Source organism: Nonomuraea polychroma, assembly GCF_004011505.1.
Classification (GTDB): Bacteria; Actinomycetota; Actinomycetes; order Streptosporangiales; family Streptosporangiaceae; genus Nonomuraea; species Nonomuraea polychroma.
Genome location: NZ_SAUN01000001.1, coordinates 1,490,097 through 1,944,976, shown reverse-complemented (window position 1 = coordinate 1,944,976; position 454,880 = coordinate 1,490,097). Strand labels below are relative to the sequence as shown.

Below are 454,880 nucleotides of genomic sequence, written 5' to 3'. Positions count from 1 at the left end.
CGGATGATCTCGCACGAGCCCTTCTCGCACCGCAGCATGAACGGCTCGGCCGCCCGCGCCGGGTCGTAGCCGGCCATCCAGTAGCGGCCCTTGCCGTCGCCGGTCACGCCGTAGAGACGCGCATCGGACTCCGGCAGCTCCTGCTGCTTCCAGCGCTTGCCGTTCCAGGTGAGCACGAGCGGCGAGATGTCGCTGGGACCGCGGTAGACGCCGCCGACGGCCACCGCCCGCTTGGCGCTGTCGGCCCGGATGTCGCGTAGGTAGCCGCCGGGGATCGAGGGCAGCGGCATCGACTTCCACGAGCCGCCCGAATAGTGCACGACCAGCGGCTCGGTGCCGGTGTCGCCGACGGCGAACCCGCCCGCCACCGCGTACAGCGCGCCCTCCTCCTTGGTCTCCTGGGCACTCCACGTGTTGCCCTGACCGGTGAGGATGAGCCCCCGCGTGTCGCGGCTGCCGACCACCACCACCTTGCCCTGCTTGGCATCGACGCCGCCGAGCCAGTCGCCGGCGCGCAGCAGGGGCTGCGGGTCGCCGAGCCCGTTGTCGGCCCGCGGCCCCTGGGGCCTGACCCGGTCGAACCCGTTCACGTCGCCGTGGGCGAGGTAGGGCAACCCGTCGTGCCCGTCGCCCACCGCCCACACGTCGGACGAACCGGCGGCGGCCACGCTGCGCAGGTTGCCCGCGGCCGTGGCGTCGCGGATGGCCACCTCGGTCCATCGGGTGCCGTTCCAGTGGCGGATGGTGCCGCGGTTCTTCCACACGTCCCAGATCTCCTGCTGCCCGACCGCCCAGACATCGCTGGAGGAGATCGCCAGCACGTCGGAGAGCGAGCCGTCGGCCTGCAGGCGCACGCTGGTCGACTGCTGCCATGCCTCGATCGAGGCGGGGCGGCGAGGATCGGCATGCGCGGCGGGCGTGGCCTGCGGCAAGGCCACGGACGTCGCCAAGATCAAGGAGAGCGCACGCCGCCGAAAGCGACGGGTCATGGTCAAATGCTACGGGGTGACCGGCCCTTGTTGCCCGTTAGTGCCCAAGTCGCAACTCCGCGATTACGGGGAGATGGTCGCTGGCCCCGGCCAGGTCGGTGATCCCGGCGTCCACCGCGCCGCACGATACGACTCGCGTCTCGCGCGCGGCGAACACCCCGTCGATGCGTACGGCGGGCCGCGCCGCGGGAAACGTCAGCCCATCGCCCTTGGGCGCGACCGCGTAGCAGTCGGCCAGCCGCCCGCCCAGGTACCGCCAGGCCGGCTGGTGCGGTTGCTCATTGACGTCGCCGCCGAGCACGATCGCCGCGCCGAACGGAGCGGCCGCCCGCTCCATCAGCGCCACCGCCTCGGCCGCGTGGTGCACCCTGGCCGGGTCGTTGAGGTCGAGGTGGAGCGAGCCGACGGCCAGCCGCGCCCCACCGGCCTCGACCACGGCCACGGCCAGCCCGCGTAGCTCCAGCCCGAGGAAGGCCCGCAACGCATGGCTCTCGGCCCGCAGCACCCGGACGCGCCGGCTGACGAGCACGGCCACTCCGCCGAGCCTGCCCGGGGTGGCGACGCGCAGCCCCGCCGCGGCGGCCAGCGCCCGGCGCCTGGCGCGCCAGCGGTAGAACCTCGGCGCCTCCTGCACGCACAGCACGTCGGCGCGCATGGCGGCGATGACCCTGATGAGTGCGGGCACGCTGTCGCGCAACCCGTGAAGGTTGTAGGTGCCGACCCTGATCGTCACGCGGCTCTAGCGCCGCCTGGCCAGGTCGGCCGCGCCCACCACGCCGGCCGATGCGCCCAGCTCGGCCAGCCGGATCTCGGCGAGCGGCCGGTGCCCGCGCCCGGTGAGGTGCTCGGCGAAACTCTCGCGCGCCCGGTCGATGAACAGGTCGGCGGCCCTGGACACACCGCCGCCCACGATGAAGCAGCCGGGGTCGAGCACCGCCGCCAGGTCGGCCATGCCCTGGCCGAGCCAGTCGGCGAACGAGGCGAACGCCGCCAGGGACACCTCGTCACCCAGCTTCGCGGCCTCGGTGACCTCCTCGCCCTCGATCTTGCCGCCGGCCAGCCCGAGCAGGATCTCCGCCCGCTTCGGATCGGCCTCGGCCAGCTCCCTGGCCTCCTTGACGAGGGCCTGGCCGCTGGCGTATTGCTCCCAGCAGCCGATGTTGCCGCAGCCGCACGGCCGCCCGCCCGGGACGACCTGCATGTGCCCCATCTCGGCGCCCATGCCCCAGCGGCCGCGGTAGAGGGCGCCGTCGATGACGATGCCGCCGCCGATGCCGGTGCCGAGCGTCACGCAGACCACGTGGGACTGGCCGCGGCCGGCGCCGAACCTGGTCTCGCCCCAGGCCATCGCGTTGGCGTCGTTCTCGATCACGACCGGCAGGCCGACCAGGCCGCTGATCTTCTTCTGCAGGGGTTCCTCGCGCCAGGCCAGGTTGGGCGCGAAGCGCACCATCGACCGGGTCTCGTCGACGAACCCGGCCGCGCCCACCCCGACGGCCTCGACCTCGCGTCTGGCGGACAGCTCGCGAACGACGTCGGCCACCGTCTCGGCCACCAGGTCGGGGCGGTCGGCGGCGGTCGGCCGCAACGTATGGGCGACGATCTTTCCCTGGTCGTCGACCACACCCGCGGCGACCTTGGTCCCGCCGATGTCGACACCGATCGTGAGCATTTCCCCTGCTTCTCCCTATCCGAGATCTATGTGTTCCACGTCGTCGTGGCGGTCACGGTCGTCACGCGGCGGCTGCTGCCTGCGGGGAGCGGGCTTGCTCAGCGCGTCCAGCGCCTCGCGGAAGGCCGCGAACAACTCACCGCCCGCGGCCATCAGGTGCCCGGTCACGTCGGAGCCGGATTCGCGCCGCGCGGCGATCGCCCGGCAGAACGGGCACGCGCGGCAGACGTATTCGTCGTGTGGGTCGGACACGGCCTCCTCCCACACGTCTCGTTCCCTGCGCCCGCCGCCGGTGAACGAGTTGAGCATCGTCTTGCCGACCTGGCGCGTGGCGCGCCCCTGAATCGACTCGAACAGCTTGCGCGCCTCGTCCGCGACGGTCCCGATCGGGTCTCTGTCGTTGCTCTCCGTCATGTGGCCCTCCCTGCGTGCCGGGTCCCCGCGTTATGAGGTCCCCGAGATGAACCGTACTCGGAGCACGCCGTCGCGGAGCGCGGCTGCGCTGATCTTCCTGCGGGCCAGCGCCGCGGGCAGCGCCAGGATCCTCCGGTACGGCCCCGCGGTGATGATCAGCTCGTCGCCCTTGCGCGCCAGGTCCACGTCACCGCGGTCCGCGCCGGGCAGGGCCAGCGTCAGCTCGTCGGCGCTCATCCGCAGCGGCGGCTCGACGGCCGGGGCGGCGAACGGGTCGTGCTCGCCGTAGAGCTCGGCGCCGACCGCGGCCAGCGCGTCCTTGCCGACGGGCTCGGCAGGCAGGTAAGGGACGATGTGGATGGGCAGCGGCGCGAACGACTGCTCCGCCTCGGCCAGCAGCCGCGACTGCGCCGCCACCCACTGGGCGCGCCACTCGTCGGCGCCGTCCGCCGGGAAGACCCGGTTGGCGATCACGGCGTCGACGCGGTAGCCGTACAGGTTGAGCGAGGTGAGGGTGCGCCTGGCCTCGGCCAGCACCACCGACTCGGGGGTGAGCACGAGCCGCACGGAGGCGTGGCCGCCGGTGAGCAGCTCGCGCACCTCCATGAGGCCGCGGTGGAACCGCTCCGCGGCGTTCATGACGTCCTCACCGGGCGCGCTGACGTGCGCGACGCTGCGCACGAACGGGGAGACGAGCCGCACGAGCTTGCGGCCGACCGGCATGAGTCTGCTGACGTGCCAGTCGAGCGCATCGGGCAGGGCCAGCAGGCGCAGCGTCTCCGCGGTGGGCGCGCAGTCGACGACGATCACGTCCCAGCGCCCTTCGCGGGCGTACTCGCGCAGCTCCAGCAGGGCGATGACCTCCTCGGCGCCCGGCAGCACCGTGATCTCCTCGGAGGTGACCTCGTCCAGGCCCAGCTCGGTCAGCAGCCCGCGGGCGTAATCCTGCAGCTCGCCCCAGTGGCGCTCCAGCGTCTTCTGCGTGTCGACCTGGTGCAGGTGCAGGCCGGGCGCGACCTCGCCGGGCTCGACGGCGAGCGCGTCGGCCAGCGAGTGGGCGGTGTCGGTGGAGACGATGAGCGTCTTGAGGCCGCGCCGCGCGGCGAGCGTGGCGGTGGCGGCGGCCGCCGTGGTCTTGCCGACGCCGCCCTTGCCGGTGAAGAGCAGGACCCTCGGGCTCAACTCAGCGGCCTTCTACGCGCTTCTTGAGTCCCTTGAGCGCGGTGTCCACGATCACCTTCTCCGCCTTGCGCTTGATCATGCCGATCATGGGCACGCTCAGATCGACCGTCAGCTCATACGTCACGTCGGTGCCACTGCCCTTGTCGGCGAGCAGGTAACTCCCTCGGAGGTCGGAGATCATCTTCCCCGGCTCGACGACCTGCCAGCTGACGCTCTCGTCGTCCTGCCAGGTGTAGCCGAGGGTGTAGGTGTCGCTGATCATCCCGGCGTCGAGGACGAACCGCACCGTCAGGGGCCTGCCGTCGTCGCCGGTGCTGAGGACTTCGGCCTTCTTGATCGACCCGGCCCATTCCGGATAGGAGGGGAAGTCCGCGATGACCGCCATCACATCGGCGCGCCCGGCGTCGATGGTGGTGCTGGAAGTGGTGCGATCAGCCATGCGACCACGGTAGTGCACAATCCGCTCCTTGCGGTGGAGCGGCGTAAGCGGAGCGAATGAGGAGCGGTGAGCGACCAATGAGCACGCCTGCTGGTCACCATTCGAGGACGAAGGGGACGCCCTTTCCGCGGAAGTGCCCGACGTTCAGGCACTCGGTACGTCCGACGCGGATCCGAGTGCGGAGCGGGTTGTGCACGTGGCCGAACAGGGCGTAGCGCGGCTGGGTGCGCCTGATCGCCTCCAGGGTGGCCTCGCTGCCGCGTTCGAACCGCCTGGCGACCACGTCGTAGAGCAGTTCGGGCACGGCGGGCGGGATGTGGCAGCACAGCACGTCCACCTCGCCGACGGCCTCGACCTTGGCGGCGTACTCCTCGTCGCTGATCTCGTACGGGGTGCGGTAGGGGGTCTCGAGGCCGCCGCCCACGAAACCGAACCGCAGGCCGCCGATCTCCGCCACCTGCCCGTCGAGCACGTGGTGGCCGGGGCGTACGTAGTCCTGCCACAGGCGCGGGATGTCCACGTTGCCGTAGGTGAGGTAGGCGGGCGCCGGCATGGCCGCGAACAGGGCCGCGTACTGCGCGCGGACGTTGCGCTCGATGTGCTCGCGCGGGTCGCCGTCGAGCGTGGCCCAGAGCGCCGCCGACATGGCCCTGGCCTCGTCGAACCGTTTGGCCGTGCGCAGCGCGATGAGCTCGGCGGCCTTGTCCGCGCCGAACAGGGAGGGGAAGATGCCCTGCGCGTGGTCGTCGTAGTCGATGAAGAGGATCAGGTCGCCCAGGCAGATCAGCGCGTCCGCGCCGTCGCCCGCCCTGGCCAACGCGTCGGCCCTACCGTGCACGTCGCTCACCACGTGGACCCTCATGGAGGGAAATCCTATGAGTGACGGCTGCTAGCGTGATGATTGCCCTTCATAACGCCTCAATCGAGTAGGGGACGGGGTTGACCCGTCCCCTCTCACACCACCGGACATGCGGGCCCGCATCCGGCGGTTCGTCAGGCCGTGGTTTTGAGCCTGTGCCAGGTCGGATAGAGACCCTTCAGGCCAAGGTCGGTCCAGTGGATGTTGGGCAGTGCCCGCGCCAGGATGGGTGAGCCCGCGATGCGCCAGTAGCCCTTGCCGCTCGATGCCCATTCCCTGGCCTTGTGGTCAGGGATGCCGAGCTTGCGCAGGTTGCGGCGTCGGGTCTTGGGCTTCTTCCATTCTTTCCAGCGGATCTGCCGCATCCGACGGCGAAACCACTCATCCAGATCCTTGAACACCCTGGGGGTGTCGGCCAGATGGAAGTAGGCCATCCACCCGGTGACATAGGCGTTGAGCTTGCCGATCCTGCAGGGCATCGACACGCTCCACCTGCGACTGGTCAACTCCCGGATGCGGTCCTTCAGGCGGCTGACCGCCTTTGGATCGACCCGGATCTTGACCCCGGACCGAGTGAAGAAGAACCCGAACCCCAGCAACGTCGCCTCGCGAGCGTGCCGGACCGAGGACTTCTCGGTGTTGACCTTGAGTTTCAACCGCTGCTCGATCATCGTGGTCACCGAGTCGAGCACCCGGTGCGCGGCCCGTCTGCTGCGCACGAAGACACGGATGTCATCAGCGAAGCGGACGAACCGGTGACCGCGTTTCCACAACTCCCGGTCCAGATCATCCAGCATGATGTTCGACAAGATCGGCGACAGCGGGGAACCCTGAGGAGTCCCCTCCACCGTGGCCTGGACGATCCCATCGACCATCACTCCGGCCTCCAGATACGCCCGGATGAGTTTGAGGATCTTGCGGTCGTCGACCTTGCGCGCCACCCGTGCCATCAGCACGTCGAACTGGACCCGGTCAAAGAACCGTTCAAGATCGACATCTACCACCCATCGCAGCCCATCCTCCACACATCGCCGCGCGACCCGCACCGCCTGATGGGCGGACTTGCCAGGGCGAAACCCGAAGCTGGAACCGGAAAAGAACGGGTCGAAGATCGGCACGAGCACTTGCGCAATCGCCTGCTGGATCAACCTGTCCAGCACAGTGGGCACTCCCAGCATCCGCTGACCGCCCCCGGGTTTGGGGATCACCACCCGGCGGACCGGCAACGGCCGATACGTGCCCGCATCCAACGCCTCCCGCACGCTCGCCCAGTGCTCGCGGATCCACGGACGAAGTTCTTCCGTGCTCATTCCGTCCACGCCAGGCGCGCCCCGGTTGGCCTCCACACGCCTCAACGCCCGGCCCAGATTCCCCGGCGAAAGCATCTGCTCCCACAACGAGACCCCCAGGCCCGGGATCACGGACTCCGGTAAGGGCGCCGACCTGCCGCTACGCTCCGTCGTGGTACTCACCGGATGCACCGGCCCCTCCCACCACGGGCCCGCACACGCGAGATGGCTGCGATCACCGCGACCGGCACGAGCACCTCACCCTCACCCGCTCTACCTGACGTTCGGTCCTTCCCGGCTGATTGTCCGTTCCCCTCACCGGTACTACGACCTCTGCTGACTTCTGCCCGGTCAGTGCCCACCTCACGATGACCACCGTCGGCGCGGCGACAACGACAGCACAACCGACACCCGGACAGACCTCCCCGGATAAGAACGATCACTTTCCCCCTGCAACCGCCGCGTTTACACACCAGCCGTCTTGGCAGTGACGGGCTTCGCCGTAGCATGCAGGCTCACCCCAGCTGGCATGCCTCATACGCGGTTCGCGTTCCTCGGTGCAGGGTTTCGCCTCGGGCTTCCTCCCCACCTCGCCTCACGACGACGCAGTTGCCTCCGGCTCGGAGTTAGCACTACCTCTTCCTCCAGGGGACTTTCACCCCCAAGCAATCGCCCATGCCGGGCGTACATGACAGGGCTACCGACGCGTAACTTAACGCGGTAGCGTCGCGGCGTCACCCGAAGAGGAGTTGAGTTCGTGCGCGAGTACAGCGTCCCGGTCCTGGTCGACGTGCCCGCCTCGGCGAGCCTGGCCGACACCGTCTTCCGACGGGCCGAGCAGGAGCCCGGCGCCGTCATCATGCGCCGCAAGACCGACGCGGGGTGGCCGGTGGTCACCGCGTCGGAGTTCCGCGACCAGGTGGTCGCGGTGGCCAAAGGGCTGATCACGGTGGGCATCGAGCATGGCGACAGGGTCGCGCTGATGTCGCGCACCCGCTACGAGTGGACCCTCGTCGACTACGCGATCTGGTCCATCGGCGCGGTCACCGTGCCGATCTACGAGACGTCCTCGGCCGAGCAGGTCGCCTGGATCCTGTCCGACAGCGAGGCCAAGGCGGTGTTCGTCGAGCTGGACGGGCACGAGGAGACGGTGCGCGCGGCGGCGCCCGGACTGAAGTCCGTGTGGCGCGTCGACGGCACACTGGAGACCGGCGACATCGCCGACGCCGAGGTGGACGAGCGGCGCGCCCGGGTGACCGGAGCCGACCTGGCCACGATCGTCTACACCTCCGGCACCACAGGCCGGCCCAAGGGGTGCCGCATCACCCACGACAACCTGCTGTTCACGGCGCTCAACGTGCTGCGGGGGCCGCTGGAGCCGCTGTTCGCCCGCAAGGACCCATCGGCGCTGCTGTTCCTCCCGCTGGCGCACATCTTCGCGCGGATGATCCAGGTGGTGCTCATGGAGGCGGGCGCGATCATCGCGCACACGCCGAACATGAAGAACGTCGCCCCGGACCTGCAGGACTTCCAGCCCACGTTCCTGCTGGGCGTGCCGCGGGTGTTCGAGAAGGTCTACAACGGCGCCGAGCAGAAAGCCATCGCGGGCGGCAAGGGCAAGATCTTCGCCCGCGCCGTGGACGTGGCGGTGGCCTGGAGCCGCGCGGAGAGCTCGGGCGGCGCGCCGCTGGGGCTGCGGCTGCAGCGGGCGGTGTTCGACAAGCTGGTCTACTCCAAGCTGCGGGCCGCCACCGGCGGGCGGCTGTCGGCCGCCGTGTCCGGCGGTGGCGCCCTGGGCGAGCGGCTCGGCCACTTCTTCAAGGGCGTCGGCATCGAGGTCTTCGAGGGATACGGCCTGACCGAGACCTCCGCGCCGTGCTCGGTCAACATGCCGGGCGCCAACAAGATCGGCACGGTGGGCAAGCCGCTGCCCGGCGTCACCCTGCGCATCGCCGACGACGGCGAGATCCTGGCCAAGGGCAGGCACGTCTTCCCCGGCTACTGGAAGAACGACGAGGCCACGGCCGAGGTGATCGACGCCGACGGCTGGTTCCACACCGGCGACGTGGGCGAGCTGGACGCCGACGGCTACCTGCGGATCACCGGGCGCAAGAAGGAGATCCTGGTGACCGCGGCCGGCAAGAACGTCGCGCCGGGGCCGCTGGAGGACGCGCTGCGCGCCCATCCGCTGATCTCCCAGGCAATGATCATCGGCGACGGCCGCCCGTTCGTGGCCGCCCTCGTCACCCTGGATCCCGAGGCCGTGCCCGCCGGATCGTCCGTGTCCGAGCTGCGGGCGGACCCGAAGGTGCAGGCGGACATCCAGACGGCGGTGGACCGGGCGAACCTGTCGGTGTCGAAGGCCGAGCAGATCAAGAAGTTCCTGATCCTGGACCGGGACATCACTGAGGACAGCGGGCACCTGACGCCGACGCTGAAGGTCAAGCGCGGCCTCGTCATGCGCGACTTCGCCAAGGAGATCGACGAGCTCTACAGCAGCCGTTAGGGCAGGTCGGGAGGCCTCGGGAGGGGCAGCGCCCCGGGGAAGCCGTCCGGGAGGGCGCCGGGACCTGGCACGGCCTCGTCCTGGTAGCCGCTGGCCTGGATCCGGAACAACCGCGCATAGAGCCCGTCCGCGGCCATCAGCTCGTCGTGGCGGCCCTGCTCGGCGATCTCCCCGTCCGCCAGCACCGCGATCAGGTCCGCCTCACGCACCGCGTTGAGCCTGTGGGAGATCAGCAGGCTCGTCCGGTCGGCCCGGTAGCGGCGCATGCGCAGGTGCACGTCGTGCTCCGCCTCCGGATCCAGCCCCGAGCTGGGCTCGTCCAGGATCATGAAGTCGGCGTGGTCCCGCAGGAAGGCCCTGGCCAGCGCCACCCGCTGCCACTGGCCGCCGGACAGCGTGACGCCGGTGGACGGCTGCTTGCCGCGCTTGAGGGTGAAGACGAACATTCTGGTCAGCGCCGTGTCGTAGCCGTCCGGCAGCGCGCTGATCGCGTCGTCCACGCCGGCCCGGATGGCCGCCGCCTTGATCCGGTCCAGGTCGTCGAGCGCCCTCAGGTCGCCGACGGCGATGTTGTCGCGGGCGCTGAAGTCGTACGTCATGTGGTCCTGGAACACCGCGCCGAGCCGGGCGCGCAGCCCGGCGGGGTCCAGGTCGCGCAGGTCCACGCCGTCCCAGTGGATGGAGCCGCGGGTCGGGTCGTACAGGCGGCACAGCAGCTTGGCGAGGGTGCTCTTGCCGGCGCCGTTGAGCCCGACGACGGCGACGGCCTTGCCGTACGGGAGGGTGAGTGTGACGCCGCGCAGGATCCAGGGCAGGTCGTCGGCGTAGCGGAACCACACGTCACGCAGCTCGATGCCCTGCCTCAGCGGCGGGGTGGGCTCCGGGTCGGCGGCGACGGGCAGGTCGGGCTCGATGTGCACGATGTCGGCGTAGTGGCCGAACAGGAGCAGCTGGTGATGCGTGGAGGCGATGCCGCTCACCAGCGCCGACAGCCCGCCCTGCAGCCCGGCCACAGCGGCGATGAACATCGACACGTCGCCGACGGTCAGCGTCCCGGTCCTGGCGGCGAGCACCGCCCAGATCAGGCCGCCCCCGGCGATCAGGGCGCCCAGCAGCTCCAGGCCACCCTCGACGAGCAGGTCCCTGCGCTCCAGGGCACGGTGGGCCCGGTCGGCGGTGCGGCGCTCGGCCAGCATGCGGGCGCGCATAAAGGCGCCGAGCCCGAACAGCCGCACCTCCTTGGCCGCCTCGACGCTGCCGAGCAGGTGGGAGTAGAAGAACTCGCGGCGCTGCACGGGTGCGAGCTCCAGCATCAGCTTGGCCCGCCTCCTGGCCAGCGCGATCTGCGCGATCAGCGCCGGGACGCCGGCGACCAGCACGACGACGGCCATCACCGGGGACAGGATCACGACCGAGCCGATGAACCCGCCGATCGTCAGGACGGTGCTGGCCAGCCCGAAGGCGCTGCCGACGAAGACGGGCGCCATCGTGCCGCCCTGCGAGGCCAGGCGGAGCCGGTCCAGGAACGCGGGCGTCTCGAACGGGCCGAGGCCGACGATGCGCTCCATGGCGACGTAGAGCCGGTCGAGGGCGTACGTCGACACGCGCCTGCCCAGCTCCGCCCCGATGTACGCGCTGAGCTGCGGCAACGCGGCGATGGCCACCCCGACGACCACCAGCGGCACGAGGAGCGCGGCCAGTTCCGCGACCGTGGCGCCGCGGACCAGCTCGTCCAGCACCAGCTTGGTCAGCCAGGCGACCGCGACCGGCAGTGCGGCCTGGACGAACGTGACGAGCGCGTGGCACACCGCCCGCATGGGGCCGGCGTGCCAGACTAAACCGGCGGCCTCCGCGATGCTGCGGCGCGTGGAGCTCATGACCGTCAGGCTAAGTCGTAGGCGTCGCCCCCGCGCCGGGATCGGCGATGACGAGTTCGCCGACCTGCTCGGCCAGCGCCTCCCTCGCCGGCCGCGGCAATCCGGCGTCGGAGACGAGCACGTCGGCCTCACCGAGCCGGGCGATGGTGCTGATGCCGACCGTGCCCCACTTGGTGTGGTCGGCGAGCACGACCAGCCGGCCGGCGGCCTCCACGAGGGCGCGGTCGGTCTCCGCCTCCATCATGTTCGGGGTGGTGAAGCCGGCCCTGAGGGTCATGCCGTGCACGCCGAGGAACAGCAGGTCCACGTTGAGCTGGCGGATCGCCGTCACCGCGACGGGACCGACGAGGGCGTCGGAGGGAGTGCGCACGCCGCCGGTGAGCACGACCGTCTGGTCGGTCCGTCCCGAGTGCTGGAAGACGTCGGCCACGCGCACCGAGTTCGTCACGACGGTCAGGGCCGGGACGGCGGCCAGGCGGTGCGCGAGCGCCCACGTGGTGGTGCCCGCCGACAGCGCCACCGCGGTCCCCGCGTCCACCAGGGCGGCGGCGTGGCGGGCGATGGCCTGTTTCTCCTCTTCCTGGCGAACGGACTTGAGGGCGAAACCGGGCTCGTCGGTGGAGCCGATCGTCGTGGCACCGCCGTGCACCTTGGCCAGCAGGCCACGCTCGGCCAGCATCTCCAGGTCGCGGCGGATGGTGATGTCGGAGACGCCGAACGCGCGCACCAGCTCGATCACCCGGACGCCGCCGTGCTGCCTGACGAGCTCGAGAATCGCCTGCTGACGCTGCGGGGCGAGCATCGCACCACCAGATCCCAACAGATTCCGACATCATTCTCGATCGCATGATGACACGGCCGTGACGTCGGGACTGTGGCTGATTCGTCATGAAACCGTGCGTTGACAGTCCGAAATGTTGGCTTTTCCATGAATGAAGGTGAGCGAACTCGGGGGAATCTGAAGGGTCCGGCTAGGAGGAACCCCCATGGCCCAACGACTGCCGATATCCCGCCGCAATCTTCTGCTCGGAGCCGCCGCGCTCGGCGTCCCCGCCGCCCTCGTCGGATGCGGGTCCGACACTCCCTCCCCCGCCCCTGGCGGCGGCTCGGCCTCCGGCGGCAACCTCGGCACGGTCACCCTCGGCTCGAACGCCTCCGACGAGATCCCGAAGAAGTCCCTCGACACCCAGGTGAAGGCCTTCACCCAGGCGACCGTCAAGATCAACACTGTCGACCACAACACGTTCCAGGAGAACATCAACCGGTACCTCAGGGGCACGCCGGACGACGTGTTCACCTGGTTCGCGGGCTACCGCATGCAGTTCTTCGCCGAGCAGGGACTGGCCATCGACATCTCGGACGTGTGGCAGGAGATCGGCGGTGACTACACGCAGGCGTTCAAGGACCAGTCGACGGGCGTCGACGGCAAGCAGTATTTCGTGCCGTCCACGTACTATCCGTGGGCGGTCTTCTACCGCAAGAGCGTCTGGCAGGAGAAGGGGTACGAGCCGCCCGCGACGCTGGACGAGTTCACCGCGCTGGCCAAGAAGATGAAGGCCGACGGGATCATCCCCATCGCGTTCGCCGACAAGGACGGCTGGCCGGCGATGGGCACGTTCGACATCCTCAACATGCGCACGAACGGCTACGACTTCCACATCTCGCTCATGGGCGGCAAGGAGTCGTGGACGGATCCGCGGGTCAGGCAGGTGTTCGACACCTGGCGGGGGCTGATGGAGTACCACCAGCCCGCGGCGCTGGGGCGTACCTGGCAGGAGGCCGGGCAGTCGCTGGCGCAGAAGAAGACGGGGATGTACCTGCTCGGCATGTTCGTCGCCCAGCAGTTCCCCGAGGCCGACCGCGACGACCTCGACTTCTTCACCTTCCCCGAGATCAACCCGCAGTTCGGCACCGACTCGATCGACGCCCCCATCGACGGCTACATGATCTCCGCCAAGGCCAAGAACGTGGACGGGGCCAAGGCGCTGCTCAAGCACCTGGCCCAGGCCTCCTCGCAGAACATCGCCACCAAGCTGGACCCGGGCACGCTCGCGGCCAGCTCCAAGGCCGACACCTCCGGCTACAGCGCCCTGCAGAAGCGCGGCGCCGAGCTGGTGTCGAAGGCCACGCACATCGCGCAGTTCCTCGACCGCGACACGCGGCCGGACTTCGCCTCCACCGTGATGATCCCGTCGCTGCAGTCGTTCGTGAGCAAGCCCAACGAGATCGACTCCTTGCTGGCGAGCATCGAGAAGCAGAAGGCCAACATCTTCCGCTGATGGCTGTCAAGACCCGTCGCTACTCCGGCCGCGACGTGACCGTGCTGGTCATCGGGCTGGGGGTGGCCGTCATCGTCAACGTGGGCCTCATCTGGGGGCCCACGCTGGCCTCCATCGGGCTGTCCGCCACCGACTGGGGCGGCATCGGCCCCATCGAGTGGGTGGGCGGGCAGAACTACCACGACCTGGCCGCCGAATATCCGCCGTTCTGGTCGGCCATCCGCAACAACGTGTTGTGGCTGGGCTTCCTCGGGCTGATCGCGACGCCGTTCGGGCTGTTCTGCGCGGTGCTGCTGGACCGGCGGCTGCGGCTGTCACGGTTCTACCAGAGCGCGCTCTACATGCCGGTCGTGTTGTCGCTGGCCGTCGTCGGCTTCATCGCGCAGCTGGTCTACTCCTCCGACTACGGCGTGCTGAACGCGGTGACCGGGCTGACCGTGGACTGGCTCGGCGACAGCTCGATCAACATCTGGGTCGTCATGGTGGCGGCCGCCTGGCGGCACGTCGGCTACGTCATGATCATCTATCTGGCGGGGCTGAAGGCCGTGGATCCGGCGCTGAAGGAGGCGGCGGCCATCGACGGGGCCAACGAGCGGCAGGCGTTCTTCCGCGTGGTGTTCCCCACGCTGCGGCCGATCAACGTGATCGTGCTGGTGATCACGGTGATCGAGGCGCTGCGGGCCTTCGACATCGTCTACGCCATCAACAAGGGCCGGAACGGGCTCGAACTGCTGTCCGTGCTCGTGACCGAGAACATCGTGGGCGAGGCCAGCAGGATCGGGTTCGGCTCCGCGATCGCGGTGGTGCTGCTGGTGATCTCGCTGGGGTTCATCGTCACGTACCTGTCGCAGCTGTTCAGGGAGGAGGGGCGATGACGCTCACCGCACCGCCCGCCGCTCCCCCGGCCGAGTCGCAGCGCTCGCCCTCACGGCGGCCGGTCCGGCCGCTCCGGATCCTGCTGCACGTGTTCCTGGTGCTGGTGGCACTGGGGTGGCTGGTGCCGCTCGCGCTGGCGGTGTACGCCTCGCTGCGGCCTTACGAGGAGACCGCCCGGCTGGGTTACTTCTCGCTGCCCGAGCACCTCACGCTCGACTACTACGGGGAGGCGTGGAGCCAGGCCGAGCTGCCTCGCTACTACCTCAACACCCTGATCATCGTGATCCCCGGCGTGCTGATCACGTTGTTCATGGCGTCGTTCACGGCGTTCGCGATCGCGCGGCTGCGCATCCCGGGCCGCAAGACGCTGCTGATCGTGTTCACCGCCGGGAACCTGCTGCCGCCGCAGGTCCTCATCACCCCGCTCTACACCCTCTACACGCTCATCCCGCTGCCGGCGTGGTTGTCGGACTCGCAGTCGCTCTACGACTCCTACCTCGGGCTGATCCTCATCCACGTGGCCTTCCAGTTCGGCTTCTGCGTCTTCGTCATGGCCAACTTCATGCGCACGATCCCGGAGGAGATCAGCGAGGCGGCGCTGGTGGACGGGGCCGGGGTGTGGAAACGCTACTGGCGGCTGACGTTGCCGCTGTGCCGGCCGGTGCTGGCGGCGCTGTCCACGCTGCAGTTCACCTGGATGTACAACGACTTCCTGTGGGCGCTGGTGCTGATGTCGTCGGGCGACAAGCTGCCCGTCACCTCGGCGCTGAACAACCTGCGCGGCCAGTTCTTCACCGACTACAACCTGCTGGCCGCCGGGTCGGTGCTGGTGGCGCTGCCGACGCTGATCGTGTTCCAGCTCTTGCACAAGCAGTTCGTGGCCGGGCTCACGCTCGGCTCCACCAAAGGCTAGAGGAGGCTCTGGAAGCGGGCCGCGACGTGCTCCCACGACCACTCGGCGGCGATCCACTCGCGGCCGCCCGCTCCCATCTTGCGGGCCTTGTCCGGGTCGTTCAGCAGCTCCACGACGGCCTGCGCGATCTCCTCCGGGTCCGTGCCGTCCACCACGAGCCCGGTCTCGCCGTGCCTGACCGCGTCGGGCGCGCCGCCCGACGCGCCGGCCACCACCGGCAGGCCCGTTGCCGACGCCTCCAGGAACACGATCCCGAGCCCCTCCACGTCCACCCCGCCCCACCGGGTACGGCACGGCATCGCGAACACGTCGGCGGCCGCGTAGTAACCGGGCAGGCTCGCGGCCGGCACCGTGCCGGTGAACCTGATCGACTCGTGCCCGGCCGCCAGCCGCTCCAGCGTGCGCCGGTAGGGCCCGCCGCCGACCAGCAGGAGGACGGCGTCGGGCACCGCTCGCAGCACCTGAGGCCAGGCCCTGAGGAGCTGGTCCTGGCCCTTGCGCGGCACCAGCCGCGACACGCACGCCACCACCGGCCTCCCTTGCAGGCCCAGCTCGGCCTTGGGCGCGTCGGGGCGGAACAGGCCGGCGTCCACGCCGGGCGCGAGCCGTACGAGCTTGGCCGGCGGGACGGCCGCGACGAGCCGCTGCCGCGTGTAATCCCCCAGATACGTGACCACGTCGGCGTGCTCGCCGATCCTGCGCAACACGGTGCGGAAGCCCGGCGCGCTCGCCCACGACGCCTCGTGGCCGTGGGTGAGCATCACCACGCGCCGCGCGCCCGCCCTGCGCAGGTGCGGCGCGAGCAGGCCGAGCGGCGCCGCGGCCCCGAACACGACGGTGCCCGCCTCGTGCTCGGCCACCAGCCGGGCCGCGCGGCGCGCCACGGCCGGGGTCGGCAGCATGAGCCGGGTCGGATGCCGCACCACCCGGTACGGCTGGCGCCGGTCGAAGTCGGCGCAGCCCGGCCAGGTGGGGGCGTAGACGGTCACGCCCGGTGTGCGCAGCGCGAGCCCGTGCACGAACGACTGGATGCCGCCCGGCCTGGGCGGGAAGTCGTTGGTGACGATGACCACATTGGTCACGGCACCGGGATGCCGTTCAGCTTCGCCCATGCGCGGGCCATGGCGATGCGCTGAGGGCTCGTGGGATGCGAGGCATAGAGCACATATTCCACCGCATCCGGCGACAAGTCGGAAATATTGGTCACTGCCAGGCGTTTCTGCATCTTTATGAACGTGGCCGGGTCCCTGGTGAGGTCCAGGGCGTGGACGTCGGCCCGGGCCTCGACGTGGCGGCTGACCACGTTCTCCGCGGGTCCGATGAGCAGTGAGCCCAGGCTCAACAGGCCCATCACCGCGCCCACCGCACGGGGGTCGGCGATCGAGGTGACGCCGACACGGCGGCGTAGCCGGTCGAAGACCAGGAACAGCAGCACCGCGCCCAAGGCGGCGTTCAGGCCGCTGAGGAGCGTGCCGGAGAGCACGTCGTTGTCCTTGGCGTGGCCCAGCTCGTGCGCCACCACCAGCTCCACCTCCGGCTGCGGGGCCTTGAGCAGCGTGTCGTAGACGACGATGCGGCGGGTGGCGCCGAAACCGGAGACGTACGCGTTGAGCGCCGTCGTCCGGCGCGAGGCGTCGGCCACCAGCACATCCTCCACGGGCACGCCGTCCCGCGCGGCCATGGCCAGCAGGTTCTGGCGCAGCGAGCCCTGCTGCATGGGGGTGAACTCGTTGAACAGCGGCTCGAACACCACGGGATACACGAACGACGCCACCACCGCCAGCGCGAAGGCCCCCACGGCGGCCGGGATCCACCAGCGCCGCAGCTTCCGGGCCAGCGCGACGAGCACGAGCAGCATCAGGCAGGCGATGACCGTCTCCACGCCCGTGCTCTTGAGCTGGTCGACGGTCCAGGACCCCCAGTCCTGGGTGGACAGGCCGAATTCGCGCAGCAGCGTCTCGAACCACATCGCGAGCGGCCACCGGATCAGCTCGGTGATCGCCGTGATGACGACGACGCCCAGGATCACCCGCAACCACCACGGACCCCTCAGCCGGCCCACCGCCTTCGCCCCGATCGGGGTGGCCACCAGGACGCCGATGATGATGATCGTCAGGCCGAGGGACAGGTAGCTCGGGAGGGTGGTGACCGCGTCGAACGCCTGCGCTCTGGCGATCTGGGCGGCGGTGAAGTCGCGGGCCGGGTCGGGCGGCCCGGCGGCCAGCACCTGCCAGGGGGTGGTGAAGGCGGCCACGGCCAGGATGAAGGCTCCCAGCAGCGTCGCCGCGACCGCCGCCTCCCACCGCAACCGCCTTCCTCCGCCACCGGCATCCTGCCCACCGCCCCGGCCCGCGCCAGGCCCCCGATCGTCCCCCGCACCCCGCCACCCCCGGGCGCTTCCGCCCGCGCTCCGGTCGTGGCCCGCACTCCGATCGTCACCCGCGCTCCGGTCACCGCCCGCGCTGCGATCCCCGCCCGTACTGCGGTCATGGCCCGCGCTGGGATCGCCCGTCGACACCGGGCCTGCAAGCCTCGCCGTCTCTGGTCCTGCGTCGTCCGTGTCGTGCCGTTCGCTCATCTGCCTCCCCCTCTTACGCGAGCTGGTCCCGCACGTACGCGCGCCACCGTGCCGTCAGCGTGGCCGCGGAGAGCCCGAGCGAGGCGAGCGCCCGATCGACGCCGGCCGCCTGGGCTTCACGGTAGAACCTCACCAGCGTCTCCTCACCGAACCGATCGGCGAGGAAGCGACACGCCAGCCAGGCCTCCTGGTACGCCCGTGCGAGCCGCACAGGGTCCCCGCCATCCGCCGCGAAGGCCGCAGGCCCGGGCAATTCGCTCGGCACCCGCCCGGCCCGCACCTCGTCGCCCAGTTCGGCGGCGGCTGTCCGCACGGGCAGCCCCGCGTCCCGGTAGCCCACGTAATCGGCGAACCCCTCGTAGAGCCAGACGGGCAGGTCCCCGGTGCCCGCCACGACATGGGTGAGCTCGTGCGCGAGCACGACATCCTTCCCCGTCGCGTTGAGCCGCGCGAAGACCTCGGGAACGACGATCACCCGGCCGCCGTCGGCCACCGCGGCCAGCCCGTCGACCCGTTCCACTCCGGCCAGCCCGGCCGCCTCGCGGGCGGACTCGGGCACGACGACCAGCGGCCGCACAGACCGCCCGAGGACGTCCGAGACCCGCCGCCCGGCCGTGTCGGCCCGCCGCGCCAGCTCGTCGAGCGTGCCGGGCGGGGCGTGGTGGCCGACGACGAGGGAACGCGTTCCGCGGGCCAGGACGACGCCCTCGCGCCACAGGTCGCGTGCTTCCGGGGGAAGGAAGGGGGATTCGGGGACCGGGGCGCTGGCGGGGGCGAGGGTGAGGAGCAGGAGTCCGGCCACCACGGCTCGTCGGCTCACCTGCTCGGACACGATGCCCGATCGTAGCCGGGGCCGCTGTGCCACTGAGACGGCCCACTGGGCGTCGTCACGGCGGCCCGCCGGTGAAGGGCTCAGAAAGCGTCTCCCTGGAAGGCCCTCAGCCCTGTGCGGCGGTTGGGGGAAGGTGGCTTGCCGTAAAGAGAGAGAAAGAAAGAAGAGGGCCCCGATGAGATCGGGACCCTCTTTCTTTTCACAAGCCGGGACGAACCGCGCCGACGAAGGACGCCTTGCGCCAGCTGCTCAGCTTGTCGACACGCACCCGCTCACCTGTCCGCGGGGAGTGGAGCATCTTGCCGTTGCCGACATACATGCCGACGTGACCGAGACCCCTGAAGAACATCAGGTCGCCTGGCTGGAGATTCTTCCAGGAGACCTTCCGCTTGATGCCGGCGAACTGGCTGGCCGCCACGCGGGGGATCTTCACCCCGGCCTTCTTCCAGGCGTACTGGGTCAGGCCGGAGCAGTCGAACGCACCAGGGCCCGTGGCCCCATACCGGTACGGGTCACCGATCTGGTTCCTGGCCGCGGCGACGGCCTTTTCGGCCTTCGCCTTCTGCCGGGCAATCCTGAGTGCTGCGGCCGACTTCGCGGACTTGGCGACGGAAACCGCCTTAGCCGTGGAGGTGCCGGCCGCATCGCTGGTCGTCGCCGCCTGCGCCGCCGGGGCATGGAGGATCAAACCTCCGGCCGTCACGGTCATGGTTAGCGCTACGCCACTCAGGGCAATACGGGACAGACGAGGGTTTTGCAGGGAGGTAGACAGGATTTCTCCTTGGGTCTTCCACGAACGCCTACCGGGTTAGCTGACGGATTCGGGCCTGGAAGTCGCCCTACGGCGCGATACGCGCCGATTCACCCCTGATCCCGTGAAGGGATCGATGGTTCCCCGGCTCCGTGCCTCCTGGCTGCACGGACTCGGCAGGTCGCCGTCCGATGTTCTGTTCGACAAGGGGACGTACGGCGGCGACCGGCGGATCTTTGTCTGGCTCACATCGGAGGGACCGATGTGAGTTCGCGGCGGCATGGCGTGTCACCGCGACGCCAGAAGCTACGCCGAAACGTCAAGGATCGGCAAAGCGCGAGTCAGGTTGTAAAGATCCGACAAAGGGTCCAGTCAGGGCTAAAACCCCTGCTGGAACGCCAGATTCAGTTATGCGATTGTGACCCTTCTCACAATTGACGGCACATGGTCGTGTAAGGTCACAATTGTCACTTTGGTCACATCGTCCGCGCGGTCATCCTGAAGCCCGTGGGCGGGAGCGCTCCCGCAGCGAGGCGGTCCCGTTCGATGCGCCACAGCTCCTCGACGATGTCGGCGCTGCCGCCCTCTGCCAGCTTTCCGCCGAGATATCGCGACAGGTACGGCTCCCGCCGCACGCTCGTGACCTCGAACCGCTCCTCGAGGGCGGCGAGCATCTCGGCCGCGGGCGTGTGGTCCGCGTGCGCCTCGCGCCACCGTTCGACCGGATCATGACCTATGCGGCCGGGCTCGCGGGTGAAATCCGCCACACCGGCGGCGGCGAGCAACGATCCGGCGTCGTAGAACCATGTGGCGGCGGCCCGGTCGGCCCAATCCCAGGCGAACTCGTCCACCAGCAGGAGTCCACCGTCCACGAGCAGCGTGCGCACGCGGTCCAGCGCCGCCTCGAGCGGGTGCAGGTGATGCAGCGAGAGCGACATGACGACCACATCGAACAACGATCCGTCGTCGTAGCCGCGGACAGCCGACCCGGGGTGGGCGCCGCCCGGCCCGGGGGCGGCGGCATCCGGGCCGGGGGCGGCGGCATCCGGCCCGGGGGCGGCGGCATCCGGCCCGGGGGCGGCGGCATCCGGCCCGGGGGCGGCGACGTCCGGATATTTCACGATGTCGGCCTGGATGGCCGGCACCCCTGCGGCCCGTGCCGCGTCGACGGCCTCCTGCGAGATGTCGATCGCGGTGACCTCGTGGCCGCGCCTCATCAACTCGGCCGCCAGCTCGCCACGCCCGCACCCGACGTCCAGCACCCGCTGCGGCTCCCTCGGGAGCACCTCACTCAGCCATGCGTACTGGTGGTTGTCCACCGTCTCTGTCTCCATAGAGCCGAGCATGACCGGCCCCAGCCATGCACACCACTGCGGGTTGGGCATGGAACCCATAAGCTGAGTGCATGCTTGACCTCTGGTCGCTGAAGGTGCTGGTGGAGGTCGGGAGGCTGGGGTCGTTCTCGGCGGCGGCCGAGGAGCTGTCGATGACGCAGCCCGCCGTCTCCCGGCAGATCGCCACGCTGGAGCGGCACACGGGCGTTCGGCTGTTCGAACGGCTGCCGCGTGGCGTCCGGCCGACGGATGCCGGGCGGGCGGCGCTGGAGCAGGCGGACGAGGTGCTCCGCGGGATGAGGCTCTTCGAGACGCGGATGCGGGCCTTCGCGACGGCCGAGGCGGGGCGGGTCCGGGTGTCGGCGTTCCCGAGCGCGGCGACCAGCTACCTTCCCGACCGATTCCGCTCGTTCGCGGCCCGGCATCCCGACGTCGAGCTCTCCCTCACAGTCCGCTCCGGCGAGCATGACCCGTGCGCCGCTGTACTGGACGGTGAGGCCGACATCGCTCTCCTGACCTCCTGGGACACGCCCGGCCCTCCGGGGACGGCCGGGGTGGTCCTCACGCCGCTGCACGAGGACGAGCTGCTGGTCGCGCTGGCGGTCTCCCATCCGCTGGCGAAGGGGCGCCGGGTGCGGTTGCTGGACCTGGCGGAAGATCCGTGGATCGACGGCACGCATCCCGACTGCCTCGGCCCCATTGCCCGGCTCGAGGCGGCGCTGGGCCGGGCGCCGCGGATCAGCCACGTGTGCGACGACTGGAACGGCAGGCAGGGGCTGGTGGCGGCGGGGGTGGGCGTGATGTTGTATCCGTCGATCGCGGGCTACTCGGCCATCCGCCCCGACATCCGGCTCCTGACACCCTCGCCGTCCCTGCCCTCCCGCACCATCCTCGCCGCCACCCTCCCCCCATCGGACCGCCCTCCGGCCGTCTCCGCCTTCCTGACCATGTTGACTTCGCCGCCACCCGCGCCATGAGCGGGTCCCGCGGCCGGCACATCAGCAGGCGCCAACGCCAGCGGCCAGGTGCACGACCACGAAGCCCTGCGGTCCACCCGCGCGCACAGCGCCAGGACTGTAGGTCTGGCGGGGCGAGTCAGGCAGAGACGCGACGAGTAGGGCACCTGCCCGCGCACAACCACCCAACGCTGCGCTGCCCACGCGCAGACAGCTGAGCCCTCAGGCTGGGGCGGGTCGCAGGCCGGGCGGCGGGGCGGATCAGGCCGGGCCAGCCGACGCAGGACCGACCAGACCGAGGCATGCCACGCCAGGCCGGCCCCCTGAGGCAGGGACGGGCCGGTGAGGTCGCGGGGCTGACGACCAGGCCAGGCAGGCCGAACGGGCCGGGCCGACCGCGTCAGGGCGGAGGGAGAGGCCAGGCGAAGCCGAACAGGCCAGGTGACGCGGGCCAGGCCGGGGCAGAGGGCGGGGTGATCAGGCCGGGGCGGAGCGAAGCGACCACGGTGGGGGTGGGTTATGGGCGGACGGCGCCTTGGAGGTTGCGGCCGTAGGAGGAGAGTTTGACGATCTTGACGACGTCCCCGGTTTGCGGCGCGTGCACGATCTCCCCGTTACCGGCATAGATGCTGACGTGCCCCAGCCCTTCACTGAAGATGAGGTCACCAGGCTGCAGATCGTTCAAATCCACCTTCCGGCCGGCCCCCCACGCCCATTGCTGCCACGTCGTGCGAGGAAGCGAAACACCCGCGGCCCGCCACGCCGCCTGGGTCAACCCGGAGCAGTCCCACCCGCCAGGCCCCGTACCCCCATACACGTACGGCTTCCCGACCTGCGCGTACGCGAACTTCAGCACCGCCGCCGCGTTCCCCGACGCCGGCCCCGTGTACTTGATGCCGACGCTGTTGGGGTTCCCGGGGTTGTAGGCGCCCAGCTTCCTCAGGATCTTCTTCTGCTCGGCGATCAGCTTGAGGATCTCCGCGCGCTCCTTCTCGACCGCGTCGCGTTCCTTCTCCGCCGCCTCGAGCGCCTCCTGCGCCTTGTCGCGCTCGGCCTTGAGCCCGCGGTTCTCCCGGTCGAAGGCGGCGAGCTTCTCCGCCCGTTCCTTCGACATCTGCCCGGCCGACGCCATCCGCGCCAGGAAGTCGTCAGGGTTGTCCGCGCCCACGAGCCCGGGCCAGGAAGTGACGTCGCCTCCGAGCCGGTAGGTGTCGACGGCGATGTTGATCACCTGGGCGCGCAGGTCCGCGACCGTCTCCAGCTTGCGCTTGTAGTTGTCGTTCAGCTTGCCGTAGGTGCTCTTGGCCTTCTTGTAGCGTTCCGTCGCCGTGTTGTACTGGTCGACGACCTTGTCGGCCTTGTCGTTGAGCTTTTCGAGCTTGGCCTTCGCCTGGCTGAGGGTGGGTTTGGGATCAGCGACGGCCGCTCCCATGGGGGACAGCACCAGCCCGATCGCGATACCCGCGGCCACCGGCACCCGGCCAAACCTCACTGCGTCGCCTCCCAGGGATAACATCTGGGGCGAAATAGTACAGAAGTGGCGAGTGGGGTTACCCCCAAACGAACCAATTCGTAATCTAGGCGCGGCCCAGGCGGCGCAGCAGCAAGGCAGACGGAACGGGTCTGGCTCCCATCCGCATGACGGATTCGGCCACCTCGCGGTCCGACGACACCACGGCGATGGCCCGGCCGGACGGCTCGGCGCGTACGAGCTGGCGGATCAGGTCGTCGGCGGTCTCCCCCGGTGCGCTGAACAGCACCCGCACCCCGCGGGGCGCGACCACCTGAACGGGAGAGTTGAGCTCGGCGCCGTCGAACACCACGGTCACCTCGACCCGGGTCTGCGCGACCAGCCCGCCGAGCCCGGTCATCAGCCGGTTGCGCTGGTCGGCGAGCGTGAGCGTGCCGTAGCCGGTCTTGGTGACGTTGTAGCCGTCGATGACCAGGTGCACCTGCGGCACCGCCAGCAGCTGGTCGAGCAGCTGCGGGTCGTCGTCTGCGAGCGCCCGCGCGGGCACCGCGCGCACGCCGGGCCGCTCGCCGGTGACGGCGGCGACCGAGTCGGCGGGCTTGCTGATCGTCGTAGGCAGGGCGAGCTCCCTGCGCAGCCCGGCCGAAGCGTCCTGCAGCGCGTCGAGCAGCACCCTGATGCGGGCGTCCTCGATGCTCCTGCCCTCGCGGGCGGCCCGGCGCGAGGCCTCCAGCTGCTTTTCCACGTCGGCCAGCCGCTCGCGCAACCGCCGCAGCTCGGACTCACCCGCGCTGCCCGCGGCCACGGCGGCCGACCTGGCCTCCTCGGCCGCGCGCTCCATCTCCTCGGCCCGCGCGACCGCCGCCTTGGCCCGCTCGCGGGCGTCGTGGAGCTTACGCCGCAGGTCGGAGTTCTCCGCACGGGCGAGCTTGATCTGCTCGCGGAGCCGGTCGGCCTCCTCCTTGGCGGCGGTTTTCTGGGCGGCGAGCTGCTCGCGCAGCCGCGAGACCGCCTCCTCGCGCTCCGTACCCTCGGCCGCGACGGCGGACTGCTCCAGGTCGGTGCGGGCGAGCTCGATCATCTCCTCCCAGCCGGGCGGCCGGGTGAGGTAGGCCGCCGCAGCCACGAGCACGGGATCGGCGGCAGGCGGCACGTTGCCGTCGGCGAGCGAGGACACTAGCTCGGGCCATCCGGCGGCCACCGACTCGGCGACCAGCTCGCGGAACTTCTTGTCGTTCTCCAGCTGCGCGGCGATGGGCGCGCTGCCGAGCTTGGCCCGTTTTCGCGGGTCGAATTTTGCGATGCCCCGCAAAGGGGGCGGTATGGAGACAGCGGGCAACGTCCCGAGAACCTGAGCCGCCAGGTCGACGACGTTGAGTCGTACCTGCTCGGGAAGCGGGCGAGACAGGCCTTCACCGGCTGAACTCATCCCACTTGTCCCTTCGTGACATGCCCTTTCAGACAAGGGTACGGCTGCCGCGTACCTGACCGTAACGGCCACCTGCGTATGGACGAGCGCTTGGTTGGGGGTGTACGACTGTGCCGGGGCGCCTGTCGACCCGGGAGGCCGGCCATGACCGAACAGATGCGTACATCCACCCGTGACCTGGACGAACTGCGCGAACGCGTGACTATCTGGCTTCGAGGCAGGGTCGGCCACGACGCCTCGGTGTCCGAACTGTCCAGACCGACGAGCAACGGCATGTCAAGCGAGACCGTGTTCTTCACCGCCACCTGGGGTGAGGAGCGAACGCGCTGCGTAGCAAGGCTGGCGCCAACGGGAGAAGCCGTTCCGGTCTTTCCTTCGTATGATTTGCGGGCGCAGTTCGACGTCATGCGCCTGGCCAGGCAAAAAGCTGGAATTCCAGCGCCCAGGGCCCTCTGGTTCGAGCCGGATCCCGGCCCGCTCGGCACCCCGTTCTTCGTGATGGAGCAGGCCGAGGGCGAGGTGCCGCCGGATGTGATGCCGTACACGTTCGGCGGGTGGTTGTGCGATGCCCCGCCCGAGGACCAGCGCAGGCTGCAGGACGCCAGCGTCGGGATCCTGGCCGCGCTGCACCGGGCGCCGCTCTCCCCGCACGAGTTGTCCGCGATCGGGACGGGCGGGCTGCGGGCGCACGTGGAGGCGCAGTACGCGTACTACCGGTGGGCCCACGGCGAGCGGCGCATCCCCGTGCTGGAGCGGGCCTTCGACTGGCTGGAGTGGCACTGGCCGGAGGACCCCGGGCCCGACGTGCTGTGCTGGGGCGACGCCAGGATCGGGAACATCCTGTTCCAGGACTTCACCCCCGTCGCGGTGCTCGACTGGGAGATGGCCGCCGTGGGGCCGCCCGAGCTGGACCTGTCCTGGATGATCTTCTTGCACCGGTTCTTCCAGGACCTCACGGCCGGGGCGGGCTTCCCGGGGATGCCGGGGTTCATGCGGCAGGACGACGTCTGCCGGACATATCAGGAGCTGACCGGCTATCAGCCCCGCGACATGGGCTTCTACGAGATGTACGCCGCCCTCCGGCACGGGATCATCATGGCCCGGGTGTGGCAGCGCAGGATCCACTTCGGCGAGCAGCCGGTCCCGGACGACCCCGACGACCTGGTGCTGCACCGGGCCACGATCGAGGAGCTGCTCACCCGTTAGCGTCGTAGACCAGCAGCGCCACCTGGACCCGGTTGTTGAGGTCCAGCTTGGTCAGGATGCGCGAGACGTGCGCCTTGACCGTGGGCACGCTCATGTAGAGCTCCCGCGCGATCTCGGCGTTCGACCTGCCCTGCCCCACGGCCAGCGCCACCTCGCGCTCGCGTTCGCTGAGCCGGCCGAGCAGCTTCCTGGCCCGGTCCGTACGCTCCCCGGCCCCATCGTCCGACACGTGCGTGATCAGCTGCCGCGTCACCGCCGGCGACAGGATCGGCTCCCCCGCGGCCACCTTCCTGATCGCCTGCACCAGATCACCGGGCGCGATGTCCTTCAGCAGGAATCCGGCCGCCCCCGCCCGCAGCGCCCGCAGCACCTGCGCGTCGGCGTGGAACGTGGTCAGCACCACCACCTCGGGCGGCGACGTCGTCGCCCGCAGCGCCTCGGTCGCGGTGAGCCCGTCGACGCCGGGCATGCGGATGTCCATCAGCACCACGTCGGGCCGGTGCTCGGCCACCAGCGGCGGCACCTCGGAACCGTCGCCGGCCTCGGCCACGATCTCGATGTCGCCCGTGCCGCCGAGGATCATCGATAACCCGGCCCGCACCATGGCATCGTCGTCGACGATCAGCAGCCTGATCGGCCCGCCGGCGGGTGTCGTCATGCGTCCTCCAATGTCGTCTCCACCGGCCACGGCAGCCAGGCGCGTACCACGAACTCCCCGTCCGGCGTGGGGCCGTGCTCGAGTGTGCCGCCGGCCAGCTCCGCCCGCTCCGTCAGCCCGATGAGCCCCGCCTTCGCCCCTGGAAGCCGCAGGGGGCGGCGGGAGCCCAGCGGGTTGCGCACCTCCGCAGACAGGCCCTTGCCACGCGCGCCCGCCACGGTGACGGTCACCGGGACGCCGCCCGCGTGTTTGCGCGCGTTGGTGAGCGTCTCCTGGACGATGCGGTAGAGGTTACGGCCCAGCCCTTCGGGCGCGTCCTCCGCCCGCAGGTCGAGCCGCACGTCCATGCCCGCCTGCCGGCACTCCTCGACCAGCGCCGGCAGGTCGGCGAGCGTGGGCTGCGGCCGGTCGGGCACGGTGTCGTCCTCGCCCGGCCGCGAGTGCCGTAACACGCCGATCACCCCGCGCAGGTCCTGCAGCGCCAGGTGGGCGTTGGCCCTGATGGCCCCGGCTGCCTTGGCGATCTCGCCGGCGGGCGCGTCGGGGCGGAACTCCAGCGCGCCGGCGTGCAGGCTCAGCATCGAGATGCGGTGCGCGAGCACGTCGTGCATCTCCCTGGCGATCCGCTCGCGTTCGAGCCGCTTGGCCTCCGCGGCGGCGATGTCGGCGCGCTGCCTGAGCGACCAGATGAGCTGCCGCCTGGCCCTGATCACGATGCCCCACGCGTAAATGGTCAGGATGAGGGCCATCAGGAGCAAGCCCCATTCCAGCGGCCCGATGTCGCTCTGCGGCCGGAGGAAGAGGTAGGGCACCAGGGTGATGAGGGCCAGCAGTGTGACCGGTCCGGAGACCTTGAACGGCCGGTGCACCGCCACCGTGAACAACGCCACGATGGACGCGCCGCCGACGAGCTCCAGATACGCCGAGAGCGTGAGCGTCACCAGCGCGAGCCCGACCGGCCAGCGGCGCCGCAGCCAGACGGCCACACAGGACAGCGCGCCCATGACCTGCTCGACCGCGATGAGCGGCTCCGGATCGTGCTGGATCTCCTCCAGTCCGAGCAGCGTGATGCCGCAGGCGATCAGGAACATGGCGATGTCGACGATCCAGTCGCGCAACGAGCGCCGCACCCGGCGGCCCTCCCGGCCGTCGCCGAGCAACACCGACGGAAGCGCCCACCGGTATTCGGGGACGAGGTCGTCCCGGCCTCGCGCTCGCGTCACATGCACCGAGGTTAGGCCCTCCCCTGGGCACGGCGACACCGACCAAAGTCGATGCCGGGCGAGACCTCTGGCCGACGCGGGCGCCGCCGGCCGTTCGGAAGGCTCTTCACCATGGAAGAGGTATTGAAGGTGCTCGGCTGGCTGCTGCTTCTGCAGGGCGTGGGCGGTCTGGTGAACGCCCTGCTCGGGTGGTGGCGGTGGGCCGAGGGCCTGATCGTGGTCAACCACCTGGCGTTCCTCGACGGGTACGAGGTGTTCGCGGGCATCGTGATCGGCGTGCTCGGCTTCGTGTTGCTGGCGGTCGCCGACTCGGCGAAGAAGGCGGAGGCGGGCGAATGAGCACGACGTCGCTGCGGCCGCCGCGCCACCAGGCCGATCCGCGGGCGATCCCGTGGTGGACCGTGCAGTGGCTGATCCTCATGGTGCCGGTCGCCGCCGGCGCGGTGGTGTCGTACTGGGTGTTCACCGACCGGCCGGTCTGGCTGGGGATGGTGGTCGCGGCGTTCGCCGTGGGCTGCCTGGTGCTCGCGGTGGTGGCGCCGCGGGCCTCCTACCGGGTGGAGCGCTGGGAGGTCACCGAGGAGGCGGTCTACACACGCAAGGGCTGGCTGACGCACACCTGGAAGGTGGCGCCGATGTCACGGATCCAGCGGATCGACACCGCGCGGGGGCCGGTGCAGCGATGGTTCGGGCTGGCGGACGTCACGGTCACCACGGCGTCGTCGGCGGGCGCCGTCAAGATCGAGGCTCTGGACCACGCGCTGGCCGCCGACCTGGCCGAACGCCTGACCGCCAGCACTCAGGCCACCCCCGGTGACGCCACATGAGCGAGATCTCCGTACGGCGCGAGCAGGATGCGGGCTGGGGCCAGGACTGGCAGCGGCCGGCGCGCCGCAGCCTGGGGGCGTCGGCGGTCAAGTCATCGGCGTTCGCGGTGCCCGCCGTGCTCGGGCTCGTCCGGTTCCTCACCACCCGGGATTGGCCGGTCGCCGGCGTCGTGGCGGTGTGTGCGGGGGCCGCGGTGCTGATCGTCGCCGGGGTGCTGGCGTACGACGTGATCAGGTTGCGCACGACCCGCTGGCGCCTGACCGACGACCGGCTCGAACTGCGCTCGGGCATCGCCGTGCGGCAGCGCCGCTCGATCCCGCGCGATCGCGTGCGGAGCGTGGACCTGCGGGCCGATCCGGTGCTGCGAGCGTTCGGGCTGACCGTGGTCAAGGTGGGCACGGGCGAGCGCTCGGCCGAGGACGACGAGCTTCGCCTGGATCCGCTGACCAGGCACGACGCCGAGACGTTGCGCCGTACGCTGCTGCGCGGCGCCGTCGCGGGGCCGCAGGTGGACGCGCCTCTGGCGGAGCTCAAGTGGTCGTGGATCAGGTATGCGCCGCTGTCGGTGTGGACGTTCACGGGCGCGGCGGTCGTGCTGGGCCTCGCCTACAAAGGGCTCAACACGATCGGCGTCAAGGTGCTCACCACAGAGGTCGCCGAGGGACTGTGGAGCTGGGTGACCGCGCGGCCGGTGGTGACCGTCCCGCTGCTGCTCGTGGCGAACGCCGCTGTGGGGGCGCTGGGGGCCGGGCTGCTGTTCGCGGAGTCGTGGGGGCGTTACCGGCTGGAACGTGAGCCGGGGCGGCTCCGGCTACGCCGCGGCCTGCTGACCGCCCGGTCGCTCACGATGGAGGAGCGTCGTCTGCGGGGTGTGGAGATCAGCGAGCCGCTGCTGCTCCGGCTGGGCGGCGGGGCGCGCGTCAAGGCCATCGCCACCGGGCTCGGCAAGGCGGGCGAGAACGAGACCGAGGACGTCGCCGCCCTGACCCCGCCACTCCCCCGCGCCGTCGCCGGCCGCCTCGCCGCCGAGATCGCGCGCACGAACCTCCCCGCCCCGGCGTCCCCCCGGCCCAGCACCACCCCCGGGCCGGGCACAGCCTCCGAGCTGGGGACGGGTGCCGGGGTGGGGAGTGGGCTCGCGGCGCATCCCCCGGCGGCCAGGCGCAGGCGGATCGGGCGGGCTCTGGTGACCGTGCTCGTTCTGGCGGCAGGCGCGGCCGCCGTGTCGTCGCTGGTGCCGTGGGCGTGGGTGCGGGCCTGGGTCTGGGCGGCGCCCGCCGTGGCGCTGCCGCTCGGGTTATGGCTGGCCGCGGAGAGCGCCAGGAGCCTCGGGCATGCGCTCGGCGGACGGCACCTGATCACGCGGACCGGCTCCGTGGTCCGGCGTACGGTGGCGCTCGACCGCGCCGGCATCTCCGGCTGGACCATCACCGAGTCGCTCTTCCAGCGGCGCCACGGCCTGTTGACGGTGTCGGCCACCACCGCCGCCGGCGACGGGCGCTACGACGTCGTGGATGTCGGCCGCGGCGACGGTCTGGACCTGGCCTCGCGCGCAGTGCCGGGCCTGCTGGAGCCCTTCCTGGACCGCTCAGCACGCAACACGTGACGGAAACGAAGCGAGCCGCGTGATCCCCTTGGTTTGCCCATGCCCCTGTACTGGACAAACTCGGATCGCGCGGCTCAAGTGCTTGCAGAAATAACAGTATTTGTCTCACTTGCAACCCGGTTGCAGCCTTATTAACCGTTGACGTGGATCACTGGTCAGGAGGATGATCCGCGAGTGGCGCCTGGACCGGTGCTCGCCTGCCGCGCGCTCAGCTGCCGGGCAGGCGGGCGCACGATCATCGAAGACCTCACCCTCGAGCTCGACCGCGCCGAGCGCGTGGCGCTCATGGGCCCGTCGGGCTCCGGCAAGACGACGTTGCCGACCACGCTCGCCGGGCTGCTCCCGCCCGCCTCGGGGCGGGTCCTGGTCGGCGGCGTGCCCCTGGACGAGCAGCCGGAGCTGCGGGCCGGGCTGGCGCTCGTCTTCCAGTCGTACGGGATGCTGAGCCTGCTCACGGCGGCCGAGAACGTCGAGGTCGCGCTGCGTGCGGCCGGGCGGGCGCCGCGCGAGGCCATGCGGCTTGCGGCGGTGACGCTGGAGCGGCTGCGGGTGGCGAGGTTCGCCGATCACCCGGTGGAGGAGCTGTCGGGCGGGCAGCAGCAGCGGGTCGCGGTGGCCAGGGCGCTGGCGTTGCGGCCCCGGGTGTTGCTGGCCGACGAGCCGACGGCCGAGCAGGACGCCACGCACCGCGCCGTCGTGCTGGACGAGCTGCTGGCGGTGGCGGACGAGGGCACCACGCTGGTGATCGCCACCCACGACCCCGAGGTCGCCGAGCGCTGCGATCGGGTGATCGAGCGCTGGAGCGGCAGGGGCTGTCGGTGGTGTCACGGCGGACGACGGCCGACCTGGCCGCGTCCTACGCCGGCCAGGGGCCGGGGCCGGCGCTCTTGCTGCTGTTGGTGTCCGCGCTGGCGGCAGCCGCGCTGGCGCTCGGGCGCACCGTCCTGGCGCTCTAAACGGCGGCCAGGAGACGCGGGTACGAGCTGGCCGCGCTGGAGGCATCAGGAGCGCGGGTGGCGGCGCTGACGGGTGGCGCTGCTGCTGGAGCAGGTGATCACGGTGGCCGCGGGCACGCTGGCCGGGCTGCTCGCGGGCCTCGTGGCGGCCGGGGCGGCGCTCGGCAGGATCCCGCAGTTCGCCGAGCCGCCCGTCACGCCGCCGCTGCCGCACGAGGTGGCGGCGGCGCCCGTCGCACTCGTCGTGGGCGCCGCCCTGCTCGTCAGCCTGCTGGCCGCGGTGGTGGTGTCGGAGCTGCTGCTGCGCGGCATCCGCGTGGAGCGGCTGCGCGACGCCCCCGCCTAACCGCCCGCCGGTTGCTTGTCCAGCTCGGCCATGTACGCCCTGGCCAGCGTGAGCGCGCCGCCCAGCGCGTCCTTCTCGGTCATGAGCTTGACCTTGGGTGAGTTCGTCGGCTCACCCTCGGGCCGCTGGTGCCCCGAGTAGTCCACCCGCACCACGACGGCGCCCTTGCGCATCAGCACCGACCCGGAGGACGCCGATACCTCGCCCCGCCCCCTGGTCTGGACGAACTGCCGGTACGCCTGCTCGCCCAGCCCCTCGACGTCGGCGACCTTGCCCCAGGTGATGCCGCCCATCGATGACTGCGCCATATGCTGGTCGGAGCCGCGCCGGCTCGCGTAGTAGCCCTTGGCCGAGGCCTCGTCGACGCCGCCCGCCCGGTTGGTGAACCGGTGCACGGTGATCAGCGCGCTGCGGATCTTGATGATCCCCTCGCCTCCGGGCAGGTTCTTGTTGAGCCAGCGGCACTCCGTCTGGCTGTCGGCCCCGATCGTGGTGCCGCGGGCCCGCGTTTCCGGATCCGGCACCAACCGGGTGGCCACCTCCGTCAAGGCGGTGCAGTCGGCGGGGAAGGAGGGCAGGACGGACGGGGAGGGCTCCGGCGGTGCGCTGGTCGCGCTCGCGCTCTGCGACGGCTCCGGCTGGGCCAGCACGTTGGGGTTCTTCGCCTGCCAGGCGGCCGCGCCCTTGGCGAAGTAGGCGATCAGGCCGCTCACCTCGCGGATCGCGTTCTCCTCGGTGATCGCCTGCACGGTGTCGTTGGACAGGATCTGCGCGTCCTTGCGCTGCTGGTCCGCCTGGTACTTCAGCTCGATCGTCATGTCGCCGACCCGGGCGTGGGCCTTGCCGTAGGCGAACCACATCAGCTTCTTGTCCCGGCTCCAGGTGTATTGGGCGAACGCGCCGTCGCCCACGCCCGGGATGTCCTTGACCGGGGAGACGTACATCTTCTCGCCTGGGTCCAGCGTCGGTTTGGCGGTCTCGCCGTATTTGCCGCCGCCGTAGTCGATCTCGTAGGAGCCCTGGGCGAGTGACCTGCCGGTCTTGGCGCCCTCGGGCTTCCACTGCTCGATCCTGACGTCGATCTCCCGCTCGCGCCGGAACTCGCCGAACGAGATGTTGCGGTTCACCCAGTTGCAGCTGAACGTGACCGTGGCGTCGGATTCCCTGGAGGACTTGGTCACGGTCGCCTCCGGCACGAGCCGGTCGACCTCCTCCTTGGGCAACATGGCGCACACGTCGGGCCCCTTCGCGGCGCCCGCTGGGGGCTGCGACGACGACGGCTGCCCGGTCGTGGCCGGGAACAACGAGCCGGAGACCTTGCCGTACACCAGATAGGCGCCCACGCCGCCGGCCGCCACCAACACCACCAGCGCGGCGGCCAGCGTGGGCAGCAGCCAGGAGGGCCGCCGTGGCGGTGGCGGCGGCCCCTGCGGTGGCGGCATGTACGGCACCGTCGGCATCGTCGGAGGCGGTCCCTGCGGCTCGAACGGCCTGCCCGGCCCCTGGTAAGGGGTGGTCGGCGGCTGATATTCGCTACCGGGATTCACGGAGACTCCTGGGGTTGCCCTGACTTGCGGGAGAACATGCTAGTCACGCCCCTTGCAAGATGCTTGCGGCTCATGCTCGGCATCACTTCTGGAGGGCCGCGGCCACCAGGCGGGCGGCGGCGATGGCCGTCTCCTTGTCCGCCGGCTTCGAGACCGGCACGTCCTCGCGATGCCAGATCACTTCGCCCAGCAGGTTACTCGTGCGGAAGAGCACGATGCTGTCGGATCGGCCGCTTTCGGTGGAGTTGAGGTAGAAGGTGAAGGAGTTCTGGATGATCGCCGACTCCCCCACTCCCTTGACGTCGGAGACCGCCCCCCAGGTGGTCCGACCTTGGGTGCCCTTCCCGGCAGCGCGGGTGGCCTTCATGCTGGCGAAGCGCCGCTGGGCCACCTGCGGGCCACCAAGGTCGCCGTCGGGCCGCTCGATCCAGGCACGCACGATGAGGCGGCGTTGGGGCTGCTCGTCGACGGCCCACTGGCACTCGCCCGCCCTGGTCGCGCCGCGGTCCGGCGTGCCCTTCACGATTCCGGCGGCCTGGGCGTCGGTCAGGAGCTTGCACGGATCGGGCGCCTGGGCGTATTTGCCGGTCTCCGGCTCGACCCGGAGCGCGGCGGCGGCGTACCAGCCGCTCCCGGCCAGCGTCACGACGGCGGCGAGCACGGCCGGAACCAGCCACCAGCGGCGCCGTCGCGGCGTCGTGGCGGTGGCCGGCTGGGCGCTCAGCGCCTGGCGGATCTGCGGCGCGGTGGGCCGGGCGGCGGGGTCCTTGGCGAGCATGGCCATCAGCAGGCCGCCCAAGTGGCGGCCGGCCCGCGCCGGGAACGGCGGCTCGTGCAGCAGCACCGCCGCCGCCATCGCGGCCGGCAGCTCCCGCTCGAACGGCGCCCGGCCCTCCACCGCGGTGTACAGGCTCGCTCCGAGCGACCACAGGTCGGACGCCGGGCCCGAAGGCTGCTCGTTGAGCCGTTCCGGAGCCATGTAGCCGGGCGAGCCGCCGCTGCCGAACTGGCCCCGCCCGCCCATCGGGGCCGCGATGCCGAAGTCGGTGAGCATGGCCGAGCCGTCGGAGTCGAGCAGGATGTTCGCCGGCTTGACGTCCTGGTGGAGCATGCCGTGCGCGTGCGCGACCTCCAGAGCCGACAACACCTGCAGCCCCACCCGGGCCACGAATTCGGGCGGCAGCGGCCCCCGCTCCTTGATCAGCTTGTCGAGCGAACGGCCGGTGACCAGATCCATGATGATCCACGGCTGGTCGCCTTCGAGCACCACGTCGTGGATCAGCACGATGGCCGGGTCGCGCAGCCGCCCCGCCGACCTCGCCTCGTGGATGGCCCGGTCGGTGAACTGGGCGCGCGCGTACGGGTCGAGTCCTTCCGGCACGCGTACCTGCTTGACGGCGACCTGCCGGTCCAGGACCTCGTCGATGGCCCGCCACACGGTGCCGGCGCCGCCCTGCCCGAGCCGCTCGATCAGCCGGTAGCGGCCGGCCAGCAGGTAGAGGTCATGCGGCATCGCGCAACGCCTGTTCGCTCGCCTGGGCCGCCTTCAGCGCCGACTGCTTGACGTCCTCGTCGGTGGGCCGGTCGGCGACGGTGGAGTATTCGACGCTCACCACGAGGTTGGCCAGCCGGTAGTAGACGTGCGCCGAGTGCACCCGCCCGTCAGGGCCCGCCAGCTCGAAGGCGAACGCCTCCTCCCCGACGCCGGTGATCTGGCGCACCGGGGTGCGCTTGGACTTCATCTTGTCCTTCACCCCGATCTCCGGCCAGTTCCAGTCGAACTGGTCGTATTTCTTCCAGTAGCGCTGCTGGCCCTGGAACAGCCTGCGGGCGCCGGCCGGGGTCATCGACCAGGGGTCCACCGTGTCGGAGTCCTTCTGCACCTGCAGGCCCACGCCGGATTGGGAGATCGGCCAGCCGCACTTGGGGCCCACGTCGTCGGAGCCCGGCTGGCCCTTGGGCGGTTTCTGCGTACGCAGCAGCAGGCCCACCTCCTCCTGGCTGATCAGCGTGCACACGTCCATCGGCACCGTGAACGACGCGGGCACCCCGCTGTCCATGCTCCTCAGCACGAAGAAGCCGCCGGTGGCCACCGCGACCACCAGGGCCGCCGCCGCGGCGATCCACACCACGACCCGCCCCCGCTTCTTGACAGGGCGCGGCGCGGTCGGCTCGAGGCCGGCCGGCAGCTGCGGCAGCGGGCCACCGGCGGCCACCTGCCTGAGCGCGGGCACGGCCACACGCGGGTCCGGGCGGGCCTCCGGGTGCTGCGCCATCATGGCGGTGATCAGCGGCCCCAGCGGTCCGGGCGCCGCCGGCGGCGGCTGCGTCAGCGTGGCGCGGATCCGCTGGGCCGCCGACCCCTCGTAGGCGGCGGCGCCGGTCACCGCGGTGTAGAGCGTGGCCCCGAGCGACCACAGGTCGCTGGCCGGGCCGCCGGGGTGGCCCTCCAGCCGCTCGGGCGCGATGAACCCGGGCGAGCCGATCATCAGCCCCTGCTCGGTGAGCGTGGCCTGGCCCTCCTGGCGGGCGATGCCGAAGTCGGTGAGCACCACCCTGCCGCTCTCGGTCAGGAACACGTTGCCCGGCTTGACGTCGCGGTGCTGCATGCCCTGCGCGTGGGCGACCGACAGCGCCTCCAGCACGTCCGCGCCGATCCGCGCGGCGTAGTCGGGCGGCATGGGCCCGAACTCGCGCACCGTGTCGGCGAGCGTGCGGCCCCGCAGCAGCTCCATGACCAGCCAGGGCCGTTCGTACTCGACGACCACGTCGTGCAGGGCCACGATGCCCGGGTGGCGCAGCCTGGCGGTGGCCTGCGCCTCGCGCACGGCCCTCTTCACCGAGTCGGCCCGCTCCTTCGGCGACATGCCCTCGGGCAGCGTGAGCTCCTTGACCGCGACGTCGCGGTCAAGCATCTCGTCCCTGGCCAGCCACACCTTCCCCATGCCACCGGCGCCCAGGGGACGCTGGAGGGAGTAGCGGCCGGCAAGTCTTCCCGTGGACACAAAGGGAAGGGTAACTAATGATCAAGGGGGTTGGTTATTCGATCCTGTCGGTCGCTCTCTCTATGGTCTTGGGTCGTGGACGCGGTACAAGGCACACTCGACGAGCTCGGCACTCCGCTCAACCAGGTCACGTTCGTCGTGTTCGACCTGGAGACGACCGGCGGCGCCCCCGCTGAGGACTCCATCACCGAGATCGGGGCGGTCAAGGTGCGGGCGGGCGAGGTGCTGGGCGAGTTCTCCACACTGGTCGATCCCGGCGGGCCGATACCGCCGTTCATCTCCGTGCTGACCGGGATCACCGACGCCATGGTCATGGCCGCGCCGCGGATCGAGGCGGTGCTGCCGAGCTTCCTGGAGTTCATCCGCGGAGCCGTGCTGGTGGCGCACAACGCCGGGTTCGACACCCGTTTCGTCAAGGCGGCCTGCGCCGCGCACGGCTATCCCCCGCCGGCCAACCCGGTCGTCGACACCGTGGACCTGGCGCGGCGCGTGCTGACCCGCGACGAGACGCCCAACGCCAAGCTGGCCACCCTGGCCAGGTTCTTCCGCAGCCCGGTCGAGCCGTGCCACCGTGCCCTGCAGGACGCCAGGGCCACCGTGGACGTGCTGCACGGGCTGATCGAGCGGGCCGGCTCGTTCCAGGTGCACACGCTGGAGGAGCTGAAGTCGTTCGTCCGCGCCCCCACGCCCGAGCAGCAGCGCAAGCGCCACCTGGCCGAGTCCGTGCCGCACGCGCCCGGCGTCTACCTCTTCGAGGACGAGCGGGGCGAGGTCCTCTACATCGGCAAGAGCACCAACCTGCGCAACCGCGTGCGCTCCTACTTCACCGCCGGCGAGACCCGGCCGCGCATCCGCGAGATGATCGGCATCGCCGAGCGGGTGCGCCACATCGTCTGCTCCACCGCCCTGGAGGCCGAGGTCAGGGAGCTGCGCCTGATCGGCGGCGCCAAGCCCCGCTACAACCGCCGTTCCCGCTTCCCCGAGAAGATGCTCTGGCTCAAGCTCACCGCCGAGCCCTTTCCCCGCCTGTCCATCGTGCGCGATCTGAAAGACGACGAGGCCACCTATCTCGGCCCGTTCACCAGCGCCCGCCTGGCCGACGAGGCCCGCATCGCGCTGCACGAGGCCGTGCCGCTGCGCCAGTGCACCCAGCCGATCAGCCTGCGCACCCGCCGCGCCGCCTGCGTGCTGCACGAGATGGGCCGCTGCGGCGCCCCGTGCGAGGGCAAGGAGAGCCCGGAGGAATACGCCGTCCACGTCGAGAGCGCCCGCCGCGCCATGACCCTCGACGCCACGCCCGTCTTCACCGCCGTGCAGGCCCGCATGGAGCGCCTGTCGGTGGAGCAGCGTTACGAGGAGGCGTCCGTCGACCGCGACCGGCTGGCCGCGTTCGTCCGCACGGCCGCCCGCATGCAGCGGCTGAGCTCCATCACCCGCATCCCCCAGTTGGTCGCCGCCAGCCCCGCCTTCGGCGGCGGCTGGGACATCCACGTCATCAGGTACGGCAGGCTCGCCGCGGCCGGCGTCATGCAGAAGGGCGTGCACCCGACCGCTTTCGTCGCCTCGCTGACGGCCACGGCGGAGGTCGTCATCCCCGGTCCCGGCCCCGTCCACGCCGCCAGCGCCGAGGAGACCGAGTGCATCCTGCGCTGGCTGGAGTCGCCGGGCGTGCGGCTGGTGGAGGTGGACGGCGTGTGGAGCCTGCCCGCCCGCGGCGCCGCCCGCCACAAGGCCCGCATCGACCTCGCTTACCGCCATCTCGACCAGGGACGCTCCCGCGAGGGGCGGCCTTTGCGGTAACCCGCTAGAGTTGCTCCATGGTCACGGCTATCGTCCACATCAACGCCGAGGTAGACCGGATCACGGAGGTCGCCGAGACGATCGCCGAGATCGACGGCGTCAGCGAGGTCTACTCCATCACCGGCGAATACGACCTCCTCGCCATGGTCCGCGTCCCGGCATATGAACAAATCGCCGAGGTGGTCCCGGGCCGGATCAACAAGGTCGAGGGCGTCCTGCACACGGAAACGCACATCGCGTTCCGCGCCTACAGCAAGCACGACCTGGACGCGGCCTTCTCCATCGGCTTCCCCGAAGCCGACTGACTCCCGGTCTCGCGGCACCCGCTCCGGCCACGGAGCGGGCCAGAATGCGGTGCGTGGTGCCCGCTTCAACCACGGAGCCGGCCCAGAACGCGCTCCGTCACGGCGAGCAACCCGTGAGCCTTCACGACCGGCCATGACAGATGGAAACCAGCGACGGCGCGTGCGGTGACGCCGGGCGGCCGTAAAAGAAGATCATAAAAGCGCCCCGGGCGGAAAGATCCGCCCGGGGCTGATGCTTACTCAGTGGGTGATGCTACGGTCCTCGCCGCTGCCGATGGCGGCGTGCTCTTCCTCGTGCTCGTGTCCCTCGTCCAGCGGGATCTTCTCCCCGCCGTACGCCTTCGACATGCGGGCGCGCAGCTTGCCGAGCGGACCACGCATGCCCCTGGGCGGGATGCCGGCCGTGTCCTCGGCGACCGGCAGCATCGCCACCGGCTCCTTGCCGCGCACGTGCGCCTCGATGTCGTCCGCCGGAGGCGTGTGGACCTCGATGAACTCACCGTGCGGCAGCCGCTTGATCACACCGGACTCCACGCCGTGCGAGACGACGGCGGCGTCCTGGCGCTGGAGGCCGAGGCAGACCCGGTAGGTGATCAGGTACGCCAGCGCCGGCGCCACGAAGATCAGGAACCGTCCTGCGTACGTCGTCCAGTTGAGGCTGATGTGGAAGTTCGCCGAGATCTCGTCGTTGGCGCCCAGCAGCCAGAGGACGCCGTAGAACGTCATGGCCGAGATGCCGATCGAGGTCCGGTGCGGGTTGTTGCGCGGCCGGTCCGCGACGTGGTGCTCGCGGTTGTCGCCCGTCACCCAGCGTTCCAGGAACGGATAGAGCGCCAGACCCGTCATGATGATGCCCATCGGCACCAGCGCCGGGATGATGACGCTCAAGGGCAACGTGCCGGCGTGGGTGGTGCCGAAGAGGTTGATCTCCCACGGCGGCATGATGCGGAGCGCGCCTTCCAGGAAGCCCATGTACCAGTCAGGCTGCGAACCCGCCGAGATGTCGGCCGGCGTGTACGGGCCGAACAGCCAGATCGGGTTGATCTGGGCGAACGTCGCCAGGCCCGCGATCACACCGAGCGTGAACAGGAAGTAGGCACCCGCCTTGGCCATGAAGGCCGGGTAGAACGGTGCGCCCACCACGTTCTGGTTGGTCCGCCCCTTGCCGGGCATCTGGGTGTGCTTCTGCACCCACATGAGCACCATGTGGGCCGAGATGAGCGCCAGGAGAATGCCCGGGATCAGCAGGATGTGCAGCGAGTAGAACCGGGCGATGACGTCCTCACCCGGGTATTCCCCGCCGAACAGGAAGAACGTGACGAACGTGCCGACCAACGGCAGCGAGATCGCCACACCCTCGGTGATCCGCAGACCGGCGCCGGACAGCAGGTCGTCGGGCAGCGAGTAGCCGGTCAGACCCTCGGCCAGCGCCAGTGTCAGCAGCAGCACGCCGATGATCCAGTTGAGCTCGCGCGGCTTGCGGTAAGCGCCGGTGAAGAACACCCGCAGCATGTGGACCGTCATGCCGGCCACGAAGAGCAGGGCCGCCCAGTGGTGCATCTGCCGCATGAGCAGACCACCCCGGACTTCGAAGCTGATCTCCATCGTCGAGGCGTACGCCGCGGACATCCCCACGCCCTTGAGCGGCTCGTAGACGCCGTCATAGATGACGTGCTCCATGCTGGGCTTGAACCAGAACGTCAGGAACGTACCGGTCAGCAGCAGGATGATGAACGAGTAGAGCGCGATCTCACCCAGCAGGAACGACCAGTGGTCCGGGAAGATCTTGCGCAGGTTGCGCTTGAGGAAGTTGGCCCCGCCGAGCCGGTCGTCGAGGAAGGTCGACGGGCCGGAGATCGCCTTGGGAACCGTCTTCAGTTCGGTGGTCATGCCTGGCCTCCCTGCTCCCTGGCCGCCTTCTCGGCGTCACCGCGCTCCCAGTAGCTGGGCCCGACGGGCACCTCGAAGTCACCCTGGGCGATGAGGTAGCCCTGCTCGTCGACGGTGATCGGCAGCTGCGGCAGCGGCCGCGCGGCCGGGCCGAAGATGACCTTTGCACCGTCGGCGGCGTCGAACGTCGACTGGTGGCACGGGCAGAGGATGTGGTGGGTGTTCTGCTCGTAGAGTGCCGCCGGGCAGCCCACGTGGGTGCAGATCTTGGAGTACGCGACGATGCCGTCGTGCGTCCAGTTTTGCCGCACCCCGGACTTGAGCTCCTCCGGGCGGAACTTGATGAGAATGAGCGTGGCCTTGGCGAGGGCGTTGAGGTCGTGCTCGTAGCCCTCGGGGACCACCGACAGGATGCCGCCGGGCGAGTTGAAGTCGGCGGCCCTGATCGGCTGTCCGGTGCCCTCGACGAGGAGCTTGAGCGGCTTGCCTTCCTTGTTCTTCTCGCCCCAGACCGTGTGGCGCAGCACTTCGTTGAACTTCGAGCCCGGCATCTTGTTGTTGTCCAGGTCGCGCAGCAGCACCAGCGGCACCAGGCCGAGCGGCGCCGCCGCCAGCAGCAGGGTGCGGCGCAGCAGCTTGCGCTTGACGAAGCCGCTCTCGTTGGCGCCCTGGACGAAGGTGTCGGCCACGACCTCGCGGTCGGGCTCGTCGGAGGCCATCTCGTGGCGCTCCTGGATCAGGGAGTACTTCGGCATGATCTGGCGGACCCAGACCACGATGCCGACCGCCAGTCCCAGGATCGCGAGCGTCAGCGTGCTGCCCAGCACCAGGTTGGACGTGCCCGTCGCCTCGGGGCTGCCCACCGGGAACACCACGTAGGAGATGATGAACGCGACGGACGCGAGGAAGGTGATCGTGAAGCAGAGCGCCACGACCTTCTCGGCCTTGCGGGCCTTGGCCTCGTCCTGCAGCGTCACGCCGGGGGCTTCCTCGGCGGTCTCCGCCTTTTCCACGGTGCCGAGCATCGAGGTGCCCGGCGCGGGGGTGCCGATGACGCGCTTGGGCACGCGCTCATCCGGCTGCTCGATCTCGTGCTCGTTGTCTGTCATGGCTTCTGTCGCTTCTTCGCGGTGATCCAGATGGCGGCGAGTGCGAGGGCGCTGAGCCCCACGATCCACGCTACGAGACCTTCGGTGACCGGGCCAATGCGCCCCAGGCCGAAACCTCCCGGGTCCTTCTGCGAACGCACCTGGGTGATGTAGGCGATCATGTCGCGCTTCTCTTCCGGCGTGATCGTCGTGTCGTTGAAGACCGGCATGGCCTGCGGGCCCGTGACCATCGCCTCGTAGATCTGCGTGGGGGTCGCCTCGTTGAGGTTGGGGGCGTACTTGCCCTGGGTCAGGGCGCCGCCGGCGCCGACCCAGTTGTGGCACTGGATGCAGTTGGCGCGGAACAGCTCGCCGCCCCGGCCGGCGTCGCCGAGCTTGGCGTCGACCTCCTCGGCGCCCGGGACCTGCGGTCCGCCGCCGAGCGACTGCACGTACGCCGCGATCTGGCGGGTCGTCGTCTCGTTGACCCAGGGGGCCGGAGGCTTGCGCGGGACCTGGGGCCCGGGCGCGCCCGCGGGCATGCGGCCGGTGCTCATCTGGAAGTCGACGGCCGCGGCGCCGACGCCGATGAGGGTGGGCGCCTTGTTGGTGATGCCCTCGGCGTTCATGCCGTGGCAGCTGGAGCAGTGCTGGACGAACAGGCTCCTGCCCTCGGCCACGTCATCGACCTTGCCTGCCGCGAGCGCCGCGTCGGCAGGCTTACCCGCCTGGACAAAGGCGGCGTATACCATCCCGACCAGCGACAACGCCAAAATCAGGACGGCGTATCTCGCGAGGGGATGCCGCCGCCAAGCGGTGATCCTAGTCACAGAGATCCCGTTCCTTAACGAATGATGTAGATGGTCGCGAAAAGACCGATCCAGACGACGTCTACGAAGTGCCAGTAGTAGGACACGACGATCGCGCTGGTGGCCTGCTCATGCGTGAAGCGCTTCGCGGCGTACGTGCGTCCCAGCATGAACAGGAACGCGATCAGGCCACCGGTCACGTGCAGGCCGTGGAAGCCCGTCGTCAGGTAGAACACCGAGGTGTAGGGGTTAGCGGACAGGGTCGCGCCCTCTGACGCCAGCTCGTTGTACTCGTACAGCTGGCCCGCGATGAAGACCGCGCCCATGAGGAAGCTGACGATGTACCAGAAGCGGAGCTTGGCGACCTGCCCCTTCTCCGCGGCCCACACGCCCAGCTGGCACGTCACACTCGACAGCACCAGGATGATCGTGTTGACCGTCGCGAACGGGATGTTCAGGTGAGCGACTCCCTCGGCGACTTGCGCGCCTGTGGGAAGAAAGGCGGGACCCCACTCGATCCCCCTGCCCTCGCTCACCGACCGGATGGTGAAGTACATCGCGAACAGCGCCGCGAAGAACATGAGCTCAGAGGACAGCCAGACGATCGTCCCGACACTGACCAGGTTGGGTCTGCGGTACGACTGTGCTGTCGTCGTCGAAGTTATTGCGGATGCTGTCGCCACGGGCAGCATTATTGCGGCTCTGGTAGTCGGTCCCGCGCACGACCCCCCGTTAGCGGGTACAAACCGGCCATCAACCAGGGATAATTACCCCAAAACGCCCCCTGAGGGCGGCAGCCTGGGTTTGCACACCGGCACACCGGTACGATCCAGGGTGACCCTACCGCTACGACCGATAGTGAGCGCGACAGTGACGTCATCTGGGAGCACCGACGACACGATGAAGGTCCTCGTCTACAGCGACGACGCCGCGACGAGGGCTGAGGTGATCCAGGCCATCGGCAGGCGGCCCGCGGCGGACGTCCCCTTCGTCGAGATCGTGGAGTGCGCCACCGAGCCCAAGGTCCACCAGTGGCTGGGCTCGGGCGAGATCGACGTGGCCGTCCTCGACGGCGAGACGCAGCCCGCGGGCGGCATGGGCGTCTCACGCCAGGCCAAGGACGAGGTCTACGACTGCCCGCCCATCTGCCTGATCATCGCCCGGCGTGACGACCGCTGGCTGGCCGAATGGTCGAAGGCCGATGCCGTGGTGTCGCAGCCCCTGGAGCCCATGGTCGTGGCCGACACGGTGGCCGATCTGATGCGCCGCCGTTCCTCCACCCGACTCAACGCTAAGTAGGTGCCCATGGACTCCCGTACGACCTGGCCTGCCCTGCTTTCCGCTCTCCTGGCCGGAGAGCATTTGACATCAGACGAGACGGCCTGGGCGATGCGGGAGATCATGTCGGGCTCCGCGACGCCGTCCCAGATCGCCGGCTTCGTGATCGCCCTGCGCGCCAAGGGCGAGACGGTGTCCGAGGTGGTGGGCCTGGCCCGGACCATGCTGGACCTGGCCACGCCGCTCAGCGTGGAGGGCCGCGTGGTCGACATCGTCGGCACGGGAGGCGACCGCGCGCACACCGTCAACGTCTCGACGATGGCCGCCATCGTGGTCGCGGCGACCGGCGCGCGGGTGGTCAAGCACGGCAACCGCGCCGCCTCCTCCTCGTGCGGCGCGGCCGACGTCCTGGAGCACCTGGGCATCCGCCTCGACCTCACGCCCGAGCAGACCGCGCAGGTGGCGCTCAACGCCGGCATCGCGTTCTGCTTCGCCCCGGTCTACCACCCCGCGCTGCGCTTCGCCGGACCGACGCGCAAGGAGATCGGCGTGCCCACGGTCTTCAACTTCCTCGGCCCGCTCACCAACCCGGCCCGCCCGGCCGCTCAGGCCATCGGCGTCTTCGACCCCAGGATGCTGCCCGTGCTCGCGGGCGTCTTCGCCGAGCGCGGCGTGTCCGCCCTGGTGTTCCGCGGCGACGACGGCCTGGACGAGCTGACCATCGCCGGCACCTCGACGGTGTGGGTGGTCAAGGACGGCGCCGCCACGCAGACGACGTTCGACCCGGAGGTCCTCGGCATCCCGCGCGCCGACGTGGGCGCGCTGCGGGGCGGGGACGTGGCGTTCAACGCACAGGCCGTGCACGACCTGCTGGGCGGCAAGACCGGGCCGGTGCGCGACGCGGTGCTGCTCAACGCGGCCGCCGCCCTGGTGGCCTACGACGGGCCCGGCGACGACCTCAATGCGGCCATGGCCGAGGGCTATGCCCGCGCGGCGCAGGCGGTGGACTCCGGCGCCGCCTCGGCCGTCCTGGACCGCTGGGTGGAGGCCAGCGGCTCCTTCCGCCCGGCCTGACGGGCGGCCTCGCACGCATCCAGCCCGACCTGGCCGGCGAGCCGCACACATCAAGCCCGCCTGGCTCACAGGCATGAAGCGGCCGGCCCGGGAAGTCCCGGACCGGCCGTCTTCGTGTGCTGGACTCGCGGCCGGCTACGACAGGGCGATCGTGGGCCCGGCCTTGAGCGAGCTCCACTTCAGCCACTGCTTCCAGTTCTCCTGCCAGTGCCCCCACCCGTTCGTGGGCTCCAGCTTCCGCGGCGAACCGGTGATGATGATCGGGTCGCCGATCAGGGTGTTCTTGATGAACCAGCGGGCATTGTCGGGGCTGATGTTCACGCATCCGTGGCTGACGTTCGCGCTGCCCTGCGAGCCGACCGACCAGGGGGCGCTGTGCACGTACTCGCCGCTGTTGGAGATGCGCACGGTGTTGTAGACCGTCAGCTGGTAGTAGCCGGGCTGGCCTGGACCGATCCCGGGGGAGGTCATGACGGTGACGGGCTCGCGCGACATCGCCAGATGGATGCCTGAGGTCGTGTAGTACTTCCACACCCCGCCCTTGCCGGCGCTCATCGGCATCGTACGGATCTTCTTGCCGTCTCGCCGCACGATGAGCACGTGCTCATCGGTGCTGCCCTTGGTGATCTGAGAGCGGCCGATCTTGAAGTTGAGCGTGACGTCGCGTTTGCCGTACATGCCGGGTCCTCCGCGTACGCCGGCCAGCCGTGCCTCCACCCGCACCCGCGTGTGGGCGGGCCAGTACTTCTGCGGCCGGAAGTCGACGTGCTGGTCGTCGAACCAGTGCCAGGCCCCCTCCACCGGCTTGGAGCTGCGGACGATGAGGTTACGCTCGACGGACACCCGGTCCTTGATCGGCTTGTCGAAAGCGATCATGATGGGCATGCCGACGCCGACCGTCAGCCCCGTGTACTCCTTGTTCGGGGTGATGGTCTCGATGTCGAACGTCTCCTTGCCCTTCACGGTCGCGAACGTGCTCGTGGTCGTGGTCTGCTTGCCCGCGGCGTCCACGGAGACGGCGGTGACGGTGTACTCGGTGCCGGGGCGGGCGGTGCCGAGGCTGCGCCAGCGGGTGCCGTCGGCGCTCAGCTCGCCCTCGAGGGGGGCGGACTTGCTCCCCGCCACCCGTACGCTCCTGAGCTTGCCGCTGGTGGCCGACACGACCACGGGCTGGTCGGTGGGCACGTCCTTGGTCTTGTCCTGAGGAGAGAACGACACAGCCGGGCCCCGCGCGCCGCCGGCCATCGCGATCCCCTCCGGCGCCGGTTCCTTCGCCGAGCACGCGGTCAGCAGCGCCAAGGCCAGCAGACCGGCGGATACATACGTTACGCGCTGCACGGTGACTCCCTCGCCCAAGAACGAACCGCTTCGCTGTCTTCCCTCGCAAGAAGCCTGCTCGTTGGCCTGCCGCCCTACCCTTCCTGGCTGGCAAAGGACGTGGCGGCAGTCCACATAGCAGACCTCTCATTACTACCCTGAGTGATCGAATCACCACATCCGGCCACTGGTAAAGAACATGAAAAAGCGGGCGTCCTCCCCCAAGGAAGGACACCCGCTCCGGTTTCGCTCAGCTCTCGCTGAGGGTCAGCTCAGTGCGAGAAGTTGCCCCGGTAGTACTGGAACACGAACCCGATCATGGCCATGAGGATGAGGAAGACCCCGATCAGGAACATCCAGAAGCCGAACACGAACCCGGCGAAGGCGAAGGCCGCCGCCAGGCACACGAACAGCGGCCACCAACTGCTCGGGCTGAAGAACCCGATCTCCCCGGCGCCCTCGCTGATCTCCGCCTGCTTGTTGTCCTCCGGCTGCGGGCCGATGCGCCGCGCGGTGAACATCAGGTAGTAGCCCACCATGAACGCGAACCCCACCGAGATGGCCATGGCCGTCGTGCCGACCGGCTCACCCTGACCCGTGGCGGCCTTGGTCCAGAACCAGTAGGCCACGTCCACGGCGGCGAAGAACAGGCCGCAGGCGAGGAACAGCCACCCTTGTACCCTCATCAGGCCTCGACCTCCTGGACTGGCTTGGCGGACACGTGCGGATAGTGCAGGTCGAACGCGGGACGCTCAGACCGGATGCGCGGCAGCGAGGTGAAGTTGTGCCGCGGCGGCGGGCAGGAGGTCGCCCACTCGAGCGAGCCGCCGTACCCCCACGGGTCGTCGACCGTGACCTTGGGCGCGCTGCGCCACGTCTTCCACACGTTGTAGAAGAACGGCAGCGTGGACAGGCCCAGGATGAACGCGCCCACCGACGACAGCATGTTGAGGTCGGTGAAGCCGTCGGCCGCGCTGTAGTCGGCGTACCGGCGCGGGAAGCCCACCATGCCGAGCCAGTGCTGCACCAGGAACGTGGTGTGGAAGCCGATGAAGAGCAGCCAGAAGTGCAGCTTGCCCAGCTTGTCGTCGAGCATCTTGCCGGTGAACTTCGGCCACCAGAAGTAGAAGCCGGCGAACATGGCGAACACGACGGTCCCGAAGACCACGTAGTGGAAGTGGGCGACGACGAAGTAGGTGTCGCTGATGTGGAAGTCGAGCGGCGGCGAGGCCAGGATGACACCCGTCAGACCACCCAGGAGGAAGGTGATCAAGAAACCGATCGAGAACAACATCGGCGACTCGAACGTCAGATGCCCTCGCCACATGGTGCCGACCCAGTTGAAGAACTTCACGCCCGTCGGCACCGCGATGAGGAACGTCATGAACGAGAAGAACGGTAGCAACACCTGCCCGGTCGGGAACATGTGGTGCGCCCAGACCGTGATGGACAGACCGGCGATCGAGATCGTCGCGGCCACGAGGCTGATGTAGCCGAAGATCGGCTTGCGGCTGAAGACCGGCAGCACCTCGGTCACGATGCCGAAGAACGGCAGCGCGATGATGTACACCTCGGGATGGCCGAAGAACCAGAACAGGTGCTGCCAGAGCAGCGCTCCACCGTTCTCCGGGTCGAAGATGTGCGTGCCGAGCTTGCGGTCGGCCTCCAGGGCCAGCAGCGCGGCGGCCAGCACCGGGAACGCCATCAGCACGAGCATGCTGGTGAGCAGGACGTTCCAGGTGAAGATCGGCATGCGGAACATGGTCATGCCGGGTGCGCGCATGCAGATGATCGTGGTGATGAAGTTCACCGAGCCGAGGATCGTGCCCAGACCGGACAGGGCCAGGCCCATGATCCACAGATCCCCGCCGATGCCGGGCGAGTTGATCGCGTTGGACAGCGGCGTGTAGGCGAACCAGCCGAACGACGCGGCGCCGCCCGGGGTGAAGAAGCCGGACACGGCGATGATGCTGCCGAACAGGTAGAGCCAGTAGCTCACCATGTTGAGGCGGGGGAACGCCACGTCAGGGGCGCCGATCTGCAGCGGCATCAGCTCGTTGGCGAAGCCGGCGAACAGCGGCGTCGCGAACATCAGCAGCATGATCGTGCCATGCATGGTGAACAGCTGGTTGAACTGCTCGTTGCTGGTGAACTGCAGCCCCGGCTGCGCGAGCTCCGCCCGCATGATCAGCGCCATGATGCCGCCGATCAGGAAGAAGATGAACGACGAGATCAGGTACAGGTGCCCGATGATCTTATGGTCGGTGGAGGACAGCCACTTGGCGATCACCTGGCCCTTGGTGGTGGGCCGCCCGACCGGCGCGCGAAGTGGTTCTTGAATGGCGGTCACTGGGCACTCCCAGCCTGTGTAGCGAGGTACTGGTTCCACTCGGTGTCATTGACGAGCTTCACCGAGAAGAGCATCTTGCTGTGATCGACACCGCACAGCTCGGCACAACGGCCCGCGTAGACGCCGGGCTTGTCCAGCGTCTTGATCGCAAACTTGCGGCCGGGGTTGTCCTCGGGGATGCCGGGGATCACGTCACGTTTGAACAGGAACGCCGGCACCCAGAAGGAGTGGATGACGTCGTCCGTCGACAGGTCGAACTCGACCGTCTTGTTCACGGGCAGGACGAGCTGAGGCCCCTGCTTGTAGTCGTCGACCGGCAGGCCGGCGACCGGCTGCAACGTCTTGCCACCCACCGTCGTGGTGAAGCGCCAGCTCCACTGGAAGGCCTCGACCTTCACCACCACATCCGGGTTCTTCGGCATGCGGGTGAGGTATTCGCTGTCCCGCGCGGTGTAGAAGAAGAACACCGACACCATGACGAGCGGGATCACCGTGTAGAGGATCTCGATCGGCAAGTTGTAGCGCACCTGCGGCGGGAGGTCCGCCTGCGACTTGCGCTTGCGGTGGAAAATGGCCGCCCACACGATCAGGACGATGACGACGGCGCCCGTGGCGAGTGCGGCAATCCAGGCCCCGTTCCACAGAGTCTGGATCGGGCCACCCTGCTCGGTGACGTGTTCGGGAAGAAGGCCGCGAGACCAATCGGCCTCGGGGACGTCATTAGCACACGCCGTCGCGGTGGCCAGCAGCAACGCCAAAGCGGCGGCTCGTGGCACCCTGCGCCGGGCCAACGAACGCCGCGTCGTACGGCGAGTCGGACTCACGGATCGCCTACCCCACAGATGAAGCCCAAGAGTCTCTCCCTTGGGCGCTCGTATTTCCTATGCACAGCTGATTGCAGACACATTAGCGTGCAGGTGCCTCGCCCTACTTCGCGACCCCTCGATGGCGCCGCAAGTGGGACGATAGGTCTCGTGGCGTACTTCGACGCGGCTTCGAGCGAGCCGCTCCACCCGCAGGCGCGTGAGGCGCTGCTGGCGGCGATCGACGTCGGCTGGGCCGATCCCGCGAGACTTTACAGCCAGGCCCGCCGTGCGCATCTGCTGCTGGAGCAGGCCCGCACGGAGGTGGCCGAGGCGCTCGGCGCGCGCCCGGACGAGGTGTCGTTCACCTCTTCCGGCACGCAGGCCGTGCATCTCGGCGTGCTCGGCACCCTACACGGCAGGCGCAGGGCCGGGCGCCACCTGGTGACGAGCGCGGTCGAGCACTCCAGCGTGCTGCACGCCGGCGGCGTGCACGAACGCGACGGCGGCACGGTGGAGACGGTGCGAGTCGGCCTGAGCGGACAGGTGGACCTCGACGCCTTCGCCGAGGCGGTGGCGCGGCCCGGCACCGCGCTGGCCTGCCTCCAGACGGCCAATCACGAGGTCGGCACCCTTCAGCCGGTGGCGGAGGCGGCCGCGGCGTGCCGGGCGCACGGCGTTCCGCTGCTGGTGGACGCGGCCCAGACGGCCGGCCGGATGCCGATACCGCCGGGCTGGTCGGTGCTCACCGCGAGCGCGCACAAATGGGGCGGCCCGGCCGGGGTAGGGGTGCTGGTGGTGCGCAAGGGCACCCGGTTCCGCTCCTTCCTGCCGGAGGACGAGCGGGAGCGGCGGCGGGTGCCGGGCTTCGAGAACGTCCCCGGCATCGTGGCCGCGGCGGCCGCCCTGCGCGCGATGGCCGCGGAGGCGGCGCAGGAGCAGGCGAGGATCTCCGAGCTCGTGGGGAAGATCAGGGAGACGGTGCCGAAGATCGTCCCGGACGTGGAGGTGATCGGCGACCCGGTGGACCGGGCGCCGCACATCGTGACCTTTTCGTGCCTGTACGTCGACGGGGAGGCGCTGCTCACCGAGTTGGACAAAGCGGGATTCGCCGTATCGTCCGGAAGTTCGTGCACCGCTAGTACGCTTCGTCCATCGCACGTTCTGGAAGCGATGGGCGTGCTGACGCATGGGAATGTCCGGGTGTCGCTGCCCAGGGGCGTCTCCGCGGCGGAGGTCGACAGGTTCCTCGCCGTGCTGCCCGATATGGTGCGCCGCATCCGCCAGGACGCAGGAGTCGCATGACCGAGGTTACTCAGCCGGCTTTGACGATCGACGCGCTCGGGAAGAAGTGCCCGATCCCGATCATCATGCTCGCGGAGCAGATCAACTACGTGCCGCTGAACGCCGTGGTGGCCGTCCTGGCCGACGATCCCGCGGCCTATACGGACGTACCGGCGTGGTGCAGGCTGAAGTCGCACCGCCATGTCGGCTCGTACGAGCTGCCCGAGGGCGGCTGGTCCATCCACGTAAGACGCAACTACTGATCTTCCGGCACTGATTTTCCGGGCATGCGCGCCGGCCCGGATGGACGGCGAACGCCCCGCCCCGGCGCATCGGCCGTGGACGGGGCGATCTGAAGCCGCTCGGAGCCGGCTCAGGGGTGGTAGCAGCGCACGTACTCGGCGATCTCCCCGGCCGCCTCAGCGCCGTACGCCGCGGCGAACCGCTCGAGGAAGCCCTGCTGCCCCAGCTCGTACTCCTGCCCGCCGACCCGCTCCAGCACGTGCGTGGCGGTGAGATTGCCGATCTGCCCGCACCGCTCCAGCGGCAGCCCCCAGGCCAGCCCGGACAGGAACCCGGCGCGGAAGGCGTCGCCGACGCCGGTGGGGTCGGCCTTGCCCCGCTCCGGAGCGGGCGCGACCTGGATGGACGGCTCGCCCTTGCGGTCGATGACGGCGCCCTTGGGCCCGAGCGTGGTGATCCGCACGCCGACGCGGTGCAGGATCTCCTCATCCGACCAGCCGGTCTTCTGCTCGATGAGCCCCTTCTCGTAGTCGTTGGAGAAGAGATAGGCGGCCCCGTCGACGAGCTGGCGGATCTGCTCGTCCTCCATGCGCGCCAGCTGCTGGGAGATGTCGGCGGCGAACGCGATGCCGCGCTGGCGGCACTCGTCGGTGTGCCGCAACATCGCGTCGGGGTCATTGGGGCTGATGAGCACCAGGTCGAGGCCGCCCACCCGGTCGGCGACGGGCTGCAGCTCGATGAGCCGGGCCTCGGCCATGGCGCCGGTGTAGAACGAGGCGATCTGGTTGTGGTGCTCGTCAGTGGTGCACAGGAAACGCGCGGTGTGCTGCGTCTCGGAGATGTGCACGGAGCCGCAGTCGACGCCGTGGCGCTCCAGCCATGACCGGTAGTCGGCGAAGTCGTTGCCGACGGCTCCCACGAGAATCGGCTGCAGGCCAAGGCAGCCCATGCCGAACGCGATGTTCGCGGCGCACCCGCCGCGCCGGATCTGAAGGTCGTCGACCAGGAACGAGAGTGACACCCGGTCGAGCTGCTCGGCGATGAGCTGATCGCCGAAGCTTCCTGGGAAGGTCATCAAGTGGTCTGTCGCGATGGAGCCGGTGACGGCGATGCGCACGGGATTCTTCTTCCTCGTTGTCAGCAGGCCAATGAGCCCCACGAGAATACGCGAAGGTCCCGCCCGCACAAAGGCGAACGGGACCTGGCGACCGACCTACGACCAGTTGCCTACGACTAGTTGAACGTAGTTGCCTACGGCTAGTTGAAGGAGTCGCCACAGGCGCAGGAGCCGGTGGCGTTGGGGTTGTCGATCGTGAAGCCCTGCTTCTCGATGGTGTCGACGAAGTCGATGGTGGCGCCCATCAGGTAGGGAGCGCTCATCCGGTCCGTGACCACGCTGACGCCGCCGAAGTCCGACACCACGTCGCCGTCCATCGAACGGTCGTCGAAGAAGAGCTGGTAGCGCAGGCCTGAGCAACCGCCCGGCTGCACCGCGACCCGCAGCTGCAGACCCTCTTCACCCTGCTGCTCCAGCAGGTTCTTGACCTTGGCGGCGGCCGCGTCAGTCAGGATCAGGCCCTGCGTCGTGGTCTCGCTGCTCTCAACCGTCATCTGCTGACTCCCTAACCCGGCTGTCTGTTTTCGACGTCCTACTAATGACGCTACCAACACCTGGCCGATGCCACACATTCCCGGAGCCCCCACCCCGGAATAAACCAGGGTGGCCCGTGTGTCATCATGAGTATCGTCAATCCGACGATAAGGGGGTATGGCCATGACCACCCAGACCGGGCTGCCGCTCTTCGTTCTCGGCCAGAGCGCCGATCCGCACAGCGAAAAGGGGGTCGACTGCCCGGGTGAGCTGCCACCCGCGTCCGATCCCGGCCTGGTGGAGCGTGCCCGCAAGGCCAAGGAGGCGCTCGGCGACCGCCTGTTCGTGCTCGGCCACCACTACCAGCGCGACGAGGTCATCCAGTTCGCCGACGTGACGGGCGACTCCTTCAAGCTCGCCCAGCAGGCGGCGGCGCGGCCGGAGGCGGAGTTCATCGTCTTCTGCGGCGTGCACTTCATGGCCGAGTCCGCCGACATCCTCACCCATGATGACCAGAAGGTGATACTTCCGGACATGGCGGCCGGGTGCTCGATGGCCGACATGGCCACGTTCGACCAGGTCGAGGAGTGCTGGGAGGCCCTGGAGGACGCCGGGCTGGCCGATCAGGTGATCCCGGTCACGTACATGAACTCCAGCGCCGACATCAAGGCCTTCTGCGGCCGCAACGGCGGCGCGGTCTGCACCTCCTCCAACGCCCGCCGCGCCCTGGACTGGGCGTTCGAGCAGGGCGAGAAGGTGCTGTTCCTGCCCGACCAGCACCTGGGCCGCAACACCGCGGTGCTGGAGATGGGCATGTCCCTGGACGACTGCGTGGTCTGGAACCCGCACCGCCCGAACGGCGGGCTCACCCAGGAGCAGCTGGAGCGTGCCAAGATGATCCTTTGGCGCGGCCACTGCTCGGTGCACGGCCGCTTCACGGCCGACTCGGTGGACGACGTACGCGCCCGCATCCCCGGCGTGAACGTCCTCGTGCACCCGGAGTGCCGCCACGACGTCGTGCTCAAGGCCGACTACGTGGGCTCGACCGAATACATCATCAAGAAGCTGGAGGCGGCCCCGGCCGGTTCGAGCTGGGCGGTCGGCACGGAGCTCAACCTGGTCAAGCGCCTGGCGCAGAGATTCCCCGACAAGAACGTCTCGTTCCTGGACCGGACGGTCTGCTACTGCTCGACGATGAACAGGATTGACCTCCCGCACCTGGTGTGGGCCCTGGAATCACTGGTCCTGGGTGAGGTCGTGAACCAGATCACGGTGGACGAGGACACGACACAGTGGGCCAAGGTCGCCCTCGACCGCATGCTCGCCCTCCCATAGGTTCCTGTGTTGGACCCGGCCGAGACGTCGACTCCAGAACCGACCGATACGGCACGGTAACGGACGGCCCCTGTGCCCGAGGCTCGGGCCAGGCGGCTGGCCGGCGCAACAGCCTGGACACGCCGTTAACCGCCTGTGGGCAGGAGGTCAGCGTGCGGGTGAGGGCGGCGCCTCCTCCGCCATCCGTCCCCGGCCCGCAACGGCGTCCCCGGACCCGAACCCTCGGTCCGCGCTGCTGAAGGAATTGGACGATCTCGGGCTTTGAGGCCGCGCGGGACACCGGCCGCCCACCGATCAATCATGGCTTCACCAGCCCGGACCCGTCCCCCGAGCCTCCGCCGCCCCGATGAAGGCGCCTCTGCCACTTGGGGCTGGATCGGCCGAGGTCAGGTGCCGGCGGCCAGGAACGGCAGCACCTGGGGAAGCACGTCCTCGGACCTGTCCCAGCCGCCCTTGTGATCGGCATCGGGCAAGGAGAAGAAGGCCGCAACACCGGTGCGGCCGGCGAAGGCGTGCATCGGCTCGTGCCACGGATCCACAGTGCCCGCGTACAGCAGCATGGGCACGCCGGAGGCGGCGAGTTCGGCGTGCAGACCGGGCTCGCGGGAGAACGCCTCGTAGTTGGCGCGGAAGGCTCCTGGGTCGCCGGAGTCGATCAGGGCGGCCTGGTAGGGCTCGGCGGCGGCGCCCTGCTTGATCAAGGCGTAGGGGTCGGTGTCGGCGGGCAGGCCCCATTGCCGCAGCGTGGGCTCGATCGCCGAGTGGAAGCCGTCGATGGGGTCCCAGGCGCCGGCCACCAGGCACGTCAGGCGGTCCGGCGCCAGCGCGGCGACCGCGTAACCGGTCATGGCGCCCAGCGAGTAGCCCCAGAACGCGGCACGGCCGGCGCCCACGTCATCGAGCACGGCCGTCACGGACGCGACGCGCCGTTCCAGCGCGTACGCCTCGGCCTCACGAGGCGCGTCGCTGGCGCCCAGCCCCAGAGGGTCGATGGCGATCACCGTGTACGCAGGCGTCAGGGACGAGGTGTAACCGCTGTGGGTCCAATGTGCTCCGTCCTGGAACATCCCAGGGTGGAGCACCAGCGGCGGGCCGTCGCCCGCGACCTCGTAGGAGATCTTGAAACCGTTGCTGCGGGCAGTGGGCACACGTCCTCCAAAGGGCTTGTACGCAGGAACGTTACGACTTGTAACGGGTCCCATCGTGGAGCATGATCGGACTGGCCGGAAGGAGGCACTTTCTTGTCGCAACGGAACACCGCGGTAACGGACCAGCTCCCGGCCGAGGGCGAGGCGGGCGGCACCGACGAATGCCCCTTGCCCGAGGTGCTGGCCTTGATCGGCGGCAAGTGGAGCGCCCAGGTGCTGGTCGAACTGGGCGACGGCCCGCGCAGGTTCACCCAGCTGGAGCGGGCGATCGCGGGCATCAGCCGCCGCATGCTGACCGTGACCCTGCGCGACCTCGAACGCAACGGGCTCGTCACGCGCACCGTCTATCCGGACTCCCCGCCGCGCGTCGAGTACGCCACCACGCCGTTGATCGAGGACATCCGCGAGCCGTTGGAGGCGCTCACGGCCTGGGCCCGTCGTGCCGCGCCGGTCATCACGGCGGCCCGCCGGGAGTACGACAGAGGTCAGTGAGCGAGCCGCACGCCCATCACAGCTGGTCGGCCAGGAAAATGCTCACCGCCGACCGGAAGCCGTCCGGGTCATCGACCCAGGGCACGTGCTGGCCTGCGGAAGGACCACACGGCACACGCGGGGAAGCGCCCTCTCCAGGGCGTCCACCGACCGGCGCGGCCGGATGTCCTGCACTCCGTCGACAATCAGTGTGGGGACCTGGAGGGACTCGCACCGTGCCCGCAGTTCGGGAGTGCCCCAGTGGCGCTTGTCCTCAGCCTTGATGGTGGCGTTGCACGTGAAGTTGACGCCGAGCCACGGCGTCGCCATGCGCTCGGCGTGCTCCAGCGCCCGCGCCCGATCGGCGAAGTCGGCCGACCATTGCAGCACCGAGAACTCCCGGTCCTCCGCGGGCACGCGATCACGCTGTTGCAACTCCTCCCAGCGGTCCACGTGCTCTCCGAGCATGCTGCGGAGATTGCGGGTGTACTCCTCCTGCCAGGTGGCCTTCGGGTCGATGCCCGTGCCGGAGACGTAGACGAGCGCGCGGACGCGATCGGGATGGTCCAGCGTGTACCGCAGGGCCAGCTGAGCGCCCCAGGAGTGGCCGAGCACCACCATCGACTCCAGGCCGAAGTGCCGCCGGACGGCATCGAGATCGGCCGCCGCTCGCGCCATCGAACAGGGGCCGCGCCGCTCGGAGCGGCCGCAGCCGCGCTGGTCCCAGCGGTACGTTGATCTCCGCCCGTTTCTGCGCAACTCTCAGCGAGGAGTTCCCCTGAGCTGGGCCTCCAGCGATCCTCGCCTCCCTGTGCATCATGTGCTGGCCTTGCTCGCCGACCCAAGAGCGCACCGGTCGCGGCTCGGAATCCCGTTCTCCCCGAAACCAAGATGCTGGAGATCCTCAACGCGGCGCCATCGCGGCACGAATCCTGACGATCAGCCGGTCATCTCGGAGCCGAACCGCCGGAACAAAACGCCCGACGGGCGCCACCGCGGGGAGCGCCTCGACCGGAGTATGCCGGCTAGAGCCTTCGCCAAATGTCGGATCGTCGGCTCAAGCATGTCGGTTTCAACGGCCGTGAAATGTCGGTGCACCTTCCGCGGAATGTCGGTCCTGCAGAACAGGGATACCCGTGGATCTTGTGGCAAGGCGCATTGTCGACGCTCAGGCGAAGTCGTAGCCGACCTGGACGGTGACCGTGAGGGTCTGGCGGCCCGGGCTGATCGAGGCGCCGGAGTCGGCGGCCGCGGCGGCCATGGTCCTGAGCGGCTGAGGGCCGCCCTTGACGTCCTCGCTCACCGACACCACCCGGCCCAGGGGGCGGCCGGCCAGCTCGGCGTATTGGGCGGCCTTGGCGGCGGCGTCGCGGAACGCGCTGGTCCTGGCCTCCTTCAGCGGGCCGGCGGGGTCCGACAGCTCGAACGCCACGCCGTTGAGCCTGGCCTCCTCCCCCACCCCGGCCACCGTGTCGATCACGCGATCGGCCTGGCCGAGGTCACGCACCACGACCTCCACGCCCTGGGCCGCACGGTACGCGCTCACCTTCGGGTACGTCTCGTACTCGGGGCCCAGCGACAGCTCGACCGTCCGCACGTCCTCCGCGGCGATTCCCACCTGGCGCAGCGCGTCCGCGAGGCGGGCGGCGGCGGCACGGACGGCGGTGAAGGACTCCGCGGCGGACGCCCTGCGTACCTCGACGCCCGCGTGCAGGCGCAGGATGTCGGGCGCGGCCAGGACGGTGCCCTCGCCGATGACAGTGATGTCCACGCCAACTCCCTCGGATGGGTTCGCCCTTGATCCTAGAACGCTTGCCCGTCGAGCCGAAGCTCATGACGGGGTACGCGTGAAGCGAAAGCCCATCCCGTCGAACTCGGCCTTGGCGGGCGCGGTCGCCAGCACGCGGCTGACCTGCCCCGACATGTCGATCACCACGGCCTCGTAGCCTGCGCCCTTGACGCGCCACACCGCCAGGTGGTCGTCGTCCCACCAGCCGATGAGGCGACTGCTGGCGAAGGGAACGGTGATCGGCTGGGGGTCGTCACCGGAGGTGGAGCGGGCGCAGAGCGCGGTGCCCGCCGGCGTGCAGTGGGCCAGGAAACGGGTGCCGGACGGAGAGATGTCATCGCCCTCCACCCACACCGGCGATCCCACGTTCGGCAGGGTACGCACCGGCTTGCCGTTCAGGTCGTAGAACTTCATCTGACCGCCCACCCACGTGCCGACCGCCTGGCCGCCCGCGTCCCAGAAGAAGCGCCACTCCCCCGCCCCCGCCTCCTTGATCTCGAACGCGCGTCCTTGCTCGGCGGTGACGTCGATGATGCCGTACCCGTGTTCGACGGGGCTGCCGCCGGCGTCTTTGTAGAGGGTGACCAGGCCGTACCTGCCGTCGGGGGACCAGCGGGGCGTGGTGGGGAAGACGGGTTTCCTGCTCACCTTGACGATCCGCTTGGTGCCGGTGACGTGGTTGACGATCGACACGGTGGCGAAGGAGTCGGTGCTGTAGTCCACGTCGGTGGCGAGGGCCAGGTTGGTCCTGGCGTCCAGGGCGTACTCGAAATAGCGGGAGTCGGAGGTGAAGGCGTTGGTCGCGTGCTTGCGCACGTAGAGGCGCTTGCTGCCGGCGACGGTGTAGGAGGCCAGCTTGATGGGGTCGCCGTCGGTCTCCTGAACGCGGATGGATGTGCCGGGGAGTGCGATGGAGCGGCTGGTCTGCGTGGGTGTGGAGGAAGGCGCCGTCGAGGTCGTCACGGCGCCGGTCGAGGTCGGTGGTGGCGCGGCGGTCGTCAACGCGCCGGTGGAGGTGGATGGTGTGGTGGTCGTACGGCCGCCGCCGGACAGGTCGCTGAGGCGGAGGGCGACGAAGGCGGTGGCCGCGATGAGCACCAGCGCGCCGGCGGCGCTGCCGGCGACGATCCAGCCGGTGGCGCGGCGCGGGGCGGGCCGGTTGGGCGGGCCTTGGTGGAGAGGCCTGTGGTGGGCCGGTGGCGGAGGCGGGGCGGGCCCGGACACCGCAGGCACCGGGCCTGAGGCGGCCGCCGCGCTGCCCTGCTGGAGGAGGCCGGGGGGCTGGGTCGTGGGGGCGCTGGGGGGCTGGGTGGCGGGGGCGTGGCCGAGCAGGCGCATCAGCGCCTCGCTTGCTGCGGGCCGCCGCGCCGGGTCCTTGGCCAGGCAGTCCCGTACCAGCGCCCGCAGCCCAGGGTCCTCGATCACCCCGACGTCCGGCTCGGTGTGCAGGATCCGGTTGACGACCGCGGGCAGGCTGTCGTGCCCGAACGGCGCCTGCCCCGAGGCCGCGTACAGCAGTGTGCACGCCCAGGCGAACATGTCCGACTTCGGACCGGGACTCGACTCGGTGAGCTGCTCGGGCGCCATGTACGAGGGTGTCCCGATGGCCGTCCCGGTGAGCGTCGAGGACAGGTCGAGGGCCCTGGCGATGCCGAAGTCGATCACCCGGGGGCCGTCGGAGGCCAGCACCACGTTCGACGGCTTGAAGTCGCGGTGCACGATGCCGGCCTGGTGGATGGCGACCAGCGCGGTGATGGTGCCGATCGCCAGCCGGTGCAGGGAGGCGCCCGAACGTGGCCCTTGGGTGCGGACGACGTCGGCGAGAGTGGGACCGTCGATGTACTCGCTGACGATGTACGGCCGCCCGCCGAACAGCCCCGTCTCGATGACCTGCGCGGTGCAGAACGGCGCCACCCGCCTGGCCATCGCCACCTCGCGGACGAACCGCTCCGACGCCTCGGCGTTGCCGGCCAGGTCGGCGCGCAGCAGCTTGAGAGCGACCTCCGCGCCGTCCGGGGCCGTGGCGAGGTAGACGATGCCCTGCCCGCCCTCGCCCAGGCGCCCGACCAGGGTGTACTCCCCCACCGACGCGGGATCCCCTGGCCTTGGGTCCGCGAGGTCCGGCATTGACGACTCCCACATATGGCGTCTTTCTCGCCATTCTGGTGCGTCGCGCGGTTTCCCGTCACCCGTTGTCGCACGCTTCGGGTACGGCTAAGACCGCGTCCACGATCGCCCGTGGGTCCTCGATGTGGACCTGGCGTGCGACGTGCGGCAGGCGGATGAGCTTGCCGCCGAGGTCGCCCGCCAGCCGCTCCGCGCAGCCGGCCCGGTCGCCGGCGCAGAGCACGGTCACCGGCACGTCGGGGAAGGGCTTGTCCTCCCTGATGCGGCGCAGGTCGGCGGCCATGTCGCGGCGGGCCAGCCACTCCCCCGCCACGGCCGTGGGCACCTTGCCCATGCGGTAGATCCCCAGCGGGTCGGGCACGCCGGCGAGCCTGCGATGTGCGGCCGGTCCGGCCAGTCGGGCCAGCGCGGTGGCGGCCCACGTGCCGCCGAAGGCGGGCAGCCACCTGCCCGCGGCCCTGGCGGCGGCGTGCGGCCGGCGGCCGTCCGGGCAGGCGGGGTCGATGAGGACGAGTTTGGCCACGCAGAGCGGGTGCAGCCGGGCGAACGCCTCCGCGTGCCAGCAGGACACGCCGTGGGCCACGACGGTGACCTGCTCCGGGTGGGCGGGGGCCAGCGCGGCCAGGCGGGCGACCTCGGCGTACAGGGTGGGCGGGGCCGGCGAGCGCGGGCTGAGGCCGAGCCCCGGGCGGTCGAACCGGATGACGCGGCGGCTGCCGGCCAGCTCGCCGGCCACCGCGTCCCAGTGGAACCAGGCGCCCGCCGGTCCCGCCGTGATGAGCACCGCCGGGCCGTCGCCCTCCTCGACGACGTGCGGCGTGCCGTACCCGGAGTATTGGCGGTCGGTGACGAGCAGGCGCAGCGCCACGTAGACCAGCCAGACGGCGATGAGGGTGAGCTGCGCGCGGTGCGCGAGCCCGGCGCCGCGCCCGGCGGCGATCGCGGCTCCCGTGAGCGCCGTCGCCAGCATGGTCAGCCAGGTGAGCAGCCACGCCGTTCGCGTCCGCCACCGCGCGGCGAGCAGCACCATCGCGACCACCACGGCGCCGATCGCCAGCGCCCCGGCCAGGAGGTGCGCGTGATGGCCGGGTGACAGGCCCTGGCGCCCGCAGGCGGGATCGCTCAGCGCGGCGCAGTCCAGGGGGAACACCGCGGCGGCGAGGGTGAGGAGCGCGTACGAGGACAGCGCCAGCCAGCCCGGCCACTCGCGCTCCACCCGGGGCATGAGCGCCACACCGAGCAGGCAGGCCACGCCCGACAGCGCGTCGGTGACCCGGAACAGGCGTCTCCACGGCTGGTCGCGGGCGGCCAGCTCGGTGACGTACCCGTGGGTCTTGTCGACTCCCGGCGTGGTGAACTGGCCGGTGATCCAGGCGCTGCCCAGCACTGCCGCCACGATGAACGCGGAGGCCGCGAGGACGTACAACCTTCGCTCCACGTGATCATTAGATCACTTTGGGCGATCGCCGCCCAGGAGCGCGGGGCATGCCGGTGGCGAACGCGTCGGGGACGTCGAATCCGCGATCGCCACCCGCGGCTTGTGCACAGGTCGGCGTGCTCACCAGCAGGGCTCTTCGAGCACCGGCATGGTCGGCGCTCGTGCCCTCAGGTCGGTCGGGCCGCCGGCCGGACGCCAACGGCGGCCGGCCGGGGCTCAGCCCGGGATGAGGCCCTGGTCGCCCAGCATCTCCCGGACCTCCTCGATCGAGGCGTCCGCCGGGGGGAGGATCAGCTCTGACGGCTCGAGGCTGTCGTCGGGAAGCGCCTTGCCCACGTGACGCACCTTGTCGAGCAGCGCGTGCAGCTTGACGCGGAAGGCCTTCTCGTCGCCGGCCTCGATGGCCGCCTCGAGCTCGCTGTCGAGCTCGTTGAGCACCGCGATGTCGTCGGCGGAGATCTCCACCTGGCCCTCGCCCATGATCCTGACGATCATGCGCCCTCCCCAGGCTGGCGCAGCTGCTGCGTGTTGCCCTGGCCCTGCTGCTGAGGCTGCGCCTGCGGCTGCTGCTGGCCCTGCTGCTGCGGCTGCCCCTGCTCGATGGCGGACTGCGGCGCCGGGCCCTGGCCCAGCTCGGCCTTCATCCTGGCCAGCTCCAGCTCGACGTCCATGCCGCCGCCCATGCGGTCGAGCTCGGCCTGGATGTCGTCGCCACGGGTGCCGGTGACGTCGTCGAGCGCGCCGCTGGCCAGCAGCTCGTCGATGGCGCCCGCGCGGGCCTGCATCTGCGCGGTCTTGTCCTCGGCGCGCTGGATCGCGAGGCCGACGTCGCCCATCTCCTCAGAGATGCCGGAGAACGCCTCGTTGATGCGCGTCTGGGCCTCGGCGGCGGTGTAGGTCGCCTTGATCGTCTCCTTCTTCGTGCGGAAGGAATCGACCTTGGCCTGCAGGCGCTGGGAAGCCGTGGTCAGCTTCTCCTCTTCAGCCTGCAGGTTGTCATGCTGGATCTTGAGGTCGGCCATCTGCGTCTGCAGGCTGGACCGACGCTGCAGAGCCTCGCGGGCGAGGTCCTCACGTCCGACGGACAGCGCCTTGCGGCCCTGCTCCTCCAGACGCCTGGCGGACTGCTCGAGACCGTTGATCTGCAGCTCCACCCTCTTGCGCGACGTGGCCACGTCGGCCACCCCCCGGCGGACCTTCTGCAGCAGCTCCAGCTGCCGCTGATAGGAGTAGTCCAGGGTCTCGCGCGGATCCTCCATCTTGTCCAAGGCCTTGTTGGCCTTGGACTTGAAGATCATCGAAAGTCTCTTCATCACGCTCATGCGCGTCGGCCGTCCCCTTCTAGGTCGTGCTGGTGGTCACCCAATGCAGCGCAGCCGCCTTGGGATTACCCTACGCATAACGCACGGGGGCGTCACTAAGTTGCAGTCCAGGTAGGGTTGACGTCGTGTTGCGACGCCGTTCCCAAACCTCCGTGGACGACACCCCCGTCCCCGCTGACGATCCTAAGCCCCAAGGTAAAGGACGTCCCACACCCAAGCGCCGAGATGCCGAAGGCAGAAGGCGCCAGCCGGTCAATGCACCGAAAGACCGCAAAGAGGCCTATCGGAGCATGCGGGCCAAGCAGGCCGCCGAGCGCGAGAAAGCCCGTCAGGGCATGCTCGCAGGTGACGAGCGGTATTTTCCCGCTCGTGACAAGGGGCCCGCGCGTAAGTTCGCGCGTGACTGGGTCGATTCGCGGCGGCTGCCCAGCCAGTATTTCCTGCCGTTCTCGCTGCTGATCCTGCTGGCCACATGGGTTCCGTGGCCGCTGGAGATACGGGCGACGGTGCTCAACCTGGTGGTCGCGGTCGGGTGGCCGATCATGATGCTGGGCGTGGTCTTCACCTCCGTCTACGTGGCGTGGAGGGTGAAGCGGCTGGTGGCGGAGAAGCTGCCGAACGAGCCGCTCAAGGGCGTGGGGTTCTACGCGGCGATGCGAGCGCTGCAGATCCGCAAGCTGCGCTTCCCGCCGCCCGCCGTGCTGCCCGGCGGCAAGCCGGTCCAGAAGAAGAAGTAGCGGCCGTTCCCCGGACGGCTCCTACTCGACGTTGTCCCAGCGCAGCACGCCTCGCCTGACCGCGGGCCGCCAGCCGTCGACCTCCTTGCCCTGCTCCAGGGCGTCGGCGACGGCCCGCAACAGCGCGTGGGTGGACGGCAGGCGAGGGGCCATGCCGGAGATCGTGTCGTCCCATCCGACGGCGCCGCCGTCGGAGTCGACGACGGCGTACTCCATGTCCTCCGAGTCGCGATCCGCGAAGTGGAGGAACGGGATCATCCGGCCGTTCCAGTATTCGGTCGCGGGATCGGTCCCGAGGTCGGTGCGCTCCCACGAGCACAACCAGCGCCAGGTGTCCCTGATCTCCCGGATGCTGAAAGCGTAGGTGCCGTCGAACCAGAAGCCGAACACCGAGTGCCCCCGCGAGCCGTTGTGGCGCAGGAGCGAGGCCCGCAGGTCGTCGGGGAAGTCCACGCCCATCTGCGACTCGGCGACGGCGATCGTGCGCGCCCTGCCGGGCGGGCCGAGCGTCTTGTACGTCCTGGGCGCGTTCGCCTCCAGCCACCGCTCGATCCGCCGCCACTGGCGGTCCACGGCCCGCCTGACCTTCGGATCGATCGGCCGGACGGTGACCGGGCGCTGGGCGGGCGAGCAGTTGGGGTCGGGGATCTCGGTGGGTTGCCAGGTGGGCACGGCGGTGGGGACCGGCAGCGTGTGCGTGACGGGCGGGCCGGTGGGAGCCGCAGCGTCCGCGCGCTCGGCCTCCGGGGGCATCAGCGCGGCCGCCAGCGTCACCGCCACGATCGCCGCGATGGCGGCCCACACCAGGCCCATCCGCGGGCTCCTGTCCGGCCTTGCCGCCGCGGGCTCGGGCCGCCGGGCGGGCGTATGCGCGCGCCGCCGCAGACGTATCGCTATCGCGGTCAGGATCGCCGCCGCCAGCGCCACCCGTACGAGCTTCAGCACGTCGCGCACCCTATCCCGAAACAGATCACCGCAGCGCCAGGGCTAAGGTCGGACCCATGGAATTCCGACACCTCGGTCGCAGTGGTCTCAAGGTAAGCGAAATCAGCTACGGGAACTGGCTCACCCATGGCTCCCAGGTCGAGGAGGACGCCGCGAAGCTGTGCGTTCAGGCGGCGCTCGACGAAGGCATCACCACGTTCGACACAGCGGACGTCTACGCGGGAACGAAGGCCGAGGAGGTCCTCGGCCGGGCGCTGAAGGGCGTGCGCCGTGAGTCGCTGGAGATCTTCACCAAGGTCTACTGGCCGACCGGTCCCGGCCAGAACGACCGCGGCCTGTCACGCAAGCACATCACCGAGTCGATCAACGGCTCGCTGCGCCGCCTGCAGACCGACTATGTCGACCTGTACCAGGCGCACCGTTTCGACTACGAAACGCCGCTTGAGGAGACGCTCAAGACGTTCGACGACCTCGTACGCCAGGGCAAGGTCCTCTACATCGGCGTCAGCGAGTGGACGGCCGACCAGATCGCCCAGGCGTTGAAGATCGCCGACGAGATGGGTTTCGAGCGGATCGTCTCCAGCCAGCCTCAGTACTCGATGTTGTGGCGGGTCATCGAGGCCGAGGTCGTGCCGTTGAGCGAGAAGGAGGGCATCGGCCAGATCGTCTGGTCCCCGATCGCCCAGGGCGTGCTCACCGGCAAGTACATGCCTGGCCAGCAGCCGCCGGAGGGCTCCCGGGCCACCGACGCCAGCGGCAGCGCCATGATCGCCCGGTTCATGAACGACGACGTGCTGACCCGCGTACAGTATCTCAAGCCGATCGCCGCCGACCTGGGGTTGAGCATGGCCCAGCTGGCGATCGCCTGGGTGCTGCAGAACCCCAACGTCTCCAGCGCCATCGTCGGGGCCAGCCGTCCCGAGCAGGTGCGCGACAACGTCAAGGCGTCGGGCGTCAAGCTGGAGGCGGACGTGCTGCGGCGGATCGACGACGTGCTCGGCCCGGTCGTCGAGCGCGACCCGGCCAAGACCGTCAGCCCCCGCACGCGCCCATAATCCCCCGCCACAGCAAAAACCCCTTGAGCCACAAAAGCGCTCAAGGGGTTTTTCGTTTATCCCGAGCTCACTCCTGACGCAATGACAATCCCGTGTATTCGACGCGGTCCTCATCCAGGAGCGCGACCTGCTCGACACCCAATTCGAGCAGGTCGCGCCAGTTCTCACCGAGCCAGGACTCGGCGTCCGCCTGGCTCGGAAATACCTCTCGCGGCAAAGGGCGATCCGTTACCTCACCACCATTTGCATTTTCATAACGCCACCGCCATGTCATGCCATACGCTCCTTTTCCGCGGGTTCGCCGGCGCACCTTCCGACGGCACTGGAACCCTACTCCCGAGCTTGGAGGTCAATCGATGCTGCGCGCGTGCCGTGTTGCGGCAGGAGTCGCCTTAGGGGCGGCCGCCTTCCTCTTCCTCCCCTTCTCCGCCCTCGCCTCACCCTCGATCGATCCCCAGGCCCCCCTGCCCGGCGCGGCAGACCCCAATGCCACGCGGCTGTGGAGCGTCTGGCAGAGCGACGGCACGGCCTGGCTGGCGGCCTCTGCCGGGGACGCGCCGCCGGACGGCTCGGTCATCGGCTGGCGCTTCTCCGCGGCCCCCGACGGGGCGGCGAGCGAGTCTCCCGGCGGGGACCTGCCGGCGTTCGAGACCGCGTGCGGCAAGGACGCCGCGGCGTCCGGGCACAAGCGGGTGGCGGTGGCGGTGGACTTCGGGGACGGCGACACCGACGCCTACCCCGGCGACCAGCCTCCCGCCCAGGGAGTGCTCACGTGCGTGGCCGGGGCCGAGGACGCCACCGCCGCACAGCTGCTCGCCGCGGCGGCCAAGGTGCGGGTGAACGGCCAGGGCGAGGTCGTGGCCGTCAACGACTACCCGGCCCAGGAGAAGGGCGGCGCCCCGCTGACCGCCCCCGTGCCGGCCGCCGATGGCGCGGGCGGGCTGCCGATCGCACTGATCGCGGGCGGGGCGGGCGCTCTCGCGCTGCTCGGCGGCGGCGCGGTCATCGCCATCCGCCGCCGCGCCAAGCCCTCGGTCCCGGCCGTCCGGTAGGCGACCCGCGCCTGGCGGCCTGCGCGGGCGGCGGTCCGGATTCCGGCGCCCCATCGGTACGCTCGGCGCGGTGAAGGTCCTTCTCTCCGGCACGGCGGGCGGCGCGGGCTGGCCAGAGCCCGGCTGCCGGTGCGCCTCCTGCGCCGGGCTGCCGCCCGATCACCGTCGCCCGTTCGAGCTGCTCGTGGACGGTGTCGTCCGGTTTCCCTTCGTCGCCGCGCCGCGCGGTCACCGGGTCTGCGCGGGCGGCCTCGGGCTGGTCGGCCCCGACGGCGCGGCGCTGCTGTGCGTGCCCCCGGGCCTGGAACCGCCACCTGGCCCGGACGGGCCCGCGCGGTACGACGTGGTGCTGATGGACCTGCTGGACCGGCCCGAGCGGCTCGGCGAGCTGCGGCGGGCGGGACTGGCGGACGAGGCGACCCGGGTGGTGGCGATCGGGCTGGACCACCGGGTGCGGTCGGAGGACGAGCTGGCCAGGCGGCTACGGCTGTGGGGCGCGGTGGCCGTGCCGGACGGGACGGCCCTGGAGATCGAGCCCCCGCGCGCGGGCTTCCTGCGGCCTGCCGGCAGGGCGCAGGTGCGGCGGGCGCTGGTGCTGGGTGGGGCGCGGTCGGGGAAGTCGGCGGAGGCGGAGCTGCGGCTGGCCGCGGAGCCGTACGTGACCTACGTGGCGACCGGGCCCGGCGGCGCCGGTGACGGCGAATGGGCGGCCCGGGTGCGGGCGCACCGCGAACGGCGGCCCGCGCACTGGGGCACCGTGGAGACCACCGACCTGGCCGCCACCATCGCGAACGCCACCACGCCGCTGTTGATCGACGGGCTCGGGACCTGGGTGGCCACCGTGTTCGACGAGCACGGGGCCTGGGAGGGCGACCGGGCGCCGGTCCACGCGCGGTGTGACGAGCTCGTCGCGGCGTGGCGGCAGGCGCCGGAGCCGATCGTGGCGGTCTCCGACGAGGTGGGGTCGGGGGTGGTGCCCGCGACGGCCAGCGGGCGAGCGTTCAGGGACGCGCTCGGCCGGCTCAACGAACGCCTCGCCGCGGAGTCCGAGTACGTGGCGCTGGTGGTCGCGGGCCGCCTCCTGGAGCTGTGACCACCCGCAACGGGCCGTACGCACGGCAAGGGCGCAGGCACGGGCCGATCGGGCCCGACCGTCACGGGCGGACGGCGCGGGCGTACCAGCGGCCGTCGAGCCGGTCCACGTGCAGGGGGCGGCCGAAGCAGTCGGAGAGGTTCGCGGGGGTCAGCACGTCCGCGATCGGCCCGGCGGCCAGCACCCGGGCGTCGCGCATGAGCATGGCGTGAGTGGTCGTCGCCGGCACCTCCTCCAGGTGGTGCGTCACCGTCACGGTGGTGAGCACGGGCCTGGTCGCCGCCAGGTCCTCGACCGCGGTGATGAGGTCCTCCCGCGCCGGCAGGTCGAGCCCCGCGAAAGGCTCGTCGAGCAGCAGCACCGCCGGGTCGGCCATGAGCGCCCTGGCCACCCTGATCCTGGCCTGCTCGCCCTGCGAGCACACGCCGAACGGCCGGTCGGCCAGGTCCTTGCAGCCCAGGTCGGCCAGGAGGCGGTGAGCACGGTCCCGCTCGCTCTCGCCGTACTTGTCCCACAGCGGGACGCTCGTCCCTGTGTGCCCGGTGAGCACCACGGTGTGCGCGGTCGCCCCTTCCTCCTCCATGAGCGCCTCGTCGATGAGCCGCTGGCTGGAGGCGACCAGGCCGATGTGGCGGCGCAACTCCCGCACGTCGACCCGGCCGAGCCGGTGGCCGAGCACCTTGACCGCGCCCTCGCTGGGATGCCGTACGGCGCCGACCAGCGACAGCAACGTCGTCTTGCCCGCGCCGTTGGGACCGAGGACCACCCAGTGATCGCCGTAGTCCACCTGCCAATCGACCGCGTCCAGCAGCGACTTGCCGACGACTCGGACACCTACGCCTTCGAGTTCAAGCACGTGCATCCCGCCACACTAGTGGCCCTGCGATCGTCGGATACTAATGAGAAATCTGCGTGCCCATCGCCGCTACGGTCTGGACCAGGCACAAGAGTGGGGCGGCGTTCTTATGAGCAGGTTTCTTGTTAGTTGGGGCCTCTGGCACGGGCTGCGGTTCGCGATCGGGACGCTCAGCGTCTTCCCCGTACGCGTCGAGCACGTGGACCGGCGGGTCGCGGGGCAGGCGATGACACTGGCGCCGGCCGTCGGGCTGGTGCTCGGCTTGGTCGCCGCGTTGCCTCTGGGTCTGCCCGCGCCCGCGTTGCTGGGCGCGGCGCTCGCGGTCGGGCTGCTGGCCGTGCTGACCCGGGGCCTGCACCTGGACGGGCTGGCCGATCTGGCGGACGGGCTGGGCAGCGGCAAGCCTGCCGATCAGGCGCTCGACATCATGAAAAAGTCGGACATCGGGCCGTTCGGTGTGATGGCTCTGGTGTTCACGCTGCTCGTCCAGGTGGCGGCACTGGCGGAGGCCGGGTTCGCGGCCCTGGTGACGGCGTGCGTGGCCGGTCGGCTGGCGCTGACGTGGGCCTGCCGGGCGAGCGTCCCCGCCGCCCGCCCGGAGGGGCTGGGGGCGACGGTCGCCGGCACGGTACGCCCTTCCGCGCCGTGGCTCGCCACCCTGGCCGCCCTGCTCGCCTCCGCCGCCTTCGGCCTGTCCATCGACCGCCACGTCTGGGACGGCGGGCCCGCGTCCTGGGCCCGGGAGGCGACCGCGTGGCTGCCCGCCTTCCTGGCGCTGCCGCTCGGCCTGCTCACCGGGCTGGCGGCCGCCCTGCTGCTGCTCCGGCGCGCCAGGCGGCGACTCGGCGGCATCACCGGCGACGTCCTCGGCGCGCTGGTGGAGACGGCCACGGCCGCCACGCTGGTGGCCTGCGCGCTGCTCGGCTGAGCGGCAGGCTCGGGGCCGGCTATGCGGCGGGTTCGGGCTCGGGCTCGGCAGCCGGTTGCGGCGGGCGTACCGGGAAGAAGCGGAGCAGAGCCACGCAGACCACCGCGAGCAGCACCCACCCTACGAGCCCCGTCAGTCCGACCAGGACCTCGTTCGGCGGGGCGGCGGCGTCGCCGAGGACCAGGACGGCCGGAGCCACCGCGTTCAGCGAGCCGTGCCCCACGACGGCGGGCCACACGCTCCCCGTCCGCAGCCGCAACCACCCGAACAGCACCCCCGCGAGCACGCAGAACCCGATGAAGAACAGCGCGGCCCACGACCCGAGCCGCGGGTAGTTGTAGCCGAGCAGCGTGAGGGGCGCGTGCCAGACGCCCCACACGGCGCCGGAGAACAGCAGCCCGGCGAGGACGCCGTTCCCGGAGACGAGGCGAGGCAGCAGCCAGCCGCGCCAGCCCCACTCCTCCCCCAGCGCCGGGATGGCGTTCAGCGCGGGACCGGCGAGCACGCCCAGCGCGATCTGGATCGCGACGACCGAGCCGAGGTCGGCGGGCACCGGCGCGCCCCGCGCCTCCAGCGCGGCCCGGAGCCCGCTGAGCCCGCCGAGGTCCAGCGACATCAGACCGACCGCGGCGCTGAGCCCGATCGCGAGGAAGATCAGCAGCGGGACGCCGAACCACGTGGCGAGAACGAGCGCGACCGTGCGTCCCTTCCGCTCGCCGAGCGTCAGGCCGGTCTGCCTGGCCCACTCCTTGAACGGCGTGCGCGTGACCGCCCACACCCCGAGCACTCCCGCGGTGGGGGTGAACATCATCAGCGTGGCCAGCCCGAGCAGCAGCGGCGAGCCGAGCCCGCGGCCGTCGAGCCAGACGGGCAGCACCGCCGCCCAGGACAGCCCGAAGGCCAGGACGATGAAGATGAGCAGGGGTCTTTTCATGAGTCCACCCGTTCCGCGATGAGGGCGTTGATGAGGGAGGCGCCGCGCGCGGCGTCGTCGATGCTGATCGCCAGTCGCCCTCCCGTCCGGTAGCCGAGCACCAGGCATTCGCCGCCGCGCAGCATGATGGTGGCACTTCCGGGCAGGCCGCGGATGCCCCATCCGCCGACTTGGCCCGGTTGGCGCTCCTCCGCCCAGGCCGATGCGATCTTGGAGAGCGGGATTCTGAGCACCGGCCGGCCCAGCAGCCCGAACTGCACGACGACCCGGTCGTCCCCGGCCCGTACGGAGACCGACGAGGTCAGAACCCCGGTCACCAGCACGATGGCGAGCCCGACCACGATCGGCATTGCCGACCCGCCCGGCACGACACCCATGAGCCAGAGCGCGGCCAGCACGGCGAGGGCAGCCGCCCCCACGGCAGTGATCAGGGTCAGCCACGGGTTGCCGACGCGGCTGACCCAGACGGTCCGCTGGCCGGCCCTGAGCCGCAGGAGCGGCGGACGCACGGCGACGGGCACCGGCTCGTCGGGCGCTCCCCTGCGCAGGTAACCCGCCGCGACGGCGGCGGCTCCCGAAGCGCTGATGACCGCGAGGACGGCCCAGCCGGGCAGCCGCGCCGCTCCCCAGTCGGGCGCGTCCAGGTTGGCCAGCAAAGTGGTGGCGTTCATGCCGAGCGCGAGCACCCCCATGCCGAACAGCACGCCCCACCAGAGCATCCGGCCCGGCCGGTGAGCCAGGGCCCGCTGCGCCGCGAGCACGCCGAGCCACGGCACCGCCCAGACCAGCACCACCATCGCCACGTACGCGGTGAACGACATCGAGCCGTCGGGTCCCGGCCCCCAGTGCGTGGCCAGCGGATCGGGCAACCGGTCCCGCACGGTCAGGGGCAGCAGCGCCTGGGCGACGAGGACGAGCAGGCCCCACGCGAGGGCGGCTACTCGGGCGTTCATGGAAGCTCCTCCAAGATGGCGATGAGGTCGTCGCGGCCGTATCCGTGTCTCCTGGCCTCTTCCAGCAGCTCGCGCGCCTGCTGCACGAGCAGGGCGCGGCCGTCGGCGTGGCCGGCGACGCTGACGCCGCGCCCGCGCCGGAACTCCAGGAGCCCTTCGTCCCGCAGGTCGCGCAGCGCCCGCAGCACGGTGTTGGGGTTGATGCCGAGCGCCTGGGCCAGGTCGCGGGCGGGCGGCAGGCGGTCACCCGGCGCATAGGAGCCATCCCCTATCGCGCGCCGGATCGCGCCGGCCACCTGCTCGTGCAGGGGGCGCACGTCGTTGAGATCGAGCGTCAGCAGCATGGTGCTAATGACACTAGCACCATGTCTCAGAAATCGCGACCGAGTATTTGTAGGATGAACCCCTGTTTGTGAGTACGCAGAAACCCTGGATAGCATCGGTTTACGTGACCACTGTGCGGCTGAACTCAGCAGATCCCGTCTCCCTGGACACCGACGCCTTGATCGTCGGATTCACGAAGAGCGAGGAAGGTCTCAGACCTGCCCCGGGCGCCGAGTCCTTGGACGCGGCCTTCGGCGGCAAGCTGGCCGCGTCGCTCGGCGCGGTGGCCTTCTCCGGGAAGGCCGGGGAGCTGGCCAAGCTGCCCACGTTCGGCGCCATCGCCGCCCCGCTGCTGGTCGCGGTCGGCCTCGGCGACTCCTACGACGCCGAGGGGCTGCGCCGCGCGGCCGGCGCCGCCGTACGGTCGCTCGCCGGCACGTCGCGCGCCGCGCTCGCCCTGCCCGCCGGCTCCCCCGAGGAGGCCGAGGCGGTCGCGCTCGGCGGCCTGCTCGGCGCCTACTCCTTCTCGCGTTACCGCACGAACGGCGAGCAGAAGCCGCCGGTGGCCGAGCTGACCGTGCTCTCCGGGCAGCCCGAGGCCCTCGCCGAGCGCGCGGGCGTGCTGGCCGAGTCCGTCGCGCTGGTCCGCGACCTGGTCAACACGCCGCCTTCGGACCTGTGGCCGGCCAAGTTCGCCGAGATCGCCGAGGAGGCGGGCGACAAGGTCGGGCTGAGCGTCGAGGTGCTCGACGAGAAGGAGCTCAAGGACGGGGGCTACGGCGGACTCATCGGCGTCGGCCAGGGCTCGGCCAACCCGCCGCGCCTGGTCCGCCTCTCCTACAGCCACCCGGAGGCCGGCAAGACCCTCGCCTTCGTCGGCAAGGGCATCACGTTCGACTCGGGCGGCCTGTCGCTCAAGCCGTCCAACGCGATGGACTGGATGAAGTCGGACATGGGCGGCGCGGGCGCGGTGCTCGGCGCCCTGATCGGCATCGCCAGGCTGGGCCTGCCGGTCAACGCCGTCGGCTACCTGTGCCTGGCGGAAAACCTGCCGAGCGGCACCGCGCAGCGCCCCTCCGACGTCATCCACAGCTACAGCGGCAAGACGGTCGAGGTGCTCGACACCGACGCCGAGGGCCGGCTGGTGCTCATGGACGGCATCGCCCGGGCCGCCGAGGACAACCCCGACGTGATCGTCGACGTGGCCACGCTGACCGGCGCGCAGATCGTCTCGCTGGGCTGGCGCATCTCCGGCGTCATGGCCAACGACGACGCGCTCAGGGAGCTGGTCGTCGAGGCCGCGGGCGCGGCCGGCGAGGGCGCCTGGGGCATGCCGCTGCCGGAGGAGCTGCGCAAGGGTTTGGACTCGCCGATCGCCGACATCGCCAACCTCCATCCCGAGCGGTGGGGCGGCATGCTGGCCGCGGGCATCTTCCTGAAGGAGTTCGTGCCCGAGGGGGTGCGCTGGGCCCACATCGACATGGCCGGGCCCGCCTTCAACAAGGGCGAGCCGTACGGCTACACCCCGAAGGGCGGGACCGGAGCCGTCACCCGTACCCTCATCGGACTGGCCGAGCGGCACGCGAGCATCTGAAACAAATGAAAAGATGGCGGCATCACGAACACCCCGACAAGGAGCCTTCCTGTGGCCTATGACATCGTCGTCCTAGGGGGCGGCAGCGGCGGTTACGCCTGCGCGCTTCGGGCGGCTGAGCTGGGCAAGTCGGTCGCTCTGATCGAAAAGGACAAGATCGGCGGCACCTGCCTCCACAGGGGATGCATCCCCACGAAGGCTCTGCTGCACTCGGCCGAGGTCGCGGACGAGACCCGCGAGAGCGAGGCGTACGGCGTCAAGGCCCGCTTCGACGGCATCGACGTGCAGGGCGTGCACGCGTTCAAGGACAAGATCGTCACGCGGGCCTGGAAGGGCGTGCAGGGCCTGCTGAAGTCCGCCGGCGTGACGATCGTCGAAGGCGAGGGCCGGCTGGTCGGCGCCAACAGGATCCAGGTGGGCCAGGACGTCTACGAGGGCCGCAACATCGTGCTGGCCACCGGCTCGGCGCCCAAGTCGCTGCCCGGCCTGGAGATCGACGGCGAGCGCGTCATCACCAGCGAGCACACGCTGAAGATGGACCGCGTGCCCACCTCGGTGATCGTGCTGGGCGGCGGCGTGATCGGCGTCGAGCTGGCCAGCGTCTACCGCTCGTTCGGCGCCGAGGTCACGATCGTCGAGGCGCTGCCGCACTTGCTTCCGACCGAGGAGGAGTCCAGCTCCAAGCTGCTGGAGCGGGCCTTCCGCCGCCGCGGCATCAAATACGAGCTGGGCGTCTTCTTCGACAGCGCCAAGACCACCGAGACGGGCGTCGTCGTCACGCTCGCCAGCGGCAAGACCCTCGACGCCGAGCTGCTGCTGGTCGCCGTCGGCCGCGGCGCGGTCTCCTCGGGCATGGGCTTCGAGGAGCAGGGCATCGCCATCGAGCGCGGCGCCGTCGTGGTCGACGAGCACTGCCGCACCTCCGTGCCGGGCGTCTACGCCATCGGCGACCTGATCCCGACCCTGCAGCTGGCCCACGCCGGCTTCGCCGAGGGGATCATGGTGGCCGAGCACATCGCCGGACTCAACCCGCCGCCCATCGACTACGCGGGCGTGCCACGCATCACCTACTCCGACCCCGAGGTCGCCTCGGTGGGGATCACCTCGAAGCAGGCGGCCGAGCGCGGCATCGAGATCGTCGAGCAGGTCTACGACCTCGCCGGAAACCCCAAGAGCCAGATCCTCGGCACCTCGGGCGCGGTGAAGGTCATCGCCCAGAAGGACGGGCCCGTCGTCGGTGTCCACATGGTGGGCCGCCGCATCGGCGAGCTCGTCACCGAGGGCCAGCTGATCTACAACTGGGAGGCGCTGCCCGCAGAGGTCGCCCAGCTCATCCACGCACACCCGACCCAGTCCGAGGCCATGGGTGAGGCGATGCTGGCCCTGGCCGGCAAGCCGTTGCACGTACACAACTAGTCCAGCCCTCGAGATCAGAACGCGAGAGAAGAATAACGATGCCGGTCTCCGTACAGATGCCCCAGCTCGGCGAGAGCGTGACCGAGGGCACCGTAACCCGTTGGCTGAAGAAGGAGGGCGAGCGCGTCGAGGCTGACGAGCCGCTCCTCGAAGTGTCCACCGACAAGGTCGACACCGAGATCCCGTCGCCGTCCGCGGGCGTGCTCACCAAGATCGTCGTGGCGGAGGATGAGACGGTCGAGGTCGGGGCCGAGCTCGCCGTCATCGACGAGAACGCCCAGCCTGGCGCCGCCGCCCCCGCTCCGGAGGCTGCGGCCCCCGCTCAGGAGCCCGCCCCGCAGCCCGAGCCCGAGCCGGAGCCCGCCCCGGCGCCCGCTGCGCCGGTCTCCTCGATCCCGCAGCCCGCCCCCGCGCAGCCGACGCCGCCGCCCGCCCCGGCGCCCGCGCCTGCGCCCGCTCCCCAGGCCGCTCCCCCGGCGCAGCCGGTCGCCGAGCCGACCCCGCTGCCCTCGGGCGAGAGCCCGTACGTCACGCCGCTCGTGCGCAAGCTCGCCAACGAGCACGGCGTCGATCTCGACGCGATCAACGGCACCGGCGTGGGCGGCCGCATCCGCAAGCAGGACGTGCTCGAGGCGGCCAAGGCCCAGCGCGACAAGGCCGCCGCGGCCCAGGCCGCTCCGGCGCCCGCCGCCGCTCAGCCCGCTCCGGCCGCCGCCGCCCCGGCTCCGGCCGCGCAGGCCCCGGCCGCCGCGGCGCCCGAGCCGGTGGAGGTCGACACCACGCTGCGCGGCCGTACGGAGAAGATGTCGCGGCTGCGGCAGACCATCGCCAAGCGCATGGTCGAGTCGCTGCAGACCGCCGCGCAGCTCACGACGGTCGTCGAGGTGGACGTCACCAAGATCGCGCGGCTGCGGGCGAAGGCGAAGGACGACTTCTTCCGCCGCGAGGGCGTGAAGCTGACCTTCACCCCGTTCTTCGCGATGGCCGCGGTCGAGGCGCTCAAGCAGCACCCGAAGCTCAACGCCACGATCAACAACGAGACCAACGAGGTCACTTACTTCGACGTCGAGAACCTCGGCATCGCGGTGGACACCGAGCGCGGCCTGCTGGCGGCGGTCGTCAAGAACGCCGGCGACCTCAACCTGGCCGGTCTCGCCCGCAAGATCACCGACGTCGCCGAGCGCACCCGCAACAACCAGGTGACGCCCGACGAGCTCACCGGCGGCACGTTCACGCTGACCAACACCGGCAGCCGGGGCGCGCTGTTCGACACGCCGATCCTCAACCAGCCGCAGGTCGGCATGCTGGGCACCGGCGCCGTCGTGAAGCGGCCCGTGGTGGTCGACACGCCTGAGGGCGAGGTCATCGCGGTGCGGTCGATGGTCTACCTGGCGCTGACCTACGACCACCGTCTGGTGGACGGCGCGGACGCGGCGCGCTTCCTGACGACGGTGAAGCGCCGGCTCGAGGAAGGCCGCTTCGAGGCCCAGCTCGGGCTCGCGTAAGGGGTTCGACGGAGAAGGCCGGGCGGGTTTCCGCCCGGCCTCTTTCGTCTGCTGACAAGCGCCCGCGGCCACCGGCCCCACCGCCGCACACACCGCGCGCAGGCGGCCCGGCCGTCGGCCCGAGCGCGGCATTCGCTGTACGGCGGGTTGCCGGTCGGGGGCCGCGGATGAGGGGACGTGGCCGGCGGGGCGGCTCCGGGGCGGCGGGCGAGGTGTTCGGGCCGAGGCGGGCGACGTGGTCCCTGCGGCGCGTCCGCGCGTGGGCCGCGTAGTGTGAGCGTATGGCGATCATCGTGACCGGAGCGTCGGGGTTGCTCGGCACGGCGCTGGTGGCGGCGCTGCGGGCGGAGGGACGTGACGTCGTCAGGCTGGTGCGCCGGGAGCCCAGGAGCCCGGACGAGGCCTACTGGCAGCCCGCCGAGCAGGCGATCGATCTGGCCGCGCTGGACGGCGCGGAGGCCGTCGTGCATCTGGCCGGGGCGTCGATCGGCGACAAGCGGTGGAGCGCGGCGTACAAGCGTGAGCTCGTCAGCAGCCGCGTGCAGGGCACCAGGGTGCTGGTGGACGCGCTGCGCCGGCTGTCCGAGCCGCCCGAGGTGCTCCTGTCCGCCTCCGGAGTGGACTTCTACGGCGACACCGGGGACCGGGAGATCGACGAGGGCCAGGGCAAGGGCACGGGGTTCCTGGCGGATCTGTGCGAGCAGTGGGAGGCCGAGGCGCGGCGTGCCGAGGAGGCGGGCATCAGAACCGTGCAGGCACGCAGCGGGCTGGTGCTCAGCCGGCGGGGCGGAGCGCTGGGCCGGATGCTGCCGATCTTCAAGATGGGGCTGGGAGCGCCGCTGGGGTCGGGCAAGCAATACTGGTCGTGGATCTCCCTGCACGACTGGGTCGAGGCCGCACGACATGTCCTGACAAATCGGGACGTGTCCGGGCCGGTCAATTTCACCTCACCCTCGCCCGTCACCAACGCCGCGTTCACCCGTGCGGTGGCAAAAGCCCTGGGCAGGAGCATGATGCCGCTGCCCGTCCCGTCGTTCGCGCTGTCCATCGGGCTGGGCGAGTTCGCGCGCGCGGGCCTGCTGCCCAGCCACCGCGTGCTGCCATGCAAACTGGTCGACAACGGCTACAGCTTCGCCCATACCAGCCTCGACGAGGCGCTGAGCGCCGTACTCTAGGGCCCGTTCACCCTTTCCTTCAGGTAGGAGACCTTTGACATGATCCGGTCAGGACAGTCGCACATCCTCGCGATCGGAGGCGGCTCCTTCCGGCCGAGCCCGCGCTACAGCTTCATGGAGGCGAGCAGCCTCCTGCGCTATGGGCTCGACCTGACCGGCCAGGACCGCCCGAAGCTCGGCCTGCTCGCCACCGCCACGGGGGACGCGGCGGACTGGCTGCTGAAGATGTACGGCGCGTTCGCGGGCTGGGACGTCGAGGTGAGCCATCTGACGGTGTTCCCGATGCCCAACGTCCCCGATCCCAAGGCGTGGATCCTTGAGCAGGACATGATCTACGTGAGCGGCGGCAGCGTGGCCAACCTCATGGCGTTGTGGCGGCTGCACGGACTGGACGAGGCGTTCGAGGAGGCGTGGCGGGCCGGGGTCGTGCTCACGGGGCAGAGCGCCGGCGCCCTGTGCTGGCACGTGGGCGGCAACACCGACTCCTTCGGCCCCGAGCTGCGGCCGTGGTCCGACGGGCTCGCGCTGCTGCCCTACTCCTGCGGCGTGCACTACGACTCCGACCCGCAGCGGCGCGCACTGCTGCAGGAGTCGGTGGCCGCCGGCGAGCTGCCCGGCGGGTACGCCGCCGACGAGGGCGTCGGCCTCCATTACGTGGGCACCGAGTTCATCCAGGCGGTGTCCGTCGAGCCGGGCGGCGCCGCCTACCGGCTGGAGCACGACGGGGACGGCGGGGTCAAGGAGTTCAGGATCGAGCCTCGTCTCCTCACACCCTGAATTACCCTTCAAGGGTGAGGGAACGGCACAATAGGCTCATGCGCCCCGGAGCTCGCACCCACGGGGACGATCCCCACGCACTGGCCATCGTCCGTCTCGGCGTCGACGTCCCCTACGAGCAGGCCTGGTCGCTGCAGCGCTGGGTGCACGGCAAGCGCGTGGCCGGCGAGTTGCCGGACACCGTCCTGATCCTCGAGCACGCGCCTGTCTACACCGCGGGCAAGCGCACGGCCCCGCACGAGCGGCCGGCGGACGGCACCCCGGTCATCGACGTCGACCGGGGCGGGCGGCTCACCTGGCACGGTCCCGGGCAGCTCGTCGCCTATCCGATCATCGGCGGCGTCACGGACGTGATCACCTACGCCTGCCGCCTCGAGGAGACGATGATCCAGGTGTGCGCCGACTTCGGCGTCACGGCGCGGCGGGTGCCCGGCAGGGGCGGCGTCTGGGCGATCGGCGATGCGAGTCTGGGTCTGCCGGATCGCCAGCTCGGCGCGATCGGCATCCGGGTCTCGCGCGGGGTCACCATGCACGGCTTCGCTCTCAACTGCGCCAACGACCCTCGCTGGTTCAACCGCATCGCGCCGTGCGGCCTGCCCGACGTGGGCGTCTCCTCGTTGTCGGCGGAGACCGGCCGGCGCATCGTGGTCGAGGAGGTCCTGCCGATCGCGGAGAAGCGGCTGGCCGAGTCCCTCGGCATGGAATCGTTCGAGCTGCACGAAGAGGACCTTCTCCGCCGGTAACCGGATCGGCATCTAACAGCGGCAGCACGAGCTGGCGGAACTGGCGGAGCGGATCGACGAGGAGCTGCAGGCGCACTACGCGATCCGCGGCTTCGGCCTCATCACGTGACCCTGGACCGGGCCGGCTCACGGGGAGACGTAAGCTGAGGAGGTGACCGTTGCTCCTGAAGGCCGCAAGCTCCTCCGCCTGGAGGTGCGCAACGCCGAAACCCCTATCGAGCGCAAGCCCCCGTGGATCAAGACCAAGCTCAAGACGGGCCCCGAATACACCGAGCTGAAATCGCTCGTGCGCCGCGAGGGCCTGCACACGGTCTGTGAAGAGGCGGGCTGTCCCAATATCTACGAGTGCTGGGAAGACCGCGAGGCGACCTTCCTCATCGGCGGTGACCAGTGCACGCGCCGCTGCGACTTCTGCCAGATCGACACGGGCAAGCCGAAGGAGTATGACCGCGACGAGCCGCGCCGGGTCGCCGAGTCCGTCGAGCAGATGGGCCTGAAGTACGCGACCGTGACCGGCGTCGCCCGCGACGACCTGCCCGACGGCGGGGCCTGGCTCTACGCGGAGACCGCCCGCCAGATCCACGCCCTGCTGCCCGGCTGCGGCGTCGAGCTGCTGGTGCCCGACTTCAACGGCAACCGTGACCAGCTGGAGGAGGTCTTCTCCAGCAAGCCGGAGGTGTTCGCGCACAACGTGGAGACGGTGCCGCGGATCTTCAAGCGCATCCGTCCCGCGTTCCGCTACGACCGCTCGCTCAGCGTGATCACGATGGCCCGCGAGGCCGGGCTGGTCACCAAGTCCAACCTGATCCTGGGCATGGGCGAGACCCGCGAGGAGGTCGTCGAGGCCATGCGCGACCTGCACGCGGCCGGCACCGACCTGCTGACGATCACGCAATACCTGCGGCCGACGCCCCGCCACCACCCGGTGGAGCGGTGGGTGAAGCCGGAGGAGTTCGTCGAGTTGCAGGCCGAGGCCGAGGCGATCGGGTTCGCCGGCGTCCTGTCCGGGCCGCTGGTCCGCTCCTCCTACCGGGCGGGCAAGCTCTACAAGCAGGCCATCGAGGCTCGCCAGACCGCTTGAGCCCGACTGAGGAGAGCCTCGGGCGACGCGCCCGGGGCTCCTTCATGCGCGTGCCCGGTTACGATGGCGGGGCAGCCGACGGAGGGCGACGGGGTATGGCCGTACTCATCCGCACCAGTGACCTGCCGGCCAAGCGGCGCCACGACGCCTGGCGGAGCGTCGTGTGCGACACGCTCGGCCCTCTCGACTTACGCATCGATCCCGACGCGCCGCTGCGGGGCGAGATCGAGATGGGCCGGCTCGGCCCCGTGGGCGTCGGCCGGATACGCACGTCCACCCCGCACAGCGTGCACCGCACCGCCGGGCTGATCCACCGCGACAACCCCGACCTCTACCGGGTGGTGCTGGCCCTGTCGGGCAGCCCACGCCTGGCGCAGGACGACCGGTACACGCAGCTCAGCCGCGGCGAGTTCGCGATCTATGACTTCACCAGGCCGTACGAGCTGGCCTACGACAGCGCGGTGCAGCTGGCCGTGTTCAGCTTCCCGCATGACGTGCTCGCCCTGCCCGCGGGCTCGGTGGCCCAGCTCACCGCGCTGCCCATCAGCGCCGACTCGGGCGCCGGCGCGCTGGCCGTGCCGCTGTTGCGCCGGGTGGCCACGGACCACGACACGTACGCCCCGGCCAGCGCGACCCGGTTGTCGGCCGTGGTGACGGACCTGGTCAGCACCGCGGTCGCCGAGCGTTTGGAGCTGACGCGGTCGCTGCCGGCCGACACGCGGCAGCGGACGCTGCTGCTGCACGTGCACGCCTTCATCGAGCAGCGCCTGGGTGAGATCGACCTGGACCCGGGCATGATCGCGGCCGCCCACCACATCTCCGTGCGTTACCTGCACCGGCTGTTCGAGACGGAGAACACGACGGTGGCCGCCTGGATCAGGCAGCGGCGGCTGGAGCGCTGCCGCACCGAGCTGGCCAGGGGCGGCGACGAGCCGGTGAGCGCCATCGCGGCCCGCTACGGGCTGCCGGACTCCGCGCACTTCAGCAGGCTGTTCCGGCGCGCGTACGGGATGCCGCCCGCCGAATACCGCCGCGCGAACATGGTGCGCTGAACGTCAATTCGCCTGGCACCCAGATCCAAGACCGGTGACCCCCTTCGTCAGCAGACTGTAGGCATCAACCGATCGCGGGAAGGGATCAGGAACATGCAGCTCTTCGTCAACCTGCCGGTCAAGGACCTGGACAAGTCGAAGGAGTTCTTCACCGGGCTCGGCTTCACGATCTTCGGCATGGCCGAGGGCATGGCGTCGGTGGTCATCAGTGAGGAGACTCAGGTGATGTTGCTGACCGAGCCGGTGTTCGCCTCGTTCATCGCCAAGGACGTCGCCGACGCCGCCACGGCCACCGAGGCGATCCTGGTGCTCGGGATGGAGAACCCGCAGCAAGTGGACGAGCTCGTGGACAAGGCTCTGGCGGCCGGCGCGACCCCGGCGGGCGTCAAGCACGAGGGCGGTTTCAGGTACCAGCGCGGCTTCGCCGACCTGGACGGCCACCACTGGGAGGCGCTGTGCCTGGTTCAGCCCGCGTCGTGAGCGGTAAGGCGATCTCCGCCGACGGCACTCCGATCGTGTTCGACACCTGCGGCTCGGGCCCGGCGGTGATCCTGGTCGCCGGGGCCATGATGGAGCGGGCGCACCCGACGCTGGCCGGTGTGGCGGCCGCGCTGGCGCCGTGGTTCACGGTCTGCTCCTACGACCGCAGGGGCCGCGGCGACAGCGGGGACACGGCGCCGTACGCGGTCGAGCGGGAGGTCGAGGATCTGGCCGCCGTCATGGCGGCGGCCGGCGGGTCCGCCATGGTGTTCGGCGGCTCCTCCGGGGCGGCGCTGGCTCTGGAGGCCGCCCTGCGGCTGCCGGGCATCTCCAAGCTGGCGTTGTGGGAGCCGCCGTACCACGTGGACGACAGCGCGCCCACGCTCCCCGGCGACTTCGCGGCGCAACTGGCCGCGCTGGTGGAGGCGGGCAGGCGGGCGGAGGTCGTCGAGCGGTTCCTGGTGGAGGCGGCCGAGGTGCCGGCCGAGGCGGTGGCCGCGATGCGGGGGCAGCCGTTCTGGGAGCAGGCGGAGGCGGTGGCGCACACGCTGGCGTACGAGGCCGCCGTGCTGGGTCCGGGCAACGCGCTGCCCGCTGGGCGGATCGCGGCGATCAGGCGGCCGGCGCTCGTGCTCAACGGCGAGGACAGCCCCGGATGGATGCGGAACGCGGGCGCGGCGGTAGCGGCGGCGGTGCCGGGCGCGGCTCACCGCGTGCTGGAGGACCAGACGCACGACGTCGCCGTCGAGGCGCTGGTGCCTGAGTTGCTGGAGTTCTTCGCGCTTTAGGTAACTCTAAGGTAACAAACCTATCGAGTGGTCGGTTTGCTGGGGAAAACTGGGCGGGTGGACTTCGACGAACTGATCGCCCGCCTGGACCTCACCACCAAGATCCGGCTGCTCACCGGGGCGGACATGTGGTCGCTCCCGCCCGTTCCCGAGATCGGCCTGGACCGGCTCGTGATGAGCGACGGCCCCATCGGCGTACGGGGCGAGCAGTGGAGCTCCGGCGACCCGTCGATCGCGCTGCCGAGCCCGACCGCGCTCGCCGCGACCTGGGACCTCGACCTGGTCAGGCGGGCCGGGCGGCTGCTCGCTCAGGAGTCCGGGCGCAAGGGGGTGCACGTGCTGCTCGCCCCCACGCTCAACCTGCACCGCTCGCCGCTCGGCGGGCGGCATTTCGAGTGTTTCTCCGAGGATCCGTATCTGACGGGTGAGGTCGGCGCGGCGTACGTCGAAGGCGTGCAGGAGGGCGGGGTGGCCACCACGCCCAAGCACTTCGTGGCCAACGACTTCGAGACCGACCGGTTCACCGTGGACGTGCGGGTGGACGAGAAGGCGTTGCGAGAGGTGTACTTGGCGCCCTTCGAGCGGGTGGTGCGGGCGGGCGCCTGGGGCGTCATGACGGCGTACAACTCGGTCAACGGCACGACCATGACCGAGAACGCGGAGCTGGTCAACGGGGTGTTGAAGGGCGAGTGGGGGTTCGACGGGTTCGTCGTGTCCGACTGGACGGCGGTGCGGTCCACCGAGGCGGCCGCCATGGGCGGGACCGATGTGGCCATGCCGGGGCCGTACGGGCCGTGGGGCGAGAAGCTGGTGACGGCGGTGCGGGAAGGGCGGGTGCCCGAGGCCGTCATCGATGACCGGATCCGCCGCATCCTGCGCCTGGCCGCCCGCGTCGGCGCCCTGCATGCGCCGGCCACCCAGCCCACCAGCGCTCCGCAGGGCGAATCCGGCAGGACCGGTCAGGCGGGCGCAGGCGGCGGCGAATGGGCGGATGCGGGCACAGGCGCCGTTGCGGGCACAGGGACGGATGGCGAGGTGATCGATGGTGTGGCGCTGGCGCGTGAGGTCGCCGCACGCGCGTTCACGCTGCTCACCAACGACGGCGTCCTGCCGCTCCAAGGCGCTCCGGCGATCGCCGTGATCGGCGCGGCCGCGAACGAGGCGCGCGTCATGGGCGGCGGCAGCGCCCAGGTCTTCCCCGACCGGATCATCTCACCTCTGGAGGGCCTGGCCGAGCGCACCGACGTCCGGTACGCGATCGGCACCGACCCCCGGGTCCGCCTGGCGGCGATCTCCTCCCCCAGCCGGGCTCTGTTCCTGGACGAGAAGGGCGGCGTGCTGGCCGAGCACCCGCTGGCCGGCGGCGAGGCACGCTGGATCGGCCAGCTGCCGCCGGACGTGGACGGCGACCGGCTCAAGGCGGTCCGGCTGGTGACCACGTACACGCCGGGGCTGTCGGGTGAGCACCAGCTGTCGGTCACCGGTGCGGGCGCCTTCACCGTCACCGTGAACGGCGAGACCGTCTTCGACGACACCGTCGAGCCGCCGGTCGGCGACCCGGCCGCGGCGTTCCTGTCTCCGCCGGAGCGGCGGGTGAGCGTGCCGATGACGGCGGGCGAGCCGTACGAGGTGACTGTGACGCACCCCACGGGGACGTTCGGCGGCATGACGGTCGTGTCCTTCACGCTCGGCCACGCCGACCCGAGCCCCGGGGAGGAAGCGCTGCTGGCCGAGGCGGTGCGGGTGGCGGCGGAGTGTGACGTGGCGGTGGTCGTGGCCGGGACCACGCCGGAGGTGGAGAGCGAGGGCTTCGACCGTACGGACCTCAGGCTGCCGGGGCGGCAGGACGAGCTGATCCGCGCGGTGGCCGCGGCCAACCCGCGCACGGTGGTCGTGGTCAACACGGGCTCGCCGGTCGAGATGCCGTGGGCGGAGGAGGTGGCTGCGGTGCTGCTCACCTGGTTCCCGGGGCAGGAGGCGGGGGCGGCGCTGGCGGACGTGCTTTTCGGGGACGCCGAGCCGGGCGGGCGGCTGCCGACGACGTGGCCACGCCGTCTGCAGGACGCTCCCGTGGCCGGCGTGACGCCCGTGGACGGGGCGGTGGCGTACGAGGAGGGCGTGCTCATCGGATACCGGGCCTGGCAGCGGTCGGGGAAGGAGCCGGCGTTCTGGTTCGGGCACGGCCTGGGCTACACGACCTGGTCCTACGACTCCATCGCCGCCGAGGGCACCAGCGTCACCGTGGCCGTCACCAACACGGGCGATCGCCCGGGCCGCGAGGTCGTGCAGCTCTACGTGGCCGACGGGGCCGAGCGGCGGCTGGCCGGGTTCGACGTGGTCGAGGCCGAGCCGGGGCAGACGGTGATCACCACGGTCTTCCTGCCCGAGCGCGCCTTCCAGGTGTGGGAGGACGGGTGGCGCACGGTCGCGGGCGAGCACACGATCGAGGCGGCGCGTTCCGTGGCCGACCCCCGGCTTTCGGTCCAGGTGAAGATCTGAAAACGGCCGGGGCGCGTTTTCCATACTGCTCCACTTGGTTTGTATCCTTCTGAGCATGGCAAAGTCCGAGGACCCAGAGAAGCCGGGGCGCATCAAGCAGCTCCGCATGATCGCGCAGATCATCAAGCAGGCCAACCCCAAGGGGATGCCGACCGTTTTCCTCTCGGCGGTGGGCACGCTGGCGGTGGTCGTCGTGATCGGCCTGGTCACGGACTATTTGTGGTATTCGATCTTCATCGGCATCCTGGCCGCGATCACCGTCGGCCTCGTGGTGTTCGGCCAGCTCGCGCAGAGGGCGCAATACTCGATCCTGCACGGGCAGACCGGCGCCGCGGCCGCGGTGTTGCAGGGCATGCGCGGCAACTGGCAGGTCACCCCGGCCATCGCGGTCAACCGCGACCAGGACCTGGTGCATCTCGTGGTCGGTCACCCGGGTGTCGTGCTGGTGTCCGAGGGACCGGGCAACAGGGTGGCGAAGATGCTGGCGGCCGAGAAGAAGCGGGTCGCGCGGATCGCACTGGGCATCGAGATCTACGACATCCAGTGCGGTGACGGCGAGGGGCAGGTGCCGCTCGGCAAGCTGCAGCGCCACCTCATGAAGCTGCCCCGCAACCTGAAGAAGCCCGCCGTCAACGAGGTCAAGGACCGCCTGCGTTCGCTGCCGCGCAACATGCCGCTGCCCAAGGGCCCGATGCCCAAGGGTGCCCGCATCCCGCGCGGCCCGAAGATGCGCTAGTGCTGTCCGTTTCGTCGCGGGCCAATCGGGGCTGGTGGGACGGCAACGCCGACGACTACCAGGTCGAGCACGGCGGCTTCCTGCGTGACACCGGGTTCGTGTGGTGTCCGGAAGGGGTGGACGAGGCCGAGGCGCATCTTCTCGGCGAGGTGCGCGGGCGGCGCGTGCTGGAGATCGGCTGCGGTGCGGCGCAGTGCGCGCGCTGGCTGGTGACGCAGGGGGCCGAGGTGGCGGCGTTCGACCTGTCGCACCGGCAGCTGCGCCATGCTCAGCGCATCGATCTGGAGACGGGGCTGCACGTGCCGGTGGTGCAGGCAGACGCCGAGTCGCTGCCGTTCGCCGGCGCCACCTTCGATCTGGCGTGCTCGGCGTTCGGGGCGTTGCCGTTCGTGGCCGACCCGCTCGCCGTGTTCGGCGAGGTACGCAGGGTGCTCAGGCCGGGCGGCCGGTTCGTGTTCTCGGTGAGCCATCCGATCCGGTGGGCGTTCCCCGACGACCCGGGGCCGCGTGGGCTGACCTCCGACCGGTCCTACTTCGACCGGTCGCCCTATGAGGAACGCGACGAACGGGGCGCGGTCACGTACGTCGAGCACCACCGGACGCTGGCCGACTGGGTGAACCTGCTGGTGGCCTCCGGCCTGACGATCACGGGGCTGCTGGAGCCGGAGTGGCCGGAGGGGCACGAGCGGGTGTGGGGCGGCTGGAGCCCGCTCCGCGGCCGCCACATCCCGGGCACGGTGATCTTCAGCTGCTCCCGAGCCTAGCGCCTTCAGCTGCTCTGGAAACTCAGCCAGCTGCTCCGGAAACTCAGCGCCACAGCGTGGAGGAGCTCCTTCGGCTCACCGACGCGCCGGTTGATCGGTCACATCCGTACGACCATGGTGTTGGAGGCGCGGTCGTGCACGCCGCGCTGGTCGCGGTCGAAGATCAGTGCGGGCACCACCAGGCACAGCAGCACGGTGCGGACCAGCACAGGCAGCCAGCGGGGAATCCCACCGTCCATCGCGGCGACCCTGATGCCCATCAGCCGGTGCCCGAACGTCTGCCCCATGAACCCGACCAGGATCAGGTATTGCACGGCGAACACGGCCATGGGCGCCCACGGCGACTCGGCCGGATTCATCCGCAGCAGCAGCTGCACGACCGCCCACGTGCAAATCACCCAGTCGATGACGAGCGCGCCGATCCTGCGGCCCCACCCCGCGATCGACCCGCTGCCCTCTTCGGGCAGGCCCAGGCGCTGCCCGGGGTATCCGAGATCGACGCCGGCGGCCCGGACCCCGCCGAGCCACGTCTGCGTCCACCGAGGCTCCTTGCTGCTCATGCCCTCAACGGTATCCGCCCGGCACGGCGGTCGGCATTGTGACCCAACCGCGTCTTGGAGCGGCCACGATGTACGCCATGCCACACGGGGATGACCTTGATGAGCGTTTCAACGAGCTGGTCGCGCAGATCGACGCCGAGGAGCGGCGCAGGATGCGGACCGCCGCCAAGAAGGGGGCCAGAACGGGGCGCCGGAGCCGATCAGGACGCACGCCCGGCCACGCCGACCGCCTGTCGGACGGCCGGACCGATCACTTAGCCGGGCCCCGGCCCCGCATAGGGCGGGCCTGGCTGACGATGGCCACGATCACGGCGCTGATCGCGGCCGCGGGCGTGGTCGTCACCCTCCGCCCCGACCTGCTGACCCCCTCAGGCGCGATACCGGCGGAGACCATCCCTGTGGCAGCCGCTCCCCTGCCCGAGGAGCCCGAGAAGACAGCGGAAGAGGAGCCGGCGGGGCCGTTCGCGGGGTCCCCGGCGGAGGACTGGCCGGAGGGCGTGGACGGTTTCGTCATGCCCGAGGCCAAGGCGCTCGGCGGGCTGTCGAAGAAGGACGTGGCCAAGGGCCTGGAGCGCACGCGCGAGCTGCTGGCGGCGGCCTACCTGGACAGGAAGACGCTCCTGGGTGGCAAGCCGGACGCCTTCGCGAAACTGCTCGCCGATGAGCAGCGCGACTGGTTCCGCGACGGTCTGGACGACGCCGACGCCTCCACCCGCCACCTCGTGAACAGCTTCGCGCCCGGAACCGCCGAACTCGCCACCGACGTGATCAAGGTGAAGGGGCGCGTCACGCTCGGCACGTTCAAGGACGGCGGCGTGCGCGGGGTCACGGTGAAGCTGAACCATCTGATCGTGTACGCGGTGCACCGGCCCGGGCAGCCGCAGACCACGATCCGGCTCGTCGCGCACGCCACCGGCGAGGTGCGACTGCAGCGCGCCCCGGGTCTGCCGTTCCTCTGGCTGGAGCGCTTCGGCGCGAGCCCGACACCGGCCCGCTGCGATGTCGAGGACGGCTACATTCACCCGGTCTACCGCGATTCGCCCCCGGACGAATCGCCGGTCACCGGCACGCCCGTCGACCCCTACGAACTCGACACGCCGGAGACCGACGCCGACTGCCAGGCGGCTCAGCCCACCTGACGCTGCGTAACACGTGCGAAACAATCGAGACACCATCTGGAAACCGCCACGCCCTAGCGTCGGCATGATGGCCAGTCCCCAGGGAGGTTCGAGAGTGTTCAACTCCGCCGACGACGTCCTGAAGTTCATCAGTGACGAAGGGGTGCAGTTCGTCGATGTCAGGTTCACCGACCTGCCGGGGACGACGCATCACTTCACCTTCCCGGTAGAGAACTTCAGCGGAAGCGTCTTCACCGACGGGCTCATGTTCGACGGCTCGTCGATCCGCGGCTTCCAAGCGATCCACGAGTCGGACATGCTTCTGCTGCCCGACCCGTCGAGTGCCGTGGTGGACCCGTTCCGCCAGCACAAGACGCTCAACATCAACTTCTTCGTGCACGACCCGCTGACCGGTGAGGCCTACAGCCGCGACCCGCGTAACGTGGCGCGCAAGGCGGAGGAATTCCTCAAGGGCACGGGCATCGCCGACACGGTCTACTTCGGTCCCGAAGCCGAGTTCTACATCTTCGACGACGTGCGCTTCGAGACGAAGCAGAACGCCGGCTATTACTACATCGACTCCATCGAGGGCGCCTGGAACACCGGTAAGGCGACCGAGGGCGGCAACCTCGGCTACAAGCCGCGCTACAAGGGCGGCTACTTCCCGGTCCCGCCGATGGACCACTTCACCGACCTGCGCTCGGAGATGGTGCGCAACCTCATCGAGTGCGGCATCGATGTCGAGATGCAGCACCACGAGGTCGGCACCGCCGGTCAGGCGGAGATCGACTTCAAGTTCGGCACGCTGCTCAAGACCGCCGACAACCTGATGCTCTACAAGTACGTCATCAAGAGCACGGCCCTCGAGTACGGCCACACGGTGACGTTCATGCCGAAGCCGATCTTCGGCGACAACGGCTCGGGCATGCACTGCCACCAGTCGCTGTGGAAGGACGGCTCGCCGCTCTTCTACGACGAGGTCGGCTACGCCGGTCTGTCGGACACGGCCCGCTACTACATCGGCGGCCTGCTCAAGCACGCCCCGTCGCTGCTGGCCTTCACCAACCCGACGGTCAACTCCTACCACCGTCTGGTGCCGGGCTACGAGGCGCCGGTCAACCTGGTCTACTCGCAGCGCAACCGGTCGGCCTGCGTCCGCATCCCGATCACCGGCTCCAACCCGAAGGCCAAGCGCATCGAGTTCCGCGTGCCGGACCCGTCGTGCAACCCGTACTTCGCGTTCTCGGCCATGCTGATGGCGGGCATCGACGGCATCCGCAACAAGATCGAGCCGCCGGAGCCGGTCGACAAGGACCTCTACGAGCTTCCGCCCGAGGAGGCCCGCAACATCCCGCAGGTGCCCGGCTCGCTCACCGACGTGCTCAACGCGCTGGAGGAGGACCACGACTACCTGCTCGAGGGCGGCGTGTTCACGCCTGACCTGATCGAGACGTGGATCTCGTACAAGCGGGAGAACGAGGTGGACCCGATCCGTCTGCGTCCGCACCCGCACGAGTTCGAGCTCTACTACGACGTCTGATCCGATCTGATCGAAAAAGGCCCGGACCCGAAGAGGGTGCCGGGCCTTTCACATTCCGACGGTTGGATCTGGCGCGTTATCGAGGCTTTGGCTACCCTGATACGTATAGGAAAAGCTATACTTCAAGGGTGGCGTGGGAGATCAACAAGACCGACGAACTCTGGGACTGGTTCCAGGGTCTCGACCGGGCCAGTCAGCTCCGGATCACCGAGGCCGTCGACCTACTCGCCGAGACCGGCCCAGCTCTGGGGCGCCCCCTAGTAGATACCCTGAAAGGCGCTCAGGTAGCCAACCTGAAGGAGTTGCGGCCAGGGTCGTCGGGGCGCAGCGAGATCCGCATCCTGTTCGCGTTCGACCCGTGGCGTGAGGCGATCTTGCTGATCGGCGGCGACAAGTCCGGTAACTGGTCAGGCTGGTATCGCGAGTGGATTCCCTGGGCGGAAGCGCGCTACGAGCAGTATTTGAAGGAACGGGAAGCGGAAGAGGGGCAGCGGTGAGCGGACACAGCAAGTGGGACCGGGAAGCGGTCGCGGCCCAGTTCACGCCGGAGGAGCGGGCGCAGGCGCGTCGTGAAATCGACGCCTACGTGGTCGGCCACCGGCTTGCCGAGCAGCGCAAGCGGGAGGGGCTGACACAGGCGGAGGTAGCCGAACGCATGGGTGTCACCAAGGGCCGAGTCTCGCAGATCGAGCGCGGCGATGTGGCCACCATGGAACTGGTCGGCCGCTACGCGGCGGCCATCGGCTGGCACGTGCGGACAGTGCTGGCCAAGGACAGCGGCGAGATCATCCCCTTGTACGACGCCGTATAACCGAGGCAAGTCCCTGGGGCCCTTGCGGGAATGCGCCGCTCCCCTTGGCTTCGCGCTAGGCGTGCCCGATGGCGCGACGTTCCATCGCTGCCCCAGGCCTGCACCATGGGGTTGAGGTCGGACACGTGCGACCAGAGCCTTCCTGCCCGCGCCCGTCGTGAGGTATCCCGAGGTCCTGCACGACCTCCGGACCAAATCCTCGACGGCACCTACCCGGCGGGGGAACCACTCCCCCACACCGCCGTACTGAAAGAGACCTACGGCGTCGGCGCGCACGTCATCACCAGGTCAATGAAGGAACTCAAGGAGCAGGGCCTGATCTGGCGCGTCGCCAACAAGGGCATGATCGTCCTAGGGCCAGCCGTCAGCATCGGGATCCCCATGGCCATCGAGCGGCGCGACGAGCCCACCGCATGGGCGGCGCGGCGTTGGCCCCGTGCAGGGACCGCACCTCGGCGCGCATCCTGTTCCGGATCCGTCTGACGGCCTCGCGGCTGGGCTTGATCAGCAGCTTGCCGTGATAGCGGCGGATGGTGAAACCGAGGAAGTCACAGCCCTCTTCGAGGTGGACGACGCGCGTCTTGTCCTCGTTGAAGATCAGTCCTTTCGGCCTCAGCCACTCGGCAAGGCGGGCCTTGACCTGCTCGGCCTGTTCCCGTGAATGGCAGGGGGCGACAAGATCGTCAGCGTATCTCACCAGCAGCGGGGAGCCCGGCATGGTGTCACCGGCACGACGGCCGGTCTGCCGGTACCGGACTCCCGCAGCCATCTCCATCCCGTGCAGGGCGATGTTCAAGAGCACGGGGCTGATCACTCCGCCTTGAGGAGTTCCCTCCTCGGTCGGCGTGAACCGGCCTTCCTCGACCACACCCGCTCGCAGCCACTGCCCGATCTTTCCCCGCGCGGGGAACGTGCCCAGTTGCTGGAGAAGGTGGTCGTGGTCGATGCGGTCGAACGCCGCTGCCAGGTCCGCGTCCAGGACCCACCGGCGGCGGGCCTTGCTGCCCTTGGCCGTCCAGTAGATCGCTGCGATCGCATCCTGACAGCTGCGGCCGGGCCGAAAGCCGTACGACTTCGGCTCGAACCGCGCCTCCCACTCCTCCAGTGCCTGGGAGACCCGGGCTTGCTCGACCCGGTCCAGGATCACGGGAATGCCGAGTGGGCGTCTCTTGCCGCCTGGCTTGGGAATGTACATCCGCTTGACGGGCCGGGCCGTGCCTGGGCTTGCCCGGTGCTGGACCCGGTGGGCCAGTTCCGCTTTGCCCCAGGCGGTCAGGACGACCTGACCGTCGATCCCGGCCGTCTTGCGTCCTGCGTTGATCTCCGTCACCCGTCGCACGCTGACCAGCGTGTTGGACCAGGAACGGAGCATCAGTTTCTGCAAGTTGCGGACCCTTTTGAGGTCCCCTGCCTGCGATGCCGTAAAGATTCTCTGCCGCAGTCGCCGTACTGACTCTTCCTGGTCCCGCCAGTCGATGGCATCCCAGTCGAGCGGCGTGTCCTCCGGTCCGTTCACCGCAGCGGTGCTGGTCGCAGCCAGATCGGCAGCGGGTATGACCGTCGCGGTGTCTAACTTGTCCATCGGTTCCGGTTCCTGTTCGGTCGAGTTCTTCACAGGCTCACCCGGCCCACGTCAGCACCCTTTCGGGTCCGGGCAGCCGCCCGTATCCGGCCAGTTATGCGGGACTCGGCGGAGGTGCCGATTCTGTGTCCCGGTTTCCTGCTGCCTTTCGGCGGCCGGCGTTAGCTTCTTGGGCCGTCCTGCACCCGCTGGGGAGCTGGGCCTTCCTTACGGTCGGCTGACCTGACCAATGGGTCTGGACCCCAACGGGGTTGTCGCGTTCCGCACGTATGAGATGCGACCGAGGTGGGCGCCCTCATTACTCCGCGACGGTGGTGTCCTCCCGGTCGACTCGGTGTCTTCGACCGGCACCTGCCGCTTCTCAACGGCCAGTCCTGCACCCCGCTACTGCTTCCCATCGGCGAGGCTTGCCATCACGGAGCATCGTTGAGGGTTCAGTGAGCTTCACCCGTCCGGTCTTCCCCTTGCCTGTCGCCCCCGGATGGAACGAGGGATCTTGGGCTTCTTCCCCGAGCTTCACACCCCGCCGTTACCAGCGACGCATGTCGAGGAGGGGACGGGCCTTGGACACTGGCCCGGGTTACGTCATCGGCGCCATGCCGACCTCCTCCCTACGCAACCACTCACAGCGTGCGACCTCGCGTCGCACCACCGATCTGGCAGTTGGTGATCTTCCCCGCGGTGCCGGTGTACTGGCGCTGCACCCCGGCCGAGCAGATGCCGGCCTTCTCAAACCCGGTGTCGTCGCCGACCAGGACCCCGCCGGGGTGGCCCAGAGAGGCGAGCACATAGTTGCGGATGTCGTCACGGACCCTGTGCTCGTCCCACACCGCCGCGTTGAACAGCCGCTGCATCCCATCCGGCGTGCGGTCACCGGCATATTCGGCCAGTGTCCAGCCGTTCTTGCGCTCCAGACCCGACAGCAGACCCTCGACGCACGAGCGGGCGCGAAGCCGGACCTCTCGCCGCTTGAACCGCCCCGCGACCTGGGCGAACGCGTCATCCAGACCCGACTGCAGACGGGCCGCGTCAAAGTGCTCTACGCTGACCAACACGGCCATCGCATGATCTTCAGTTCCATCACACCTGAATGATCACAGCGGTGGCCGTACCCCTTTAACGCGCGTACGTACGGACCACACGTACGGGCCTACCGCTCCGCATGGGCGATCACCAAGCCCTGAGCACGATCTGCGGCTGCCCTATTACATCAACGAGTTCATCTGGAAGCCTGCCCTTGAGCGGGTAGGTGTGATCTCCAAGGATCGGCCCGCCCCAATTCCGGGGCGTCGCAACCAGGCGAATCGGAAGCACGGCATGCACGCGCTGCGGCACTACTTCGCCAGCGTGCTGCTCGACGCCGGCGAGTCCGTCAAGGCGTTGGCCGAGTACCTTGGGCACCAGGACCCTGGGTACACGCTGCGGACGTACACGCACCTGATGCCTGGCAGTGATGGACGGACCCGCAAAGCGATCGACGCGGCGTTCCGGCCCGAGGGCCCGGACGACCGAACAGGGACCGAACAGGCCCCTTAACGATCAAGGGATTGCCTGGCCAGCGCACTGTATATGTCACACCTACGACGTGTAGCCCGACCTGACGAAACGGCCCGGGATCCGAACGTGGTCCGGGGCCCTTCGCGTCTCGTCACGTTCCGGTTTCGGCGCCCACCGGGTCGGTCGCCGGGCGCTTGCATGGGAGCTAGGTGGATTTGAGGGTTGCGGCGAGCGGAGGGTCCGCCTGCCGCTGTCCCAGGGCAAGCCCTAGCGGACCAGCCGCGGGGCGTTGATCACAACGGACAGCACGGTCAGCGCACGGGCGTCAGGCCTAGATCGTAATCCTGGCGTGTCCGCGCTCTGGCACGTTGTTGTGGCATGTCCCTTGAATCATCCTCGCCGTCCGGCTTATCTGTAGGCCTGGCACGCATCGCCTCCTATGCCTTGGCGTGCCTGGTTCACCTCCTCGGCCCGGCCTTCCTCATCGTCGGCGTGTACCTGCTGTCCCGTATGACGCTCTTCGCCTTCTTCGTCGGCGTCGTGGCCGTCGGCCTCGCCTGGCTGGTCCGCCCCCGCGCCTCCCGCTTCCCCGCCGACATCCAGTCCCTGACCCGCGAGGAAGCCCCGAACCTGTACGCTCTGCTCGACCGGATCGGCGCTGGGGTGGGAGCGCCGAGAACGGACGTCGTGGCCCTCGGCGGCATGGTGAACGCGGAGTTCAGCACCTACGGATGGCGGAGCCGGCGCTTGCTGGTGATCGGTTATCCACTCTGGCTGATCCTCACACCGCAGGAGCGCGTCGCGGTTCTCGCGCATGAGATGGCCCATTCCAGCAACGGCGACGCCAGGCACGGGCTCTTCGTGGGCAGCGCGCTGCACTCCCTCAGGGAACTGCGCGAGATGACCAGGTTTGACTGGCATGAGGATGACGGTCTGGTCCATCTCTTCGCCGAAGCCTTGGTGGCGCTGGCCGGTCTTCCCGTGCGGGTACTCATCTTTGCGTTGGAGCTGCTGTTGTACCGCTCGTCGCAGCGTGCCGAGTACCGGGCGGACGAATGGGGCGCGCACGTTGCGGGCTCGCGGGCCATGGCCTCGACCCTCGATGCGCTGACCACCCGCGTGCCGTCGGCCGAGAATTTCCTGGAACTGAGCCTGATCGTCGCAGGGGCATCGGACCTGTGGGACAAACTGCAGGCCAGTGTGGCCGCCGTCCCGGATGAGGAGCTCGAGCGTCGCCGCCAAGCCGCACGCGAGCAGAAGTCCCGCGTGGATCGCACGCATCCGCCGACGTACCTGCGGATGGAACGGGTGCGGCAGTTGCCGTACGTGGAGGGACGGGTAGGGGCGGCGGAAGTGGAGAAGATCCAGCCGGAGCTGGAGCAAGCCGCCTACCGCGTGGCCGGGACCATCAGAGATGCCGCCCGATCAGCCCTCTACCACTGACCCGCACGGGAGCTAGGTGTGTTTGAGGGTTGCGGCGAGCGGAGGGTCCACGCGGACGCCGAATGCCTGGGTGGTCCAGTTGACGAAATCCTCCGCGGCTTCCCGGATCGCATCGACGGCCGCGGGCACCAACGGGTTGGGATCGGTCGTCCGATAGGCGGCCAGCACCTTCCGGCGGGGGCCGTCCGAGCGCATGCGCCGCATGGTGATGGCACGGTCGATCCCGAGCGCGAGGGCCGGCACGAGCGCCACGCCGAGGTTCTCCCGGACGATTCCCCGGATGACGTCGAAATCGTTGCTGGTGAATCTGATCTCGGGTTTGAACCCGGACTGCGCGCACAGCCGCAGCAGATTCTCGTAACCGGGAGAATCTTCCCGATTGGCCACCCAGATCGCGTCCGACAATTCCGCGAGGTCGACGTGGAACTCGTCGCGGGTCCGCTGCCGGCGGCCGCAGATCACGACGAGCTCCTCCTCGAGGATGGGGCACGTGTGCAGCTCACCGGGGACGGATTCGGGGACGAGATCGTATTCGAAGATCAGGCCGAGATCCGCCCGGCCCTCGCACACCGCCTGCGCCACCTCGGGCGGTCCGCCGTCGTACTGCAAGGTCAGCTCCGCCTCGGGGAAGCGGGCGACGAGCCGGGCCAGCGCCTTGGGCAGCACCTGCGCGCCGACCGTCGCGAACGCGGCGACGCGCAGGCGTCCCCGCCGGCCGCCCGCGTAGCCGCGGATGTCCTGCTCTGCCTCGCCGAGCCGGGACAGGATCGCGGCGGCATGCCGTCCCATCTGGACGGCGGCGGGGGTCGGCCACAGGTTGCGCGGCCCGCGTTCGAACAACCGCACGCCGAGTGCCCGTTCCAGGGTCGCGATCTGCTGCGACACGGCCGACGTGGTGTAGCCGAGTTCCTTCGCCGCCCCGCTCAGGGAGCCGGTCTCCAGCACGGCCTGCAGCGTCTGCAGGTGGACCATGTTCAGCACGAGCCCCTGACCCCCGCACGCAGCCAGCCGATGAGGCTCAGCGCGTCCCAGACCGGCCGCCCGGTGGCGGCCCGCACCGCCGCGGCGTAGGGCGGCAGGTTGGTGCACTCGAACACGAAGGCGCCGATCTCCGGCCGCTCCCCCGTCGCGGCTCGCGCCACCGCCACCACCTCGCCCTCCGCACGAGCGACGTCGAGGTTCTCGATCTCCCCGGTGAGCACCGGGTAGAGGTGCTCGGTGCGTTCCAGGCCTGCGAGGTGGACTCGTGGCCGCAGGTCCGCGCCGATGCCTACCGCCCGCAGGTGGGCGTCGGTCAGCGTGGCCGCGTTGGCGGTGAGCACGCAGAGCGCCTGGTCCTGGCGGAGCGTCTGGAGCACCAGCGGAACCTGCAGCAGGCTGGAGGTGGCCACCGGAACCTCCACCGAGTCGGCGAGCTCCTGCTGGAACACCGCGAGGAAGCCACAGCAGGTCGTCACGGCCGGCGCGCCGCCATCGGCCAGTTCCTTGACCGTGGCGGTGATGGCGGGCAGCAGCCCGGCGGCGTGGTTCTCGACCACCTGGCGCGTGCCCGCCCCGATGCTCACCGCCATGGCGACAGGGAACGGGAAGCTGGCCGCGTTGCCCACGTCCCCGGGCGGGCGGGGGATGCGGTTGTCCAGCATGACGATCCCGATGTCGGCCATGCTCACTCCTTGGTCAGAGGTGCCCGGCTGGTCTCCGTCAGCGCCGCGATGCATGCCAGCGAGACGACCGCGGCGCCGATCACGTACCAGGCCACCGACAGGCTGGTCCCGGTGGTCGCCACGAGGGCGCTCGCCACGAGCGCGGCCGGTGCGCCCGCCACGACACTGGAGAACTGGTAGGCGACCGAGGCGCCGGTGTACCGGTAGCGCGTCGGGTACTGCTCAGCGTAAAGGGCGCTGTTGAGTGCGCCGGTCGGGCCGTACCCGAAGACCAGCGCCAGCACGATCGCCAGCGCGATCAAGACCGGGTCCCGGGTGTCGAGGAGCCAGAAGAACGGCACCACGAACAGCGCGATGAACAACGTTCCCGCGAAGTACACGGGGCGGCGTCCCACGCGGTCCGACAGAGCCGCCCATGCCGGCATGGCGAACAGCAGGATCGCCGCCCCGATGAGCACCCCGGTCAGGGCCCACGATTGAGGCAGGTGCAGGGTGTTCTTGACGTAGGACAGCGAGTACACGGTGAACAGGTAGTAGCCGATGGTGGCCGCGGCCTGGACGAAGATCAGCAAGAGGGTCGGCTTCTTCGCGTGGCGGAGCACCTCGGCGATCGGCAGCTTCGGCTGCTCGTTGGCTTCCTTGATCGCCTGGAACTCGGGTGGCTCGGGGAGCCTCGCGCGGATGTAGAGGCCCACGATCACGAGGACCCCGCTGAACAGGAACGGCACTCGCCAGCCCCAGCCCAGGAAGTCCTCTTCCGGCAGCAGGGCGAACAGGGCCAGCATCCCGGAGGACGCCAGCTGACCGGCGGGCACGCCGAGCTGGCAGGCCGAGGCGTAGAGCCCCCGGCGTCGTGCCGGGGCGGTCTCGACGACGAGCAGTGCCGCGCCGCCCCACTCGCCGCCGAGGCCGACGCCCTGGATCATGCGCAGCACGATCAGCAGGATCGGGGCGAGCAGGCCGACCTGCCCGGCCGTCGGCAGGCAGCCGATCGCGAAGGTTCCCAGTCCCATCAGCAGCAGGGTGGTCACCAGGGCCTGCTTGCGGCTGAGCCGGTCGCCCAGATGGCCGAACAGGATGCCGCCCAGGGGCCGGAAGAAGAACGCGACGCCGAAGCTGGCCAGTGAGGCCAGGACGCTCGCGGTGTCACCCAGCTCGGCGAAGAAGACGGTGGGGAAGACCACGGCAGCCGCGCTGCCGTAGAGGAAGTAGTCGTACCACTCGATCGCGGTGCCGGTGAAGCTCGCGCGCGCGGCGCGCATCGCGGTCGAGTGGGACAGCGCCGGGGCGGCGGGCGAGGTCGCCGGTAGCGCTTCTGCTGCCATGGTCGGATCCTTCCAGGAGTTACTCGCGGCGGGGGGATGGGTCGGGTCAGTAGAACGGCCGGGTGTTCGACCTGCCGGTGAGCACGGCCTGCCAGGGCGCGACCGGGGGCGGGGAATCCTTGTGCTCGGGCACCCGTACGTGGTCTTCGGGGGCGGCGCCCTTGCCGTGGATCGTGGTGGCCACCGGGATCGCCGCGTGCTCGACGATCAGGGCGACGGGTCCTGGCCGGCCGGTGGTCGCGGCCGCGATGGCCTCCGCCACCAGTGTGGGGATGTCGGCCGCGCGCTCCGCGGCGGCCCGCCACTTGGTGACCCCGCTGAACAGCGCCTCCTGGTCGATCTCGGTGATCGCCCCGGAGCCGCGGCTGCGCCGGTGGATGTCGCTGGTGATCGCGAGCACCGGCACGCTCCCGGCGTACGCCTCGCCGAGCCCGCCCGCCAGGTACACCGCGCCGGCGCCGCTGGAGGCCTCGCAGACGCCGATCCGCCGGTGGGTTCTGGCGTAACCGTCGGCCATGTAGCCCGCGTGCCGCTCGTCCCTCGCGAGGATGTGCCGCAGGTGGCCGGTGTGGCGGGTGAGCACGTCGTACAGCACCACGCCCGGGGACACCGAAGATCGTGTCCACGCCGTGCCGTACCAGCGCCTCGACCAGCAGGTCAGCCCCGCTGTTGTCGGTGGTCAACGAAAACCTCCAAGGACCTAGAAGACGGCCGTCTCCAGCTCAGGCGTCAGGTGGTCGGCGAACCGCGAGGGGCGCAGCGGCGTGAGATCCAGCGGGGGCGCGCCCTCCAGCCACCACTGCGCCAGGGCGGCGCCGACGGCCGGTGACTGCATGAAGCCGTGACCGGAGAAGCCCGCCGCGACCCACAGACCGGGAAACTCGTGGACGGGGCCGACGATCGCGTGGTCGTCGGCGGTCATCTCGCGCAGACCGGCCCAGCCGCGCACGATCTCCAGCCCGTCGAGTGCGGGGAAGCGGTGCGAGAGCGCGGCAGCGAGCGAGTCGACGCGCGACCAGTCCACGGTGGCGACGTCGCTGCTGGGCGCGTCCCGGTCGTTTCCGCCCACGATGGCCGTGCCGGCAGGCTCCGGATGCACGTAGGCGCCGGTGGCGAGGTCGACCACCAAGGGAAGGTCTCCGTGCAGGCCGTCGAGGGGGGTGGTGGCGAACGCCTGGCGGGGATGGGGAGAGACGGGGATGTCCACCCCGCACAGCCGGCCGACCCCCCGCGCCTGCGGGCCGGCGGCCATCACCACCAGCTCGGCCTCGATGTCTCCCGCGCTGGTGCGAGCTCCGCGCACCGCGCCGCCGGCATCGGTGAGCAGCCCCAGGAACTCGGTACGCTGCCGCAGCTCCACCCCCTGCCGCCGGGCCCCGCCCAGGTAGCCTGCCACGGCGTCGCTCGGCGAGGCGGAGCCGTCGCCGGCCGTGTAGGTCGCGCCGGCCAGGTCGTCGGTCCGGATGCCGGGAAACAGCTCCGCGGCCTGGTGCGGATCGAGCACCTCCACCTCGACGCCGAGCGAGCGCTGCAGCCGCGCGTTGGCTTCGAAGGCGGCGAGCATGGCGGGGTCGGAGATCAGGAACAGGTAGCCGTGCTGCCGGAAGTCCAGCGGCAACCCGGTGCGCCCGGCGAAGTCCAGCCAGAACGGCAGCGACCGCCGTACGAGCTCGATGTTCACCCGCGAGGAGAACTGCTGCCTGATGCCACCGGTGGCGTAGGCGGTGGCGCCCTCCCCGGCGAGCCCGCGCTCGATCACCGTCACGTCGCGATATCCGCGCTCGCTCAGATGAAAAGCGATCGAGGTGCCGATCACGCCGCCTCCGACAATGACCACGCGGCCGCCGCGCAGAGTTTCCCGAGACAATTCGAAAAACCTTCCCGATGGGAAATGTGAATATCGGCGGCATGCGCCGGTCAGTCTGTTCTAACCCTGGCCAGAGCCACGGACAAGGGGTTGAGCAGCAGATCTGCTTCACGAGGTGTGAAGCTCTGGTTCACCTCGAATTCGAGCGGAGGTTACGCATTTGTTTCGCCTGCTTTTCCGCCGAATCGGTTTTCCGGTGGATTTGCTGTCGCGATTCGGCGGGGTCATCTGCCCGGCAGCCGGCGGCCTGCCAGCCACACGCCGGCGATGTCGAGCGTGGCGCCGATGTGCGCCGTAGGGTCGCCGTCCACCAGCAGGAGGTCGGCGCGCAGGCCGGGGGCGATGCGGCCCCGGTCCTTCAGGGCGAAACGGTCGGCGGGGGCAGAGGTGGCGGCGGCGAGGGCCTCGCGCGGACTGAGGCCGGCCGCCACGAGCAGGGAGAGCTCTTGATGGAGGGTTGCACCGTGGGCGGTGCCGACATTGGAGGCGTCGGATCCGGCGAGCAGCGTCACGCCGGCGTCCCGGAGTTCCGCGACGGTGCGGGTCGCCGCGCCCGGGTCATGGCGGGCGCCCTCCCCCAGCAGGTACGGGCCCATGGTGAGCATCCGGCGGGAGCCTTCGGTCAGGTACGGCGACACCCGTGGGTCCGCGGCCAGGGCCTTTCCTCCCACTCCCCGGCCGAACAACGCGCCCAGCACGGCCAGGGTCGGCACCACCGCCGTATCACCCAGCTCGTAGGCGAGCGAAGGGTCTGAGCGGTCGACGAACACGTGGCCGAGCACGTCCGCGCCCCGCCCGTACGGCCTGGCGGGCGCTCTCGGCTGTGAGGGCATGGGCGACGACGAGCCTGCCCCGGTCGTGGGCCGCCGCCACCAGCGCGGCGGCCGTCTCCCCCGCCATGGACGGGGCCGCCTACCACCATTTCCAGGACAAGGCCGCGCTTACCTGGCAACGAGCAGTGAACTGTGGGCGGAGGCGGCCGCGCCTGTTTGGGGGGCGCTCGACGGCGACGGGCCGGTGATGGAGCGGATGCGGCGCTTCCTGGTGACGTTCTTCACCGCGCTGGAGCGGGATGCGACGCTGCGGGAGGTGTTCGCGCTGTCCATGCGCAGCGCCGAGGGGTTCCCCGAGCTGGAGTCGGGGCTAGGGGACAAGCAGATCGTGATGGAGGGCTGGAAGCGCGGCCTGATGGAGTTGCTCGACGGGGCCGGGCTGCGCGACGGGGTGCCGGCGGAGACCGCCGCTCTGGCGATCATCACCTCCGTGAACGGCACCGCCGCCACGTGGCTGGCCTGCCCGGGCCTGTTCTCCCCCGCCGATCAGGCCGAGGCGCTGGCGGACGCCATCCTGTACGGGATCACGTCGTGAACTCGGGCGCCGACGGACTGAGGATCCCCGACCTGGGCGTCGCCTGCCAGAGGGCGGTCAGCTCGTCAGTGAGCGTGGCGACGAGGGACTCGACGTCCTCCCGGGCGGTGCCGTGCAGCGCCTCCGCGACGATCAGGACGTCGGTGGTCGCGTCGCGGACGGCCGAGTGGCCGCTCTGGCGGTTGGTCCAGCGGCGGGCGTGCGCCTTCCCCTCGGCGTCCGCGAAGATCACCTCTCCGGCGGGCGGGTGCTCCGTCTCGCCGGCGAAGGTCAGGTAGGTCTCCTCGCCCGTTGCGTATCTGACCTCCACGTATTCGGCGATCTTGGAGACGTCGAACACCGCCACCGGGATCGCGTACGCGATGGACACCGCGTTGCACAGGTCGATCAGTGGGTGCAGGCGCGGCAGGGCGCCTTCCTTCCTGAAGCGGCGCAGCAGGGACTCCGACGCGCACCGGTATTGGGTCGGCTTGAGCCCCATTTTCGAGAACGCCCGCCGCCACGCCTGGATCTCCGGCATTTCGCCTTCCGAGGCGGTCGCGAGCCGCTTGGCGGCGAGCTCGCTGAACGTCGCCAAGCGGTCGTCCACGGCGACGTCCCCAGTGATGCCCCGCACGAAGATCACACCCGGAACGAGCTCGGGGTGGTCCCGCCAAATGTCCTCGGAATGCTGGAAACGCACGGTCACCTCACGATCGCGGCCACGGAGCACGGACCGATCACGATACTCGCATCCGCTTCGGCATGCGGGCATGGCGAGCGGCGCGTCAGGCGGGCACGGCGGGCGTGGGCCGTGCGGGCCTCTACGCCCTCAGCACCTGAGCGTCTTCGCCGCGCTTGAGCCGGTAGAGGACGTGCGGGACCAGCGCACTGCCCTTGGCGACCCAGGGATGGTCGAAGTCCGTCTCGTACGTCATGCCGAGGCGCTCCATCACCGCCCGGGAGCGCAGGTTGCGCACCGCGGTCATGGAGATCAGCGAGTCGAGGCCCGCCTCGGTGAAGGCGTACTCGACGGCCCGTCTGGCCGCCTCGATGGCGTACCCGTGACCCCAGGCCGGGCGGGCCAGCCGCCACCCGATCTCCACGGCGGGCAGGAACGGCATGTCGAAGGTCTGCCAGCCCAGCCCGGTGAAGCCGATGAACTGCCCGCTCTCGCGTACCTCCAGGGCCCACAGGCTGTATCCGTGCTTGTCGAAGTGCTGCTCGATCTTGTCGACCATGGCGTCGCTCTGCCCGCGGGTGAGCGTCGCCGGGAAGTGCTCCATCACCTCGGGGTCGGCGTTCATGGCGGCGAAGGGCTCCCTGTCCTCTTCGCGCCATCTGCGCATGATCAGCCGTTCGGTCTCCACCTCAGCGCCTCCCCTTGATCCCCGTGATGCGGCGGAACACGTCCCACCAGAACGGCGCCCCGAACAGCAGCGCCACGTACGTCAGCAGGAACCCGGGCCAGTGACTGGGCGTGCTGATCCGGTCCCACCACGAGCCGCCGTTCCAGTGCACACTCGGGTCGCCCTGCTCTGGGATCGACACGCTGACCAGGGCCTGACCCAGCATCCTGACCAGGGCGGGCCGGCTGAGCGTCTCGGTGACGCACCGCATCGGGTCCTCGCCCGTGCAGCGCGCCTTGAGCTCGTTGTACGCGTCCGGCCCCGCCTCGGCCACGGCGGTCACCGAGGCGCGGAAGGCGTTGTCACGCAGCAGCGTCTTGGCGTACTCCAGCCCGTCCATCGTGAACAGCAGCGTCACCAGCAGGCCGAGCACGGCGACGACCCACTTGACGTAGCGCTTGTAGAGCATGGACAACCGCTGCATCTCGCCGTCGAACCAGGTCTCGATGCCCTGCCGGAACCGGTCGAGGTCGCGCTGCGCCGTCTCCCAGGCGCCCTTGAGGGGGCCGTACAGGGGGCTGTCGATGGCCTTCAGCTTGGCCAGGAACCGTTCGACGTCGCCGTCCTGCCCCGCCGCCAGCTCCATCACGGCGACCGCGAACCGGCTGGGCGGGATGTTGGCGATGCTGGTGCGGCCGCGTTTGGCGTGGTCGATCTCCCTCACCCGCTCGTACAGCAGGTTGATCATGGAGTCGCCGGTTCGTTCCTCGGGCATCCCGCCGGCCTCGGCGGGCGCGGGCAGGTCGCTGTGGCGGGGACGTGGATCGCGCAGGAACGGCAGCGCGGTGAACACATCACGCACCTTGGCCGGCAACCACGACCCTCTCTTGTCGTCGGCGCCGTCCATGGTGTCCCTGAGGTAGGCCCACAGGAACTTGCTGCGGATGGACAGCACCCGCACGAACGCCTCGTTGACGCCGCTCACCAGCAGCGACAGCAGCAGGAACGACACCACCAGGCCGAGGGCCAGATCCACGTAAACGGATAACACCGCGCCTTGATACACCTAACCGGAATGCTTGATCAAGCCCCGTAGAAAACTCGGTCCACCACGACACGTGCCCGCCGGGTCACGCGGCGGTAGTCGTCGAGGAAGTCCTCCGAGCCGTCGGGCGGGTAGCCGAGCGTCTGCGCGATCAGCTTGCGCTCGCCCGCGTCGCGCGGCACGCTGTCGCCCGGACGGCCCTTGACCAGCATGATCGCGTCTCTGATGCGGGAGGCGAAGCGCCACGCCTCGGCCAGCACGGCCTCGTCGGCGGGGGCGAGCAGCTCTTCGGCCACGGCGGCGCGCAGCGCGTCCAGCGTGCGCGTGGTGCGCAGCGACGGCAGCGTGCCCGCGTAGCGCAGTTGCAGCAGCTGGGCCACCCACTCCACGTCGGACAGGCCGCCGGGGCCCAGTTTGGTGTGCAGGCCGGGGTCGGCGCCGCGCGGCAGCCGCTCGGCTTCCATGCGGGCCTTGAGCCGCCTGATCTCCCTGACCGCGTCGTCGTGCAGCCCGCCCTGCGGGTAGCGCAGCTCGTCGATCATGTGCGTGAACGCCGCGCCCAGTTCGGGGTCGCCCGCCGAGAACCGGGCCCGCAGCAGCGCCTGCGACTCCCACGGCGAGGACCAGCGCGAGTAGTAGGCGCGGTAGGAGGCGAGCGTGCGTGCCAGCGGACCCTGCCGGCCCTCCGGCCGTAGGTCGGGGTCGATGATCAGCGGCGGGTCGGGCGCAGGCAGCGACAGCAGCCGGCGCAGCTCGTTGGCCACCGCGAACGCGGCGTCCGTGGCCTCGCGCTCCTCGACCCCCGGCAGGGGCTGGTGCACGAACATGACGTCGGCGTCGCTGGCGTAGGAGAGCTCCATGCCGCCCAGCCGGCCCATGGCGATGATCGCGAACGAGGTGACGTTGCCGACCTTGCCGAGCGCGGCGTCCAGGGCCGCCTGGAGGGTGACGTCGGTCAGTGACGACAGCGCCCCGCCGACCGTCTCGATGTCGGCGAGCCCGGAGATGTCGGCCACGGCGATGCGGAACAACTCCCTGCGCCGCAGCGCCCGAACGGCGGCGACGGCGGTCTCCGCGCCACCGTCCCCGCCGACGTACCTGGACACCGCGGCGGAGGCCTCGCCGAGCAGCGACTCCCGTGGCCGCACGGCGAGCTCGTCGTCCGAGCCGAGCATGGCGACCGCTTCGGGCGCGTTCATGAGCAGGCCGGTCGCGTAGCGGCTGGTGCCGAGCACGCGCGCCATCCTGGCGGCCACCGCCGTCTCGTCACGCAGCAGCCGCAGGTACCACGGCGTGCTGCCCAGCTTGTCGCTGACCTGCCTGAACCCCAGCAGCGCCGCGTCCGGATCCGGCGTGTCGGCGAACCAGCCCAGCATCACCGGCAGCAGCGTGCGCTGGATCGCGGCCCGCCTGGACACCCCGGAGGTGAGGGCGCCGATGTGGCGCAGCGCCCCGGTGGGGTCGACGTAGCCGAGCGCCTCCAGCCTGGCGGCCGCGGCGGTGGCCGACAGCCGCGCCTCGGACTCCTGCAGCCGCGACACCGCCTGCAGCAGCGGGCGGTAGAAGAGTTTCTCGTGCAGCCGGCGCGCCTCCATCGCGTGCCGCCGCCACCGGGCCGTGAACTCCCCCACCGGGTCGGTCTGCATGCCGAGCGCCCGCCCCAGCCTGCGCAGGTCGCTCTCGCCGGTGGGCACGATGTGGGTGCGCCGCAGCCGGTGCAGCTGCAGCAGGTGCTCGACCTGGCGCAGGAACGAGTACGCCTCGGCCAGGCTGCGCGAGTCGTCGCGGCCGACGTACCCGCCGCGGGAGAGCGCGGCGAGCGCGGGCAGCGTGGCGCGGCGGCGCAGCAGCGGGTCGAGCCGCCCGTGCACGAGCTGCAGCAGCTGTACGGCGAACTCGATGTCACGCAGGCCGCCGGGGCCCAGCTTGAGCTGCCGCTCCCCCTCGGAGCGCACGTGGGCCTCGACCCGGCGGCGCATGGCCTGCACGTCCTCGACGAAGTCCTCACGGGTGGCCGCCGACCACACCATGTCGTTGACCGCCTCGACGTAGGCCGCGCCCAGCGCCATGTCGCCCGCCACCGGCCGGGCCTTGAGCAGCGCCTGGAACTCCCACGTCTTGGCCCAGCGCCGGTAGTACGCCAGGTGGCTGGCGAGCGTGCGCACCAGCGGGCCGGAGCGGCCCTCGGGGCGCAGGCCCGCGTCCACCTCCCACAGGGAGCCCTCGGGCGTGGTCGCGGTGCAGGCCCGCATCATGGCCTGGGCCAGCCTCGTCGCGGTACGCAACGCCTTGGCCTCGTCGGCGCCCTCCTGCGGCTCGGCCACGAAGATCACGTCGACGTCGCTGATGTAGTTGAGCTCCCTGGCGCCGCACTTGCCCATGCCCACGACCGCGAGGCGTACCTCGCTCGCGTCCACCTCCGCCCGCGCGATGGCCAGGGCGGCCTCCAGCGCGGCGCCCGCGAGGTCGGACAGCTCGGACATGACCTCCTGGAGTGTGGACTGGCCGGTCAGGTCGCGCGCCGCCAGGTGCATGAGCCTGCCCCGGTACGCCACCCGCAGCGCCACGAGCGCCTTCTCGCCGGCGGCGACCGGCTCCGGTGCTTCCGGGTCGGCGCCGACCGCGCGCAGCAGCTCCGCCCTCGCCTCGCCCAGCTGCGGCTCGGCCAGCCAGGCGACCTGGCCGGGGTGGCGCACGAGGTGCTCCCCCAGTGCGGCGCTGACGCCGAGCACGGCGAGCAGCCTGGCCTTGAGGTCGCCGTCCTGGCGCAGGGTGCCGAGCACGGCGGGCTCGCGCTCGATCAGCCGGGTCAGGGAGATCAGGGCCAGGTCGGGATCGGCCACGTCCACCAGCGACTCCAGGAGGTCGTCCAGGTCGGCGCCGGCCTGGCCGATGAGCTGGGCCGCTCTCGCGCCGTCGGCGAAGCCGAGCTTGGCGAGACGCGCGGTGGTGGATTCGATCCTGGGCACCTCTCCATCTTGACAGCACTCCCGTGGGACGCCGTAGCATCGAACGCAACGTTGCGTTGCGTTTCGTGGGAAAGGGTGAACGTGGAACGGGTTCCGGCGACGGTGACGTGGGGTCTGCTCGCGGCGTGGGCCGTGCACGACGCGGAGGAAGTGGCGACCATGGCCGGGTGGGTGCGGAAGGCACGACCGCGGCTGGAACGGCGCTTCCCGGACGTCCCGTGGGAGCGGCTGGAGGTGCCGCAACGGCACGTCAACGTGGCCATCGGGCTCATGGGCGGGGTGATTGCGGGGGCGGCGGCGCTGGGGGCGCGCACGGGCGGGCACAGCCCGGTCTTCCAGGCGGCGCTGGCCGGGTTCGGCGCGCACGGCGTGCTGCACCTCGCCCAGGCGGCCGCCACGCGCGGTTACACGCCGGGGGCGGCGACCGCGCCGGTGGTGGTGATCCCGTTCTCGGTGTGGGCCTGGCGCCGGCTCCGGGCGGCCGGGGTGCCCGTGCGTTCGGGGACGGGGGCACTGGCGGCGCTCCCGCTGGTGCTGGGCGGCGTGCACGTGCTGGCCCACGTCCTCACGAGACCCCGCCGGGCGAATGTCAAGCAGAAGGGCGGGCGGCGGCCCTGACCACGTCGGCGAAGGCCTGGGCGACCGGCCGCCAGGTCGCGATGAGCCGGCTCTCCGCGGCTTTGACCTCGGCGTTCAGCTCCTCGGCCGCCTCCAGATCCGACTCGGCCGTCCAGGAGGCGAAGATCTCGGGCGTGGCCTCGGGATGGAACTGGACCGCCCAGGCGGCCTCACCGAGCCGGTACGCCTGATTCGGGTACGCGGAACCGGTCATCAACGGCACCGCCCCGTCCGGCAGCCGCGTCATGGCGTCCTGGTGATACTGGATGGCCACGGCCGCGCCGACACCCGACAGCAGCCGGTCGGAGGCGGCCGCGGGCAGCGCGACGACCTCGCACGCCCCCACCTCCAGCCCGCCGGCGCCGCGCTCCACCGTGCCTCCGCAGGCCATGGTGAGCAGCTGGGCCCCGAGGCAGATGGCGAGCGTGGGCGTGGCCTCGTCCACGGCGCGGCGCAGCAGGTCGCGGGTGGCAGGCTGCCACGGGCTGCGCTCGTCCTCCCAGGCCGCCGCCGCACCGCCGAGCACGATCAGGCCGTCCGCGGCCCGCTCGGGCATCGCCTCGCCGAGGTACGGCCGCACGACGTCGCAGGCCACTCCGAGCCAGCCGCCGAGATATCCGAGCCCGGCCTCGGCCTCGTGCTCGATAACGGTGATGCGCATACCGGGTAATTTATCCGGAACTTTCGCCCCAAACTCCTCATCCAACACGCCGTGGAGATGTTGAGCGACGACGATCCCCAGCGGCTCGGAGAGTACTGGCTGGCCGGGCGGCTCGGCGCGGGCGGCCAGGGCGTCGTCTACGAGGCGTACGCCGAGGACGGCCGGCGAGTGGCGATCAAGGTGCTGCACCGCGGCCAGGCGGCGCAGCTGGTCAGGGAGGTCACCGCGGCGCAGCGGGTGGCCGCGTTCTGCACGGCGAAGGTGATCGAGGCGCGGCTGGAGGAGCCCCGCCCGTACATCGTCAGCGAGTACGTCGAGGGCCCCAGCCTGCGCAGGGCGGTCACGGAGGGACGCCGCTTCACCGGCGGCGACCTGCACCGGCTCGGCACGGCGGTGGCGACGGCGCTGACCGCGATCCACGACGCGGACGTGATCCACCGCGACCTCAAACCCGACAACGTGCTGCTCGGCGCGGACGGGCCGCGAGTGATCGACTTCGGCGTCGCCAGGACGGCCGAGATGTCGCTCACCAGCACCGGGCTGGTGACGGGGACGCCGACGTACATGGCGCCGGAGGTGTTCACGGGGCAGCGGGCCGGGAAGCCGGCGGACGTGTTCGCGTGGGGCGCGATCATGGTGTACGCGGCGACGGGAACCGATCCGTTCGAGGCGGAGAGCCTGGGCGGGGTCATGCACCGGGTGCTCTCGGCCGTCCCCGACCTGAGCGTGCTGCCGGAGGCGTTGCGCCCGCTCGTGGCCGCCACCCTCAGCAAGGAGCCGCTGCACCGGCCGAGCGCGCGTGAGCTGCTGCTGTCCCTGGTCAGCGGGCATGCCGGGACGGACACCGCGCATCTGCTCGCCGAAGGCGGCAGGGAGGCCGCCGGGGTGACGGCGGCCGCGGCGGATCCGGCGCTCGGGACGCTGGCCGAGGAGGCGTACGCGCAGCTGGGCCCGGAGGAGCGGGAGCTCGCGCCGGAGGTGTTCCTCAGGCTCGTCACGGTGGGCGAGCGGGGCGAGCTGTCGGCGCGGCGGGCCGAGCTGGCCGAGCTGGTGGACGGCCGGCCGGTGCCCGAGGTGTCGTCGGTGACGCGGATCCTGGAGGTGTTCGCGTACCTGCTGGGCAGGGACGGCGAGCAGGTCTGGCTGGCCCGGCCGGCGCTGCCGCACGCCTGGCCGCGCTACCGCCGCTGGGTGGACGCCAACCGGGACGGCCTGGCCGTGCACCGGGAGATCCTGGCGGCGGCGCGGCGCTGGGAGCGGGCCGGGCGCAGGGACGGCGACCTGTTCCACGGACACAGCCTGGAGAACGCGCTGCAGTGGGCGGCCACGGCCCGCAGGAACATCACCTTGTCCCCGTTCGAGCGGGACTTCCTCGCGGCGGGCGCGCGGGCACGCACCCTCAAGGCCAGGCGGGACCGGCTCGTGACGCTCTCGCTCGGCGGCCTGTTGGTGATCGCGCTGGTGGCGGCCGGGCTGGCCGTGTACCAGGGCGGGCTGGCCGACGAGCGGGCCGGGCGCATCGCCGCCCAGCGCGACCAGGCGGAGGCGGCCCGGCTGGCGCAGCTGGCCGGCACGCTGCGGCAGAGCGACCCGCGGGTGGCGATGCAGCTCAGCGTGGCGGCCTGGCGGCTGGAGCGCACGCCGCAGACGCGGGCGGCGCTGACGGCCTCGCTGGCGCAGCGGGAGGTGGCGATGTTCAGGGATCCGGCCACGAATGCCGACACGCTGCGGGTGCTGAGCCGCGACGGCAGAACGCTTGCCAGCGTCGGAGGCGACGCGATCCGCCTGTGGGACGTGCGCATCGGCAAGAGTACCGGCGGGATCGCCAAGCTGGGCCTCGCGAAGGAACGTCTGTTGTCGGTGGCGCTGTCGCCCACGAAGCGGTACGTGCTGGTGGCGACAAACGCCCGCGCCGCCGTCTGGGACCTGCGGACGGGCAAGACCACGCGCTCGTGGGCGTACGGCAAGAAAGACGTGCCGATCCAGGTCGCGTACGGGACCGTGGACCGGTACGCGCTCGTGAGCATGGACGACGACACCTACGTGTGGGACCTGGAACGCGGCGGCCGGGCGCGGACCAGGGCCGCCCTGGGTCCCATGACGCCCTCCGGGGAGGCGGTCTACGCGACGGGCGCGCCCGGCCGGATCGACCTGCTGCGCCTGCCGGACCTGGGCAGGCGGTCCACCCGCCCGGCCGCGGAACGATGCGGCACGTGCGGGATGCCGCTCGCGCTGACCCCCGACGGCCGCTGGCTGGTGGAGCCGCTGCGCCGGGGCCTGCAGTTCACCTCGCTGCGGGACGGCGGCAGCGGGACGATGGGGCAGGACAAGACGGCTTGGAACGGGGGCGAGCTCGCCTTCAGCCGCGACGGCCGGCTGCTCGCCTCGGTCACGCGTACCGGGATCCAGGTGTGGCGGGACGGCACGCACCTCACGGGGCTGTCGGTGCCCGGCGGGGCGGACGACGACGCGCAGCCGGTGCCCCAGGCCGGCTTCGACGGGAACACTCTGCGGTACCTGAACGAGGACCGGGTCGTCACCGTGGACCTCGCCGACCTCACCGGGGACCGCCCTGCGGCCACGTCATGGGCGCTGGCCGCGCTGTTGCCCGGGCGGCTGCTGGCCACGGAGGACTTCAACGCCGTCTACCTGACCGCCCCCGGCCGGCCGGCCGGAAAGCCCGTGCAGCGCCGGCCGGACGACGACGGGGCTGGCGCCCTGGCGCTCAGCCCGGACGGGCGGCTGGCGGCCGTGGGCGGCTCCAGCACGATCACGGTGCTGGACACGAGCACACGGCAGGAGCTGGCCCGCTTGCCGATCGACGACGTCACCGAGACGGACCTGCTGGTGTTCAGTCCCGACGGGACGAGACTGGCCGGCGTGCTGGAGGCCGCCGACCTGGAGACGGGGAGCACGTACACGGTGCGGGTCTGGGACTGGCGGGCCCGCCGCCCGCTGTGGTCGGCAGACGTGGACGAGGTGCGGGACATCGAGTTCTCCCCCGACGGCACGCTCCTCGCGGTGGCGGCGAGTGCGCAGCAGCTCTTCGACGCCGCCTCAGGCCGGCCGCGCGGCGCGGCCTTCGGCGGCACCGGCCAGGGGACGACGGTCGTCGGCGTGGTGTTCACCAGGGACGGCGGCGAGGTGGCGGCGGTGGACTCGCGCGGCCGGGTGACGGTCTACGACGTGGCCACGCACCGGCAGATCGGGCAGGCGATCCGGGGCCGGGTCGGCGGCGGCGAGATCGCGGTCAGGTCGCCGCGCGAGGACGTGGTGGCGGTGGGCACGCGTGACGGGCGGGTGCAGCTGGTGGACCTGGCCGCCGGGGCTGACCTGGGAGTGTTGCGCGACGGGCACGAGCTGGGTCCGGCTGCGCTGGCGTTCTCCGCGGACGGCTCGAAGGTGCTGGTGCTGGACGGCGCGGGCACGGTACGCGAGCGGCTCGTCGACCCCGGCCAGATGGTCGCCGCGGTGTGCGCGCGCGCCGGGAAGCCTCTGAGTGCCGCCGAGTGGGAGCGACACGTGACCGGCGTGCCGTACCGGGAGGTTTGTCCTTAAGATCCCGATATGAGATTCGACGAGGTCGGCGGGCTGCGGATCGCCACGTTCGGGACCGGGCCGCGGGTGATCATCGCGGTGCACGGGATCACCGCCTCACTGATGGCGTGGGGTGCGGTGGGGCGGCGGCTGCCCGAAGGGTGGTCGCTGGTCGCTATGGACCTGCGCGGGCGCGGGCACAGCGCCTCGCTGCCCGGCCCGTACGGGCTGCCGAGGCACGCCGAGGACGTGCTGCGGGTCGCCGACCACGTGGGGGCCGGGCCCGATGCGGTGCTGACCGGTCATTCGATGGGCGCGTACGTGGCCGCGCTGGCCGCCGCACCTCGTCCGATCGCCGAGCCGAGCTCGGAGGGCCGGGATGGACGTCCTCGCTCCGCTGCGGATCCATCCCGGCGGAACTGGGCCCGGGTGGTGCTGGTGGACGGCGGGATCCCGTTCCCGCGGCTGCCGGAGGGCGTGGACCCGGACGCGGCGATGGAGGCCACGCTGGGGCCCGCGCTGGCGCGGTTGCGGCAGACGTACCCGTCGGCGGAGGCGTACGTCGACTTCTTCAAGAGCCATCCTGCCTTCGCCGGGCGCTGGAACGACGACGTCGAGGCGTACGTCCGCTACGACCTCACCGGGCCCGAGGGCGCGCTGCGGTCGCGGGTCGTGGGCGAGGCGGTGCTGCAGGACGGGCGGTGGCTCAACACCGAGCAGGACCAGGCGGGGGCGGCGCTGGAGGCGATCAAGTCGCCGCTGCTGCTGCTCAGGGCGCCGCGCGGGCTGCTCAACCAGGACGTCGGCATGCTCCCCGACGATCTGACCGCCCCGTGGTCGAATCGGCTGCCGGGGCTTCGGGACGAGGTGGTGCCCGACTGCAACCACTACACGATCATGTTCGACGACCGCTGCGTGAGGACCGTCGTGGAGCGGCTCACCCGGGATTGAGTCTGACGAAAACGGCCCCTGAGCGTGTGATGCTCGGGGGCCGTCCGCTGTCGTGGTCAGCGTGGAGCGATCCAGGTGGCACGCGCGGCCGCCACCAGCGTGCCGTCCATCTCGTAGATCGCGCTCTGGCCGAACATCTTGCGGCCGTCACGGCCGGTCGGGCGGGCCACCACCGAGTAACGCCCGCCGGGGTGCACGTGACCGTGGATCTGCAGGGCCAGCCTCCCGAGCAGGGCGGTCTCACCGGGGCCGAAGTGCGCCCAGCCGGTGATGCAGTCCAGCACGGCGCCGATGATCGAGGCGGGCACCCCGTCCTCGCCCGACACCGTGAACGGCACCCGCCAGCCGGCGGCCACCATGTTCGCGCCCTCGACCGGCCCGGGGAAGATGCGCAGGCCGTCACCCGGCTCGCGCAGCCCGCACGCGAAGCACTCGGCGAACGGGTGGGCCTTCAACCCGACGAACCCCGCTTCGGCGCGGGCGGCGTCGGTGAACGGCACGAATCCCGGCCCCTCCAGGTCCTCGGCCACCGGGATGGCCTCGACGAGCAACTTGTCGCCGTGTACAAGGGACACGGAGTTGGCGACGTGCTCCAGCCGCAGCTCGGTCTCCAGCGGCGAAGGGGCATGGAGCGTGACCTCGACGGCTGATCGGCCACCGTTGAGCGCCTCCGCCATGGTGCCCGCTATCCAGCCGCCGTTGGCGACGCCCTCGGGCCCGCGGAAACGCTGGGGAACGGTCAACACGGTCTGCAGGGCAGCCGTCGTCATGCCACATCCTCCAATATCGCCACATGAGGCGCAAAGTCCGTAAATACCATATAGAGCGGCCGATTTTACCTGGACCGCCCGTTTACCAAGGAGCCGGGGGTCCGGGTACCGCTCCGTACCACCGCATAACGCCTCGACCCAGTCCGAAACTTCCCCACCCTCGACGTGAGGTTAGGCACTGCACGTGGCACGGACGTGACCAGGGGGTCAGAAGCAACGAAAATCGGCCTCACTCCAGGGACGATCCCGGCGTGAGGCCGATCAAGGCGTTGGCAGTACTTTAGCCCGGGATTCCGGTGCCCCGCGACCAATCCCCCGATACGGGGCCGGCCGGTGCACACTGTCGGCATGGATCGGCTGACCTCCTGGGAGCGACGCACCAGCGTGGCGCTCCTCGCCATCGGCACGGGGTTCCTCCTGAGCTGGGCGATCCCTGTCCTCGTCCCCGACCTGCCCCCCGCCGCACACGAGACCTTCCGGTACATCCAGGTCGCCACCTGGATCCTGTTCACCGCCGACTACCTGATCCGCCTGTCGCTCGCCCCCCGCCGCCTGCGTTTCCTTCTCAGGAACATCCCCTCCCTCCTGGTCGTCCTCCTCCCCCTCCTGCGGCCGCTGTGGCTGCTGCGGGCGCTGCTGCTCCTGCACGTCATCGCCGACCGGGTACGGCTCCCGCTGCGCGTGCGCGCCGTCGTCTACGTCTCCGGCACGGCGTTGTTCCTGTGCATGGTCGGCAGCATCGCCGTCCTGGACGTGGAACGCGACAACCCCGACGGCAACATCAAGACCGTCGGCGACGCCATCTGGTGGTCGCTCACCACGATGACCACCGTCGGGTACGGCGACCGCTTCCCGGTCACCTCCGAGGGCCGGCTGGTGGCGTCCGGCCTGATGGTCGCGGGCGTCGCCCTGGCCGGCGTCGTCACCGCAGCCATCGCCTCCTGGTTCGTCGAACGGTTCGAGCGCACGGCGGCGGCGGAGCGCCGTACCGAGGCCGAGCTGGCCCAGATCGCCGCCGACCTGGCCGAGGCCCGCAAGGCGCTGGCCGAGCTCGCCCACACCCACGGCTTGCTGCGCGACGAGGTGGCCACGCTCACCGCCCGGCTGAACTCATAAGGTGTGAGGCGCGCGCCCGCCCGCGGTCTCGGCGAGGCTGGTCGTTGCCGGCGTGATGGAAGTGAAGGGGACGCGGATCGTGCGGAGTGAGCCTGTGCAGGGCGCGATGGTGCGGTACCCGTCCGGATCCCTGGTCATCCTGACCGGGCTCCCGGGCGCGGGCAAGACCACCCTGCTGCGACGCCTGTACGGGTTGCACGGCGCGGAGAGCGCGCCGGTCGCGAGGGACAGGGTCATGGTGATCGACTCCTATCAGTCCCGGCGGCACTGGGACGGCCGGCTCCCCTGGGCCCCCTATCCGGTACGCCGCGCCGTCGTCTTCGTCACCCACCTGACCCGCATCCGGCGCGCGCTGGCCGGCGGGCAGTCGGTCATCGCGCACAACCGGGGCTGCGGCCCGTACGTGCTGCGGGGCTTCGCCTGGCTGGCCCGCCGGCACGGCGCGGCCTTCCACCTGCTCCTGCTGGACGCCCCGGCGGAGGTCGCCGTGGCCGGGCAGCGGGCCAGGGGCAGAGTGGTGGCACCGCGCACCTTCGCCCGCCACCAACGCCGGTGGGCCGACCTGGTGGCCCGGGTCAAGAACGGCGACCCGGCCCCGGCGACCGGCGCCCGCATCGTCGACCGCGCCGAGGCGGACCTCCTGGCCTCCATCGTCTTCGACGGCACCGCCGCTTCGGGGAATGTGGCAGACGGAGATTTCCGGATAACGGAATAACGTCATTCCCACCGATTTCTCCCGTCACTCCATACGCTTGCCGCTCAGACTTAAACGGGGAAACGTTCCAATCGTCAGCCATGGGGAGGCGCAGGCATTGCTGAGATCTTCTCGCATGCCCGCTCGTATCGGCTGCCGGCGGTAGATTCCCCCCTCTACCCCTCGGAGGACCAGTGAGACTGCGGTCTCTGCTGGCGGGCGCATCTGTGCTCGCCATGACGACGACGGCGTTATTTGCCGTCACCGTCCCCGCCCAGGCGTCCACAGGCGACCCTGAAGTGGCCAAGAGCCTCACGGCCGACGTGAAATCGGGCGACAAAGTACGCGCGATCATCGAGGTCAAGAGCGGCGAGAGCGTTTCGTCTGTGGCCAAGACCACGGAGGACGCCTCGAGCGCCACCAAGGTCGTCGACAAGACGAGCTCCAACGAGTTCCTGGTCGCCACCATGGACAAGAAGACGCTCGACACGATCAAGACCGATGACCGAATCGCGGCCATCTACGAGGACCGGCTGAGCAAGCCCTCGCTTGATGTCAGCACCAGGCTGATCGGCTCGGACAAGGCCAACGAAGCCGGCTGGACCGGCCAGGGCTCCACTGTCGCCGTCCTCGACACCGGTATCGACCGCGATCATCCCTTCTTCGCTGGGCGGATCGTGACCGAGGCATGCTTTTCCACGACCTATGACGAGCCGCGCTACCAGGCGGTGTCACTGTGCCCCAACGGCCAGCCGATCCAGACGGGTCCGGGCGCGGCCGACGCCGAAACCGCGAAATGCATCGTGTCGGGCTGGAACAGGTGCGCCCACGGCACACACGTGGCCGGCATCGCGGCGGGCAAGAAGGCCGGCAACGCCCCCTCCAACGGCGTCGCCCCCGGGGCGGGTCTCCTGCCCATCCAGGTCTTCACCCGCTTCAACGGCCCCATCTGCCAGGAGCTGGGCGCCACCGCTCCGTGCTTCCTCAGCCTGACCTCCGACCAGAAGCTGGCGCTGGAGTACCTCGCGAGCGTGCAGGCAACGCACAAGGTCGTCGCTGCCAACATGAGCCTCGGCACCGCCACGAAGCACACCACGTACTGCGACAACGACGAGGACTTCGGCGCGCTCGCACCGGAGGTCGGCGCGCTGCTGCGGGCCGGCGTAACCACGGTCATCGCCGCGGGCAACGAGGGCTACGACGACGGTGTCGCCAGTCCGGGGTGCCTCTCGCAGGCCCTCACGGTCGGCGCCACGGACAATCAAGATGCTGTGGCCGGATTCGGCAACCGCGGAAACCTGCTCGACCTGTTCGCGCCCGGCGTGGACATCAATTCCTCCATCCCGAACAACATCTTCACCTCCGTGAGCGGCACGTCAATGGCGGCCCCGCACGTCGCCGGGGCGCTGGCGTTGATGCGTCAGGCTTACCCGAACCTGTCCGCCCAAGAGCTCGCCCAGAAGCTGGAGAGCACCGGCAAGCCCATCCGCTACGACAGCGGTAACGCGCAGGTGACCACCAAGCGCATCGACCTCGCTGCCGCGCTGCCGCCCAAGCCGACCACGAGCCCGACGGCGACGCCCACCACCTCCCCGACGGCTACGCCTACGGCCACCCCGACCGTGACACCCACCGTCACGGCGACGCCCACGCCGACGAAGACGCACACGCCGAGCCCCACGCCGACGCACACCCACACGGGCGACCCCGGGGACCCCGGCGTGGACAGCAACCCGATTCCGGTCCCCGACGACTGCAAGCGGGGCAACGGCACCAAGCCGCTGAGCGCGAAGACCTGGGCCAAGGAGATGCTGAAGAACAAGGGCAGCCTGAGCGACAAGACGCTCCTGTGCTACCTGACGCTGGCCCAGAACGGCAGCAAGGTCTTCCCCGAGCTGACCGACGCGACCACCCTGGCCAAGGCGTACAAGGTGCTCGGCACCAAGAGCAAGGCCGCCAAGGCGCTGCTCGACCGTGAGCTGCTGGCCGCCTGGCTGAACTACGCGCACGGCGTGTACAACGGCTCGGCCAAGGTCCACGGGAAGACGACCCTCTCCAAGGCCGTCTCGGCCGCGGAGCGGCACCGTGCGGGCACGAGCGCCGCCGCGATGAAGAAGGCCGCCGTGTACCTGTACAAGCACGTCAACAAGTAGAAGTTTCCGGGAAAGAGCGGGTCACGTCGCGGACGTGGCCCGCTTTTTCGTTCCCGGGTGTCGATCCGGGCGGAAGCCGTTCGTGTAGGGGGTGAGAGCTGAAGGAATCTGAAGGGAAAGGAAGCACTCATGAAGCACTACGTGCTCACCATGTACCAGGGCGACGGGCCGCCGCCTGGACCCGAGATCCTGGACCCGATCATGCGCGACCTCGGCGCCCTGGAGAAGGAGATGAAGGACGCCGGCGTGTGGGTCTTCTCCGGTGGGCTGCAGCCCGCCGACCAGGCGCGCGTGCTGCAGATGCGGGGCGGCGAGCTGGTCGCCACCGACGGCCCCTACACCGAGGGCAAGGAGCACATCGGCGGGTTCACGATCATCCAGGCGCCCGGCATGGAGGCGGCGCTGGAGTGGGGCCGCAAGATGGCGCGAGCGGTGGCGCTGCTCCCGGTCGAGGTACGCGAGTTCCAGGGAGGATGATCGGCTGGCTATCCGGCGCTCGCCCGCGTACGAACGGCCCGGCGCTCCCATGAGCGCCGGGCCGCCGTCAGCACACGCGGGTCAGAGGACGGGCAGGTAGCGGCCGAGCTCGAACTCGGTGACGTGGCGGCGGTATTCGCGCCACTCCGTCCGCTTGTTGCGCAGGAAGAAGTCGAAGACGTGCTCGCCCAGCGTCTCGGCCACCAGTTCGCTGCGCTCCATGACCTCGATCGCGTCGTTGAGCGAACCGGGCAGCGGCTCGATGCCGAGGGCCCGGCGCTCGGCGCTGGTCAGCGTCCAGACGTTGTCCTCGGCCGCCGGCGGCAGCTCGTAGCTCTCCTCGATGCCCTTGAGCCCGGCCGCGAGGATCAGCGCGAACGCCAGGTACGGGTTGCAGGCCGAGTCGAGCGAGCGGAACTCGATGCGCGTCGAGCCGCCCTTGTGCGGCTTGTACATCGGCACCCGGACCAGGGCCGAACGGTTGTTGTGGCCCCAGCACACGTAGGAGGGCGCCTCGCCGCCCTGGCCCGCGATGGCCTCGGCGCCGCCCCACAGCCGCTTGTAGGAGTTGACCCACTGGTTGGTGATGGCGGTGATCTCGGCGGCGTGCTTGAGCAGGCCGGCGATGAAGGACCGCCCGATCTTGGACAGCCGGTAGTCGGAGCCGGCCTCGTAGAAGGCGTTTCGGTCGCCCTCGAACAGCGACATGTGGGTGTGCATGCCGGAGCCGGGGTGCTCGGTGAACGGCTTGGGCATGAACGAGGCCCAGATGCCCTGCTCCAGCGCCACCTCCTTCATGACCAGCCGGAAGGTCATGATGTTGTCGGCCGTGGTGAGCGCGTCGGCGTAGCGCAGGTCGATCTCCTGCTGGCCGGGCGCCCCCTCGTGGTGGCTGAACTCGACGGAGATGCCCATCGACTCGAGCATCATGATCGCCTGGCGCCGGAAGTCGTGCCCGGAGCTGTGCGGCGTGTGGTCGAAGTAGCCGCCGGAGTCGATCGGCTCGGGCCGCTCGCCGGGGTCGGGCCGGTTCTTCAGCAGGAAGAACTCGATCTCCGGGTGGGTGTAGAACGTGAAGCCCATGTCGGCGCACTTGGCGAGGGTGCGCTTGAGCACCCAGCGCGGGTCGGCGTGCGACGGCGAGCCGTCCGGCATCAGGATGTCGCAGAAAATGCGTGCGGCACCCGGCGTCTCGCTGCGCCAGGGCAGGATCTGGAAGGTCGACGGGTCCGGCTTGGCGAGCATGTCGGACTCGTAGACGCGGGCGAAGCCCTCGATGGCGGAGCCGTCGAAGCCGATGCCCTCGGCGAAGGCTCCCTCGAGCTCGGCCGGTGCGATCGCGACGGACTTGAGGAAGCCGAGAACGTCGGTGAACCAGAGCCGGATGAACCGGATGTCGCGTTCCTCGAGCGTGCGGAGCACGAACTCCTGCTGGCGGTCCAAGGCATCCCCTCAAAAAGACAGTACAGGTCTCTTACCAGGATGCCGTGTCCGTGTTTCGCACACGTTACGGGGGGTGCCGGTGAACAAGCCGGTGCGTGCCTCGCTGACAAAGACCCCGCCCCGCCTTAATGTGATCACGCAATCAGTCTCGGGGGAGGCATTGGTGGCTATCGACCTGCTCAATCACAAGCTCGATCGGGCGTTCGACCACATCGACGCGAGCGGCAACGGCGTCGTCGAGCGTGAGGACCTGCTGGGGCTGGGCGCCCGCATGCTGGTGGGCTTCGGGGAGTCCCCCACCTCGGTCACCGGGGCGAGCCTCGTCGACAGCTTCGACGGCATCTGGTCCGCCCTGGCGCAGGCGCTCGAGCGCGACGGAGACTCCGGCATCGCGCGCCATGACTTCCGCACCGCGATGACGGACGCGTTCGTCACCGGTGACCGGTACGACCCCGTCTTCCGGCCGGCCACGGTGGCGGTGGCGGAATTGTGCGACGGCGACAAGGACGGCGAGATCGGCCTCGGCGAGTTCCGGACGATGCTGAGCGCGTTCGGCGTCGCCTATGACGACGTGGACGAGGCGTTCGACCGGCTGGACCGGGCGGGCAGGGGCACGCTCACCGTGGACGGGCTGGTCGCGGCCGCCTCCGAGTACTACCGCAGCGACGACCCCAGCGCCACGGGCAACTGGCTCTTCGGCGCGCTGTGAGCATCACCATGAGCACCACCGTGTTCGCCACGGTGCGCACCGCGCTGCGTTCCGTGCTGAGTTCGATGATGCCGCTGCCGCGCAGGGGCGGCGCCGCCGCCCTCGCGCTGCTGCCGCTCACCGAGCGGGTGCCGGCGATGGCCCAGCCGTGCCGGATGCATCCGGCCGTGTACGCGATCGAGGCCGCGGTCATCGACTGGGCGAGGCGGACGGGCCTGCGGGCCGATCCCGGCGTCGGCTTCCACCGGATGGCCGGCCGGGCGTTCGCCGAGTTCGACGCGGCCGCGGCAGCGTTGTTCGCGCAGTGGCTGACGTGGCTGTTCCACCTCGACGACGAGCTCGACGAGGGTGAGTGCCGGCTGGAGGTCTTCCACGGCCTGCTCAGTGGCGCGGCGCGTCATCCGCTGGAGGCGGCGTTCGCGGATCTGTGGCGGGTGACGAGCGCGCGGATGAGCGACCGGTGGCGGGCCAGGTTCGCGGTGGGCCTGCAACGCCAGCACGACGCGTGCCGTACCGAGGCCGACAACCGGGCGGCGGGCCGGATGCCGACGCTGGAGGAGTACCCGGCGCTGCGCAGGGGCACGGTGGGGCCGTACCTGTACGACCTGGTCGAGCCGTGCCTGCGGGTGGAGGTGCCGGCCTGGGTGCACGAGTCGGAGCCCTGGCAGCAGCTGGTGAACGCCTGCAGCGACGTCACGGCCTGGTGCAACGACGTGGCGTCGCTGCCGAAGGAGCACGGCGACGTGCACAACTTCGTGGTGCTGGCGATGCGCCAGCTCGGTCTCGGCGAGCGGGAGGCAACGGCCTGGGTGCTGGACAGGATCGTCCGGCGTTGCGAGGACATGCAGGCGGCGGCCAGGCGGTTGCCGCTGGAGGTCCTGGCGCCCAAGGTGGCGCGGGATGTCAGCAAGGTGGCCTGCGCCTACCTCGCGGCGCCCCGCGCGCACCTGGACTGGCTCCTGGAGTCCACACGCTACGCCTGACCAGCCGCGACCCACGCGGCGCGACCCGCTGACGCCTGACTTGCGAGCGTGTCGCCGGTCGGGGTGCGGCGGTAGACGACCTGTTTGCCGACCCGCATCCCGACCGCGAGCCCGCCGCCGCTGAGCACGCCGAGGTGCTGGCTGACCGCGCCCGGAGTGAGCGACATGCGGGCGGCGAGCGCGGAGGTGGTGCTGGGCTCGGCCAGGGCGAGCAGGATCTGCGCCCGGCTCCGGCCGATCAGCGCCGCCAGCGCACCGGGCGCGGGCGGGGGGCCCTGCTGCCACAACGTGCCGACGCCGTGCACGGGGTAGACGAGCATCGACTGGTACGGCGCCGACATGACCGCCACCCTCGGACCCCAGAAGGCGCTGGGCACCAGCACGAGCCCGTCGCCGTGCAGGCCGCTGATCCCGCAGGGGGACCGCTCGATGAGCAGCCGCCCGCCCGTCCAGACCACGGTGGGGTCGAGGTCGGCGAAGAGCGCGTGGGCGCCGCCCTGGGCCAGTTGCCGCGAGCGGCGCAGGACGTCGCGTTCGAGCAGGGCGTACACGCGGGGCCAGTACTCGGAGAAGCACGACTCCCAGTACGTCTCCAGCGTGCGGGCCACCCTGGCCACGCCGGCCTCGGGATCGGCCATGAACCGCTCGAGCGCGGCCCGGTCGGTGCCCCGCACCTCCGCGGCCTCCGTCCTGGCCCGCTCGGGCGGCGCGTTCCTGACCCGGTCGAGCTCGGCGGCGAAGTCCGGCATCGGCGTGTCGGGCGGCGGGGTGATGAAGTCGGCGATGTAGCCGGCCGGCGGCACGAGCGCGAGCAGCTCGGTCAGGTCGAGACCGGCCAGCCGGGGCCGCACGGCCTTGAGCCAGGGCAGGTGGATGGAGTGTCTGGAGGGCTGCTGGAGCGTGCGCAGGCTGGCGACGAGCTCCCACATCGGGGAGAACGCGAACCGGATGCGCGCCACGTCCTCCGGCCTCATGATCCACGTTACCGGCATCCTTTTAGTGTGGCCTAAACCGTTCGCGCCGGGAAACCGGAAATATCACCCTTTGTCGCGTGCCACAGGTCATTGCCGAGAAGCCGTCCTTCCTCCGTTCCCAAGTCGCCGGCCTGCCCCGCCCGTTCTGGGCCCTCTGGGGCGGCACGCTGGTGAACCGCCTGGGCACCATGGTCATGCCGTTCACCGGCGTCTACCTCACCCAGGCCCGCGACCTGCCGGTGACCACCGCCGGCCTGGTGATGGGCGTCTTCGGGGCGGGCTCGCTGCTGTCGCAGCTGCTCGCCGGCGTGCTCACGGACCGCGTCGGGCGGCGGGCCACGCTGTCGGGCGGCATGCTGGCCACGGCCGCGACCATGCTGGCGCTCGGTTACAGCACCTCCCTGCCGGCGATCATGGCGTCGATGTTCGTGCTCGGGCTGGTGATCGACATCTACCGGCCCGCCTCCAACGCCATGGTCGCCGACCTGGTGTCGCCTGCGGAGCGGCCCCGGGCGTACGGGCTGCTGTTCTGGGGGATCAACCTCGGCTACTCGGTCGGCATGACGGCCGGCGGGTGGCTGGCGGGGCTCGGGTTCATCTGGCTGTTCTGGATCGACGCGGTGTCGAGCGTGGTCTTCGCGGTGCTGGTGTGGCGGGCGGTCCCGGAGACGCGACCGGCGGCGCGGGAGTCGCACGGCGGGTTCGGGATGGTGCTGCGCGACCGGGTGATGGTGGCGTTCACGCTGGTCACGCTGGGTCACGCACTGCTCTATTCGCAGACGATGACCATGCTGCCGGTGGCGATGACCGGGGTCGTGGGGTTGACGCCGGTGCAGTTCGGGCTGGCCATGGCGCTGAACGGGGTGTTGATCGTGGTGGTGCAGCCACTGGTGTCGGGATGGCTGGGGCGCAGGGACGCCTCACGGACGTTCGCGCTGGGCCTGGCCGTGATGGGGGCCGGCTTCGCGATGACCGCGTACGTCACCAGCACGCTGGGGCTGGCCGTGACGATCGCGGTGTGGACGGCGGGCGAGATCGTCACGGCGGGCATCGCGGGCTCCATCGTGGCGACGCTGGCGCCGGCGGACCTGCGGGGGCGGTACGCGGGGTTGTTCGGCTTCGCCTGGTCGATGGCCGCGGTGCTGGCGCCGCTGCTCGGCGGGCCGCTGCTGGATCTCGGCATGGAGGCGCTGTGGCTGACGGTGGGCGGGGTCGCGCTGGTGTCGGCGGCCGGCATGCTGGCGCTCGGGCCGGCGATCCGGCGGCGTTGAGAGAATTTTGATCGGGTATTGGCACTTGCCCGATAATTTCCTCCCATCCATGGGGTGGGAAGGGCGGGTGGCATGCGCCGTGCGGGTCTGGCGCGAGGCGTGGCGATCGGGATCGCCACGCTCGCCGTCGTGTTGGAGCTCACCGACATCTGGGTGACGGCGCAGTTGCCCCCGTCCCCGTATACGCCGCTGCCGTTCGCGCCCGAGGACATGGCCGGGACAGCCTTCCCGGTCTTCGGGGCGATCCTGGTCTACAGCAGGCCGCGGCTGGTCATCGGGTGGCTGCTGTGCATCGGCGGGTTGAGCGCGGCGGCCAACATCCTGTCGGCCAACGTCTTCATGCTCGTGTACGGCGGCCCGCCCCACGGGCGGATCGTCGTCAACCTGACGTGGAATGTTCTCCAGCTCACCCTGGGCGTCCTGCTCCCGCTGCTCTACCCCGTCGGATCGTTGCTGTCCAAGCGGTGGCGATGGGTGGTCGCCCTGGCCGTCGCGGGCATGGCGCTCGACTGGGTCGCGGTGGCGACCGAGCAGTGGGCGCTCAGGAGGTCCGCCCACTGGGTGGTGGGAGCGGCCATGGCGATCGCGTTCGCCTCGCTCGTCGTGCGGTTCAAGCGCGGCGACGCGATCGAGCGGCGGCAGTTGTTGTGGCTGATGGTGACGCTGCCCGGGCTGCTGATCCCGTTGATCGTGGGCGACCCGGTGTGGTGGCTGGCGACGCTGACGATCCCGCTGATCCCGGCGGCGATCGCGGTGGGAGTGCTGCGCTACCGGCTGTTCGGCATCGACACGCTGATCAGCAGGGCACTGGTGGGCACCGGCCTGGCGATCGTGACCATGGGCGTGTACGTGGCGGTGAGCGCGGCGGGCAGCATGTTCCTGTCGGAGGTCGACCCGATCGCGGGCATCGCGGCGGCGGTGTTCGCGGGTGCCTTCTTCCAGCCGATGCGGCGCGGGCTGCAACGGGGCGTGGACCGGCTGCTCTACGGCAGCACCGGCGTGCCGAGCGCGTTGGCCAGGCGGCTGCGGCACCGGCTCCAGCACGCCGACCCGGTGCACGGGCTGCTGGCCACACTGGACGTGCTGCGCGAAGGGCTGTCGGTGACGGGCGTCGCGGTGGAGGTGGACGGCACCACGACCACGTCGGGAGCCGTGGGGGACACGGGCAACGCCCCGCGGCCCGTCAAGACCATCGCGCTGGTGTGGCACGGGGAGCCCGTGGGGCTGCTGCTGATCGGCCCGACCGACCGGCGCCGGTTCCCGGCCGCCCACGACGAGCGGGTGATCGCGACGCTGACGCCGTACATCGCCGACGCCGCGCACGCCGTACGCCTGACGGCGGCGCTGCAGCGCTCCCGCGAGCGCATCCTGACCGCCCGCGAGGAGGAACGCCGGCGGCTGCGCCGTGACCTGCACGACGGGCTCGGGCAGTCGCTCACCGGCATGGCCATGTCGATCAACGCCGCCCGCCTGACCGTGCGCTCCTCACCGGAGGACGCCGATCGGCTGCTCGCCGACCTGCGTTCCGGCATGGACGCCGTGAGCGGCGACATCAGGCGGCTCGTGTACGGCCTGCGCCCGCCCGCGCTCGACGAACTGGGGCTGGCGGGTGCGGTCGCGGAGCTCGCGGAGTCGCCGATCGAGACGTCGGGCGACCTGGCGAGCCTGCCGGCGGCGGTCGAGGTGGCCGCCTACCGCATCGTCCAGGAGGCGCTCACGAACGCCCGCAAGCACGCCGGCGCCACCCGGATCACGATCAGCCTGCGGCGCGAGGACCGGCTGCGGGTGACCGTGACCGACGACGGTGTGGGGCTGCCGCCGGACGCCCGGCCGGGCGTCGGCCTGGGCTCCATGCGGGAGCGGGCCGCCGAGCTGGGCGGCATCTGCGTGGTGCGGGAGGCCGAAGGAGGAGGCACCGTCGTCCACGCCGAGCTCCCACTGTGACAATTTCGACGCGACCCTTGGACTGTGACATTCCGCCATATACCTAGACTCGTTCTCCCTCTACAGTTACGGCTGAAATGCTCACTTTCACTGCTCTCGGACCGTTCCAGGCCTGGGCCGGCGGCGCCCCACTCGACCTCGGCGGCCAGCGGCAGCGGGCGGTGCTCGCGCGCCTGCTCGTGGCCGGCGGCCGCGCTGTTCCCGTCAACACCCTCATCGACGAGCTCTGGGCGGGCGGCCCGCCCGCCCAGGCCCTGTCCACCATCCAGGGGTACGTCTCGCGCCTGCGCCGTGCGCTCGAACCCGATCGCGCGCCGCGCGAGGAGGCCGGCGTGCTGGTGTCCGCTCCGCCCGGCTACGCCCTGCGGGCCGCGACCGAGCAGGTGGACGCCTGGCACTTCGAGAGCCTGGTGAAGTCGGACGGCGCGCCGGCGCAGATGTGGGCGGCCATGGACACGGCGCTGGGGTTGTGGCGCGGTCCGGCGCTGGCCGAGTTCAGCGAGCTGAGCTGGGCGGCGACGGAGGCGGGGCGGCTGGAGGAGCTGCGGCTGATCGCCGTCGAGCGGCGGGCCGACGCCGGGCTCGCGCTGGGCCGGGCCAGGTCGCTGGTGGCCGACCTGGAGGCGCACGCGTCGGCGTACCCGCTGCGTGAGGAGGCCTGGCGGCTGCTGGCCGTGGCGCTCTACCGGATGGGCCGCCAGGGCGACGCGCTGGCGGCGCTGCGCAGGGCACGCGCGGTGTGGCGGGACGAGCTGGGCCTGGACCTGTCGGCCTCGCTCCAGCGTCTGGAGGGCGACATGCTCGCCCAGCGCCTGGAGGAGCCGCGTGCCGCGGAGGCGCCTGCCACGAGCTCCGCGGGCTCGGCTGGCTCGGCGGACGTGCTGCGGGTGCTGGTGGCCGACGACCAGGCCCTCGTACGAGCGGGGCTGCGGGCCATGTTCGCCGCCGAACCGGGGGTGACGCTCGCCGCCGAGGCGAGCAACGGCGAGGAAGCGATCGCGGCCGTCGGCGAGAGCCGGCCCGACGTGGTGCTGCTCGACATCCAGATGCCGCGGCTGGACGGCCTGGCCGCCGCGCGCAGGATCCTGGCCGGGGAGCGGCCACCGAAGGTCGTCATGATGACCACGTTCGGCAGTGACGAGAATCTCTATGCGGCCCTGCGGGCGGGAGTGAGCGGATTCCTGCTGAAGACGGCGGCTCCAGAGCAGTTCCTGGCCGCGATCAGGGCGGCCGCGGCCGGGGACGCGCTCATCGACCCGGCACTCACCACGCGGCTGATCTCCGCCTTCGCCGGGCGCAGCGACCCGGCCTCTCCCCCGGCACTGGCCGGGCTCTCCGACGCCCTGCTCGACGTGCTGAAACTCGTCGCCAGAGGGCTGACGAACCGCCAGATCGCCCAGACGCTCGCGCTGCCGGAGGAGGAGGTCTCGCTCATGGTGAAGTCGCTGCTGGAGCATCTGGCGCTGTTCGACCGTGCGCAGCTGGTGATGGCCGCGTACGAGTGCGGGCTCGTCACGCCCGGCGAGAAGGCTCACTTTTCGTCGCTTTGACGATAAGAATCGGGGCATATTAGGCTGGGCGCGTGGCCCAACTGCGCATTGCCCTGGCACAGACGAACCCCACTGTCGGCGACCTGGCCGCCAACGCGGACCGGCTGATCGCGTGGACGCGAGACGCCGCCGAACGCGGGGCGCACCTGGTCGTCTTCACCGAGATGTTCCTCACCGGATACCCCGTGGAGGACCTGGTGCTGCGCACGTCCTTCGTGGACGCCAGCATCAGGTCTCTGGAGGAGGTGGCGCGCAGACTGGAGAGGGAGGGCCTGGGCGACGTCCCCGTGGTGGCCGGCTACGTCGACCGGGCCGGCCTGGCGCCCCGGGTCGGGCAGCCGAAGGGCGCCCCGCTGGACGCCGCCGCGCTGCTCTACAAGGGCGAGGTGGTCACGCGTACGGCCAAGCACCACCTGCCGAACTACGGCGTGTTCGACGAGTACCGCTACTTCGTGCGCGGCGACCGGCTGCCGATCTTCCGGCTGCACGGGGTCGACGTGGCGATCGCCGTCTGCGAGGACCTCTGGCAGGAGGGCGGCCCCGTGTCGGTCGTGGGGCAGGCGGGGGCCGGGCTGCTGGTCGTGCCGAACGCCTCGCCGTACGAGAAGGAGAAGGACGACGTACGCCTGGAGCTGTGCGAGCGCCGCGCTCGCGAGGCCGGGTGCGCCCTCGTCTACGTGAACCAGGTCGGCGGGCAGGACGAGCTGGTCTTCGACGGCGACTCGATCGTGGTGGACGGCTCGGGCGAGCTGGTGGCGCGGGCGGGCCAGTTCCGGGAGGAGCTGCTGGTCGTGGACCTGGACGACCTGCCGGTATCGGACGCGGAGCCGGGCACGTACCCGTACGACGCGTACGACGGCTCCACGATCACGGTCGAGCGCCTGGTGTTGTCGGAGGAGCCCGTCGCGCCCTACCCGGCCGAGCCGTCCCGCATCGCCGAGCGGCTGGACCTGCACGCGGAGGTCTACTCGGCGCTGGTGCTGGCGGTCAGGGACTACGTGCGCAAGAACGGCTTCCAGTCGATCATCCTGGCGCTGTCGGGCGGGATCGACTCGGCGTTGACCGCCACCATCGCCTCCGACGCGATCGGCCCGTCACGGGTCCACGTGGTGCTGATGCCGTCGCGCTACTCCTCCGAGCACTCGGTGACCGACGCCGAGGAGCTGGTGCGCAGGCAGGGGGTCAACGCGCAGATGGTCCCCATCGCCAACGTCGTCGACGCCTTCGAGAAGGAGATCGAGCTGTCCGGCCTGGCCGCCGAGAACCTGCAGGCCAGGGTACGCGGCATGATCCTCATGGGCCTGTCCAACCAGCACGGCCACCTGGTGCTGACGACCGGGAACAAGAGCGAGCTGGCGACCGGCTACTCCACCCTCTACGGCGACTCGGCCGGCGGCTTCGCCCCGATCAAGGACGTGCCGAAGACCATGGTGTGGGAGCTGTCCCGCTGGCGTAACGCGCACTCCGACCCGCAGTTCCTGCTGCCGGCCGAACGCCCGATCCCGGAGAACTCGATCGCCAAGGAGCCGAGCGCGGAGCTGCGCCCCGACCAGCGCGACACGGACTCGCTGCCGCCGTACGAGGTGCTGGACCGGCTGCTGGACGACTACGTGGAGAAGGACATGGGCTCGCAGGAGCTCATCGCGGCCGGTCACGATCCCGAGCTGGTGGCGCGGGTGATCCGGCTGGTGGACCTGGCGGAGTACAAGCGCCGCCAGTACCCGCCGGGCCCCAAGATCACGCCGAAGAACTTCGGCAGGGACCGCCGCCTCCCCATCACCAACCGCTGGCGCGAGACCACCACCGGCTGAACTGTCGGACGGGCCGGAAGGCTGGGCGGCGACCGCGACCGCGATCGACGCCGACGGCGGCTTCTGGCCGCCCATGACCGCGGCCGGGCTACGCGGGCCAAGGGCTCAGCGAGGAGCAGATCGGCCGGATCGTGCGCCGATCGACGCCGCATCCCGGGGCTCCGCTGACCGAGCCCGCGGTGCCGACGCGGCCGCTCGGCGAGCGCCCCGCGACCTCCATCAGGAGCCTGCTCGACGCGTCCGCCGCCCGACGCTGAGCACATCTCTCCCGCTTCCAACAGGTGCGAGAGGTCTTGGCAAACGCGTAACCAGTAGGTTACGCTTTCTGTGTGGACGAGGTGGCAGGGGCGATCGCGGACCCGGTGCGGCGGCAGATCCTGGTGCTGCTCCGGGACGGCCGGCTGTCGGCCGGCGAGCTCGCCGAGCGATTCCCGATCAGCCGCCCCGCCGTGAGCCGCCACTTGCGCGTGCTCAGAGAGAGCGGGCTGGTCCGCGCGGAGCTGGTGGGCAGGCAGCGTTTCTACACGCTCGATCCCGAGCGGTTCACCGAGCTCGTCACGTGGCTGGCCCAGTTCGTCAGGCCCTCCGGATGGGAGCACCGCCTCGACGCCCTGGAAACCGAGGTCTACCGCACACGCCGCGAACGCCGCACGGGCGGCGCCGCAGACGCTAGAAAGGAAGACACGGCATGAATCGTTTCCCCACCGGCCGGCTGTTCCGCACGGAGTCCGGCAGCGATCTCGTCCTCACCCGCACCTTCCGCGCGCCCGCCGAGGACGTGTGGGCCAGCATCACCGAGCCGGAGCGCACGGCCCGCTGGTTCGGCCCCTGGGAGGGCCAGGCCGGGGCCGGCCGGACGATCAAGGTCCAGATGGTGCACGAGGAGGAGCAACCCTGGCAGGAGATTCGCATCGAGGCGTGCGAGCCGCCGCGGCGACTTGAGGTGTCCGCCGTGGACGAGGCCGGGTCGTGGCATCTGGAGCTGCTGTTGTCCGAGCGGGACGGCACGACGGAGCTGCGATTCGTCCAGCACCTGGCCGACGAGGAAGGGCTCGGCGAGATCGGGCCCGGGTGGGAGTATTACCTCGACATGCTCGTGGCCTCCCGCGACGGCTCCCCCAAGCCGGACTTCGACGACTACTACCCGTCGATGAAGGCATACTTCGAGCAACTGCCGGACGCGGGGCCGGGCACGGAGGCGTAGCGGGGCCGGGCACGGAGGCGTAGCGGGGCCGGGCACGGAGGCGTAGCGGGGCCGGGCACGGAGGCGTAGCGGCGACCGTCGGCAGGCGGCGGGAATTGTCGGTGGCGGCTGGCACAGTGACGCCGTGGCTCAACCGCTGAAAGACATGATCAACATCCGGTCGGTGTCGGTGCTGGCCGACGGGCTGGCCGCCGCCTGGGCGCCCTTCCCCCGGGACCGGTTCGTGGGGCGGGCCCTGGACGGGCTCGGCGGCCTGGAGTTGAAGGACCGGGTCAGGCACGTCGCCGCGGCACTGGCCAACGCGCTGCCGCTGCCCTATCCGCAGGCCGCCGAGATCGTGCGCGAGAGCGCCTCGCGGGCGGTCCTGGACATGTGGAGCAGCTGGCCCGCCACCGACCACACGGCCCTGCAGGGGCTGGATCATCTGGACGCGGCGATGGAGACGCTCGCGACGCTGACTCCGTACTCGTCGGGCGAGTTCGCGGTCCGGCCCTTCCTGCAGGTCTACCGCGACGACGCGCTGAAGATCATGTATGGCTGGGCGGAGTCGCCGGACGAGCATCTGCGCCGGCTGGCGTCGGAGGGATCGCGGCCGCGCCTGCCGTGGGCCACGAGGGTGGACTGGCTGATGACCCCCGGGCCGACGTTGCCCCTGCTGGACCGGTTACACGACGACCCGAGCGAATACGTCCGCCGCTCGGTCGCCAACCACGTCAACGACCTGGCCAAGGACCATCCGGACGTGGCCGTGGAACTGCTGGCCCGCTGGCGCGCCGGCGGCGGGTCGCACGTGGAGAAGGTGCTGCGGCACGCGGCGCGCGGCCTGCTGCGGGCCGGGCATCCCGAAGCGCTCGCGCTGGTGGGCGCCACTCCGGGCAGCGGTGCGGTGGACGTGCTGGCCTTGGAGTCGGACGTGGTGGCCGTCGGCGAGAAGCTGGGCTTCTCGGTCACGGTCACGGCTGACGGGCCGGGGCCGCTGCTGCTCAAGTATGCGATCCGGCGGCCGGGCTCGCGTCGCGTGTTCCATCTCGGCCAGCGTGAGGCGGGCGGAGCCGGGGCGCGGTTCACCCTGCGCAGGAGCCATTCCTTCCGGCCGGTGACCACCCGCGACGAGCCGCCCGGGCCCAGGGAGCTCGACGTGATCGTCAACGGCAGGGTCGCCGCGACCTCCGCCTTCACCCTGACACCCGCACCCTGACACTCGCACCCTGACCTGGGGCCCCCAGCAGCCCCTGACCCGGGCACCCCTGCCCGGGTGAGGATGGCCCCTCGGCCAACCCTGACCCGGGCACCCCTGCCCGGGTGAGGATGGCCCCTCGGCCAACCCTGACCCGGGCACGCTGATCCGGCTGCCTCAGGTCACCGGTCGTGGAGGCCGTCGTGGAGGATCTCCTGCTCCCAGCAGTCGCGGGTCTGGGTGTGCAGGCGCCAGTAGTGCTCGGCGATGTCGTCCGGGTCGAAGGCGGTGCCCGGGGCGACGGGTCCCGCCACGGTGACGGTGGCCACGTGGACACCGGCCGGACCGTACTCCTGGTCGAGCAGGGCGACCAGTGTCCGCACGCCGCTCTTGCCCAGGGACAGGCTGGTGTACTGGCGTTTGGGCTCGGGCATGCCACCGGTGATGATGAACGTGCCGCCGCCGCGCCGCGCCATCGCGGGCGCGACATGGGCGGCCGCGATGAGCGCGCCGACCACGTTGACCGCCCACGCGTCCAGGTGGGCGCGTACGGTCGCCTCGCCGGGCGAATCGGGCCGGATGATCGCGGCGTTGTAGACCACGACGTCCGGCGTGCCCAGGTCGGCGGCCGATGCGTCGAGAGCGGCCCGCAGGGCCGTCTCGTCGGCGCAGTCGGCTCGGTACGCCCGCACCCCGTGGCGTCCGTCGAGTCCCAAGGTGTCGCCCGTGCGTGAGACGAGGGCCACCGGCAGGCCCTCACGTCCGAACCGGCGAGCGACCGACCGGCCGATCCCCGGACCCGCCCCGATCATCACCGCTCCTGGCATCATCGGCTCCTTCCCTTTGTTGGCAATGGCAGGCAGACATGGGGACGCTAAGGCGTCACATCCATGTGAAGGTCAAGCCCGGAGCGAGGAGCACATGCGGATCGGTGACCTGGCCCACGAGACCGGGGTGAGCAGGCGGTTGCTGCGGTACTACGAGGAGCAGGGGCTGTTGCGGCCGGTGCGGCTGCCCAACGGCTATCGCGAGTACCGCGAGTCGGACGTCGCCGCCGTCCGCCACATCCGTACCCTGCTGGCCGCCGGGCTGCCCACCGCGGTCATCGGCAGGCTGCTGGACTGCGTCCACGACGACGAGGGCGGGCGGATGGTGCCGATGGCGTGCCCGGGGATGATCACGCATTTGCGGCGAGAGCGGCAGCGCATCACCGAGACGATCGAGCGCCTCCAGACGTCCCAGCAGCACTTGGACACCATGCTCGCCACCGTCCGCGACCAGGCCTGACAGCAGGCCGCCACCCGAGACCGCTCCCCGTACGGCCGGCTTGGGGCAGAATCAGAACCTATGAGCGAAACTTCCCAGCCGACCGCGGATCCGACAGCGGAGGATCGCGACCTGGGCCGGGCGCGCGAGGGGGACGATGCCGCCTTCGCCCGCCTCATCGCCCCGCTGCGCGGCGAACTCCACGCGCACTGCTACCGCATGCTCGGCTCCGCCCACGACGCCGACGACGCGCTGCAGGACGCCCTGGTGCGGGCCTGGCGGGGGCTGGCGCGCTTTGAGGGGCGTTCCTCGCTGCGCTCGTGGTTGTACACGGTGGCCACCCGCACCTGCCTGGATCTCGTCGAGACGCGCGGCAGGCGCGCCCTGCCGGTGGATCTCGGCCCGGCCGACGATCGTGCCGTGGTCGACAACGTCCCGCGGACGGACGTGGACTGGCTGGGACCGTACCCGGACACGGGCCCGGCCGCGCGATACGAGCAGCGGGAGGCCGTCGAACTGGCGTTCGTCGCGGCCCTGCAGCACCTGCCGGGCAATCAGCGGGCGGCGCTGCTGCTGTTCGAGGTGCTGGGCTTCTCCGTGGCCGAGATCGCCGCCATGATGACCACCACCACCACGTCGGTCAACAGCGCTCTGGCGCGGGCCCGCAGGATCGTCGCCGAGCGGGTCCCCTCACCCTCCCAGCAGCAGACGCTGCGGGCCATCGGGGACTCGCGGGTGCGCGAGATCGTCGCCGGGTACGCCGCCGCGCTGGAACGCGGCGACGCCCGCGCCCTGGTCGCGCTGCTCACCGAGGATGTGACCTGGTCGATGCCACCGATGCCGCACTGGTACCGCGGCCTGGCCGCCGTCACCGACTTCGCGACACGGGTGCCGCTGACCTCGTGCGGCTCCTGGCGGCACCTCCCGGCGCACGCCAACGGCCAGCCGGCCGTCGCCTGCTACCTGTGGGACGACGCGGCCGGCGCCCACGTGGCCTGGTCGATCAACGTGCTGACGCTGCGCGGCGAACGGATCAGCGAGATCACCTCGTTCATCGGCCGCGAGCACTTCCCGCTGTTCGGGCTGCCCGCGTCGCTCCTGTGAAGACGGCCGCGCGCCCTACCGTGACGGCGGGCGCAGGTCGGTCCTGGCCGCGCCCGTGGCCTGGTCCAGCGGGAACGACAAGTGCTGGTGGACCATCATCCAGGCGCCGTCCCGCCGCTGGAACACCCGCGTGCCCCGCGACCAGGTCTCGGACACCTGCCCGTCCTCGCCCGTGACGCGGACGCGATTGAGTCCCCACGCCACCGCGAGATCCTCGCGTACCAGGATCCTCAGGTCGGGCACGTCCAGGCTGACGCCGGCGTCACCGGCGGCGTCGAGGCCGCGGGCGCAGACCTCGCGCACCTCGTCGACGCCGGCGTACTCCAGGGGCGTCTCGTGCTCGTAGGAGACGACATCGTCGGCGATGGCGGCCATCATGCCGTCCAGGTCCTTGGCGGCGGTGCCGGCGTACCAGCGCTCGTGCACCCGGCGTACCTCCTCCTCGGCCGCGCTCTCGTCCCCGAGCGGGAAGGAGTGGTGCTCGTGGGCGACGACCCAGCGGCCGTCCTCCTTGCGCAGGCCGAGCGTCAGTCGCAGCCGGTATGCGGGGTTCGCCGCCAGCTCCCCGGGGGTGCCGCAGCGCAGCAGCGCGTGGGCGAAGGCGACGTCGGAGCCGGCCATGACGTCCAAGGTCTCGATCTCGAACGACGCGCCCTGCGCCTGCCACTGGAAGAAGCCGGGCCACGTCTTGCGGTACGCGTCGATGCCGCGCACGCCCTCGTAGGGCGGCGGCACGTCGTACATCACGATGTCATCGGCGTGATCGGCGACGACGCGCTCGAGGTCGCCGGCGTGCACCGCCGCGGCCCAGCCTTCGATCAGCTCGCGGATGCGCTCTTCGTCGGTGGTCATGGGTTGGAGTCCTTCCGGTCGGTTGGTCGTCAGGACTACAAACCGGGCCGGGCCGGAAACTCATCGCGGCAATTGCGGCGGAAGGTCGAAGTCCGCGAAATCGGCCTCCAGGAACGAGACGACCTCGGCGATCCTGGTGCCGCGGACGACGACCAGGTCCAGGCCCGCCGGGACGTACGCGGCCCGCTGCTCGTCCCACAGGTACGTCCCGAACGCCAGCTGCCCGTTCGCCCGCGCGGGCAGGAAACGCCAGCGGCTGGTCAGCGGCCCCTCGGCCAGGAAGCCGCGGATGCCGTCGTGGCCCTGGTACCAGGTGGTCAGCGGCGGCATCGAGTACTTCGCGTCCTCGGTCAGCATGGCCACGATGGCGTCGACGTCGCCGGCCTCCCAGGCGGCGGCGTACCGGCGGGCCAGGTCCCGCTGCCCGGGCTCGCCCAGCATGTCGAGCGCCTGCCGCTGGCTCGGCTCGGGCAGCAGCTCGGCGAGGACCTTGCGGGCGCGTTGCAGGGCGCTGTTGACCGCGGCAACCGTGGTGTCGAGCTGGTCGGCGGCCTCGGCAGCGGCGTAGCCGAGCACGTCGCGCAGCAGCAGCGCGGCCCGCTGCCTGGCCGACAGGTGCTGCAGCGCCGCGACGAACGCCAGCTCCACGCTCTCCTTCGCCACCGCGCGGGCCTCGGGGCCCAGCTCCGCCGTCCAGCCCATCAGCCGGTCCGGGTACGGCTCCAGCCACGCCACCTCGGCCACCGGCGCCGCCTCGGGGCTCAGGTCGGTGGGCAGCTCGCGCCGGCCCCGCCGCTCGATCAACGTCAGCGCCCGGTTGGTCGCGATCTTGTACAGCCACGATCTGAGCGTCCCGCGGTCCTCGAACCGCGCCAGAGAGCGCCAGGCCCGGTCCAGCGTGTCCTGCACGGCGTCGTCGGCGTCGTGGACGGATCCCAGCAGGCGATAGCAGTGCGCGCGCAGCTCCTCCCGCAGCGGCCCGACGAGGCGTCCGAACGCGTCGCGGTCACCCGCCCGCGCCGCGGCCAGCAGCGCCGCCGCGTCTGCCGGAGTCGTGGCCATCGCTTCCGTCCCCTCGCCGCCTGCCCCGTGGCCAAGCTACCCCGCGCTCCTCAGCCCGGTGGTACCCGGATGACCGGCTACGGTTCGAGCCTGGCCTCGATGCCGTCGAGGATGATGTCCAGGCCGAGGAGGAAGTTCCGGTCGAAGTCGCCGTCGCCCACGTCCGCGTGCCTGGACAACTCCGGAGCCTGCTCGTCGAGGTGGCGGACGGCCCGCTCGCGGATCTCGGCGTCCGCGCCCGGCGTGCGGACGGTGGCCCACCAGGTGTTCTCGGCGGCCGCGTACCCGTTCACGTAGAAGGACAGGGCCCCGACGGCGGAGACGAGGGCGGGGCCGCTCAGCCCGGCGCCGGCGAGCGTGGCGTAGAAGAGCTGGGAGCGGGCCAGCGCGTTCGGGCCGAGCAGCGGGCGGGTGGCGGTGAGCTCCGGCACCCAGGGGTGGCGGCGCATGACGTCCCTGCTCTGGGCGAGCCAGTGGACGACCGTGGCACGCCACGTGGGGTGCTCCTCGGGCTCGATCTCGCCGAAGACCTCGTCCAGGGCCAGGTCGAGCACGTCTTCCTTGCTCTTGACGTACTCGTACAGCGACATCGTCCCGGCCTTGAGTCGGGCGGCCAGGGCTCGCATGGAGAAGCCGCGCACGCCCTCGGCGTCGAGCAACGCGACGGCGGCTTCGACGATGCGCTCGCGCGACAGCCGCGGCCTGCGCGGGCGCGCGTCGTCGCGGAACCAGATGGACTCCGGCATCTCCGAGCCTTTCCGTGCACTGTACGGAAAACCGTACAGCTAGCTTAGACGGCCCCACGACGAAGGAGGATCGATGAGCGATTGGCAGCGCGACTACGCGATGCTGGCGTTGCGGATCAACCGGCTGGCGGGCGGCGGCCTGCTCATTTACCGCGGCCCCGAGCAGTGGAGCACGCAGGCGGCGAGCGAGCCGCCGCCCTCGCCCGGGGCGCCGGCCGGCGAGGCCGAGCGGCTGCTGGCCGCCGCGCCCTCCGCCTATCTGGCAGGGCAGGTACGCGCGATGCGCGCCGTGGCCCGCTACCTCGACGGCGAGCGGCTGCCCCTGGCCGAGTACGCGCGGCAGTGCCTGGGCCTGGAGCCGCGGCGGCTGCCGGAGGAGGTGTTCGAGGCGGCGCACGCGGAGCTGGACGCCGCTCTGCCGAAGGGCCCGGGGTCGCCGGCGGAGCGGCTCCGGGCGTGGCAGGCGGCGCACACGCTGGAGCCGATCGAGCGGCTGCCCGATATGGTGGCCAAGGCGGTGGACGAGACGCGGGCGCGGACGAACGCCATCGTCCCGCTGCCGGACGGCGAGGTCGTGGGCTGCAGGCTCGTCGATGGAGTGTCGTTCCATGGGGCCGGTGACTACGAGGGCGGGCTGAGGTCGACGATCCACATCAACAAGGCGATCCCGTTCAACCTGGCCGACCTGCTCTATCTGGTCGCCCACGAGGGCCATCCCGGGCACATCGCGGAGTCGATGCTGAAGGAGATCCATCTCGCGGGGCAGGAGGATCAGCGGGTGCGGTTCATGGTGTCGCCGTCGTTCGTGCTCAGCGAGGGGCTCGGGCTGCTGGCCGAGGAGATCCTGTTTCCCGGGGACGAGGCGCAGGTGTGGCTGAGCCGGCACGTCTTCCCCGACGCCGGCATCAAGCCCGGCGGGGTCGGTGACCTGGCGGCGATCCACCACGCCAAGAACGTGTTGTGGGGCGTGTGGGGGAACGTGGCGTTCCTGGCGGCCGAGGGACGTACGGACGCCGATCTGGCGGCCTACCTGGCGCGGTGGTCGCTCTACAGCGACGGCGAGGTGGCGCTCGCGCTGGGGTTGCTCAAGCCGTCGCCCATGACCCCGTACATATTCGGATATTTCCACGGATGGGAGCTCTTGCGGCCGTGGGCGTCGACGAGGCCGGACCGGGTGCGGCGGCTGCTGACCGAGCAGCTACTCCCCGCTGACATCGCCCTTTAGAGCCCGCCGCCTGATCAACGCCTCGATGCCGTCGAGCAGCAGCTCGAGCCCGAACACGAAGTCGCCGTCGTCCACCCAGCGCTCCGCGCCGCGCATGGCGCCCGAGCGCATCGCGGCCGACAGAGCCGGGTATGAGCGGGGTGCTGACCGCCGCGGGCGATCTGCGCCGCCTCGTCGTCCGCGACCTGCGCCGCGAGCTGCGCGTCCTCGACAGCCTCATCGTGAACATCGCGCTGCCCGTCATCATCATGGAGTTGTTCGTGTACGTCTTCGGCGGCGCGATCACCGGGCTCCAGCGGGCCGGCCTACATCGACTTCGTGGTGCCGCCGTGCTGCTCGTGTCCGGCGGATACGGGGCCGCGCTGACGGCCGTGAGCATGGCCGGCGACCTGACCGGAGGCATGATCGACCGCTTCCGCACCCTGCCGATCGGCGGCTGGGTGGTCCCCGCGGTACACGTCGTCGCCTCCGTGGTCCGCAACGTGGCGGCCTGCGCTTTCGCCCTGGTCGCGGCCATCGCCCTCGGTTTCCGCCCGAGCGCCTCGCCGGTCGGCTGGGCCCTGGTGACGGCGCTGGTGGCGGCGTACGTGCTGGCGATGTCCGACGTTGCGGGCGCTGCTGCTGGGGGGGAGCCCGTGGGGTCGTCCGGCGTGGTGGTGGCGGTCTGGCTCGCGGGTGTGGTGGTGGTGGTGAGCGTGCCGGTCGCGGCGGCGCTGTTCGGCCGCCGGACCTCGGCCTAACCCGTCGAGGAGGGAGCCGCCTCGGCGGTGGTCTCTTCCGCGTTGCGGCTCTCCCGGGGTACGAGCACCAGGACCGCGCACACCACCCAGAGCCCGGTGAGCAGCCCACGCACCCATCCGGGCCCCAGCGGGACGAACGGGATCAGGTACACCAGCCGGTCGAAGGCGTCCGCCACGGACAGCACGCCCACCACGACCGTGAACCAGCCGAACACCGGCCGCCGGGCCCGCAGCGCCGCCCCCAGGCACAACCACCACGCCGCCATGAGCAGCAACGCCACCCCGGCCTGCGCCGGGCTGTCCACGGCCGCCGCCACGACGTCGAGGACCATCCCGGCGGCCCCGACGACGGTGCCCGCCACGATCAGCCGGTGCCTGCGACGTATCAGCACCGAGGGCGAGGTGGGGCCCGCGCCGGGGAAGCGGATGTCGCGGCGGGAGCGCCACCAGAAGAGCCCCGCCAGCAGGCCCAGCACCACCGAGCCGGCCAGCGCCAGGAGAGCCTCCACCTTGCCCAGTCCGGACGCGCCGAACCAGTCGCACCCGGCGGGCAGGCGGGCCTCCGAGGCGCTGAAGTCGGCGCACATGTACAGCTTGATCAGCTTCACGGGCTCGGCCAGGAGCCGGTTCGTCCCACCCGCCAGCTCGGGCGCCCGGTCCGCGCACACCGGCAGCACGGCGGGCGAGGACGTGCCCGTGTCACCCTGCCAGCAGTTGCCGGTGCCCTGCCCGTCCCACCACACGTCCAGCCCGTTCGGCCGCCGCTCCCCCGCCGGCGTGACACCGAAGACGTTGCGCTCGTACCGGTTGAAGTCGGAGGTGTCGGCCTGCTTGGCCAGGTCGGTCTCGCCCCTGATGAACGCGGGCACGCCGAACAGCTGGAACGCCGCCCGCTGGTGACCCCAGATCCGGTTGCCCGCGAAGACGTTGTAGTTGCCGCCCGCGACCAGGACGCCCGTACCCGACGGGACCCCGACCTGAGGGCAGACGACACCCTGCTCGTAACCGCGCTGGGCCGGGGGCTTGGAGCAGGTGCCGTTCCGCAGGTGGCCGTAGTAGTCGCGGTTGTTGTCGTAGATCTTGTTGTTCTCGAACCTGGCGTGGTTCTGGGGCAGGCCGGGGTGGGAGGGCCAGAGGCTGTCCATCGTGGCGCCGACCATGTTGCCGTAGAACTCGTTGTCGTGCACCCACACCGAGTCGCCCGCGGTGCCGGAGTAGCCGAGCGCGTTGTCATGGCTCTTGCAGCGGCGGATCTCGATGGCGTAGCGGGGCACGTCGTGGCCGCGGCCGTCGTTGATGTCGGAGGCGCTGCCCGGATACAGGCCGCCGTCGCCGTTGCCGTACGACTCGCAGTCGGTGTAGAGGCCGTGGTCGCTGGCGAAGGTGAGGAAGCCGTACTCGTCGTTCCAGCGGGTGAGGACCTGGTCGATGACGAAACCATCGGTTTCGAGCACGTAGAGGGAGTTGAACGTGGTGCGCTGCGCGGTGAAGTTCTTGAAGTAGACGCCGTCGGCGCGGTCGGCTCGGATGGCGTTCAGCTTGCGGTATTCGGCGTCGATGACGACATCCAGCGGGCCGGCGCCGGTGCCCTCGATCTGCAGGTCCTTCTTACCGAGGACGGCGACGAGGTTCTGGTTGTGCGGGCATTGCCGCTGCTGTTCGAAGCTGAGGATCTGGTATCCCCCGTGGTGCGCCCAGCGGGCGGGCAGCCTGGCGCAGTCGCCGGTGGGCGCGGCGTGGCTGGGTTCCTCGCGGTAGAGGCCGGGGAGGATGGCGATGGTCATTCCCGGGCGGTCGACCTGATCTACGGCCTCCTGGAGGTGTCTCACCCCATTTTCCTGACATTTCGCGAAAAGGTCGCGGTTGCGCTCCTGGAGCGCCACCGGAAATTTCGCGATTCGCCGCTCGAAGTCAGCCTTGTCGGACTTGCAGACGAGCACATCCGGCTCCCCCGTCCGCAGCCGCGGCACCGTACCGGTGCCGTCGGGGAAGCTCACCTCCCGCTCCTCATGCGCGAAGGCGACACCTGCGGATAACAGCAGACCTGACGCGAGCGCGACGACCGCCGCGATCCTCCGCATAGGGCCCATGACCGCGAGACTAGAACGATGCTCACGTCCTGCCCAGGCCCATAGCGGCATCCTCATCCGGTGTCCGCGCGGGATCGGGCCCAGAGGGCCTGACCAGCCTCAGGGGTGGAAAGGTCAGGCCGGTGGGTCTCCCGTGCTCGTGGGCATCGTCGTCTGGATCGTCGGTGCGCAGGACTGGAACTTCGTCCTGGCGCTCGGCGGCCCGGTCATCCTGCTGGTGGTCTTGGGCGCCGTCTGCGTGTCGATCACCCGCATGTCCGATGTGGAGTGGTCGCCTGCCGGACAGGAGCAGGCGCTCCCCGCTGCCGGCGCGCGGCCGGGGGCGTAGGGTCTCTCCGTTATGGGGCGATGCCCGCCAGGGCCGCGTCCACGACGCGTTCGGCCAGATCGGCAGGAAGATCCCCGGCGGGACCCCACTTGCTGTGCCACAACATGGCGCCGGAGAGGATGGCCACGCCCATGCCGACGTCGAGGTCGGCCCTGAGCTCTCCGGAGGCGATGCCGCGCTCGATCACGTCGCGCAGCGCCTGCCGGCGGGGCTCGACCGCACGCTTGACGAAGCGTTCCAGCAACTGCGGATAACGATCGGCCTCGCTCATCGCGATGTTCATCACGCACCGGTTGCGCTGGTTGCCCGCCTCCTGCCGCATCGCGTCGAGCAGGCTGATCAGATCGTCCCGCACGGACGTGCCCGCCAGCGGCGGCAGCGGTGCCTTGAGCGTGGAGAGCGCGTCGACGACCAGGTCCTCCTTGTTGGACCAGCGCCGGTAGATGGTCGTCTTGCCGACCCCTGCCTTCGATGCGATCGCCTCGATGGACAGGTCGGAGATGCCCATGCCCTCGCTGAGCAAATCGAGGGTGGCGTCAATGATCGCCTTCTCGGCCTTCTCGCTTCGCGGGCGCCCGGCCGGACGGGCGGCCCCTGTTTCCTGGATCGTCATCGCGGTCTCACCGTACATCCACAACGTGCCTTCGCCGTCTCCTGGGCAGGGGAGGGACCGTGGGACGGCGCGGTATGTCGACCTCTCGATCTTGCCACTGGTTCCTCCTCTTTGGCCTGGGATCGGCTGGAGTCCCCCGTCCGATCAGACGGGGGACGATGTCAGACGGCGGCGGGTGCCTTCACCGTTTCCGCATTGTGCGCGGGGCGCGGCTTGCCCGGCATCCACCTGGCCACCACCACGACGCCGAGCAGCGCGATCGACGCCGACACCAGGGCCGTGACGTGCATGCCGTCGACGAAGGCGGTGAACGCGGGCTGGATCAGTGCCTGACCCTGCATGCCGAGCCCTTCGGCGACCCCCAGCGTGGCCATGATGGACTCACCGGCGGAGTGCTGCACGTCGGCGGGCAGCGCGGCCAGCGCGGGCGCCATCTCGCCACGGTAGCTGGACGACAACACCGAGCCGAGCACGGCCACGCCGAGCGCGCCGGCGACCTGGCGGACGGTGTTGCTCATGGCCGAGCCGACACCGGCCTTCTCCCGGGGCAGCGACTCCATGATGGCGGTGGTGGCGGGCGGCATGATGTTGGCCATCGCGGCGCCCTGGACGAAGAAGACGACCTCGATGAGCACGATCGACGTGTGCTGGTCCATGAGCGCGTAGCTGGCCAGCGCCGCCGTCACCACGATCATGCTGACCGTGGCCGACAGCTTGGCTCCGAACCGTTCGTTCACCCGCTGGCTGAGCGGCGCGAAGATGAGCTGCGCGGCGGCGAACGGGATCATCAGCGCCCCTGCCTGCAGCGGCGTGAAACCCATCACGGCCTGCAGGTAGAAGGTCAGGAAGAACATCCCGCCCATCATCGCGAAGAACACGATGCCCATCATGGCGATGGCCGAGCTGAACTTGACGTTGGCGAAGTTACGCACGTCGAAGACCGGGTGGTCGATCCGCCGCTCCCACCACACGAACACGCCCAGCACGGCCACGCCGATCAGCGTGGGCACGATCACCTCGGCGCTCGCCACGGTGCCCAGGAAGCCGCCGCGGATGATGCCGAACACGAGGGCCACGAGGCCGATGATCGACAGCACCACGCCGACCGGGTCGAGCTTGGACGGCTTCGGGTCCATCGACTCGGGCACGATGTTGGCGATGAGGAACAACCCGATGATCACGATCGGCACGTTGATCAGGAAGACGGAGCCCCACCAGAAGTTCTCGATCAGCAGGCCGCCCGTGATCGGGCCGATCGCCACCGCGAGTCCCACACCGCTGGCCCAGATGCCGATCGCCCTGCCGCGCTCACTGGGCGGGAAGACGTTGGAGATGATGGCCAGGGTCGCCGGCATGATCGCCGCCCCGCCGATGCCCATCGCCGCCCTGGCCAGGATCAGCTGCAAGGGATCCTGCGCGTAGGCGCTGGCTAGCGAGGCCAGGCCGAACAGCATCATGCCGATGAACAACATGCGCTTGCGGCCTGTCCGGTCACCGATCACCCCGAAGGTGAACAACAATCCGGCGAACACCAGCGTGTAGGAGTTGATCGCCCATTCCAGCTCGCTCTGCGTCGCGCCCAATCCGGCCACCGGGTCGGCGATGGTCTTCATCGCCACGTTGAGGATCGTGTTGTCGAGTACGACCGCCAGCAGGCTGAACACCAGCACGCCGAGGATCGCCCATCGGCGTGGATGTCCCGTGTTCGCGTCCATCGAAGCGTCCTTAATTTCGATACGTCTGAGTTTCGCAACGACACCGTATCGCAAGATATTCCGATACGCAACGGTGTCGTTTCGTAAACTCCACGCGAAGTCCGGGCGTCGCCTGCGTTGCCGCACCCCACCACCTGGACGCCCCGGGAACGCGCCCGTAACCGTCCGCCCGGGCCTCGCCCGAATGGCCCAGCGGTGACCAGCGGGCCAGGCGAACGCCCGCCGCCCGCCGATCTGCGATGCAGGTGGACCCACTCACCCACACGGGTGCCCACACACCACGCGATGGCGCCCACTCCCCCACCGCGGGCGGAGCTCACCCACGCGGGTGGCGCCCAGTCCCCCACGGTGGGCGGAACTCACCCACGCGGATGGCGCCCACTCCCCCACGGTGGGCGGAGGTCGCCCACCCACGCCTCTGCAGCACCGACGCCCCCACCGCCTGGCCGCCCCGGCAACGCGCCCATAACCGCCCGCCGGGCGAGCCCACTCACCCACGCCTCTACGGCACCGACGCCCCTGTAGGCCGGTGCCGCTGTAAGCCGCCGGTGCCGCGACGGACCCGCGAGGGTCAGCTCACCGCGGACGGAGCCGTGGACGGAGCCGTGGCCGAGGTCTCGGACGCGGCCTTGACCGCCGGCATTGAGGTGGGCTGCGGCGGGCGGCGGCGCCTGAACGGCACGCCGACCAGCACCACGGCCACCCCGACCAGGCCCGCCACGGCGAACGCCCACGCCGGGCCGGCTCCGTCGATGACGGCCCCGGCGATGGGGGCCGAGGCGGCGCCGCCGATCAGCAGGGCGGTGCCGTGGAAGCCCATCGCCTCGCCCCTGGCCCGCGCCGGCACCCATCCGCTGACGGCGTCGACGGTGGACGACAGGGACGGGGCGCAGAGCAGCCCGGCCGGGAGGAGCGCGACGATCAGCCAGCGCCAGTCTCCGCCGGCCAGGCCTACCGGGATGGTCAGCAGACCCATGCCACCGATGAGCACCCAGGGCGAGAAGCCGCGCGACAGGCCGCCGTACACCAGGCCACCGATCAGCGAGTAGGCGCACCAGATGCCCACGGCGAGGCCGACCCACGCGGTCTGATGAGCATTCGTCATGGTCGCGACCATGGCCAGCTCGCTCGCGGTGAGCACGAACGTGGCCGCCGCCACCGTGCCGAGCAGCGCCACGAACGCCGGCGTGAACCACTGCCGCCTGGGCAGCCTGCCGGCCGCCTGCTCGTGGCTCTCTTGCTCCTCGGCCGACCGGGTGGGCGGGTTGAGCACGATCAGGCCCAGCCCCGCCACCGTCATGCCCGCCCCGACGACCGCCATGGTCACGCCGCTGCCCAGCGTGGTGATGCCGGCCACGGCCAGGGCCGGCCCGGTCATGTACGACACTTCCACCAGGATCGAGTCGAGCGCGAAGCCGGTGCGCCGCTGCGGGACCGGCACCATGGCGGCCAGGCACTGCCTGATCACGCTGAACACCGGCAGCCCCAGCAGTCCCGCCAGCGCCGCCGCCACGACCAGGGCGGGGAACGGCAGCATCCACGCGCACGCCCAGAAGGCGGCCTGCGCCACGGTGGTGACGGTGAGCACGGGACGCAGGCCGTGCTTGTCCACCAACCTTCCCGACAACGGCGAGCCGGCCGCCATGCCGATCGTGCTCGCCAGGGTGATCAGCCCCGCCTTGGCGTAGCCGAGCTCGAGCACGACGGCCACGTGCAGGGTCAGAGCCATGCCCGTGGCCGTGGCCGGAATCCGGGCCAGCAGCCCCACCAACAGCAACGTGGGGACGCCCCGGATTTTGAGCAGGCGTCGGTAAGGGTCGAGAGCCATGTCGTTGATTACCTCCGCGTTGATTGTGGCAACAGGCACCGACAGTTTCGCCACCGGTTTTCCGCGCGTGCCATCATCAGAAGGAAGTCCGGGGACGCCACTGGGGCGCCTCGAGACGTTGTCCGGAGGGTTTACGCATGTCCTCTTCAACCACGCTGTACGGCGGCGCCTCCGGGCGCCGCGTCACCGTCCGCGACCTCGCCGCCGCCAAGGAGCGCGGAGAGCGGTGGCCCATGGTCACCGCCTACGACGCGATGACGGCGAGGGTGTTCGACGCGGCGGGCATCCCGGTCCTGCTGGTGGGCGACTCGGCGGCCATGGTCGTGTACGGGTACGACTCCACGCTGCCCGTCACGGTCGACGACCTGCTGCCGTTGACGGCGGCCGTCGTGCGCGGGTCGTCGCGCGCGCTCGTGGTCGCGGACCTGCCGTTCGGGTCTTACCAGGCTTCGCCGCAGCAAGCGCTGGAGTCGGCGGCCCGCTTCATGAAGGAGGCCGGTGCCCACGCGGTCAAGCTCGAGGGAGGCCGCCGGGTCCTGCCGCAGGTCGAGGCACTGGTGTCGGCCGGCGTCCCGGTCATGGCCCATCTGGGGCTGACCCCGCAGTCGGTCAACGTCATGGGCGGATACCGCGTCCAAGGGCGGGGCCAGTCGGGCGACGAGCTCATGGCGGACGCCAAGGACCTCGAGCGGGCCGGGGCGTTCTCGGTGGTGCTGGAATGTGTGCCGGCCGAGCTGGCTGAGCGGGTGACGACGTCACTGGCGATCCCGACGATCGGCATCGGAGCGGGGGCCGCGACGGACGCGCAGGTCCTGGTGTGGCAGGACCTGATGGGGCTGACGCCGCGCCCGGCCAAGTTCGTCAAGCGGTACGCGGACCTGGCCGCCGACATGGACCGCGCCGTGCGCGCCTTCGCCGACGAGGTCGCATCCGGCGCCTTCCCGGCACCGGAACACACCTACACCTGACCGGTCCCCCACCTCTCCCGCCCCGCATCCCTCAGCACCCCGGGACCCGGCCGGCCGAACACCACCCCGACGTTCGGACCACCCGCACGAAACGCCGCCCCACCGGCGCACGGCACGCCTTGCGGCACATCACGCCGACGGCGGACCGAGCGGCCAGTCGCCAGCGGACCAACCGGCCCAAAGCCCCAGGCCGACCGGTCCAAGGCCCCACAGGTGCGACTGAGCCGAGGGCCGGCGGGCCGACCGGTCTGACGGCCCGCAGGCGCCACTGGCCGGCGGGCCGACCGGTCTGACGGCCCGCAGGCGCGACTGAGCCGGCGGGGGTCCCCAGGCGCGACCAAACCGATGGGGCGCCCAGGCCTGGCCGGATCTTCCACGGCCGGGCGGGAGGGTGTGGTCAGGGGGTGCTGAGGGCGGCCGGGTCGGTGTTGGAGCCGCACACGACCACCGCCACCCGCTCCCCCGGCTCCGCCACGTACGCCCCCGACAGCAGCGCCGCGTACGCCGCCGCCCCCGCGTGCTCGGCCACCACCCGGTGCCGCTCCCAGAGCGTACGGCGAGCCGCCACGATCGCCTCGTCGCTCACCAGCACGCTCTCCACCCGCGGCCCCGAGAGGATCTCGAAGGCCAGGCCCCCGATCCGTGTGGCGCCCAGGGCGTCGGCCGCCACCCCGCCCACCTCGACGGGCACCGGCCGACCGGCCTGGAGCGCCTCGCGGAGGGTCGGGATCCGCTCGGGCTCCACGGCGACGATCCGCGGCGAGCCCGCGGACGTCCCCACGGTGATCCCCCCGGCGAAGCCACCGCCTCCGACGGCCACCACCACGGTGTCCACGCCGCCGGTCTGCTCCATGATCTCCAGCCCGGTGGTCCCCTGCCCGGCCACCACCTCCGCCTGGTCATAGGCGTGCACGCTCAACGCACCGGTCTCGGCGGCTCGCTTGGCGGCAGCCTCCGCGGCCTCCGAGTAGATGGCCCCCGTCTGGGTGATATGCGCACCCAGCGCCCTCAGCCCGGCCACCTTCACCGGGCTGGTCACCTCCGGCACGAAGATCTCGGCCCGCACGCCCAGCGCCTTCGCCGCGTACGCCACCGCCAGCCCGTGGTTCCCGCCACTGGCCGCGATCACCCCGCTGTCCGGCAGGGATCCCGCGGACAACATGCGGTTGAACGCCCCGCGCACCTTGAACGACCCCGAATGTTGCAGCAGCTCCAGCTTGAGGAACAGCCCGGGCGAGATCTCGAGCACGGGCGTGCGCAGCACGAGCCCGGAGATCCGCCCTGCGGCGGCCAGCACATCCTCATACGCGACGTCAGTCATGGAATCACACCCTAAGGAGAGCGGAAAGCTACGACAGCGCCTGGGAGACGTCGGCCCAGAGGTCCTCGGGATGTTCGATGCCCACGGCGATCCGCACCGTGCCCTCGCCGATCCCGCTCCTGGCCAGCTCGTCCGCGCTCAGCGCGCGGTGCGAGGTGGTGGCCGGGTGCAGGATGAGCGTCTCGACCCCGCCGAGCGAGGGGGCGAGCAGCGCGAGACGTACGGAGCTCATGAACCGCTCCCCCGCCGCCCGCCCGCCGGCCAGGTCGAACGAGAACACCCCGCCGAAGCCGGGCAGCAGCTTGCCGGCCAGCTCGTACGACGGATGCGAGGCCAGCCCCGGCCAGTGCACGGCCTCGACGGCGGGGTGCTCGGCCAGCCGGGTGGCCAGGAACTCCGCGTTGGAGCAGTGGCGTTCCATGCGCAGCGCGAGCGTCTGCAGGCCGCGCAGCGTCAGCCAGGCCGCGAACGGGTCGGCCGAGGCGCCCAGCTCGATCGCGAAGTGCCAGATCCGCTCGTAGAGCGCGGTGTCGGCGAAGACGGCGAGCCCGCCGACCACGTCGGTGTGCCCGGCCAGGTATTTGGTGGTGGAGTGAATGACGATGTCCGCCCCGTGCTCGAAGGGGCGGCACAACATGGCCGTGGCGAAGGTGTTGTCGACCACGGACGGGATCCCGAGCTCACGCGCCGCCCCGCACATCCCGGGCAGGTCGGCCACCAGCGTCATCGGGTTGCTGATGGTCTCCAGATAGACGAGCCTGGTCTCGGGCCGCACGGCGGCGCGCAGCGCGTCGGGGTCGTTCTCCGGCACGTACGTCACCGCGATCCCGAACCTGCTCACCAGCTCGTTGAGCATCGCGGCCGTGCCCCCGTACAGCGAGCGCTGGGCGATCAGGTGGTCGCCGGGCTGGAGCAGGCCGAGCAGGACGGTGTTGATCGCGCCCATGCCGGAGCCCGCGGCGATGGCGGCCGCGCCGCCCTCGAGCCCGGCGACGGCCAGCTCCAGCGAGCGGACGGTGGGGTTGGTGTAGCGCCCGTACACGAACGCCCCGTCGGGCCGCCCCATCGCGTCGGCCATCACGGCGGGGTCGTCGAAGGTGAACCCGGAGGTCTGGTAGAGCGGCATGGTGATCGGGCGGCTGCCCTCGACAGGCGGCTGAGGGACGTGGACGGCCCTGGTCTCGGGACGGAATTCGGTCATGTGGCCATGATTTCCCGTGCGGGGGTCCGGCGTGAGAGCCAATCGGGCAGAATTGGTCCATGAATGGGGCCAATCTGGATGACCTCGTCGATCTGCTGGGGCGCTGGGCGTCGGGGCGCGGGCCTCTTTACCTGCTGCTGGCGGTCCGGCTGCGGGCGCTGATCGACGACGGCGTGCTTCCGCCGGACGACCCGCTGCCGCCCGACCGGGTGCTGGCCAGGCGGCTCGCGGTGGGCCGGGGCACCGTGGTGGCGGCGTACGACCTGCTGCAGCAGGAGGGCCGCGTGGTGCGCCGCCAGGGCAGCGGCACCCGCGTGGCCCCGCTCGACCTGCCCGCGACCAGGTCGGCCGACGGCGTGGTCGCCAACCCGCTGCTGCAGCACATCCTGCATCCCCCGGACGGGGTGATCCTGCTGACGTGCGCCGCTCCGCACGATCCGCCGCCGGCGATGTTCGAGGCGTACGCCGAGGCGGGGGCGCGGCTGTCCGGCGTGCGCGACCTGGGCTACCAGCCGGCGGGCAACGCGGAGTTGCGGGCCACCCTGGCAGGCTACTACCGGGCCCGCGGCGTGCCGACGACGCCGGACGAGATCATCGTGACGACGGGCGCTCAGCAGGCGCTCACGCTGCTCACCGCGCTGCTGGCGGCGCCGGGTGACACCGTGCTGGCCGAGTCGCCGACGTACCCGGGATCGCTGGAGGTGTTCAGGCACGCCGCCGCGGTGGTCAAGCCCGTGACGCCGGAGCAGCTGCGCGACGCCCTGCGCGAACGCCCCGCCTTTGCCTACTTCGTCCCCACCGCGCGCAACCCGGACGGCGCCGTCATGGCGAACCACGACCGCAGGCGGCTGGCCGCGCTCGCCGCCGAGCACGACGTGCCGCTGATCGACGACGAGGTCTGCGCCGAGTTGTGCTTCTCCGGCGAGACGCCGCCGCCGCTGGCCTCGTTCAGCCGGGGTGAAAATGTCATCACGATCGGGTCGCTGAGCAAGCTCGTCTGGGGCGGGCTGCGGGTGGGCTGGATCCGCGCGGCGGCGCCGCTGATCTCCCGGCTGGCCCGGCTGCGGGCCGTGCACGACCTCGGGGGCGAGGTGTTCAGCCAGCTCGCCGCCACGGCGCTGCTGCGCCGTCTGGACGAGGTACGCGCGGCACGCGTGCGCGCGCTGCGCGAGCGCCACGACCATCTGTGCGCCGAGTTGGGCAGGCACCTGCCGTCGTGGTCGTTCGAGCGGGCCAAGGGCGGCCAGACGATCTGGGTACGGATCCCGCGCGGCGACGTCGACGCCTTCTCCCAGGTGGCGCTGCGGCACGGGGTCGCCGTGCCGCCGGGCAGGTCGTTCGACCCGCTGGGCGGGCACGCCGACCACATGCGGCTGCACTTCCTGTTCCCGGCGGAGGAGCTTTCGCGAGCGGTGAACAACCTGGCCGCGGCCTGGGCTTCCTTCGACGGAGCCGGGCGAACGGCGTCCCGGCACACCCTCATCGTCTGAAAGTGTGGGAGGCGTGGAGACGACCTTCGTACTCGTGCACAGCCCCTCCGTCGGCCCGTCGACCTGGATCCCCGTGGCGGAGTCGCTGCAGCGCCGCGGGCACGCCGCCGTGGTGCCGGAAGTGACCGGCATTTCCACCGGCGGGCCGCCTTATTGGCCGAGGGTGGTTGCCGCCGTCAGGGACGCCACGCCTGACACGCCCGTGGTGCTGGTGGCGCACAGCAATGCGGGATTCTTCCTGCCGCTGATCAAGGAAGGGCTGGGCGAGCGCGTGGTGGCGTGCGTGTTCGCCGACGCGCACATCCCGCCCCGCGACGGGTTGATCAAGGTCGCGGAGGACTCGTTCCTGCCGTTCCTGCACGACCTGGCCGGTCCCGACGGGGTGCTGCCGCGCTGGACCGACTGGTGGGACGAGGAGGACGTCGTGGCCATGCTGCCCGATCCCGCCGTACGCGTGCGGGTGGCGGCGGAGCAGCCGCGGCTGCCGCTCGACTACTACACGCAGTCCATCCCGGTGCCCGCCGGGTGGGACGAGGTGCGGTGCTCGTGCCTGTGGTTCGGGCCCCCCTACGACAAGGTCGCCGACGAGGCCCACCGGCGGGGCTGGCCCGTGACCCGCGTCGCCGGCATGCACCTCCACCAGATCGTCGATCCCGAGGGCGTCACGGAGGCGCTGCTGAAGCTGTCGCGGAAGTCGTGAATTCTTCACTGCCGCCCACAGGTCGTGTCCCGAAATAGTCGGAGGCATGACAGCGATCCAGGTGACCGGGCTCAGCAAGAGCCACCAGGCCTTCGAGGCGGTGAAGGGCATCTCGTTCGAGGTGGCCGAAGGGGAGATCTTCGCGCTGCTCGGCAGGAACGGCGCGGGCAAGACCACGACGGTCGAAGTGCTGGCCGGCTTCCAGCGGGCCGGCGGCGGCACCGTCCGGGTGCTCGGCCTCGACCCGTACGCCGACCGTGCGGCGCTCAGGCGGCGCACCGGCATCATGCTGCAGGAGGCCGGGTTCTTCCCCGACCTGACGGTCGCGCAGACCGTCGACACCTGGCGCGATTTCACCGCCGCGCCCCGCCCCCGCGACGAGGCGCTCGACCTGGCCGGGCTGACCGGCCGGGCGGGCACCCAGGTGCGGCAGCTGTCCGGCGGCGAGAAACGCCGGCTCGACCTGGCACTCGCGCTGCTCGGCCGGCCCGAGGTGTTGTTCCTCGACGAGCCGACCGCCGGCATGGACCCGGAGGCCCGCAGAGCCACCTGGGACGTCGTCCGCGACCTGGCCGGGCAGGGCACCACGATCCTGCTCACCACGCACTACCTGGAGGAGGCCCAGCGCCTCGCCTCGGCCATGGCGATCATGGATGAGGGCGTGATCGTGGCCTCGGGCGGGATGGCCGAGACGCTCGCGACGCGCGGCGGGCGGGTCGCGTTCGTGCTGCCCGCGGGCGTCGACCCCGGCGACCTGCCGATGCCGGCCACCGTGGAAGGCGGCCACGCCGTCTGCCACGCCGAGGACCCCGACCTGGCCGCGCAGACGTTGCTGACCTGGGCGGCCGAGCGCGGCCTGCGGCTGGCCGGCCTCGAGGTCCGCGCCGCGACCCTCGAAGACCTGTTCCTCGACCTGCCGGGGAGGGTCCGATGAGCCTGGCCGCCACCTACCGTCTCGGCACCCGCCTGTTCTGGCGCGACAAGGCCATGCTGTTCGCCTCGGTGGTCACCCCCGTGGGGCTCGCCGTCGGGATGCCGCTGCTCATGCGGCACGTGACGACCACCGGCGCGGCCGCCGCCACCCCGATCTTCCAGGGCGCGCTCGCCGTCCTGCTGTCGATCACCGCGTTCATGAACATCGCGGTGGCGCTGGTCAACCGCCGCGACCAGCTCGTGCTCAAGCGGCTGCGGGCGAGCGAGCTGACCGACCGGCAGATCCTGACCGGGCAGATCGCCTCCACGGCCACGCAGACCTTCGCCATGATCGTGGTGTGCACGGTGGCCGTGCGCCTGGTCGCCGACGTCCCGCTGCCCGCCGACCCCCTGGCGTACGCCGCCGTCACGGCCGCGGGCGCGATCGTGTCGTCGCTGCTCGGCGCCGCCTACACGGCCGCGATCCCGCGGGCGGAGCTGGCGGCCGTGTACACGATGCCGGTCTTCCTGGTGTGCGGGGTGGCGGCGGGCGCGATGGGCCCCATCCCCCTGCCGTCCTGGCTGGAACCGGTGCTGGACCTGCTGCCGACCACGGCCGTCGTGAACGCGGTCAAGACGGGAGACCTTGCCGGTTCCGTCCTCATCCTCGCGGGGTGGACGGTCGCCGGGCTGGTCGCGATCAGGCTGTGGTTCCGCTGGGAACCCCGCAGGTCATAATTCGCCTGTGCTCTCGACCTCCGCCATGCGGCTCGCCGGCGGCCTCATCGCGGCCGTCTCCGTCGCCTACACCGTGATCGCGCTGCTGTACTTCCTGTACAGCCCCGTCTACGGCGCGGCGGCGGGCCTGCTCATCGCCGCCGTCGTCGCCACGCACCAGGTCAACATGCGGGCGGGGCTGCGGGGCGAGCGCCCGCGGCGCTTCCCGCTCACGCTCGTGCTGCAGGCGGTCGTCACCTACGTGCCCGACTTCCTGCTGCCGGGCGGCTGGTCCGCGGTGGCCGCGCCGCTGCTGGCCGGGACCCTGCTGGTGTTCCTGCCGCTGCGCTGGGGCGCGGCGCTGGTCGTGCTGATGATGGTGTACGAGGGCGTCGGGCTGTCGATGATCGTCCCGGTGCCCGTGGTCGTCGCCTTCTACGTGGTCACCGTGCCCACGACGGGCGCCATGACGTACGCGCTGGTCCGCTTCGTCCGCGTCACCACCGAGCTGGAGCAGGCCAGGGCCGAGCTGGCCGACGCCGCCGTGCTCAAGGAACGCCAGCGCATCTCCCGCGACCTGCACGACGGGCTCGGCCACAGCCTCACCGCGATCGCGCTCAAGGGCGACCTGGCCTCCCGGCTCATGGACCGCGACCCGCCGTCGGCACGAGCCGAAGTGGTCGAGGTGGTGCGGGTGGCCAGGGAGGCGGCCCAGGACGTACGCAGGGTCGCCAGGGGGTATCGGGCGATGTCGCTGGGCGGCGAGGTGGACCGGGCGATCGCGCTGCTGGAGTCGTCAGGGGTCGGCTGCCAGGCGCACCTGGCCGACCTCACGCTGCCGCGACGTTCGGAGGAGGCGCTGGCGTGGGCCGTGCGGGAGGCGGTCACCAACGTCCTGCGCCACAGCAGGGCCACCACCTGCACGATCACCACCGCGGTGAGCGGCGGGACGGTGCGGCTGGAGGTGGCCAACGACGGCTCCCCGCCGAAGACCGGCCCGCCCGGCGGCGGCCTCACTGGCCTGACGGAACGCGCCGTCCAGGCAGGCGGCGCCTGCGCCGCCGCCCCGACCGGCGCGGGCGGCTTCCTGCTGGCGATGGAGGTTCCGGCGTGATCAGCGTGCGGAACGCTGCGGAGATCGCGGCATGATCCGGGTGCTGCTGGCCGAGGACATGCACATGATCCGGGCCGCGCTCACCGCCCTCCTCCGCCTCGAGCCCGACATCGAGGTCGTGGCGGAGGTCACCCGCGGCGACGAGATCGTGCCCACCGCCCTGGAGACCCGGCCCGACGTGGCGATCCTGGACATCGACCTACCGGTCCTGGACGGCATCACCGCCGCCGCCACGCTCCGCGAGCGGCTCCCCGCCTGCCGCATCCTGGTGCTCACAGCGCTCGGCCAGCCCGGCCACGTACGCAGGGCGCTGGCCGCCGGCATCGAGGCGTTCCTGGTCAAGGACGCCCCGGGCGACCGGCTGGCGGACGCGGTCCGGCGTACCGCCGCGGGGTTGCGGGTGCTGGACGCCGAGCTGGTGTCGGCGGCGATGGAGTACGGCGAGAGCCCGCTCACACCCCGCGAGTCCACCGTGTTGAGGGAGGCCGCCAGGGGCGCGTCCGCCGAGGATATCGCCGCCCGCCTCCACCTGTCCCCCGGCACGGTACGCAACTACCTGACCGGGGCGATCACCAAGACTGGCGCCCGCAACAAGATCGACGCCATCCGGATCGCCGAGGACGCCGGCTGGCTGTGACCTCCTCCGCTAGATGTCGGTGATGCGCAGCCCCGCGTGCGCCTTGTAGCGGCGGTTGACGGAGATGATGTTGGCGGTGAGCGCCTCGACCTGGTGGGCGTTGCGCAGCCGGCCGCCGTATACGCCGCGAACGCCCGGAATGAGGTCCGCCAGCGCCTGCACCGTGTCGGTCGCCTCGCGGTCGTCGCCCAGCACCAGGACGTCCAGGTCCACCTTGTCCACCGCCGGATCCATCAGCACGACGGCCGACACGTGGTGGAAGGCCGCCACCACCCGGCTGTCCGGCAGCACGGCCGCGGCCTGCTGGGCGGCGCTGCCCTCCTCGACCGGCAGCGCGTACGCGCCCTGCTTGTCGAACCCGAGCGGGTTCACGCAGTCCACCACGATCTTCCCGGCCAGCTCGGCGCGCAGGGACTCCAGCAACGCCTTGTGGCCCTCGTACGGCACCGCCACGATCACGATGTCGGCCTGGGCGGCAACGGCGGCGTTCTCGCCGCCGGTGGCGCCCGCGCCGATGGAGTCGGCCGCGTCCTGGGCACGCTGCGCGCTGCGCGACCCGATCAGCACCTGATGGCCCGCCAGCGCGAACCGCCGCGCCAGCCCCTTCCCCTGGTCGCCGGTGCCGCCGAGGATGCCGATGGAAAGCCCGTTCACGTCAGTCATATGCGCATCATGCCAGCACCCCGCCACCATCCCATCGCCGCCCACACCCTCCGCCCGCGGCTCGCCCCCACGTCGCGGTACGGCACGGCACGGCACAAGCGCCCGACCCTGCACGACACGGTGCGACACGGCACGGCACGGCACAAGCGCCCGGCCCTGCACGACACGGTGCGACACGGCACGGCACGGCACAGCGTGGGATGGCCGGGCCTGTACGGCCTGGGCCGTGAGGTGCCGGCCGGGGCAGTGGAGGAGCGGCCCCTCGCGCCGACGGCCGGACCCGGGTTGCCCCGGGCCCGGCTGTCGGATCGCAGGCCGCTAGCAGTTGCCGAACGCCGGCAGCCCGAGGATCCGCAGGGTCAGCCACTCGATGGCGAGCGGCCCACCCTCGACGGCCCCCGTGACATGATCGGGCGCGGGCAGCGCGGTCCACCGCACGTTCGCCCCGGCCCGGCAGTACTCCGACCGCAACGTGGACCCCACCGCAAGCGGGATGATCTCGTCACCTCTGGCGTGGTACAGGAACATCGGCACCCGCGGCGCCACGGCCCCGAGCCGGTTCTCGGCCAGCCGCGCCAGCCACTTGGGCTGGTTGAGCAGGTCGATCGGGCTCAGGTCGGAGAAGCGGAGTCCGGCGAGCCGGTCGAGATCACCCACGCAGTCGTCGGCGGCGTCGGCGAGCAGCGCCCGGCCCCGGTCGTTGAGATCGGCCTCGAGGTCGAGCTCCGGGTAGGCGGCGTCGAGCCCGACCCCGGCCGCCGCGGCCAGCCCGAAGTTCTCACCGCCGTCCAGGTGGTTCGCGACGGCGTGCAGGTCGGCCGGCACGCCGCCCGCGGCCACGCCTCTGAGCCTGAGCTCGGGCGCGTACGTCGGCTGCAGCTGGGCGGCCCATCCGGCCGACGCGCCGCCCTGGGAGTAGCCCATGACGGCGACGGGCGCCCGGGTCGACAACCCGGCACCGGGCACCCGCGTGGCCGCCCTGACCGCGTCGAGCACGGCGTGGCCCTGCGAGATCCCGGCCATGTACGTGTGCTGCCCCGGCGTCCCGAGGCCTTCGTAGTCGGTCACGACCACCGCGAACCCTTTGAGCAGGAACAGGCTGACCAGCGCGAGCTCGGCCTCCCTGCCCTCCCTCATGCTGACGGACGGGGCGCACTGGTCGCCGAGGCCGTGGGTGCCGGTGGCGTACCCGATGATCGGGCGTGCGCCGAGGGGGTAGCCGCTCTTGGGCACGAGCAGTGTGCCGGACACCGCGTTGAGCGCGCCGATGGCGGAGGTGGAGTTGTAGAGGATGTGCCAGGCGTTGACCGGCACTTCGAGCAGTTTGCCCGGCAGGAGGTAGACGGTGGTGGGCTGTGCGGAGACCACGTCTCCCGCCGTCGCGGCGCGCGCGGGGGTCGTGGTGAGGGACATGATCAATAACAGGATCATGGACACGCTGACGCGGACACGTAAGGTCATGTGCCGCCCCTCTCCTGAGGATCACCGACTTGGGACGGCGGCGCCGCGAGCCGATCGTTACCCGAGGGTAACTCCATGTCAAGGCCCGAAATGACGAGAAAACACAGCTTGTGTCAATACACCACTTGCGAAACACCTCCCCCGCGCGGGCCCGTCAGGCACCATGGAAGCCATGGACTCAGGATCGGTAGCCCTTCTGCGCGAACTCCTGGCCCAGACCGGCTGGCTCGAGCGCGCCCGCGAGCTCGGCCACGCCCTGCGCGCCACCCGCTCCCCCGGCGGCCTGCTGCTGGTGGGCACCCCTGACGACGAGCCGTGGCACTTGACCGCGCATCTCAGCGACGAGGCGCGCTTCTCCGGCCTGCCGCAGCTGACGCCCACCCTGGTGCGCTGGTCACCGCCCCCGGACGCGCCCGCCCACCTGCGCGTCGGTCTCGACCGGCTGGAACGGGCGGCGCGGGGCGAGACGTTGTTCGTGCTGTCGGAGCAGCAGGCGCCGGTGCCGCTGCTGGAGCGGGTCGACGACGCCCGCCGCACGGGCGCGACCATCCTGGCGATCGAGGGTGGCGACACGGAGCTGACCGGCCTGGCGCACGACGCGATCGCGGTGCCGCGGGACGGGCTGGTGACGTTCGACGGCGCGCAGCACCTGGTGAGCGCGGCGGCCGGGGAGGTGGAGCAGCGGCTCGGCCTGCGCGCCCGCCTGGCCCGCCTCCTGGAGAAGGTCAGCGGCCCGCAACTGGCCGACTGAGCCAGGGCCCGGGCTAGGAGTCGAGCGGCTCGGGGGTGCGCAGGCGGCCGCTGAGGGGCGTCTCCAGCGCCGCCGTGGCCTCCTCGATGGCGCCGATCACCACGGCCTGCACCGGGTCAGGCTCCCCCGACCTCGTACGGCTGACCCGGGTCACGGCGTCCAGCCGGCGCGCGCCCACGTCCCGCAGCTCGCTCACCCGTACCTCGCCTTCGGGCACGTCCAGGAGGGCCAGGGCCGGCACGATCGCCACCCCGTGCCCCGCCGCCACCAGCGCCAGCGTCGGCCCGAACTCCGTGATGACGTGCACCCTGCGCGGCTCGAACCCGTGCAGCCCCGCCAGCCGCTCCAGCGCCTGCCCGGTCGCCTGGCTCGGCTCCCCGGCCACCCACGGCACCTCCGTCAGGTCGGCGAAGGTACGCGGCGGGTCCGGCCAGTCGGGAGGCAGCACGATGCGGTACTCGTCCACGTAGAGCAGGCGCGTGCTCAGCGACGGCTGCGACAGCGCGGGCAGTCCCATGTCCTGCTCGGTGATGAGCACGTCCACCGCGCCCATCCGCAGCTCCTGCAGCGCGGGCTGGCCGTAGATCTCGTGGATGATCGGCGCGATCTTGGGATGCCGTACGGCGAGCTCCCGCATGGCCGGCACCAGCACGTGCTTGATCACCGTGGGGAACGCGGCGATGCGCACGGGCCCGGCCAGCCGTTCGGTGAACCGGGTGAGCTCCCGCCGGGCCTCCAGCAGCTCTTCCTCCACCCGTTCCGCGTACCCGGCCAGCACCCGACCGGCAGGGGTGAGCGACACGCTGCGCTGGGAGCGGTCGATGAGCGCCAGCCCGACCTCGCGCTCGAGCTGGGCGAGCTGCTGCGACACGGCGGAGGGCGTCAGGTGGAGGGCCTCGGCGGCCCGCATCACGCCGCCGCGGCGGGCGACCTCGTGCAGGACGCGCAGCCGCCGAGGATCAATGTCCATGCAGGTCAGCTTACGACCACCTTTAGGTTTCTTTATTTGTGCTTCAGCACTGAAAATCCGGACAATAGCGCCCATGGATCTGCTCCTCGCCGCCGTCGGCTGGGCGGGCGCCGCCGCGCTCCTGCTCGGCTACGCGCGGGTATCGTCGTCCCGCCTCTCAGGAGACGGGGTGGCGTACCAGCTGCTCAACCTGTTCGGCTCGGTCGGTCTCATGGTCAACAGCGCCTACAGCGCCGCGTGGCCCTCGGCCGGACTCAACCTGGTGTGGGCCGCGATCGGCGTGGTGGCCCTGATCAAACTCGCGCGTGTAGGAGTGGCCAAATGATCGTCGAGCTCAGCCATCGCATCGTCGACGGCATGGTGACCTATCCCGGCGTCCCCGGCCCCAAGCTCGGCGTGCATCTCAGCAGGGAGGATTCCCGCGACGTGTACGCGCCGGGCACGGAGTTCCACATCGGCACGATCACCCTGGCCGCCAACACCGGCACCTACCTGGACACTCCCCACCACCGCTACGCCGACGGCCCCGACCTGTCCCAGGTGCCGCTGACCAAGCTCGCCGACCTCCCGGGGCTGGTGGTACGCGCGCAAGGACCGCGGGAGGTCGTGCTGGACCAGAGCCTGGACGTCCGCGGGAAGGCCGTGCTGATCCACACGGGCTGGGACCGCCACTTCGGCACGGATGCCTACTTCCACGGCCACCCCTACCTGGCGCCGGAGTCGGCGAAGTGGCTGGCCGATCAGGGTGCGGCACTGGTCGGGATCGACTCGCTCAACATCGACGACACCCCGCCGCGCGGCGAGCGCCCCGCCCACACGATCTTGCTCGGGGCGGGGATCCCGCTGGTGGAGCACCTGACGGGCCTGGCGGAGCTGCCCGGCGAGGGTTTCCGCTTCCACGCCGCGCCACCGCTGATCGCCGGCATGGGGACCTTCCCCGTCCGGGCCTACGCCATCGTGCCCTAATCGTCGTCCTGGTCGGCCTCGTCCCATGCCTTGTTGCGTTCGGCGGCGCGTTGCAGCGCTCCGGCCGCCTCCTGCTCGGAGGAGTAGGGACCCATCCGGTCCTTGTTGGGGCAACCCTGGTCGGGCTCGACCCGCATGTGCTTGAGACAGAACCACCACTGGCCTTCGCTCACGTGGTCAATTCTGCCCCGTACACTCATGGTTCATGACGACATTGCTCCAGCCAGGGCGAATCTCGCCCATGAGGAAGGTCCCCGCCCACATCGAGCGGCCGGAGTACGTCGGCAAGAAGCGCCCCAAGATCGGCGAGTCCGACGTGAAAACCCCCGAGATCATCGAACGCATGCGGGTGGCCGGCAAGATCGCCGCCCAGGCGCTCGAGGAGGTGGGCAAGCACGTCCAGCCGGGCGTCACCACCGACGAGCTCGACAGGATCGGCCACGAGTTCCTCATCGACCACGGCGCCTACCCCAGCACGCTGGGCTACAAGGGCTACCCCAAGTCCCTGTGCACCTCGATCAACGAGGTGATCTGCCACGGCATCCCCGACGACACCGTGCTGCGTGACGGCGACATCGTCAACGTCGACATCACCGCCTACATCGGCGGCGTGCACGGCGACACGGACGCGACGTTCCTGGTGGGCGAGGTGGCCGAGGAGTCCCGGCTGCTGGTGGAGCGCACCCGCGAGGCGACGATGCGCGCCATCAAGGCGGTCGCCCCCGGCCGGCAGCTCAACGTGGTGGGCCGGGTCATCGAGGCGTACGCCAAGCGCTTCGGCTACGGCGTCGTCCGCGACTTCACCGGCCACGGCATCGGCACGAGTTTCCACTCCGGCCTGATGGTCCCTCACTACGACGACCCGACGCTACGGGTCGAGCTGGTGCCGGGCATGACGTTCACGATCGAGCCGATGCTCACGCTCGGCACGATCGACTACGAGATCTGGCCGGACAAGTGGACCGCGGTGACGAAGGACCGCAAGCGCACGGCCCAGTTCGAGCACACGATCGTCGTCACGGACACGGGCAGCGAAATCCTCACGCTCCCCTAGCCGGTAGCCAGGCACTCTCAGTGACGTTGTGTGGGCACCACCCCGGTGATCGTGGTGCCCTCGCCGAGCACGCTGTTGACCGACAAGGTCCCTCCGACCTCGGCGAACGCCGCGCGCATCCGCGCGATCCCCCGCCCCGCCTCCGTCGCGGGGAAGCCTTGGCCGTTGTCGCTGACGGTCATCCGCAGTCCGCTCTTGCCGACCGTCACGGCGATGGACACGGTCCTGGCCCTGCTGTGCTGCTCCACGTTGTCCAGGGCCTCGCGCATGGTGGCCATGACGCTGCTGAAAACGCGGGACGGAACGTCGGTGGCCGGCAGTGCCCAGGTCTCCACGGCGATCCCCGTACGCTCAGACCATTCGGCGAGGTAGCTCTCAAGCGCCTCGGCCAGGCTTTGCCCCCCGCGCATGCGTGTCTCTTCCGACAATGGATCTCGCCTTCCTCGGCACCCCGGGCCGACGCCGGTCCCCACTCCGGCGTGCTGTTACTGGCGGTGCGCACTCCCCCCTCAAGGCCTGCGCTCGCTAGCTGACGAGGTTATGCCCGTCTGCCCTGGAAGAAAGGCTACCTGGCCGTTCTGAGACTTGTAGTTGGAGGATAGAAGGGCATGGCCGAACGGCTACTCGGCCTTGTCAGCACGGTTGAGACGGGCGAGGTAGGCGTTGTAGGAGTCGAGTTCGGGATCTCCGGCGCCTGTCCGGTCGGCCCTGCGGTCGGCGCGCCGCGCCTGCCGGGAGTCGTCCTTGTACCACTGCACGGCGATGGCCAGCAGCACGATCAGCGTCGGGATCTCGCCGAACCCCCAGGCGATGGCCCCGCCGTCCTGCTGGGTCTGCAGCAGGGTGTCGCCCCAGGTGCGGCCGAGTTGCTCGTACCAGCCGGAGGCGATCACCGAGCCCGTCATCATCAGCGCGATGCCGAAGAACGCGTGGAACGGCATGGTGACGAAGAGCATGAGCAGCCGCCCCACGTACGGGAGCCGGTTGGGTCCGGGATCCACTCCGATGATCACCCAGAAGAACAGGCAGCCACTGATCAGGAAATGCAGGGTCATCCAGATGTGCCCCAGGTGTTCGGTCATGGCGGACTCGAACAGCGGCGTGAAGTAGAGCGCGTACGTGGAGCCGATGAAGATGGCCGTGGCGACGACGGGATGCGTGATGACCTTCGTGAACCGGCTGTGCAGGATCGTCGTGATCCACTCTCGCGGCCCCCGGTCGCCCTTCCGCGCCGCTGGTTTGAGCGCGCGCAGGGCCAGCGTGACGGGCGCGCCGAGGACGAGGAAGATCGGCACGATCATGGAGAGGGTCATGTGCTCGATCATGTGCATGTCGAACATGACCTGGGCGTACCTGGCGAGCCCGCTCTGCGTGGCGAACACCAGCAGCGCCACGCCGGCGAACCAGGAGACCGTGCGCCCCGGCGGCCAGCGGTCGCCGCGCCTGGCGAGCCTGCGGACGCCGAGCCCGTAGAGCCCGGCCAGCACGGCGGCGACCACGGCGAAGAACAGGTCCAACCACCACAGGGCGAACACGTTCGCGACCGTGATCTCCGGCGGAAGGGGAAAGCCGAGCAGGTCGAAGGCCCGGTCAGCGGGGACGACGTACTCCGGCGGCGGCGTGCGCGACAGCGCGACGGCCAGTCCGACGGTCGCAAGCATGAGGAGCGCCTCGCCGCTGGCGAGCCGGACGAACGCCCGGGGCTTGCCGGACTCGAGCTGGGCCAGCGTGCGCCGCCTGTGCCAGTAGCCGACGTAGCCGAGCAGCACGAACGCGACGATCTTGGCCACGGCCAGCACGCCGTACTCGGAGGTCCACAAGTCCGACACCGCGCCCAGTCGCGCGACCAGGCTGAACACTCCCGACAACCCCACGCCGACATAGCACCACAGGGCCATCCTGGAGAACCGGGCGGTGGCCACCTCCAGCTGCGGTTGCCCACGCAGCGCATGGGCGGCCAGCACGGCCAGGCCGCCCACCCAGAGCGCGATCGCCAGCAGGTGCAGCGCCACCGCGGAGGTGGCCAGGTCGTGGTTGGGCGAGGAGGAGGAGTGCCCGGTGAGCGGCACCGGCAGCAACGTGACCAGGGCGAACACCAGCAGCCCGGCCGCGGTGCCCGCGGTGATCGCCCCCCGGGAGAACAGCGCTATCGCCACGCCGAACAGCACGACGAGCGTCAGCGCCACGCCCTGCGTGGTCTGGGTGGCGTAGCTGCTGAGGTAGGCGCCGTCAAGGATCTGGGGCACCGTCCGGCCCAGCGAATCGGCCACGCCGAACACGATGCCGAGGAACGCCGCCCCGGCCCAGGCCAACGCCGCCCAAGAGGCGCCCTTGACGTAGTGGAGCGCGGGCTTGCCGAGCATGCCCTTGTCGTTAGGCAGCAGCGTGGCGGCCGTCAGCAGGAGCCCGACGGTGAGCAGGCCGGTCAGGTCCATGAGCAGCTTGGACAGTGGCAGCCCCCACCGGACGACCGCGCCGGCGTCGGGCAGCCCCGGGATGATCCTGGGGAACGCCCTGCCTCCGGCGATCATGCCGATCACCAGCGCGACGACCGCGGCCGCCGCTCCCGCGAGCGCGAGACGCGCCGCCCTGCTCATGGCTTGTTTCTCCGTGCGCTGAGGAGGAAGCCGATGCCGATGCCGACGAGCCCGCCGACCACGATGATCAGCCATACGGGGAAGGTGGCGTCGTCCTGGGTGGCCGACGCCTGGTCGGCCACGGGTGACGACGGCTCCGCGGCAGGAGCGGACGCGCCGGCGGTCGCGGACGGCGCCGCACTGGGAGACCCGTCACCGGACGGCTCGGGGCTCGGGGACGGCGTCTTCGCCCCCTTGACCGTGAACGGGATCTCCCCCTCGATCGGGTGCCCGTCGGACGACACGACCCGGTAGGCGATCGTGTATTTCCCGTCGGGCAGCGGGCCCTTCACCGCCTGCCTCACGACCTTGCCGTCCACCTGTGGCTCGCCGGCCTGCCGCGCGGTGTCGCCGGGCCCGCGCACGATGACGAACGGCATGCGGACCGTGGCGGTGAACTCGAGCTCGACCTCGTCCAAGGCCTCGACCACGGCGTCCTTGGCCGGGGTGCTGCTCTTGAGCGCGTCGTGCGCCAGCGCCGGGCCCGCGGTGCCGAGAACGAGCAGGGCGGCGAGTATCGCGGTGAGTGCCGCGAGCGGGGATGTCTTCATGGCATCCCCAAGGCTACCGACGCCACTGCCCGGTCCGGACCGTGCTACAGCCCTACGCAGGCCAGAGCCCTCTGGTACGACTCCACCGCACCGTCGGAGTCGCCCAGCTCCTCCATGCTCTCGGCGGCGGCGTACCAGGTGGCGGCCGAGCGCCGGATGTCGGGCAGCGGCGTCAGCCACTGGCGTACGGACGCCACGTGGCCGGCTGCCTCCTCCGAGCGGCCGACGGCGTTGTAGACCTTGCCGAGCAGCAGGTTGGCCTCGGCACCGACCGCGTGCCCGAACTTGGGAACCAGGTCTCTGCCGAGCGTGGCGTGCTTGACGGCCAGGTCGTAGTCGCCGGTCAGGTATTCGGCGAGGGCCAGATCCACGTGGACGTAACCGCGGTCGATCGTGCTCGTCGAGGTCTGCTCGAACTCGGTGACCGCCGCACGCAGCGCGTCGCGGACGGACTCGGCCTCCGCAGGCCGGGCCTTGAGCCGCTTGCGCAGGTACGCCACGCGCATCCTGGCGACGTTGCGCGGATGACCGTTCTCCAGCTGCACGGCCAGGGCACGCTCGGCGAACGACAGCGACTCCTCGATGTGGCCGGTGGCGTAGGCGACGGCGGAGGCGTTCCAGTTGGCGGCCACGATCGAGCGGGGCGTGCCGAGCGCGTCGGCGGCGTTGAGCAGCTCGGCCGCGAACTGGCGGGCGCGCAGCAGGTCGCCGCGCTCCACGTAGGCGGCCAGCAGGGTGGCGGCCAGCTCGACGAGCGAGTCCGACCAGGACAGGCGGGCGTTGCTGGTGAGCATCCGCTCACCGACCTCGACGGCCTCGGACAGCCGCTGGCTCTCCCGGTAGACCCGGCAGAGCACCATGGCGAGCTCGATCCTGCGTTCGAGGGGCAGCTCCTCCTCCCGGAGCTTCAGCAGGATGGCGGTCGCCTCCGCGAGATCGCCCGCGGCCTCGGTGGCGAGGGCCAGGCCGAACTGGGTCTCCTGGCGCAGCGCGGTGAGCCCCGTGAGGTTGGCGTTGGCCAGGAGCTCGGCGAAGCGGTTGCGGGCCTCGGTGACCTCTCCGTTCTCGAGCGCCAGCCGCGCGTAACCGAGGGCGAGCTCGATGTCCTCCATCTGCTCGGCGGTCACGCCGTTGATCAGATAGGAGAGTGAGCAGTCCAGTTTCTGGGCCAATAGCTCCAAGACGGCCGGGGTCGGGGTACGCTTGCCACTCTCGATCAACGAGACGTAACTGTCCGACAACTCGGGATGCGCCAGCTGGGCCTGTGACAGGCCACGTTGTCGCCGAACCGTCTTAATGCGGAGTCCGACCAGGTCAGATGTGGTCACAGCCGTCGCTCCCTGAGAAGATGAAGTCCGAGCAACTACATAGGCGAGGGAGAACCCCCATGCGTATGCGCATTGCCCTGTCCGCCCTGGTTACCGCGATCACATGTGCGGCAACCATTGGAGGTAATGTTACGGCCGCAAGCGCCGAAACGTCTGCCCCCATCGCATCGTCGTTCGACCTCTACTGCTGTTGAGGTAGGTCCGTCAAGAGAGGGCACATCCGCCTGCCTCTGGCTCGACACCGCACCGCGCCTCGGGCAAGGTAATGTCATGTGCCCTCTCTTCCGGGTCCCCCTCGCCCGGCGCTGAGCACAGCTTAGCGACCGGCTCCTATATTCGATCTACATCGTCTCGCCCCCGGCCGCATGGAACGTCGAGAGAGACACCCTGCCTTCCTGACACAGGATGGGGGGCTACGACGGAGGCCGGCGTGGGCGAGGGGATCTTCATTCGCCTGCTGGGAGCGGTGAGCGCGCCACCAGCGCCTCCCAGCCCATCGACCTCGGTCCGGCCAGGCAGCGGGCTGCGCTCGCCATTCTCTCCTCCGCCGCCGCCCGTCCCGTCCCGATGAACCAGGTGGTCGCCGGGATCTGGGGTGACAGGGCCCCGCGCAATCCAGGAAGAACCCGAGCGTGCGCACCAGCTCCGGCTGGTGCCGGTGGTCGTAGTCGAGCAGCGGCGACAACAGCCGGGCCGCGAACGAGCGGCGCACGTCGCCCGGCACCGTGGCCAGCAGCAGCGCGTGCGTGTAGATCTCGTCGCTGGTAACCACGCCGCAGGTGCGGGCCTCGGCCAGGCGGCGGGCGTGGCCGGCCTCCTCGACTAGGACCGGGGTTCCGACCCGGAAGCGTCGTCAAAAAGCTCGTCGATGTGCGTGGCTTCCAGAGCGCGCCGCAGCCAGATCTCCAGGAGGGCAAGGTCGGTGCAGGTGGTGATCTGCATATGCCGGGCGGGGGGAATGTCGATGCCTCGGAAGCGGAGAACGGCGAGCACGGAGGCCGCCTCTCCCTCGGCGCGACCTTCTTCCCGACCTTCTTCCCGGCCTGCGGCCTGGCCTTTGCGGTACAGGCTCTGGGCCCAGGAGCTGTGCTCGGGGATGTAGGTCGTCACGGTTTCCTCCAGAAGCCGGCGGGCCTGCGGCGCAGCCATGTCGATAGTGTAACCAAACAGCGACGCCGCGTCGTCGTCTGGCAAGTCGGTGAGCAGCTTGATGAATGCCTGGGCGACCTCCGGCAGGTGACCGTGCGCCATCACCGACAGCGCCGTTGTCAGCAGGTCCGCGGCCATCTGCTGCGAGTCGGTCAGGACGGGGATGCGGTCGGGCCCGACGATCACTGGCTGCATGATGATGGTCAGGCAGCCGCTGCGGATCTCCACCTTCCTGGTGAAGCGCTCCGCGCAGGGATCGGGCGTGATGAACATGACGTAGACCGGTTTGCGAGTCTCCAGCCGCAGCATTTCGGCTGCCTCGACGGTCTGCCGCAACTTCTGCTCGGACATTTCCGTCTCGACCTCGACGATGGCGGAAAACCATCGGTCCTGGGGCGGGCCGCCGAACACGACGGTGTCGGCATGCATCTCCCTGGAGATGCGGTCCCGCAGGTCTCCCGGCCCCACCCACAACGGGGCGTCGCTCGGCAATTGGATCCCGCCGACCTCGCGCAGCAGGCGTATCGGCAGGTCGAGATGGTCGCGGATGAGCCGGTTGAGGGCGTCGTGCCGGGGGGAGGGCATGCACGCAACGTTATCATCCGGTCACGAATTCGTATGTCCTTACCGCGGCAGGCCCGTGTCTCTGAGGGCCAGGAAGAAGTCGACCCGGTCGGCCATCGTGGCCAGGTTTCTGCCGGTCAGCTCCTCGATCCTGCGGATGCGGTAGCGGACGGTGTTGACGTGCACGTGGAGCCGCTCGGCGCAGGCGTTCCACGAGCCGGCGCAGTCGAGGAAGATGCCGAGCGTGCGCACCAGCTCCGACTGGTGCCGGCGGTCGTAGTCGAGCAGCGGCGACAACAGCCGGGCCGCGAACGAGCGGCGCACGTCGCCCGGCACCGTGGCCAGCAGCAGCGCGTGCGTGTAGATCTCGTCGCTGGTCACCACCCCGCCACCGCGGGCCTCGGCCAGCCGCCTGGCATGCCCCGCCTCCTCCACGCCGCCCTTGATCGCGGTGGCCCCGGTGAGCGCGCCGCTCAGCCCGGCGCAGACGCGGCTGTCCGGCAGTGCGGCCAGCACCTCCACCCCCGTACGTAGCCGGTCCGCCAGCTCGGCGGTGGTGCGCCCGCGTAGCGGCACCACGGCGACCGCGCCGTCGGCGCCGGCCGCCGCCACGACCTCGCGGCCGAGCAACTCCTCGACGATCTGGCCGCCCAGCGTGGCGGGGTCGGGTCCGCGGGTGGCGCCGGGGCGGGGCGCGGTGGCGTTCACGATCGCGTACGGCTCCGCCGCGTCGAGCCCGCACGTGCGCAGCCTGGCGTTGAGCTCGGCCACGTCGGCGTCGCCCAGCGCGCCCACGATGAGCTGCTCGGCCAGGCGCCGCTCCACCCGGCGGCCCTCCTCCATACGGCTGCGTTCGAGCCCGACGCAGGCGGCCAGTTCGTAGCCCAGGTCGGCGCGGCCGATCAGGTCGCCGTCGCAGGCGAGGATCCAGCCCGCGGCCCGGTGCCCGCGTCCGACCGCGAAGATCGTGCTGCCGCCGACCATCGCGGGCAGCCGCGGCGCCGTCAGGTAGGCCTTGGCCAGCCCTACAGGGTCGCGCACGGCGCCGACGATCATCCCGCCAGAGGCGGACAGGACGGCGCCGGTGACGCCCAGCTCGGCGGCCGTCAGCTCGAACAGCTCGCGCAGGTCGGCGCCCTCGGCGATGGCCGCGACCAGCCTGCGGTGGCGTCCCAGCGCGTCGCGTACGTCGCCGGACAGCCGGGGCACGACCAGCTCGGTCAGCGTGCGGAAGGAGACCTCGGTCGGCACCTCGATCAGCGGCAGGCCGGCGGCCTGGCAGGCGGCCAGCAGGTCGTCCGGCACGTGGCCCAGCCAGGCCGCTCCCGCGCCCAGGGCGGCGACGCCGGCCTCGGCCAGCGCGGCCACGAACTGGCGGGAGTCCTCCGGCGTGTGCCGCCACATGAGCCCGGTCAGCACCAGCTCGCCGCCCGACAGGTAGCGCCCCGGCTCGGGCAGGTCGGTGATGTGGACCGTGCTGAACTCGCGATCCGGGTCGCCGGTGAGCAGCGTCAACCGCAGATCGTCGATGGCCAGCAGGTCACTGATGCGCACTTGGAGGAATATACAAGCCGCATGTTACGTGCTTTGACATGGATTTCACGTCGCGCGCATAGGACCGGGACCGGCGGCGGTGCTCTACTCGGAGCATGACGGAGACGGCGTACACGACCCCGCCCCAGACGATCGGGCACGGCGTCGGCGAGAGCGCGCGGCGTCCTGACGCGGCGCTGAAGGTGAGCGGCGAGTTCGCCTTCGCCTCCGACCTGTGGATCGACGGCATGGTGTGGGGGGCGACGCTGCGCAGCCCGCATCCGTCGGCGTGGATCCGCTCGATCGACGTGGGTCCCGCGCTGAAGATCCCGGGCGTGTTGACGGTGCTGACGCACGAGGACGTGCCGGGCGCGAAGTTCTACGGGCTGGAGCACAAGGACCAGCCGGTGCTGGCCATCGACCAGGTCCGCTACCAGGGCGAGCCGGTGGCGCTGGTGGCGGCCGACCATCCGGAGACGGCCCGCAGGGCGGCCGCGGCGATCGTGGTCGAGTACGAGGTCCGCGAGGCCGTCACCGACCCTCGCGAGTCCCGGGAGATCGTGCGGTACCAGCCGGTGCGCGTGGGCCACACGTTCGAGGCCGAGGTCGTGGTCAGCGGCGAGTACGAGGTCGGCATGCAGGACCAGGCCTTCCTCGGCCCCGAGGCGGGCCTGGCGGTGCCCGCCGAGGACGGCGGTGTGGACCTGTTCATCGCCACGCAGTGGCTGCACGTGGACCGCGACCAGCTCGCCCCCTGCCTGGGCCTGCCGCCGGAGAAGGTGCGCCTGACGTTGTCCGGTGTGGGCGGCGCGTTCGGCGCCCGCGAGGACCTGTCCATGCAGGTGCACGCCTGCATGCTGGCGTTGCGCCTGAACCGGCCGGTCAAGATCGTCTACGGCCGTGAGGAGTCGTTCTTCGGCCACGTGCACCGCCACCCGGCGCGGATGCGCTACGAGCACGGCGCAACCCGCGACGGCAAGCTCGTCTACGTCAAGGCCGACATCCTGCTGGACGGCGGCGCCTACTGCTCCTCCTCCCCTGCCGTGGTCGGCAATGCTGCTTCGCTCGGCGTGGGACCGTACGAGGTGCCGAACGTGCATGTGGACGCCACCGGCGTCTACACCAACAACCCGCCGTGCGGCGCGATGCGCGGCTTCGGCGCGGTGCAGGCCTGCTACGCCTACGAGTCGCAGATGGACCGGCTGGCCGAGGCGTGCGGGTTGTCGCCGGTGGAGATCCGGGTGCGCAACGCCGTCTCGCAGGGCTCGCGGCTCATCACCGGCCAGCTGATCGATTCGCCGGCGCCGCTGGCCGAGATGTTGCGCGACCTGGACGCCATGCCGTTGCCCGCCGACGCCGAGGATCGCGACCTGCGGGGGTTGCCCGGCGGCGTCTCCCAGACGACGCATGGCGAGTCGGTGCGGCGCGGCGTCGGGTACGGCGTCGGCATCAAGAACATCTGCTTCTCCGAGGGCTTCGACGACTACTCCACGTCCCGCGTGCGCGCCGAGCTGGTGGGCGGGGAGCCGCACGTCACCGTACACACGGCCGCCGCCGAGGTGGGCCAGGGCCTGGTGACGATCCAGGCCCAGATCGCCCGCACCGAGCTCGGCATCGCCAACGTCACGGTGGCCACCGCCGACACCCAGGTCGGCTCGGCGGGCTCGTCGTCGGCCTCCCGGCAGTCGTACGTGACCGGCGGCGCGGTGCGAGCCGCCTGCCAGGCCGTGCGGGAGCGGTTCAAGGGGCTGCCGGCGCGGGAGGCCCTGGAGAGGTTCGGACCGATCGAGGAGACGCGCGAGTATCGGCACCGGCCCACGTACCCGATGGATCCGCGGACGGGGCAGGGTGACTCGCACACGCAGCTGGCGTTGTGCGTGCACCGGGCCGTCGTGGACGTGGACGTCGAGCTGGGGCTGGTCAAGGTGGTGGAGCTGGCGGCGGTGCAGGACGTGGGGCGGATCATGAACCCGCTGGCGCTGGAGGGGCAGATCCACGGCGGCACCGCGCAGGGGCTCGGGCTGGCGCTGATGGAGGAGATCCAGATACGGAACGGCCAGGTGCTGAACCCTTCGTTCACCGACTACCTCATCCCCACCATCCTCGACATGCCGCCCATGCAGCTGAAGATCCTGGAAAACCCCGACCCGGCGGCTCCGTACGGGCTGCGCGGCGCGGGCGAGCCCCCGACGCTCTCCTCCACCCCCGCCATCGCCGCGGCGGTGCGCGCGGCGACCGGGCTCCGGTTGACGCGTGTTCCGATCAGGCCGGAAGATATCGCCTTGTCCAACAACGGGGAGGTATCCGATGGCAAGCGCACGTGAGGCGGCCGAGGCGGAATTCCGGCGCTTCGACACCGACGGCGACGGCCTGCTGACCGCGGCCGAGATCCGCAAGGCCAACGAGGCGCTGGGCGGGCAGGGCGCGTCCGAGAGCGAGATCGAGGCGTTCATCAAGTCCGCCGACCGCGACGGCGACGGCACGATCGGGCTCGAGGAGTTCGTCGGCCTCGTCGGCCACGGGCGGCACGAGAAGGCGTGATCTTGTCCCCCGCCGGGTCCTCATAGAAAATCTGCATCGATCGGCCGCTACGGTCCTAACCGGACACGCTGGTGGGGCGGCCTCTTGATGAGCAGGTTTTCTATTAGGCTGGTCCAATCGATCCCCCTGATCGTCTGGGGGATGGTGTGCTTGACCGATTCTTCGAGCTGACCGGGCGGGGGACCACTGTCGGCCGCGAGGTGCGTGGCGGGATCACCACGTTCGTGGCCATGGCGTACATCATCCTGCTCAACCCGATCATCCTGGCCGGCGCCAAGGACGTCACGGGCGCCCGGCTCTCGATCGGCGAGCTGACCACCTCCACGGCGCTGGCCGCGGCCGTGTGCACGTTGCTCATGGCCTTCATCGGCAACGCCCCCTTCGGCCTGGCCGCCGGGCTGGGGCTGAACGCGGTGGTCGCCTACCAGGCCGCGCCGCACATGACGTGGGCCGAGGCCATGGGCCTGGTGGTGCTCGAAGGCGTCGCGATCATCGTGCTGGCCGTGACCGGCCTGCGCACGCTGATCATGAACGCGATCCCGCTGGCGCTCAAGCATGCCATCAGCGTGGGCATCGGCCTGTTCATCGCGCTGATCGGGCTGGTCGACGCCGGTTTCGTGGCGGCGGGCGCGGGCACGCCCGTCCAGCTCGGCGCCACCGGGCACCTGACAGGCTGGCCGGTCACGATGTTCTGCTTCGGCCTGCTGCTGATGATCGCGCTGTTCGCGCGCCGCGTCCCTGGCGCCATCCTCATCAGCATCGTCGTGACCGCGGCCCTGTCCATCCTGGTGAACGCCGTGGCCACGATCGATCCCCGGTCGTGGGGCGTGGTCACGCCGCGGGTGCCCGAGTCGCTGGTGGCGGCGCCGCAATTCGGGCTGGTCGGCCAGTTCGATCTGTTCGGCGGGTTCGCCAGGGCGGGTGCGCTGACGGCGACGGTGGTGCTGTTCACGCTGGTGTTGTCCGGGTTCTTCGACGCGATGGGCACGATCATCGGCGTCAGCGACGAGGCCGGGCTCGTGGACCAGCAGGGGCGCGTCCCGCGGCTGGGCCGGGTCCTGACCGTGGACGGTGTGGGCGGCGTCGTGGGCGGCATGGTGAGCTCTTCGGCCAACACCGTCTTCGTGGAGTCGGCCGCCGGCGTCGGCGAGGGGGCGCGGACGGGCCTCGCCAGCGTGGCCACAGGGGCGCTGCTGGGGCTGACGCTGCTGTTCACGCCGCTGGCCGCGGTGGTGCCGGCCGCCGCGGCGGCGCCCGCGCTGGTGCTGGTCGGGGCGTTGATGATGATGCAGAGCAAGAACGTGCCGTGGGACGACCTGGAGCTGGCCGTGCCCGCGTTCCTCACCATCGCGCTGATGCCGTTCACCTACTCGATCACCAACGGCGTGGGCGCCGGTGTGATCGTCTACACGCTCATCAAGGCCGTCAAGGGGAAGTTCGCCGAGATCCCGTGGTTGTTGTGGATCGTGTCGGCGATCTTCCTGGCGTACTTCGGGATCGAGTGGCTTGAGCGGCTGTTCGACTAGCGACTAGCGGATGTCCGCGGAGTTGCAGGCCGTGCCGTTGTTGTCGACGTCGGGGTACCAGGAGTATTCCTCGTGCGTGCCCTTGTGATAGGGCCCGTAGCCGGCCGCCACGGCCTCCTTGCAGGTGGCGTAGTGGCGGTCGGGGGTGCGGCCGGAGTTGGTCGCGGGATTGGTCACGCCGGGGTTGGCCGGGTTCGTTCCCGTGGTGCCCGTGCTTCCCGTGGTGCCGGGGGTCCCTGTGGTGCTGGGCGTCCCTGTGGTGCCGGTCGTGCCGGGGGGCGTGGCCGGTGGGCTGCTGCCGGCGGGTTCGGTGGGCGCGGGGGTGCCGCTCGCCCCTGGGCCGAGCAGGCGGGCGGTCAGCGCGCGGGCCTCCTCCTCGGTGAACCCGGTGATGCTCATGCTGTCGCCGTCCATGGCCTGGGTGACGATGGGCGCGGCCAGCACGATCTTGGGCTGGTCGGGCTGCTCAGGCGCGAGCACGACCGCCACCTGCCGCTGCTCGATCACCATCTCGTCGATGAGCTGGACCAGCTTCTCCTTGAACGCCGGCGCGATCGCGATGCGCACGGAGTATTGGCCGTCCTTCTCGCGCACCGGCTCGATCTGCTGGACGGCGTGGACCGTGACGCCGTCCTCCAGCAGGTAGCAGGTCTTCTGCTCCTCATCCAGCACGGCCGGGTCGCCGGGGCACGGCGCGGGCTTGGTCTCCCGGACCGGGGCGAAGTGGATGGGCACGGGCAGACGGTGCGGCACCGTGCCGCCTAACAGCGGCATGTCGGGGTTTTTCGTCATCAGGACGGCAACCGTGCCGGCCACGCCTGCGACGAGCACGACGAGCACGAGCGAGACGATCAACACGATGGTGGTGACTCTGCTCGCCTGCGGCTCCCCCGGGTCCGCGAGTGGCGGCTCTTCCGGCTTGTCCATCGATGACGTTTCCCATCCTGATGTTCGGGCTGCCGGTGAGCCTATCGAGGACCGGCCCAACCGAGGTAATCAGCCGGAGCATCACCGTTCAACCGCCTCTGAGGAGGAAGAATGAAGGAAGGATCCCGAATGGACGGGAGTTGTTCCATGAACGTCGGCGTTCCTCTAGAAGTCAAGAACAGCGAATATCGCGTGGCGCTGACCCCAGCGGGGGTTCACGAGTTCGTGCGTCACGGCCACCAGGTCTACGTCGAGCGGGGGGCGGGCGAGGGCTCGTCGATCCCCGACGCCGACTTCGCCGCGGCGGGCGCCGTCATCGTGCCCACGGCCGACGAGGTCTGGACCGCGAGCGACCTGATCATGAAGGTCAAGGAGCCGATGCCGGAGGAGTACCACCGGCTGCGCAAGGGCCAGGTGTTGTTCACCTACCTGCATCTGGCCGCTTCCAAGGCGTGTACGCGGGCGCTGCTCGACTCGGGCTGCACCGCGGTCGCGTACGAGACCGTGCAGACGCCGAACGGCGCGCTGCCGCTGCTCGCGCCCATGTCCGAGGTGGCGGGCCGGCTCGCGCCGCAGGTGGGGGCCTACCACCTGATGCGGTCGGCGGGCGGCAGAGGCGTGCTGATGGGCGGCGTCTCCGGCGTGCACGCGGCGCGGGTCGTGGTCATCGGGGCCGGCGTGTCCGGCATGAACGCCGCGGCCATCGCTCTCGGCATGCAGGCCGAGGTGCTCCTGCTCGACAAGAACATCGACAAGCTGCGCCAGGCCGACATGATCTACCAGGGGCACTGCCAGACGGTCGCCTCGAACATCCTGGAGATCGAGCGCGCGGTGCTGGAGGCCGACCTGGTCATCGGCGCGGTGCTGGTGCCCGGCGCCAAGGCGCCCGAGCTGGTGAGCAACGAACTGGTCAGCCGGATGAAGCCGGGCTCAGTGCTGGTGGACATCTCGATCGACCAGGGCGGCTGCTTCGCGGACTCGCGGCCCACCACGCATGAGGAGCCGACCTACCGGGTGCACGACTCGATCTTCTACTGCGTGGCCAACATGCCGGGGGCCGTGCCGCACACGTCGACGTTCGCGCTGACGAACGTCACGTTGCCGTACGCGCTGGCCATGGCCAACCTGGGCTGGCGGCAGGCCATGCGCGAGGACCCGGCGCTGGCGCTCGGCCTGAGCACCCACGAGGGCCAGCTGACCAGCCAGCCCGTGGCCGAAGCGCACGGGCTGGAGTGGACGACGTCGGAGGCGGTGCTGGGCTGACGCCCCGGCACCGCACGCTCCGCTACTGCTGGGACTGGCTGGGCGACGGGGCGGCGGTCTGCGTCGGCTGCTGCTGACCTGTGGGCTCGGGCGGCAGCGGAGCCTGGTCGGCCGTCGTCGTGATGGCGTCGGCGCCGCCGCACGGGGCGCCCAGCTCCGGCGTGTCAGGGCCGTTCTGGTAGCGCTTGATGAACGCCCCGAGCTTCGGGTCGTCCGGGCTGTTGAGCTTGAGCTGGTGTCCCCAGGACGACACGACGATCGGTGCGGGCAGGTTGGGGAACGGGCTCATCAGCATGTATTCCTGGTTGCCCGTGGACGAGGCCACTTCCTTCAGCTTGTCGAGCTGCGCCTTGGGCAGGTCGGGCCGGTAGGTGATCCAGACGGCGCCGTGCTCCAGCGAGTGCACCGCGTGCTCGGAGTGGATCGGCTTGTCGTAGATCGCGCACTGCTGCCAGTAGTTGTTGTGCGGGCCGCCCACCGGCGGGGTCTCCTTGTAGGTGACCACGGTCCCCACGTGCTGGCTGCCCTCGTACTTGTAGTTGGCCACGGCGTCCAGCGACGTCTTCTGAGCCTGATCGATCAGGTAATAGCCGACCACGCCGACGAGCAACACGATGATCAGCCCGCCCGTTCCCCACATGAGCAGCGCGGCGCGGCGTTGTTTGCGCTTCTGCTCGGCCCGCATCTGCTGCAGATGCTCGCGCCTCGCCTGCGCCTTCTCCTTCGTCATCGTTCCTCCATCGGCGTACCAACAGGGGTCACCTTATGCCCTCCGGCCGTATGCGGAGAATAAGAGCGATGTAAGCGTGCGATCACAGGCGCGCGAACAGGTGGGTACGCTGGACGAGCCATGGAAAAGCCCGTCAGGAATCCACTCCTCATCGTCTGCGGCGTGCTCGTGCTCGCCGCGGCCGCGTTCTTGTTGTTCGGCCGAGCGGGCACGCCCGGGGACTCCTCGCCCGAGGCCGGGTTCGCCCGCGACATGGCCGCGCACCACGCGCAGGCCGTGGACATGGCGTTCACGATCAGGGACAAGGGCCCCGCCAAGGAGGTCAGGAATCTGGCCTACGACATCATCTACACCCAGGCCAACCAGCGTGGCATGTTCATCGGCTGGCTGCAGCAGTGGGGGCTGGACCAGGCGACCGACCAGCGGCCGATGGCCTGGATGAGCGGCCACGGGCACGGCGGGGGCACCACGACCGCGCCCGGCACGATGCCCGGCATGGCGACTCCGGCGGAGCTGGCCAAGCTCAAGGAGGCGCAGGGCACGCAGGCCGAGATCCTCTTCCTGCAGCTGATGATCCGCCACCACGAGGGCGGCGTGGAGATGGCCGAGGGCGTGCTCAAGCTGTCCACCCGGCCTGAGGTCGTCAGCATGGCGCAGAAGATCGTCCAGGGGCAGAGCAGCGAGATCAAGCTCATGACCGACATGCTGCGCCAGCGCGGCGCCCAGCCTTATCCGTCCATACTGCCACCCCAGTGATGGACGCTGACGCGGTGGTCGTCGGCTCCGGCCCCAACGGGTTGGTCGCCGCGGTCACGCTGGCCCGTGCCGGGCGCAAGGTGCTGCTGCTGGAGGCGGCCGAGCGGTTCGGCGGCGGGCTGCGCTCCGGCGAGCTGACACTGCCGGGCCGGGTGCACGACCTCGGGGCGACCATCATGGCGATGGCGCTGGCATCGCCTGCGTTCCGGGAGCTCGGTCTCAAGGGGGGCGAGTCATCCGAAGAGGGCGAGTCCCACAGGGGCAGCGCGTTCCTGAGCGGGGTCCGGTTCGCCCATCCCGCGGTGCCCGCCGCCCATCCGCTGGACGACCGTCCCGCGGTGCTCGTGCACCGCGACCCGCGCCGCACCGCCGAGGCACTCGGGCGGGACGCGGGCGCGTGGCTGGCCACCGTCGGCGCGACGGCACGAGCCGGATTCCCGCTGGTGGAGCTGCTGCTCAAACCCTTGGGGCCGTGGCACGTGCCGCCGCGGGCGTTCGCGCAGGCGGCCAGATTCGGGCTCGCGGGTGCGCTGCCCGCCACGACGTTCGCCCGGCGGGCCTTCAGCACCGTGGAGGGGCGGGCGGTGATCGCGGGCATGGCCGCGCATTCCGTGCTCGACCTGCGCTCCCCCATCACCGCCGGCTACGGCTTGCTGCTGGCGTCCTTGACTCACCTGGTCGGCTGGCCGCTGGTGCGGGGCGGATCCCAGGTGCTGGCCGACGCGCTCGTGGCCGAGCTCAGGTCGCTGGGCGGGGAGGCGGTCGCGGGGCACAGGGTGCGCCGCCTGGCCGAGCTGTCGGCGCCGACCGTGGTGCTCGACGTGACGCCCCGGCAGCTCATCGCCATGACCGACCTGCCCGCGGGCTACCGCCGGCGGCTCGAACGGTTCCGCTACGGTCCCGGGGTGTTCAAGCTGGACTGGGCGCTGGACGGGCCCGTGCCGTGGCGGGATCCGGCGGTGGCGGACGCGGGCACCGTCCACCTGGGCGGCACGCTGGAGGAGATCGCGCTCAGCGAGGCGGAGATGGCGGCGGGGCGCCATTCGCCCCGGCCGTACGTGCTCCTCGTCCAGCCGTACGCGGCCGATCCGACCCGGGGCGGGCACACTCTGTGGGCTTACTGCCACGTTCCCCACGGCTCGGCGGTGGACATGACGGACGCCATCGAGACGCAGATCGAGCGGTACGCCCCGGGGTTCCGTGACCGCGTGCTGGCCCGGCACGCGATGGGGCCCGCGGACCTGGAAGCGGGCAATCCGAACCTGGTGGGGGGCGACATCGGGGGCGGGCTGGCGAGCCTGACGCAGTTCCTGCGCCGGCCTGTGTGGTCGCCTGCCCCATGGCGTACGCCCCTTCCCGGCGTGTTCCTGTGCTCGGCCTCGACGCCGCCGGGGGCCGGGACCCATGGGATGGGTGGCTGGCAGGCCGCCCGCCTGGCCCTGCGCCCCAACGCCCGCCACGCCGGCAAGCCCTGACGCGTCCCGGCCTCCGCCCCTGCATCTCCGCGCCCCAGCCTCCGGCCGCTCACCACACGGCACGACACCCGGCCGGCACCGCACCCACCTCATCCCGTCTCGCCGCACCGGTGCCGGTCGGCCGACGTGGACCCTCTTCGCCGCCTCTGCCTCCTGACGCCCCGCCCCGCGACGGCCGGGATGGAGCAGCAGGCCGTGGGGGTGCAGAAGGGACCGATGGTGGTGGTGCGGAGGCCGGTGGGGTGGCGCAGGTCTGGCCGCCAAGGCCCGGGGCGTCAGGAGGTGGCGGTGCGCATTTCCTCGGCGACGGCGGCGGCGAAGGCATCCACGTCGGCCTCCGTCGTGTCGAAGGCGCACATCCACCGCACCTCTCCCGTCGCCTCGTTCCAGGTGTAGAACCGGAACCGCTTCTGCAGCCGCTCCGTCACATCCCTGGGCAGGACGGCGAAGACGGCGTTGGCCTCCACCGGCCGGGGCACCGTGACGCCGGGGATGTCGCGCACGGCCTCGGCCAGGCGCCGCCCCATGGCGTTGGCCCGGCGCGCGTTCCGCAACCACAGGTCCCCCGACAACAGGGCCTCGAACTGCGCCGACACGAAACGCATCTTCGACGACAGCTGCATGAACGTCTTGCGGATGTAGTCCACCCCGGTGGCGGCCGAGGGGTTGAGCACGACGACGGCCTCGCCGTACAACAGGCCGATCTTGGTGCCGCCGAAGGACAGCACGTCCACACCGGCGTCCGTGGTGAGCGCCCGCATGGGCACGTCCAGCGCGGCCGCCGCGTTCGTCAGCCGGGAGCCGTCGAGGTGGACCAGCAGCCCGAGTTCGTGGGCGTGCGCGCAGATCGCGGCGACCTCGTCGGGCGTGTAGAGGGTGCCCAGCTCGGTGGTGTTCGAGATGGACACCACCCGCGGCTGGGCCCGGTGCACGTCGCCGAAGCCCCACGCCTGCCGGTCGATCAGCTCGGGCGTGAGCTTGCCGTCGGGCGTGGGGACGGTCAGGAGCTTGATGCCGCCGGCGACCTCGGGCGCCCCGCCCTCGTCGGTGTTGATGTGGGCGGTCTCGGCGCAGATGACCGCCTCCCAGTGCGCGGTCATGGCGCGGAGGGAGACCACGTTCGCGGCCGTGCCGTTGAACACCGGCCATGCCTGCGCCTGCTCGCCGAAGTGCTGCCGGAAGACGTCCTGCAGGGCCTCGGTGTACACGTCGTCACCGTAGGAGACCTGGTGACCGCCGTTGGCGGTCGCGATCGCCTGGAGGATCTCGGGGTGTACGCCCGCGTAGTTGTCGCTGGCGAACGCCTTGTGCTGGGGGTCGTGCCGGGGAATCAAGAAGTGAGGTCCAATCGAGTGCCGTTGATCTCGGCGGCCGGGCGGTCGTACAGGCCGCCGATCGCCGCCGCGAGATCGTTGACGTCGGTGAAGCCGGGGAAGCGCCCGTCCGGGTTGGCGGCCCGCATGGCGTCGTTGACCAGGGCCTTGACGACGAGGATCACCGCCGCGCTGTCCGTGCCGGACAGGGCGTCGGCGAGCGACAGCGTCCACGCCTCCGCCGCCGCCTTGGCCGCCGCGTACACGGCGCCACCGGCGGACGGCCGCTCGGCCGCCTTGGCGGAGACGATCACGAACCGGCCGTTGTCGCTGCGGCGCAGCAGCGGCTCGAAGGCCAGCGACACGTGCTGGAGGGTACGGATCAGCAGGTCGTGCAGGACGTCCCAGTCCTCGAGGCTGGTCTCGGCGAACGTGCTCGCCCCGCGCCACCCGCCGACCAGGTGCACCACGCCGTCCACCCGGCCGTACTCGCGGTCGATGCTCTCCGCCAGGCTCTGTACGGCCGCGCGGTCGAGGAGGTCGACGTCGCCCTTGTCGACACCGATCACGGTGTGACCATTTTTCCGGAAATATCCGGAGACAGCCTCACCCGTAGGCCCTCCAGCCCCGGTAACCAGAATGATCATGCTCGGAGTCCCTTGGTCGATTCGACGACTTCGCCCAGCTTACGGCGGAGCGCCTCGTAGAACATGCTCAGCGGGAACTCGTCCGGCAGCACCGCGTCCACCTTGGCCTTCTGCTCCTCGGGCAGCGCCCCGATCCCCTTCGCCCAGGTCGAGCCCGGGTGCGGCGCGACATAAGAGCTCACCAGCTCGTACGCCGCCAGCCAGTGCGCCAGCTTGGACCGGTCGATGCTGTCCCGGTAGAGCTTCTCCACCTCGCCCCGCAGGTCGGCCACCCCGTCCGCGACCCGCTCCCAGTCGATCGACAGCCGGTTGTCGGTCCACCGCACGACGTCGTTGCGATGCAGGTAGGCGAAGAGCAGCTGCCCGCCGAGCCCGTCGTAGTTCCGCACCCGGTCCCCGCTGATCGGGAACCGGAACAGCCGGTCGAACAGGATCGCGTGCTGGACGTACCTGGCGTGCGGCACCCCCTGCCGCTCCAGCTCCACCGCCTCGCCGAACGCGGTCAGGTCGCAGCGCAGCTCCTCCAGCGAGTACAGCCAGTACGGCATCCGCTGCTTGATCATGAACGGGTCGAACGGCAGGTCCCCGTGGCTGTGCGTGCGGTCGTGGATCAGGTCCCACAACACGAACGTGTCCTGCGCGAGCTGCTGTGAGGCCAGCAGCCTGGCGGCGTCCGGCGGCAGCTCGAGCTTGAGCGTGCCGGCCGCCGCCGTGGAGACCCGCCTGAACCTGGCGGCCTCGCGGTCGGCGAAGATGCCGCCCCAGGTGAAGCGGGCAGGCGCCTGGCGCACGGCCACCGTCTCGGGGAACAACACGGCGGAGTGCGTCTCATAGCCGGAGGTGAAGTCCTCGAACGCGATCGGCACGAACATCGGGTTGTCGTAGCCGGTGGCCTCCAGCCTGGCCAGCCAGTCCGGCCAGATGGTCCGGATCCAGACGGCCTCCAGGTTGCGGTTGGGGTTGCCGTTCTGGGTGTACATGGGGAACACCACGACGTGCTCCAGGCCGTCCACGCGCTGGGTGTCGGGGTGGAAGAGGTCGAGCGAGTCGAGGAAGTCGGGCACGCCGAGACCCTGGTCGGCCCACTTCGCGAGGTCGTGCTGGACGGCCTGGAGGTAGGCCGCGTCATGGGGGAAAAATGGCGCTATTTCGCCTACGTGCTCGGCGATCTCGCCCACCAGCGCCTTGGCACGGTCCTTGGACTCCTCCGGCACCGAACCGTCCTTGACCTGGAGCGGCCTGAGCTCCTCGACGGCCGCCTTGAGCCGGGCGAACAGGGCGCCCTTGGACTCCTCGCGCGAGCCGGCGGCACCGCCGCCCTCTGGGACGCGGGCGGCCCAGGTGATCACGTTCCCCCAGAGCCTGCGGTGGTCGTGGTCGTCGATGGAGTCGTCGCCGAACAGGTCGGAGTCGGCGAACACGACCACGCGGCCCCGGCCGTGCCGCACGGCGACCGCCAGCGGCGCGCCCGCCGGATCGGCGGTGGAGGAGGTCTCGAAGAGCACGGTCGCGTCGGCGGGCGAGGTCAGGACGCCGGTGCGGTAGAAGCAGGCCGTCTTGACGCCGGCGAGCAGCCCGTCCGTGGTGGCGCGGGTGGCGAGCACCCAGGTGGCCACGTCCCGGTGCGCGTTCCTCGGGTCGCGCACCGTCGTGTGCTCCACCCCGGTCCCGAACCGCCCGAGCAGCTCACGCAGGTTGTTGCCGTACTTGTCCTGCTCCTCCTCGGCCAGCACCACCAGCCCGCCGCCGCCGGCCACGTACGCCTCGATCGCGTCCAGCTCGGCGGCGGAGAAGACGGGGCTGCCCTGTCCGGTGGTGCGTTCCCACCGCTCTCCTGACGGGTGCGCGATCACCAGAACGTCCTGCTCGGCGAGGGCCGCGGCGTCGAGCGGGCCCGACGTGTGAGCGACCACGGTGTGCCCCAGGTGCCGCAGCACCCCGGCCGCGCGGGCATAGCTGTTGTCATCGGGATGCGCGGGGTTGATGGCCTCGGCCACCTCGCGCCGGATGGTCCACGACTCGCTGTGGGCCTCGTCGAACAGGACTCGGGGGAACGCTTGCATGAAATATCTCCTGCATCTACCGCCTTATGCAGGAAAATATACACATAGACCCCCAGTGCCTCGTCAAACCTCAGGCGGCCCCCGGCCGGACGACACCCGTCTCGTACGCGAACACCACCGCCTGGGCCCGGTCCCGCAGGGAGAGTTTCATCAGCACCCGCGCCACATGCGTCTTGACCGTCGCCTCCCCCACGTACAGCTCCCCGGCGATCTCCGCATTGGTCAGGCCGCGGGCGAGCAGCCGCAGCACCTCCAGCTCGCGCGGGGTCAGCTCGGCCAGCATGGGCGAGGGCGTCGGATCGGCCCGGCCGGCGAAGGTGGCGATCACCCGGCTGGTCACGGCCGGGTCGAGCAGCGCGTCACCGGCGTGCACCACCCTGATCGCCTCGAGCAGCTGCTCCGGCGGCGAGACCTTCAGCAGGAAGCCGCTGGTGCCGGCGCGTAAGGCGGCGTAGAGGTTCTCGTCGGTGTCGAACGTGGTCAACGTGATGACCTTCGGCGGGGACGGCGTGTCGAGGAGCTCCTTGGCCGCGGACAACCCGTCGAGTCTGGGCATCGAGATGTCCATGAGGACGATGTCCGGGCGCGTGCGCCGGGCCACGGCGACGGCCTCGCGCCCGTCGGCGGCCTCACCGACGACTTCCATGCCGGGGTCGCTGTCGACGACCATACGCAACCCGGCCCTGACCATCGCCTGGTCGTCGGCGATGACTATGCGAATGCCCACAAGCCGGAGGGTAGACGCCCGGCGCCTGCCTTGAATACCCAGGCCAAGCCGTACACAAGTGAGTCACAAGTCACGAGACGTGGACGCTCTGCCGGATGCGGGTCTGGGTGGCGTCGTCACAGGTGGTCTTGGCGCAGAAGTACATCACGAGCATGGTCTTGGGCCGGCGGTCGATCACGTAGCTCACGAAGCCCAGCCTGGTGCCGGACGCGGGATCGCGCAGCGAGCCGTCGAAGCGGGTGGCGGGGCTGTTGCCGGCCTGGTCCGGCACGGGCTTGCCGACGTCGACCTCGCCCGGCAGCAGAACCTCCATCTTGGCCTTCATCTGCTCGGCGTCGCCGCCGGGGTCGAGGGTGTCGGAGGTCTGGACGTACACGCCGGAGGCGGCCTCCGGGTCCTCGGTGACGATCTGGGAGATCTTCGACCAGTCGGCACCGGGGCCGGCCACGAACAGGGCCTCGAACTCCGAGGCGTGCGGCGAGGCCACCGCGAACAGGTCGCGGTGCGTGCGTACCGTCCAGTCGCCTGGATACTCGAACGTCAGCGGTGCGGCGGTGCTGGTCTGGTAGCGGGACCAGGTGTCGCCGCGGTGATTCAAGATGATGAACGCGACCAGCGCGAGTGCGGCGACGGCGGCGACCAGCGTGGCGGCCACGATCGGGACGCGGCCCGGGCGCTTCTTCCCCCCGGGCCCCGAGGGGTGCGTGGGCGGCGACGGCGCCCTGCCCGTGGCGGGCTGCGCGAACGGCGCCGCGAGCGGAGCCGGTCCCGAGCGCGCGGCGTGCGCCCCGGGGCTTCCGTCCGGCACGGAGTGCGGCCCGGAGCCGGGACCCGCGGCGGGCACGGGGTGCGGCCCCGAGTGCGGGCTGCCGCCGGGACGCGGGACGAGGGGCGCCCCGCCGGCGTCGGACGGGGACCAGCCGGCGGCGTCGGGACGGGGCCCGCCGACCGCATCGCGCAGCGCCGACACGAACTCGGTGCAGGTCACGAAGCGCTGCTCGGGCGACTTGGCCAGGGCGCGCATCATCACGGCGTCGATCTCCGGCGGCAGGTCCGGCCTGAGCTGCGACAGCGGTGTGGGCTGCTCGGCCAGATGCGCCCACAGCAGCGCGATGTCGTTCTCGCGCTGGAACGGCAGCCGCGCCGACAGCGACTCGTAGACCACGCAGGCCAGCGCGTACTGGTCGCAGCGACCGTCGATGTGCTCCTTGTTAATCTGCTCGGGCGACATGTACCGGGGCGTGCCGATGAACTGGTCGGTCTGGGTCAGCCCGGAGATCGACGAACGATGCTTGGTGATGCCGAAGTCGGTCAGGTAGACGTGGTTGCCGGCCAGCAGGATGTTGGCCGGTTTCACGTCACGGTGGATGAGGTCGTGCGCGTGGGCGGCGTCGAGGGCGGCGGCCACCTGGGCGAAGATCTGGTTGGCCGGCCCGATCGGCAGCGGCCCCCGGTCGTAGATGAGGCGGCGCAGGTCGAGGCCGTCGACGTAGCGCATGGCGATGTAGAGCACGCCGTCGGCGTCGGCGTTGGCCTCGTAGATCGGGATGATGTTGGGATGCTCGATGCTGGCGACCGTCCTGGACTCCAGGATGAACCGCTGCCTGAACCGGTCGTCGACGCTGAGCACCGGGTTGAGGATCTTCAGCGCCACGCGGCGGCTCAGCCTGGGGTCGAGCGCCAGGTAGACGACGGCCATGCCGCCCTTGCCGACGATGTCCTCGATGTAATACCCGGCCACCTCCTGGCCGATGAGCGATCTTTCGTTCAATTGCATCACGTCTCGATGGGGTGACCGCAGTAGCCGCAGAAACGATGCGCCGGTCCGAGCCTCATGCCGCACGACGTGCAGTATTTGACTCCCGGATCGGGCGCGGTCATCACCTGCTGCTGCTGCGGGACCGCTTGGAACGACTGCGACCGCCGCACGACCACGGTCTGGTTGGCGCCGTCGTCGAGGTCGAGCGGTGGACCGGCCGCCAGCGGCTGCTGTGGCGGTCCTGTCGATTCATCCGGAGTGCGGCGGCGCCACAAGAAATACGCTCCGCCCCCGGCCGCCAGGAAAAGTATCGCCGCCGCCACGATGAACGGCCACAGCGGCATGGACCCGGCCGGCTCGGCCGCCGCCCGCTTGGTGCCCTGGTCCTCGGGGCCGCCCCGCTTGGCCAGCGAGGTCTTCAGCAGGCCCGCGGCGACCACGTTGCCGGGGTAGAGCTCGAGCACGCGCTGGAAGCCCGGCGCTGCCTCGGTGTAGTAGTTGGTGTGATAGCGGGTCAGTGCCGCCTCGAACGCCGTGTCGATGGCGCCCCGGCGCGGCACCACCTTGGCCTGGGTCAGGATGCCGGTGATCTCCCTGATCCCGATCATCTTGCCTTCCTTGCCGCCGCCGACCAGCAGGCCGATGACGTGGCCCTCCTTGTCGCCGATCACCGGCGCGCCCACGAGGCCCTTGTCGGCCAGGCCGCCCAGCTTGACCGGCTCGTCCACCTTCTTCTCCGGGTCGGCGAACGGCCTGCCGGTCGCGCCCTGGCCGCCGCCCTTGCTCAGATGGGCGATCTCGACGGTGTGCTGCACGTTCGGCCCCGGCCGGCCGAGGAAGCCCGCGATGCTGGTCGGCGAGCCCTCCTGCTCGGGCACCTTGTCGGCGAGCGGCGCGGTCGGCATGCCGACGCCGCCGGCGACCGGGGTGACGGGCACCAGCACGGCCGGGCTGTCGGGGTCGGGACCTGCCTTGATGCACTTGACCTTGAAGCCTTCGGTGCTGGCCGGCGACACGTTGGGGAAGGCCGTGATCTCGGTGGTGACCTTGATGATGCAGGTGGCGGTGTCGCTCTTGGGCGGGTAGCAGGCCTGCAGATGGCGGTTGAGCCGGTCGTCGGAGAGCTTGTGCTTGTCGTAGTCGGCGGGGATCTTCACCTTGTGGTGCTCGGCGAAGATCTTGTTGGCCGCGTAGACGGCCACGTCGTTGTCGTTCACCGCGAAGCGCCGCAGCCCGACGATAGTCCCGTCGGGGTTGACCACGGTCCCCGTGCCCTGCCCGAACGGGATGTCGTAGGACCGCTCCACGTGTTTCAGCTCGCCGATGTGGTCGAGCAGGGTGATCTCCACGTGGGACACGGCTTCCACGCGGACCACGGCCGGGGTCACCAGGTCCGTGATGCCGCTCGGGTGCTCGTGCGCCGCCACCGGTAACGCGGTCAGCGCCAGTGCCACCGCGATGCCACCGGCCAGAGCTGTGAGGCGCGCCATCTCTCCGCTCCCAACACCAGGATTAGAACCAGGGTCCCAATCACCTGTAGTAAGTCAATAGACCACTCCGTAGACAAGCGCTTGTTAGGGGGCGTAACGTACCCGAGTGGCCTACGCGATCGGCGTCGATGTCGGCGGCACCTTCACCGATGTGGTCCTTCGCGGCACCTCCGGCGCGGTTTCCGTGGTCAAGTGCTTGAGTACCCACTACGACCCCATCGCGGGAATCGTCTCCGGCGTTACGCGTGTGCTCGGCGAACGCGATCCCGCCCAGGTCACCCGGGTGGTGCACGCGACCACGCTGGCCACCAACGCCGTGCTCGAGCGCAAGGGCGTGCGCGTCGCCTACGTCACGACTCAGGGCTTCCGCGCGGCCGTCCCGCTCGGCCGCTACGCGCGGGTCGAGGAGGACCGGTACGACCTGCGCTTCACCCCGCCCCCTCCCCCGGTCGCCGCGGCGGACTGCTTCGAGGTCGTGGAGCGGATCTCGGCGCGCGGCGAGGTGCTGACGCCACTGGACCCCGATTCCGTACGGCGCGTGGCCGCGGAGATCGCCCGGCGCGGCATCGAGTCGGCGGCCGTGTGCCTGCTGCACGCCTACGCCAACCCCGGCCACGAACGGCAGGTGGCGGCGATCCTCCGGGAGACCGTCCCCACCGTGGTGACCTCGTCGGAGGTGTGGCCGGAGATCCGCGAATACGAGCGCGCCACCACCACCATCATGTCCGCATATATCGGTCCATTGATGGCCTCCTATCTGTCGCGGCTCCGCGATCGGCTGGCCGACGTCGGCATCCACGCCCCCATCCACGTCATGGAGTCGAGCGGCGGCGTCATCTCCGCCGAACTGGCCGCCAGGCGGGCGGTGGCCACGATCGAGTCCGGGCCGGCGGCGGGGGTGCTGGCGGCGGCGGGGACCGGGTTCGCGGACGTGATCTCGTTCGACATGGGCGGCACCACCGCCAAGGCCTGCGTGGTGCGCGGCGGCCGGCCGGAGATCACCCACGAGTTCCACGTGGGCGGCAAGGGCAGCTTCGGCGGCCGGCGGGCGGGCACCGGCGTGCCGATCAAGACCCCCGCCATCGACCTGGCGGAGGTCGGGGCGGGCGGCGGCAGCATCGCCTGGCTCGACGCGGCAGGCGCCCTGCGTGTGGGCCCGCACTCGGCCGGGTCCTCCCCCGGCCCGGCGTGTTACGGGCTGGGCGGCTCGGAGCCGACGGTCACGGACGCGAACCTGGTGCTCGGCTACCTCTCCTCCGCCTCGATCCCGTTGTCGCCGTCGCTGGCGGACAAGGCCCTCGACCGGCTGGCAGGACCGCTCGGGGTGTCACGGGAGGGGGCCGCGTACGCCGTGCACGAGATCGTGAGCGCCGCCATGGCGTCGGCGGTGCACGTGGTGACGGTGCAGCGCGGGATCGATCCGCGCGGCTTCGCCCTGGTGGCCTTCGGCGGCGCCGGGCCCATGCACGCGGCCAGGGTGGCGGAGCGGTTCAGGATCTCCACCGTGGTGGTGCCCGCGTACTGCGGGGTGGCCTCGGCGGCGGGCCTGCTGGCCGGGGATCTGTCCACCGACCGGGTGCTGTCCCGGCTGGACGCGGGCGACCCGGAGCCGATCTTCACCGAGCTGGCCGCGGACGCCGCCGCCGACCTGGGCGTCCCTCCGGCGGATCCGGCGGTTACGGTGCTGCGGTCAGTGGACGTCCGCTTCAAGGGCCAGTCCCACGACCTGACCGTGGAGTGGTCGCCCTCGACCGAGGTGCTCGCATCCCGCTTCTTCGAGCGATATCGGCAGGTATACGGGATCACCCAACAGGGCGAGATCGAGCTGGTCAGCTACCGCGTCCGCGTGACGACCCCCGCCGACCGCCCCCTGCCCACCGACCGGCACCTCCCCGCCGACGCGTCCCTTCCGTCCGGCGCGGACCGCCCCGCCCCCCGGCAGGCGTACTTCCCCGAGCTGGGCGGCTACGTCGAGATCCCGGTGCACACCAGGGACACCATGGGCGGTGTCCTCCCCGGCCCGGCCGTCATCGAGGACGCCGAGTCCACCATCGTCGTCCCGCCCGCCTGGATCGCGACCCTCACCGAGTCCCGCGCCGTGCACCTGACACCCGGGAGCGGCAGATGACCGACGCCCTGACCGCCGAGGTGCTCAGGAACGCGCTGGTGGTGGCCGCGGAGGAGGCCAGCATCGTGGTGGTGCGCTCGGCGTACTCGACCTTCATCGTCGAGGGCTCCGACGCCTCCGCCGCCGTCCTGGACGCCCGGGGACGCCTGATCGCCCAGTCCATGGCCACCACGCTCATGAACAGCATGGCGCTCAAGGTGGCCCTCCCCGAGCTGATCAAGGACATCCCGCTGGACACGATGCGCCCCGGCGAGGCGTACGTGCTCAACGACGCCTACCGGGGCGGCGTCCACACCAACGACCTGCTCGTCTACCGCCCGGTCTTCGTCGACGGCAGCCCCGCGTACTTCACCGGCACCATGATCCACGTCTCGGACCTGGGCGGCCTGTCGGCAGGCGGGATGGCCCCGCTGGCCACGGACGTCTTCCTGGAGGGCCTGCAACTCCCGCCGGTACGCCTGGCGACCGCGGACGGGATCGACCCGGCCATCGAGGCCGTCCTGCGGGCCAACAGCCGCACCCCGGACAAGGTCATGGGGGACGTACGGGCCCTCGTGGCCGGCACGGCGGTGGCCGCGGCCCGACTGGAGGCGCTGATCGGCGAGTACGGGGTGGACGGGCTGGCGGCAGGGGTCGGCGACTACCTGGACTACACCGAGGCCAGGACCCGCGCCTCCCTGGCCGAGCTGCCGGAGGGCCGGTTCGAGGCGGCGTACCCGATCGATGACGACGGCATAAATCCCGAAAAATCGCACCACATCCGCGTCGCCGTCACCCTCGACGCCGCCCAGGCCGTGCTGGACTTCGCGGGCACGGACCCGCAGGTCCCCGCCGCCATCAACGCCTCCGCCTCGCAGTCCCTGGCGGCGGCCGTCTTCGCGATCCGCTGCTTCCTGGACCCGGCGATCCCCATGAACGACGGCTGCCTGCGCGCCATCGAGGTGCGCCTGCCGGAGGGCTCCCTGCTCAACGCCCGCTCCCCGTATCCGTGCGGCGGCCGGTACGTCCCCATCTACGCCGCCATGGAGGCCGTCTTCCAGGCGCTGTCCGAAGCGGTGCCGGAACGGGCGATCGCGCCCAGCGGGATCCTGCAGCCGTTCTCGATCGCCGCGGTCGGCGCGCCGTACTGGATCCATCTGTCCTACGACTTCGGCGGCGTCGGCGCCCGCCAGGGGCTGGACGGGCCGGACGCGACGGGCGTGCACTTCGGCATCGGCCGCAACTCGGTGCCGCAGGTGGAGCCGGTGGAGAGCCGATGCCCGCTGATCGTCGAGTCCATCGAGACGATCCCGGATTCGGGCGGTCCCGGGCGGTATCGCGGCGGGCTGGGCTCGCGGACCGTCTACCGTTTCCTGGCCGACTGCCACGTCACGACCCGCGGCGACCGCCTCCGCCTCCCACCCCCGGGCCGGGACGGCGGGCTACCGGGGCGGCTGGGCGGCTTCTACAAGCGGCACCTGGACGGGACGGTGGAACGGCTCGCATCGAAGGTGAACAATGTCCGGTTCGCGGCCGGCGAGGCGTTCATCGTGGAGACGACAGGCGGCGCTGGCCTCGGCCCTCCAGCCGAACGGGACCGCGCGGCAATCCTGGCCGACCTCGAGGCTGGGCGCGTCACGCCTCGAGGAGCGGCCGAAGACTACGGGTTGGAGACTGGTCGACCGATCAAGTCGGCGGGATCGAAACTGACAGCGTAGGGCGACGGCAGAGTGACCGTGGTCCCAGCCTTGTGGGTGATGGGCTCTTTGTAGGAGTCACCATCGAGTTCGTAGACGTAGAGCGTCGGCCCGTCGGGATCGACGCGCCAGTAAAGGGGAATGCCCGCCGCTGCGTATGCCAGCGGTTTGGTCGCTCTGTCGAGCAACTGACTAGTAGGGCTGACCACCTCCACAGCTAGTAGCAGATCGCTGGGCGCGAACATGAGCCCTACCGCGTCAGCCACCGCCACGGGCACCACGACAAGGTCGGGGATGTAGAAGTCCTCGTTGCTTGGGCGGACGTTGACGGTTGACAGAGGCTCCAGCTCAGGCGGCGCCGCATCATCGAGAATGCGCTGCAGCCGGAAGATAATGCGCTGGTGTAGGGGGGTAGGGGCAGGGCTCACCACTAGGCTCCCGTTGAAGAGCTCATAATGCTTTCCGTCGACCGGAAACCTCAGCAGCTCGTCGACAGTGAGCGTCCTTGGAAGGACTACGCGCCCCCGGGTCGGTTCGATCGTTGCCATTGCGGTCACCCACTCAGTATCGGGAGTCTCGCCCTCGCCCACATGCTACTTACCCGAATTCCTTCACCCTGAGTCACGAGGCCGCCACGCTTCGGCGCCGCGCCGCACAGCCGCGTGAACGGCCCGCGCCACCCGAGCCCCCCACTCCGACCGCGGCCCCCCGAACAACTCCTCCGGCCCATCGGCGGGCACGGCCACGCACACGGCGTCCGACGCCGTCCCCGTGCAGGGGAACCCCGCCTCGATCAACGCCTGCGACTTGGCCTCCGTGACCGTCATCACGGCGTTGACCAGCGCCGCATCGGTCATGGCGACAGGCACCACGGTGACGATGTTGATGGTCCCGACCCGCATGGGCGCCAGCTCCGGATCCTCGAACCCCTCCGGCGCCGCCGCCCAGGTCGGCACCCGGAGCCCCACGGTCGCGAAGGCCTCCACTCCGCCGTCGGCGGCCCGCACGTACCGGTCCACCGACGCGGCGGTCATCATGCCCACGCCCTCTCCCCCAGGACCTAACGAGCGGAGATGATCGACCGGGTCCATCCGCGCATACCCGGCCACGACCTGCGCGTTCAGCACCCATTCCCGCGCCCCGATCCCCCCGCCGAGCAGCGCCGAGGAGATCATCCGCCACCCGGGCCCGAACTCCCACAGCAGCGCACCGAGCCGGGCACCCTCCTCCACCCGATACGTCAGCTTCACGGTCCTCCCCTGACCAGGTGCACGACAGGCCGCCCGTCCGGCCCCGGCTCGATCTTGACATGGGCGTCGAAGTGCCGTCCCACCAATTCCTCGGTCAGCACCTGGTCGGGCTTGCCGGAGGCGGCCGCGTGCCCATCGGCGAGCAGCAGCAGCGCGTCGGCGTACAGGCCCGCGACGGTCAGGTCGTGCATGGTGGTGACGACGGTGAGCCCGTCGGCCCGCCTGAGCCGGTCCACCAGCTCCAGCACCTGCTGCTGGTGCCCGAGGTCGAGCGCGGTGGTCGGCTCGTCGAGCAGCAGCACGGGCGCCTGCTGGGCGAGCGCCCTGGCCAGCACCACCCGCTGCCGCTCCCCGCCGGACAACTCGCCGACGTGGCGGGTGGCGAGGGCGGTCAGGTCCAGCCGGTCGAGCACGGACGCGGTGACCTCCCGGTCGTGGCGGCTCTCGCGCCCCAAATACGGGATGTACGGCGTCCGTCCCAGCAACGCGTAGTCGAAGACCGTCATGTCGGGCGGCAGGGCGGGCGTCTGCGGCGCGTACGCCAGGAGCCGGGCGCGCTCCCGCGGTTTCAGCCCCGCCCCCGGCCGCCCGGACAACGTGACGTCGCCCCGGTGCGCGACCAGCCCCATGACGGCCTTGAGCAGGGTGGACTTGCCGGCTCCGTTGGGCCCGATGATCGCTAGCCATTCGCCCCTGCGTACCCGCAGATCGACGTCGCGGACGACCTCGCGCTCGCCGAGCCGTACGGACAGGCCCCGCGTCTCGATCATGTGACGGCCCGCCGGGTCATGCGCAGGACCGTCACGAAGAACGGCGCTCCCACGAACATCGTCACCACGCCGATCGGCAGCTCGGCGGGCGCGAGCACGGTGCGGGCGACGAGGTCGGCCAGCACCAGGAAGGCCGCGCCGCCGATGAGCGACAGCGGCAGCACGATCCGGTACGAGCCGCCCGCGAGCCGCCGCACCACATGCGGCACGACGATGCCCACGAACCCGATCAAACCGCTCACGGCCACAGCCGCCGCGGTGGCCAGCGACGCCGCCAGCAACACGGTGAAGCGCACCCTGCCGGCCCGCAGGCCCAGGCTCGTGGCCTCCTCGTCGCCCACCGAGAGCACGTCCAGCATGCGCCCGTGCAGCAGGAGCAGCACCGAGGACACGGCGGCGTACGGGAGCACCAGCCACAGCTGGTCCCACCCGCCGCCGACGTCCCCGAGGATCCACGAGTAGATACGCTGCAGCTCCTCGACCTTGAACTGCTGCACGAACGTCTGGATCGCGGTCAGGAACGACGTGACCGCCACCCCGGCCAGCACCAGCGTGGCGGTGCCGCCCGCGCGTCCGGCCGTGTTGCCGAGCGTATAGGCGAGGAACACGCCGCCCACCGCCCCGGCGAACGCCGCGACCGGGATGCTCCCGGCCACGGCCGGCAACGCCACGATGGCCAGTGTCGCGGCGAGTCCTGCCCCGGCGGCGGCGCCCAGCAGGTACGGATCGGCGAGCGGATTGCGGAACACCCCCTGGTACGCGGCCCCGGCCATGGCCAGCAGCCCGCCGACCACGGCCGCGACGAGCACCCTGGGCAGCCGCAGCTCGTACAGCAGCCCCTGCTCGACGGGCGCGAGCCCCGAGTCGACGTGGACGAGCGGCAACCAGTCCATCGCCTGGAGCAGCACCTGCCACGGCGAGATGTCGGCGGCCCCGTCGAGGAGCCCGGCGACCATGGACACGGCCAGCACGCCGAGGGCGCCCGCCACCCAGAGGGGTCTGGCCCTGGACAGGCCGGCCTGCGTGGTCATGCTCAGCTCGCGCCGTTCTTGACGGCCGCGCCGATGGTCTCGGCGAGCTGGACGATGCGCGGCCCCCACCGGGAGGCGATGTCGTCGTCGAGCTGGATGACCCGGTCGTTCTTGATGGCCGACAGGTTCGCCCAGCCCGGCCGCTTCGCCAGCGTCTCCTTGCTCTGCCGGCAACACTTGACGTCGGCCAGGAAGATCAGGTCGGGGTCGGACTGGGCCACGAACTCGGCCGACAGCTTGGGATACCCGCCGGCCGCGTCGGGCGCCTTGTCCGCGATGTTGGTGAGGCCGAACATCGCGTAGATCTGCCCGATGAAGGTCTGCGAGGTCGCCGCGTACGGCGTCTGGTCGAGCTCGTGGTAGTAGCTGAGCTTCTTGTCCTTGGGCGCCTCGGCGGCCAGCTTGTCCATGGCCGTCTTCATGCCGGAGACGACCTCTTCGGCCTTGGCCTTGTTGCCGGTGGCCGCGCCGAGCTCGGTGATCTCTTCGTACGCCTCGTCGATCTTGGTGGCGGCCGGCTGGTGCAGGACCGGCACGTTGAGCTTGCCGAGCTCGGCGACGACCTTGTCGAGGTCGTCGGAGACGACGACCAGGTCGGGCTTCTGGGCCACGATGGCCTCGACGTTCGGCTTGAAGCCGGACAGGTCGGTCTTGGGGGCCTCGGCCGGGTAGTTCGACTGGCTGTCGACCGCGACGACCTGCGGGCCCGCGCCGATGGCGAACAGGGTCTCGGTGTGGGTGGCCGAGAGGGAGACGATCCGCTCCGGCTTCTTGGTGAGCGTCACCTTGCCGTTGCCCGCCTCGATCGTGACGGGGAAGTCCGCGGAGGCGGAGGCGGAGGCGGGAGCGGAGGTGGTGGCGGGGGCCGAGGTGGGGGTGGCTGTGGTGCCGGACTGACCGCATCCGGCCAGCACCAGCGTTCCCAGCAGCGCGCCCGCGAAGGCCGTGCGTACGGGCCTCACGAGAAGTCCTTTCACACTGTCGGAACCGAGAGACCCGCGATGAGCGACGGATCACCCTTTTCCACGAGGGTTGATGACGTCAGCGCAGAGGCAGGCGACCTGGCTATGACAGTTGCGGGACAGCGCCGGACTCGCACCGGACTTCGCTGCGCACTGCGCGTCGGACAAACGCTATCAATGTCCTGAATCCCGCCACCGTCAAGGGGCGAGTTGGGTCTCCGCCTCGGCGATGATCCGCTGCAGCCTGAGCCCGTGGGCGGCGTCGAGGGGGTGGCCGCCGCCGTTCCGCACGGTCGTGGCGAACTCCTCGGCGATCATGTCCATGGGGTCGTCGTCGAACGGCAGCAGGACGGCGTTGCCGGTGCGGCCGTACACGGCGAACGTGGCGGGCGGCAGGTCGCCGACGGCGGCCATGCACAGCGACGCCTCGGAGACCGCGCCGCCCTCGTGCTCGAGCAGCAGGCCGGTCCAGCCGAGCGAGCGGCCGTGCGCGCGCACGCCGGTCACCGGGCCGAGCGCGGCGTCCAGCAGGTCGATCACGTGCGGGCCGACGTCGAGCAGCGCGCCGCTCTCCAGCCGCCACGGCGTGGCGAAGGGGTGGTCGCCGAGGAGGGCGCCGGAGATGTTGGCGGCGTGGCCGCCGAACGGCTGGATCTCGCGGCAGCGGGCGAGGAAGGTGCGGGTCTGGACGGCGTACCGCAGGGTGAGGACCATCTGGGAGGCCACGCCCGCCTCCGCGACGGCGCCGGCCAGCCTTTGCGCCCTCTCGAGGGAGTCCGCCAGGGGTTTCTCCAGCAGCAGCGCCTTGCCGGCGCGGGCGGCGCGGACGCCGAGCTCGGCCTGCACGGCGGGCGGCACGCAGAACGCCACGGCCTCGCAGACGTCGAACAGCTCCTCGATCCGCTCGAACACAGGCACGCCGAGCTCCGCGGCCGCCTCGGGGCGCCGGGCCCACACGCCGGCCAGCCGCGTGTGCGGCCCCTTGGCCAGCATGGGCGCGTGCGCCATCCGGGCCCACGGCCCCGCCCCGATCAACCCGACCGCCACCGGCTCCATGAAACCTCCCAAGGTCACCCTATTGGGCATACATCCCGCACTTGGCCCGATCAAGGCCTCCTCCTTGAGGAGGAAATCGGCGGCGTTCCGGTTATTTCGCTGATCGGCTCGGCCTCCCCCGAGTACCCGACGCAGCCGCCCGTCTCCGCCCAGGCCGAGCACGTGCCCCGGTCCCCGAGCGGCCGGCCGCTCCACTGATCCGGCCCGCCCACCGGCCTCACTGCTGGTCGCGCCACCTCTGGACGGCGTGCTGGGGCCGGTGGGCCAGGGTGCCCGAGTCGATGACGAGGGTCTGGCCGGTGACGCAGCGACTGTCGTCGGAGGCCAGGAACGTCACCAGGCTCGCCACGTCGTCCATCGTGCACGGCCACGGGAGCAGGCGTTCGGCGGCCTTGTCGGCGAGCTGCTCCTGCGTGAGGGCACGCTGGGCGGCGGGCGTCATCACGAGGGCGGGGGCGACGGCGTTGCAGCGGATGCCGCGGGCGCCGTACGCGGTGGCGACGTAGCGGGTGAAGCCGATCAGAGCCGACTTGGAGGCCCCGTACGCGGCGTGCACCGTGTCGCCGACCAGGGCGGACACCGACGACATGAGCACAATGGCGCCGCCGTCGGGCATGACGGGGACCGCGTGCTTGACCATGAGCATGGCGCCGCGCAGGTTGACCTCCATGGTGCGGTCCCAGACGCCCACGTCGAGCGTGTCGATCTCGCGGTCACGGCCGTAGACCTCGGGGCCGAACGCGGCGGCGTTGGCGTGCAGGACGTCCACCCGGCCGAACGACGCCACCATGGCGCCGACCGCCTCCTCCACCTGCTTCTCGTCGGACACGTCGCAGGTCAGCGCCATGGCCGTGCCGCCGTGGGCGCGGATGGCGGCGGCCGTGGCCTTGGCGCCGGCCGCGCGCAGGTCGAGCACGCCCACACAGGCGCCCTCGGCGGCCAGCCGGGTCGCGCACGCCGCGCCGATCCCGGATCCGGCCCCGGTCACCAGGGCGACGCGACCGTAGAAGCGGCCGGTCACCACGCCACCCGCAGCGAGGTCAGGCCGCGGCCGACGATCGACTTCCTGAAGGCGACCGGCCGGCCGGGAACGAGCCGCAGGCTGGGGAGGCGGCGTCCGAGCACGTCGAGCGCGGCGCGTAACTGGAGCCGGCCGAGCGCGGCGCCCACGCAGAAGTGGATCCCATAGCCGAAGACCATGTGGTCGGCGGCGTTCGGGCGGTCGATCCAGAAACGTTCGGGGTCGGGGAAGACGGTCTCGTCGTGCGCGGCGGAGTCGGTGGACAACAGGACGAGCGAGCCGGCCGGGATCGTCACGCCGTGCAGGGACACGTCGGTCGCGGCGTAGCGGAAGGAGCCGAGCGAGGCGCCGTCGATGCGCATGCACTCCTCCGCCGCGTTCGCGACCTGCTCCGGCGGCACCGGCCAGGCGTCCTCCCTGAGCAGGCGCAGGACGGTGTTGCCGAGCTGGTTCGGCACGGTGTCGTTGCCGCCGAGCAGAATCGTGGAGATCAGCTCGACCACCTCCCTGTGGGTCAGCTCGTCCCCGATCAGCGAGGTCATCAGCGAGGTGAAGTCGTCCTGCGGATCCTTGGCCCGGGCCGCCACCAGGCGGTCCACGTAGTCGAGATAGGTCAGGAAGCTGTCGGCGAGCTCCAGCTGGCGCTCCGGCGGCTGCGGCGACAGGAAGAGCTGGAACCAGTCCTTGACGTGCGCCTGCACGAACGCCTCGTCGGACTCGGGGACCCCGATGAAGCGGGCGGTCAGCTTGATCGACGGCTCGTGCCCGATCTCGGCGACGAAGTCGGCCCCGCCCTGCGGCACGATCCGGTCGAGGAGGTCCTCGTTGAGCGTCCGGAACGTCTCCTCCATGGCGGCGACGGCACGCGGCGTGAACGCCCTGGACACCGACCTGCGCAACCTGGTGTGGTCGGGCGGGTCGACGTTCGCCACGAAGCTGGACAGGAACGAGTCGTCCTCGCCCAGCTTCTCCCTCGTCGCGGTGGTCAGGCTGCGGGAGATCGTCAGTGAGCCCTTGGAGGAGAAACGCCGCGGATCGCCGTAGGCCGCCCGCACGTCGGCGTAGCGGGTCAGGACGTACGCCTGGAGGTGCTCGCTCCAGAACACCGGCGACTCCTCGCGGAGCCGGGCGAGGAACGGGTACGGATCGGCGACGTGCCAGTCCGCACCGACGTCGAAGTCCTCGATGTCGTAGGTCATGCGAAGATCCTCCGCGGGTTGTAGACGAGCATCTGGTGGATCTGGTCGTCCGTGACGCCTCTCTTGCGGAGCTCGGGCACTACGTCGCGGGAGATGTGGAGAAGGTGATAGTTCGGGTGGCGGCGCCGTACGACGTCGGCGTCGAACCGGTCGTTGAAGCAGTACGAGTCATGACCTAAGACCATTTTTCCGGCGTGTCCGCGCTCGCACATCGCCACCACCACCGACACCCGGTCCTCGAACGAGCTGATCGTCTCGATGCCGAAGCGGTCCATGCCCAGATAGGAGCCGTTCGCCACCAGCTCTTCGAGATAGGCCACGTCGGTCGAGTCCCCGGCGTGCCCGATCACCACCCGGCCCAGGTCGACCCCGAGCGAGCCGAGCAGGCGCTGCTGTTCGAGCCCGCCCCGGGAAGCGCTGTGGGAATGCGTGGTGATCGGCACGCCGGTCTCCAGCTGCGCCTCCGCGACCGCCCTGAAGACCCGCTCGCAGCCCTTCGTCATGCCTAGGTGGTCGGAGGCGCACTTGAGCATGGCGGCCTTGACGCCGGTCCGCCCGACGCCCTCGACGATGTCGCGTACGAAGAACTCCGCCAGCCGGTCCGGCCCGCCGAACAACGACCCGGGACCGCGGTTGCCGAAATACGGCGGCAGCGTGTCGTAGGTGTAGAGCCCCGTCGCGGCCACGATGTTCACGCTGGTCAGCTCGGCCACACGCTGCACCGACGGGATGTGGCGGCCGAGCCCGACCACCGTGAGGTCCACGATCGTGTCGATGCCCTCGGCCTTCAGCGCCTCCAGCTTGTCCGCCGCTTCCCTGGCCCGCGTCTCCAGGTCCCATCCCTCCGGGATGTCCGGCCAGTTCCACAGGATCTCCGGGCTCAGCCCGAAGACGTGCTCGTGCATGAGCGTCGCCCCCAGGTCGGCGACCGGGCCTCTCACGGTCTCAGGCACGGGAACCTCTCGTGCTCGAACGGGCGGTTCACCTGGAGCCCGAGCCCGTCGGTCTGCTGGTACGGCAGGCCGGTGTAGAGCGCGTCGGCGTCGAAGTAAGTGACGGTGAACGACAGCCGCGGCTTGTCGTGGCGGTTGGCGGGCGCGCCGTGCACGGTCAGCGCGTGGTGCACGGTCGCGTCCCCCGCCTTGAGGTCGAGCGGCGGCGACAGCTCCAGCTCCTTCAACCACGGGTGCTGGCTGAGCTGGTCGTCCCCGGGCCGGGTGAAGCTGCGCCCGAGCAGGCCGTGGCGGTGCGAGCCGTCGTAGAACCTGAGCGAGCCCATGTCGGCGGGCACGTCCGCGAGCGCCAGCCACACGGTCAGCATGGCCGAGCGGTCCATCGGCATCCAGGGGAAGTCCTGGTGGAACTCGGTGGCGCCGTGCTCGCCCGCCTCCTTGACCAGGAGGTTGGTGACCTGCACGCGAACCGCGCGCACGCCGCGCAGCAGCCGTACGGCGTTGCGGCCCATCTGGGGGCTCATGGTCAGCGCGCCGAACATCTCGTCGCTCGCCGCGATGTCCCTCGACTGGCCGAACGCCTGGTCGACCAGCGTCTGCTTGCCCTTCGCGCGGGCGCTCAGGTGACCGGCCGCCCGCTCGCGCAGCTCGGCCGCGGTGGAGGGGTCGATGAGCCGGCCGAGCCGCACCCAGCCGTGCTCGTGGAAGAACGCCACCTCGTCGTCGGTGGCCTGGCGCACCGGGATCTCCATGGCCCCCAGTCTGGCACCTAAAGCAAGCGCTTGGTAAGAGAGGATTTGAGTAGCCCCTACTCATGCGGCCGGCGCGCGCCCACCCCACGCTCAGGGCATGACCACAGTCGAGACACCCCCTGCGACCGCCGGTTTCACGCGGTACGCCATGATCGCGTGTGCGGTCGTCGCACTGCTCATGCTCGCCCTCTCGCTGCTGTTCGCCCCCTTCGCCACCACGGCCGAGGGCGAGCCGTACATCCGGGGCTTCGTCGCCAACCTCGACAGCTATCCCCTGTGGAGCTGGGTCAGCGTCCTGAGCTTCGCCACGTTCATCCCGGCGATCTTCGCGGTGAGCAAGGTGGCCAGGTCGGGCCGGCCGGTGCTCGGCCTGGTGGGCATGATCCTCGCGTTCATCCTTGCGCTGCCGGTCGGCGCGAACACCGACGACGTGATCTACGCCGCCGCCAAGGCGGGACTGGACGTGCCGACCACGAACCGGCTGGTCACGGAGCTGAACGAAGGGCTGCCGACCTCGCTACTCGGGTTCACGTTCTTCGTCAGCCTGCTCGGCTTCGTCCTGCTCGGCATCGCGGCACTGAGCAGCGCGGCGCCGAAGTGGGCGGCCATCGCCATGATCGTGGCGCCGTTCCTCATCCCGATCGCCTGGATCGCCCAACTGGGCAACCTGGCGGCGGGCGCTGCCTGGCTCGTCTTCGCCGCGGCCTCCGGCGGCATCGCCCTCGCCCTACCGCGCCCTTGACGGCTCAGCGCACCTGCTCGGCCAGCCAGTCCTCCAGGCACGCCAGGCCGGCCTCGCCCCGGATGACCATGCCGCCACCAGCGCGCCGTAGTCGTGGACATGCGGGCCTCCCGGCATTTTCTCGGCCACGCGGAGCATGTCCCGCACGTCCATGCAGATCACAGGCTCTCCAGCCGCTCAAGCCACTCGCCGTCCCTTTCGAGCACCTCGTAGACGAACCGACGGAGGTCCTCATCGGACTGGACGTCGCCGGCCTTGTGCCCTTGCCGGCAATTCGGAGACGCAATGTAGTCGATCAACTCCTGCCCTGCGCCGAGGCTTTCCCCATAAGGTTTTGCCAAGCGCTTGCTTGACGACAGAGGAGGAAACGTGCGGCCGTTCAGGTTCGGAGCCGTGGTGCGGGAGGCGGACTCCGGGAAGGCGTGGGCCGAAAAGGCCAGGCGGCTGGAAGGGGCCGGGTTCGATGTGCTGTTGGTGCCCGATCACCTGGTCGGGCCCCGGTTCGCGCCCATCGCGGCGCTGACCGCGGCCGCCTGCGCCACCGACCGGCTGCGGGTGGGGGCACTGGTGTTCGCCAACGACTTCAGGCACCCGGCGGTGCTGGCCAAGGAGGCGGCGACGCTCGATCTCCTGTCCGGTGGGCGGCTGGAAGTCGGGATCGGGACCGGGTGGATGGCACAGGACTATGCGGGCGCCGGGATGGCGCTGGACGCGCCCGGGGTGCGGGTGGAGCGGCTGCGGGAGGCGGTCGCGGTGCTCAAAGGGCTCTGGGGGGACGGGACGTTCGACTTCCGCGGTGACCACTATCGGATCGACGGGCTCGATCAGCGGCCCAAGCCCGTACAGCGGCCGCATCCGCCGCTGGTGCTGGGCGGCGGCGGGCCCCGGGTACTACGGCTGGCGGCCGAGCAGGCCGACATCGTCAACATCGGGATGCGGGTGCGGCCGGACGGCAGCGGGCCCGACACGCGGGACGGCGGGCTTGAGGCGTTCCTGGGCAAGCTGCAGCACGTCCGCGCGGCCGCCGGCGACCGCTACACCCGCCTGGAACTGGGCACGAGCGTGGTCCAGGTGGGTGCGAGGAAGGCGGAGGAGACGTGGAGCGCGGCCGACAGCTCGTCGCTGGACGAGACGCCCCAGGTGCTGCTCGGTACGCATAATGACATAGTCGACAAGCTCCGCCATTGGCGGGATGAGCATGATATTTCGTACTTCGTCATGCACAACGAGCGCGACCTCGCCACCTTCGCCCCCGTCGTCGAGGAGCTCGCTACGGGACGAGGATGACCTTGCCCATGGTGTTCCTGCTCTCCAGCGCCTCGTGCGCCGCGGCGGCGTCGGCCAGCGGGAACGCCTGGACGGCAGGCGTGAGCGACCCGTCGGCCGCCGCGTCCAGGGCCCGGGCGCGCAGATCGCCCACGCCACCCTCGCGGCCGAGCAGGTGAGCGATCCCGTCGTACACGGTCACGCCCCGCGCCGCCGCGTCCTCTTCCCCGGCGAAGAACCACTCCCCCGCCGCCGAACCGAACACCACGTGCCGCCCGCCCCGCCCGAGCAACCCGTACACCGCCTGCCCGAGCTCGCCGCCGACCCCGTCGAAGGCCACGGTGACCTCGCCGAACGCCTCGCGTACCAGCTTGTCCCAGCCGGGCTGCCGATAGTCCACGGCCAGGTCCGCCCCGAGCTCCTCGACCCGCCGCACCTTCGCCGGCCCGCCGGCCGCCCCGATCACGCGGGCGCCGGCACCGCGCGCGTACTGCACGAGCAGCGTCCCGATGCCGCCCGCCGCGGCCGTGGCCAGCACCACGTCAGATGCGCTCAGAGGCGCCAGCTCCAGCAGCCCGAAGGTGGTGGCTCCGGTGGTGTTCATGGCCACCGCCGGACCGTAGTCCACATGGCCGGGAAGCGTGGCCAGCGAGGAGGCGGACGCCACGGCGAGCGAAGCGTACCCTCCTGACGTCACGTCGGATGTCACCACGCGGCGTCCCACGAGCTCGGCGGGCACTTCCTCGCCCACGGACTCCACCACGCCGGCCACTTCCCCTCCGAGGATGGCGGGCAGCGCCGGCGCGGGGTGCGGCCCGACGGCCTGCCCCCGGCGCATGAGGGTCTCGATGAAGTGCAGGCCGGCCGCGTGCACGGCGATGCGCACCTCCCCGGCGCCGGCCACCGGGTCGGGCACGCTCTCAAGGCGGAGGTTCGCAGCAGGGCCGTATGCGTGCAGTCTGATCGCTTCCATGCCCCCAACCCTGCTACCTCAAGCTTGGTTGAGGTCAAGCGTGCCGGATGATGGAGTCCATGGATGAGATGCTGCTGCTCCGGCACGGTGAGACCGAATGGAGCAAGGCGGGCAAGCACACCGGACGTACGGACCTGCCTTTGACGGAGCACGGCGAGGATCAGGCCAGGGCGCTGGCGCCGCTGGTCAAGGAGCGGTCGTTCGACCTGGTGCTGGTCTCCCCCGCCCAGCGCGCCCGGCGCACGGCGGAGCTGGCGGGGCTGACGGACTACGAGGTGGATGCGGATCTGTGGGAGTGGGACTACGGCGGCTACGAGGGCATCACCACGCCGAAGATCCGCGAGACCCGGCCGGGCTGGTACCTGTGGCGTGACGGCGTGATCCCCGGCGACGCCGAGCACCCCGGCGAGAGCGCCGCCCAGGTGGCCGCTCGCGCCGACCGGGTGATCACGCGGGCCAGGGCGGCCGAGGGCCGGGTGGTGCTGGTCGCGCACGGGCACTTCCTGCGCGTGCTGGCCGCCCGCTGGCTGGGCCTGCAGGCCTCGGAGGGCAGGTTGTTGAAGCTGGAGACCGGGACCTACTCGCGGCTCGGGTTCGAGCACGCCGAACCCGTGCTCCTGACCTGGAACGCGCCCGTCAACTCACTTTAGAGCGCAGCGCCGACTCGTGCAGCGCGCGGCTGACCAGCCAGCCGCGCAACGAGCCGAGGCTCGGGTCGTACGACAGGGGCTGCTCCCACAGGGCGACGAAGACGCTCTGGGTGATCTCCTCGGCGTACTCCTGGCTTCCGGTGATCGTGGCGGCGATCCCATACACGTGCGACCCGTGCTGGTCGTAGGCGTCCGCCAGCGCGTCCAGGTCCCCCGCCGTCAAGCGAGCACACAAGTCCATGTCGCTCATCAGTCGCACCCCAACGTCGCGGCGGCACGGATCAGGTCACGGGCGAGGACGGGGTCGCCCTCGGCGGCGTACGGGAAGAAGTCCGGCGGCCATCGGTTGGCCAGCAGCCGGCAGAAGCCCACCGCGTCGGCCGAGATCAGCACGGCGACGTGGTCCGAGGTGGGTGAGAGCGGGATCGTCCAGGTGCCGCCGCCGGGCCCGGTCAGCATGATGGTCGCCGAGACGTCGCGGCGCGGCCCCTTCAGCGCGCGCGGCAGCATCGCCAGACCGAACTCGGCGATCATGTGCACGTGCTCGTCGCGGGGCGCGGACCTGGAGCGGTCGGTGGCGGCCCTGATGTCGTCGGCGTGGGTCCACGTCTCGAACGTGCGCTGGATCATGGCCTGGCGCAGCGGCGCCCGGGCCGGCCGCGTCCCCGCCAGCGTCACCTCGACGCCGAGCAGCACCTCGCTGCTGGAGGAGACCCGTTCGAGCAGGTTGCCCGCCTGCTCACGCCAGTGCCGGTGCACGGGAGCCGCCTGAGCCGCGGGCACGCCCATGAACTGGGCGACGGTGGCGTCGTTGGCCGCCAGGTGCTCGACCATGCCCCTGACCGTGCCGTGCTTGGCGACCGGGGCGTCCCACTGGTCCAGGCGCAGCTCGCCCAGCAGGTCGTCCATGAGCGCCACCTGCTCGGCGTACGGCACCGCCACGGTCGCCACCCCGATCAGGGCGGGGCTGCGGCGGCGGCGCGCCTTGGACAACACCGCCTCGCGTAACGTGGGCGGCGGCGCGAGCGCCGGGTCCGGATGGTCGAGCAGCGCGAGAGCCGCGCTGCAGTCCGGGCAGGCGGCGACGTGATCGTCGGGTCTCTGCCCGTTGGAGAGGTATGGGTCCGCCATGGCCACCTCCGCAGCCGACGCTAGCCCGGCAGGGCCCCTGGCGCCAGGCGACAGCCGGGGAACGGTGCCAGAAGCGTCTCACGCCACGGGCCGTCAAGGTAGTCGCGAGCCCGTTTTCCCCAGTCCAGTAGCCGGGAATCGGGCGCGACCTCGTCGTCGAGGCCGAGTGCGGCGTCGCGGGCGCGCTGGGTAGCCAGGTGGTCGTCGAGCGAGACGGCCCACAGGGTGACCGCCTCGGTGTCGCAGAAGAGCACCTCGTACAGGCCGACCAGGGTGTGGCCGTGCTCGGCGAGCAGCGGGGCGCGCTCGGCGCGTACGGCGGCGAGATAGTCGAGCGCCGCCCCGGGGCGTACCCGGGCGCTTTCGAAGAGGTAGAGCTCGGCGGCGGGGGCCTCGGCCAGCGGCGGGCAGCCGGCCACGGCGCCGAGCGGCCGCGAGAATGCGGAGAAGCGCAGGTCGTCGATGTCGGACAGGAACAGGCGGGCGTCGACCCCCTGGTAGATCTCCATCATCTGCCGCCAGCCGCCCTCCCAGCCGCCGTGGCAGTCCCAGAGCGTGACGGCCTTGAACTGCGGATGGCCGGTGATGCCGACGGCGTAGAAGGCGCCGACGAGGTCGATCTCGCGGGACCTGATGGAGGTGCCGGAGGTGAGCTCGGGAGCGGTGCGGGTCTCGTCTTCGCGTTTGTACGTGGTCAGCCAGGTCAGATACTCCAGTGGCCGCCTGGAGTTCATCGGCCTGAAGTCGACCTCCTCGAGCAGGTGGATCGCGCGCCGCACCAGGCCTCCTCTACCAAGCGGTTGCTTGGCAAGAGGATAGCGATCACGCCGGCGCTTGGGAAGGCTGCGGCCCCCGGCCCGTGAGCCACTCCAGCACCCTGCGGTGCCCCGAGGTGGCGTCCTCGAAATGGCCCCAGTGCCAGTAGCGCGGCTGGTCGCGGATGCCGGTCACCCACGTGCGGTAGGAAACGGAGGCGCCCGTCGTCGCCGGCGCCACGCCATAAGTGCGAATCACGACCTTGCCGCCCGGCGCGAACAGCACGTCGTCGGCGATCGGATACAGGGTCATCTGGTCGAGCATGACCTGAATCCTGTCCTCAGGACGAGGCCGGGCGGTTACGCCTCCGGCGCACCCCCGTTAAGCAGGCGCGCCGGAGGTTAATACGGTGTTACACGAGGAGGCCGTCGAATTCTCCGTCCTTCACCCCCAGCACCAGGGCCCGGATCTCGTCACGGGTGTAGATGAGGGCAGGGCCGTCGGGGAAACGGGAGTTGCGGACCGCGATCCCGCCGTCGGGAAGCTCCGCGAGCTCCACGCAGTTGCCCTGCGAGTTGCTGTAGCGGCTCTTACGCCAGGCGACCTGCGTCAGGTCGGTCGCCGGCATGCCGTTGTAGGTCTGGTTCATCTAAATCTTTCTGAGAAGACCGCCGATGAGCTCGACGGTGCCCCCTGGCGTGGTGCTCTCCACGCACAGCTGCTCCATGGCCGTGAGGTACGGATCGACGTCCTCACGTTTGTCCAGGTACAGGGCACCCCAGAGCTGTTCGACGTAGACAACGTCCGACAAGTCGGACTCGGGAAACCGCAAGATGCTGAACGCACCCCCTTCAGCGGCGTGCTTGCCGAACCTGAAGGGCATCACCTGGATGGTGATGTTGGGCAGGGCAGCGACCTCCAGCAGATGCTGGAGCTGCTCGCGCATGACCTCCCGCCCACCGATGGTCCGCATGAGCGCCGCCTCGTCGATGACGGCCCACAACCGGGGTCCGTCCTTCTGGGTGAAGCGCTCCTGACGCTGCATGCGCATGTGCACGCGGCGTTCGATTCTCTCCGGACCCGCATCGGGATTGCCAAGCTCGAAGACCGATTTCGCATAGGCGGCCGTCTGCAGCAGGCCTGGCACGAACTGCACTTCATAAGTGCGGATCAGGCTGGCGGCCTCCTCCAGGCCCACGTAAGTGGTGAACCACGAGGGCAGCTCGGCCGAGTACTTGTGCCACCACCCGGGGGTGTTGGCCTCGCGAACCATCTCCAGCAGGGCTCGGCGCTCGGCATCGTCGACGACGCCGTACAGGGTGAGCAGGTCTTCCACGTCACGTGTCTTGAATCCGACGCGGCCGAGCTCCATACGACTGATCTTGGACTCGGACGCCCGGATGTGGAATCCGGCCTGTGCCCGGTCGAGCCCGCTGGCTTCACGCAGGCGCCGCAGGCTCGCCCCCAGCATGATGCGCCGAACGGTCGAGCCGGAGCCGGGCGGATCAATGGACACGTGCTGCTCCTTGGTCGTTTCCTTGCGACACAGTCTGTCACTTCACGGCCGAAAGATCATGGGCCGCGGACAAGATCCCCTTTCCCCCATGTTGACCATTTGATGGCAACCGTAGCGCGTGCACGGTTTGTCTGCACGTGCATTCGCTCTTGCACCTGCACGAGAGTTTGCCGCAGAATGATCACCGTGCAATCCACCACGGCGCCGCCCGCCCAGTGGACTACGTTCGATTGGTGGCCCCCGGTCGGCTGGTGGCCGGAGGCGGCACGCGATCTGCTGGTCCCCGGCACGTCCGCAAGCGCCACGTTCGTGCTCCCGCCCACCCCGTCCTCGGTCCACTCCGCCCGCAGCTTCACCACCGGCGCCCTGACGGGATGGGGGCTCGCCGAGCTGATCGAGAACATGGAGCTGGTGGTCTCGGAGCTGGCGACCAACGCGCTGCGCCACGGCCTGCGCCTGACCGAGCCGCGCCGCGACTGCCCCGTCCACATGTCCCTCGTCCGTCACGGACCGCTGGTGACGTGCGCCTTCACCGATCCAGGCCCCTCGGTGCCGGTGCTGCGATACCCTGGGCCCCTGGACACCGGTGGCCTCGGACTCCACATCGTCGAATCACTCAGCCACCGCTGGGGTTGGTCGGCGCTGGCGCCTCACGGGAAGATCGTCTGGGCAGTCCTCTCCTGACCGGGGGTGATCTGCATTACCGTGGATGGTCATGGCTCACGGTGAGTCCCGCGCGCGACCCCATGAGAGTGCTGACAGATGGAAGATCACCTGCTCGGCTGGCTGCGAACACTAGACGAAGACAGGCTTGCCCGCATCCTGGCGAACAGGCCGGACGCCATCGCCGCGCCGTGGCCGCGGCGGCTCGACACGCTCGCCCAGCGCCTCGGCAACGGCTTCGCCGTGATGGAGACGCTGCAGCGGCTGCCGCTCCCCTGCCTGCAGCTGGCCGAGGCGGCGCTGGCCCTGCGCGCGCCCACCGCCGAGCAGCTCGCGGCCTTCGTCGACGCGCCGGCCGATGAGGTGAACCGCTGGCTCGCACACCTCTACGACCACGCGCTGGCCTGGCCGGGTGACGACGGCGTGATCCATCTGGCGGAGGGCGTGGCACGCTGGTGGGCCGCGCCGCTCGGCCTCGGCGAGCCGCTCGACCACTACCTCAACTCCTGGACGATCAGCAACGACGCGCTGCGCGCGCTCGCCCGCAACCTCGGCCTGCCCGCTCAGGGCCACAAACGACGCACGATCGCCCGCGTGGCCGAGACGCTCGGCGACGCCGCGCGGATCAAGGCCCTGACCAGTGGAGCCCCGGCCGGCACCGCCGAGTTGCTCGACCGGTTCGCCGGGGAAGGCCCCGCGCTGCCCGTGGACGGCGGCAGGTTCGTCACCCCCGGCACGCCGGAGAAGTGGTGCGCCGACCACGGCCTGCTCTTCCGGCCCAGCTGGCACATGGCGGAGATCCCCCGCGAGGTGGCGATCTGCCTGCGCGGCCCCGGCTACCACCCGCCCTTCCTGCCCGCGGCGCCCGAGGTGGCCACGATCCCGGTCGATCCCGAAGAGGTCGACCATCTGATGACGCTGGCCGCGCCGCACGTGGTCGAGCGGTGCGCGGCTCTGCTCGACAACACCTCCAAGACGCCCCTGCCGCTGCTGAAGACCGGCGGCGTGGGCGTGCGCGAGGTACGCAGGGTGGCCAAGGAGACCGGCTGCGACGAGGACGAGACCCGCCTGCTGCTGGAGATCTGCGCGGTGGCCAGGCTGCTGGCCTGGGACGAGGCGGCCGGCGGACTGGTGCCCACGGAGCGCTTCGACCGGTGGCGGCTGGATGAGGGGTCGGCCCGGCTGCGGGTGCTGCTGTCGGCGTGGTGGCGCATGGAGCGCTCGTCGCTCCGCAAGATCGACGGCAAGTACGGCACCGTCCTCGGCGACGAACCCGCGGGCGACGCCGTGGCCCGGGTGCGCCGGTCGGTGTTGTCGGTGCTGGCCTGCCTGCCCGCCGGAGCTGCGTTCGCCGACCGCGACAGCCTCATCGCGAGCGTCCACTGGCACGCGCCGCTGATCGACCACCAGCTGCTGCTGGATTGTGCGCCCCCGGTGCTGGACGAGGCCCGGCTGCTCGGCCTGGTGGCCAACGACGCGTTGACCGATCTCGGCCGGGCGCTGGCGGGCCTGACCGCCCGGCCGGGGGACGAGAACGACGAGGTCGTCCCCGTGGTCGAGCACGATCCCGTGCTCGTCGAGGTGTCCACGCGGGCGCTGGCGAGCGTGCGCAGGAGCGCGTTGTTCGGCCCCGATCTGACGGCGGTGGTGACCGGCCCGCCGTCGGCGGAGCTGGCGGCGCTGCTCGACCGGGTAGCCGAGCGGGAGTCGCGGGGCGCCGCCTCGGTGTGGCGCTTCACCGCCGAGAGCGTGCGCCGGGCGCTCGACCGCGGCTACGACCCCGACGAGTTGCTCGACGAGCTGGCGGCGGTCGGCGCCATCCCGCAGCCGCTCGAATACCTCGTCCGCGACACCGCGCGCCGGCACGGCGAGGTGACGGTCACCACGGTCGGCTGCGTCATCCAGGCCGGCGACCCGTCACTGCTCGCCGAGATCGCCGCGCACCGGCGGCTGGGCCGGCTCGGCCTGCGCCTGCTCGCCCCCACGGTGCTGGTGAGCGCGGCCGGGGCCGAGCGCACGCTGTCCGCGCTACGCGAGGCCGGCTATTCGCCGGTGCCCGTCTCCGACACCGGCGAAATCACCATCCACCGGGTCAGGGCCGCAGAGCTCGCCGAGCGTGAAGACCGCGACAACGGCAAGCTGATCCTGCTGCCCGGCGGTCAGGTGGCCGAGCTGCCGGAGCTCCACGGCCTCGACGCGTTGGAGGCGCCGGCCCATCTGCTGGCCGAGCCGCCGCCCGACCCGCAGGAGCACGCCCGCCGGCTGATCGCCGCCAGCCGGGCGGAGGCCGACAAGAGCGGCCGCACCTGGGCGATCATCGGCAGGATGGCGACCAGGTTGCCGACGGCGCAGCAGTCGCTGCTGGGCTTCGTGGTGGACCGAGGTGTGCGGGCCGGCATCACGCTCACCGACGGGCTGACCGCCACGATCAGCCACGGCGAGCTCAAGGGCGGCGCGCTCGACGCCTGGTGCGAGGAGGCAGGCGACTACCTCGAGTTCCCCCTCGCCGAGATCGTCGAGGTCAGAGGAGCTTTTTAGCCTTCTTCAGGTTCGCCACGAGGGCCTCGAGGAAGTCCGCGTACCCCTGGTAGCTGTAGGGCGCCTCGGCGTTCCACGGGTAGAGCTGGCCGGCCTTGACGGCGGGAAGCTTGGCGAAGGTGGGCTTCTTCAGCATCTCCTCGGGCTTGAGCGCCTGGGTGCGGGTGTCGTAGAGGATGACGTCGGCCTCGTACTCGTCGGCGTTCTCCCAGCTCAGCGTCTGGAAGAAGCCACCCTGGTCCACCTTGGACGGGGTGACCACGTTCAAGCCGGCCTGGGTGAGGTGAACGATGTCCGGGTACTCGGGCGGGTTGACGATCCAGAAGGCGTCCGCGCCGCCCGACGCCATGAGGATCTTCAGGTCCTTGAACTGGGCGAGTTCCTTGGTGGCGGCCTCCATGCGGGCCTTGGCCTCCGGCACGCCCTGCATGTCGGCGCCGAGGGACTTGGCCAGTTCCTCGTACTTGGCGATCACCTGGGTGGCGCTCTTGCCGGTGAGCATGATGCCCGCGGTCGGGGCGATCTGCTCGATGGTGTCCTTGGACTTCTCGGGCACGTACCAGAGGGTGCCCTTGATGTACATGCTGCTGACCAGGAGGTCGGGCTGGAGCGCGATGTACTGCTCGACGTTGAACTCGTCCCACACGTTGCCGAGGCCCTGGACCTTGGTGATGTCGACGTTGCCGACCTGCGGGTCCTTGCTGCCGTCCTTGAGCTTGTGGGGGCCGAACACCGCGATGGGGCGCACGCCGAAGTCCCAGAGGGCGGCGGCCGCGCCGACCTGGGCCACGATCTTGGTGGGGACCTTGGGCTGCTCGATCTTCTTGCCGCGGTCGTCGGTGAACGACCAGGCCTGGGCCGTGGGGGCGGCGGAACCGGCCGTGGCGGGCTGCGCCTGCGTGCCGCTGTCGTCACCGCACGCCGCCAGCGTCACGGCCGCCGCGAGTCCCGCCGTCGCCGACAGGAAGCCCCTGCGTGCCAGTACCGGTCCCGACATGGTCATCTCCTAAGGTTAGGCTTGCCTTGCTACAAGTCCATTAGATTAGCCTTGCCTAAGTTTGACCACGACGAGAGGGGGGCGGGTGCGCCCGGCAGTGACCACGCTCCAGGCGGCCGACGACCCCGCCGAGTCCGCGACGAGGCCGGTGTGGGCGCGCCCTGCGGTGCTGGCCACCGGACTCATGGTGGCGCTGGCGGTGCTGGCCCTGATGGCGATGGCGAGCGTGGCGCTGGGGGCGCGGTCCGTACCGTTCTCCACGGTGATCGACGCCTTTCTCGCACCCGACGGCTCCAACGACCACACGGTCATCCGCGAGCTCCGCGTGCCGCGCACGCTGCTCGGCATCGGCGTGGGCGCCACGCTCGGCCTGGCCGGGGCGCTCATGCAGAGCCTGACCCGCAACCCGCTCGCCGACCCTGGACTGCTCGGCATCAACGAGGGAGCCGCGCTGGGCGTCACGCTGGCGCTCGGGGTGTTCGGGCTCACCGATCCCGCGGTGTACGTGTGGTTCGCGTTCGGCGGGGCCGCGCTGGCCTCCGTGATGGTCTACTCGCTCGCCTCGGCGGGCCGCTCGGGCTCCAGCCCGGTACGCCTCACGCTCGCGGGCGTCGCGCTCGGCATGGTGGCGACGGCCATCGCCTCGGCCATCCTGCGTATGGACGCGCAGACCTTCGACCGGATGCGATTCTGGCTGACCGGGTCGCTGGCCGGGCAGACGGCCGACACGCTGGTGCGGCTGGCCCCGTTCATGGTGGCCGGGCTGGTGCTGGGGCTGTCGCTGGCCAGGCCGCTCAACATGCTGGCGCTCGGCGACGACGCGGGCAAGGCGCTGGGCGTGGCCGTGGGCCGTACCAGAGTGCTCACCGGGGTGGCGGTCACGTTGCTCTGCGGGGCGGCCACCGCCGCGGCCGGGCCGCTGTGGTTCGTGGGGCTGATCGTGCCGCACGCGGTGCGCGCGCTGGTGGGGCCCGACCAGCGGTGGGTGTTGCCGTACTCGGCGGTGGCCGCGCCGGTGCTGCTGCTGGGGGCGGACGTGGTGGGCCGGCTCATCGCCCGGCCGGGAGAGGTGCAGGTGGGGATCGTGTGGGCGGTGATCGGCGCGCCGATCTTCATCATGCTGGCCAGGCGGAAGCGGGTGGCGGCGCTGTGAACGTCCGTGTCGGCCCCTGTTCCGTACGGCTGGCGCCCCGCGCCCTGCTCGTCACCGCCGCCCTCCTGCTGGTCGCCTGTGTGGTGGCCGTGGCGGCGATCTCGACGGGCGAGTTCACCGTGCCCGTGCCCGACATCATCACCGCGCTCTTCGGCCAGAGCACGCCGGTCGCCGAGCTGATCGTGAGCAAGCTCCGCGCGCCGCGCGTGGTGACGGGGCTGCTGGTCGGCGCGGCGTTCGGGATGAGCGGCGCGATCTTCCAGAGCCTCACCAGGAACCCCTTGGGGAGCCCCGACTTCATCGGCTTCACCGCCGGCGCCTCGACCGGCGGCATCATCGCCGTGGTCGCCGGCGGCTCGGCCATGACGATCGCCGGCGGCGCGCTGGCCGGGTGCGTCATCACGGCCGTGCTGGTGTACGCGCTGGCCTTCCGCGGCGGCGTGCAGGGCTACCGGCTGGTCCTGGTCGGCATCGGCGCGAACGCGCTGCTGCTGGCGGTCAACTCCTACCTGCTGACCCGGGCGAACATCAACGACGCGGCCACCGCGGGCGCGTGGCTCACCGGCAGCCTGAGCGGGCGCGGGTGGGACCACGCGCAACCGGTCGCGCTGGCGGTGGCCCTGCTGGTGCCCGTGTGCCTCTATCTGGCGCGGCCCATGCGGATGATCGAGATGGGTGACGACGCGGCCAAGGCCGTGGGCATCAGGGTCGAGGCGGTACGCGCGGTGGCCATCACGGCCGGTGTGCTGCTGTCCGGCGTGGCCACCGCCGCCGCCGGCCCCGTCGTCTTCGTCGCGCTCGCCGCGCCCCAGCTGGCCCGGCGGCTCACCCGCTCCCCCGGCGTCACGATGGGGGCCTCGGCACTGATGGGCGCCGTGCTGCTGACCGGCGCCGACCTGGCGGCTCAGCGGCTGCTCGCCCCCACCCAGCTGCCCGTCGGCGTGCTGACCGCCGCCATCGGCGGCACGTACCTCGCCCTGCTCCTGCGAAAGGACCGCCACTGATGCCCGATGCACGTCTGTCCGGCACCGGCCTGACCCTCGCCTACGACCAGCGCGTCGTGGCAACGGACCTGAGCGTGGCGATCCCCGACGCGTCCTTCACGGTGATCATCGGCCCGAACGCGTGCGGCAAGTCCACTCTGCTGCGGGCCCTGGCGAGGATGCTCAAGCCCAAGTCCGGCGCCGTGCACCTGGACGGGAGCGTCATCACGTCGCTGCCGTCGAAGGAGGTGGCGCGGCGGCTGGGGCTGCTGCCGCAGAGCTCGATCGTGCCGGACGGCATCACCGTGGCGGACCTGGTGGCCCGGGGGCGTTATCCGCACCAGCGGCTCATGCGGCAGTGGTCGCGGGCCGACGAGGCCGCCGTGGCCGAGGCCATGCGCGCCACCGACGTGGCGGAGCTGGCCGACCGGATCGTGGACGAGCTGTCGGGCGGGCAGCGGCAGCGGGTGTGGCTGGCCATGGCGCTGGCGCAGGAGACGCCGATCCTCCTGCTGGACGAGCCGACCACGTTCTTGGACATCTCCCACCAGATCGAGGTGCTCGATCTCTGTGCCGACCTGCACGAGGCGGGGCGGACCATGGTGGCGGTGCTGCACGACCTGAACCAGGCCTGCCGGTACGCCACGCACCTGATCGTGATGAAGGCCGGGACGGTCGTGGCCGAGGGGGACCCGACCGAGATCGTCACCCCGGAGCTGGTGCACGAGGTGTTCGACCTCCGGTGCGAGATCATCCCGGACCCGCAGTCCGGCACCCCGCTCATCGTCCCGGAGGCCCGCCGCCGCGTCACCACCGCCTCCGCTTAGCCCATCGAGGCGAAAGCGGGGCCCTGGGACCGCCCTGCCGCGCTCGCGCCGCCGACCCCGCACGGCCACACCACGGGCGCGGCCGGCGCAACCGGTGAGGGCGAGTGCAGGCCGGCGCGGGCCGGCACGGCGGGCGCGGGAGGGCGGGCGGGAGCCGACGCAGGCCGCGCGGGTGCGGGACGTGGGGTCAGGGTGGCGTGGCTGTGGACAGGGCCAGGGTGGTGATGGCCTGGATGGTGCGGTCCTGGCCGTACTCGGTTTTCAGTACGCCGGCTACTTCTGCGCCGATGGCGGCCAGTAGCGCGTGGGACAGGACGTCCGCGTCGGCGTCTGGGCGGGCTTCGGCCAGGAGGATGGCCACGTGCCGGTGCCAGAAGCGGTAGGCGCCGATGCGGTAGCGGGCGCCGGGGCTGGCGGTCTCTGACATGCGGACCAAGTCCAGGTGGTCGAAGAGGTAGTGCAGGTAGGCGGCGACGAAGGCGGTGAGGCGCTCGCGGGCGGGGGCCCCCGGGCCGAGGGGTGGTGGGCCGGACAGGATGCGCTGTTGGAGATCGCGTTCGCGGTCGTCCAGGAGCGCCACGGCCAGTCCTGACTTGTCGCCGAACCGGCGGAACAGCGTGCCCTTCCCCACCCCGGCCGCCGCGGCGATCGCGTCCATGGACACCACCTCGACGCCCTTCTCCGCGAAGAGCGCCGCCGCCGCAGTGAGCACCTTCTCCCTGTTGCGTGCCGCATCCGCGCGTTCCTTGGGCGGCCGGGCACGCAGCAGCTCCAGAGGCATGCTTGACGAAGCGGACTGCGGTCCAGTAGCTTCCGAGTCATCCACAAAACGGACTGTAGTCCAATTCCCCTGGAGGACACAATGAACGTCATCACCCGCGACGAATTGAAGGCCGCCCTGGGCACCGTGACGGTGGTCGACACGCTCGGCGGCGACTACTACGCCCAGCAGCACCTGCCAGGCGCGATCTCCCTGGTCGAGAGCGAGGTCGCCGACCGCGCCGCGGCGCTGCTGCCCGACAAGGACGCCACCATCGTCACGTACTGCACGAACCCGTCCTGCTCCAACAGCAAGGCCGTGGCGACCCGGCTGGGCGCGCTCGGCTACACCGACGTCCGGAGGTACGTCGAGGGCATCGAGGACTGGGTCCAGGCCGGCCTGCCGGTCGAGTCCGCTTGACACAAAGGCCCGGTCGGCTCGTTCACGGCGGGCACCGGCTCGCCCGCGGCAACAGCGGCCTGTCCGGGCTGCTGGTCAGCCGGCCGCTGAAAGCACTCCGCAGCGGCGCACCGCGAGCAGTGCCAGTGCCCGCGTGACCTCGCGCAGCTCGCTCAGCCTGACCTGCTCCCTGGGGGCGTGCGCGTACCGGACGTCCCCGGGGCCGTAGTGCAGCGTCGGGATGCCGCCCGCGGCGTAGAGCCGCAGGTCGCTCCCGTACGGCGCGGCCGACTCGGCGGGCTCGCCGCCGGTCGTGTCGGCGACCGCCCGGCGCACCTCGCCGAGCAGCTCGTGCCCGGCCGGCAGCCGCCCGCTGGCGAACTGGCCGCCCGGCCACGTCACCACCGGCGGGTTGGTACGGAGCCAGGGATGCGCGACCTCCGCCACCGCCTGCTCGAACGCCGCCCGCGCGGCCGCCGGATCCTCCCCCAGCCGCACCCCGAGCCGTCCCTCGGCGACGAGCAGGTCGGGCACGGTGCTGGCCCAGTCGCCCGCCCGCACGGTGCCGATCTCGATCGGGTACGGCATCGGGTTGCCCTGGAACAGGCCGTGGACGTCCCGGTTGCGCTCGGCCTCCAGGCGCCTGATCGCCTCGAACACCGGCCAGAACACCTCGATCGCGTTGACGCCCTCATACCGGGTGGCGCCGTGCGCGGCCCGGCCGGCGATCTCCAGCCGGAACGTCAGCGCGCCGGCGTTGGCCGTGATGATCGCGCCGCTGGTGGGCTCCGTGATCACGGCCGCCTCCGCCGTATGACCCCTTGCCAGGGTGGCGAACGCGCCGAGTCCGCCGTCCTCCTCGCTGATCACACAGTGCACGGCCAGCGGCCGGGCCAGCCGCACTCCGGCCCGGTTGATCGCCCTGGCCACGGCCAGGTTGGCGACGAGCCCGGCCTTCATGTCGCAGGCTCCCCGGCCGTGCAGCACGTCGCCGGCGATCCTGGCGGCGAACGGGTCGCTGCCTTCCCATTTGGCCAGGTCGCCGGTCGGGACGACGTCGACGTGGCCCTGGAGGGCCAGCGCGGGCGGGCCTTCGCCGGCGGTCACGGCCGCGACGCCGTACCCCTCCGTCCTCGGGGCCTCCGCGCCGGGGAAGCCGGGGCGGCCGGTGAGGTCGGCGAGGTCGAGCTTCCAGACGTCCACGTCCATGCCCGCCTCGGTGAGCAGGCGGGCGAGGCGGTGCTGCAGGTCGGACTCGGCGTCGGTGCCGGTGACGCTCGGCACCCTGACGGTCTCGGCCAGCAGGTCGACGGTCTCGGCGTCGTCTATGGCGTTCAGCACCCGGGCTTCGGCGTCGTTCATGGAGCACACCTTAACGGCGTGAACCCGTGCGGGGACATGTGGCGATACAGGGCGTGCGGACATGGATGAGCTGGATTGCCGTGGTTCCCTTCACCTTGTGGGCGGCGGTGCGATTGAGCGGGTTCGAGCCGGACTGGCCGTGGGTGCCGGTGGTGGCGTATACGCCGTACGCGACGGTGGCGGCGGTGGCGGGAGGGGTGCTGGCCTGGGTGCTGCGGCGGCGGGCGGCGGGCACCGTCGGGCTCGTGGCGGTGCTGGCGCTGGTGCCGGCCGTGCTGCCGCGGGCGCTGTCCGACGGCAATCCGCAGGCGAAGGGGCCGGTGCTGCGGGTACTCGCGGCCAACCTGCTGGTGGGGCAGGCGGACACGGCCGAGCTGATGCGGCTGGTCGACCGGCTGCGGCCGGACGTGCTGGCGCTGCAGGAGTTCACGGCGGCCTCCATGGAGCGGCTGGACGAGGCGGGCGTACGCAAGGTGCTTCCGCACGCCGTCACCCATCCCCTGCCGGGCGTCGGCGGGTCCGCCGTGTACGCCAGGCACCCTCTCGAAGCCGGGCCGCTGATCAAGAAGGGAGGGTTCGGTCAGGCCACGGCCTGGCTGAAGCATCCCGGCGGCGTGCGGATCGAGGTCGTGTCGGTGCACCCGTGCGCGCCCAAACGGTACGGCCGGCAGCCGTGCTGGCAGGCCGGATTGGAGGCGCTGCCGCGTGGGGGCGATGCGCTGCGGGTGCTGGCGGGCGACTTCAACGCCACACTCGACCACCTGCCGATGCGGGAGTTGCTGGCGGCGGGCTACCGGGACGCGGCCGACGTCATGGGGAAGGGGTTCGTGGCCACCTGGCCGCAGAACGGCTCGTTGGTCCAGTCGCCGGGGGTGACGATCGACCATGTGCTGGCCGACTCGCGCATGGCGGTGCGGGCGTTCGAAGTGCTGTCGTTACGGCGCACCGATCATCGGCCGGTGTTCGCCGAGCTCAGGCTTCCATGATCGCGATGTCGGCGAACCCTTGCGCACCGGGCATTCATCCTGGCGCGGCTCCGGTGACTCGTACACTTGAGCCGTGGAACAGCCCAAGTTCGAGATTCAAATGCTGCACGACCGGGTCATGATCAAGCTGGAGCAGGAGGCGGAGGAGCGGCGCAGCGGCTCCGGCATCGTCATTCCGGCAACGGTCAAGATGGCCAACCGGCTGTCCTGGGGCGAGGTGTGCGGCGTAGGCACGAACGTGCGCTCGGTCAAAGTGGGCGACAAGGTGCTGTTCAACCCGGAGGACCAGTTCGAGGTGGAGGTGCACGCGCAGGTCTATCTCGTGATGCGCGAGCGCGACCTGCATGCCGTGGCCACCCAGGAGACCGACCACGGGACCGGCCTCTACCTATGACCTGCGGGTGAAGGAGAGCCACAACTCCGCGGCCCACGTCTTGGCCGGGACGCTCGCGAGCACGCGCGTCACCTTCCCGCGCAGGTCTACGACCGCCAGGCGATAGGCGCCCTGGTACGGCAGGACAGCGATGACGTGGCTCTCGTCCCACCAGCCGAACACGGCCTCAGGCCGTACGTGGACCCGCTGGGCGATCGTGCCGGCGATGGGATCCACCAGGCAGAGCTGCTCCTTGAAACGCGACGGGCACCACGTGGCCAGGCGTTTGCCCGACGGCGAGAACGCGTCCTCCGGGCCGGTCGGCAGGCCGACGCCCGCGAGCGTGCGCATGACGGCGCCGTCGGACGGCCGATAGAGACGCAGTCCGGCGCCGTGCCGGGAGACGAGGTTGCCGTCGGGGCTCCACCAGAAGCCCGCGCTCGCGCTCAGACCGGGGATGCGCACCGTGCGGGCGGACTTCGCGGCCACGTCCACGACCGTGAACCCGAGCACCCGCCACGTGCCGCTCACCTTCTGCTCGACGGTGAGCGCGACCTTCTTGCCGTCGCGGGACCAGGAGGCGTAGGAGGCGGTCAGCGGCTTCTTGACCGTGCGGATCGTGGTGGAGTCGCCGGTGGTGCGGTCGGTGACGACGAGGGCGTCGTAGCCGGAGCGGTACGCCGCCGGCACGCCCGCCGCCAGCCGGCCCCCGGGCGCGACGGACACCTCGCCGAGGGTTTTCTCCCAGGCGAAGGCGGCGCCGGTGACGGACCTGAGGTAGGTGCGCTTGGTGCCGAGGCCGTACGCCGTGAGCTGGACGGGATCTCCGGCATTTTCGCGATATTTCATGCCGCCGGTGCCCGGAAGATCCACCGGGGCGGCGGATATGGTCAACGACAGGGCGAGAGCGACTTCGGCGATCACGCCCGCAGAATAGGCGGCTATTGGCCCGATTCCGGGCGGCCATAACGACCGGGTCTAGATGTAACGCTGCGCGATCTCGATGACGTCGAAGCCCAGGGTCAGCAGGCCGAAGTAAACGATCACGCAGGCCGCTGCCAGCGTGACGATGAGCACAATGATGCGGACCGTCCAGCCCTGCCTCTTGTACCACTCCGTCCAGGCGTGCAGCGTGCTCTTGCCGAACTCCAGCACCTTGTGCGCCCAGTGGAACTCCGTGGCCAGCACCGCCAGGCCGGCGAACACCACCAGCCATCCCGGCCCGGGGAACGGCACCATGATGAGGCCGCCCACCACCATGACGGTTCCGATCACGCCGATGACGATCTTCAGCGTCAGCGCGCCCGTGCGCGTGGCCCTGATGCCGTCGAGCCATCCGTGGATGCCACGGCGGCGTCCGGGCATGGCGGACTCCTCGGCGGCCTCCCCCTTGATGACGTCGGCGTCGCCGGTGTCGGAGTTCTTAATCGGCACAACTACCCCCGGCAGCGATCGGTGTGCCCCCCAGGATACGACCCCGTCCGTGTCGTCAACTTGCAGATGACTAGCAAATCACCAAACCATGCGCATCGTAAAATTTACGGCGCATGGCCGCCTGAGCTGCCACCTTTCAGCAAATATCGGTTAATGTCTGCTATGCCCGAGGTTTTGCTGCGTACCGTCACCGGCCCCGTACGGGCGGCCGCCGTCACCGGCGCCGTTCTGCCCCACGAGCACCTGCGTACCGACCTGCGCTGGGCCGTCGGCATCGACTCCGACCCCTACCGCTGGCTCGACGAGGAGGCGTCCGTCACCGCCGAGCTGCGCGAGCTGCGCACGTCCGGCGACCTGGGCCTGGTGGTGGATCTGACCAGCATCGGCATGGGCCGCGACGCGGCCACGCTGGCCCGCGTCGCGGCGAGCGGCCGGGTGCCGGTGATCGCCTCGACGGGTCTGTTCGCGGAGCCGTTCACGGAGGTGCGCGACGAGGACGTGGACACGCTCACCAGGCAGCTCATGTACGAGATCAGCAGCGGCCTGGACGGCACGGGGGTGTTCCCCGGCGTGATCGGCGAGGTCGGCAGCTGGGGTCCCGAGCCCACGCCGCGCGAGGAACGCTGCTTGATCGCCGCCGCCCGCGCGTCCCTGCAGTCCCGCCTGCCCGTCGCCACCCACGGCAAGAACGCCCTGGCCCTGCTGGAGATCCTGCTCGGTGAGAACCTGCCGAGCTCCCGGGTGGCGGTCGGCTACGCCGGCACCGACCTGGGCGCCGCCCGCAAGATCGCCGAGGAGGGCGCGTACGTGAGCCTGAGCGTGCTCGGTCATGGCGCCGACCAGGCGGCCAGGATCGCGCTCGGCCTCATCGAGGACGGTCACGCCGACCGCCTGCTGATCAGCACCGGCGTGAGCCGGGTCGCGCAGCTGCGCAAGTACGGCGGCCCGGGGTATGCCCGGCTGTTCCACGACCTGCTGCCCCGCCTGCGCGACGCGGACACGAGCGAGGACACGATCCGCCTGCTCACCCACGACAACCCGCTGCGGTGGCTGACCTCCGGCTCGGCTTGACCTCAATAGCGCTTGAGGTTGCACGCTGACCGTATGACCTTCACGCGAGCAGAGCTCGAATATCTGGCCACCCAACGGCTGGGGCGCCTGGCGACCGTCTCCCCCGACGGACAGGTCCAGAACAGCCCCACCGGTTTCTTCGTCGACCCCGACGCGGGCACGATCGACATCGGCGGGCACGACCTTGGCAACTCCAAGAAGTTCAAGAACGTCCAGGCAGGGAGCACGGTGGCGTTCGTGGTGGACGATCTCGCCTCGATGAATCCGTGGACGGTGCGGGGCGTCGAGATCCGGGGCACGGCGGAGGCGCTGACGGGGCAGGAGCCGCCGTTCCACGGCTTCTCGAGGGAGATCATCAGGATCAAGCCCAACAAGATCATCTCTTGGGGGCTGGGCGGGCCGATGTCGAACCGGAGGGTGTGAAAACTCGCTAGGATCGGGGCTACGACGGCTCTTGGTCGGGTGGGGGATGGAGACGGAGCACACGCCGAGGGGCGGCCGCCTGCGCAGGCCGCTCTCCGCTCTGTCGCGCCTGACCCGGCTGGGCGACATTCCGGTCGTGCTCATGCTGGCGTGGGCGGGCTGGCTGGCCGTCCCGTGGTCGTTCAGCGGCCTCGCCCAGGCCCGCGCCGCCGCGGCGGCCGCGGCCGACGCCGAGCCGCCCCAGCTCTCCGCGGATGCGGTGACGCAGGCCGGCCCATGGGCGCACCAGGTGGCGTGGAGTCTCCCCGGCCCTCGCCCGGCGCCCCTGACGACGATACGCCGCACGACGTGGGCGGACACGCCCTCAGAAACCTGCGGATCGGCCACCGCGCCGTCCCCGTCCCGCCTGAACGGGACAGTCCCGGCGCCGGCCGGACCGGCCGATGCGGATGCGGTGTCGCTGGAACGGGCGAGGGCACTGGAGCGCGCGAGGATCGCCGGTGAAGTGCATGACGCCGCCGGACACGGGCTGGCGGCCATCGCCATGCAGGCCGGGCTCGCACTCGTCACCCTCGACGACGACCCCGAGCAGGCGCGGCTCTCCCTGCAGGCCATCAGGGAGACCAGCGTGACGGCACTCGCCCAGCTGCGGGCCGCGCTCGACGGCATCGATCAGCCCGACGGCGACCTGACCCGCCTGATCGGCGGCGTGCGGGCGGCGGGCCTGCCGGTGGACCTGGAGCCCGCGCACCCCGCCGTGCCCGGGCATCTACGCGGGACCGTCTACCGGGTGGTGCGCGAGTCCCTCACCAACGTGCTCCGCCACGCGGGCCCGACCAGGGCGCTGGTGCGGGTGTCGAACGATCCGCAGGCCTTCGTGATCGAGGTGGCCGACCGGGGCGTCGGCGCGACGGGCGCGGCGGGCGCGGCGGAGGGCCGAGGGCTCTCGGGGATGCGGACCCGGGTCGCCGAGGCGGGCGGCCATCTCGCCGCCGGACCGCGGGCGGGCGGCGGCTTCCAGGTGATCGCCAGGTTCCCGCAGGGCTCAGCGTGACCGCGCCCGGCTCTGCGCAGGGCGGCAGAGCGGACGCTCCCGGCGCTGCGAAGAGTGTCCGGGTGGCCATTGCCGACGATCAGGCCGTCGTGCGGATGGGGCTGCGGGCGCTCCTGGATCGCGAGCCCGGCATGGAGTGCGTCGGCGAGGCGGCCGACGGGGCGGCGGCGCTGACGCTGATGCGGCGGACCCGCCCCGACGTGCTCCTGCTCGACATCCGCATGCCCGGCATGGACGGCCTGGCCACCCTCCGGGCGATCGCCGAGGACCCGGAGCTGCGGGGCACGAAGATCGTGGTGGTGACCACGTTCGCCGTCGACGAGTACGTCTTCGCCGCCCTCCAGGCCGGCGCCAGCGGTTTCGTGCTGAAGGACAGCGCCCCGGACGAGCTGGTCAACGCGGTCCGCGTGGTCGCCGCCGGTGACGCGCTGCTGTCGCCGGCGATCACCAGGAAGGTGATCGGCCTGTTCGGCCGGCACGGGACGGAGCCGGTCGAGGGCATCGAGACGCTCACGCCCAGGGAGCGGGAGATGGTGGCGTGGGTGGCCACCGGCAGGTCGAACGAGGAGATCGCCAAGGAGCTGGTGATCAGCCCCGACACCGTGCGCACCCACGTCAGCCGGGCCATGGTGAAGCTGCGCGCCAGGGACCGGGCGCAGCTCGTGGTGTTCGCCATGCGCGCCGGCCTGACGGCCCCTCCCTGACACCGCTACTTCAGGAACCCCTCGTAGTTGCGCTGCTGCAGCTGGGCCTCGATCTGCTTGACGGTGTCGAGCCCGACGCCGACCATGATCAGCACGCTGGCCCCACCGAACGGGAAGTTCTGCTGGGTGCCGGGGTCCTTCAGAATCGCGAAGGCCACCAGCGGCAACAACGCGAGCACCCCCAGGTACGCCGCCCCCGGCGCGGTCAGCCGGGACAGCACGTACGCCAGATACCGCGCGGTGGACCGCCCCGGCCGGATGCCGGGCACGAACCCGCCGTAGCGCCGCATGTTGTCGGCCACCTCGTCGGGATTGAAGGTGATCGACACGTAGAAGTAGGCGAACGCCACGATCAGCAGCACGTACACGGACATGTAGAGCGGATGCGTCCCCGAGGTCAGGTTCCGCGCCACCCAGGCCCCCGCCTCGTCCCCGAGCAGCGGCGCCGCGAGCGTCGGCAGGTAGAGCAGCGACGAGGTGAAGATGACCGGGACGATGCCCGCCTGGTTCACCTTGAGCGGGATGTACGTGCTGCTCCCGCCGTACATGCGCCGTCCCACCATGCGCTTGGCGTACTGCACCGGCACCCGCCGCTGCGCCTGCTCCACGAACACCACGGCCGCCACCAGGAACAACCCCGCCACGATCATCACCACGGCGCCGACCGGCGTCAGCACGAAGATCTTCGCCATGTACCCCGGGAAGACGGCGACGACCTGGGTGAACATGAGCAGCGACATGCCGTTGCCGATCCCCCGATCGGTGATCAGCTCGCCCAGCCACATGACCACGCAGGCCCCCGCCACCATGGTCAGCACGAGCACGGCGGAGGAGAGCAGGCCGTCGTCCCTCAGCAGCGGACGGGCGCAGCCGGGCAGCAGCTGACCGGTGCGGGCCAGCGCGACGACGGTGCCGGCGTTCAGCAGGGCGAGCGCGACGGTCAGGTACCGCGTGTACTGGGTGATCTTCGCCTGCCCCCGCTGCCCCTCCTTCCTCAGCGCGTCCAGGTGCGGCACCAGCACGGCGAAGAGCTGCATGACGATGCTGGCGGTGATGTAGGGCATCACGCCGAGCGCGAACACCGACAGCTGCAACATCGCGCCCCCGCTGAGCATCTGCGCCAGGTCGAAGAGCCCGCCGTCGGCCGTGCTCACACATTCCCGCACCGCCACCACGTCCACCCCCGGCGACGGCATGACCTGCCCCAGCCGGAACAGCGCGATGAGCGCGAGCGTGAACAGCAGCTTCTTACGCAGGTCGGGCACGCGGAACGCCCTGATCAACACGGTCAGCATGGACACCGAGTCTGACCGGCGGGCCCCCGGACGTCGTCCGCCCAGCCGAGGCACCGGCGTACGCAGATCTGCGTAGGCGCGGCTGTGGCAGGCCGCTGGGCGTGACGGCCGCCCTATGTTTGACCCCATGAGCACTGTCTGGGTGATCAGCGGTCCGCCGGGCGCGGGCAAGTCCACGGTGGCGGCCGAGCTGCTCGCCCGCCTGTCCCCCGTGCCCGCCGTGCTCGACAAGGACACCGCGTACGGCGACTTCGTGGCGGAGGTCCTGCGCGCCCACGGCAGGCCGGACGGCGAACGCGAGGGACCTTGGTACGACCAGCACATCAAGCGCCACGAATACGCCGGCCTGACCAGGCTGGCCAGGCAGATCCGCGGGCACGGCTGCCCGGTGCTGCTCGACGGCCCGTTCACCACCCAGGTCCACGACGCCGCCAGGTGGGCGGAGTGGGTGACGGAGCTGGGCGGCCCGCCGGTGCGGCTGCTCTGGGTGCGTTCCGACGGCCCGACCCTGCGTGAGCGCCTCACCGCCAGGGGGTACGGCAGGGACGCGGGCAAGCTGGCGGCGTTCGCCGACTATCTGCGGAACATCCGGGTGGACGAGCCGCCGGTCGTCCCGTACCTGGAGATCGACAACCGGTGCGGCGCGCCGCCGGTCGGCGAGCAGCTCACGGCGGCGGGCATCCCGGCTCAGACCAGCCGGTAGTCCTCGTCCCGGACGTCCAGGATCGCCATGTGACCGGGCAGGTGCCCGATCGCGTAGTCGACGCCGCTGGCCATGATCGCCGCCTGCGGCGTCACCCCGCACGCCCAGAACAGCGGCACCTCGCCGGCGCGCACCTCCACCGGGTCACCGAAGTCCGGCCGGGCCAGGTCGCCGATGCCGATCGCGGCGGGGTCGCCGATGTGCACCGGTGCCCCGTGCACCCGCGGGTAGCGCCCGCTCACCTCGACGGCGGTTTTCACCAGCTCCTCCGGCACCGGCCGCATCGACACGACCAGCGGCCCGGACAGGCTGCCCGACGCCTCGCACGGAACGTTGGTGACGTACATCGGCACGTTCGTCCCCAGCTCCAGGTGCCGCACCGGCACCCCGGCCGCGAGCAGCGCCCGCTCGAAGGTGAAGCTGCAGCCGATGAGGAACGGCACGAGGTCCGCACGCCACTCCTCCACCACCTCGTCGAGGTCGGCGACCGGGCGGCCGTCCCGGTAGAGCCGGTATCCCGGCAGGTCGGTACGGAGATCACCGGTGAACAGAGCCGTGGACCAGGCGCCCGGCTCGCCCACGTCGAGCACCGGACACGCCTGGGGGTTGTGGTGGGCGAACAGCAGCAGCTCGTACCGCAGCCGCGCGGGCACGGCGATCAGGTTGGCCTGCGTCCAGCCCCGGCACCAGCCCGCGGTGGGCACCCGCTCGCCGGTGCGGAACCGCTCCCGCGCCTGCGCCGGGGTCAGATCGGCGACGTCCACAGACACGACATTACGCCTCTTGGGTGATGTTGTGACTTTCCCGGGTAGCGGGTGCGGGTGCGGCTTGACGTGAACGTCCTCGACTACCTCCTCATCGCCCTCTATTTCGCCACCGTGATCGGGATCGGCTTCGCCGCGCGCAGCCGGATCAGCACCAGCCTGGATTTCTTCCTGGCCGGCCGAGGGCTGCCGGCGTGGGTGACCGGCCTGGCGTTCGTGTCGGCGAACCTGGGCGCGATCGAGATCCTGGGCATGGCGGCCAACGGCGCCCAGTACGGCGCGATGACCGTGCACTACTACTGGATCGGCGCGGTCCCGGCGATGGTGTTCCTCGGCATCGTGATGATGCCGTTCTACTACCGCTCCAGGGTCCGCAGTGTGCCCGAGTTCCTGCGCCGGCGGTTCAACGGGGCCACGCAGCTGCTGAACGCGATCACGTTCGCGGTCGCGCAGATCCTCATCGCCGGGGTGAACCTGTACGCGCTGGCGCTGGTCATGGAAGCCCTGCTGGGCTGGCCGCTGCCGGTCTCGGTGGTGATCTCGGCGATGATCGTGCTGACGTACATCACGCTCGGCGGGCTCTCCTCGGCCATCTACAACGAGGTCCTGCAGTTCTTCGTGATCCTCGCCGGCCTGATCCCGCTGACCGTGCTCGGGCTGATGAAGGTGGGCGGGATCACCGGCCTGTTCGACAGAGTGCGGCAGAGCACACTCGGCGAGGGCGGCCTGCACTCGTGGGCGGGGATGGGCACGGGCGAGAACCCGATGCAGGCGCACTGGATCGGCATCGTGTTCGGGCTCGGCTTCGTGCTGTCGTTCGGCTACTGGACGACGAACTTCGCCGAGGTGCAGCGGGCGTTGTCGGCCAGGAACACGAACGCGGCCCGGATGACGCCCATCATCGCCGCGTTCCCGAAGATCTTCATCCCGCTGGTGACGGTGCTGCCGGGCATGATCGCGCTGGTGCTCTTCAGCGATCTGGGCCGCGGGCAGGCGTACAACAACGCGATCCCGCTGCTGATGCGCGACCTGCTGCCGAACGGGGTGCTGGGGGTCGCGGTGACCGGGCTGCTGGCGTCGTTCATGGCGGGGATGGCGGCCAACATCAGCGGGTTCAACACGGTGTTCACCAACGACATCTGGCAGGCGCATCTGGTGCGGGACCGCGACGACGACTACTACGTGCGGGTGGGCCGGATCGCGACCGTGGTGGGCGTGGCGATGGGGGTGGGGACGGCGTTCATCGCCGCCGGCTACTCCAACATCATGAACTACCTGCAGGCGCTGTTCTCGTTCTTCAACGCGCCGCTGTTCGCGACGTTCATCGTGGGCCTGTTCTGGCGGCGGATGACGCCGTGGGCCGGCTTCTGGGGGCTGCTCGCGGGCACGCTCGCCGCGTTCGCGTCGTACATCCTGTACAAGAGCGGGTACGTGGACTTCGGCACCGAGCTGAACGCCAGCTTCTGGGGCGCGGGCCTGGCGTTCGCCGTGGACGTGGTGGTGTCCGTGGTGGTCACGCTGGTCACGACGCAGAAGCCGCAGGAGGAGCTGCGCGGGCTCGTCTACGGGCTCAGCGACGTCACCATCGAGGACGACGCGCTGGCCGGGGACGCCAGGTGGTACCGCTCGCCGGTGCTGCTGGGCACCGGCGCCCTCGTCCTGGCGGCCGTGATGTACGGAGTGATCATATGAGTGACATCCGGATGGTGATCGGCGGGCTGTTCCTGATCTACGGCGTGATCCTCATCATCGCCGGCGTCCTGGGCAGCGCCGTGAACCTGTGGACCGGGCTGGTCATGGCGGTGTTCGGCGGCACGTTCGTGGTGTGGGCCCGGGTCAGACGGATCTGACCGGCTCCTGGGCCTTCTTGGTCGTACGCCTCGCGCGCGGCGATGACGTCGTCGGCGTGCTCCCCCGCCCACGCGCCGATGGCCCGCAACACGCCCATGGCGCTGGTGCCGAGGCCGGTCAGCGCGTAGTCCACCCGCGGCGGGATCGTCGGATAGACCGTGCGGCTGACCAGGCCGTCCCGCTCCAGCGTGCGCAGGGTCTGGGAGAGCATCTTCTGGGTGATGCCGTCGAGCATCCTGCGCAGCTCGTTGAAGCGCCTGGGGCCGTCGAGCAGCGCGCCCAGCACCAGGCCCGTCCACTTGCTGGTGAAGATCTCGAGAACCGTGTTGGGCTTGCACGCCCGGAGGAACGCCTCGGCGCCGCCGTACTGCCGGAGATCCGGAAACCTGGTATCCATGAGGTACCTGAATACCAAACAAGTGCCTTCTTCACAACGGATACCAGGGGCCAGCAGCATGTGTGTCATGCGTGCTGTTACTTATCGCTCCTTCGGGGAGCCTGACGTTCTGGAGATCGCCGAGGTGGCGCGGCCCGTGCCGCAGGCGCACGAGGTGCTCGTACGGGTGCGGGCGGCGGGCGTCAACCCGCCCGACTGGAAGCTGCGGCGGGTCCCCTACCCGCCCGACTACGTCGATCTGCCGCTGACTCCCGGGTGGGACATCTCGGGCGTGGTCGAGGAGGCCGGCGAGTACGTCGGCCGGTTCAAGCCCGGGGACGAGGTCTTCGGGATGGTCGATTTCCCGCTCTACGCCGGCGCGTACGCCGAGTACGTGGTGGCCAGGCCGCGGCAGTTCGCCCGCAAGCCGGACGGGGTCGATCACGTGCAGGCCGCGGCGCTGCCGATGCCGGCGCTGACCGCCTGGCAGGCGTTCGAGGACGTCGCGGAGGTCACGGCGGGGCAGCGGGTGCTCGTCCACGGGGCCGCCGGGGGCGTCGGCCACCTGGCCGTGCAGCTGGCCAAACTACGCGGCGCGTACGTGATCGGCACGGCGCGGGCCGCCAAGCACGCGTTCGTGCAGGGGGTGGGGGCGGACGAGGTGATCGACTACACCGCCGTGGACTTCGCCCGTGCGGTCTCCGACGTGGACGTCGTGCTCGACATGGTCGGCAAGGACTATCCGGCCAGGTCGCTTCCCGTGTTGCGGCCCGGGGGCGCGTTCATCGGCGCCGCGGGGATGACGCCCGAGGACGTGGCCGCATACGAGCGGGCAGGGCTGCGCTCCGGCGTGTTCATCGTGGAGCCCGACCACGCGGCGCTGGAGTCGATCGCCGCCCTGGTGGCGGAGGGGCGGCTGGCCGCGCACGTGGACCGGGTGTTCCCGCTGGCCGAGGCCGCGAAGGCGCACGCGCTGATGGAAGGCGGCGACTTCGTCGGCAAGCTGGTCCTGGAGGTGTGACGCCCAGAGACCGATCAGTACTCGACCTCGAACGTGTGCGGCCCCAGCCCGTACCCGTCGCCCTTGGGCACCACATACCCGTGCCCGACCAGCCGCGCCAGGCTCCCGCGCAGGTCTTCCTCGGCCATCCCCGACGCCCGGATCAGCCCGTCGAGGTCCGCGTGGCCCTTCTCCACGGCTTGGGACGCCACGGCCTCGTACACATGGATGTCGACGTCCGACAACGCCTGCACATCGTGAGCTTCGGACATCAGCGCTGCCTCGCTCCCTCCCTCAATCTGAAGGGGTCGACCTCACGATCCGGGTACCGGCGGAGGTATTCGGACTCGAGCTCGTTGGTGCGGGACGTGTGCATGGCCAGGGCGTCGTCGGAGCCGTGGAAGAAGGTGTCGCTCCTCGTGGCGTGCAGCTGACGCAGCTCGCGTACCAGGTCATCGTCGCTGAGCTGGGCCGGGTCTATTCCCATCGTCGTCATGGGTTTCCCTCTACCCCAGAGTCCCCCGACAATATCTGTCATATTTCCTGACATATAGGGATTGTCTGTAAGATGTCCGGGCTTTACCTTCCCGTTATGGACCTCGAGCTCAGGCACCTCAGGATCGTCCGCGCGGTCGCGGACGCGGGAAGTGTGAGCAAGGCCGCGTCCCTACTCGGGCTGGCACAACCGGCCCTGACCGCCCAGCTCAAGCGTATCGAGAGGGTGCTCGGCGGCGCCCTCTTCGAACGCGACCGCCACGGCGCCAGGCCCACCCGCCTCGGCGAACTCGTGCTCGCCAGGGCACGGGTGCTCCTCCCCGCTGCCAAAGAACTGCAGGAGGAGGCCGTACGATTCGCCCACGCCCCCTCCCCCGGCTTCCGCATCGGCGCCACCAACGGGCCGATACTCGGCGGTCTGGTCGACCGGCTGGCCGCCGAGCGCCAGGTCAGCACGTACACGTCCTGGTCGGCACACGAGCTGGCCGGCATGGTCGAGCTCGGCCGCCTCGACTACGTGCTGACGGGCGCCTGCGGCGACTCCGGCACCCCCACCGGCTCGCTCGTGTGGGAGACGATCAGCCTCGACCCCGTCTTCTGCCTGGTCGCCGAGGCCCACCCCGCCGCCAGGGAGAAGGAGGTGGAGCTGGCCGATCTCGCCCGCGAGCAGTGGGCGGTGACGCCCGGCGACGGCTGTTTCGCCGACTGCTTCGCGATGGCGTGCGCCCGCGCCGGGTTCACCCCCGGCACGATCTACGAGACGGACGTGTCGACGTGCACGCACCTCGCGCAGGTCGGCCGCGCCGTGGTGCTCTGCCAGGCCACCCACCAGGCCGCCCAGGGGCTCGTCATGGTCCCGCTCGCGGGCGCGCCGCTGCGCTGGCGGCAGCTCCTCGGCCGCCACCCCACCGCACCCGATGCCGCCTGGGTGGTGGCACAGGCCAAGGAGGCCCACAAGGAGGCCGTACGCCGGAGCCCGGTCTACCACGACTGGCTGGTACGAAATCCGGGATATGGCACCGCGCCATAACACGGTGATAGGGGCAAAGTAGTACTCCTCCGCTTCTGGGTCCGCCGTTACCGTGACGGCACCCCCAGCAGCGAGGAGACCATCATGCTTCGCACCCCGGCGCTGATCGCGATCGCGATCGGCGCGTTAGTCGTGACGGCCACCCCCGCCGTCTCCGCATCCTCCTCCACCGTTTCTTCTGCCGGTTCTTCTGCCGGGAAGCCGCCCTCTGGCGTGGTGGACGCGCTGGAACGCGATCTCGGCATCACCGAAGCCCAGGTGATCAACCGCCTGGCGAACGAGGCGCGCGGCAACTCCGCCGCCCCGGCCCTGCGCAAGAAGCTCGGCGACCGCTTCGCCGGCATCTGGTACGAAGGCGCCGAGAGCACCTTCGTCGTGGCCAGCGTCGACCCGGCCGACGCCGCCGAGATCCGCCGCGCGGGCGGCGTGGCCCGCATCGTGCCGCGGACGCTGGCCCAGCTCTCCGCCGTCAAGGACAGCTTGGACCGGACCGCGCCGCCCGCCGCCGTCCACAGCTGGGCCATCTCGCCCCAGGACAACTCGGTCGTCGTGGCGGCGAACGACACGGCGGCGGCACAGTCCTGGATCACCGCCAGCGGCGTGGACGCGGCGGCCGTCAAGGTCGAGCCGTCGGCCGAGCGACCGCGCCTGTTCTACGACATCCGGGGCGGGGACGCGTACTACACCTCGGAGGGTTACCGCTGCTCCGTCGGCTTCGCCGCCAGGCGCGGCACCCAGCTCGGCTTCACCACCGCGGGCCACTGCGGCGCCACGGGCGTGACCACGACCGGCTACAACCGGGTGGCGCAGGGCACGGTCCAGATCTCGTCCTTCCCCGGCAACGACTACGCGTGGGTCGCCACCAACTCACAGTGGACCGCCCCCGGCGTCGTGAACGGCTACAGCGCCGGAATCCTCCCGGTACGCGGCGCCACCGTCACCCAGCCCCAGGGCTCGGTCTGCCGCTCCGGCTCGACCACGCAGTGGCGCTGCGGCACGGTGACCGCGCTCAACGCCACCGTCAACTACCCGGAGGGCACCGTGACCGGGCTGACGCGTACCACGGTGTGCGCCGAGGGCGGCGACTCGGGCGGCTCGTTCATCTCGGGCGACCAGGCGCAGGGCATGACCTCTGGCGGCTCGGGCAACTGCACCGTGGGCGGCACCACGTACTTCCAGCCCGTGGGCGAGATCCTCTCCGTGGGCGGCTTGACCCTGGTCACCGCCGGGGGCACCGACCCGCCGCCGACCGGGTGCCAGGGCCTTGAGGAGACCTACAGCGGGTCGCTGACCTCGAACGCGAGCGCGTACCAGCCGAACGGCTCCTACTACCAGGCGACGGTGTCCGGCACCCACTCCGCCTGCCTCGACGGTCCGAACGGTGCGGACTTCGATGTGTACCTCCAGAAGTGGAATGGCTCGTCATGGTCCGTGGTGGCCAGAGGCGACAGCCCGAATCCCGACGAGACGATCAGCTACAACGGCACCGCCGGTTACTACCGGTATCGGGTGCACGCTTACAGCGGGTCGGGCTCGTACACGCTGGGCCTGAGCCGCCCATGACGGTTTACTCCAGCTGAGAAGCGGTCGGCGAGGCCGGGGCGATGACCACGCCCCGGCCTCGCCACGCCTACCTAGATCCGATTGCTGAGGCTGCGGAGCAGGAGCCCGAAGCCGCGAGTGGCAAGACGCGGCGGTGTGGCACCGTTCATCCGGATGAGGTGCTCGCTCTGCATCACCGTCCTGGGGCCGGACACCGCGAGGGCGCGTGAGGCGACCGTGGAGGCCAGGGCCGCCCGCCGCCTCCTCCTGGAGGAGTACACGCCTACGACCGCACGCGGATCGGGTACGGTGCCCAGGCACTCCACCAGCGTCGCCACGTCCTCGAGCGCCTGGTTCGTGCCGTGCGCCATGACGGGCGGCATTCCGTGCGCCGCGTCCCCGAGCAGCACGCACCGCCCGTCCCCCCAGCGGCGCGGCACCTTGTGCCGGGTGTGCGGGAACACCTCGGCGTCACCGTCCTCCAGCGACGCCAGAACCTGCTCGACCGGCGCACCCCAGCCGGCGAACCGGCGGCGGAGCATCTCCAGCGGCTTGTCCTCCGGCGGCGCGCCCGGCGACCACGGCACGTCGAAGAACCACTGCATGAGCCCGTCGCCCGCGCCCATGAACCCGAAGTCGCCCTGCCGGCCGACCATCAACGTCGTGGTCGAACCGGGATCGAACGGAGCCGGCGTCAGACCCTGCCAGACCGCCGCACCGGTCAGGCCCGCCTGACCACCGCCCAGCACAAGGGTGCGTACCCGCGAGTGCACCCCGTCGGCCCCGACCAGGAAGTCACCGCTGTATTCCTGACCTTCATCCGTCCGCACCCGTACACCGTCGCCGTCGGCCCGCAGATCCATGACCCGCACGCCGAACCGTACGGTCCCCTCCGGCAGCCCGCTCGCCAGCAGCGTGATCAGCGACCCGCGCGGGATCACTCGCGCCGCCGACCCGAACCGCTCCGCCAGAGCTTCCAGGTCGAACTCCAGCACGTGGCGTCCGCTCGCGGTCCGCAGGCACAAGGTCGTCAGCCGCTGCCCCGCCCCCTCCAGCCCCACGCCGAGATCGCCGAGGATCGCCGTACCGTTGCACCACAACGTGATGGCCCCACCCCCGAGACGCAGCCCTTGCGCCTGTTCCAGCACCACGACCTCGTGCCCCGCGGCGATCAACCCCCGCGCCGCCGCGAGCCCGCTGATCCCCGCCCCCACCACAAGCACCCGCACCGGCGACCTCCCGACTAGCTCTACATAAAGTAGTACTACTTGTTATAGAGCATCCGACCGATCGGCCTCAAGATCCCGACGAGGCGCCAGGCGCACAGGCGCCGCAAGCGCTCAGTGAGCGGATACGATCGGCGCAGGGGTCCACCAACGTTGCGGAGCATGGAATGATGTCCGGGAGACCTTGTCTCCCGTCCGGCGGGGCACCAGAACGGGATCGAAATGCTCTAGCCTTAGCCATGCACGAGGCTCGGCATGCTCGGCTCGACCCCTGCCGTGCTTCACACAACTGAATCCAGGGGCGGTAGCTCAGCCGGTCAGAGCATCGGACTCATAATCCGTGGGTCGTGGGTTCAAGTCCCACCCGCCCTACTTTTCAGACCAGCCCGAACTCCTGTCTGACCTGCGGTAACGGCTGTCCGCCGACGCTCGGCGTGTGCCACGGTGTGCCAGTCGCGGCCCGCGAGTGCCACCACTCGCGGAATATACGCGGAATGATCTCGCCGCCCGTGGCCGCCGCTTATGTGGGCGGGGCCAAGTGACGGCGGCCGCCAGCGCGGCGTGTCAAGATCAGGCGTCGACCCGCACACCCGGCGGTGGCGTCGCGCCTTCCTCCAGATCGTTTCCACAGGGACATGTGCAGGTTCCTCGTTCGCTGCTGCGCTCGCCTTCGCACAATGCCCTGGCGGTAGCCGCGTGGGCGATGTACGAGACGCTGATGCCCCGCGCCCTGGGCGGCGGGCGAGCTCCGGCGTACGCGCGGCGCTGCTGGGTGGCCGACGCGCTGGGCGTGAACGAGAAGACCTTGGACAGCGCACGCCGCCAGCTGCTCGCTGACGGCGCAAGCGGGCCGTGGCTGGCCCGCTCCCGTCCGCTCGGGGCCAAGCGGGCGGTCCGGCACGCTGCGCTACAGCTGCCCCGCGAGACCGGCGACCCGTACGTGGAGGTGCCGGCCTGGACGCTGAATCTGCTGTCGGCCTCCAGCGAATCCGATCGGCGCATCTCCCCCGCCGCATGGCGGTTGTACGCACTGGTGCTGGCCAACCACAAGGACGCTGACCAGCCGCTGGAGACCTCCGTCGGCCACCTCGGCAGCCTACTGGACGCCTCAGCCGACACCGGCCGGCGCAGGCTCGGTGAACTGGAACGCGCAGGCCTGACCGAGGTCACCCAGCGCCGCGGCGGCCGCCTCCTCGTACGCCCCGTGCGAGACCCGGACGAGGCCGCCACAGTGGCTGTCACATATGCCACACAAGGCCGTCAGCACACCACCAGCCCCTCGCACCCCAGAGCATTCACCCCTGGCAAGACCGGGCAGTCACCCCTCGCAAATGCGGGCAGTCCACAGAAGGCACATGATCATAAGACATCACAGCTGGACGCATCTCGACCTCCCGCCGCAGGCGACCTGCAGTCCGTAGGCGGCCAGGCGCCCGAAGCAGGAAGAGAAGTTTCCCCAACGCACGCCATGCCGAGGGCGGCGCGGGACTCAGCGACGGCGCGGCAGGCCGCCCAGCTCTATCGCCATGCCCTGCCGACGACGCTGGCCCAAGCCATCCCAGCGTTCGGCCAGCGGCGCGTGCTGGCCGAGATCGCCGCCGAGCTCGCCATCCGCACACCGGCCGAGCTGGCCGAGCGGATCCGCCGGCGCTCCGAGCCATGGCGGTGGCGCGAGGACATCGCCGACGTCACCGCAGTGGCCATCACCATCGTCCGCCGCGGCTACCACTGCCCCGACGTCCGGTGCGAAGACCACCACCGGCTCGACACCGGCCAGCCGTGTGCAGCCTGCACCGAGATCGCAGCCGAGGTCGTCCGCCGACGTGCCAGGGCCTTGAGTCCCGGTGAGCGGGCCTGCGTAGTTGCCGCAGCGAGTGTGTCAGCTCCTCCACCGGTCCATGAGGTGACTACCGCGGCGGACGCTACCGCAAGGCTTGGCAGCCCACCCTACGAGGATCCTGCCTATCAGGCCGCTCGAGCCAAGGTGCGCGCCCTTGGTCGCCGCGAGCTCGGGAAGGCGATCGTCGCCGAGCGCCCGGGCCGCGGCGAGGTGACCAGGTGACCACTCCGGTGACTCCGAACCGCCTGCCTCCACACTGGCCGCTTGCTGGCCCAACTGACGGCTACGGCATGGCCAAGCACCACACACGCGCCCACAACCTCCTATGCCGTCTATCGCGAATCGCGAATGGCTATAGTCGCTTTGTGACGTTGAACGAGCTGAGACCCCTGTCGTCGGCCTTGTTCGGCCACCGCTATCGGCTGGAGATGCTGGCGGCCCTCGTGAAGGAGGAGACGCGCGGCGGGTTGTGTATCAGTCAGCTCGCCAACCGCTGCAAAGTGTCATCGAGCGTCTACTATCCGTCGCTAAAATTGCTCGTCTCGGCTGGAGTGGTCCGCAGGGTGAGCAGGGCGGACAGTGACGCGAGGGTGTATTACCTGCCAACGGGGAACCCGGTATGGACGGGCTTGCGGAGAATGGTGGAGGATCTTGGGGTGGAGATCGAGCTTCATGGCACGTCCGACCGCCTTCCGGAGGTGGCCGGATGATCTCCGCATCTACATTGGTCAGGTTTTCGGGATCGACGCCACGTCCCGCCGCCGCCGACGTTGCGGTTACCCGCCTGCGCCTGTTCGACACCTCGGTCTGGATGGCCTATCGACGCGACGATGTCGAGTGGGCTCGCCGCGCACAGGTCGGTCTCGGTGCCGTGCTCGCGTGGGACTTGCTGGACCTACTCATGGCGCTGCCGGAGGGATTTCCCGTTCCGCTCAGGTCCCTGCCTCGCTCGCACAAGCGCCGCTTGTACCGCGCTCCGGGTGGGGTCGCGACGATCACAGCGGACACGGTCACGCGCCACATCGTTCCGCCGGTTACTCCGCTGTTGGCCGTGGTGACTGCTACGGATTTGCACGATGGGCTGGTTCGTGCTTCTCGCTTCGCCGCCTACTGCAGCCGCATGACCCTTGTCCCGTCCGTGCCGGGTAACCGGCACGAGGAGCTGGCAATGGCCGACCTGTATGGCATCGGCGTGGCGGTCGTTGATCAGCGACCTGCCCGAGTCCTGGTCGAACCAGAGTCTCTGACCGACTGGCAGCCGACCACTGCGTGGTGGCGTTTCACTGAAACCATCTACCGTCAGGCGACGGGAAAACTCGGGGTCTGAGGTCAGGCGTTGGCGACGACGTCAGTCGGCCAGGCCGGCAGCGTGGCCCAAGCCTCGACTGGGGACTGCGGCTTGAACTCCTCCAGTCGATTGAGCAGGCGGCTGAAGATCGTGTGGTGATCGACTGCGTCCTTGCAGCGCTTACGCCAGTAGATGGCCCGGTCTCGTATGGTCGGAGCATCGAGGATGTCGCGTGCCCATGTCGACCACACGGCGATCGCATGCACGATGGCTTCTTCCTGATCGTCTCGGCTCAGGAACCTGCTGAGACGCTGGCCGCCCGGGTTCTGGGCGGAGCAGACGGTGCAGAAACATCGAGGTGTGGCACCCGGCCGCGCACCGAACTCCTCAGCGATCTTGCTGCCCTTCCAGAAGCAGGCAAGTTCGGGGATCAGGACGCTGGGAGACGGGTTCTTGCTGAAGGCGAAGGGCTTTTCGGTGGGGTCGATCGCGTGGCGGAGACTGCCCCCGGTCCCGATGGCGCCGGCGAAGGCGCCGTGTGCGACGAGGTCGAGGGCGTTGAAGTCTGTCCGGATCGGCATCAGGGGGATGGTGGCGGCAAGGGTCCGCAGGTTGGGGATGATCTGCTTGTTCTGGTCGAGGGGGTCGCCTTGGCGGCCCAGGGCCAGCGCCACCGGCCCCTCCAAGTGCTGGAGGACGGCCAAAGTCTGGCTGAAGTACCTGGGGCCGAGCAGCGAGATGTGCAACGGGACGACCAGCATCGCGTTGCTGTGCTTGAGCTGCTTGAACTTCTCGACGGCGGCCTTGAGGACGTCGATGGTGGCGATGAAGCCGCTAGGCGTCAGCGCCGTCGCCGCGCCGGCTTCGAGCTGCTCGTCGAGAACGTCTCCGAGGGACACCGACCAGAGTCTGCCCTCAGGTACTCGGAATGGCGCATCGCAGGTGGCGGTGTACTTCTCCTTGCCCTCGACGTCCTTGCCGTCGTACACCGCCGGGTCGATCATGAACACAACGTCGCGGTCGCGGCTTGCCAGGTCGAGCTGGATGCCCTTGCGCGGGTTTACACCCGCGATCACCAGCCCCGACCGCTGCCGATCCAGGAACGGCCGGACAAGCTCGATCCTGCTCGCCTGCGTGTAGACCATGACCCGGTTGAGGAGGGTAGCCGCGGGGCCGTCCGGGACGTCAGGGGAGCGTCGGGTCGCGAGGGCTGCCCACCGAGCCTCCAGGTCCGAACGAGCGTCGACCCCCGAGCTGGCCCCGTCGGTGGGGCCATCCTGCCGATTCGTCATCAGCTGCTTCCTCAGATGTGTGGAACCACGTCGTTACCGAACAGCTCACGCAGTTTGTCTGTAGTTGTTCCAGCTGCGGCAGCGGCGGCGTCTGCCCCACCGGCTGCCTTCACCGCGGCCTGGACCAGAGCCGGGACCACCACGGGTCGCTCGGCGGGCAGCGGCTCAGGCTCGCCGGTTCGCCAGCCGAGCGCCGAGATCTGGGCGTTGATGCTGCGATACCGCGAGTCGCTGATCACTGCGAGATCCACTGCTCGGCGAAGCACCTCGGCTGCGGAGATTCGCCAGGTGGACTTGAGCTGCAAGAGCCGCGCCGGCGTGATCGGCGCAGCCCGCAGGTCATTCCTCAGTTCTGCCGATGGAGCGAGTAGTTCTGCCGAGAACCGCTGGGCCATTTCTTCGACGTCCTCGTCCGGATCCGGGGAGCACGCCACGTGGCCGAGCTCGTGACCCAGCGTGAATCTCTGGCGATCGGTGGGGGCGTCGGTATTGATCACGAAGAGTGGGGCCTCCCCGGGAGGATGCAGGCTGGTCGCGTCGACCTCGCGTCCTCCTAGGGACATCGGCACCACCAGTGCGCCCATGCGTTCAGCGATCGCCGTGACCGACTCGACCGCGCCCCGGCCAAGCCCGAGCTCGGAGCGCACGGCCTGAGCGACCTCGTCCGCGCCGTCCATGCCTCCTACATGCATCGGAGTCCAAGTGAACTCCGGCAGCCTCTGCCCCGCGACCTCTGCGAGGCGCTGTAGGTAGAGGCGGAGCAGGTTGACCCGGGCGTGGAGCGTCCGCAGCGTCGAGGCTTTGGTCGAGGCACGGTTCCGGTGGTAAAGGCATCCCTCGCCCAGTGACCATATCTTGGAGTCGGCTGTCAGTAGATCCGGCGTGCACTCCAATGCGGTCGCGAACACCTCCAGTCGATCCCCGCTGACCGTCAGGGCGCCCTTTTCCACCCGGGACACATACCCCTGACTGATCTTGGGGTGGGCGCCCATGATCTTGGTGAGCCGGTCGGCGAGCTGGGCCTGCGTCAGCTCCAGGGCCTCGCGCGCCGCGACCAGCAACTGCTGGTTCGCCACGGGCTCATCCAACGGGAACAACGCATCCATGGGTGCGAGTGTAGCGGATGAGTCGACAAAAAATCGCGAAAATATTCCGGAAGGAATTCGGGTCTCGATGCGGCCAGCGGCGATGCGTCTCAAGAAGTCGCTCCAGGCGGTGCGTTGCTACCCGGGCTTTCCGGCGGGCGTCCGGCACGAGATGCTTCGAGCTGGGCGCGGCTTAGTACGGTGCCTTTTGGCCAGTCGGTTTCGGTGAGGGCGTCCAAGCCCTCGGGAGCTCCAGAGGCGCCACGCGCTCCGGGCGCGTTGATGTCGTCGAGCAAGTGGTGTATCAGTAGCGCCAGCGTCCCGGGGCCAACTCCTGGATAGCCCCAGCTGAGGCCGTAGTAGGAGTGCTTGGGCGCGGGGTAGAGGATGCCGTCTTGGGTGCGCACCCAGATGGTCTGATCCAAGATGATCTCGGCCAGAGGGCTGCTGGCGGGCAGCCTACGTGGGATGGCGGTGTCCATGTTTCCGGTGGGGGTGCGCATGACTGGAGCGTCGGTTTCGGGGTCGATCAGGCATCCTGCGTCCCCGTCCGTCCAGTGGCCGTGGTGCATGATTTCGAAAGCTGCGGTGCGTGTGCTAGGTACCAGGCGCCGGGCCCATTCGGCACCGCAGGTGGTACGGGTATCGATGGTTTCCGGGTTGCTGTAGGGAAAATCGTCGCCACCGTCCCACTTCATCGCCTCCTGGACGCACTGCAGCGCAAGGATGTCGTCGCGGCCGAGGATCTCCAGCCATCCGACGCGCCGCACCGCTTCATCGAGGTCGGAGCTGTCGACGTCGGGCACGTTCAAGGGAATGGCGGCCACCACGGTGGTGCCCGGCTCAACGGCGTCGGCCAGCATCTGCAAGTCCCCCTCGGCCGAGGTGCTGGCGCGATGCTGGGCGATCCTGGCGAGGTTCACCAAGACCTGTTGCGCCGGACTGCCATCGTCGAGAACGGCAGCCAGCCGCAGCAGCGGCACGACATTCAGCTCGGGAATGGTGGCGGCGGACGCCTTGGCGGCGGCTGGCCGCCAGGCGGTCAGCAGATCGCCGATGCGCAGCATGTATGGCCAGTATGGCGCTGGTTGACCGAGTATGCGGGACAGCTGTGGCCATGCGGGCTCGTAGACGACGCCGGTGTCGGGCAGGATCGCTTGCAGCGCAGGGCCGAAGGCGGTGAAGTCGCTGCGAACGGCCACGATCGCCGCAGCCTCGGCGCCGACTTCGTAGCGGGCTCGCTGCAGGGCGGTTTCATGGGCGTATTCCGGGTCGGGCCATACCAGCCACAGCGGGCCAAGCTGGGTATGCCAGCACAGAAGGGTGGCACGCTCCATCCGGTGGCTTCCGTCGTAGGGCGCCGGCGCGGTGGCATCTGGCCAGTAGGTGACCGGGATGCGGCTGGCCAGCTCGCGGGCAGCATGGGTGGCTGCCCACCGATAGACGTCGCTTTCGCGCCATCTCGGATGTCCGTTGTGTTGGCTGGTATGTGCAGGGAAGACGCCTGTCCGGATCCGCCACCACAACAACGGCCGCGGCCAGCCGAGCAAGCGGGCGCATCCGGACAAGTCGTGCAGGGGAGAGTGGTCCACGCGGGGATGCTGGTCGGTGCTCATCGCGTCTCCACCTGCACGATCCCTGCCGAGATGCCCCGCCATGCTTGACTCGGGTCTGTGCCGCTCTTGCCGGGCAGTGTGGGCCCGGTCAACAGCAGCACCTTGCCTAGCCGTCGGGCGGCCTGCAGCCAGGAGATGCTCAGGCCTTCGCCGTAGTGCACGCCGGCGACGTAGTTGGTCGGCATCGGCTCGTTGGGGCGGATCAGGTCCACGTCGGTGGGACTGATGTGTGCGATCAGATCGGGCAGCGGAGTTGTCGGCAAGGGGTCATGCAGGCGCAGTGGGGTGAGGCCGAACAGGTCTGCTCCGCCGTGCATCCGGAAGGTGGCGGCCGGGGCGAACACCACCGGGAGCGGTTGACCGTAGCTGCCCGGCTCGGCTACCACCCACTCCAGGTCCTCCTCTGTCGCGCCATGCCAGGTCACGATGGCCACAGTGGTCAGTCCCTGGGCCCGGCCTTGCACGAATTCGGCCCGGCGCTTGGCCGTGGTGTACGCCCGCGGGGAGAGCCTAGGTGGAGTTCGGACGCCGAGCTTGGGCCCGTAGAAGGCGACGACGTAGCCGTAGCTGGTGGCGGCAGAAACCCATGCCGGATCCAAGGCGGGCGCGCCGGAGGCCCAGATCACACCGCTTGCGTCGCGGAGCACCACGCCCTCGCCGGTGCGATAGACGCCCCAGCCCAGCGCTGGCTGGATGGTCCACACAGGACTGTCGGGCAGATGATGAAATCCGCCCCCCACGATCGCCTCCGTTCGGGTCTCCCCAAGCACGGCCCCGGTGATCCGGTCCGTTCGGACGATGATTCGGCTGGGCTCGAACAGCACGACGGGGATCGGTTCCACGGTGCCGCTGTCGTCGACGAGCAGCTCGCCGTCCGGGCCCATGCCGCTGACCGGTTGGCCATTGCCGAGGATCGGATCGTTCAGGTAGGTGAGGCGGCACGCGGTCTCGGCCGTGAACTCCTCGCCAGCCTGCTCGATGTCGGTGATGCTATTCAGGGTGCGGCTCGCTGCCGGGGCGCTCCAGCGTGCTCGCCGCTGGTTCTTGATCCGTTTGGCCTTACCCATGGCCTGCTCCTCAGTAGGAGGGGATACAGAACGGGGGTTTCCGCTCACGTGTGTGGAGCGGGAACGGGACAAGTGCTCTCGTCAATGTCGTCGAACAACCAGACGATCTTGCCGTTTAGGACGCTGAGCTGCCCGAGGAGGTCGTCCACCACCTCCAGCAGGTCACGGGTGGGGTCGGAGGTGCCGTGCCGAGGATCGACCGGCAGGACTTGCAACAGACGCCGACGGGCCTGCTTGAGGGCGTGCTCAACGCTGGAGACCAGCCGTGCCGCCTCGGCCTTGGGCAATTCCCGCTTGAGTAACCCCGCACGCAGCTGAATCAAGAATTGCCGAGCGGCGTACAGGTAGGGGACGGCTGCGGCCTGAGCAGGGCTGCGGCCTGGCTCGTTTTCCACCTGCACCACCGTCAACAACAGGGCGATGTGCTCGCACACCTCGGCCAGCACGCCAGTGGGCGGCTCCGTCGCCACCGTTGCGGCGCGGTCCTGGCGCCTGCTGCCGTGCAGAGCGAAGATGGCTTCCTTGCCCGCCTGCAGATCCAGGGTTCCCTCGATGGCCGCGATGGCCGAGGCCCGGGTCTGGGCCAGCAGTGCGTTCAGTTCATGCTCGCCTTGACCTTCGCTTTCGCCGTGGCCAGGGCTCAGCCAATCCCTCCATCGCCTGTTCATCGCGGGTGCCTCCCTCTCGATTCCAGGGCCGCTCTCAGGGCGCGTTTGGCTTTGAACAGGTTTTGCCGGACCGCCGTGGGCTGCATTCCCAGCGACTCGGCGATCTCCGTGGGGGTGAATCCATCAAGGCACCAGGCCAGCGCTTGACGTTGCTTGATCGGTAACAGCTTCAGTGCTGCGATCACTTCGCGCTGTTCGGCGCGCAGTTCGGCGGCCATCGCAGCTGACAGTAAATCGATCTGGTCGGGCAGCTCATCGCTGATGGTTTCCCGCTGTCGTGCTCGCCGCCGGTCGCTGAGGTCGTTTTGTGCCACCCGGCGCAGCCACGCCTTGGGATGACGCAGGTCGTCCCAAACGCTGAAGGCCTTGACGAAGGCGGTCTGAGCCACGTCCGCAGCCGTGTCTCCATCGGCACCCAGCGCCAGGACAAACCACACCAGGGCTGGCATCTCGCGGTCGTAGAACTCCCCGAAATCCGCTGCGGTCACGGCATGCGATGCTGCCGAGAGGCCGACGGCCTCGAACTCATCGCCGCCCACGCCGACCACCAGGTCCCCGGCGTGGCCGCCTGCTGGGGCGCCGCCGTGGTCGCGTGGACGTCAGGTGCCAGGCGTTGCCAGCAGGGCAGCCGTACACACGCAGTCGCCCGCCAGCCGCCACCATGCACGCCCGGGCAGAGCGCGCTGCGGACTCCTTGCTGGGATGGCCGACCTTTCCGCAACAATGGCACGTTCGCGCACCGGTAATCGTCACGTCCATGATCGATCACCTGCCCTTCCGCTCGTCTGAGACCATCTGGGCGCTGGAGCTGTCGTCCACATAGACGGCTGGCGGGCGTGAGCGTTACCTCGAGAGCACAAAAGCTATGAATCGATCCAAGGCTGGCCGTGGTACACCCAGAGTTTGCGCGGATCATGGGGCTCCCTCTCCTGGGCCGCGCAGGGCTATCGATGTACGAAGTCGAGTGCACGGTTGTCCAAAGTCGGCTGCACCATCCCCTCGGGATGGTGAGCGGCGATGTTGTTCCCGGTGATCAGGCCGCAACGGCGGCGAATTGAGGCGGATGGACATCACCGTCGCGCACACGAGTACAGACAAAGGTGAACGGCAGTGCATACGACTACGGACATCTCGAATATCCGCACTCCTCTGCACATCGGCCCAGAACCCCAGGCCACCTGTGCACTCGACTTCGGACATCGACACGCACCGTCTGATCTGGACGCGGTACGACCGGCCGCGGCAGACACGCAGCGTGGCCAGAGACGTCGGGAAGTCCGCTGGTGAGTCGGCCGATGCTCAAGTGTGGTTGGCCAATCTACTCAGAGGCTGCTGGCCACCGCGGTCCCGGTTTCGTCGATCACGCGTTCGGTGGGCGAGGTGGCGTCCCTGTGCGAGGCGGGCTACCGCAGGGAATTGGCCGATGTTTTCCTGTGGATTGATTGATTCCTTGTCGCCCGATTACCAAGCCGAGTGTGATCGTATTCCCGGAATGCGTGCCTGGGTATCCCCGACTATCATTTAGTTGGTGGGTTGCATTTCAAGAGGTCATTTCTAGTAGGGCCCCGACAGTTCGGAGGACGGGGCATGAGAGAAGGTCTTGATCGCAGAAGCGAGACACGAATCGCACTGACTATCGGCCTATCCCCGGATACGCAGCACGAGGACGATCTGCCGGCGCTCGGTGAGCTGGATGCGCTGCGTGAGGCTCCTGCGCACGCCACCGCAATGTCCGAGGTGCTGGGCAGGTTCGGCTACGTTGATGGTCGGCAACCCGGCCGGGCCACAAGTCCCGGTGAGGAAATCCGCAAGGCTGTGATGTGCCCTGACACGTGGGTGCTGGTGGTGCATGTCATCGCGCACGGCAGGCTGGCCGAGGCCGGCGAGCGCGAACTGCATGTGGTGGGGAGCGACGGGCAGAATTTCGACGATCCAGTCTCGGCCTGGATTAGTCTGATCGAATCGCATCCCGACAAGCGCCGACCGTTGACGCTGTTCATCCTCGATCTGTGCCACTCCGGGGCCGCCGCGACGCTGCCATGGCACCAGCAGATGCCGGTGGGCCGTCACCGGGCTTGGGTGATCGCCGCCTCCAGACGCGAGGACAAGGCATTTGATTACCGACTTAGCCGGGCCACAACTGCGGTGCTCGGTCAGTATCTCGACGGCACCTTGCGGGTGGACTCGTCCTATTTGCATATTCCGCTGCCGACCGTCGCCCGTGAGATCGACCGCGTGGTAGCGGAACTCAACGCGACCGAGGGGTACCCACAGCAGATTGAGGGCAGTCGGATCCCGTTCTTCACGCACCTGGACGATCTGCCGTTCTTCCCCAACCCCGGCCATCAGCTTCAAAAAAGCGGGCTCTCGCAAGTCGATGTCGGCATTGCTTCTCTGCTGGACGAGGCATTCGACCCCCGACACTTTATGCTTCGCGGCGCTGGCGCCGAGCCACTGGACCGTGGAGTGGGGCAAGGCTACTTCCGTGGCCGGGAGCGGGAAGTCACCATGCTGACCGCCTGGCTCAACGGCCACGGCCCCGGCTTTCGCATCGTCACTGGCAAACCCGGAGTGGGCAAGTCCGCGCTGCTCGGCGTACTGGTCTGCGCGGCCCATCCTCAGTTGCGCGATGCCACGCAAAACCTGTGGTTTCCGCTACCGATCAAGCCGACCCGCAACGACCGGCTCGCCGTGGTCCATGCCAGGCGCCGTGACCTGGAGCAGATCACCGACTCCATCGCCCGCCAACTAGGCGCCACCGAGCAGCCCCGCCCTACCGGCGGCTGGGACGCGCACAGCCTGGCGGAGCTCATGCGGGCGCCCCCTGGTGCTCCGTACACGCTGGTAGTCGACGCTCTGGATGAGGCGGAACGGCCTGAAGACATCACCCAAGCCCTGCTGCTGCCCCTGGCCCGCGCCGCTGTCGCCGGTACCTCAGGCTTGCGGCTGCTGGTCAGTCTCCGCCCCGAGCCGCACTGTGCGCCCCTGATCCGCTTGGCTGACGACACCGGAGGGCTGATCAACCTCGACCACGCCCAGCCTGCGGACGTCTACCGAGCCCTGCGGCACTACGTCGGTGACCTGCTCGCGGTCGACACCCCCTACGCCGCACTGGAGGCGGCTGGCGCCGCAGAAGCCCTCGCTGAAGGGATCGCGGCCCGCCTGACCGGGATCAACGACCCCACCCGAGAGAGGGAGAAGACCAGGCCCCTGGGGTGGGGCGAGTTCCTCGTCGCAGGCATCTACCTGCGCCACGTGCTCACACTGCCCACCGAGCACGATCCCGCTACCGCCCGGCATCTCGGCCTCGGTGTTCCCGTGAACCTGCCCGAACTCCTCGAACTCGACCTAGCCCGCCGCCCCGACCAGCCGCATCTGCGCCCCGTGCTGGCTGCTCTGGCGCATGCCGAGGGCCAGGGCATGCCGGAGCGGGTCCTCGCCCACGTCGCCCGAGTATTCACACCTCCCGGGTCAGGCGAGGGCTCGCTGCCGATCGCCGACGTCAGAGCCGCCCTGGCCCAGGCTCGCTTCTACCTGCGCCGCGACATCGACATCGACGGCACCACCCTCTACCGGCTCTTCCATGAAGGACTCGCTGAGCGCCTCCGGGCCTCCCCGCATGGCCGCCTAGACCAGGAGCAGACCCCATGAGCACGCCCACGCCCTCGCCCTACGCCCGGCTGGTCTACGAGCGGCTCCTGCAAGCCATGCCGCCCGCCGACGATGGCAGGCCCGCGTGGCGAGTGGCCGATCCGTACCTGCTGCGTCACGCCACCCAGCACGCCTCGCACGCCGGCAAGGCAGGAGAACTCCTGCAAGATCCCCAGTTCCTCATCCATGGTGAACCCGACGCGGTCAACGCCATCCTCCCCGAGGCAGCCACCGCGGGCGAACGACTCGCTGCCGCCATCTACCGGGCCTCCTATTCCGTCCACCGCACCCTTCCACCCTTTGAGCGTCAGCAGATCCTTGCCTTGGACGCCGCCCGATTCCGCGCCACGCAATTGGTCGATGCTTTCGTCCGCGACGCCGACTGGGCACCCGTTTGGAGCACTGGCTCGCAAGTATCGGCAGCGAACACCGCCGTCCTCACCGGCCACACCGGCTGGGTGCGTGCGGTGGCGACCACGGAGATCGACGGCCGTCCCCTCGCCGTCACCGGCGGCCACGACCGCACGGTAAGGGTGTGGGACCTGGTCACCGGTCACACCACCACTGTCCTCACGGGCCACACCGGCTGGGTGCGTGCGGTGGCGACCACGGAGATCGACGGCCGTCCCCTCGCCGTCACCGGCGGCCACGACCGCACGGTAAGGGTGTGGGACCTGATCACCGGCCGCCAGGTCGGCGACCCCCTCACCGGCCACACCGGCGACGTGTTCGCGGTGGCGACCACGGAGATCGACGGCCGTCCCCTCGCCGTCACCGGCGGCCACGACCGCACGGTAAGGGTGTGGGACCTGATCACCGGCCGCCAGGTCGGCGACCCCCTCACCGGCCACACCGGCGACGTGTTCGCGGTGGCGACCACGGAGATCGACGGCCGTCCCCTCGCCGTCACTGGCGGCCACGACCGCACGGTAAGGGTGTGGGACCTGATCACCGGCCGCCAGGTCGGCGACCCCCTCACCGGCCACACCGGCGACGTGTTCGCGGTGGCGACCACGAAGATCGACGGCCGTCCCCTCGCCGTCACCGGCGGCCACGACCGCACGGTAAGGGTGTGGGACCTGGCCACCCGCCAAACCCCGACCGTCCTTACCGGCCACACCGGCTGGGTGTTCGCGGTGGCGGCCACGGAGGTGAATGGCCGGCACCTCGCCGTCACCGGCGGCAGCACTGTGCGGGTGTGGGATCTGGTCACCGGCCGCCAGGTCGCCGTCCTCACCGGCCACACCGGCTCGGTTCTCGCGGTGGCGACCACGGAGATTGACGGTCGGCACCTCGCCGTCACCGGTGACGACGATGGCACGGTAAAGGTGTGGGACCTGGCCACCCGCCGCACCCCTACCGTTCTCGCTGGCCACAGCGACGACGTGAAGGCGGTGGCGACCACGCAGGTCGACGGCCGGCACCTTGCTGTCACCGGCGGTAGCGATGGCACGGTGCGGGTGTGGGACCTGGCCACCGGCCACCAGGCCGCCGTCTCCACCCGCCGCTGGGGCCCAGTACTCGCGGTGGCGACCACGCAGGTGAACGGCCGTCCCGTCGCCGTCACCGGCGGCGGCACGGTGCGGGTGTGGGACCTGGCCACCGGCCGCCGGGCCGCTAGCTTCGCAGGCCACTTCGACTCGGTGTTCACCGATGTGAACGCCATAGCGGCCGCGGAGGTGGATGGCCGACTCCTCGTCGTCACCGGCGGCGACGACGGCACGGTGCGGCTGTGGGTGGTGCGGGGCCCAGTCACCGGCCACGTCATCGCTATACCCGGCGATGCCTTCACCCATCACACTCACACCGTCCTCACCGGCCACACTGGCTCGGTGTTCACGGTGGCGACCACGCAGGTCGACGGCCGGCACCTTGCTGTCACCGGCGGTAGCGATGGCACGGTGCGGGTGTGGGATCTGGTCGCCGGCCACCAGGTCGGCGACCCCCTCACCGGCCACACCGGCTCGGTACTCGCGGTGGCGACCACGCAGGTCGACGGCCGGCACCTTGCTGTCACCGGCGGTAGCGATGGCACGGTGCGGGTGTGGGATCTGGTCGCCGGCCACCAGGTCGGCGACCCCCTCACCGGCCACACCGGCTCGGTACTCGCGGTGGCGACCACGGAGATCGGTGGCCGACCCCTCGCCCTCAGCTGCGGCCACGATCGCACGGTGCAGGTGTGGGACCTGGCCGCTAACACTTGCCTGACCACCCTGCAGCTTCCCGCTAGTGCGTGGTGCGCAAAGATCGCTTCCGACGGTACCGTCGTGCTCGGCATGGGCCACGAAGTCATCGCGCTCACACTGGGTCCGCTCTTCAAGAGACGTCTATGAGCATTTCCGCGTCCCAGCCTCTCAGTATCGTCGCTGTTCACGGTGTGGGATATCACGATCGCCGTGCCACAGCCGAGCAGGTGTGCGCGGCGCAACGGACCCACTGGACCCGGCATCTCGCCAAGGGCCTAGGACTGCCCACGAGCCGGCTCGACTTGGACTTCGCCTACTATGCTGCAGCGCTCAACGCAGGCCCCACAATCCAAGGGCAAGCCGACCCGGACGTTCTGGAAGACCCGCTGGCGAGAAAACTGCTGGCGTCGTGGCTGGAGGAACTCGGAGCCCCTCAGCCTGTTAGCCAGGGAGCACTGACTCTGCCGCTGCGCTATGCCGCCTCCTGGGTGGCGGAAAAGTTCAGCTTGGACGGCCGACTGACACAGCTGTTCATCCAGTTGTTCTTCCGAGAGGTGGCCACGTACCTGCGGGCCGACGACGATCCGGTGCGCGTGGCCGCCCGGAATGAGGTCTCGGCACGGATAGCCCAGCACTGTCCCCGAGTTGTCATCGCTCACTCCCTAGGCACAGTCCTCGCCTACGAGGCGTTCCATGCGCACCCCGACCTGGGCGTGGACCTTTTGCTCACCTTGGGCTCCCCTCTCGCCCTACCTCATGCTGTCTTCGACCGCCTCACTCCCCGCCCGACCGGCTCGTCAGCACCACTTGGCGCCCGGCCCACCGGCGTCGCCCGCTGGGTGAACATCGCCGACCCGGGCGATCCAGTAGCCATCCCACCCCGCCTTGCGCGCGCTTTCACCGGCATCGCCTTGGACCTCACTACCCCCATCCACGCGGCGTTCGGCTTCCATCACGTCAAGAACTACCTGGCTTGCGCGGCCACCGCTGCCACACTGGGGCCCTACCTCGGCGCCTGACGACACAGGCCGAGTCAAGCTGTACAGGTCGGCCAACGTGAGGTGGTGCCCGGCGGGGGATGCATGGTCAAGCCAGTCGACTCTCTCCAAGTTCGCGTCCCGGAAGGACAACGGGGTCGATACTGGTAAGGCCATTAGGGCCTGTTCGGGGTTCAGGTCTTGAGGTTGTGGATTCGCCTGCGCGCTGCCGTCCGGCGCCATACTGGGCGCGCCACAGGGGCGGGCTCAAACCCAGACTGGCCGCCGTCACCAAGCCCACCATGGTCGGGATGCCTCTGGTTTACGCTGAGGGTCATCTGGCGCAGGCTCGAGAAAGACGTACTTCACCACAGAGCTGATGGCCTCCGCTGTTGGGGCTCCATGGTGCTCGTGGGCCTGCCGAAGCCGGTTCGTGTACACGTACACGAGCGAGCACGCCCGGCGACCACCGCGTCGAAGTCGGCTCCGTCGAGAGCCACAGGTCACCCTCCGATTTGGGGCTCACGGACAGATGCGGAGTCGTCAGCTCTGATCTGCTGTAGGCGGTGGTTCACCAAGGCCGGCGCCCAGTCCAAGTCGATCGAGGGCCTATTACGCAAAGTAGCCCCAATCGCTTTCCTTGCCTCCGCTTTCACCCACTATGCTCACGGTCTCCGGCCGCGCCGGCGCGGCCGAGAGGCGTGAACCACCGCCCTGTTCACGCATCCTGCTTTGCCTGATCAGCTCAGGTTGAGGAAGACGCACGAGGTAGGGGACTGGGGTGCTCGGCGCGACATGGTCGGCGCCGCGCAGCAGACCCGGCGCGTCTGGCAGTCGATGAATCGCGAAGCAATCAACAGAGAATCAAGCGGAACGCAAGCTGATCAGGAGCCACCATCGATCAAACGATCTCGAAATCGAAGAAGCAAGATCGTAGATGAGGCCATGAATTGATCATTGACCATCCGTCCAAGATCGAACTGCAGTGCTAAGGTATCGACGCTTCGCGCCGATACGTCCGGGACGAAAGACCCGGCCCGCAGCACTTCCGCGGGGACGTGACCCGGGCGGGTGAAGGCCTTCCGTCAGCCGCTGGTCCATGCCCGGAACTCGGGGTAGGCGACCACCACCAGCTCCGGGTCGCGCTCGTTCTCCACGTTGTGGCTGGGGCACGCCGGGACGCAGTTGAAGTGTGAGCCCGGCCGCGTACAGTACCTCCGCCATCGCGCGCTCCATGGCCAACATGATGGCGCGTTCGACGCGCACCAACGGGTAACCGGGATGGTCGACGCTCATCTCTCCCGAGGCGATCTCGAAGTCGTCGCGAGCCGTCCAACGCAGGTTCACCCGGTCGCCGAACGCCGTGATCGAGTAGCCGCCGGCCGTCCTTTCACTGCGACGTTCCGGGATTTCGACGAGAGCAAACAACTGCCGAACGTCGCGGACCATCGACTCGGCGGTGCGGAAGGACTTGGCCATGCGCGCACCGTACAACGCCCGCTGCGCCACGGGCGGCGCAAGATCGTTCCGGCTGGTCTTGCGGAGCAAGTTGTTGAGCGACAGGAGGAGGTCGACCCACCGCGACACCAAATGTCAGTAGCAGGGCGTGATCAGGTAGGGGATGGGCCGGCTACTCCGGCCAGGGCAGGAGAAGTCCGGGGAAAGGCGCCTGGCGGAGGGGTCTACCTCGACGAGATGATCCTCTTCGACTACCTCAGGCCAGTGCTGACGCGCATCTGAATAGTCATGACCGCCGGTCACTCAGCGGCGAAATGTCATCCAGCACCAACCCGAATCGGCGCACGCGTTCCGCATCGAATTGATGCCCAGCCCGCGCCAGAGCGTCCGCGAGTCGTCGGGCAGCGAAACGGTCACCTGCCTCCGCCCTGGTCCGAAGTTCGTCTGTCCGCGTCTGCTCGGCCAGCAGGTCAGCCAGCTGATCGGCGGCGTACCAGTCGCCGCCGTCCGCGCGGGCACGAAGCTCTTCTACCTGTCCACGCTCGGCCAGTCGGACGGCAACACGCAGAGCGGCAGACAGGTCGCCGGCATCGGCGCGGGCATGGAGTTCCTCTATCCGTTCTTGAGCGATCAGCAGGTCAGCCAGACGGGCGCTGGCGTGGAGGTCCCCAGCGTCGGCGCGGGTGCGCAGTCCGTCCTCTCGACCTTGGGCTGCGAGTAGATCGGCCAAACGTTCAGCGGCGTGCAGGTTGCCCGCGTCAGCGCGTGCATGAAGTCCATTTAGCTCCCCCTGATCAGCCAGCAGGTCGGCCAGCCGATCGGCGGCGTATCCATCGCCCGCTTCAGCGCGAGCGCTCAGTTCCTCGACCCGTCCCCGCATGGCCAGGAACATAGCCATGCGGGCTCTAGCAGCCTTGTCACCGCCGTCAGCACGAGCACGTAGTTCCTCCTCCCGCCCGCGCATAAACAGCAGGCCAGCCAGCTGTTGGGCGATGAATGTGATCCCAGCATCGGCGTGCGCGGTGAGAAGTTCAACGGCTTTCTCTTCTTGCCCCCACATGTCCAGCAGTTTGGCCAGATGGCCAGCGGCGAACGGATAGTGGGTGTGAGGGCGTAGGAGAGCGATGGCCTCCTCTAGATGCCCCCTGCGCACCAGTAGATCGGCCAGCCGGTCGGCAGCATACGGATCGCTCTCATCGGCTCGCGAGCGTAGGGCATCCTCACGGCCTTGGGCGGCAAGCAGGCGAGCCAGCTTGTCGGCGGCGAACCGGTCACCGGCGTCCGCACGGATGCGCAGGACATCTTCCCGGCCGTTTTCGCCGAGTAGGTGGACGAACTTTTCTGCTGCGTACTGATGATCGGCGCTGGTGCCGGATTCAGCGTCGGCGTGAGGGCTGAGGACAGCGAGGGCATCGTCCACGCGTCCCTGCCCTACCAGCTTGTCGGCCAGCAGCATCGCGGTGTACGGGTCACGTGCGGCGATGGCGTGGAGGTCGTTTTCCCGCTCCTGTGCCATCAACACCTCGATGAGCGTGTTGGCGGTATATGAGGGAAGGGCGTGGCAGCCGCGACGCCACAGCTGTAGCGCGTAGTCGAAGAGCAGCCGGTCGACAGCAGCCTCAATGATGCGGATCTGATCGTCTGAGTCTGTCAGGCGGGTGACCAGAGCGCGCCAGGTCGTGGCAGGAATCACGGCCCTGTACCGCAGAGCTTCAATGCGTTGCTGCAGATAGTCGGCGACCTCATAGCCGGCCGGGCTACCCATTGCCGCAGGCGGGGCACTCGGGGCCAGTGCGGCGGCGGCGCCGTGGAGTTCCTGGGTGAGGTAGGCCAATGATGCCTCGAACCAGTTGGCGGGTGCGGCGCCTCGCTGGCGGGCATCGCAGTAGCCGGGAGCGGCTTCGCGGAGCAATTCCGCGTTCAGCGGCGAACGTACGCCCAGGCGGGTCGCGTCGACGGCCGCGGTCAGCACTGCGGCTGCGTACGCGTCGGCCCCGCGCCAGCGGTCGACCAACTGCGGGGCTGCGGCGATGACCTGGAACAGGCCGTAGTCGCCGAACTCCAACCCCAGCTTGATCCGCGCGTCTCCCGCCGTAGCGGTGGCATGTGCGCGCTCTCGCTCGGCCTGGCTCAGCTGAGCGTCGATGTGGACGACCTCGGCCAGGCCGAGCAGCTCTCGGGCGTTGGCGCTGGCCTCGGGATGGCCGACCTGCGGCAGCGACGTATAGGCGTTATATCGGTCCGGCCACAGGGTGGCGATCATAACCGTGCGGCGGTCCAGCAGAGTGCGGACCGTCGCGGCGGTCAATGGATTGGAGCTGTCGAGGTAGCGCTGCAGCTCATCCAGCCACACCACCAGCCGCTCGGATCCTGATACGGTGGCTTGCTCGATCTTTCGAGCGTCAGGCGGTTGCAGCAGCCACCATTGCGGCAACAGCGCACGGAGCGCCTCGTAGGCACAGCGGGTCTTGCCGACCGAAGAGCCACCTACCAGCACCACCAGCCCGCCCCGTTGGGCGGCCCTACGCACCAGATCTCGTACGCCGCGCGGACCATCGTCGACGTCGCGCCGAACGTACACCGGCAGGTCCTCGGTGGCACCGGGGGCGTCGATTGGAGCGTGCACACCTAGGCGCCGCGGGTCGGCCTGCGCCACTCGGACCACCCCGTCAAGCTCCGGTTTGGTACTAAGGGCGCGCTCGCGCGCCTGCCGCCACGCCTCCCGATCCTCGCGCGAGAGGCCGCACGCCCTCAGAAACACCTCGAGTGTCTCCTCGCTCGGCCGGCCCTTGCCGAACATGTCCGTCAACGTGCTCGATGCCAACCTGTACGGCCGCGCGGCCCGATTCAGCTCGGAGTAGGAGCGCTCTCCGGATAGCTCCTTCAACGCCGACGCGAGATCGGTCGTCGTATGTACGTGGTCCGGATTGGGCGTCATTGCCTTCCCTTCCCTGACATCCACGGCGCGCTGGGCCGTCCGGCTCGATTGCCGGACGCTGCCGGACGCCTGCGGCGGGCGCCGCAGGCGTCGGCCGTTCTGCTGCTCAGACTCCCTCAAGCGCCACAGCGGAGCACACATTTGGCCGGACGAGTACGCATCTGCTGCCGGACCCTTGCCGCCCAGGCTGCCATAAGGCTCCAACAGCTCATATACGAAGGAGCCACCATGCAAGACCTCTCCCATTGGATCCCTCTGGCCGTCAGCGTCCTCAACCTCGCCACCGCCCTCATCGGCTGGACTGCCGACGGGCGACGGCAGAGACAAGCGCGGCGCCTGGGAGAGCGCGGCCCGGCTGGAACGAGGCCGAGACCACGCTGAAACCGGCGTCCTGCTCTACAGCGACAACGGACTCCACCGCACCTCCGCCACCGCGGACGTCCGCTACAGCCTGCGCTACCACGGCGACCACGAACACCCACCCCCCGCACAACGACACGGGGCCCGCCTCCGAGGACGAGCCACGGCCATGACGCCCAACCCGCACCCGGAGCGGTCCCGCGCCAACGACGCCGCGCCACCACGACCCGACCGCACCGGCTCGGCCCGCTGAACCTGTCCGACGCCGAACGCGCCGACGTGTACGCCGCCGCCTCCCGCACCGGGATGTCACCCGGCTCGTATGCCGCGCACGTCGCCGTCGCGGCCGCCCGCCAGGAACTCCTTGTGCTCCCGGTCGCCGACCGCGACCGGCCCCTCATCGACACCACCTGGGCGCGGATCGCCACCCGGCTCATCGACGCCGCCGGCATCGCCCCGCTCGGCGACGTCGAAGCCTGCCGGTGGATCGCGCTCCGGCATGCCCGCGACCACATCCACCTCGTGGCCACCCTCGCCCGCCAGGACGGACGAATCCCGGAGATGCACGGCAACTGGTACCGGATGCGAGAGACATGCGACCGGATCGAAGCCGAACTCGCACTGCTTCTCACATGGTTGCCTCGGAGCTGAATCAGTCAGCGCTCAACACCCCTGCGACCGCCTGAGGGCTACGAAGAGTGAGCGATCTTGCTGACATCGGTGTCGCGCCGACTGTCATCCGTTGTCGTTCTCCACTGACATTTCGTGTCGCCCAACAGTTTTGTCGGACTTTGCGTTCCGTCCGGGACGGAAAGGGTCGCGGAGCAAGATAGTGGAAAAGACAGTCTTAACCTTCCGTCCGGTACCAAACGCGGACTACTGGTAGATGCCATGACCGACATCCACGAGGTCGACAGCGTCGAAGTCCGAGACCGGCTGCAGGGCCGCACGTGCGCCTGGTGCGCCACCTACATCCCCTACTCCGGGCGCGGCCGGCCGCCGAGTTACTGCAGCAGGTCCTGCCGCAACCGGGCCTGGGAAGTGCGCACCGCCGAACGCCGGCTCCAGCGTGACATCGCCGCAGCGGCCATGCGCGCCGAGCCGGTACGCGAGGTGCGCACCGAGACCATCACCCGCACCCGCACGCGTGTGCAAACCCGCCTGGAGCGGCGGCCGCCGAGCACCGCCAAGGACTGGGTCGAGCACCTGGCTGCGCTCACCGGTCAGCTGCGCAAGGACGGCACGCTCGCCCCCCGGCACTGGGACCACCGTAAGCTGTACCACGCTTTGATGGAGGCTCTCGTGGTGCTGGGCGATGCTCACCCGGGCGGGCTGGACGAGTTGGCGGCACGGCGCTGAAACCCCTCGTGCTTTCGTCCCGGATGCCGTGGCTCGGGTTCGTGCCCGACGATGTGACCTCGGCGCCGTCGGCGGCCGTGGCCCGGGTCGCGGAGCGGCTGGGTGTGTCGCCGAGCGTCGTCCTCGTGCGACCTCTATGACCTCGGGTACTGAAGTGACCGGGTGAGGTAGGTCAGAATTCCACGCGGGGCCGTTCGCTGATATCCCGGCTGAGTAGGGTTCGAACGTCAGCCTCCGGAAGGCCTGAACGATTGATGAAATCGGCGAAGGAGATGCCGGTTGTTTCCATGAGTGCTAGTGCACGCTGTAGGAGTACAGGACCCTCTGGATTTCCCAGGGGGCCTGGCTCTACTTTCCTCCATCCTCGGACGGACAAGGCTTTCCATCCCTGCGCGTAGGTGTGTTCGCTCATGATACCGAGCGTTTTTGCCCTGACTAGGAGGGCAGCTAGCGAGACATGCCATTTTGCCTTCAAGCGGAGAAAAGCGGGCCAGTCAAGCCGTTCCGGAATTTCGGATTTGATGTCGTCGGCTGGCATGAGGAACGCGGCGGCGAACTCGTGGGCTTGGCTCTCGGTGACCTTGTCGCCAATTTTGCCAGTAACGCCATGCAAAACCAGGTGGCCTAGTTCGTGGGCCGCATCGAAGCGGGAGCGGTCGCGCAGGCCCTTGTCGGCCCCGAGAGCAACAACGGGCCTGTCTGGGAAGTCGACGCAGAATGCATCAACTTTTTCGATGCTGACACGGAAGCGGACGACAACAATCCCGTTCATTTCCAGCAGTCGCACAACATCTTGAACTGGACCGCGTGAAACGTTCCAGTGGTCACGAACCTGTGCTGCCGCTCGTTCAATATCGACGGACTGAAGAGGCTGCCCTTCGTCGATTGGGACGCGCGGCAGATTGAGGTCGGGCAACGCGACGTGTTTTTCGAGCTCAAGCGCGAGTTCCCGCGCGAGGTGCACGTAGGCGAGCGCTTGTTGGCGATCTCGGGGGGAGGTGGATCGAAGGCTGCGGAAGAACCCGTTGACCTGATCCTGAGCAGGGGGGCGGGCTGGAGCGGCGAAGAACGACGGCGGTACTCGCAACGCGACCGCGAGCCGGCGAAGCGTCGATGTGGCGGGCTTCGTGTGTCCGTTCTCGAACTGGCTGATCGAGGCCGCGGTGACGGTGCCGACTTCCCGGGCCAGCTGCACCTGGGTGAGCCCACGGAGTTCGCGCGCCATTCGCAGTCGGGCGCGATCGAACAGGGCCGCGATGTCGCCGGGGTTCAGTTGCGGGTCGTTCACGTCGCTCGTCTCCGCGTCAGTCGACGTCCACCGATCAGCGGACGATTCTTGATCTTGATTCCTCCGCTCGTATCTTAGGCACACCTTGGTTACCGGGCGGTCAAATCACCCGGCTTCCAGCAGACATGCCCGAGTGAAGTGTGTCGAGTTGCACGTCTGTTCTGTCGTGTAGTCTACCCAACATCGAGAAGATGATGTCCAAATCTGAGGTGACCCGCCGCGCGCGGGGGGATGGAGTTGAGGGATGAGGGTTCAGGAGTGCGTGCTGTCGGACGAGGTGATCACCGCCGACTCGGCGGAGGCCGCGTTGTGGGACGCCATCGTGGTGCCGGAGGAAATCAAGGAGCGGCTGCGCAACCAGACCGTGTTGTCGCTGCTCGTGCGGCCTGACCTGCCGTTCGCGTTGACGGCGTTGCACGGTCTGTGCACGCTCTACGGTCCTCCCGGCACCGGCAAGACCACCCTGGCACGGGGTCTGCCGGCGCAGGTCGCCTGCTACGTCCCCGGAGGCGAGGTCCGGCGGATCGAGATCAACCCGCACGGGCTGATGAGCGCCGAGCACGGGCAGTCTCAGCAGCGGGTCAGCGAGCTGCTCGGCGAGTACGTGCCGGGTCTCGCGTCAGATGGCGTGCCGACCGTGGTGATCCTCGACGAGGTCGAGTCGATGGCGGTCGCCCGCTCGGCGGCGTCGCTGGCCGCCAACCCGGCCGATGTCCACCGCGCCACCGACGCGGTTCTCACCGCCTTGGATCTCAACGCCGTCGAGCACCCGCACCTGTTCTTCGTCGCGACCAGCAACTTCACCACCGCTCTGGACGAGGCGTTCCTCTCCCGCTCCGACGCCGCCATCCTCGTCCCGCTTCCCGAGTCCGAGGCGCTGCGGGAGATCGTGGCCTCCACGCTGCTGACGCTGGCCGACAAGTACCCGGCCTTGGGTGAGCTGGCGCGCTCCTCGGCGGTGGACCGCATCGCCGTGGCGGCTCACGGGCTGGACGGTCGCCGTACGCGCAAGGTGGTCTTCGAAGCCCTGGCTCAGCGGCTGGACACAGTGCTGGACCCCGGCAACCTCACGGAAGACGACCTGGCCGCCGCGGTACGCAACGCCGTCGCGGACACGGGCCAGCCGGGGGTGTCTCGTGCTGCGCACTAGGCAGGTCGCGGCCTCTCCCGTGCGCAGCGCCAGCGGAACCTGGGCGGTGATCGCGGACCTCGTGGCTGACACCGTGGCGCAGTCCTCTGCGCTGTGCCGCGACGAGGCGGTGCAGGCGATGTCGGCCGCCGAGGCGGTCGGGCGGATGCTGATCGCGGCAGGGCACCTGCAGCAGCACCCGATCACCCTGGTGGCCGGCAAGGTGCACTGCGAGATCACGACGGTGTTCGGCACGGCGGCGCTGACGTTGGAGGAGAACCTCAACCCCGTCCCCGGTGCGGCGGGCGCCGACGATTTCACGATCCACCTGCCGTCCCCGGCCCCGCTCCAGGAGCAGGTGAAGGCAGCCACCGACGGTCACGCCCGGTTGTCTGACGCTGTCCCGCCCGCTCCGGAGACGAAGGCTGCCAACGCCGGTCCGCTGATCGACCGTGAGGCTCTGCGACGGGCGGTGACTCAGCGATGACGTCCACGTACACCTACAGCTACACCCGGACCCACACCGCCACGCACCTGACCGACGTCATCCTCGGCACCATCACCGACATCCTCGCCGACCTGGGGATCAACATGGACCGGCTGCACCGCGACTGGGTGCAGAACGAGAATGCGATCAAGGCGTGGATCGAGGAGGGCTCCCTCGACACGGTCGTCCTCGAGTGCCACCAGCCCTCGGGCGCCGTGGCACCGGTGATCGAGTTCCCGGTGTCCTACACCACCTCCGGGGACGGCAACGCCGAGTTCACCGCCTCCCGTGCCCGAGCCGCCCGGTTTCGAGCCAAGTTCGACCGGGTGCCCATGGGCACCACCTACCGGCTGTTCTGCACCTTCAACGGGCCCCGCACCCCGCAACCAGGTTGGGGTACCGGCCATCGGGCGAGCATCGACGGTCTGCGCGGCATCACCTTCGGAACCCTTGGCTCCGCCCCGCACGCCTCGACCGGCATGCGGTACTTCCACAACTGAGACCACGAGCAGGAACACGCCCTATGGGATACATCGACGACGCCTTCACCAACCTCAAGCACAACCTGGAGATCACCCAGACCGAGCAGAATCTGGCGAAGGCGCGGCACGAGGCCATCCGCGACTTCGTCCGGTCTCACTGGGACCTCGCCGACGACTTCCTCACCGGCAGCTACCGGCGCGACACCAAGACGAAGAAGCTCAGGGACATCGACATCTTCGTGGTCCTCGACGTCAACGGCTCCCAGGCAGGCTTCCGCGATCAGGCCCCCATCCAAGTGATCAACGCCCTGGAGACCCTGCTCCGTCAGAAGTGGAGCGCCGCCGCCCGGGACGGCATGGCCGTCGTCATCCCCTACGGCCCCGACGACGAGGTCATGTCGATCGACGTAGTCCCCGCCTTCAAGCGAGACGACGGCGGCTACTACATCCCCAATCCCTCGGCAGGCGACTGGATCGCGACCAACCCCAAGCGCCACCACGAGCTGAGCATCGCCAAGAACGCCGATTGCGACGGCAAGTACGTACCCTTCGTCAAGATGGTCAAGGGCATCAACCGCGAACTCGGCGAGCCCGTGTCGCCCTCCTTCCTGCTGGAGGTCATGGCCCAGTCGCTGGTGAAGCCGCCGATCGGGCGCTACCAGGACGAGATCGTGCTGTTCCTGGCCACCGCCGCCGAACGCATCGGCGACGAGTGGCCCGACCCCGCCGGCCTGGGCGGTGACGTCAACGCCGTCATGAACGCCACCCAGAAACTCACCGCGGCCAACGCGCTCAACCAGGCCCGCGCCATCGCAGAACGGGCGGTCGACCTGGAGGACGAAGGCCAGGAACGCGCGGCCTACGACGAGTGGAAGCAACTGTTCGGGAACCGGATGACCAAGCCATGAACCTCTCCACCGATCCCGGCGGCGTCCATGGGATACCGCCTCGGGCCATCCACGAGCGGCAACTCGACGACGCCATGCTGCTCCTCCAGCGCGCCGCAGCGGCAAGTCACCAACGCGGCCAGCTCCTCGAAGCCGTGCGCGTCACCGCCGCCGTCGCGCTCGCCGCCGCCGGTGTCCTGATCACGCTGATCGGCCACGGCCGGACAGCCGTCTCGATCGTCGGGTTCTTCTGGTTCGTCGTCTCAGCGTTCCTGCTCAAGGGCCTCGCCGGGAACACCGCCCGCCAGGGCGCCCTGCTCCAGGAGATGTTCGACATCGCCCTATTCCACTTGCCGTGGCGCGCCACCGTTGCAGGCGACCCCATCCCCCAACCCGACGTCCGCCGGCTCGCGCGCAAACTCCCCCGAGGCGGCGCGAAGGACAAGCGCATCACCGACGGCTGGTACGACCCCACCAACGACGTCCACCACCCCTACGACGTGTTCATCGCCCAGGAACAGAACCTCGCCTGGGACGCCCGCCTCCGCCGCCGCTACAGCCACCTCATCGCCGCCACCGCGATCCTGTGGACCACCATCGGCCTCGTCGTCGGTCTCGCGGTCGCGGACGCCACGCTGCTCGACACCCTCCTCAGCTTCTTCGTCCCGTCCCTGGCGGCCTACCAGATCTCCTACGAGATCTGGTCCGGCCAACGAAAGGTGGCCGACGAACGCGACCGACTCACCAAGGTCGTCAACACCGAGCTACACAACGGACGCCCCGGCCCCGTCCCCGACGACGAATGGCACCGCCTACGGAACGTCGCACGGGACGTGCAGGACGGCGTACTCCGCACCCGCCTGGACACCACCCGAGTACCCGAGTGGTTCTACAAACGCTTCCGCGACGACGACGAACGCGACTTCGGCGACACCGCAGAAGGCCACCGCGTCCGCCTCGCCCAAGACACACCTAATTCGCCGCCGTAGCGGCCTGACCACCGGGAACCGCATCGCCGCTCACCGTCCCGCGAGCTTACGGCGGCCCTGCCGCGCCTGCCTGACAGCGGAGCAAGTTATAGGTTTGGGTTCCCCAAACCTTCAGGAGGGGGCATGATGGACGCCGAGCCATCGCCACCGGCACGCCGTCGGCGGCCCCGGGAACGCGGCCAGGGACAGCGCGGCAAACGGGTCAACCTCCGTCTGTCCGACCCGGAGCACGCCACGCTCGAGGCGGTCGCCGCGCGGCACGGGACGACCCTGGCCGGGTACGTGAGCGCCGCCGCGCTGTCGGCCGCGCGTGAGGAGATGCCCCCCGACCTCCGCGAAATGATGGTGCGCCTGTTCGCCATGCAGCACGACGTGGTCGCCCTGCGCACCGCACCCGACCGGCAGCCCGACGACGTGGACCAGGCCATCCTGGCCATGCGCGAGGCCCTGGAGAACACCATCGAAGAGGTCATCAACCTCTCCCGCAAGGCCCGCGGGATGCGCGCGCTCCGGACTCTCAGCCGGTTGCAGCCCGCGCCGGCGACGCCGCAACCGGCCGCTACCGCTGTCCCGCGGCCGCCGTGGAACGCGCGCGAGTGGATCGAGCAGCTCGCCGAGCTCGTCCGCCAGTTGGAGGACGGCGGCACCACCCTCGCATTCCAGCACTGGAACCACCGCCGCCTGTACGACGCACTCATCAACGCCGTCGTCGCCCTCGGACACGCACACCCCGGAGGCCTCGACGAGTTGACCGGCAAGCGCTGAACAGACGGGAGAATCCAGGATGCGCCCGACTCCAGCGACTACCACCCCTACCTGCGGATGCGCCGGACCGATCCCGGCTATGAGGACGACCCGGACGAGTCGAGCCCGTTCAACCCGCGCGACTGGTTGAAGGTCCACCCGGCTCCGCCGCGCGTGGACGTCTAGCAGCCGACCACGGCCGGCGGGCGACGCGGTCAGTCGAAAACCTCGGTGAACTGGACCCTGACCCGCCGGCCATTGCTGTCAACGACGAGATACCAATAGCCGTCATAGGGCACCTCTAGGACGACGGGGCTGACGTCAAAGAAGCCGCCGTAATACTCGTACTCGTCACCGTCGAGATATGCCTGGTAGTCGTCGACGTCCATGAGACACACTCTGGCGGCCGAGCCGCGCAGCTCCACCTCGAAGCAGGCGCCGCCTGCGCGAGATCCGAGGTCCCAGTAGAGATGCTCCACACGTCATTAGTAGCGGGTCACGCAATGGGCAGGAAGCCGGGTGCGGATCCGTGCTGTCCCCGAGTTCATGTTCCACGAGCCGCTGCCGAGGCCGGAGCTCCAACGGCTCAGTATGGCTCCGGGCCGAGACAAGTCCCGGTCTCGTGCACCTGGTCCGACGGTGGGGGGTCGATGAGCACATCGCTGCCCCAGTCGGTGAAGTCGACCTCGATCACGGTGGTCTTGGGCTGGTTGTCCTCGGCCATGGGATAGGTCGAGGTGAGGTGCGCCCGACGGGGAAGCCGGTCCGGTCCGACCCACAACTGCCAGGAGACCTGTGTCAAGTCATTCCGCTTGCGAAATTGGTCGGCGATCACGGGGTCGTCGTGTGGAGCCGCGATGGCGAACTCCGTCAGCGAGCTGCTCCCGGCGTGCACGACGGTGGCAACTCCGTCGATGGCCTCCCCCGAAGAGGGAGCTGGGGCCGCCAGTTTTCGCAGCACCTCGGGTGAGACGAGGCTGCGTACGCCGAGCGAGCCGATGGCGCGCAACAACTGCTCGCAATCGGAGCTGCGGCCATGAAGCCAGGACTTGCCCGCGGGAACGTCCTGCCGATCAGCCCGGTACTGGTAGGTGCCGGAGCCTGCGATCGTGATCGTCCTGGTCGTCATGTAGGACAGGTCGGTCGGGACAACGCTTTTCAGCTCATCGGGGACATTGGACCGGTAGTAGGTTGCGGTCAGGTCGGAGGCGGTCGCGCCGAGGACTCCAGTGGTGCGGCTCTCGCTGTATTCGCCGATGTTGACCAGCGCGACGGAGTCGTCCTCCGCTGGAGGGGTGAACACTTTCTCGCCGTAGTCCAGGCGGACGAGCCTGGCGACCTTCACACCGGTTGAGTCCTTCATCCGCTGAGTCACCGCCTCGGCGGGCGTTCGCGCCGTCGCCGCATCGCCGCCTCCGCAGCCGGCCGTTAGGGCGAGCATCAGGACGGTCGTTGTGATCCTCGGTAACGCCACCCGGTGATCATATGGGTTGCCTGGCGAGACTCGGCGGCCGCGCGCGACGAACTGCCCGTCGACGCGCGTGAGGCTGCGGTGCGGCTGTTCGCTATGCAGCGCGTGATCCGGCTGCGCCTCGAGCACAACGGGGAGCCCGCCGAGCCGACCGACGCCGTCCTAGCGATGCGCAAGGCACTGGAGGCGGCCGTGGAGGAGTTCATCAACCTCTCCCGCAAGGCTCGCGGCATGCGCGCGCCGTACCAGGCCGCCCGCCCGCCAACCTTGGAACCGGGCACCGGCGCCGGCCCACAACTCCCGGGTACGGCCCGCGAGTGGACGGCACACCTCGCCGAGTTCACTCACCAGCTGGAGGCTGACGGGAAGCTCGCTTACGAGCACTGGCACCACCGCCGCCTGTACGACGCCTTGGTACATGCCGTCGCTGCCCTCGGGCAGGCTCATCCCGGCGGGCTGGACCGGTTGCCGCGCCCCTGGCGCAGGCGCCAGGGGGCGCGAGCCCGGGCGGATCGGCATGCGGGAATGAGGAAAGAATTTGATCATCATCGGATAGCGGCACATGACCATGGAGCCAGGGCGGCAAAGGCGGACAGCTCATTCCGCCTGCAGTAGCTGTTGTGGATCAGGACCTACACTGACCACACCGTGGACTTGAAGGAGCCCAATGCGAATCCTTGTTCTCGGCGGAACAGCGTTCGTCGGTCATGCGATCGTCAGTCAGGCCGTCGCGCGAGGCTGGGACGTCACGACGTTCAACCGTGGATTGACCGACGTCGATGTGGCGGGCGCAAAGTCGATCCTTGGAGATAGACGCAGCAACGCGGACATAGAGCGACTCGCAGCGTCGAGCACCTGGGACGCAATTGTGGACACGTCCGGATATGTGCCCTCGGATGTGCTGCGGGTGGCCATGGCCCTGCAAGGCCGGACCCATCGGTATCTCTTCATGTCAACCGTGAGTGTCTACGCCGGCTGGCCAGTGGAGTCCCTCACTGAAGAATCCGCGACTCTGGCATGTCCTCCCGACGCGGACGAGCATTTTGGACACGACACAGAAGATGGCCCGACGAGGTACGGCTATCAGAAGTCAGGCTGCGAGGCCGCCACCCGGCTGGTGTTCGGAGAGCGGCGTACGACCCTTCTCAGGCCCGGTGTTGTCCTCGGCCCGCGCGAATATGTCGGCCGGCTCCCCTGGTGGCTGCGCCGCATGTCGGAGGGCGGCCAGGTCCTCGCGCCGGGCGATCCTTCTCGATCCATCCAGCCGGTAGACGTGCGTGATCTGGCAGATTTCACACTCCGTTCGATCGAGCATGATTTGTCTGGCCCGTTCAATGTGACGGCCCCCTTTGGCTTCGATACTTTTGGCGGGCTGATTTCTCACTGCATCGAAGCAACGCAAAGCACGGCCGAACCGGTGTGGGTCCCTGATCATAAGCTCATCAGCGCTGGTGTGCGTCAATGGTCAGAAATGCCTCTGTGGCGAACGTATCCCGGCGTGTGGCAGGTCTCGTCTGCGAGAGCTCAGGCCGCCGGCCTCGTTTGCCGACCGCTCAGAGAGACAGTGCGGGACACGTGGACCTGGATGAACACGGTTGCGCCAGCGGTGGACGTGAGCGAGCGTGCCGCCGAGATAGGGATCAGCAAAGAGCGCGAGTCGCGGATCCTTGAGTCGCTCATCACGTGACGCCGTCGACGGCATCTGGCTTGGCCGCGGTCTCGTTCAGCCAGTCCGCGATGCGTCCCTCCAGCTCTTTGGGCTTGGCCTTGCTGATGACTCCGGGCGAAAAGAGGATGTCCCGGACTTTGGCGATTCGCCCGGCCAACGACACGTTGCGCAGCTCCTGCGGCAGCGAAAACACCGCCTCGAGTTCGTCCGCGGCCTTGTCGAGTCTCCCAGCGAGAAGGTGGGCTGCGGCGAGGTCGATCGTGACGCCCGTGACCAAGGAGAACGGCCGCCGGCCTGCCGGAATGGAGGCGTAGGCGCCGAGAGCCTGCTGCGCGTGGACAGCGGCGCGTTCGCCGTCACGCAGATGCAGCCACGCCGCGGCCGCACAGCCGGCAGCGCGAGGGTCATCAAACGCGAACTCACCCCTAACCTCACTATCCAACTCGTCACGGTAGATGTCTCGATCGTCGGCGTCTTCCTGTGCCCCTGCGAGAGCGTCCGCGACCGCCCCAGCGTTTCCCTCCACGGCGTGCGCTCGGCTCGCGATGTGCCGGAGCCGAAACCGCGGAGCTCCTCTCGGCGCCACAGCAAGACCGCGGGCAACAAATTCCAGTGATCGACGAGGCTCATCCCGCCAAAACGCCAGGGTCGCCTGCAAGCCCAGGGACCATGCGAACAGGGAGTTGTGCCCGGCGAGCTCGGCATACGTGGTAGCCGACCGAGCAAGGGTGGCGGCGGCAGGCCAGTTCCCCAGGTCGAACGCGATTGACCCCATCAGCGCATTCGTTTGTCCCAGAATCACATACAGGTCTGCGAGGTCAGACGGCCGGCGAGTACGTTCGGTCAGAGAGCACGTCAGGTCTCGCACCACCCTCGTGTCGATAAACACCTCCAGAGGAGGCCTTGTCAACGGCCAAGTGCGTGTCGCCGCTGGTGGCCACGTAAATGTCCCCAGGGTCGCGGAGTTGACTACTTCTTGGGGAGGCGTTCTGGGCCCCGGCTGCGGGCCTGCCGCATGCGAAACGACTCACCCTCGGTGACCACGACGATGCTGTGGTGCAGCAGCCGATCAAGCAGGCTGACAGCAGTGGTGTGTTCGGGCAGGAAGCGGCCCCACTGGTCGAAGGGCCAGTGCGAGCCGATCCCCAAGGCGCGCCGCTCGTAGGCGGCCGCGACGAACCGGAACAGCAGCTGGGTGCCGGTGTCATCGAGTGGGGCGAACCCCACTTCGTCGATGATGACCAGGTCGGCGCGCAGCAGGTTCTCGATCACGCGGCCGACGGAGTTGTCGGCCAGCCCTCGATAGAGGGTCTCGACGAGTTCGGCGGCGGTGAAGTAGCGGACCTTATGCCCGGCCTGAATGGCGGCAACGCCGAAGGCGATGAGGCTATGGGACTTGCCGGTGCCGGCCGGGCCGACCGCGCAGTAGTTTTCCGCCGCGCGGATCCACTCCAAGCTGGCCAGGTAGTCGAAACTCGCCTGAGGGATCGAGGAAGCGGCGATGTCGAACTCCTCGATCGTTTTGATCACCGGGAAGGCGGCGGCCTTCATCCGCGCCCGGGCGTTGGACTCATCACGGGCGGCCAGCTCGGCATCGATGAGGGTGCGCAGGAACTCTTCGGGATTCCAGCGCTGGGTGCGGGCGGTGACCAGCAGCTCGGGCGCCAGCCTGCGGATCGTGGACAGCTTCAACCGGCGCAGCCCGCTATCGAGATCGGCGGCCAGAGCGGGGACGCTCGCGGCGGTCATGAGGCGTCTCCGATCCGGTCGAGCTTGTCCAGGGTGTAGTCCGCCAGGGAGCGGGTCGGGACGTGCGGCAACTCCAGGACCAGGGCGTCTCCAGGCGGGCGGACCTGCGCCGTGCCGGCTCCGGCGGCCAGGATGGCGCGCACGTCATCGGCGCGCCAGCGGCGAAAGGCGATAGCCCGCTCCAGCGCGGTCAGCAGCGCCGCCTGGCCGTGAGCCGCTTGCAGCGCGGCCAGCTCGACCAGATCAGCGGCCAGGCGGGTGTTGCCGGAGGCGGCTGAGCCGGTCAAGAACGTCTCGGCGATCGGGCCGAGTGCCAGGAACGCCTTCTCGGTCTCGGTGCGGGCGCGGGCGGCCCGGCGCGGCGTGGGCCGAGGGCCGCCGTAATGCTCATCGATGACCGACGCCTCGCCGGGCGGGACCGGGGCGTGATCGGCGACGATCTGTCCGGTGGCCAGGTCCGTGATCAGCAGCCGTCCGGCCGTCTCCACCACGGCGACCCGCGTGCCGATCAGCCGGGTGGGCACCGAGTAGCGGGCCGAGCCGAACCGCACGCACGACAGCCGGTCGACCTTGCGCGTCGCCGGCGGCTTGCCGATCGTCGGACGCAGTGAGGGCAGCGCGGTCAACACCTGCCGCTCGCTGACCAGCCGTTCGGCCGGAACCGCGCAGATCTCCGAATGCACCACGGAGTTGACCTCGGCGCACCATCGGCGGGCCGCGAGGTTGGCCATCGTCAGGTCATCGAACGGCGCCTGCGGCACGACCAGGTCCCGCTTGGCATAGCCGACCAGGTTCTCCACGATGCCCTTCGATTCCGGGTCGGCGGCCTCGCACCAGTCCGGCCGGAAGGCGTAGTGCGTGGCGAAGCGCACGTAGTCGGCGGTCGGGATGACCTTGTTGGCCACCACGCCGCCTTTCAGGCAGCCCATCCGATCGGCGAGCACCACCTTGGGCACGCCACGGAGTTCCTCAAAGCACTCGGCCAGGAAGGCGAGCGTGGTCTCGGCGCGCTCGTTGTCGGCGAAGCGGACGAACCGCACCCGTGACCAGGCCAGCACCGCGCAGAACACGTGCAGCCCGCGCCCGGCATCTCCCCAATCGATGACCAGCATCTCGCCCGGTGTCCAGACTGCCGGCCGCCGGCCGCGCGGGTGCTCGCGCCGCCAGTTCTTCTTCACCTCGGCCACCAGGCGGCGGAAGTTGCGCGCCGACCCGGCATATCCCGCGGCTTGCGCCAGTGGCAGCAGCCGCTTGGCCGAGATCTTCCCCGCGGTGGCCTTCACCTTCTCGACGACCAGATCGGTGACCTCGTCGAAGTTGTGCTCGCGCCGCTTACGGCTCGGCGCCTTGTCCCCGGCCAGCGCCTTGTTGATGATGCGTTTGACGGTCTTGTGCGTGGTGCCGCACATCTCGGCGGCTCCGCGATAGGTGCCTACCTCCCGGTAGGCGGCGATGATGTCCATGACTTCCCCCGCAGACTTCATGGCCGGGCAGACCCCCTGAGCGGTGATCTCGTGACTGGCTGACACCGTCACGATCACCGCTCAGGGCACACCCCTCCTCGCGACACGCGAACAGCACGAAGGAGAAGTGGGGACCTAAACCGGCCGCCAGTGGTGACCTCGAACTGGCCACCTGCGGGGACTTTTACATGGCCACGGACAGGCCTCGACGAGTACGCCCGCGCCACTACGACAGTACGGTCGTGGAGGTCCGCGATGCTCTCAGATCCACATGACACGCCTTTCGATGCCGCGTCCTCAGCCGACTCGTGAGCCGCCGCCATAAGCACCTCTCGTGGGTCGTCGTAGATGGCGGCGCGATTCACGTGGGTCGCTTTTTGCTCCGCCAAGATGACAAAGCGGCGCATAGCTGAGGCCGACGCCTTGCGCAACGCCTCACCAAGGACCACATGCGCGTGGCGCGAGAGCGGCTTGTCCAGCCGGGCCGCCTTTTCCCACTCCCGCACGGTGCGTACCGCGACCTGAAGATGGTCAGCGAAGGCTTCCTGGGTCATGTGCAGCGTGTTTCGCAAGGCTTTGGCCGTATGGCCTGTCCAGACGTCGACTTCCACGATCCGCTCCAGAGCAATGGAGTCTGCATGTTCAGTGCATCACGAATGCCTGGGATCTGCATGGGTCTTGCCTGGCTAACATCCGCTGGCGAGCAGTTCACTTAACGCATGAGCTTGCAGCGTCATCGCATAAGACGTCGCCTGATCTCCGAAAGCAGAAGATCGCTGTCCACATCCACCAGATCGGCTGGCACCTTCGTTAGCCGTGCCTCCTCTTCGGTGAGAAAACCGGCGGCGACGAACGCTTCCAGGACAGGACGGCCGAAGGCGCGGGCGAAGGCAGCGACGGTCTCAGGCTTCGGCGACGACGACTTCCACCGTCCAACCGCGGACTGGCTCATGTTCATCCGTTCACCGATGGCGGCCTGCGGCATCCCACCGCTAACCCTCTGCACATATTCCCACCAGCTCACGAGGTAACTGTATGCGCTGAAGCATCAAGCGCGCACTCATGGACTTACCCGCAGGATCGCTTGACGCTTATGCGCATACGCATTATCTTAAGCGCATAGACATAGTCGCATGTACAGCGAGGAGGAGCACTGTGAACGTCATCCTGCGGCTGCGTCGGGAGCAGTTGGACAAGTACCGCACGATCGCGGGAGTCACCACGGAACAGCAGCTTGCTGACCGGATGGGGTTCCATCAGGGCACCATGAACAAGGTTCTCAACGGTCGGCATGCCCCCAGCGCGCGGTTCATCGGTGCGCTGCTTCAGGCGTTCAACGGCGTGCCGTTCGACGACCTTTGGGAGATCGTCGTTCAGGACGCTTCCGCCGACGTCAATGCCGTGGCCAATGGGGCGGCATGATGGCCAGCCGGGCCGAGGCGTTCTGGATCGACGTCGACCACGACCGCGAGATGGCCAGCGACGGAGTCTCCCGCTTCGGGCACTACGTGCGCGCCCGCGCCGACGACTTCCGCGAGGCGTGGGAGTGGGAGGAGTCGCGGACGGCCCAGTTCGCGGCCATGGCGTGGCGGGTGGCCACCGGCCCCATCATGGCGCCCGGATACATCCGCTTCCACCCGCGGCTGCTGTCGGCCCGGACCGAGGTCAACGACTGGGACGGCTCGCTGGTCGGCATCACCACACTGGTCACGCCCTGGCCACAGGCGCTGGCCTGCTCCCGCGAGTGGCGGGCTGGCGAGTGGTGGCGGGACTGGCCCACCGAACCAAACGTCGGTCCCGACACCGTGCGCTACCTGGACCCCAGCGGCGAGGAGCTCAGCCGCGGCGAACGATTCCTGATGGCCAGCGCCACGCTGGCGTTCCCGCTGCCCGCGCAGCCGCTGCCGCCGCTGCCGACCGAGCTGCCAACCGAGCTGGCGGCGGTGGCCCGCGCCTACATCAAGGTGCTGGTGGCCGAGATGAACCGGATCGTGTTCCCCCTGATCGCCACCGTGGAGCGGTCATGACCTCCGGAGCACAGCTGGGGCGGTACGCGGCATTGCGCCTGCAGGCGAGCCCAGCGCTGGCAGAAGTCACCGTCCGATCGCCCCGTCAGGGCGACAACCGCTCATGAAGAGGGCGGCCCCGGTGCGCTCACACCAGGGGCCGCGACACGGGTCCCTACCTGCAGAAAGGACCAAGACCCGATGCCCCACAAGATTACACCGCTTAACCATCCCGGGGGCGACGACCCAATGACCACCACCTCCCCCGTACAGACTCATTCGCCCGCTGAGCAGGCCCATGCCCTGCTGGCTTACGCGGCCGATGAGCACCACTTCTACACCTCGTACGCCGACGGCCACCCGAGCCTGCACAAGCATGATGCGGCGACGGCGATGTATGCGGCGCAGGCCGCGACCGCGCTGCTGGCCGTCGTCGGCGAGCTCGCCGAGCTGCGGGCCGGCCTGCAGCAGGCGGCCGCCATGGGCGAGGACATCGCCGACATCGCCTCCGGGGTGCGCGAGCTGACCGCCGCGCTGAAGCCGTTGGAGGAGATCGCCGGCAGCGTGGACGGCCTGACCGACCAGGTCGAGGCCGTCCGCGATGAGGTCGAGGACGGCCTGGCGGCTGTGGCCAGCGAGGTCGAGCTGCTGGTCGGCCGCCGCCGGAGCCGCTGGTGGTCCTGGCTGCGGTGGCCGGTGCGCCGCTGGCGAGCGCAGCGGGCTCTCCCCAGCGTCGCGGATGTGAGGAAGAGGCTGATCGCGGCCGCCGCGCCGACGAACTGGCTCAGCGATGCCCTGGCCCGTGCCGCCGACCTGCTGGAAAGCGAGGGCTGGGCCCCTTGTGTGGGCGTGATGGACGCCGTCGGTCGGGTCGCGATCTCGCCTGAGGCGCCGTATGCCGCCCACGTGCTGTGCGTTCAAGCGCGGGAGGCCATCGTGGCGCACCTCGGCGGGCCGCTGTCGCAGTGGGAGACCGAGTTCGGCCGTACGCAGGGCCAGGTGGTGGCCATGCTGCGTGAGGTCGCGGCGAAGGTCACTGCCTCCGAGCTGGTGCGAGGGAGGTGTGACCGGTGAGCGTTGCGACTCCTACTCCCGACCGCGAGCCGTTCGACGACGACATCGACCGCGTTCTCACCGAGATCGAGCGCCGTCTAATGTTCGACCAGGCACCGCCCCTGCCGGAGGACCGGCTGGACGACGACCAGCCTGCCGACCTGGACGCCGCGGCTGACGAGGCCGACCAGGCGGAAGATGCCGACGACGTCGACCAGGCCGACGAGGCCGGCGACATCGTCGAGGACAAGATCGTTCTTGTCGAGTCCTTCGAGAGCGGCGAGACCCGGCTCGTCAGGCAACTGCGCAGGCAGGTCGCCGAGGCGCACCTGCTGGCGCGCCTGCAGGCCGACGAGGCGCCGCTGCTGATCGACACCAAGAAGGTGCGCAAGCGGCGCCTGGCCGCCTACGAGGCCGCCCGGCTGCACGAGCTCGCCCAGGACCCGGTGGCGCTGGCCTACCGTGACGCCAAGGTGCGCCGCACGGTCACCGTGATGGTGATGGCGGCCGCGGTCATCGGCCTGGCGGTGTCCAGCATCGGCGTGCAGGCCTCGGTGGCCACGGCGCTGAAGCTGAAGCAGCACACGTTCGCGTGGTGGGCGGCGTTCGGCGTGGAGCCTGCCCTGTCGCTGCCGTTGCTGGCCGCCGTGGCGGTGCAGGCCTACAGCGCTATGCGCGGGCAGGTCGTCGACCGCAAGGACAAGAACGGCCCGGGCCGCAAGATGTTCCGCGCCGAGGCTCTGCTGCTGGGGCTGACGCTCCTGCTGAACTGCTGGCCGGCCTTCATCAACGGGTTCAACCTGCTGACCCTGGTCGTGCACAGCCTGGGCCCGATCGCCGCGGTGACCGCCGTGTGGGTGCTGCCGGCGCTGTGGTCCGTGCTGCAGGTGCTGCCGATGCCGGAGACCCCCGGTCCAGGCCGTACTGATGGGCGTACTGGCCTTCAGTACAGGGCTAACGCCAGCCGTCAGTACAGCGCTCCGCCGCCCCGCCCGAGGGTCGACATCGACGCGCTGACCGACCGGGCACGCGCCCTGATCGCCGCCGGGAAGCTGTCGGCCGACGCTGGCGTGCACAAGTTCCGCGACGCGCTGGGGTGCGGGTCCGACACCGCCACCAAGGTCAAGAAGGCGCTCGCGGCGCAGGCTGGGGGTGCGGCATGAAGCGCGCAACCTCGGTGACGCAAGCGCTGACGCTGTGGTGGGCCGACCAGCACGAGCAGTCGCAGGCCCGGCGCGGCCGCCACCGCGGGCAGGGCCAGGACCCGGTGCACGCGGTGCTGGCCTACGACGCCCGTGACCCGTACGCCGTCGAGCTGGTCTTCCCGCAGGCGAACGGTGACGGTGGGCAGGTCGTGGCCTGGCAGTTTGCCCGGGCGCTGCTGATCGACGGGCTCCAGACGGCCACGGGTGACGGCGATGTGCAGGTGGGCCCGCACGAGGCGGAGGGCTGGCTGGTCGTCGTGCTGATGCCGGAGAACGGCGTGCCGCTGACCTTCTACGCCTCCCGCGCGGTGGTGTCGAAGTTCGTCGACGCCACGTTCGACGTGGTCCAGCTCGGGCGTGAGCGCGAGCGGGTGGACTGGGATCGGGAGCTGGCCGCGCTGCTGGGCCACCAGGTCGAGGTCACCTTCCGCGAGGCCGACGGCTGTTGGGGACGCACCCGGCCGGGCACGCTGGCGGCCGACCCCAAGGACCGCGACATGGTGGTCCTGACCGTGCCCGACAGCGCCGGCACCCTGGTCAGCTGGCGCGTCAGCCGTGACGAGCTGGCCCATCAGGTCCACCAGGCGCGCCGGATCGTCCGGTGGAGTAGCAGGAACATCCGGCTGGCGGTGCCCGGGGACGCCGAGCTGTTGCTGGGCGTCGGCGTGGTGCAGGAGTTTCTGCTGGCCAGCTTCCACACCGTCATGGACGGTGCGTCATGACCGCGGCGATTCTGGCGCCCCGGTGCGCTCTGACGCGTGAAGAGCTGGTCATGCTGGCGGCCGCCTACAGCGAGCTGCTGGCCACCGCGCGGGCGAGCGTGGCGGCCGCCGAGCTGGGCGAGGTCGACCCGCTCGTTTACGTGCGCGAACACCTCGCTGAGCACGGCCAGCTGCCGGCGGCCGGTGCCCGGCCAGTGGTACTGCTGGCGCAGTCGGCTGTCCCGTCGATGCACCGGGCGGGGGTGGCGTAGGTGGCGACCACGATCACGATGCCCACCGCGTGCGCCCGCTCGTTCGATGGCACGCGGGCCTCCATCTGCCAGGCCCGCGCCTGGGTGCGCGAGGTGCTGCCCGCAGGGTGCGGCCGCGTGGATGACGTGCTCCTGGTGGTGTCCGAGCTGGTCACCAACGCCATCCTGCATTCGGCCAGCGGCGAGCCGGGCGGCCGGTACGCGCTGCAGCTCGAGGTGAACCCGCCCGCCCACTCGGTGGGGGTCACCTGCATCGACATGGGCCCCGCGCTGGCCCCGGCGGTCCGGCAGGAGGGCGAGGGCGGGCGCGGCCTGACCATCGTCAAGAAGCTGGCCGCCACCTACGAGATGCGCGCCGAGCCGACCAGCCGCACCGTGTGCTGCTGGCTCGACTGGGCCGCTGAGCAGGGCGGAGGCGCGTGATGGGCTATCGCGTGGAACTGATCAACCCGGTCGACGGGCGCGTGCTGGCACGGGAGGGCTTCCCCGCGCACAGCGAGCGTGCGGCGATCGCGAAGGCCAAGCGCAGGGCGCGCCGGATGGTCGGCATCACCGGCGTCGACGCGGCCAGCGTGAACGGCCAGCTGTGGTACGTCGAGCCGGACTGTCCGGGCGCCATACGCGTGGCCACCTTCTCACCGCGCGTGGCTGCTGTGCCGGTGACGCCGTTGCTGCAGGTGGCGGCCCTGCTCGGCGTGGTCGGGTGGGCGGTATTCCTGGCCGTCACCACCAACCCGTGGCTGGCCATGGCCGCGGTGGGCCTCACCTGCGTGGCCGCCTACAAGCTCATCGCGATGGTCGAGGCCGTCCGCGCCGAACTGCCCCGCCGCGACCGGGGCGAGCGATGAGAAGGGCCCCTGTCGTGGCTGCAGCTGGCCGTCTGTCGAGACGACCAGCTGCTAACCGCCCTGGTTCTCACGGCCCGACCGGGCCGTGACCTGTCCGAAAGGATTCTGATGAGCAACTCGACCGGCCCGGAGTGGTCCGGGGACATGTTGGATCGGCCGGAGATGGTCGAGGCGTTCGCCGCCCAGCTCCGGCGGGCCCTGGCGGCTCACGCCGACTACGTGGCCCACATTCGGCGCGACGCCGAGGCCATGTGGGCGGAGAACCCGCCGCCTGAGTACAGCACCTTCGAGGCCTGGTGGCGGCACGGCAAGGTGACCAAGCCGTTCGCGGAGATCCAGGAGCACCTGGAGAAGGCGGCCAAGCTGACGTTCCGGCTGGAAGCCCGGTACCGGAAGAACAGACACGTCATTCCGGAGAAGCGCCAGGCCGCCGCTCAGGCCAAGCAGGAGGCCGCCGCGCTCAGCCGTGGCCAGGCCCCCGGCCGGCTGAGCGACGGCCAGCCGTACCCGAAGCCCCGCACGACCCCGGCCCCGGCCGAGGATGGCGGGAGCTTCATGGACATGGTCCACCGGTCCGCATGACGCGGGCTGGCTACCTGATCGCAGCCGCCCCGCCGGGGCGGCGGCCCTGACCCTGATCCCCGATCCGCTGAGGAGGCGAAGTGACGACCCGGCCGATGAACAGCGCGGAGAAGCGCGCGTACAACCAGCGCAGGCACGCCGAGACCCGCCAGGCGCACGCGGCGGAGCGCGGACCTCAGGGACTCGCCGAGCTGTGGTGGGACCAGGCCCGCAAGACGGCCCGAGACGGTGCCGCGAGAGGCGACGCGAACGCCTGGAACGAGCTGGCGGCAACGCTCATGCACTTCTGCCAGCGCTACAGCGAGTAACACCCGCGATCTTCATCTTCATCTTCATCTTCACCGCGAGTGCGGTCTCCGCCGCCTCCTATGCGAGCGCACGAGCGCCCGCGCGCGCGAGCGCGCGAGGATACGCCGCCCGGTCACTGTCCGTCAACACTTGAGAGGAGTGCTCGCCATGGCTGACGACAACGTCTTCCACTTCCCGCCGCGCCGGGACGGGGCCGTGCCGCCGCCGCCACTGCCTCCCGTGCCCCGGCCCTCAACCCCCGCCGCAGACGCCCCCACGGGTCGCCAGGAGGAGGCCCCGGCCGACGACGCCATGCCGCGTATGCCGGACGTCAAGCCGATGAGCGTCCCGGTGGCGCTGATGATGCCGCCGCCCCCGCCGCTCCCCGCCGGCGACTCTGCCGACGACCTGGGCGATGATAGGGGCGCCTTCGCCCCGCCGTCGCCGGAGGACCCGACCAACCCGACCGGCCGGGAGACACTCCAGATCTGCATGGCGATCCTGACCGCCATGGGCGTGGCCGCCGCGCAAGGCATGTGGCACCGTGCCCGGCAGCGCCAAGCGCGGGCGGACATGGTCCGCGCTCAGGCCGACAAGGCGGCGGGCAAGGTGGCCGCCCACGGCAGCGGGAGCGCTGGCGGCGGCCGGGGCGGCTCGAAGGGCGGCGGCGGGCTCCTGACGGGCTCCCGCCAGGAGCCCGCGCACCGCAGGCGCCACGGCGGCAGCCACCCTGGCGGCCAGGGGCGTGGCCGGAAGGGTCCCAAGGACACGCACCGCAGTCCCGGGGGCCGCCCGCCCGGGGCGGGCGGTAAGGGGGGCTCCCACGGCCCGCACGGCGGCTCGCACAAGGCGCCCAAGTCGACCCGCGACGGCAAGTCGTCAGGGGACGACCACGGCGCGCGCAAGCGCCGCAAGCGCGGCGCCATCAAGGGCGGGCTCGACGCGGCCGGGCCCTGCGTCAAGAACCGCAAGCTGCGCAAGCCTGGCGACAAGGCACTCAAGGCCACCAAGGACGGCAAGCGCCGGGCACCCGGCACGGACCCGGCCCCGAAGAAGCGGCCCGCTCCGCTGAAGTGGAAGGCTGGCAAGAAGAGCGGCCCCGGCCCTGAGGGCGACAGGGCACTGCCGCCCGGCCGGAAACGCTGGAAGCGCACCAAGCCGGGCGCCACGGGCGGCACGCGCGCCCCCAAGCGCCGGAAGCGCCGCGGCAAGCGCCGGTCCTGGCTGAGGTGGAAGAGCACCCCGGCATGGCTGAAGCGCTGGCGCAACCGGCACAAGACAGCGACCAACTCCTGGAAGGCCCCCCGCAAGAACCGTCCCGGCCCCGGCGGGGACAAGGCCCTTTCCCCCGGCCGCAAGCGCTGGAAGCGCACCAGGCCGGGCACAGGCACGCGAGGCTCCACGGGCGGCAAGGGCAAGCGCCGAATCCGGCGGCCCCGGTGGCTGCGGTGGAAGAGCACCCCGGCGTGGCTGATGCGCTGGCGGACCCGCCACAAGGCGACGGCGGCCAGCTCGCCGGGCGCGACGGACGGCCGGGCGTCCTGGGGGCGGTCGACGCCGCCGCCCCCGCCTCCCGGGTTCGGGTGGATGCGTCCGCCGCCCGGTGCCGACCGGTCGACCCGGGTCACCACCGAGCGCGTCGACCAGCCGGTACGGCGCAAGTACGAGCCCGACCCGGCCCCGTCGACCCCGGCCGTTGCCGGCGCCACGCGGCTGGCCCTGCCCGTGCCCCCGGCCGCTGACGCCCCGGAGTTTCGTCGCCCCGCGGGCCCGGCGCCGGCGAGCGACGACAGCCCCGCCGCGACCCCGGCCGCGTCAGCGCCCACAGTCCCGACCCCGACGAACGGAGCCCAGATGAACCCACTCGTTCCCGCGCCCCGCGCCACCACGGCGACCGGGACGCAGTACCGCGACGCCGACCTGACCATCTACGACGTGATCGAAGCCGACGCCGACGCGGCGGAGGAGATCACGGAGGGCGTGTACGAAGCCCAAGCCACCGCTCACGGCTGTGAGCGGCTGATGACCAAGCTGGAAGACCTGCACGCCTCGATCGTCGAACTGAAGGTGCCGGGCGTGCTGGAGGGCATGCTGCTGCGGCTCATAGAGAAGACCGGCACGGTCAAGGCCAAGGCGGAGGCCATCGCCGCGAACCTGCCCGCCGCCAGCGAGGCCATCGCCATCGCCGGGACCAACGCCGCCGCCCGCCACAAGGGCCTGGCCGACGCCGTCCGCGACGCGGGCCACATCCGCCCCGCCGAGCGCGAATACCACCAGGAGTAGGAGACCTCATGCACGAGCTGAACAGCGGCAACACCAGGACCGGCGAGGTCGTCGCGGCCAGCGGCGGTGTCATCACGACGGTCGTCCGGTACGGCATCCTCCTGATCCAGCTCACGGCGGCCGGGATCCGGCTGCGCTGGCTGGGTGAGCAGGTCCGCTCGACGTATCGGTACGTCGAGGGGTGCGCGGCCTCGACCGACCGGCTCGCCGAGCAGTTGGCGCGGCTGACGGTCGACGCGGACACCGTCGGCGAGCACCACCAGGCCGCCGCCGTCATGCGCGGCGTGCTGGCCGATGCCGAAGCGATGGCGGAGGCCACGCAGGACCTGTCGGTCATGTTCGAGGAGACCTCCGCCGCCCACCAGGCCGACTACGGGCCGGTCGCCGAGGCGGCCAACTCGATGCCGGTCCCGATGGCCGACGCCGAGTTCTACAGCAACCGCTGACCATCTGGACCGAAGGAGAGATCATGCCCCGGCCTGCGAAAGCGCCCGACCTGGCGCCCGTGGACATGGAGCTGCCGCTCTGGCCCGCGCTGGTGCGAGCGCGCCGCCGCCTTGAGGCCGTGCGCAGCGCGACCGGGCGCATGGCCACCCTCGTCGGCGCGGCCGCGGCCGCCGCCGGCCTGTTCACCGGCCAGTGGACCGGCGCGTCCCTGCTGGCCGACGCCGCGCTGACCCTGATCGGCCTGGGGACGCTGCGGCTGTGGAAGCCCGACGGCCAGCAACGGGCGGTGGCGTCGGTGCTCTACCTGGCGCCCGGGACCAGCCTGGCGGCCCTCCTGCTGGCTGAGCAGATGGTCCCGGGCATTCACCCGGTCGAGGCCCTGGGGCTGACCGTGTGGACGGCCGGGACGTGGGTGATGCGCCCGGCCTACGTCGGCCGGCGCATGCTGGCCCCGCCGCCCCCGGCCCCGGCCGCCGAACTGGCCACGCTGGAGGAGGCGGAGGTCAGCGACCACCCGATAGCGCAGTGGTGGGCCCGCACCGTCGCGGTGAAGGACGGCGCGGCCCCCGGCACCGTGCTGGACGACATCCACCGGACCGGCCCCAAGTCCATGCGGGCCGTCATCCGCGCCACCACGCCCGGCCGCCCCGTCCCGGACATCTCCATCCGGAACCTGTCGGCCGCCATGGACATCCCCGAAGACCTGATCACCATCGGCCCGGTTCCCGGCCGGGGCGCGGGCGTACGCCTGCTGACCATCGGCAACCCGGAGGAGAGCGAAGACCTGGCGACGGTCTGGGACAAGCGCATCGCCCCGGCCGCCATGCCCGGCGCCGTGCTGACCAGCGTCCGGGCCGGACGCCCCGGCGGCGCCGGCCACACCATCACGACGACGGCCAGCACGACGACCAGTACTGAGGAGGACGCATGAGCGCCGTCATGACCACGCCTGACCCCGGCCAGGTGTACGAGTTCACGGCGGAGGTGCCGCAGGGCCAGGTCATCCGCTACGACCTGGCCGCGCTGTGCTCGGCGCTGAACATCAACGACCCGACCCGCATCGCCGTTGAGACCGACGGCCTGCGCAGGGCGATGATCACGGTCTACCCGTCCAACCCGCTGGCGCAGGTACGGGCCGTCACCCGCGAGGACCTGGTGATGGACCGGCACGGCCGCATCGTCATCGGCGTCTACCACAACGGCCGCCCGGTCAAGAAGCGGCTGTTCGACCCGTCGACCGGCAGCGCGCAACGTCACCTGGTGTTCGGCACGACCGGCGCCGGCAAGAGCCGCGTGGTCCACCTGGAGCTGGCCGCCGAGAAGATCAACGGGTTCGTGTCGTGGCTGGCGGACCTGAAGTTCGGCCAGTCCGTACCCGAGGCCGAAGAGCATGTCGACTGGCCCGTCCGCACCCAAGAAGGCGCGGTCTTGATGACGATGGCGGCGGTGGCCGTCGCTCAGGACCGGATGCGCCGCTACGCCGCCGCCGGCCGCAGCGCCTTCGTGCTCGGCGTGGACCCGCTGCTGAACGTCACCCTCGATGAGGCCAACCGGGCGCTGGAGCGGGGCGCGCCGTATCGGGACCTGATGACCCACCTGATCAAGGAGTTGGGCCGCACCGGCCGCTCCGTCGGCGTCGGCGTCCGGCTGTCGGCACAGGCCGCCCACCTGGAGGAGTTGGGTGGCAGCGACACGTTGAGAGCGATGCTCAAAGAGGGCGAAGTGACCTTGCTGCGCTGGAGCGGGAGCATGATGCGCCAGCTGGTCGCCGACGGCCTGCTGCCCGCCGGGGAACAGCTCATGCCCATCCCCAAGACGCTCGCGCCGCGCGAGCTGCGCAGCCAGTTCGACCCGGCCGCCGACGATGACGACGACGCGCCGGGCACGCAAGGCATGGGCTACCTGCTGTCCGGGCCGCGCCCGACCGCGATGATGCGGCACCTGCGGGTCGGCTCCATCGCCCCGCTGGCGGGCAAGGACCCCGAGATCCTCGCCCTGTACGGGCCGGGCGAGCCTGCCCGCTTGGAGGAGCTCTCCGCCGAGGCCGACGGCGAAAACATCGGCCTCATTGCCTACCACCTCCGCCATGACCCCGTCGCGTTCCAAGCGCTGTGCGACCAGTTCCGGGAGATCTACCAGCAAAAGCCCGGCCACGGCGGCGGCGGCCAGCACGCCGGCGGCGCCGTCGACGACGGCCCGGAGGAGTCCGCCGACCGCCCGCGCAAGGTGCTCGTGGAAGACCGCGTCCGGGCGGTCCTGGCCGCCGCTGATGCCCCGATGAGCGCCGACGAAGTCCTGGCCGCCGTCAACAGCGACGGCGGCAAGCAGGTCAGCGGCGGCACCGTCCGCAACAAGCTCAGCGCCCTGGTCGACAGCGGTGCCGCCGTCCAGCCCGGGCGCGGCCTGTACGCCCCGGTCCGCTGACCGCCGGCCTGCCCTCAAACCGTCACCTGAAGGAGGACCCGATGCCCAAGCCGACCACGGCCATAGAGATCACCTCATTCGGCTACGGCCACGCCGCCCCGCCAGAGGCCGACATCGTCGTCGACGCCCGCCGCCGCTTCCGCAACCCCCACGCCGACCCGGCGATGCGCGAGCTGACCGGCCTGCAGGAGGTCGTGCGATCCCACGTCCTGGCCACCCCGGCGTGGCAGCCGTCGTCCGCCGCACCGCCCAGCTCGCCGCCGAACTGACCACCACCGCCGGCGGACCGGTGACCGTCGCGGTCGGGTGTGTCGGCGGCCGGCATCGCTCGGTGGCCATGGCCGACGCGATCGCCACCGAGCTCGCCGACGCGGGCCTGCCCGTCGCCCTGGTCCACCGCGACGTCGACCGCCCCGTGATCCAGCGCTGACCGTTGCGGGCGCTTGGCCGGCCACCAGGTCGGGCCGGTGCCCGGAGCTATCAGCTCCTGCCCCCTCGACCGAAAGGATCATGATGAGTTCCCTCGAACCCGTCGCCCATCACACCTACGGCCCGGCCGACGACGTTGGCGAGGCCGACTCCGAGCGGCTGGCCGGCCTGGTCTGGCGCGTCCAGCACGTCGGCCGGATGGCCGCCGTCAGCGTCGTGATCGACCCCGAGCTCAACGACAACGCCAGCACGGTCGAGGGTCACCGCTGCGGGCACGCCCCACTGATCGCCATCGGCCACGACCTGATCGGCGAGGCGCGCACCGACACGCTCGCCCACGAGCTGGCCCACCGGGACCTGGCCCACCACAAGCGGGCGCTGCCGCTCTGGATAGCCGCCGCCCGGGACCTGGACGGCGTCGGTGGCCTGTACGCCGTCATCACCGCGCTGCTCACGCCCGGCTGGAGCGGCTGGTCATGGGCGGCGGCCGCGCTGTTCGCCGCCATGCTGGCGCTGGCCGCGCTGCGGGCCCGCCTCATGCGGCTGGAGGAGTACGACGCCGACGCTCGCGCCGTGGAGATCCTCGACGCCGCGGACCTGCCGGGCAAGCAGATCGTCACCGCGATGCTCACCGACGCCGACCGGCCGTACGACGCGTGGCACACCTGGATCGGGTGGATGTTCAGCACCCACCCCAGCGACGTCGAACGGATCCATGTCGTGGACAGCGGCCGCCGCGCCGGCCGCCTGGACTGGCGCACCGCGCTGTGCTGCGTGGCCACCGGCGAGCGCCTGCTCACCCGCGCCCACCGAGCCGCTCACCGAGCTGCCGACGGCCGGATGCGGCGCTGCCAGCCGGGCTGGTGGCACCTGCCGCCGGTGTGGTGGCGGCCGATCGACTGGCCCACCACCCGGAACTCCTGAAAGCCAGACGGGCGCGCATCACCGCGGTCAATCCGCCAAGACCACCCGCGGCGGGCGCGCCCGCACAACCCCAACCAACTCAACGGATCAGAAAGGGCTGATCTCCATCATGACGCAGACCACTGACGTCGGCGCAACCGTGCCCCGCCCGATGAACGGGCTGAGCACCACCTCGGCAACAACGCCGGTCGACGGGCCGGGCGGGCCAGTCGTGACGGTGCTGCTGAGCGAGTACGAGGCGCTCAAAGCCGAACAGCGGGCCCGGATCGGGTTCCGGGACAACCTGCTGTACGCCATGCTCACCGCTGCCGCCACGATCGCCACCGTCACCGCCACGGCCGGACGGCTGGAGCTGCTGCTGGCGCTGCCGCTGGCCGGGCTGGTGCTCGGCTGGACGCACCTGCACAACGACCACATGATCACCGCAATCGGGGCCTATCTGCGCGAGCGGCTGGGCCCGCGCCTGCACGGCCTGGTCGACGACGCCACCGACATCGACATGTTCGAGTGGGAGACCGAGCACCGCAGCCCGGACCGCCGGCGCGTCTCACGGCGACGGCTGCAGCTGGTGGTGAACCTGGCCGCGTTCTGCCTGCCGCCGACGGCCGGCCTGGTCCTGGTGTGGGCCGCGGGCCCGCACACCGCCGTGATGCTGATCGTCTCCTTCGTCGAGCTGGCCGTCCTGGCCGTGCTGGCCACGCAGATCGTCCGCTACGCCGAGCTGGGCGGTGGTGTGCGATGACCATGACCACCACTACGTCGATTCCCGTCCGCGCTGCCGTCCAGGGCGAGGCGCAGGTACTCGCCCTGCTGCGCCAGGGCCGCGAGGTCTCCCAGATCAGCGACGTCACCACCTGGCCCGTGACGGCGGTGCGCCGGTTGGCCGCGCGCGAGGGCCTAGTGATCGACGACAACGGCTGCGCGCGGCCGGCGGGCACCACCGCGGCCCAGGCCGCCATCACCCGCGCCGAGCTGCGCGAGCTGCTGCGCCTGGCGGAGGCCTCGGACGAGGCTCAGGTCAAACGCGCCCGAGCCAAGCTCGACCACGCGGTGGAGGTACTACGCGGTTGCCTGGTCGAGGTCGAACGGCGCAAGGAGCGCCAGGCGGCCGTGGCCCAGCTGGCCGCCGACGCCGAGCGCGAGGTCGCGCGCCTGACCGCCAAGCTCGACCAGGCCAAGGCCCAGGTGGACCAAGCCAAGACGCAGCTGGACGAGGCCAAGGCCAAGCTGGTGCAGGCCCGCAGCGTGCTCGGCGGGCCCCGCCGGGCTGCAGGGGCGGCGGCGCGGCGCTATCGGCCCGGCGTCGACTACGACACCAAGCAGGCGCGGGCCTGGGCCAAGGCCAACGGCTACGGCGATGTCCTGCCCACGAGCGGCCGGTACGTACCGGACGACGTGATCGACGCCATGCGCGCTGCTGAGGCGGCACCGGCAGGGCCCGAGCAGGCCGGCACGGCGCAGACCTCAGCGGCGGCCGCGGAGAGCCAGTCGTGAGCAAGGCCAGGATGCCGTTCTTGGACCCTGACGGGTCCCGGCACGGCGGGCTGCCCACCTACGAAGCGCATGAGTTCGTCGATTCCTGGTCGTGGACATGCGGGAACTCACGCACCGATGTGGTGTTGAGGGCACTTGGTGGTGCGGGTTCGGGGCTGGTGGATCAGGGTGGGTGGTGGTGGCCTTCTGGGTCAACCGCCGGCGGGACGGCGCTTCTTGCCTTCCGGGGTGAAGGTGAAGCTGGTTTTGAAGTCGCCCGGGCCGTAGCGGATCGCCAGGAGGACGGGTTCGTCGTAGCGAGGCGGCCAGGTCGACTCGGCGTCTGGATCAGCGCCGTTCCACAGATGAAAGAAGATCATCGCTGTATCTGTGGGTTCGGTGAGGTAGCCGAAAGTCTTGCCGTAGTAGGGGTTGTCGCCGCCCAACAAGACGGATGGTGGCCCGAACGTGCTGAGCACCTCGCTGAGGGAGTGGTCGCGTGTGGCCCAGGTGGGGATCTGTGTTCGCATCTGGTCGTACTCATCGCTCGTCAGCGTTCGGTTGGCCTCCAGCCAGCCGCGGGCTCGGGCGAACTCAGAGTAGACAGAGGCCATTCCGTATTCGTATTGGCCGGGGATCAGATTCCGGAAAGCTCCGGACACGCCGGTCGAGGTCCAGGCTCCGCGCGACTCCAGGGATCGCATTTCTTCGGCCCAGGCTTCGTCGCCGCGCTCGAGGTGGAGCAGGTGGTCAATGATGAGCCGGATGCTCAGTTCTCCGCCATACATCCCTGGACGGCGCAGTGCCGAGTTCAACTCGCGGATGAGGTAGTCCCGCATTTCCGAAGGGGAGCGCAATCCAGGAAGCTCTGTCACGAAGATCAGTCTCTCAATCGGCGAACCGGAAGGTCCAGACGCGGCAGGAGTCGCCCGGCGGAGTCACTTCCGGGGCAGGCTCGATCGCTTCTGGGGGTGGGCCGCGTAGACGTATCGCATCGCGGTGCCTGCGGTGACACCGAACACGCGCATCAGGTGGACGGGGTCGGCGGTATGGCGGGCCTCATCCAGGAGCCGATCCTGGCGGATCTTGGACGGCGTGGGTCCAACCGGGCGGAAGACCTCGTGGAGGAAGCGCCGCGATACCGGTGGGCCCTGGGTGTTCTGGGCGGTCATCTGGTTGATCAGCAGATACGGGTTGGTTGTGGTCGGCCAGCGGCGGTGTCGTTCGCGCAGCCAGGCATCGGCGAGTGTGTGGGTGTATTCGTCGAGGTAGATGGTGCGGCGGACGGTGTCGCGTTGCATGGCCAATCGGCCACGGGACAGGTCGAGGTCGGCCAGGCGGAGATGGGTGACCTCGCCAACGCCGAGGGCATGGACGGCAATCAACGCAACGACGAGTCTGGCTTGGGGCCCGTGGGCCCGATCGACCAGGCCGCGGAGCCGGTCGCTGGGGATCGGAACGGGAAGGACCTGCACTTTGGGCAGGGATACCCGGCAGGCCGGGTCGCGGAAGATGAGTCGTTCCTGCTTGAGCGCTCGGAACAGACTGCGCAGCGCGGTGTGGCGGTTGCGGGCGGTGTGTGCCTGTGTTTCGCCGAGCACGGCACGGACGTCGTCGGCGACGATCTCCCGCAGGCTGGCGACCTGACCGGACCAGCGGTGGAGCACAGGCCAAAGGTAACTCACGTAGCGTCGGATGGTTGCGTAGGACATCGTGGGATGCCGGTGACGGCCTTCGCCACGCAGAACCAGCACCCATCTGCGAGCTTCGGCCTCAATATGGCCGGGCAGTCCTTTGAGGACGCGTTCGATGGCGCGCTGGTCGCGGTTGATCTGGCGGGCGGGGTCGGAGACGAGTTGTCCTCGTCCGGCCAGGAACTGCACGACTCTGATCGCGCGGATGCCCTGGCTGGGGTTGGCCGATACCAGGGCACGGACGTCGGCTTCGCGCAGCGGGGCTTGGACTCCGATCCAAGCGGCCAGGATCCGCAGGGTCCTGGCGCTGGCCCGGCTGACCTCACCGCGCCAACCTTGGGCTCGGGCATGGGCCCGGAAGCCGTTTGGCAGGGCCTGCGCGGCGGGAGTCAGGGACGGCAGCGACTGCAGCGGCCCGAGCCGGCTCCAGTCCCGTTCGGCCTCGAAAAGAGTTCCCTGCGCCGGGTTGATCAGGTGCGGGGAGATCGGCGGAGGAGGTGGCTGTTCGACCGCCAGCCGCTCCAGTGCTCGCTGGTTGTATTGCCCGACGATCGGGATGCCGTTGACGGCCTGGAGGCTGGGAGCGAGCTTGCCGCCCAGCCACAACTATGTCCAGCACTCGGTCAACGCGTGCACGCCGCGCACGGAGACATGTTGCCAGCAACCGCGGCACCTCCCGCGGGCCAGCCGGAGGCCGGGCCGTCCGCACCGCTGGCAGACGCCGATGGGGTGGAGGCGGCGATGACGCATCTCTCGCTTAGGAGTGATCGTGACCTGCTCCGGCTCTTCTTGACAAGGCGACTTGACAGAGGGCGTAATCGTCGTCCGACGTGGGCTAGGGCTTCTATTGCCGCGCTCGCAACGCCGACGGTGCTGACGTTTGGTCACCGTAGAGAAGATCGCTTTTGGAGTGCCAACACGGGGGCGCTGACCTGCTCCGACGGGTTCGCCACGCGCTTTTGTAGGCCATTCGCCGACAGAGGTGGCCAGAGTGTGCGACAAATTCGCATCTCTGACACTCCCATTTACGCGCAGCAAAGGTGCATAGTTGTGATCAGGCTCTGTGCTACGCCTGCGACAGATGGGTCGCACGGGCCAACGGAGTGGGGGCAGCGGCGTCGACGGGACACTGCCGACGATCGCACCAATGCGCAGAATGCGCACCGTCATGGGCGGATGCGCCTATGCACGACCGGCCGACCAGGAGGCTCATGGACGATTGCCGCACAAGTTCAGATCGTCGTATGCGCTCGTAAACACGGGAAGGCCCAGCGCCCAAGCCGCAAGCACAGTGCGCCAGGCCTTCCCCGACTCAAGCCCTCGCAAAAGCCCTGACTGAACCTTCACGGAAGGAGTTGGTCATGTTCAGCATGCCACCGATTGGCTTCACCCACACCACCCAGTCCCTGACTCACCATCACGATGGGAGTCAGAACTGATGGCGGCGACAATTCGGTTGTCGTCGGACGGCCCGCACAGCGACGAGTACACCCGCCAGGTCGCCGACGCCCTGTCCGAGAGCGTGCGTGTCCTCAACCACGCCACGGCCACCGGTGCCGGCCTCGCCAGTCCCGCCACCGTCTACGACGTGCTCGGCCGCGCCAGCGCCACCATCGCAGGGTTCGACCAGCTGCTGCGACAGATCGGCAAGCGGCTGCAGCGTCACCTGGCCTCCGGGCGGCTCGGCGACGACCACGGCGACCCCGCCAGCACGGTCGAGCAGACCCTGGCGGAACTGGCGGCCGCCCGCCAGGCCGCCCACACCCTCACCCGCCGACTGGAGCGCGCCTTCAACGCCACCGCCAGCCTGCATTTGATGGACGAAAGCGAGAACTGATGGACAACGCACGCGAAGCCCGCATCGCGGAGGAGACCGTCTCCGCCATCGACTTCTTCTCCCGCCTGCTCGGCGCGATCGAAGACGGCAATTGGTACTACGCCCGCGACAAGCTCCGCCAGCTCAAGCAGCGACTCGAGCGGCTCGGCGAGCAACTGGCCCGCACCGACCAGCCGGCCAGCGGCCCGCCAGTGGCCGCGTACCTGGCCGAGCACTCCCGCCACTACCGCATTGGCGGCGCCCTGTACGGCACGAGAGAAGACGGAGAGTCAGCTGACCTCGGGAGGAACCCCGCGTGAAGATCCGCATCATCGGCCTGCCCGAGGAAGCCACCCAGGCAGCCAACCTCATCGCTCACACCTTCGACGTCATCGAGATCTCCGACCCGCTGCCGTGCCGAGGCAACAGCCGCAACGTGCGGATCTACACCGAGGTACAGCTCCCTCAACCCGCCGAGTAGTACGACCGGCCCCGGGCGCAGGCCTGCCAGCACACCGCCCGGGGCCGCACTCCCCACAGCCGTACGACTTGGAAAGGAGCGTCCCCCATCATGGCCGCATCCACCCGCCGTAACCAACCGACCCCCTCACGTGCTCCCTCTGCGGCGCCCCCAACCGAGGCCCGGCGCAAGAGCCCGCAGTGGCTCACCATCGACGAGATCTTGGACGAGCTCGGCGTTCACCGCCGAACCTGGCAGCACTGGCGCTCCCGCAACCGCGTGCCCAAGCTGCACCGACTCCCCAACGGGGAGTACCGCATACGTCGCACCGACTACGAGGCCTGGCTAACCGAACTCGAGGTGGACGCGTGAGCCGGTCCTACCAGGTCAAATTCTGGAAGATCAAGCGCAACGCCTCCAGCAAGAAGCCGTCGTACGTGGTGCGCTGGACCGTCGACGGCAAGGAGTGCTCCACCACGCTCGGCGGATCTGAACTGGCCGAGAACTTCCTCTCCGACCTGCGACAGGCCGCCCGGCGCGGCGAGTGGTTCGACACCGACACCGGGCTGCCCGAATCGATGCTCAAGGCCAAGAGCGCACGCACCTGGCTGGAGTTCGCACGGGCCTACATGAACGTCCGGTGGCCGCACCAGGCCGCCAAGTCGCGCGAAGGCACCGTCGAGACCCTGGTGGCCGTCACGCTGACGCTGACCACCGGCCGCAATGGCCGACCCGACCCCAAGTTGCTCCGCAAGGCGCTGCGCAATTACGTGTTCCTCCCCAAAGACCGCCAGGCAGAGCCTGATGCGCAGGCCGACACCGCACTACGTTGGCTGGAGGCGGCCTCGCTGCCGATGACCGAGTTGAATGAGACCCGCCATGCCCGGGCGGCTCTGGAGGTGTTGGCCGTACGCCTGGACGGTCAGGCGGCCGCGCTCTCGACGTTCCGGCGCAAACGCGCGGTGTTCCACCACGCCCTGGAATACGCCGTCGAGCTCGGCGAACTCGATGCCAACCCTCTGGACCGCATCAAGTTGAAACCGGCCAAGTCGAACAACGTGGTGGACCGGCGCGTGGTCATCAACCCCCAGCAGGCACGCGACCTACTGATCGCCGTCCCGCACATCGGGCGCACGCGCGGGCGAATGCTGGCCGCGATGTTCGCCTGCATGTACTTCGCCGGCCTGCGCCCGGCCGAAGCGCAAGGGCTGCGGAAGAAGGACTGCATCCTCCCCGCCAAGGGCTGGGGGCAGATCACGCCCACCAAGACGCGCCCGCAGAGCAGCACCCGCTACACCGACTCTGGACGTTCCTTCGACGAGCGGGGCCTCAAGCAACGCGAAGAAGACGAGGACCGCGACGTGCCGATTCCGCCGGAGTTGGTCACCATCCTGCGCGCCCACATCGAGACCTTCGGCACCGCTCCCGACGGCCGACTCTTCTACACCCGCGGCGGCGGCACGTTCTCCGGGACCGCCTACACCACGGTCTGGCAAGAGGCCCGACGCCTGGCGCTCACCCCCGAACAGGTCGCCTCCCCACTAGCGGGCCGCCCCTACGACCTGAGGCACGCTGCGGTATCCCTCTGGCTCAACGCCGGCGTGCACGCCCCCGAGGTCGCCGAGCGGGCCGGGCACAGCGTGGATGTGCTCCTGAAGATCTACGCCAAGTGCATCGACGGCCAGCGCGAGGTCGCCAACCAACGCATCGAAAGGGCACTGGAATCATGATCCACAACATGCCGCTCCGGAATATACACGGAATGATCAACGCCGCTAGGCGCGATCGGCCGCGCTCCACCGCAGGCCAGAGGGCTATTCCCCACACGAAGCGATATTCCCCTCATAATCCGTGGGTCGTGGGTTCAAGTCCCACCCGCCCTACTCACTCCACCAGGGGCGCAACAGCAGATCCCGAATCCGTGGGTCGGCCTACCGCCCTAAGGGGGACCGAAGGGGACCGCCAGTTTCGGACGCCTCCCCCACCGCCACCCTCCGCGGCACCAGAGCAACGCTGTCGTCGTGGTCGAGCTCGACGTCCTCGACGAGCTCGGCATCGGCGACGACACGATCGTCATGTACTCCACCGGCAACGGCCCGCACATGAACACCTGGCCCGACGGCGCCATGACCCCGTTCCGGAACGAGAAGAACTCCAACTGGGAAGGTGCCTACCGCGTCCCCGCCGTGGTGCGGTGGCCGGGCAAGATCCCTGCGGGCACCGTGCTCAACGGCATCGTCAGCCACAACGACTGGTTCGTCACTCTCCTGGCCGCGGCCGGAGCGCCGGACATCGCCGAGCCGCTCAAGGCGGGAGCAGAGCTCGGCGGCACCTCCTTCCGGGTGCATCTGGACGGCTACAACCAACTCCCCTATCTCACCGGCGAGGTGACCGAGAGCCCGCGCCAGCACTTCTTCTACGTCTCCGACGACGGAGACCTCACCGCGCTGCGCTTCCACAACTGGAAGCTGGTGTTCCTGGAGCAGCGCGCCCCAGGAACGTTGCGCGTGTGGGCCGAGCCGTACACCCAGCTGCGGGTACCGAAGATCTTCAACCTGCGCACCGACCCCTACGAGCGCGCCGACATCACCTCCAACACCTATTACGACTGGATGATCGGCCATGCCTGGCTGGTGGTCCCCGCGCAGTCGTACGTCGCCGGCATGCTCTCGACCCTCGCCGACTTCCCGCCACGCCAGACACCGGCGAGCTTCAGCATCGACCAGGTGATGGACAAGCTGCGCGCAGGGATGGCGAGCGCGTGAGCGGCACGGGCGCACCGGCGATCACGAGCCGCGGATGACTCGCACGCTCGGGCCAGCGAAGCCGCCCCACGGGGCAGCCAGCGCTGTCCGCCTCGACGGCGGGGTGTTCACGATGGGCTCCGACGTCCACTATCGAGAGGAGGCGCCGGCCCACCAGGTGCACGTCGACGCCTTCGCCATCGACCCGATCGCCGTCACCAACCGCCTTTTCGCCGCGTTCGTGGCGGCGACCGGCTACGTCACCGTGGCCGAGCGGCCGCTGGACCCGGCCCACTTCCCCAGCGCACCCCTGGAGAACCTGGTGCCCGGGTCGATGGTGGTCGTACCGACGCCCGGTCCCGTCGATCTTCGGCAGCTGACCCTGTGGTGGCGGTGGACGCCGGGCGCCTGCTGGCGCTTCCTTGAAGGGAGAGGCTCGAGCATCGAGAACCGTCTCGACCATCCGGTGGTCCACGTCGCGACCTGACGCCGCAGCACCGCCACCCCATGACGCAGCACCATGATCTCAACTTTCTTCGACGCTTGGCTTCGGTCCAGCAACATCAGCAGCCGAACACCCGGATCGTGATCAGATAGAACAGGCGAACAGGCACAAGCCGTGATCTTGTCTGTACCTGCGAACCCAGTCAAACCACAGTTCAGAAGGCCACGACGGTGTTTCGACGCGGTACAGGCCTGCAGCTTCTGGTCCGCCGGACTGGTCCTTCCCGCGATCGCGCTGTTCGCGCACTCGTGAAGATCCAGGTCTCCCGTAAGGGACGGCCGGCTACAAGTGCGTCCGTGGCCATCGAGGCCGGAAGGATCCATACGCTCAGCCGTGTTCCGCGGTGACGGTGGCGCCGGGCGGGACGTGTCGGGTGGTGGCGGACCCGTCGGGGAAGCGGGCGGTCCACCGGTACGTCACCCGGTCGGACAGGTTGGTGAGCGTGGTGGCGTGCCCGCCGTCGTGCCGAACCGTCACGCTGCCCCGCCCGATCGGGATGCCGGAGACGGCGGCCCAGCCGATCTCGGCGGGCAGCCGCGAGAGGGTGGTCAACGCGTTGCCCGGCGCGTCCGGCCGGACACCGAGCAGCCCCTCCACCACCTGGCTGACCAGGGTGAAGGAGACCTCCGGGTAGTCGCCGTTGAGCCCGCCCGCGACGTGCGGGGCGGTGCGGGCGTGGAAGATCTCCCGCATCCACCGCCAGGCGGTCTCCTGCCTGCCGTGCCGGAAGAAGACGTCGGGCAGGTACGTCCACGCCTCGACGTTCTCCGGCCGCCCGGGACCACTCGCCTGCGCGTCGATGTAGTCGAGGTAGGCAGGGTCTTCGCACAGACCCTTCAACGGCATGAACCAACTGTTCTCCGCACCCCACCCGGTGACCGGCCGGCCATCGAAGGTGAAGCCGCGAGCGCCGTTCCACTCCTGCTCGTAATGGCGGCGCAGCCGTGCGGCCAGTGCCTCGAACCGCCCGCCGTCCTCGCCGCGCGCCCTGGCCAGCTCGGCCATCGCCAGGTGGGCGGCGTACTGCGCGGCAATGCCGTCACCGGCCACCGCCAGCGGCTCGCCGCTCAGTTCGTTGTAGCTGGCGATGCCCTGGAAGATGCCCGCGCCCCGGCCGGTCGCGGGAAGCGCGATCGCGTTCGAGCAGTAGTCACGCAGCACGGAGTCATGGACGTAGGCGCGCTCGCCGGTCCAGCGGTAAAGGGCCGCCACGCATTCCACCAGCTCGAAGACCGCGGGCGCCTCCCTCACGAACTCGTCGGGACCGCGGTAGTCGATCGACAGGTAGGAGCCGTCGAAATTGAACGCCCACACCGGACGGTGGCCGTGCTCTTCGGTCGCCGAGGCGGCGAAGCAGCGAATCATCGCCAGGTTGGCCTCGGCCAGGCCGAGCAGGTGGGCGCCCGCCGCCTGGTGGACGAAGTCACGGGCGTAGAACCCACTGCGGTGCGCGTACCCGGCCCAGTAGGAGGGCAGGTAGACGCCCTCGCCGGTGCCGTGCGGGCGCCGCTCGTCAACATTCACCGGGCCGCGCGTCCCGCCGGGATGCGCCCAGCGCAGCGCGCGGTCGCGCGCCCACGCGAACATCGCCACGAGCTCGTCGTGGCCGGAGTCCAACTGCATTCATGGTCCTAGGCTCGGGCGGATCACCAGCTCGCCGGGGAGCAAGAGCCCCGCCTGCGGGGTGACGCCGTCTTCGATGATCTGGAGGAGGCGGCTGATCAGGGCCTCGGCGATGCGGCGCAGCGGCAGCCGCACCGTCGTCAGCGCGGGCTGGAGGAACCCGGTGATCGGCAGGTCGTCGAAGGCGGCCACGGCCAGGTCCTTACCGATCTCCAGCCCTTCGGCGCGAGCCGCCGTGTAGAGGCCGAGCGCGAGCCAGTCGCCGCCGGCCACGATCGCGGTGGGCCGGTTGCGCCCGGCCAGCAGCTCGCGGGTGGCCGCGACGATCTCGTCTGGATCGTCGCCCGGCGAGTACACCTGCCCGGCCAAGCCATGGCGGCGCACGCCGGCCAGGAACCCGTCACGCCGGTCATCCATCCACGGCTGCCCGGAGGAGGAGGCCAGGAAGGCCACCCGCCGGTGCCCTCTGGCCACCACCATGCCGACCAACTCGATCACCGCCTGCACGCTGTCGACGTCCACCCAGGACTGCGGCTGCTCGGGCGCGGTCCTGCCGAAGGCGGCGAACGGGAAGCCCGCGCCGGTCAGGTGGGCCACACGAGGGTCATCGCGCAGTATGTCCGACAGCAGGAAGCCGTCCACGGTCCGCGCGGCGATCAGTTCGTCGAGCGCCTGCTCCTGGCTCTGGCCCGGCTGCGGGCGCACCAGCAAGATGCGGTAGCCCACCTCGCCCGACGCCGCCACGACCGCTTCGAGAAAGCCGCCCATCAGCGGGTTGGGATTGGCCGGATCATCCACCGGAGTCGGGTAGCCGATGATCCGCCTGGTGCCCGACTTCAGGCTGCGTGCCGATTGGTCGGGCCGGTAGCCGAGCTCCTCGATGACCGCCGAGACCCGCTCCAGTGTTTCCGCCTTCAGCCGGTACGGGGCGTTGAGCGCGTTGGAGATCGTCTGGCGGGATACGCCGGCCGCCCGCGCGACATCCTCGATGGTGACCCCGCGTGTGCGTGGCCGGCGTGTCATCACTCAATCTCTCCTCAGCGTGAGCAGGCCACCCATGGGCACCTCGACGACGCAGGCCCCGGGCTCCAGGGCGAGCGTGGCCGCGCGGACCGGGGCGCCGCCGCAGTCGTGCACCTCGACGTGCGCCGAGCCGGTGCCGTAGAGGACGACGCGCGGATCGGAGTCGGCGTTGGCGACGAGCAGCTCTCCGGACTCCGGCACGTCCACGGGCAGCGCCGCGTACCGAGCGACGATCGTGGTGTGATCATCGTAGGCCCGCACGAGCGGGTAGCCGTGCTCGGGCTGCTCGGGCCGCAGCGTCCCCAGCTGGAGCGTGCCCAGGTAGCGGTGGAAGATCCCCAGCCAGAACCGGATCGCGGCGAGTTGGTCCGGCCGCTGTACCGCCAGGTCCACAGAGATCTGCGGCACCGAGAACAACGCGTTGATCAGATGCACGGCCACCTGCTCGGCGGGCTCGTCGGGATGCCAGACGATCATATCGGAGTGCACGGCCACAGGGCCGGCGGCGAGCCGCAGGTCCACGGTCCGCTGCCGATTCTCCTGAGAGCTGAGCGGGCAGTCCACCGCTCGGATCATGTTCGCGTACGGCCACAGCCCGGGGCTGGTGTACGGCTGGCGATGCTCGATCAGCACGTCCGGCCTGGTACGGCGGAGCCGCGCGTCCAGATCGTGGAGCAGTCGCCTGACCCCTTCGTCCACATCCGTGCAGTCGGTCCCTTCGCCGGGCGCCGGGTCACCGCCCGGGGTCGCGAAGCGGTCCACGAAGTCGATCTTCAGGCCGTCCATGCCCCACGTCTCGACCGCTTGGACGAGCCGGTCGATGAGGAACTCGCGTACCTCCGGGTGGCGCGGATCGAGCACGGCGGCGTCCATATGGTCGAGGTAACGCAGGAACTTGCCCTCGAAGCGCTCGAAGGCGGCGTTGTGCTTGCCCACGAACGGCAGCGCGTACCAGAGCATGTAGGACATGCCGAGCTCGCGCACCCGAGCCACATGCGTCGGAATATCGGGGAATGCGGCCGGGTTCGGCTCCCAGTCACCGCAGAACGCGTAGCCGCGCGTCCGGTCGGCGGTCTGCCAGCCGTCGTCCACGATGATCGTCTCGCAGCCCAACTCCTTGGCCAGCCGTGCCTGGAGTTCCACGGACTCGGCGGTGACCTCCTGGTGCATGCTGTACCAGGTCGAGTAGACCGGCAGCCGGGCACGATCCGGCGCAGGCGGCAGGTCGCTCGCGTCGTCCTTCCACCAGGCCGCCAAGTCGGCCACCGCCGCCGAGAACGGCCGCTCCGACAGGTCCAGCCGGATCCGCAGCCCGTCGCCGTGCAGGGTGAAGACGAACTCGCCGGTCTCCTCCATCACCCCGCCGGTGAAGCTCACCTGGGCCACCGGTTCGGCCAGGCCAACCGTACAGACGTTGGCGCCGGCCGTACCGATGAGGGAGACCACCGGCGCGCCCGCTGTCAGCCTCGACACCAGCGGCGCGCTCCAGATCGGCGGCACCCAGCGGGTCCCGCCCAAGGGCGTCCAGAACGCGCTGACGCGCACGCACGGTACTCGCCACTGCGCGGCCGTGGCCTCTGGCGCGTCGATCAGCCAGGTGCGGTCGGCGACTTGCGTCACCTTCGCATCGGCCGCTCCGGCCAGTGCCAGCTCGAGCGCGCCGGCCCGTACCGCGGTCGTCTCGCCGAGCGCGTAGGGCTCCCAGACCTGCATGCTTATCCCTTCGTGGCACCGGCCAGCAGGCCGGAGATGAACTGTTTCTGGAGGACGAGGAAGAGGACCATCATGGGAAGCGAGGAGATCGCGGTGCCCACCATGACCTGGCCGAAGTCGGTCCTGGCCAGCCCCTGCAGGGTGGCCAGCGCGACGGGCAGGGTGTACATCTCCGGCGTGCGCAGCGCGATCAGCGGCCACAGGAAGTCGTTCCACGCGCCGAGGAAGAGGAAGACCGCCAGCGCCGCGAGTACCGGGCGCATGACGGGGATCACCACCCGCCACAGCACCCGCAGCTCGCCCGCGCCGTCGACTCTGGCCGCGTCGAGCAGCTCGTCGGGGATGGCCAGCAGCGACTGGCGCATCAGGAAGATGCCGAACGGGACGGACAGGCTTGGCAGGATCAGCGCGGGGAAGCTGTCGATCAGCCCGAAATCGTTCATCATCTCGAAGATCGGGATGATGGTCACGCCGCCGGGGATGACCAGCGTCGACAGCAGCAGCACGAAGAAGGCGTTGCGCCCGACGAACTGGAACTTGGCGAAGGCGTAACCGGCCAGCAGCGAGACCACGATCGCCCCCGCGGTCTGCACGACCGCGACGAAGAGCGTGTTGCCCAGCACGTTGACCAGACCGATCGACTCCTCCAGTTTCGCCGTGTTGGCCACCAACTGGTCGCCGGGGTAGAACCTCGGCGGCCAGGAGAAGATGTCGGAGTTGGCGTGCGTGGCCGCCATGGCCAGCCAGTAGAACGGGCCGACGCACAGGCCGAACACCGCGGCGAGCACGAAGGTGAGCGCCCAGCCCTTCATCGTTTCTGCATCCTCATCTGCGCGATCCCGAATCCGGCCACGATCAGCGTGAGCGCGTAGGCAATCGCCGCGGCGTAACCGAAGTCGAAGTAGCGGAAGCCGTTCTGGTACAGGTACAGCGAGATCGTCAGGGTCGAGTTGTCCGGCCCGCCGCCGGTCAGCACGAACGGCTCGTCGAACAGCTGCAGGGTGCCGATCGTGGACAGGACCACGGTCAGCAGCAGAATCGGCCGCAGCTGGGGCACTGTGATCGACCAGAACCTGCGAGCCGAGCCGGCGCCGTCCACCATCGCCGCCTCGTAGAGGTCCTTCGGGATGCTCTGCAGGCCGGCCAGGTAGATCACCGCGTTGTAGCCGGTGTAGTGCCAGGTGAGGGCGATGACGATGGCGATGCGGGCCCAGAACGGGCTGCCCAGCCAGTCGATCGCGTCGACGCCGAAGAGGCTGAGCAGCCAGTTGAGCAGTCCCGCGTCCTTGCGCAGGATCACCGAGAACATCACGCCGTAGGCGACCAGACCGGTCAGCGACGGCATGAAGACGCCCAGCCGCCACAGGCCGCGCAGCCGTACCAGGGAGGAGTTGAGCGCAAGCGCCAGCAGCAGCGCGAGCAGCAGCATGATCGGGACCTGGACGACCAGGATCAGCCCGGTGTTCCACAGCGACGTCCAGAACAGCGGGTCGTTCACCAGCCGCACGTAGTTGTCCAGCCCGACGAAGCTGCGTGCCGCGCCCGCGCCGGTGGTCAGGCTGATGTACATAGCGGCCACGATCGGATAGGCCTTGAACCCCACGAAGCCCAGCAGCGCGGGCAGGACCAGCAGGTACGGGATGTTCCGCTTGGTGACGAGGGAGCGCCTGCCCACCGCCACCCGCCCGGGGCGCGACAGTGTGAGTGTCATCCCGCGAGCTTCCTTTTCGTCTGCTGGGACAGCAGCGTGGCGGCCTCGGTCAGCGCCGCGGCCGGGTCGGCGCCCTTGAGCAGGACCTTCGTCTGCGCGTCACTGGCGATCTTCAGCGCCCTGGCGTAGTCACCAGAGTAGTAGGTTGCGTCCGCGCCCTCGGTGAGCGCGTCCACGAAGGTCTTGAGCGCGGGCTGATCGCCGAAGTAGGGCTGCGGCGCGGTGAACGCCGGGTCGGAATAGGCCGCCGTCAGCGCGGGGAAGACGCCGCCCTCCTTGAAGACCTTGTTGATGACCTCGGGCTTGGTCAGCGCGTACTCCACGAACTTGAACGCCTCCGCCTGGTGCGGGCTGCTCCCCGAGACCGACAGATGGGTGGAGTTGACGATCGCGGCGCGCTTGCCGCCCGGCGTCACCGCGGGCGGCTGCATGACGCGCCACAGGCCCTTCTGCTCGGGACGCATCTCGGGGATGTAGCTGACCGCCCAGGCCGCCCACGGCAGCACGGCCAGCTTGCCGCCGCTGATGAGCTGCTTGGCCGTGTTCTCGCCGGAGGTGTCGGCGACGATGCCCGCGTCGTTCATCTTCTTGATGAGGGTCATCGCCTGTATGGCCGGCGCCGAGGCGAGCGTGACCTCGCCCTGCTGGTTGAAGTAGAAGGCGCCCTGCTGCTGCAGCAGCGACTGGTAGAAGTCCATGTCCACGCCGCCGGCCGCGGGCTTGTTCAGCCCGATCAGGAAGGCGCCCGTCTTCTCCTTGAGCGTCTTGCCGGCCTCGATGGCGTCGTCCCAGGTCTGGATCTTCTCCGGGTCGATGCCTGCCTTCTTGAACAGGTCCGCGCGGTAGAAGAAGCCGACCGGGTTGACCTCCCAGGGCATCGCGTAGACGCCGCCGTCCTTGCCGGTCACCGTGGGCCACAGGCCCTTGGCGAAGGCATCCTTGTACGTGTCGGCGCCCAGCTTGCGCAGGTCGGCCAGGCCACCGGGGAACTTGTCCATGTACCCGGGCAGGTAGTCGATGCCGATATGCAGCACGTCGGCCAGGCCCTTGCCGCCCGCGGCCATGCCAATGGTGATCTTGTCCCAGATGGCCGGGTTGCCGACCGCCTGGACGTCGACCTTGATGCCGGGATGGGTCTGCTCGAAATCCTTGGCGACGGCGGCCAAGCCGTCGGAAGCGGGCTTCCAACTCCAGACGGTGATCTTGACAGGCCCGCTGCCCTTCTCGGGCGCCTTGCCGCCACAGGCGGCGAGGGCGAGCGTACCGGTGAGGGCGAGCGCCAGGGCTCCACGGCGGTTGATCATGTGTGTGTTTCCCTTCGGGGGGTGAGTGCTGCGCGCAACCGGTCGGCGGTGTCGGCCGGGGTGGTGGCGTGCGGGGAGAGCCGGATCCAGCCATCGCGCAGCGTGGTGGTGAGTCCGGCGGCGCCGAGTGCCGCGTGCGTGCTCGCGGGGTCGCGGCCAGGCAGTCGCACGCGCGCGATCCCGGTCGGCTCGGTGGGGACCAGGACTTCGGCGCCCGCGGTCCTGGCCGCCTCCAGCAGGCTCGCCAGGGTTTGGGCGATCTGCCGGGCGATGTTCGTTTCTCCGGCGGAGAGCACCAGGTCGATGGCGGCTCCCAGCGCGGCGACGGCGGTGAGGTCGGGGTTGGTGGCTGTGTGCGCGACGGCTCCCGCCAGGGACGGCGTGGGGTGCCGGGCTCCGAACGGAGCCTGCACGCCCGACCAGCCGCCCAGACCGGGGGCGAGGCGGTCAGCCACCCGGTCGCGGACGAGCATCAATGCAGCGCCCCAGCCCGCCCGCAGCCACTTCTGCCCGCCGCAGGCGAGCACGTCCGCCGCCAACACCTCCAGCGGCACCGCGCCAAGGCCCTGGACGGCGTCCACCACCAGCAGCCGGTCCTCGCCCAGCACCTCCTTCAGCGCGCCCAGCGGCGCACGGTGGCCGGTTGTGGCGTCCACCGCGCTGACCGCGAGCGCCCTGACATCGTCGTCGAGGTGCTCGCGCAGGACGTCGGCGGTGATCGCGACGGAGTCGATCCAGCGTGGCCGCAGGCCACCGCGTTCCTGGAACCGCAGCCACGGGTAGACGTTGGCGGGGAACTCGCCGCGCGGGACGAGCACCACGCCGCCGTCCAGTCCTGCCGCGGCGGCGAACAGCGCGTGGCTGGTGGAGGAGACGAAGGCCACCTCATGCGGGGCGCAGCTCAGCAGGCGGGCCGCGGCGGCGCGTGCACTGCTCGCCTCGAGTTCCAGTCTGGTGAGCGCTGCGGACGGATCGTGGGCCAGCAACTCCGCAGCCTGCGCGACGGTCCGTGCTACGGCCAGCGAGGGCGGCCCGATCCTGGCGAAGTCAACATATCCGGCCGGTTCCCGGAACTGGCTCAGATAGGTAAGTGGAACGTTCAAACCAGCTCCGACCAGCTAGAGGGATACAAAGAGAGCGGATAGCAGGAGGCAGTGCGCCAACTTTCCAAGGCAGACGATATTTGAACGTTCATATCGTATGCAAGAGGCAGATTGCCGCGATGTGGCAGGGCAGGAGCTAGCAGCTCGTAGAAGCGCTCCAGCGCGGCGGCCTTGGTCGGGGCGGTGCAGACGGGGCTTGAGCGCTTGGCGATGGCGTCCCGGTGCCGGGGGCGGCATACCGGAACGAGGCGCGCAGCAGGGGCACGACGCACGTCTGGACCACGGCCTGCGGCCAGACGGTCTCGATGGCCTGCGGCATGCCGCAGGCCGATCCGATGTGCCGCCGACCGGAACACGAGATGGCCTCATGAGGCGAACCCCATCCCGAGGCGGTCGAGCAGGCGCAGCCACAGGGTGCGCCTGCCCGTATCATCCTCCCGGGCCATTGCCCGGCGGGTGAGCTGGATGCCCGCCCAGGCGAGCGGTTCCGGCGGGAAGGGCACCGGCTGCTGCCGCACCATGCGCAGGCGGGTGCGCTCGGTGTCGGCTCCGGACAGCAGGTCGAGCATGACGTCGGCGGCGAACCTCGACGCTCCCACGCCGAGGCCGGTGTACCCGGCGGCGTGGGCGACGCGGTCGCCGTGAGTGAGGCCGTAGAAGGCGCAGAAGCGCGAGCAGGTGTCGATGACCCCGGCCCAGCGATGGGTGAAGGAGACGCCGCTGAGCTGCGGGAAGGTCTCGAAGAAGTGCCGGGCCAGGAGCCGGTGCGTCTGAGGGCGGTGCTCGTGCTCGGCCCGGATGGACCGGCCGTAGTGGTAGATCGCGTCGTAGCCGCCCCAGAGGATGCGGTTGTCCGCGGTACGGCGGTAGTAGTGGAAGTGGTGGCCGATGTCGCTGATGCCGTAGGGCTCCTGCCAGCCGATGGAGTCCCATTGTTCGGGGGTAAGGGGTTCCGTGGCGAGCACGTAGTCGTAGACGGGGACGACGGCGAGCGAGCGCAGGCCGAGCAGTGACGTGAACGCGTTCGTGGCCAGAACGGCCTGGCCGGCGTGGATCCGTGTCGCGCCGCTGTGGACCGTCAGCCCGTCGCGATGCTTCCGCAGCCGGGTGACGGGGGTGTGCTCGGCGATACGCACCTTGAGGGCTTCGGCGACCCGGGCCAGCTCCCAGGCCATGCGTGCCGGGTCCACGGTCGCGTCTTCCCCTGTTTCGAGGCGTCCGGCGAGATAGGTGGGCGATCGCACGAGGCGGCGGACGTCGTCGCGGTCGAGGAACCCGGCGACGTCGGGCTCCAAGGAAGCGATCGCATGCGGGCGGGTGGCCACCGAGAGCGCGCCGCCCGGCGTGAAGCCGCAGCTCATCTCGTACCTGTCCACGGTCGCGGCGATGCCGGCGAAGTTCTCCGCGCCGAGCCGCTCCAGGAGGTCATACTCGTCGGGCCAGCGCCTGAGCCCGTTGGCACGGCCGTGGGTGAGGCTCGCGTCGCAGAAGCCGCCGTTGCGGCCGCTCGCGTGCTCGGCGATGCGATCGCCCTCCACGAGGAGGACGTCGCGCCCGGGATCTCGTTCCTTGGCCCGGACAGCGGCCCACAGGCCCGTGAACCCGCCGCCGACGACGACCAGGTCCGCCGTGGTCTCACCGTCCAGCGGTCGCCTAGGAGCCGGACGGTCGGGGGTGTCGAGCCAGAGGGGCGTCGATATGGCCTTGCTCAGAGCGCGGCCGATGAGGGATTCGGCATGCATGGTGCGTTTCCTTCAGGCGGCGGGTGCGGTGTGGACGCGCTCGCCGCTGACGTAGGTGAGGGCGACGCGGGTGTCGGCGATCGCCGCGGCGGGGCCGTCGAAGGGGCTGCGGTCCAGGACGACGAGGTCGGCGCGGTTGCCGGGGCGAAGGCTGCCGGCGTCGTCGAGGTGGTTCACGTACGCGCTGCCCGTGGTGCAGGCCGCCAGGGTGGCGTCCACCATGATCTTGACGGTGTCGCAGCGCAGTCGGCCGCGGGTGAGGCGATCGCGCTGTTCCAGCAGGGCGGGGATCTGCTCCGTCCCCTGACCTCTGGCCCACCACAGCGCGCCCACCACGGTGGCGGTGAGCCGGCCGTCGCGGGGCGGCGGTGAGGTGGGCGTCGGAGGGGTCGGGGTAGCCTTCGGCGCCGGCCACCATGGCGTCCTGCCAGGCGGTGATACCGAGGCTTTGCAGCAGGTCCTGCGCGCGCAGCAGCCCGGCCGGCCGGTCGGCCGTGGTAAGGCGGGGACGAGGGCGCCCACCAGGGCGATGGCTCCCTCCTGGAGGGTTCCGCCGGGGGGCCGTCGGGGCGGCGTTCGATATGGCCGTTGGCCGGGTCGGGGGTGGCGGCGGTGATGCCATCGAGCTCCAGGGCCCGGCTGCCGACCCACGCCCCGTGGTGGTCGCGGTTGGTGAGGTAGACCGGCCGGTCGGGGACGATGGTGTCCAGCAGGTCACGGGTGGGCGTGCCGCCGTCGAAGCTCTCCATGGACCAGTCGCTGCCGGTGATCCACTCCTTGCCGGGGTTCGCGTCGGCGTAGGCGCGGATCCGGCGCGCGTACTCCTGCGGGTCGGTGGTGCCCGTCAGGTCGCACTGCCCCGGTTCCTCTCCGCCCATGACGGCATGGACGTGGGCGTCCTGGAAACCGGGGAGCAACAGCCGTCCCCGCAGGTCGACGACCTCGGTGCGGGGCCCGGCCAGTTCCTTCACGTCGTCATGCCCGATCGCGACGACCCGGCCGTCACGGACGGCGAGACTGCTCGCCCAGGTGCGGGCTCCGTCCACGGTCAGGATGGGGCCGTCAGAGAACAGCAGGTCAGCATGGGGATGCGCCATGGAGGACAGGTCCAATCGGGAAAGGCTGCATGCGGCGAGCGACACGGCTCGAACCTCGGCGTGGGGGCTGTCATCGCCGCCTGGCCCTATGGAACTACCGGGCCGCTTGGCCCGTCAACGGTGTTGTCGTAAGCTTGAAGGCGTGAATGATCGCGTCATCGGCGCACCACGCAGGCGGCGGCCCGCCAAGTCAGGCGTGGTGCTCTCCCGCGAGCTGATCGTGGAGACCGCCATCCGGCTGCTGAGCCACCACGGCGCGGACGCGCTGTCGGTGCGCCGGTTGGGCGCCGCCCTGGGAGCCGATCCCTCGTCGCTCTACCGCTATTTCCGCAACACCGACGAGCTCGTCCTGGCAATCGCGGACGAGCTCATCCGCCACGCGATGGAGGGATTTCGCCCGAGCGGGGACTGGCGGGAGAGCCTACGCGAGCTTGGCCGCCGCCTGTATGCCACCTACCAGCGGCATCCCGAGGCTGCGCGCCTGTCGGCGGCCCGGGTCACCCGCCGCCCGAGCGAGATCAGGGCCGTGGAAGTGGGGCTGGGCATCCTGCGCGCGGCGGGCTTCGGTCCCGGGCAGGCCGCGCGGCACTACCACAGCTTCATCGACATGAGTTTGGGATTCGCTGCGCTGGAAGCCGCCGCCAGGACGCTGCCGGAGCCCGCCGCCACCGCGGACGAGGACGCGTGGCGCTCGACGTACGCGAAACTGCCGGCAGAGGAGTACCCGAACATCGCCGCGTGCGCCGACGCCCTGGCCGCGACGATGATCGGCAGCGCCTACGCGGGGGCGCTGGAACTCCTGCTCGACGGGATGGCGGCGCAGCTTCCGCGGCCTGTCAGGTGACAGGCGTCAACCGGCGTGCGGTCCTCGACGGCCTGGCGGCATCGAGGAGGAGGGCCTCGGCAAAGCGCGCGCCGATGAGCTGCACGCCCGTCGGCAGCCCGTCGGCCACGCCGGTCGGCACCGTGAACGGCCGGGGAACCGAGGCCCGGCACGGCGGTCATGTGCCACTGGGCGGGATCAGGTCGCGGGTGCGGGCGGGGTCAAGGATGTCGGCGTCCTGTTCGAAGGGCGGCTCGGCGGCCATGTCGGAGCAGCGCGGAGCCCGGCTCGGCATAGAGGTGGAGATCGTAGCGATGGGCAGGGGGAGACGGTCGTCACCTGGACCTCACCGGCCCCGCTCAGGTCCATCCTGCCGCGTCCGTGGTGGCGAGCCGGTGGGCATTTGAGGGCCCCAGCGATCAGCAAGCTGTTCAAGGCCGAGTTCGGCGTCCGACCCCAGGGAGTCCAGGGCGCGCGTCAGCCGAGGGTGAGACTCGCCACCGCCGGTCGCCGGCCTGGAGGGACCGAGGACGCGCGGACCTGGAAGTCGGCCGAGAACAGGCGGCCGAGATCGCCCGGGCGGCCTTCGAGGCAGTCGACGAGCAGGTTCACCGCCGCCTGCGCGGTCTGGCCGGGCAGGAAGCCGAGCGTGCTGATCGGCGGGTCGGTGTAGCCGGCCGCCGGGTCCTCCGTAGCGCAGACCAGCAGCAGGTTATCGGGGACGGATCGGCCGAGCCTGCGGATCGCGTCAAGCAGGAGCGGCGGGCTGAGCTCGACCAGGGTGAAAAGCGCATCCGGCGGAACGGGGGCGGCCAGCAACTCCGTCACCGCGTCCAGCGTCTGCCGGACTCCGGGGGCGGGGAGGAACGAGATCCGGGGTTCGCGCCGCCGCTCGGCGCACCAGTCGTGGTAGGCGCTGACGGTCTGCTGGTGGAAGCAGGCCGTGGTCGCGCCCGCGGCAACCGCGATCCGCTCGGCGCCCGCCTCTTCCAGGTGGTCGAGGACCTGGCGTACGGCGGCGGCGTAGTCGAAGTCGACCCACCGGCCGATCTCCCGTGCCTCGTCGGCGGCCTCCGCCAGCGCCCTCCGGTCGGCGACCACGGGGACGCCGGCCACGAGAAAGTCCCTGACCATCGGGTCTCCCTGGACCGGGTCGATGACGAACACGCCGTCGAGCGGCATGTCCAGCCAGCAGTCGTCCGGCCCGTATGTGGGCAGCAGGACGACGCCGTAGCCGTGGGCCAGAGCCGCCTGGGTCGTGGCGGTGACGATCTGGGTGAAGTAGGCCAGCTCCGCGTAGACCCACGGCGTCTCGACGTACTCCCGGGCCGCGACGCCGAGCAGGCGGGTATGCCCGGCGCGCAGCAACCGTGCCGCGGCGTTCGGGCGATAGCCGAGGGACCGTGCCACCCTTCGCACGTGCTCCCGGGTGGCGGCAGGGAGCCGTCCGGCCTCGTTCAGCGCGTCCGACACGGTGGTCTTGGACACCCCCGCAGCGCGGGCCACGTCCACGAGGCGGACTCTGGGCCTGCGGTCTGGCTGGCTCATGAGTGACATCATGTCCTCTGGCCTGACGCTACGCCACCCCTCTCAGCTTTGCAGAATCGTTCCATCGGGCTCTTGTGCAGGAACGTTCCTTCACGAATACTCGCTGCCACCCCAGCCGCACCCTTTCGTTGCGGCCCGTTCCGAAAGAGGTGGTCTGATGCGCACCTCCCGTTTCGCTGCCACAACGGCACTGCTCGCGCTCGCGGTCGCTGCCTGCGGCGCCTCACCGGCCGGCAAGGACGGCCCCTCCGGCACCTTCGAGATCACCAACGACACCCCACCCGCCAAGGGCCCGGTGGACTCCGTGACCTGGTCGCTCTACGCCGAACCGCAATCCCTCGACTACGTGTACGCCTTCGACTACCCGCCCAACACCGTGCTCGCCAACGTGTGCGAGCAGCTCATGCGGATCACTCCGGACATGAAGGTGAAGCCCGGCCTGGCCGGCGCGGCCCGATCCCCCGACCCCAAGCGCTGGGTGTACACGATCCGCGCGGGGGTGAGGTTCCACGACGGCTCCACACTCACCGCCGACGACGTCGTCGCCAGCCTGCGCCGTCACATGGACCCCAAAGTCGGCTCGTACTGGGTCTCCGTCTACCGCAACGTCGACAGGATCGAGAAGACGGGGCCGATGGAGGTCACGGTCCACCTGAAAAAGCCCGACCAGCTCTTCAACGCGGAGATGGGCACCTCCGCCGGGACCGTCGAGAGCGCCGCCTTCCTGTCCAAGGAGGGCTACGGGACCCCGGACGTCGGCGTCAACTGCACCGGCCCGTTCTCCTTCGGCTCCTGGCAGAAGGGTCAGTCGATCACCCTCAAGAAGTTCGCCGGCTACTGGGACACGTCGCTGGCGCCGAAGGCGAACACGATCAAGAACGTGTTCATCTCGGACCCGGCCGCTCGCGTCAACGCGCTGCTCGCCGGCGAGGTCGACGGCGGCTACCTGCTGCCGTCCTCCGGGTTCCCCAAGCTCCGCACCGCCGCGAACGGCACGCTCTACTTCGGCCCCAACACGACGACAGTGAGCGTGATCCCCACCAACCTCAAGGGCACGCTCGGTGACGTCAAGGTCCGTAAGGCGCTGTCCATGGCGCTCGACCGCGACGGCATCATCAAGGCCGCCGCGGGTGGTGTCGCCACCCCGGCGAAGGCGCCCGGCGCCACCGGCGCCTGGGGCATCGCGCCGGAGGCGGCCAAGGAGTACTACGCAAAGCTCCCGGCACTCAACCGGGACGTCGCCGGGGCCAAGAAGCTGGTCGAGGAGGCCGGCGCCACCGGCAAGAAGATCGTGATGGCGACCAGCACGCTCTCCCCGGAGATCGGCGTCATCGCCAACGCCGTGCAGGCGGCGGGCCAGGCCATCGGCCTGAGGGTCGAGCTGAAGGCGGTCGCCCCCGAGGCCTACACGGCGCTGTTCTCCGACCCGAAGGCCCGGGAAGGCATCGACCTGGTCATGACGGTCTGGTACGACTCCACCCCCGACCCGCTGGAGTTCTACGGGATCCTGACGACGGGCGACTTCGCCAACTACGGCGGCTACTCCAACCCCGAGTACGACGCTTTGGTCGATGAGGCGAGCGCGCAGGCCGACCCGGCCGCGCGCGCCGCGACGGTCGCCAAGTTGCAGGAGATCGCCGTCCGCGACATGGTGTGGATCCCGTTGTACGAGGTGCCGCACACCCTGTTCCTCAACAAGCGGCTCACCGGTGCGCCGACCGGCATCGCCCAGCTCGTCTTCCCGTGGGGCGCCCCTCTGGGATCGGCAGGTTGAGTTCGACCATGGCCGGCTTCCTCCTCCGCCGGATCGGCGGCATCGCCTTGACATTGCTGATCACGTCGTTCTTGGTCTTCGGTTCCGTCCATCTCGCCCCCGGTGACCCGGCGTCCTTCCTCCTGGGAGGCCGCTCGGCGTCACCGGCGGCCGTCGCGGCCATCAAAGAGCAGTACCACCTGAACGACCCGTTCCCGATCCAGTACGCGAAGTGGATCGAAGGTGTCGTCACCGGCGACTTCGGCAAGTCGGCGCAGTTCAGGCAGGACGTCGGCGGTCTCATCATGGCCCGGCTGCCGACGACCCTGTGGCTCATCGGCTACGCCGGGCTGCTCATCATGATCGGAGGACTTGCGCTCGGTGCGGTGGCCGCCCTGCGGCGGGGCGTCGTCGACCGGCTGGTCCTCGTCGGCACGGGCGTCGCCACCGCCACCCCGTCCTTCGTCGCCGCGATCGGGCTGATCTCGCTGTTCTCCATCCAGCTCGGCTGGTTCCCCGCCTTCGGCAACGGGGGCGGCCTCGGTGACCGGATCCACCATCTGACGCTCCCGGCGGCGGCGCTCGCCCTGACGTTCGTCGGCCTGCTGGCCCGCGTCACCCGGACGTCCATGCGGGAGGAGCTGGGACGCGAGCACGTCGAGGTGGCCCGATCCCGCGGGGTCCGCGGCTCGGTCGTGGTACGGCGCCACGTGCTGCGCAACGCCCTCGGCCCGGTCACCACCGTGTCCGGGACCATCGTCGCCGGCCTGCTGGTCGCCACCTCCATCGTGGAGACCGCCTTCGGCCTGTCGGGGGTCGGCCAGTTGCTCGTCAGCTCCGTCACCGTCAAGGACTTCCCGGTCGTGCAGGCGGTCAGCCTGCTGGTGGTGCTCGCCTTCGTCACCGCCAACCTCGTCGTCGACCTGCTCCATCCGCTCATCGACCCCCGTCTGTCCCATCCGAAGGGTGGCACAGTATGACCGCCGTACCCGTCCACCGGCGCAAGCTCCTCGCACCGATGGCCCGTCTCGTCACAGGTGACAAGCTCGTGGCAACCGCCCTCGCCCTGCTGGCCCTGCTGATCGTGGCGGCGGTGTTCGCCCCGCTGATCGCACAGCACGACCCCGACGCCGTAGACCTGTCAGCGACATTGAGCGGCTCCACTCCCGAGCATCCGCTGGGCGCGGACCAGTCCGGGCGGGACGTCCTGTCCCGGCTGATCTATGGCGCCCGGACAGGGCTGCTCGGCCCGCTCATGGTCGTGATCGTGTCGACGGCGCTCGGCACGCTGATCGGAGTGACGGCCGCCTGGTACGGCGGAGCCGTCGACTCCGTGCTGTCGCGCGCCATGGAGCTCGTCTTCTCCTTCCCCGCCCTGCTATTGGCGATCATCCTGGTGGCGGTCTTCGGCGTCGGGCTGACCGCGCCGGTGATCGCGATGAGCCTCGCCTACGCGCCATACGTCGGCCGGTTGGCACGCAACGTGGCCCTGCAGGAGAAGGCCCGCCCCTACATCCAGGCGTACCGGGTGCAGGGCTGGTCCGGCTGGGTGATCTGCGTGAAGCACCTGCTGCCCAACATCGCGCCGCTGATCCTCGCCCAGTCCGCGATCAACTTCGGGTACGCCCTCATGGACCTCGCGGCGCTGTCCTTCCTCGGCTTCGGCGTGCAGCCACCCACGGCCGACTGGGGCGCGATGATCAACGAAGGCTCAACGTCCCTGCTCCAGGGCGCCATGCTGCCCTCCCTCGCCTCCGGCGTCGCCATCGTCGTCACCGTGGTCGCCTTCAGCGTCGTCGGCGAGTCCATCGCCGACCGCGTCGCACGGCGGGAGCAACGATGACCGCGCCACTGCTGCAGATCGAGAACCTGACCGTGCGGCTCACGGGAGGCGGGGCCGCGCGCCCCATCGTCGACGGTGTCTCGCTGCACGTCGCGCGAGGCGAGGCCGTCGGCCTGGTCGGGGAATCCGGATCCGGAAAGTCCGTCACCTGCCGAGCGGCGCTGGGGCTGCTTCCTGAAGGGGCTGCGGCCACCGGCGCCCTGCGGCTGGACGGGGACGACATCCTGACGATGTCGCCCGTCCGGCTCCGCGAGCTGCGCCGCCAGGACGTCTCCATGATCTTCCAGGACCCCAGGGCCTCCATCAACCCGCTGCGAAGGATCGGCGACTTCGTCACCGAGGGGATGCGGGCCGGCGGCGTGCTGCGTAAGGACGCGATCAGGCAGGCCGAGGACCTGCTGGAGTCGGTCGGCATCCGCGAGCCGCGCGCGGCGCTGCGCAGGTATCCGCATGAGTTCTCCGGCGGCATGCTGCAGCGCGTGATGATCGCCGGCGCGCTCGCCGGAGAGCCCCGGCTGCTGCTGGCTGACGAGCCGACCACGGCGCTGGACGTCACCACCCAGGCCGAGGTGATCTCGATCCTCACCCGCCTGCAGGCCGAGCGCGACATGGGGATGCTCTTCGTCACCCACGATCTGGAGCTGGCCGCGGCGATCTGCGACCGCATCTACGTGATGTACGCGGGCCGGATCGTGGAGGCGCAGTCCGCCGAGGGGCTCTTCGGCCGGCCTCGCCACCCGTACACCGTGGGACTGCTGGCCGCGACCCCGCGGCTGGACTCCGACCAGGCGCCGCACGGGGTCCCCGGGCGGCCGCTGTCGCTCGCCGAGGCGCCTGCCGGATGCGCGTTCGCGGCCCGGTGCGCCCACGCGCGGCCCCGGTGCGGCGAAGGGAAGCCCGTCCGGCGGGACGTCGACGGCGCCCAGGTGGCCTGCCTGCGCGTGGAGGAGCTGATCGATGAATGAGCACGCGCTGGAGGTCGAGGGCCTGCGCAAGACGTTCGGCGACCATGTCGCCGTCGACGGCGTCTCCTTCTCGCTGCCTCCCGGCGGCTCCCTCGCCATCGTGGGCGAGTCGGGGTCAGGGAAGACGACCACCGCGCGGATGCTCGTCGGCCTCGAACGGCCAGACGCCGGCCGGATCCGCGTCGGCGGGCGGGACCGCTCGCACGCCGTGCGCGGCCGGGCCACCAGGCTGGCCCACGCCAGGGAGATCCAGATGGTCTTCCAAGACCCCTACCTCTCGCTCGACCCCCGCGTCACCGTCGCCGGGTGCGTCGAGGAGCCGCTGCGCCTGCACTTCTCCATGAGCCCAGCGCAACGCCGGGCCCGGCGCGACGAACTGCTGGCACGAGTCGGCATCGGCCAACGCGAGGCAGGCACGCTCCCCAGGCGGCTGTCCGGTGGCCAGCGCCAGCGGGTCGCGATCGCCCGCGCGCTGGCGACCGCGCCGAAGGTGCTGATCCTGGACGAGGCGACCGCCGCACTCGACGTGTCCATCCAGGCCCAGATCCTCGACCTGCTGGCGGAGATCCGCCGTGACACTGGCGTCGCATACCTCTTCGTCACACACAACCTGGCGCTTGTCCGGCACGTCGCCGACGACACCCTCGTCCTCTATCAGGGACGGGCAGTCGAGACAGGCCAGACCCCGGACGTACTGGCCGCACCCGACCACCCGTACACCAGGCTGCTGCTCCACTCCGTGCCGCGACCCGGCTGGGACCCGGCCAGGATCGCAGCCGACCGGCGCGCCCTCGCGGCCGCCCTGCGGAAGACGCCGCCCGCTCCGACGCCCTCGACATCCCTTCGTTCTCACGCCGCAGAAACCGACTCCACGGAAAGGAGTGCGGCCGAGTGACCGACCTCCCCTACCTTCCCGCAACCGAGGCCTTGCGGATGTTCCGCTCGCGCGAGCTGTCTCCCGTCGAACTGATGAGCGCGCTCATCGAGCGGGCCGAGGCCGTCGAGCCCCAGGTCAACGCGATGAGCGAGCGCATGTTCGACGAGGCGCTCCTCCAGGCGGAGCAGGCTGAGCGCGCCTACCGCGCCGGCTGCCCGCGCCCCCTGGAGGGGATTCCCGCCGCCACGAAGGACGAGCAGCCGATCGCAGGACGGATCGCCTCGGACGGCTCGCTGGCCCACGCCGGCCACGTGGCCGAGGTCACCCACCCGGTCGTCGAACGGATCGTCGCCGCGGGCGGCATCGTGCACGCCCGCACGACCACTCCGGAGTTCTGCTGCGCCGCGTTCACGCACTCGAAGCTGTGGGGCGTCACCCGCAACCCGTGGAACCTCGACTATTCCCCTGGCGGCTCCTCGGGCGGTTCCGGTGCGGTGCTCGCCTCTGGCACCGCCGTTCTCGCCACCGGCTCCGACATCGGCGGCTCGATCCGGCTGCCCGCCGCCAACACCGGCACCGTCGGTTACAAGCCGCCCTACGGCCGGGTGCCGGCGATGCCGCCGTTCAACCTCGACCACTACTGCCACGACGGGCCGATGGCCCGCACCGTCGCCGACTGCGCGCTGCTGCAGAACGTCATCGCCGGCCCGCACCCTCACGATGTGGTCTCGCTCCGCCCCGCCGTCCGGATCCCCGACAGGCTGGGCGACGTGGCCGGGATGCGCATCGCGTACGCGCCCAACCTGGGCGACTGGGAGATCGAGCCGGACATCGCCGCCAACACCCTGGCCGTGGCCGACGCGTTGCGGGAGGCCGGGGCGGTCGTCGAGGAAGTCGCGGTCGGGCTGCGCCGCGCCGACGTCATGCGCGCCGCCTTCATCCACTTCGGCGCCGTCTTCGGCCCTATGGTCGGCCGGATCGCCGCCGCGCACGGTGACACGCTCACCCGGTACGCGCTGGACTTCGCCGCGCAAGCCAGGACCACGTACGAGCGGGGCGGTGGCTTCCTGGCCGGCCTGGAGATGGAGGCGGCGATCTACCGCCCGATCGGCGAGCTACTCGACCGCTACGACGCGCTGATCTGTCCGACCACCGGCGCGCCCGGCCTGCGGGCGGGCAAGGAGTATGTCGACACCAAACTCACCGTGAACGGCGTCGAGCTCGACCACTACATGGAGTACTCGCTCACCACGGTCTTCAACATCGCCAGCCGCTGCCCGGTGCTCAACGTGCCCTCCGGACGTGCCTCCAACGGCGTGCCGACCGGCGTGCAGATCGTCGGCCGCAGCTACGAAGACGCCACCGTCTTCCACGTCGGCGCCGCCGTCGAGCACGTCCGCCCTTGGACGCACCGCCCGGAATCGCTTTGATCACTCCGCTCACGCGAGAAGGAGAAACCACATGACCGCCCCCGCCGACCTCGTCCTTCGCGGCGGCCCGGTGCACACGCTCGGACCGGTGCGCCCCACGGCCACAGCGGTCGCCGTCCGCGACGGCCGGATCGTCGCCGTCGGCGACCACCCCGACGTGCGGCCCCTGATCGGCCGCGGCACCGAGGTCGTCGACCTGGCCGGCCGCGCCCTGCTCCCGGGCTTCCAGGACGCCCACGTGCATCCCGTCCTGGCCGGCCTCACCATGATCCAGTGCGACCTGCATGACGCCCGCGATGCGGTCAAGGCGGTCGCGGCCATCCGCGCGTACGCCGAGGCGAACCCGGAGGCCGAATGGATCAGCGGGGGTGGCTGGTCCATGGAGTGGTTCCCGGGCGGAACCCCCAGCAGGCGCCTGCTGGACGCGGTGGTGCCCGACCGGCCCGTCCACTTGATCAACCGGGACGGCCACGGCGCCTGGGTCAACACCCGGGCGCTGGAGCTGAGCGGTGTCGACGCGAGCACTCCCGACCCGGCGGACGGGCGGATCGAGCGAGAGGCCGGCGGCGCGCCGCAGGGAACCCTCCACGAGGGCGCATCGCACCTGGTCGGCCGGCACGTCCCCGAGCCGACGGCGGAGATGATGCTGCGGGCGCTCCAGGCCGGCCAGCGGAGGCTGCACGCCGCCGGCGTGATCGCCTGGCAGGACGCGATGGTCGATCCGAAGGTGCAGCGCGCCTACCTGGCGGCGGCCGAGTCGGGGCTGCTCACCGCCCGGGTGGTCGGCGCGCTGTGGTGGGATCGCGACAGGGGTGAGGAGCAGATCCCCGAGCTGCTCGCCCGCAAGGACGAGGTGGGCCGGTTCCGCACCACCAGCGTCAAGATCATGCAGGACGGCGTGGTGGAGAACTTCACCGCCGCGATGACCTCCTCCTATCTCAACGGGTGCGGGTGCCTGACCGGCAACCGAGGGCTCAGTTTCGTCGATCCTGAGGCGTTGCGCGGGTGCGTCACCCGCCTGGACGCCGAGGGCTTCCAGGTCCACGTGCACGCCGTCGGCGATCGGGCGGTCCGGGAGGCTCTGGACGCGTTCGAGGCGGCGCGCGCCGCCAATGGTGCCAACGACCACCGTCATCACATCGCCCATCTGCAGGTCGTGCACCCGGACGACGTGCCGCGGTTCGCCGCGCTCGGCATCACCGCCAATGTGCAGCCGTTGTGGGCGGCACACGAGCCGCAGATGGACGCGCTGACCATCCCGTTCCTCGGCCCGGAACGGGCGGCCTGGCAGTACCCGTTCGGGGATCTCGTCCGCGCCGGCGCCCCGCTCGCGGCGGGCAGCGACTGGCCGGTCAGCAGCCCCGACCCGTTCCTGGGCATCCACGTCGCCGTCAACCGCACGCCTCCGGGCGGGAACGCCGAGGCGTTCCTGCCGGAACAGCGGCTGAGCCTGACAACCGCGCTGGTCGCCTACACGCTCGGCACGGCGCGGCTGAACCACCTGAACGCCCGGACGGGCACCATCGACAAGGGCAAGCTGGCCGACTTGGTGGTCACGGACCGCGACCCGTACGCCGTCCCGCCCGACGAGCTCGCCGGGACGTCGGTGCTGGCCACCTACGTCGAAGGCGAGCGCGTCCACACTGATCCGGCCTTTTGACGGCCCCAGCCGGAAGCGCGGGCGAGGGCCGCACGGCCTCGCCCGCAGCGATTGCGCCAAGCGGGCCCGGACTGATGCGCTGGCCAAGCGTGCAGGCGTGCCTTACAGGGACGACGTCGGTGCCCGTCCACATCACCACGACCGCGGGGTCGAGGGTGGCGCGCATGGTCTGCTTGTAGGCGGTGTCGGTCAGATCGCCGTACTCCGTGGGCACCATCTGATGGGGCCGGGGCCCGTACCGGTGTTCGCCATGATCCGACGCTGACCCGCGCAGCCGGCGTGCGCGTGGGTCCCTTCCCGCGGAACGGCCGTCCCGCCCGCCGCGGGCGAGACGAAATGTCGCTTGCGAATTGAGTTGAGCTCAACCAACATTGGAGCCATGGAACGTGTCTCCGACCGTGCCGACGCCAGCCGCCGGCGCCTCCTGCAAGCCGCCGCGGACGAGCTGATCGCCACCGGCGACGTCGAGGTGGCGGCCGTGGCCAGACGCGCAGGGATGAGCGCCGGGCTCCCGTACCGCTACTTCGGCACCCGCAGCGGCCTCATGAGCGCCCTGCTGGAGGACTTCTACGAGCGGCTCATAGCCGACACCGTGCTCGGACACTACGAGGGGGCGACCTGGCTCGAACGGTGGCGGGCGCAGGTCGCCACCTGGGTCGAGCACATGTATGCGGACCCGCTCGCGCCCGTCGTCCTCGGCCGCATGGTCGGCGACGCCCGCGTGGCCGCCCTGGAAGCCCAGTGCTTCAAACGGGTCATCGACCTGGGCGCCAAGCACTTCGCGGCGGGCCAGGCCGAAGGACACGTGGCCGGCGATCGCGACCCGGAGCTCCTGGCCGCCGCGGTGGTCGGCGGCATGCGTGCCATCCTCGCCATCGTCCTGGACCAGGACCCGCGCCCCGATCAGCAGGCCGTGATGCGCGAGGTCTGGCTGTTCACCGTCTCCGCACTGGGCGTCACCGGCGATCGTGACGGCGGTGCGCCATGATCCCGGGCGCCATGTCGCGCCTGCACCGCGACGGCTACCTCGTGCTCCCCGGCCTCCTCGCGGCCGGCAGCCGCCGGCGCATCCGAGCGGAGCTCGCCCCCCTCTTGATGCCGGCCGGTCGCGACCCCTTCAGGTCGCGTCACACCCGGCAGATTTTCGGCGTCCTGCACAACACCCGCGCCGTCGACGCCCTCCTCGACCACCAGTACGTCGTGGCGGTGCTCGATCGGCTCCTGCTGCCGAACTTCCTGCTCTCGAAACTGGACGTGATCGAAAGGGCCCCTGGCGCCGCCGCCCGCCCGCCCAGCGCGGACGACGACCACTACCCCGTTCCCCGTCCCCGGCCCGCCCTCTCGGTCGTCACTACCTGGACCCTCGACGAAGGGGCCACCTTCATCCTGTGGCCGGGCAGCCACCGCTGGCCCTCGGCCCGCCGTCCGGACGAGCCCGGAGTCCCCCTCACGCCCCCGCCGGGTTCGTGCGTGATCATCCTCGGCACCCTCTGGCACGGCACCGCCGAAGTCCCCCCGGCCGCCGCCCCCAATCTGACGATCACTGCGCACTACTGTGAGCCGTGGCTGCGCACAAGGGAGGCGTTCACCCTTTCACCCGGCCGGGAGGTGGCCAGGCAACTGAGCCGGCGGGTCCGCCACATGCTCGGCTACAGCGTGCATCCGCCGGACACGGGGCTGGTGGACGGCATGCACCCGCAGCGCCTGCTCACCTGACCCGCCGCGGCCTTCCGGCCGTTTCCTGTGGATCTGTATCCTCCGAAGAGGCTCACGTGGCAGGCATCGGGAGTGATGACAGTGTCCGAATCCGACTGGGTCGACCCGGCCTGCGATCACTTGCGGCCGATCATCCTCGCAGAGCTGGCGGACGGTAACTCCTTCCTGCACGCGCCGCCGAGTGGAACACCCATCTCACGTTCTGGTTGTGCGGCTACCGGCTGGACCCAAATCGCAGGCCAGTAAAGCGTCGGCTTGCGAGCGCAGGAGGTCGGCCCACGTGGTGGACGCCCGCTCGGGCGCCGGATCAATGCCTGACTTGGCTCACGTTCACGATCGAATCCGGGCCGTAGGCCGTTGACCTGCTGGTCCGCCGCGGAAAGCGGCGTGCGCACTCCGCGGCTCACAGGAGATCCAGCACATCGGCTCCGCGCACGACGCAGAGCCGGGGATGCTCAAAGCGGTCGCACGGCAGGCGGCCGGCCACCGGGCAGGAAGCACTGGACCTCGGGCTGGACGACGCTCCGGGGTGCCGTCCAGGATCACGTACGCTCCTCGCCACCGGTGGCCAGATGCCTTCGCGTTCACGTGCCTCTGTTTGGTGTGGCCTCAAGCGTCCCAGCGCTGGTTGGCGCCGCCCCAGCAGGTGTACTGCTGGAGGCGGGCGCTATTTGCCGTCGACTGGCCGGACACGTCGAGGCACTTGCCCGAGTGCCGGGCGACGATCTCGACGTAGCTCGTGCCGGACACGGTGCGGAGTTGCCACTGCTGGTTGGTGCCGCTGCCGCACGTGTACTGGATGACGGCCGCGTTGTCCGCGGTGGAGGCGTTGTTCACGTCGAGGCACTTGCCGGAGTGCTGCGCCACGATGTTGTGGTAGCCGTTGCCCAGATCGCGCAGTTGCCACTGCTGGTTGGCGGCCCCGGTGCAGGTGTACTGGATGATCTCGGCGGCGTTCGCGGTCGAGCCCTGCAGGACGTCGACGCACTTGCCGGAGTTCTGGTTGACGATCTGGGTCGTCGTTGCGCCACCGCCGCCGTCGACGGCGTCGCCCCAGCCGTAGCGCAGGCGGTTCGCGCCGGACTGGTTGCGGATCGTGAGGTTGAGGTCGGTTCCGCTGCCGCTCCTGGCGTACATCGAGTACCAGTCGTAGCCGATGTTGCCGGGCTTGCCGCCGATGGCCGGCCAGTAAGTGCCGCCCATGGCGTTGTCCCGCATCACCTGGGTGACGGCGCGGATGTGACGGACGAAGTTGTCGGTGCTGTTCGCGTCGGCGTAGTTCAGGCCGTTGTTCATCGGAGCCCCGAACTCGGTGACGACCGCCCGCGAGGCGCAGCTGCCCAGGCGGGTCTGGACGTGGGACCGCCAGCCGTCGTACGTGTTCGCCGAGTAGAAGAACGCGTAGTGGTGGAACGAGAACAGCGTGCCGGCGAAACGCGAGTCGTTGCACAGGTCACGGAGGTCCTGGCTGAAGCCGGTACCGCCGACGAGCACCCGGTTCGGCGGGGCCGAGTAGTGGTAGTCCAGCCAGTCGGCGGCGATGTTGCGCCACTCGGCCGAGCTGTAGCCGTGCGGCTCGTTCATCGGCTCGAAGTACACGAGGCTGTTCGATCCGTACTGGGAGGTCACGGTCGACCACATCGAGTTCCACGCCGACAGGTTGGTGATGCGGCCCCCCGAGGCCGCGCCGTCCTCCCAGTACGCGAGGATGACCTTCCACCCGCGCGCCGTGGCGGCGTCGACGGCGCCGCGGTAGGCGTTCCACCAGGTGGTGCCGACGGTGTGGGTGTTGATCGGCAGCCTGACCGTGTTCACGCCGAGTGTCGACTGCATGTCGTCGTACAGCGCGTTGGCCTTGGCCTGCACCGTGGCGTAGCTGTCGGAGCCGCTCAGCCCGTCGACGACGAGCGGGCCGGTGCTGAAGTTGTCGCCCAGCACCGCCCAGTTCATGCCGCGGAACTGACTGGTCGCGGCCGCTGCGGGCGTCGTCCATAAGCTCACCGCGATGATCGGCAGGAGCACCAGGGCTGCCAGTCCGGCGAGCAGCCGCCTGGCTCGGGATGTGTCCATGAGGGAACCTTTCTCGTGCGTCGTCGCGGTGGTCTGCTCACGGGCCGGAAGGTCACATCGGCGATCCGGCCGAGATGGTCCTGGTGCCTGGCGTAGTCGCGCGGTCGAGCGCGACGAGGAGCCGGCCGCCGATAACGCGGCCATCGTCAGGAGTGCGCGCGTCTGCTTCTCCACCTACCGGAGCGATGTCATGAGCCGGCGCGAGTCCAGCGCTGATTGGCGCCGCCGTGGCAGGTGTAGATCTGGAGCTTGACGCCGTTGGCCGTGGAGTAGTTGGGCACGTCCAGGCACTTGTTCGCGCCCACCGCGGTGATCGTGCCGTTGGCGTTGAAGCGCCACTGCTGATTGCTCTGGCCGTTGCAGTCCCAGATGACGACGCCGGCGCCGTCGGCGGTGCTCCGGTTGGCCACGTCCAGGCACTTGCCGCCGTAGACCCGCAACTCACCGGCACTGGTCGACGTCCAGCGCTGGTTGGGCTGGCCGTTGCAGTCCCAGATCTGCGCCTGCGCGCCGTTCGCCTGTGACGCACCGGAGACGTCCAGGCACCGGCCCGAGCCCACACCTCTGATCGCGGTCCCGCTGGACGTGCCGTCCCCAGGCTGGCCGATGCTGCCAGGGACCGACTGCAGCGCCGCGTACCAGGCGGCGGCCATCTTGTCGTAACCGCCGGCGGTCGGATGGATGCCGTCGATCAGGTCGGAGGTGGTCAATCTGCTGTGCATGTCGACCAGGTGGACGTGCTTGCCGCTGTTCACCTTGCTCTGGACGATGCCGGGGATCGCCGCGTTGAACGTGCGGGCGGCGGACTCCTGGCCGGAGTTGGACAGCGGGATGATGGTCGCGACGAAGACATCCGCGTCGGGCACGGCCGCGGTGATGTGGTCGATCAGCGTGGACAGCCGTTGTGGGGCGCCGGCCACGTTGTAGTTCTGCAGGATGTCATTGGTACCCAGGTGGAGCAGCACCGTGCGCGGTGTGTAGGTACGCAGCCAGCCGGTGATGTTCGCGTCGATCTGGTCGATCCGCCAGCCCGGATGGCCCTCGTGATCGTGATCGCCCAGGCTGCCCGGCCCGTTGAACTGCGAACCAACGAAGTCGACCGTGTAGCGGCCGCCGACCAGGCGCTGCCACAAGCCGATCCGGTAGCCGCCCGGCACCTGCGTGCCCTCGGTGATCGAGTCGCCGAGCGGCATGACCCGTACCCCGCCGTTGGACTCGGCTCCGGCGACCCCCGTCCCCATCACCGTGCCGGCCGCCAGCAACGCCACCACCGTGAGCACGGCGGCCCACCTTCTCTTCCAGGTACGCATGCGCAACCCCTCACCGCCGCGCGACGGCGAGGGATGCGGGCGCATCGACCCCTTTGCTGCGGACACCAGGACCTCCCTGTGATCACGTCTGTTATCGCTGTTGTCGTCTCGACCGGCCATGACGGCCGGCACATCCGCCGTCCGGCCCCAGCCCGCCGGACGGCGGGCTGCTCACTCCCTGGTGGGCTGCTCACTCCCTGGTGGCGCCGAAAGCGATGCCACCACGCTCAGGTGCGGGTCCAGCGTTGGTTGGCGCCGCCGTTGGAGGACCAAATCCGCAGCCTGGTGCCGGTGGCCGGGGTGTTACCGGGGACGTCCAGGCACTTGTTCGCGCCCACCGCGGTGATGCTGCCGTCGCTGTTGAAGCGCCACTGCTGGTTGCTCTGGCCGCTGCAGTCCCAGATGATCACGCTGCTGCCGTCGGCGGTGGCGCGACCGCTGACGTCCAGGCACTTGCCGCCGTAGACGCGCAGCTCACCGGAGGCGGTGGGTGTCCACTGCTGGTTGGCCAGCCCGTGGCAGTCCCAGATCTGCGCCTGCGCGCCGTTGGCCTGGGAGGCGCCGGCGACGTCAAGACATCTGCCCGACCCCGCGTTCTTGGTCTGGCTGCTGGGCGTCGGGTCCGTCGAGGTCGCGTCGAGACCGAGGAAGGACAGGGCGTAGGGGAACATGCCCGTCAACGGCAGGGAGTGGCCGTAACCTGCGAAGCTGAACCCCTCGACGGGGGGACGGTCGCCGGTGCCGCCGTACCGGGTCCTGGTGGCGCCCGAGCGCGGGCCGTCGGTGAGCGCCGGGGTCTGGCTCACGCCGTTCAGGTTGGTCCACTGCTTGATTTCCTCACCGAAGTTGGCGTAGGCCAGCGTGGTGTCGGTGGTGCCGTGCCAGAGCTGCATCCGCGGGTAGCGGCCGGTGTAGCTGAGGTACATCGCGCGGGCCTGGTAGCTCGTCACTTCGGTCAAAGCCGCCACGGCGGCTCCGATGCCCACGTACCGACAAGTACGCGGTTCGCCTCGCTTCATTGTTCCGCCTCTCCGCTGTTAGCGCTAACAACCGCTGGGCGGTCGAGCTACCTTTCAGGTCGATGGAAGTGGTGGCGGGATGGAGCAAATCTGAGGCGGAAAGGCACTGTCAAGAGCGCCGTAGCTTGCGGCACTTGAGGAGGCAGCCGCCGAGCGTGCTCACCTCGAATTATCGAGGCGGGACACAGCCGACCGGTGCGAGGGTTGCCGTGAAACTTTCATGAGCCCTGCACGGGGAGCTCGGCCGAAACTTGCCGGGACCACAATTCGCATGTTGTGCCGTCATGACCGGCACAGGCTGGAGCAGGCGTCGCCGAAATTCCCGCTCCGTTCTTGACAATTTTCGGCGGGATACCCAAACTGAGTGCCCGAAGTGATCTCTCCTCGGCTCTGTGGTGCTCGGCGGACGGGCTGCCGTCCCGGCGTCGGTGGCGTGCGTCCCCACCGGAGCACGGTTCGGCCCCGCGGATGTGTTCCGCACGATCCTTCGCATGAATTCGCCTATGGAGGCTCAACCCTCGTGTTAACGCCATGTCCCCGCCGGCCCTTGGCGCGCGCCGTCGGCGCCGAACCCGGCTCCGCCGCGGAGGTGCCAACTGACGTGCCGGATCGGGCGGACGGGAACCTTCAGGAGCACCACCGCATCGGGAATGTCCTCCTCACCCCGCAGAGATCGTCAAGCCCCGCCACACGTCCTCGACGGGGGTGAATCTGCCCTCCGAGGAGGTCTGCCGTCGGGCCTCCGAATGGGGCCGCGTCCGTGGCCTGAGACTGATCCACCCGTCCACCGTCTTCGGGGGGCATGACATCGCCTCGGTTCCCCTGTGGAAGAAAGCCGGGCAACTGGCCGGCGAAGGCTTCCTGTCCGCCTCGACGGTCACCCACCTGCGGGAGGAACTGGCGGCCGTCGATCAGGAGATATGCCCCGTGCCACCTCACGCCGCGCACGCGACCTCGTCGCCGTACGGCAGGAGGTGCCGTACGGCGGCCACCACGGCGAGATTGGCGAGACCGTGGTCAAGTCCGTGCTCCCCTCCATGTTCGCCATGCCGAACCTGCGCGTTCGAGGGCTTTCCCGGCCGCCGCACGCGCACGGACCTCGCCTGGAACGGGCGCGACTCCGCGCCGGCCGCGCCGCTGATACTCGACCTGGCCCGGCCGGCCACCGCCACCCATGACGCGGCCCGGGCGGGCGCGCTGCCCGGGCCGGCCTTCAAGGACGCGATCGGGCCGGTGCCACACGGTCTCGCGCACCAGTGGGGGCTGCGGCGGGCGTTCGCGAGCGGCCTGCGCCGTAACGCCGGACCGGGCGACGAAGAAGCACGGTGAGAAGCACGTCCGGCAGAACAGGACACAGGGAAGTCCTCGGCGAGGCCCACCCCTGGGCCCCCAAGCAAGGCCCGGCGGTCATCGCCGATCTAGAAGGAAGAGAAGATGACTCACAGCGACAGAGGGACAGACCCGCTGGCCCCTTCATACACCGAGGTTCCGATCACGAAGATCAATCCTCACATTCCTCATCCAGCTCGGATATATGACTACCTACTGGGCGGCAAGGACAACTTCGCCGCCGACCGCAAGGCTGCCGAGGCGCTCATCGAGGTGTCGCCGGGCACGCGCGAGGGCGTGCGCGCACACCGTGCCTTCCTGGGCCGGGCAGTGCGGCATCTGGCGGCCGAGGCCGGCATCACCCAGTTCCTGGACGTCGGCACCGGGATCCCCAGCCAGGACAACACCCACACGATCGCACAGGGGGCCGCACCCGAGGCCCGCGTGGCCTATGTGGACAATGACCCGATCGTTCTGGTGCACGGTCGTGCTCTGCTGACCGGTGACCCCGCGGGCATGACCGCCATGATCGAGGCGGACCTGCGGCAGCCGGAGAAGATCTTGGCCGATCCCGCGGTCCGGCAGGTGATCGACTTCACCCGTCCCGTGGCCGTCATCCTTGCCGGGGTCATGCACTTCATCACCGACCAGGAAGACCCGTACGGGCTGGTCGAGCAGCTCAAGGCCGCGGTGCCCAGCGGCAGTTACCTGCTGCTGTCGCACATCACGCTCGACTTCGCCGACCAGGTGCGCCGCGAGGACTTCACCAAGCCCTACGACAACAGCTCCGCCCCCATGGTGCCGCGCACCCACGACGAGACGCTGCGCTTCTTCGAGGGCTGGGACCTGGTGGACCCGGGCCTCGTCGAGGTGGTGACGTGGCGGCCGGATCCCACCGAATACCAGGAACAGATTCCCGGCGGCCACGCCTGGGCCTACGGCGGTCTCGCGATCAAGCCTTGAGAACGGCGCGTGGGCCGCCCGGCCCACGCGCCGTTCCTGCCTCCGATCGGATGTCAGCGCTACCAGGAGCCCTGTGGTGAGTGCCGGCCGCCGGCTTGGCTCCGCGCCCTCCAGCGTGCGCCTGGTGCCGCCGGCCTTGTCGCGGTCAGGGGTGTGGACGAGCGCCGGCAGATCGTGCTCGACGGCGAGGCGAATCGCGGAGCGCCGTCACCGTGTCGTCACCGCCCCTCCCCCGGCGAGCCGAGCGCGTCGACCGCGGCCCGCAACGCCTGCCACTGCTCCGCCAGCCCGTGCGGCACCTCTCCGAGGGGGTCCTTGAAGAAAAAGGCCAGTTCGGTGAGCGGACCCGTGCGCCCGGCCCGGTGAGCGGCCGCGGTCAGCCGCGCCAGATCCAGGACCAGCGGCGCGGCCAGCGCCGAGTCGCAGCCGTGCCAGGTGAACTCCATGCGCATGCGGATTCCGAGGAAGCCTTCGAAGGAGATCAGGTCCCAGGCGGTCTTGAAGTCGTCGAGGTCCTCGACGAAGTCGATCCGGGTGTCGCCCTGCGGGACGTAGCCGAGCGTCTCGGCGAGCACGCGCTGTTTGCTGGCGGACTTGGCCGCGTTGGCCGCCGGCTCGGCCAGGTTCGCGCCGTCGCCCCCGCCCAGCAGGTTGATCCCGGACCAGGTGTGCACCTTCAGGTTGCGCAGGGCGAACATCGGGGCGAGCACCGACTTGACGAGGGTCTCACCGGTCTTGCCGTCGTGCCCCGCGTACGGGAGCCCCTCCCTTCTGGCCAGGATGTCGAGGGCGGGCAGGCGGGCGCCGGTGGAGGGCGTGAAATCGACGTACGGGCAGCCGGCTCGCAGGGCGGCGTAGGCCGCCAGGGCGCTGGGCGGCAGGACGGGCTCCGGGCCGTCCAGCGCGGCCCGCAGCACGTCGAGATCGGTGTGGGCGGGATGCGGTCGCGGCGCCGGTTCGGTGCTCGACACGTTGATCACGACGACGCGGTCCAGCTGGTGCCGCCGGCGGAAGCGGTCCAGGTCGGCGCCGATGGCGTCCGCGACCTCGGCCTGGGTGTCGCGGACCGGCAGGGGCCGTACGTCCTGCTCGACCCCGGACAGCGCATCCCGCACGGCCCCGGCCAGCCGGGCGGGGACGATTCCCGCCTCGGCCAGCGCGGCGGCCTTCTTGCCCAGGGGGATCGAGGAGATGTCGTGGCCGCCGAAGACCAGCTCCTTTATGCCGGGGAGGGCGTCGCTGTGCAGTCCGGGCGTCTCCAGGACGCATCCGGTCGGCTCGGCCAGGCCCGCCCGCACCGCCAGCGCCCCGAGCACGCTGGTGACCGCGACCGATCCCCGTGCTCCGATCAGCCATACTCCCGTTGTCATCTGTCTCCTCTCGCGATCGTTCGCCGGGACGATGGGATGCCCCCGGCGGGCCGGTTCTGCCGGGGCGGCGGCCACCTGCGGCCGCCGCCCCGGCATGAGCTGTCACTCAGAGGAGAAAGCGGCGTCGAACGCCGCGGCCGGTGGGGTGATGGCATTGAGGGAACGGATGTAGGCAAGGGATTCCGGCGCGCCGTGCAGCCGGTCCATGCCCGCGTCCTCCCACTCGATGGAGATCGGGCCGTCGTAGCCGATGTGGTTGAGCGCCCGGAAGCACGCCTCCCACGGCACGTCGCCCCGGCCGGTGGACACGAAGTCCCAGCCGCGCCGGGGGTCGGCCCAGGCCAGGTGGGAGGACAGGCGGCCGCGCCGTCCGTCGCGGGTGGCCACCCGGGCGTCCTTGCAGTCCACGTGGTAGATCCGGTCGGCGAAGTCGAGGATGAAGTTCGCCGGGTCCAGGTCCTGCCACACCATGTGCGAGGGGTCCCAGTTCAGGCCGAATGCCGGCCGGTGCCCGATGGCCTCCAGCGTCCGCACGGTGGTGTGGTAGTCGTAGGCGATCTCGCTGGGGTGCACCTCGTGGGCGAAGCGCACCCCCACCTCGTCGAAGACGTCGAGGATCGGGTGCCATCGGTCGGCGAAGTCGGCGTACCCCGCTGCGATCATCGACGGGGGCACCGGCGGGAACATCGCCAGCGTGTGCCAGATCGACGAGCCGGTGAAGCCGACGACGGTCGTGACGCCGAGCGCGGCCGCCGCGCGGGCGGTGTTCTTGATCTCTTCGGCGGCGCGCCGCCGTACGCCTTCGGGCTCGCCGTCGCCCCAGATGCGGGCGGGCAGGATGCCCTTGTGGCGCTCGTCGATGGGATGGTCGCAGACCGCCTGGCCCACCAGGTGGTTGGAGATCGTCCACACTCCGAGGTTGTACTTGGCCAGGGTCTCCTTCTTGCGTTCGATGTAGGAGTCGTCCGCGAGGGCCTTGTCGACCTCGAAGTGGTCGCCCCAGCAGGCGATCTCCAGGCCGTCATAGCCCCACTCCGACGCCAGCCGGCAGACCTCCTCGAACGGCAGGTCCGCCCACTGCCCCGTGAACAACGTGACCGGCCTCGTCATGAACCCTCCACAGTGATGAAGCGGCTGTCCTCAGCCGCGCTCTGCTCGACGGCCGCCAGCACCCGCTGCACCCGCAGGCCGTCCTCGAAGGACGGTGCGGGGTCGGTGCCGGCGGCGATCGCCTCCAGGAAGTCCTTCATCTCGTGGACGAAGGCGTGCTCGTACCCGAGGCCGTGGCCCGGCGGCCACCACGCCCCTGCGTACGGGTGGTCCGGCTCGGTGACCTGCACCCGCCGGAATCCGTGCTCGGCGCTGTCGATGGTGTGGTCGTGGAACCACAGGTCGTTCATCGACTCGAAGTCGAAGGCCAGGCTGCCCAGGGCTCCGTTGATCTCGATGCGCAGTGCGTTCTTGCGCCCGGTGGCGAAGCGGGTGGCCTCGAAGGAGGCCAGCCCGCCGCCGCTGAGCCGTCCGATGAACAGCGCCGCGTCGTCCACGGTGACCGCGCCCCTCCCGGTTCCGCCGCCGGCCGAGAGCCCGGCTGAACTGGCCGCCAGGGGACGCTCCTTGACGAAGGTCTCGGTCAGCGCCGCCACCCCGGTCAGCCGCTCACCAGTGATGAACTCGGCGACGTCGATGATGTGGGCGCCGATGTCGCCGAGGGCCCCGGAGCCGGCCTTGTCCTTCTGGAGCCGCCAGACCAGGGGGAATTCCGGGTCGACGATCCAATCCTGCAGATACTGCGCCCGTACGTGCCGGATCTCGCCGAGCATGCCCTCTTCGGCGAACCGCCGGGCCAGCGCGACGGCGGGCACGCGGCGGTAGTTGAAGGCGACCATGCTGCGCACGCCGCGCGCCGCCGCCTCCTTCGCCGCCGCGGCCATGGCCTCGGCCTCGGCGACCGTGTTGGCGAGCGGCTTCTCGCAGATCACGTGCTTGCCGGCCGCCAGCGCCGCGACGGCGATCTCGGCGTGCGAGTCGCCGGGCGTGCAGATGTCGACGATCTGCACGTCGTCGCGGTCGAGCAGGCGCTTCCAGTCGGACTCCGCGCCGGTCCACCCCAGCTTCTCGGCGGCCTGCGCGGTCGCCTCGGCGGATCTGCCGGCCACGGCCACCATCGCGGGTTTGACCGGCAGGTCGAAGAACGCGTCCACGCTACGCCACGCCTGGGAGTGGATACGGCCCATGAACGCGTAGCCGACCATGCCGATCCCGATGACGGGCCTCATGACTCGAATCCGAGAGGCAGGTACTGGGCGGCGTTGTCCTTGGTGATGGTCTCGGAAGCCAGGGTGATCGACTGCGGCACCTGCTGCTCCAGCAGGTCGCTCATGCCCTTGCCCTGAGCGATCAGCCGGGCGATCTTGATCGCCGAGGCGGCCATGGTGGGGGGATAGGTGACGGTGGCCTTCAGCACGCCACTGTCGGCCTGGATGTCCCTCATCGCGTTGGCCGAGCCCGCGCCGCCGACCATGAGGAACTCGTTGCGACCGGCCTCCTTGATCGCGGCCAGCACGCCGATGCCCTGGTCGTCGTCGTGGTTCCAGATCGCGTCGATCTTCTTGTGCGCCTGGAGCAGGTTGGTGGCCACCTGCGTGCCGGACTCCACCGTGAACTTGGCGTCCTGTTGCGCGGCCACCGTGAAGCCGTACGTCTTCAGGGCGTCGGCGAAGCCTTTGCTGCGGTCCTGGGTCAGCGGAAGCGTGGCGATGCCCTGGATCTCCAGAATGACCGGGTTGGAGACGCCCTTGTCCTTCAGCGTCTTGCCGATGTGGTGTCCGGCGGCCACACCCATGCCGTAGTTGTCCCCCCCGATCCAGGCCCGGTACGACAGCTTGTCCGGGAAGATGCGGTCCACGTTGACCACCGGGATGCCCGCGTCCATGGCCTGCCGGGCCACCTGGTTGAGCTGCTGGCCGTCGTTCGGCAGGATCACCAGCACGTTGACCTTCGCCTGGATCAGCGACTCCACCGCCGAGATCTGCTGGTTGATGTCGTTGGTCGGCTCGACCGGCTTGAACTCGACGTCGGTGTACTGCTTGGCCGCATCCGCTGCGTTCTTGCTGATGGCGGCGATCCACCCGTGGTCGGCGGCCGGGGCGGAGAAGCCGATCACGACCTTCTCGCCGGGGGCGTCGTTGCCTTCCTTGGCCGCGGGAGCGGCGGCGGACGCGCTCGCCTGCTGGGTGGCGGCCGGCTCGTTGCTGGTGCAGGCGCTGATGAGGGCACCCGCGCCCAGGGCGGCGCCGCCGGCGAGGAAGCCGCGGCGGGCAACGTTCTTGTCCATATGTTTCTCTCCTTGCTGAATCGGGCTCCGGTATCAGGTGGGTGTCTTGAGGCTTCGCCGCTGCAGCAGCACGGCGGCGACGATGATCGCGCCCTTGGCGATGAGCTGGTCGGCGGTGTTCAGGCCGTTCAGGATGAACAGATTGGTGATCACAGTGAAGATCAGCAGGCCGAGGATCGCCCCGATGATCGTGCCCCGGCCGCCGCTCAGCAGCGTCCCGCCGATGATCACCGCGGCGATCGCGTCCAGCTCGTACAGGTCGCCGTGCGTGGACGACCCTGTCGTGGTCCTGGCCATGATCAGCACCGCGGCGATCCCGCAGCACAACCCCGACAGGGCGTACAGCATCAGCGTGTGCTTGCGCACGTCGATGCCGGCCAGGCGGGCGGCCTCGGGGTTGCCGCCCACGGCGTAGGTGCGCCGGCCGAACGTCGTGCGGTTGAGCAGCAGCCAGCCGAGCAGCACCACGAGCGCGAACACATACACCAGCAGCGGCAGCCCGAGCACCCGCGTGGTCGACAGACTCACGATCATCGAGTTGTCCTGCTGCACGAGCTGCGTGCGCTGGTTGGACATCCGCTGCGCCAGGCCGCGCCCGGCCACCATCATCGCCAGCGTCGCGATGAACGGCACCATCCGGCCGTAGGCGATCAAGATCCCGTTCAGCAGGCCGGCGCCGGTGCCCACCAGCACCGCGCACACGATCATCACGACCGGCCCGTAGGACTGGGTCGCCAGCGTGGTCGCCCACACCGACGCCAGCGCCATCAGCGCGCCCACCGACAGATCGATGCCACCACCGATGATCACGAAGGTCATGCCGACAGTGATCACTCCGATGGTCGAGGCCAGCGCCAGGATGCTCACCAGGTTGGAGGAGGTGGCAAAGTTCTCAGGCTTCGTCACCAATCCCACGATCGCCAGAAGCACCAGCGCCGCGACCAGCCCCAGATGCCGGACCTCACCGAGCCGGCCGAACCGCCCGCCCGGCCCCGCCGCCTTCAAACGCGGACCGGCCGACGCGGCCTGATCAACCTCAGTCATGGAATGCTCCTTCGGTGGGGGGATTTGCCGCATCCGGCCCGGGCAGCTGCCCTGCGGAGACCATCACCAGGTCGAGCACCCGGTGCTCGTCCAGGTCCTCGGCCGGCGCCTCATGGACGATCCGGCCCTCGCGGACGACCAGCACGCGGTCGGCCAGGCCCAGCACCTCGGGCACCTCGCTGGACACCAGCAGCACACCGATGCCGTCGTCGGCCAGTTTGCGCACCAGCGCGTACAGCTCAGCCCGGGCGCCGACGTCCACCCCACGCGTTGGCTCGTCCAGCAGCAGCAGCTTGCGGTCCTCGGCCAGCCAGCGTCCCAGCACCGCCTTCTGCTGGTTGCCGCCGGACAAGGTCCTGATCGGCCGGCGCGGATCGGGCGGACGGATGTCCAGCGCCTGCGACAGCCGTTCGGCCTCGGCGAACTCGGCCCGGCGGTCGAGCCAGCCCAGCCACCGCGGCCTGGTGTAGCGGCTCAGGCTCGCCAGCGTGATGTTCTGCGCGACGGGGTGGTCCAGCAGCAACGCCTGCGCCTTGCGCTCCTCGGGGGCCAGGCCCATACCCATCCGCACCGCGCGGGTCGTGCTGCCCGGCCGCACCGTCCGCCCATCGAGCACGACCCGGCCGCCAGCCCGCCGCGCGCCGTAGATCGCCTCGATGATCTCGCTGCGGCCGGAGCCGACCAGGCCCGCCAGGCCGACGATCTCCCCGGCCCTGATGCTGAACGACACGTCCGCGAACCGGCCGCGCAGCGTCAGGTTCTCCACCCGCAGCACCTCGGGACGCCCCTCGTGGGCGCCCCTGCCCCGCCGGGGCGGGAAGACGTACTCGACGTTGCGGCCGGTCATCAGCGCCACGATCTTCGAGGTCGGGGTGTCCTTGGCCGCCAGCCCCACCGCGACCGTGCGCCCGTCCTTCAGCACGGTGACCCGGTCGCCGATCTCGCGGATCTCCTCCAGCCGGTGGGAGATGTAGATCACCGCCACGCCCTGGGAGGTGAGGTCACGGATCACCCGGAACAGGTTGCCGACCTCGTCGTGGTCCAGCGCGGCCGACGGCTCGTCCATGATGATCAGCCGGGCCGAGTGCGACAGCGCCCTGGCCATGCTGACGATCTGCTTGTGCGCCGGCGACAGCGAGCCCACCTCGGTGCGGGGGCGGATCTCGCCGTGCCCCAGCCGCTTGAGCAGCTCGGCCGTCGCCCGGTCGGCCTCGGCCCGGCGGGAGAACCCCAAGGTCGCCGGCTCGTGGCCGAGAAAGATGTTCTCCGTCACGCTCAGCCCGTCCACCAGATCGAGTTCCTGGTAAATGGTGGCGATCCCCTGGCCCATGGCCGCGGTCGGCGGCGCCAGCCGTACGGGCGAGCCGTCGAGCAGCACCTCGCCCTCGTCGGGCTCGTGGGCACCGGACAGGATCTTGATGAGCGTGGACTTCCCGGCGCCGTTCTGGCCGAGCAGGCAGTGCACCTCTCCGGCCCTGACCTCGAGGTCCACGCCGTCCAGAGCGCGCACGCCGGGGAACTGCTTGACGATTCCTCGCATCACCAGCAGAGATGACGCGTCGGACGGTGGCCGCGGCACAGGGGCCTCCCTCGGTTACGGTGTGGCCGTGCCCGCCTGATGGCCCCGCCCGCCTGACGGCGCCGGTTGGCACCGCCGCGACGGCACCGAGGTCGGCGTGAACGGTGCCGTGCGGCCCCGGATGACCGATCAGGCGGGCGGGACGTTCTGGGTGGGAAAGGCACGGGAAAAGGGGCACGGGATTTTCGCGTCCGCCTGACCGCATACCCCATGGCCGCGGCACGCGAGATGGGCGGGAGGTGCCGAGGCGGTGCGGAGCAGGATGGTCAGGCGGACGGGAGGTTCAGCGAGCAGGCGGATAGATCGGACCGCGTGGCGGACACGCCGGTCAGGGCGGATGTGACGATCAGGCCATCGGCGTTCCCTCGACAACCCCGATGGTGGGAGGCATTCGGATCGAGATGCTTGTGGGGTCGGACAGTGCTCGTTCGACGACGACTCCGGCCGCTCCGCGTGAGGCGGCGCCGAAGCCGAGGTCGGAGGCGACGAACCGGCAGCGCTCGGCGGCGTCGCTCATGCCCAGGCGTGCCAACGCCTGCTGCGCCGCGGGGATGAGCAGGTCGGCGAGTCGCGCGAAGTACCCGCCCAGCACGATCACCCGTGGGTTGAAGAGGTTGACCAGCATGGCCGCCCCGATGCCGAGCCACCGGCCCACCTCCGCGACGGCGGCGTCGACGCGGGGATCTCCTTCGGCTCGTCGCTGCTCCATCTCGGCCAGCCGCTCCTCCGGGTCGCGGACGAGCTGCGGGCCGGTACCGTACGCGCGGTCAGGTGTGGCCATGCGGACCAGCGCGGCCAGCCCGACCTTGGTCTCCCAGCAGCCGACCCGGCCGCAGCGGCACGGCTCGCCGGAGGGATCGATCATGACGTGGCCGACCTCCCCCGCGAATCCGTCCGCCCCGCTCAGCAGCCGGCCGCCGGAGATGACGCCGCCGCCGACGCCCACCTCGCCTGTGAGGTAGACCAGGTCGGAGGTGCCGGCCGCGACGCCCGAGGTGTACTCGGCCAGGGCGGCGAGGTTGGCGTCGTTGTCCACCGCGACAGGGATGTCCCCGGCGATGTTCGCTTGGGACAGCCGCTCCGCCACCGCCACCCCGCGCCAGCCGAGGTTCGGGGCGACGACGACGATGCCGGTGGTGGTGTCGATCAGGCCGGGGATGGCCACGGTGATCCCGGCGGGCGTGACCCCGAGCCGGTCCAGGTCGGCGACGGTCCTCTCGGCCATGCGGGCCAGCTCGCTCAGTGAGCGTTCCGGACCGGAGCCCATGGCGTCGAAACCGATGCGCCGGTCGATGATCACCCTGCCGGCCAGGTCGGTGGCGATCGCGGCGATGTAGTCGACGTTGACTTCCATGCCGAGGGCGCCGACCCGGGATCCGTCCAGGGCAAGCGCGACACCCGGGCGGCCGACGGAGCCCGCGTGCTGCGGCCCCATCTCCTTGACCAGTCCGCGCGCCTGCAACTCGCTCACCAGACTCGTGACGGTGGCCTTGTTCAGCCCGGTCGCGGCGGCGACGGCCGACCGGGTGCACGGGCCGCGCGCACTGACGTGGCGCAGCACCAGAGCGAGGTTGGAACGGCGCACGGTGGCCTGATCCGCGGGAACTCCCGCGGACCGGCCGCGACTCATCGAGTCGGTCGCGTGGCCGTCGGCCCGGCTGTGGTTCACGCTCCTCCTCGATTAGTTCAGATGGCTAGCCGAATTAAAAGCACGAGTTCCTGCGGGCACAAGTATTAAATCGTTCGCAACTTGCGTAACGTTCCGATAACTGGAGCGAGGAATGTGGCTGAAGTGCACGAAAGCGAGCGATGCCAACTCGTTACGGATTTGAGGGGTGCGTGGTGCGACATCGCCGTGTTACAACCCTGATTAATTGATCTCAGAGACAAACAAAGGGGCAGGTGGTGCGGGTGACGTACAGGGCGTCCCGCTCCCGCGCCCCGGGCCGCGCCGCGCCGACGGGTCCCGCCACGCTGCGCCGGGCGAACCTCTCGCTGGTGCTGCGCGAGCTGCGCGACCACAGGTCCCTTTCCCGTGCCGAGATCGCGCAGGCGACCGGGCTGCACCGGGCCACCGTCTCCAACCTCATGGCCGAGCTCCTGGAACGGCGGCTGGTGCGGGAGGTCGGTGTCGAGCACGTGGGTGCGATCGGGCGTCCCAGACGGGCGGTGGCGCTGCACGGCGCGCACGTCGGCGCCCTGGGCATGGAGATCAACGTCGACTACATCGCGGTCCACGGCACCGACCTGAGCGGCCGGAGCCTGGTCGAGCGCCGGGTGGTCCACGACGCGATGGGCAGCGGCCCGGACAGCGCCGTGCGCCGGCTCGGGCTCGTGGCCAAGGAGGCCGTGGAGGCGATGCGGCGGGCCGGAGCGGTCCCGACCGGCATCGCGGTGGCCGTCCCCGGACTCGTGGACGTGACACGCGGCGTCGTGACACTCGCACCGAACCTCCACTGGCGCGACCTGCCCCTGGCCGAGCAGCTGGGCGCCATACTCGGCCGACCGCGCGTGCCGGTACGGGTGGACAACGACGCGAACCTCGCCGCCCTGGCCGAATACACCTCCGGCGTCGCCGCCGGCACGCCTCACCTGGTCTATCTCACCGGAGAAGTGGGCGTGGGCGGCGGCATCATCTCCGGCGGTGAACTGCTGCGCGGAGCGGACGGGTTCTCCGGCGAGGTCGGACATCTGCGGGTCGACCCGAACGGCGACCAGTGCGGCTGTGGCCGCATCGGCTGCTGGGAGACCAAGGTCGGCCTGGCCGCACTCGTCCGCGCGGCCATGCCCGAGCAGGCGTACGGGTTGCCCGGCATGCCGGTCCCCGATCCCGGCGAACGGGTGGCCGACATCGCCAGGGGCCTGGCCTCGGGAGACCGGCGAATGATGACGGCGGTGGCACAGGTCGGCGAGTGGCTCGGGCTCGGTGGCTCGATCCTGGCCAACCTGTTCAACCCGCGAGTGATTGTCATCGGCGGCTACTTCGCCTCTCTGGCCCAGTGGCTGCTACCGCACGCGCAAGATCAGCTGCAACGGCTCGTGGTGGCCGCTCCCGCCGCCCAGTGCCGATTCGTCGCCTCCACGCTCGGTTTCGGCGCCGCCTCCCGCGGCGCCGCGAGCATGGTGGTGAACCACCTCATCGACGACCCGACGACGATCATGGACTCGCTCCCCAGGCCGGCACCTCACTGACGGCCCCACAGACCTGGAGACGGCACCCTCCAGCAACCCGCAACATCCGCTACCACCCAAGTGGCAACAAGCGCGGCGGCGCGCGCCTTGCCTGACGTCCCCCCGGTCAGGAAGGGTTTTCATGTCACCACGTCATCGAACATGGGCGCAGGCGGTGGGGCTGCTCAACGCGGTCCTGCCAGAAAGCGGACGACGCCCGAGACGTCGAACCGCGACCACGATGGCCCTGGCCCTCGTCGCCCCGCTCATCACGCTCCTCGCGGCTCCGGTGAGCGCGCAGGCCGCTGCTACGGCGGAGCCCGCCTTCAAAGTGCTCGTCTTCTCGAAGACGACCGGCTTCCGGCACGACTCGATCCCCGAGGGCATCGCGGCCGTGCAGAAACTCGGCCAGGAGAACAACTTCGCGGTCGACACCACCGAGGACAGCGCCCTGTTCACGGACCAGAACCTGGCGCAGTACCAGGCCGTGGTCTTCATGTCCACGACCGGTGACCCCCTGGGCACGCAGAACCAGAAGGACGCCTTCCAGCGGTACATACAGAACGGCGGCGGGTTCGTGGGCGTCCACGCCGCCGCCGACAGCGGGTACAACTGGGCCTGGTACGGCAAGCTGGTCGGGGCGTACTTCAAGCAGCACCCGGCGATCCAGCAGGCCACGGTCAAGGTGGAGGACCCGGCCCACCCGGCGACCAAGGATCTCCCGACGACCTGGACCCGTACCGACGAGTGGTACGACTACCAGGCGAACCCGCGTGGCACGGTCCACGTGCTGACGTCGATGGACGAGAAGTCCTACACCGGCGCCACGATGGGCGCCGACCACCCGAACACGTGGTGCCAGGACTTCGACGGCGGCCGTTCGTGGTACACCGGGCTCGGCCACCTCAAGGAGAACTACAGCGAGCCCAACTTCCTGAAGCTGCTCCTCGGCGGCATCCAGACCGCCGCCGGCGCCGTCAAGGCCGACTGCTCGGCCTCGCAGAGCAGCAGCTTCGAGAAGGTCACGCTCGACGACAACACGTCGAACCCGATGATGGTGGACGTCGCCAAGGACGGCCGGGTCTTCTACATCGACCGGCTCGGCGAGGTCAAGATCATCAAGCCGACCGGCGGCACGGTGACGGCGGCGAAGCTGAACGTCTTCACCGCCAACGAGAGCGGCCTGCTCGGGCTGACGCTCGACCCCGGCTTCGACTCCAACCACTGGGTTTATCTCTACTACTCGCCCACCGGGACGAACGTCGACCGGCTGAGCAGGTTCACCGTCACCGGTGACACCCTGGACATGACGAGCGAGAAGAAGATCCTCGACGTCCCGGTGCAGCGGGCCGAGTGCTGCCACCACGGCGGCGGCATGGTGATGGACCCCAAGACCGGCAATCTGTGGCTGGGCACGGGCGACAACACCAACCCGTTCGCCTCCGACGGCTACACGCCGATCGACGAGCAGTCGGGCCGCTCCAGCTGGGACGCCCAGCGAACCGCGGGCAACACCAACAGCCTCAGCGGCAAGCTGCTGCGGATCCACCCCGAGGCCGACGGCACCTACACCATCCCGTCCGGCAACCTGTTCGCGCCGGGCACGGCGAAGACCAAGCCGGAGATCTACGGCATGGGCCTGCGCAACCCGTTCCGCATCGGTCTCGACCCCAAGACGGGCAACATCATGCTCGGCGAGTACGGTCCCGACGCCAACTCGGCGAGCGCCACCCGTGGCCCCCAGAACACGGTCGAGTGGAACCTCGTCTCGAAGCCGGGCAACTTAGGCTGGCCGTACTGCGTCGGCAACAACACCCCGTACGTCGACTACAACTTCGCCACCAGGCAGTCGGGGTCGCCGTTCAACTGTGCCGCGCCGGTCAACGACTCGCCGAACAACGACGGCCTGACCAGCCTGCCGCCGGTGATCCCAGCGACCATCTGGTACCACTACGCGGCCGACCCGCAGAACTTCCCGGAGCTGAGCGGTGGCGCGCCGATGGGCGGCCCGGTCTACCGCTCCGACCCGAACCTGCAGTCGGACGTGAAGTGGCCGGCGTACTGGGACGGCAAGGCCGTCTTCGGTGAGTGGAACAACGACAAGGTGTGGTCGTTCCAGCTCGACGAGACCGGCACCAAGCTCGTCGAGATGAACCCGATCCTCGGCTCCCTGTCGTTCAAGAAGCCGATGGACATGAAGTTCGGCCCCGACGGCGCGCTGTACATGATCGAGTGGGGCTCCGGCTTCGGCGGCGACAACGCCGACTCCGGCATCTACCGCATTGAGTACGCCAAGGGCACCCGCCCGCCGATCGCCCGTGCCACGGCGGACAAGACCGACGGGCCCCTGCCGCTGGCGGTCAAGTTCTCCAGCGAGGGCAGCCGGGACCCGGACGGCAAGACGCTCACCTACGCCTGGGACCTCGACGGTGACGGTGACACCGACTCCACCGACCCCAACCCCGCCTTCACCTACGAGGAGGGGGGCGATTACAGCGTGGTCCTGACCGTCAAGACCCCCGACGGCAAGACCGCCACCGCCAGCGTGTCGATCAGCGCGGGCAACACGCGTCCCACCGTCAAGGTGGACGTTCCGCCGAACGGCGCCCTCTTCGAGTTCGGCGACCAGGTGAAGTTCAAGGTCACCGTCACCGACGCCGAGGACGGCACGATCGACTGCGAGAAGGTCAAGATCCAGGCGATCCTCGGCCACGACAGCCACCCCCACCCGCTCGACCAGCTCATGGGCTGTGAGGGCACCCTGCAGACCAAGCAGGCGGGCCACGGCGAGTACGACAACCTCTTCTACGCCATCGAGGCCAGCTACACCGATGGGGGCGCCAATGGCGCCGGACCGCTGACCGGGCGGGGCCAGATCATCCTGCAGCCCAAGCGCAAGCAGGCCGAGCACTTCGCGGGGACCGGCCGGGTGGCCGACGGCAAGGGCACCGACGCCGCAGGCGTCCAGGCGGAGACCACGACCGACACCCAGGGCGGCAACCAGCACATCGCGTTCGTCCAGGACGGCGACTGGTGGTCGTTCGACCCGGTGAACCTGTCGAACGTCACCGCGATCCGGCTCCGGGCCTCCTCGGGCGGAGCCGGCGGAACCGTGCAGGTCCGGGCGGGCAACCCCGAGACCGGCGCTCTGGTCGGCTCGGTCGACGTGACGCCCACCGGCGGCTGGCAGACGTTCACCGACGCCACACTCGACCTGGCCAGCCCACCGACCGAGAGCGGACCGCTGTACTTCGTCGTGCGCAAGCCGGCGAGCGCGGCCGACAACGCCTACCTGGCCAACTTCAACTGGGTCGACTTCGTCGGCAAGGGCGCCACGGACAACCAGCATCCCGCCGTGACCGCGACGGCGACCCCGGCGACGGGCGTCGCCCCGCTGAAGGTCGACTTCAAGGCGACGGCCACCGACCCCGAAGGCGACGCGATCACCTACAAGTGGAACTTCGGGGTGACCGGCGCGCCGGAGCTCACCACGGCCGAGGCGAGCTACACCTACACCGCACCGGGCAGCTACACGGCCGTGGTGACCGCGACCGACGCCAAGGGCGCGTCGGCCACCGCACAGGTCCCGGTCAAGGTGGACGCGGCGGCCACGGTGTGCTTCACCGGCCGTTCCGACAACTTCCTGGGCAGCCAGCTCGACCGTGACCGCTGGTCGGTCATCCGGGAGAACCAGGATCTCAAGGTCGCGGACGGCAAGCTCGTGATCCCGACCTCGACCACCGACATCTACAGCACGGGCGGCAACACGCCGAACATCGTCGTGCAACCGGCACCATCGGGTGCGTGGACCGCCACCGCCAAGCTCACACTGGACGCGCGTGACGCGTACCAGCAGGCGGGCCTGATCATCTACGGGGACGACGACAACTACGCCAAGATGGTGCTCCAGGCGCGGTCGACTTCGGGTTCCAACCACGCCAGCCGTATCTTCCAGTTCATCCGGGAGGAGAACGGCAGCCCGAACGAGGTGTCGCAGAGCAACACGGCCAACCTCGGGGACTCCTACCCCGACACCGTGTACGTGCGCTTCGTCAGCGACGGCACCAACATCACCGCCCACTACTCCTCGGACGGCACCACGTTCACCGCGATGCCGCAGACCAAGCCGCTCGCCGGAATCGCCGACCCCAAGATCGGCCTGCTCTCGCTGGCCGGGGCCAACCACCCGGTGGTGGACGCGTCCTTCGACTGGTTCCACATCACGCCGGACGACAAGGCGACGGCGCCGGACCCGGACGACGAGTTCGACGGCACCGCGCTCGATGCCTGCCGCTGGAACGCGGTCGTGCGCCCCGACGCCACGGCGGCGCGCGTCGGCAACGGCAAGCTGGAGCTCGACACCACGACCGGTGACATCTACGGGACCGGCAACAGCGGCCCGAAGAACTTCATCCTGCAGACGGCGCCGAGCGGCGACTGGACGCTGGAGACCAAGGTGGACGCCTCGGCGCTCAACGAGCAGTACCAGCAGGGCGGCCTGATGGTGTACACCGGTGACGACGACTACGTGAAGCTCGACTTCCTCACCACCAACTCGGCAGGCTCGACGGTGGCGCGAAGCATCGAACTGCGCAGCGAGGTCGGCGGAACCGTGCAGAACCCGCAGCCGCAGGTGAACAACCTCACCAGCGGCGTGTGGTGGCTGCGGCTGAAGAAGGCGGGCACCACCTACACCGGCTCCTACTCCTCCGACGGCCAGACCTGGACGGATCTCTCCGCGACGGTGGAGAACACCGCGGTGGCCACCGGCGCCAAGGTCGGCGTGTACGCCATCGGCACCAACCAGTCGGCGTCGAAGACGGTCACGTTCGACTACTTCCACCTGACCAAGGCAGGCTCGGACGAGGACAAGACCGCGCCCGTGACGACGGCGACGACCGATCCGGAGCAGCCGGCGGGTGGCACGTTCACCGGTCCGGTGTCGGTCACGCTGAAGGCCACCGACGAGGACGGCGGCAGCGGGGTCGACAAGACCGAGTACCAGCTCGACGGCGGTGACTGGACCGCCTACACCGAACCGGTCACCGTGACCGGCGACGGGCAGCACGAGCTGAAGTACCGCTCGGCCGACAAGGCGGGCAACCTCGAAGAGGCCAAGACGCTGACGCTGACGATCTCGGCGTCCGCGCCGCAGGTCAAGCTGACGGTCTCCGCCTCGTCCCGCTGCATCGGCACCTCGGCGTACGTGGCGGTCACCGCCGTCAACGGCTCGGACGTGCCGGCGACGGTGACGCTGACCACCCCGTTCGGTTCGAAGACCGTGGCCGACGTAGCCCCGGGCAAGCAGGCGTACCAGTCCTTCAACAGCCGGGCCGGGCAGATCGACGCGGGCACGGTGACCGTGAAGGGGACCGCGACGATCGGTGGCGAGCAGGTCACCTCGTCGTACGACGCCGCCTACCCGGCGCTCAGCTGCCGCTGACCGCCGAAGCAGAACCGGGGCCGGCCGGCCGAGCAGCCGACCGGCCCCACCCCCTCGATGGAGCGAACACATGAAAATGAACAGGACTACGCAGATACTCGCCGCGGCGATGCTCGGTGTCGCGCTCGCCGCCGCCGGCGTCGGCGTGGCCGGTCCCGCGGTGGCGGACGACGACCCCGACAACGGCATCGACGTGTCGGTGACGATCCAACCCAACACCACCGGTCAGGTGTCCATGACCGTCGCCGACAACGGCGGAGTGGCCCTGCAGGAGGACGGCTCCAACGCCGCCGCCCGCCAGTTCGTCGGCACCCTGCCGACGGTCACGGTGACCGACACCCGCCGTCCCGAGGAGATCCCCGCCGGTGACTTCTGGGCGGTCGTCGGCCAGGCCAGCGAGTTCACCGCGACGAGCGGTTCGGCGCCGCCCATCGGCCCGCAGTACCTGGGCTGGCGGCCGCGCCTGCTGAGCGACTCCTCCTCCGGGGCGGTGGAGGCCGGTGAGCCCGTCTCCAGCGTCATCTCAGACGGCTCGGGAGCGCCCACCGTCGGTCTGCAGGGGCAGGAGCTGCTGGTGTCGACGGCGAACTCCGCCGACGAGATCGGCACCTGGCAGGTCAACGCCGACCTCGCGCTGCGCACTCCCGCCGACGTCGCCGCCGGCGAGTACCACTCGACTCTGACGCTTTCCCTCTTCAACCAGTCCTGAACCCGAGGCAGGACGCCATCGCCCGCTGTGGGCGTCCGGGACCTGCGCCGGCCTGGCGCAGGTCCCGGACGGCCACGATGAGACTGGAGACACCTCTGTTGACCACAAGCCGTTCGCGAGGCGCCCTCGCCCACCTCGCCGTCTTACCCGCTGTCGGTGTTGCCCTGCTGGTCGCCGTCCTGGTCACCACGGTCGCGTTCGCGACCCCGTCCGACGCCGACACCACCTGGTCGGTCGTTCCGGCCAACGCCGACGGTCCTGACGGCCGCAGCGTCATCGACCTCGAACTCGCCGGCGGACAGCAGGTGGTCGAGCATGTGGCGGTCATCAACCGCTCCACTCAGCCGGTCGACTTCGCGATCGACGCCAACGACGGCTACCTGACCTCCAAGGGCTACTTCGACATGCGGCCCTCGGACGCGAAACCGACCGACGGCGGCTCCTGGATAGCGGTTCCCGAGAAGGTGACCATCGCCGCCGGGGCCACCTCCGTCGTGCCGGTGACGGTGTCGATCCCTCAGAACGCGACGCCGGGCGATCACCCCGCAGGTGTGACCGCGTCCCTGGAGACCGTCTCCGGTCAGGTACGGGTCCAGAACCGGGTGGGCGTCCGCCTGAACATCCGCGTCACCGGCGACTATGTGGCCAAGGTGGCAGTAACCGACGTGCAGGCCGAGTACACGGGATCGTGGAATCCCTTCGCCGCCGGATCCGTCGAGGTGACCTACACCGTGGCCAACGTCGGCAACGTCCGGCTGGTCACGGACAACCGGGTCCTGACGTCCACGTTCGTGGGCGAGAACAACTGGAGTGACCCGTCCGCGGCCAAGGCCAGGGAGCTCATGCCGGGCGGCAGCCGCACATTCGTCGCACGGGTGCCCGGCGCCTGGCCGCTGGGTCCCATCGGCACGACGGTCACGGCGATCCCCTCGCCCGCGGGCAAGCCGATCCCTGGCGCCGACGCCCAGCGGATGGCGATCGACACCACGGTCTGGGCCCTGCCGTGGCCGCAGTTCGCCCTCCTCGTCCTCCTCATCCTCGGCTCCTTCGCCATCCGGCTGGTCGCCGCATGGCGCCGCAAGCGCATCGAGCAGCTGATCATGCGCCACAGCAAAGGCACTCCTCAGAAGGCGTGAGCGCCATCGACATCCGCCCCTCAGGAGGTGGTGACCATCAACCGACCCAGGCAACCGGCCCCCGCGCAGGGTGCGACGTGGGCCCGCGTGCTCGCCCTCGCGGTCGCGTTCGCGCTCGGCGCGATCGTCGCCGGCGGTGTGGTGTTCGCGCTGACCCGGCCGGACTCGATCGAGCAGACGGCCGACCGTCTCCGTGCCGAGTCCGCCCTCCGCGACAAAACGCAGATCAAGACCCTGACGGAGCTGGCCCGCAGCACGCGGGCCCGGCTCCTCCCCGTGCTCGACGGGCTGAGCCGGGCCATGCCGTCCGACGGCACCGCAGGGCCCGTCGCGGTGACCGCCGCCGACGTCGAGACCTGGCAGCAGGCGGCCGCCGCGGCCGTCCAAGGCTTCGCCGACCCGCCGTCCGGCGAGACCGCCACCAACGTGGCGCGGTCGAGTCTCGCCTCCGCCGTACGGCAGCTCGCCACGACCGTCGACACCTACGCGGCCGCGCGGGGTTTGACGGGACCGGCCCGCGCCGCCGCCATGGACCTGGCCGTACGGCAACGCGCCGACGCGCTCTTCACCTGGTCGGTCGGAGCCACCGCTCTCGACGCCCTGAACATCGACGCGGGCTACGGCCACCAGCACGTGTTCCTACCGACATCACCCGGCGAAGGGGCGCTCACCCCCGACACCGAACCCGAGGGGAGTCACCACTCGTGAACAAGGCACCGGCATACGTCCTCACCGTCCTGCTGGCCGGGCTCATGCTGGGCTTCGGCGCACCGGCGGCCTCCGCCCACGGCGGGCCGATCAAGCTGGAGGTGACGGGAGACGGCGCCGACAACGTCAACGTGCTGGTCACGTACAAGAAGGACGGCCATCCCGTAACGGAGATCGTCGAGGCCACGCTGAAGGCGACCTCGGCAGACGGCCGTTCCTTCGGGCCGGTGCCGCTCAGGTCGGCGCCCGAGGGCCAGAACCTCTACCACTCCGCCGAGCCGCTGCCGAGCGGCGAGTGGCGGGTCACCGTGACCGCGACCGAGCCCTCCAAGGCGAAAGCAACGGTGAAGGTGAAGGCGGGCGTTATCGCCGCCTCACCCGTGGCGGCAACCGCCCCCGCAACGGGCCAGGCGACGGCGCCCGCGCGGAACAAGGCCGCCGCGCCGGCGACCGTGACGGACGACCAAGGTGCGATGGGGACTCCCCTCAAGATCGTCATCATCGTCCTCGTGGCGCTCGTCGCCCTCGCGGCCTGGATCGCCCTCGCCTGGCGGCACCGCATGGGCGCCCGGCAATGAATGACAAGTTCCGCGCCAGGGGCCGGAACGAGTTTGCTCAGCCCACCTCTCCTGCCCCGGCAAGGTCGAGCACCCGAGGGCCGGGCTCGAGCGCGGAGCGCACCGCAGCGTGCGCGTAGTCCGGACGGTGCTCGGCGCACACAGCAGTCCGCGGGTGAGGCTTCCGGCGGGTCTGCCATTTCTGCCCCATGCGAATTAAGATCCACTGTGAGAGAAGAGGAGTGAGTCATGGCCCGAGTGCTTGTTCTGACCGGTGATGCGGCGGAAGAGCTGGACTCCATGTACCCCGTCTTCCGGCTCCGGGAAGGGGGTCATGAGGCGATCGTGGCCGCCCCCACCACGCGTGCGGTAAAGCTGGTGGTCCACGACTTCGAGCCCGGCTGGGACGCCTACACCGAGAGGCCCGGCCATCAACTGCCGGTGGATCTCGCATTCGCCGACGTGCGCCCTGACGACTACCAGGCGCTGGTGATCCCGGGCGGCCGCGCGCCGGAGTACATCCGCACCGATCCCGACGTCGCCCGTATCGTGCACTACTTCTTCGAGCGCGGCCTGCCGGTGGGCACGATTTGCCACGGCCCGCAGGTGCCGGCGGCGCTTGGCTTGCTGCGCGGCCGTACCACGGCGGCGTTCCCGCCGTTGAGGACCGACATGGAGATGGCCGGTGCGACCTTCGTGGACGCCCCCGACGTGGTGGACGGCACGATGGTCTCCTGTCGTGGCTGGCCTGACCTGCCTGAATGGTCGCGTGCCTTCATGCGCGTGCTGGAAGGCGCGAACGTGTCGTTGTAGGTGGTTGGTCGTGCAGGAGAGGCAAACGCGTGCGGCATGATGATCGGCCGTGCTCCTTCGCCTGGCCTATCTCACCGTCACGAACACCTTCGCAGCACTGCGACTGCTGCCCTGGGGAATCGAGACAAGGACATCGAAATTCTCGCCCTGCGCCACCAGATCACCGTCCTCGAACGCCGGCTCGGCTCTGACATCAGGGTGAGATTTGCCCCGGAAGACCGGGCCTTTCTCGCCGTGTCCGGTCGCAACTCGCTTGTAGCGTTGGCCCGCGGTTTCGCACGTCGTCAAGAGGCTCTGCGATAAACCGCTCGTGCCGATGCATGGACACAAATCGTTGCTCGCGTGTTCGCGATACAGCACGGCACGCGTCGGCACAGACCGACACGACGACGGCTCATGATCCGTGGGTCGTGGGTTCGAGTCCCACCCGCCCTACCACGCCGACCTGCGACTTTACGCGGCTCTGTAGTCGCGTCATCTGATCATGAGTCATGGTGAGCCACATGTGAGTCACGCTCTCACCCGCGCCTTGCCGATCTTCCCGTTGGTTCCCTGTACCGCCTTCGGCACCAGCGGCGCCGTCGCGCGGGCGCTGTCGTGATACAGCTGCGGCAACACCGAAACGTACCACCGCCCCGCTGCCCAGGGTGAAGAACCGGGCCGGTCGGTGACCACCGCTCCCCCAGCAGCCGCCGCTGCGCCCGCTCCTGCCGGTGCAACAACCGCACGCTCTCCGGATCCAGCGCCACCGTCCGCCGGCTGGCCGCACTCTTCGGCTCACACAGGACCAACCCATCCTCGGTGTGCACCAGCTGATGCGCGGCCAGGTGCTCCACCGTCCACACCGCCACCGGCGGGCGTTCCCCGTCGCGCCGCCAGGCCGCCTCGCGCCGAGTCGTCCACACCACCGGATGCGTCCCCCTCGGCGCACCGCACCCCTTGAGCGGGATTGATGGCGATCAGATCCTCACGCACCGCATGGTTCAGCAAGATGATCCTCATCGACCCCACGAGCGGGCTGTCGGCGAAGGGGTGTTCACGAGTGCGTGTGAGCTGGGGGCGACGCGAAGCCTGGAAGATCGCTTCCCGGAATACGGGAGATCGTTTTCCGGGGCCGCCAGTCCCCCAGCTCAGCATTGACCACTGCGAGATAGGCTGCCTTTCTACTGACGAGACGAGCAGATGAAGCGGCTGCGGGTGTGGTTACGTCCGCATACCCGAGGTGATGATGAGCCTGGCCAGTCTGGGGCTGACAGCCGATCAGGAACGCGTCTATCGCTACCTGTTGCGCAATCCGCATGCTGACCTAGAGGCGACCGGCGTGGATCTGGTCATGCCCGACGTGCGCGGAGTGGTCGCCGAGCTGCGTGCGCTGTGCTTGGTGGACGGGACGCTGGCCGCCGTCACACCGGCCGCCGCGGTGGATGTGCTGGTACGGCGGCGTCTGGAGCAGACCCAGCGTCAGCTCACCGACCTCACCCTCGCCTGGGACGTGCTCACCGAGCTGGCCGAGGAGCACCGCAGCGGTCGCCCCGTGCAGCTGGTCGAGCACCTGCCGAGCGGGTCTGCTGTCACCCGGCGCATGCGTGACCAGTTGGCCGACCACCCTGGCGAGTTCATGCACGTGAAGGTGCGGGCGTTGAACGTCGCGAGAGACCATGAGGACAAGCCGCTCGAGCGGCTGCTGGCTCGTGGACTTCGCAGCCGCACGCTGTTCCCGGCGCATGTCCTGGAAGACCCGGAGCAGGAACCCTATGCGCGGCACTGGCATGCCCGTGGCGACCTGCACCGGGTCACCACCGAGCCGGTCAGGCACCTGGCCATCGTCAACCGGTCGGCCGCGTTCGTCCAAGCCGATCCCGCCAACCCCAAAGCGGGCGCCCTGCAGATCCGCCAACCCGGCGTGGTGGCGATGCTGGCGGAGGTGTTCGAGGGCATGTGGGGGCGTGCACGCGAGCTGGACGACCTGCCGCTGTCGCCCATGGAGCAGCGGGTCCTGCACGCGCTGACCTGCCACGACACCGACGAGGCGGCGGCGCGCTCGGTCAACGTCTCGGTCCGCAAGTTCCGCGCCCACGTCGCCGACCTGATGGCCCGCCTCGGCGCCGGCACCCGCTTCCAGGCCGCCCTGCTCGCCAAGGAACGCGGCTGGCTGTAACGCCTCGCGCCTGAGGCGTGCAGGATCCTGCAGCCTCATGTGCAGCCGCTTACCCTGCTGTGCTCACCACGGGGCCGACATCCTGGGTGTCACATCGATCGATCGGCGTCAGCGGCCTCCGCATGCCGCTGGCCCAGCACGCCGACCAGGAGAAATCCACTCGCCAGTGGCTGGGCGGCCACACGCCGTCTCCCGCCACCGGCCGATGGCCGACATGACGCCGATGGTCAAACCCTGAGGAGAGCATTTCCATGAAGAGTTATCCCATCCCCATCGTCGCCTTCGCCGTTGCTGTGACATGCGCCCTCACCGGTGGGTCAGCGACGGCCGCGGGCGTCGCTGAACCAACCAAGGAGGTCTCCGCGGCCGGCAAGAATCCCAAGATCGAGGCCATCAACCGGTTCTTCGCCGCCTACGCCGCCCAGGACATGGAGGGCATCAGGTCGGTGCTGACCGAGAACGTCGAATGGAGCATCCCCGGCCACCACCCCCTGTCGGGCACCAAGCGTGGTGTGGAGGAGGTGGTGGCCTTCTTCACCGAACTGGGCAAGTCCGGTTTCCAGGCGGACCCGATGTTCCTGCAGGCCGACGACGAGTACGTCGTCGACGTCCACCGGGGCTGGACCACCAAGGGTCGCGGCAAGGTGGACACCACATGGGCCCTGGTGTGGCACTTCAACACCAGGGGCAAGATCGACCGGGTCGTCAACCTCACCGCCGACCAGCATCAGATGGACGCCTTCATGTGGGCCAACTATCGGCTGGCCCCGCTCCCGGAGCGGCTCTCAGGGGCGCGGCCGTCCAGTGAGTGAGGACTCTTCCGTGACCGGCATCAGGCCACCACGCAAGCAGAATCCAACGGTGTCGCGGACAACGGGCATCGTCGAACCGGTCTGTCGAAATCCGCTCCGCTGATCCGACTCCTCTAAGAGAGGATTCATGGAGGAGGATCATGACGCTGGGAGGTGGCCGATGAAGTACTTGGTGCTGATTTAAACGCTTTCCCGACGCCCGCTACTGCGCGGTGGAGGCCAGACCGATCATGGACCCGTCCGGGTTTGAAATGTGTGCATCACCGACGCCGCCGAGGGCCTGCTGCGTCGCCTCGCGCCGCAGGTCCTCGGCACGCTCGTCCGCCGGTACGGCGACTTCGACGCCTGCGAGGACACGGTCCAGGAGGCGTTGCTGGCCGCCGCTGTCCAATGGCCCGGCCAAGCCATCCCGGACCACCCGGCCACCTGGCTGATCACTGCCGCCACCCGCCGCCTCTGCGCCTGCCGAAAACGCCATCCACGCAGTTCAAGCGGCATGCGAGTATTCGTGGAGGACTCCACCGAGTCGGTCTCGTCGGCATACGTTCGACACGACTGCACCCACCGCTCCATAACCGCGTTCATCCGCGGCATCCGAACACCGGTGAGCACGGCCTGGATGCCGACGTCGGTGAGAATCTCCTCCATGAGCGCCGGGAACTTCCCGACCCGGTCGCCGATCAGATAGCGCGCCCGGCAGCCCGCGTTCTCCAGGTCCATCACGAGATTCTTGAACGCGTGGATGACTCAGGTGGCGGCCGGGTGGGCGGTGGTGCCGAGCACGCGAACGCGCCTGGTGGCGTGCTCGATGACCGCCAGAACGCACTGGCGCTGCCCGTTCAGGGGATGGATCGAAAAAGCCGCTTTGAACGCCTGCGCCATCACCTTCGAGGGCCGCCTGACCCCAACCACCCGCTCATCAAACAAGATCGAGATACACCACTGACTGGACACACCCGTCGACGGCGGCGGCGGTCGAGGCGGGGGCGAGTTCATGGGAGTGGTTGATGGGGTCGCCCGTTTATGTGCCACTTTGGCGTGGGCGCTACTGTGCCGTCATGCTGAAGGGACGCCGCCTTGAGCGCGGCCGCTTGGAGGTGCTGCTTGCGGAGGCCCGCCAAGGGCGGAGCGGGGCGTTGGTCGTCCGGGGTGAGGCGGGGGTCGGCAAGTCGGCCCTGCTCGATGATCTGGCGTCGGTCGCGGACGGGATGGGGGTGTTACGGGGGGCCGGCATCGAGACCGAGGCCGAGTTGCCGTTCAGTGGGCTGTACCTGCTCTTGCATCCGTTCGTGGACCGGCTGGACGTTCTGCCGGGCCAGCAGGCGGCCGCCATGCGGTCGGTGTTCGGTCTGGCTGAGGTTCCGGTGCGCGACCCGTTCCTCGTTGGCGCCGCGACGCTGACGCTGCTGTCGGATCTTGCCGCGCGGCAGCCGCTGGTGTGCCTGATCGACGATGCTCAATGGCTGGATCGGGCGTCCTCGGACGCGTTGTTGTTCGCAGCGCGCAGGCTTCATGAGGATCCGATCGTGATGGTATTCGCGGTACGGGACACCGCAAAACCGTTCCTCACGCCGGGGATCGAGGTCATGCGGCTGGACGGGCTGGACCGTGACTCCGCCGTGGAACTGCTGGCGGAATGCGCGCCCGAGCTGACTGTTCCGGTGCGCGACAGGCTTTTGGACGAGGCGGGCGGCAACCCGCTGGCCCTGATAGAGCTCTCCCGCCTGTCGAGGGACGGCCTGGTTACGCCGGTCGGTCCGCTGAGGATCGCCGGACGCGTGCAGGACGCCTTCCGGGCCCAGCTGGAGGAGTTGCCCGCGGCCACCCGCCTGCTCCTTCTGCTGGCAGCGGCCGACGGCACCTGCGAACTCGATGTGGTCCTGCGGGCAGGCGTCGCCCTCGGTGTGTCACTCGTCGATCTCGGTCCGGCTGAGGAGGCCCGTCTCGTCGTCACGTCAGCCGACGAGATCAAGTTCCGTCATCCGCTGATCCGCTCGGCCGTGTATCAGAGCGCCCCTCATCATCAGCGCATCGCCGTACACGAAGCCCTGGCTGGTGCGCTGTCGCTCGTGGCGGACTCCGACCGCCGCACGTGGCATCGGGCCGCCGCGGCCACCGGCCCCGACGATGAAGTCGCCAGCGAGCTGGAACACACTGCCGAGCGAGCCCGATATCGCGGTGGGGCGGTGGCGGTCGCTTTGGCGTACGAGCGGGCCGCGCGGCTCAGCACCGATCAGGAGGGCAAGGCACAGCGCATGGTCCGCGCGGCCCGCTCGGCCTACGACGCCGGCCGCCCGGAATGGGCGACCCGGCTGGCGACCGAGGCCGCTGCGCTGACCGGCAGGGCCGCTGTTGTCGCCGAGGCCACCTACGTGCGTGCGCAGGTGGCCTACGAAAGCACCTCACCGGCCGCCGACGCAGCCCTGGCCTTGGAGGCCGCCATGCTGATCACCGGCAGCCATCCGGAGCGGGCGGTGTCCATGCTGACCGAGGCCGTGTGGGCGGCCCGTGACGCATGCGCCCACGATCTCGTCAAAGAAGCCGTCGCCCAGTTGGAGACCGTCCGGCTGCCCTCGGGCGCGGCGCTGACGCCCGTGGTGGCGGCCCTGATCGGGTACGGCAGGCACGCCGACGGCGATTTCGGCGCGGCGGTCGTGCCCATGCGCGCGCTGGTCAAGGCCGTCCGGACCGGAACCGTCCAGGACTTCGTCGAGCGGGTGATCGCCGGATTCATGGGGCTGCTGACCGCCGACGACGTGGCGGCGACGGACGTGCTGGAGTCGCTGGCGGCCGACGTCAGAGCGGACGGATCGCTCGGCTGGCTTCCGTACGTACTGGAGCCGCTGGCCATCGGCCGGCTGCTGCGGGGCGACTTCCGCGGCGCTCAGGCCGACCTCGCTCAAGGCATCTCGCTGGCGTCCGACATCGGCATGGACATGCAGGTGACCGTACTGAAGGCCATCGCGGTCTGGCTGGCCGCCGTCATCGGCGACGCCGCCGAGTGCCGTGCGTTGGCCGGCGAGGTGCGTGAGCACGCTGCCCTGCACCCCACCAACGCGGCCCTCGCCTCGTGGGGCGTGGGACTGCTCGATCTCGCCGAGGGACGTTTCGAGCAGGCGCTCGACGGGTTCGAGCAAGCATGCGGGGGCCCTGCCCGGCACGATCTGCTCATCAGGGCCGTACCGGATCACGTCGAAGCCGCCATCCGCGCCGGACGCGCCGACCTGGCCCGACGACACCTGCCGGCCTTGGCGGCGTGGGCCGGGCACAATGACGTCGGCAAGGCTCTGGAGTTGCGCTGCCGGGCCCTACTCGCCGACGGTGACCAGGCCGAACGTCACTACCGCGCCGCGCTGCGGCTCATCCCCGACCGGCCGTACGAACTCGCGCGGACCACGCTCGCCTACGGCGGATGGCTGCGCCGCCAGCGCCGCCGCTCGGAGGCCCGCGCCGCTCTGGCGCAAGCAGAGGACACCTTCGCCAGACTCGGCGCGGCACGCTGGGCCGAGCGTGCCCGCACCGAACTGACGGTCCTCGGTGACAGGCCCGTGGCCCATGCCCAGGCCGACGACCCGCTCCAGCGGCTGACCCCACAGGAACTCCAGGTCGTGCGACTGGCCGCGGCCGGGTATAGCAACAGGGAGATCGCGGCGCGCCTGTACCTCAGCCCGCGCACCGTGGGACATCACCTCTACCGGGCTTATCCGAAGATCGGCGTGACCCGCAGGATGGAGCTCGCCAAGCTCGAGCTGTGAGCCGTATCAGTCGAGCTACTTACTCGTCACCATGGCCGGCACCCGCCGCGGACCGGCCTGCGGTACGCCGTTCCCGTCGCCGCCCGCCCTGATCAGCGGATCTGTCAGAGCAGTCGTGGGACCGATGCCCGCCCTGCCGTGCCGTCCCTAGATTCGAGCCATCGAACCGACGAACGGAGACGGACATGCTTCTGGAGAACAAGACCGCGGTGATCTACGGGGGCGGCGGCGCCATCGGCGGCGCGATGGCGCGGGGCTTCGCCGCCGAGGGAGCGCGAGTCTTCCTCGCCGGCCGCACTCCCGGCAAGCTCGACACCGTCGCCGCGGACATCCGCCGCCAGGGCGGCCTGGCCGAGACGGCGATCGTGGACGCTCTGGACGAGAGCGCCGTCAACGGCTGGGTCGACTCCATCGCGGCACAGACCGGCAGCATCGATGTCTCGGTCAACGTCATCTCCCAGGACGCGCTGTTCGTGCCGCTGCTCGACATGCCCGTCGCCGACTTCGGCCGCGCGATGGACAAGGTGGCGCGCTCGTTTCTGCTGACCGCCCAGGCCGCCGCACGGCACATGGTCAAGCAGGGCTCGGGAGTCATCTTGCACTTCGGCGGCTCAGACCCGGGCAACTCGTCGCCCGGCCTGGGAACAGTACAGGTTGGCTGCGACCTGATCGAGGCCATGCGCCGCCAGTGGGCCTGCGAGCTCGGCCCGCACTCCGTACGCGTGGTCTCGATGCGTACCGGTGGGATCCCCGAGTCCCTGCCCGACCTTCCCGAGATGGCGCCCTACAAGCAGAAGATGGTGGATGCGACGCTTCTCAAGCGAGCCGCGACCCTGGACGATGTCGGCCGAGTCGCCGCGTTCCTGGCGTCGGAACACGCCAGGAGCATCACCTCCACGCAGGTGAACATCTCCTGCGGAGCCCTCGTCGACTGACACAACAGGTGCCGGGGAGGCAAAGACCTTTACCCGCGGGCCGATGCCGCGGGCTGGGGCGAGCGTGAACGCGATGCCTCCCCAAGAGGGACCTGCGCAAGGCAACCTGCGGAAGCGACATTTGGAGAACGGCATGAACGACGACGTCACCCAGTACATCAACAACACCGCGCCGTGGCAGATCGGCGTCTGCGAGAAGCTGCGCGCGATGGTCCACGAGACCGTTCCCACGATCGAAGAACGGCTGCAATACGGCAAACCGCACTTTCTCAAGAACGGCAACTTCGCGGCCGTCATAGCGGTCTCCCGGGACAAGGTGTCATTCATGGTGTTCAACGCCACGGACATCCCTGTGGTCAAGGGCTTCATCCGAGCACTGGGCAAAGGGGAACGCAAGGCCGTCGACATCGAAGAAGGGCAGGACGTCGACTACACGCGCCTGGCCGACATCTTGGAAAAGACCACGGTCGCTTTGTGAGCAGGCTGACTCGACCTCCATCTGATCCCGCTGCTCAGCTTGTCGTTTAAGTGCGTCGCCTGGCTGCCTTGGGTGGTGAGCGTGTGCCCCGGTTCCGTACCGATCTCTCGGTAACGGGCTCTCCACGGTGTCTGCCGTTAACCGTGGTGGGGCAGTGCCCACGCAACCTGCTCATCGAGCTGGGGCAACGAGCTGAGACTCTGCGATTCGTCATCCGCGACCGCGACGCGAAGTTCACCGTGACGTTCGACGAGGTGTTGCAGCCGAGGGTGTCTGCATGCTCAAGACGCCGCCTCGATCTCCGCGGGCGAACGCGGTCGCCGAACGCTGGTGCGGCACTACGACAACCATCGCCCGCACCGATCACGAGATCGACGACCACCCCTGAAGGCCGCTCATCGGGCGCCTATGCCCGCGCTTCAACTGACGGTCGGGGATCGAAGACCGGCACTAATCCTTCAGGCCCGCGCTGAGGTCGGCGTTCATCACGTACTTCTGGAAGATCAGGTAGATCACGACAAGGGGGATCATTGACAGGACAGACGCCCCGAGCAGGACCGACCAGTTGACGTTCTCCGCGCCCACGATGCTCGCGACGCCGATCTGCAGGGTGAACTCCTTCGGGTCGTTGAGGATCACGAGGGGCCAGATGTAGTCGTTCCACCGCCACTGGAACGACATGATGGCGAGGGTCATGATGATCGGCCGGGAGAGCGGGAGCATGATCCGGATGAACGTCGACAGTTCCCCGCTGCCGTCGATGCGGGCCGCGTCCAGCAGGTCGCGCGGCACGCTCAGGAAGAACTGGCGGAACAGGAAGGTGCCCGTCGCCGTGATCACCGAGGGGGCCACGACGCCGGCGAGACTGTTGTACAGGCCCAGGTCGCGGACGATGAGGAACAGGGGGGAGAGAATGACCTCGCCCGGCAGCATCGTGGTGGCCAGGATGCAGATGGTGAACGCCCGCAGCCACCAGTTGGTGTACTTCGCCAGGGCGTAACCGCAGGTCGCGCTTGTCACGATGGTGATGAGGGTTGCGGACACGGCCACGATGAGGGTGTTGCCGAAGTAGCGGCTGAAGTCGAAGCTCGTCCAGGCCTGGGTGAAGCCGGAGATGGTCGGCTGCTTCGGGAAGATGGTCAGCGGATAGGAGAACAGCTCCCCCGCCGGTTTGAAGGAGCTGAGCAGGAACCACAGGACCGGAATGCCGTACAGGGCGACCATGAACCACAGGGCCGCCGTCGCCCAGACCTTCTTCGGCAGCAGGTTGTCCATCTCAGGAGTCCTTCCGGCGGTTGATGACCAACTGCGCGATAGCGATGATCATCAGGATCAGCATGAGCACGAAGGACGCGGCGCTCGCGTAACCGATCTGGGCACGGCGGAAGCCGGTCGTGAAGATGTACTGGATGAGCAGGTTGTTTTCGGAGCCCGGACCTCCGGCATTGACCGCTTGGATGAGCGCGTACTCCTTCATCGAGTGCAGGGTGGTGAGCAGGATCACGATGAAGGACGTGGGCGCGATCGAGGGAAGCGTGATGTGGCGGAACTTGGCCCACGAGCCCGCGCCGTCCAGGGACGCGGCTTCGTAGTACGCGGTCGGCACGTTCTTGATGGCCGCGACGAACATCAGCATGTTGACCGCGGTGCTCCCCCAGGTTGCGGCGATGACCACGATGATCAGGGACAGGTTCGCGTTGGACTGCCACGGCACCGCCTCGCCGCCGAGCGCGATGATGACGTAGTTGACGAGCCCGAAGTTCTCACCGAAGATCCATCGCCAGATGACACCGGCGATGATCGGGGAGATGAGCCAGGGCACGAAGAAGATCACCCGCGCGACCGGCTTGCCGCGGCTGTACGGGCTGACGAGCAGCACGGCCGCGCTCAGCGAGGCGACGTACGTCAGCGGAACGACGGCCGCCGTGAAGATCAAGGTACGGACCGTCGCCGCGTAGAACGCCTCGTCGTTCAGCAGCCGCTGGTAGTTGTCCAGGCCCACGAACGGCGCCGAGCCGACGCCCGTGTAGCTGGTGAAGGAGTATCCCAGGCCGATGACGGCCGGCCAGACGAAGAAGAGCAGGAACAGGGCGAGGTTGGACGAGATGAGCAGCAGGGGCGCCAGGGTGTAGCGGTCATGCCGCCGGGTCCGCCGGCGGGGCCACCGCCGCGATGCGGTCCGGGCCGGCGTCTCGTTGGCGCGCCCCGCCGATTGCGGCACACTCTCCGCCATTGCGCTCTCCTCCTTCTTCCGCGTTCTTCAGCGCTCGGCCCGCCGGCGCAGGGAAAGTGCCGGCGGGCCGTACGGTCAGCCGATCTGCTGGTTGAGCCCCGACACGATGTTGTCGACGGTCTTCTTGATGTCCTGCTGACCATTGATCAGCTTGGCCATCTCCTCCTTGGTCGGGTCCTCCTGGATGGACTTGCCGGCGAGCAGGAGCTTCGTCCCGCTCTGGTGTCCATAGGACGAGATCGGGTCCGCCAGCTCGATCTCCTTGAGGTAGAGCTGGAAGGCGTCGAGGGCGGCCTGGTTCTTGAACGGGTAGTTCAGCGTGAGACCGGACTCCACCGGCAGGTAGCCGTTGACCTGCGCGAGCTTCGTGTAGTTCGCGGGCTGGAAGATGTAGTCCACCCACTTCTTGGCGGGGTCGGCCTTGTCACCGTTGTTGAAGGCGACCACCTTGCCACCGAGGTTGATGTCGGTGGCGTGGATGGTTCCCACCGGCGTCGGCGCGCCGGCCCAGTCGAAGTCCGTGATGCTCTCCGCGAAGTCGGCCACCTGCCAGACGCCGGAGAAGTACGCGACGACCTGGCCGCTCTTGAACAGGGCGTTCGGGTCGGCGCCCGCGCCCCAGACCGACTTCGGCATGACCTTGTCGTCGTTCAGCGAGGCGAACTTCGTCAGCGCCTGCACGGTGGCGTCGTCGGGGGTGGCGTACTTGTTGTCCGCGCCGAGCTGGAAGCCCTTGCCGCCGTGGCCGTAGATGAAGGCCCTGATGCGCGCGGGGGACTGGTCGTAGACCAGGTCGTACTTGGCGTTCGTGGCGGTGCGGACCTTCGTGGCGGCGGCCAGGAACTCCTCCCAGGTCCAGGCCTTGTTCGGGTCGGCGGGAATGTCGACCTTGGCCTTCTCGAACAGGGTCTTGTTGACGAACAGCCCGGCCGCCGTCAGGTCGGAGGGAATGCAGAGGACCTTGCCGTCCTGGACGGTGAGCAGGTCTTTGTTGATCTTGTTGGCCGGGGCGTTCGCCGTCGCGGCGAGGTCCTGGAGCTGGTTGATCCAGATGGTGTCGAGCGAGGGCACGCTGGCCGAGTCGGGCAGGGAGTTGGCCTGCGCGGCCTGGCGCAGCTTGTCCTGGTAGCCGTCGTAGGGGACGTTGACGATCTCGACCTTGACGCCCTCCTTGGCTTCGAACTCCTTGGCCAGGTCGTGATAGCCCTGCGCCTGGGCCGCGCTCGCCGAGAGCCAGAAGGTGATGCTCTTGGCGCCGGAGTCTCCGCCCGAGTCCCCGCCCGAGTCCCCGCCGGAGCTCGAACCGCACGCGGTGAGGGCGATCGCCGCGGCGACGGTCACTGGCAGCCAACGCCAGCGCATGAGTCGTCTCCGGGCTGTCGCAGAAGTCGTCATGGCGTCTCCTTGAACGTTGTCTGCCTGTGGCGTGGGACGGTAACTGGAAAGCGTTTGCCGGGTCAATAGTCACTACATAAGATCTTTAAGATCTCCTGACTTACATACATCAGGACAAACTTCATTAGCTGCGGTTCTATCCCGAGTGGTGGGCAGCTGCGAGACGTAAACGCAACCTTCCCGGAACCCGTCCGGCGACGTACAGCCGCTCTCCCGACACGGCGTCGGTGCCCCCGAGGAACCGGTACTCCTCGCCGGGCTCGTAGCCGGGAACCGAATGGGAAGCGGCCATCGACATGGCCGGCACCGTGACCGTGATCGAGTCGTCGCCAACGCGGTAGACCGCGGGCTCGCCCGGGTCGAGCTGCCAGGCGTGCTCGTCCAGGGCCATGGCGCCCGTCATTCGCCCGCCGGGCCGGAAGGCCAGCTCCAGCGACCAGTCCACGGCCGGGCCCGCCAGGTCGACGGTCAGCTCGGCCCCGGTGTCCGTGATGGCCACGTGGACGGCGGTGGTCAGCGTGACCTCGTCCCGCCTGCGCAGGCCGAAGTCCATGGCCGAGCTGAACCGGCCATCGTCCACCAGCCCGTAGTGGCCGCGCGCGTCGCGGTTCTGATGCGTCATCGGCTGGTAGTAGGAGGCCGACACGGATTCCGTGAGCGTCGCGGTCGTGCCCCCCTGATCGCGCTCGACCAGCAACCGGTCGGCGCGGAAGGGCCCCAGACCGAAGAAGACACGCGAGAGACGTACGTCCCCCAGGACGGCCGCCCCGGCGAACAGGCGTAGAAACGTCGGGGAGTTCGCCAGCCCGGAACGGATGCGTCTGTGGCGCGGATAGTCGGAACCGCCGAAGACCACGGTCGTCGTCGCGGGCCGATGGTCGACGAGCAGTCCCGCGGCGCCGAAGACGCGTTGCCGCGATCTCCGCGGCGGTACGGGTTCCGGCAGCTCCCGCGCGATGCCGGGGTCGAGGATCAGCTCCGTGGCCGCGCGCGCCGGTGAGACGACCCCCTGGGACAGCGCGAGCCCGGCCGCCCAGGCGAGGTCGCCCCGGCCGCGCAGCAGCGCGATCCGGCGCAGCGAGAGCAGGTAGGGCGCCAGGGGCAGCGGCTGCCGCTGGTCCTGGCGGCGCGACAGCACCGTCTCGACCGACCCGTCCGGCAGCAGCAGATCGAGCGTGGCGTCCAGGTTCCGTTCGACGGCGTCGACCAGGTCAGGACGGTCGAACACCTCGGCGATGGCGAGCAGCGACGGGTTCGACACGTACGCGGCGTAGTTGGCGCTGCGTTCGGAGTAGAGCCCGTCGTCGTCGATGTCGACTCCCTCGGCCAGCCACTGGCCGACCCGTTCCGCCAGCGCCCGATCGGGCGCGAGCCGGTGCAGCCTGGCCAGGGCGGCCGAGATCTCCCAGCGGTGGTTGGGGGTGTGCACTCCACCCCGCGCCAAGGCCGGGGCGACCGCCGTCAGTATGTCGTCGAGCAGATCCGCCAGCCCGTGCTCGGCAGCGCCGGGAGGGTCGCGCCGCAGCAGCCGCAGGGCGTCGGCGAGATCGTTGACGCTGAACGCGGAGTCCGGCGGGGAGTCGACGTTGTCACCGCCGGTGAACAACCCGCCGGGGCCCTGTAGCTCGCGCAGCCGGGCGGCGAGCCGGGCCGCGTGATCGAGCAGCCGGCCGTGCCGCCCGTACGCGACGAGGGCCAGGATCCGCTCGGCCAGCCGGCGGTGTTGCAGGTGACCCCCGCCATCGCCCTCGTTGAGGATGGCCTTGACCTGCCCGGTCAGGGCAGCCTGGACCGCCGCGGTGAACGCAGCGTCAACATGTTTGTCGTTCATCTCTGCATCGACCAGCCATGAGCAGGTTCATCTGGACGCTGTAGCGGGCCGCGGCGTGGATGTGCGTGCCGTACTCCACGGGCGTGCCGCTGTCGTCGTAGGCGACGATGCCGGCCGTCCGGACCAGCTCGTCGAGCCCTTGCTTCTCCACCGCGTCGGCCCTGACCTCAAGCAGTAAGGCGGGCAGGTCGGCGGGACAGTGGTCGGTTCATGCTGATCTCCTTCAGCGCGGCGAGATCTCGAGGGTGAGGTGGAGGGGGCCTGGGTAGCGGATCCGGAAGGGGGCGGGGCTGGCGGCGGCGCCGGTGGAGACGGTCACTGACAGGCCCGGCAGGAGCCAGCGGCCCGCGCCGACGTCAGCTCGGCAGTCCGACTCGAACTCGAGGTCGCCCGCGGCGGTGACCTCGAGCACGCCGTCCTTGGTCACGGTGGCGTCGACGCCGGCGGACGGCATGACGCGCAGCCAGTGCGGCGCGCCGTCGTCACCGCGCCAGTGCACGGTGACCGGGTGGTACTGATCGTCCGCATCCGTCTTGGCGCCGCCGGTGTCCTGGGCGCCGATCATGTGGTGCGGCCCGAGCCACGACGTGGCGATCCGCCGCGGGGACTCGGTGACGGTGGTGCTGACCCAGCGCGGTTTCTCCGGGGCCGGGGCGAGCAGCCCGGCCGCCTTGGGGTGGGCGCCGAGCAGGGCGAAGCAGGGGGCGAAGCACAGGTCGTGCGCGTGGACCGCCTGCGAGGGGTCGCCGGCGGGCAGCGGCGCGCACTCCAGGCCGTCGGCGAGCGCGATCCACTGGCCGAGGAGGGAGACGTAGCCGGACAGGTCCATGCCGTACGAGCGGTCGTACGGACCCGCCAGGTTGCGCAGGCCGGGGTGGTAGCGCCGGCCGATCTCCGTCCAGAGGCCGACCTCCATCTCGTCGCCGAGCTCGCGCAGGACCGGCGATGAGCTGCCGCGCCAGAGGGCCAGCGCGAACAGGTCCACTCCGTAGTAGGTGGGCGAGTTGAACTCGGCGAACGTCCGCGTCCGCCGCCAGATGTCGAAGACCTGCCGTCCCAGGCTCTCGCCGGCCGCGGCCAGCGCGGGATCGCCGCTCCGGACGCCGACCTCGTGCATGAGATGCGCGCTCATCAGGGCGATGTTGCTGTAGTGCGGCGACACCGCGCGTTCTCTGGCGTTGCCGGCCGCCAGGGCGAGCGCCCCGGTGATCCGCCGGACCAGGTCGTCCGGCAGTGTCTCGCCGTACTCGCGCAGGACGAGCAGGAGCGTGCAGCCGACGAACTCGCGCCAGTTCGGGTCGTAGTCATTCCACAGGACCGGGTCGGCGGGGGGCTGCGGCTCCTGGGGCGAGCGCCGCCAGGTTCCGTCGTACGGCGTCCCCGGCGCCACGTACTGGTGCGTCAGGACCGAAGCCAGCGCCTCGGCGGCCCGCTCGGTGTCGGCCCTCATGAGCAGGCCGAGCGCGTACCAGGAGGTCTCCCTGACGCCATGGGTTCGCCAGGCGTGCGAGGACCTGGCGAGGGAGATCGCCGGGTAACGCAGGAGCCGCACTTCGGGGTCCCACAACGAGTCCATCCACGCCATGGCCCGCGCCGAGAGCTGATGCCCTGGTCCGCTCACAGGATCTACCTTTCACCTGTTGTCATGACATTCGGTGATTAGACCTGAGGGAGATGCGCAGTGTCAATAGTGGCAAATAGGATGGCAAAAGAATGGTTTCGCTTGCCGCACCAAGGGAGCGTGATGTCGCCCAGTCAGCCGCCACCGCTGTATGAGCAGCTCAAGGCCCGCCTGGTGGCGGACATCAGGGCCGGGCGGTTCGGCCCGGACGGAAGGATCCCCACCGAGCAGGAGCTGTGCGAGGAGTTCGGGCTGAGCCGCACCCCGGTGGCCAGGGCGCTGACCGAGCTGGCCCAGGAGGGGATCGTCCTGCGGCAGCGGCGGCGCGGCACGTTCGTCAACCCCGCGTGGGCCTGCGGGGCGGCTCCGGCGGAGGAGGAGCAGGAGACGGCCGACCTGACCGTCCTGGCGACCGGCACGGTCAGCGTCGACCACCTGCGGACGGCGGCGGCCGGCGCGGCCGCCCGGCCGCGGATCCGCACGGTGCGGTTCGACGAGCTCCACGCCACCTTCCTGCGGGCCATCGCCGAAGGGCGCGGCCCCGACCTGGCCGTGCTCGACTCCGTCTGGGTGGCCGAGTTCGCCAGGGCGGGTTTCCTGACCCCGCTGGAGGAGCTCGACGCCGACGGCTGGCTGGCCAACGAGTACACCCGCGACCTGCTGCCCCCGTTCTCCCACCGGTTCGGCGGACGGACGCCGGCGGTGCAGGCGCCGGCCGACGTCACCGGGCTGTGGTACCGGCGCGAGACGTTCGAGCGGCTCGGGCTCCGCGCGCCCGAGACCTGGGAGGAACTGCGCGCCACCGGCCGGCTCCTGGCCGGGCGTCGTACGGGGTCCGGGCACGTCCTCGTCATGCCGGGCGGGCGCCGGGCGGGGGAAGAGACCACGTACGCGCTGACCGGGCTGCTCGCCGCCAACGGCGCCCTCGTCCTGGGCGAGGAGGGCGAGGTGGTCCTGGACAGCCCGGCGGCCGCGGAGACCATGCGCCTGGTCCGGGAGCTGATCACCGACGGGGTGCTGTCGCCGGACGTCGCCGGCTTCGGCAAGGACGAGGCCGTCGAGCTGCTGGGCGCAGGCAGGGCCGAGATGTGCGTCGGCGCGAGCTACCAGGCCGGTGCGCTGGCGAAGGTGACGAGGCTCTCGCTCGATCAGGTGCACAGCAGGTTCGGCTTCGCCCCGATGCCGCGCGGCCCGGAAGGCCGCTCCGCGGTGATGTGCGGCGGGATGGTGTACGTGATCCCGCGGCAGGCCCGCCGTCCCGAGGCCGCGATGCGGCTGCTGCGGGCCGCCATGGCTCCCGACGCCCTGGTCCGGCTGTGCCTCATCACCGGGCAGCTGCCGCCGCGACGGACCTCGCTCCAGGCGGCCGCCGCCGTGTCGGCCTTCCACGCCCAGACCGCCGCGCTTCTCGACCGTGCCGTCCTGCGTCCGGTGAGCCCGGTGTACGCGCTCGTTTCCGCTCAGCTCCAGGTCATGATCGAGGAGGTTCTCCGCGGCGAGCGCGGCCCGGCCGCCGCCGTCGCCCGCACCGCCGATCTGATCCGCGCCGTCACGATGGACGCTGACGTGTCGCGACCTGCCGCGGGCTGACTTCGGGGACCTGCGCGTCGATCCGGGGCCGCTTCGTCGGGTTGGACGCCCCCTGCGGGGAGAGGCGGTGCGGTCGGGAGGAGGCTGCTCACCGGAGGGAGGGTGCGATCGGGGGCGCGGCCACGACCAGGGGATCACCGCTCCGATCACCATGCGGGCGCAGGAGACGCTGTAGGCGTCCATGGAACCGCGCATCGTGCCGCTGAGCGTGGCGTCGAGCTGCGTGGCCACGGCGGCGTCGGCCGCGGTCTGACCGGCGGGGCCGCAGGCGGCCGTCGCGTAGGGTGATCTACGCCCCCCGGCACCGGCTGAACCCACAGGGAGATGGCTCGGTCCAGATCACCCGCCGCCTGGTAGGCGTAGGCGAGGTTGTTGCGTGAGTTCAGGGTGTCGGGGTGATCGGGGCCTAGCACGCGTTCCCGGTCAGCTCCTTCTCGTGGCGGACCGGTTCCGGGACCCTGGTCCCAGACGTTGTTCCATCGCCAGGACGAGGAAATGACGCGATCGAGTTCCTAGATTCATGGTGTGAGAGCACGGTTGTTGCGCAGGGTCGTCCTGTGGTTCACGGCGCTGGTCGCGCTGGCGGCGGTCGCGGGGTTCGGTTATGAGAGCGTCGCCCGCCAGGACGACGGCACCCGGCATCCCTCGCCGGGCAGGCTCGTCCGCGTGGGCGAGCACCGCCTGCACATCACCTGCACGGGAGGCGGCACGCCCACGGTCGTGCTGGAAGCCGGGCTCGCCGAGTCGAGCGCGAGCTGGGCCGGCATCCAGCGTGGACTCGCCGGGAGCGCCCGCGTGTGCGCGTACGACCGTGCGGGCTACGCCTGGAGCGAAGACGGCCCAGAGCCGCGTACGGCCTGGCAGGCCGCAGGCGAGCTGCGTGCCCTGCTCACCACGGCCGGGGAGCGCGGCCCGTACGTGCTGGCCGGGCACTCCTACGGCGGCAACATCGTGCGGATCTTCGCCGACCGCTGGCCGGACCTGACCGCCGGCCTGGTGTTGATCGACGTCACCGACGAAACCGCCGACGACGCGATGAGCCTGTCCCGGCCGCTGCTCGCCACCGCGTTCACCACCTACGGCCTGCTGGCGCGGGCCGGCCTGCTGCGGCTGGCCGGCGACGCGCTGGTGCCCGGCGAGGCCACCGCCTTCGCGCGGGCTCATGCTCCTGTGGTCTACGGGGACAGGAGCATGCATGCCGCGCGGGCCGAGGCCTGGTCAGGGCTGGACAGTGCCGAGCAGGTCCGCACCACGGTACGCCCGGGGGTTTGGGGGGATCGGCCGGTCGCGGTCGTCGTCCCCTCAGGTCAGCCGGACACCGCGCTGGACCGGGCCCGCCGCCTGGCTGCGCTGTCCAGCCGTGGCCGCCTGGTGATCGCCGGCACCGCCGAGCACTACGTGCAAGCCTTCCAGCCCGCGCTGGTCATCGACACGATCCGCGACGTCGCCAGCGGGTAGGGCGCCGTAAGGCTGGGGGCGCCGGCGCAGCCCTGACCTGCCCGTGCGGGAGGAGTTCCGCCTGGCCGCTCCCCACATCGGGCCGGGGAAGCGCAGGCCCCGGCTTGTGGACGATGTGGGCCCGCGCGGGATGACACCGAACGAACAGCGACAGGTTCCCGGCCGTACCACGGTGTCGCGGACGCGCGTGCCGGTGCAGTTGTCCTACAACCCGGTGGTGGGTGCGGCCGGCCATGCGGTCGCGCGGTAGCTGGGCGCGGACCCGGCGACCAAGCTCAAGGAGATGCGATCTTCGACCAGAGCCACGCGGCCTGCTTGAGCGCCTGGTCGAACCGGTAGTACAGCCGCGGCGGCACGTACGGGAGCAGCGCCGAGTGCCGCTGGGCGAGCAGGGCGAGCAGCTGTTCCGATGGGAGGTTGGCGTAACGCGGGAGGCTCTCGTACCAGCGGGCGCTGTTGCGGGCGGCCTTCTGCATGGGCCGGATCTCGGCCTGGCGCTCCCGCTCGTAGAACTCGAGTGCGGGCTCGAGTCGCGGCTTGGCGTGCAGCGCGTAGACGAGGAAGGCGGCGTCCCCGAACGCGAGTGCGGTGCCCGCGCCGACGGAGTAGTGGGTGGTGTGCGCGGCGTCCCCGATCAGGACGAGGTTGCCGTGGTGCCACCTCTCGTTGGTCAGCGTGCGGAAGTTCAGCCAGCGGGCGCTCTCGCCGGCGTTGTCCTGGCCGATCAGCGGGTGGCCGTCGAGGATGTCGGCGAAGATCTTTTCCAGGAGGGCCAGGCTGTCGGCCTCGTTCGCCTGGTCGAACCCGAGCCCCGCCGAGGTCTCGGGAGAGCACTCGATGATGCAGGTGCTGCGCTCATTGCTGTATCGGTAGCCGTAACACCAGATCCAGCCGTGCGGGGTTTCGACGAAGGCGAAGGTGAAGGAGTCGAACACCTTGGTGGTGCCGAGCCAGAGGTAGACGTTGCGGCCGACCGCGACCTTGGTGCCGAGACGGTCGGCGTGGCGCTGGCGCAGCGCGCTGTTGACGCCGTCGCCGGCGACGATCAGGTCCGCGCCGGTCAGTTCCTCCTCGCTGGTGATCTCGCGTTCGTACTCGATGCGGACGCCGAGGGAGCGGGCCCTGTCGGCGAGGATGGCGAGCAGCCGGCTCCGGGTGATGCCGAAGCCCACGTCCCAGCTCTCCACCAGGCACGGCGGGCGGTAGCCGTGGACGTGCGCCACCCAGGTGTCCCAGCGGACCGAGTCGTCGCCGATGGCACGGGCGGACTCGGGATCGGCGGAGTGGAGATTGTTGTAGAGATCGTCCCAGTAGGTCACTCCCCAGCCGTACGTCGAGCCTTCCGGGTATCGCTCGTAGACGGTGATGTCGTGGGACGGGTCCGCTCGTTTCATCAGGACCGCGAAATACAGGCTGGCGGGTCCGCCGCCGACGCAGTCAACCTTCACACCAGCCCCCTATGACACGTATTGCAATCAATCCATTACACAAAGTAGCAGGCAGGTGTGGTAACGCCGATAACGCCATGCCTGCATCCGATTGATGCGGAAGGCTGCCAGGACGGCGGTGGCGGCAAGTCCGGCCGGGCGGAACGCTGCTTCAACCCGGCGGGCGGAGACCGGCGTCGCGCGGGAACGTCAGCACCGCCGCGACCCGCCGGTCGATGGCCTGCTCGCCGCTCAATCCCAGCTTGGTGAAGATCGCTTCGACGTGTTTCTCCACATCTGACGGCCCGCATATGGGTGAGACGGACGGAGCCGCAGGGTCCCGTCCGCCCAGCCCTGCGGATCTTAATGGTTGCCACCGCTTCGTCAGGGTGCTGAAATGCCCCGATGAGCACGGAAAGCAGCAAGGTGCCGTCGGCTCCCCGCCTCGCCGACATCCGGTCCCGCTGGCTCAGTGCCGCGACCGCCGGCCTCCACGACGACCCCGGAGTGGCCGGCGCCGCCCTGGTCGGGTCGCTCGGCGCGGGCCGGGCCGACGACTGGAGCGACATTGACCTGCTCGTGGTCGTGGACGACGCGCACCTCGACGATTACGCGGTGCCCGGCCGTCTCCCTTCCGGCCCGGGGACGTTGGCGGCGGCCTTCGACGCCCGCCACAACGGCCCGCGCGGCACCAGGGCGCTCGGCATGCACTACATCGTCGACAGGCTTCCGCTCTGGGTCGACTGGCACATCTACCCGATCTCGCGGGCCGGCTGGGCTGCCGACAGCACAGTCATCCTCGACCGGCAGGGCTTCGACCGGCTCCCGGCCACCTTCTCCGAGCTGCTCAGCACCGGCGAATCCGAGCCGCCGACTCCCAAGCGGCCCATCGATCACCAGATGGCGCGGCTGGCGATGGTCCCGATCGCGGGCAAGAGGATCGCCCGCCGCTCGCCGGAAACGGCCCGGATGATCGAGTTCCTCGGAGGCCCCTACGCGCCCGACTCCTCCTGGCAGCACCACCTCGCCACGCTGCGCCGGCTGTTGGACGGATTTGCGGCACTCGGCCTGCCCGACAGCGTCACCGCCGGGCACGCCTACCTCGATCTCGTGAAGGAGACTCTCGACTGACGCCGCCCCCGGCTGCCGACTCCCGGCATCGTCGGCATGGACACCTCCGTCGATCCCCCATCGCCGGCGACGTCGTCGCGGCCCACCCGGTCGACGGCATCTGCTTGCGACGAGGGGCTCGCGCCGCCCGCGCCCCGGGCGGGCGCCCGACGCCGGCGCGGTGCGCCTCGCCGGCGTGACCAGCCCTCTTGAGCCGCCACACCAACGGCGCCGGCCGCGAACGCCATCAGCCGGTGACGGTTCCATGGCCACGCGCAGCCGGTGCCGCCTCGGAGACTCCGGGGCGGCCGTCGCCCGATCCGTCATCGACTTGTCGACCTACGCTCTGATCGTCGCCGCGGGCACAGCCTGGCGCTGTCTAGGCCGGCAGGTTCCACTTCTGCGGGTCGAGCCCGTTGCAGTCGTAGATCTGCAGGCGGGTGCCGGTGGCGGTGGCCCCGCCCGGACTGTCGAGGCAGCGGCCGGACTGCGGGTTCAGCAGGGAGCCGTTCGGCTGCGGCCGCCACTGCTGGCCGCCGGCGCCGTTGCACTCCCAGAGCTGGACCTTGCTGAAGTTGGCGGTGGCGTTGGCGGCGATGTCCAGGCACTTGCCGAAGGCGCGCAGGGTGCCGTCGGGGTGCCGCGACCAGCGCTGGCCGGTGGCGATGCCGCAGTCCCACAGCTGCACGGGGTTGCCGTTGGTGTTCGTGTTGGTGTCCACGTCCACGCACTTGCCGGCGCCGGCCGGGCCGGTGATCTGGCCGGCGGTGCCGGGGAGCGTGCCGATGCCGTATCTGACCTGGCACTGGTTGCCGGTGAGCTGGGTGGCGGCCAGGTAGAGGAAGTCGGTGCCGTTCGCGGAGGGCACGATCGGAGAGCTGTAGCCGGGGCAGGACGGCTCGCCGGTGTTGTAGCCGCCGGTGGGGTTGACGTTCACCGGGGCCTCGATCTCGGTCCACGCGCCGGCGCCCAGGTTGGTGTTGGCGAACAGGACCTGGCCGGACTCGCCGAGCACGGTCTTGTTGCCGGTCGGGCCGGCGACGACGCGCTGGCCGGACAGCAGCAGCGTGCCGTTGGGGCCGCCGCCGGGCAGCCAGGCCACGTACGGCGTGTGCAGCAGTTCCCGCTCGTCGGAGGTGCGGACCAGGGTCCCGGCGCCGGAGCCCCAGGTGAGGCCGTCGGAGCTGGTCTTGACGTACACCTCGCAGGCGTGGTCGGGGTCGGTGGCGTCCCGGCACATCTCGTACGCCATCAGGAACGACCCGTTCGGCAGCCCGGTCACGATCGACATGCCGGGCCTGGCGAGGTTGTCGGCGGGGAAGGCCACGTCCTGGGTGAGCGTGGCGCTCCAGGACCGGCCGCCGTCGCTGGAGGTGTAGTGGCCGATGACCTGGTTGTTCGTCGGGGTGTTGGCGGGGCGCTCATCGGAGATGAAGCAGGCCAGGGTGTTGTTCGGGGCCAGCAGGAACCACGGCTCCCAGATGCCGTGGCCCCAGGAGTTGGGCTGGCCGCTGGTCTGGGTGCAGTTCGACAGGTACGTCCAGGTCGCGCCATGGTCGGTGCTCTTGAACACCTCGACCTTCTGGGCCGTGTAGTCGCCGACGTCCCAGGCCGTGCCCGCGGCCAGCAGGTCGCCTTGGTTCAGCCCGTTGGCGGTGCGCGGCACCTCGTACAGAACCGGTGCTTCCAGATCCCAGCCGGGCGTGTGGGAGGTGATCGTGGAGATCGGGTTCGCTGACCAGGTGCGCCCGCCGTCGGTGCTGCGGTAGATCGGCAGCGACGTGGGCGCGTTGTGGTTGCGGCGGGCGAACGTCGCGAGCATGGTCTCGTTCGGCGAGCCGTCGTGGTCGAGCCGGATCGCCCGCGGGTAGCTGGCGTCGCCCTGCGGATACGTGCTCAGGTTCGGCGCGTAGAGCACCTGGCCGGGCGGGGCCGCCTGGGCGGGACTCGCGGATCCGGCCAGGCAGGCTCCGACCAGGGCTAACGCGGCGATGGGGGGTGTAAGGCGCACGGTGTCTCCTTAGTTCGAGTCGTCTCCGATGACGGGGGCGGTGCGGGTGTCCACGTCCACGGCCGAGCGCGCGACCACGGCGCCGTCGCTGACCAAGGCGAGGTGCAGGCGGCCGCTGGTCCAACCGGCCGGGAGCTCGGCGCTGACCTCGGCGGGGGCGCTGAGCAGGAAAGGCTTGGCCTCGATCCACGGACCCGGCGTGCCGAAGGCGCCGGGTGCGTCGGGGGCGGGGCCGAGCACGGGGGTCCAGGCGGTGTGCAGGTGGCCGTTGACCGGCTCGGCGCCGTGGTGCGAGACGCGTACGGGTACGGTGATCTCGCGCGTCTCGGTCAGCAGGTCGCGGCCGGGCGCGATGGGGAGGACATCGAGGACGAGCGTGGTGGTGGCGTTCACGTCAGCGGGGTCCACCCCGGCCAGGTCCTTGGCCCGGCGCTCGAAGTCCAGCAGGCCGGCGGACTCGTGCTCGATGTCGTACAGCTCGGTGTAGACGTAGCCGGCCAGGCGGTCATGGCGGCGCAGTTCCTGGGTCTGCCAGCGCAGGTGCCAGGCGCGTTCCACGCTGGTGAAGCCGCCGCCGTACTCGCTGTTGAGGTTGGGCAGGCCGCGCAGCGGCTGGGACGGCGCGCCGGCCAGCTTCTTGCGCACGACGTAGTCGGGGCCGAGCCGGACCGGGAAGTCGTCCTGCTCGCCGTCCAGCAGGGCGGCCACCGTCCGGCCCCAGGAGGCGGCGGACTCGTCGTAGTAGTGCCAGTCGAGGAGGTCGGTCTTGACGTGGGTCCAGCCGGAGTTGTCCACCGCCGGGCGGGTCGGGTCGAGGACCTTGAGCAGGTCGTATGCCCGGGCGGCGGCATCCTGCTTGGCCGGGTCGCCCGGGATGTCCCAGTCCAGGCCCCACTCCTCGTTGTACAGGCCCCAGATGACGATCGCCGGGGAGTTGCCGTCGCGCTCCACCATGGGCGCGATCTGCTCCTCGAACGCCGCCACGGAGTCGGCGGAGAAGCGGCCGGTGGCGGCGGGCTCGGCCCACAGCAGCATGCCGAGCGTGTCGGCGTGGTGGACGAAGCGCGGGTCCTCCAGCTTGAGGTGCTTGCGGACCAGGTTGTATCCGGCCGCGGCGGCCAGATCGAGGTCGTGGCGGAGCGCGGCGTCGTCGGGTGGGGTGATGCCGGTACGCGGCCAGTAGCCCTGGTCGAGCACGCCGCGTACGAAGAGGCGGCGGCCGTTCAGATACAGGTCCTCCCCTATGACCTCGATCCGGCGCAGCCCGGTGTAGGCGGCGACCCGGTCGGTTCCGTCGGCCGAGGCCAGCTCGGCGTCCACGTGGTAGAGGTGCGGGTCGTCCGGCGACCACAGGCGCGGCTCGGCGACCGGCAGCACGCCCCGGACGGTCCGGTCGGAGACCGGCGCGGCCTCCGAGCCCGCGCCATCCGAGCCGGCCCCGGCGCCCGAGCCTTGGCCCGCGTCGTCGCCCGCGACCGGCAGTTCGATCGTCGTGTCCGTGCCGCGCAGGGTCAGCCTGAGCAGGGACTCCTCGGGTCCCGACACCCGGGCCTCGACCTCGATGGCGTCCAGTCCCGCCGACGGGCGCAGCTTCAGCGCGGCCAGGTGGGTGGCGGGACGGGCCTCCAGCCAGACGCTCTGCCAGATCCCGGACGACGGGGTGAAACACACGCCGTCGAAGTCGTCGCGCGGGATGCTGCGCTGCTTGCCGTGCGCGATCTCGCGCTTGTCGAGCGGCGCGGAGACCCGTACCACGATCTCCTGGGCGCCGTCGCGCAGCGCGTCGGTGATGTCGGCCTCGAACGGCGTGTAGCCGCCCCGGTGGGTGACCACCTCGACGTCGTTCACCCAGACGGTGGCCTCGTGGTGCACGGCGCCGAAGTGCAGCACCACCCGCTGCCCGGTCCACTGCTGCGGGACGGTGATCCGGCGGCGATACCAGGCCACCGGCAGCCAGTGGGCCTCGATGCCGGAGGCGGGGGTCTCCCAGGCGAAGGGCACGGTGATGGTCCGGTTCCAGTCCGGCTCGGGGTCGGCCCGGAAGTCCCACGCGCCGTTGAGGCTCGACCAGGAGTGCGACCGGTCGAAGTGGGGACGGGGATATTCCATGGTGCTCTCTTCCGTGAGGACGGGGGTCAGCCCTTGACGCTGCCCGCGAGGATGCCGTTGATGAAGTGGCGCTGCAGCAGGACGAAGATCACCAGCAGCGGCAGAAGCGCGATGCTGCCCGCGGCGAGCAGTTCGCCCCAGACCGTCGCGAAGTCGGCGCCTATCCGGTTGCCGGTGACGTTCTGCGCCAGCGTGGCCAGCACCACCTGCAGCGTCTGGTGCGAGGTGTCGTTGACGGCGACGACCGGCCAGACGAAGTCGTTGTAGACGTTCATGGTGGTCAGCACCGCCAGCGCGGCCAGGCCGGGCCGGATCACCGGCAGCACGACCTTGGCGAAGATGCCGAACTCGCCCGCGCCGTCGACCCGCCCGGCGTCGATCAGCTCGTCCGGGATGGCGGCGATGGTCTGCCGCATCCAGAAGATGCTGAACGCGTCGATGCTGCCCGGCAGGATCAGCGCCTGGTACGTGTTCACCCAGCCCAGCGCGCTCATCTCCAGCAGCAGCGGGATGATCAGCACGAGCGTCGGCAGCATCAGCGTCAGCAGGACCACGCCGAACAGCAGGTTCTTGCCGGGAAAGTCGTACTTGGCGAACGCGTAGCCGGCCAGCGGGCAGAAGAACATCGTCATCGCGCCCCTGACCACCAGCACCAGCGCCGTGTTCGCGAACCCGGTGCCGATCGGCACGTCGGCGAACATCGCCCGGTAGTTGTCCAGCGTCAGCGCGCCGATCGACAGCGGATCGGAGATGATCTCGGCCGCCGGCTTGAGCGAGGAGCTGACCGCCCACCAGATCGGGTACAGGAACACGGTCGCGAGCAGCGCCAGCACCGCGTACTGCACGGGGCCGGGCCTGGTCTGGTTCATGACGCCTCGTCCTTCGGCCGCAGCAGCCTGACCGAGACCAGCGACAGGCCGAAGACCAGCAGCACCAGCAGGAACGAGTTCGCGGCGCCGGTGCCCAGGTCGGAGGCGGTGATGTGGTCGTACAGGTAGAGGCCTGCGGTGGTGGTGGAGCCGTACGGGCCGCCCTCGGTGACCACGAACGGCTCGGCGAACATCTGGAAGACGGCCAGCGTCTGCACGACCACCAGGAACGCCATGCTCCGGCGTACCAGCGGGACGGTGATCGACCAGAACTGGCGGGTGCGGGAGGCGCCGTCGAGGGCCGCGGCCTCGTACACGCCACCGGGCACGGCCTGCAGGCCGGCCAGCAGGATGATGATCGCGAACCCGGTGGTCTTCCACAGGAACAGCAGCGCCAGCGTCGGCTTGGACCACGCCGTGGACGTCAGCCAGCCCACGTCCGGCAGGCCCACCAGGTTGAGCACGTGGTTGACCAGGCCGTAGTCCTGGTCGAACGCCACGATCCACACCTGCGCCATGGCCACCAGCGGCGTCACGAACGGCGCGATGAACGCCACCCGGAACAGCCCGCGCAGCCGCAGCTTGGCGTTGGCCAGCAGCACCGCCCCGCCCAGCCCGGCGATGACCTGGATCGGCACGATGAGCAGCCACATGACCGCGCTGTTGCCGAGCGAGGCCCAGAAGTCCGGGCTGGTCAGCAGGTAGAGGTAGTTGCCGAGCCCCACCCAGTGGGCCTCTCCGGCGCCCCGCCAGCGCATGAAGCTGAGCTGCAGCGCGTAGATCAGCGGGTAGATCCCGAACGCGGCGAAGACCACGAAGAACGGGGCGATGAACAGGTACGGCGACGGCGGAACCCGGAACCGGTCGCGTCTGTTGCGGCTCGCCATCACGACCGGTCGATGAGGTTGCGCTGGATCTTCTGCGCCGACTCGGCGATCACGTCGTCGGGCGCCATCTTGCCCTCCATCAGGCGCTGCACGTTGTTGCCGAGGTAGTCCACCGACTGCGCCCACCACCACGGGATCGGCGCGGCGGCCGGGATGGTGGCGGCGGCGTCCACGGCGACCTTCCACAGGTCCTGGCCGCCGAGCGCCTCGATCGGCTGGAACAGCGGCTTGGCCGGGTCGAGCGCGGGCTGGTAGCTGGGGATCGAGGTGGACAGGCCGCCGGGGTAGACGCTGTTGGGGCCGTACACGGCGGTGTAACCGGGCTCCTTGAAGCACAGGAACTCGTACAGCAACCAGGCCAGCTCGGGGTTCTTGGCCTTGGCGGGGATGACGAAGCTGCTGCCGCCCATCGCGCCGCTGCGTGGACCGCCCGGCGTCCAGGCCGGCAGGGGCGCCGCCCGCCACTTGCCCTTGGTGGCCTTGAGCAGCTGCTGCGGCGCGAAGGACCACCAGATCGCCCACGGCACGAACACCTGCTGGCCGCTCTCCAGCGTGTTGACGTCGGCCGGCTCCAGATAGGGCGCGTGGGTGACCAGGCCGTCCTTGACCGCGGTCTGGATCCAGGCGAAGACCCGCCGGTATTCGGCCGAGTCGAGCCGGAGCCTGCCCTGGGCGTCGGTGAGGCTGGTGCCCTGCTGGTTGGCCAGCATCTCCAGCCACAGCTGGCCCAGGAACGGGCTCTTGTCCAGGTGGATGGGCCGGGTCTTGGGATCCTGCTCCTTGATCGTGCGGGCGGCGGTCAGCAGGTCGTCGTACGTGGCCAGGCTCGCCGGGTCGATCCCCGCGCTCTCCAGGATGTCCTCGCGGTACCAGAGCAGTCCGGGGTCCAGGTCCCACGGCACGCCGTAGATCTTTCCCTCGACGGTGTTCACCGACAGCTTGTACGGCGACGTCTGCTCGCGGTACGGCGCGATCAGGTCGGTCAGGTCGTACAGGTGCTCGGCCTGCCCGCCGATCTTGGCGTCGTCCCAGAAGCTGCCGTCGGGCACGTCCGTGCCGCTGATCAGCGTGTTGGCCAGCTTGGCATCGATGTCCACGGCCTGGTGGTTCACCGTGACGTTCGGGTACGCCTCGCGGAACTTGGCGATCGCCGCGTCGAACACCTTGAACAGGTCGCCGGACCGGTTCCAGATCGTGATCTCGCCCTTCGCTGACGCGGCCGAGGCGGTGGGCTTGGCGAGCTTGCTCGGCTGGGCGCCTGGCCCGCCGGGGGTGCCGGGGGCGCATGCGGCCAGCGTGCCGCCGGTCGCGGCGAGCGCGCCGAGGCCCAGGGCTCCCTTGAGAAATCCACGGCGGTCCATGGGCGGTTCGGACATCTCTGACTCCTCGGCCTCGGTTCACGTGAGGGCTCTGCAACGTTGCAGACATGATGCATACTTGTCTGCAACGATGCAAGAGCAGGTTAGGATCTTCCCAAGTACGGGAGTCGGAGGTAGAGGAGACGCATGGCCGCTGCAACCCTGCGCGACGTCGCCAAGCGGGCGAACGTGTCGATCCGCACGGTGTCCAACGTGGTCAACGGCTACGCGCCGGTCTCCGACGAGCTACGTGCCCGGGTCCAGGCGGCGCTCGACGAGCTCGATTACCGCCCCAACCTGATCGCGCGCAACCTCAAGCAGGGGCGCACCGGGATGATCGCCCTGGTGGTGCCCGAGCTGGACGTGCCGTACTTCGCCGAGCTGGCCCGGGAGGTGATCACCGCGGCCCGCGCGCACGGTTACGTGGTGATGATCGACCAGACCGACGGCGACGGTGATCGCGAGCGAGAGCTGCTCGGCAGGGACTCGCGGGCCACCATGTTCGACGGGCTCCTGCTGAGCCCTCTGACCGTGTCGGCCGAGGAGCTGCGGGCCCGGGGCAACCGGATACCGATCGTGCTGCTCGGCGAGCACATCTTCAACGGCAGCTTCCACCACGTGGCCATGGACAACGTGGCAGCGGCCCGGGACGGCACCGCCCACCTGCTCGGCCTCGGCCGCCGCCGGGTGGCCGCCATCGGCGACCAGCCGTATGCGACCGGCGAGACCGCGCAGCTGCGCACCGCCGGCTACCGGCAGGCGCTCGCGCGGGCGGGCCTGGAGGTGGACGAACGCCTGATCGTGTCCACCCCGCACTTCCACCGGCGGCTCGGCGCCGAGGCCATGGAGTCGCTGCTGGCGCTCCCCGAGCCGCCCGACGCCGTGTTCTGCTACAACGACCTGCTGGCCCTCGGCGCGATGCGGGCCCTGACCAGGGCAGGGCGGCGCATCCCCGACGACGTGGCCGTGGCCGGCATCGACGACATCGAGGAGGGGCAGTACAGCACGCCCAGCCTGACCACGGTTGCGCCGGACAAGGGCGAGATCGCGCGCCGGGCGGTGAACGCCCTCCTCGAAGCGATCAACGGCACCGCCGCCGCGCCCGCCGAGATCGTGGTGCCCCACCGGCTGATCGTCCGGGAGAGCACGGCGGGCGAGGACGCGCCTGCCTGGTAGTCCATTGTCGGTTCGAGATGATCTCAACTCCGGAACAGGCCCTAGTCGTCTGGTTGACGGGTGACACGGCGGGCGCCGGAAGGCACACTACAAGCATGCGGACCCCTGCCGTGGCGGTGTTGTCGGCTCTGACCCTGGCGGCCTCTGTGGCGTGCGCGCCCGCAGTGGCGCCGCCGACGCCCTCCTCCGCGGCCCCCCGGGGGCTTCTCAGGCAGACGGAGGACCAGATCGCCCGTACGGCGGCCAGCCTGCGCCGGCTGGACGATATGCCGCTGTACGAAATGACCTACCACGGCGGCTACGACGCCGAGGCACCGCTCACCGACGCGGAGCTGGCCAGGAAGGACACCGGCTGGGCGTGCTCGCTGTTCCACCGGCCCGGCGAGTTCGGCAGGAACTTCGACTGGGACCCCAACCCGGCCATGGTCGTCCACGCCCGCCCGCCCGACGGCTACGCCTCGCTCTCCCTGGCCGACGTCTCCTACCTGTTCCCAACGGGGGCCCGGCCGGACCTGAGCGCCGCCCAGGACCGGCGGCGGCTGGCGCACGCGGTGCTGACCCCGTTCGACGGCATGAACGAGAAGGGGCTCGCCGTCGGACTGGCCCAGACGCCCGACGCGCAGCTGCCCGCACCCACCCCCGGACGCCCCACCGTGAGCGGCGTGCGGATCATCCGGCTCATGCTCGACAGAGCCGCGACCGTGCCCGAGGCGATCGACCTGATGCGCCGCTACGACCTGGACTTCACCGGCGGACCGCAGCTCCACTACCTGATCGCGGACCGGGCGGGCAGGTCCGCGGTCGTCGAGTTCGGCGACGGCCGCATGAACGTCATCGACGACCGCTACCTCACCAACATCACGATGAGCGGCGCCGACCGGGCCGCCAAGCTGGCCGACCGCCGCTACCGGCTCCTCGCCGAAGGCGGCGACACGGACGCGATGGAGCTGCTCAGGAGGGTCGCTCAGCACCACACCCGGTGGTCGATCGTCTACGACCTGGAGGACTTGACCGCCAAGATCGTCACGGCGCAGCGGTGGGAGCGCGTGCACGACTTACGACTCTCCGCGGGCGGTTAGGTCGCAGGAGCGGTCAAGCCGTATCCGAGTCCACGCCGGACACGGTGTGCCTGCCCGGCATGGACAGGGTCGAGGCCATGCGCCGCCTGCGCGGCCCCATGCGACCGGAGACCGGCGTGTCTCCTGGAGCGAGGTCCCGGTGAGGTGATGACCTGATCGAGGAGCTGTGCGCACGCCGTGCTGTGCGCCGCCCCGGCCGTGCGCCGAGCACGGCCGGCGCGGGCGGCAATGAGGGAATGCGAGGATCGCTCGTTTACCGGCGTTCGCGGATATCGCGGCTCCACCGGCAGTCTCCCGGGAGCCGTGTTTGATTATCGAATGAATTGGTTTTGTCCGGTGGACCGCCCGGCACGGTCGCCGGGAAATTGATTCAAGAATTCTTTTGGGAATCAGCGGATAATCCATCCGCGAGAGCCCTGCCACGCACGAGCGCCGCCTCGACCTCGCACGTCGAGCCGGAGTTTCGGTGCGACCCGAGCCTGGATTAGGGCGCCAGGGCAATCGGCCTGACCGATACTTGAATGGTTCATCGCGACTTGACGGACCGGGCGACAAATGAGTCCGGAGTCGTGTGGGCGGACTGCAGGACGCGGCCGGTGCCGGACGGCCGGGGATTCTTCTTACTTCGCCATGCAGAGCTTGTTGCGAGGGTTGTCAGGGGACGACGCAAGGCGGTGCCACACTCCGACAGGCCTGCCCTTCCCTCCAGAGGTTGCGACGAACACCCCCAGACCGGATAAAAACGACCAAACAGATCAAATCTTGCCGATAGGTTTCGGTTGCCCGAATCCTATTTACGGTCATATTGTACATTCGGCCCACTATCATCGAACGTCCAGCGACACAAGAGGCCCCCGGGGCTGAATTTACTAAGCCTCCAGCAGGTAACCGGCGCCCGCTAATCGCGCCGTTGACTCCAACCGTCAACATCGATATAAGAGTTGATGTCGTGCAACGGCGTGAGATCACACGCTTTGTCGCGACTGTTCGTACAGCTCCCTATTCGAGTTGTTTCTGAGTAATTGTCGAGGAGCGCCGTAACATGGCGGTTGACGACCTCTGTATTCAGCGACGAATCCCCCGATCGACATCGTTACCCAGGCCGCACGCGCCGCGGACGGCGACTCCCCGCAGGGGAGGTGCTGGACGATCAGCGGCCAGCTAGCCGCGGCGGCGCAGGATCCCCACCCCATGGATCCACGCCCCGCCCGCACGATGTTCTGCCTGCCGTACGCCGGCGGAGGCGCCAGCGCCTACACCGGACTCCTCCGCGAGCTCGCCCATCTCACCGTGGTCCCCGTCCAGCTACCCGGCCGGGAGAGCCGCATCGCCGAACCGCCGGCCTTCACCATCGCCGAGATCGCCGACGAGGTGGCGCCCGCCACGGACGAGCCGTACGCCCTGTACGGCCACAGCATGGGCGCCCGGCTGGCCTTCGAGGTGGTTCGCGAGCTGCGCCGGCGCGGCCTGCGCCGGCCGTCGAGACTTTACGTCGGCGGTGCGCACCCGCCGGATCGCCGGGTGCCGCTGGCGGCCTCCGTGGACCTGCCCGACGACGCCTTCATCGACCAGCTCGTCCGCAGGTCGGGCGCGCTGCCCGAGCTCAAGCACATGCCGGAGCTACGGGAACTGATGATGCCGGTGCTGCGGTCGGACTTCACCTGGATCAAGAACTACGCCTTCGCCCCCGAGCCTCCGATCGACTCCCCCATCGTCGCCTTCACCGGCCTGGACGACGAGGAGGTCGGCGCGGCGGAGATGCTCGGCTGGGCCAGGCACACCACCGCCGGCTTCCGCCTGCGCACGCTGCGCGGCGGTCACCTGTTCGTCAAGGACCGCCCCGCCGAGCTGGCCGCGCTCATCGCCGCCGACCTGGCCGCCGAGCACGCCCTGCCCGAGCAGGACGAGCTCCATCTCTGGATGGGCCGGACCGCCGACCACGCCACGGTCCTGCGCCGCTACGCCGGCCGGGCCGCGGTCGGCATGAGCCACACGGACGACCTGACCTTGGTGGCCGCGGTCGGCACGAGCCACACGGACGACCCGACCTTGGTGGCCGCGGTCGGCACGAGCCACACGGACGACCCGACCTTGGTGGCCGCGGTCGGCACGAGCCACGCGGACGGCCCGGCTTCGGTGCTCGCCGCACCTGAGCCCGGGATCGGGGTGTCCATCCTGCGCGCGCTGGATGTCGGCGGGCCGGACAGCGGCCTGGCCGAGCTGAGCGGGGACGAGCGCGAGCAGATCGAGGACGCCGCCGAGGAGGACCGGCGGTGGCTGGCGCTGCGCGCCGTCACCGCGAAACGGGCGCTGATGGCCGCCGCCGGCCAGGGGACCGATCCCGCGGCGGTCAGCTTTCCCGACCTCGCCGATCCCGGCCCCTGGCATGCCCAGTGCGGTCCGGGGCTGGACCGGCTGGCCCGGTGGCGGGTCGTACACCTGCCTCTGCACACCTCACGGGGAGAAGCGTTGGGAGCAGTCGCTGTGCCGCACGACAGGGTGCGGCTGAGATTCGACATGCCGGCCGAACAGGCAGGGTAACGGGGGCACACGGTGACCAACAGGGCGCTTCTTCATGACCTCGTCCTGGCGCAGGCCGAGCGCACTCCGGACGCGACGGCCGTGTGGCAGGGGGACCACGGCCTGACCTACCGCGAGCTGGTCTTCGCAGCGGCGGCGCTTGCGCACCGGCTGCGCGACCTCGGGGCCAGGCCTGAGGTCCGGATCGGCATCTGCCATCGACGCACTCCTGACCTGCTGGTCTGCGTGCTCGGCGTCCTCATGTCCGGGGGCGCGTACGTGCCGCTGGACCCCTCGCACCCGCGCCGTCGGCTCGGCGCGATCATCGAGGACGCCGGGATCACCACGGTCGTCGCGGACGAGACCGGCACCGGCCTGCTGGCCGGGCTCCCCGTCCGGCTCGAGACGGCGCGCCGGCCAGGCGGCGGCGAGCCGCCCGCGCGCGTCGAACCCCCCGGCCCGTCGCCCGCGTACGCCGCCGGGGGCGAGCCGCCCGCGTGTGTCACGCCGCCGGGCGCGGCGGCCTACGTGCTCTACACCTCGGGCTCGACGGGGCGGCCCAAGGGGGTGGTGGTGAGCCATGCCTCGGTGGTGTCCTTCGTGACGATGGCGGGCGAGGTGTTCGAGCTCGACGCCGAGTGCCGGTCCATCGGGTTCGCCGCGCTCGGGTTCGACGTGTCGGTGCTGGACATCTTCGCCCCGCTGGCGCGGGGCGGGTCCGTGATGCTCATCCCCGAGGAGGACCGGGTCGATCCCGCCCGGCTCCAGCGCTTCCTGGAGCGGCACCGGGTGACCTGGGGCACGATCCCGCCCGCCCTGCTGCCGCTGCTGGAGCCGGACCGGCTGCCCTGGCTTCGCGACCTGCTCACCGCGGGCGAGCCGGCCGGGCCCGAGCAGGTGGCCCGCTGGGCGACGGGCGGGCGGCGCTTCCACAACTGGTACGGACCCACCGAGACCACGGTGTGCGTGGTCGGCACCGAACTGACGGGCGTCTGGAACAGGCCGCTGCCGATCGGGTACGCGTTGCCGGGCTGCCACGCGTACATCCTCGACGACGTGCTCCAGCCCTGCCCGCCCGGCACGCCAGGGGAGCTGTGCATCGGCGGCCCGCAACTGGCACGCGGCTACCTGGACCGGCCGGGGCTGTCGGCCGAGCGGTTCGTGCCCGACCCGTACGGCGGGCCCGGGGCGCGCATGTATCGCACCGGGGACCAGGTCGTCCTGGAGGACGACGGCCGCATCGGCTTCATCGGGCGGCTGGACCGGCAGGTGAAGGTCCAGGGCCAGCGCGTCGAGATCGGCGAGATCGAGGCGGTGCTGCGAGCGCATCCCGGGGTGCGGCAGGCGGTGGCGGACGTGACGGCCGGCCCGGCGGGGCTGAAGGAGCTGACCGCCTACCTGGCGCCGGAGGACGCGCCCGGCATCGACGACGTGCGGGCCCACTGCCTGGAGAGCATGCCCGCGTACATGGTTCCCACCAGGGTGGTGCGGCTGGCCGCGCTGCCGCTGACGGTGGCGGGCAAGATCGACATGCCGGCCCTGCGCGCCCACCGCGCGGCGTCCCCGGCGAACGGCGCGCCGCGGGAGTACGGGCCGGAGCGGCCCCCGGCGAGCGAGACCGAGCGCGGCGTCGCGGCGGCCTGGGCCGAGGCGTTCGGGACCGGCGAGCCGGGGCCGGATGACGACTTCCTGGCGTCCGGCGGGCACTCGCTGGTGGCCATGCGCCTGACCGCGCTGCTGCGTGCCGGACTCGGCAAGGAGATCGAGGTCAGCGACGTGCTCGCGGGCCGTACCGTGGCCGGCATCGCCCGCCTGGTCGATCTTGCTCCGCCGGTGCGGGAGGAGCCGCTCGCCGCGTCGCCGGCCGCGCTGTCGGCGATGCAGCGGCGGATGTGGTTCGTGGAGCGGCTGGCACCCGGCACGTCCGCGCACAACATCGCGATGGCGCAGCGCCTGTCCGGACCGCTGAACGTCACCGCCCTGCGCGCCGCCCTGGCGGTGGTGGCCGAGCGGCACGAGGTGCTGAGGTGGCGCATCCCGCAGTCGGGCGGAGTGCCGGCCGTCGCCGTGTCGCCGCCCGGCCCGGTGCCGCTGCCGGTGGAGGACGTGACGGAACCGGAGGTGGGCGAGCGGCTGGAGGCCGAGGCCCGGCTCGCCTTCGACCTGGCGGCGGGGCCGCTGTGGCGGGCCCGGCTGCTGCGCATCGCCGACGAGGAACACGTGCTGGCCATCACGGCGCACCACCTGGTGTTCGACGGCTGGTCGCAGCGGGTGCTCTACGACGACCTCGGGCGCGCCTACCGCCGCGCCGCGCTCACGCCGCTGCGCACGTCATTCGCCGGGTACGTGGCCTACCTCGACGGGCGGGACAAGGAGGCGGACCTGGAGTGGTGGAAGGACCACCTGGAGGGCGCGCCCAGCGTGATCGACCTGCCCCGCGACCATCCACGCCCGGCCGTGCAGACGTTCGAGGGTGCCGGCGCCTCCGCCGAGGCCGACGCCGCCGTCAGCGCCAGGGTCCGCACGCTGGCCGCGCGCCTGGGCAGCACGCCGTACGCGGTGTTGCTGGCGGCGTTCGCGCAGGTGCTGCGGCGGCTCACCGGGCAGCGCGACCTGATCGTCGGGGCGCCGGTCGCCGACCGGCGCGATCCGGCCTTCCACCCGCTGGTCGGGTGCCTGGTGCAGGTGCTGCCGGTACGGTTGCGGGTCGAGGACGGCGAGACCTTCGAGGCGCATGTGAAGCGCTGTCAGGAGACGCTGTCCGGCGCGCTGGCGCATCTCGACGTGCATCTGGAGCGGCTGGTCGACCGGCTCGGCCCCGGCCGCGACCTGTCCAGGAACCCGCTGGTCCAGGTGCTGTTCAACATGTACGACATCACCGAGCCACGGCTGGAGCTGCCCGGCGTCACGGCCGTCCCGCTGCTGCCGGGGCTGCCGGGTGCGCTGTTCGACCTGACCGTGTACGTCGGGGAACGGGACGGGCGGTACGTCCTGCAGGCCGTGTACAACCCGCGGCTGTTCCAGGGGGAGCGGATCGAGGCGCTGCTCGGAGGCTACCTCCGGATCCTCGGCGACCTGGTCGCCGCTCCCGGACGGCCGGTCCGGCGCGCGTCCCTCCGTCCCGGGCGCCCTCCCGGGCAGGACGGGCGGCGCCGGACGAGGCTGCCGGACGGAACCGGCCCGCTCCCCGCCTGGGACGGCCCCGGAGTGGTGGAACGCATGCTCACGCAGGCCGGACAGAACCTGGGCGTTCTCGCGCCGGCCGGCGGTGATCAAGTGCGGGACACTCGCGGGCGGGCCGGCGGTGATCGGGCGGCGGTCGCCGGTGAGGACGGCGAGCTGACCTATGCCGAGCTGGTCCGGCTCGTGGCGGCGACCGGCGACGCCGTGTCCGCGGCGGTGCGTCCGGGCGACACGGTGGCGATCCTGGCCGCCCGCACGTGCGAGCTGCCTGCCCTGATGCTCGGCGTCCTGGGGGCCGGAGCCCGCTGGGCCGTGCTCGACTCCGCCCTGCCGCCCGCCCGCCTGGCGGCCCAGGCCCGCTCCGCCGAGGCCCGCGCACTGATCGCCTGCCCCGGCGTGCCGGTGCCCGCCGAACTGGCCTGGCTTCCCGAGCTGGCCGGACTCACCGAGGCGGCCGGGCTCAGCGAACCGGCCGATCTTCCGGAGCCGGCCATCCCGGCGAGGGAGGTGCCGTTCCCGGTGCCGCTCGAGCGGCGCGGATATCTGTCGTTCACCTCCGGCACCACCGGCGAGCCGAAGCCGGTGCGGACCGCCGAGCGCCCGCTGGCCCGCTTCCTGGCCTGGTACGCGGCCGAATTCGAGCTGACCGCGGACGACCGGTTCGCGCTGCTGGCCGGGCTGGCGCACGACCCGCTGCTGCGGGACGCCTGCACGCCGCTGACCCTGGGGGCGACGCTGCACGTGCCGGGCCAGGACCGGGTCCGCGACCCGGCCCGGCTGGCGGCGTGGCTGCGCGAGCGGGCCATCACGGTCGCGCACCTGACGCCCCAGCTCGCCACGCTGATCGCCGCGGCCGGGGTGGAGCTGCCCGACCTGCGGCTGGTGCTGTTCGGCGGGGACCGGCTGACCTATGCGGAGGTGGCCAGGTTCGCGGCGGTGGCGCCGAAGGCTCGCCTGGTCAACACCTACGGCACCACCGAGACGCCCCAGGCGCAGGCCGTGTACGACATCACCACCCCGGTGACGGGCACCGGCGACCCGGTGCCGGTCGGCCGCGGCGTGGACGGGGCGGAGCTGCTCGTGCTGGACGCCGACGGCGCTCCGGCCGCCGTGGGGGAACTGGGCGAGGTGGTGGTCAGGAGCCGGCGCCTGGCGGAGGCGTACTTGGACGACGAGCTCACCCGGCTGCGTTTCACCCGCGAGCCGGACGGCTGGACGGCCCGCTACCGCACCGGGGACCTCGGCCGCTATGACACGGAGGGCCGGGTGGTGCTGGCCGGGCGGGCCGACGAGCAGGTGAAGATCCGGGGCTACCGGGTCGAGCTCGGCGAGATCGAGGCGGCGCTGGCCGCGCATCCCGGTGTCCGGGCCGCCGCCGCGAGAGTGGCCGAGCAGCCCGGCGGCCGGGTCCTGCACGCCTACGCGGTGCCGGAGAGCGCGGCCGTCCAGGCCGGCGAGCTGCGCCGCCACCTCGCGGCCAGCCTGCCTGACTACGCCGTCCCGGCCGAGCTGATGCTCCTGCCGGCGTTGCCGCTGACGCCGAACGGCAAGGTGGACCGGGCCGCCCTGCCCACGCCGCGCCCGCAGGCCGCGGCCGGGCATGGCCAGGAGCCCGCCACGGCGACCGAGCGCCTCGTCGCCGGCATCTGGCGGGAGGTCCTCGGCCTGCCGCGGGTCTCCGCCGACGCGAACTTCTTCGAGATCGGCGGGCACTCGCTCGCCACCGCTCAGGTCCAGGCCCGCCTCGCCGCCTCGCTCGGGCGCGAGGTGCCGATCGTGGGCCTGTTCCGCTTCCCGACCATACGGACGCTCGCGGCGCACCTCGACGGCGAGCGACGCACCGCCGGAACGGAGCGCGCCGCCCGGCGGGTCGCGGCGCGCCGGGCACGACCCTCAACTCGGCCCCACCGGGCCAGACGGGAGAGTAACGAATGACCGCTGAGCTGAACCACGAGGAAGACGGGCCCGGGGTCGAGCCGATCGCGGTCGTCGGCCTGGCCTGCCGACTCCCCGGTGCCGAGGACGTGACCGCCTACTGGCGCAACCTGGCCGGGGGCGTCGAGTCGGTGCGCTTCTACACGCGCGCCGAGCAGGAGGCGCTCGGCGTACCCGACTACCTGCTGGACGATCCGACGTTCGTCCCGGCGTGCGCCATCGCAGCCGACTACGGCGCCCTCGACGCCGCGTTCTTCGGCATGTCCCCGCGCGAGGCGGAGTTGCGCGACCCGCAGCAGCGGATGTTCCTGGAGCTGGCCAGCACCGCGCTGGACGACGCGGGGTACGATCCCGCGCGGTACACCGGGGAGATCGGGGTCTACGGGGCCATCGGGTCGGATGAGTACCAATGGATGTACATCCGCCCGAACAAGAAGGTGTTCGCCTCCGTCGGGAACCTCGCCGTCTACACCGGCAACCACCCCGACTACCTGGCCACGATGGTGTCGTACAAGCTCGACCTGCGCGGCCCCAGCCTGACCCTGCACACCGCCTGCTCCTCCTCGCTGGTCGCCCTGCACGTGGCGTGCGAGGCGCTGCGCACCGGCGAGTGCGACATGGCGCTCACCGGCGGCGCCTCCCTGGAACTGCCCGCCGAGTGGGGATACCAGTTCCACCAGGACGGCATCTACGCCCCCGACGGGCACTGCCGCGCGTTCGACGCCGCCGCGGCCGGCACGATCTGGGGCGGGGGCGGCGGCATGGCCGTGCTGAAGCGGCTGTCCGACGCCATCGCCGACGGCGACCACATCCGCGCCGTGGTGATCGGCAACGCGATCAACAACGACGGCGCCACCAAGATGGGCTTCTCCGCGCCGAGCGCCGAGGGCCAGGCGGCGGCGGTCTCCCAGGCGCTGGGCCTCGCCCAGATCGACCCGCGTACCGTCACCTACGTCGAGGCGCACGGCACCGGCACCTCGCTCGGCGACCCGATCGAGGTGTCGGCCCTGTCCAGCGTGCTCGGCGCCGGCACGGACGAGGCGGGCTGGTGCGGCATCGGCTCGGTCAAGACCAACATCGGCCACCTCGGCCCCGCCGCCGGCATCGCGGGCTTCATCAAGACCGTGCTCGCGCTGGAGCACGGCATGATCCCGCCGAGCCTCAACTTCGAGACGCCGAACCCGCGCATCGACTTCGGCACCAACCCCTTCCGCGTCGTCTCGACGCTGACCAAGTGGGAGACGAACGGCTTCCCGCGCCGGGCGGGCGTCAGCTCCTTCGGCATCGGCGGCACCAACGCGCACGTGATCGTCGAGCAGGCGCCGCCCGCGCCGCTGCCCACCGCCCAGCCGCGCCCCGCCCACCTGCTGCTGCTGTCGGCCCGCACCCCGGCCGCGCTGGACGCCGCTGTGGCCAGGCTGGCCGATCACCTCAAGGACCGGGAGACCGATCTGGCCGACGTGGCCTACACTCTGCGGGCGGGCCGGCGGCGGTACGCGCACCGGGCCGCCGTGGTGGCGGCCGACGCCGCCGACGCGGTCACGGCGCTGTCCACCCCGCGCCGGCTGGTCAAGGGCAAAGCGGGAACGCCCAAGGTGGCCTGGCTGTTCTCCGGCCAGGGTGCGCAGTACGCGGGGATGGGCGCCGGGCTCTACCGTACCGAGCCGGTCTTCGCCGCCGCGGTCGACGAGTGCGCCGCGATCCTTCGCGAGGAGCTCGGCCTGGACCTGCGCACCCTGCTCTTCCCCGCCGAGGACGAAAGGGAGGCCGCCGACGAGCGGCTGCGGCAGACGGCGCTCACCCAGCCCGCGCTGTTCACGGTGGAGTGGGCGCTGGCCCGTCTGTGGCGCTCGTGGGGCGTGGAGCCGGCCGCGATGATCGGGCACAGCATCGGCGAGTACGTGGCCGCGACGATCGCCGGCGTCTTCTCCCTGCCCGACGCGCTGCGCCTGGTGGCCGCCCGGGGCCGGCTCATGCAGAGCATGCCGCCCGGCGCGATGCTCGCCCTGCGCCTGGACCACGAGGAGGTGCGCCGCGACCTGCCGGAGGGCCTGTCGATCGCCACCGTCAACGGCCCCGGCACGTGCGTCGTCGCCGGCCCCGGCGAGCTGATCGCCGCCTACGCCGCCCGGCTCGACGAGAACGGCGTCCAGCACACCGCGCTGCGCACCTCGCGCGCCTTCCACTCGGCGATGATGGACCCGATACTCGGCGACTTCCACGAGGCCGTCGCCGCCGCGGCCCGGCACGCGCCCGGCCTGCCCTTCCTGTCGAACGTCACCGGCACCTGGATCACCGCCGAGCAGGCCACGGACCCCGCCTACTGGACGCGCCACCTGCGCGAGGCGGTCCGGTTCGGCGACTGCGTGGCGACGCTCGCCGCCGAGGGCGAGTGGCGGCTGGTGGAGTGCGGTCCTGGACGCCAGCTCGCCGGCCTGGCCAGGACCCAGCTGCCCCGGACCGCCCCGCGGCCGCTGGCCAGCCTCCCCGGCCCCGCCGACGGCAAGCCCGACCTGGAGGTTCTCTACGCGACGGCCGGCGCCCTGTGGACCGCGGGCGTCCCGCTGGACACCGACGCCCTGGCCGAACCCGCCCGCCGCATCCCGCTGCCGGCCTACCCGTACGAGCGTTCCAACCACTGGGTGCACACCGCGTTCGACCCGGAGCTCGTCTTCGCCCGGCCGCCGCGTGCGGGCGCGCTGCCGCTGGAGGAGTGGTTCTCGGTGCCGGCCTGGCGCCAGGCGCCCGTCACCCCGGCCGGGACCGCCGCGCTCGCCGGGCTCCGCTGCCTGGTGTTCGCGGGGCCGGCCGCCGAACCACTGCTGGACGGGCTGCGCGCGGCCGGCGCCGACGCCGTACGGGTGGTCCCGGGCAGCGCGTACGGCATCGCCCCCGACGGCACGATCACTGTCCGCCCGGCCGAACGCGACGACTACGAGGCGCTGCTCGCCGAGACCGGGGCGCCGCCCCGCGTCATCCACGCCTGGGCGCTGGACGGCACCCCGGCGACCACGGCCGCGCAGGCCACCGCCGCCCAGGAGCTCGGCTTCCACAGCCTGCTGGCCTTGGTGCAGGCGCTGGCCGGCGCCGAGCGCGAGGCGGGGGTCCAGCTCGACGTCCTGACCGCCGGCACGCAGGGTGTCACCGGCCAGGACGTCCACCGGCCCGAGCACGCCACGGTCGCCGGCATCACCGGTGTCGTCCCGCTGGAGGCCCGCTGGCTGACGGCCCGCCACCTCGACCTGGAGCCGGGGCCGTACGACCCGGGGAAGGTGCTGGCCGAGCTGGCCGCCGAGCCCGGCGAGCCGGCGGAGGGCGTGCCTCCGTCCCCCGTCGCGCTGCGCGCCGGCCGGCGCTGGCTGCGCGGCTTCGAGCCGGTGCCGCTGCCGCCGCAGGACGACCCGCTGCGCCGGCACGGCGTGTACGTCATCACCGGCGGGCTCGGCGGCATCGGCCTCACCCTGGCCGAGGACCTGGCCCGGCGCGTCCAGGCCAGGCTGGTCCTGCTCGGCCGCTCCGGGCTGCCGCCCCGGGCCGACTGGGACGCGCTCGACGGGGCGCCGGAGCGGGTGCGGCGGGCCGTCGCCGCCGTCCGCGGCATGGAACAGGCGGGCGCCGAGGTGATCGTGCTCGCCGCCGACGTGACCGACCCCGAGGCGCTGCGCCGGGCCAGGGACGAGGCGCTCGGCAGGTTCGGCCGCATCGACGGCGTCGTGCACGCGGCCGGGGTCCCCGGCGGCGGCATGGCCGAGGTCAAGGAGCGCCGGGCCGCCGACGACGTCATGGCGCCCAAGATCGCCGGCACGCTGGCGCTGCGCGAGGTGTTCGGCGACCTGCCGCTCGACTTCGTGCTGCTCTGCTCCTCGGTGACCGCCGTCGCGGGCGGGTTCGGCCAGGTCGACTACTGCGCGGCCAACAACTTCATGGACGCGTACGCGCACGTCTGGCCCGGCCGGGTCCTGTCGGTGAACTGGGGAGCCTGGCTGGAGGTCGGCATGGCCGCCGAGGTCGCAGCCCCGGTGGCGTTCCGCGCCCTGCAGCGCGGCGACCGGGTGAGCCGGCTGGATCACCCGGTGCTCAGCCACCGCCACGAGAGCGCAGGTCGCCAGCCCTGGTACGCCGCCACCTTGTCGGCCGAGACGCACTGGGTCCTGGACGAGCACCGGGTGGCGGGGGTGCCGGTGATGCCCGGCACCGGTTATCTGGAGACCGCCCGCGCCGCGTTCGAGGCGGCCGTGCCGCGCCCCGGGCCCGATCACGCGATCGAGCTGCGCGACGTCGCCTTCGTCGCGCCGTTGCCGGTCGCCGAGGGGGCCGGCGCCGAGCTCCGGGTGCTGCTCACCCCCACTGGCGACGGCGTGGACTTCGAAGTGGTCAGCGTCACCGGCGGTGAGCGGACCCAGCACGCCCGGGGCTCGGCGGCCTGGGTGGCGGCCGAGGAGCCCGCCGGGGGCAGCGTCACTGACCTCCCCGAGGTGCGGGCCCGCTGCACCCATCGCACCGGCGAGGCCAATCCGTTCGCCTCGGCGTCCGGGCTCGTCACGTTCGGGCCGCGGTGGAACAGCCTGCGTACCGTGCGGCTCGGCCAGAACGAGCAGCTCGCCCACCTGACGGCCGGTCCCGACGTCGCCGCCGAGCTGGCCGTCCTGCCGCTGCACCCGGCGCTGCTGGACGAGGCGACCGCGTTCATCGCCGTCTCCGGCGAGCACAGCTACCTACCGCTCGGCTACGGTCGCATCACCGTGCACGCCCCGCTCCCGGCCACGCTGTGGAGCCACGCCCGGCTCCGCGACACCGGCGGCGGCGAGGTGCTCGCCGCCGACCTCACCCTGTACGACGACGCCGGCGAGCGGGTGGTGAGCATCTCCGACTTCGTGCTCAGGCGCATCGACCGGCAGGCGATGACCCGCACCGTCAGCGAGGGGGCCAGGCACGGGGCCGAGGACGTGACGGTGAAGGAGGAGTCCGCGACCGCGGGCGTCGCCCTGGACCTCGACGGGGCCAAGCGCGGCATCCCGCCGGCGGACGGCGCCGAGGCCTTCCGCCGCCTGCTCGCCGCGGATCTGGGTGCCCAGGTCGTGGTCAACGCCACCGCGCTGCCCGAGTTCGTGGCCGGGGTCCGCGAGCTGACCCAGGACACCGTGGCCGACGAGCTGGCCACCGCCTCCGCCGCCGCCGGCGAGGCCGAGGTGGCCTCCGACGATCACGTCGCCCCCCGCAACGACCTGGAGAGCATGCTCGCCGGGCTGTGGGGCGAGGTGCTCGGCGCCCGCCGCGTCAGCGTCGAGCAGGACTTCTTCGAACTGGGCGGCAACTCGCTGGTGGCGGTCCAGCTCATCGCCCTCATCAGGAAGAAGATCGGCGTCCGGCTGCCCATGCGCAGCCTCTTCCAGGTGCCCACCGTGGCCGGCATGGCCGCGCTGGTGGAGGAGCTGCGCGGCCAGGACGCCCCGGAACAGGCAACGACGATCACCCGGCTCCCCCGAGAGGAAAGGCGCTGACATGCGGGACGGCCAGTACAAGGTCGTGGTCAACGACGAGGAGCAGTATTCCATCTGGTTCGCCGAGCGCCCCCTGCCCCAGGGCTGGCGGGAGGCCGGCTTCGAAGGGCCGAAGCAAAGCTGCCTCGACCACATCGAGCAGGTCTGGACCGACATGCGCCCGCGCAGCCTGCGCGAGGCCATGGGGCAGTAGAGGAGCGGCCCCGGTGACCGGCACGTATGCCTTTCCCGCCTCGTTCGCCCAGGAACGGCTGTGGTTCCTGGCCCGGCTCGATCCCGGCGCGCCCACGTACCACATCAACGCCGTGATCGACCTGCCCGAGCGCGGCGATCCGGACCGGTGCGAGCGGATCCTGCGCGAGCTGGTCCGGCGGCACGAGACGCTGCGCACCGCCCTGGCGATCGAGGACGGGAGCCTCGTCCAGATCGTCCAGGTCGAGCTGCCGGTCACCCTGCCACGGACCGACCTGCGCGACCTGCCGCCGGAACGGGCCGAGCGCGAGTTCCGCGCGCTGGCCCTGGCAGCGGCGCGGCGGCCGTTCGCGCTGGATCGGGCGCCGCTGTGGCGGGCGCACCTGGTGCGGATGCCGGGCTCGGAGCAGCGGCTGGTGTTCGTCGTCCACCACGCCGTGTTCGACGCCCGCTCCGCCACCAACTTCGCCGAAGAGCTCCAGGAACTGAACGACGCCTTCGACGAGGACCGCCCGGCGCGGCTGCCCGGCCTGCCCGTCCAGTACGCCGACTACGCCGCCTGGCAGCGCGAGCACCTCGGCCGAGGGTTGCTCGCCGCCCAGCTCGACCACTGGCGGGAACGGCTGGCCGGCCTGCCGCCCGACCTCGGGCTGCCCACCGACCGGCCCAGGCCGGCCACCCGCGGGCACGCCGGGGCCGAGCACCACCTGGCGCTGCCCGCCGGCCTGGTCGACGAGCTCGAAGCGCTGGCCAGGCGGCGCGGCGCGACCCTGTTCATGGTGCTGCTGGCGGGGCTGAAGGCGCTGCTCTCCCGGTACGCGAGCCAGCAGGACGTCGCGGTGGGCACGCCGGTGGCCGGGCGCGACCTGCCCGAGTTCGAGCCGCTGATCGGCATGTTCGTCAACACCCTGGTGCTGCGTACCGATCTGAGCGGTGACCCGTCGTTCGGCGAGTTGCTGGACCGGGTGCGGGAAACCGTCCTCGACGCGCTGGACCACGCCGAGGCGCCGTTCGACCGGCTGGTCGAGGCGCTCCAGCCGGTCCGCGACACCAGCCGCACGCCGCTCTACCAGGTGGGCTTCAACCTGCTGCCGATGGCGTCGCGCGGGCAGTTCCCGAACGGCACCGCTCAGCTCGATCTGAACGTGGACGTCGTCAGAACGGCCGGCGGCGCCGGCGTCTACCTCGAATACAGCACCGACCTGTTCGACGCCGACACCATCGCCCGCCTGGCCGGCGCCTACCGGCTGGTCCTGGAGGCGGCCGCCGCCGACCCGGGGACGCGGCTGTCCGAGCTGCCGCTGATGACGGCGGAGCAGCGGCGGGAGCTGCTGACCGGCTGGAACGACACCGCCGCGCCGTACCCGGAGCGGACCCTGCACGAGCTCGTCGCCGAGCAGGCGGCGCGCACCCCTGACGCGGTGGCGGTACGTGCCCCGGACGGCGTGGAGCTCACCTACGCCGAACTCGACGCCCGCACCGAAGCGCTGGCCAGGCGGCTGGTGGCCGGGGGCGTGCGGGCCGAGTCGTGCGTGGCGCTGTGCCTGCCGCGCGGCGTGCACCAGATCGTCGCGCTGCTCGCGGTCCTGCGGGCGGGTGCGTGCTATCTGCCGCTGGACGCGGCGTACCCGGCGGAGCGGCTGGCCTACCTGCTGGCCGACTCCGGCGCCGCCCTGCTGCTCACGGACTCTGCCCACCGCGACCGGCTGCCGGCGAAGCGTCCCCCGGAGCTGCTGCTGGACCAGCTGACCGTCCCGGAGTCCGCCTCACCTGTGACCGCTCCCCCGGGGCCTTCCAGCAGCACGGCCGACGAACCCGGACCGAGCGGGCCCCTGCCCTCGGTGGGGCCCGACAACCTGGCGTACCTCATCTACACCTCCGGCTCCACCGGCCGGCCCAAAGGGGTGCAGGTGCCGCATCGCGGCGTGGTCAACCTGGTCACCGATGTGATCCGGCGGCTGGGCGGCGGCAGCGTGCTGCTCATGACCTCGCTCTCGTTCGACATCGCGGCCCTGGAGATCTTCACGCCACTCCTGTCCGGCGGCACTCTCGTGATCGCCCCCGAGGACGCCGCCCGCACTCCCAAGGAGATCCGCCGGGCCGCCGAGGACGCGGACCTGATCCAGCTCACCCCGTCGGTCGCGAGCCTGGCGCTCGAGCATCTGCCGCCCGGGCTGCCCCGTGCCATCCTCGGCGGCGAACCGCTGCCCCTCGACCTCGCCACTCGCCTGCTCACGGTCACCGACGAGCTGTGGAACTTCTACGGGCCCACGGAGACGACGATCTGGTCGACCGCGTACCGGGTGCCGCACTCCCCCGCCACGATGCTCATCGGCGAGCCGGTGGCGAACACGACCGCGTACGTGGTGGACCGCGACCTGCGGCCGGTCCCCGTGGGCGTTCCCGGCGAACTCCTGCTCGGCGGGGCCGGCGTGACCCGCGGCTACCACGGCCGGGCCGCGTTGACCGCCGAACGCTTCATCCCCGACCCCTTCGGCCCACCGGGCGGACGCCTCTACCGCACCGGAGACCTGGCCCGATGGCGCCCCGACGGAACCCTGGAATACCTCGGCCGCCTCGACGACCAAGTCAAAGTGCGCGGCGTCCGCATCGAACTCGACGAAGTCGCCACCGTCCTGAGCGAGCACCCCACGGTACAGCGAGCCGTCGTGACCGTCCGCGACGACGCCCCCGGCGGCCGCGGCCTGGTCGCCTACGTCATCGGCACCGCACAGGAAGCCGAACTACGGGCACACCTACGAACCCGCCTCCCCGAAGCGATGATCCCCGCCGCCTTCGTCTCCGTCCCGCACCTCCCCGTCCTGCCCAGCGGCAAACTCGACCGCGCCGCCCTACCGCCGCCTCAGGCCGGTGTCGCGGCCACCGCGTTCGTGCCGCCGCGCACGCCCATGGAGGAGACCCTCGCCGCCATCTGGGCCGAGCTGCTCGGCCGGGAGCGCGTCGGGGTGACCGACGACTTCTTCGCCCTGGGCGGCCACTCGCTGCTGGTGGTCCGCCTCATCGGCCGGATCGACGACGAGTTCGGCGTCGAGCTGCCGCTGCGTCGCTGCTTCGACGCCACGACCGTCGAGGAGCAGGCACTGGCGGTGCTCGAAGAGGGACTGACGGATGCCGACCTGCTGGAACTTCTGGAGGAGGAGCGGTGAGCGACGGGAATGGGGTACGCGCGCGGCTGGCCAGGCTCAGCCCGGAACAGCGCGCCGCGCTGGAGGCCCGCCTCACGCGCACCCGGGCCGCGGAGAAGGGCGGGCCGGGCTCCGAGCCCCCGCCCTTCTCACTCCGCCCGGACACCGGGCCGCCGTTGCCCGACGAACCGTCCACCGGGGCGCTGTCCGACGCGCAGCGCCGCCTCTGGGTCGTCGACCACCTCGACCCGGGCAACCCCGCCTATACGTTGTCGTGGGCGTACCGGATCGTGGGCGACCTGGACGCCGCCGCGCTGGCCGCGGCCTTCGACGCGCTCGTGGACCGGCACCCGATCCTCGGGTACGTGATCGAGACCCACGACGGCGAGCCCCGCCAGGTCCCCGGCCGCGTCCGCCCCACGCTGCGCGTCGAGACGATGTCCGCCGCCGAGGCCGACGCCGTCGCCCGCGACGAGGCCCGCTTCGCCTTCGACCTGAGCGCCGGCCCGCTGACCAGGGCCCGCCTGGTGCGCGTGGCATCCGAGGCACAGGAACACCGTCTGATCCTGACCCTGCACCACATCCTGGCCGACCGCTGGTCCGTGGCGATCCTGTTCAGGGACCTCTTCGGGCTCTACGCCGGTGAACCGTTGCCCGCGCGGCCGGTGGCGTACGCCGACTATGTGGCCTGGCAGCAGGACAGGCCGTCCCTGGAGCGCGACCTGGACTACTGGCGCAAGGCCCTCGACCGCCTGCCCGACGTGCTCGACCTGCCCGCCGACCGGCCGCGCCCGCCCATGCAGTCGAACCGGGGTCGCCGCCTGCTGTTCGAGCTGGACGACACCCTCGCCGCCGGGCTGCGCGACCTGGCCGCCGGCCAGCGCGCCACCCCGTTCATGGTCCTCGTCACCGCCATGCAGGCGCTGCTCGCCCGCTACACCGGCCAGCCCGACATCCCGATCGGCACGCCGATGTCCGCCCGGCCGCACCCCTCCCTGGACCAGACCGTCGGCCTGTTCCTCAACACGGTGGTGCTGCGCGGCGACCTGTCCGGCGACCCGACCTTCACCGAGCTGGTACGGCGTACCAGGGAGCGGACGCTGGCCGCGTTCGACCATGCGGGCCTGCCGTTCGAGACGCTGGTGGAGGAGTTGTCCAGCGGCCGGGACCTGTCCCGCAACCCGCTCTTCCAGGTCATGCTCGCCTACCAGAACACCCCCGAGCTGCCGGGCGGCCCGCTCGGCCTGCGCCTGGAACGCCTGGACGTGCGTCCGGGCACCGTCATGTTCGATCTGGACCTCATCGTGGAGGAGCGCCCGGACGGGTCGCTGCTGTGCGTGCTCGACTACGCCACCGATCTGTTCGACGACGACCGCGCGCACCGCCTGGCCGCGCACCTGCGTACGCTGCTGAGCGCCGCCGTCGCCGCCCCGGACCTGCGGCTCTCCGAGCTGCCGCTCATGGACACGGCCGAGCTTCGGAACACCCTGCATGCCTGGAACGACACCGCGACCCCGTACCCCGACCGCGGCATCCACCACCTGGTCGCCGAGCAGGCCGCCCGCTCACCCGAGGCGCCGGCCGTCGAGGGCCCGGACGGCACGTCCCTGACCTACGCCGAGCTGGAGTCCCGCGCGAACGACCTGGCCGCCGAACTACGCGCTCTCGCCGTCGGCCGAGAGACCAGGGTCGCCGTCTGCCTCCCCCGGCACCCGGACATGGTGGCGGCGTTGCTGGCCGTCCTCAAGGCCGGCGGCTGCTATGTCCCCCTGGACCCCGGCTACCCGCCCGACCGGCTGAACCAGATCATCACCGACTCCGGCGCCAGCCTGGTGGTCACCGTCACCTCCTTCCTGAACCGCCTGCCGGCGACCGCACGCCTGCTCCTCCTCGACGACCACTCGACCACCGCCCGGGAGGCCGGCCCTCCGGCGGAGCCCGCCTTCCACCCGGACCAGGCTGCGTACCTGATCTACACCTCCGGCTCCACCGGCCGGGCCAAAGGGGTGGTCGTGCCGCACCGGGGTTTGGTCAGTCTGCTCTGGGACGTGCGCGAGCGCCCCGGTCTGGCGCCTGGCGGGCGTTTCCTGTTCCTGACGTCGGTGTCGTTCGACATCGCGATGATCGAGATCTTCGGACCGCTGGTCACCGGCGGCACGGTCGTCCTCGCCTCGGCCACCGGCATCGAACGCGTCCACGATCTCATCCAGCACGGCAACCTGCACACCGTCCAGGCCACCCCCTCCGTCCTGGAGGGGTTGCTGCCCGCGCTGACCCACCGGGTCCCCCGGGTGATCAGCACGGGCGAAGCACTCCCCGGCCCGCTCGCCGCCCGCCTGCTCACCGTCACCGACGAGCTGTGGGACCTGTACGGCCCCACCGAGACCACCGTGTGGTCCACCAGGCTCCATGTCACCGACGGCCGGGGCGGCTCGATCGGCCGGCCGGTCGCCAACACCGCGGCTTACGTGGTGGACCGCGACCTGCGGCCGGTCCCCGTGGGCGTTCCCGGCGAACTCCTGCTCGGCGGGGCCGGCGTGACCCGCGGCTACCACGGCCGGGCCGCACTGACCGCCGAACGCTTCATCCCCGACCCCTTCGGCCCACCGGGCGGACGCCTCTACCGCACCGGAGACCTGGCCCGATGGCGCCCCGACGGAACCCTGGAATACCTCGGCCGCCTCGACGACCAAGTCAAAGTACGCGGCGTCCGCATCGAACTCGACGAAGTCGCCACCGTCCTGAGCGAGCACCCCACCGTACAGCGAGCCGTCGTGACCGTCCGCGACGACGCCCCCGGCGGCCGCGGCCTGGTCGCCTACGTCATCGGCACCGCACAGGAAGCCGAACTACGGGCACACCTACGAACCCGCCTCCCCGAAGCGATGATCCCCGCCGCCTTCGTCTCCCTCCCGCACCTCCCCGTGCTGCCCAGCGGCAAACTCGACCGCGCCGCCCTACCGCCGCCCGGCAGGCGTAGCGGCGAGGCAGCCCGGCAGCACCCGCCGCGGACCCCCGCCGAACACGTCCTCCACGCCATCTGGACCGAACTGCTCGAACGCGACGACATCGGGATCGAGGACGACTTCTTCACCCTGGGCGGCCACTCCCTGCTGGCCATGCGCCTGGTGGTCAGACTCAGAGAGACCTACGGCGCCGAGGTGACACTGCGCCGCTGCTTCGCGACCCCGACCATCGCGGGCCTCGCCCCGCTCATTCCCGACGGCCACGCCACCGCCAGCAGCGTCACCGCCGGTAGCCCCAGCACCAGTGACCTGGCCGCCGCGCGGCCGATCCCGCCCGCGTCCGGCGAGCCGGCCCGGCCCTCCCACGCGCAGGTCCGTCTCTGGTTCCTCGACCAGCTCGACCCCGGCAACCCCGCCTACAACGTCGCCTGGGCGGAGCGGCTGATCGGCCCGCTCGACGTGGCCGCGCTGACCGCCGCGTTCGACGATCTGGTGGACCGGCACGACGCCCTGCGCCTGGTCATCGTGGAAGACGACGGCGAACCCGTCCTGCGGGAGGGCGCCCGCAGGCCGCGGTTGGTCGTGCGGCCGGGTCCGGACGTGGGGCTGGAGGAGGCGCGGCACCGGTTCGACCTGGCGGCCGGGCCGCTGGCACGGGCTGCCCTGGTACGGTGCGGCGCGGCGGAGCACGAGCTGTACCTCACCCTGCACCACGTCGTCGCCGACCGGTGGAGCCTGTCGATCCTGCTGCGCGACCTGATGGAGCTCTACCGGGCACGGGTCACCGGCACCCCGGCCGAGTTGCCCACGCTCACCGCCGGCTACCGGGACTTCGCCGCCTGGCATCGGGCGCGGGTCTCCGAGCGGGCGGCCGACCTGGCGTACTGGAAGGACACGCTCGCCGACCTGCCCGCCACCCTGGACCTGCCCGCGGACCGGCACCGTCAGGGGCCGGCGAGCATGGCAGGGCGGCGGCTGACGTTCCCGATCGACGCCGGGACGGTGGCGGCGGTGCAGGCCCTCGCACGCGAACGGCAGGTGACGCCGTTCATGGTGCTGCTGGCCGCGTTCCAGGCGGTGCTGGCCAGGTACACGGGACGTACCGACATCCCCGTCGGCACTCCGGTCTCCGGCCGGGCCCACCCGGACGTGGAGGAGATGGCCGGGCTCTTCCTGAACACGCTCGTGCTGCGCGGCGACCTGTCCGGCGAGCCGACCTTCGCCGAACTGCTGTCGCGCACCCGCGAACGCGTACTGGACGGGCACGACCACGCCGAGCTGCCGTTCGAGGTGCTGGTACAGGAGTTGGCCGAGGAGCGTGACCTGGCCCGCAACCCGCTGTTCCAGGTGATGCTCGCCTACCAGAACGTGCCGCCTGCGCCGCCGGACGTGGCGGGGATCGCCCTGCGCACCCTCGACATCGACCCGAGGGTGACGCAGGCTGACCTGCACCTGGTGATCGAGGAGGCCGGCGACCGGCTCACGGGAGTGCTGCACTACGCGAAGGACCTGTTCGAGCACGACCGGATGGAGCGCTTCGCCGACCACTTCCGGGCGTTCCTGGCGGCCGCGGTGGCCGAGCCGGAGCGGCCGGTCGCCGACCTGCCCCTCCTCACCCCGGCCGAGCTGGACACCATCCACCGGGCCAACGACACGGGCGCGCCCGCCGCGAACGGCACTCTGCCCGCGCTGGTGGCCGAGCAGGCCGCCCGTACCCCACACGCGCCCGCGCTGGGTTTCGAGACCCCGGCGGGGACCCGGGCCTGGCTCACCTATGCGGAGTTCGCCGACCGGGTGAACCGCCTGGCCAGGCGACTGCGCGCGCTCGGGTCCGGCCCCGGCCACGTCGTCGGGGTGTGCCTGGAGCGAGGGGCGGACCTGGTCATCGCCGTACACGCGGTCGTCGCCACCGGCGCGGCCTACCTGCCACTGGAGCCCGACCACCCGGCCGAGCGACTGGCGGGCATGATGACCGACGCGGGCGCCCGGCTGGCCATCTCAGTCGAACGCTTCGCCCACCGGCTACCACGCCCAGCAGGCACACACACCACCGACGCCGCCCAGATCGCGGCCACCCGGACCGGCGTCGCGACGGTGCTGCTCGACCGCGATGCCGAGGCCGTCGCCGCCGAGGACGGCGGGCCGCTCGGGATCCGGCCGCACCCCGACTCGCTCGCGTACGTGATCTTCACCTCGGGTTCCACCGGCCGGCCCAAGGGCGTCGGAATCTCGCACCGGGCGATCGTGAACCGGCTGCACTGGATGCAGGACGCCTTCCGGCTGACCGGGGACGACCGGGTGCTGCACAAGACGCCGTTCTCGTTCGACGTGTCGGTGTGGGAGCTGTTCTGGCCGCTGATGACCGGGGCCGGGCTGGTCGTCGCCCGGCACGGCGGGCACGCCGACCCCGCTCACCTGGCCTGCCTGTTGGAGAGCGAGTCGGTCACCACCGTGCACTTCGTACCGTCCATGCTCGACGCCTTCCTGGCGGAGCCCGGGCTGGGCGCGCGGCTCGGTGCGCTCCGTACCGTGGTCTGCTCGGGGGAGGCGCTCGGCGCCGACCTGGCCGCACGGTTCGCCGCCGCGCTTCCCGGGGCGGGCCTGCACAACCTGTACGGGCCGACTGAGGCGGCGGTGGACGTCTCGTGGCACGCGTGCCGGGCCGGTGAGGGCACGATCCCGATCGGGCGGCCGGTGGCGAACACCCGGCTGGAGATCCTCGACGACCGGATGAACCGCGTCCCCCTCGGAGTGCCGGGCCACCTGTGGATCGGCGGCGTGCAACTCGCCCGCGGGTACGCGGCCCGTCCCGCGCTGACGGCCGAGCGCTTCGTCCCCGACCCGTACGGTCCCCCGGGCGGGCGGCTGTACGACACCGGCGACCTGGCCCGATGGCGGCCCGATGGCGAGATCGAGTACCTCGGCCGGTCCGACCACCAGGTCAAGATCCGCGGCATGCGGGTCGAACTGGGCGAGATCGAGACGGCCCTGGCAGCCCTGCCAGGCATCCGCGCCGCAGCCGTCCGCGCCATCGAGGACGGCGCCGGCCTGCGCCTGGCCGGCTACGTGGTCCCCACCGAACCCACCGCGGCTGACACAGCTGCGGGCGGGTGGGAGCGAATGCTGCGTGACACGTTGCCCGACCACATGATCCCCAGGATCTGGACCGTGCTCGGCGCGCTGCCCCTCAATCGCAGCGGCAAGCTCGACAGGAACGCCCTCCCCGACCCGCGGACCCCCGAGGCCGCCGGACACACCGAGCCCGAGGGGGCGGCCGAGCTGGCCGTCGCCGCCGCCTGGCAAGGGGTGCTCGGGTTGGAGCGGGTCTCGGCCCATGACAACTTCTTCGCCGTCGGCGGCGACTCCATCCGCAGCCTCAAGGTCGTCGCCCGCCTGCGTGAGGCCGGTTACGCGGTCAGGCTGGAGCAGCTCTTCCGCCACCAGACCGTCAGGGAGCTGGCCGGACGGCTCCTGCCGGCACCGGCGGCCGAGCCACCCGAGGCGCCGGAGACGCCGTTCGGCCTGCTCAATCCCGAGGACCTGGCACGACTGCTGGAAGGCGAGGCGCGATGACCGTGACGACGGGAGCCATGCGCGGCCTGGAGGACGCCTATCCTCTGGCCGCGCTGCAGGCGGGGATGCTCTACCACAGCGCGTACGAGCCGGACGCGCCCACCTACCACGACCTGACCACGATCACCTTGCGCGGCCGGTTCGACGCCGGGGCGTTCGAGGTGGCGCTGGCCGAGGTGACCGCCCGGCATCCCGTCCTGCGCACCTCGATCGACCTGACCGGGTTCAGCGAGCCGCTGCAGCTCGTGCACCGTACGGCCACGCTGCCGCTGGGGGTGACGGACCTCTCGGGCGATCCGGCGGCCGCCCGCCGGCTGGCCGAATGGTCAGAGGCGGAGAAGCGGCGGCCGTTCGACTGGGCGTCGCCACCGCTGGCCCGCGCGCACGTGCACGTGCTGTCCGGGGAGCTGTTCGCGTTCAGCCTCAGCTTCCACCACGCCATCCTCGACGGATGGAGCGTGGCGGCCCTGGTCACCGAGCTGTTACGGCGCTACCACGGGCACCTGACCGGCGCCCGGCTGCCGGTCACCCCTCCCGGCGCGGCCTTCCGCGGGCTGGTGGCCGCGGAGCGCGCCGCAGTGGCCACGCCGGAGACGCGTGACTTCTGGCACGCCCAGGTCGCCGACGCCCCCGACACCCGGCTGCCCCGCCTGCCGGGGCAGCACGGCGAGCCGGGGGCTGAGGTGCTGCGGTTGCCGCTGGCGGCGGAGCTGCTGGGACGGCTCAGCGCGGCGGCCAGGGAGTTGGCCGTGCCGCTGCGCACCCTGCTGCTGGCCGCCCACCTGCGCGTGCTCGCCGTGGTCACCGGCGAGAGCGAGGTGATGACCGGCCTGGTCACGCACAGCCGCCCGGAGAGCGAGGCCGGCGAGGAGGTGCTCGGCCTGTTCCTGAACACCGTGCCGCTACGTCTGGACGTGACCGCTCCGACCTGGGCGGCGCTGGCGCGCAGGGTGTTCGAGGCGGAGGTGGCGCTGCTGCCGCACCGCCGGTATCCGCTGTTCGAGATCCAGCGGGCCGCCGGCCGTTCCCCGCTGCTGGACGTGCTGTTCGACTTCCGCGACTTCCACGTCTACCGCGGCCTGCCCGGCGTCGAGATCGTGAGCCAGGACTTCTTCGAGCAGACCGACGTGCCGTTCGCCGCCGCGTTCAGCCGCTCGCGCGAGCACGGCGGCTTCGACCTGACTCTCACCTACGACCGGGCCCAGTTCGGTGCCGACCAGATCGGCCGGATCGGCGAGCTCTACCTCACCGCGCTCCGCCAGGCCGCCGATCCCGCCTCCGACCCGCGCCCCACCGACCCATACCTGGCTCGCGACGCCGCCGCGATCGACGGCTGGAACGCCACGGCCCGGCCCTACCCGAGCGCGGCGCTGCACGACCTGATCGGTCAGCAGGCCGCGCGCACCCCCGCCGCGCCCGCCGTCTGCTACGACGGGATCTGGATCACCTACCGCGAGCTGACCCAGCGGGCCGGTGCTGTCACCGCCCGGCTGATGGCCGCCGGCACCCGGCCCGGCGACGTCGTCGGTGTCTGCCTCGAACGCGGCCCCGACCTGCTGCCTGCCCTGCTCGGCGTGCTCGGTGCCGGGGCCGCCTACCTGCCGCTGGAGCCCGATCTGCCGCCGGAGCGGCTGGCGTACATGATCGAGGACGCGCGGGCGCGCACGGTGCTGACCGGCCCGGCGGGAGCGGCGGTGCTGCCGGACGGCATCGCCCTGCCTCTCAGCGCCCCCGGCCCGGTCACCGAGGCCACCATCCCCGAAGCCGCGGTCCCAGACGCCACCACCCTCGACGCCACCGCCTCGCCGCCGCGCGTGCATCCCGACGCGCTGGCGTACGTGATCTTCACCTCGGGCTCCACCGGCCGCCCCAAGGGGGTCGGCGTCTCCCACCGGGCGATCGTCAACCGGCTGCGGTGGATGCAGGAGGCGTTCGGGCTGACCGCGGACGAGCGCGTGCTGCACAAGACACCGCTGTCGTTCGACGTCTCGGTGTGGGAGCTGTTCTGGCCGCTCATGGTCGGCGCCGGGATGGTGGTCGCCGAACCCGGCGCCCACCGCGACGGCGCCCGCCTGGCTGCCCTCGCCGCCACCCACAACGTCACCACCATGCACTTCGTGCCGTCCATGCTGGAGCTCTTCCTCGACGAGCCCGACCTGCCGGCGCTGCGCCGGGTCATCTGCTCCGGCGAGGCGCTCGGCGCCGAACTCGCCGCCCGCTGCCACGACCGCCTCCCGCACACCGAGCTGCACAACCTGTACGGCCCGACGGAGGCCGCCGTGGATGTCACCTGGCATCCCTGCGAGCCGGGTGAGCGGCTGGTTCCCATCGGCCGGCCCGTCGCCAACACCCGCCTGGAGGTGCTCGGCGCCGACGGTCACCGGGTCCCCGTCGGCACCCCGGGCGAGCTCTGCCTCGGCGGCGTCCAGCTCGCCCGCGGCTACGTCAACCGGCCGGAGCTCACCGCCGAGCGGTTCGTGCCCGACCCGTACGGCCCGCCCGGCGCCCGCCTCTACCGCACCGGCGACGTGGCCCGCTGGCTGCCCACCGGCGAGGTCCAGTACCTCGGCAGGACCGACTTCCAGGTCAAGATCCGCGGCCAGCGGGTCGAGCTCGGCGAGATCGAGGCGCTGCTGGCCGCCGATCCCGCTGTCCGCGCCGCCGTCGTCGTGCTGCGCGGCGAACGGCTCGTCGGCTACGTCGTCCCCCAGGGCGACGACCTGCCCGATCTGGCCCCGGCACTGCGCAGGCGGCTGCCCGACCACATGGTCCCAGCCGCCTGGGTACGGCTGGACGCGCTGCCCGTCACCGCCAACGGAAAGCTCGACCGTGCCGCCCTGCCCGCGCCCGGCGACGCCGGACGCGCGCCGTACCTGCCGCCCCGCGACCCGTTCGAGGCCAGACTCGCCACACTGTGGGAGGAGACCCTCGGCGTCGACGCCGTCGGCGTGCACGACGACTTCTTCGCCCTCGGCGGCCACTCCCTGCTGGCCCTGCGCCTCACCATGCGGCTGCGCAAGGAGCTGGGCCGCGACGTGCCGCTGTCGACCGTGCTCACCGCGCCGACCATCGCCCGGCTCGCCGCCGAGCTGCGCCGCCCCCAGGACAACGACGGCGCCCCGCAACGGATCGTGCCTCTGCGGCCCACCGGCGACCGCGACCCGGTCTTCCTGTTCCACGCGCTCGGCGGCCAGGTCTTCCGCTACCTGCCGCTGACCCGCCATCTCGGCTCCGACCAGCCCGTCTACGCCGTCCAGGCGGCCGGGCTCGCCCCCGGCGAGGAGCCGCACGCCACGCTGGCGGAGATGGTGGACGACTACACCGCCCACCTGCTCAAGATCCGCCCGCACGGCCCGTACGTGCTGGGCGGTTACTGCATCGGCGGCAACATCGCCCTGGAGACCGCCCGGCGGCTGCGCGAGCTGGGAGAGGAGGTGCCGCTCGTCGTCCTGTTCTACTCCGACGCGAACGAACCGGTGCTGCGCGCCTCGCTCGAGGACGACGCCGTCCTGCTCACCCACGCCCTGGCCGGCGGCAAGGTCCAGGTCGACCTGGACGACCTGCACCGGATGAGCCCGGACGAGCGGCTGCTGGCCGTGATCGACGCCGCGGCCCGCGCCGACACGCTGCAGCCCGACACCGCCGACCTGCGCCAGGCCCGCCGTTTCGTCGACGTCTTCCGCGCCAACGCGCACGCCGTCGGCTACTACCGGCACGCCCCGTACGACGGGGACGTCCTGCTGTTCTCACCCGCCGCCGAGGGCATCCCGCCCGACGACATGGGCTGGCGGAACGTCGTCACCGGCCGCCTGCGCATCTCGCCCATCCACGGCGAGCGTTTCACCGTCATGTACGAGCCCCGGGTCGCTCTGGCGGCCGCCGAGTTGAGGAGCAGCATCGACCATGGCCTCACCCCCCACGACTGAGCCTCCCACGCTGTGGAAGAACCGCGACTTCCTCAAGCTGTGGAGTGGCGAGAGCCTGTCACTGGTCGGCTCCCAGGTGACCGTGCTCGCCATGCCGATCGTCGCCTATCTGTGGCTGAACGCCTCCGTCGCCGAGATGGGGGTGCTCGGCGCGCTGTCCAGGCTGCCCATGGTGCTGTTCTTCGTCGTGGGCGTCTGGGTGGACCGGATGCGGCGCCGGCCCGTACTCATCTGGAGCGACGTCATCCGCGCGTTCATGCTGGCCACCGTGCCGCTGCTGTTCGTCATGGACATGCTGACGCTGTGGTGGCTGTACGCGGTCGTGTTCGTGATGGGTGTCTTCGGGGTGCTGTTCGAGATCGCCTACCGGTCGTACCTGCCGGTGCTGGTGGCCCCCGAGCACCTCGGTGACGGCAACAGCAAGCTGCAGCTCAGCGACTCGGTCTCCAAGGCGGTCGGGCCCAGCCTGGCCGGGATCCTCATCGCCACCCGCTCGGCGCCGCTGGTCATCCTGGTGGACGCGATCAGCTACGTGCTGTCGGCGCTCTGCCTGATCTCCATCCGCAAGCGCGAGGACCCGCCGCCGCCCGACAGCGGCGGCACCATGATCGCGGCCATCCGCGCGGGCTTCGGCTGGGTGATGTCCCACCCGGTCGTCCGCCCGCTGGCCATCGCCAGCGCCGTCTACTCCTTCTTCGACATCGGCATCCTGCAGACCCTCTACATCCCGTACGTCATCGACGGCGCCGGCGTGCCGGCCGGCTGGGTCGGAGCGGTGCTCGCGGTCGGCGGGGTCGGCGCCGTGACCGGCGCGTGGCTGTCGGTGCGGCTCATGAAGGGGGTGGGACCGGGGCCCACCATGTTCTGGTCCACGGTCATCGGCAACAGCGCGCTCATCCTGGTGCCGCTGGCCGGCGGGCCGCTCTGGCTGGCGATCGGCGTGCTGGCCTTCTCGCAGCTGCTGGTCGGCCTGTGCACGCAGGTGTTCGTGGTCAACAACATCACCGTGCTGCAGTCGGCGACGCCTCGCGAGCTCGTCGGCCGGGTCATCGCCACCATCTGGGCGATGGGGCTGGTGCCCGCGCCGCTCGGCGCCCTGCTGGCCGGGCTGCTCGGCGAGGCCGTGGGCATGCGGCCGGTGGTCCTGGTCGCGGCGGTGATCGGCGCGGTCGTACCGATGATCGTGCTGGCGTTGTCACCGATCCCTCGGATGCGTGAAATGCCCCAGGCGCCGGTCACGACCTGAGCCGGACCGGCCGGGCGGAGGCTCCTTCAGGAGCTGAGCCCGGCCGGGCGCAGGCTCACGAGTTGAGCTCGGCCAGCCAGCCGAGTTGCTCCGCGCGGTCCTCCACAGTGGGCGCGTTCAGGCCGACGATCACCCTGGTCGCGCCTGCCTTGCGGTAGGCCTCCAGCCGCTCGCGCACCCGCGCGGGGGTGCCGCACAGGGCCAGGGCGTCGACCAGGTCGTCGGACACCTCCTCCATCGCCTCGCCCAGGTCGCCGTCGAAGTAGGCGTCCCGCACGCGCGCCGCCGCCGGGCCGAACCCGAGGCGGTGCGCGAGCCGGTTGTAGAAGTTGACCCCCCGGGTGCCCATGCCGCCCAGGTAGAGCGCCAGCATCGGCCGTATCAGGTCACGCGCGTAGTCGGCGTCGTCGTCCACCATGGCCATGACCATCGGTGAGACCTCCACATGGGCCGCGTCCCGCCCGGCCCGGGCCGCCCCGACCCGCAGGTGCTCCATCGTCTCGGCGAGGTGCTCGGGCGGGAAGTGGATCGGCAGCCACCCGTCGGCGATCTCCCCGGCCAGCGCCACCGCCTTCGGCCCCATGGCCGCCAGGTGGATGGGCAGCGGCTGCCGCGTCGGCGAGACCGTCATGCTCAGCGCCTTGCCGCGGCTGTCCGGCAGCGGCAGCACGATCTCCGGCCCGGCGTGCTCGACCGGACGGCCCTCCAGCGCGGTACGCACCACGGCCACGTAGTCGCGCAGGTGGGCCAGCGGCCGCTCGTACCTCTGGCCGTGCCATCCCTCGGCCACCTGCGGGCCGGACGCGCCCAGCCCGAGCAGGAACCGGCCGCCCGACACTCGGTCGATCGTGGTTGCGGCCATCGCCGCCGAGATCGCGGTGCGGCCCGTCACCTGGATCACGCCGCTGCCCAGGCCGATCCGCTCGGTGCCGGCCGCCAGCCAGGCCAGCGTGGTCGCCGGATCGACCCCGTACCCCTCCGACGCCCACACCGAGTCGTATCCGAGCCGCTCCGCCTCGCGTACCAGCGTCAGCTGGGCTTCATGGGTGGCCGCCACGGGGCCGAGGGTGCCGATGCTGAATCCGAGCCGCACTGCCGCCTCCTCAAAAGCCGATCTTGCTCTACTGTCCCGCAGAAGCCGCGACGAGACCAGAGGCGGATCGCGCTACGAGACAGCGTCCGTGGTGCCCGTGTCGAGCCACCGGCCGTGAGCGGATCTCGGCCCGGTGCCGCTCGCCGTGGACGTCACGCTTGGCGGGTTGAGCTGTCTGGGTGTGTGGCTGCGCCGACGCTGGCCGGTCGTTGAGGTTCATGACGTACTTCCTTTCTCAGCGGATGGAGCAGGATGGGGGCGGGCTCCCGGCCGGTCCGCGTCGCGGGTCAGCCCGCGACGCGGACGGGGGGCGTGGCCGGCAGCCGGCGGCGCGGCCGTACCGAGCCGGCCGCGAGGACGGCGAGCCCGGCGGCGGTGATACCGGCGCCGACCCACAAGGGGGAGACGAAGCCGTACCCGGCGGCGATGGCCAGGCCGCCCAGCCAGGCGCCGAGGGCGTTGCCGATGTTGAAGGCCGCGATGTTGGCGCCCGAGGCCAGCGTGGGGGCGTCCTGGGCGTACTTCATGGTCCGCAGCTGGAGCCCGGGCGCGGTGGCCAGTCCGGCCGTGCCCATCAGCAGCAGCGAGACGATCGTCATGGCCCGGCTCTGCGCGGTCAGCGCGAACACCGCGAGAACCGCGGCGGTCACCGTCATGATCGTGATGAGGGACGTGTTCAGCGCCCGGTCGGCGAGCTTGCCCCCGACGTGGTTGCCCACGAATGTGCCGGCCCCGAACAGCACCAGCAGCCAGGGCACGGTGGCGGTGGCGAACCCGCTGACCTCGGTGAGCGTGAACGCGATGTAGGTGAACCCGCCGATCACGCCGCCGAAGGCGAGCACACTGACCGCGAGGGAGACCCAGACCTGAGGGGTACGTCGCGACCACGGCGCCGAGGTCGCCAACCGGGTCGCCCGGCGCTGCGTCGTCCCCCCGTGGCGGGACGGCGGGCAGGCGCAGTACGTCGAACGCCCTGTCCCGGCGATGGCCGACTCCTCCACGTCGGCGACCCGGGCATGGGCGCTCCACCACCTGCACCGGCCGATCTCCCTCAAGGAGATGGCCGCCCACGCCCGGATGAGCGTGCGCACGTTCACCCGCCGCTTCCGCGACGAGGCCGGCATGACCCCGGGCCAGTGGCTCACCCGGCAGCGCGTCGAGCTCGCCCGGCGCCTGCTGGAGACCACCGACCTGACGGTGGACCGGATCGCCGCGGAGGCCGGCTTCGGCACGGGCGCCTCACTCCGCCAGCACCTGACCGCCGCCCTGGGGGTGTCCCCCATGACATACCGCCAGACCTTCCGGCTCACCGAGCCCGCCGCCTGACATTCACCCCAGCGCACGGCGAGGCCGCCCACGCAAGTCGTCCTTGACATGCCCTGCGGGATCAGTAGGAGTAACCGCTTGCGGCCTGAGCGGCACTGCAGGCGCGTTCGGCCGGGAGCACGGGAGGCGCCCATGGCCGCCATGGGCTCCATACCTGTACGGTGGCCGGCCACACCCGGGCGAACAGGCAGTTCCCGTCCGGCTCTCGCAGGGCGATGCCGATCTTGCCGTCGTGCTCGGCGATGTCCTGGCGGATTCGCGGGTCCAGATCCAGGCCCCGTACCGCGCGGCGGGCGGCGTCAAGATCGAGAGTGGTGGGCAGGTGCTTCTTCAGCCATGAATGGGTTTCAGCCGGCAGCCTGGCCGGCGGCCTGAAGCTGCGCGGCGGGACACTCTCAGGACAGCCGATCTCGGTGACGTTCACCCTCCGGTCCTTCTTCCGCACCCGTGAGTGGACCGCTCGCGGAGGCTGAATCACCTTCAGATCGAAGCAGAGAAACACCGCTGCCGCAGGTGAGGGAGTGTCTGACAGGCCTATCGGAGGCCGTGGCGTACGGTCCTTCCCGCGGACTTTGATCCGAACGCGTCCCGGATCACCATGGCCATCGCCGGAGACGTCCAAGACCGTGACGTACTCCTCCTCTCGTGTGAGGTAGTAGCCAACGTCTTCGGGAATCCACGGGTCGTAGCCCGTCAGCTGGTCGGCGACCCGGTCGACGTGATCTCGTGCGTCCTGGACGGCCGGGTCAGTGGCGCACGCTGTGAGCGTGAGCAACGAGGCCAGAACGAGGAGCGTAGGTCGGCGCACATATCCTTCGACATCGCGCGTGACACGCATGTTCGCGGCGGACCCGTGACGTCGCGGTTTTGTGATCACACGGCGCACCTGTCATGGACGAGGGAGTCTTGCCCCTGGCCAGGTTCCGTCGCCGGGCTTGACTGATGATCTTCGGTGCACCAGATTGTTCGCGTCCATCCGGAACATCTAAGGAATGCGATGAAACGAACCCTCGCCGGCCTCGCCGCGGCCGCGGGCCTGGTGCAGCTCACCTCCACCGCCGCGTACGCCGCTCCCGCGACCGACCCGGTCAAGGCGCTTCAAGCCGAGCTGACGCGCGGCAGGGCTGTCGACGTCGTGTCCACCGCCAAGGACGACTACGGGCGCGGGTTGTCCATCTCTTACCGCATGGACGGCACTCTCGGTTTCAGCCCCGAAGGCGAGATCGCCGCCGACCTGTCGCAGACCATGCGCCCCAGCGACAAGCTGCTCGACGTCGCCAAGGAGGGGGATACGAAGAGCGCACTGGCCAGGGAGCAGGAGCCGGTCAGGATCATCTCGTCGCGCTACGACGACTACGTCTCGGGCCCTCTGGTCGACGATGCGTTGCCCAAGGGGATCAAGTGGGTGCGCTACCGGCACACCGACCTACCCACCAGCGACAGGCTGCTGGAGGTCCTGGAGCCCGCCACGCTGAAGACCCTCCTGGCGCACGGCAGCTCCTACCGCGACGGCGTGCTGAAGGGGAAGATCAAGACCGACGCGCTGGTCAAGGTGTCCTCGGCCTTCGTCTCGCGCTTCGGCCTCCGCTCCAAGAGCGGCCGCGTCGGGACCATCTCCTACACCGTCCGGTTCGGCCCGACCGGCCTGGTGGAGCGGGTGCAGGCCAAGGCCGTCCTGCCCTTCTACGACGAGTCCATCCGTATCGAGTCGGACACCCGCTACTCCCACTGGGGCCGCCGGGCCGACGTGCTGCTGCCCGCCGAAGGCGAGGTGATCGAACGGGAGAAGCTCGGGGACAAAGTGCCCTACCAGGTGCCCGGCGGCTGGAGCTGATCAGCCCTCCCCCGGCATGCAAGAAGCCCTCGTCATGGTCAGGACGGATGACGCCTAACACACCGGCGCCGCGTTCTCCAGGAAGTCCCTGGTCGAGGTGGTGTAGGCGGAGCACAGCAGACTGCCCAGGCGCGTCGCCCTGCCGTCGCCGAGCCGCCGGGTACGCACGCCCATGGCGTTCACGCTGCGTTCCACGGCCACGCTGGACACCGCGACGATGGTGTCGCCGTGCTGATCGACCCAGCGGAACGCCTCCCAGAGCAGTGCGCGGGCCAGCGGCCCGAACCCCGCCGTCACGGTACGCGACCAGCTGCGCCCGGTGGCCAGCCGGCTGAGCTCCCAGACGCCCGGATCACAAGGGGCCGGCTCACCGCGCAACGCCTCTGGGAAGACGTCACGCAGCATGCCCCGCCGCCGCCTACGGCGACCGCCTCCTCAACCTCTTCGAGCCCGCCACGCTCAAAGCGCTGATCGTCGAGAAGAACCGCAAGGGCCGCGGCTTCGTGTCGACCCGCGCAGGCAAGAAGCAGTGGATGGCCGCCGGGGCTGCCCGAGACCGAAGACGACATCGACGTCCTGGCCGCCCGCCCGGGCACCGGCTCGTCGTGATCTCCTGACGGGACGGGCTCTCTACGTTCGCGCGCGGCTCGTCCAGCGCCTGGTGCCTGGGCTGCGGCGGGCTCGGGAGGACGATCGGGGCGGCCTGGGCGAGGATCAGGGTGCCGTTCCCTACGATCTCGATCGACTCATGTGGCAGATTCCCGGCGAGCCGCGCCGACCACGAAGGACTCCAGCCGAAACAGCAAGGCGGCGATCTCGCTCTCGGGCAGGCGGGTGGTGTCCGCGCTCAGCTCCACGCCGAGCGTGCCCTTCCAGCGCATCAGGGCCATGCAGAAGGGGCAGTAGCGCTGGTCCGAGCCGGGCAGCCATTCCAGCTCGGACTCCCCGTCCGCATGGTCGGCGCCACCCGGATCCTCACCAGGGCGCAGGTCGTTGAAGCAGCATGACGGGAAGACGGAGACACCCCGATCGGCGCTCACCCGGTCGATCATCGCGTCCATGGCCAACGGGTTGTAGCGGGCGCGCCGGTAGGACGTGAGAACCGCCGGATACGCGCTCACCAGGGTCTCGGCAAGGCTTCCACACGGGCCCAGGGTGAACAGTCCCAGCTGGTTCAGGCTGGTGACCAGGTCCCGGGTCCGGCCGTCGAAGCGGTTGTGCACGATCGGGGTGATCGCGCACACCTGGTGCCCGGTCAGCTCGCGCAGCAGCATGGTGACCGCCACCAGCAGGACCGTGGCAGTGCTGACGCCGGCACGGCGGGCGAGCACATGTGCGGCGTGGTCGAGCCGGGGCGACGACAGCACGGCCCGCGCGAACCTCGGCGTCGCGCCCGGTCCGACCACACTCGGGAACATGGCGGACGGTACGGTCCGAAGAAGCGCCTCCCACTGCGCGACCGCCCGGTCCGAACCGGCCGAGGCCGTCTCCTCCTCCCGTACCAGGTCGAGCAACTGCGACGACGGCGGTCGCGCGATGACCCCGCGCAGCAGCAGCATCCGCAGGTCGCGCACCACGACGTCGGCCGCGCGCCGGTCCGCGACGACATGACTGAGCGCGAGCGCCACGTGGGTGGCGGCGCCGTCGCAGACCACGAATCCGGCGCGCAGCGGCTGCTCGCCATCGTCGAAGGATCGTCCGGCCAGGCGGGCGACAAGTTCCGCCGCGGCATCGTCCACGTCGTCGCGTGCCGCCTCGACCGTCTCGATCGACAGGGTCCCGGCCGCCGCCACCTCCTGGTATGGTCCGGCCACGCCGAGCCGTACCACGGATCGCAGGGCGTCGTGCCGGCCCACCACCTCGGCCAGGGCGGCCGCCACGGCCTCGGGACGGCGCGGGCCGCCCGCGCGGGGGACGGCGAGCAGCCGCGGCACGTTGAAGTAGTGCGCGCTGTCCGGCGCCACCCCGTGGATGGCACTCCAGATGCTCCGCTGTCCCCACGCGAGCTCCGCCGTGCCGGAACGGTCGGCGGCGAAGTCCACAGAAAGCCGCATGGCCCTCCTTCGGCTGTCAGACACTCCTAGCTCCGGAATTTCGGGTCCGCGGCTCCGAGCTCGGACAGCCGCAGATCCGCGTCACCGCCCGCGCGCGTCACCACGCGGGCGAACGTATCCGCCAGGCGGTGCGCGGTGGCGGCGTCGAACAGGTCGGTCGCGTACTCCAGCCAGCCGCCGATCCCCTCGGGCCACCGGTACACGTCAAGGGACACCTCCACCCGGGCCCGGCCCAGGTCGGGCGGCGGGCACAGCTCCACGGTCAGGTCCCCCAGCTCGGTACGGAGCAGGTCGCCGGTGGGCAGGTTGTGAGTGAGGTTGAACATCGCCTGGCACAGCGGCGGGCGGCTCAGGTCGCGAGGCAGCCGGAGTCCGCCGAGGATACGGTCCAAGGAGGTTCCGGCGTGGGCGAGGGCCTTGAGGGTGCTGATGCGGGTACGCCGCAGCAGCTCGCCGAACGTCGGATCCCCCGACAGGTCGGCCCGCGCGACGAGCGTGGTGGAGAAGTAGCCGATCAGCGGGGCCAGCTCGGGCCGGTCCCGGCCGGCCACGGGCACGCCCACGCAGAAGTCGTCCTGCCCGGCGGCCGCACTCAGCGTGACCTGCCACGCGGCGAGCAGGGCCATGAACAGGGTGGCCCGGTGGGCGCGCGCGAGGAGTTCCAGGCGGGCGACCTCCGCGTCCGGCACGGCCACGCCGATCTTCGCGCCACGGCCGGTCCAGCGGGCGGGGCGGGGGCGGTCGAGGGGCAGGTCGAGCGGCGGCGCTCCGGCGAGCCGCTCGACCCAGTAGCCCAGGTGGTCCCGGTCCTCCTCGGCCCGCCGCCGCTCCGTGACGGCGTGGTCGCGGTACTGCGTGGGCAAGTCCTCCAGCCGGGGCGGACGGCCTTCGCGGTGGGCGCGGTAGCATTCGCCGAGCTCGCGCATGAGCACGTCGAGCGACCAGCTGTCGACCACGATGTGGTGCAGCACGATGCACAGGACGGCCTCGTCGGCGGCCAGGCGCAGCAGGCCCGCCCGCCATGCGGGGGCCGCCGCGAGGTCGAACGGCCGCCCGGCGTAGGCGGCGATCGCCGGCTCGACAGCGGAGCAGGCCGGATCCAGGCGGTCCAGCCGCACCTCGCGGGGCTCGTCCACGACCTGCGCGGGCAGGTCGCCGTCCAGGACGAAGCGGGTGCGCAGCACCTCGTGCCGGGCGGCGATCGTGGTGAACGCCGCGGCGAGACCGGTCTCGTCGATGGGGCCGCGCAGCCGTACCGGCCAGGTGATGTGATAAGCGCAGTCGTCAGGGTCGAAGCGTTGCAGGAACCACAGCCGCTCCTGCCCGGTGGACAGCGGCCAGGTCCGCTTGTCCCGGCCGCCGAGCAGCGACCGGCGCAGCGCCGCACGGCGTTCGGGGGGCAGCGCGGCCAGGCGCCGCCGCAGTGCCTCACGCTCGGCCGTGTCCTGCTCTCGGTGGTCGGCGACCATCCTCGTCTCGGGGCTCACGAGCCCTCCTCATTGATCTCGGCAGCGTCTCCGGCGGCCCTGCACTTGGGAGCGCTCCCAAGTGACATTAGGTTTACGCCTCTGAGCAGGTCAAGGGTTCCTCTTGCCGTCCGCCGCAGCGCACTGTGACCCGACAGGGACGGTACGTAGATCCACGCACGTGACGGAGCGCGCTTCCGAACGCTCCATTCTCGGCGTTTGACAGCCTGGAAACTTCTTCGTCTGATGCTGACGAACCATCCCGTGATCGATAGACTTTGTGGGAGCGCTCCCAATTTCCTCGACACTCACCCAAGGAGTGCCGATCGTGCAAGAAGGACTGCTGGAAAAGATCACGGAGGACCTGTCCGACGACGACCTCGGGCTGCTCCTGCTGATCCGGCACTTCGAACGCAAGCTGCTCGACCTGTTCGGCCAAGGGCTGGTACAGGGCACCACCCACACCTGCCTGGGGCAGGAGTACGTGCCGGTCGCGCTGGCGCCGCTGCTGGGCGAGCGGGACTTCGTCTTCAGCAATCACCGCGGGCACGGCCACTACCTGGCCCGCTTCCGAGATCCCTACGGGCTGCTCGCCGAGATCCTGGGGCGGGAGGGCGCGGTCTGCGGGGGCGTGGGCGGCAGTCAGCACATTCTGTCCGGCCGCTACCTGTCCACCGGAATCCAGGGCGAGAGCCTGCCGGTCGCCGCCGGCGTGGCCCTGCATCTGCGGGACGCCGAGCCGGGCGCGCTGGCGCTGGCGTACGTCGGCGACGGGACGTGGGGACAGGGCGCCGTGTACGAGGCGCTCAACATGGCCGCGCTCTGGCGGCTGCCACTGGTCGTGGTGACCGAGAACAACGGGATCGCGCAGACCACGCCGACGTCGGCGCAGATGGCGGGCACGATCGGGGATCGGGCGCGGGCGTTCGGGTGCCGGTTCCTGCACGTCGGCTCGCGCGACATAGGCGAGATCCGGGACGGGCTGCGGCCGCTGTTCGAGCGGACCAGGGAGGGCGCGGGGCCGCTGGTGGTGGAGTTCGCCACGCACCGGCTCGGGCCGCACAGCAAGGGCGACGACACCCGCACCGCCGAGGAGATCCGGCGCGCCCGCGACCACGACTGGTACCCGCGCGAGGGCGCCACCGTGTCCCCCCGCTTCGCCCGCATGGACGCGGAGGCGCGCGCGTTCGTCGAGGTGGTGGCCGGTGAGGTGCTCGGGCGGCCGCTGTCGGCGCGGGAGGGCTGAGGGCGATGCGGGTCGCGGAGAGCCTCAACCGGGCGCTGCACGAGGTGCTCGCCGACGATTCGTCCGTGCGGGTGCTCGGCGAGGACCTGCTCGATCCGTACGGCGGGGCATTCAAGATCACGAAAGGTCTGTCCAGCCGTTTCCCCGGCCAGGTGCTGGCCACCCCGATCAGCGAGAACGGCATCGTCGGCGTGGCCGGCGGCCTCGCCCTCGCGGGCGGCAAGGCCATCGTCGAGATCATGTTCTCCGACTTCGTGACCCTGGCCTTCGATCAGATCGTGAATTTCGCCAGTAAGTCGGTCTCCATGTACGGCAGACCGCTGCGGCTGCCGCTGATCGTGCGCTGCCCGTCCGGGGGCGGTCGCGGCTACGGCCCCACACACAGCCAGAGCCTGCAGAAGCACTTCATCGGCGTACCCGGTCTCGCGGTGTACGAGGTGTCCCCCTTCGACGACCATCGCGAGCTGTTCGGCGAGATGCTCGCGCGCGGCGAGCCATGCCTGCTGTTCGAGGACAAGATCCTCTACACCCGGCAGATCTTCGAGGACGGGATCGCGGACGATCTGTTCCGGTACGACGTGCTGCCGCAGGCCGGCCAGGTGACCCGGGTGTACCTGGAGGACCCCGAGCAGGCCGACTGTGTGATCATCGCGCCGGGCGGGATGGCGCACCGGGCCCTGGCCGCGATGCGCACGCTGCTGCTGGAGCGGGAGATCACCTGTCTGCTGCTCGTGCCGCGGCGCCTGTACCCCTTCGACGTGGCCCCGCTGTCGCCGCTGCTGGAGCGAACCGGCGCCGTGGCCGTCGCCGAGGAGAGCACCGCCGGCGGCACCTGGGGGGCCGAGGTGGCGCAGCAGGTGCACAGCCGGCTCTGGGGGCGTCTGCGGCGTCCCGTGTCCCTCGTCCACTCGGCGGCCAGTGTGATCCCGGCGGCCGCCCATCTTGAGCGTGACGTGCTGGTGCAGGACACCGCGATCGTCCGCGCCGTACAGGAGCTCCTGCCGTGACCGAGTTGCGCGTGCCCAAGCTCAACAACAACGACACCGAGTACCTGCTGGTGGAGTGGCTGGCCGAGGACGGCGCCGAGGTGCTGAAGGGCGATCCGGTGGTGGTCCTGGAGACCTCCAAGGCGGCCGAGGAGCTGGTGGCCGAGGTCGATGGCGTCCTGCGGCGGACGGCGGAGATCGGCGCGACCTGCGTGCCCGGGGAGGTGATCGCGTACATCTCCGACGACTCGGCGCCTCCGCCGACTGCCGCCGACCGTGAACCCACTTCCTCCGGGCCGGTCATCACCGCGCCCGCCCAGGTGCTGATCGACGAGCACGGCGTGGACCCGGCGCGGATCCGCGCGCTGGGGAAGAAGGTGATCAAGCGCGCCGACGTGGCGGCCCTGCTGGAAACCGGCGTCGATGCCGGCGGCGACAGCGCATCGTCATCGCCGGAGACGCAGACGCGGCCGCTGCCGGCCGTTCAGCGGGCCGTGGCCGCCGCGGTCACCCGTTCCCATCACACGATCCCGGCCGCCTTCACCGCCGTGAAGCTGGACGCGGGACCCGCGATCGCCCGGGCCCGTGTCCTCAGCAAAGAGGCCAGGGCGCTGATCGGGCTGCCTGAGCTGCTGGTTTCTGCGGTCGCGTCGCTGCACGAGCAGTTTCCGATGTGCTTCGCAGAGCCGATGGTGGCGGACGGGCCCGGCGGCGACCTGGCCGTACGCCCCTCGCCGGCGCCGAACGTCGGCGTCACCGTGGACGTCGGCCACGGCCTGTACGTCCCGGTGCTGCACGGCGCCGACCGCCTGTCACTCAAGGAGATCGCGCAGCGGCTCACGGCGTACCGGACGAAGGCGATGCGGGGCGCGTTCCGCGAGGAGGACCTGGCGGGCGGGAACATCGTCGTCACCCTGCACACCGACGCGGCCGTGCTGCTCGCCGTGCCGATCATCTTCCCGGGGCAGACCTGCGCGCTGTCGCTGTGCGCGCCGCAGCACGAGGTCGCCCTCGACTCGGCCGGAAACATCGTGAAGCGCACCACGGTCACCCTCGGGCTCGCGTTCGACCACCGCGTCGTCAACGGCCGCGAGGCGGCGATGTTCCTGAACGCCGTGCGGAAGGCCATCACCGCCTGAGACCCGCCTCACCCGGTCAGCGCGCGCCGCGCCTCCTCCTCACTCATCGCGTCGATCTCCTCGATCAGCAGGTCCTCGACGGCCTCGGCGAGCTCGGCCACGGTGCCGCAGCCGAACACGGTCCGGATCGGCACCTCCACCTCCAGCATCGCCCGCAGCCGCGCCGCGACCCGGGTGGTCATCAGCGAATGCCCGCCCAGCTCCAGCAGATCGTCCAGCACGCCGACCCGGTCGAGGCCGAGCACCTCCGCCCAGATCTCGGCGACCAGCGCCTCGCTGTCGGTACGCGGCGCCGCGTAGTCCGCCCCGGTGACCCGGTCCGGCTCGGGCAGCGCGGCCCGGTCGACCTTGCCTCGGGAGGTGAGCGGCAGCTCCGCCAGCCGTGACCACCGGGTCGGCACGAAGCCCCGCGGCAGCCTGCCCGCGGCGTGCGCGCGCAGCTCGGCGGGGCCGGCGGGGCCGGTGAAGTACGCCACCAGGTCCTCGCCCCGGGCGGCCACGGCCACCTGCCCGGCGCCGGGGTGCTCGCGCAGGACGGCCTCCACGTCACCCGGCTCGATGCGCACGCCGCGCACCTTGACCTGGTCGTCCAGGCGGCCCAGGAACTCCAGCTGCCCGTCCGAGCGCCACCGCGCCCGGTCACCGGTGCGCAGGCGCCGAGCGCCGGGGTCACCGTACGGGTCGGGCTCGAAGGCGGCGGCGGTGCGGCCGGGCAGCCCGGCATACCCACGGGCGACCCCGGCCCCGCCGATCGCCAGCTCGCCCGCCGCGCCCGGCGGCACCGGCTCGCCCCGGGCGTCCAGCACCCGCACCGACGTGGCCGACAGCGGCCGGCCGATCGGCGGGCGCCCACCGGAGCCGGTCCCGTCCAGCTCGGCCCAGGTGGCGATGACCGTGGCCTCGGTCGGCCCGTACGTGTTGACCAGCCGCACCCCGGGCCCGTCGCGATGCCACAGCGCTTGCCACCGTGCCACGGCCGCCCCGTCGGCCTGCTCACCGCCGAGGATCACCAGCCGCAGCGCGGGCGGCCACGCCACCTCCGCCGGCGACTCGACGAGCCGGTGCCAGTACGCGGTCGGCAGATCCAGCACGGTGATCCGCCGTCCGTCCGGCCCGGCCAGCAGATCGGGCAGGCTCGCGGGGCCGTCCGGCAGCGGCACCACCGCCGCCCCGGACGCGAGCGCCGGGAAGATCTCCTCGACGTGGGTGTCGAAGCTCAGCGACGCGAACTGCACCACATGATCCCCCGGGCCCAGGCCGTACTCCCGCCGCATCCACCCGACCCTGGCCGCCACCGAGCCATGCTCGACGAGCACCGCCTTGGGCAGCCCGGCAGACCCCGAGGTGGTCATCACATAGGCGATCCCCTTGGCCGCGCTCCCCTCGCCCACGGCGCGCACCCCGTCCTCGCCGATCAGCCAGGCGGCGCCCGCGGCGGCCATGGCGTCGGCGTGCCGGGCGGGCGGGTCGGCGGGGTCCAGGGGCAGGTACGCGGCGCCCGCCCGCCACACGCCCAGCAGTGCGGCGATCACCTCGGCGGACGGGACCAGCCGTACGGCCACCACGTCGCCCTCCCGGACGCCGCTGCCCCGCAGGATGCCGGCGAACGCGCCGGCCCGGTCCCAGAGAGCCGCGTACGAGACCACCTGATCACCGCAGCGCACGGCGACGGCGCCCGGCGTCCGGCGCACCACGTCCGCCACCAGCTCCAGCACCCCGTCCGCGACCGGCTCGGCGGGCCCGGCGGCCAGCTCGGCCATCGTCTGCTCGTCCCGTCCGGTCCACACCGGAAGCCGCGAGATCGGCGTGTCCGGCCTGGCCACCGCTCCGGCCAGCAGCGTCAGGTAGCGCTCGGCGATCGTCGCCACCTCGCCGGCGTCGAACACCGCGCCGTCGTACCCGAAGCAGATCGCCGGCTCGTCACCCGCCGGCCAGACCTCCACCAGCAGATCCACCACGATCTGGTCGTGGCTTCCCTGCGGGTCCGACACCCGGACTCCTCCGTACACCCGGTCCTGCCCGGCGGCATAGTCCTGCAGGATGAACACCGTCGGCAGCAGCGTCTCGACGCCGCGCGCCAACCGCTCCAGCAGCGGCGCGGGCCGGCCCATCGCCTCCAGCACCACCCCTTTGACCCGCCCGAGCAGCTCGGCGAACGTCGGATCGCCCGTCAGGTCGCCGCGCAGCGGCAGGGTCTGGGTGAGGTACCCGACCATCCGCTCCAGCTCGACCCGGTCCCGCCCGGCGACCACGGTGCCGACCAGCATGTCGTGCTGTCCGCTGTGCCGGAACAACAGCGCCTGGTACGCCGCCATGAGCACCATGAACGGGGTCGCCCGATGGGCCAGGGCCAGCCGCTCCACCTCGGCGAGGTGACGCGCGTCCAGCCGTGCCCAGTGATATCCGCCCTCCCGGACGGCCGCGCGCGCCCCGGGACGGGCGAACGGCAGCTCGGTGACCGGCGGCGCGGCCAGCGCCTCGGTCCAGTACGGCATGGCCTTGTCCGCCCTGCGCCGCTGCCAGCGGGCGTAGTCGCTGGGCAGGATGCGCAGGCCGGGCAGGCGGGCGGGGCGGCGCTCCACGGCGGCGGCGTAGTACTCGCCCAGGTCGTCGAGCATGATCTCCAGGGAGTGCCCGTCGGCCAGGATGTGATGCAGCGTCAGGCACAGCACGTGATCGTCCGGGGCGATCTCGATGACGGCGACCCGCAGCGGAACGCCCGCTGCCAGATCGAAGGCGGCGTTGGTGCGCTCGGCGACCAGCGCGTCCACCTGCTCCTCGGCCGCCGCCAGCCACTCGATCGGCGGCGCCCAGCCGACCGGCCCGGCCACCGCCCACGGCGTGCCGTCCTCCTCGGTGAAGGCGGTCCGCAGGCTCTCGTGCCTGGCCACGAGCGCTCCGACGGCACCGGTGAACGCGTCGCGGTCGAGCGGGCCGCGCAGGCGGCGTACCAGGTACATCGTGTACGAGGCGGCGCCGGGCACCAGCCGCTGGAGCATCCAGAGCCGTTCCTGGGCGGGCGACAGCGGTGCCCTCATGACCCGGCCGCCGGGTCGTCGAACAGCCCCTGGAGCTCCTCGGCGCTGAGGCCGTCCAGCTGGTCGCGCAGCGCGGCGACATCGGCCAGGCTGAGATCGGCGTCGTCCATGTCGTCGAGCCGGGCGGCGAACCCGGCGATCGTCGGATGCTCGAACAGGACGAGGATCGGCACCTCCAGGCCGTACTTGGCCTGGACCCTGGCGATGAGCTGCATCGCGGCGAGGGAATGGCCGCCGAGCTCGAAGAAGTCGTCGTCGGCGCCGATGGGCTCCGTGGCGCCGAGCACCTCCGCCCAGATCTCGGCGAGGTCGGACTCGACCGTGGTGACCGGGGCGCGGAAGGCGGCGGTGCCGGGGCGCGTCCACGACGGGGAGGGCAGGGCGCCGCGGTCGAGCTTGCCGTTGGGCGTGAGCGGCAGGGACGTCAGGGTCGTGTGCCGGACCGGGATCATGTAGTCGGGGAGCGATGCGCGTAGTCGTTCGCGGAGCGCGGCCCAGTCCACGGCCTGCGCCCGCGGGACCAGGTAGGCCACCAGACGCCCGTCGCGGACGGCGACCGCGGCGTCCTTGACCTCGGCGGCCGCGCGCAGGGTGGCCTCGATCTCGCCGAGTTCGATGCGGAATCCGTGGATTTTGACCTGCTGGTCGGCGCGGCCGAGGTACTCCAGCCGGCCGGCGGGCGTGACTCTGGCCAGGTCGCCCGTGGCGTACATACGGGCGCCGGGGGTGCCGGCGTACGGGTCGGGCAGGAAACGCGCGGCCGTCTGACCGGGCAGCCCGTGGTATCCCCGGGCGACGCCCGCGCCGCCGATGTGCACCTCGCCGATCTCCCCGTCGGCGACCGGCGTTCCGTTCTCGTCCAGCAGGTGAACCGCGGTCCGCCGGATGGGCGAGCCGAGATCCACGGCCTCGGGTCCCGGCCGTACCCTGCCGGCCGTGGACCACACGGTGGTCTCCGTGGGGCCGTAGACGTTCCACACGTCGGCGCCGTCCGCCAGCAGCGCGTCCGCGAGATCGCGGGGCAGCGCCTCACCACCGCACAACCGGGTCCTGATCGCCGCAGGGATTCCGCCGGACTCCAGCAGGATCCGCCAGCCCGCCGGCGTCGCCTGCATGATCGTGACTCCCTCGGCGAGGGCCCGTTCGCGCAGCGCCCACCCGTCGGAGACCTCGCCGGTGGCCGCGATGACCACCCGCCCTCCCGTGAACAGGGGCAGCAGCAACTCCAGGACCGAGATGTCGAACGACAGCGTGGTGACGGCCAGCCACCGATCCTCCGGCCCGATCGGCAGCAGTTCGGCGAACGCCTCCAGCAGGTTCGCCACGGCGCGATGCGGCACCGCCACCCCCTTCGGGCGACCGGTGGACCCCGAGGTGAACATCAGGTACGCCAGACGTTCCATGTCGGCGGCAAGCAGGGGTGCCGAGGTGAAAGCGCCGTTCAGCGGCCGGCCCCCGGGTGAGAGCGTGAGCACGGCGGGAACGCCGTCCAGCAGTGCGGGATCGACACCCGCCTGGGTCAGCACCAGGCCGATGCCCGCGTCCTGGCGCATCATCCGCAGCCGTTCGGCCGGAAACGCCGGATCCAGCGGTACGTATGCCCCGCCCGCGGCCCACACGGCGAGCATCGCCACGAGCATCCCGGTGGTCCGCTCCACGCACAGCCCCACGGGCACCCCGGGACCGACGCCATGCCCGCGCAGCACGGCGGCGAGGTCCTCGACGCGCCGGTGCAGCTCCCGGTAGGTCACCTGGCCGTCGGGGCCGGTCACGGCCACGGCGTCGGGCGCCTGGTCCAGCCACCGCCAGATCGTGCCCGCTCCGCCGTTCACCGCCCCCCGCGGGGGCGGCGTCGTGTCGTCACTCAACGTCGATCTCGCCTTTCAGTCTCGCAGGCTGAGCGGGTGGCCCCAGGTGAGCGCTCTCTGGCCGGACCTGGCCGGCACGGGGGCGATCATGACGGGCGGTCCACCAACGGGGACAGCCGGCCGACCAGCCCGTCGAGCGTGTCGAGGCCGCCGAGTTCGATGTCGACGCCGAACTCGTCCTCGATCGCGTCGATCAGCCGGATGTGGCCCAGCGAGGTGAGGCCGAGCGCCGTCAGCGCGCAGTCGGCCGCCAGCACCTCCGCCGTGGTGAGTTCGCCGTCGCTGGCCTGGGCCACCAGCGCGGCCACGCGCTCCTTCAGCATGCCTGCTCCCGCAGTCGGGCGACCTCCGCCGCGATGCCCATCGCGGTGGCGTCGTCGATGAACACCTCGAAGGAGAGCTCCACGCCGAGCCGCTCCTGGGTCCTGGCCATGATCTGGGTGATCGTGAGGGAGTGGCCGCCGAGATCGAACAGGTCCTCGTCGGGTTCCACCTCGTCCAGTTCGAGCTCCTTGGCGAAGATCGCCTGAATCTCCCGTACGAGATCGGCGTCCACCGGCCCGTCCTTGACCGTGACGGCAGCGGCGGTGACGGCGGACGCCGCCGGAACGGGGCCGGGCAGCGGCAGCCGGTCCAGCGGCGCCTCCGGATCCGCGGCGACCGCCGTCAGCAGCATGACCAGGTGCTCCCGGATCCGCTCGGCCCCCGTCCGGTCGAGGAGTGCCGGGTTGTACTGCAGCCGCGCCGCCGTACCCGCCTGGTCGTCGACGACCTGCAGGTGGAGCGTGTTGCGCACCCACCCGTTGAACATCATCCACTCCACCGACGTGCCCAGCCCGGGGAACAGCGGGCTCGTCTCGGGCCGCCGTCGGTAGCTGAGCGACACGGGGGTGAGCGCGGCGCGCGGGCCGATCCCGTCCACGGCTCTGGCCAGCGGAACCTCGCGATGCCGGTACAACCGCCGCAGGTCGCCCCGCAGGTTCCGGGCGAACTCGCCGAACGTGTCCCCCTCGGGCGCCCCGATCACGGGCAACTCGTTGACGAAGGTGCCCACGTGGTCCCGGCTCCGCTCGGTCCGCGTGGACAGATCCACGCCGACCGCGGGCCGCGCGTTGCCGTACGCGTGCAGCAGCGCGACGAACGCGGCCAGCACCGCCTCGAAACGGGTGACCTCCAGCCGCTCGGCGAGCCCGCCGAGGTCCTCGACGACGAAGTCGAGGGCGGAGCCGGGCGCCGCGGCCACGGACACACCGGTCAGGCCGGGCAGGCGCAGCTCCCGCTGGTCCTGCCACCGGTCCTGCCAGTAGCGCCGCGCGTCCGGCAGCGCGTCCGCGAGCCTGACCTGCTGCTCGATCGCCACCTCCGGGTACGTCGCCGCCAGCGGCGCCGGCGCCGCGCCCCCGTACCAGGCGGCCAGATCCCGCAGCAGAATGTCCTTGGACTCCCCGTCGAACACCGCGTGATGGGCCTGGAACAGCAGCACATGCCGCTTGGCGTCCTCCCGGATCAGCGTGAACCGCGCCGCGGGTCCTTCGACCGGATCGACCGGCCCGGCCAGCTCCTCCTGAAGATCGCCGCCTTCGCGCATCGGCGGCACCGCATGGGGCACCACCCGCAGCTCACCGCCGTCCTCGGCGAGCACGCCGCCCAGCACGGGGTGCCTGCGCGCCACCTCCTCACACGCCTCCCCCAGGGCTGTCACGTCAAGCGGCCCGTCCAGCCACACGGCCAGCGGCATGTGAAAGGCCCGCCCGGCGACCCCGGCCCGCTCGGTGAGCCACATCCCCTGCTGCGCAGGGGAGGCCGGCCACGATCCGGTCATCTTCCGCCTTCTTTCTCCACAGAGCTCGCTTTCTCCATGGGGCCCGCCTGCTCCGCCGGGCCCGCTTCCACCACAAGGTCCGCCTGCTCCTCGTTCAGGAGGTCGCGCAGATCGGACTTGACGACCTTGCCCGAGTGGTTTCTGGGCAGGCGGTCCACGAAGATCACTCGTGCCGGCAGTTCGTGGGAGGCCAGCCGGGTCATGAGAAAGGCCCGTAGCTCCGTCATGCGCGGCGCCCGCGCGCGGGGCACGACGGCGGCGGCCAGTACGGTGCCCAGCACCGGGTGCGGCACGCCGGTGACCGCCGCCTCGGCCACGTCCGGGTGTTCGTGCAGCGCGGCCTCCACCTGCACGGTCGACACCTTGTACGCCCCGGACTTGACGACGTCGCTCTCCCGATCGACGAGATACAGGTAACCGTCCGCGTCGAGGTAGCCCAGATCGCCCATCCGCACCCACCCGTCCCGGAAGGTGTGCGCGCTGGCCTGCTGATCCCGGTAGTACGAGCGCGCGGCGGCCGGGGAGCGCAGCCAGATCTCCCCCGTCTCCCCGGCCGCCAGTGGCCCGCCGTCGGGACCGGTGACCCGCAGCCCGCTGCCGAGCGCCGGCCGGCCCAGGGCCGCGGGCCGCGACGGGTCGTAGATCATGACGGTCTGGGCGGGCGCCGCCTCGGTCGAGGTGTAGTAGTTCGTCACGGTCGCCTTGGGGAACGCCGCCGCCAGCCGCGCGCACAGCGCCGCCGGCAGCGTCGACGCCGCCGACCCGAGCAGGACCACGCCGGAGAAGTCGTGACGTTCGTGCAGCCCGGCGTTGAGCAGCTCAAGGGCCATCGCGGGCACCAGGAACACGGTCCCCACCCGCCGCGACTCGATCAGCCTGGCGAACCTGCCCGGGGTGAACCGCGCCAGGGTCAGCACCGCCGGCCGCGCGTCCAGCGCGTTGATCAGCATGGCCTGGCCGGCGTTGGTGCCGATCGGGAAGGCATGCAGCAGCAGCCGCGAATGCCCGAACCTGCGGCGATTGGCCCGGGTGGCGCTGCCGTAGGTGAGGTTGGCGTGGGTGGCCGCCACCGCCTTGGGCCGGCCGGTGGTGCCCGAGGTATAGAGGATCTGCGCCAGATCCCCCGGCCTTGGCGGCTCGGGTTCCCGCGAACCGGGCTCCAGTTCGGCCGGTACGGCGCTCCAGTACCCGCCGTCCGGCGGCGCGGCCGGCCCGGCGTGCAGTACGCCGGTCGCCGAGCAGTGCTCCAGCATGTACGCCACCTCGGCCGGAGCGAGCCGATCGGAGATCGGCACGGCCACCCCGCCGGCGAGCTGCGCGGCGCAGTAGGCCACGGCGAAGTCGGTCCAGTTCTCGGCCCCGAAGAGCAGGCCCACCCGATCGCCCCGCCGCACCCCGCGCCGGACCAGCCCGCGCGCCAGCTCCTCAGCCCGCGCCTGCCATTCCGCGAAGGTCAGCGTGCCGCCCCCGGCGACCTCCAGCGCGACCTGCCCGGGCTCCTCCGTGGCCCGCCTGGCGAGCAACTCCGGAACGATCATGACTCTCCTCCGGCGCGCCGCCGCAGCTCCTGGATACCGACGAGATCATCGGGCAGCGCGTCGGGCACCTCGGCATCGAAGCGTGCCAGCACCCGCACCCGCATCGCGCACACCGCGATCAGCGCGATGGCCAGCCCGAAGGCCACGTACATCAGCCCGATCCCGCGCCCGTCCCCCGTTCCGAGCAACGCCCCCGCCGTCGTGGCCAGCGGCCCGTCGGGGGCCATCAGCGGGTCGAACACCGCCGCCCCGTACGGCGCCACCAGCCCGAACCCGATCGGCAGCGTGGACCAGGCGACGAGGGTGTTGAGCGCGATGACCCGCCCGTGGAACCGCTGCGGCACCTTGACCTGAATGATCGTCGCGTACACCCCGTTGAGCAGCGTCAGGAACAGCGACATCCCGAACGCCCCCGCGGTGATCAGCACCAGATCCGCCCGTACGCCGGCGACCACGCAGAACACCGCCAGCGCGAGCGTGAACAGCAGCACCCCGCGCAACCGCCGCCGGCGCGGCCCGCCCCACACGGCCATCAGCAGCCCACCGGCCAGCACGCCGATGCCGCCCGCCAGTGACACCTGCCCGACGTCCCGCAGCGTCGCGAAGGACAACACCAGCGGCGAGATCATCAGGAACAGCGGCGACAGGAACACGTTCAGGACGGCGAAGAACACCAACATCCCGCGGAAGCCCCGATTCCCCCAGGTCAGCCGCCAGCCGCCGGCGATCTCCGCCATGACCGTCTCGCGCCGCCGCCACGCCATGCTCCGGGGGAACCGGACCGCCAGCAGGACCGCGATCGCGAAGCCGTACGACAGCACGTCGATGATCAGGATGCCCTCCAGCCCGATGACCGCCATCAGCCCGACCGCGACCAGCGGCACCGCCACCTGGGCCGTACCGGTGACGAGCTGCACCACCCCGTTGGCGTGGCCGAGGAACCGCTTGGGGACGAGTTGCGGGATCGCCGAGCCGTACGCGAGGCGCTGGAAGGTCAGCGCGACCGACAGCAGCGCGAGCAGCGGGTAGACGTGCCAGATCTCCAGGTTGCCGGTCCACAGCAACACTCCCAGGATCAACTGCACGCCGCCCGCGGTGACGTCCCCGGCGAGCATCACCACGCGCCGGTCGTGCCGGTCCACGATGGCTCCGGCGAGCGGTGCGACCAGCATGCCCGGCAGCAGCCCGAGCACCGCGAACAGCGCGAAGTTCACCAGCGAGCCGGTGGTCGTGTAGATCCACAGCGGCACGGCGAACTCGGTCAGCGCCGACCCCAGGATCGACACCAGCTGGCCGGCCGCGACCAGCGTGAACCGCCCCATGCTCGGCCGCACCCGACGAGCCCCGGAGGTGCCGGAGGCCGGGGAATCTCCCGAGGACACGCCCTCCAGCCACCACGTCGATCGCGGTGTACGTGCCAGCCGATCGGCCCGCCCCCCGCCGATGGCGCGGTGCGTGCCGGTCACGATGGCCGCCAGTTCCTCGGCCCGATATTTCAGGAAGAAGTGCCCCGCCTCGTCCAGCACGACCAGGGCGGTCTGCTCCGACAGCACGTGCCATTCGCGGTAGCGCTCCTGGTAGAACTCCATCGCCGGGTCGCGCTCGCCGGCCAGCGCGATCACCGGCGCCCGCAGCGGGGCCGCGGCCTCCTCGAACATGCGGGTGAAGTACCGCTCCGCCTGCCGGGTGCCGCGCCGCCGGTTGCGGACCATGAGGTCGAGCTGGTCGCGGCCGACGTCCTCCACGTCCAGGCCGGCGGCCCGCAGGTCGTCGATCCAGGCCTGGTCGCCCCGGATGCGCTCCATGAGCTCGGTCAGGCCGGCGAGGCGGCCGCGGGGACGGGCGAACGGGAAGACGCCGCCGAGGTACACCGCCTCGACCTCGCGGCCGGCGTCCTCCAGCCGGCGGGCGATCTCCGCGATCAGCATCACGCCGAGGCCGCAGTGGCCGTACAGGGTGACGGGGCCCTCGATGCCGTCGAGGATCTCCTGGACGCACCCGTCGGCGACCTCGTCCAGCGGCCGGGCCTCCTCGCCCAGCTCGTGGCCGGGCACAGCGATCGAGTACAGCGCCCAGTCGGCCGGCAGGGCGTCCGCCAGCGGCTGGTAGATGACCGCGCTGCCGCCCCCGTACGGCGCGCAGATCACCGTCGAGGCGGCCGTCCTGGCGGGCGTGAGCCGGTGCAGCAGGCGGCGCGGGCCCTCACCGGCCGACTCCAGCAGCGCGGCCAGCTCCCGCACGGTGCGGTGCTTGAACAGGTCGAGCACGGTGACGGTACGCTCCGGCGCCACCTGCCTGAGCCGGGCCACCACCCGCATGGCCAGCAGGGAGTGCCCGCCGAGCTCGAAGAAGTCGTCCGTGGCGCCGACCTCGGGGACGCCGAGCAGCTCGGCCCACACGGCGGCGGCGGTCTGTTCGGCGGCGGTCCGCGGCGGCTCGAACCGGCCGGTCGTCTCCGGCGCCGGGTCGGGCAGGGCGGCCCGGTCCACCTTGCCGTGCGACTTCAGCGGCGGCGGCTGGTCCAGCCACACGTATCTGGCGGGGATCATGTAGTCGGGCAGCCGCTCGGCCAGCCACGTCCGCACCTCGGCGGCCTCCGGCCGGTTCTCGGCGCCGGGCTCACCGACGAGGTACGCCACGAGCAGGCCGCCGCGCATGTCGGCGATCGCCGACGTCACACCGGGACACCCCCCGAGCACCGATTCGACCTCGGCCAGCTCCACCCGGTAGCCACGGATCTTCACCTGCAGGTCGCGGCGGCCGAGGAACTCCAGGTTCCCGTCGGGAAGGTGCCGGGCCAGGTCACCGGTCCGGTACATGCGCGCGCCTGCCGGACCGTACGGATCGGGCAGGAACCGCTCCGCGGTCAGGGCGGGACGGTCGAGATACCCCCTGGCCAGCCGGTCCCCGCCGAGGTACAGCTCCCCGGCGACGCCGATCGGCACCGGCTCCAGATGCTCGTCCAGGACGTACGCCCGAGCCCCCGGCAGCGGCCGGCCGATGGGCAGCGTGGTGGTCGTGCCGCCGGTGCCCTCGACCGGGTATGTGGTGACGCCCACCGTCGCCTCGGTCGGCCCGTAGTGGTTGACGACCCGGCAGCGCCCGGACGCGGCCAGCTCCTCGGCCCAGTCGCGTGGCGCCGCCTCACCGCCGAGGATCAGCAGCTTGCGCGGCAGCACGTCGGCCTGTAACGCGGCCAGATGAGACGGAGTGATCTTGAGGTAGTCGATGCCGGCGTCCCGGACGTACTCGGCCAGCTCATGCCCTGCCGTGCGCGGCGCGATGATGTGCAGCGTCCCGCCGGTCATGAGGCACGCGTAGAAGACCGTCACCCCGAAGTCGAAGGCCAGCGACTGCAGCAGCCCGTACGAACCGCCGGGTTCGATCTCCAGCCGCTCCCGCAGGCCCGCGAGATAGACGAGCGCCTGCCGATGCTGGATCGCGACGCCCTTGGGCCGGCCGGTGGTGCCGGACGTGTAGATGACATAGGCCAGGTCGTCGGGCGTCACGTCGACGGGCACCACCTCGTGGCCGTCGAGATCCCCGTCGGGCTCGTCGAGGCCGACCGTGACCAGCCCGTCGGGCAACCGCCCCCTGGAGGACGCATCGGTCACCGCGATCCGCACTCCGGCGTCGCTCACCACATACGCCAGCCGCTCCCCCGGATGCTCCGGATCCAGCGGCAGATACGCGGCCCCCGCCTTGAGCACGCCGAGCACCGCCACGGCCAGTCCGGCCGACTGCTCCAGGCACACCGCCACCCGTTCCCCGGGCCCGGCGCCGAGGGCCCGCAGCCGCCGGGCCAGCCGATCGGCGCGGGTGCCGAGCTCGCCGTACGTGAGCGAGACGTCCCCCGCCACCACCGCGACCGCTTCGGGATCCTGCCCGGCGACGACCTCGTGCAGCAGCCGGATCCCGGCGGGCGGCGCCGGCTCGGCGACCCCGAGGGCCAGCACGCGCCGCCGCTCGTCCGGGCCGAGCAGCGGCAACCGGGAGATCGGCAGCCCGGGGTCGGCGACCGCCGCCCGCAGGAGCGTCTCCAGGCATCCCACCAGCCGCCGCGCCGTGTCCTCCCGGAACAGCGCGGTGCTGTACGCGAGCTGCCCGTGCAGCCCGCCGCCGCCCTCGAAGAGATAGAGCGCCAGGTCGAACCGGCTGGCCACGGTGGGAATCGGGTACGGCTCCGCGCCCAGCCCGGAGGTGTCCAGGGTCCGGCCGCGATAGTTCTGCAGCGCGAACATGGTCTGGTACACCGGCGTACGGCTGACGTCCCGCTCCACGGCCAGCTCGGTGACGAGCCGGTCGAACGGCAGCGCCTGATGCGCGAAGGCGTCCAGGGTGGTGTCGCGGACCCGGCCGAGCAGGTCGCGGAAGGTGGGGTCGCCGCGCAGGTCGGCCCGCATGGCCAGGGTGTTGATGAACGGCCCGACGACCCCTTCCAGCTCGGGCAGCTCCCGCCCGGACACCGGCGACCCCACCGCGAAGTCGTCCTGCCCGGCGAACCGGCCGAGCAGCACCTGGAAGGCGGCGAGCAGTGTCATGTAGGGCGTGGCCCGGTGCGCCTGGCCCAGCTCGGCGATCGACGCGGTGAGGGCGGGGTCCACGATGACGTCCACGGCGGCGCCGGTCCAGCGCTGCTCGGCGGGCCGGGGCAGGTCGGTCGGCAGCTCAAGGGCGGGCACCCCGTCCAGCCGGGACACCCAGTAGCCCACGTCGTCGTCGAAGGTCCGGCCGCGCTGCCAATGCGCGTAGTCGCCGAACTGCAGCGGCACCGGCGGCAGCTCCCGGCCCGCGTGCAATGCCAGCAGTTCCTGGAACAGGATGTCGCACGACCAGCCGTCGGTGATCGCGTGGTGCATGGTGAGCAGCAGCACGTGCTCACGCGTGGTTTCCTCGGGGGCCGACCGGACCAGCAGGGCGCGTAGCAGCGGCGGGCGGGCCAGGTCGAACGGCCGGGCCAGCTCCCCGTCGATCTCGCCGGGGTCGGCGGTGACGCGGAACTCCACGACCGGCTCCTCGGCGATCATCGTCTCCGGGCGGCCGTCCGGGGTGGTGACCAGGCTGGTACGCAGGCTCTCGTGCCGCCGCGTGAGCTCGGTCAGCGCCCTGACCAGCGCGTTCTCGTCGAGTTCGCCGGTCAGCCGGGCGGCGAACGGCACGGTGTAGGCGGCCGTGCCGGGGGCGTACTGCTCAAGGAACCACAAGCGTTCCTGCATGGCCGAGGGCGGCGGCGCGGTGCCGGGGTCACGGCGGGGGACGCTGACCTTGGCGGCACGCGCTCGGAGGCGACGCTCCAGCAGAGCCTGCTTGGCCGGTGAAAGGGAGCTCCTGGTCACGCGTCTTACTCCTCGGAACACGCGGTTGTACACGTACGAGGCCCGCGGCGATGACGCCCTGGACCGGGATGTGCTGCGGTGCGATCGGTGCAGCCGGAACGGCGAAGCATGTGCAGGTCCGTGGGAACGCTCCCAACGAGGGAGGCTAGGTTTAGGCCCCACCGAGGTCAAGGCCTAGATCGGCATTTCCGGCTGCGCAGCGTGGTCTAACAAGAACGATTCGTCATGTGTGCACGTCCCCCCCGCGTTTGCGGCGGCCCTATTTTTCGAAGCTTGACAGCTCGGAAAGCTCTTCGTCATCTATTTGGGAGCGCTCCCAGCAACTCAATCGGATGCGCAAAATGACGTCATTGACCCAGACGGCCGGACACGCGGACCAGCAGGGCCCGCAGCAGGGCGATCTCCTCGCCGCCGATGGCGTCAACGATCTCCTTGTACTGGCCTTCCACCGTGGCGGTCCACTTCTCGAGCGCCTGGCGTCCCCGGTCCGTCGCGAACACCAGCACGCGCCGGCGGTCCGCCTCATCCACCCGGCGATGCACGAGGCCCAACGACACCATGCGGTCGATGACCTTGGTAAGGCTCGGTGGCGAGAGCACCGCGAATTCGGCTATCTCGGTCATGGGGCGGCCGTTGCCGTCGCCCAGCAGTGACAACACGCGCCACTCCTCGATCGTGGCGTTGTCCGCTTTCAGCGCCGTAGTGAGCTTTTGCACGACACTCCGTTCGACGAGCGTGAGGAGCCGCGCGAAGTCGAGGTCGCGATGTACGGTCGCTGCAGTCGTCAACTTCCCTGCCAAGAGATCGTGGTGGTCGTCCCTCCCACGGTACCATTCCTTATCGGTGTGAAATATTTCGGTAACAAGTAATAGGTAACGTCACCGGATATGATCGAGAAGTCGCGCCTGTGGCCCGGCTCTCACGCGGGGCCCAAGCGCCATGACACGCTGGACGTCGCCCTCGTGATCCCGCTCCAGGGCCCGGCCGGGATCTTCGGGCCGTCCTGCGAATGTTGTGCGCTGTTGGCGGCCGAAGAGGTCAATGCCGAGTCAGGAGTGCTGGGCAAGGAGCTGCGGCTGGTGCTCGTCGACGGCGGGGCGCCGCCCGAGCAGGTGGCGAACGACATCGACGCGCTGATCTGCGCAGGCATGATCGACGCCGTGGCCGGCTGGCACATCTCCGCGGTACGTGAGGTCGTCGCGCCGCGCATCGGCGGACGGGTGCCGTACGTCTACACCGCGCTCTACGAGGGCGGCGAGCGGTCCCCTGGAGTGTTCCTCACCGGGGAGACGCCGAATCGCCAGCTGCGGCCGACGCTGGAATGGTTCGCGAGCGAGCTGGGAATCCGGCGATGGACGATCGTGGGCGACGATTACGTCTGGCCGCGATCGACGGCCCGCGCGGCCCGGCGCTATCTGGCCGAACTGGGCGGCGTCGTGTGCGACGAGATCTATGTGCCGCTGGGCACCGAGGACTTCGAGGAGACGCTGAGCCGGGTCGCGATCAGCGGGTGCGAGGCGGTCCTCATGCTCTTGATCGGCAATGACGCCGTCACCTTCAACCGCGCGTTCAGCAGCGCGGGGCTGGATCGAGACCACGTCCGGTTCAGCTCGCTGATCGAGGAGAACGTCCTCCTCGCCACCGGACCGGAGAACACCCGGGGCCTGATGACCTCGGCCGGATACTTCGAAGACCTGCCGACCGCGTCCGGGCTCGACTTCGCCGCCGCCTACGGGCGCAGGTTCGGCTCGCAGGCGCCGGTGCTCAACAGCCTGGGCGAGTCCTGCTACGAAGGCGTGCGCATGCTCACCGAGCTGCTGCGCAGGGCGGGTGCGCTGGACGTGGAGCGGATCCAGGCCGTGGCCGAAGGGCTGGAGTACGAGAGCCCGCGTGGCACAGTCCAGGTCCGAAACCGCCACCTGAATCAGCGTGTGTTCCTCGCGGCCGCCGACGGCCTGCAGTGGGACGTCCTCCAGCAGCTCTACTAGAGAGCGCCGGACATTCCCGCACCGCCCGGGGCGTAGCGCTGCCCGAACGCGCGCCCGCAGCGTTTACCCGCATGTAACATCCGTCGCCACCCAGATTTACTTTCTCCAAAAATACTTCAGAAATGAAGTTTTGGAGGTGTCCATGGCGACGTACCAGTACCGGTGTGCGGGGTGCGGCCCCTTCGACGTGACCCGCCCGATCGGGCAGGCCCGGCCCGAGGAACCGTGTGAGGCGTGCGGTCACCCGTCACGTCGCCTCTTCACCTCCCCGATGGTCATCCGCACGCCCGCCGCGCTGGCCCGGGCGTTGCAGGCCCAGGAGGCGAGCGCGTACGAGCCCCGCGTCGTCGACGAGGTCCCCGCATCCCGACGGGCACCCGCACGGTCGGCGGATCCCCGACACGCCCTTCTGCCGAAGCCCTGATCGGCGAACCAGTTTGGAGGCAGCACATGCCGGAAGTCATCTTCAGCGTCGACCAGACCCTGTCCATGCGCGATCAGAAGATCCCAGGCCACAACCGCTGGCACCCTGACATCCCGCCGGCCGCCACCGTGTCGCCGGGAGCGGAATTCCGTCTCGAGTGCCGGGACTGGACCGACAACCAGATCGGCAACAACGACTCGGCCAATGACGTCCGCGACGTCGACCTGTCGCACGCCCACATGCTGAGCGGCCCGATCGCGGTGGAAGGAGCGGAGCCGGGAGACCTGCTCATCGTGGACATCCTGGACCTGGGCCCGATCCCGCAGCCGACGAGCGACGGGTCGGGCTCGGGCTGGGGATACACCGGTGTCTTCGCCCGCGACAACGGCGGCGGGTTCCTCACCGACCACTTCCCGGACTCGTACAAGGCCATCTGGGATTTCCACGGACAGATGGCCACCTCGCGGCACATCCCCGGGGTCCGGTATACCGGGATCACCCACCCCGGCCTCATGGGCACCGCTCCGTCCGCCGAGTTGCTGGCCCGCTGGAACGCCCGGGAACAGGCCCTCATCGACACCGATCCGTACCGGGTGCCGGCGCTGGCGCTGCCACCGCTGCCGGACAACACGCTGGCGGGGCAGCTCGCCGGTGAGGACGCGGCCAGGATCGGCCGCGAGGGCGCCCGCACCGTGCCGGCCCGGGAGAACGGCGGCAACCACGACATCAAGAACTTCACCCGTGGCTCCCGGGTCTTCTACCCCGTGCACGTCCCCGGTGGCCTGCTGTCCGCCGGCGACCTGCACTTCAGCCAGGGCGACGGGGAGATCACCTTCTGCGGCGCCATCGAGATGGGCGGGTTCCTGGACCTCCACGTCGACCTGATCAAGGGCGGCATGGAGAAGTACGGCGTGACCACGAACCCGATCTTCATGCCCGGCAACGTCGAACCCCGCTACAGCGAGTTCCTTTCGTTCGTCGGCATCTCCGTGGACCACACCACCGACACCAACTACTACCTCGACGCCACCATCGCGTATCAAAACGCCTGCCTCAACGCCATCGAGTACCTCAAGACCTTCGGCTACAGCGGCGAGCAGGCCTACCTCCTGCTCGGCTCGGCGCCGATCGAGGGCCGGCTCAGCGGCGTGGTGGACATCCCCAACGCCTGCAGCACGCTCTACCTGCCGACTTCGATCTTCGACTTCGACATCCGCCCGACCGCCGACGGTCCGCGCAAGACCGATCGCGGCCGGTGCGCGGTGACCTCCTGACCTTCCCGTTCACCCTCCAGAAGAGGTCCACCCATGAACGACCACCAGATCTTCGACCTCGGCGACTTCACCACCCAGCATGGAGCCACCCTCCGCGGCGCCTTCCTGGCGTACACGACGTACGGCGAGCTCAACGCGGACAAGAGCAACGTCATCGTCTACCCCACCTGGTACTCCGGGCGGCACTGGGACAACGAGTGGCTCATCGGGCGTGGCATGGCGCTCGACCCGGATCAATACTTCATCATCGTCCCCAACATGCTCGGCAACGGCCTGTCCAGCTCGCCGAGCAACACCCCCGCCCCCTACGACCGGGCTCGTTTCCCGCACATCACGGTCCACGACCAGATCGTGGCGCAGCACAAGCTGGTGACCGAGGTGTTCGGCATCGAGCGCATTGCCCTGGTGACGGGCTGGTCCATGGGCGCGGGACAGACCTACCAGTGGGCGGTGAGCCACCCCGAGATGGTCGAACGGATCGCCCCGTTCTGCGGCTCGCCGCGTACGAGCATCCACAACTTCGTCTTCCTCGAAGGCGTCAAGTCCGCCCTGACGGCCGACTCCGTCTTCGCCGGCGGCTGGTACGGCGAGCAATGGCCGACCACCGGGCTGCGCGCCCTGGCCCGGGTGTACGCCGGGTGGGGCTTCTCCCAGGCCTTCTACTGGGAGAAGTCCTGGGAGGAACTCGGCTACACCTCCCTGGAGGATTTCCTCGTCGGCTTCTGGGAGGGGTTCTTCCTGGACGGCCGGGATCCCAACAACCTGCTGGCCATGCTCTGGACCTGGCAGAACGGAGACGTCGGCCGCACCCCCGGCTTCGACGGCGACACCGAGGCCGCCCTCGCCTCCATCAAGGCGACCTCCATCGTGATGCCCGCGGAGAAGGACCTCTACTTCCCGCCGGAGGACGAGGAATGGGCGGTCAGCCACATGACCAACGCCGAACTCCGCGTGATCCCCGGCATCTGGGGCCACTTCGCCGGGCACGGCAGCAATCCGAAGGACACCGCGTTCATCGACGCGGCTCTGCGTGAGCTTCTGGCCAAGCCCGGCGGCCTGGACTGAGAGGCACCCGTCTCCCGCACTCGGCAAGACCTCCGCATTGGAGCCCCTGGCATGCGTATTCGCCTACCTCATGAGGTCAGCGCCTCGATCGTCGCCTTCGCCACCGTCTTCCTCGCCATGAGCCCGCTCAACATGCCGACGTGGGCCATCTTCATCACCTGGGCCGGCACCTTCCTCCTCGGCGGCCCGACCAAGGCCAACGCGGTGAAACTGATCACCGCCACCACCGCCGGGGCGGGATTCGGCGTGGTCGCCATCCTGCTCAACCGCGCGACTGGCACCATGTTCGGCAGCGGGTCTTTCGGCCAGACCGTGGCCTTGGGGCTGGTCATCTTCGTGGTCAACGGCACACTGCTGGCGGCCGGCCGCCTCCAGGCGCTGTCCCTCATCCCCGGGATGTTCTTCGGGTTCGCGTCGCTGTTCGCCACCTACTTCGGTGGATTCGGCTTCGCCGCCGGCAACCTGGCCGCCGCCTTCGTCAGCTCTGCCGCGATGAGCGCCCTCGGCCCCCTCTGCGCCTTTCTGGGCCTACGTCTGATGTTCGCCCCCGCCGAGCAGCCGGAAGAGCGCGCATCGGAGAGTGCACCGTCCGCGGCCTCGGAAGCCCCCGCAGGGAGCTGACGGCGGCACCCGCCCACCACATCAAAACGCGCCGAAGCCAGCCACAGCTTCGTCATGCGCATCATTCGGCACCGCCCGAAAAGGAAGGTCAGATGTCGGCGACCGTCAAACAAGCCCGGCGTTACAACGCGTGGACCAACAACAGCACCCTGGAGGATTACTCACTCCGATACGCACCGAAGTCCTTCCGCCGCTGGTCACCCTACGTCGTGGCCACCACCGCCCTCGGCGGCATCGCCTACCTCGCGGACTTCGCGATCGGCGCCTCGATCGCGGTCACCCACGGCGTGCCCAACGCGATCGCGGCCATCCTGGTCACCGCCGCGATCGTCTTCATCACCGGCATGCCCATCGCCTACTATTCGGCGCGCTACGCGATCGACATGGACCTGCTGACGAGGGGCGCCGGATTCGGCTACCTCGGCTCGACCATCACCTCCCTGATCTACGCCAGCTTCACGTTCATCTTCTTCGCCCTGGAGGGGGCGATCATGGCCCAGGCGCTGGAGTCGGGGTTGGGCGTCCCGCTCCCGCTGGGCTACCTGATCTGCTCCCTCATCGTGCTACCGCTCGTCGTCTTCGGCATGACGGCCCTGTCCAAGCTGCAGGTGTGGACTCAGCCGATCTGGCTCGTCCTCATGGTGCTGCCCTTCCTCGCGATCGCCGTCAAGGAGCCCGGCAAGTACGCCGAGTGGCTGGACTTCGCCGGCAACAACCCCGGCGGGGCGACGTTCAGCCTCATCGGGTTCGGACTCGGCGCCGGCGTCGCGCTGTCCCTGATCGCGCAGATCGGCGAGCAGGTGGACTACCTGCGCTTCATGCCGGAGAAGACCGAGAAGAACAAGGTCGCCTGGTGGTCGGCGGTCGTCTCGGCCGGACCCGGCTGGGTCGTGCTCGGCGGGCTCAAGCAGCTGGGCGGGGCCTTCCTCGCCTTCTTCGTCGCCGGGCAGGTGGGCCTGACGAAGGCCGTCGAACCGATCGAGCAGTACATCGGAGGCTTCGCGGTCATCATTCCCGGGGGTGTCGTCGCCCTCGCGGTGTTCTTCGTCATCCTGTCCCAGATAAAGATCAACGTCACGAACGCCTACTCCGGGTCCCTGTCATGGGCCAACTTCTTCTCCCGGACCCTGCACCGCCACGCCGGCCGGGTGGTGTGGATCTTCTTCAACGTGGGCATCGCGCTGGCCCTGATGGAGCTCGGCGTCTTCGGCCTCCTCAACGCGGTGCTCGGCTTCTACTCCAACGTCGCCATCGCCTGGATCGGCGCCGTGGTGGCCGACCTGGTCGTCAACAAGCCGCTGAAGCTCAGCCCGTCGTACATCGAGTTCAAACGCGCCCATCTCTACAACTTCAACCCGGTCGGCTTCGGCTCGATGCTGATCGCCTCGGCGATCTCCGTCCTCGCCTTCTTCAACGTGTTCGGCGATCTCGCCCAGGCGTTCTCACCGTTCATCGCCCTGGTGGTGGCATTCGTCCTGTCCCCCCTGATCGCCTGGCTGACCAAGGGCAAGTACTACATCGCCCGCGTCGACGACCTGCCCGAGCCACTCGTCGTCAACGGGGGCCTCAACCCCGCCGAACTGGTCTGCACCGGCTGCCAGATGTCCTACGAGCGGCCGGACATGGCCTCCTGCCCCTTCCACGAAGGCGCCATTTGCTCGCTGTGCTGCAGCCTGGACGCGGCGTGCCGGGACAGTTGCAAGCAGCAGTCCCCCGCCCTTCTCACCATCTCGCACCGGCGCGAGCCCGTCCCCGAACCGAAGGAGGAGACCAGAGCGGGCATGTGACCATCCGGCAGGTCAGGCGCTTGAGGCCCGGGCCGCGCCTGTGGCGCTGCCCGCGGCATCTCCGTCCTGCGACTCCTGTTCTATGGCAAGGCCCGCGCGCACTCCGGCGCGGGCGGGTCCGGCCCGTGTAGCGGACGGCATGATCGCACCCGGTTCCCTGCGGGTAACATGCCACCATGCCACCGACCCGCACCCACACCGAGCTGAAGCTGCAGCCGTTGCCGCAGGGCGGGCGGTCGCTGGCCGAACAGGTGATCTCCGAGGTGCGCCGGGCGGTGCACACGGGCGCGATGGTCCCCGGCCGGCTCTACTCCGTCTACCAGGTGGCCGAGCAGCTCAACGTCTCCAGGAGCCCGGTGCGCGAGGCCATGCTGCGGCTCGCGGAGGCGGGACTGGTGCAGGTCGAGCGCAACCGGGGGTTCCGCGTCGTGCTGCCGCATCCCCGGGAGATCGTCGAGATCTTCGGCGTACGACTCGCACTGGAGCTGCCCGCGGTCCGGCGGGCCGCCGGTGGTGACACCGCCGGCCTCGGCGCCGAGCTGCGGGCGACCATGGAGGAGATGGCGGCGGCGGTGGCCGCGGGCGACGAGACCCTGTTCTTCCACCTGGACCAGGCTCTGCACGACCACATCCTGGTCGCGGCCGGCAATGGCAGAGCGCGCGCGATCGTCGGCGGGCTGCGCGACACCATGCGCATCCTCGGCACGTCCACCGACGATCAGTCCCGCACGCTGCGGCAGGTGCACGAGGAGCACGAGCCGATCGTGGCGGCCGTCGCGGCGGCGGACGCCGAGGCCGCGGCGCGCGCGATGTGCGCCCACCTGACCAACACCGGGCTCATCCTGGCCAGGCAGGCGGCCAGGGCCCAGGGCGAGCCGGTCGACGTGGACGCGCTGTGGGCGGCCATCGTCGACGAGCCATGATCAGGGGATGACGATCTCCCGGTCCAGGCCGAGCTCCGCGCGCACGCGGGCCAGCGACTCCGCCCGGATCGACGCGTACAGCTCATAAGGGTCGTGGAGCGGGCGGCCGAGGATCCCGGCCATAGCCTCGGCATCAAGGTCCGCGCCGGTCCTGGTCACGTCCTTGGCGCCGTCGGAGGTCAGGTTGGACTGGAAGATCCCGGCGGCCGAGCGTGGCAGGAAATCCTCGTACACGATGGGCCGGGCGCCGGCCCACCCCTCCGCCAGGAGGGTGGCGAGGTCGGCCGGTGGCGTGGACCCGGGCCGCGGGTCGAGGACGTGGAAGGTGAAGTAGGCGAGATCGCCGGTGATCAGCTCGGCCTCGGTACGCGGCACGCGGCCCTCCCAGAGCTTCGCCGCCACCGCGTTGCGTTCGCCGGCGGTGACGGGCTGCCCGGCGAGCGTCTCGTCCAGCTCCGCGGCCAGGTCGTCGTAGAGCGCGCGCCCCGCGGGCGTCACCGCGATGCCGCGCGCCTCGACCTCTCCGAACCGCACGCGGAGATCGTCCTGGACGACGCGGCCGTCGTTCTTCCTGAACAGCCGCGGCTCGGCCAGCGCGCGGAAGGAGGTCTGGCGCAGCAGCAGGTCGGGGCCGTCCCAGCGGGGCGGTCCCTGGATGGCGTCGATCATCGTGATGCCGCGCTCGCCCATGCGCGCGTAGAGGGCGTCGATGTCGAGCACGCGCGGGGTCAGGTGGTTGATGTGGGTGCTCGGCACGCCGCCGATGTCGGCGGCCACCGCGGACACGCGCTCCAGCTCGGCGTACCAGCTGCGTGAGACCGGCTCCCTGGACAGCTCGAACGCCTGCGTGGCGAGGGTGAGGAACTCCGCGGCCGCCGGGTCGTCCAGCCCGCCGTCGGCCTCGGCGCGGTCGGCCAGGTCGAGCAGCCGCGGCGGGAACAGCCGCCGGGCCTCGAGGAAGGCGACGAGCCGGCGTTCCAGGTCCTCGCCGAAGAACCGGCGATCGCCCGTCACCAGCATGGACGTGAACACGCGGAACGGGTTGGCGGCCAGCTCAGCCTCGTCCACGGGACGGAACGCCGTGGAGACGACCGGCACGGAGCTGCGGGCCGCCTCGCGCAGGTCGTAGTAGCCGACGGGGTACATGCCCATCGCGCCGAAGATCCGTGCGACCTGCGCCAGCTCGGCCGGGGTGCCCACGCGGATCGCGCCGTGCCGCTCGGCGGTGACGCGACCGATGGTGCCGAGCCGTTCGGCGCCGGCGCCCATCCGCGCCATCACCTCGCGGTTCACTTCCTGCGCGACGTCGACGAGGGTGTTGTACGCGGGGACCTCTGTGCCGTACATCGCCGACAGGCGCCGGGCGAAGGCCGCCCGCAGTGCGGTCGAGTCGACCATCGTGCCTTCCTTCCTCCAGTGCGTGGCATGTTACATGCAACGCCGCGGCACGCCAGCTCTTGACCGGCCTTTCGTCGCATGTAACATGCCACTCATGGATCGAGCCGCCGCTCTCGCGACAGACCTCCGCCGGCGCGGGGTCACCGACGTGCTGGCCGACTCCACGTCGCGATCGATCCATTCCTCCGACGCCTCGCTCTACCGGGTGCCGCCGCTGCTGGTCGCACGGCCGAGGTCCGCCGAGGACGTGGCCACCGCGATCGAGCTGTGCACGCGCCACGAGGTGCCCTTGACGGCGCGCGGCGGCGGCACGTCGGTCGCCGGGAACGCGGTCGGCCCAGGCCTCCTGCTGGACTTCAGCCGCCACATGAACCGGGTGCTGCACGTCGACGCCGAGGCCCGGACGGCAGTGGTGCAGCCCGGGGTCGTCCAGGCGGAGCTGCAGCGGGCGGCGGCCCCGTACGGGCTCAGGTTCGGCCCCGATCCCTCCACCCACACCCGGTGCACGATCGGCGGCATGATCGGGAACAACGCGTGCGGCTCCAGGACGCTCGGCTACGGCCGCACCTCCGACAACGTCGCCGGGCTGAAGGCCGTGGCAGGCGACGGCGCCGCGCTGGACGACGCCGGCAAGCGCGCCGCGCTGCGCGACCTCGCGATGGCGAACCTGGCGACGATCAGGACGGAGTTCGGCAGGTTCGGGCGGCAGATGTCCGGCTACGCGCTGGAGCACCTGCTGCCGGAGAACGGCTTCGACGTGGCCCGCCTGCTCGTGGGCAGCGAGGGCACCCTTGCCGTGGTCACCGAGGCGACGGTCACGCTGGTGACCGACCCGGCGTACCGGGCGTTGGTGGTGCTGGGCTACGGCGACATCGCGGCCGCCGGCGACGCCGCGCCCGCCGTGCTGGAGCACCGGCCCACCGCCTGCGAGGGCATCGACGCGCGCATCGTCGACGTCGTACGCCGGCGGCGCGGGGTGGACGCGGTGCCGCCGCTGCCACACGGGGCCGGGTGGCTGTTCGTCGAGGTCGCGGGGGACGACGAGGCCGAGGTGCTGGAGCGGGCCGGGCGGGTGGCGGCCGGCGGCCAAGACGCGCTCCTCGTCACCGACCCGGCGCGGGCCGCGGCGCTCTGGCGCATCAGGGAGGACGGCGCGGGCTTGTCCGGCCGCAGCCCGGCCGGGCTGCCGGCGCACGCGGGCTGGGAGGACGCCGCCGTGCCGCCCGCGATGCTGGGACGCTACCTGCGCGACTTCGAGTCGTTGCTGGCCGAGCACGGCCTGACCGGCCTGCCCTACGGGCACTTCGGCGACGGCTGCCTGCACATCCGGATCGACGTGCCGCTGGACCGGCCGGGCGGGCGCACGGTGTTCCGCGACTTCCTGGTCGCCGCGGCCACGCTGGTCGCCGGCTACGGCGGCTCGTTGTCCGGTGAGCACGGCGACGGCCGCGCCAGGAGCGAGCTGCTGCCGCTGATGTACTCGGAAGCGGCGCTCGGCCTGTTCGCCGGCATCAAGGCGATCTTCGACCCCGGTGACGTGCTCAACCCCGGCGTGCTCGTACGGCCCCGCCCGCTCGACGCCGACCTGCGGGTCCCGGCCGCCCACCCGGTACGCGGCGGCCTGGCCATGGCCTACCGCTCCGACGGCGGCGACTTCGTGCAGGCCGTGCACCGCTGCACCGGAGTGGGCAAGTGCCGCGCGGACAACACCGCGACCGGCGGCGTGATGTGCCCGTCCTACCTGGCCACCAAAGAGGAGAAGGACTCCACCCGCGGCCGGGCCAGGGCGCTGCAGGAGATGGTCAACGGCTCCCTGGTCGCCGAGGGCTGGCGCTCGCCCGAGGTGCACGAGGCCCTCGACCTGTGTCTGTCCTGCAAGGGCTGCGCCTCGGACTGCCCGACCGGGATCGACATGGCCGCGTACAAGTCCGAGGTGCTCTACCAGAGCTACCGCGGGCGGCGGCGCCCGGCCGCGCATTACTCCCTGGGCAGGCTGCCGGTGTGGGCGCGGCTGGCCGGCCGGATGCCGCGTGCCGTCAACGCGGCGTTGCGGACGCCAGGCCTGCGGCGGCCGGCGCTGGCGCTGGCCGGGGTGGACCCGCGGCGCACGCTGCCCGCGTTCGCGCGGCAGACGTTCCGGTCCTGGTTCGCAAGGACGCGGCGGCCAGCAGGGGGCGAGCCGGTGCTGCTGTTCGTCGACACCTTCACCGACCACTTCGCGCCGGAGGTGGGCCGCGCCACCGTGGCGGTGCTGGAGGCGGCGGGCTACCGGCCGCGGATCAGCGAGCGCCGCCAGTGCTGTGCGCTCACCTGGATCTCCACCGGCCAGCTGGACGCGGCCAGGAGCATCCTGGGCCGCACGGTCGCGGAGCTGAGGGAGGCCGCCGAGCAAGGGGTGCCGATCGTCGGGATGGAGCCGTCGTGCACGGCGGTCCTGCGTTCGGACGCGGTGGAGCTGCTGGACGAGGCGGCGGCCGAGCCGGTGGCGCGCATGACCCGCACCTTGGCCGAGCTGCTGTCGCAGACCCCCGGCTGGCGGCCGCCCGCGCTGGACGGGCTGCCGGTGGTGGCCCAGCCGCACTGCCACCACCACGCCGTCATGGGCTGGGACCAGGACGCCCGGCTGCTGCGCGCGGCGGGCGCGGAGGTGCGGCGGCTGGGCGGGTGCTGCGGTCTGGCGGGCAACTTCGGGATGGAGAAGGGGCACTACGAGGTGTCCGTGGCGGTGGCCGGTCACCAGCTGCTGCCGGCGCTCCAGGAGTCGGAGAGCATCGTCCTGGCCGACGGCTTCTCCTGCCGTACGCAGATCGCCGACCTCTCACCCCGGCGGGGGATCCACCTGGCCCAGCTTCTCGCCGGCCGATTGCCGTAGGCGGCACTTTGCTCGATTTGTCCGATCCGCGATGCTAGATGCGGGAAACCCCCCGAAAGGACGAAACATGCACGAAACCGGACGCGTGCTGCCCTCGCGGGCCTCGGTGGTCATCATCGGAGGTGGCGCCATGGGCGTCAGCTCGGCGTACGCGCTGGCCGCGGCCGGGGTGCCCGACGTGGTCCTGATCGACAAGGGGCCGCTGGGCTCCGGCTCCACCTCGAAGGCGGCCGGAGGCGTGCGCGCGCAGTTCTCCGATCGGGTCAACATCGAGCTCGCGGTACGCAGCCTGGAGACGTTCGAGACCTTCGCCGACCGCTTCGGGCAGGAGATCGACCTGCACAAGGTGGGCTACCTGTTCCTGCTCGACTCACCGGAGTCGGTCGCGGAGTTCGAGAAGAACGTCGCGGTCCAGAACGACCTCGGCGTGCCCAGCCGGATGATCTCGGTGCGCGAGGCCGCGGAGCTGTCACCGCTGATCGACACCGACGGGCTGCTCGCCGCCGCCTACTCCCCCACCGACGGCCACTGCACACCCGAGTCCGTGGTGCTCGGATACGCGGGCGCGGCCCGCCGGATGGGCGCGCGGCTGCTGCCCAACTGCGCCGCGACCGGCATCGAAACGGTGGACGGCCGCATCGCCGCGGTCCTGACCGAGGGCGGCCGCATCGAGACCGACACCGTGATCTGCGCGGCCGGCGCCTGGTCACGGCCGATCGGCGGGTGGGTGGGCGTGGACCTGCCGGTGACCCCGCTGCGCAGGCAGGTCCTCGTCACCGAGCCCGTCCCCGATCTGCCGCCGACCGCGTTCACCATCGACTTCGGCACCACGTTCTACTTCCACCGCGAAGGCCCGGGGCTCCTGCTCGGCATGTCCGACCCCGACGAGACCCCGGGGTTCAAGCTGGATCGGTCCGACGCCTGGCTGCCGCGCCTCGGCGAGGCCATGGCCCGTCGAGCCCCGGCCCTGATGGAGACCGGCATCGCCACGGGCTGGGCCGGCCTGTACGAGGTGACGCCGGACCACAACGCGCTCATCGGGACCGCCCCCGGTGTCGACAGGTTCATCTACGCCACCGGCTTCTCCGGCCACGGCTTCCTGATGAGCCCGGCCGTCGGCGAGGTGGTCCGCGACCTCTACCTCGGCCGGACCCCGTTCGTGGACGTCACCGGCTTCGACGCCGGCCGCTTCGCCCAGTCCTGGACCAGGCCCGAGCTGAACATCGTCTGACCCGAAGGGATTTCGTTGATGGGAACCACACTGCCCGGCGCCGACGAACTGGCCGCGCTGGCGCGTGAGACCGCCAAGCGCTGCGGCGCCGAGGTGGGCGGCGAGGTCACGACGACCTCGCCGATCAACGGCCTGCCGCTGGCCGCCGTGGACTGGGTGGACGCCGCCGCGGTCGACGAGGCGGTGGCGCGGGCCAGGGAGGCGTTCCTGGCCTGGCGTACCGTGCCCGCGCCCGCCAGGGGCGCGCTGGTGAAGCGGCTCGGCGAGCTGCTGACCGAGCACAAGGCGGACCTCGCCACCCTGATCAGCCTGGAGGTCGGGAAGATCACCTCCGAGGCCCTCGGCGAGGTCCAGGAGATGATCGACATATGCGACTTCGCGGTGGGACTGTCCCGCCAGCTGTACGGGCGCACGATCAGCTCGGAACGGCCCGGCCACCGGCTCATGGAGACCTGGCATCCGCTGGGCGTCGTCGGCGTGATCAGCGCCTTCAACTTCCCGGCCGCGGTGTGGTCGTGGAACGCGGCGATCGCCCTGGTGTGCGGCGACCCGGTCGTCTGGAAGCCGTCGGAGCTGGCCCCGCTGACCGCCCTGGCCTGCGCCGCGCTGCTGGACCGGGCCGTGGCCGAGCAGGGCGCGCCGGCGTACCTGAGCCAGGTGCTGATCGGCGGGCCGGAGGTCGGCGAGGCGCTCGTCGACCACCCGGGGATCGCCCTGGTCAGCGCCACCGGCTCGACCCGCATGGGCCGGGCGGTGGGGCCTCGGGTGGCCGCCAGGTTCGGGCGGTCGCTGCTGGAGCTCGGCGGCAACAACGCGGCCGTGGTGTGCCCGTCGGCGGACCTGGACCTGGCCACGCGCGGCATCGTGTTCTCGGCCGCGGGGACGGCGGGCCAGCGGTGCACCACCATGCGGCGGGTCATCGCGCACATCGACGTCGCGGACGCGCTGGTGGAGCGCATCGCGGCCGCGTACCGGAGGCTGCCGATCGGGAACCCGACGACGCCGGGCACCCTGGTGGGGCCGCTCATCAACGAGCGCGCGCACACGGCCATGCGCGACGCGCTGGCGGCGGCACTGGAGCAGGGCGGGACGCTGATCGCCGGCGGCGGGCGCCGGCTTGCCGACCAGGCGCCGAACGCCTTCTACGCCGAGCCCGCGCTGATGCGGATGGGCGAGCAGACCCCGATCGTGACCCAGGAGACGTTCGCTCCCATCCTGTACGTCCTGCCGTACGAGACCCTGGAGGAGGCCATCGCGCTCAACAACGCGGTGCCCCAGGGCCTGTCGTCCAGCATCTTCACCCGCGACCAGGCCGAGGCCGAGCTCTTCCTGTCGGCCGAGGGCTCCGACTGCGGGATCGTCAACGTCAACATCGGCACCTCCGGGGCCGAGATCGGCGGCGCGTTCGGCGGCGAGAAGGAGACCGGCGGCGGCCGCGAGTCGGGCTCGGACGCCTGGCGCGGCTACATGCGCCGGGCCACCAACACGATCAACTACTCCGGTGCGCTGCCGCTCGCCCAGGGGGTCGAGTTCACCATCTGACCGCCCCCGCTCCAGCATCGCCCTGTGCCCGGCCCCGAGCGGCACCGGACCGCCCGATCCGGGCCGGGCCCGCGCGGGGCCGGATCTAGCGCTCTTTACCGCGGGAGCCCTATTCTCGCCCGATGTGAAACCCCTCAAGATCGCGGCACTCGCCTGCGCCCTCATCACGCCCTTTGCCGGAACGGCGACCGCGCACGCCTCGGCATATCCGGTGAAAAACCCCGTACTCACCAAAAATTCGCTGTATCAGAGCGGCCCGCTGCCCACGACGACCTGCGAGGAGTTGCCGGTCGAGCCCAAGAACCGCGACCAGGCCCGCGCCTACATTGACGAGGTCATCCGCTGCCTGGAGAACACGTGGGGGCAGCACCTGAAGAATGCCGGCCTGCCTTATGAGCCGGTCAAGGTCCGGCACGTGACGCGCCTGCCCAAGAAGTACTGCGGTTCCGACGTCGGGAAAGAGGATTCCCAGGCGTGGTATTGCGACTGGGACCGGACGCTGTCCTTCCAGCTCGGCACGTCATGGCTCGACACCCCTTCCGACCTCTGGCTCTTCAACCTGGCCGCGTCGATGTACAGCTACCACGTGCTGAAATTGGCCGGCATATACGATGCCGGCGAAGACCTCAGAGCCGGCAGCAAGTCCGAGCACCACGAGCAGATCCGGCGCCTGTCCCTGCAGGTCGAGTGCCTCGGCGGCGCCTTCATGCAGAGCGTCTGGCCGCTCAAGGGCAGGACCACGGAGGACTGGGACAAGCTCCTGTGGTTCGTCTGGGGCGATCAGCGGGGCGAAGCCCCCGTGTACGGCAAGACCAGCACCATCAGGCACTGGATCCGGGCCGGTTTCCGCACGGGGGACCCCGGTTCCTGCAACACCTGGTCGGCGCCCTCGTCGAAGGTGGCCTAAGCAGGTTCAGCGCGTTGTGGCGGCGTCCGCGTGGGCCGTGCGCAGCGCGGAGAGGAAGGCGTCGGCCGGTTGAGCGCCGGACAGGCCGTAAGCGCGGTTGATGACGTAGAACGGCACGCCGGTGATGCCGAGGCCGCGTGCCTCACGGATGTCGGCCTCCACGGCGTCGGCGTAGGCGTCGCTGCCGAGGACCTTCCGGGTCTCGTCCTCGGGAATGCCGAGCTCGGCGGCGAGGCGGACCAGGGTGTCGGGGTCGTCGACGATTGCGCCCTCGACCAGGTGGGCGCTGAGCAGCCGCTCGTGCATCTGCCCGCCGAGACCGTGCCACGCCGCCAGATGGCTCACCCGGTGGGCGTCGATCGTGTTGACCGAGGTGGCCTTGTCCAGGGCGTACGTCAGGCCTTCCGCGGCGGCGAGGTCGGTGACCTGCTGGATCATCGACCGCACCTGGGCGGGCGGGGCGCCGGTCTTTTTGGCCAGGTTCTCCATGGCGGGCACGCGGCGTCCCTGGGGATGGGCCGGGTCGAGCTGGAAGCTGCGCCAGTGCAGCTCCACCTCGTCGGCGTGCTCGAAGCGGGCGAGGGCCGACTCCAGGCGCCGCTTGCCGATGTAGCACCACGGGCAGACGACGTCGGACCAGATGTCGATGCGCAGCGTGCTCACAGGACGCACACTCCGTCCGCGCAGGTGGGTGCGGTGTCCGAGCCCACGGTGATCAGGCGCGGCGGGCCGGCGGGTTCCGCGCCGTGGTGGCCGGTCGCCGCCGCGTCCGCTCCGTGAGGAGCAGGCTCGATGGCCGGCGCTGGAGCGCCGTCGTGGTGGGTGAAATCAGTCATGGTCACTCCAATGACTTCGGATTCAGGGCCCTGGAGGTGTGCCCAGGGTTCATGCCGTGGTCGCCCCGGCCTGCGGGGTCAGCGATGCGGGGTGGATCTGCTCGACGCGGTCGCGTCTGGTGTACATGTCCCAGTAGTGCTCGGCGAGGTCGTCCGGGTCGGCAATGGTGATCTCGATACCGCCGGGCAGCTCTGCGGGCATGGCCGCAGCGTCCGCCTGGGCCGCCGCGGCGGCCTCGGCGGCCTCGCTGCGCGCGATGAGGGCCGCGATGGCCAGGGTCCCGGCGTAGACGCCGGTGCCTGCCAGTTCGCCGTTGAGGGAGTGCAGGTAGTTGCGGGCGGCGGACATCACCGGGCCCACGCCGCTGAGGTAGGGCATCGGCTGCACCGCCGAGTAGCCGTGGGTCAGCAGGATGGCGCCGTCACCGCGCTCGGTCATCTCGGGCAGCACCGCGCGGACGACCTCCACCGGGGTGAGCAGGAACAGCCGGGACAGCCTCTCCAGAGTGGCCGCGTCCAGCGCGGTGGCCGGGGTGAAGGACTGGTCGCCGCTGATCGGTCCGTACTCGACGACGTCGATCCGGCCGAAGTGGCGACGAATGGCATCGACCAGGGCGGGGACCTGCGCTGGATCGGCGAGGTCGGCGGCGAACGGGGCGGCCTCGATGCCCTCGCCGGCCAACTGCGCGACGAGAGTGTCCAGCCGGTCCTTGCGTCGGGCCACCAGGGCGACGCGGAAGCCTTCACGGCCGAAGCGGCGGGCGACCGAAACGCCGAGCCCGGTACCGGCGCCGAAGACGACGATCACTTTGGACATGGGACTGCTCCTTGCAGGCCGAGCTATCTCGACCGCCGGGTCAACTTACGGCTTCGACGGTAGCATACAATTTGACCCGGGGGTCAAGTTGCAGTCGTTCGCGGGATGCGATCATGGAGCCGGACACACCAGCACGAGGAGGAGCGCCGTGATGCGGGCCGACGCGCAACGAAACGCGGCGAAGCTGCGTACCGCCGCGGCAGAGCTGTTCCGCGAACGCGGCCTCCAGGTCTCACTCAAGGAGATCGCGCGCCGGGCCGGCGTGAGCCACGGCACCCTCTACAACCTCTTCGGCACCCGCGAGGCGCTCATTGACGAGGTGGTGGCCGATCTGGCGGCCGACCGTCTCGCCGAAGCCGCCGAGCAGGCCCTGGCCCGCGACGACGCCTGGGAGGGGTTCGCGTACTACATCGAGAAGGTCTGCGAGCTGCAGGCCACCGACCCGGCGGTCAGCGATGTGATCGCCGGTCGCTACCCGGGCGCCGAACGCCTGATGGCCCTCTGCGAAAGCAGCCACGCCGCCGCCGCGCGCATCATCGAACGCGCCCAGCAGGCCGGTGCGCTGCGGCCGGACTTCACCCGCGGGGATCTGCTGTTCGTCTTCGGCACCAACGCCGTGCTGGCCCGCGCCTCCGCCGATGCCGCTCCCACCGCCTGGCGTCGGGGCGTCGCCTTCATGCTGGACGGCCTGCGTACCGAAGCCGCCCGCCCTCTTCCTGTCGGCCCGCTGACCGAGGAGCAGCTCGCCCAGGTGCTCGGCGGCCTCACCGGCACGCCGTAACCGCTCCGGCCGCTCACCACCGTCAACCCAGCAAAGCACCGCTCCCCGCGGACTGTGAGAGCGCCGGATAACCGGTCGGCGTCTCAGGGGTGGGGCTGAGATTCTGCAGCACGGGCTGACGCCGCCCCTTGGCAGAGGTGCCCGCAGGGGCGGCCGGACGTGCATGTTGACCGTACGTTAAGTGCCCGCTCCCATGCTTCCGGTGACGCCTGCTCGTCTGCCGATGGGAGCGTGGAATGGAACGCGTCGCTGTCATGGTTCACGCGCACGACCCGCTCCTGCGGGCGGGTCTGGTGAGTCAGTTGCGGGCGCGGCCGGAGGTGCGACTGCTCGACCGGGACGACACCGGCGAGGCGGCCGTCGTGGTGCTGGCCGCTGACATGGTGTCCGAGCCGGTCATGGTGGATCTGCGGCGGCTGCGCAGCCATGGCGCGCGGCTGCTGGCAGTGATCGGGCACATCGGTGACGCCGATCTGCTGTCGGTGGTGGAGGTCGGCGTCGCGGGAGTGCTGCGCAGGTCCGAGGCGACGCCGGAGCGGCTGGTGGCCACGATCCAGGCGGCCGCCGCGGGAGACGGCTCCATGCCGCCCGATCTGCTCGGCAAACTGCTCAGCCAGGTGCAGATGGTGCAGCGGGACCTGCTCGACCCGCGCGGGCTGCGGTTCACCGGGCTGGCCGACCGGGAGATCGAGGTGTTGCGGCTGGTCGCCGACGGCTACGACACCGCGCAGATCGCGGCCACCCTGTGTTACTCGCAACGCACCGTGAAGAGCGTCCTGCACGACGTGATGAGCAGGCTGCACCTGCGCAACCGGCCGCACGCGGTGGCCTACGCGTTGCGTAACGGGCTGTTGTAGGGCAGGCGGCGATGATTCACGAGGTCGACGCGGTGCTGCGAGGACTCATCCGCGAGGAGGCGCTCAGCGGGGCGGACGTCGAGGTGGTGCTGGACGCGCCGACGCGCGAGTGGGCGGCGCGGCGCAACACGCCGACCGTCAACATGTACCTGTACGACCTGCGCGAAGACCTGCGACGCAGGCAGCAGGGCACGCTGACCGAGCGGGACGCCGACGGCACCGCCACGACCCGGCACGCGCCGCCGCGTTACGTCCGCCTGTCCTATCTGATCACCGCCTGGACGCAGCGGCCCGAGGACGAGCACCAGCTGCTGGGCGCGATGCTGCACCGGCTGCTGGGGTGCGACAGGCTGCCGCCGGAACGCCTCGTCGGCTCCCTGGCGGAGCTGGGGCTGCCCGTCCCGGTGAGCGTCGCCGCGCCGCCGCCGGAAGACCGTGGCTTCGCCGAGGTGTGGACCGCGCTGGGCGGGGAGCTGAAGCCGTCCCTGGACGTGGCGGTGAGCGCGCCGCTGCTGGTCTCGCCGGGAACCAGGGTCGGCCCGCCGGTCACGGAGGGCATGCGGCTCACGATGGCTGAACGCGGCGACGGCGACCGTGCCCGCGACGAACTGGGCCACCTGGTGCAGGGCGAGCCGCCCGCCCGCCACATCACGATCCGGAGGAGGACCCAGCCATGAGCACCGTCTGCCCGTCCTGCGGCCATCGCAACGCCGACGGCGCCGAGTTCTGCCAGTCCTGCAACGCGTACCTGAACTGGAACCCCACCATCGCCGAGCCGCTCCAGGCCAAGGCCGCCCCCAGGACGGCCCCCGCCGACCCGCCCACCATGTCGTCCGGCCCTCTCAACCTGGACGCTCTGCCCCGCCCCGGCCAGCCTCCGCCGGCGGCGAACCCCGTCCCGCCGGCGGGCCCCGACGTCTACGACCACGCCCCCGCGGCACCCGCCCCACCACAGCCACCACCACGGCAAAGCGGAGCCGCCGACCATCCGGCACCGGCGAGGCTGGACCCCCCTGCCGTGTACGAACCTCCCGCACCCGCCAGGACCATCCCCTGGCTCTGGATCGGCCTCGCCGCGGCCGTGGTGATGATCGCCGCCGCGGCCGTCACCTACGTGCTCATCTTCGGCCTGCCCTGGGTGCAGCCTCCGCCGGACTCCGCCGGACGCGGCACGCTCGCCCCCGGCCAGGCCACGGCCGTGATCTCCGACGCCCGCATCACCGCCAAGTCGAAGATCTTCCTCACACCCAACAGCACCGGCCCGGGCAATCCGCAGGCCAAGGGCTTGCGGGTGGCGCAGATCCAGGACGGCGGCATGGTCGTCACCACCCTGGACGGCCGGCCGGCCGACGTCGACCAGGCGCTGCCTTTCGACTACCTGGCCATCAACCACGAGGAGGGGCGGCTCGGCGCCGGCCGCTACGTCAGCGGCACGGCCGTGCTCGACGCGTTCACGGCGTCGGCCGACGTCCCGGCCCAGGCGACCGCCGGAGACTCGGCGATCCTGCTCGGCGTGGGCGCGGGCCCGGCTCCCGCCGCGCCGCTGGAGATCAGCAGCCGGAGTCCGGGCGTCTCCTTCGCGGTGTCCACGTCCGGCCTGCAACCGCACCCGGCGGAGCTCCGCTTCCACTGGCTGGTGGTCAACCGTGCGGGTGAAGGCGGTGGCGAGTTCCGCATCATGATGTCAGCCTCGCGCGTGGAGCCCGGCCAGAGCACCGCGACCCTGGCGGTCCCGCAGGCCGCGTCGCCCTGGGTGCTGTTGACCACCGATCATTCACGGCGGGAGGGGCAGGAAGGGCAGGAGACGGGGGCGCACCCGGGCGTCTTCACGATCCAGGCCGAGGACGGCAAGGTCGTGGTCTCCACCATGGACCGCGGGCCTGCGCCCACGGCCGGCGCACCGTTCGGCTGGCTGGTCCTGTGGCCGCGGGCGGAGGCGACCCCGTCGTGACGGCCCCGTTGCTCCACCGCCTGGCGGGCGTGGAACACCGGGTACGGCAGGCGGTGGCCGACGCCCGCACCACGGATCATCACCCGGACGATCCGTTCCGCGGCCTCTACCTGACCGAGCGGGACGTGGAACGCATCCTGTCCACCGGCCGCGCGCCCTTCGACGGCCCCCAGCCGAGCGGGCCGCCCGGAACCTCGCGCCTGGACGTCCTCGCGGCGCGCGCCGGGCTGCTTCCGCTGGATCTGGAGCTGCTCCTGATCGCTCTGGCCCCCGACGTGGACAGCCGCTTCGAGCAGCTGTACGGCTACCTGAACGACGACGTCACCCGCAGGCGCGCGACGGCGGGCCTGGCGCTGCGCCTGGCAGGAGTGCACGAGGCGGCGGCGCCGGGCCGGGCCAGGCTGTCCGCGTCCGGCCCACTGGTGGCCTGCGGCCTGCTCGTGGTGGAAGAGCCCGACCGGCCCTTCCTGTCCCGCGCCCTCCGGGTTCCCGACCGGGTGGTCGCGCACCTCCTCGGCGACGACCGGCCCGACTCCGCCCTGGCCGGCTTCACCTGCCCACCGGAGCCGGCGGTGACGGGACTGCCCGAGACCGACCAGCTGTCCCGGGCGGTGGAGCACGGCATCCGCCTCCTCTACCTCCGCGAGCGTCCGGGAGGCTGCGCCAGGACCCTGGCCGCCTCCGCGCTCACCAGCCCGGTCCTCTGCGCCGACCCCGCCCGCATGAACGGCGCCGCCGACGCCCTGGCGTTGCTCCGCGAGTCGCTGCTGACCGGCGCCGCCGTCCTGCTCGGCCCCGTCGGCCCCGGCACACCCCCGACCGCGGCGCTGGAGGCGCTCGGGCCGCCCGCCGTGCCCGTGCTGGTGCATGGGAGCGGCGAGTGGGATCCGGCCTGGAGCACTGAACCCCCGCTCAGGCTCGACGTGGGTCCCGCCCCGCCCGGCACCCGCCGCGCCCTGTGGTCCAGCGTCCTCGGCCCGGAGGTGGACCCGGCCGCCACCGCCCACTTCACCCTCACCCCCGCCCAAGTACGGCGCGCCGCCCGAGCCGCTCACCTGGCCGCCCTCGCCGAAGAGCTCCCGGTCACCGCCCCCCACCTGCGTTCCGGCGCCCGCGCCCAGAACGCCTCCAGTCTGGAACGACTGGCCCGCCGCATCGAACCGGCCGTCTCCTGGGCCGACCTCGTCACCCCGCCCCCGGTCGTCGCCCAGTTGCGGGAGCTGGCTGACCGCGCCAGGCTGCGGGAGCGGGTGCTGGGCGCCTGGCGGATGCGCACGGGCGGTGGACGCGGGCGGGGCGTCACGGCGCTGTTCGCCGGGGACTCGGGCACGGGCAAGACGATGTCCGCTGAGGTCGTGGCCGCCGAGCTGGGGCTGGACCTGTACGTCGTCGATCTGGCCACGGTCGTGGACAAGTACGTCGGCGAGACCGAGAAGAACCTGGAACGCGTCTTCACCGAGGCGTCCAGCGTCAACGGCGTGCTGCTGTTCGACGAGGCGGACGCCATCTTCGGCAAGCGTTCGGAGGTGCGGGACGCCCACGACAGGTACGCCAACCTCGAGAGCGCCTACCTGTTGCAGCGCATGGAGACGTTCGACGGCGTCGCGATCCTGTCCACGAACCTGCGGGCCAACCTGGACGAGGCCTTCACCCGGCGCCTGGACCTGGTGATCGAGTTCCCGCTGCCCGACGCGGGGCTGCGGCTGGCCCTGTGGGACGCCTGCCTGGGCCCGCTGCTGCCCCGGACGGACGATCTCGACCTTGACTTCCTCGCCTCGGCGTTCGAGCTGGCGGGCGGGCACATCAGGTCCGCCGCCGTGACCGCCGCGTACCTGGCCGCGTCCGCCGACCGGCCGGTGCGCATGGCGGACGTGGTGCGGGCCGTCGCCAGGGAGTACCGCAAGCTCGGCCGGCTGCGCCTGGACCGCGAGTTCGGCCCGTACCTATCCCTCGTCACCGCGGAGGAGGGCCTGCCATGAACGTCACCTGCGGATCATGCGGCCGCGACAACCCCGAAGGCGTCACCACGTGCCAGTGGTGCGGCACCGCACAAGTGTCCGCCCGCCAGCCCCAGACCTCGGTACGGCCCGCCGCCGAACAACGCCGGGGCCTGCGCCTGTCCCTGGAGTCCCGGGAACTGTCCGCCGAGCCGGGCACCACGGTCACCATGGCGGTGACCCTCCACAACACCGGCACCCGCGTCGAGCGCGTGCGCTTCCGCGTGGCGGGCCCGGCGCAGCCGTGGTCGGAGGTGGAGCCGGAGGAGGTGGACGTCTACCCGCAGAGCCCGGTCCGGGGCGAGGTGCGCTTCTCCCCGCCACGCTCCCCCACCTGCCCGTCGGGGCTGTGGGGCTTCGCCGTACTGGCGGAGTCGATGGTGAACCCCGGGCTGAACAAGCACCAGACCGGCACCGTCGACGTCGCCGCCTACCACGCCCTGACCGCCCGCCTGTCCCCCCAGACCAGCCGCGGCCTCGGCACCACCAAGCACACCCTGGTCCTCGACAACCAGGGCAACAGCCCGGAAGAGGTACGGCTGAGCGCCACCGACCCCGAGAACGCCCTGCGCATCGAGCTGCCCGCCCAGGTGACCGCCAACCCCGGCCAGACACCCGTGACCGTACTGATCACGACGGGCGGCGCAGGCGCGCAGATCGCCTTCCACATCACCATCACCTCCTCGCACGGAACGCCCATCGAGGTACAGGGCATGCGCATCGTGCCCGACCCGGAGCCCGCCCACGCCCCTGAGCCGCCTCCGCCACCGCCACCGCCACCGCCACCATCACCGGAGCCTCCACCGCCGCGGCTCCCAGAACCGCCCCGGCGAAGCGGCATGGGCCCGCTGATCGCGACCTTGCTCGGCCTGTTGCTGCTGGGCGCCTGCGGGGCCGGGGCGATCGCGATCCTGTCCCAGCTCAAGGGCAACCCGTTCACGCCGCCGACGGTGGAGCAGTCGGCTCCGCCGTCCCCCTCGGAGAGCATGAGCTCGCCCGAGACCACCGAGCCGGAGACCACCCCACCGGAGACGCCTGAGCCCGAGACCGTTCCCGTACCGAATGTGGTCGGGCAGGACCTGGGGACGGCGATGGCGACGTTGCTGGACGCCGGGCTGACGCCGAAGGCGGCCGACGAGGCGTCGGTCGACGCCCCGGTGATCGAAGCCGACCCCGCGCCCGGCACCCGGGTCGCCCCCGGAACCGAGGTGAACCTCACCGTGGGCTGAGCGCCCCCACCGACCTGGCCGTTGCCCGAAAGGGCAGCCATCGCCGCCCCTTCGCCTGTCCCGGCGCTGCCCCTTCGCCTGTCCCCCTGGCGCTGGGCGAGGGCCGCTCCCGCCCTGCACCCTCGAAGCGAGCAGCCCACGCTTCGAGGGAGTTCCCCATGCACCGGCACGACACGGAGGCCGAGTCCCGTACCCTGGCGCCCGCGAAGCCCGCGGACGGCCCGCACGAGCACCCGCTGCTGGCGTTGCAGCGGGCCGCCGGCAACGCCGCGGTCGCCGGCCTCCTCGACGAGGAGCGCTCCCCCGTCCTGGACGTCGTCGAGTCGGGCGGCACGCCGCTCGACCCGGGGGTGCAGGCGGACATGGAGGCGCGGTTCGGGCAGGACTTCTCCGACGTACGGGTGCACACGGACGCAGCGGCCCACGACTCCGCCCAGGCGGTGAACGCCGGCGCCTACACCGTCGGCTCCCACGTGGTGTTCCAGCGGGACCTGTACAACCCATCCAGCGACGCGGGCCGCCACTTGCTCGCCCACGAACTCACGCACGTCATCCAGCAACGCTCCGGGCCGGTGGACGGCACCGACACCGGCGCGGGTGTGAGCGTCAGCCACCCGGACGACCGTTTCGAGCGTCAGGCCGCGGCCACCGCCGACCAAGTGATGAGCGTGCAGCGCCAGGCAGAGCCCGACGAGGAGGAGACGGTCTGAGTGCACGCCCACGAGCACGACTCCACTGCCCCGCACGACCAGGCCGGCGCGGCCCGCGCCGTCGCGCACGGCCGTGACGGCATCGCCTCGCACGGCATCGACCGCGCGGCGATGCCCCGCTTGCAGCGACTGGCCGGCAACCGGGCGGTGGCCGGCGTCGTCCAGCGCTTCCAGCCCACCCCGGCAGGCGGCGTGGCGCCGCCGACCGCGCCGGTCCCGCCTGGCGCGGCCGTCTCACCCGCCGAGGCGGCTCCGGTGGAGTTACCGCAGGCGGGCCCGGCACGCATCACGTTCTCCTCCGCCCCACGCACCTGGCAGCTCGCCACTCCAGACCTGACCGCGCTGAAGATCGGCAAGGGCAGCCTGTCGACGGGCCCCGTCCCGGCGGGGAAATGGCTCTCCGTCGCTGCCGAAGTCGGCGCCGACGCGCCCCTGCGAGTGGCCAAGACCTCGCTCAGCATCCTTCCGATCAACGGCGAGATCAGCGCGTCCCAGGTGGCCTCCGCACGTGCGCCGAACACCACGGCGGGCGCGATCGGCGCGGCCGTCGGCGGCATCGTAGGCGGCGGGCTCGCGACCCCGGCGCTGACGGCGGGCCCGTTGGGCCTGCCGGTGGTGAAGTGGGCCGCCGAGCAGGGAGGACTGGCAGGAGGGGCGGTCGGTGAGGCGGTGGGCGGCCTCTTCAAGGGCGACACCGTTCTGGAGGCGGCCCTGACCTCGGGCGGCGTCGCCGGGGAGATCCTGTTCGCCTACAGCCCGTGGTTCGCGCTCAAGTTGTCGGCCACAGGGTTCAGCTGGCTGGCCGACGTCGAGGCACGGCTGAACACCAACCTGACGCTGGCCCTCACCGCCGCCGCCAAGCTCGCCGACACGGCGAAGGTGCGGCTCACGTTCCGCGACGGCAGGCTGCTGCACACCGCCTTCAGCGTCCCGCTCACGCTCGAGCTCTCCTACATCTTCGACGCGATGGCGCAGCTCATCGCCGGGCTCACCCTGCTGCCTGTGCTGGACGGCTCGGTGTTCGGCGCGGGCGACGATCCGAACCTCACCCGCGAGGACAAGGGCGTCAAAGCGATGGAGTTCGTGTCCGCGCCCTTCCACCTGTTCGACTTCCGCGGCGGCATCCGTCCCTTCGGCGTGCTCGACCTGGCGAAGGGATCGCCTTTGGAGGTGCGGGGGAGCAAGTTCGGCTTGCCCGACCAGTTCGTGCAGAACATGCTTCCCATGGCGCTGGGTGGCGGGACGTTGCCCACGCGCAAGGACCGGCCCGACTCCGGCGGGAAGGGGCCGGCGAATCCGACGGGGCTCACGCCGGAGGATCCCATCCCGATGACGTGGTTCAAGCCGCTGGATATGTACCCGAAGGCCGTCACCATCCCGAAGGACCGCAAAGGCAACCCGATCACGATCCGGATGTTCCCCCACCGGGAGGTGGACGGACTGGACATCGGCGTCGACCAGTACTGGCCCTACGTGGGCAGGAAGATCCGCAAGACACAGCGGCCGCGCGGCGGCGGCGAGAAGAAGTTCGCCAGGGATCTGGAGGCGCACGGCTGCGAGGTGGTGTTCCCGACGGTCGGCAAGCGAAGGCAGTTCGACTTCACCGACATCGACCACGTGCTGGACCTTTTCTGGGACGGGCCCGACGACGAGACCAACCTTTGGCCGCTGGAACGGGCGACGAACCAGCTCGCGGGCAGCAGGAACCTCACGCAAGAGGTGGTCTGGGCGTTGCGGAAGGGCGGGCAAGCCCGGCCCACGCCTCTGGGGGCGGTTCCGAGGAACAGGTGGTTCGTCATCCGCGACTTCCAGGACCCCCGCTGAGGTTGCCCCTTCGGGCAGCGCGCGGTGCCCGAAGGGGGGTACGGAGGGACGCTGTGCGGGACCGTGCCGGATCGGATTCTTGAAAGGACCGATCCGAAACGGAGAACAGCATGCCAACCTACCTGTCACCTGGTGTCTACATCGAAGAGGTGGAGGCCGGAGCGCGGCCCATCGAGGGCGTGGGGACGGCTGTCGCGGCGTTCGTCGGGTTCGCGGCGCGGGGGCCGTTCAACACGCCGACGCTGGTGACGAGTTGGAGCCAGTTCGCGCAGACGTTCGGCGAGTTCGTCGAGGGCTGCCACCTGGCCCACGCCGTGTACGGCTACTTCCTGAACGGCGGCGGCACCTGCTACGTCGTCAGGATCGGCGGCAACGGCTCCCAGCCGGAGATCACCGGCCCTCAGGCGGAGCTGGGCGGCTACCGGGTGATCGCCAAGGAGGGCGGCGGCCGGGCCGAGCTGGTCGTCGAGGTCACCGAGGCGCCGGCCACGGAGGGGCAGTCACCGGACGACCGCTTCACGCTGGTGGTCAAGCGCGGCGGGAAGGTGCAGGAGACCTTCGAGAGCGTCACGGTACGGCGGGGCAAGGACAACGTGGCCACGGCCGTACGGGAGAAGTCCAGGCTCATCACGTTGGAGGAGATCGGCGCCGCCGTGCCGGCCAAACCCGCGCCTCAGAGCGTCACCCTGCGCACGCCGCCGGCCGCCCCGCCGGTCCCCGCCCGCGTCGGCGCGGACGAGTACGTAGGTGACGTGGCCGGCCGGAGCGGGCTCGGCGGGCTGGAGGCCATCGACGACATCACCATGGTGGCCGTGCCCGACCTGATGGGGGCGTTCGAGCGGGGAGCCATCGACCTGGAGGGCGTCCGGGCCGTGCAGGACGCCGTCGTCGCGCACTGCGAGTCGATGGGCGACCGGATGGCGATCCTGGACCCTCCGCCCGGGCTGAACGCGCAGCGGGTCAAGGAGTGGCGCAACGACGTGGCCGGGCTGGACAGCCGGCACGCCTGCCTGTACTACCCGTGGATCAAGGTGTTCGACCCGGCCTCCAACACAAGCAGGTTCGTGCCGCCGAGCGGTCACATGGCCGGGATCTGGGCCCGCAACGACACCCAGCGCGGCGTGCACAAGGCCCCCGCCAACGAGGTGGTGCGCGGCGCGATCGCACTGGAGGTCCAGCTCACCAGAGACGAGCAGGAGCGGCTGAACCCCGACGGCATCAACTGCATCCGCGCCTTCTCCGGCCGTGGCATCCGCGTCTGGGGCGCTCGCACGCTCTCCTCCGACCCGGCCTGGCGCTACCTCAACGTGCGCCGCCTGTTCAACTACCTGGAGGAGTCGATCCTGAACGGCACGCAGTGGGTGGTGTTCGAGCCCAACGACGACGCGCTGTGGGCCAGGATCCGCCGGACCGTCGCGGCGTTCCTCGTGCTGGAGTGGCGCAAGGGCTCGCTGTTCGGGCTCACTCCCGACGAGGCCTTCTACGTCAAGTGCGACAGAGAGACCAACCCGGCCGAGAGCATCGACGCCGGGCACGTCATCTGCGAGATCGGCGTGGCGCCCGTGAAGCCCGCCGAGTTCGTCGTCTTCCGGCTCGCCCAGATGTCGGGCGGCACCAGCCTCATCAGCGAATAACCCCAGGAGCATGCCATGGCACTTCCCGAGATGGACACCTCCGTCGGCCACTCCTTCGGCCTGGAGATGGACGGCATCGTCATCAAGCAGATCAGCGAGGTCTCCGGCCTGAAGATGGAACAGGACGTCATCGAGCTGAAGCAGAACACCGCCGACGGCAAGTACGTCATCAAGAAGCTCCCCGGCCGGCCCAAGCCCGCCGACGTGACCCTGACCAGGGGCCTCACCGACGACCAGAACTTCGAGAAATGGGCCAAGGAGGCCCAGTTCGGGCGCATGAACACGGCCCGCAAGGGCGGCGCGATCATCGTCTACGACTTCGAGAACAACCCGATCAAGCGCTACAAGCTGCACAACGCCTGGCCCAAGAGCCTGGAGATCGGCACCTTGAAGGCCGGTGACAACAGCGTGCTCATCGAGAAGCTGGTGATCACCTGCGAGCAGATCGAGGTCGAGTAGGCATGCGCCGCGTCCTGGCTGTGTCCCCGCCCCCGGCCGAGCCCGCGCGGCTGCGGACGGAGTTCACGTTCACGCTGCCGCGCGGGTACGTCGACGAGTCCGGCACGGTCCACACCGACGGGGTCATGCGCCTGGCGACGGCCCGCGACGAACTGGTCCCGCTCCGGGACGACCGCGTCAGGGAGAACCCCGCGTACCTCACGGTGGTGCTCCTGGGCCGGGTGGTCACCCGCATCGGCACGATCAACGACGTCCACCCCGGCCTGATCGAGAACCTCTTCGCCACGGACCTGGCGTTCCTGCAGGACCTGTACCGCCGCGTCAACAGCGAGGGCCACACCAGGGCGGCGGTGGCCTGCCCAGGCTGCGGCGCCGAGTTCGCGGTAGACGTCTCGGGCAGCCGCCTGGGGGAATCGTGACCGTCCCGGAGCAGCGCCTGCACGACGAGATCGCCTACCTCGCCTACCACTTCCACTGGGCGCTGGAGGACATCCTCGACCTTGAGCACGCCGACCGGGCCCGTTACGTGGCGGCCATCTCCGCCCTCAACTCGGAAAGGTGATCGTCCATGCGCTGGCCCTGGTCCCGCCGCCGTTCCACGGCCCCTCCGCGGCCGGCCCCGGAGTGGCCTTCGCTGCCGCCCCTCCAGCGCGTCATCGGCTCCCATCCGCTGACGATCCCGCCGGAGGCGTTCGCGGCGTCGCTGGCGGCCTGGCAGAACCCGTCCCGCCTGGCGCCTTTGGCGCATGACCTGTCGCCTGACGCCCCATCCGGGCTCCTCCACGATCTGGCCATGCCCCTGCCCGGCACGCCCCGCCGCCCCGTCCTCCCAGCCGCTCCCACGCCCCACAACCCCACGTCGGCTCCCCCGGCCCACAATCCCACTGTCGATTCCCCAATCCAGCGCTCCCCCGACGTTCTGCCGGACCGGCTACCCGGTGATGTCCCTTCCGTCGCGTCGTACGAGCGACCTGCCGAGGCCCCAGCCGCCGCGCCCGTTCAGCGGTCGGTCGTCGACGCCACCGGCACACCGGCACCCCCGGCCCCACCGAAGAATGCCACCGGCACAGCTCTCCGCGTCCCGCCGCAGGAGGCCGACGAGCCGCCCGGCGGCCCGCTCCCCACCTCCCGGATGACCGGCCTCGAAGGCGAGACCTCCGTCACCCTCGGCGCGCCGCCCACGGTCCCGGGTGAAGCGCAGGGTGCACCGCCGGGCCCCATCGAGGCAGAGGACGCGCCCCCGGTACGGACCGGCGGCCTCGTTCCCGCCCTTCTCCAGCGCTCGGCCGCCACACCGCCCCAGCGGACGCTCGGGGACCGGGCCCCCGCTCCATCCACGGACGCACCGGCCCACGCCGCCGCCCCGCCGCCCGAAGACCCGTCCCCAACCCCTCGTACGCCCCGCCTCGGCCTCGGCGCTCCGATCACGGCCACCGCAACCCCACCCCAAAGGCCGGCAGAGGCCACCGCAACGCAAGTCCAGCGCACAGCCCGCCAGCGATCAGCCGGAGGCTCGCCTGCGGAGTCACCCCACGGCGCGCCAGGAGAGCCCGCCGCACCCCGGCTCCGCTCACTCGGTGGGCCTGACCAGCCCCACCCGCACCCGCAAGCCGTCCAACCCTCGCCCACCCGCCGCCTCGGCCTCGGGGCCCCGATCGCGACCGCGACCACCGCCCACCTCGCGATCCAGCGAAGCCACACCGACCCCCTGACGGACCCCGCCGTGCCCGAGGACCCGACCATCCCCATGCACCGCCCCGCCGACCTTCCCCATCCCCCCGACGAAGACCTGCCTCTCCCCGTCGTTCCCGTCCTCGACCCCCCACCTCCAGAACCAGCGGGCCGCACCCTCCCCACCCTGGCCACCACGCCCCCGCTCCAGCCCTTCACCATGACCGTCCAACGCCGGCCCCCTGCAGCCCACGAGCCCCGCCCCACCGCTCCACGTCCCACCGCTCCACTCCCCGTCCAGCGCCAAGAGCCCGCCATGGCCTCCATCACCTTCACACCGCCGACCCCGCCCGTGTCCGCGCCCCTCCCGCCACAACCGGTCCAGCGAACCGTTGAGGCCCCCGACCCGGCCCCGCCCGTGCCCGAACCGCAGGTCGTCACCCCGGCCACCGCACCCGTCGCCACCATCTCCACCATCTCCACACCCCCCGCCGCCCCCACGGACGACGACCTCGTCAAGAAGCTCATCGACCCGCTCCTACGCCGCATCAGGGCCGAATTGCGGCTCGACCGGGAGCGGCGCGGACACTTGCTCAACCTCCCCGGATAGGTGAGAGATGACCGACCAGGACATCGCGATCGCGGTGTGTTTCGTGCTCACGATCGACGGACACCCGCTCGGCGCGTTCACCAGTTGCGAGGGGCTCGGCTGCGAGCTGGTCATGGAGCAGCGCGAGGAGGGTGGCAACAACGGGTTCGTCCACCAGTTGCCCACCCGCGTGAAGTACAGCAACGTCAAGCTGTCACGGCCGATCACGGAGGCGAGCAAGGAGTTCCCCACGTGGTTCGCCAAGGTGGATCGGGGCGTGGCGGCCCGTACGGCGACGATCGAGGCCAAGACCCCGGACGGGCGGCTGATCACCAGCTGGGGGCTGCGGCATGTGCTGCCGGTCCGCTGGACCGGCCCGCAGTTCGCGGCCGACTCGGCCAAGGTGGCCACCGAGACCATCGAGCTGAGCCACCAGGGCTTCTTCGGGCCAGGATGGGGTGGCTGAGCCATGTCGTCACCCGTCGCGTTCGCCGCCGCCGCGCCGCCTGCGCAGCAGGAGAACGCGCCTCCGGCCAGTCTCAAGAAGGCCTACCTGGAGCTGCGCAAGCCGCCGACCGGCGGCGGCACGGCCAAGCCCGGAGAGCGATATGACCAGATCGCGTTCGACTTCAACCCCAAGGAGCTGTCGTTCAGCAAGGCTGCGAAGTGGAAGCGCAGCCCTCAGCGCAACGCCAAGAAGAGCGGCGTCCCGGAGTTCCAGGGCGCGGACCCGGCCAAGCTCCAGCTGGAGATGTTCTTCGACGCCACCGACACCATGGGCGACAAGGTGGTCAAGGCGGTCGAGAAGCTGTTCGCCTGCGTCGTGCCGACCGACCAGACGCTGGGCGACAAGCGCGGCTCGCCGCCGTGGGTGGTGCTGCGCTGGGGCGTGCTGAACAGCTTCACCGCCATCGTCACCAACGTCACTGCCAAGTTCACGCTCTTCACCCCCGGCGGGCTGCCGGTGCGTGCGGTCTGCACCGTGGATCTGGAGGAGATCGCGGGCGCCGAGCCGCGCCAGAACCCGACCTCCGGTGCCCCCGCCACCCATGACGTGCACCTGGTGGTCACCGGCGACACCCTGGCCGGGATCGCCTACCGCGCCTACGGCGACCCGGCGCTGTGGCGTCCGCTGGCCCGGGCCAACGCCATCGACGACCCCATGCGGCTGCGTCCGGGCACCCGGCTGTTGCTGCCGTCCAGGGAGGAGCTGGGTCATGGCCAATGAGGTGTTCGCCAGCACGCTGCTGGTCGAGGTCGAGGGCTCGCCGCTGCCCGCGGACGTGGCCGTGTTGCTGGCCGAGGGCTATGTCGAGGACAGCGTCAACCTGCTCGACGTGTTCGTGCTCCGCTTCCGTGACCCCGACAAGACCGTGCTGGCCAAGGGCCGCTTCACCATCGGCGCCAAGGTACGGCTCAGCGTCCGCACCTCCGACCCCGGCGCCCCCGAGACTCTGGTGACCGGCGAGGTGACCGCGGTGTCGATCGACTTCGACCAGGCCGGGACCTTCACCGAGGTACGCGGCTACGACGAGGCCCACCGCCTGACCCGTGGCCGGCGCACCGCCGCCTACCCGGGCATGACCGTGGGCGACGTGGTGCGGAAGGTGGCGCAGCGGGCGGGCCTTCAGCCCGGCGAGATCGACCAGGTGCCGGAGATCGGCGGTCGGGAGCACGTCCAGCTCAGCCAGGTGGGGCAGAGCGACTGGGAGTTCCTGTCCGGGCTGGCCCGCCGGGTGGGCGCCAGGGTCAGGGTCGCGGCGAACAGGCTCTCCTTCGTCCTGCTCAGGCCGCCCGCGGGCGCCCCGGCCGGCGAGGCACGGGCGGAACGTGACCCTCTGGTGCTGGAGGCCGGCTCCTCGCTGCTGTCGCTGCGCGCGCACGTGTCGGCGATGGAGCAGCCGGCCCAGGTCGAGGTACGCGGCTGGGACGTCGAGCAGAAGCGGGAGATCGTGGCCTCGGCGGAGCCCCGGCTGGCCGAGGCCACGATCTCGGGGGTGGACCCGGCCGGGTTCGGCTCGACGTTCTCGGCGCCGCCGTACGTGGTGGGTGACAGCCGCCACCGCACGCAGGCGGACGCCCGCGCACTGGCCGACGCGCTGGCGGCCGACCTGGGCGGCGGCGCGGCCGAGGTGGAGGGCGTGGCCAGAGGCAACCCGAAGCTGCGGGCGGGCACGGCGGTGGCGCTGGCCAACGTGGGCGCGCCGTTCGACGGCAAGCACACGCTGACCGCGACCCGGCATGTCTTCTCGCCGTCCGGCTACCAGACGACGTTCACGATCTGCGGCCGCCAGGACCGCACCCTGTACGGTCTCGCGGCAGGCATGCCCGCCGCGGCCCAGGGGCCCGTGTCCGCCGTCGCCCAAGGGCTCGTCCCCGCCATCGTCAGCGACGTCAGGGACCCCATGAACCTGGGCCGTGTCCGCCTGGTCATGCCGTGGCTCAGCGCCGACTTCACCAGCGGCTGGGCCAGGGTCGCGCAGCCGGGCGCGGGCGCCGGGCGCGGGGCGGTCCTGCCGCACGAGGTGGGTGACGAGGTGCTGGCCGGATTCGTGCACGGCGACGTGGACCATCCGTACGTGCTCGGCGGCCTGTTCAACGGCGTGGACGCGCTGCCGTCGCTGTCCGCCCCGCTGATCGACTCCGGCGGGCAGGCCGGCGTGCGGGCGCTGGTCTCCCGTACGGGACATCGCGTGGAGCTGGTCGAGGACGGCGGGATGCTGATCCAGACCGGAGACGGGCGGCTGAGCGTCGAGCTGGACCAGAAATCCGGAAAAGTCATGATCAAAGGCTCGGCTGGCGTGGCCGTGGACGCGGGCGCCGGCTCCCTGGAGCTGAGCGGCGCGCGCGTCTCGATCAGCGGCAAGGCCGAGGTCACGGTCAAGGGCGCGCAGGTGAGGATCAACTGAGATGCCGTTCGCCGCGCGGGTGGGCGATCCCACCGACCATCCCGGTCTCGTCAGCGGGCCCGGCGTGCCTACCGTGCTCATCGGCGGCCTGCCCGCGGCCACGCTGACGACCATGCACGCCTGCTCGTTCCCCTCCCCCGTCACCCCGCACCCGCCCACGCCGATCGTGGGCCCGGGCAGCGCCACCGTGCTCATCGGCGGCCTGCCCGCGGCCCGCGTGGGCGATCGCGCCGGGTGCGGGGCGGGGATCGTGATGGGCTGTCCCACGGTGTCGATCGGAGGATGACCATGGATTTCATCGGCGCGGGCTGGGCCTTCCCCGCACGTACCGACGCGACGGGCTCGGTCGCCCTGGTGCGGGGCGGGGAGGAGATCGTGGAGAGCATCCGGCTGATCCTCGGCACCGCGCCCGGTGAGCGTCCCATGCGGCCGGAGTTCGGCTGCGCGATCCATGACCTGGTCTTCGCGCCCGCGGACGCGGGCACCGCCGGTCTGATCGCCTACGAGGTACGGCTGGCGCTCGAACGCTGGGAGCCGCGCATCGAACTGGACGACGTACGGGTCGGCTTCGGCGGGTCCGATGCCGGGCTGCTGCTGATCGACGTCAGGTACTCCATCCGCGGCGACAACGACCCACGGAACCTGGTCTTCCCCTTCTACGTCATCGGAGACCACTGATGCCCCTGCCTGCCCCCAACCTCGACGACCGCCGTTTCCAGGATCTCGTGGACGAGGCGAAGCGGCTGGTCCAGCAGCGCTGTCCGGAGTGGACCGACCACAACGTGTCCGACCCGGGCGTGACGTTGATCGAGACGTTCGCGTTCATGGTGGACCAGCTCCTCTACCGCCTCAACCGGGTGACGGACCTGCACTACCTGCGCTACCTGGAGCTGATCGGCGTCAGGCTGTTCCCGCCCACGGCGGCGCGCTGCGACGTGACGTTCACCCTCTCGGCCGCCCGGGAGCAGGACGTGGTCGTCCCGCAGGGCACCCAGGTGTCCACGGCTCCGAAGGAGGGCCAGGAGCCGATCGTGTTCACCACCGAGTCCGAGCTCGTCGTACGGCCCAGTTCCCTGCGCCGGCTCCTGACCGCGGGCCCCGTGGCCGAGCCGGTGGACAGGACCGAGGACCTGCTCAGCGGCAGCACCGTGGACTGCTTCTCGGCCAAGCCTGAGCCCGGCGACGCCATGTACCTGGGGCTGCCCGACGCCGTGCCGGGCTGCACACTGCTGGTGCGGGTCGAGTGCACGGTGGCGGGCGCGGGCGTGGATCCGCGCGACCCGCCGCTGGAGTGGCAGGCCTGGACGGCCGAGGGCTGGCTGGCCTGCGACGTGGAGCGGGACACCACGGGCGGGCTGAGCCGGGAGGGCGAGGTGCTGTTGCACGTTCCCGCTGGGCACGCGGGCTCGATCCTGGCCGGGCAGCGGGCCGGCTGGATCCGCTGCCTGACCACCCCCGCCCGTCCCGGCCAGCCGTTCTACACGGCGTCGCCGCGGCTGGAGGCGGTGCGGGTCTGCACGGTGGGCGGGACGGTGGCGGCCTGCCACGCGGACTTCGTCAGGGACGAGGTGCTGGGATCAGCCGAGGGGGTGCCGGGGCAGCGGCTCGCCGTCCAGCGGACGCCGATGGTCGCGGGCGCGGGACCGCTGGCCGTGGAGGTGGACGGCCAGGAGTGGACGGAGGTGTCGTCGTTCGCCGAGTCGGGTCCCGAGGACCGGCACGTGGTGGTGGACCGGGTGGCGGGCGAGGTCCTCTTCGGGCCCGCGATCCGGCAGCAGGACGGGACGCTGCGGCACTACGGGGCGGTGCCGCGGAAGGACGCGGTGATCCGGGTCCCGCTGTATCGGACGGGCGGCGGAAGGCGCGGCAACGTGTCCCGCGGGGTGCTGACCGTGCAGCGGGACCCGGTGCCCTTCGTCTCGACGGTCACCAACCGCCGCCCCGCGTCCGGCGGCGTGGACGCCGAGTCGGTGGACGACGCCGCGGTGCGTGGCCCCCTGGTGCTGCGGACCCGGGACAGGGCGGTGACGGTCGAGGACTACGAACAGCTGGCCCGCGAGGCGGCCCCGGACGCGGCCCGGGTGCGGTGCGTGCCGGTGAGCTCGCCGGGCGAGGCGGTGCGGGTGCTG

Annotated in this window: 412 protein-coding genes, 1 tRNA gene, 3 pseudogenes and 1 riboswitch (2 of these 417 cut by a window edge); of the genes and pseudogenes, 222 read left to right on the top strand and 194 right to left on the bottom strand. The window is 70.6% G+C overall.

What is annotated here, in order from left to right; translation table 11 throughout:
* The 8 genes from EDD27_RS08570 to ltrA form a co-directional block, all read right to left on the bottom strand.
* Nucleotides 1-989, bottom strand: partial view of a hypothetical protein gene (locus EDD27_RS08570; protein ID WP_241563921.1) — the 5' portion only. The gene continues 163 nt to the left of window position 1, outside the view; only the first 989 of its 1,152 coding nucleotides appear in the window; its start codon is at nt 987-989; the stop codon falls past the left edge of the window.
* 37 nt (nt 990-1,026) lie between these two features.
* Nucleotides 1,027-1,722, bottom strand: coding sequence for an endonuclease/exonuclease/phosphatase family protein (locus EDD27_RS08565; protein WP_127931904.1), 696 nt, complete (start codon nt 1,720-1,722; stop codon nt 1,027-1,029).
* 6 nt (nt 1,723-1,728) lie between these two features.
* Entirely contained in the window at nt 1,729-2,661 is a 933-nt protein-coding gene (locus tag EDD27_RS08560) for an ROK family glucokinase (protein WP_127931903.1), read from the bottom strand.
* A 15-nt stretch (nt 2,662-2,676) separates the two neighbouring features.
* Nucleotides 2,677-3,075 (bottom strand): DUF5304 family protein, encoded by a 399-nt coding sequence (locus tag EDD27_RS08555; protein ID WP_127931902.1) that lies wholly within the window; start codon nt 3,073-3,075, stop codon nt 2,677-2,679.
* Between the two features lie 30 nt (nt 3,076-3,105).
* Nucleotides 3,106-4,257, bottom strand: a complete 1,152-nt coding sequence (locus tag EDD27_RS08550) for an ArsA family ATPase (protein ID WP_127931901.1) — start codon at nt 4,255-4,257, stop codon at nt 3,106-3,108.
* A 1-nt stretch (nt 4,258) separates the two neighbouring features.
* Nucleotides 4,259-4,696, bottom strand: a complete 438-nt coding sequence (locus EDD27_RS08545) for an SRPBCC family protein (protein ID WP_127931900.1) — start codon at nt 4,694-4,696, stop codon at nt 4,259-4,261.
* Between the two features lie 94 nt (nt 4,697-4,790).
* On the bottom strand, nt 4,791-5,558 hold the full coding sequence (locus tag EDD27_RS08540; RefSeq protein ID WP_127931899.1) for a metallophosphoesterase family protein: 768 nt from the start codon (nt 5,556-5,558) through the stop codon (nt 4,791-4,793).
* Between the two features lie 131 nt (nt 5,559-5,689).
* Entirely contained in the window at nt 5,690-6,940 is a 1,251-nt protein-coding gene (gene ltrA / locus EDD27_RS08535) for a group II intron reverse transcriptase/maturase (RefSeq protein WP_277750825.1), read from the bottom strand.
* A 661-nt stretch (nt 6,941-7,601) separates the two neighbouring features.
* Here ltrA and EDD27_RS08530 point away from each other — a divergent pair.
* Entirely contained in the window at nt 7,602-9,350 is a 1,749-nt protein-coding gene (locus EDD27_RS08530; RefSeq protein ID WP_127931898.1) for an AMP-dependent synthetase/ligase, read from the top strand.
* On the opposite strand, the gene EDD27_RS08525 is transcribed toward EDD27_RS08530, so the two are convergent.
* On the bottom strand, nt 9,347-11,227 hold the full coding sequence (locus EDD27_RS08525; RefSeq protein WP_127931897.1) for an ABC transporter ATP-binding protein: 1,881 nt from the start codon (nt 11,225-11,227) through the stop codon (nt 9,347-9,349). The two genes, EDD27_RS08530 and EDD27_RS08525, sit on opposite strands and share 4 nt — an antisense overlap.
* A gap of 10 nt (nt 11,228-11,237) precedes the next feature.
* On the bottom strand, nt 11,238-12,029 hold the full coding sequence (locus tag EDD27_RS08520; protein ID WP_127931896.1) for a DeoR/GlpR family DNA-binding transcription regulator: 792 nt from the start codon (nt 12,027-12,029) through the stop codon (nt 11,238-11,240).
* Nucleotides 12,030-12,213: 184 nt separating this feature from the next.
* Here EDD27_RS08520 and EDD27_RS08515 point away from each other — a divergent pair, with 184 nt between their 5' ends.
* From EDD27_RS08515 to EDD27_RS08505, 3 genes are read left to right on the top strand one after another with little or no spacing between them, the layout of a single operon-like run.
* A complete protein-coding gene (locus EDD27_RS08515; protein WP_127931895.1) occupies nt 12,214-13,506 on the top strand; it encodes an ABC transporter substrate-binding protein in 1,293 nt (430 codons plus the stop codon).
* Nucleotides 13,506-14,381 (top strand): carbohydrate ABC transporter permease, encoded by an 876-nt coding sequence (locus tag EDD27_RS08510; RefSeq protein ID WP_127931894.1) that lies wholly within the window; start codon nt 13,506-13,508, stop codon nt 14,379-14,381. Before EDD27_RS08515 ends, EDD27_RS08510 begins: the two co-directional genes overlap by 1 nt.
* Nucleotides 14,378-15,295, top strand: coding sequence for a carbohydrate ABC transporter permease (locus EDD27_RS08505; protein ID WP_127931893.1), 918 nt, complete (start codon nt 14,378-14,380; stop codon nt 15,293-15,295). The genes EDD27_RS08510 and EDD27_RS08505 overlap by 4 nt, the downstream gene beginning before the upstream one ends.
* Here the strand turns inward: EDD27_RS08505 and EDD27_RS08500 are convergent.
* The 5 genes from EDD27_RS08500 to EDD27_RS08480 all read right to left on the bottom strand — a co-directional run bounded on the left by EDD27_RS08500 (nt 15,292) and on the right by EDD27_RS08480 (nt 20,790).
* On the bottom strand, nt 15,292-16,377 hold the full coding sequence (locus EDD27_RS08500; protein ID WP_127931892.1) for a glycosyltransferase family 4 protein: 1,086 nt from the start codon (nt 16,375-16,377) through the stop codon (nt 15,292-15,294). The genes EDD27_RS08505 and EDD27_RS08500 overlap by 4 nt on opposite strands.
* Nucleotides 16,374-17,603: a M48 family metallopeptidase gene (locus tag EDD27_RS08495; RefSeq protein WP_241563920.1), complete on the bottom strand. Its 1,230-nt coding sequence runs from the start codon at nt 17,601-17,603 to the stop codon at nt 16,374-16,376. The genes EDD27_RS08500 and EDD27_RS08495 overlap by 4 nt, the downstream gene beginning before the upstream one ends.
* A 283-nt stretch (nt 17,604-17,886) precedes the next feature.
* Complete coding sequence (locus EDD27_RS08490) at nt 17,887-18,705, bottom strand: gluzincin family metallopeptidase (RefSeq protein ID WP_127931890.1); 819 nt, start codon at nt 18,703-18,705, stop codon at nt 17,887-17,889.
* A 199-nt stretch (nt 18,706-18,904) separates the two neighbouring features.
* A complete protein-coding gene (locus EDD27_RS08485; RefSeq protein ID WP_127931889.1) occupies nt 18,905-19,414 on the bottom strand; it encodes a C40 family peptidase in 510 nt (169 codons plus the stop codon).
* Nucleotides 19,415-19,487: 73 nt separating this feature from the next.
* Nucleotides 19,488-19,645: riboswitch (cyclic di-AMP (ydaO/yuaA leader) on the bottom strand.
* Between the two features lie 287 nt (nt 19,646-19,932).
* A complete protein-coding gene (locus tag EDD27_RS08480; protein WP_206641315.1) occupies nt 19,933-20,790 on the bottom strand; it encodes a class I SAM-dependent methyltransferase in 858 nt (285 codons plus the stop codon).
* A 71-nt stretch (nt 20,791-20,861) separates the two neighbouring features.
* Here EDD27_RS08480 and EDD27_RS08475 point away from each other — a divergent pair, with 71 nt between their 5' ends.
* Nucleotides 20,862-21,767: a LysR family transcriptional regulator gene (locus EDD27_RS08475; RefSeq protein WP_127931887.1), complete on the top strand. Its 906-nt coding sequence runs from the start codon at nt 20,862-20,864 to the stop codon at nt 21,765-21,767.
* A gap of 496 nt (nt 21,768-22,263) precedes the next feature.
* Here the strand turns inward: EDD27_RS08475 and EDD27_RS08470 are convergent, their stop codons facing one another.
* Nucleotides 22,264-23,238, bottom strand: coding sequence for a C40 family peptidase (locus EDD27_RS08470; RefSeq protein ID WP_241563919.1), 975 nt, complete (start codon nt 23,236-23,238; stop codon nt 22,264-22,266).
* Nucleotides 23,239-23,323: 85 nt separating this feature from the next.
* Nucleotides 23,324-24,646 (bottom strand): NYN domain-containing protein, encoded by a 1,323-nt coding sequence (locus EDD27_RS08465; protein WP_127931886.1) that lies wholly within the window; start codon nt 24,644-24,646, stop codon nt 23,324-23,326.
* 144 nt (nt 24,647-24,790) lie between these two features.
* Here EDD27_RS08465 and EDD27_RS08460 point away from each other — a divergent pair, with 144 nt between their 5' ends.
* On the top strand, nt 24,791-25,852 hold the full coding sequence (locus tag EDD27_RS08460; protein ID WP_127931885.1) for a phosphotransferase family protein: 1,062 nt from the start codon (nt 24,791-24,793) through the stop codon (nt 25,850-25,852).
* Here the strand turns inward: EDD27_RS08460 and EDD27_RS08455 are convergent.
* Nucleotides 25,842-26,510 carry a response regulator gene (locus EDD27_RS08455; protein WP_127931884.1) on the bottom strand — a complete coding sequence of 223 codons (669 nt, stop codon included), beginning with the start codon at nt 26,508-26,510 and terminating at the stop codon, nt 25,842-25,844. The genes EDD27_RS08460 and EDD27_RS08455 overlap by 11 nt on opposite strands.
* Nucleotides 26,507-27,733 carry a sensor histidine kinase gene (locus EDD27_RS08450; RefSeq protein WP_127931883.1) on the bottom strand — a complete coding sequence of 409 codons (1,227 nt, stop codon included), beginning with the start codon at nt 27,731-27,733 and terminating at the stop codon, nt 26,507-26,509. Before EDD27_RS08450 ends, EDD27_RS08455 begins: the two co-directional genes overlap by 4 nt.
* A gap of 111 nt (nt 27,734-27,844) precedes the next feature.
* Here EDD27_RS08450 and EDD27_RS08445 point away from each other — a divergent pair, with 111 nt between their 5' ends.
* The 5 genes from EDD27_RS08445 to EDD27_RS08425 all read left to right on the top strand — a co-directional run bounded on the left by EDD27_RS08445 (nt 27,845) and on the right by EDD27_RS08425 (nt 31,469).
* Nucleotides 27,845-28,072, top strand: a complete 228-nt coding sequence (locus EDD27_RS08445) for a hypothetical protein (protein ID WP_127931882.1) — start codon at nt 27,845-27,847, stop codon at nt 28,070-28,072.
* Nucleotides 28,069-28,560 carry a PH domain-containing protein gene (locus EDD27_RS08440; RefSeq protein WP_127931881.1) on the top strand — a complete coding sequence of 164 codons (492 nt, stop codon included), beginning with the start codon at nt 28,069-28,071 and terminating at the stop codon, nt 28,558-28,560. The genes EDD27_RS08445 and EDD27_RS08440 overlap by 4 nt, the downstream gene beginning before the upstream one ends.
* On the top strand, nt 28,557-30,167 hold the full coding sequence (locus EDD27_RS08435) for a PH domain-containing protein (protein WP_127931880.1): 1,611 nt from the start codon (nt 28,557-28,559) through the stop codon (nt 30,165-30,167). Before EDD27_RS08440 ends, EDD27_RS08435 begins: the two co-directional genes overlap by 4 nt.
* A 174-nt stretch (nt 30,168-30,341) precedes the next feature.
* Complete coding sequence (locus EDD27_RS55405; RefSeq protein WP_206641314.1) at nt 30,342-31,193, top strand: ATP-binding cassette domain-containing protein; 852 nt, start codon at nt 30,342-30,344, stop codon at nt 31,191-31,193.
* Nucleotides 31,194-31,196: 3 nt separating this feature from the next.
* A complete protein-coding gene (locus EDD27_RS08425; protein ID WP_127931879.1) occupies nt 31,197-31,469 on the top strand; it encodes a hypothetical protein in 273 nt (90 codons plus the stop codon).
* Here the strand turns inward: EDD27_RS08425 and EDD27_RS08420 are convergent.
* The 3 genes from EDD27_RS08420 to EDD27_RS08410 form a co-directional block, all read right to left on the bottom strand.
* Nucleotides 31,466-33,016, bottom strand: coding sequence for a hypothetical protein (locus tag EDD27_RS08420; RefSeq protein ID WP_127931878.1), 1,551 nt, complete (start codon nt 33,014-33,016; stop codon nt 31,466-31,468). The two genes, EDD27_RS08425 and EDD27_RS08420, sit on opposite strands and share 4 nt — an antisense overlap.
* Before the next feature lie 82 nt (nt 33,017-33,098).
* Nucleotides 33,099-34,529: a serine/threonine-protein kinase gene (locus EDD27_RS08415; RefSeq protein ID WP_127931877.1), complete on the bottom strand. Its 1,431-nt coding sequence runs from the start codon at nt 34,527-34,529 to the stop codon at nt 33,099-33,101.
* Nucleotides 34,519-36,021: a serine/threonine-protein kinase gene (locus EDD27_RS08410; protein ID WP_127931876.1), complete on the bottom strand. Its 1,503-nt coding sequence runs from the start codon at nt 36,019-36,021 to the stop codon at nt 34,519-34,521. Before EDD27_RS08410 ends, EDD27_RS08415 begins: the two co-directional genes overlap by 11 nt.
* A gap of 75 nt (nt 36,022-36,096) precedes the next feature.
* Here EDD27_RS08410 and EDD27_RS08405 point away from each other — a divergent pair, with 75 nt between their 5' ends.
* Both EDD27_RS08405 and EDD27_RS08400 read left to right on the top strand, forming a co-directional pair.
* Entirely contained in the window at nt 36,097-37,821 is a 1,725-nt protein-coding gene (locus EDD27_RS08405; RefSeq protein WP_127931875.1) for a DEDD exonuclease domain-containing protein, read from the top strand.
* A gap of 17 nt (nt 37,822-37,838) precedes the next feature.
* A complete protein-coding gene (locus tag EDD27_RS08400; RefSeq protein WP_127931874.1) occupies nt 37,839-38,126 on the top strand; it encodes an Lrp/AsnC family transcriptional regulator in 288 nt (95 codons plus the stop codon).
* Between the two features lie 240 nt (nt 38,127-38,366).
* On the opposite strand, the gene qcrB is transcribed toward EDD27_RS08400, so the two are convergent.
* From qcrB to ctaE, 4 genes are read right to left on the bottom strand one after another with little or no spacing between them, the layout of a single operon-like run.
* Nucleotides 38,367-40,016 carry a cytochrome bc1 complex cytochrome b subunit gene (gene qcrB / locus EDD27_RS08395; RefSeq protein ID WP_127931873.1) on the bottom strand — a complete coding sequence of 550 codons (1,650 nt, stop codon included), beginning with the start codon at nt 40,014-40,016 and terminating at the stop codon, nt 38,367-38,369.
* The gene (gene qcrA / locus EDD27_RS08390) at nt 40,013-41,125 is read right to left on the bottom strand and encodes a cytochrome bc1 complex Rieske iron-sulfur subunit (protein ID WP_127931872.1); all 1,113 of its coding nucleotides are present in this window, start codon (nt 41,123-41,125) and stop codon (nt 40,013-40,015) included. The genes qcrB and qcrA overlap by 4 nt, the downstream gene beginning before the upstream one ends.
* Nucleotides 41,122-41,934: a cytochrome bc1 complex diheme cytochrome c subunit gene (gene qcrC / locus EDD27_RS08385; protein WP_127931871.1), complete on the bottom strand. Its 813-nt coding sequence runs from the start codon at nt 41,932-41,934 to the stop codon at nt 41,122-41,124. Before qcrC ends, qcrA begins: the two co-directional genes overlap by 4 nt.
* A 14-nt stretch (nt 41,935-41,948) precedes the next feature.
* Nucleotides 41,949-42,605 (bottom strand): aa3-type cytochrome oxidase subunit III, encoded by a 657-nt coding sequence (ctaE, locus tag EDD27_RS08380; RefSeq protein WP_127931870.1) that lies wholly within the window; start codon nt 42,603-42,605, stop codon nt 41,949-41,951.
* Between the two features lie 208 nt (nt 42,606-42,813).
* On the opposite strand from ctaE, the gene EDD27_RS08375 reads away from it, so the two are divergent.
* Together EDD27_RS08375 and trpD are read left to right on the top strand one after the other, a co-directional pair.
* Nucleotides 42,814-43,212, top strand: a complete 399-nt coding sequence (locus EDD27_RS08375) for a hypothetical protein (RefSeq protein ID WP_127940564.1) — start codon at nt 42,814-42,816, stop codon at nt 43,210-43,212.
* Between the two features lie 6 nt (nt 43,213-43,218).
* Nucleotides 43,219-44,265 carry an anthranilate phosphoribosyltransferase gene (gene trpD, locus EDD27_RS08370; protein WP_127931869.1) on the top strand — a complete coding sequence of 349 codons (1,047 nt, stop codon included), beginning with the start codon at nt 43,219-43,221 and terminating at the stop codon, nt 44,263-44,265.
* Nucleotides 44,266-44,400: 135 nt separating this feature from the next.
* On the opposite strand, the gene EDD27_RS08365 is transcribed toward trpD, so the two are convergent.
* The 4 genes from EDD27_RS08365 to ctaC form a co-directional block, all read right to left on the bottom strand.
* Entirely contained in the window at nt 44,401-45,603 is a 1,203-nt protein-coding gene (locus EDD27_RS08365) for a L,D-transpeptidase (protein ID WP_127931868.1), read from the bottom strand.
* Between the two features lie 251 nt (nt 45,604-45,854).
* On the bottom strand, nt 45,855-46,268 hold the full coding sequence (locus EDD27_RS08360) for a cytochrome c oxidase subunit 4 (RefSeq protein ID WP_127931867.1): 414 nt from the start codon (nt 46,266-46,268) through the stop codon (nt 45,855-45,857).
* Nucleotides 46,268-47,932 carry an aa3-type cytochrome oxidase subunit I gene (ctaD, locus tag EDD27_RS08355; protein WP_127931866.1) on the bottom strand — a complete coding sequence of 555 codons (1,665 nt, stop codon included), beginning with the start codon at nt 47,930-47,932 and terminating at the stop codon, nt 46,268-46,270. The genes EDD27_RS08360 and ctaD overlap by 1 nt, the downstream gene beginning before the upstream one ends.
* On the bottom strand, nt 47,929-48,690 hold the full coding sequence (gene ctaC / locus EDD27_RS08350) for an aa3-type cytochrome oxidase subunit II (RefSeq protein ID WP_241563918.1): 762 nt from the start codon (nt 48,688-48,690) through the stop codon (nt 47,929-47,931). The genes ctaD and ctaC overlap by 4 nt, the downstream gene beginning before the upstream one ends.
* Nucleotides 48,691-48,906: 216 nt before the next feature.
* On the opposite strand from ctaC, the gene EDD27_RS08345 reads away from it, so the two are divergent.
* Nucleotides 48,907-50,040 (top strand): cysteine desulfurase family protein, encoded by a 1,134-nt coding sequence (locus EDD27_RS08345; RefSeq protein ID WP_127931864.1) that lies wholly within the window; start codon nt 48,907-48,909, stop codon nt 50,038-50,040.
* The gene (locus EDD27_RS08340) at nt 50,037-50,282 is read left to right on the top strand and encodes a sulfurtransferase TusA family protein (RefSeq protein WP_127931863.1); all 246 of its coding nucleotides are present in this window, start codon (nt 50,037-50,039) and stop codon (nt 50,280-50,282) included. The genes EDD27_RS08345 and EDD27_RS08340 overlap by 4 nt, the downstream gene beginning before the upstream one ends.
* A gap of 110 nt (nt 50,283-50,392) precedes the next feature.
* Here the strand turns inward: EDD27_RS08340 and EDD27_RS08335 are convergent, their stop codons facing one another.
* Nucleotides 50,393-51,379 (bottom strand): carbohydrate kinase family protein, encoded by a 987-nt coding sequence (locus EDD27_RS08335; protein ID WP_127931862.1) that lies wholly within the window; start codon nt 51,377-51,379, stop codon nt 50,393-50,395.
* Between the two features lie 140 nt (nt 51,380-51,519).
* Nucleotides 51,520-51,873 carry an iron-sulfur cluster insertion protein ErpA gene (erpA, locus tag EDD27_RS08330; RefSeq protein WP_127931861.1) on the bottom strand — a complete coding sequence of 118 codons (354 nt, stop codon included), beginning with the start codon at nt 51,871-51,873 and terminating at the stop codon, nt 51,520-51,522.
* 157 nt (nt 51,874-52,030) lie between these two features.
* Between erpA and nadA the strand changes: the two genes are divergently transcribed.
* Nucleotides 52,031-53,188: a quinolinate synthase NadA gene (nadA, locus tag EDD27_RS08325; RefSeq protein ID WP_127931860.1), complete on the top strand. Its 1,158-nt coding sequence runs from the start codon at nt 52,031-52,033 to the stop codon at nt 53,186-53,188.
* Between the two features lie 386 nt (nt 53,189-53,574).
* Here nadA and EDD27_RS08320 read toward each other — a convergent pair whose 3' ends face one another.
* Nucleotides 53,575-54,336 carry an alpha/beta fold hydrolase gene (locus EDD27_RS08320; RefSeq protein ID WP_164903538.1) on the bottom strand — a complete coding sequence of 254 codons (762 nt, stop codon included), beginning with the start codon at nt 54,334-54,336 and terminating at the stop codon, nt 53,575-53,577.
* 93 nt (nt 54,337-54,429) lie between these two features.
* Between EDD27_RS08320 and EDD27_RS08315 the strand changes: the two genes are divergently transcribed.
* Nucleotides 54,430-54,828: a winged helix-turn-helix transcriptional regulator gene (locus EDD27_RS08315; protein WP_127931858.1), complete on the top strand. Its 399-nt coding sequence runs from the start codon at nt 54,430-54,432 to the stop codon at nt 54,826-54,828.
* Nucleotides 54,829-54,870: 42 nt separating this feature from the next.
* On the opposite strand, the gene EDD27_RS08310 is transcribed toward EDD27_RS08315, so the two are convergent.
* The 6 genes from EDD27_RS08310 to EDD27_RS08285 form a co-directional block, all read right to left on the bottom strand.
* A complete protein-coding gene (locus EDD27_RS08310; protein ID WP_206641313.1) occupies nt 54,871-55,566 on the bottom strand; it encodes an alpha/beta fold hydrolase in 696 nt (231 codons plus the stop codon).
* Between the two features lie 409 nt (nt 55,567-55,975).
* On the bottom strand, nt 55,976-56,578 hold the full coding sequence (locus tag EDD27_RS08305; RefSeq protein WP_127931857.1) for an SIMPL domain-containing protein: 603 nt from the start codon (nt 56,576-56,578) through the stop codon (nt 55,976-55,978).
* Nucleotides 56,579-56,638: 60 nt separating this feature from the next.
* Nucleotides 56,639-58,723, bottom strand: coding sequence for a serine/threonine-protein kinase (locus EDD27_RS08300; RefSeq protein ID WP_127931856.1), 2,085 nt, complete (start codon nt 58,721-58,723; stop codon nt 56,639-56,641).
* 58 nt (nt 58,724-58,781) lie between these two features.
* Nucleotides 58,782-60,161 (bottom strand): alpha/beta fold hydrolase, encoded by a 1,380-nt coding sequence (locus EDD27_RS08295; protein ID WP_127931855.1) that lies wholly within the window; start codon nt 60,159-60,161, stop codon nt 58,782-58,784.
* Between the two features lie 216 nt (nt 60,162-60,377).
* Entirely contained in the window at nt 60,378-60,656 is a 279-nt protein-coding gene (gene pspAA / locus EDD27_RS08290; protein ID WP_127931854.1) for a PspA-associated protein PspAA, read from the bottom strand.
* A complete protein-coding gene (locus EDD27_RS08285; RefSeq protein WP_206641312.1) occupies nt 60,653-61,483 on the bottom strand; it encodes a PspA/IM30 family protein in 831 nt (276 codons plus the stop codon). The genes pspAA and EDD27_RS08285 overlap by 4 nt, the downstream gene beginning before the upstream one ends.
* Before the next feature lie 152 nt (nt 61,484-61,635).
* Here EDD27_RS08285 and EDD27_RS08280 point away from each other — a divergent pair, with 152 nt between their 5' ends.
* Nucleotides 61,636-62,220 (top strand): DUF3043 domain-containing protein, encoded by a 585-nt coding sequence (locus EDD27_RS08280; protein WP_241563915.1) that lies wholly within the window; start codon nt 61,636-61,638, stop codon nt 62,218-62,220.
* Nucleotides 62,221-62,241: 21 nt separating this feature from the next.
* Here EDD27_RS08280 and EDD27_RS08275 read toward each other — a convergent pair whose 3' ends face one another.
* The gene (locus tag EDD27_RS08275) at nt 62,242-63,165 is read right to left on the bottom strand and encodes an SMI1/KNR4 family protein (RefSeq protein WP_127931852.1); all 924 of its coding nucleotides are present in this window, start codon (nt 63,163-63,165) and stop codon (nt 62,242-62,244) included.
* A gap of 56 nt (nt 63,166-63,221) precedes the next feature.
* Here EDD27_RS08275 and EDD27_RS08270 point away from each other — a divergent pair, with 56 nt between their 5' ends.
* Nucleotides 63,222-64,220, top strand: coding sequence for an aldo/keto reductase family protein (locus EDD27_RS08270; protein ID WP_127931851.1), 999 nt, complete (start codon nt 63,222-63,224; stop codon nt 64,218-64,220).
* 67 nt (nt 64,221-64,287) lie between these two features.
* Here EDD27_RS08270 and EDD27_RS08265 read toward each other — a convergent pair whose 3' ends face one another.
* Complete coding sequence (locus EDD27_RS08265) at nt 64,288-64,494, bottom strand: hypothetical protein (protein WP_127931850.1); 207 nt, start codon at nt 64,492-64,494, stop codon at nt 64,288-64,290.
* Nucleotides 64,495-64,576: 82 nt separating this feature from the next.
* Here EDD27_RS08265 and EDD27_RS08260 point away from each other — a divergent pair, with 82 nt between their 5' ends.
* On the top strand, nt 64,577-65,272 hold the full coding sequence (locus tag EDD27_RS08260) for an SCO2322 family protein (RefSeq protein WP_127931849.1): 696 nt from the start codon (nt 64,577-64,579) through the stop codon (nt 65,270-65,272).
* A 70-nt stretch (nt 65,273-65,342) separates the two neighbouring features.
* Complete coding sequence (locus EDD27_RS08255; protein WP_127931848.1) at nt 65,343-66,365, top strand: bifunctional adenosylcobinamide kinase/adenosylcobinamide-phosphate guanylyltransferase; 1,023 nt, start codon at nt 65,343-65,345, stop codon at nt 66,363-66,365.
* 61 nt (nt 66,366-66,426) lie between these two features.
* On the opposite strand, the gene EDD27_RS08250 is transcribed toward EDD27_RS08255, so the two are convergent.
* Nucleotides 66,427-67,227 (bottom strand): ABC transporter ATP-binding protein, encoded by an 801-nt coding sequence (locus EDD27_RS08250; protein ID WP_127931847.1) that lies wholly within the window; start codon nt 67,225-67,227, stop codon nt 66,427-66,429.
* Nucleotides 67,228-67,330: 103 nt separating this feature from the next.
* Here EDD27_RS08250 and EDD27_RS08245 point away from each other — a divergent pair, with 103 nt between their 5' ends.
* Nucleotides 67,331-68,149: an adenosylcobinamide-GDP ribazoletransferase gene (locus EDD27_RS08245; RefSeq protein WP_127931846.1), complete on the top strand. Its 819-nt coding sequence runs from the start codon at nt 67,331-67,333 to the stop codon at nt 68,147-68,149.
* 19 nt (nt 68,150-68,168) lie between these two features.
* On the opposite strand, the gene EDD27_RS08240 is transcribed toward EDD27_RS08245, so the two are convergent.
* The 3 genes from EDD27_RS08240 to EDD27_RS08230 are packed head-to-tail and all read right to left on the bottom strand — an operon-like array spanning nt 68,169 to nt 70,380.
* Nucleotides 68,169-69,083: a CPBP family intramembrane glutamic endopeptidase gene (locus tag EDD27_RS08240; protein ID WP_127931845.1), complete on the bottom strand. Its 915-nt coding sequence runs from the start codon at nt 69,081-69,083 to the stop codon at nt 68,169-68,171.
* The gene (locus EDD27_RS08235; RefSeq protein ID WP_127931844.1) at nt 69,080-70,036 is read right to left on the bottom strand and encodes a DUF1648 domain-containing protein; all 957 of its coding nucleotides are present in this window, start codon (nt 70,034-70,036) and stop codon (nt 69,080-69,082) included. Before EDD27_RS08235 ends, EDD27_RS08240 begins: the two co-directional genes overlap by 4 nt.
* Nucleotides 70,033-70,380 carry a GntR family transcriptional regulator gene (locus EDD27_RS08230; protein WP_127931843.1) on the bottom strand — a complete coding sequence of 116 codons (348 nt, stop codon included), beginning with the start codon at nt 70,378-70,380 and terminating at the stop codon, nt 70,033-70,035. The genes EDD27_RS08235 and EDD27_RS08230 overlap by 4 nt, the downstream gene beginning before the upstream one ends.
* Before the next feature lie 104 nt (nt 70,381-70,484).
* Here EDD27_RS08230 and EDD27_RS08225 point away from each other — a divergent pair, with 104 nt between their 5' ends.
* The 13 genes from EDD27_RS08225 (at nt 70,485) to EDD27_RS08165 (ending at nt 84,970) form a co-directional block, all read left to right on the top strand.
* Complete coding sequence (locus tag EDD27_RS08225) at nt 70,485-71,954, top strand: leucyl aminopeptidase (protein WP_127931842.1); 1,470 nt, start codon at nt 70,485-70,487, stop codon at nt 71,952-71,954.
* Nucleotides 71,955-72,005: 51 nt separating this feature from the next.
* Nucleotides 72,006-73,370, top strand: a complete 1,365-nt coding sequence (gene lpdA / locus EDD27_RS08220) for a dihydrolipoyl dehydrogenase (RefSeq protein ID WP_127931841.1) — start codon at nt 72,006-72,008, stop codon at nt 73,368-73,370.
* Between the two features lie 38 nt (nt 73,371-73,408).
* Nucleotides 73,409-74,875 (top strand): 2-oxoglutarate dehydrogenase, E2 component, dihydrolipoamide succinyltransferase, encoded by a 1,467-nt coding sequence (sucB, locus tag EDD27_RS08215; RefSeq protein WP_127931840.1) that lies wholly within the window; start codon nt 73,409-73,411, stop codon nt 74,873-74,875.
* Nucleotides 74,876-75,156: 281 nt separating this feature from the next.
* The gene (locus tag EDD27_RS08210; RefSeq protein ID WP_127931839.1) at nt 75,157-76,050 is read left to right on the top strand and encodes a TIGR01777 family oxidoreductase; all 894 of its coding nucleotides are present in this window, start codon (nt 75,157-75,159) and stop codon (nt 76,048-76,050) included.
* Nucleotides 76,051-76,089: 39 nt separating this feature from the next.
* Complete coding sequence (locus tag EDD27_RS08205; RefSeq protein ID WP_127931838.1) at nt 76,090-76,827, top strand: Type 1 glutamine amidotransferase-like domain-containing protein; 738 nt, start codon at nt 76,090-76,092, stop codon at nt 76,825-76,827.
* Nucleotides 76,828-76,865: 38 nt separating this feature from the next.
* Nucleotides 76,866-77,570 (top strand): lipoyl(octanoyl) transferase LipB, encoded by a 705-nt coding sequence (gene lipB / locus EDD27_RS08200; RefSeq protein WP_127931837.1) that lies wholly within the window; start codon nt 76,866-76,868, stop codon nt 77,568-77,570.
* A gap of 151 nt (nt 77,571-77,721) precedes the next feature.
* Nucleotides 77,722-78,651: a lipoyl synthase gene (lipA, locus tag EDD27_RS08195; RefSeq protein ID WP_127931836.1), complete on the top strand. Its 930-nt coding sequence runs from the start codon at nt 77,722-77,724 to the stop codon at nt 78,649-78,651.
* A 95-nt stretch (nt 78,652-78,746) separates the two neighbouring features.
* Nucleotides 78,747-79,703 (top strand): AraC-like ligand-binding domain-containing protein, encoded by a 957-nt coding sequence (locus EDD27_RS08190; RefSeq protein WP_164903537.1) that lies wholly within the window; start codon nt 78,747-78,749, stop codon nt 79,701-79,703.
* Nucleotides 79,704-79,796: 93 nt separating this feature from the next.
* Nucleotides 79,797-80,183: a VOC family protein gene (locus tag EDD27_RS08185; protein WP_127931834.1), complete on the top strand. Its 387-nt coding sequence runs from the start codon at nt 79,797-79,799 to the stop codon at nt 80,181-80,183.
* Nucleotides 80,159-80,971 (top strand): alpha/beta fold hydrolase, encoded by an 813-nt coding sequence (locus EDD27_RS08180; protein ID WP_127931833.1) that lies wholly within the window; start codon nt 80,159-80,161, stop codon nt 80,969-80,971. Before EDD27_RS08185 ends, EDD27_RS08180 begins: the two co-directional genes overlap by 25 nt.
* A 57-nt stretch (nt 80,972-81,028) precedes the next feature.
* On the top strand, nt 81,029-83,470 hold the full coding sequence (locus EDD27_RS08175) for a glycoside hydrolase family 3 protein (RefSeq protein ID WP_127931832.1): 2,442 nt from the start codon (nt 81,029-81,031) through the stop codon (nt 83,468-83,470).
* A 55-nt stretch (nt 83,471-83,525) separates the two neighbouring features.
* Nucleotides 83,526-84,206, top strand: a complete 681-nt coding sequence (locus tag EDD27_RS08170; RefSeq protein WP_127931831.1) for a DUF4191 domain-containing protein — start codon at nt 83,526-83,528, stop codon at nt 84,204-84,206.
* A complete protein-coding gene (locus tag EDD27_RS08165) occupies nt 84,206-84,970 on the top strand; it encodes a class I SAM-dependent methyltransferase (protein WP_127931830.1) in 765 nt (254 codons plus the stop codon). The genes EDD27_RS08170 and EDD27_RS08165 overlap by 1 nt, the downstream gene beginning before the upstream one ends.
* A gap of 98 nt (nt 84,971-85,068) precedes the next feature.
* Here the strand turns inward: EDD27_RS08165 and EDD27_RS08160 are convergent, their stop codons facing one another.
* Nucleotides 85,069-85,530: an RDD family protein gene (locus EDD27_RS08160; protein ID WP_127931829.1), complete on the bottom strand. Its 462-nt coding sequence runs from the start codon at nt 85,528-85,530 to the stop codon at nt 85,069-85,071.
* A gap of 77 nt (nt 85,531-85,607) precedes the next feature.
* Here EDD27_RS08160 and EDD27_RS08155 point away from each other — a divergent pair, with 77 nt between their 5' ends.
* The 5 genes from EDD27_RS08155 to EDD27_RS58570 all read left to right on the top strand — a co-directional run bounded on the left by EDD27_RS08155 (nt 85,608) and on the right by EDD27_RS58570 (nt 89,482).
* Entirely contained in the window at nt 85,608-86,669 is a 1,062-nt protein-coding gene (locus tag EDD27_RS08155; protein WP_127931828.1) for a hypothetical protein, read from the top strand.
* A 94-nt stretch (nt 86,670-86,763) separates the two neighbouring features.
* Nucleotides 86,764-88,188, top strand: coding sequence for a type I glutamate--ammonia ligase (gene glnA, locus EDD27_RS08150; protein ID WP_127931827.1), 1,425 nt, complete (start codon nt 86,764-86,766; stop codon nt 88,186-88,188).
* Nucleotides 88,189-88,316: 128 nt separating this feature from the next.
* Nucleotides 88,317-88,685: a type II toxin-antitoxin system RelE/ParE family toxin gene (locus EDD27_RS08145; RefSeq protein WP_127931826.1), complete on the top strand. Its 369-nt coding sequence runs from the start codon at nt 88,317-88,319 to the stop codon at nt 88,683-88,685.
* Nucleotides 88,682-88,999 (top strand): helix-turn-helix domain-containing protein, encoded by a 318-nt coding sequence (locus tag EDD27_RS08140; RefSeq protein WP_127931825.1) that lies wholly within the window; start codon nt 88,682-88,684, stop codon nt 88,997-88,999. Before EDD27_RS08145 ends, EDD27_RS08140 begins: the two co-directional genes overlap by 4 nt.
* Nucleotides 89,000-89,029: 30 nt before the next feature.
* A complete protein-coding gene (locus EDD27_RS58570; RefSeq protein WP_127931824.1) occupies nt 89,030-89,482 on the top strand; it encodes a GntR family transcriptional regulator in 453 nt (150 codons plus the stop codon).
* On the opposite strand, the gene EDD27_RS08130 is transcribed toward EDD27_RS58570, so the two are convergent.
* Together EDD27_RS08130 and EDD27_RS08125 are read right to left on the bottom strand one after the other, a co-directional pair.
* On the bottom strand, nt 89,364-90,581 hold the full coding sequence (locus tag EDD27_RS08130; RefSeq protein WP_127931823.1) for a reverse transcriptase domain-containing protein: 1,218 nt from the start codon (nt 90,579-90,581) through the stop codon (nt 89,364-89,366). The two genes, EDD27_RS58570 and EDD27_RS08130, sit on opposite strands and share 119 nt — an antisense overlap.
* Before the next feature lie 650 nt (nt 90,582-91,231).
* Nucleotides 91,232-91,642 (bottom strand): annotated as a pseudogene (locus EDD27_RS08125) (transposase); the annotation flags it as partial.
* A gap of 256 nt (nt 91,643-91,898) precedes the next feature.
* Here EDD27_RS08125 and EDD27_RS08120 point away from each other — a divergent pair.
* Together EDD27_RS08120 and EDD27_RS08115 are read left to right on the top strand one after the other, a co-directional pair.
* On the top strand, nt 91,899-92,117 hold the full coding sequence (locus EDD27_RS08120; RefSeq protein WP_206641311.1) for a tyrosine-type recombinase/integrase: 219 nt from the start codon (nt 91,899-91,901) through the stop codon (nt 92,115-92,117).
* A gap of 339 nt (nt 92,118-92,456) precedes the next feature.
* The gene (locus EDD27_RS08115) at nt 92,457-93,521 is read left to right on the top strand and encodes a M48 family metallopeptidase (protein WP_127931820.1); all 1,065 of its coding nucleotides are present in this window, start codon (nt 92,457-92,459) and stop codon (nt 93,519-93,521) included.
* 12 nt (nt 93,522-93,533) lie between these two features.
* Here EDD27_RS08115 and EDD27_RS08110 read toward each other — a convergent pair whose 3' ends face one another.
* From EDD27_RS08110 to EDD27_RS08085, 6 genes are all read right to left on the bottom strand, one after another.
* On the bottom strand, nt 93,534-94,493 hold the full coding sequence (locus EDD27_RS08110; RefSeq protein WP_241564784.1) for a LysR family transcriptional regulator: 960 nt from the start codon (nt 94,491-94,493) through the stop codon (nt 93,534-93,536).
* Nucleotides 94,494-94,495: 2 nt separating this feature from the next.
* Nucleotides 94,496-95,185: an aspartate/glutamate racemase family protein gene (locus tag EDD27_RS08105; protein ID WP_164903535.1), complete on the bottom strand. Its 690-nt coding sequence runs from the start codon at nt 95,183-95,185 to the stop codon at nt 94,496-94,498.
* A 2-nt stretch (nt 95,186-95,187) separates the two neighbouring features.
* Nucleotides 95,188-96,510, bottom strand: a complete 1,323-nt coding sequence (locus EDD27_RS08100; RefSeq protein ID WP_127931817.1) for an MFS transporter — start codon at nt 96,508-96,510, stop codon at nt 95,188-95,190.
* Between the two features lie 46 nt (nt 96,511-96,556).
* Nucleotides 96,557-97,120: a thiamine pyrophosphate-binding protein gene (locus EDD27_RS08095; protein WP_164903534.1), complete on the bottom strand. Its 564-nt coding sequence runs from the start codon at nt 97,118-97,120 to the stop codon at nt 96,557-96,559.
* Between the two features lie 90 nt (nt 97,121-97,210).
* Entirely contained in the window at nt 97,211-98,377 is a 1,167-nt protein-coding gene (locus EDD27_RS08090; RefSeq protein WP_206641310.1) for an NAD(P)/FAD-dependent oxidoreductase, read from the bottom strand.
* Nucleotides 98,378-98,601: 224 nt separating this feature from the next.
* Nucleotides 98,602-99,210 carry an amidohydrolase family protein gene (locus EDD27_RS08085; RefSeq protein WP_127931814.1) on the bottom strand — a complete coding sequence of 203 codons (609 nt, stop codon included), beginning with the start codon at nt 99,208-99,210 and terminating at the stop codon, nt 98,602-98,604.
* Between EDD27_RS08085 and EDD27_RS08080 the strand changes: the two genes are divergently transcribed.
* Nucleotides 99,209-99,745, top strand: coding sequence for a hypothetical protein (locus EDD27_RS08080; protein ID WP_127931813.1), 537 nt, complete (start codon nt 99,209-99,211; stop codon nt 99,743-99,745). The genes EDD27_RS08085 and EDD27_RS08080 overlap by 2 nt on opposite strands.
* Here EDD27_RS08080 and EDD27_RS08075 read toward each other — a convergent pair.
* The 4 genes from EDD27_RS08075 to EDD27_RS08060 all read right to left on the bottom strand — a co-directional run bounded on the left by EDD27_RS08075 (nt 99,735) and on the right by EDD27_RS08060 (nt 105,087).
* Nucleotides 99,735-100,427, bottom strand: coding sequence for a B3/B4 domain-containing protein (locus EDD27_RS08075; RefSeq protein ID WP_127931812.1), 693 nt, complete (start codon nt 100,425-100,427; stop codon nt 99,735-99,737). The two genes, EDD27_RS08080 and EDD27_RS08075, sit on opposite strands and share 11 nt — an antisense overlap.
* Before the next feature lie 121 nt (nt 100,428-100,548).
* The gene (locus EDD27_RS08070; RefSeq protein WP_241563913.1) at nt 100,549-101,094 is read right to left on the bottom strand and encodes a GNAT family N-acetyltransferase; all 546 of its coding nucleotides are present in this window, start codon (nt 101,092-101,094) and stop codon (nt 100,549-100,551) included.
* A 1-nt stretch (nt 101,095) separates the two neighbouring features.
* Nucleotides 101,096-102,124, bottom strand: coding sequence for a hypothetical protein (locus EDD27_RS08065; RefSeq protein ID WP_164903533.1), 1,029 nt, complete (start codon nt 102,122-102,124; stop codon nt 101,096-101,098).
* A 32-nt stretch (nt 102,125-102,156) separates the two neighbouring features.
* Entirely contained in the window at nt 102,157-105,087 is a 2,931-nt protein-coding gene (locus EDD27_RS08060) for a bifunctional [glutamine synthetase] adenylyltransferase/[glutamine synthetase]-adenylyl-L-tyrosine phosphorylase (RefSeq protein WP_127931810.1), read from the bottom strand.
* A gap of 81 nt (nt 105,088-105,168) precedes the next feature.
* Here EDD27_RS08060 and EDD27_RS08055 point away from each other — a divergent pair, with 81 nt between their 5' ends.
* Nucleotides 105,169-105,705, top strand: coding sequence for an HXXEE domain-containing protein (locus EDD27_RS08055; protein WP_241563912.1), 537 nt, complete (start codon nt 105,169-105,171; stop codon nt 105,703-105,705).
* On the opposite strand, the gene EDD27_RS08050 is transcribed toward EDD27_RS08055, so the two are convergent.
* The gene (locus tag EDD27_RS08050) at nt 105,677-106,366 is read right to left on the bottom strand and encodes a type 1 glutamine amidotransferase (protein WP_127931809.1); all 690 of its coding nucleotides are present in this window, start codon (nt 106,364-106,366) and stop codon (nt 105,677-105,679) included. The genes EDD27_RS08055 and EDD27_RS08050 overlap by 29 nt on opposite strands.
* A gap of 57 nt (nt 106,367-106,423) precedes the next feature.
* Here EDD27_RS08050 and EDD27_RS57665 point away from each other — a divergent pair, with 57 nt between their 5' ends.
* Together EDD27_RS57665 and EDD27_RS08040 are read left to right on the top strand one after the other, a co-directional pair.
* The gene (locus EDD27_RS57665; protein WP_277750827.1) at nt 106,424-109,924 is read left to right on the top strand and encodes a protein kinase domain-containing protein; all 3,501 of its coding nucleotides are present in this window, start codon (nt 106,424-106,426) and stop codon (nt 109,922-109,924) included.
* Between the two features lie 9 nt (nt 109,925-109,933).
* Nucleotides 109,934-110,854, top strand: a complete 921-nt coding sequence (locus EDD27_RS08040; protein ID WP_127931807.1) for an alpha/beta hydrolase — start codon at nt 109,934-109,936, stop codon at nt 110,852-110,854.
* A gap of 56 nt (nt 110,855-110,910) precedes the next feature.
* Here EDD27_RS08040 and EDD27_RS08035 read toward each other — a convergent pair whose 3' ends face one another.
* Nucleotides 110,911-111,624 carry a hotdog fold domain-containing protein gene (locus tag EDD27_RS08035; RefSeq protein ID WP_127931806.1) on the bottom strand — a complete coding sequence of 238 codons (714 nt, stop codon included), beginning with the start codon at nt 111,622-111,624 and terminating at the stop codon, nt 110,911-110,913.
* Nucleotides 111,625-111,972: 348 nt separating this feature from the next.
* On the opposite strand from EDD27_RS08035, the gene EDD27_RS08030 reads away from it, so the two are divergent.
* The 4 genes from EDD27_RS08030 to EDD27_RS08015 all read left to right on the top strand — a co-directional run bounded on the left by EDD27_RS08030 (nt 111,973) and on the right by EDD27_RS08015 (nt 116,064).
* Nucleotides 111,973-112,740, top strand: a complete 768-nt coding sequence (locus EDD27_RS08030; protein ID WP_127931805.1) for a potassium channel family protein — start codon at nt 111,973-111,975, stop codon at nt 112,738-112,740.
* Between the two features lie 79 nt (nt 112,741-112,819).
* Nucleotides 112,820-113,455: an AAA family ATPase gene (locus EDD27_RS08025; protein ID WP_241563911.1), complete on the top strand. Its 636-nt coding sequence runs from the start codon at nt 112,820-112,822 to the stop codon at nt 113,453-113,455.
* A 173-nt stretch (nt 113,456-113,628) separates the two neighbouring features.
* Nucleotides 113,629-115,587: a S8 family peptidase gene (locus EDD27_RS08020; protein ID WP_127931804.1), complete on the top strand. Its 1,959-nt coding sequence runs from the start codon at nt 113,629-113,631 to the stop codon at nt 115,585-115,587.
* Between the two features lie 129 nt (nt 115,588-115,716).
* The gene (locus EDD27_RS08015; protein WP_127931803.1) at nt 115,717-116,064 is read left to right on the top strand and encodes a YciI family protein; all 348 of its coding nucleotides are present in this window, start codon (nt 115,717-115,719) and stop codon (nt 116,062-116,064) included.
* 81 nt (nt 116,065-116,145) lie between these two features.
* On the opposite strand, the gene glnA (EDD27_RS08010) is transcribed toward EDD27_RS08015, so the two are convergent.
* The gene (glnA, locus tag EDD27_RS08010) at nt 116,146-117,507 is read right to left on the bottom strand and encodes a type I glutamate--ammonia ligase (RefSeq protein ID WP_127931802.1); all 1,362 of its coding nucleotides are present in this window, start codon (nt 117,505-117,507) and stop codon (nt 116,146-116,148) included.
* Nucleotides 117,508-117,670: 163 nt separating this feature from the next.
* Between glnA (EDD27_RS08010) and EDD27_RS08005 the strand changes: the two genes are divergently transcribed.
* Both EDD27_RS08005 and EDD27_RS08000 read left to right on the top strand, forming a co-directional pair.
* Nucleotides 117,671-118,216, top strand: coding sequence for an EF-hand domain-containing protein (locus tag EDD27_RS08005; protein ID WP_127931801.1), 546 nt, complete (start codon nt 117,671-117,673; stop codon nt 118,214-118,216).
* Nucleotides 118,217-118,224: 8 nt separating this feature from the next.
* The gene (locus EDD27_RS08000) at nt 118,225-119,199 is read left to right on the top strand and encodes a terpene synthase family protein (RefSeq protein WP_127931800.1); all 975 of its coding nucleotides are present in this window, start codon (nt 118,225-118,227) and stop codon (nt 119,197-119,199) included.
* Here EDD27_RS08000 and EDD27_RS07995 read toward each other — a convergent pair.
* Entirely contained in the window at nt 119,190-120,191 is a 1,002-nt protein-coding gene (locus EDD27_RS07995; protein WP_127931799.1) for a DUF5937 family protein, read from the bottom strand. The two genes, EDD27_RS08000 and EDD27_RS07995, sit on opposite strands and share 10 nt — an antisense overlap.
* 59 nt (nt 120,192-120,250) lie before the next feature.
* Between EDD27_RS07995 and EDD27_RS07990 the strand changes: the two genes are divergently transcribed.
* From EDD27_RS07990 to EDD27_RS07960, 7 genes are all read left to right on the top strand, one after another.
* On the top strand, nt 120,251-121,444 hold the full coding sequence (locus EDD27_RS07990; protein WP_127931798.1) for an MDR family MFS transporter: 1,194 nt from the start codon (nt 120,251-120,253) through the stop codon (nt 121,442-121,444).
* Nucleotides 121,445-121,516: 72 nt separating this feature from the next.
* A complete protein-coding gene (locus tag EDD27_RS07985) occupies nt 121,517-123,388 on the top strand; it encodes a sensor histidine kinase (RefSeq protein ID WP_127931797.1) in 1,872 nt (623 codons plus the stop codon).
* A gap of 77 nt (nt 123,389-123,465) precedes the next feature.
* Complete coding sequence (locus EDD27_RS07980; protein WP_127931796.1) at nt 123,466-124,938, top strand: BTAD domain-containing putative transcriptional regulator; 1,473 nt, start codon at nt 123,466-123,468, stop codon at nt 124,936-124,938.
* Nucleotides 124,939-124,970: 32 nt separating this feature from the next.
* Nucleotides 124,971-126,749 carry an NAD+ synthase gene (locus EDD27_RS07975; protein ID WP_127931795.1) on the top strand — a complete coding sequence of 593 codons (1,779 nt, stop codon included), beginning with the start codon at nt 124,971-124,973 and terminating at the stop codon, nt 126,747-126,749.
* A gap of 329 nt (nt 126,750-127,078) precedes the next feature.
* Nucleotides 127,079-127,441, top strand: coding sequence for a metalloregulator ArsR/SmtB family transcription factor (locus EDD27_RS07970; protein ID WP_127931794.1), 363 nt, complete (start codon nt 127,079-127,081; stop codon nt 127,439-127,441).
* Entirely contained in the window at nt 127,438-127,953 is a 516-nt protein-coding gene (locus tag EDD27_RS07965) for an SRPBCC family protein (protein ID WP_127931793.1), read from the top strand. Before EDD27_RS07970 ends, EDD27_RS07965 begins: the two co-directional genes overlap by 4 nt.
* Nucleotides 127,954-128,077: 124 nt before the next feature.
* Entirely contained in the window at nt 128,078-129,151 is a 1,074-nt protein-coding gene (locus EDD27_RS07960) for a DNA alkylation repair protein (RefSeq protein ID WP_127931792.1), read from the top strand.
* A gap of 161 nt (nt 129,152-129,312) precedes the next feature.
* On the opposite strand, the gene EDD27_RS07955 is transcribed toward EDD27_RS07960, so the two are convergent.
* A complete protein-coding gene (locus tag EDD27_RS07955; RefSeq protein ID WP_241563910.1) occupies nt 129,313-129,960 on the bottom strand; it encodes an SDR family NAD(P)-dependent oxidoreductase in 648 nt (215 codons plus the stop codon).
* Nucleotides 129,961-130,051: 91 nt separating this feature from the next.
* On the opposite strand from EDD27_RS07955, the gene EDD27_RS07950 reads away from it, so the two are divergent.
* Together EDD27_RS07950 and EDD27_RS07945 are read left to right on the top strand one after the other, a co-directional pair.
* Entirely contained in the window at nt 130,052-130,417 is a 366-nt protein-coding gene (locus tag EDD27_RS07950) for a MerR family transcriptional regulator (RefSeq protein ID WP_127931791.1), read from the top strand.
* 60 nt (nt 130,418-130,477) lie between these two features.
* On the top strand, nt 130,478-131,500 hold the full coding sequence (locus EDD27_RS07945) for a sigma-70 family RNA polymerase sigma factor (RefSeq protein ID WP_127931790.1): 1,023 nt from the start codon (nt 130,478-130,480) through the stop codon (nt 131,498-131,500).
* 15 nt (nt 131,501-131,515) lie between these two features.
* On the opposite strand, the gene EDD27_RS07940 is transcribed toward EDD27_RS07945, so the two are convergent.
* The 3 genes from EDD27_RS07940 to EDD27_RS07930 form a co-directional block, all read right to left on the bottom strand.
* Nucleotides 131,516-132,352: a YybH family protein gene (locus EDD27_RS07940; protein ID WP_127931789.1), complete on the bottom strand. Its 837-nt coding sequence runs from the start codon at nt 132,350-132,352 to the stop codon at nt 131,516-131,518.
* 60 nt (nt 132,353-132,412) lie between these two features.
* Nucleotides 132,413-133,414: a sigma-70 family RNA polymerase sigma factor gene (locus EDD27_RS07935; protein ID WP_127931788.1), complete on the bottom strand. Its 1,002-nt coding sequence runs from the start codon at nt 133,412-133,414 to the stop codon at nt 132,413-132,415.
* A 77-nt stretch (nt 133,415-133,491) separates the two neighbouring features.
* Nucleotides 133,492-134,160: a TetR/AcrR family transcriptional regulator gene (locus EDD27_RS07930; protein WP_127931787.1), complete on the bottom strand. Its 669-nt coding sequence runs from the start codon at nt 134,158-134,160 to the stop codon at nt 133,492-133,494.
* Between the two features lie 73 nt (nt 134,161-134,233).
* Here EDD27_RS07930 and EDD27_RS07925 point away from each other — a divergent pair, with 73 nt between their 5' ends.
* Nucleotides 134,234-135,385, top strand: coding sequence for a hypothetical protein (locus tag EDD27_RS07925; RefSeq protein ID WP_127931786.1), 1,152 nt, complete (start codon nt 134,234-134,236; stop codon nt 135,383-135,385).
* On the opposite strand, the gene EDD27_RS57660 is transcribed toward EDD27_RS07925, so the two are convergent.
* Nucleotides 135,359-135,481, bottom strand: coding sequence for a hypothetical protein (locus EDD27_RS57660; RefSeq protein ID WP_277750698.1), 123 nt, complete (start codon nt 135,479-135,481; stop codon nt 135,359-135,361). The two genes, EDD27_RS07925 and EDD27_RS57660, sit on opposite strands and share 27 nt — an antisense overlap.
* A gap of 35 nt (nt 135,482-135,516) precedes the next feature.
* Between EDD27_RS57660 and EDD27_RS07915 the strand changes: the two genes are divergently transcribed.
* Nucleotides 135,517-136,125: an ABC transporter permease gene (locus EDD27_RS07915; protein WP_127931785.1), complete on the top strand. Its 609-nt coding sequence runs from the start codon at nt 135,517-135,519 to the stop codon at nt 136,123-136,125.
* On the opposite strand, the gene EDD27_RS07910 is transcribed toward EDD27_RS07915, so the two are convergent.
* A complete protein-coding gene (locus tag EDD27_RS07910) occupies nt 136,122-138,215 on the bottom strand; it encodes a right-handed parallel beta-helix repeat-containing protein (RefSeq protein ID WP_127931784.1) in 2,094 nt (697 codons plus the stop codon). The genes EDD27_RS07915 and EDD27_RS07910 overlap by 4 nt on opposite strands.
* A 133-nt stretch (nt 138,216-138,348) precedes the next feature.
* On the opposite strand from EDD27_RS07910, the gene EDD27_RS07905 reads away from it, so the two are divergent.
* Nucleotides 138,349-138,543, top strand: coding sequence for a hypothetical protein (locus EDD27_RS07905; protein WP_127931783.1), 195 nt, complete (start codon nt 138,349-138,351; stop codon nt 138,541-138,543).
* 10 nt (nt 138,544-138,553) lie between these two features.
* Here the strand turns inward: EDD27_RS07905 and EDD27_RS07900 are convergent, their stop codons facing one another.
* From EDD27_RS07900 to EDD27_RS07890, 3 genes are all read right to left on the bottom strand, one after another.
* Nucleotides 138,554-139,156: a TetR/AcrR family transcriptional regulator gene (locus tag EDD27_RS07900; RefSeq protein ID WP_127931782.1), complete on the bottom strand. Its 603-nt coding sequence runs from the start codon at nt 139,154-139,156 to the stop codon at nt 138,554-138,556.
* A gap of 161 nt (nt 139,157-139,317) precedes the next feature.
* Nucleotides 139,318-140,871, bottom strand: a complete 1,554-nt coding sequence (locus EDD27_RS07895; protein ID WP_127931781.1) for an MFS transporter — start codon at nt 140,869-140,871, stop codon at nt 139,318-139,320.
* Between the two features lie 571 nt (nt 140,872-141,442).
* Nucleotides 141,443-142,699 (bottom strand): MFS transporter, encoded by a 1,257-nt coding sequence (locus EDD27_RS07890; RefSeq protein ID WP_127931780.1) that lies wholly within the window; start codon nt 142,697-142,699, stop codon nt 141,443-141,445.
* A gap of 137 nt (nt 142,700-142,836) precedes the next feature.
* On the opposite strand from EDD27_RS07890, the gene panB reads away from it, so the two are divergent.
* Entirely contained in the window at nt 142,837-143,667 is an 831-nt protein-coding gene (gene panB / locus EDD27_RS07885; protein ID WP_127931779.1) for a 3-methyl-2-oxobutanoate hydroxymethyltransferase, read from the top strand.
* A 397-nt stretch (nt 143,668-144,064) separates the two neighbouring features.
* Here the strand turns inward: panB and EDD27_RS07880 are convergent, their stop codons facing one another.
* Both EDD27_RS07880 and EDD27_RS07875 read right to left on the bottom strand, forming a co-directional pair.
* Complete coding sequence (locus EDD27_RS07880) at nt 144,065-144,988, bottom strand: serine/threonine dehydratase (RefSeq protein WP_127931778.1); 924 nt, start codon at nt 144,986-144,988, stop codon at nt 144,065-144,067.
* A gap of 28 nt (nt 144,989-145,016) precedes the next feature.
* Nucleotides 145,017-146,189 (bottom strand): trans-sulfuration enzyme family protein, encoded by a 1,173-nt coding sequence (locus EDD27_RS07875; RefSeq protein ID WP_127931777.1) that lies wholly within the window; start codon nt 146,187-146,189, stop codon nt 145,017-145,019.
* 59 nt (nt 146,190-146,248) lie between these two features.
* Between EDD27_RS07875 and EDD27_RS07870 the strand changes: the two genes are divergently transcribed.
* From EDD27_RS07870 to EDD27_RS07845, 6 genes are read left to right on the top strand one after another with little or no spacing between them, the layout of a single operon-like run.
* Entirely contained in the window at nt 146,249-147,679 is a 1,431-nt protein-coding gene (locus EDD27_RS07870) for an aminotransferase-like domain-containing protein (protein ID WP_127931776.1), read from the top strand.
* A gap of 13 nt (nt 147,680-147,692) precedes the next feature.
* Nucleotides 147,693-148,379 carry an alpha/beta fold hydrolase gene (locus EDD27_RS07865; RefSeq protein WP_164903532.1) on the top strand — a complete coding sequence of 229 codons (687 nt, stop codon included), beginning with the start codon at nt 147,693-147,695 and terminating at the stop codon, nt 148,377-148,379.
* A 46-nt stretch (nt 148,380-148,425) separates the two neighbouring features.
* Complete coding sequence (locus EDD27_RS07860) at nt 148,426-149,313, top strand: ABC transporter ATP-binding protein (RefSeq protein WP_127931774.1); 888 nt, start codon at nt 148,426-148,428, stop codon at nt 149,311-149,313.
* Nucleotides 149,310-150,029: an ABC transporter permease gene (locus tag EDD27_RS07855; RefSeq protein WP_127931773.1), complete on the top strand. Its 720-nt coding sequence runs from the start codon at nt 149,310-149,312 to the stop codon at nt 150,027-150,029. The genes EDD27_RS07860 and EDD27_RS07855 overlap by 4 nt, the downstream gene beginning before the upstream one ends.
* 7 nt (nt 150,030-150,036) lie before the next feature.
* Nucleotides 150,037-151,122, top strand: a complete 1,086-nt coding sequence (locus tag EDD27_RS07850) for a sensor histidine kinase (protein ID WP_127931772.1) — start codon at nt 150,037-150,039, stop codon at nt 151,120-151,122.
* A 31-nt stretch (nt 151,123-151,153) separates the two neighbouring features.
* Nucleotides 151,154-151,759 carry a response regulator transcription factor gene (locus EDD27_RS07845; protein ID WP_127931771.1) on the top strand — a complete coding sequence of 202 codons (606 nt, stop codon included), beginning with the start codon at nt 151,154-151,156 and terminating at the stop codon, nt 151,757-151,759.
* A 9-nt stretch (nt 151,760-151,768) separates the two neighbouring features.
* Here the strand turns inward: EDD27_RS07845 and npdG are convergent, their stop codons facing one another.
* Together npdG and EDD27_RS07835 are read right to left on the bottom strand one after the other, a co-directional pair.
* Nucleotides 151,769-152,452 carry an NADPH-dependent F420 reductase gene (npdG, locus tag EDD27_RS07840; RefSeq protein WP_127931770.1) on the bottom strand — a complete coding sequence of 228 codons (684 nt, stop codon included), beginning with the start codon at nt 152,450-152,452 and terminating at the stop codon, nt 151,769-151,771.
* Nucleotides 152,453-152,740: 288 nt separating this feature from the next.
* Nucleotides 152,741-153,883, bottom strand: a complete 1,143-nt coding sequence (locus EDD27_RS07835) for a lipase family protein (RefSeq protein ID WP_127931769.1) — start codon at nt 153,881-153,883, stop codon at nt 152,741-152,743.
* A gap of 172 nt (nt 153,884-154,055) precedes the next feature.
* Between EDD27_RS07835 and EDD27_RS07830 the strand changes: the two genes are divergently transcribed.
* Nucleotides 154,056-154,634, top strand: coding sequence for a hypothetical protein (locus EDD27_RS07830; RefSeq protein WP_206641308.1), 579 nt, complete (start codon nt 154,056-154,058; stop codon nt 154,632-154,634).
* Nucleotides 154,635-154,647: 13 nt separating this feature from the next.
* Here the strand turns inward: EDD27_RS07830 and EDD27_RS07825 are convergent, their stop codons facing one another.
* The gene (locus tag EDD27_RS07825; protein ID WP_127931767.1) at nt 154,648-155,604 is read right to left on the bottom strand and encodes a LysR family transcriptional regulator; all 957 of its coding nucleotides are present in this window, start codon (nt 155,602-155,604) and stop codon (nt 154,648-154,650) included.
* A 73-nt stretch (nt 155,605-155,677) separates the two neighbouring features.
* Here EDD27_RS07825 and EDD27_RS07820 point away from each other — a divergent pair, with 73 nt between their 5' ends.
* Nucleotides 155,678-155,929 (top strand): CBU_0592 family membrane protein, encoded by a 252-nt coding sequence (locus EDD27_RS07820; protein ID WP_127931766.1) that lies wholly within the window; start codon nt 155,678-155,680, stop codon nt 155,927-155,929.
* Nucleotides 155,926-156,570, top strand: a complete 645-nt coding sequence (locus EDD27_RS07815; protein ID WP_127931765.1) for a cyclase family protein — start codon at nt 155,926-155,928, stop codon at nt 156,568-156,570. The genes EDD27_RS07820 and EDD27_RS07815 overlap by 4 nt, the downstream gene beginning before the upstream one ends.
* Here EDD27_RS07815 and EDD27_RS07810 read toward each other — a convergent pair.
* Entirely contained in the window at nt 156,567-156,770 is a 204-nt protein-coding gene (locus EDD27_RS07810) for a hypothetical protein (protein WP_127931764.1), read from the bottom strand. The two genes, EDD27_RS07815 and EDD27_RS07810, sit on opposite strands and share 4 nt — an antisense overlap.
* A 5-nt stretch (nt 156,771-156,775) precedes the next feature.
* Here EDD27_RS07810 and map point away from each other — a divergent pair, with 5 nt between their 5' ends.
* The gene (map, locus tag EDD27_RS07805; protein WP_127931763.1) at nt 156,776-157,624 is read left to right on the top strand and encodes a type I methionyl aminopeptidase; all 849 of its coding nucleotides are present in this window, start codon (nt 156,776-156,778) and stop codon (nt 157,622-157,624) included.
* A 17-nt stretch (nt 157,625-157,641) separates the two neighbouring features.
* Here map and EDD27_RS07800 read toward each other — a convergent pair whose 3' ends face one another.
* From EDD27_RS07800 to EDD27_RS07785, 4 genes are all read right to left on the bottom strand, one after another.
* Complete coding sequence (locus tag EDD27_RS07800; RefSeq protein ID WP_127931762.1) at nt 157,642-158,034, bottom strand: sensor histidine kinase; 393 nt, start codon at nt 158,032-158,034, stop codon at nt 157,642-157,644.
* A gap of 210 nt (nt 158,035-158,244) precedes the next feature.
* On the bottom strand, nt 158,245-160,221 hold the full coding sequence (locus tag EDD27_RS07795; RefSeq protein WP_127931761.1) for a bifunctional copper resistance protein CopD/cytochrome c oxidase assembly protein: 1,977 nt from the start codon (nt 160,219-160,221) through the stop codon (nt 158,245-158,247).
* Nucleotides 160,218-160,811, bottom strand: a complete 594-nt coding sequence (locus EDD27_RS07790) for a copper resistance CopC family protein (protein WP_127931760.1) — start codon at nt 160,809-160,811, stop codon at nt 160,218-160,220. The genes EDD27_RS07795 and EDD27_RS07790 overlap by 4 nt, the downstream gene beginning before the upstream one ends.
* Nucleotides 160,812-160,855: 44 nt before the next feature.
* Entirely contained in the window at nt 160,856-162,139 is a 1,284-nt protein-coding gene (locus EDD27_RS07785) for a helix-turn-helix domain-containing protein (RefSeq protein WP_127931759.1), read from the bottom strand.
* A 595-nt stretch (nt 162,140-162,734) separates the two neighbouring features.
* Here EDD27_RS07785 and EDD27_RS54015 point away from each other — a divergent pair.
* The gene (locus EDD27_RS54015; protein ID WP_164903531.1) at nt 162,735-162,965 is read left to right on the top strand and encodes a hypothetical protein; all 231 of its coding nucleotides are present in this window, start codon (nt 162,735-162,737) and stop codon (nt 162,963-162,965) included.
* Here the strand turns inward: EDD27_RS54015 and EDD27_RS07775 are convergent.
* Both EDD27_RS07775 and EDD27_RS07770 read right to left on the bottom strand, forming a co-directional pair.
* Complete coding sequence (locus EDD27_RS07775; RefSeq protein ID WP_127931758.1) at nt 162,962-163,873, bottom strand: hypothetical protein; 912 nt, start codon at nt 163,871-163,873, stop codon at nt 162,962-162,964. The two genes, EDD27_RS54015 and EDD27_RS07775, sit on opposite strands and share 4 nt — an antisense overlap.
* Before the next feature lie 39 nt (nt 163,874-163,912).
* Nucleotides 163,913-165,406, bottom strand: a complete 1,494-nt coding sequence (locus tag EDD27_RS07770) for a PucR family transcriptional regulator (protein WP_127931757.1) — start codon at nt 165,404-165,406, stop codon at nt 163,913-163,915.
* A gap of 95 nt (nt 165,407-165,501) precedes the next feature.
* On the opposite strand from EDD27_RS07770, the gene EDD27_RS07765 reads away from it, so the two are divergent.
* The 3 genes from EDD27_RS07765 to EDD27_RS07755 all read left to right on the top strand — a co-directional run bounded on the left by EDD27_RS07765 (nt 165,502) and on the right by EDD27_RS07755 (nt 169,452).
* Nucleotides 165,502-167,709, top strand: coding sequence for a molybdopterin cofactor-binding domain-containing protein (locus EDD27_RS07765; RefSeq protein ID WP_206641307.1), 2,208 nt, complete (start codon nt 165,502-165,504; stop codon nt 167,707-167,709).
* Nucleotides 167,693-167,926 (top strand): EF-hand domain-containing protein, encoded by a 234-nt coding sequence (locus tag EDD27_RS07760; RefSeq protein WP_127931756.1) that lies wholly within the window; start codon nt 167,693-167,695, stop codon nt 167,924-167,926. The genes EDD27_RS07765 and EDD27_RS07760 overlap by 17 nt, the downstream gene beginning before the upstream one ends.
* A 146-nt stretch (nt 167,927-168,072) precedes the next feature.
* On the top strand, nt 168,073-169,452 hold the full coding sequence (locus EDD27_RS07755) for an NCS2 family permease (RefSeq protein ID WP_127931755.1): 1,380 nt from the start codon (nt 168,073-168,075) through the stop codon (nt 169,450-169,452).
* A gap of 3 nt (nt 169,453-169,455) precedes the next feature.
* Here the strand turns inward: EDD27_RS07755 and EDD27_RS55400 are convergent, their stop codons facing one another.
* Nucleotides 169,456-170,379 (bottom strand): excalibur calcium-binding domain-containing protein, encoded by a 924-nt coding sequence (locus EDD27_RS55400; protein WP_206641306.1) that lies wholly within the window; start codon nt 170,377-170,379, stop codon nt 169,456-169,458.
* Nucleotides 170,380-170,526: 147 nt separating this feature from the next.
* Between EDD27_RS55400 and ald the strand changes: the two genes are divergently transcribed.
* Nucleotides 170,527-171,642 (top strand): alanine dehydrogenase, encoded by a 1,116-nt coding sequence (ald, locus tag EDD27_RS07745; protein WP_127931754.1) that lies wholly within the window; start codon nt 170,527-170,529, stop codon nt 171,640-171,642.
* A gap of 22 nt (nt 171,643-171,664) precedes the next feature.
* Here ald and EDD27_RS07740 read toward each other — a convergent pair whose 3' ends face one another.
* On the bottom strand, nt 171,665-172,372 hold the full coding sequence (locus EDD27_RS07740) for a DUF3105 domain-containing protein (RefSeq protein WP_127931753.1): 708 nt from the start codon (nt 172,370-172,372) through the stop codon (nt 171,665-171,667).
* 120 nt (nt 172,373-172,492) lie between these two features.
* Between EDD27_RS07740 and EDD27_RS07735 the strand changes: the two genes are divergently transcribed.
* Both EDD27_RS07735 and EDD27_RS07730 read left to right on the top strand, forming a co-directional pair.
* The gene (locus EDD27_RS07735) at nt 172,493-173,128 is read left to right on the top strand and encodes a DUF305 domain-containing protein (RefSeq protein WP_127931752.1); all 636 of its coding nucleotides are present in this window, start codon (nt 172,493-172,495) and stop codon (nt 173,126-173,128) included.
* Complete coding sequence (locus tag EDD27_RS07730) at nt 173,128-174,603, top strand: phytoene desaturase family protein (protein ID WP_127940556.1); 1,476 nt, start codon at nt 173,128-173,130, stop codon at nt 174,601-174,603. The genes EDD27_RS07735 and EDD27_RS07730 overlap by 1 nt, the downstream gene beginning before the upstream one ends.
* Before the next feature lie 275 nt (nt 174,604-174,878).
* On the opposite strand, the gene EDD27_RS07725 is transcribed toward EDD27_RS07730, so the two are convergent.
* From EDD27_RS07725 to EDD27_RS07700, 6 genes are all read right to left on the bottom strand, one after another.
* Nucleotides 174,879-175,937, bottom strand: a complete 1,059-nt coding sequence (locus EDD27_RS07725) for a threonine aldolase family protein (protein WP_127931751.1) — start codon at nt 175,935-175,937, stop codon at nt 174,879-174,881.
* Nucleotides 175,934-176,563, bottom strand: coding sequence for an SDR family NAD(P)-dependent oxidoreductase (locus EDD27_RS07720; RefSeq protein WP_127931750.1), 630 nt, complete (start codon nt 176,561-176,563; stop codon nt 175,934-175,936). Before EDD27_RS07720 ends, EDD27_RS07725 begins: the two co-directional genes overlap by 4 nt.
* Nucleotides 176,560-178,626, bottom strand: coding sequence for a DUF6421 family protein (locus tag EDD27_RS07715; RefSeq protein WP_127931749.1), 2,067 nt, complete (start codon nt 178,624-178,626; stop codon nt 176,560-176,562). The genes EDD27_RS07720 and EDD27_RS07715 overlap by 4 nt, the downstream gene beginning before the upstream one ends.
* Nucleotides 178,627-178,696: 70 nt before the next feature.
* Nucleotides 178,697-179,353: a response regulator gene (locus EDD27_RS07710; RefSeq protein WP_127931748.1), complete on the bottom strand. Its 657-nt coding sequence runs from the start codon at nt 179,351-179,353 to the stop codon at nt 178,697-178,699.
* Between the two features lie 70 nt (nt 179,354-179,423).
* Nucleotides 179,424-181,130 carry a serine/threonine protein kinase gene (locus EDD27_RS07705; protein WP_127931747.1) on the bottom strand — a complete coding sequence of 569 codons (1,707 nt, stop codon included), beginning with the start codon at nt 181,128-181,130 and terminating at the stop codon, nt 179,424-179,426.
* Nucleotides 181,130-182,602, bottom strand: coding sequence for a hypothetical protein (locus tag EDD27_RS07700; protein WP_127931746.1), 1,473 nt, complete (start codon nt 182,600-182,602; stop codon nt 181,130-181,132). The genes EDD27_RS07705 and EDD27_RS07700 overlap by 1 nt, the downstream gene beginning before the upstream one ends.
* Before the next feature lie 106 nt (nt 182,603-182,708).
* On the opposite strand from EDD27_RS07700, the gene EDD27_RS07695 reads away from it, so the two are divergent.
* Nucleotides 182,709-184,730, top strand: a complete 2,022-nt coding sequence (locus tag EDD27_RS07695; protein WP_127931745.1) for a hydantoinase/oxoprolinase family protein — start codon at nt 182,709-182,711, stop codon at nt 184,728-184,730.
* Nucleotides 184,727-186,427, top strand: a complete 1,701-nt coding sequence (locus EDD27_RS07690) for a hydantoinase B/oxoprolinase family protein (RefSeq protein WP_127931744.1) — start codon at nt 184,727-184,729, stop codon at nt 186,425-186,427. Before EDD27_RS07695 ends, EDD27_RS07690 begins: the two co-directional genes overlap by 4 nt.
* Here the strand turns inward: EDD27_RS07690 and EDD27_RS07685 are convergent.
* The 10 genes from EDD27_RS07685 to EDD27_RS07640 form a co-directional block, all read right to left on the bottom strand.
* On the bottom strand, nt 186,370-186,954 hold the full coding sequence (locus tag EDD27_RS07685) for a Uma2 family endonuclease (protein WP_127931743.1): 585 nt from the start codon (nt 186,952-186,954) through the stop codon (nt 186,370-186,372). The two genes, EDD27_RS07690 and EDD27_RS07685, sit on opposite strands and share 58 nt — an antisense overlap.
* A gap of 63 nt (nt 186,955-187,017) precedes the next feature.
* The gene (locus EDD27_RS07680) at nt 187,018-187,656 is read right to left on the bottom strand and encodes an adenosylcobinamide amidohydrolase (protein ID WP_127931742.1); all 639 of its coding nucleotides are present in this window, start codon (nt 187,654-187,656) and stop codon (nt 187,018-187,020) included.
* The gene (locus EDD27_RS07675) at nt 187,653-188,426 is read right to left on the bottom strand and encodes an ABC transporter ATP-binding protein (protein WP_127931741.1); all 774 of its coding nucleotides are present in this window, start codon (nt 188,424-188,426) and stop codon (nt 187,653-187,655) included. Before EDD27_RS07675 ends, EDD27_RS07680 begins: the two co-directional genes overlap by 4 nt.
* Nucleotides 188,423-189,457, bottom strand: coding sequence for a FecCD family ABC transporter permease (locus EDD27_RS07670; RefSeq protein ID WP_127931740.1), 1,035 nt, complete (start codon nt 189,455-189,457; stop codon nt 188,423-188,425). Before EDD27_RS07670 ends, EDD27_RS07675 begins: the two co-directional genes overlap by 4 nt.
* A 2-nt stretch (nt 189,458-189,459) precedes the next feature.
* On the bottom strand, nt 189,460-190,419 hold the full coding sequence (locus EDD27_RS07665) for an ABC transporter substrate-binding protein (RefSeq protein ID WP_127931739.1): 960 nt from the start codon (nt 190,417-190,419) through the stop codon (nt 189,460-189,462).
* Nucleotides 190,420-190,617: 198 nt separating this feature from the next.
* Nucleotides 190,618-191,475 (bottom strand): Gfo/Idh/MocA family protein, encoded by an 858-nt coding sequence (locus EDD27_RS07660; protein WP_127931738.1) that lies wholly within the window; start codon nt 191,473-191,475, stop codon nt 190,618-190,620.
* Between the two features lie 217 nt (nt 191,476-191,692).
* Complete coding sequence (locus EDD27_RS07655; RefSeq protein ID WP_164903529.1) at nt 191,693-192,496, bottom strand: SDR family NAD(P)-dependent oxidoreductase; 804 nt, start codon at nt 192,494-192,496, stop codon at nt 191,693-191,695.
* Nucleotides 192,493-193,695 (bottom strand): cytochrome P450, encoded by a 1,203-nt coding sequence (locus tag EDD27_RS07650; RefSeq protein ID WP_127931736.1) that lies wholly within the window; start codon nt 193,693-193,695, stop codon nt 192,493-192,495. The genes EDD27_RS07655 and EDD27_RS07650 overlap by 4 nt, the downstream gene beginning before the upstream one ends.
* Nucleotides 193,692-194,648 (bottom strand): phosphotriesterase family protein, encoded by a 957-nt coding sequence (locus tag EDD27_RS07645; RefSeq protein ID WP_241563908.1) that lies wholly within the window; start codon nt 194,646-194,648, stop codon nt 193,692-193,694. Before EDD27_RS07645 ends, EDD27_RS07650 begins: the two co-directional genes overlap by 4 nt.
* Complete coding sequence (locus EDD27_RS07640; RefSeq protein WP_127931735.1) at nt 194,633-195,400, bottom strand: phytanoyl-CoA dioxygenase family protein; 768 nt, start codon at nt 195,398-195,400, stop codon at nt 194,633-194,635. The genes EDD27_RS07645 and EDD27_RS07640 overlap by 16 nt, the downstream gene beginning before the upstream one ends.
* Before the next feature lie 97 nt (nt 195,401-195,497).
* Between EDD27_RS07640 and EDD27_RS07635 the strand changes: the two genes are divergently transcribed.
* Nucleotides 195,498-196,142 carry a hypothetical protein gene (locus EDD27_RS07635; RefSeq protein WP_127931734.1) on the top strand — a complete coding sequence of 215 codons (645 nt, stop codon included), beginning with the start codon at nt 195,498-195,500 and terminating at the stop codon, nt 196,140-196,142.
* 158 nt (nt 196,143-196,300) lie between these two features.
* On the opposite strand, the gene EDD27_RS54010 is transcribed toward EDD27_RS07635, so the two are convergent.
* Complete coding sequence (locus EDD27_RS54010; RefSeq protein WP_164903528.1) at nt 196,301-196,441, bottom strand: hypothetical protein; 141 nt, start codon at nt 196,439-196,441, stop codon at nt 196,301-196,303.
* A 70-nt stretch (nt 196,442-196,511) separates the two neighbouring features.
* Here EDD27_RS54010 and EDD27_RS07630 point away from each other — a divergent pair, with 70 nt between their 5' ends.
* Complete coding sequence (locus EDD27_RS07630; protein WP_206641305.1) at nt 196,512-197,429, top strand: TIGR03621 family F420-dependent LLM class oxidoreductase; 918 nt, start codon at nt 196,512-196,514, stop codon at nt 197,427-197,429.
* Here the strand turns inward: EDD27_RS07630 and EDD27_RS07625 are convergent.
* Nucleotides 197,413-198,381 (bottom strand): zinc-binding dehydrogenase, encoded by a 969-nt coding sequence (locus tag EDD27_RS07625; RefSeq protein WP_127931732.1) that lies wholly within the window; start codon nt 198,379-198,381, stop codon nt 197,413-197,415. The genes EDD27_RS07630 and EDD27_RS07625 overlap by 17 nt on opposite strands.
* A 59-nt stretch (nt 198,382-198,440) precedes the next feature.
* Here EDD27_RS07625 and EDD27_RS07620 point away from each other — a divergent pair, with 59 nt between their 5' ends.
* Nucleotides 198,441-199,031 carry a histidine phosphatase family protein gene (locus EDD27_RS07620; RefSeq protein ID WP_127931731.1) on the top strand — a complete coding sequence of 197 codons (591 nt, stop codon included), beginning with the start codon at nt 198,441-198,443 and terminating at the stop codon, nt 199,029-199,031.
* On the opposite strand, the gene EDD27_RS07615 is transcribed toward EDD27_RS07620, so the two are convergent.
* From EDD27_RS07615 to EDD27_RS07590, 6 genes are all read right to left on the bottom strand, one after another.
* Nucleotides 199,018-199,281, bottom strand: a complete 264-nt coding sequence (locus EDD27_RS07615; RefSeq protein ID WP_127931730.1) for a sigma factor — start codon at nt 199,279-199,281, stop codon at nt 199,018-199,020. The two genes, EDD27_RS07620 and EDD27_RS07615, sit on opposite strands and share 14 nt — an antisense overlap.
* Nucleotides 199,281-200,162 (bottom strand): maleylpyruvate isomerase mycothiol-dependent enzyme family protein, encoded by an 882-nt coding sequence (locus EDD27_RS07610; protein ID WP_127931729.1) that lies wholly within the window; start codon nt 200,160-200,162, stop codon nt 199,281-199,283. Before EDD27_RS07610 ends, EDD27_RS07615 begins: the two co-directional genes overlap by 1 nt.
* 20 nt (nt 200,163-200,182) lie before the next feature.
* Nucleotides 200,183-200,941, bottom strand: a complete 759-nt coding sequence (locus EDD27_RS07605) for a hypothetical protein (protein ID WP_164903527.1) — start codon at nt 200,939-200,941, stop codon at nt 200,183-200,185.
* A gap of 43 nt (nt 200,942-200,984) precedes the next feature.
* On the bottom strand, nt 200,985-201,242 hold the full coding sequence (locus tag EDD27_RS07600; RefSeq protein WP_127931727.1) for a 3'-5' exonuclease family protein: 258 nt from the start codon (nt 201,240-201,242) through the stop codon (nt 200,985-200,987).
* 88 nt (nt 201,243-201,330) lie between these two features.
* Complete coding sequence (locus EDD27_RS07595) at nt 201,331-201,567, bottom strand: DUF397 domain-containing protein (RefSeq protein ID WP_049559738.1); 237 nt, start codon at nt 201,565-201,567, stop codon at nt 201,331-201,333.
* A complete protein-coding gene (locus EDD27_RS07590) occupies nt 201,568-202,389 on the bottom strand; it encodes a helix-turn-helix domain-containing protein (protein ID WP_127940554.1) in 822 nt (273 codons plus the stop codon).
* Between the two features lie 222 nt (nt 202,390-202,611).
* On the opposite strand from EDD27_RS07590, the gene EDD27_RS07585 reads away from it, so the two are divergent.
* Both EDD27_RS07585 and EDD27_RS07580 read left to right on the top strand, forming a co-directional pair.
* Nucleotides 202,612-203,118 carry an ATP-binding protein gene (locus tag EDD27_RS07585; protein WP_127931726.1) on the top strand — a complete coding sequence of 169 codons (507 nt, stop codon included), beginning with the start codon at nt 202,612-202,614 and terminating at the stop codon, nt 203,116-203,118.
* Nucleotides 203,119-203,196: 78 nt separating this feature from the next.
* Nucleotides 203,197-205,635: a helicase-associated domain-containing protein gene (locus EDD27_RS07580; RefSeq protein ID WP_127931725.1), complete on the top strand. Its 2,439-nt coding sequence runs from the start codon at nt 203,197-203,199 to the stop codon at nt 205,633-205,635.
* On the opposite strand, the gene EDD27_RS07575 is transcribed toward EDD27_RS07580, so the two are convergent.
* Nucleotides 205,619-206,632, bottom strand: a complete 1,014-nt coding sequence (locus tag EDD27_RS07575) for an ABC transporter substrate-binding protein (protein WP_127931724.1) — start codon at nt 206,630-206,632, stop codon at nt 205,619-205,621. The two genes, EDD27_RS07580 and EDD27_RS07575, sit on opposite strands and share 17 nt — an antisense overlap.
* A gap of 85 nt (nt 206,633-206,717) precedes the next feature.
* Between EDD27_RS07575 and EDD27_RS07570 the strand changes: the two genes are divergently transcribed.
* From EDD27_RS07570 to EDD27_RS07560, 3 genes are read left to right on the top strand one after another with little or no spacing between them, the layout of a single operon-like run.
* Entirely contained in the window at nt 206,718-207,785 is a 1,068-nt protein-coding gene (locus tag EDD27_RS07570; RefSeq protein WP_241563907.1) for a FecCD family ABC transporter permease, read from the top strand.
* A complete protein-coding gene (locus tag EDD27_RS07565) occupies nt 207,782-208,789 on the top strand; it encodes a FecCD family ABC transporter permease (RefSeq protein ID WP_127931723.1) in 1,008 nt (335 codons plus the stop codon). Before EDD27_RS07570 ends, EDD27_RS07565 begins: the two co-directional genes overlap by 4 nt.
* Nucleotides 208,789-209,595, top strand: a complete 807-nt coding sequence (locus EDD27_RS07560; RefSeq protein ID WP_127931722.1) for an ABC transporter ATP-binding protein — start codon at nt 208,789-208,791, stop codon at nt 209,593-209,595. The genes EDD27_RS07565 and EDD27_RS07560 overlap by 1 nt, the downstream gene beginning before the upstream one ends.
* Nucleotides 209,596-209,782: 187 nt before the next feature.
* Here EDD27_RS07560 and EDD27_RS07555 read toward each other — a convergent pair whose 3' ends face one another.
* Nucleotides 209,783-210,376 (bottom strand): TetR/AcrR family transcriptional regulator, encoded by a 594-nt coding sequence (locus EDD27_RS07555; protein WP_206641304.1) that lies wholly within the window; start codon nt 210,374-210,376, stop codon nt 209,783-209,785.
* Nucleotides 210,377-210,457: 81 nt separating this feature from the next.
* Between EDD27_RS07555 and EDD27_RS07550 the strand changes: the two genes are divergently transcribed.
* Nucleotides 210,458-210,775 carry a rhodanese-like domain-containing protein gene (locus EDD27_RS07550; RefSeq protein ID WP_127931721.1) on the top strand — a complete coding sequence of 106 codons (318 nt, stop codon included), beginning with the start codon at nt 210,458-210,460 and terminating at the stop codon, nt 210,773-210,775.
* Nucleotides 210,776-210,850: 75 nt separating this feature from the next.
* Here the strand turns inward: EDD27_RS07550 and EDD27_RS07545 are convergent, their stop codons facing one another.
* On the bottom strand, nt 210,851-212,116 hold the full coding sequence (locus tag EDD27_RS07545; protein WP_127931720.1) for an ArgE/DapE family deacylase: 1,266 nt from the start codon (nt 212,114-212,116) through the stop codon (nt 210,851-210,853).
* 65 nt (nt 212,117-212,181) lie between these two features.
* Here EDD27_RS07545 and EDD27_RS07540 point away from each other — a divergent pair, with 65 nt between their 5' ends.
* Both EDD27_RS07540 and EDD27_RS07535 read left to right on the top strand, forming a co-directional pair.
* Nucleotides 212,182-213,102, top strand: coding sequence for an endonuclease/exonuclease/phosphatase family protein (locus EDD27_RS07540; protein WP_127931719.1), 921 nt, complete (start codon nt 212,182-212,184; stop codon nt 213,100-213,102).
* Between the two features lie 73 nt (nt 213,103-213,175).
* Entirely contained in the window at nt 213,176-213,496 is a 321-nt protein-coding gene (locus EDD27_RS07535) for a GroES family chaperonin (RefSeq protein ID WP_127931718.1), read from the top strand.
* Here the strand turns inward: EDD27_RS07535 and EDD27_RS07530 are convergent.
* Nucleotides 213,491-214,399 carry a TolB family protein gene (locus EDD27_RS07530; protein ID WP_127931717.1) on the bottom strand — a complete coding sequence of 303 codons (909 nt, stop codon included), beginning with the start codon at nt 214,397-214,399 and terminating at the stop codon, nt 213,491-213,493. The genes EDD27_RS07535 and EDD27_RS07530 overlap by 6 nt on opposite strands.
* 54 nt (nt 214,400-214,453) lie before the next feature.
* Entirely contained in the window at nt 214,454-214,909 is a 456-nt protein-coding gene (locus tag EDD27_RS07525) for a TIGR02611 family protein (RefSeq protein ID WP_127931716.1), read from the bottom strand.
* Nucleotides 214,910-215,071: 162 nt separating this feature from the next.
* Here EDD27_RS07525 and EDD27_RS07520 point away from each other — a divergent pair, with 162 nt between their 5' ends.
* The 4 genes from EDD27_RS07520 to EDD27_RS07505 all read left to right on the top strand — a co-directional run bounded on the left by EDD27_RS07520 (nt 215,072) and on the right by EDD27_RS07505 (nt 218,161).
* Complete coding sequence (locus EDD27_RS07520) at nt 215,072-215,980, top strand: phosphotriesterase family protein (protein WP_127931715.1); 909 nt, start codon at nt 215,072-215,074, stop codon at nt 215,978-215,980.
* Between the two features lie 33 nt (nt 215,981-216,013).
* Nucleotides 216,014-216,403 (top strand): PPOX class F420-dependent oxidoreductase, encoded by a 390-nt coding sequence (locus EDD27_RS07515; RefSeq protein ID WP_127931714.1) that lies wholly within the window; start codon nt 216,014-216,016, stop codon nt 216,401-216,403.
* Between the two features lie 46 nt (nt 216,404-216,449).
* A complete protein-coding gene (locus EDD27_RS07510) occupies nt 216,450-217,457 on the top strand; it encodes a sensor histidine kinase (RefSeq protein ID WP_127931713.1) in 1,008 nt (335 codons plus the stop codon).
* 62 nt (nt 217,458-217,519) lie between these two features.
* Nucleotides 217,520-218,161: a response regulator transcription factor gene (locus EDD27_RS07505; protein WP_277750697.1), complete on the top strand. Its 642-nt coding sequence runs from the start codon at nt 217,520-217,522 to the stop codon at nt 218,159-218,161.
* A gap of 5 nt (nt 218,162-218,166) precedes the next feature.
* Here the strand turns inward: EDD27_RS07505 and secY are convergent, their stop codons facing one another.
* Complete coding sequence (secY, locus tag EDD27_RS07500) at nt 218,167-219,456, bottom strand: preprotein translocase subunit SecY (RefSeq protein ID WP_127931712.1); 1,290 nt, start codon at nt 219,454-219,456, stop codon at nt 218,167-218,169.
* Nucleotides 219,457-219,583: 127 nt separating this feature from the next.
* Here secY and EDD27_RS07495 point away from each other — a divergent pair, with 127 nt between their 5' ends.
* Nucleotides 219,584-220,159 carry a P-loop nucleotide/nucleoside kinase family protein gene (locus tag EDD27_RS07495; protein WP_127931711.1) on the top strand — a complete coding sequence of 192 codons (576 nt, stop codon included), beginning with the start codon at nt 219,584-219,586 and terminating at the stop codon, nt 220,157-220,159.
* Here the strand turns inward: EDD27_RS07495 and EDD27_RS07490 are convergent.
* Nucleotides 220,144-220,923, bottom strand: a complete 780-nt coding sequence (locus tag EDD27_RS07490) for a putative hydro-lyase (protein ID WP_206641303.1) — start codon at nt 220,921-220,923, stop codon at nt 220,144-220,146. The genes EDD27_RS07495 and EDD27_RS07490 overlap by 16 nt on opposite strands.
* A 57-nt stretch (nt 220,924-220,980) precedes the next feature.
* Between EDD27_RS07490 and EDD27_RS07485 the strand changes: the two genes are divergently transcribed.
* A complete protein-coding gene (locus tag EDD27_RS07485; RefSeq protein ID WP_241563906.1) occupies nt 220,981-222,615 on the top strand; it encodes a sodium:solute symporter family protein in 1,635 nt (544 codons plus the stop codon).
* Nucleotides 222,616-222,652: 37 nt separating this feature from the next.
* Here the strand turns inward: EDD27_RS07485 and EDD27_RS07480 are convergent, their stop codons facing one another.
* Nucleotides 222,653-223,171 carry a winged helix-turn-helix transcriptional regulator gene (locus EDD27_RS07480; RefSeq protein ID WP_127931709.1) on the bottom strand — a complete coding sequence of 173 codons (519 nt, stop codon included), beginning with the start codon at nt 223,169-223,171 and terminating at the stop codon, nt 222,653-222,655.
* A 67-nt stretch (nt 223,172-223,238) separates the two neighbouring features.
* On the opposite strand from EDD27_RS07480, the gene EDD27_RS07475 reads away from it, so the two are divergent.
* Nucleotides 223,239-224,171 (top strand): NADP-dependent oxidoreductase, encoded by a 933-nt coding sequence (locus tag EDD27_RS07475; protein ID WP_127931708.1) that lies wholly within the window; start codon nt 223,239-223,241, stop codon nt 224,169-224,171.
* 14 nt (nt 224,172-224,185) lie between these two features.
* Here EDD27_RS07475 and EDD27_RS07470 read toward each other — a convergent pair whose 3' ends face one another.
* Both EDD27_RS07470 and EDD27_RS07465 read right to left on the bottom strand, forming a co-directional pair.
* Nucleotides 224,186-224,422 carry a hypothetical protein gene (locus tag EDD27_RS07470; protein ID WP_127931707.1) on the bottom strand — a complete coding sequence of 79 codons (237 nt, stop codon included), beginning with the start codon at nt 224,420-224,422 and terminating at the stop codon, nt 224,186-224,188.
* Nucleotides 224,422-224,646 (bottom strand): DUF6158 family protein, encoded by a 225-nt coding sequence (locus EDD27_RS07465; protein WP_127931706.1) that lies wholly within the window; start codon nt 224,644-224,646, stop codon nt 224,422-224,424. Before EDD27_RS07465 ends, EDD27_RS07470 begins: the two co-directional genes overlap by 1 nt.
* Before the next feature lie 96 nt (nt 224,647-224,742).
* Between EDD27_RS07465 and EDD27_RS07460 the strand changes: the two genes are divergently transcribed.
* Nucleotides 224,743-225,675, top strand: coding sequence for a LysR family transcriptional regulator (locus tag EDD27_RS07460; protein ID WP_127931705.1), 933 nt, complete (start codon nt 224,743-224,745; stop codon nt 225,673-225,675).
* Between the two features lie 84 nt (nt 225,676-225,759).
* On the top strand, nt 225,760-227,238 hold the full coding sequence (locus EDD27_RS07455; RefSeq protein WP_127931704.1) for a S1 family peptidase: 1,479 nt from the start codon (nt 225,760-225,762) through the stop codon (nt 227,236-227,238).
* Nucleotides 227,239-227,309: 71 nt separating this feature from the next.
* Here the strand turns inward: EDD27_RS07455 and EDD27_RS07450 are convergent, their stop codons facing one another.
* Entirely contained in the window at nt 227,310-228,446 is a 1,137-nt protein-coding gene (locus tag EDD27_RS07450) for an FAD-dependent oxidoreductase (protein WP_127931703.1), read from the bottom strand.
* 295 nt (nt 228,447-228,741) lie between these two features.
* Here EDD27_RS07450 and EDD27_RS07445 point away from each other — a divergent pair.
* The 4 genes from EDD27_RS07445 (at nt 228,742) to EDD27_RS07430 (ending at nt 231,610) form a co-directional block, all read left to right on the top strand.
* A tRNA-Ile gene (locus tag EDD27_RS07445) sits at nt 228,742-228,815 on the top strand.
* A gap of 265 nt (nt 228,816-229,080) precedes the next feature.
* Entirely contained in the window at nt 229,081-230,505 is a 1,425-nt protein-coding gene (locus EDD27_RS07440; RefSeq protein ID WP_127931702.1) for a hypothetical protein, read from the top strand.
* 143 nt (nt 230,506-230,648) lie between these two features.
* Nucleotides 230,649-230,993, top strand: coding sequence for a winged helix-turn-helix domain-containing protein (locus EDD27_RS07435; protein ID WP_127931701.1), 345 nt, complete (start codon nt 230,649-230,651; stop codon nt 230,991-230,993).
* Nucleotides 230,990-231,610: a hypothetical protein gene (locus EDD27_RS07430; RefSeq protein WP_127931700.1), complete on the top strand. Its 621-nt coding sequence runs from the start codon at nt 230,990-230,992 to the stop codon at nt 231,608-231,610. The genes EDD27_RS07435 and EDD27_RS07430 overlap by 4 nt, the downstream gene beginning before the upstream one ends.
* 2 nt (nt 231,611-231,612) lie before the next feature.
* On the opposite strand, the gene EDD27_RS07425 is transcribed toward EDD27_RS07430, so the two are convergent.
* The 6 genes from EDD27_RS07425 to EDD27_RS07395 all read right to left on the bottom strand — a co-directional run bounded on the left by EDD27_RS07425 (nt 231,613) and on the right by EDD27_RS07395 (nt 237,838).
* Nucleotides 231,613-232,863, bottom strand: coding sequence for a hypothetical protein (locus EDD27_RS07425; protein ID WP_127931699.1), 1,251 nt, complete (start codon nt 232,861-232,863; stop codon nt 231,613-231,615).
* A gap of 11 nt (nt 232,864-232,874) precedes the next feature.
* Nucleotides 232,875-233,969, bottom strand: coding sequence for a helix-turn-helix domain-containing protein (locus EDD27_RS07420; protein ID WP_127931698.1), 1,095 nt, complete (start codon nt 233,967-233,969; stop codon nt 232,875-232,877).
* 89 nt (nt 233,970-234,058) lie between these two features.
* A complete protein-coding gene (locus EDD27_RS07415) occupies nt 234,059-235,564 on the bottom strand; it encodes a helix-turn-helix transcriptional regulator (RefSeq protein ID WP_127931697.1) in 1,506 nt (501 codons plus the stop codon).
* Entirely contained in the window at nt 235,561-236,631 is a 1,071-nt protein-coding gene (locus EDD27_RS54005; protein ID WP_164903526.1) for a hypothetical protein, read from the bottom strand. Before EDD27_RS54005 ends, EDD27_RS07415 begins: the two co-directional genes overlap by 4 nt.
* Before the next feature lie 44 nt (nt 236,632-236,675).
* Nucleotides 236,676-237,299 carry a hypothetical protein gene (locus EDD27_RS07400; protein ID WP_127931694.1) on the bottom strand — a complete coding sequence of 208 codons (624 nt, stop codon included), beginning with the start codon at nt 237,297-237,299 and terminating at the stop codon, nt 236,676-236,678.
* Nucleotides 237,296-237,838 (bottom strand): RNA polymerase sigma factor, encoded by a 543-nt coding sequence (locus EDD27_RS07395; RefSeq protein WP_127931693.1) that lies wholly within the window; start codon nt 237,836-237,838, stop codon nt 237,296-237,298. The genes EDD27_RS07400 and EDD27_RS07395 overlap by 4 nt, the downstream gene beginning before the upstream one ends.
* 1,048 nt (nt 237,839-238,886) lie before the next feature.
* Here EDD27_RS07395 and EDD27_RS07390 point away from each other — a divergent pair.
* Genes EDD27_RS07390 through EDD27_RS07380 form a run of 3 tightly spaced genes read left to right on the top strand, consistent with a single transcriptional unit; the run spans nt 238,887 to nt 244,155 of the window.
* Nucleotides 238,887-240,950: an AAA family ATPase gene (locus tag EDD27_RS07390; RefSeq protein WP_127931692.1), complete on the top strand. Its 2,064-nt coding sequence runs from the start codon at nt 238,887-238,889 to the stop codon at nt 240,948-240,950.
* Entirely contained in the window at nt 240,947-243,283 is a 2,337-nt protein-coding gene (locus tag EDD27_RS07385) for a WD40 repeat domain-containing protein (protein WP_127931691.1), read from the top strand. Before EDD27_RS07390 ends, EDD27_RS07385 begins: the two co-directional genes overlap by 4 nt.
* Nucleotides 243,280-244,155, top strand: a complete 876-nt coding sequence (locus EDD27_RS07380; RefSeq protein WP_127931690.1) for a hypothetical protein — start codon at nt 243,280-243,282, stop codon at nt 244,153-244,155. Before EDD27_RS07385 ends, EDD27_RS07380 begins: the two co-directional genes overlap by 4 nt.
* A gap of 912 nt (nt 244,156-245,067) precedes the next feature.
* On the opposite strand, the gene EDD27_RS07375 is transcribed toward EDD27_RS07380, so the two are convergent.
* Both EDD27_RS07375 and EDD27_RS07370 read right to left on the bottom strand, forming a co-directional pair.
* On the bottom strand, nt 245,068-245,592 hold the full coding sequence (locus EDD27_RS07375) for a hypothetical protein (RefSeq protein ID WP_127931689.1): 525 nt from the start codon (nt 245,590-245,592) through the stop codon (nt 245,068-245,070).
* 265 nt (nt 245,593-245,857) lie between these two features.
* Nucleotides 245,858-248,509 (bottom strand): hypothetical protein, encoded by a 2,652-nt coding sequence (locus EDD27_RS07370; protein WP_127931688.1) that lies wholly within the window; start codon nt 248,507-248,509, stop codon nt 245,858-245,860.
* Between the two features lie 639 nt (nt 248,510-249,148).
* Between EDD27_RS07370 and EDD27_RS07365 the strand changes: the two genes are divergently transcribed.
* Nucleotides 249,149-249,520, top strand: coding sequence for a hypothetical protein (locus EDD27_RS07365; RefSeq protein ID WP_127931687.1), 372 nt, complete (start codon nt 249,149-249,151; stop codon nt 249,518-249,520).
* Between the two features lie 240 nt (nt 249,521-249,760).
* On the top strand, nt 249,761-250,228 hold the full coding sequence (locus EDD27_RS07360) for a hypothetical protein (RefSeq protein ID WP_127931686.1): 468 nt from the start codon (nt 249,761-249,763) through the stop codon (nt 250,226-250,228).
* Between the two features lie 172 nt (nt 250,229-250,400).
* On the opposite strand, the gene EDD27_RS07355 is transcribed toward EDD27_RS07360, so the two are convergent.
* On the bottom strand, nt 250,401-251,516 hold the full coding sequence (locus EDD27_RS07355) for a helix-turn-helix domain-containing protein (RefSeq protein WP_127931685.1): 1,116 nt from the start codon (nt 251,514-251,516) through the stop codon (nt 250,401-250,403).
* 244 nt (nt 251,517-251,760) lie between these two features.
* Between EDD27_RS07355 and EDD27_RS07350 the strand changes: the two genes are divergently transcribed.
* From EDD27_RS07350 to EDD27_RS07325, 6 genes are all read left to right on the top strand, one after another.
* On the top strand, nt 251,761-252,666 hold the full coding sequence (locus tag EDD27_RS07350) for an AAA family ATPase (RefSeq protein WP_127931684.1): 906 nt from the start codon (nt 251,761-251,763) through the stop codon (nt 252,664-252,666).
* Entirely contained in the window at nt 252,653-253,132 is a 480-nt protein-coding gene (locus EDD27_RS07345; protein WP_127931683.1) for a hypothetical protein, read from the top strand. Before EDD27_RS07350 ends, EDD27_RS07345 begins: the two co-directional genes overlap by 14 nt.
* Entirely contained in the window at nt 253,129-253,632 is a 504-nt protein-coding gene (locus tag EDD27_RS07340; RefSeq protein ID WP_127931682.1) for a hypothetical protein, read from the top strand. Before EDD27_RS07345 ends, EDD27_RS07340 begins: the two co-directional genes overlap by 4 nt.
* 23 nt (nt 253,633-253,655) lie before the next feature.
* Nucleotides 253,656-254,522 carry a CBASS oligonucleotide cyclase gene (locus tag EDD27_RS07335; protein ID WP_127931681.1) on the top strand — a complete coding sequence of 289 codons (867 nt, stop codon included), beginning with the start codon at nt 253,656-253,658 and terminating at the stop codon, nt 254,520-254,522.
* Nucleotides 254,519-255,490: an S-4TM family putative pore-forming effector gene (locus tag EDD27_RS07330; RefSeq protein WP_127931680.1), complete on the top strand. Its 972-nt coding sequence runs from the start codon at nt 254,519-254,521 to the stop codon at nt 255,488-255,490. The genes EDD27_RS07335 and EDD27_RS07330 overlap by 4 nt, the downstream gene beginning before the upstream one ends.
* 123 nt (nt 255,491-255,613) lie before the next feature.
* Nucleotides 255,614-256,255 carry a hypothetical protein gene (locus tag EDD27_RS07325; RefSeq protein ID WP_127931679.1) on the top strand — a complete coding sequence of 214 codons (642 nt, stop codon included), beginning with the start codon at nt 255,614-255,616 and terminating at the stop codon, nt 256,253-256,255.
* A gap of 194 nt (nt 256,256-256,449) precedes the next feature.
* Here the strand turns inward: EDD27_RS07325 and EDD27_RS07320 are convergent, their stop codons facing one another.
* Together EDD27_RS07320 and EDD27_RS07315 are read right to left on the bottom strand one after the other, a co-directional pair.
* Nucleotides 256,450-256,713: a DUF1883 domain-containing protein gene (locus tag EDD27_RS07320; protein WP_127931678.1), complete on the bottom strand. Its 264-nt coding sequence runs from the start codon at nt 256,711-256,713 to the stop codon at nt 256,450-256,452.
* Nucleotides 256,714-256,820: 107 nt separating this feature from the next.
* Nucleotides 256,821-257,597, bottom strand: a complete 777-nt coding sequence (locus tag EDD27_RS07315) for a hypothetical protein (RefSeq protein ID WP_127931677.1) — start codon at nt 257,595-257,597, stop codon at nt 256,821-256,823.
* 114 nt (nt 257,598-257,711) lie between these two features.
* Here EDD27_RS07315 and EDD27_RS07310 point away from each other — a divergent pair, with 114 nt between their 5' ends.
* A complete protein-coding gene (locus tag EDD27_RS07310; RefSeq protein WP_127931676.1) occupies nt 257,712-258,320 on the top strand; it encodes a hypothetical protein in 609 nt (202 codons plus the stop codon).
* Nucleotides 258,321-258,372: 52 nt separating this feature from the next.
* Complete coding sequence (locus EDD27_RS07305; protein ID WP_127931675.1) at nt 258,373-259,392, top strand: NAD-dependent epimerase/dehydratase family protein; 1,020 nt, start codon at nt 258,373-258,375, stop codon at nt 259,390-259,392.
* Here EDD27_RS07305 and EDD27_RS55395 read toward each other — a convergent pair.
* From EDD27_RS55395 to EDD27_RS07280, 5 genes are all read right to left on the bottom strand, one after another.
* Nucleotides 259,385-259,816 carry a hypothetical protein gene (locus EDD27_RS55395; RefSeq protein WP_206641302.1) on the bottom strand — a complete coding sequence of 144 codons (432 nt, stop codon included), beginning with the start codon at nt 259,814-259,816 and terminating at the stop codon, nt 259,385-259,387. The genes EDD27_RS07305 and EDD27_RS55395 overlap by 8 nt on opposite strands.
* Nucleotides 259,817-260,343: 527 nt before the next feature.
* Nucleotides 260,344-261,123: an IS21-like element helper ATPase IstB gene (istB, locus tag EDD27_RS07295; protein WP_127930604.1), complete on the bottom strand. Its 780-nt coding sequence runs from the start codon at nt 261,121-261,123 to the stop codon at nt 260,344-260,346.
* A complete protein-coding gene (gene istA / locus EDD27_RS07290; protein ID WP_127930603.1) occupies nt 261,120-262,607 on the bottom strand; it encodes an IS21 family transposase in 1,488 nt (495 codons plus the stop codon). Before istA ends, istB begins: the two co-directional genes overlap by 4 nt.
* Before the next feature lie 53 nt (nt 262,608-262,660).
* Nucleotides 262,661-263,197 (bottom strand): helix-turn-helix domain-containing protein, encoded by a 537-nt coding sequence (locus EDD27_RS07285; RefSeq protein WP_127931674.1) that lies wholly within the window; start codon nt 263,195-263,197, stop codon nt 262,661-262,663.
* A gap of 122 nt (nt 263,198-263,319) precedes the next feature.
* Nucleotides 263,320-263,610, bottom strand: coding sequence for a helix-turn-helix domain-containing protein (locus EDD27_RS07280; protein ID WP_127931673.1), 291 nt, complete (start codon nt 263,608-263,610; stop codon nt 263,320-263,322).
* Between the two features lie 131 nt (nt 263,611-263,741).
* On the opposite strand from EDD27_RS07280, the gene EDD27_RS07275 reads away from it, so the two are divergent.
* From EDD27_RS07275 to EDD27_RS07190, 19 genes are all read left to right on the top strand, one after another.
* Nucleotides 263,742-264,008, top strand: coding sequence for a helix-turn-helix domain-containing protein (locus EDD27_RS07275; RefSeq protein ID WP_164903525.1), 267 nt, complete (start codon nt 263,742-263,744; stop codon nt 264,006-264,008).
* Nucleotides 264,005-264,613, top strand: coding sequence for a hypothetical protein (locus tag EDD27_RS07270; protein ID WP_127931671.1), 609 nt, complete (start codon nt 264,005-264,007; stop codon nt 264,611-264,613). The genes EDD27_RS07275 and EDD27_RS07270 overlap by 4 nt, the downstream gene beginning before the upstream one ends.
* Nucleotides 264,614-264,841: 228 nt before the next feature.
* Complete coding sequence (locus EDD27_RS07265) at nt 264,842-265,666, top strand: hypothetical protein (RefSeq protein ID WP_127931670.1); 825 nt, start codon at nt 264,842-264,844, stop codon at nt 265,664-265,666.
* Entirely contained in the window at nt 265,663-266,808 is a 1,146-nt protein-coding gene (locus EDD27_RS07260) for a hypothetical protein (RefSeq protein ID WP_127931669.1), read from the top strand. The genes EDD27_RS07265 and EDD27_RS07260 overlap by 4 nt, the downstream gene beginning before the upstream one ends.
* Nucleotides 266,805-267,572: an SsgA family sporulation/cell division regulator gene (locus tag EDD27_RS07255; protein WP_127931668.1), complete on the top strand. Its 768-nt coding sequence runs from the start codon at nt 266,805-266,807 to the stop codon at nt 267,570-267,572. Before EDD27_RS07260 ends, EDD27_RS07255 begins: the two co-directional genes overlap by 4 nt.
* A complete protein-coding gene (locus EDD27_RS07250; RefSeq protein ID WP_127931667.1) occupies nt 267,569-267,823 on the top strand; it encodes a hypothetical protein in 255 nt (84 codons plus the stop codon). The genes EDD27_RS07255 and EDD27_RS07250 overlap by 4 nt, the downstream gene beginning before the upstream one ends.
* On the top strand, nt 267,824-268,246 hold the full coding sequence (locus EDD27_RS07245; RefSeq protein WP_127931666.1) for an ATP-binding protein: 423 nt from the start codon (nt 267,824-267,826) through the stop codon (nt 268,244-268,246).
* A complete protein-coding gene (locus EDD27_RS07240) occupies nt 268,246-268,671 on the top strand; it encodes a hypothetical protein (RefSeq protein WP_127931665.1) in 426 nt (141 codons plus the stop codon). The genes EDD27_RS07245 and EDD27_RS07240 overlap by 1 nt, the downstream gene beginning before the upstream one ends.
* A 108-nt stretch (nt 268,672-268,779) precedes the next feature.
* Nucleotides 268,780-269,253, top strand: coding sequence for a hypothetical protein (locus EDD27_RS07235; RefSeq protein WP_127931664.1), 474 nt, complete (start codon nt 268,780-268,782; stop codon nt 269,251-269,253).
* Nucleotides 269,254-269,333: 80 nt separating this feature from the next.
* On the top strand, nt 269,334-269,561 hold the full coding sequence (locus EDD27_RS07230; protein WP_206641301.1) for a hypothetical protein: 228 nt from the start codon (nt 269,334-269,336) through the stop codon (nt 269,559-269,561).
* Nucleotides 269,562-269,709: 148 nt separating this feature from the next.
* Nucleotides 269,710-271,824, top strand: coding sequence for a hypothetical protein (locus EDD27_RS07225; RefSeq protein WP_127931663.1), 2,115 nt, complete (start codon nt 269,710-269,712; stop codon nt 271,822-271,824).
* An 8-nt stretch (nt 271,825-271,832) separates the two neighbouring features.
* Nucleotides 271,833-272,270, top strand: coding sequence for a hypothetical protein (locus EDD27_RS07220; protein WP_127931662.1), 438 nt, complete (start codon nt 271,833-271,835; stop codon nt 272,268-272,270).
* 23 nt (nt 272,271-272,293) lie between these two features.
* Nucleotides 272,294-273,202 carry a hypothetical protein gene (locus EDD27_RS07215; protein WP_127931661.1) on the top strand — a complete coding sequence of 303 codons (909 nt, stop codon included), beginning with the start codon at nt 272,294-272,296 and terminating at the stop codon, nt 273,200-273,202.
* Nucleotides 273,199-274,695: a hypothetical protein gene (locus tag EDD27_RS07210; protein ID WP_206641300.1), complete on the top strand. Its 1,497-nt coding sequence runs from the start codon at nt 273,199-273,201 to the stop codon at nt 274,693-274,695. The genes EDD27_RS07215 and EDD27_RS07210 overlap by 4 nt, the downstream gene beginning before the upstream one ends.
* A 41-nt stretch (nt 274,696-274,736) precedes the next feature.
* On the top strand, nt 274,737-274,964 hold the full coding sequence (locus tag EDD27_RS57655) for a RapZ C-terminal domain-containing protein (protein WP_164903524.1): 228 nt from the start codon (nt 274,737-274,739) through the stop codon (nt 274,962-274,964).
* Nucleotides 274,919-275,125, top strand: coding sequence for a RapZ C-terminal domain-containing protein (locus EDD27_RS57650; RefSeq protein WP_164903523.1), 207 nt, complete (start codon nt 274,919-274,921; stop codon nt 275,123-275,125). The genes EDD27_RS57655 and EDD27_RS57650 overlap by 46 nt, the downstream gene beginning before the upstream one ends.
* 83 nt (nt 275,126-275,208) lie before the next feature.
* Complete coding sequence (locus tag EDD27_RS07200) at nt 275,209-276,048, top strand: M48 family metalloprotease (RefSeq protein ID WP_164903522.1); 840 nt, start codon at nt 275,209-275,211, stop codon at nt 276,046-276,048.
* Nucleotides 276,049-276,157: 109 nt separating this feature from the next.
* Entirely contained in the window at nt 276,158-276,790 is a 633-nt protein-coding gene (locus EDD27_RS07195; RefSeq protein ID WP_206641299.1) for a hypothetical protein, read from the top strand.
* 2 nt (nt 276,791-276,792) lie between these two features.
* The gene (locus EDD27_RS07190; protein WP_127931658.1) at nt 276,793-277,542 is read left to right on the top strand and encodes a hypothetical protein; all 750 of its coding nucleotides are present in this window, start codon (nt 276,793-276,795) and stop codon (nt 277,540-277,542) included.
* A 191-nt stretch (nt 277,543-277,733) separates the two neighbouring features.
* On the opposite strand, the gene EDD27_RS07185 is transcribed toward EDD27_RS07190, so the two are convergent.
* Nucleotides 277,734-278,360, bottom strand: a complete 627-nt coding sequence (locus EDD27_RS07185) for a hypothetical protein (protein ID WP_127931657.1) — start codon at nt 278,358-278,360, stop codon at nt 277,734-277,736.
* A gap of 99 nt (nt 278,361-278,459) precedes the next feature.
* Nucleotides 278,460-279,821 carry a site-specific integrase gene (locus EDD27_RS07180; protein WP_127931656.1) on the bottom strand — a complete coding sequence of 454 codons (1,362 nt, stop codon included), beginning with the start codon at nt 279,819-279,821 and terminating at the stop codon, nt 278,460-278,462.
* A gap of 832 nt (nt 279,822-280,653) precedes the next feature.
* Between EDD27_RS07180 and EDD27_RS07175 the strand changes: the two genes are divergently transcribed.
* The 7 genes from EDD27_RS07175 (at nt 280,654) to EDD27_RS07150 (ending at nt 284,722) form a co-directional block, all read left to right on the top strand.
* The gene (locus tag EDD27_RS07175) at nt 280,654-281,052 is read left to right on the top strand and encodes a hypothetical protein (RefSeq protein WP_127931655.1); all 399 of its coding nucleotides are present in this window, start codon (nt 280,654-280,656) and stop codon (nt 281,050-281,052) included.
* Nucleotides 281,052-281,351: a hypothetical protein gene (locus tag EDD27_RS07170; RefSeq protein ID WP_127931654.1), complete on the top strand. Its 300-nt coding sequence runs from the start codon at nt 281,052-281,054 to the stop codon at nt 281,349-281,351. The genes EDD27_RS07175 and EDD27_RS07170 overlap by 1 nt, the downstream gene beginning before the upstream one ends.
* Complete coding sequence (locus EDD27_RS53990; RefSeq protein WP_164903521.1) at nt 281,348-281,512, top strand: hypothetical protein; 165 nt, start codon at nt 281,348-281,350, stop codon at nt 281,510-281,512. Before EDD27_RS07170 ends, EDD27_RS53990 begins: the two co-directional genes overlap by 4 nt.
* Nucleotides 281,513-281,602: 90 nt before the next feature.
* A complete protein-coding gene (locus EDD27_RS07165; protein ID WP_127931653.1) occupies nt 281,603-281,863 on the top strand; it encodes a helix-turn-helix transcriptional regulator in 261 nt (86 codons plus the stop codon).
* The gene (locus EDD27_RS07160; RefSeq protein ID WP_127931652.1) at nt 281,860-283,221 is read left to right on the top strand and encodes a tyrosine-type recombinase/integrase; all 1,362 of its coding nucleotides are present in this window, start codon (nt 281,860-281,862) and stop codon (nt 283,219-283,221) included. The genes EDD27_RS07165 and EDD27_RS07160 overlap by 4 nt, the downstream gene beginning before the upstream one ends.
* A 291-nt stretch (nt 283,222-283,512) precedes the next feature.
* A complete protein-coding gene (locus EDD27_RS07155; RefSeq protein ID WP_206641298.1) occupies nt 283,513-284,256 on the top strand; it encodes a sulfatase-like hydrolase/transferase in 744 nt (247 codons plus the stop codon).
* A gap of 34 nt (nt 284,257-284,290) precedes the next feature.
* Nucleotides 284,291-284,722, top strand: a complete 432-nt coding sequence (locus EDD27_RS07150) for an SUMF1/EgtB/PvdO family nonheme iron enzyme (protein WP_127931651.1) — start codon at nt 284,291-284,293, stop codon at nt 284,720-284,722.
* 345 nt (nt 284,723-285,067) lie between these two features.
* On the opposite strand, the gene EDD27_RS07145 is transcribed toward EDD27_RS07150, so the two are convergent.
* The 11 genes and pseudogenes from EDD27_RS07145 to EDD27_RS07105 all read right to left on the bottom strand — a co-directional run bounded on the left by EDD27_RS07145 (nt 285,068) and on the right by EDD27_RS07105 (nt 296,056).
* Nucleotides 285,068-286,363: a glucosidase family protein gene (locus EDD27_RS07145; protein ID WP_127931650.1), complete on the bottom strand. Its 1,296-nt coding sequence runs from the start codon at nt 286,361-286,363 to the stop codon at nt 285,068-285,070.
* Nucleotides 286,364-287,386: a LacI family DNA-binding transcriptional regulator gene (locus EDD27_RS07140; RefSeq protein ID WP_127931649.1), complete on the bottom strand. Its 1,023-nt coding sequence runs from the start codon at nt 287,384-287,386 to the stop codon at nt 286,364-286,366.
* Nucleotides 287,387-287,389: 3 nt separating this feature from the next.
* On the bottom strand, nt 287,390-289,099 hold the full coding sequence (locus EDD27_RS07135) for a glycoside hydrolase family 36 protein (RefSeq protein ID WP_127931648.1): 1,710 nt from the start codon (nt 289,097-289,099) through the stop codon (nt 287,390-287,392).
* 2 nt (nt 289,100-289,101) lie between these two features.
* On the bottom strand, nt 289,102-289,911 hold the full coding sequence (locus EDD27_RS07130) for a carbohydrate ABC transporter permease (protein WP_127931647.1): 810 nt from the start codon (nt 289,909-289,911) through the stop codon (nt 289,102-289,104).
* Entirely contained in the window at nt 289,908-290,810 is a 903-nt protein-coding gene (locus tag EDD27_RS07125; protein WP_127931646.1) for a carbohydrate ABC transporter permease, read from the bottom strand. The genes EDD27_RS07130 and EDD27_RS07125 overlap by 4 nt, the downstream gene beginning before the upstream one ends.
* Nucleotides 290,807-292,114, bottom strand: coding sequence for an ABC transporter substrate-binding protein (locus EDD27_RS07120; RefSeq protein WP_127931645.1), 1,308 nt, complete (start codon nt 292,112-292,114; stop codon nt 290,807-290,809). Before EDD27_RS07120 ends, EDD27_RS07125 begins: the two co-directional genes overlap by 4 nt.
* Nucleotides 292,111-293,217 (bottom strand): aminotransferase class V-fold PLP-dependent enzyme, encoded by a 1,107-nt coding sequence (locus tag EDD27_RS07115; protein WP_127931644.1) that lies wholly within the window; start codon nt 293,215-293,217, stop codon nt 292,111-292,113. The genes EDD27_RS07120 and EDD27_RS07115 overlap by 4 nt, the downstream gene beginning before the upstream one ends.
* Before the next feature lie 143 nt (nt 293,218-293,360).
* Nucleotides 293,361-293,539 (bottom strand): annotated as a pseudogene (locus EDD27_RS58565) (transposase); the annotation flags it as partial.
* 43 nt (nt 293,540-293,582) lie between these two features.
* On the bottom strand, nt 293,583-294,959 hold the full coding sequence (locus tag EDD27_RS07110) for an NAD(P)/FAD-dependent oxidoreductase (protein WP_127931643.1): 1,377 nt from the start codon (nt 294,957-294,959) through the stop codon (nt 293,583-293,585).
* 12 nt (nt 294,960-294,971) lie between these two features.
* The gene (locus tag EDD27_RS55390; protein WP_206641295.1) at nt 294,972-295,181 is read right to left on the bottom strand and encodes an amidohydrolase family protein; all 210 of its coding nucleotides are present in this window, start codon (nt 295,179-295,181) and stop codon (nt 294,972-294,974) included.
* The gene (locus EDD27_RS07105) at nt 295,133-296,056 is read right to left on the bottom strand and encodes an amidohydrolase family protein (RefSeq protein ID WP_206641294.1); all 924 of its coding nucleotides are present in this window, start codon (nt 296,054-296,056) and stop codon (nt 295,133-295,135) included. The genes EDD27_RS55390 and EDD27_RS07105 overlap by 49 nt, the downstream gene beginning before the upstream one ends.
* 142 nt (nt 296,057-296,198) lie before the next feature.
* On the opposite strand from EDD27_RS07105, the gene EDD27_RS07100 reads away from it, so the two are divergent.
* Nucleotides 296,199-296,900, top strand: coding sequence for a TetR/AcrR family transcriptional regulator (locus EDD27_RS07100; RefSeq protein WP_206641293.1), 702 nt, complete (start codon nt 296,199-296,201; stop codon nt 296,898-296,900).
* A 456-nt stretch (nt 296,901-297,356) separates the two neighbouring features.
* Here EDD27_RS07100 and EDD27_RS07095 read toward each other — a convergent pair whose 3' ends face one another.
* Nucleotides 297,357-298,427, bottom strand: a complete 1,071-nt coding sequence (locus tag EDD27_RS07095) for a LacI family DNA-binding transcriptional regulator (protein ID WP_127931641.1) — start codon at nt 298,425-298,427, stop codon at nt 297,357-297,359.
* 157 nt (nt 298,428-298,584) lie between these two features.
* On the opposite strand from EDD27_RS07095, the gene EDD27_RS07090 reads away from it, so the two are divergent.
* From EDD27_RS07090 to EDD27_RS07060, 7 genes are read left to right on the top strand one after another with little or no spacing between them, the layout of a single operon-like run.
* Nucleotides 298,585-300,201, top strand: a complete 1,617-nt coding sequence (locus EDD27_RS07090) for an ABC transporter substrate-binding protein (RefSeq protein ID WP_127931640.1) — start codon at nt 298,585-298,587, stop codon at nt 300,199-300,201.
* Complete coding sequence (locus tag EDD27_RS07085; protein WP_241563905.1) at nt 300,198-301,160, top strand: ABC transporter permease; 963 nt, start codon at nt 300,198-300,200, stop codon at nt 301,158-301,160. The genes EDD27_RS07090 and EDD27_RS07085 overlap by 4 nt, the downstream gene beginning before the upstream one ends.
* A complete protein-coding gene (locus EDD27_RS07080) occupies nt 301,157-302,023 on the top strand; it encodes an ABC transporter permease (RefSeq protein WP_127931639.1) in 867 nt (288 codons plus the stop codon). The genes EDD27_RS07085 and EDD27_RS07080 overlap by 4 nt, the downstream gene beginning before the upstream one ends.
* Complete coding sequence (locus EDD27_RS07075; RefSeq protein ID WP_127931638.1) at nt 302,020-302,988, top strand: ABC transporter ATP-binding protein; 969 nt, start codon at nt 302,020-302,022, stop codon at nt 302,986-302,988. Before EDD27_RS07080 ends, EDD27_RS07075 begins: the two co-directional genes overlap by 4 nt.
* Nucleotides 302,981-303,883: an ABC transporter ATP-binding protein gene (locus tag EDD27_RS07070; protein WP_127931637.1), complete on the top strand. Its 903-nt coding sequence runs from the start codon at nt 302,981-302,983 to the stop codon at nt 303,881-303,883. The genes EDD27_RS07075 and EDD27_RS07070 overlap by 8 nt, the downstream gene beginning before the upstream one ends.
* On the top strand, nt 303,880-305,295 hold the full coding sequence (locus EDD27_RS07065; RefSeq protein WP_127931636.1) for an amidase: 1,416 nt from the start codon (nt 303,880-303,882) through the stop codon (nt 305,293-305,295). Before EDD27_RS07070 ends, EDD27_RS07065 begins: the two co-directional genes overlap by 4 nt.
* 31 nt (nt 305,296-305,326) lie before the next feature.
* A complete protein-coding gene (locus EDD27_RS07060; RefSeq protein ID WP_127931635.1) occupies nt 305,327-306,955 on the top strand; it encodes an amidohydrolase in 1,629 nt (542 codons plus the stop codon).
* Here EDD27_RS07060 and EDD27_RS58245 read toward each other — a convergent pair.
* A complete protein-coding gene (locus tag EDD27_RS58245; protein WP_479680940.1) occupies nt 306,849-307,229 on the bottom strand; it encodes a beta-N-acetylglucosaminidase domain-containing protein in 381 nt (126 codons plus the stop codon). The genes EDD27_RS07060 and EDD27_RS58245 overlap by 107 nt on opposite strands.
* A gap of 105 nt (nt 307,230-307,334) precedes the next feature.
* On the opposite strand from EDD27_RS58245, the gene EDD27_RS07050 reads away from it, so the two are divergent.
* Together EDD27_RS07050 and EDD27_RS07045 are read left to right on the top strand one after the other, a co-directional pair.
* Nucleotides 307,335-307,943 carry a TetR/AcrR family transcriptional regulator gene (locus EDD27_RS07050; RefSeq protein ID WP_127931634.1) on the top strand — a complete coding sequence of 203 codons (609 nt, stop codon included), beginning with the start codon at nt 307,335-307,337 and terminating at the stop codon, nt 307,941-307,943.
* An 11-nt stretch (nt 307,944-307,954) separates the two neighbouring features.
* Complete coding sequence (locus EDD27_RS07045; RefSeq protein WP_164903520.1) at nt 307,955-308,671, top strand: phytanoyl-CoA dioxygenase family protein; 717 nt, start codon at nt 307,955-307,957, stop codon at nt 308,669-308,671.
* A gap of 609 nt (nt 308,672-309,280) precedes the next feature.
* On the opposite strand, the gene EDD27_RS07035 is transcribed toward EDD27_RS07045, so the two are convergent.
* From EDD27_RS07035 to EDD27_RS56345, 3 genes are all read right to left on the bottom strand, one after another.
* On the bottom strand, nt 309,281-310,741 hold the full coding sequence (locus EDD27_RS07035) for a ricin-type beta-trefoil lectin domain protein (protein ID WP_127931632.1): 1,461 nt from the start codon (nt 310,739-310,741) through the stop codon (nt 309,281-309,283).
* 188 nt (nt 310,742-310,929) lie between these two features.
* Entirely contained in the window at nt 310,930-312,117 is a 1,188-nt protein-coding gene (locus EDD27_RS07030) for an SGNH/GDSL hydrolase family protein (protein ID WP_241563904.1), read from the bottom strand.
* A 161-nt stretch (nt 312,118-312,278) separates the two neighbouring features.
* Nucleotides 312,279-313,019, bottom strand: coding sequence for a ricin-type beta-trefoil lectin domain protein (locus EDD27_RS56345; RefSeq protein WP_241563903.1), 741 nt, complete (start codon nt 313,017-313,019; stop codon nt 312,279-312,281).
* 756 nt (nt 313,020-313,775) lie between these two features.
* Here EDD27_RS56345 and EDD27_RS07020 point away from each other — a divergent pair.
* Together EDD27_RS07020 and EDD27_RS07015 are read left to right on the top strand one after the other, a co-directional pair.
* Nucleotides 313,776-314,399, top strand: coding sequence for a hypothetical protein (locus EDD27_RS07020; protein WP_127931630.1), 624 nt, complete (start codon nt 313,776-313,778; stop codon nt 314,397-314,399).
* A 105-nt stretch (nt 314,400-314,504) separates the two neighbouring features.
* The gene (locus EDD27_RS07015) at nt 314,505-315,362 is read left to right on the top strand and encodes an SAM-dependent methyltransferase (protein WP_127931629.1); all 858 of its coding nucleotides are present in this window, start codon (nt 314,505-314,507) and stop codon (nt 315,360-315,362) included.
* 218 nt (nt 315,363-315,580) lie between these two features.
* Here the strand turns inward: EDD27_RS07015 and EDD27_RS07005 are convergent, their stop codons facing one another.
* From EDD27_RS07005 to EDD27_RS06975, 7 genes are all read right to left on the bottom strand, one after another.
* Nucleotides 315,581-316,732: an inositol-3-phosphate synthase gene (locus tag EDD27_RS07005; RefSeq protein ID WP_127931628.1), complete on the bottom strand. Its 1,152-nt coding sequence runs from the start codon at nt 316,730-316,732 to the stop codon at nt 315,581-315,583.
* 102 nt (nt 316,733-316,834) lie between these two features.
* Nucleotides 316,835-317,842 (bottom strand): sugar phosphate isomerase/epimerase family protein, encoded by a 1,008-nt coding sequence (locus EDD27_RS07000; protein ID WP_127931627.1) that lies wholly within the window; start codon nt 317,840-317,842, stop codon nt 316,835-316,837.
* Complete coding sequence (locus EDD27_RS06995; RefSeq protein ID WP_206641291.1) at nt 317,839-319,011, bottom strand: Gfo/Idh/MocA family protein; 1,173 nt, start codon at nt 319,009-319,011, stop codon at nt 317,839-317,841. The genes EDD27_RS07000 and EDD27_RS06995 overlap by 4 nt, the downstream gene beginning before the upstream one ends.
* The gene (locus EDD27_RS06990; protein ID WP_127931626.1) at nt 319,008-320,069 is read right to left on the bottom strand and encodes a substrate-binding domain-containing protein; all 1,062 of its coding nucleotides are present in this window, start codon (nt 320,067-320,069) and stop codon (nt 319,008-319,010) included. The genes EDD27_RS06995 and EDD27_RS06990 overlap by 4 nt, the downstream gene beginning before the upstream one ends.
* Nucleotides 320,070-320,102: 33 nt before the next feature.
* Nucleotides 320,103-321,113, bottom strand: a complete 1,011-nt coding sequence (locus EDD27_RS06985; protein ID WP_241563902.1) for an ABC transporter permease — start codon at nt 321,111-321,113, stop codon at nt 320,103-320,105.
* A complete protein-coding gene (locus tag EDD27_RS06980; RefSeq protein WP_127940541.1) occupies nt 321,106-322,653 on the bottom strand; it encodes a sugar ABC transporter ATP-binding protein in 1,548 nt (515 codons plus the stop codon). The genes EDD27_RS06985 and EDD27_RS06980 overlap by 8 nt, the downstream gene beginning before the upstream one ends.
* A gap of 385 nt (nt 322,654-323,038) precedes the next feature.
* Entirely contained in the window at nt 323,039-324,361 is a 1,323-nt protein-coding gene (locus tag EDD27_RS06975) for an ROK family transcriptional regulator (protein ID WP_241563901.1), read from the bottom strand.
* Nucleotides 324,362-324,603: 242 nt separating this feature from the next.
* Between EDD27_RS06975 and EDD27_RS06970 the strand changes: the two genes are divergently transcribed.
* From EDD27_RS06970 to EDD27_RS06940, 7 genes are all read left to right on the top strand, one after another.
* Nucleotides 324,604-325,884, top strand: coding sequence for an ROK family transcriptional regulator (locus tag EDD27_RS06970; protein WP_127931624.1), 1,281 nt, complete (start codon nt 324,604-324,606; stop codon nt 325,882-325,884).
* 220 nt (nt 325,885-326,104) lie between these two features.
* Nucleotides 326,105-331,306 (top strand): ThuA domain-containing protein, encoded by a 5,202-nt coding sequence (locus tag EDD27_RS06965; protein WP_127931623.1) that lies wholly within the window; start codon nt 326,105-326,107, stop codon nt 331,304-331,306.
* 70 nt (nt 331,307-331,376) lie between these two features.
* Nucleotides 331,377-332,015: a hypothetical protein gene (locus EDD27_RS06960; RefSeq protein ID WP_206641290.1), complete on the top strand. Its 639-nt coding sequence runs from the start codon at nt 331,377-331,379 to the stop codon at nt 332,013-332,015.
* A 98-nt stretch (nt 332,016-332,113) separates the two neighbouring features.
* Nucleotides 332,114-333,151, top strand: a complete 1,038-nt coding sequence (locus EDD27_RS06955; RefSeq protein ID WP_164903519.1) for a COG1470 family protein — start codon at nt 332,114-332,116, stop codon at nt 333,149-333,151.
* A 30-nt stretch (nt 333,152-333,181) separates the two neighbouring features.
* Complete coding sequence (locus EDD27_RS06950; protein WP_206641289.1) at nt 333,182-333,859, top strand: hypothetical protein; 678 nt, start codon at nt 333,182-333,184, stop codon at nt 333,857-333,859.
* Nucleotides 333,856-334,437 (top strand): RAD23 family protein, encoded by a 582-nt coding sequence (locus tag EDD27_RS06945; protein ID WP_127931620.1) that lies wholly within the window; start codon nt 333,856-333,858, stop codon nt 334,435-334,437. The genes EDD27_RS06950 and EDD27_RS06945 overlap by 4 nt, the downstream gene beginning before the upstream one ends.
* 228 nt (nt 334,438-334,665) lie before the next feature.
* A complete protein-coding gene (locus tag EDD27_RS06940; protein ID WP_127931619.1) occupies nt 334,666-335,229 on the top strand; it encodes a DJ-1/PfpI family protein in 564 nt (187 codons plus the stop codon).
* A gap of 66 nt (nt 335,230-335,295) precedes the next feature.
* Here EDD27_RS06940 and EDD27_RS53985 read toward each other — a convergent pair whose 3' ends face one another.
* On the bottom strand, nt 335,296-335,604 hold the full coding sequence (locus tag EDD27_RS53985) for a hypothetical protein (protein WP_164903518.1): 309 nt from the start codon (nt 335,602-335,604) through the stop codon (nt 335,296-335,298).
* Nucleotides 335,605-336,457: 853 nt separating this feature from the next.
* Here EDD27_RS53985 and EDD27_RS06930 point away from each other — a divergent pair.
* The 3 genes from EDD27_RS06930 to EDD27_RS58560 all read left to right on the top strand — a co-directional run bounded on the left by EDD27_RS06930 (nt 336,458) and on the right by EDD27_RS58560 (nt 338,887).
* On the top strand, nt 336,458-337,387 hold the full coding sequence (locus EDD27_RS06930; protein ID WP_127931618.1) for a helix-turn-helix domain-containing protein: 930 nt from the start codon (nt 336,458-336,460) through the stop codon (nt 337,385-337,387).
* Between the two features lie 251 nt (nt 337,388-337,638).
* Nucleotides 337,639-338,199 (top strand): nuclear transport factor 2 family protein, encoded by a 561-nt coding sequence (locus EDD27_RS06925; RefSeq protein ID WP_127931617.1) that lies wholly within the window; start codon nt 337,639-337,641, stop codon nt 338,197-338,199.
* A 253-nt stretch (nt 338,200-338,452) separates the two neighbouring features.
* On the top strand, nt 338,453-338,887 hold the full coding sequence (locus EDD27_RS58560; protein WP_421914860.1) for a sigma factor: 435 nt from the start codon (nt 338,453-338,455) through the stop codon (nt 338,885-338,887).
* A 59-nt stretch (nt 338,888-338,946) separates the two neighbouring features.
* Here the strand turns inward: EDD27_RS58560 and EDD27_RS57645 are convergent, their stop codons facing one another.
* A complete protein-coding gene (locus EDD27_RS57645; RefSeq protein ID WP_277750695.1) occupies nt 338,947-339,081 on the bottom strand; it encodes a hypothetical protein in 135 nt (44 codons plus the stop codon).
* A 176-nt stretch (nt 339,082-339,257) separates the two neighbouring features.
* Here EDD27_RS57645 and EDD27_RS06910 point away from each other — a divergent pair, with 176 nt between their 5' ends.
* From EDD27_RS06910 to EDD27_RS06900, 3 genes are all read left to right on the top strand, one after another.
* A complete protein-coding gene (locus tag EDD27_RS06910) occupies nt 339,258-341,954 on the top strand; it encodes an ATP-binding protein (protein WP_206641288.1) in 2,697 nt (898 codons plus the stop codon).
* Between the two features lie 185 nt (nt 341,955-342,139).
* Nucleotides 342,140-342,889, top strand: a complete 750-nt coding sequence (locus EDD27_RS06905; protein ID WP_127931615.1) for an SDR family NAD(P)-dependent oxidoreductase — start codon at nt 342,140-342,142, stop codon at nt 342,887-342,889.
* Between the two features lie 133 nt (nt 342,890-343,022).
* The gene (locus tag EDD27_RS06900; protein ID WP_127931614.1) at nt 343,023-343,367 is read left to right on the top strand and encodes a DUF1801 domain-containing protein; all 345 of its coding nucleotides are present in this window, start codon (nt 343,023-343,025) and stop codon (nt 343,365-343,367) included.
* A gap of 450 nt (nt 343,368-343,817) precedes the next feature.
* Here EDD27_RS06900 and EDD27_RS06895 read toward each other — a convergent pair whose 3' ends face one another.
* The 6 genes from EDD27_RS06895 to EDD27_RS06875 all read right to left on the bottom strand — a co-directional run bounded on the left by EDD27_RS06895 (nt 343,818) and on the right by EDD27_RS06875 (nt 350,447).
* Complete coding sequence (locus EDD27_RS06895) at nt 343,818-344,642, bottom strand: carbohydrate ABC transporter permease (RefSeq protein ID WP_127931613.1); 825 nt, start codon at nt 344,640-344,642, stop codon at nt 343,818-343,820.
* 1 nt (nt 344,643) lies between these two features.
* Entirely contained in the window at nt 344,644-345,600 is a 957-nt protein-coding gene (locus tag EDD27_RS06890; protein ID WP_127931612.1) for a carbohydrate ABC transporter permease, read from the bottom strand.
* Nucleotides 345,601-345,675: 75 nt separating this feature from the next.
* Complete coding sequence (locus EDD27_RS06885) at nt 345,676-346,995, bottom strand: ABC transporter substrate-binding protein (RefSeq protein ID WP_127931611.1); 1,320 nt, start codon at nt 346,993-346,995, stop codon at nt 345,676-345,678.
* A 136-nt stretch (nt 346,996-347,131) separates the two neighbouring features.
* The gene (locus EDD27_RS06880) at nt 347,132-348,826 is read right to left on the bottom strand and encodes a hypothetical protein (protein WP_127931610.1); all 1,695 of its coding nucleotides are present in this window, start codon (nt 348,824-348,826) and stop codon (nt 347,132-347,134) included.
* Nucleotides 348,807-348,977: a hypothetical protein gene (locus tag EDD27_RS53980; protein ID WP_164903517.1), complete on the bottom strand. Its 171-nt coding sequence runs from the start codon at nt 348,975-348,977 to the stop codon at nt 348,807-348,809. Before EDD27_RS53980 ends, EDD27_RS06880 begins: the two co-directional genes overlap by 20 nt.
* Nucleotides 348,978-349,049: 72 nt before the next feature.
* Nucleotides 349,050-350,447 (bottom strand): hypothetical protein, encoded by a 1,398-nt coding sequence (locus tag EDD27_RS06875; RefSeq protein WP_127931609.1) that lies wholly within the window; start codon nt 350,445-350,447, stop codon nt 349,050-349,052.
* Between the two features lie 123 nt (nt 350,448-350,570).
* Between EDD27_RS06875 and EDD27_RS06870 the strand changes: the two genes are divergently transcribed.
* Nucleotides 350,571-352,037, top strand: a complete 1,467-nt coding sequence (locus EDD27_RS06870; protein ID WP_164903516.1) for an extracellular solute-binding protein — start codon at nt 350,571-350,573, stop codon at nt 352,035-352,037.
* Nucleotides 352,038-352,183: 146 nt separating this feature from the next.
* Here EDD27_RS06870 and EDD27_RS58555 read toward each other — a convergent pair whose 3' ends face one another.
* Nucleotides 352,184-352,450: a tetratricopeptide repeat protein gene (locus EDD27_RS58555; protein ID WP_206641287.1), complete on the bottom strand. Its 267-nt coding sequence runs from the start codon at nt 352,448-352,450 to the stop codon at nt 352,184-352,186.
* A 112-nt stretch (nt 352,451-352,562) separates the two neighbouring features.
* Between EDD27_RS58555 and EDD27_RS06860 the strand changes: the two genes are divergently transcribed.
* Nucleotides 352,563-353,495 (top strand): alpha/beta fold hydrolase, encoded by a 933-nt coding sequence (locus EDD27_RS06860; RefSeq protein WP_164903515.1) that lies wholly within the window; start codon nt 352,563-352,565, stop codon nt 353,493-353,495.
* Nucleotides 353,496-353,770: 275 nt separating this feature from the next.
* Here EDD27_RS06860 and EDD27_RS06855 read toward each other — a convergent pair whose 3' ends face one another.
* Both EDD27_RS06855 and EDD27_RS57640 read right to left on the bottom strand, forming a co-directional pair.
* Complete coding sequence (locus tag EDD27_RS06855) at nt 353,771-354,943, bottom strand: FAD-dependent monooxygenase (protein WP_127931606.1); 1,173 nt, start codon at nt 354,941-354,943, stop codon at nt 353,771-353,773.
* Nucleotides 354,944-355,094: 151 nt separating this feature from the next.
* A complete protein-coding gene (locus EDD27_RS57640) occupies nt 355,095-355,217 on the bottom strand; it encodes a hypothetical protein (RefSeq protein WP_277750694.1) in 123 nt (40 codons plus the stop codon).
* A 110-nt stretch (nt 355,218-355,327) separates the two neighbouring features.
* Between EDD27_RS57640 and EDD27_RS06850 the strand changes: the two genes are divergently transcribed.
* Nucleotides 355,328-356,053, top strand: a complete 726-nt coding sequence (locus EDD27_RS06850) for a nucleotidyltransferase domain-containing protein (RefSeq protein ID WP_127931605.1) — start codon at nt 355,328-355,330, stop codon at nt 356,051-356,053.
* Between the two features lie 358 nt (nt 356,054-356,411).
* On the opposite strand, the gene EDD27_RS06845 is transcribed toward EDD27_RS06850, so the two are convergent.
* From EDD27_RS06845 to EDD27_RS06825, 5 genes are read right to left on the bottom strand one after another with little or no spacing between them, the layout of a single operon-like run.
* Nucleotides 356,412-358,043, bottom strand: coding sequence for a sialidase family protein (locus EDD27_RS06845; RefSeq protein ID WP_127931604.1), 1,632 nt, complete (start codon nt 358,041-358,043; stop codon nt 356,412-356,414).
* Between the two features lie 9 nt (nt 358,044-358,052).
* Nucleotides 358,053-360,152, bottom strand: a complete 2,100-nt coding sequence (locus tag EDD27_RS06840; protein WP_127931603.1) for a glycoside hydrolase family 2 protein — start codon at nt 360,150-360,152, stop codon at nt 358,053-358,055.
* 26 nt (nt 360,153-360,178) lie between these two features.
* Entirely contained in the window at nt 360,179-361,021 is an 843-nt protein-coding gene (locus tag EDD27_RS06835) for a carbohydrate ABC transporter permease (protein ID WP_127931602.1), read from the bottom strand.
* Nucleotides 361,018-361,908: a carbohydrate ABC transporter permease gene (locus EDD27_RS06830; RefSeq protein ID WP_127940537.1), complete on the bottom strand. Its 891-nt coding sequence runs from the start codon at nt 361,906-361,908 to the stop codon at nt 361,018-361,020. The genes EDD27_RS06835 and EDD27_RS06830 overlap by 4 nt, the downstream gene beginning before the upstream one ends.
* Nucleotides 361,908-363,284, bottom strand: a complete 1,377-nt coding sequence (locus tag EDD27_RS06825) for an ABC transporter substrate-binding protein (RefSeq protein ID WP_127931601.1) — start codon at nt 363,282-363,284, stop codon at nt 361,908-361,910. The genes EDD27_RS06830 and EDD27_RS06825 overlap by 1 nt, the downstream gene beginning before the upstream one ends.
* Before the next feature lie 129 nt (nt 363,285-363,413).
* Between EDD27_RS06825 and EDD27_RS06820 the strand changes: the two genes are divergently transcribed.
* The 10 genes from EDD27_RS06820 (at nt 363,414) to EDD27_RS06775 (ending at nt 393,709) form a co-directional block, all read left to right on the top strand.
* Complete coding sequence (locus tag EDD27_RS06820) at nt 363,414-364,442, top strand: LacI family DNA-binding transcriptional regulator (RefSeq protein WP_127931600.1); 1,029 nt, start codon at nt 363,414-363,416, stop codon at nt 364,440-364,442.
* Between the two features lie 95 nt (nt 364,443-364,537).
* Entirely contained in the window at nt 364,538-365,521 is a 984-nt protein-coding gene (locus tag EDD27_RS06815) for a carcinine hydrolase/isopenicillin-N N-acyltransferase family protein (RefSeq protein WP_241563900.1), read from the top strand.
* A gap of 1,191 nt (nt 365,522-366,712) precedes the next feature.
* The gene (locus EDD27_RS06810) at nt 366,713-368,062 is read left to right on the top strand and encodes a thioesterase II family protein (RefSeq protein WP_127931599.1); all 1,350 of its coding nucleotides are present in this window, start codon (nt 366,713-366,715) and stop codon (nt 368,060-368,062) included.
* A gap of 12 nt (nt 368,063-368,074) precedes the next feature.
* Complete coding sequence (locus EDD27_RS06805) at nt 368,075-373,159, top strand: non-ribosomal peptide synthetase (RefSeq protein ID WP_127931598.1); 5,085 nt, start codon at nt 368,075-368,077, stop codon at nt 373,157-373,159.
* Nucleotides 373,156-378,660: a type I polyketide synthase gene (locus EDD27_RS06800; protein ID WP_127931597.1), complete on the top strand. Its 5,505-nt coding sequence runs from the start codon at nt 373,156-373,158 to the stop codon at nt 378,658-378,660. Before EDD27_RS06805 ends, EDD27_RS06800 begins: the two co-directional genes overlap by 4 nt.
* A gap of 1 nt (nt 378,661) precedes the next feature.
* Nucleotides 378,662-378,853 (top strand): MbtH family protein, encoded by a 192-nt coding sequence (locus EDD27_RS06795; RefSeq protein ID WP_127931596.1) that lies wholly within the window; start codon nt 378,662-378,664, stop codon nt 378,851-378,853.
* 13 nt (nt 378,854-378,866) lie between these two features.
* Nucleotides 378,867-382,019 (top strand): non-ribosomal peptide synthetase, encoded by a 3,153-nt coding sequence (locus EDD27_RS06790; RefSeq protein WP_127931595.1) that lies wholly within the window; start codon nt 378,867-378,869, stop codon nt 382,017-382,019.
* On the top strand, nt 382,016-388,537 hold the full coding sequence (locus EDD27_RS06785) for a non-ribosomal peptide synthetase (protein WP_164903514.1): 6,522 nt from the start codon (nt 382,016-382,018) through the stop codon (nt 388,535-388,537). The genes EDD27_RS06790 and EDD27_RS06785 overlap by 4 nt, the downstream gene beginning before the upstream one ends.
* Nucleotides 388,534-392,463: a non-ribosomal peptide synthetase gene (locus tag EDD27_RS06780; RefSeq protein ID WP_127931593.1), complete on the top strand. Its 3,930-nt coding sequence runs from the start codon at nt 388,534-388,536 to the stop codon at nt 392,461-392,463. The genes EDD27_RS06785 and EDD27_RS06780 overlap by 4 nt, the downstream gene beginning before the upstream one ends.
* Nucleotides 392,441-393,709: an MFS transporter gene (locus tag EDD27_RS06775; protein WP_127931592.1), complete on the top strand. Its 1,269-nt coding sequence runs from the start codon at nt 392,441-392,443 to the stop codon at nt 393,707-393,709. The genes EDD27_RS06780 and EDD27_RS06775 overlap by 23 nt, the downstream gene beginning before the upstream one ends.
* A gap of 55 nt (nt 393,710-393,764) precedes the next feature.
* On the opposite strand, the gene EDD27_RS06770 is transcribed toward EDD27_RS06775, so the two are convergent.
* Both EDD27_RS06770 and EDD27_RS58240 read right to left on the bottom strand, forming a co-directional pair.
* The gene (locus tag EDD27_RS06770; RefSeq protein ID WP_127931591.1) at nt 393,765-394,802 is read right to left on the bottom strand and encodes an LLM class flavin-dependent oxidoreductase; all 1,038 of its coding nucleotides are present in this window, start codon (nt 394,800-394,802) and stop codon (nt 393,765-393,767) included.
* 287 nt (nt 394,803-395,089) lie between these two features.
* On the bottom strand, nt 395,090-395,644 hold the full coding sequence (locus EDD27_RS58240; protein ID WP_338324745.1) for an MFS transporter: 555 nt from the start codon (nt 395,642-395,644) through the stop codon (nt 395,090-395,092).
* Nucleotides 395,645-395,675: 31 nt separating this feature from the next.
* On the opposite strand from EDD27_RS58240, the pseudogene EDD27_RS06760 reads away from it, so the two are divergent.
* A pseudogene (locus tag EDD27_RS06760) lies at nt 395,676-396,128 on the top strand (GlxA family transcriptional regulator); the annotation flags it as partial.
* 61 nt (nt 396,129-396,189) lie between these two features.
* On the opposite strand, the gene EDD27_RS06755 reads toward EDD27_RS06760, so the two are convergent.
* Nucleotides 396,190-396,552, bottom strand: a complete 363-nt coding sequence (locus tag EDD27_RS06755; RefSeq protein WP_127931590.1) for a hypothetical protein — start codon at nt 396,550-396,552, stop codon at nt 396,190-396,192.
* A gap of 573 nt (nt 396,553-397,125) precedes the next feature.
* Between EDD27_RS06755 and EDD27_RS06750 the strand changes: the two genes are divergently transcribed.
* Nucleotides 397,126-397,962, top strand: coding sequence for a hypothetical protein (locus EDD27_RS06750; RefSeq protein WP_127931589.1), 837 nt, complete (start codon nt 397,126-397,128; stop codon nt 397,960-397,962).
* Nucleotides 397,963-398,016: 54 nt separating this feature from the next.
* Here the strand turns inward: EDD27_RS06750 and EDD27_RS06745 are convergent, their stop codons facing one another.
* From EDD27_RS06745 to EDD27_RS06735, 3 genes are all read right to left on the bottom strand, one after another.
* Nucleotides 398,017-398,367 carry an acyl-homoserine-lactone synthase gene (locus EDD27_RS06745; RefSeq protein WP_127931588.1) on the bottom strand — a complete coding sequence of 117 codons (351 nt, stop codon included), beginning with the start codon at nt 398,365-398,367 and terminating at the stop codon, nt 398,017-398,019.
* 341 nt (nt 398,368-398,708) lie between these two features.
* The gene (locus tag EDD27_RS06740; protein ID WP_127931587.1) at nt 398,709-400,016 is read right to left on the bottom strand and encodes a condensation domain-containing protein; all 1,308 of its coding nucleotides are present in this window, start codon (nt 400,014-400,016) and stop codon (nt 398,709-398,711) included.
* A gap of 26 nt (nt 400,017-400,042) precedes the next feature.
* The gene (locus EDD27_RS06735; protein ID WP_127931586.1) at nt 400,043-401,503 is read right to left on the bottom strand and encodes a condensation domain-containing protein; all 1,461 of its coding nucleotides are present in this window, start codon (nt 401,501-401,503) and stop codon (nt 400,043-400,045) included.
* A 307-nt stretch (nt 401,504-401,810) separates the two neighbouring features.
* Here EDD27_RS06735 and EDD27_RS06730 point away from each other — a divergent pair, with 307 nt between their 5' ends.
* From EDD27_RS06730 to EDD27_RS06720, 3 genes are read left to right on the top strand one after another with little or no spacing between them, the layout of a single operon-like run.
* Nucleotides 401,811-402,728: a thiamine pyrophosphate-dependent dehydrogenase E1 component subunit alpha gene (locus EDD27_RS06730; protein WP_127931585.1), complete on the top strand. Its 918-nt coding sequence runs from the start codon at nt 401,811-401,813 to the stop codon at nt 402,726-402,728.
* Nucleotides 402,729-402,733: 5 nt separating this feature from the next.
* Nucleotides 402,734-403,735 (top strand): alpha-ketoacid dehydrogenase subunit beta, encoded by a 1,002-nt coding sequence (locus EDD27_RS06725; RefSeq protein ID WP_127931584.1) that lies wholly within the window; start codon nt 402,734-402,736, stop codon nt 403,733-403,735.
* Nucleotides 403,732-404,853 carry a 2-oxo acid dehydrogenase subunit E2 gene (locus tag EDD27_RS06720; protein ID WP_127931583.1) on the top strand — a complete coding sequence of 374 codons (1,122 nt, stop codon included), beginning with the start codon at nt 403,732-403,734 and terminating at the stop codon, nt 404,851-404,853. Before EDD27_RS06725 ends, EDD27_RS06720 begins: the two co-directional genes overlap by 4 nt.
* Before the next feature lie 8 nt (nt 404,854-404,861).
* On the opposite strand, the gene EDD27_RS06715 is transcribed toward EDD27_RS06720, so the two are convergent.
* From EDD27_RS06715 to EDD27_RS06685, 7 genes are all read right to left on the bottom strand, one after another.
* Entirely contained in the window at nt 404,862-407,891 is a 3,030-nt protein-coding gene (locus EDD27_RS06715; protein ID WP_127931582.1) for a non-ribosomal peptide synthetase, read from the bottom strand.
* On the bottom strand, nt 407,888-409,759 hold the full coding sequence (locus tag EDD27_RS06710; protein ID WP_127931581.1) for a non-ribosomal peptide synthetase: 1,872 nt from the start codon (nt 409,757-409,759) through the stop codon (nt 407,888-407,890). The genes EDD27_RS06715 and EDD27_RS06710 overlap by 4 nt, the downstream gene beginning before the upstream one ends.
* Before the next feature lie 86 nt (nt 409,760-409,845).
* Nucleotides 409,846-410,082 carry a phosphopantetheine-binding protein gene (locus EDD27_RS06705; protein WP_127931580.1) on the bottom strand — a complete coding sequence of 79 codons (237 nt, stop codon included), beginning with the start codon at nt 410,080-410,082 and terminating at the stop codon, nt 409,846-409,848.
* Nucleotides 410,076-411,581 carry a condensation domain-containing protein gene (locus tag EDD27_RS06700; RefSeq protein ID WP_127931579.1) on the bottom strand — a complete coding sequence of 502 codons (1,506 nt, stop codon included), beginning with the start codon at nt 411,579-411,581 and terminating at the stop codon, nt 410,076-410,078. The genes EDD27_RS06705 and EDD27_RS06700 overlap by 7 nt, the downstream gene beginning before the upstream one ends.
* Nucleotides 411,578-413,119 (bottom strand): class I adenylate-forming enzyme family protein, encoded by a 1,542-nt coding sequence (locus tag EDD27_RS06695; RefSeq protein ID WP_127931578.1) that lies wholly within the window; start codon nt 413,117-413,119, stop codon nt 411,578-411,580. The genes EDD27_RS06700 and EDD27_RS06695 overlap by 4 nt, the downstream gene beginning before the upstream one ends.
* Nucleotides 413,116-418,455, bottom strand: coding sequence for a non-ribosomal peptide synthetase/MFS transporter (locus tag EDD27_RS06690; RefSeq protein WP_127931577.1), 5,340 nt, complete (start codon nt 418,453-418,455; stop codon nt 413,116-413,118). Before EDD27_RS06690 ends, EDD27_RS06695 begins: the two co-directional genes overlap by 4 nt.
* 347 nt (nt 418,456-418,802) lie before the next feature.
* Nucleotides 418,803-419,243, bottom strand: coding sequence for a MarR family winged helix-turn-helix transcriptional regulator (locus EDD27_RS06685; protein WP_164903512.1), 441 nt, complete (start codon nt 419,241-419,243; stop codon nt 418,803-418,805).
* 99 nt (nt 419,244-419,342) lie between these two features.
* On the opposite strand from EDD27_RS06685, the gene EDD27_RS06680 reads away from it, so the two are divergent.
* The 7 genes from EDD27_RS06680 to EDD27_RS06650 all read left to right on the top strand — a co-directional run bounded on the left by EDD27_RS06680 (nt 419,343) and on the right by EDD27_RS06650 (nt 426,537).
* The gene (locus tag EDD27_RS06680) at nt 419,343-420,443 is read left to right on the top strand and encodes a substrate-binding domain-containing protein (RefSeq protein ID WP_127931575.1); all 1,101 of its coding nucleotides are present in this window, start codon (nt 419,343-419,345) and stop codon (nt 420,441-420,443) included.
* Nucleotides 420,444-420,585: 142 nt separating this feature from the next.
* Nucleotides 420,586-420,867, top strand: coding sequence for an FmdB family zinc ribbon protein (locus EDD27_RS06675; protein ID WP_127931574.1), 282 nt, complete (start codon nt 420,586-420,588; stop codon nt 420,865-420,867).
* 26 nt (nt 420,868-420,893) lie between these two features.
* The gene (fmdA, locus tag EDD27_RS06670) at nt 420,894-422,141 is read left to right on the top strand and encodes a formamidase (protein ID WP_127931573.1); all 1,248 of its coding nucleotides are present in this window, start codon (nt 420,894-420,896) and stop codon (nt 422,139-422,141) included.
* A 33-nt stretch (nt 422,142-422,174) separates the two neighbouring features.
* Complete coding sequence (locus EDD27_RS06665; protein WP_127931572.1) at nt 422,175-423,206, top strand: alpha/beta fold hydrolase; 1,032 nt, start codon at nt 422,175-422,177, stop codon at nt 423,204-423,206.
* Nucleotides 423,207-423,257: 51 nt separating this feature from the next.
* Complete coding sequence (locus EDD27_RS06660; protein ID WP_127931571.1) at nt 423,258-423,827, top strand: DUF1097 domain-containing protein; 570 nt, start codon at nt 423,258-423,260, stop codon at nt 423,825-423,827.
* A gap of 92 nt (nt 423,828-423,919) precedes the next feature.
* Nucleotides 423,920-425,614, top strand: coding sequence for a purine-cytosine permease family protein (locus EDD27_RS06655; protein WP_206641286.1), 1,695 nt, complete (start codon nt 423,920-423,922; stop codon nt 425,612-425,614).
* A gap of 176 nt (nt 425,615-425,790) precedes the next feature.
* Nucleotides 425,791-426,537, top strand: coding sequence for a GntR family transcriptional regulator (locus tag EDD27_RS06650; protein ID WP_127931570.1), 747 nt, complete (start codon nt 425,791-425,793; stop codon nt 426,535-426,537).
* On the opposite strand, the gene hglS is transcribed toward EDD27_RS06650, so the two are convergent.
* Nucleotides 426,538-427,935, bottom strand: a complete 1,398-nt coding sequence (hglS, locus tag EDD27_RS06645) for a 2-oxoadipate dioxygenase/decarboxylase (RefSeq protein ID WP_127931569.1) — start codon at nt 427,933-427,935, stop codon at nt 426,538-426,540.
* An 85-nt stretch (nt 427,936-428,020) separates the two neighbouring features.
* Here hglS and EDD27_RS06640 point away from each other — a divergent pair, with 85 nt between their 5' ends.
* The 4 genes from EDD27_RS06640 (at nt 428,021) to EDD27_RS06625 (ending at nt 434,487) form a co-directional block, all read left to right on the top strand.
* Complete coding sequence (locus tag EDD27_RS06640; RefSeq protein WP_479680927.1) at nt 428,021-430,807, top strand: FAD-binding and (Fe-S)-binding domain-containing protein; 2,787 nt, start codon at nt 428,021-428,023, stop codon at nt 430,805-430,807.
* 67 nt (nt 430,808-430,874) lie between these two features.
* Nucleotides 430,875-432,038, top strand: a complete 1,164-nt coding sequence (locus EDD27_RS06635) for an NAD(P)/FAD-dependent oxidoreductase (protein WP_206641285.1) — start codon at nt 430,875-430,877, stop codon at nt 432,036-432,038.
* A gap of 18 nt (nt 432,039-432,056) precedes the next feature.
* The gene (gene amaB / locus EDD27_RS06630) at nt 432,057-433,580 is read left to right on the top strand and encodes an L-piperidine-6-carboxylate dehydrogenase (RefSeq protein ID WP_206641284.1); all 1,524 of its coding nucleotides are present in this window, start codon (nt 432,057-432,059) and stop codon (nt 433,578-433,580) included.
* A gap of 124 nt (nt 433,581-433,704) precedes the next feature.
* Nucleotides 433,705-434,487, top strand: coding sequence for a neutral zinc metallopeptidase (locus EDD27_RS06625; protein WP_127931566.1), 783 nt, complete (start codon nt 433,705-433,707; stop codon nt 434,485-434,487).
* Between the two features lie 6 nt (nt 434,488-434,493).
* On the opposite strand, the gene EDD27_RS06620 is transcribed toward EDD27_RS06625, so the two are convergent.
* From EDD27_RS06620 to EDD27_RS06615, 3 genes are read right to left on the bottom strand one after another with little or no spacing between them, the layout of a single operon-like run.
* On the bottom strand, nt 434,494-435,150 hold the full coding sequence (locus tag EDD27_RS06620; RefSeq protein ID WP_338324635.1) for a DsbA family oxidoreductase: 657 nt from the start codon (nt 435,148-435,150) through the stop codon (nt 434,494-434,496).
* A complete protein-coding gene (locus EDD27_RS53975) occupies nt 435,147-435,323 on the bottom strand; it encodes a hypothetical protein (RefSeq protein WP_164903511.1) in 177 nt (58 codons plus the stop codon). Before EDD27_RS53975 ends, EDD27_RS06620 begins: the two co-directional genes overlap by 4 nt.
* Nucleotides 435,324-435,372: 49 nt before the next feature.
* Entirely contained in the window at nt 435,373-436,140 is a 768-nt protein-coding gene (locus EDD27_RS06615; protein ID WP_127931565.1) for an SDR family NAD(P)-dependent oxidoreductase, read from the bottom strand.
* A 151-nt stretch (nt 436,141-436,291) separates the two neighbouring features.
* Between EDD27_RS06615 and EDD27_RS06610 the strand changes: the two genes are divergently transcribed.
* From EDD27_RS06610 to EDD27_RS06525, 19 genes are all read left to right on the top strand, one after another.
* On the top strand, nt 436,292-436,921 hold the full coding sequence (locus EDD27_RS06610) for a TetR/AcrR family transcriptional regulator (RefSeq protein ID WP_127931564.1): 630 nt from the start codon (nt 436,292-436,294) through the stop codon (nt 436,919-436,921).
* A gap of 236 nt (nt 436,922-437,157) precedes the next feature.
* Nucleotides 437,158-437,778, top strand: coding sequence for a response regulator transcription factor (locus EDD27_RS06605; protein ID WP_127931563.1), 621 nt, complete (start codon nt 437,158-437,160; stop codon nt 437,776-437,778).
* Between the two features lie 11 nt (nt 437,779-437,789).
* Entirely contained in the window at nt 437,790-438,455 is a 666-nt protein-coding gene (locus tag EDD27_RS06600; RefSeq protein ID WP_127931562.1) for a Pvc16 family protein, read from the top strand.
* Nucleotides 438,452-439,729: a zinc ribbon domain-containing protein gene (locus tag EDD27_RS06595; RefSeq protein ID WP_127931561.1), complete on the top strand. Its 1,278-nt coding sequence runs from the start codon at nt 438,452-438,454 to the stop codon at nt 439,727-439,729. The genes EDD27_RS06600 and EDD27_RS06595 overlap by 4 nt, the downstream gene beginning before the upstream one ends.
* Nucleotides 439,726-441,708, top strand: coding sequence for an ATP-binding protein (locus EDD27_RS57635; protein WP_127931560.1), 1,983 nt, complete (start codon nt 439,726-439,728; stop codon nt 441,706-441,708). Before EDD27_RS06595 ends, EDD27_RS57635 begins: the two co-directional genes overlap by 4 nt.
* A complete protein-coding gene (locus EDD27_RS06585; RefSeq protein ID WP_127931559.1) occupies nt 441,705-442,955 on the top strand; it encodes a PASTA domain-containing protein in 1,251 nt (416 codons plus the stop codon). The genes EDD27_RS57635 and EDD27_RS06585 overlap by 4 nt, the downstream gene beginning before the upstream one ends.
* Before the next feature lie 158 nt (nt 442,956-443,113).
* A complete protein-coding gene (locus EDD27_RS06580) occupies nt 443,114-443,665 on the top strand; it encodes an eCIS core domain-containing protein (protein WP_127931558.1) in 552 nt (183 codons plus the stop codon).
* Nucleotides 443,666-445,489, top strand: a complete 1,824-nt coding sequence (locus tag EDD27_RS06575) for a hypothetical protein (protein WP_127931557.1) — start codon at nt 443,666-443,668, stop codon at nt 445,487-445,489.
* Nucleotides 445,490-445,599: 110 nt separating this feature from the next.
* A complete protein-coding gene (locus tag EDD27_RS06570; RefSeq protein ID WP_127931556.1) occupies nt 445,600-447,123 on the top strand; it encodes a phage tail sheath family protein in 1,524 nt (507 codons plus the stop codon).
* A 15-nt stretch (nt 447,124-447,138) separates the two neighbouring features.
* A complete protein-coding gene (locus tag EDD27_RS06565) occupies nt 447,139-447,582 on the top strand; it encodes a phage tail protein (RefSeq protein WP_127931555.1) in 444 nt (147 codons plus the stop codon).
* Nucleotides 447,583-447,584: 2 nt separating this feature from the next.
* A complete protein-coding gene (locus EDD27_RS06560; RefSeq protein ID WP_127931554.1) occupies nt 447,585-448,001 on the top strand; it encodes a hypothetical protein in 417 nt (138 codons plus the stop codon).
* The gene (locus EDD27_RS53970; RefSeq protein ID WP_164903510.1) at nt 447,998-448,144 is read left to right on the top strand and encodes a DUF6760 family protein; all 147 of its coding nucleotides are present in this window, start codon (nt 447,998-448,000) and stop codon (nt 448,142-448,144) included. Before EDD27_RS06560 ends, EDD27_RS53970 begins: the two co-directional genes overlap by 4 nt.
* Before the next feature lie 6 nt (nt 448,145-448,150).
* Nucleotides 448,151-449,863, top strand: coding sequence for a hypothetical protein (locus EDD27_RS06555; RefSeq protein WP_127931553.1), 1,713 nt, complete (start codon nt 448,151-448,153; stop codon nt 449,861-449,863).
* A gap of 7 nt (nt 449,864-449,870) precedes the next feature.
* The gene (locus EDD27_RS06550; protein WP_127931552.1) at nt 449,871-450,308 is read left to right on the top strand and encodes a phage tail protein; all 438 of its coding nucleotides are present in this window, start codon (nt 449,871-449,873) and stop codon (nt 450,306-450,308) included.
* 3 nt (nt 450,309-450,311) lie between these two features.
* Nucleotides 450,312-451,070: a CIS tube protein gene (locus EDD27_RS06545; protein WP_127931551.1), complete on the top strand. Its 759-nt coding sequence runs from the start codon at nt 450,312-450,314 to the stop codon at nt 451,068-451,070.
* Nucleotides 451,060-452,751, top strand: a complete 1,692-nt coding sequence (locus EDD27_RS06540; RefSeq protein WP_127931550.1) for a VgrG-related protein — start codon at nt 451,060-451,062, stop codon at nt 452,749-452,751. The genes EDD27_RS06545 and EDD27_RS06540 overlap by 11 nt, the downstream gene beginning before the upstream one ends.
* Nucleotide 452,752: 1 nt before the next feature.
* The gene (locus EDD27_RS06535; protein WP_127931549.1) at nt 452,753-453,037 is read left to right on the top strand and encodes a PAAR domain-containing protein; all 285 of its coding nucleotides are present in this window, start codon (nt 452,753-452,755) and stop codon (nt 453,035-453,037) included.
* 2 nt (nt 453,038-453,039) lie between these two features.
* Nucleotides 453,040-453,429 (top strand): GPW/gp25 family protein, encoded by a 390-nt coding sequence (locus EDD27_RS06530; protein WP_241563899.1) that lies wholly within the window; start codon nt 453,040-453,042, stop codon nt 453,427-453,429.
* Nucleotides 453,429-454,880: the 5' portion of a putative baseplate assembly protein gene (locus tag EDD27_RS06525; protein WP_127931547.1), read on the top strand. The gene runs 465 nt beyond the window's last position; the window shows 1,452 of its 1,917 coding nt (coding positions 1-1,452); its start codon is at nt 453,429-453,431; its stop codon lies off the right edge, out of view. The genes EDD27_RS06530 and EDD27_RS06525 overlap by 1 nt, the downstream gene beginning before the upstream one ends.

What these genes read in the sequence shown, in the direction of transcription:
- EDD27_RS07250 (WP_127931667.1), top strand. Translation starts at nt 267,569, where the DNA reads ATGACCGCGGCGATTCTGGCGCCCCGGTGCGCTCTGACGCGTGAAGAG.
- EDD27_RS06725 (WP_127931584.1), top strand. Translation starts at nt 402,734, where the DNA reads ATGCGGGTCGCGGAGAGCCTCAACCGGGCGCTGCACGAGGTGCTCGCC.
- EDD27_RS07165 (WP_127931653.1), top strand. Translation starts at nt 281,603, where the DNA reads ATGGCCGCATCCACCCGCCGTAACCAACCGACCCCCTCACGTGCTCCC.
- EDD27_RS08400 (WP_127931874.1), top strand. Translation starts at nt 37,839, where the DNA reads ATGGTCACGGCTATCGTCCACATCAACGCCGAGGTAGACCGGATCACG.
- istB (WP_127930604.1), bottom strand. Translation starts at nt 261,123, where the DNA reads ATGACCGCCGCGAGCGTCCCCGCTCTGGCCGCCGATCTCGATAGCGGG.
- EDD27_RS06990 (WP_127931626.1), bottom strand. Translation starts at nt 320,069, where the DNA reads ATGGACAAGAACGTTGCCCGCCGCGGCTTCCTCGCCGGCGGCGCCGCC.
- panB (WP_127931779.1), top strand. Translation starts at nt 142,837, where the DNA reads ATGTCCTCTTCAACCACGCTGTACGGCGGCGCCTCCGGGCGCCGCGTC.
- EDD27_RS07810 (WP_127931764.1), bottom strand. Translation starts at nt 156,770, where the DNA reads ATGAGTGTACGGGGCAGAATTGACCACGTGAGCGAAGGCCAGTGGTGG.
- EDD27_RS07460 (WP_127931705.1), top strand. Translation starts at nt 224,743, where the DNA reads ATGGACCTCGAGCTCAGGCACCTCAGGATCGTCCGCGCGGTCGCGGAC.
- fmdA (WP_127931573.1), top strand. Translation starts at nt 420,894, where the DNA reads ATGCCGGAAGTCATCTTCAGCGTCGACCAGACCCTGTCCATGCGCGAT.
- EDD27_RS06555 (WP_127931553.1), top strand. Translation starts at nt 448,151, where the DNA reads ATGCGCTGGCCCTGGTCCCGCCGCCGTTCCACGGCCCCTCCGCGGCCG.
- EDD27_RS07925 (WP_127931786.1), top strand. Translation starts at nt 134,234, where the DNA reads ATGAGCGATTGGCAGCGCGACTACGCGATGCTGGCGTTGCGGATCAAC.
- map (WP_127931763.1), top strand. Translation starts at nt 156,776, where the DNA reads ATGACGACATTGCTCCAGCCAGGGCGAATCTCGCCCATGAGGAAGGTC.
- EDD27_RS08445 (WP_127931882.1), top strand. Translation starts at nt 27,845, where the DNA reads ATGGAAGAGGTATTGAAGGTGCTCGGCTGGCTGCTGCTTCTGCAGGGC.
- EDD27_RS07940 (WP_127931789.1), bottom strand. Translation starts at nt 132,352, where the DNA reads ATGACCACCGACGAAGAGCGCATCCGCGAGCTGATCGAAGGCTGGGCC.
- EDD27_RS07910 (WP_127931784.1), bottom strand. Translation starts at nt 138,215, where the DNA reads ATGGGCCCTATGCGGAGGATCGCGGCGGTCGTCGCGCTCGCGTCAGGT.
- EDD27_RS08285 (WP_206641312.1), bottom strand. Translation starts at nt 61,483, where the DNA reads ATGAGCGTGATGAAGAGACTTTCGATGATCTTCAAGTCCAAGGCCAAC.
- EDD27_RS06640 (WP_479680927.1), top strand. Translation starts at nt 428,021, where the DNA reads ATGCCACTCATGGATCGAGCCGCCGCTCTCGCGACAGACCTCCGCCGG.
- EDD27_RS06890 (WP_127931612.1), bottom strand. Translation starts at nt 345,600, where the DNA reads ATGGCGGAGAGTGTGCCGCAATCGGCGGGGCGCGCCAACGAGACGCCG.
- EDD27_RS08435 (WP_127931880.1), top strand. Translation starts at nt 28,557, where the DNA reads ATGAGCGAGATCTCCGTACGGCGCGAGCAGGATGCGGGCTGGGGCCAG.
- EDD27_RS07120 (WP_127931645.1), bottom strand. Translation starts at nt 292,114, where the DNA reads ATGATCAACCGCCGTGGAGCCCTGGCGCTCGCCCTCACCGGTACGCTC.
- EDD27_RS06610 (WP_127931564.1), top strand. Translation starts at nt 436,292, where the DNA reads ATGCGGGCCGACGCGCAACGAAACGCGGCGAAGCTGCGTACCGCCGCG.
- EDD27_RS07930 (WP_127931787.1), bottom strand. Translation starts at nt 134,160, where the DNA reads ATGCCGGAGTCCATCTGGTTCCGCGACGACGCGCGCCCGCGCAGGCCG.
- EDD27_RS08080 (WP_127931813.1), top strand. Translation starts at nt 99,209, where the DNA reads ATGGGCGACGACGAGCCTGCCCCGGTCGTGGGCCGCCGCCACCAGCGC.
- EDD27_RS08085 (WP_127931814.1), bottom strand. Translation starts at nt 99,210, where the DNA reads ATGCCCTCACAGCCGAGAGCGCCCGCCAGGCCGTACGGGCGGGGCGCG.
- EDD27_RS07740 (WP_127931753.1), bottom strand. Translation starts at nt 172,372, where the DNA reads ATGACGAAGGAGAAGGCGCAGGCGAGGCGCGAGCATCTGCAGCAGATG.
- EDD27_RS07170 (WP_127931654.1), top strand. Translation starts at nt 281,052, where the DNA reads ATGGACAACGCACGCGAAGCCCGCATCGCGGAGGAGACCGTCTCCGCC.
- pspAA (WP_127931854.1), bottom strand. Translation starts at nt 60,656, where the DNA reads ATGATCGTCAGGATCATGGGCGAGGGCCAGGTGGAGATCTCCGCCGAC.
- EDD27_RS07585 (WP_127931726.1), top strand. Translation starts at nt 202,612, where the DNA reads ATGATCACCGTGCAATCCACCACGGCGCCGCCCGCCCAGTGGACTACG.
- EDD27_RS07305 (WP_127931675.1), top strand. Translation starts at nt 258,373, where the DNA reads ATGCGAATCCTTGTTCTCGGCGGAACAGCGTTCGTCGGTCATGCGATC.
- ltrA (WP_277750825.1), bottom strand. Translation starts at nt 6,940, where the DNA reads ATGCTTTCGCCGGGGAATCTGGGCCGGGCGTTGAGGCGTGTGGAGGCC.
- EDD27_RS08185 (WP_127931834.1), top strand. Translation starts at nt 79,797, where the DNA reads ATGCAGCTCTTCGTCAACCTGCCGGTCAAGGACCTGGACAAGTCGAAG.
- EDD27_RS07690 (WP_127931744.1), top strand. Translation starts at nt 184,727, where the DNA reads ATGACCGACGCCCTGACCGCCGAGGTGCTCAGGAACGCGCTGGTGGTG.
- EDD27_RS07600 (WP_127931727.1), bottom strand. Translation starts at nt 201,242, where the DNA reads ATGCTCGACCAGATGACCCTGTATCCGATCGCCGACGACGTGCTGTTC.
- EDD27_RS08520 (WP_127931896.1), bottom strand. Translation starts at nt 12,029, where the DNA reads ATGCTCGCCCCGCAGCGTCAGCAGGCGATTCTCGAGCTCGTCAGGCAG.
- EDD27_RS07470 (WP_127931707.1), bottom strand. Translation starts at nt 224,422, where the DNA reads ATGTCCGAAGCTCACGATGTGCAGGCGTTGTCGGACGTCGACATCCAT.
- EDD27_RS07855 (WP_127931773.1), top strand. Translation starts at nt 149,310, where the DNA reads ATGAGCCTGGCCGCCACCTACCGTCTCGGCACCCGCCTGTTCTGGCGC.
- EDD27_RS08515 (WP_127931895.1), top strand. Translation starts at nt 12,214, where the DNA reads ATGGCCCAACGACTGCCGATATCCCGCCGCAATCTTCTGCTCGGAGCC.
- EDD27_RS07730 (WP_127940556.1), top strand. Translation starts at nt 173,128, where the DNA reads ATGGACGCTGACGCGGTGGTCGTCGGCTCCGGCCCCAACGGGTTGGTC.
- EDD27_RS08460 (WP_127931885.1), top strand. Translation starts at nt 24,791, where the DNA reads ATGACCGAACAGATGCGTACATCCACCCGTGACCTGGACGAACTGCGC.
- EDD27_RS07845 (WP_127931771.1), top strand. Translation starts at nt 151,154, where the DNA reads ATGATCCGGGTGCTGCTGGCCGAGGACATGCACATGATCCGGGCCGCG.
- EDD27_RS07390 (WP_127931692.1), top strand. Translation starts at nt 238,887, where the DNA reads ATGAGAGAAGGTCTTGATCGCAGAAGCGAGACACGAATCGCACTGACT.
- EDD27_RS07875 (WP_127931777.1), bottom strand. Translation starts at nt 146,189, where the DNA reads ATGACCGAATTCCGTCCCGAGACCAGGGCCGTCCACGTCCCTCAGCCG.
- EDD27_RS08035 (WP_127931806.1), bottom strand. Translation starts at nt 111,624, where the DNA reads ATGACGACGGCTGCCCTGCAGACCGTGTTGACCGTTCCCCAGCGTTTC.
- EDD27_RS06595 (WP_127931561.1), top strand. Translation starts at nt 438,452, where the DNA reads ATGAGCACCGTCTGCCCGTCCTGCGGCCATCGCAACGCCGACGGCGCC.
- EDD27_RS08040 (WP_127931807.1), top strand. Translation starts at nt 109,934, where the DNA reads ATGAGATTCGACGAGGTCGGCGGGCTGCGGATCGCCACGTTCGGGACC.
- ctaE (WP_127931870.1), bottom strand. Translation starts at nt 42,605, where the DNA reads ATGCTGCCCGTGGCGACAGCATCCGCAATAACTTCGACGACGACAGCA.
- EDD27_RS07400 (WP_127931694.1), bottom strand. Translation starts at nt 237,299, where the DNA reads ATGAACAGGCGATGGAGGGATTGGCTGAGCCCTGGCCACGGCGAAAGC.
- EDD27_RS07685 (WP_127931743.1), bottom strand. Translation starts at nt 186,954, where the DNA reads ATGGCAACGATCGAACCGACCCGGGGGCGCGTAGTCCTTCCAAGGACG.
- EDD27_RS06820 (WP_127931600.1), top strand. Translation starts at nt 363,414, where the DNA reads ATGGCCGCTGCAACCCTGCGCGACGTCGCCAAGCGGGCGAACGTGTCG.
- EDD27_RS06745 (WP_127931588.1), bottom strand. Translation starts at nt 398,367, where the DNA reads ATGCTGCGTGACGTCTTCCCAGAGGCGTTGCGCGGTGAGCCGGCCCCT.
- EDD27_RS07595 (WP_049559738.1), bottom strand. Translation starts at nt 201,567, where the DNA reads ATGAACCAGACCTACAACGGCATGCCGGCGACCGACCTGACGCAGGTC.
- EDD27_RS07015 (WP_127931629.1), top strand. Translation starts at nt 314,505, where the DNA reads ATGACTCACAGCGACAGAGGGACAGACCCGCTGGCCCCTTCATACACC.
- EDD27_RS06665 (WP_127931572.1), top strand. Translation starts at nt 422,175, where the DNA reads ATGAACGACCACCAGATCTTCGACCTCGGCGACTTCACCACCCAGCAT.
- nadA (WP_127931860.1), top strand. Translation starts at nt 52,031, where the DNA reads ATGGCCATGACCACCCAGACCGGGCTGCCGCTCTTCGTTCTCGGCCAG.
- EDD27_RS06815 (WP_241563900.1), top strand. Translation starts at nt 364,538, where the DNA reads ATGCGGACCCCTGCCGTGGCGGTGTTGTCGGCTCTGACCCTGGCGGCC.
- EDD27_RS08510 (WP_127931894.1), top strand. Translation starts at nt 13,506, where the DNA reads ATGGCTGTCAAGACCCGTCGCTACTCCGGCCGCGACGTGACCGTGCTG.
- EDD27_RS07955 (WP_241563910.1), bottom strand. Translation starts at nt 129,960, where the DNA reads ATGATGCCAGGAGCGGTGATGATCGGGGCGGGTCCGGGGATCGGCCGG.
- EDD27_RS08105 (WP_164903535.1), bottom strand. Translation starts at nt 95,185, where the DNA reads ATGGCCGACATCGGGATCGTCATGCTGGACAACCGCATCCCCCGCCCG.
- EDD27_RS06780 (WP_127931593.1), top strand. Translation starts at nt 388,534, where the DNA reads ATGACCGTGACGACGGGAGCCATGCGCGGCCTGGAGGACGCCTATCCT.
- EDD27_RS07075 (WP_127931638.1), top strand. Translation starts at nt 302,020, where the DNA reads ATGACCGCGCCACTGCTGCAGATCGAGAACCTGACCGTGCGGCTCACG.
- EDD27_RS07255 (WP_127931668.1), top strand. Translation starts at nt 266,805, where the DNA reads ATGAAGCGCGCAACCTCGGTGACGCAAGCGCTGACGCTGTGGTGGGCC.
- EDD27_RS06715 (WP_127931582.1), bottom strand. Translation starts at nt 407,891, where the DNA reads ATGAGGGCACCGCTGTCGCCCGCCCAGGAACGGCTCTGGATGCTCCAG.
- amaB (WP_206641284.1), top strand. Translation starts at nt 432,057, where the DNA reads ATGGGAACCACACTGCCCGGCGCCGACGAACTGGCCGCGCTGGCGCGT.
- EDD27_RS07225 (WP_127931663.1), top strand. Translation starts at nt 269,710, where the DNA reads ATGGCTGACGACAACGTCTTCCACTTCCCGCCGCGCCGGGACGGGGCC.
- EDD27_RS07825 (WP_127931767.1), bottom strand. Translation starts at nt 155,604, where the DNA reads ATGGACATTGATCCTCGGCGGCTGCGCGTCCTGCACGAGGTCGCCCGC.
- EDD27_RS07620 (WP_127931731.1), top strand. Translation starts at nt 198,441, where the DNA reads ATGGATGAGATGCTGCTGCTCCGGCACGGTGAGACCGAATGGAGCAAG.
- EDD27_RS07765 (WP_206641307.1), top strand. Translation starts at nt 165,502, where the DNA reads ATGACGGAGACGGCGTACACGACCCCGCCCCAGACGATCGGGCACGGC.
- EDD27_RS07735 (WP_127931752.1), top strand. Translation starts at nt 172,493, where the DNA reads ATGGAAAAGCCCGTCAGGAATCCACTCCTCATCGTCTGCGGCGTGCTC.
- EDD27_RS07070 (WP_127931637.1), top strand. Translation starts at nt 302,981, where the DNA reads ATGAATGAGCACGCGCTGGAGGTCGAGGGCCTGCGCAAGACGTTCGGC.
- EDD27_RS07060 (WP_127931635.1), top strand. Translation starts at nt 305,327, where the DNA reads ATGACCGCCCCCGCCGACCTCGTCCTTCGCGGCGGCCCGGTGCACACG.
- EDD27_RS07140 (WP_127931649.1), bottom strand. Translation starts at nt 287,386, where the DNA reads ATGACACGCCGGCCACGCACACGCGGGGTCACCATCGAGGATGTCGCG.
- EDD27_RS06925 (WP_127931617.1), top strand. Translation starts at nt 337,639, where the DNA reads ATGAAGAGTTATCCCATCCCCATCGTCGCCTTCGCCGTTGCTGTGACA.
- EDD27_RS08100 (WP_127931817.1), bottom strand. Translation starts at nt 96,510, where the DNA reads ATGGCAGCAGAAGCGCTACCGGCGACCTCGCCCGCCGCCCCGGCGCTG.
- EDD27_RS07005 (WP_127931628.1), bottom strand. Translation starts at nt 316,732, where the DNA reads ATGACAACGGGAGTATGGCTGATCGGAGCACGGGGATCGGTCGCGGTC.
- EDD27_RS07150 (WP_127931651.1), top strand. Translation starts at nt 284,291, where the DNA reads ATGACTCGCACGCTCGGGCCAGCGAAGCCGCCCCACGGGGCAGCCAGC.
- EDD27_RS07235 (WP_127931664.1), top strand. Translation starts at nt 268,780, where the DNA reads ATGAGCAACTCGACCGGCCCGGAGTGGTCCGGGGACATGTTGGATCGG.
- EDD27_RS06900 (WP_127931614.1), top strand. Translation starts at nt 343,023, where the DNA reads ATGAACGACGACGTCACCCAGTACATCAACAACACCGCGCCGTGGCAG.
- EDD27_RS07615 (WP_127931730.1), bottom strand. Translation starts at nt 199,281, where the DNA reads ATGAGCGACATGGACTTGTGTGCTCGCTTGACGGCGGGGGACCTGGAC.
- EDD27_RS07545 (WP_127931720.1), bottom strand. Translation starts at nt 212,116, where the DNA reads ATGAACGACGCCGAAGCCCGGGTGCTGAACGCCATAGACGACGCCGAG.
- EDD27_RS08300 (WP_127931856.1), bottom strand. Translation starts at nt 58,723, where the DNA reads ATGCCGGACCTCGCGGACCCAAGGCCAGGGGATCCCGCGTCGGTGGGG.
- EDD27_RS07700 (WP_127931746.1), bottom strand. Translation starts at nt 182,602, where the DNA reads ATGGCGCGCCTCACAGCTCTGGCCGGTGGCATCGCGGTGGCACTGGCG.
- EDD27_RS06695 (WP_127931578.1), bottom strand. Translation starts at nt 413,119, where the DNA reads ATGATCGTTCCGGAGTTGCTCGCCAGGCGGGCCACGGAGGAGCCCGGG.
- EDD27_RS07385 (WP_127931691.1), top strand. Translation starts at nt 240,947, where the DNA reads ATGAGCACGCCCACGCCCTCGCCCTACGCCCGGCTGGTCTACGAGCGG.
- EDD27_RS06840 (WP_127931603.1), bottom strand. Translation starts at nt 360,152, where the DNA reads ATGGAATATCCCCGTCCCCACTTCGACCGGTCGCACTCCTGGTCGAGC.
- EDD27_RS07430 (WP_127931700.1), top strand. Translation starts at nt 230,990, where the DNA reads ATGATCTCCGCATCTACATTGGTCAGGTTTTCGGGATCGACGCCACGT.
- EDD27_RS07915 (WP_127931785.1), top strand. Translation starts at nt 135,517, where the DNA reads ATGAGCGGGGTGCTGACCGCCGCGGGCGATCTGCGCCGCCTCGTCGTC.
- EDD27_RS08415 (WP_127931877.1), bottom strand. Translation starts at nt 34,529, where the DNA reads ATGCCGCATGACCTCTACCTGCTGGCCGGCCGCTACCGGCTGATCGAG.
- EDD27_RS08235 (WP_127931844.1), bottom strand. Translation starts at nt 70,036, where the DNA reads ATGAACGCCCGAGTAGCCGCCCTCGCGTGGGGCCTGCTCGTCCTCGTC.
- erpA (WP_127931861.1), bottom strand. Translation starts at nt 51,873, where the DNA reads ATGACGGTTGAGAGCAGCGAGACCACGACGCAGGGCCTGATCCTGACT.
- EDD27_RS07510 (WP_127931713.1), top strand. Translation starts at nt 216,450, where the DNA reads ATGGAGACGGAGCACACGCCGAGGGGCGGCCGCCTGCGCAGGCCGCTC.
- EDD27_RS08340 (WP_127931863.1), top strand. Translation starts at nt 50,037, where the DNA reads ATGACCGAGGTTACTCAGCCGGCTTTGACGATCGACGCGCTCGGGAAG.
- EDD27_RS07965 (WP_127931793.1), top strand. Translation starts at nt 127,438, where the DNA reads ATGAATCGTTTCCCCACCGGCCGGCTGTTCCGCACGGAGTCCGGCAGC.
- EDD27_RS08250 (WP_127931847.1), bottom strand. Translation starts at nt 67,227, where the DNA reads ATGCACGTGCTTGAACTCGAAGGCGTAGGTGTCCGAGTCGTCGGCAAG.
- EDD27_RS06905 (WP_127931615.1), top strand. Translation starts at nt 342,140, where the DNA reads ATGCTTCTGGAGAACAAGACCGCGGTGATCTACGGGGGCGGCGGCGCC.
- EDD27_RS08485 (WP_127931889.1), bottom strand. Translation starts at nt 19,414, where the DNA reads ATGACCGTGACGGCCGGAGGTTTGATCCTCCATGCCCCGGCGGCGCAG.
- EDD27_RS57660 (WP_277750698.1), bottom strand. Translation starts at nt 135,481, where the DNA reads ATGCGCGGCGCGGAGCGCTGGGTGGACGACGGCGACTTCGTGTTCGGG.
- EDD27_RS57665 (WP_277750827.1), top strand. Translation starts at nt 106,424, where the DNA reads ATGTTGAGCGACGACGATCCCCAGCGGCTCGGAGAGTACTGGCTGGCC.
- EDD27_RS07560 (WP_127931722.1), top strand. Translation starts at nt 208,789, where the DNA reads ATGCCCGATGCACGTCTGTCCGGCACCGGCCTGACCCTCGCCTACGAC.
- EDD27_RS07880 (WP_127931778.1), bottom strand. Translation starts at nt 144,988, where the DNA reads ATGACTGACGTCGCGTATGAGGATGTGCTGGCCGCCGCAGGGCGGATC.
- EDD27_RS07090 (WP_127931640.1), top strand. Translation starts at nt 298,585, where the DNA reads ATGCGCACCTCCCGTTTCGCTGCCACAACGGCACTGCTCGCGCTCGCG.
- EDD27_RS06960 (WP_206641290.1), top strand. Translation starts at nt 331,377, where the DNA reads ATGAAAATGAACAGGACTACGCAGATACTCGCCGCGGCGATGCTCGGT.
- EDD27_RS06650 (WP_127931570.1), top strand. Translation starts at nt 425,791, where the DNA reads ATGCCACCGACCCGCACCCACACCGAGCTGAAGCTGCAGCCGTTGCCG.
- EDD27_RS08120 (WP_206641311.1), top strand. Translation starts at nt 91,899, where the DNA reads ATGCACGCGCTGCGGCACTACTTCGCCAGCGTGCTGCTCGACGCCGGC.
- EDD27_RS07190 (WP_127931658.1), top strand. Translation starts at nt 276,793, where the DNA reads ATGACCACCACTACGTCGATTCCCGTCCGCGCTGCCGTCCAGGGCGAG.
- EDD27_RS07315 (WP_127931677.1), bottom strand. Translation starts at nt 257,597, where the DNA reads ATGAAGGACTCAACCGGTGTGAAGGTCGCCAGGCTCGTCCGCCTGGAC.
- EDD27_RS08480 (WP_206641315.1), bottom strand. Translation starts at nt 20,790, where the DNA reads ATGGAGACAGAGACGGTGGACAACCACCAGTACGCATGGCTGAGTGAG.
- EDD27_RS07045 (WP_164903520.1), top strand. Translation starts at nt 307,955, where the DNA reads ATGTCGCGCCTGCACCGCGACGGCTACCTCGTGCTCCCCGGCCTCCTC.
- EDD27_RS07350 (WP_127931684.1), top strand. Translation starts at nt 251,761, where the DNA reads ATGAGGGTTCAGGAGTGCGTGCTGTCGGACGAGGTGATCACCGCCGAC.
- EDD27_RS07130 (WP_127931647.1), bottom strand. Translation starts at nt 289,911, where the DNA reads ATGAAGGGCTGGGCGCTCACCTTCGTGCTCGCCGCGGTGTTCGGCCTG.
- EDD27_RS08545 (WP_127931900.1), bottom strand. Translation starts at nt 4,696, where the DNA reads ATGGCTGATCGCACCACTTCCAGCACCACCATCGACGCCGGGCGCGCC.
- EDD27_RS06825 (WP_127931601.1), bottom strand. Translation starts at nt 363,284, where the DNA reads ATGTCCGAACCGCCCATGGACCGCCGTGGATTTCTCAAGGGAGCCCTG.
- EDD27_RS07980 (WP_127931796.1), top strand. Translation starts at nt 123,466, where the DNA reads ATGCTCACTTTCACTGCTCTCGGACCGTTCCAGGCCTGGGCCGGCGGC.
- EDD27_RS07660 (WP_127931738.1), bottom strand. Translation starts at nt 191,475, where the DNA reads ATGGAGCCGGTGGCGGTCGGGTTGATCGGGGCGGGGCCGTGGGCCCGG.
- EDD27_RS07760 (WP_127931756.1), top strand. Translation starts at nt 167,693, where the DNA reads ATGGCAAGCGCACGTGAGGCGGCCGAGGCGGAATTCCGGCGCTTCGAC.
- EDD27_RS07950 (WP_127931791.1), top strand. Translation starts at nt 130,052, where the DNA reads ATGCGGATCGGTGACCTGGCCCACGAGACCGGGGTGAGCAGGCGGTTG.
- EDD27_RS55390 (WP_206641295.1), bottom strand. Translation starts at nt 295,181, where the DNA reads ATGGTGGACGCCACCCTGGCGGCCTGCACCACGGGCAGCGCGTACGTG.
- qcrB (WP_127931873.1), bottom strand. Translation starts at nt 40,016, where the DNA reads ATGACCACCGAACTGAAGACGGTTCCCAAGGCGATCTCCGGCCCGTCG.
- EDD27_RS07330 (WP_127931680.1), top strand. Translation starts at nt 254,519, where the DNA reads ATGAACCTCTCCACCGATCCCGGCGGCGTCCATGGGATACCGCCTCGG.
- EDD27_RS07675 (WP_127931741.1), bottom strand. Translation starts at nt 188,426, where the DNA reads ATGATCGAGACGCGGGGCCTGTCCGTACGGCTCGGCGAGCGCGAGGTC.
- EDD27_RS06835 (WP_127931602.1), bottom strand. Translation starts at nt 361,021, where the DNA reads ATGAACCAGACCAGGCCCGGCCCCGTGCAGTACGCGGTGCTGGCGCTG.
- EDD27_RS07720 (WP_127931750.1), bottom strand. Translation starts at nt 176,563, where the DNA reads ATGATCATTCTGGTTACCGGGGCTGGAGGGCCTACGGGTGAGGCTGTC.
- EDD27_RS07705 (WP_127931747.1), bottom strand. Translation starts at nt 181,130, where the DNA reads ATGCAATTGAACGAAAGATCGCTCATCGGCCAGGAGGTGGCCGGGTAT.
- EDD27_RS54005 (WP_164903526.1), bottom strand. Translation starts at nt 236,631, where the DNA reads ATGGGTAAGGCCAAACGGATCAAGAACCAGCGGCGAGCACGCTGGAGC.
- EDD27_RS07945 (WP_127931790.1), top strand. Translation starts at nt 130,478, where the DNA reads ATGAGCGAAACTTCCCAGCCGACCGCGGATCCGACAGCGGAGGATCGC.
- EDD27_RS06705 (WP_127931580.1), bottom strand. Translation starts at nt 410,082, where the DNA reads ATGCTGAAGGAGCGCGTGGCCGCGCTGGTGGCCCAGGCCAGCGACGGC.
- EDD27_RS07890 (WP_127931780.1), bottom strand. Translation starts at nt 142,699, where the DNA reads ATGGCTCTCGACCCTTACCGACGCCTGCTCAAAATCCGGGGCGTCCCC.
- EDD27_RS07000 (WP_127931627.1), bottom strand. Translation starts at nt 317,842, where the DNA reads ATGACGAGGCCGGTCACGTTGTTCACGGGGCAGTGGGCGGACCTGCCG.
- EDD27_RS07895 (WP_127931781.1), bottom strand. Translation starts at nt 140,871, where the DNA reads ATGGACGCGAACACGGGACATCCACGCCGATGGGCGATCCTCGGCGTG.
- EDD27_RS53975 (WP_164903511.1), bottom strand. Translation starts at nt 435,323, where the DNA reads ATGACTGATTTCACCCACCACGACGGCGCTCCAGCGCCGGCCATCGAG.
- EDD27_RS06570 (WP_127931556.1), top strand. Translation starts at nt 445,600, where the DNA reads ATGCCAACCTACCTGTCACCTGGTGTCTACATCGAAGAGGTGGAGGCC.
- EDD27_RS07185 (WP_127931657.1), bottom strand. Translation starts at nt 278,360, where the DNA reads ATGCGGGACTACCTCATCCGCGAGTTGAACTCGGCACTGCGCCGTCCA.
- EDD27_RS08115 (WP_127931820.1), top strand. Translation starts at nt 92,457, where the DNA reads ATGTCCCTTGAATCATCCTCGCCGTCCGGCTTATCTGTAGGCCTGGCA.
- EDD27_RS07200 (WP_164903522.1), top strand. Translation starts at nt 275,209, where the DNA reads ATGAGTTCCCTCGAACCCGTCGCCCATCACACCTACGGCCCGGCCGAC.
- EDD27_RS07240 (WP_127931665.1), top strand. Translation starts at nt 268,246, where the DNA reads ATGGGCTATCGCGTGGAACTGATCAACCCGGTCGACGGGCGCGTGCTG.
- EDD27_RS07815 (WP_127931765.1), top strand. Translation starts at nt 155,926, where the DNA reads ATGATCGTCGAGCTCAGCCATCGCATCGTCGACGGCATGGTGACCTAT.
- EDD27_RS07455 (WP_127931704.1), top strand. Translation starts at nt 225,760, where the DNA reads ATGCTTCGCACCCCGGCGCTGATCGCGATCGCGATCGGCGCGTTAGTC.
- EDD27_RS07480 (WP_127931709.1), bottom strand. Translation starts at nt 223,171, where the DNA reads ATGGATACCAGGTTTCCGGATCTCCGGCAGTACGGCGGCGCCGAGGCG.
- EDD27_RS07900 (WP_127931782.1), bottom strand. Translation starts at nt 139,156, where the DNA reads ATGACGATCCAGGAAACAGGGGCCGCCCGTCCGGCCGGGCGCCCGCGA.
- istA (WP_127930603.1), bottom strand. Translation starts at nt 262,607, where the DNA reads ATGAAGTCTGCGGGGGAAGTCATGGACATCATCGCCGCCTACCGGGAG.
- EDD27_RS06675 (WP_127931574.1), top strand. Translation starts at nt 420,586, where the DNA reads ATGGCGACGTACCAGTACCGGTGTGCGGGGTGCGGCCCCTTCGACGTG.
- EDD27_RS07590 (WP_127940554.1), bottom strand. Translation starts at nt 202,389, where the DNA reads ATGCTGGGGGCGAGCCTGCGGCGCCTGCGTGAAGCCAGCGGGCTCGAC.
- EDD27_RS07640 (WP_127931735.1), bottom strand. Translation starts at nt 195,400, where the DNA reads ATGGAGATCCCGGTGCGCCAGGCCACCGACGACGAGGTGGCGTTCTTC.
- EDD27_RS06995 (WP_206641291.1), bottom strand. Translation starts at nt 319,011, where the DNA reads ATGAGGCCCGTCATCGGGATCGGCATGGTCGGCTACGCGTTCATGGGC.
- EDD27_RS07080 (WP_127931639.1), top strand. Translation starts at nt 301,157, where the DNA reads ATGACCGCCGTACCCGTCCACCGGCGCAAGCTCCTCGCACCGATGGCC.
- EDD27_RS06940 (WP_127931619.1), top strand. Translation starts at nt 334,666, where the DNA reads ATGGCCCGAGTGCTTGTTCTGACCGGTGATGCGGCGGAAGAGCTGGAC.
- EDD27_RS07540 (WP_127931719.1), top strand. Translation starts at nt 212,182, where the DNA reads ATGAGCTGGATTGCCGTGGTTCCCTTCACCTTGTGGGCGGCGGTGCGA.
- EDD27_RS07175 (WP_127931655.1), top strand. Translation starts at nt 280,654, where the DNA reads ATGGCGGCGACAATTCGGTTGTCGTCGGACGGCCCGCACAGCGACGAG.
- EDD27_RS07375 (WP_127931689.1), bottom strand. Translation starts at nt 245,592, where the DNA reads ATGGCCAAGTCCTTCCGCACCGCCGAGTCGATGGTCCGCGACGTTCGG.
- EDD27_RS57655 (WP_164903524.1), top strand. Translation starts at nt 274,737, where the DNA reads ATGCCCAAGCCGACCACGGCCATAGAGATCACCTCATTCGGCTACGGC.
- EDD27_RS07800 (WP_127931762.1), bottom strand. Translation starts at nt 158,034, where the DNA reads ATGCGCGGGGGGCAAAGCCTGGCCGAGGCGCTTGAGAGCTACCTCGCC.
- EDD27_RS06885 (WP_127931611.1), bottom strand. Translation starts at nt 346,995, where the DNA reads ATGACGACTTCTGCGACAGCCCGGAGACGACTCATGCGCTGGCGTTGG.
- EDD27_RS07610 (WP_127931729.1), bottom strand. Translation starts at nt 200,162, where the DNA reads ATGGCGGACCCATACCTCTCCAACGGGCAGAGACCCGACGATCACGTC.
- EDD27_RS07580 (WP_127931725.1), top strand. Translation starts at nt 203,197, where the DNA reads ATGGAAGATCACCTGCTCGGCTGGCTGCGAACACTAGACGAAGACAGG.
- EDD27_RS07215 (WP_127931661.1), top strand. Translation starts at nt 272,294, where the DNA reads ATGCCCCGGCCTGCGAAAGCGCCCGACCTGGCGCCCGTGGACATGGAG.
- EDD27_RS07265 (WP_127931670.1), top strand. Translation starts at nt 264,842, where the DNA reads ATGACCACCACCTCCCCCGTACAGACTCATTCGCCCGCTGAGCAGGCC.
- EDD27_RS08375 (WP_127940564.1), top strand. Translation starts at nt 42,814, where the DNA reads ATGAAGGTCCTCGTCTACAGCGACGACGCCGCGACGAGGGCTGAGGTG.
- npdG (WP_127931770.1), bottom strand. Translation starts at nt 152,452, where the DNA reads ATGGTGGCGGGGTGCTGGCATGATGCGCATATGACTGACGTGAACGGG.
- EDD27_RS06965 (WP_127931623.1), top strand. Translation starts at nt 326,105, where the DNA reads ATGGCCCTGGCCCTCGTCGCCCCGCTCATCACGCTCCTCGCGGCTCCG.
- EDD27_RS06560 (WP_127931554.1), top strand. Translation starts at nt 447,585, where the DNA reads ATGCGCCGCGTCCTGGCTGTGTCCCCGCCCCCGGCCGAGCCCGCGCGG.
- EDD27_RS07520 (WP_127931715.1), top strand. Translation starts at nt 215,072, where the DNA reads ATGCCCGAGGTTTTGCTGCGTACCGTCACCGGCCCCGTACGGGCGGCC.
- EDD27_RS08030 (WP_127931805.1), top strand. Translation starts at nt 111,973, where the DNA reads ATGGATCGGCTGACCTCCTGGGAGCGACGCACCAGCGTGGCGCTCCTC.
- EDD27_RS08505 (WP_127931893.1), top strand. Translation starts at nt 14,378, where the DNA reads ATGACGCTCACCGCACCGCCCGCCGCTCCCCCGGCCGAGTCGCAGCGC.
- EDD27_RS07495 (WP_127931711.1), top strand. Translation starts at nt 219,584, where the DNA reads ATGAGCACTGTCTGGGTGATCAGCGGTCCGCCGGGCGCGGGCAAGTCC.
- EDD27_RS08015 (WP_127931803.1), top strand. Translation starts at nt 115,717, where the DNA reads ATGAAGCACTACGTGCTCACCATGTACCAGGGCGACGGGCCGCCGCCT.
- EDD27_RS06605 (WP_127931563.1), top strand. Translation starts at nt 437,158, where the DNA reads ATGGAACGCGTCGCTGTCATGGTTCACGCGCACGACCCGCTCCTGCGG.
- EDD27_RS08205 (WP_127931838.1), top strand. Translation starts at nt 76,090, where the DNA reads ATGATCCGGTCAGGACAGTCGCACATCCTCGCGATCGGAGGCGGCTCC.
- EDD27_RS07515 (WP_127931714.1), top strand. Translation starts at nt 216,014, where the DNA reads ATGACCTTCACGCGAGCAGAGCTCGAATATCTGGCCACCCAACGGCTG.
- EDD27_RS07835 (WP_127931769.1), bottom strand. Translation starts at nt 153,883, where the DNA reads ATGACCTTACGTGTCCGCGTCAGCGTGTCCATGATCCTGTTATTGATC.
- EDD27_RS07670 (WP_127931740.1), bottom strand. Translation starts at nt 189,457, where the DNA reads ATGACCACGCAGGCCGGCCTGTCCAGGGCCAGACCCCTCTGGGTGGCG.
- EDD27_RS06895 (WP_127931613.1), bottom strand. Translation starts at nt 344,642, where the DNA reads ATGGACAACCTGCTGCCGAAGAAGGTCTGGGCGACGGCGGCCCTGTGG.
- EDD27_RS08560 (WP_127931903.1), bottom strand. Translation starts at nt 2,661, where the DNA reads ATGCTCACGATCGGTGTCGACATCGGCGGGACCAAGGTCGCCGCGGGT.
- EDD27_RS07145 (WP_127931650.1), bottom strand. Translation starts at nt 286,363, where the DNA reads ATGCAGTTGGACTCCGGCCACGACGAGCTCGTGGCGATGTTCGCGTGG.
- EDD27_RS06680 (WP_127931575.1), top strand. Translation starts at nt 419,343, where the DNA reads ATGATCGAGAAGTCGCGCCTGTGGCCCGGCTCTCACGCGGGGCCCAAG.
- EDD27_RS07340 (WP_127931682.1), top strand. Translation starts at nt 253,129, where the DNA reads ATGACGTCCACGTACACCTACAGCTACACCCGGACCCACACCGCCACG.
- EDD27_RS07370 (WP_127931688.1), bottom strand. Translation starts at nt 248,509, where the DNA reads ATGACGCCCAATCCGGACCACGTACATACGACGACCGATCTCGCGTCG.
- EDD27_RS06985 (WP_241563902.1), bottom strand. Translation starts at nt 321,113, where the DNA reads ATGACTGAGGTTGATCAGGCCGCGTCGGCCGGTCCGCGTTTGAAGGCG.
- EDD27_RS07325 (WP_127931679.1), top strand. Translation starts at nt 255,614, where the DNA reads ATGATGGACGCCGAGCCATCGCCACCGGCACGCCGTCGGCGGCCCCGG.
- EDD27_RS06660 (WP_127931571.1), top strand. Translation starts at nt 423,258, where the DNA reads ATGCGTATTCGCCTACCTCATGAGGTCAGCGCCTCGATCGTCGCCTTC.
- EDD27_RS08525 (WP_127931897.1), bottom strand. Translation starts at nt 11,227, where the DNA reads ATGAGCTCCACGCGCCGCAGCATCGCGGAGGCCGCCGGTTTAGTCTGG.
- EDD27_RS07420 (WP_127931698.1), bottom strand. Translation starts at nt 233,969, where the DNA reads ATGGATGCGTTGTTCCCGTTGGATGAGCCCGTGGCGAACCAGCAGTTG.
- EDD27_RS07105 (WP_206641294.1), bottom strand. Translation starts at nt 296,056, where the DNA reads ATGGCGCATCCCCATGCTGACCTGCTGTTCTCTGACGGCCCCATCCTG.
- EDD27_RS06580 (WP_127931558.1), top strand. Translation starts at nt 443,114, where the DNA reads ATGCACCGGCACGACACGGAGGCCGAGTCCCGTACCCTGGCGCCCGCG.
- EDD27_RS07095 (WP_127931641.1), bottom strand. Translation starts at nt 298,427, where the DNA reads ATGAGCCAGCCAGACCGCAGGCCCAGAGTCCGCCTCGTGGACGTGGCC.
- EDD27_RS08465 (WP_127931886.1), bottom strand. Translation starts at nt 24,646, where the DNA reads ATGAGTTCAGCCGGTGAAGGCCTGTCTCGCCCGCTTCCCGAGCAGGTA.
- EDD27_RS08240 (WP_127931845.1), bottom strand. Translation starts at nt 69,083, where the DNA reads ATGAAAAGACCCCTGCTCATCTTCATCGTCCTGGCCTTCGGGCTGTCC.
- EDD27_RS07380 (WP_127931690.1), top strand. Translation starts at nt 243,280, where the DNA reads ATGAGCATTTCCGCGTCCCAGCCTCTCAGTATCGTCGCTGTTCACGGT.
- EDD27_RS06635 (WP_206641285.1), top strand. Translation starts at nt 430,875, where the DNA reads ATGCACGAAACCGGACGCGTGCTGCCCTCGCGGGCCTCGGTGGTCATC.
- EDD27_RS57645 (WP_277750695.1), bottom strand. Translation starts at nt 339,081, where the DNA reads ATGGCGCAGGCGTTCAAAGCGGCTTTTTCGATCCATCCCCTGAACGGG.
- EDD27_RS07035 (WP_127931632.1), bottom strand. Translation starts at nt 310,741, where the DNA reads ATGGACACATCCCGAGCCAGGCGGCTGCTCGCCGGACTGGCAGCCCTG.
- EDD27_RS06740 (WP_127931587.1), bottom strand. Translation starts at nt 400,016, where the DNA reads ATGCGGCTTTCTGTGGACTTCGCCGCCGACCGTTCCGGCACGGCGGAG.
- EDD27_RS08245 (WP_127931846.1), top strand. Translation starts at nt 67,331, where the DNA reads ATGAGCAGGTTTCTTGTTAGTTGGGGCCTCTGGCACGGGCTGCGGTTC.
- EDD27_RS55400 (WP_206641306.1), bottom strand. Translation starts at nt 170,379, where the DNA reads ATGGACAAGCCGGAAGAGCCGCCACTCGCGGACCCGGGGGAGCCGCAG.
- EDD27_RS08475 (WP_127931887.1), top strand. Translation starts at nt 20,862, where the DNA reads ATGCTTGACCTCTGGTCGCTGAAGGTGCTGGTGGAGGTCGGGAGGCTG.
- EDD27_RS07195 (WP_206641299.1), top strand. Translation starts at nt 276,158, where the DNA reads ATGACGCAGACCACTGACGTCGGCGCAACCGTGCCCCGCCCGATGAAC.
- sucB (WP_127931840.1), top strand. Translation starts at nt 73,409, where the DNA reads ATGCCGGTCTCCGTACAGATGCCCCAGCTCGGCGAGAGCGTGACCGAG.
- EDD27_RS08540 (WP_127931899.1), bottom strand. Translation starts at nt 5,558, where the DNA reads ATGAGGGTCCACGTGGTGAGCGACGTGCACGGTAGGGCCGACGCGTTG.
- EDD27_RS07210 (WP_206641300.1), top strand. Translation starts at nt 273,199, where the DNA reads ATGAGCGCCGTCATGACCACGCCTGACCCCGGCCAGGTGTACGAGTTC.
- lipB (WP_127931837.1), top strand. Translation starts at nt 76,866, where the DNA reads ATGCGCCCCGGAGCTCGCACCCACGGGGACGATCCCCACGCACTGGCC.
- EDD27_RS08155 (WP_127931828.1), top strand. Translation starts at nt 85,608, where the DNA reads ATGCCACACGGGGATGACCTTGATGAGCGTTTCAACGAGCTGGTCGCG.
- EDD27_RS06535 (WP_127931549.1), top strand. Translation starts at nt 452,753, where the DNA reads ATGCCGTTCGCCGCGCGGGTGGGCGATCCCACCGACCATCCCGGTCTC.
- EDD27_RS08210 (WP_127931839.1), top strand. Translation starts at nt 75,157, where the DNA reads ATGGCGATCATCGTGACCGGAGCGTCGGGGTTGCTCGGCACGGCGCTG.
- EDD27_RS08555 (WP_127931902.1), bottom strand. Translation starts at nt 3,075, where the DNA reads ATGACGGAGAGCAACGACAGAGACCCGATCGGGACCGTCGCGGACGAG.
- EDD27_RS07125 (WP_127931646.1), bottom strand. Translation starts at nt 290,810, where the DNA reads ATGACACTCACACTGTCGCGCCCCGGGCGGGTGGCGGTGGGCAGGCGC.
- EDD27_RS08110 (WP_241564784.1), bottom strand. Translation starts at nt 94,493, where the DNA reads ATGGTCCACCTGCAGACGCTGCAGGCCGTGCTGGAGACCGGCTCCCTG.
- EDD27_RS06600 (WP_127931562.1), top strand. Translation starts at nt 437,790, where the DNA reads ATGATTCACGAGGTCGACGCGGTGCTGCGAGGACTCATCCGCGAGGAG.
- EDD27_RS08265 (WP_127931850.1), bottom strand. Translation starts at nt 64,494, where the DNA reads ATGACATGGCGGTGGCGTTATGAAAATGCAAATGGTGGTGAGGTAACG.
- EDD27_RS06795 (WP_127931596.1), top strand. Translation starts at nt 378,662, where the DNA reads ATGCGGGACGGCCAGTACAAGGTCGTGGTCAACGACGAGGAGCAGTAT.
- EDD27_RS07820 (WP_127931766.1), top strand. Translation starts at nt 155,678, where the DNA reads ATGGATCTGCTCCTCGCCGCCGTCGGCTGGGCGGGCGCCGCCGCGCTC.
- EDD27_RS07220 (WP_127931662.1), top strand. Translation starts at nt 271,833, where the DNA reads ATGCACGAGCTGAACAGCGGCAACACCAGGACCGGCGAGGTCGTCGCG.
- EDD27_RS06870 (WP_164903516.1), top strand. Translation starts at nt 350,571, where the DNA reads ATGTCGCCCAGTCAGCCGCCACCGCTGTATGAGCAGCTCAAGGCCCGC.
- EDD27_RS06550 (WP_127931552.1), top strand. Translation starts at nt 449,871, where the DNA reads ATGACCGACCAGGACATCGCGATCGCGGTGTGTTTCGTGCTCACGATC.
- EDD27_RS08440 (WP_127931881.1), top strand. Translation starts at nt 28,069, where the DNA reads ATGAGCACGACGTCGCTGCGGCCGCCGCGCCACCAGGCCGATCCGCGG.
- EDD27_RS07790 (WP_127931760.1), bottom strand. Translation starts at nt 160,811, where the DNA reads ATGAAGACATCCCCGCTCGCGGCACTCACCGCGATACTCGCCGCCCTG.
- EDD27_RS06615 (WP_127931565.1), bottom strand. Translation starts at nt 436,140, where the DNA reads ATGTCCAAAGTGATCGTCGTCTTCGGCGCCGGTACCGGGCTCGGCGTT.
- EDD27_RS07795 (WP_127931761.1), bottom strand. Translation starts at nt 160,221, where the DNA reads ATGAGCAGGGCGGCGCGTCTCGCGCTCGCGGGAGCGGCGGCCGCGGTC.
- EDD27_RS07575 (WP_127931724.1), bottom strand. Translation starts at nt 206,632, where the DNA reads ATGTCGGGACCGGTACTGGCACGCAGGGGCTTCCTGTCGGCGACGGCG.
- EDD27_RS07830 (WP_206641308.1), top strand. Translation starts at nt 154,056, where the DNA reads ATGGACTCAGGATCGGTAGCCCTTCTGCGCGAACTCCTGGCCCAGACC.
- EDD27_RS06700 (WP_127931579.1), bottom strand. Translation starts at nt 411,581, where the DNA reads ATGACCGGATCGTGGCCGGCCTCCCCTGCGCAGCAGGGGATGTGGCTC.
- EDD27_RS06850 (WP_127931605.1), top strand. Translation starts at nt 355,328, where the DNA reads ATGAGCACGGAAAGCAGCAAGGTGCCGTCGGCTCCCCGCCTCGCCGAC.
- EDD27_RS07465 (WP_127931706.1), bottom strand. Translation starts at nt 224,646, where the DNA reads ATGACGACGATGGGAATAGACCCGGCCCAGCTCAGCGACGATGACCTG.
- EDD27_RS07635 (WP_127931734.1), top strand. Translation starts at nt 195,498, where the DNA reads ATGACCACAGTCGAGACACCCCCTGCGACCGCCGGTTTCACGCGGTAC.
- EDD27_RS06775 (WP_127931592.1), top strand. Translation starts at nt 392,441, where the DNA reads ATGGCCTCACCCCCCACGACTGAGCCTCCCACGCTGTGGAAGAACCGC.
- EDD27_RS08170 (WP_127931831.1), top strand. Translation starts at nt 83,526, where the DNA reads ATGGCAAAGTCCGAGGACCCAGAGAAGCCGGGGCGCATCAAGCAGCTC.
- EDD27_RS07985 (WP_127931797.1), top strand. Translation starts at nt 121,517, where the DNA reads ATGCGCCGTGCGGGTCTGGCGCGAGGCGTGGCGATCGGGATCGCCACG.
- EDD27_RS07935 (WP_127931788.1), bottom strand. Translation starts at nt 133,414, where the DNA reads ATGGCCACGACTCCGGCAGACGCGGCGGCGCTGCTGGCCGCGGCGCGG.
- EDD27_RS07335 (WP_127931681.1), top strand. Translation starts at nt 253,656, where the DNA reads ATGGGATACATCGACGACGCCTTCACCAACCTCAAGCACAACCTGGAG.
- EDD27_RS58570 (WP_127931824.1), top strand. Translation starts at nt 89,030, where the DNA reads ATGCGCCGCTCCCCTTGGCTTCGCGCTAGGCGTGCCCGATGGCGCGAC.
- EDD27_RS08160 (WP_127931829.1), bottom strand. Translation starts at nt 85,530, where the DNA reads ATGAGCAGCAAGGAGCCTCGGTGGACGCAGACGTGGCTCGGCGGGGTC.
- EDD27_RS08130 (WP_127931823.1), bottom strand. Translation starts at nt 90,581, where the DNA reads ATGGACAAGTTAGACACCGCGACGGTCATACCCGCTGCCGATCTGGCT.
- EDD27_RS06980 (WP_127940541.1), bottom strand. Translation starts at nt 322,653, where the DNA reads ATGCGAGGAATCGTCAAGCAGTTCCCCGGCGTGCGCGCTCTGGACGGC.
- EDD27_RS06545 (WP_127931551.1), top strand. Translation starts at nt 450,312, where the DNA reads ATGTCGTCACCCGTCGCGTTCGCCGCCGCCGCGCCGCCTGCGCAGCAG.
- EDD27_RS08260 (WP_127931849.1), top strand. Translation starts at nt 64,577, where the DNA reads ATGCTGCGCGCGTGCCGTGTTGCGGCAGGAGTCGCCTTAGGGGCGGCC.
- trpD (WP_127931869.1), top strand. Translation starts at nt 43,219, where the DNA reads ATGGACTCCCGTACGACCTGGCCTGCCCTGCTTTCCGCTCTCCTGGCC.
- EDD27_RS07360 (WP_127931686.1), top strand. Translation starts at nt 249,761, where the DNA reads ATGACCGACATCCACGAGGTCGACAGCGTCGAAGTCCGAGACCGGCTG.
- EDD27_RS07110 (WP_127931643.1), bottom strand. Translation starts at nt 294,959, where the DNA reads ATGCATGCCGAATCCCTCATCGGCCGCGCTCTGAGCAAGGCCATATCG.
- secY (WP_127931712.1), bottom strand. Translation starts at nt 219,456, where the DNA reads ATGCTGACCGTGTTGATCAGGGCGTTCCGCGTGCCCGACCTGCGTAAG.
- EDD27_RS06655 (WP_206641286.1), top strand. Translation starts at nt 423,920, where the DNA reads ATGTCGGCGACCGTCAAACAAGCCCGGCGTTACAACGCGTGGACCAAC.
- EDD27_RS08190 (WP_164903537.1), top strand. Translation starts at nt 78,747, where the DNA reads ATGGCCGTACTCATCCGCACCAGTGACCTGCCGGCCAAGCGGCGCCAC.
- EDD27_RS06565 (WP_127931555.1), top strand. Translation starts at nt 447,139, where the DNA reads ATGGCACTTCCCGAGATGGACACCTCCGTCGGCCACTCCTTCGGCCTG.
- EDD27_RS06750 (WP_127931589.1), top strand. Translation starts at nt 397,126, where the DNA reads ATGAAACGAACCCTCGCCGGCCTCGCCGCGGCCGCGGGCCTGGTGCAG.
- EDD27_RS08360 (WP_127931867.1), bottom strand. Translation starts at nt 46,268, where the DNA reads ATGAGGGTACAAGGGTGGCTGTTCCTCGCCTGCGGCCTGTTCTTCGCC.
- EDD27_RS07135 (WP_127931648.1), bottom strand. Translation starts at nt 289,099, where the DNA reads ATGCAGGTCTGGGAGCCCTACGCGCTCGGCGAGACGACCGCGGTACGG.
- EDD27_RS08000 (WP_127931800.1), top strand. Translation starts at nt 118,225, where the DNA reads ATGAGCACCACCGTGTTCGCCACGGTGCGCACCGCGCTGCGTTCCGTG.
- EDD27_RS07555 (WP_206641304.1), bottom strand. Translation starts at nt 210,376, where the DNA reads ATGCCTCTGGAGCTGCTGCGTGCCCGGCCGCCCAAGGAACGCGCGGAT.
- EDD27_RS06880 (WP_127931610.1), bottom strand. Translation starts at nt 348,826, where the DNA reads ATGAACGACAAACATGTTGACGCTGCGTTCACCGCGGCGGTCCAGGCT.
- EDD27_RS07775 (WP_127931758.1), bottom strand. Translation starts at nt 163,873, where the DNA reads ATGCCCTCCCCCCGGCACGACGCCCTCAACCGGCTCATCCGCGACCAT.
- EDD27_RS07050 (WP_127931634.1), top strand. Translation starts at nt 307,335, where the DNA reads ATGGAACGTGTCTCCGACCGTGCCGACGCCAGCCGCCGGCGCCTCCTG.
- EDD27_RS07715 (WP_127931749.1), bottom strand. Translation starts at nt 178,626, where the DNA reads ATGCAAGCGTTCCCCCGAGTCCTGTTCGACGAGGCCCACAGCGAGTCG.
- EDD27_RS07415 (WP_127931697.1), bottom strand. Translation starts at nt 235,564, where the DNA reads ATGAGCACCGACCAGCATCCCCGCGTGGACCACTCTCCCCTGCACGAC.
- EDD27_RS07995 (WP_127931799.1), bottom strand. Translation starts at nt 120,191, where the DNA reads ATGCCGGTAACGTGGATCATGAGGCCGGAGGACGTGGCGCGCATCCGG.
- EDD27_RS06800 (WP_127931597.1), top strand. Translation starts at nt 373,156, where the DNA reads ATGACCGCTGAGCTGAACCACGAGGAAGACGGGCCCGGGGTCGAGCCG.
- EDD27_RS08270 (WP_127931851.1), top strand. Translation starts at nt 63,222, where the DNA reads ATGGAATTCCGACACCTCGGTCGCAGTGGTCTCAAGGTAAGCGAAATC.
- EDD27_RS07425 (WP_127931699.1), bottom strand. Translation starts at nt 232,863, where the DNA reads ATGACGAATCGGCAGGATGGCCCCACCGACGGGGCCAGCTCGGGGGTC.
- EDD27_RS06810 (WP_127931599.1), top strand. Translation starts at nt 366,713, where the DNA reads ATGGATCCACGCCCCGCCCGCACGATGTTCTGCCTGCCGTACGCCGGC.
- EDD27_RS07860 (WP_127931774.1), top strand. Translation starts at nt 148,426, where the DNA reads ATGACAGCGATCCAGGTGACCGGGCTCAGCAAGAGCCACCAGGCCTTC.
- EDD27_RS08050 (WP_127931809.1), bottom strand. Translation starts at nt 106,366, where the DNA reads ATGCGCATCACCGTTATCGAGCACGAGGCCGAGGCCGGGCTCGGATAT.
- hglS (WP_127931569.1), bottom strand. Translation starts at nt 427,935, where the DNA reads ATGGTCGACTCGACCGCACTGCGGGCGGCCTTCGCCCGGCGCCTGTCG.
- EDD27_RS07550 (WP_127931721.1), top strand. Translation starts at nt 210,458, where the DNA reads ATGAACGTCATCACCCGCGACGAATTGAAGGCCGCCCTGGGCACCGTG.
- ald (WP_127931754.1), top strand. Translation starts at nt 170,527, where the DNA reads ATGAACGTCGGCGTTCCTCTAGAAGTCAAGAACAGCGAATATCGCGTG.
- EDD27_RS08455 (WP_127931884.1), bottom strand. Translation starts at nt 26,510, where the DNA reads ATGACGACACCCGCCGGCGGGCCGATCAGGCTGCTGATCGTCGACGAC.
- EDD27_RS07870 (WP_127931776.1), top strand. Translation starts at nt 146,249, where the DNA reads ATGAATGGGGCCAATCTGGATGACCTCGTCGATCTGCTGGGGCGCTGG.
- EDD27_RS07625 (WP_127931732.1), bottom strand. Translation starts at nt 198,381, where the DNA reads ATGGAAGCGATCAGACTGCACGCATACGGCCCTGCTGCGAACCTCCGC.
- EDD27_RS06930 (WP_127931618.1), top strand. Translation starts at nt 336,458, where the DNA reads ATGAGCCTGGCCAGTCTGGGGCTGACAGCCGATCAGGAACGCGTCTAT.
- EDD27_RS06540 (WP_127931550.1), top strand. Translation starts at nt 451,060, where the DNA reads ATGGCCAATGAGGTGTTCGCCAGCACGCTGCTGGTCGAGGTCGAGGGC.
- EDD27_RS07650 (WP_127931736.1), bottom strand. Translation starts at nt 193,695, where the DNA reads ATGACCTACGACATCGAGGACTTCGACGTCGGTGCGGACTGGCACGTC.
- EDD27_RS06910 (WP_206641288.1), top strand. Translation starts at nt 339,258, where the DNA reads ATGCTGAAGGGACGCCGCCTTGAGCGCGGCCGCTTGGAGGTGCTGCTT.
- qcrA (WP_127931872.1), bottom strand. Translation starts at nt 41,125, where the DNA reads ATGACAGACAACGAGCACGAGATCGAGCAGCCGGATGAGCGCGTGCCC.
- EDD27_RS06585 (WP_127931559.1), top strand. Translation starts at nt 441,705, where the DNA reads ATGAACGTCACCTGCGGATCATGCGGCCGCGACAACCCCGAAGGCGTC.
- EDD27_RS08230 (WP_127931843.1), bottom strand. Translation starts at nt 70,380, where the DNA reads ATGCTGCTGACGCTCGATCTCAACGACGTGCGCCCCCTGCACGAGCAG.
- EDD27_RS07270 (WP_127931671.1), top strand. Translation starts at nt 264,005, where the DNA reads ATGATGGCCAGCCGGGCCGAGGCGTTCTGGATCGACGTCGACCACGAC.
- EDD27_RS07475 (WP_127931708.1), top strand. Translation starts at nt 223,239, where the DNA reads ATGCGTGCTGTTACTTATCGCTCCTTCGGGGAGCCTGACGTTCTGGAG.
- EDD27_RS06830 (WP_127940537.1), bottom strand. Translation starts at nt 361,908, where the DNA reads ATGGCGAGCCGCAACAGACGCGACCGGTTCCGGGTTCCGCCGTCGCCG.
- EDD27_RS06530 (WP_241563899.1), top strand. Translation starts at nt 453,040, where the DNA reads ATGGATTTCATCGGCGCGGGCTGGGCCTTCCCCGCACGTACCGACGCG.